The organism is Hymenobacter metallicola (assembly GCF_004745645.1).
Classification (GTDB): domain Bacteria; phylum Bacteroidota; class Bacteroidia; order Cytophagales; family Hymenobacteraceae; genus Hymenobacter; species Hymenobacter metallicola.
This window is the reverse complement of sequence record NZ_SRMB01000002.1, coordinates 286,191-747,563: the sequence shown is the minus strand read 5'-3', so window position 1 is coordinate 747,563 and position 461,373 is coordinate 286,191. Positions and strand designations below refer to the sequence as shown.

Annotated in this window: 378 protein-coding genes, 9 tRNA genes and 2 riboswitches (1 of these 389 cut by a window edge); of the genes, 231 read left to right on the top strand and 156 right to left on the bottom strand. The window is 59.1% G+C overall.

What is annotated here, in order from left to right; translation table 11 throughout:
• Positions 1 to 2,859 carry the 5' portion of an aminomethyl-transferring glycine dehydrogenase gene (gene gcvP / locus E5K02_RS13920; protein WP_135395475.1) on the bottom strand. The gene continues 63 nt to the left of window position 1, outside the view, so the window shows 2,859 of its 2,922 coding nt (coding positions 1–2,859); the start codon lies at positions 2,857 to 2,859; its stop codon lies off the left edge, out of view.
• Positions 2,860 to 3,008: 149 nt separating this feature from the next.
• Here gcvP and E5K02_RS13915 point away from each other — a divergent pair, with 149 nt between their 5' ends.
• Positions 3,009 to 4,223 carry an NAD(P)-dependent oxidoreductase gene (locus tag E5K02_RS13915; protein ID WP_135395473.1) on the top strand — a complete coding sequence of 405 codons (1,215 nt, stop codon included), beginning with the start codon at positions 3,009 to 3,011 and terminating at the stop codon, positions 4,221 to 4,223.
• A gap of 71 nt (positions 4,224 to 4,294) precedes the next feature.
• On the opposite strand, the gene E5K02_RS13910 is transcribed toward E5K02_RS13915, so the two are convergent.
• The 4 genes from E5K02_RS13910 to E5K02_RS13895 form a co-directional block, all read right to left on the bottom strand.
• Complete coding sequence (locus E5K02_RS13910) at positions 4,295 to 5,131, bottom strand: DUF1206 domain-containing protein (protein WP_167856400.1); 837 nt, start codon at positions 5,129 to 5,131, stop codon at positions 4,295 to 4,297.
• Between the two features lie 61 nt (positions 5,132 to 5,192).
• Positions 5,193 to 5,771: a DNA-binding protein gene (locus E5K02_RS13905; protein ID WP_135395469.1), complete on the bottom strand. Its 579-nt coding sequence runs from the start codon at positions 5,769 to 5,771 to the stop codon at positions 5,193 to 5,195.
• 158 nt (positions 5,772 to 5,929) lie between these two features.
• Positions 5,930 to 6,517 (bottom strand): hypothetical protein, encoded by a 588-nt coding sequence (locus E5K02_RS13900; protein WP_135395468.1) that lies wholly within the window; start codon positions 6,515 to 6,517, stop codon positions 5,930 to 5,932.
• A gap of 33 nt (positions 6,518 to 6,550) precedes the next feature.
• The gene (locus E5K02_RS13895) at positions 6,551 to 7,324 is read right to left on the bottom strand and encodes a hypothetical protein (RefSeq protein ID WP_240737279.1); all 774 of its coding nucleotides are present in this window, start codon (positions 7,322 to 7,324) and stop codon (positions 6,551 to 6,553) included.
• A 160-nt stretch (positions 7,325 to 7,484) separates the two neighbouring features.
• Here E5K02_RS13895 and E5K02_RS13890 point away from each other — a divergent pair, with 160 nt between their 5' ends.
• Positions 7,485 to 9,017, top strand: a complete 1,533-nt coding sequence (locus tag E5K02_RS13890; protein WP_135395466.1) for a hypothetical protein — start codon at positions 7,485 to 7,487, stop codon at positions 9,015 to 9,017.
• 73 nt (positions 9,018 to 9,090) lie between these two features.
• Here the strand turns inward: E5K02_RS13890 and E5K02_RS13885 are convergent, their stop codons facing one another.
• Positions 9,091 to 9,369 carry a hypothetical protein gene (locus E5K02_RS13885; protein ID WP_206025959.1) on the bottom strand — a complete coding sequence of 93 codons (279 nt, stop codon included), beginning with the start codon at positions 9,367 to 9,369 and terminating at the stop codon, positions 9,091 to 9,093.
• A 173-nt stretch (positions 9,370 to 9,542) separates the two neighbouring features.
• Here E5K02_RS13885 and E5K02_RS13880 point away from each other — a divergent pair, with 173 nt between their 5' ends.
• A complete protein-coding gene (locus E5K02_RS13880) occupies positions 9,543 to 9,986 on the top strand; it encodes a DUF6799 domain-containing protein (protein ID WP_167856399.1) in 444 nt (147 codons plus the stop codon).
• 12 nt (positions 9,987 to 9,998) lie between these two features.
• On the opposite strand, the gene E5K02_RS13875 is transcribed toward E5K02_RS13880, so the two are convergent.
• On the bottom strand, positions 9,999 to 11,888 hold the full coding sequence (locus E5K02_RS13875; RefSeq protein ID WP_135395462.1) for a WG repeat-containing protein: 1,890 nt from the start codon (positions 11,886 to 11,888) through the stop codon (positions 9,999 to 10,001).
• Between the two features lie 138 nt (positions 11,889 to 12,026).
• On the opposite strand from E5K02_RS13875, the gene E5K02_RS13870 reads away from it, so the two are divergent.
• Positions 12,027 to 12,428, top strand: coding sequence for a hypothetical protein (locus E5K02_RS13870; protein ID WP_135395460.1), 402 nt, complete (start codon positions 12,027 to 12,029; stop codon positions 12,426 to 12,428).
• A 142-nt stretch (positions 12,429 to 12,570) separates the two neighbouring features.
• Positions 12,571 to 13,584, top strand: a complete 1,014-nt coding sequence (locus tag E5K02_RS13865) for a hypothetical protein (RefSeq protein WP_135395458.1) — start codon at positions 12,571 to 12,573, stop codon at positions 13,582 to 13,584.
• Positions 13,585 to 13,645: 61 nt separating this feature from the next.
• On the opposite strand, the gene E5K02_RS13860 is transcribed toward E5K02_RS13865, so the two are convergent.
• Entirely contained in the window at positions 13,646 to 14,149 is a 504-nt protein-coding gene (locus E5K02_RS13860) for an RlpA-like double-psi beta-barrel domain-containing protein (RefSeq protein WP_135395456.1), read from the bottom strand.
• A gap of 323 nt (positions 14,150 to 14,472) precedes the next feature.
• Between E5K02_RS13860 and E5K02_RS13855 the strand changes: the two genes are divergently transcribed.
• From E5K02_RS13855 to proC, 4 genes are all read left to right on the top strand, one after another.
• A complete protein-coding gene (locus E5K02_RS13855) occupies positions 14,473 to 15,666 on the top strand; it encodes an SMP-30/gluconolactonase/LRE family protein (RefSeq protein ID WP_135395454.1) in 1,194 nt (397 codons plus the stop codon).
• A 203-nt stretch (positions 15,667 to 15,869) separates the two neighbouring features.
• A complete protein-coding gene (locus tag E5K02_RS13850; RefSeq protein WP_135395452.1) occupies positions 15,870 to 18,719 on the top strand; it encodes a 2-oxoglutarate dehydrogenase E1 component in 2,850 nt (949 codons plus the stop codon).
• A gap of 142 nt (positions 18,720 to 18,861) precedes the next feature.
• Positions 18,862 to 20,544 carry a 2-oxoglutarate dehydrogenase complex dihydrolipoyllysine-residue succinyltransferase gene (odhB, locus tag E5K02_RS13845; RefSeq protein ID WP_135395450.1) on the top strand — a complete coding sequence of 561 codons (1,683 nt, stop codon included), beginning with the start codon at positions 18,862 to 18,864 and terminating at the stop codon, positions 20,542 to 20,544.
• Between the two features lie 131 nt (positions 20,545 to 20,675).
• Complete coding sequence (proC, locus tag E5K02_RS13840) at positions 20,676 to 21,494, top strand: pyrroline-5-carboxylate reductase (protein WP_135395448.1); 819 nt, start codon at positions 20,676 to 20,678, stop codon at positions 21,492 to 21,494.
• Between the two features lie 239 nt (positions 21,495 to 21,733).
• Here the strand turns inward: proC and E5K02_RS13835 are convergent, their stop codons facing one another.
• Both E5K02_RS13835 and yedA read right to left on the bottom strand, forming a co-directional pair.
• Complete coding sequence (locus tag E5K02_RS13835; RefSeq protein WP_135395446.1) at positions 21,734 to 22,123, bottom strand: group III truncated hemoglobin; 390 nt, start codon at positions 22,121 to 22,123, stop codon at positions 21,734 to 21,736.
• Positions 22,124 to 22,315: 192 nt separating this feature from the next.
• Positions 22,316 to 23,233, bottom strand: a complete 918-nt coding sequence (yedA, locus tag E5K02_RS13830; protein WP_135395444.1) for a drug/metabolite exporter YedA — start codon at positions 23,231 to 23,233, stop codon at positions 22,316 to 22,318.
• A gap of 151 nt (positions 23,234 to 23,384) precedes the next feature.
• Here yedA and E5K02_RS13825 point away from each other — a divergent pair, with 151 nt between their 5' ends.
• Positions 23,385 to 25,040 carry a M1 family metallopeptidase gene (locus tag E5K02_RS13825; RefSeq protein WP_135395442.1) on the top strand — a complete coding sequence of 552 codons (1,656 nt, stop codon included), beginning with the start codon at positions 23,385 to 23,387 and terminating at the stop codon, positions 25,038 to 25,040.
• Positions 25,041 to 25,147: 107 nt separating this feature from the next.
• On the top strand, positions 25,148 to 26,674 hold the full coding sequence (locus E5K02_RS13820) for a dienelactone hydrolase family protein (protein WP_167856398.1): 1,527 nt from the start codon (positions 25,148 to 25,150) through the stop codon (positions 26,672 to 26,674).
• A gap of 270 nt (positions 26,675 to 26,944) precedes the next feature.
• On the opposite strand, the gene E5K02_RS13815 is transcribed toward E5K02_RS13820, so the two are convergent.
• Positions 26,945 to 27,229, bottom strand: a complete 285-nt coding sequence (locus E5K02_RS13815; RefSeq protein ID WP_135395438.1) for a GIY-YIG nuclease family protein — start codon at positions 27,227 to 27,229, stop codon at positions 26,945 to 26,947.
• Between the two features lie 189 nt (positions 27,230 to 27,418).
• Here E5K02_RS13815 and lpdA point away from each other — a divergent pair, with 189 nt between their 5' ends.
• Positions 27,419 to 28,825, top strand: coding sequence for a dihydrolipoyl dehydrogenase (gene lpdA, locus E5K02_RS13810; RefSeq protein ID WP_135395436.1), 1,407 nt, complete (start codon positions 27,419 to 27,421; stop codon positions 28,823 to 28,825).
• A gap of 127 nt (positions 28,826 to 28,952) precedes the next feature.
• Here the strand turns inward: lpdA and E5K02_RS13805 are convergent, their stop codons facing one another.
• The 4 genes from E5K02_RS13805 to E5K02_RS13790 all read right to left on the bottom strand — a co-directional run bounded on the left by E5K02_RS13805 (position 28,953) and on the right by E5K02_RS13790 (position 33,777).
• Entirely contained in the window at positions 28,953 to 30,257 is a 1,305-nt protein-coding gene (locus E5K02_RS13805; RefSeq protein WP_135395435.1) for a PQQ-dependent sugar dehydrogenase, read from the bottom strand.
• A gap of 196 nt (positions 30,258 to 30,453) precedes the next feature.
• Positions 30,454 to 30,873 (bottom strand): hypothetical protein, encoded by a 420-nt coding sequence (locus E5K02_RS13800; RefSeq protein ID WP_135395433.1) that lies wholly within the window; start codon positions 30,871 to 30,873, stop codon positions 30,454 to 30,456.
• A gap of 472 nt (positions 30,874 to 31,345) precedes the next feature.
• Complete coding sequence (locus E5K02_RS13795) at positions 31,346 to 31,891, bottom strand: helix-turn-helix transcriptional regulator (protein WP_135395431.1); 546 nt, start codon at positions 31,889 to 31,891, stop codon at positions 31,346 to 31,348.
• 254 nt (positions 31,892 to 32,145) lie between these two features.
• On the bottom strand, positions 32,146 to 33,777 hold the full coding sequence (locus tag E5K02_RS13790; protein ID WP_135395429.1) for a T9SS type A sorting domain-containing protein: 1,632 nt from the start codon (positions 33,775 to 33,777) through the stop codon (positions 32,146 to 32,148).
• Positions 33,778 to 34,116: 339 nt separating this feature from the next.
• Here E5K02_RS13790 and E5K02_RS13785 point away from each other — a divergent pair, with 339 nt between their 5' ends.
• From E5K02_RS13785 to E5K02_RS13775, 3 genes are all read left to right on the top strand, one after another.
• Positions 34,117 to 34,467, top strand: coding sequence for a nuclear transport factor 2 family protein (locus tag E5K02_RS13785; protein WP_135395427.1), 351 nt, complete (start codon positions 34,117 to 34,119; stop codon positions 34,465 to 34,467).
• 124 nt (positions 34,468 to 34,591) lie between these two features.
• Positions 34,592 to 35,458 carry an AraC family transcriptional regulator gene (locus E5K02_RS13780; RefSeq protein ID WP_135395425.1) on the top strand — a complete coding sequence of 289 codons (867 nt, stop codon included), beginning with the start codon at positions 34,592 to 34,594 and terminating at the stop codon, positions 35,456 to 35,458.
• 146 nt (positions 35,459 to 35,604) lie between these two features.
• Complete coding sequence (locus E5K02_RS13775) at positions 35,605 to 36,465, top strand: SDR family oxidoreductase (protein ID WP_135395423.1); 861 nt, start codon at positions 35,605 to 35,607, stop codon at positions 36,463 to 36,465.
• 88 nt (positions 36,466 to 36,553) lie between these two features.
• On the opposite strand, the gene E5K02_RS13770 is transcribed toward E5K02_RS13775, so the two are convergent.
• Positions 36,554 to 37,126: a dihydrofolate reductase family protein gene (locus E5K02_RS13770; protein ID WP_135395421.1), complete on the bottom strand. Its 573-nt coding sequence runs from the start codon at positions 37,124 to 37,126 to the stop codon at positions 36,554 to 36,556.
• 322 nt (positions 37,127 to 37,448) lie between these two features.
• Here E5K02_RS13770 and lepB point away from each other — a divergent pair, with 322 nt between their 5' ends.
• Both lepB and E5K02_RS13760 read left to right on the top strand, forming a co-directional pair.
• The gene (gene lepB, locus E5K02_RS13765; RefSeq protein ID WP_135395419.1) at positions 37,449 to 38,606 is read left to right on the top strand and encodes a signal peptidase I; all 1,158 of its coding nucleotides are present in this window, start codon (positions 37,449 to 37,451) and stop codon (positions 38,604 to 38,606) included.
• A gap of 440 nt (positions 38,607 to 39,046) precedes the next feature.
• Positions 39,047 to 39,532 carry a hypothetical protein gene (locus E5K02_RS13760; protein ID WP_135395417.1) on the top strand — a complete coding sequence of 162 codons (486 nt, stop codon included), beginning with the start codon at positions 39,047 to 39,049 and terminating at the stop codon, positions 39,530 to 39,532.
• Between the two features lie 5 nt (positions 39,533 to 39,537).
• Here the strand turns inward: E5K02_RS13760 and E5K02_RS13755 are convergent, their stop codons facing one another.
• The 4 genes from E5K02_RS13755 to E5K02_RS13740 all read right to left on the bottom strand — a co-directional run bounded on the left by E5K02_RS13755 (position 39,538) and on the right by E5K02_RS13740 (position 44,028).
• A complete protein-coding gene (locus E5K02_RS13755) occupies positions 39,538 to 41,196 on the bottom strand; it encodes an FAD-binding dehydrogenase (RefSeq protein ID WP_135395415.1) in 1,659 nt (552 codons plus the stop codon).
• A 186-nt stretch (positions 41,197 to 41,382) separates the two neighbouring features.
• Positions 41,383 to 42,804, bottom strand: a complete 1,422-nt coding sequence (locus E5K02_RS13750) for a hypothetical protein (RefSeq protein WP_135395414.1) — start codon at positions 42,802 to 42,804, stop codon at positions 41,383 to 41,385.
• Between the two features lie 110 nt (positions 42,805 to 42,914).
• Positions 42,915 to 43,373 (bottom strand): hypothetical protein, encoded by a 459-nt coding sequence (locus E5K02_RS13745; protein ID WP_135395412.1) that lies wholly within the window; start codon positions 43,371 to 43,373, stop codon positions 42,915 to 42,917.
• An 88-nt stretch (positions 43,374 to 43,461) separates the two neighbouring features.
• Entirely contained in the window at positions 43,462 to 44,028 is a 567-nt protein-coding gene (locus E5K02_RS13740) for a Crp/Fnr family transcriptional regulator (RefSeq protein ID WP_135395410.1), read from the bottom strand.
• Positions 44,029 to 44,169: 141 nt separating this feature from the next.
• Between E5K02_RS13740 and E5K02_RS13735 the strand changes: the two genes are divergently transcribed.
• The 6 genes from E5K02_RS13735 to E5K02_RS13710 all read left to right on the top strand — a co-directional run bounded on the left by E5K02_RS13735 (position 44,170) and on the right by E5K02_RS13710 (position 48,130).
• Positions 44,170 to 44,616: a hypothetical protein gene (locus tag E5K02_RS13735; RefSeq protein WP_135395408.1), complete on the top strand. Its 447-nt coding sequence runs from the start codon at positions 44,170 to 44,172 to the stop codon at positions 44,614 to 44,616.
• A 127-nt stretch (positions 44,617 to 44,743) separates the two neighbouring features.
• On the top strand, positions 44,744 to 45,142 hold the full coding sequence (locus E5K02_RS13730; RefSeq protein ID WP_135395406.1) for a hypothetical protein: 399 nt from the start codon (positions 44,744 to 44,746) through the stop codon (positions 45,140 to 45,142).
• A 154-nt stretch (positions 45,143 to 45,296) separates the two neighbouring features.
• Positions 45,297 to 45,557, top strand: a complete 261-nt coding sequence (locus tag E5K02_RS13725; protein ID WP_135395405.1) for a hypothetical protein — start codon at positions 45,297 to 45,299, stop codon at positions 45,555 to 45,557.
• A 133-nt stretch (positions 45,558 to 45,690) separates the two neighbouring features.
• Entirely contained in the window at positions 45,691 to 46,278 is a 588-nt protein-coding gene (locus tag E5K02_RS13720) for a YdeI/OmpD-associated family protein (protein WP_135395403.1), read from the top strand.
• A gap of 79 nt (positions 46,279 to 46,357) precedes the next feature.
• A complete protein-coding gene (locus tag E5K02_RS13715; protein WP_135395401.1) occupies positions 46,358 to 47,635 on the top strand; it encodes a S41 family peptidase in 1,278 nt (425 codons plus the stop codon).
• A 108-nt stretch (positions 47,636 to 47,743) separates the two neighbouring features.
• Entirely contained in the window at positions 47,744 to 48,130 is a 387-nt protein-coding gene (locus E5K02_RS13710) for a hypothetical protein (RefSeq protein WP_135395399.1), read from the top strand.
• A gap of 229 nt (positions 48,131 to 48,359) precedes the next feature.
• On the opposite strand, the gene E5K02_RS25785 is transcribed toward E5K02_RS13710, so the two are convergent.
• From E5K02_RS25785 to E5K02_RS13690, 4 genes are all read right to left on the bottom strand, one after another.
• Positions 48,360 to 49,868: a TPM domain-containing protein gene (locus E5K02_RS25785; RefSeq protein WP_206025958.1), complete on the bottom strand. Its 1,509-nt coding sequence runs from the start codon at positions 49,866 to 49,868 to the stop codon at positions 48,360 to 48,362.
• Between the two features lie 89 nt (positions 49,869 to 49,957).
• Entirely contained in the window at positions 49,958 to 52,609 is a 2,652-nt protein-coding gene (locus E5K02_RS13700) for a gliding motility-associated C-terminal domain-containing protein (RefSeq protein ID WP_135395397.1), read from the bottom strand.
• Positions 52,610 to 52,698: 89 nt separating this feature from the next.
• On the bottom strand, positions 52,699 to 53,664 hold the full coding sequence (gene rlmF, locus E5K02_RS13695; protein ID WP_135395395.1) for a 23S rRNA (adenine(1618)-N(6))-methyltransferase RlmF: 966 nt from the start codon (positions 53,662 to 53,664) through the stop codon (positions 52,699 to 52,701).
• Between the two features lie 161 nt (positions 53,665 to 53,825).
• Positions 53,826 to 54,311, bottom strand: a complete 486-nt coding sequence (locus E5K02_RS13690; RefSeq protein WP_135395393.1) for a cold-shock protein — start codon at positions 54,309 to 54,311, stop codon at positions 53,826 to 53,828.
• Between the two features lie 242 nt (positions 54,312 to 54,553).
• Here E5K02_RS13690 and E5K02_RS13685 point away from each other — a divergent pair, with 242 nt between their 5' ends.
• Positions 54,554 to 55,228, top strand: coding sequence for a T-complex 10 C-terminal domain-containing protein (locus tag E5K02_RS13685; RefSeq protein ID WP_135395391.1), 675 nt, complete (start codon positions 54,554 to 54,556; stop codon positions 55,226 to 55,228).
• A gap of 151 nt (positions 55,229 to 55,379) precedes the next feature.
• A complete protein-coding gene (locus E5K02_RS13680) occupies positions 55,380 to 57,371 on the top strand; it encodes an amidohydrolase family protein (RefSeq protein WP_135395390.1) in 1,992 nt (663 codons plus the stop codon).
• 10 nt (positions 57,372 to 57,381) lie between these two features.
• Here the strand turns inward: E5K02_RS13680 and E5K02_RS13675 are convergent, their stop codons facing one another.
• Positions 57,382 to 58,722 (bottom strand): alpha/beta fold hydrolase, encoded by a 1,341-nt coding sequence (locus tag E5K02_RS13675; protein ID WP_135395388.1) that lies wholly within the window; start codon positions 58,720 to 58,722, stop codon positions 57,382 to 57,384.
• A gap of 283 nt (positions 58,723 to 59,005) precedes the next feature.
• Here E5K02_RS13675 and E5K02_RS13670 point away from each other — a divergent pair, with 283 nt between their 5' ends.
• Both E5K02_RS13670 and E5K02_RS13665 read left to right on the top strand, forming a co-directional pair.
• Positions 59,006 to 60,478, top strand: a complete 1,473-nt coding sequence (locus E5K02_RS13670) for a pectate lyase family protein (protein WP_240737277.1) — start codon at positions 59,006 to 59,008, stop codon at positions 60,476 to 60,478.
• Positions 60,479 to 60,867: 389 nt separating this feature from the next.
• Positions 60,868 to 62,112, top strand: coding sequence for a tetratricopeptide repeat protein (locus tag E5K02_RS13665; RefSeq protein ID WP_135395386.1), 1,245 nt, complete (start codon positions 60,868 to 60,870; stop codon positions 62,110 to 62,112).
• A 42-nt stretch (positions 62,113 to 62,154) separates the two neighbouring features.
• Here the strand turns inward: E5K02_RS13665 and E5K02_RS13660 are convergent, their stop codons facing one another.
• Positions 62,155 to 63,654, bottom strand: a complete 1,500-nt coding sequence (locus E5K02_RS13660; protein WP_135395384.1) for a DUF5723 family protein — start codon at positions 63,652 to 63,654, stop codon at positions 62,155 to 62,157.
• A gap of 440 nt (positions 63,655 to 64,094) precedes the next feature.
• Here E5K02_RS13660 and E5K02_RS13655 point away from each other — a divergent pair, with 440 nt between their 5' ends.
• Entirely contained in the window at positions 64,095 to 64,958 is an 864-nt protein-coding gene (locus tag E5K02_RS13655) for an SDR family oxidoreductase (RefSeq protein ID WP_135395382.1), read from the top strand.
• An 80-nt stretch (positions 64,959 to 65,038) separates the two neighbouring features.
• Here E5K02_RS13655 and E5K02_RS13650 read toward each other — a convergent pair whose 3' ends face one another.
• Positions 65,039 to 66,130 (bottom strand): phosphatase PAP2 family protein, encoded by a 1,092-nt coding sequence (locus E5K02_RS13650; protein ID WP_135395380.1) that lies wholly within the window; start codon positions 66,128 to 66,130, stop codon positions 65,039 to 65,041.
• 549 nt (positions 66,131 to 66,679) lie between these two features.
• On the opposite strand from E5K02_RS13650, the gene E5K02_RS13645 reads away from it, so the two are divergent.
• From E5K02_RS13645 to E5K02_RS13595, 11 genes are all read left to right on the top strand, one after another.
• Entirely contained in the window at positions 66,680 to 66,970 is a 291-nt protein-coding gene (locus E5K02_RS13645; protein ID WP_135395378.1) for a hypothetical protein, read from the top strand.
• A gap of 57 nt (positions 66,971 to 67,027) precedes the next feature.
• Entirely contained in the window at positions 67,028 to 67,303 is a 276-nt protein-coding gene (locus tag E5K02_RS13640) for a hypothetical protein (protein ID WP_135395377.1), read from the top strand.
• Positions 67,304 to 67,571: 268 nt separating this feature from the next.
• Positions 67,572 to 68,228 (top strand): DUF5819 family protein, encoded by a 657-nt coding sequence (locus tag E5K02_RS13635; RefSeq protein ID WP_135395375.1) that lies wholly within the window; start codon positions 67,572 to 67,574, stop codon positions 68,226 to 68,228.
• Positions 68,229 to 68,257: 29 nt separating this feature from the next.
• Entirely contained in the window at positions 68,258 to 69,241 is a 984-nt protein-coding gene (locus tag E5K02_RS13630) for an HTTM domain-containing protein (protein WP_135395373.1), read from the top strand.
• An 86-nt stretch (positions 69,242 to 69,327) separates the two neighbouring features.
• Positions 69,328 to 69,864 carry a hypothetical protein gene (locus tag E5K02_RS13625; protein WP_135395371.1) on the top strand — a complete coding sequence of 179 codons (537 nt, stop codon included), beginning with the start codon at positions 69,328 to 69,330 and terminating at the stop codon, positions 69,862 to 69,864.
• Positions 69,865 to 69,917: 53 nt separating this feature from the next.
• Positions 69,918 to 70,817, top strand: a complete 900-nt coding sequence (locus E5K02_RS13620) for an ABC transporter ATP-binding protein (RefSeq protein ID WP_135395370.1) — start codon at positions 69,918 to 69,920, stop codon at positions 70,815 to 70,817.
• A gap of 67 nt (positions 70,818 to 70,884) precedes the next feature.
• Positions 70,885 to 71,628: a hypothetical protein gene (locus tag E5K02_RS13615; RefSeq protein WP_135395368.1), complete on the top strand. Its 744-nt coding sequence runs from the start codon at positions 70,885 to 70,887 to the stop codon at positions 71,626 to 71,628.
• Between the two features lie 143 nt (positions 71,629 to 71,771).
• A complete protein-coding gene (locus E5K02_RS13610) occupies positions 71,772 to 72,050 on the top strand; it encodes an IS1 family transposase (protein ID WP_135395366.1) in 279 nt (92 codons plus the stop codon).
• A gap of 145 nt (positions 72,051 to 72,195) precedes the next feature.
• The gene (locus E5K02_RS13605; protein ID WP_240737276.1) at positions 72,196 to 73,605 is read left to right on the top strand and encodes an aldehyde dehydrogenase family protein; all 1,410 of its coding nucleotides are present in this window, start codon (positions 72,196 to 72,198) and stop codon (positions 73,603 to 73,605) included.
• 145 nt (positions 73,606 to 73,750) lie between these two features.
• Positions 73,751 to 75,796 (top strand): GMC family oxidoreductase N-terminal domain-containing protein, encoded by a 2,046-nt coding sequence (locus E5K02_RS13600; protein ID WP_135395362.1) that lies wholly within the window; start codon positions 73,751 to 73,753, stop codon positions 75,794 to 75,796.
• A 92-nt stretch (positions 75,797 to 75,888) separates the two neighbouring features.
• A complete protein-coding gene (locus E5K02_RS13595; RefSeq protein WP_135395361.1) occupies positions 75,889 to 76,302 on the top strand; it encodes a hypothetical protein in 414 nt (137 codons plus the stop codon).
• A 6-nt stretch (positions 76,303 to 76,308) separates the two neighbouring features.
• Here E5K02_RS13595 and E5K02_RS13590 read toward each other — a convergent pair whose 3' ends face one another.
• Positions 76,309 to 77,097 carry an SDR family oxidoreductase gene (locus tag E5K02_RS13590; RefSeq protein ID WP_135395359.1) on the bottom strand — a complete coding sequence of 263 codons (789 nt, stop codon included), beginning with the start codon at positions 77,095 to 77,097 and terminating at the stop codon, positions 76,309 to 76,311.
• A 272-nt stretch (positions 77,098 to 77,369) separates the two neighbouring features.
• On the opposite strand from E5K02_RS13590, the gene E5K02_RS13585 reads away from it, so the two are divergent.
• The 8 genes from E5K02_RS13585 (at position 77,370) to E5K02_RS13550 (ending at position 84,993) form a co-directional block, all read left to right on the top strand.
• Entirely contained in the window at positions 77,370 to 78,038 is a 669-nt protein-coding gene (locus E5K02_RS13585) for an ABC transporter ATP-binding protein (RefSeq protein WP_135395357.1), read from the top strand.
• A 41-nt stretch (positions 78,039 to 78,079) separates the two neighbouring features.
• Entirely contained in the window at positions 78,080 to 78,589 is a 510-nt protein-coding gene (locus E5K02_RS13580) for a hypothetical protein (protein WP_135395355.1), read from the top strand.
• A 127-nt stretch (positions 78,590 to 78,716) separates the two neighbouring features.
• Positions 78,717 to 79,958 carry an ABC transporter permease gene (locus tag E5K02_RS13575; protein WP_135395353.1) on the top strand — a complete coding sequence of 414 codons (1,242 nt, stop codon included), beginning with the start codon at positions 78,717 to 78,719 and terminating at the stop codon, positions 79,956 to 79,958.
• 28 nt (positions 79,959 to 79,986) lie between these two features.
• A complete protein-coding gene (locus E5K02_RS13570) occupies positions 79,987 to 81,228 on the top strand; it encodes an ABC transporter permease (RefSeq protein ID WP_135395351.1) in 1,242 nt (413 codons plus the stop codon).
• Between the two features lie 172 nt (positions 81,229 to 81,400).
• Complete coding sequence (locus E5K02_RS13565; protein ID WP_135395349.1) at positions 81,401 to 82,513, top strand: efflux RND transporter periplasmic adaptor subunit; 1,113 nt, start codon at positions 81,401 to 81,403, stop codon at positions 82,511 to 82,513.
• Between the two features lie 115 nt (positions 82,514 to 82,628).
• Positions 82,629 to 83,729, top strand: coding sequence for a DUF3616 domain-containing protein (locus E5K02_RS13560; RefSeq protein WP_135395347.1), 1,101 nt, complete (start codon positions 82,629 to 82,631; stop codon positions 83,727 to 83,729).
• A gap of 70 nt (positions 83,730 to 83,799) precedes the next feature.
• Complete coding sequence (locus E5K02_RS13555) at positions 83,800 to 84,321, top strand: acyl-CoA thioesterase (RefSeq protein ID WP_167856397.1); 522 nt, start codon at positions 83,800 to 83,802, stop codon at positions 84,319 to 84,321.
• 99 nt (positions 84,322 to 84,420) lie between these two features.
• Entirely contained in the window at positions 84,421 to 84,993 is a 573-nt protein-coding gene (locus E5K02_RS13550; RefSeq protein WP_135395344.1) for a type 1 glutamine amidotransferase domain-containing protein, read from the top strand.
• A 71-nt stretch (positions 84,994 to 85,064) separates the two neighbouring features.
• Here the strand turns inward: E5K02_RS13550 and E5K02_RS13545 are convergent, their stop codons facing one another.
• From E5K02_RS13545 to E5K02_RS13535, 3 genes are all read right to left on the bottom strand, one after another.
• Entirely contained in the window at positions 85,065 to 85,544 is a 480-nt protein-coding gene (locus tag E5K02_RS13545) for a GNAT family N-acetyltransferase (RefSeq protein WP_135395342.1), read from the bottom strand.
• A 24-nt stretch (positions 85,545 to 85,568) separates the two neighbouring features.
• Positions 85,569 to 86,102, bottom strand: coding sequence for a DUF6992 family protein (locus E5K02_RS13540; protein WP_135395340.1), 534 nt, complete (start codon positions 86,100 to 86,102; stop codon positions 85,569 to 85,571).
• 72 nt (positions 86,103 to 86,174) lie between these two features.
• The gene (locus E5K02_RS13535; RefSeq protein WP_135395338.1) at positions 86,175 to 86,900 is read right to left on the bottom strand and encodes a porin family protein; all 726 of its coding nucleotides are present in this window, start codon (positions 86,898 to 86,900) and stop codon (positions 86,175 to 86,177) included.
• Between the two features lie 200 nt (positions 86,901 to 87,100).
• Here E5K02_RS13535 and E5K02_RS13530 point away from each other — a divergent pair.
• Together E5K02_RS13530 and E5K02_RS13525 are read left to right on the top strand one after the other, a co-directional pair.
• Positions 87,101 to 87,178: transfer RNA gene (locus E5K02_RS13530), tRNA-Val, on the top strand.
• Between the two features lie 70 nt (positions 87,179 to 87,248).
• Entirely contained in the window at positions 87,249 to 88,154 is a 906-nt protein-coding gene (locus E5K02_RS13525) for a histone deacetylase family protein (protein ID WP_135395336.1), read from the top strand.
• A gap of 9 nt (positions 88,155 to 88,163) precedes the next feature.
• Here E5K02_RS13525 and E5K02_RS13520 read toward each other — a convergent pair whose 3' ends face one another.
• From E5K02_RS13520 to E5K02_RS13510, 3 genes are all read right to left on the bottom strand, one after another.
• Positions 88,164 to 88,865, bottom strand: coding sequence for a methyltransferase domain-containing protein (locus E5K02_RS13520; RefSeq protein ID WP_135395334.1), 702 nt, complete (start codon positions 88,863 to 88,865; stop codon positions 88,164 to 88,166).
• 8 nt (positions 88,866 to 88,873) lie between these two features.
• Complete coding sequence (locus E5K02_RS13515) at positions 88,874 to 89,986, bottom strand: type III polyketide synthase (protein WP_135395332.1); 1,113 nt, start codon at positions 89,984 to 89,986, stop codon at positions 88,874 to 88,876.
• A gap of 72 nt (positions 89,987 to 90,058) precedes the next feature.
• Positions 90,059 to 91,174, bottom strand: a complete 1,116-nt coding sequence (locus E5K02_RS13510) for an NAD(P)/FAD-dependent oxidoreductase (protein ID WP_135395330.1) — start codon at positions 91,172 to 91,174, stop codon at positions 90,059 to 90,061.
• Between the two features lie 176 nt (positions 91,175 to 91,350).
• On the opposite strand from E5K02_RS13510, the gene E5K02_RS13505 reads away from it, so the two are divergent.
• Positions 91,351 to 91,722, top strand: coding sequence for a T9SS type A sorting domain-containing protein (locus tag E5K02_RS13505; RefSeq protein ID WP_135395328.1), 372 nt, complete (start codon positions 91,351 to 91,353; stop codon positions 91,720 to 91,722).
• A gap of 141 nt (positions 91,723 to 91,863) precedes the next feature.
• On the opposite strand, the gene E5K02_RS26070 is transcribed toward E5K02_RS13505, so the two are convergent.
• The 4 genes from E5K02_RS26070 to E5K02_RS13490 all read right to left on the bottom strand — a co-directional run bounded on the left by E5K02_RS26070 (position 91,864) and on the right by E5K02_RS13490 (position 98,159).
• Entirely contained in the window at positions 91,864 to 91,989 is a 126-nt protein-coding gene (locus E5K02_RS26070; protein WP_262709852.1) for a hypothetical protein, read from the bottom strand.
• Positions 91,990 to 92,113: 124 nt separating this feature from the next.
• Positions 92,114 to 93,184: a flavin-containing monooxygenase gene (locus tag E5K02_RS13500; RefSeq protein ID WP_135395326.1), complete on the bottom strand. Its 1,071-nt coding sequence runs from the start codon at positions 93,182 to 93,184 to the stop codon at positions 92,114 to 92,116.
• A gap of 39 nt (positions 93,185 to 93,223) precedes the next feature.
• Positions 93,224 to 96,784, bottom strand: coding sequence for a PAS domain-containing hybrid sensor histidine kinase/response regulator (locus E5K02_RS13495; protein WP_135395324.1), 3,561 nt, complete (start codon positions 96,782 to 96,784; stop codon positions 93,224 to 93,226).
• A gap of 22 nt (positions 96,785 to 96,806) precedes the next feature.
• Entirely contained in the window at positions 96,807 to 98,159 is a 1,353-nt protein-coding gene (locus tag E5K02_RS13490) for a sigma-54-dependent transcriptional regulator (protein ID WP_317128911.1), read from the bottom strand.
• 359 nt (positions 98,160 to 98,518) lie between these two features.
• Here E5K02_RS13490 and E5K02_RS13485 point away from each other — a divergent pair, with 359 nt between their 5' ends.
• The 4 genes from E5K02_RS13485 (at position 98,519) to E5K02_RS13470 (ending at position 106,420) form a co-directional block, all read left to right on the top strand.
• Positions 98,519 to 100,465, top strand: coding sequence for a T9SS type A sorting domain-containing protein (locus E5K02_RS13485; protein WP_167856396.1), 1,947 nt, complete (start codon positions 98,519 to 98,521; stop codon positions 100,463 to 100,465).
• A gap of 503 nt (positions 100,466 to 100,968) precedes the next feature.
• A complete protein-coding gene (locus tag E5K02_RS13480; RefSeq protein WP_135395318.1) occupies positions 100,969 to 103,044 on the top strand; it encodes a T9SS type A sorting domain-containing protein in 2,076 nt (691 codons plus the stop codon).
• 421 nt (positions 103,045 to 103,465) lie between these two features.
• Positions 103,466 to 104,347: a DNA/RNA non-specific endonuclease gene (locus tag E5K02_RS13475; protein WP_135395316.1), complete on the top strand. Its 882-nt coding sequence runs from the start codon at positions 103,466 to 103,468 to the stop codon at positions 104,345 to 104,347.
• Between the two features lie 345 nt (positions 104,348 to 104,692).
• Complete coding sequence (locus E5K02_RS13470) at positions 104,693 to 106,420, top strand: lysophospholipid acyltransferase family protein (RefSeq protein WP_135395314.1); 1,728 nt, start codon at positions 104,693 to 104,695, stop codon at positions 106,418 to 106,420.
• An 84-nt stretch (positions 106,421 to 106,504) separates the two neighbouring features.
• Here E5K02_RS13470 and E5K02_RS13465 read toward each other — a convergent pair whose 3' ends face one another.
• Positions 106,505 to 107,080, bottom strand: coding sequence for a DUF4468 domain-containing protein (locus E5K02_RS13465; protein WP_135395312.1), 576 nt, complete (start codon positions 107,078 to 107,080; stop codon positions 106,505 to 106,507).
• 731 nt (positions 107,081 to 107,811) lie between these two features.
• Here E5K02_RS13465 and E5K02_RS25560 point away from each other — a divergent pair.
• The 14 genes from E5K02_RS25560 to E5K02_RS13395 all read left to right on the top strand — a co-directional run bounded on the left by E5K02_RS25560 (position 107,812) and on the right by E5K02_RS13395 (position 121,758).
• Complete coding sequence (locus E5K02_RS25560; RefSeq protein ID WP_167856395.1) at positions 107,812 to 107,988, top strand: hypothetical protein; 177 nt, start codon at positions 107,812 to 107,814, stop codon at positions 107,986 to 107,988.
• A 163-nt stretch (positions 107,989 to 108,151) separates the two neighbouring features.
• Positions 108,152 to 109,024, top strand: coding sequence for a dihydroorotate dehydrogenase (locus E5K02_RS13460; protein ID WP_135395310.1), 873 nt, complete (start codon positions 108,152 to 108,154; stop codon positions 109,022 to 109,024).
• A gap of 103 nt (positions 109,025 to 109,127) precedes the next feature.
• Positions 109,128 to 109,901, top strand: coding sequence for an orotidine-5'-phosphate decarboxylase (gene pyrF / locus E5K02_RS13455; RefSeq protein ID WP_135395308.1), 774 nt, complete (start codon positions 109,128 to 109,130; stop codon positions 109,899 to 109,901).
• Positions 109,902 to 110,222, top strand: a complete 321-nt coding sequence (locus tag E5K02_RS13450; RefSeq protein ID WP_135395307.1) for a hypothetical protein — start codon at positions 109,902 to 109,904, stop codon at positions 110,220 to 110,222. It begins immediately after the preceding gene.
• A gap of 7 nt (positions 110,223 to 110,229) precedes the next feature.
• Positions 110,230 to 110,844, top strand: a complete 615-nt coding sequence (gene pyrE, locus E5K02_RS13445) for an orotate phosphoribosyltransferase (protein ID WP_135395305.1) — start codon at positions 110,230 to 110,232, stop codon at positions 110,842 to 110,844.
• Between the two features lie 125 nt (positions 110,845 to 110,969).
• Positions 110,970 to 114,092: a phosphoribosylformylglycinamidine synthase subunit PurL gene (locus E5K02_RS25925; protein ID WP_240737275.1), complete on the top strand. Its 3,123-nt coding sequence runs from the start codon at positions 110,970 to 110,972 to the stop codon at positions 114,090 to 114,092.
• A gap of 4 nt (positions 114,093 to 114,096) precedes the next feature.
• Complete coding sequence (locus E5K02_RS13430) at positions 114,097 to 114,987, top strand: phosphoribosylformylglycinamidine synthase subunit PurQ (protein WP_135395303.1); 891 nt, start codon at positions 114,097 to 114,099, stop codon at positions 114,985 to 114,987.
• A gap of 46 nt (positions 114,988 to 115,033) precedes the next feature.
• Positions 115,034 to 115,966 (top strand): phosphoribosylaminoimidazolesuccinocarboxamide synthase, encoded by a 933-nt coding sequence (locus E5K02_RS13425; protein WP_135395301.1) that lies wholly within the window; start codon positions 115,034 to 115,036, stop codon positions 115,964 to 115,966.
• Positions 115,959 to 116,363 (top strand): nuclear transport factor 2 family protein, encoded by a 405-nt coding sequence (locus E5K02_RS13420; RefSeq protein WP_135395300.1) that lies wholly within the window; start codon positions 115,959 to 115,961, stop codon positions 116,361 to 116,363. The genes E5K02_RS13425 and E5K02_RS13420 overlap by 8 nt, the downstream gene beginning before the upstream one ends.
• A 17-nt stretch (positions 116,364 to 116,380) precedes the next feature.
• Positions 116,381 to 116,881, top strand: coding sequence for a GNAT family N-acetyltransferase (locus E5K02_RS13415; RefSeq protein WP_135395298.1), 501 nt, complete (start codon positions 116,381 to 116,383; stop codon positions 116,879 to 116,881).
• Positions 116,874 to 118,160 carry a phosphoribosylamine--glycine ligase gene (gene purD / locus E5K02_RS13410; protein WP_135395296.1) on the top strand — a complete coding sequence of 429 codons (1,287 nt, stop codon included), beginning with the start codon at positions 116,874 to 116,876 and terminating at the stop codon, positions 118,158 to 118,160. Before E5K02_RS13415 ends, purD begins: the two co-directional genes overlap by 8 nt.
• Positions 118,099 to 118,878, top strand: a complete 780-nt coding sequence (gene purN, locus E5K02_RS13405; protein ID WP_135395294.1) for a phosphoribosylglycinamide formyltransferase — start codon at positions 118,099 to 118,101, stop codon at positions 118,876 to 118,878. Before purD ends, purN begins: the two co-directional genes overlap by 62 nt.
• Before the next feature lie 69 nt (positions 118,879 to 118,947).
• Positions 118,948 to 120,459 carry an amidophosphoribosyltransferase gene (gene purF / locus E5K02_RS13400; protein ID WP_135395292.1) on the top strand — a complete coding sequence of 504 codons (1,512 nt, stop codon included), beginning with the start codon at positions 118,948 to 118,950 and terminating at the stop codon, positions 120,457 to 120,459.
• 198 nt (positions 120,460 to 120,657) lie between these two features.
• Positions 120,658 to 121,758, top strand: coding sequence for an AIR synthase-related protein (locus E5K02_RS13395; protein ID WP_135395290.1), 1,101 nt, complete (start codon positions 120,658 to 120,660; stop codon positions 121,756 to 121,758).
• A 217-nt stretch (positions 121,759 to 121,975) separates the two neighbouring features.
• Here E5K02_RS13395 and E5K02_RS13390 read toward each other — a convergent pair whose 3' ends face one another.
• Positions 121,976 to 122,188, bottom strand: coding sequence for a heavy-metal-associated domain-containing protein (locus E5K02_RS13390; protein WP_135395288.1), 213 nt, complete (start codon positions 122,186 to 122,188; stop codon positions 121,976 to 121,978).
• A 199-nt stretch (positions 122,189 to 122,387) separates the two neighbouring features.
• Here E5K02_RS13390 and E5K02_RS13385 point away from each other — a divergent pair, with 199 nt between their 5' ends.
• A complete protein-coding gene (locus E5K02_RS13385) occupies positions 122,388 to 122,915 on the top strand; it encodes a DUF4240 domain-containing protein (protein WP_135395286.1) in 528 nt (175 codons plus the stop codon).
• 66 nt (positions 122,916 to 122,981) lie between these two features.
• On the opposite strand, the gene E5K02_RS13380 is transcribed toward E5K02_RS13385, so the two are convergent.
• A complete protein-coding gene (locus E5K02_RS13380) occupies positions 122,982 to 124,478 on the bottom strand; it encodes a nicotinate phosphoribosyltransferase (protein ID WP_135395284.1) in 1,497 nt (498 codons plus the stop codon).
• Positions 124,479 to 124,963: 485 nt separating this feature from the next.
• Between E5K02_RS13380 and E5K02_RS13375 the strand changes: the two genes are divergently transcribed.
• From E5K02_RS13375 to E5K02_RS13360, 4 genes are all read left to right on the top strand, one after another.
• A complete protein-coding gene (locus tag E5K02_RS13375) occupies positions 124,964 to 127,837 on the top strand; it encodes a kelch repeat-containing protein (RefSeq protein WP_167856393.1) in 2,874 nt (957 codons plus the stop codon).
• 83 nt (positions 127,838 to 127,920) lie between these two features.
• Positions 127,921 to 128,064 carry a PID-CTERM protein-sorting domain-containing protein gene (locus E5K02_RS13370; RefSeq protein ID WP_167856363.1) on the top strand — a complete coding sequence of 48 codons (144 nt, stop codon included), beginning with the start codon at positions 127,921 to 127,923 and terminating at the stop codon, positions 128,062 to 128,064.
• A gap of 288 nt (positions 128,065 to 128,352) precedes the next feature.
• The gene (locus E5K02_RS13365; protein ID WP_135395279.1) at positions 128,353 to 129,600 is read left to right on the top strand and encodes an efflux RND transporter periplasmic adaptor subunit; all 1,248 of its coding nucleotides are present in this window, start codon (positions 128,353 to 128,355) and stop codon (positions 129,598 to 129,600) included.
• Between the two features lie 10 nt (positions 129,601 to 129,610).
• Entirely contained in the window at positions 129,611 to 131,089 is a 1,479-nt protein-coding gene (locus E5K02_RS13360) for a TolC family protein (protein ID WP_240737274.1), read from the top strand.
• A gap of 274 nt (positions 131,090 to 131,363) precedes the next feature.
• Here the strand turns inward: E5K02_RS13360 and E5K02_RS13355 are convergent, their stop codons facing one another.
• Positions 131,364 to 131,765 (bottom strand): YybH family protein, encoded by a 402-nt coding sequence (locus tag E5K02_RS13355; protein WP_135395277.1) that lies wholly within the window; start codon positions 131,763 to 131,765, stop codon positions 131,364 to 131,366.
• A 384-nt stretch (positions 131,766 to 132,149) separates the two neighbouring features.
• Here E5K02_RS13355 and E5K02_RS13350 point away from each other — a divergent pair, with 384 nt between their 5' ends.
• From E5K02_RS13350 to E5K02_RS13320, 7 genes are all read left to right on the top strand, one after another.
• Complete coding sequence (locus E5K02_RS13350; protein ID WP_135395275.1) at positions 132,150 to 133,301, top strand: hypothetical protein; 1,152 nt, start codon at positions 132,150 to 132,152, stop codon at positions 133,299 to 133,301.
• Positions 133,302 to 133,733: 432 nt separating this feature from the next.
• Positions 133,734 to 134,402, top strand: a complete 669-nt coding sequence (locus tag E5K02_RS13345) for an ABC transporter ATP-binding protein (RefSeq protein WP_135396003.1) — start codon at positions 133,734 to 133,736, stop codon at positions 134,400 to 134,402.
• 40 nt (positions 134,403 to 134,442) lie between these two features.
• Positions 134,443 to 135,030 (top strand): RNA polymerase sigma factor, encoded by a 588-nt coding sequence (locus E5K02_RS13340; RefSeq protein WP_135395273.1) that lies wholly within the window; start codon positions 134,443 to 134,445, stop codon positions 135,028 to 135,030.
• On the top strand, positions 135,020 to 136,273 hold the full coding sequence (locus E5K02_RS13335; RefSeq protein ID WP_135395271.1) for an ABC transporter permease: 1,254 nt from the start codon (positions 135,020 to 135,022) through the stop codon (positions 136,271 to 136,273). Before E5K02_RS13340 ends, E5K02_RS13335 begins: the two co-directional genes overlap by 11 nt.
• A gap of 27 nt (positions 136,274 to 136,300) precedes the next feature.
• A complete protein-coding gene (locus E5K02_RS13330; protein ID WP_135395269.1) occupies positions 136,301 to 137,497 on the top strand; it encodes an ABC transporter permease in 1,197 nt (398 codons plus the stop codon).
• A gap of 78 nt (positions 137,498 to 137,575) precedes the next feature.
• Positions 137,576 to 138,958, top strand: a complete 1,383-nt coding sequence (locus E5K02_RS13325) for a sigma-54-dependent transcriptional regulator (protein WP_135395267.1) — start codon at positions 137,576 to 137,578, stop codon at positions 138,956 to 138,958.
• 91 nt (positions 138,959 to 139,049) lie between these two features.
• Positions 139,050 to 140,369: a sensor histidine kinase gene (locus E5K02_RS13320; protein ID WP_135395265.1), complete on the top strand. Its 1,320-nt coding sequence runs from the start codon at positions 139,050 to 139,052 to the stop codon at positions 140,367 to 140,369.
• A gap of 78 nt (positions 140,370 to 140,447) precedes the next feature.
• Here E5K02_RS13320 and E5K02_RS13315 read toward each other — a convergent pair whose 3' ends face one another.
• Positions 140,448 to 141,221, bottom strand: a complete 774-nt coding sequence (locus E5K02_RS13315) for a hypothetical protein (RefSeq protein WP_135395264.1) — start codon at positions 141,219 to 141,221, stop codon at positions 140,448 to 140,450.
• Between the two features lie 22 nt (positions 141,222 to 141,243).
• Between E5K02_RS13315 and E5K02_RS13310 the strand changes: the two genes are divergently transcribed.
• The gene (locus E5K02_RS13310) at positions 141,244 to 141,918 is read left to right on the top strand and encodes a DUF1345 domain-containing protein (RefSeq protein WP_135395263.1); all 675 of its coding nucleotides are present in this window, start codon (positions 141,244 to 141,246) and stop codon (positions 141,916 to 141,918) included.
• A gap of 34 nt (positions 141,919 to 141,952) precedes the next feature.
• On the opposite strand, the gene E5K02_RS13305 is transcribed toward E5K02_RS13310, so the two are convergent.
• The 4 genes from E5K02_RS13305 to E5K02_RS13290 form a co-directional block, all read right to left on the bottom strand.
• Entirely contained in the window at positions 141,953 to 142,297 is a 345-nt protein-coding gene (locus E5K02_RS13305) for an STAS domain-containing protein (RefSeq protein ID WP_135395262.1), read from the bottom strand.
• A gap of 170 nt (positions 142,298 to 142,467) precedes the next feature.
• The gene (locus E5K02_RS13300) at positions 142,468 to 144,030 is read right to left on the bottom strand and encodes an FAD-dependent oxidoreductase (protein ID WP_135395261.1); all 1,563 of its coding nucleotides are present in this window, start codon (positions 144,028 to 144,030) and stop codon (positions 142,468 to 142,470) included.
• 80 nt (positions 144,031 to 144,110) lie between these two features.
• Positions 144,111 to 145,016: a cyanophycinase gene (locus tag E5K02_RS13295; protein ID WP_135395260.1), complete on the bottom strand. Its 906-nt coding sequence runs from the start codon at positions 145,014 to 145,016 to the stop codon at positions 144,111 to 144,113.
• Between the two features lie 281 nt (positions 145,017 to 145,297).
• Entirely contained in the window at positions 145,298 to 145,951 is a 654-nt protein-coding gene (locus tag E5K02_RS13290) for a response regulator (RefSeq protein ID WP_135395259.1), read from the bottom strand.
• A gap of 462 nt (positions 145,952 to 146,413) precedes the next feature.
• Here E5K02_RS13290 and E5K02_RS13285 point away from each other — a divergent pair, with 462 nt between their 5' ends.
• Positions 146,414 to 147,064 (top strand): response regulator transcription factor, encoded by a 651-nt coding sequence (locus E5K02_RS13285; protein WP_135395258.1) that lies wholly within the window; start codon positions 146,414 to 146,416, stop codon positions 147,062 to 147,064.
• Positions 147,065 to 147,138: 74 nt separating this feature from the next.
• Here the strand turns inward: E5K02_RS13285 and E5K02_RS13280 are convergent, their stop codons facing one another.
• The 5 genes from E5K02_RS13280 to E5K02_RS13260 form a co-directional block, all read right to left on the bottom strand.
• Positions 147,139 to 153,897: an Ig-like domain-containing protein gene (locus E5K02_RS13280; RefSeq protein ID WP_167856392.1), complete on the bottom strand. Its 6,759-nt coding sequence runs from the start codon at positions 153,895 to 153,897 to the stop codon at positions 147,139 to 147,141.
• Positions 153,898 to 154,133: 236 nt separating this feature from the next.
• Positions 154,134 to 154,688, bottom strand: a complete 555-nt coding sequence (locus tag E5K02_RS13275; RefSeq protein WP_135395256.1) for a phage tail protein — start codon at positions 154,686 to 154,688, stop codon at positions 154,134 to 154,136.
• 72 nt (positions 154,689 to 154,760) lie between these two features.
• Complete coding sequence (locus E5K02_RS13270; protein ID WP_240737273.1) at positions 154,761 to 155,216, bottom strand: phage tail protein; 456 nt, start codon at positions 155,214 to 155,216, stop codon at positions 154,761 to 154,763.
• Between the two features lie 428 nt (positions 155,217 to 155,644).
• Positions 155,645 to 156,178: an RNA polymerase sigma factor gene (locus tag E5K02_RS13265; protein WP_135395255.1), complete on the bottom strand. Its 534-nt coding sequence runs from the start codon at positions 156,176 to 156,178 to the stop codon at positions 155,645 to 155,647.
• A 281-nt stretch (positions 156,179 to 156,459) separates the two neighbouring features.
• Positions 156,460 to 156,531, bottom strand: a tRNA-Arg gene (locus tag E5K02_RS13260).
• 110 nt (positions 156,532 to 156,641) lie between these two features.
• On the opposite strand from E5K02_RS13260, the gene E5K02_RS13255 reads away from it, so the two are divergent.
• A complete protein-coding gene (locus tag E5K02_RS13255) occupies positions 156,642 to 157,841 on the top strand; it encodes a DUF2652 domain-containing protein (RefSeq protein WP_135395254.1) in 1,200 nt (399 codons plus the stop codon).
• 71 nt (positions 157,842 to 157,912) lie between these two features.
• Here the strand turns inward: E5K02_RS13255 and E5K02_RS13250 are convergent, their stop codons facing one another.
• Positions 157,913 to 159,139 carry a Pycsar system effector family protein gene (locus E5K02_RS13250; protein ID WP_135395253.1) on the bottom strand — a complete coding sequence of 409 codons (1,227 nt, stop codon included), beginning with the start codon at positions 159,137 to 159,139 and terminating at the stop codon, positions 157,913 to 157,915.
• A gap of 257 nt (positions 159,140 to 159,396) precedes the next feature.
• Here E5K02_RS13250 and E5K02_RS26065 point away from each other — a divergent pair, with 257 nt between their 5' ends.
• Entirely contained in the window at positions 159,397 to 163,293 is a 3,897-nt protein-coding gene (locus tag E5K02_RS26065; RefSeq protein ID WP_135395252.1) for a metallophosphoesterase, read from the top strand.
• Positions 163,294 to 163,469: 176 nt separating this feature from the next.
• Positions 163,470 to 164,585: a DUF6268 family outer membrane beta-barrel protein gene (locus tag E5K02_RS13240; RefSeq protein WP_135395251.1), complete on the top strand. Its 1,116-nt coding sequence runs from the start codon at positions 163,470 to 163,472 to the stop codon at positions 164,583 to 164,585.
• 80 nt (positions 164,586 to 164,665) lie between these two features.
• On the opposite strand, the gene ppk1 is transcribed toward E5K02_RS13240, so the two are convergent.
• From ppk1 to E5K02_RS13210, 6 genes are all read right to left on the bottom strand, one after another.
• Positions 164,666 to 166,768, bottom strand: a complete 2,103-nt coding sequence (ppk1, locus tag E5K02_RS13235) for a polyphosphate kinase 1 (RefSeq protein WP_135395250.1) — start codon at positions 166,766 to 166,768, stop codon at positions 164,666 to 164,668.
• Positions 166,769 to 166,844: 76 nt separating this feature from the next.
• Positions 166,845 to 167,342: a SixA phosphatase family protein gene (locus E5K02_RS13230; RefSeq protein WP_135395249.1), complete on the bottom strand. Its 498-nt coding sequence runs from the start codon at positions 167,340 to 167,342 to the stop codon at positions 166,845 to 166,847.
• A gap of 182 nt (positions 167,343 to 167,524) precedes the next feature.
• On the bottom strand, positions 167,525 to 169,261 hold the full coding sequence (locus tag E5K02_RS25555; protein WP_167856391.1) for a GEVED domain-containing protein: 1,737 nt from the start codon (positions 169,259 to 169,261) through the stop codon (positions 167,525 to 167,527).
• 340 nt (positions 169,262 to 169,601) lie between these two features.
• Complete coding sequence (locus E5K02_RS13220; RefSeq protein WP_167856390.1) at positions 169,602 to 170,861, bottom strand: M43 family zinc metalloprotease; 1,260 nt, start codon at positions 170,859 to 170,861, stop codon at positions 169,602 to 169,604.
• A 452-nt stretch (positions 170,862 to 171,313) separates the two neighbouring features.
• The gene (hflX, locus tag E5K02_RS13215; protein ID WP_206025957.1) at positions 171,314 to 172,645 is read right to left on the bottom strand and encodes a GTPase HflX; all 1,332 of its coding nucleotides are present in this window, start codon (positions 172,643 to 172,645) and stop codon (positions 171,314 to 171,316) included.
• A gap of 66 nt (positions 172,646 to 172,711) precedes the next feature.
• Positions 172,712 to 173,059, bottom strand: coding sequence for a c-type cytochrome (locus E5K02_RS13210; RefSeq protein ID WP_135395248.1), 348 nt, complete (start codon positions 173,057 to 173,059; stop codon positions 172,712 to 172,714).
• A gap of 102 nt (positions 173,060 to 173,161) precedes the next feature.
• Between E5K02_RS13210 and E5K02_RS13205 the strand changes: the two genes are divergently transcribed.
• Entirely contained in the window at positions 173,162 to 174,283 is a 1,122-nt protein-coding gene (locus E5K02_RS13205; protein WP_135395247.1) for a glycosyltransferase family 4 protein, read from the top strand.
• A 66-nt stretch (positions 174,284 to 174,349) separates the two neighbouring features.
• Positions 174,350 to 174,895, top strand: coding sequence for a dTDP-4-dehydrorhamnose 3,5-epimerase (rfbC, locus tag E5K02_RS13200; RefSeq protein WP_135395246.1), 546 nt, complete (start codon positions 174,350 to 174,352; stop codon positions 174,893 to 174,895).
• Between the two features lie 78 nt (positions 174,896 to 174,973).
• Here the strand turns inward: rfbC and E5K02_RS13195 are convergent, their stop codons facing one another.
• Positions 174,974 to 176,269: a UDP-N-acetylmuramoyl-tripeptide--D-alanyl-D-alanine ligase gene (locus E5K02_RS13195; protein ID WP_135395245.1), complete on the bottom strand. Its 1,296-nt coding sequence runs from the start codon at positions 176,267 to 176,269 to the stop codon at positions 174,974 to 174,976.
• Between the two features lie 56 nt (positions 176,270 to 176,325).
• On the opposite strand from E5K02_RS13195, the gene E5K02_RS13190 reads away from it, so the two are divergent.
• Complete coding sequence (locus E5K02_RS13190; protein WP_135395244.1) at positions 176,326 to 178,614, top strand: FG-GAP-like repeat-containing protein; 2,289 nt, start codon at positions 176,326 to 176,328, stop codon at positions 178,612 to 178,614.
• 72 nt (positions 178,615 to 178,686) lie between these two features.
• Here the strand turns inward: E5K02_RS13190 and E5K02_RS13185 are convergent, their stop codons facing one another.
• From E5K02_RS13185 to msrA, 4 genes are all read right to left on the bottom strand, one after another.
• Entirely contained in the window at positions 178,687 to 179,496 is an 810-nt protein-coding gene (locus E5K02_RS13185; protein WP_135395243.1) for an amidohydrolase, read from the bottom strand.
• A gap of 159 nt (positions 179,497 to 179,655) precedes the next feature.
• Complete coding sequence (locus E5K02_RS13180; RefSeq protein ID WP_135395242.1) at positions 179,656 to 180,813, bottom strand: methionine aminotransferase; 1,158 nt, start codon at positions 180,811 to 180,813, stop codon at positions 179,656 to 179,658.
• A gap of 65 nt (positions 180,814 to 180,878) precedes the next feature.
• The gene (locus E5K02_RS13175) at positions 180,879 to 184,739 is read right to left on the bottom strand and encodes a PAS domain-containing protein (protein WP_135395241.1); all 3,861 of its coding nucleotides are present in this window, start codon (positions 184,737 to 184,739) and stop codon (positions 180,879 to 180,881) included.
• A gap of 184 nt (positions 184,740 to 184,923) precedes the next feature.
• On the bottom strand, positions 184,924 to 185,586 hold the full coding sequence (gene msrA, locus E5K02_RS13170; RefSeq protein ID WP_135395240.1) for a peptide-methionine (S)-S-oxide reductase MsrA: 663 nt from the start codon (positions 185,584 to 185,586) through the stop codon (positions 184,924 to 184,926).
• Between the two features lie 228 nt (positions 185,587 to 185,814).
• Between msrA and E5K02_RS13165 the strand changes: the two genes are divergently transcribed.
• Together E5K02_RS13165 and E5K02_RS13160 are read left to right on the top strand one after the other, a co-directional pair.
• Positions 185,815 to 188,688: a TolB-like translocation protein gene (locus E5K02_RS13165; protein WP_135395239.1), complete on the top strand. Its 2,874-nt coding sequence runs from the start codon at positions 185,815 to 185,817 to the stop codon at positions 188,686 to 188,688.
• A gap of 174 nt (positions 188,689 to 188,862) precedes the next feature.
• Positions 188,863 to 189,441, top strand: coding sequence for a fasciclin domain-containing protein (locus E5K02_RS13160; RefSeq protein ID WP_135395238.1), 579 nt, complete (start codon positions 188,863 to 188,865; stop codon positions 189,439 to 189,441).
• A 93-nt stretch (positions 189,442 to 189,534) separates the two neighbouring features.
• Here the strand turns inward: E5K02_RS13160 and E5K02_RS26175 are convergent, their stop codons facing one another.
• Together E5K02_RS26175 and E5K02_RS13150 are read right to left on the bottom strand one after the other, a co-directional pair.
• Positions 189,535 to 190,581, bottom strand: a complete 1,047-nt coding sequence (locus E5K02_RS26175; RefSeq protein WP_135395237.1) for a ferredoxin--NADP reductase — start codon at positions 190,579 to 190,581, stop codon at positions 189,535 to 189,537.
• A gap of 70 nt (positions 190,582 to 190,651) precedes the next feature.
• Positions 190,652 to 191,656 carry an aldo/keto reductase gene (locus E5K02_RS13150; protein ID WP_135395236.1) on the bottom strand — a complete coding sequence of 335 codons (1,005 nt, stop codon included), beginning with the start codon at positions 191,654 to 191,656 and terminating at the stop codon, positions 190,652 to 190,654.
• 136 nt (positions 191,657 to 191,792) lie between these two features.
• Here E5K02_RS13150 and E5K02_RS13145 point away from each other — a divergent pair, with 136 nt between their 5' ends.
• Together E5K02_RS13145 and E5K02_RS13140 are read left to right on the top strand one after the other, a co-directional pair.
• A complete protein-coding gene (locus E5K02_RS13145; protein WP_135395235.1) occupies positions 191,793 to 192,635 on the top strand; it encodes an alpha/beta fold hydrolase in 843 nt (280 codons plus the stop codon).
• A 95-nt stretch (positions 192,636 to 192,730) separates the two neighbouring features.
• Positions 192,731 to 193,126 (top strand): SpoIIAA family protein, encoded by a 396-nt coding sequence (locus E5K02_RS13140; RefSeq protein WP_135395234.1) that lies wholly within the window; start codon positions 192,731 to 192,733, stop codon positions 193,124 to 193,126.
• Positions 193,127 to 193,133: 7 nt separating this feature from the next.
• On the opposite strand, the gene E5K02_RS13135 is transcribed toward E5K02_RS13140, so the two are convergent.
• A complete protein-coding gene (locus E5K02_RS13135) occupies positions 193,134 to 193,820 on the bottom strand; it encodes a hypothetical protein (protein ID WP_135395233.1) in 687 nt (228 codons plus the stop codon).
• A 68-nt stretch (positions 193,821 to 193,888) separates the two neighbouring features.
• Positions 193,889 to 194,389, bottom strand: a complete 501-nt coding sequence (locus E5K02_RS13130; protein WP_135395232.1) for a YdeI/OmpD-associated family protein — start codon at positions 194,387 to 194,389, stop codon at positions 193,889 to 193,891.
• Between the two features lie 169 nt (positions 194,390 to 194,558).
• On the opposite strand from E5K02_RS13130, the gene E5K02_RS13125 reads away from it, so the two are divergent.
• The gene (locus E5K02_RS13125) at positions 194,559 to 195,254 is read left to right on the top strand and encodes a DsbA family oxidoreductase (protein WP_135395231.1); all 696 of its coding nucleotides are present in this window, start codon (positions 194,559 to 194,561) and stop codon (positions 195,252 to 195,254) included.
• 95 nt (positions 195,255 to 195,349) lie between these two features.
• Here E5K02_RS13125 and E5K02_RS13120 read toward each other — a convergent pair whose 3' ends face one another.
• On the bottom strand, positions 195,350 to 195,967 hold the full coding sequence (locus E5K02_RS13120) for an HAD family hydrolase (protein WP_206025956.1): 618 nt from the start codon (positions 195,965 to 195,967) through the stop codon (positions 195,350 to 195,352).
• A 137-nt stretch (positions 195,968 to 196,104) separates the two neighbouring features.
• Between E5K02_RS13120 and E5K02_RS13115 the strand changes: the two genes are divergently transcribed.
• Positions 196,105 to 196,893 carry an energy transducer TonB gene (locus tag E5K02_RS13115; RefSeq protein ID WP_135395230.1) on the top strand — a complete coding sequence of 263 codons (789 nt, stop codon included), beginning with the start codon at positions 196,105 to 196,107 and terminating at the stop codon, positions 196,891 to 196,893.
• Between the two features lie 69 nt (positions 196,894 to 196,962).
• On the opposite strand, the gene E5K02_RS13110 is transcribed toward E5K02_RS13115, so the two are convergent.
• A complete protein-coding gene (locus E5K02_RS13110) occupies positions 196,963 to 198,201 on the bottom strand; it encodes a dipeptidase (protein ID WP_135395996.1) in 1,239 nt (412 codons plus the stop codon).
• Positions 198,202 to 198,574: 373 nt separating this feature from the next.
• Complete coding sequence (locus E5K02_RS13105; protein WP_135395229.1) at positions 198,575 to 199,099, bottom strand: hypothetical protein; 525 nt, start codon at positions 199,097 to 199,099, stop codon at positions 198,575 to 198,577.
• A gap of 297 nt (positions 199,100 to 199,396) precedes the next feature.
• Here E5K02_RS13105 and E5K02_RS13100 point away from each other — a divergent pair, with 297 nt between their 5' ends.
• Positions 199,397 to 199,666 (top strand): hypothetical protein, encoded by a 270-nt coding sequence (locus E5K02_RS13100; protein ID WP_135395228.1) that lies wholly within the window; start codon positions 199,397 to 199,399, stop codon positions 199,664 to 199,666.
• 90 nt (positions 199,667 to 199,756) lie between these two features.
• Here the strand turns inward: E5K02_RS13100 and E5K02_RS13095 are convergent, their stop codons facing one another.
• Positions 199,757 to 200,074, bottom strand: coding sequence for a hypothetical protein (locus E5K02_RS13095; RefSeq protein ID WP_135395227.1), 318 nt, complete (start codon positions 200,072 to 200,074; stop codon positions 199,757 to 199,759).
• A gap of 206 nt (positions 200,075 to 200,280) precedes the next feature.
• Positions 200,281 to 200,697 (bottom strand): VOC family protein, encoded by a 417-nt coding sequence (locus tag E5K02_RS13090; protein ID WP_135395226.1) that lies wholly within the window; start codon positions 200,695 to 200,697, stop codon positions 200,281 to 200,283.
• Between the two features lie 192 nt (positions 200,698 to 200,889).
• On the opposite strand from E5K02_RS13090, the gene E5K02_RS13085 reads away from it, so the two are divergent.
• Positions 200,890 to 201,873, top strand: coding sequence for a GlxA family transcriptional regulator (locus E5K02_RS13085; RefSeq protein ID WP_135395225.1), 984 nt, complete (start codon positions 200,890 to 200,892; stop codon positions 201,871 to 201,873).
• 37 nt (positions 201,874 to 201,910) lie between these two features.
• Positions 201,911 to 202,894: an ABC transporter ATP-binding protein gene (locus E5K02_RS13080; RefSeq protein WP_135395224.1), complete on the top strand. Its 984-nt coding sequence runs from the start codon at positions 201,911 to 201,913 to the stop codon at positions 202,892 to 202,894.
• Between the two features lie 92 nt (positions 202,895 to 202,986).
• Here the strand turns inward: E5K02_RS13080 and E5K02_RS13075 are convergent, their stop codons facing one another.
• The 3 genes from E5K02_RS13075 to E5K02_RS13065 all read right to left on the bottom strand — a co-directional run bounded on the left by E5K02_RS13075 (position 202,987) and on the right by E5K02_RS13065 (position 206,020).
• Positions 202,987 to 203,535 carry a GNAT family N-acetyltransferase gene (locus E5K02_RS13075; RefSeq protein ID WP_135395223.1) on the bottom strand — a complete coding sequence of 183 codons (549 nt, stop codon included), beginning with the start codon at positions 203,533 to 203,535 and terminating at the stop codon, positions 202,987 to 202,989.
• Between the two features lie 75 nt (positions 203,536 to 203,610).
• Positions 203,611 to 205,518, bottom strand: coding sequence for a PAS domain-containing protein (locus E5K02_RS13070; RefSeq protein ID WP_167856389.1), 1,908 nt, complete (start codon positions 205,516 to 205,518; stop codon positions 203,611 to 203,613).
• Positions 205,519 to 205,582: 64 nt separating this feature from the next.
• Positions 205,583 to 206,020, bottom strand: coding sequence for a BLUF domain-containing protein (locus E5K02_RS13065; RefSeq protein ID WP_167856388.1), 438 nt, complete (start codon positions 206,018 to 206,020; stop codon positions 205,583 to 205,585).
• Between the two features lie 253 nt (positions 206,021 to 206,273).
• Here E5K02_RS13065 and E5K02_RS13060 point away from each other — a divergent pair, with 253 nt between their 5' ends.
• Both E5K02_RS13060 and E5K02_RS13055 read left to right on the top strand, forming a co-directional pair.
• On the top strand, positions 206,274 to 207,383 hold the full coding sequence (locus tag E5K02_RS13060; RefSeq protein WP_135395220.1) for an SDR family NAD(P)-dependent oxidoreductase: 1,110 nt from the start codon (positions 206,274 to 206,276) through the stop codon (positions 207,381 to 207,383).
• Between the two features lie 264 nt (positions 207,384 to 207,647).
• Positions 207,648 to 208,730, top strand: coding sequence for a chemotaxis protein CheB (locus tag E5K02_RS13055; protein ID WP_135395219.1), 1,083 nt, complete (start codon positions 207,648 to 207,650; stop codon positions 208,728 to 208,730).
• 203 nt (positions 208,731 to 208,933) lie between these two features.
• Here the strand turns inward: E5K02_RS13055 and E5K02_RS13050 are convergent, their stop codons facing one another.
• Positions 208,934 to 209,380, bottom strand: coding sequence for a hypothetical protein (locus tag E5K02_RS13050; protein WP_135395218.1), 447 nt, complete (start codon positions 209,378 to 209,380; stop codon positions 208,934 to 208,936).
• Positions 209,381 to 209,629: 249 nt separating this feature from the next.
• Between E5K02_RS13050 and E5K02_RS13045 the strand changes: the two genes are divergently transcribed.
• A complete protein-coding gene (locus E5K02_RS13045) occupies positions 209,630 to 211,252 on the top strand; it encodes an amidohydrolase (protein WP_135395217.1) in 1,623 nt (540 codons plus the stop codon).
• Positions 211,253 to 211,348: 96 nt separating this feature from the next.
• Here E5K02_RS13045 and E5K02_RS13040 read toward each other — a convergent pair whose 3' ends face one another.
• The 3 genes from E5K02_RS13040 to E5K02_RS13030 all read right to left on the bottom strand — a co-directional run bounded on the left by E5K02_RS13040 (position 211,349) and on the right by E5K02_RS13030 (position 214,508).
• Positions 211,349 to 211,966, bottom strand: a complete 618-nt coding sequence (locus E5K02_RS13040; RefSeq protein ID WP_135395216.1) for a hypothetical protein — start codon at positions 211,964 to 211,966, stop codon at positions 211,349 to 211,351.
• Positions 211,967 to 212,069: 103 nt separating this feature from the next.
• Positions 212,070 to 213,596, bottom strand: coding sequence for a tail fiber domain-containing protein (locus tag E5K02_RS13035; protein WP_135395215.1), 1,527 nt, complete (start codon positions 213,594 to 213,596; stop codon positions 212,070 to 212,072).
• 219 nt (positions 213,597 to 213,815) lie between these two features.
• Entirely contained in the window at positions 213,816 to 214,508 is a 693-nt protein-coding gene (locus E5K02_RS13030; RefSeq protein WP_135395214.1) for a hypothetical protein, read from the bottom strand.
• A 635-nt stretch (positions 214,509 to 215,143) separates the two neighbouring features.
• Between E5K02_RS13030 and E5K02_RS13025 the strand changes: the two genes are divergently transcribed.
• Positions 215,144 to 217,570, top strand: a complete 2,427-nt coding sequence (locus tag E5K02_RS13025; RefSeq protein WP_135395213.1) for a hypothetical protein — start codon at positions 215,144 to 215,146, stop codon at positions 217,568 to 217,570.
• A gap of 68 nt (positions 217,571 to 217,638) precedes the next feature.
• On the opposite strand, the gene mfd is transcribed toward E5K02_RS13025, so the two are convergent.
• Positions 217,639 to 221,172: a transcription-repair coupling factor gene (gene mfd / locus E5K02_RS13020; RefSeq protein ID WP_135395212.1), complete on the bottom strand. Its 3,534-nt coding sequence runs from the start codon at positions 221,170 to 221,172 to the stop codon at positions 217,639 to 217,641.
• A gap of 225 nt (positions 221,173 to 221,397) precedes the next feature.
• On the opposite strand from mfd, the gene E5K02_RS13015 reads away from it, so the two are divergent.
• The 3 genes from E5K02_RS13015 (at position 221,398) to E5K02_RS13005 (ending at position 224,104) form a co-directional block, all read left to right on the top strand.
• Positions 221,398 to 221,595, top strand: coding sequence for a hypothetical protein (locus E5K02_RS13015; protein ID WP_135395211.1), 198 nt, complete (start codon positions 221,398 to 221,400; stop codon positions 221,593 to 221,595).
• 52 nt (positions 221,596 to 221,647) lie between these two features.
• Positions 221,648 to 222,391: a metal-dependent hydrolase gene (locus tag E5K02_RS13010; protein WP_135395210.1), complete on the top strand. Its 744-nt coding sequence runs from the start codon at positions 221,648 to 221,650 to the stop codon at positions 222,389 to 222,391.
• 723 nt (positions 222,392 to 223,114) lie between these two features.
• Complete coding sequence (locus tag E5K02_RS13005; protein ID WP_135395209.1) at positions 223,115 to 224,104, top strand: NYN domain-containing protein; 990 nt, start codon at positions 223,115 to 223,117, stop codon at positions 224,102 to 224,104.
• Positions 224,105 to 224,193: 89 nt separating this feature from the next.
• Here the strand turns inward: E5K02_RS13005 and E5K02_RS13000 are convergent, their stop codons facing one another.
• Positions 224,194 to 224,679, bottom strand: a complete 486-nt coding sequence (locus tag E5K02_RS13000) for a PaaI family thioesterase (protein ID WP_135395208.1) — start codon at positions 224,677 to 224,679, stop codon at positions 224,194 to 224,196.
• A 77-nt stretch (positions 224,680 to 224,756) separates the two neighbouring features.
• Between E5K02_RS13000 and E5K02_RS12995 the strand changes: the two genes are divergently transcribed.
• Positions 224,757 to 225,068: a DUF962 domain-containing protein gene (locus tag E5K02_RS12995; protein ID WP_135395207.1), complete on the top strand. Its 312-nt coding sequence runs from the start codon at positions 224,757 to 224,759 to the stop codon at positions 225,066 to 225,068.
• A gap of 33 nt (positions 225,069 to 225,101) precedes the next feature.
• Here E5K02_RS12995 and E5K02_RS12990 read toward each other — a convergent pair whose 3' ends face one another.
• Complete coding sequence (locus E5K02_RS12990) at positions 225,102 to 225,539, bottom strand: GNAT family N-acetyltransferase (protein WP_135395206.1); 438 nt, start codon at positions 225,537 to 225,539, stop codon at positions 225,102 to 225,104.
• 183 nt (positions 225,540 to 225,722) lie between these two features.
• Between E5K02_RS12990 and E5K02_RS12985 the strand changes: the two genes are divergently transcribed.
• Positions 225,723 to 226,217, top strand: a complete 495-nt coding sequence (locus E5K02_RS12985; protein ID WP_135395205.1) for a YajQ family cyclic di-GMP-binding protein — start codon at positions 225,723 to 225,725, stop codon at positions 226,215 to 226,217.
• A 78-nt stretch (positions 226,218 to 226,295) separates the two neighbouring features.
• Positions 226,296 to 227,063: a TerC family protein gene (locus E5K02_RS12980; protein ID WP_135395204.1), complete on the top strand. Its 768-nt coding sequence runs from the start codon at positions 226,296 to 226,298 to the stop codon at positions 227,061 to 227,063.
• Between the two features lie 66 nt (positions 227,064 to 227,129).
• On the opposite strand, the gene E5K02_RS12975 is transcribed toward E5K02_RS12980, so the two are convergent.
• The 4 genes from E5K02_RS12975 to E5K02_RS12960 all read right to left on the bottom strand — a co-directional run bounded on the left by E5K02_RS12975 (position 227,130) and on the right by E5K02_RS12960 (position 231,308).
• Positions 227,130 to 227,918 (bottom strand): J domain-containing protein, encoded by a 789-nt coding sequence (locus E5K02_RS12975; RefSeq protein ID WP_135395203.1) that lies wholly within the window; start codon positions 227,916 to 227,918, stop codon positions 227,130 to 227,132.
• Complete coding sequence (locus E5K02_RS12970) at positions 227,918 to 228,355, bottom strand: hypothetical protein (RefSeq protein ID WP_135395202.1); 438 nt, start codon at positions 228,353 to 228,355, stop codon at positions 227,918 to 227,920. Before E5K02_RS12970 ends, E5K02_RS12975 begins: the two co-directional genes overlap by 1 nt.
• Positions 228,356 to 228,489: 134 nt before the next feature.
• The gene (locus E5K02_RS12965; RefSeq protein WP_135395201.1) at positions 228,490 to 229,899 is read right to left on the bottom strand and encodes a trypsin-like serine protease; all 1,410 of its coding nucleotides are present in this window, start codon (positions 229,897 to 229,899) and stop codon (positions 228,490 to 228,492) included.
• A 191-nt stretch (positions 229,900 to 230,090) separates the two neighbouring features.
• Complete coding sequence (locus E5K02_RS12960) at positions 230,091 to 231,308, bottom strand: hypothetical protein (protein WP_135395200.1); 1,218 nt, start codon at positions 231,306 to 231,308, stop codon at positions 230,091 to 230,093.
• Between the two features lie 290 nt (positions 231,309 to 231,598).
• On the opposite strand from E5K02_RS12960, the gene E5K02_RS12955 reads away from it, so the two are divergent.
• Positions 231,599 to 234,064 carry a T9SS type A sorting domain-containing protein gene (locus E5K02_RS12955; RefSeq protein ID WP_135395199.1) on the top strand — a complete coding sequence of 822 codons (2,466 nt, stop codon included), beginning with the start codon at positions 231,599 to 231,601 and terminating at the stop codon, positions 234,062 to 234,064.
• Between the two features lie 71 nt (positions 234,065 to 234,135).
• Here E5K02_RS12955 and E5K02_RS12950 read toward each other — a convergent pair whose 3' ends face one another.
• Positions 234,136 to 234,684, bottom strand: coding sequence for an RNA methyltransferase (locus E5K02_RS12950; protein ID WP_135395198.1), 549 nt, complete (start codon positions 234,682 to 234,684; stop codon positions 234,136 to 234,138).
• A gap of 181 nt (positions 234,685 to 234,865) precedes the next feature.
• Between E5K02_RS12950 and mutS the strand changes: the two genes are divergently transcribed.
• From mutS to E5K02_RS12930, 4 genes are all read left to right on the top strand, one after another.
• Positions 234,866 to 237,586, top strand: coding sequence for a DNA mismatch repair protein MutS (gene mutS, locus E5K02_RS12945; protein ID WP_206025970.1), 2,721 nt, complete (start codon positions 234,866 to 234,868; stop codon positions 237,584 to 237,586).
• A 177-nt stretch (positions 237,587 to 237,763) separates the two neighbouring features.
• Positions 237,764 to 237,836 (top strand) — tRNA-Gly (locus E5K02_RS12940).
• Between the two features lie 61 nt (positions 237,837 to 237,897).
• A tRNA-Leu gene (locus E5K02_RS12935) sits at positions 237,898 to 237,981 on the top strand.
• Between the two features lie 127 nt (positions 237,982 to 238,108).
• On the top strand, positions 238,109 to 238,507 hold the full coding sequence (locus E5K02_RS12930; RefSeq protein ID WP_135395197.1) for a hypothetical protein: 399 nt from the start codon (positions 238,109 to 238,111) through the stop codon (positions 238,505 to 238,507).
• Between the two features lie 6 nt (positions 238,508 to 238,513).
• On the opposite strand, the gene E5K02_RS12925 is transcribed toward E5K02_RS12930, so the two are convergent.
• Together E5K02_RS12925 and xrtX are read right to left on the bottom strand one after the other, a co-directional pair.
• Positions 238,514 to 239,032, bottom strand: coding sequence for an XrtX-associated membrane protein (locus E5K02_RS12925; protein ID WP_135395196.1), 519 nt, complete (start codon positions 239,030 to 239,032; stop codon positions 238,514 to 238,516).
• Entirely contained in the window at positions 239,022 to 239,561 is a 540-nt protein-coding gene (gene xrtX / locus E5K02_RS12920; protein ID WP_135395195.1) for an exosortase X, read from the bottom strand. The genes E5K02_RS12925 and xrtX overlap by 11 nt, the downstream gene beginning before the upstream one ends.
• Positions 239,562 to 239,735: 174 nt before the next feature.
• Here xrtX and E5K02_RS12915 point away from each other — a divergent pair, with 174 nt between their 5' ends.
• Positions 239,736 to 240,734: an AAA family ATPase gene (locus tag E5K02_RS12915; protein WP_135395194.1), complete on the top strand. Its 999-nt coding sequence runs from the start codon at positions 239,736 to 239,738 to the stop codon at positions 240,732 to 240,734.
• A gap of 10 nt (positions 240,735 to 240,744) precedes the next feature.
• On the top strand, positions 240,745 to 241,569 hold the full coding sequence (locus E5K02_RS12910; RefSeq protein ID WP_135395193.1) for a class I SAM-dependent methyltransferase: 825 nt from the start codon (positions 240,745 to 240,747) through the stop codon (positions 241,567 to 241,569).
• Here the strand turns inward: E5K02_RS12910 and E5K02_RS12905 are convergent.
• From E5K02_RS12905 to E5K02_RS12890, 4 genes are all read right to left on the bottom strand, one after another.
• Positions 241,566 to 242,825, bottom strand: a complete 1,260-nt coding sequence (locus E5K02_RS12905; RefSeq protein ID WP_135395192.1) for a lipopolysaccharide biosynthesis protein — start codon at positions 242,823 to 242,825, stop codon at positions 241,566 to 241,568. The genes E5K02_RS12910 and E5K02_RS12905 overlap by 4 nt on opposite strands.
• A 24-nt stretch (positions 242,826 to 242,849) precedes the next feature.
• Entirely contained in the window at positions 242,850 to 244,064 is a 1,215-nt protein-coding gene (locus E5K02_RS12900) for a glycosyltransferase (protein ID WP_135395191.1), read from the bottom strand.
• Positions 244,065 to 244,201: 137 nt separating this feature from the next.
• Positions 244,202 to 245,866: a T9SS type A sorting domain-containing protein gene (locus tag E5K02_RS12895; protein WP_135395190.1), complete on the bottom strand. Its 1,665-nt coding sequence runs from the start codon at positions 245,864 to 245,866 to the stop codon at positions 244,202 to 244,204.
• Between the two features lie 106 nt (positions 245,867 to 245,972).
• Positions 245,973 to 248,792 carry a TonB-dependent receptor gene (locus tag E5K02_RS12890; RefSeq protein ID WP_135395189.1) on the bottom strand — a complete coding sequence of 940 codons (2,820 nt, stop codon included), beginning with the start codon at positions 248,790 to 248,792 and terminating at the stop codon, positions 245,973 to 245,975.
• Between the two features lie 160 nt (positions 248,793 to 248,952).
• Here E5K02_RS12890 and E5K02_RS12885 point away from each other — a divergent pair, with 160 nt between their 5' ends.
• Positions 248,953 to 249,846 (top strand): YicC/YloC family endoribonuclease, encoded by an 894-nt coding sequence (locus E5K02_RS12885; protein ID WP_135395188.1) that lies wholly within the window; start codon positions 248,953 to 248,955, stop codon positions 249,844 to 249,846.
• Positions 249,847 to 250,177: 331 nt separating this feature from the next.
• Entirely contained in the window at positions 250,178 to 250,720 is a 543-nt protein-coding gene (locus E5K02_RS12880; protein WP_135395187.1) for a hypothetical protein, read from the top strand.
• 109 nt (positions 250,721 to 250,829) lie between these two features.
• Here the strand turns inward: E5K02_RS12880 and E5K02_RS12875 are convergent, their stop codons facing one another.
• From E5K02_RS12875 to tatA, 10 genes are all read right to left on the bottom strand, one after another.
• Entirely contained in the window at positions 250,830 to 252,131 is a 1,302-nt protein-coding gene (locus E5K02_RS12875; protein ID WP_135395186.1) for a M28 family metallopeptidase, read from the bottom strand.
• An 11-nt stretch (positions 252,132 to 252,142) separates the two neighbouring features.
• Complete coding sequence (locus tag E5K02_RS12870) at positions 252,143 to 252,550, bottom strand: VanZ family protein (protein WP_135395185.1); 408 nt, start codon at positions 252,548 to 252,550, stop codon at positions 252,143 to 252,145.
• A 10-nt stretch (positions 252,551 to 252,560) separates the two neighbouring features.
• A complete protein-coding gene (gene gcvH / locus E5K02_RS12865) occupies positions 252,561 to 252,941 on the bottom strand; it encodes a glycine cleavage system protein GcvH (protein WP_135395184.1) in 381 nt (126 codons plus the stop codon).
• A gap of 184 nt (positions 252,942 to 253,125) precedes the next feature.
• Entirely contained in the window at positions 253,126 to 260,649 is a 7,524-nt protein-coding gene (sov, locus tag E5K02_RS12860) for a T9SS outer membrane translocon Sov/SprA (protein WP_240737272.1), read from the bottom strand.
• 24 nt (positions 260,650 to 260,673) lie between these two features.
• On the bottom strand, positions 260,674 to 261,279 hold the full coding sequence (gene ruvA, locus E5K02_RS12855; protein WP_135395183.1) for a Holliday junction branch migration protein RuvA: 606 nt from the start codon (positions 261,277 to 261,279) through the stop codon (positions 260,674 to 260,676).
• Between the two features lie 231 nt (positions 261,280 to 261,510).
• Positions 261,511 to 263,781, bottom strand: coding sequence for an NADP-dependent malic enzyme (locus E5K02_RS12850; protein ID WP_135395182.1), 2,271 nt, complete (start codon positions 263,779 to 263,781; stop codon positions 261,511 to 261,513).
• A gap of 297 nt (positions 263,782 to 264,078) precedes the next feature.
• Complete coding sequence (locus E5K02_RS12845; protein ID WP_135395181.1) at positions 264,079 to 266,052, bottom strand: LysM peptidoglycan-binding domain-containing protein; 1,974 nt, start codon at positions 266,050 to 266,052, stop codon at positions 264,079 to 264,081.
• Positions 266,052 to 267,491, bottom strand: a complete 1,440-nt coding sequence (gene gatA / locus E5K02_RS12840; protein WP_135395180.1) for an Asp-tRNA(Asn)/Glu-tRNA(Gln) amidotransferase subunit GatA — start codon at positions 267,489 to 267,491, stop codon at positions 266,052 to 266,054. Before gatA ends, E5K02_RS12845 begins: the two co-directional genes overlap by 1 nt.
• Before the next feature lie 10 nt (positions 267,492 to 267,501).
• On the bottom strand, positions 267,502 to 267,912 hold the full coding sequence (locus E5K02_RS26170; RefSeq protein WP_135395179.1) for a Sec-independent protein translocase subunit TatA/TatB: 411 nt from the start codon (positions 267,910 to 267,912) through the stop codon (positions 267,502 to 267,504).
• 12 nt (positions 267,913 to 267,924) lie between these two features.
• Positions 267,925 to 268,146, bottom strand: a complete 222-nt coding sequence (gene tatA / locus E5K02_RS12830) for a twin-arginine translocase TatA/TatE family subunit (RefSeq protein WP_135395178.1) — start codon at positions 268,144 to 268,146, stop codon at positions 267,925 to 267,927.
• A gap of 338 nt (positions 268,147 to 268,484) precedes the next feature.
• Here tatA and E5K02_RS12825 point away from each other — a divergent pair, with 338 nt between their 5' ends.
• Complete coding sequence (locus E5K02_RS12825) at positions 268,485 to 269,447, top strand: GAF domain-containing DNA-binding protein (RefSeq protein ID WP_135395177.1); 963 nt, start codon at positions 268,485 to 268,487, stop codon at positions 269,445 to 269,447.
• Positions 269,448 to 269,688: 241 nt separating this feature from the next.
• Here the strand turns inward: E5K02_RS12825 and E5K02_RS12820 are convergent, their stop codons facing one another.
• The 7 genes from E5K02_RS12820 to E5K02_RS12790 form a co-directional block, all read right to left on the bottom strand.
• Positions 269,689 to 271,029, bottom strand: coding sequence for a murein hydrolase activator EnvC family protein (locus E5K02_RS12820; protein ID WP_135395176.1), 1,341 nt, complete (start codon positions 271,027 to 271,029; stop codon positions 269,689 to 269,691).
• Positions 271,030 to 271,066: 37 nt separating this feature from the next.
• Complete coding sequence (locus E5K02_RS12815) at positions 271,067 to 271,837, bottom strand: DUF4292 domain-containing protein (RefSeq protein ID WP_135395175.1); 771 nt, start codon at positions 271,835 to 271,837, stop codon at positions 271,067 to 271,069.
• Entirely contained in the window at positions 271,830 to 273,641 is a 1,812-nt protein-coding gene (locus E5K02_RS12810) for a tetratricopeptide repeat protein (protein WP_135395174.1), read from the bottom strand. The genes E5K02_RS12815 and E5K02_RS12810 overlap by 8 nt, the downstream gene beginning before the upstream one ends.
• 110 nt (positions 273,642 to 273,751) lie before the next feature.
• Complete coding sequence (locus tag E5K02_RS12805; protein ID WP_135395173.1) at positions 273,752 to 274,762, bottom strand: sugar nucleotidyltransferase; 1,011 nt, start codon at positions 274,760 to 274,762, stop codon at positions 273,752 to 273,754.
• Positions 274,763 to 274,833: 71 nt separating this feature from the next.
• Positions 274,834 to 275,268, bottom strand: coding sequence for a dUTP diphosphatase (dut, locus tag E5K02_RS12800; RefSeq protein WP_135395172.1), 435 nt, complete (start codon positions 275,266 to 275,268; stop codon positions 274,834 to 274,836).
• A gap of 110 nt (positions 275,269 to 275,378) precedes the next feature.
• Positions 275,379 to 276,884 carry an oligosaccharide flippase family protein gene (locus tag E5K02_RS12795; RefSeq protein WP_135395171.1) on the bottom strand — a complete coding sequence of 502 codons (1,506 nt, stop codon included), beginning with the start codon at positions 276,882 to 276,884 and terminating at the stop codon, positions 275,379 to 275,381.
• Between the two features lie 75 nt (positions 276,885 to 276,959).
• On the bottom strand, positions 276,960 to 277,748 hold the full coding sequence (locus E5K02_RS12790; protein WP_135395170.1) for an enoyl-CoA hydratase/isomerase family protein: 789 nt from the start codon (positions 277,746 to 277,748) through the stop codon (positions 276,960 to 276,962).
• Between the two features lie 261 nt (positions 277,749 to 278,009).
• On the opposite strand from E5K02_RS12790, the gene mscL reads away from it, so the two are divergent.
• Together mscL and E5K02_RS12780 are read left to right on the top strand one after the other, a co-directional pair.
• Positions 278,010 to 278,432 (top strand): large conductance mechanosensitive channel protein MscL, encoded by a 423-nt coding sequence (gene mscL / locus E5K02_RS12785; protein ID WP_135395169.1) that lies wholly within the window; start codon positions 278,010 to 278,012, stop codon positions 278,430 to 278,432.
• Between the two features lie 572 nt (positions 278,433 to 279,004).
• On the top strand, positions 279,005 to 279,433 hold the full coding sequence (locus tag E5K02_RS12780) for a hypothetical protein (RefSeq protein WP_135395168.1): 429 nt from the start codon (positions 279,005 to 279,007) through the stop codon (positions 279,431 to 279,433).
• 257 nt (positions 279,434 to 279,690) lie between these two features.
• On the opposite strand, the gene E5K02_RS12775 is transcribed toward E5K02_RS12780, so the two are convergent.
• The 7 genes from E5K02_RS12775 to E5K02_RS12745 all read right to left on the bottom strand — a co-directional run bounded on the left by E5K02_RS12775 (position 279,691) and on the right by E5K02_RS12745 (position 295,844).
• Positions 279,691 to 280,485, bottom strand: coding sequence for a hypothetical protein (locus E5K02_RS12775; RefSeq protein ID WP_135395167.1), 795 nt, complete (start codon positions 280,483 to 280,485; stop codon positions 279,691 to 279,693).
• A 247-nt stretch (positions 280,486 to 280,732) separates the two neighbouring features.
• Positions 280,733 to 282,670 carry a PKD domain-containing protein gene (locus E5K02_RS12770; RefSeq protein WP_135395166.1) on the bottom strand — a complete coding sequence of 646 codons (1,938 nt, stop codon included), beginning with the start codon at positions 282,668 to 282,670 and terminating at the stop codon, positions 280,733 to 280,735.
• A gap of 406 nt (positions 282,671 to 283,076) precedes the next feature.
• Positions 283,077 to 286,190: a translation initiation factor IF-2 gene (gene infB / locus E5K02_RS12765; protein WP_135395165.1), complete on the bottom strand. Its 3,114-nt coding sequence runs from the start codon at positions 286,188 to 286,190 to the stop codon at positions 283,077 to 283,079.
• 122 nt (positions 286,191 to 286,312) lie between these two features.
• Positions 286,313 to 287,596: a transcription termination factor NusA gene (gene nusA, locus E5K02_RS12760; protein ID WP_135395164.1), complete on the bottom strand. Its 1,284-nt coding sequence runs from the start codon at positions 287,594 to 287,596 to the stop codon at positions 286,313 to 286,315.
• Positions 287,597 to 287,728: 132 nt separating this feature from the next.
• Positions 287,729 to 288,199 (bottom strand): ribosome maturation factor RimP, encoded by a 471-nt coding sequence (locus tag E5K02_RS12755; protein WP_240737270.1) that lies wholly within the window; start codon positions 288,197 to 288,199, stop codon positions 287,729 to 287,731.
• Between the two features lie 161 nt (positions 288,200 to 288,360).
• Positions 288,361 to 292,197 carry a DUF7948 domain-containing protein gene (locus E5K02_RS12750; protein WP_167856387.1) on the bottom strand — a complete coding sequence of 1,279 codons (3,837 nt, stop codon included), beginning with the start codon at positions 292,195 to 292,197 and terminating at the stop codon, positions 288,361 to 288,363.
• 164 nt (positions 292,198 to 292,361) lie between these two features.
• Positions 292,362 to 295,844: a DUF7948 domain-containing protein gene (locus E5K02_RS12745; protein WP_135395162.1), complete on the bottom strand. Its 3,483-nt coding sequence runs from the start codon at positions 295,842 to 295,844 to the stop codon at positions 292,362 to 292,364.
• Positions 295,845 to 296,024: 180 nt separating this feature from the next.
• On the opposite strand from E5K02_RS12745, the gene E5K02_RS12740 reads away from it, so the two are divergent.
• The 3 genes from E5K02_RS12740 (at position 296,025) to E5K02_RS12730 (ending at position 299,853) form a co-directional block, all read left to right on the top strand.
• Positions 296,025 to 297,098 (top strand): endonuclease/exonuclease/phosphatase family protein, encoded by a 1,074-nt coding sequence (locus E5K02_RS12740; protein ID WP_167856386.1) that lies wholly within the window; start codon positions 296,025 to 296,027, stop codon positions 297,096 to 297,098.
• Positions 297,099 to 297,335: 237 nt separating this feature from the next.
• Positions 297,336 to 298,838 (top strand): cysteine--tRNA ligase, encoded by a 1,503-nt coding sequence (gene cysS / locus E5K02_RS12735; RefSeq protein WP_135395160.1) that lies wholly within the window; start codon positions 297,336 to 297,338, stop codon positions 298,836 to 298,838.
• Positions 298,828 to 299,853, top strand: a complete 1,026-nt coding sequence (locus E5K02_RS12730; protein WP_135395159.1) for a M28 family peptidase — start codon at positions 298,828 to 298,830, stop codon at positions 299,851 to 299,853. The genes cysS and E5K02_RS12730 overlap by 11 nt, the downstream gene beginning before the upstream one ends.
• A 68-nt stretch (positions 299,854 to 299,921) precedes the next feature.
• Here E5K02_RS12730 and E5K02_RS12725 read toward each other — a convergent pair whose 3' ends face one another.
• Together E5K02_RS12725 and E5K02_RS12720 are read right to left on the bottom strand one after the other, a co-directional pair.
• The gene (locus tag E5K02_RS12725) at positions 299,922 to 300,443 is read right to left on the bottom strand and encodes a GNAT family N-acetyltransferase (RefSeq protein WP_206025955.1); all 522 of its coding nucleotides are present in this window, start codon (positions 300,441 to 300,443) and stop codon (positions 299,922 to 299,924) included.
• A gap of 9 nt (positions 300,444 to 300,452) precedes the next feature.
• Positions 300,453 to 301,355: a S66 peptidase family protein gene (locus E5K02_RS12720; protein WP_135395158.1), complete on the bottom strand. Its 903-nt coding sequence runs from the start codon at positions 301,353 to 301,355 to the stop codon at positions 300,453 to 300,455.
• A gap of 182 nt (positions 301,356 to 301,537) precedes the next feature.
• Between E5K02_RS12720 and E5K02_RS12715 the strand changes: the two genes are divergently transcribed.
• Positions 301,538 to 302,764 (top strand): carboxylesterase family protein, encoded by a 1,227-nt coding sequence (locus E5K02_RS12715; RefSeq protein ID WP_135395157.1) that lies wholly within the window; start codon positions 301,538 to 301,540, stop codon positions 302,762 to 302,764.
• 84 nt (positions 302,765 to 302,848) lie between these two features.
• Here the strand turns inward: E5K02_RS12715 and E5K02_RS12710 are convergent, their stop codons facing one another.
• The 4 genes from E5K02_RS12710 to E5K02_RS12695 all read right to left on the bottom strand — a co-directional run bounded on the left by E5K02_RS12710 (position 302,849) and on the right by E5K02_RS12695 (position 307,780).
• Entirely contained in the window at positions 302,849 to 304,123 is a 1,275-nt protein-coding gene (locus E5K02_RS12710; protein WP_135395156.1) for a homoserine dehydrogenase, read from the bottom strand.
• On the bottom strand, positions 304,101 to 305,114 hold the full coding sequence (metX, locus tag E5K02_RS12705) for a homoserine O-acetyltransferase MetX (RefSeq protein ID WP_240737268.1): 1,014 nt from the start codon (positions 305,112 to 305,114) through the stop codon (positions 304,101 to 304,103). Before metX ends, E5K02_RS12710 begins: the two co-directional genes overlap by 23 nt.
• Before the next feature lie 295 nt (positions 305,115 to 305,409).
• Positions 305,410 to 306,795: an O-acetylhomoserine aminocarboxypropyltransferase/cysteine synthase family protein gene (locus tag E5K02_RS12700; protein WP_135395154.1), complete on the bottom strand. Its 1,386-nt coding sequence runs from the start codon at positions 306,793 to 306,795 to the stop codon at positions 305,410 to 305,412.
• A 381-nt stretch (positions 306,796 to 307,176) separates the two neighbouring features.
• Positions 307,177 to 307,290, bottom strand: a riboswitch (SAM riboswitch).
• Between the two features lie 178 nt (positions 307,291 to 307,468).
• Positions 307,469 to 307,780: a LysM peptidoglycan-binding domain-containing protein gene (locus E5K02_RS12695; RefSeq protein ID WP_135395153.1), complete on the bottom strand. Its 312-nt coding sequence runs from the start codon at positions 307,778 to 307,780 to the stop codon at positions 307,469 to 307,471.
• A gap of 223 nt (positions 307,781 to 308,003) precedes the next feature.
• Between E5K02_RS12695 and E5K02_RS12690 the strand changes: the two genes are divergently transcribed.
• Both E5K02_RS12690 and E5K02_RS12685 read left to right on the top strand, forming a co-directional pair.
• On the top strand, positions 308,004 to 308,420 hold the full coding sequence (locus E5K02_RS12690; RefSeq protein ID WP_135395152.1) for a hypothetical protein: 417 nt from the start codon (positions 308,004 to 308,006) through the stop codon (positions 308,418 to 308,420).
• A gap of 176 nt (positions 308,421 to 308,596) precedes the next feature.
• The gene (locus E5K02_RS12685) at positions 308,597 to 311,179 is read left to right on the top strand and encodes an erythromycin esterase family protein (RefSeq protein WP_135395151.1); all 2,583 of its coding nucleotides are present in this window, start codon (positions 308,597 to 308,599) and stop codon (positions 311,177 to 311,179) included.
• Positions 311,180 to 311,262: 83 nt separating this feature from the next.
• Here the strand turns inward: E5K02_RS12685 and E5K02_RS12680 are convergent, their stop codons facing one another.
• Positions 311,263 to 312,336: a lysylphosphatidylglycerol synthase transmembrane domain-containing protein gene (locus E5K02_RS12680; RefSeq protein WP_135395150.1), complete on the bottom strand. Its 1,074-nt coding sequence runs from the start codon at positions 312,334 to 312,336 to the stop codon at positions 311,263 to 311,265.
• Positions 312,337 to 312,613: 277 nt separating this feature from the next.
• On the opposite strand from E5K02_RS12680, the gene dxs reads away from it, so the two are divergent.
• The 3 genes from dxs (at position 312,614) to E5K02_RS12665 (ending at position 316,333) form a co-directional block, all read left to right on the top strand.
• Entirely contained in the window at positions 312,614 to 314,554 is a 1,941-nt protein-coding gene (gene dxs, locus E5K02_RS12675; RefSeq protein WP_135395149.1) for a 1-deoxy-D-xylulose-5-phosphate synthase, read from the top strand.
• Between the two features lie 259 nt (positions 314,555 to 314,813).
• The gene (locus tag E5K02_RS12670; RefSeq protein WP_135395148.1) at positions 314,814 to 315,362 is read left to right on the top strand and encodes a YceI family protein; all 549 of its coding nucleotides are present in this window, start codon (positions 314,814 to 314,816) and stop codon (positions 315,360 to 315,362) included.
• 206 nt (positions 315,363 to 315,568) lie between these two features.
• Positions 315,569 to 316,333, top strand: coding sequence for an alpha/beta fold hydrolase (locus E5K02_RS12665; RefSeq protein WP_135395147.1), 765 nt, complete (start codon positions 315,569 to 315,571; stop codon positions 316,331 to 316,333).
• A 49-nt stretch (positions 316,334 to 316,382) separates the two neighbouring features.
• Here E5K02_RS12665 and E5K02_RS12660 read toward each other — a convergent pair whose 3' ends face one another.
• From E5K02_RS12660 to E5K02_RS12650, 3 genes are all read right to left on the bottom strand, one after another.
• The gene (locus E5K02_RS12660; protein ID WP_135395146.1) at positions 316,383 to 316,895 is read right to left on the bottom strand and encodes a peptidase associated/transthyretin-like domain-containing protein; all 513 of its coding nucleotides are present in this window, start codon (positions 316,893 to 316,895) and stop codon (positions 316,383 to 316,385) included.
• Positions 316,896 to 317,061: 166 nt separating this feature from the next.
• Complete coding sequence (locus E5K02_RS12655) at positions 317,062 to 317,544, bottom strand: energy transducer TonB (protein WP_135395145.1); 483 nt, start codon at positions 317,542 to 317,544, stop codon at positions 317,062 to 317,064.
• A gap of 16 nt (positions 317,545 to 317,560) precedes the next feature.
• Entirely contained in the window at positions 317,561 to 318,559 is a 999-nt protein-coding gene (locus E5K02_RS12650; protein WP_135395144.1) for an aspartate-semialdehyde dehydrogenase, read from the bottom strand.
• A gap of 201 nt (positions 318,560 to 318,760) precedes the next feature.
• Here E5K02_RS12650 and E5K02_RS12645 point away from each other — a divergent pair, with 201 nt between their 5' ends.
• The 5 genes from E5K02_RS12645 (at position 318,761) to E5K02_RS12625 (ending at position 326,042) form a co-directional block, all read left to right on the top strand.
• A complete protein-coding gene (locus E5K02_RS12645; protein WP_167856385.1) occupies positions 318,761 to 322,147 on the top strand; it encodes a lamin tail domain-containing protein in 3,387 nt (1,128 codons plus the stop codon).
• A gap of 110 nt (positions 322,148 to 322,257) precedes the next feature.
• Positions 322,258 to 323,715 carry a DUF1800 domain-containing protein gene (locus E5K02_RS12640; RefSeq protein WP_317128910.1) on the top strand — a complete coding sequence of 486 codons (1,458 nt, stop codon included), beginning with the start codon at positions 322,258 to 322,260 and terminating at the stop codon, positions 323,713 to 323,715.
• A 70-nt stretch (positions 323,716 to 323,785) separates the two neighbouring features.
• On the top strand, positions 323,786 to 324,997 hold the full coding sequence (locus E5K02_RS12635; RefSeq protein WP_135395142.1) for a DUF1501 domain-containing protein: 1,212 nt from the start codon (positions 323,786 to 323,788) through the stop codon (positions 324,995 to 324,997).
• Between the two features lie 127 nt (positions 324,998 to 325,124).
• On the top strand, positions 325,125 to 325,523 hold the full coding sequence (locus E5K02_RS12630) for an SPW repeat domain-containing protein (RefSeq protein WP_135395141.1): 399 nt from the start codon (positions 325,125 to 325,127) through the stop codon (positions 325,521 to 325,523).
• Positions 325,524 to 325,667: 144 nt separating this feature from the next.
• Positions 325,668 to 326,042 carry a hypothetical protein gene (locus E5K02_RS12625; protein ID WP_135395140.1) on the top strand — a complete coding sequence of 125 codons (375 nt, stop codon included), beginning with the start codon at positions 325,668 to 325,670 and terminating at the stop codon, positions 326,040 to 326,042.
• A 75-nt stretch (positions 326,043 to 326,117) separates the two neighbouring features.
• On the opposite strand, the gene E5K02_RS12620 is transcribed toward E5K02_RS12625, so the two are convergent.
• The 3 genes from E5K02_RS12620 to E5K02_RS12610 all read right to left on the bottom strand — a co-directional run bounded on the left by E5K02_RS12620 (position 326,118) and on the right by E5K02_RS12610 (position 330,789).
• A complete protein-coding gene (locus E5K02_RS12620) occupies positions 326,118 to 326,960 on the bottom strand; it encodes a transporter (RefSeq protein ID WP_135395139.1) in 843 nt (280 codons plus the stop codon).
• Positions 326,961 to 327,057: 97 nt separating this feature from the next.
• On the bottom strand, positions 327,058 to 329,319 hold the full coding sequence (locus E5K02_RS12615; protein ID WP_135395138.1) for a TonB-dependent receptor: 2,262 nt from the start codon (positions 329,317 to 329,319) through the stop codon (positions 327,058 to 327,060).
• 102 nt (positions 329,320 to 329,421) lie between these two features.
• Complete coding sequence (locus E5K02_RS12610) at positions 329,422 to 330,789, bottom strand: Nramp family divalent metal transporter (protein ID WP_135395137.1); 1,368 nt, start codon at positions 330,787 to 330,789, stop codon at positions 329,422 to 329,424.
• Positions 330,790 to 330,959: 170 nt separating this feature from the next.
• Between E5K02_RS12610 and E5K02_RS12605 the strand changes: the two genes are divergently transcribed.
• On the top strand, positions 330,960 to 331,949 hold the full coding sequence (locus E5K02_RS12605) for a cation diffusion facilitator family transporter (RefSeq protein WP_135395136.1): 990 nt from the start codon (positions 330,960 to 330,962) through the stop codon (positions 331,947 to 331,949).
• Positions 331,950 to 332,026: 77 nt separating this feature from the next.
• Here E5K02_RS12605 and E5K02_RS12600 read toward each other — a convergent pair whose 3' ends face one another.
• Complete coding sequence (locus E5K02_RS12600) at positions 332,027 to 335,140, bottom strand: gliding motility-associated C-terminal domain-containing protein (RefSeq protein WP_135395135.1); 3,114 nt, start codon at positions 335,138 to 335,140, stop codon at positions 332,027 to 332,029.
• A 501-nt stretch (positions 335,141 to 335,641) separates the two neighbouring features.
• Between E5K02_RS12600 and E5K02_RS12595 the strand changes: the two genes are divergently transcribed.
• On the top strand, positions 335,642 to 340,651 hold the full coding sequence (locus tag E5K02_RS12595) for a fibronectin type III domain-containing protein (RefSeq protein ID WP_167856384.1): 5,010 nt from the start codon (positions 335,642 to 335,644) through the stop codon (positions 340,649 to 340,651).
• 75 nt (positions 340,652 to 340,726) lie between these two features.
• Here the strand turns inward: E5K02_RS12595 and E5K02_RS12590 are convergent, their stop codons facing one another.
• Complete coding sequence (locus tag E5K02_RS12590; protein WP_135395133.1) at positions 340,727 to 342,136, bottom strand: PQQ-dependent sugar dehydrogenase; 1,410 nt, start codon at positions 342,134 to 342,136, stop codon at positions 340,727 to 340,729.
• A gap of 165 nt (positions 342,137 to 342,301) precedes the next feature.
• Between E5K02_RS12590 and E5K02_RS12585 the strand changes: the two genes are divergently transcribed.
• From E5K02_RS12585 to E5K02_RS12570, 4 genes are all read left to right on the top strand, one after another.
• Positions 342,302 to 342,766, top strand: a complete 465-nt coding sequence (locus tag E5K02_RS12585) for a GNAT family N-acetyltransferase (protein WP_135395132.1) — start codon at positions 342,302 to 342,304, stop codon at positions 342,764 to 342,766.
• Positions 342,767 to 342,813: 47 nt separating this feature from the next.
• The gene (locus tag E5K02_RS12580; protein WP_135395131.1) at positions 342,814 to 343,464 is read left to right on the top strand and encodes an HD domain-containing protein; all 651 of its coding nucleotides are present in this window, start codon (positions 342,814 to 342,816) and stop codon (positions 343,462 to 343,464) included.
• Between the two features lie 106 nt (positions 343,465 to 343,570).
• Positions 343,571 to 346,027, top strand: coding sequence for a prolyl oligopeptidase family serine peptidase (locus E5K02_RS12575; protein ID WP_135395130.1), 2,457 nt, complete (start codon positions 343,571 to 343,573; stop codon positions 346,025 to 346,027).
• A gap of 177 nt (positions 346,028 to 346,204) precedes the next feature.
• On the top strand, positions 346,205 to 347,110 hold the full coding sequence (locus E5K02_RS12570; protein ID WP_135395129.1) for a hypothetical protein: 906 nt from the start codon (positions 346,205 to 346,207) through the stop codon (positions 347,108 to 347,110).
• Between the two features lie 66 nt (positions 347,111 to 347,176).
• On the opposite strand, the gene E5K02_RS12565 is transcribed toward E5K02_RS12570, so the two are convergent.
• Both E5K02_RS12565 and E5K02_RS12560 read right to left on the bottom strand, forming a co-directional pair.
• Entirely contained in the window at positions 347,177 to 347,416 is a 240-nt protein-coding gene (locus E5K02_RS12565; RefSeq protein WP_135395128.1) for a helix-turn-helix domain-containing protein, read from the bottom strand.
• Position 347,417: 1 nt separating this feature from the next.
• Positions 347,418 to 348,122, bottom strand: a complete 705-nt coding sequence (locus E5K02_RS12560) for a DUF2975 domain-containing protein (RefSeq protein ID WP_135395127.1) — start codon at positions 348,120 to 348,122, stop codon at positions 347,418 to 347,420.
• 324 nt (positions 348,123 to 348,446) lie between these two features.
• Between E5K02_RS12560 and metK the strand changes: the two genes are divergently transcribed.
• On the top strand, positions 348,447 to 349,709 hold the full coding sequence (metK, locus tag E5K02_RS12555) for a methionine adenosyltransferase (protein WP_135395126.1): 1,263 nt from the start codon (positions 348,447 to 348,449) through the stop codon (positions 349,707 to 349,709).
• 90 nt (positions 349,710 to 349,799) lie between these two features.
• On the opposite strand, the gene hpf is transcribed toward metK, so the two are convergent.
• The 4 genes from hpf to E5K02_RS12535 all read right to left on the bottom strand — a co-directional run bounded on the left by hpf (position 349,800) and on the right by E5K02_RS12535 (position 352,585).
• Complete coding sequence (gene hpf, locus E5K02_RS12550; RefSeq protein WP_135395125.1) at positions 349,800 to 350,099, bottom strand: ribosome hibernation-promoting factor, HPF/YfiA family; 300 nt, start codon at positions 350,097 to 350,099, stop codon at positions 349,800 to 349,802.
• A 33-nt stretch (positions 350,100 to 350,132) separates the two neighbouring features.
• Complete coding sequence (locus tag E5K02_RS12545) at positions 350,133 to 351,020, bottom strand: tyrosine-type recombinase/integrase (protein WP_135395124.1); 888 nt, start codon at positions 351,018 to 351,020, stop codon at positions 350,133 to 350,135.
• 137 nt (positions 351,021 to 351,157) lie between these two features.
• Positions 351,158 to 351,352, bottom strand: a complete 195-nt coding sequence (gene rpsU, locus E5K02_RS12540; protein WP_100337199.1) for a 30S ribosomal protein S21 — start codon at positions 351,350 to 351,352, stop codon at positions 351,158 to 351,160.
• A gap of 93 nt (positions 351,353 to 351,445) precedes the next feature.
• Positions 351,446 to 352,585, bottom strand: a complete 1,140-nt coding sequence (locus tag E5K02_RS12535) for an acyl-CoA dehydrogenase family protein (RefSeq protein WP_135395123.1) — start codon at positions 352,583 to 352,585, stop codon at positions 351,446 to 351,448.
• A gap of 233 nt (positions 352,586 to 352,818) precedes the next feature.
• Here E5K02_RS12535 and E5K02_RS12530 point away from each other — a divergent pair, with 233 nt between their 5' ends.
• From E5K02_RS12530 to E5K02_RS12485, 10 genes are all read left to right on the top strand, one after another.
• Entirely contained in the window at positions 352,819 to 353,772 is a 954-nt protein-coding gene (locus E5K02_RS12530; RefSeq protein ID WP_135395122.1) for a polysaccharide biosynthesis/export family protein, read from the top strand.
• A 68-nt stretch (positions 353,773 to 353,840) separates the two neighbouring features.
• Positions 353,841 to 356,306 (top strand): GumC family protein, encoded by a 2,466-nt coding sequence (locus E5K02_RS12525; protein WP_135395121.1) that lies wholly within the window; start codon positions 353,841 to 353,843, stop codon positions 356,304 to 356,306.
• A 20-nt stretch (positions 356,307 to 356,326) separates the two neighbouring features.
• Positions 356,327 to 357,094, top strand: a complete 768-nt coding sequence (locus tag E5K02_RS12520; RefSeq protein WP_135395120.1) for a tyrosine-protein phosphatase — start codon at positions 356,327 to 356,329, stop codon at positions 357,092 to 357,094.
• A gap of 54 nt (positions 357,095 to 357,148) precedes the next feature.
• On the top strand, positions 357,149 to 358,165 hold the full coding sequence (locus tag E5K02_RS12515; RefSeq protein ID WP_135395119.1) for an NAD-dependent epimerase/dehydratase family protein: 1,017 nt from the start codon (positions 357,149 to 357,151) through the stop codon (positions 358,163 to 358,165).
• Positions 358,166 to 358,249: 84 nt separating this feature from the next.
• Positions 358,250 to 359,653, top strand: coding sequence for a tetratricopeptide repeat protein (locus E5K02_RS12510; RefSeq protein ID WP_240737266.1), 1,404 nt, complete (start codon positions 358,250 to 358,252; stop codon positions 359,651 to 359,653).
• Between the two features lie 181 nt (positions 359,654 to 359,834).
• Entirely contained in the window at positions 359,835 to 360,665 is an 831-nt protein-coding gene (locus E5K02_RS12505; RefSeq protein ID WP_135395118.1) for a phosphosulfolactate synthase, read from the top strand.
• A gap of 192 nt (positions 360,666 to 360,857) precedes the next feature.
• Positions 360,858 to 362,198 carry a PQQ-dependent sugar dehydrogenase gene (locus tag E5K02_RS12500; RefSeq protein ID WP_135395117.1) on the top strand — a complete coding sequence of 447 codons (1,341 nt, stop codon included), beginning with the start codon at positions 360,858 to 360,860 and terminating at the stop codon, positions 362,196 to 362,198.
• A 148-nt stretch (positions 362,199 to 362,346) separates the two neighbouring features.
• Positions 362,347 to 362,994 (top strand): hypothetical protein, encoded by a 648-nt coding sequence (locus E5K02_RS12495; RefSeq protein WP_135395116.1) that lies wholly within the window; start codon positions 362,347 to 362,349, stop codon positions 362,992 to 362,994.
• 160 nt (positions 362,995 to 363,154) lie between these two features.
• Positions 363,155 to 363,829: a DedA family protein gene (locus tag E5K02_RS12490; RefSeq protein ID WP_135395115.1), complete on the top strand. Its 675-nt coding sequence runs from the start codon at positions 363,155 to 363,157 to the stop codon at positions 363,827 to 363,829.
• Positions 363,830 to 363,926: 97 nt separating this feature from the next.
• Positions 363,927 to 364,670 carry a shikimate dehydrogenase family protein gene (locus tag E5K02_RS12485; protein WP_135395114.1) on the top strand — a complete coding sequence of 248 codons (744 nt, stop codon included), beginning with the start codon at positions 363,927 to 363,929 and terminating at the stop codon, positions 364,668 to 364,670.
• Positions 364,671 to 364,881: 211 nt separating this feature from the next.
• On the opposite strand, the gene E5K02_RS12480 is transcribed toward E5K02_RS12485, so the two are convergent.
• Entirely contained in the window at positions 364,882 to 367,419 is a 2,538-nt protein-coding gene (locus E5K02_RS12480; protein ID WP_135395113.1) for a TonB-dependent receptor domain-containing protein, read from the bottom strand.
• 431 nt (positions 367,420 to 367,850) lie between these two features.
• Positions 367,851 to 368,462, bottom strand: coding sequence for an NAD(P)H:quinone oxidoreductase (gene wrbA, locus E5K02_RS12475; protein WP_135395112.1), 612 nt, complete (start codon positions 368,460 to 368,462; stop codon positions 367,851 to 367,853).
• 344 nt (positions 368,463 to 368,806) lie between these two features.
• Between wrbA and E5K02_RS12470 the strand changes: the two genes are divergently transcribed.
• The 5 genes from E5K02_RS12470 (at position 368,807) to E5K02_RS12450 (ending at position 374,385) form a co-directional block, all read left to right on the top strand.
• Complete coding sequence (locus E5K02_RS12470; RefSeq protein ID WP_135395111.1) at positions 368,807 to 369,487, top strand: RNA polymerase sigma factor; 681 nt, start codon at positions 368,807 to 368,809, stop codon at positions 369,485 to 369,487.
• Positions 369,468 to 371,120: an outer membrane beta-barrel protein gene (locus E5K02_RS12465; RefSeq protein WP_135395110.1), complete on the top strand. Its 1,653-nt coding sequence runs from the start codon at positions 369,468 to 369,470 to the stop codon at positions 371,118 to 371,120. Before E5K02_RS12470 ends, E5K02_RS12465 begins: the two co-directional genes overlap by 20 nt.
• A gap of 38 nt (positions 371,121 to 371,158) precedes the next feature.
• On the top strand, positions 371,159 to 371,551 hold the full coding sequence (locus tag E5K02_RS12460; protein WP_135395109.1) for a DUF6970 domain-containing protein: 393 nt from the start codon (positions 371,159 to 371,161) through the stop codon (positions 371,549 to 371,551).
• 130 nt (positions 371,552 to 371,681) lie between these two features.
• Entirely contained in the window at positions 371,682 to 373,715 is a 2,034-nt protein-coding gene (gene uvrB / locus E5K02_RS12455; protein ID WP_135395108.1) for an excinuclease ABC subunit UvrB, read from the top strand.
• A 286-nt stretch (positions 373,716 to 374,001) separates the two neighbouring features.
• Positions 374,002 to 374,385, top strand: coding sequence for a hypothetical protein (locus tag E5K02_RS12450; protein WP_135395107.1), 384 nt, complete (start codon positions 374,002 to 374,004; stop codon positions 374,383 to 374,385).
• 78 nt (positions 374,386 to 374,463) lie between these two features.
• On the opposite strand, the gene E5K02_RS12445 is transcribed toward E5K02_RS12450, so the two are convergent.
• Positions 374,464 to 375,255, bottom strand: coding sequence for an NUDIX hydrolase (locus tag E5K02_RS12445; protein WP_135395106.1), 792 nt, complete (start codon positions 375,253 to 375,255; stop codon positions 374,464 to 374,466).
• A 595-nt stretch (positions 375,256 to 375,850) separates the two neighbouring features.
• Between E5K02_RS12445 and E5K02_RS12440 the strand changes: the two genes are divergently transcribed.
• From E5K02_RS12440 to E5K02_RS12410, 7 genes are all read left to right on the top strand, one after another.
• Positions 375,851 to 379,042: a SusC/RagA family TonB-linked outer membrane protein gene (locus E5K02_RS12440; RefSeq protein WP_135395105.1), complete on the top strand. Its 3,192-nt coding sequence runs from the start codon at positions 375,851 to 375,853 to the stop codon at positions 379,040 to 379,042.
• A 48-nt stretch (positions 379,043 to 379,090) separates the two neighbouring features.
• On the top strand, positions 379,091 to 380,590 hold the full coding sequence (locus tag E5K02_RS12435) for a RagB/SusD family nutrient uptake outer membrane protein (protein WP_135395104.1): 1,500 nt from the start codon (positions 379,091 to 379,093) through the stop codon (positions 380,588 to 380,590).
• A gap of 174 nt (positions 380,591 to 380,764) precedes the next feature.
• The gene (locus tag E5K02_RS12430) at positions 380,765 to 382,492 is read left to right on the top strand and encodes a carboxylesterase/lipase family protein (RefSeq protein ID WP_135395103.1); all 1,728 of its coding nucleotides are present in this window, start codon (positions 380,765 to 380,767) and stop codon (positions 382,490 to 382,492) included.
• 213 nt (positions 382,493 to 382,705) lie between these two features.
• The gene (locus E5K02_RS12425) at positions 382,706 to 384,931 is read left to right on the top strand and encodes a glycoside hydrolase family 3 C-terminal domain-containing protein (RefSeq protein ID WP_206025954.1); all 2,226 of its coding nucleotides are present in this window, start codon (positions 382,706 to 382,708) and stop codon (positions 384,929 to 384,931) included.
• A 106-nt stretch (positions 384,932 to 385,037) separates the two neighbouring features.
• Positions 385,038 to 387,896 carry a TIM-barrel domain-containing protein gene (locus E5K02_RS12420; protein ID WP_135395102.1) on the top strand — a complete coding sequence of 953 codons (2,859 nt, stop codon included), beginning with the start codon at positions 385,038 to 385,040 and terminating at the stop codon, positions 387,894 to 387,896.
• A 527-nt stretch (positions 387,897 to 388,423) separates the two neighbouring features.
• Entirely contained in the window at positions 388,424 to 388,942 is a 519-nt protein-coding gene (locus E5K02_RS12415; protein ID WP_135395101.1) for a gluconokinase, read from the top strand.
• A 96-nt stretch (positions 388,943 to 389,038) separates the two neighbouring features.
• Positions 389,039 to 390,352 (top strand): gluconate:H+ symporter, encoded by a 1,314-nt coding sequence (locus E5K02_RS12410; protein ID WP_135395100.1) that lies wholly within the window; start codon positions 389,039 to 389,041, stop codon positions 390,350 to 390,352.
• A gap of 24 nt (positions 390,353 to 390,376) precedes the next feature.
• Here E5K02_RS12410 and E5K02_RS12405 read toward each other — a convergent pair whose 3' ends face one another.
• On the bottom strand, positions 390,377 to 391,045 hold the full coding sequence (locus tag E5K02_RS12405; RefSeq protein WP_262709849.1) for a DUF92 domain-containing protein: 669 nt from the start codon (positions 391,043 to 391,045) through the stop codon (positions 390,377 to 390,379).
• A 445-nt stretch (positions 391,046 to 391,490) separates the two neighbouring features.
• Between E5K02_RS12405 and E5K02_RS12400 the strand changes: the two genes are divergently transcribed.
• The gene (locus E5K02_RS12400; RefSeq protein WP_135395098.1) at positions 391,491 to 392,822 is read left to right on the top strand and encodes a Gfo/Idh/MocA family protein; all 1,332 of its coding nucleotides are present in this window, start codon (positions 391,491 to 391,493) and stop codon (positions 392,820 to 392,822) included.
• A 129-nt stretch (positions 392,823 to 392,951) separates the two neighbouring features.
• Here E5K02_RS12400 and E5K02_RS12395 read toward each other — a convergent pair whose 3' ends face one another.
• From E5K02_RS12395 to E5K02_RS12385, 3 genes are all read right to left on the bottom strand, one after another.
• Positions 392,952 to 393,251, bottom strand: coding sequence for a hypothetical protein (locus E5K02_RS12395; protein ID WP_135395097.1), 300 nt, complete (start codon positions 393,249 to 393,251; stop codon positions 392,952 to 392,954).
• Between the two features lie 439 nt (positions 393,252 to 393,690).
• Positions 393,691 to 394,146: a hypothetical protein gene (locus tag E5K02_RS25895; RefSeq protein WP_135395096.1), complete on the bottom strand. Its 456-nt coding sequence runs from the start codon at positions 394,144 to 394,146 to the stop codon at positions 393,691 to 393,693.
• Positions 394,147 to 394,765: 619 nt separating this feature from the next.
• A tRNA-Gly gene (locus tag E5K02_RS12385) sits at positions 394,766 to 394,838 on the bottom strand.
• A 210-nt stretch (positions 394,839 to 395,048) separates the two neighbouring features.
• On the opposite strand from E5K02_RS12385, the gene E5K02_RS12380 reads away from it, so the two are divergent.
• The 4 genes from E5K02_RS12380 (at position 395,049) to E5K02_RS12365 (ending at position 397,667) form a co-directional block, all read left to right on the top strand.
• Positions 395,049 to 395,681 carry an NAD(P)-dependent oxidoreductase gene (locus E5K02_RS12380; RefSeq protein ID WP_167856383.1) on the top strand — a complete coding sequence of 211 codons (633 nt, stop codon included), beginning with the start codon at positions 395,049 to 395,051 and terminating at the stop codon, positions 395,679 to 395,681.
• Between the two features lie 24 nt (positions 395,682 to 395,705).
• A complete protein-coding gene (locus tag E5K02_RS12375) occupies positions 395,706 to 395,945 on the top strand; it encodes a hypothetical protein (protein WP_135395094.1) in 240 nt (79 codons plus the stop codon).
• Positions 395,946 to 395,961: 16 nt separating this feature from the next.
• Positions 395,962 to 396,498, top strand: a complete 537-nt coding sequence (locus tag E5K02_RS12370) for a GNAT family N-acetyltransferase (protein WP_135395093.1) — start codon at positions 395,962 to 395,964, stop codon at positions 396,496 to 396,498.
• 131 nt (positions 396,499 to 396,629) lie between these two features.
• A complete protein-coding gene (locus tag E5K02_RS12365) occupies positions 396,630 to 397,667 on the top strand; it encodes a dienelactone hydrolase family protein (RefSeq protein WP_135395092.1) in 1,038 nt (345 codons plus the stop codon).
• Positions 397,668 to 397,681: 14 nt separating this feature from the next.
• Here E5K02_RS12365 and E5K02_RS12360 read toward each other — a convergent pair whose 3' ends face one another.
• Complete coding sequence (locus E5K02_RS12360; protein WP_167856382.1) at positions 397,682 to 399,886, bottom strand: B12-binding domain-containing radical SAM protein; 2,205 nt, start codon at positions 399,884 to 399,886, stop codon at positions 397,682 to 397,684.
• A 165-nt stretch (positions 399,887 to 400,051) separates the two neighbouring features.
• Positions 400,052 to 400,624: a helix-turn-helix domain-containing protein gene (locus tag E5K02_RS12355; RefSeq protein WP_135395091.1), complete on the bottom strand. Its 573-nt coding sequence runs from the start codon at positions 400,622 to 400,624 to the stop codon at positions 400,052 to 400,054.
• Positions 400,625 to 401,217: 593 nt separating this feature from the next.
• Between E5K02_RS12355 and E5K02_RS12345 the strand changes: the two genes are divergently transcribed.
• Entirely contained in the window at positions 401,218 to 401,481 is a 264-nt protein-coding gene (locus E5K02_RS12345; RefSeq protein ID WP_135395089.1) for a hypothetical protein, read from the top strand.
• 100 nt (positions 401,482 to 401,581) lie between these two features.
• On the opposite strand, the gene E5K02_RS12340 is transcribed toward E5K02_RS12345, so the two are convergent.
• Together E5K02_RS12340 and E5K02_RS12335 are read right to left on the bottom strand one after the other, a co-directional pair.
• Positions 401,582 to 402,670, bottom strand: a complete 1,089-nt coding sequence (locus E5K02_RS12340; RefSeq protein WP_135395088.1) for a DUF5074 domain-containing protein — start codon at positions 402,668 to 402,670, stop codon at positions 401,582 to 401,584.
• 32 nt (positions 402,671 to 402,702) lie between these two features.
• Entirely contained in the window at positions 402,703 to 404,622 is a 1,920-nt protein-coding gene (locus tag E5K02_RS12335; protein WP_167856381.1) for a TonB-dependent receptor, read from the bottom strand.
• Between the two features lie 199 nt (positions 404,623 to 404,821).
• Positions 404,822 to 405,045, bottom strand: a riboswitch (cobalamin riboswitch).
• A gap of 99 nt (positions 405,046 to 405,144) precedes the next feature.
• Here E5K02_RS12335 and E5K02_RS12330 point away from each other — a divergent pair.
• Positions 405,145 to 405,750: a DNA-3-methyladenine glycosylase gene (locus tag E5K02_RS12330; RefSeq protein WP_135395086.1), complete on the top strand. Its 606-nt coding sequence runs from the start codon at positions 405,145 to 405,147 to the stop codon at positions 405,748 to 405,750.
• A gap of 177 nt (positions 405,751 to 405,927) precedes the next feature.
• Here the strand turns inward: E5K02_RS12330 and E5K02_RS12325 are convergent, their stop codons facing one another.
• Positions 405,928 to 407,115, bottom strand: a complete 1,188-nt coding sequence (locus E5K02_RS12325; RefSeq protein WP_135395085.1) for a class I SAM-dependent methyltransferase — start codon at positions 407,113 to 407,115, stop codon at positions 405,928 to 405,930.
• A gap of 33 nt (positions 407,116 to 407,148) precedes the next feature.
• Positions 407,149 to 407,754 carry a hypothetical protein gene (locus E5K02_RS12320; RefSeq protein ID WP_135395084.1) on the bottom strand — a complete coding sequence of 202 codons (606 nt, stop codon included), beginning with the start codon at positions 407,752 to 407,754 and terminating at the stop codon, positions 407,149 to 407,151.
• A 185-nt stretch (positions 407,755 to 407,939) separates the two neighbouring features.
• Here E5K02_RS12320 and E5K02_RS12315 point away from each other — a divergent pair, with 185 nt between their 5' ends.
• Together E5K02_RS12315 and ahcY are read left to right on the top strand one after the other, a co-directional pair.
• Positions 407,940 to 408,650, top strand: coding sequence for a DUF4397 domain-containing protein (locus E5K02_RS12315; RefSeq protein ID WP_135395083.1), 711 nt, complete (start codon positions 407,940 to 407,942; stop codon positions 408,648 to 408,650).
• Positions 408,651 to 408,776: 126 nt separating this feature from the next.
• The gene (gene ahcY / locus E5K02_RS12310; protein ID WP_135395082.1) at positions 408,777 to 410,096 is read left to right on the top strand and encodes an adenosylhomocysteinase; all 1,320 of its coding nucleotides are present in this window, start codon (positions 408,777 to 408,779) and stop codon (positions 410,094 to 410,096) included.
• 56 nt (positions 410,097 to 410,152) lie between these two features.
• Here ahcY and E5K02_RS12305 read toward each other — a convergent pair whose 3' ends face one another.
• Positions 410,153 to 410,809, bottom strand: coding sequence for a class I SAM-dependent methyltransferase (locus E5K02_RS12305; RefSeq protein WP_135395081.1), 657 nt, complete (start codon positions 410,807 to 410,809; stop codon positions 410,153 to 410,155).
• Positions 410,810 to 411,336: 527 nt separating this feature from the next.
• Here E5K02_RS12305 and E5K02_RS12300 point away from each other — a divergent pair.
• The 6 genes from E5K02_RS12300 to nadD all read left to right on the top strand — a co-directional run bounded on the left by E5K02_RS12300 (position 411,337) and on the right by nadD (position 415,542).
• Positions 411,337 to 412,110 carry a glycosyltransferase family 2 protein gene (locus E5K02_RS12300; RefSeq protein ID WP_135395080.1) on the top strand — a complete coding sequence of 258 codons (774 nt, stop codon included), beginning with the start codon at positions 411,337 to 411,339 and terminating at the stop codon, positions 412,108 to 412,110.
• Entirely contained in the window at positions 412,107 to 413,165 is a 1,059-nt protein-coding gene (locus tag E5K02_RS12295) for a glycosyltransferase family 9 protein (RefSeq protein ID WP_135395079.1), read from the top strand. Before E5K02_RS12300 ends, E5K02_RS12295 begins: the two co-directional genes overlap by 4 nt.
• A 252-nt stretch (positions 413,166 to 413,417) precedes the next feature.
• Positions 413,418 to 414,056, top strand: coding sequence for a sigma-70 family RNA polymerase sigma factor (locus tag E5K02_RS12290; RefSeq protein ID WP_100337257.1), 639 nt, complete (start codon positions 413,418 to 413,420; stop codon positions 414,054 to 414,056).
• 20 nt (positions 414,057 to 414,076) lie between these two features.
• Entirely contained in the window at positions 414,077 to 414,367 is a 291-nt protein-coding gene (locus E5K02_RS12285) for a hypothetical protein (protein WP_135395078.1), read from the top strand.
• Positions 414,368 to 414,376: 9 nt separating this feature from the next.
• A complete protein-coding gene (gmk, locus tag E5K02_RS12280) occupies positions 414,377 to 414,961 on the top strand; it encodes a guanylate kinase (RefSeq protein ID WP_135395077.1) in 585 nt (194 codons plus the stop codon).
• Complete coding sequence (gene nadD / locus E5K02_RS12275) at positions 414,958 to 415,542, top strand: nicotinate (nicotinamide) nucleotide adenylyltransferase (RefSeq protein WP_135395076.1); 585 nt, start codon at positions 414,958 to 414,960, stop codon at positions 415,540 to 415,542. The genes gmk and nadD overlap by 4 nt, the downstream gene beginning before the upstream one ends.
• 70 nt (positions 415,543 to 415,612) lie before the next feature.
• Here nadD and frr read toward each other — a convergent pair whose 3' ends face one another.
• The 3 genes from frr to E5K02_RS12260 form a co-directional block, all read right to left on the bottom strand.
• Positions 415,613 to 416,176, bottom strand: a complete 564-nt coding sequence (frr, locus tag E5K02_RS12270; protein ID WP_135395075.1) for a ribosome recycling factor — start codon at positions 416,174 to 416,176, stop codon at positions 415,613 to 415,615.
• A 98-nt stretch (positions 416,177 to 416,274) separates the two neighbouring features.
• Entirely contained in the window at positions 416,275 to 417,060 is a 786-nt protein-coding gene (pyrH, locus tag E5K02_RS12265; protein ID WP_135395074.1) for a UMP kinase, read from the bottom strand.
• 108 nt (positions 417,061 to 417,168) lie between these two features.
• A complete protein-coding gene (locus E5K02_RS12260) occupies positions 417,169 to 417,672 on the bottom strand; it encodes an acetyl-CoA carboxylase biotin carboxyl carrier protein subunit (protein ID WP_135395073.1) in 504 nt (167 codons plus the stop codon).
• Between the two features lie 95 nt (positions 417,673 to 417,767).
• Here E5K02_RS12260 and E5K02_RS12255 point away from each other — a divergent pair, with 95 nt between their 5' ends.
• The 54 genes from E5K02_RS12255 to E5K02_RS11990 all read left to right on the top strand — a co-directional run bounded on the left by E5K02_RS12255 (position 417,768) and on the right by E5K02_RS11990 (position 461,201).
• Positions 417,768 to 420,362 (top strand): M1 family aminopeptidase, encoded by a 2,595-nt coding sequence (locus E5K02_RS12255; protein WP_135395072.1) that lies wholly within the window; start codon positions 417,768 to 417,770, stop codon positions 420,360 to 420,362.
• 249 nt (positions 420,363 to 420,611) lie between these two features.
• A tRNA-Tyr gene (locus E5K02_RS12250) sits at positions 420,612 to 420,691 on the top strand.
• Between the two features lie 71 nt (positions 420,692 to 420,762).
• Positions 420,763 to 420,835 (top strand) — tRNA-Gly (locus tag E5K02_RS12245).
• A gap of 30 nt (positions 420,836 to 420,865) precedes the next feature.
• A tRNA-Thr gene (locus E5K02_RS12240) sits at positions 420,866 to 420,937 on the top strand.
• 169 nt (positions 420,938 to 421,106) lie between these two features.
• Entirely contained in the window at positions 421,107 to 422,294 is a 1,188-nt protein-coding gene (tuf, locus tag E5K02_RS12235) for an elongation factor Tu (protein WP_100337265.1), read from the top strand.
• Positions 422,295 to 422,421: 127 nt separating this feature from the next.
• Positions 422,422 to 422,492 (top strand) — tRNA-Trp (locus tag E5K02_RS12230).
• Positions 422,493 to 422,544: 52 nt separating this feature from the next.
• On the top strand, positions 422,545 to 422,739 hold the full coding sequence (gene secE / locus E5K02_RS12225) for a preprotein translocase subunit SecE (protein ID WP_100337266.1): 195 nt from the start codon (positions 422,545 to 422,547) through the stop codon (positions 422,737 to 422,739).
• A 15-nt stretch (positions 422,740 to 422,754) separates the two neighbouring features.
• Positions 422,755 to 423,315, top strand: a complete 561-nt coding sequence (gene nusG, locus E5K02_RS12220; protein ID WP_100337267.1) for a transcription termination/antitermination protein NusG — start codon at positions 422,755 to 422,757, stop codon at positions 423,313 to 423,315.
• A 188-nt stretch (positions 423,316 to 423,503) separates the two neighbouring features.
• The gene (rplK, locus tag E5K02_RS12215) at positions 423,504 to 423,947 is read left to right on the top strand and encodes a 50S ribosomal protein L11 (RefSeq protein WP_100337268.1); all 444 of its coding nucleotides are present in this window, start codon (positions 423,504 to 423,506) and stop codon (positions 423,945 to 423,947) included.
• 21 nt (positions 423,948 to 423,968) lie between these two features.
• The gene (gene rplA, locus E5K02_RS12210; protein WP_135395071.1) at positions 423,969 to 424,664 is read left to right on the top strand and encodes a 50S ribosomal protein L1; all 696 of its coding nucleotides are present in this window, start codon (positions 423,969 to 423,971) and stop codon (positions 424,662 to 424,664) included.
• A gap of 17 nt (positions 424,665 to 424,681) precedes the next feature.
• Positions 424,682 to 425,236, top strand: a complete 555-nt coding sequence (rplJ, locus tag E5K02_RS12205) for a 50S ribosomal protein L10 (RefSeq protein ID WP_135395070.1) — start codon at positions 424,682 to 424,684, stop codon at positions 425,234 to 425,236.
• A gap of 66 nt (positions 425,237 to 425,302) precedes the next feature.
• Positions 425,303 to 425,683, top strand: a complete 381-nt coding sequence (gene rplL / locus E5K02_RS12200; RefSeq protein ID WP_135395069.1) for a 50S ribosomal protein L7/L12 — start codon at positions 425,303 to 425,305, stop codon at positions 425,681 to 425,683.
• A gap of 204 nt (positions 425,684 to 425,887) precedes the next feature.
• On the top strand, positions 425,888 to 429,778 hold the full coding sequence (gene rpoB, locus E5K02_RS12195) for a DNA-directed RNA polymerase subunit beta (protein WP_394346420.1): 3,891 nt from the start codon (positions 425,888 to 425,890) through the stop codon (positions 429,776 to 429,778).
• A gap of 352 nt (positions 429,779 to 430,130) precedes the next feature.
• Positions 430,131 to 434,477, top strand: a complete 4,347-nt coding sequence (rpoC, locus tag E5K02_RS12190; protein WP_135395068.1) for a DNA-directed RNA polymerase subunit beta' — start codon at positions 430,131 to 430,133, stop codon at positions 434,475 to 434,477.
• A gap of 108 nt (positions 434,478 to 434,585) precedes the next feature.
• Positions 434,586 to 434,918, top strand: a complete 333-nt coding sequence (locus E5K02_RS12185) for a DUF3467 domain-containing protein (RefSeq protein ID WP_135395067.1) — start codon at positions 434,586 to 434,588, stop codon at positions 434,916 to 434,918.
• 351 nt (positions 434,919 to 435,269) lie between these two features.
• On the top strand, positions 435,270 to 435,698 hold the full coding sequence (gene rpsL, locus E5K02_RS12180; protein ID WP_100337276.1) for a 30S ribosomal protein S12: 429 nt from the start codon (positions 435,270 to 435,272) through the stop codon (positions 435,696 to 435,698).
• 86 nt (positions 435,699 to 435,784) lie between these two features.
• On the top strand, positions 435,785 to 436,252 hold the full coding sequence (rpsG, locus tag E5K02_RS12175) for a 30S ribosomal protein S7 (RefSeq protein ID WP_135395066.1): 468 nt from the start codon (positions 435,785 to 435,787) through the stop codon (positions 436,250 to 436,252).
• 112 nt (positions 436,253 to 436,364) lie between these two features.
• Entirely contained in the window at positions 436,365 to 438,506 is a 2,142-nt protein-coding gene (gene fusA, locus E5K02_RS12170; protein ID WP_135395065.1) for an elongation factor G, read from the top strand.
• Positions 438,507 to 438,526: 20 nt separating this feature from the next.
• A complete protein-coding gene (gene rpsJ, locus E5K02_RS12165; protein WP_022822123.1) occupies positions 438,527 to 438,832 on the top strand; it encodes a 30S ribosomal protein S10 in 306 nt (101 codons plus the stop codon).
• A 147-nt stretch (positions 438,833 to 438,979) separates the two neighbouring features.
• Positions 438,980 to 440,254, top strand: a complete 1,275-nt coding sequence (locus E5K02_RS12160) for an O-antigen ligase family protein (protein ID WP_135395064.1) — start codon at positions 438,980 to 438,982, stop codon at positions 440,252 to 440,254.
• Positions 440,255 to 440,534: 280 nt separating this feature from the next.
• On the top strand, positions 440,535 to 441,155 hold the full coding sequence (gene rplC / locus E5K02_RS12155; protein ID WP_100337280.1) for a 50S ribosomal protein L3: 621 nt from the start codon (positions 440,535 to 440,537) through the stop codon (positions 441,153 to 441,155).
• Between the two features lie 6 nt (positions 441,156 to 441,161).
• Positions 441,162 to 441,800, top strand: a complete 639-nt coding sequence (rplD, locus tag E5K02_RS12150) for a 50S ribosomal protein L4 (protein WP_135395063.1) — start codon at positions 441,162 to 441,164, stop codon at positions 441,798 to 441,800.
• Positions 441,800 to 442,087 carry a 50S ribosomal protein L23 gene (rplW, locus tag E5K02_RS12145; RefSeq protein WP_100337282.1) on the top strand — a complete coding sequence of 96 codons (288 nt, stop codon included), beginning with the start codon at positions 441,800 to 441,802 and terminating at the stop codon, positions 442,085 to 442,087. The genes rplD and rplW overlap by 1 nt, the downstream gene beginning before the upstream one ends.
• A 37-nt stretch (positions 442,088 to 442,124) precedes the next feature.
• On the top strand, positions 442,125 to 442,952 hold the full coding sequence (gene rplB / locus E5K02_RS12140; protein WP_135395062.1) for a 50S ribosomal protein L2: 828 nt from the start codon (positions 442,125 to 442,127) through the stop codon (positions 442,950 to 442,952).
• A gap of 3 nt (positions 442,953 to 442,955) precedes the next feature.
• Positions 442,956 to 443,234, top strand: coding sequence for a 30S ribosomal protein S19 (gene rpsS, locus E5K02_RS12135; RefSeq protein WP_044515463.1), 279 nt, complete (start codon positions 442,956 to 442,958; stop codon positions 443,232 to 443,234).
• 1 nt (position 443,235) lies between these two features.
• Positions 443,236 to 443,721 carry a 50S ribosomal protein L22 gene (rplV, locus tag E5K02_RS12130; protein WP_100337284.1) on the top strand — a complete coding sequence of 162 codons (486 nt, stop codon included), beginning with the start codon at positions 443,236 to 443,238 and terminating at the stop codon, positions 443,719 to 443,721.
• Between the two features lie 5 nt (positions 443,722 to 443,726).
• Positions 443,727 to 444,608, top strand: a complete 882-nt coding sequence (gene rpsC / locus E5K02_RS12125; protein WP_135395061.1) for a 30S ribosomal protein S3 — start codon at positions 443,727 to 443,729, stop codon at positions 444,606 to 444,608.
• Between the two features lie 39 nt (positions 444,609 to 444,647).
• Positions 444,648 to 445,073, top strand: a complete 426-nt coding sequence (rplP, locus tag E5K02_RS12120) for a 50S ribosomal protein L16 (RefSeq protein ID WP_100337286.1) — start codon at positions 444,648 to 444,650, stop codon at positions 445,071 to 445,073.
• A gap of 1 nt (position 445,074) precedes the next feature.
• Positions 445,075 to 445,287 (top strand): 50S ribosomal protein L29, encoded by a 213-nt coding sequence (rpmC, locus tag E5K02_RS12115; protein WP_100337287.1) that lies wholly within the window; start codon positions 445,075 to 445,077, stop codon positions 445,285 to 445,287.
• A 2-nt stretch (positions 445,288 to 445,289) separates the two neighbouring features.
• On the top strand, positions 445,290 to 445,580 hold the full coding sequence (rpsQ, locus tag E5K02_RS12110) for a 30S ribosomal protein S17 (RefSeq protein ID WP_135395060.1): 291 nt from the start codon (positions 445,290 to 445,292) through the stop codon (positions 445,578 to 445,580).
• 1 nt (position 445,581) lies between these two features.
• Positions 445,582 to 445,950, top strand: a complete 369-nt coding sequence (gene rplN / locus E5K02_RS12105) for a 50S ribosomal protein L14 (RefSeq protein ID WP_100337289.1) — start codon at positions 445,582 to 445,584, stop codon at positions 445,948 to 445,950.
• A 5-nt stretch (positions 445,951 to 445,955) separates the two neighbouring features.
• Positions 445,956 to 446,219 (top strand): 50S ribosomal protein L24, encoded by a 264-nt coding sequence (rplX, locus tag E5K02_RS12100; protein WP_100337290.1) that lies wholly within the window; start codon positions 445,956 to 445,958, stop codon positions 446,217 to 446,219.
• Between the two features lie 15 nt (positions 446,220 to 446,234).
• Positions 446,235 to 446,795 (top strand): 50S ribosomal protein L5, encoded by a 561-nt coding sequence (gene rplE / locus E5K02_RS12095; RefSeq protein WP_100337291.1) that lies wholly within the window; start codon positions 446,235 to 446,237, stop codon positions 446,793 to 446,795.
• Positions 446,788 to 447,057 carry a 30S ribosomal protein S14 gene (rpsN, locus tag E5K02_RS12090; RefSeq protein ID WP_100337292.1) on the top strand — a complete coding sequence of 90 codons (270 nt, stop codon included), beginning with the start codon at positions 446,788 to 446,790 and terminating at the stop codon, positions 447,055 to 447,057. The genes rplE and rpsN overlap by 8 nt, the downstream gene beginning before the upstream one ends.
• Positions 447,058 to 447,242: 185 nt before the next feature.
• A complete protein-coding gene (rpsH, locus tag E5K02_RS12085) occupies positions 447,243 to 447,641 on the top strand; it encodes a 30S ribosomal protein S8 (RefSeq protein ID WP_135395059.1) in 399 nt (132 codons plus the stop codon).
• A gap of 18 nt (positions 447,642 to 447,659) precedes the next feature.
• A complete protein-coding gene (gene rplF, locus E5K02_RS12080) occupies positions 447,660 to 448,214 on the top strand; it encodes a 50S ribosomal protein L6 (RefSeq protein WP_100337294.1) in 555 nt (184 codons plus the stop codon).
• Between the two features lie 9 nt (positions 448,215 to 448,223).
• Positions 448,224 to 448,574 (top strand): 50S ribosomal protein L18, encoded by a 351-nt coding sequence (gene rplR, locus E5K02_RS12075; protein WP_100337295.1) that lies wholly within the window; start codon positions 448,224 to 448,226, stop codon positions 448,572 to 448,574.
• Between the two features lie 6 nt (positions 448,575 to 448,580).
• Positions 448,581 to 449,180 (top strand): 30S ribosomal protein S5, encoded by a 600-nt coding sequence (gene rpsE, locus E5K02_RS12070; protein WP_240737263.1) that lies wholly within the window; start codon positions 448,581 to 448,583, stop codon positions 449,178 to 449,180.
• A gap of 6 nt (positions 449,181 to 449,186) precedes the next feature.
• Complete coding sequence (gene rpmD / locus E5K02_RS12065; protein ID WP_100337296.1) at positions 449,187 to 449,366, top strand: 50S ribosomal protein L30; 180 nt, start codon at positions 449,187 to 449,189, stop codon at positions 449,364 to 449,366.
• Between the two features lie 13 nt (positions 449,367 to 449,379).
• A complete protein-coding gene (gene rplO, locus E5K02_RS12060) occupies positions 449,380 to 449,826 on the top strand; it encodes a 50S ribosomal protein L15 (protein ID WP_135395058.1) in 447 nt (148 codons plus the stop codon).
• A gap of 13 nt (positions 449,827 to 449,839) precedes the next feature.
• The gene (gene secY, locus E5K02_RS12055; protein WP_135395057.1) at positions 449,840 to 451,162 is read left to right on the top strand and encodes a preprotein translocase subunit SecY; all 1,323 of its coding nucleotides are present in this window, start codon (positions 449,840 to 449,842) and stop codon (positions 451,160 to 451,162) included.
• Positions 451,163 to 451,169: 7 nt separating this feature from the next.
• The gene (gene map / locus E5K02_RS12050; protein WP_135395056.1) at positions 451,170 to 451,940 is read left to right on the top strand and encodes a type I methionyl aminopeptidase; all 771 of its coding nucleotides are present in this window, start codon (positions 451,170 to 451,172) and stop codon (positions 451,938 to 451,940) included.
• Between the two features lie 4 nt (positions 451,941 to 451,944).
• Entirely contained in the window at positions 451,945 to 452,163 is a 219-nt protein-coding gene (infA, locus tag E5K02_RS12045) for a translation initiation factor IF-1 (protein ID WP_086592757.1), read from the top strand.
• 9 nt (positions 452,164 to 452,172) lie between these two features.
• Positions 452,173 to 452,289 (top strand): 50S ribosomal protein L36, encoded by a 117-nt coding sequence (gene rpmJ, locus E5K02_RS12040; protein ID WP_046246595.1) that lies wholly within the window; start codon positions 452,173 to 452,175, stop codon positions 452,287 to 452,289.
• A gap of 26 nt (positions 452,290 to 452,315) precedes the next feature.
• Positions 452,316 to 452,693: a 30S ribosomal protein S13 gene (gene rpsM / locus E5K02_RS12035; protein ID WP_135395055.1), complete on the top strand. Its 378-nt coding sequence runs from the start codon at positions 452,316 to 452,318 to the stop codon at positions 452,691 to 452,693.
• A gap of 76 nt (positions 452,694 to 452,769) precedes the next feature.
• Complete coding sequence (gene rpsK / locus E5K02_RS12030; protein ID WP_100337301.1) at positions 452,770 to 453,162, top strand: 30S ribosomal protein S11; 393 nt, start codon at positions 452,770 to 452,772, stop codon at positions 453,160 to 453,162.
• 130 nt (positions 453,163 to 453,292) lie between these two features.
• Entirely contained in the window at positions 453,293 to 453,898 is a 606-nt protein-coding gene (rpsD, locus tag E5K02_RS12025; protein WP_100337302.1) for a 30S ribosomal protein S4, read from the top strand.
• Positions 453,899 to 453,968: 70 nt separating this feature from the next.
• Positions 453,969 to 454,958 carry a DNA-directed RNA polymerase subunit alpha gene (locus E5K02_RS12020; protein ID WP_135395054.1) on the top strand — a complete coding sequence of 330 codons (990 nt, stop codon included), beginning with the start codon at positions 453,969 to 453,971 and terminating at the stop codon, positions 454,956 to 454,958.
• 286 nt (positions 454,959 to 455,244) lie between these two features.
• Positions 455,245 to 455,832, top strand: a complete 588-nt coding sequence (rplQ, locus tag E5K02_RS12015; RefSeq protein WP_135395053.1) for a 50S ribosomal protein L17 — start codon at positions 455,245 to 455,247, stop codon at positions 455,830 to 455,832.
• A gap of 334 nt (positions 455,833 to 456,166) precedes the next feature.
• Positions 456,167 to 457,339: a TraB/GumN family protein gene (locus tag E5K02_RS12010; protein WP_135395052.1), complete on the top strand. Its 1,173-nt coding sequence runs from the start codon at positions 456,167 to 456,169 to the stop codon at positions 457,337 to 457,339.
• Between the two features lie 165 nt (positions 457,340 to 457,504).
• A complete protein-coding gene (locus tag E5K02_RS12005; protein ID WP_135395051.1) occupies positions 457,505 to 458,560 on the top strand; it encodes a sensor histidine kinase in 1,056 nt (351 codons plus the stop codon).
• A gap of 73 nt (positions 458,561 to 458,633) precedes the next feature.
• Positions 458,634 to 459,422, top strand: coding sequence for a LytR/AlgR family response regulator transcription factor (locus E5K02_RS12000; RefSeq protein WP_135395050.1), 789 nt, complete (start codon positions 458,634 to 458,636; stop codon positions 459,420 to 459,422).
• 108 nt (positions 459,423 to 459,530) lie between these two features.
• Positions 459,531 to 460,802 (top strand): phosphopyruvate hydratase, encoded by a 1,272-nt coding sequence (eno, locus tag E5K02_RS11995; protein ID WP_135395049.1) that lies wholly within the window; start codon positions 459,531 to 459,533, stop codon positions 460,800 to 460,802.
• 84 nt (positions 460,803 to 460,886) lie between these two features.
• On the top strand, positions 460,887 to 461,201 hold the full coding sequence (locus E5K02_RS11990) for an FtsB family cell division protein (protein WP_135395048.1): 315 nt from the start codon (positions 460,887 to 460,889) through the stop codon (positions 461,199 to 461,201).
• The last annotated feature ends 172 nt before the right edge of the window (positions 461,202 to 461,373 follow it).

The window sequence follows — 461,373 nt, the reverse complement described above, 5'->3', positions numbered from 1 at the left end:
CGGGGTGCAGGAGCAGATCAGGTTCCGGTCGCCGTAGGCCGAGTCGATGCGCGACACGGTGGGCCAGAACTTGGCGGCGCGCACGTACTCGAGCGGGTACACGGCCTGCTCGCGCGAGTAAGGGCGGGTCCACTCGTGCGTCAGCACCGTGGCGGCCGTGTGGGGAGCGTGCTTGAGCACGTTGTCCTTGGCATCGGCCTTGCCCGACTCGACGGCAGCAATTTCCTTGCGGATCGAAATCATGGCGTCGCAGAAGCGGTCCAGCTCCTCCTTGCTTTCCGACTCGGTCGGCTCTACCATCAGGGTGCCGGCCACGGGGAACGACACGGTGGGGGCATGGAAGCCGTAGTCCATCAGACGCTTGGCAATGTCCTCGACCTCGATGCCGGCTTTTTTGAACTGGCGGCAGTCGAGAATCATTTCGTGGGCGCAACGGCCATTGGCGCCGGTGTAGAGCACGGGGTAGTGCTCCTCGAGGCGGGCCTTGATGTAGTTGGCGTTCAGAATAGCCGTCTGGGTAGCGGCTTTCAGCCCCTCGCCGCCCATCATGGAAATGTAGGCGTACGAAATGGGCAGAATGCTGGCCGAGCCCCAGGGGGCCGACGAAACAGCGCCGGTAGCTTTTTCGTGGCCTACTTCGACCACCACGTGACCAGGCAGGTAGGGCGCTAGGTCGGCTACTACGCCGATGGGGCCCACGCCGGGTCCACCGCCGCCGTGCGGGATGCAGAAGGTCTTGTGCAGGTTCAGGTGGCACACGTCGGCCCCGATGGTGGCGGGCGAAGTGAGGCCCACCTGGGCGTTCATGTTGGCCCCGTCCATGTAGACGCGGCCCCCGTGCTGGTGAATCGTCTGGCAGATGTCGATAATGGTTTCCTCGTATACCCCGTGGGTGCTGGGGTACGTCACCATCAGGCAGGAGAGGTTGTCGGCGTGCTGGGCAGCTTTGGCCTTGAGGTCCTCCACGTCGATGTTGCCTTCCTCAGTGCTTTTCACGACTACCACCTGCATGCCGGCCATAACGGCCGAGGCGGGGTTGGTGCCGTGGGCCGAAGCCGGAATCAGGGCAATGTTGCGGTGACCCTGGCCGTTGCCTTCGTGGTAGGCGCGAATGACGAGCAGGCCGGCGTACTCGCCCTGGGCGCCCGAGTTGGGCTGCAGGCTGACGGCGGCAAAGCGGGTTACTTCGCAGAGCCAGGCTTCCAAGTCCTCGAAAATCTGCTGGTAGCCCTGGGCCTGTTCGCGCGGGGCGAAGGGGTGGAGGCTGCCGATTTCGGGCCAGGTCACCGGAATCATTTCGGCCGTGGCGTTGAGCTTCATCGTGCACGAGCCCAGCGGAATCATGGAGTGAGCCAAACTCAAATCCTTGTTTTCCAGCTGCTTCATGTAGCGCAGCATCTCGTGCTCGGAGTGGTGCGTGTTGAAGATGGGGTGGGTCAGGTACTCCGAGGTGCGCACCAGGGCCTTGGGCCAGGTCAGCTCGACTTCCTCGGGAATTTCTACGGCTTCAGCAGCCGACTTGCCCAGTACTTTGGCAAACACGGCCACGATGAAGGCTACGTCGGCAGCTTCGGTGTTCTGGTGCAGGGAAATGCCCACGTTCGACTCGCCGAAGTAGCGGAAGTTGATGCCGGCGGCTTCGGCCTCGCGCTTCACGGCCTGCTGCAGCTCGGCGCTTTCCAGCTGGATGTTGAGCGTGTCGAAGTAGAACTCGTTGGCTTGCTCCAGGCCCAATGCTTTCAACTCCGTTTCCAGCAGCTGGGTCAGGGCGTGGATGTTGGCGGCAAACTGGCGGATGCGCTGCGGGCCGTGGTACACGGCGTACATACCGGCCAGCACCGACAGCAGCACCTGGGCGGTGCAGATGTTAGAAGTGGCTTTTTCGCGGCGGATGTGCTGCTCGCGCGTCTGCAGGGCCATACGGTAGGCCTTGTTGCCGGCCGCGTCGATGCTCTGGCCGATGATGCGGCCGGGAATGACGCGCTTGAAGGCGTCTTTGGTCGCCAGGAAGCCGGCGTGGGGGCCGCCGTAGCCCATCGGCACGCCGAAGCGCTGGGAGTTGCCCACGCAGGCGTCGGCGCCCAGCTCGCCGGGAGGCGTGAGCAGAGTCAGGGCCATCAGATCAGCGGCTACAGTCACGAAAATGCCTTTGTCGTGGGCCTGGCTGATAAAGTCTTTGTAGTCGAAAATCTGGCCGTCGGCGGCGGGGTACTGCAGCAGGGCGCCAAACAGGTTTTCGTCCGAGAGGTCTACCGAGCGGTGGTCACCTACCACCAGCTCGATGCCGAGCGGGGTGGCGCGGGTGCGCATCAAATCGATAGTCTGGGGCAGCACGAGGTCCGAGACGAAGAAGCGCGAGGCGTTTTTCTTCTTGCTCTGGCTGTGGAACATGTGCATGGTCTCGGCGGCGGCGGTGCCTTCGTCGAGCAGGCTGGCGTTGGCAATTTCGAGGCCCGTGAGGTCAATTACCATCGTCTGGTAGTTGATCAGGGCTTCGAGGCGGCCCTGGGCAATTTCGGCCTGGTAGGGCGTGTAGGCCGTGTACCAGCCCGGATTCTCCAGGATGTTGCGCTGAATCACGCCGGGCAGCTGGGTGTCGTGGTAGCCCAGGCCGATGTAGTTCTTGTAAATTTTATTCTTTGCGGCAATGCCTTTGAATTTCGCCAAAAAAGCCCGCTCCGTAAGGGCAGCGGGCAGGTTCAACTCGCGCTTGAGCCGGATGGCGGCGGGCACTGTTTCGTCGATGAGCTGCTCGACCGAGTCTACCCCGATGGTGCGGAGCATGGCGGCCACTGCCTCGGCGTCCGGACCGTTATGGCGGTCCACAAATACGTCGGCGGGCTTGGTTTTGAGAATCATAGAAAAGGGCTAGAAATGGCGGGGAAATGCCCGATGGGAGGGTGGGGCACACAAAGGTAAGATGAAAAGACGAGGCTGCCTTACGGCAAAAGGGCTAGTTTTACCCGAATTCCTTCCTACTCAAGTTGCTACCACCCAACCCCAAACCCATGCGAAAAGTTACCCTTGGCATTATCTGCGAAGGCAAAAATCCGCCGGACAAACGCGTGCCCCTGACCCCGAAGAAGTGCGTGGAAGCCCAAAGCACCTTTCCCGGCCTGACCATCGTGGTGCAGGAAAGCCCCGTGCGCAGCTACTCCGACCAGGAATACCGCGACCTGGGTATTCAGGTCAGCCCCGACATGAGCCAGTGTGACATTCTGATGGGCGTGAAGGAAGTGCCGGTAGCCCAGCTGATTCCGAGTAAGACATACATGTTCTTTTCGCATACCGTGAAAAAGCAGCCCGCTAACCGGGAGCTGCTGCGGGCCATTTTGCAGAAGAACATTACTCTGGTCGACTACGAAATGCTGACCAACGCCACCGGGGAGCGGATTGTGGCCTTCGGGCGCTACGCGGGCATCGTGGGCGCCTACAATGGCCTGTTGACCTATGGCCGCAAGCACGACCTCTACCGCCTCAAGCCCGCCTACCAGTGCGTGGACATGGACGACATGCAGGAAGAGTTTTTCAAGGTGAAAAAGCTGCCGCCCATCAAGATTGCCGTGACGGGCTCGGGCCGGGTGGCCCAGGGCGCGTTGGAGGTGCTCGACCGGATGGGCATCCGCAAGGTCAGCGTGTACGACTATCTGTACCTCGATTTCACCGAGCCCGTGTACGCCCAGTTGCGCAGCTCCGACTACAACGCCCGTATCGACGGCCGGGTGTGGGACACGCCCGACTTTCACCGCCACCCCGAGCTCTACAAGAGTACGTTTGACAAGTTTCTGCCCGTCACCGACCTGCTCATTGCCTGCGCCTACTGGCACCCCACGGCGCCCAAGCTGTTCACCGAAGAAGATACCCGCCAGCCCAACTTCCGCATCAATACCATTGCCGACGTAACCTGCGACGTGAACGGCTCTATTCCGTGCACCAAGCGCAGCAGCAGCATTCAAAACCCGCTCTTCGACTACAACCCCCAGACCGGGGAACTGGAAGAGCCTTGTTCCCGCCCCGGCAACATCACCATGATGGCCGTGGATAACCTGCCCTGCGAGCTGCCCCGCAACGCCTCCCGGGACTTCGGCCGCCAGTTGCTCGACGCCGTGTTTCCCCATCTGCTCAGCGACGATGCCGACGAGGTGATTGAGCGGGCCACCATTGCCCGGGGCGGCCAGCTTACCGAGCGGTACCAGTACCTGAGCGACTACGTGGCGGATTGATACGCCGAATGTGCAACAAAAAGACCCGCTTTCGGCGGGTTTTTTTGTTGGAAGCAATACCAGTACAGGGGCTAAACGCCATTCAGCACGGGGTACTTGGCCTGCACAATCTGGTAGACGCCGTACGCCACCAGTCCCAGGGCCACCACCCCTAGCACCATCGGGCCCATGGAGCTGAGCAGGTCGAAAGCGCCTTCGGTGTCGTTTACTTCGCCGGGGTTGGAATGGCGGGCAGCTTGCACGAAAAAGTAGCCGATAATGGCCATGACAATGCCCCGGGCAGTGTAGCCCACTTGGCCGGTGCGGTACACAACGCGCTGCTGTTCCGCGGGCAGGGAGCTGGCATTTACGTGTTTGGCAAACTTGCCCGAGTAAGCCCGCCAAATCTGGTACAAACCTGTTCCGATGATAAACAAGCCGATGGCGCCCACCAGCCAGGGGCCGTACGACTGCTCCATCAGGGTAGCGACCAACGACTGCTTGGTGTTGCCACTGCCACCCGCGCTACTGACGGACGTGTTTTCCCAGGCTGCTTTGCCCGCGTAGTAGGCCAGAGCCACATAAAATAAGCCGCTGGCCGCGTAGCCGATACGACGGGCAATGCCCTTGGCCCCATTGCCTTTGTTTTCGGTGTCGCGCAGGGCCTGGGTGAAGCGCCAGATAACGTAACCCGCTAGGCCCAGCGCAATCAGGCCCAACAGGAACCGGCCCATGGGCAAGTCCTGAATGGCCTGTACCGCTTGTTGCTTGTCGGTAGTTTTGCCACCCTGCATACCGGTAGCGGCCAGGAGTGCCAAAATTCCCATGGTGAGGTACACTGCACCTTTGGCCGCGAAGCCAAAGCGGGCCAAGGTCCGGATGCCTTGGGATGGAGAAGGATGAGGAAGAGTGGAAGAAATGGATGCCATAGCGGTAGGGTCTGATTGAATTAGACTACCGCTTACGCAGCAGCTATGGTTTAGGTGCAACTCATAGCGGTAACCCATGCAGGCCCAAAATGCCGCTGGAATGAAAAGGGGCTGCCCCACGTTCCAGCAATGCCTGGTTCTGGGGAATGTCGAGGGTCAGAATGGGCTTATGCTGGTGCTGCAGCTGCAGGGTATCGAGCAAGCGCATGAGGTTGCCTTGGGGCGAGATGTAGGGGATGAAGAACTGATCGGCCAGGTCAGCAATTAGCAGATTGCGGATGTCTGCCGTGTCTTGGGTTACGGTACTCTCGTTGGGCTCGAAGGGAGTGATGAAGAGGAGGCGGCCCGCCTCAATTTCCGGCCCGTACTCCATGCGCAAATTGGGCTGAATGCCGCGGCCCAAGGCATAAATGATGGGCTGCTGGGGACCTTGCAACAGGTACCGAAACACCTTTTGCTCCAGCATCGAGTGAAATCCTGATAGCACGCACAGGCCTTGAGCACGTTGCTCCAAGGCCCACAAGTAGGTCAGTGGCTCGACGGTGTCCGGGTATTGTCGGGAACAAAAAAAGGCGGTTTTAGGTAGCTCCAATAAGGTGGCATTGCCCAGCTTACGGAACTCTTCGGGGGCAATAGGCATAGACAGGGGCTATAAATCGGAGCTTCGTAAAGCTGTTGTAATTTTAATAAATTAATATATAATACTGTATATGTGCTATTTGTTTGGTCGCCCTCTCGGCAGCCTGCCACCTGTAAAGTAGAGCCGTTACGCGGCCGTAGCCGCCGCTTGTTGTATGATTACCAATGCGTGGCCGATGCTAGCAGGACGGCTAGTGCTACCACTATAACCCCCATACCGGTACCAAACCCGGCGGCAGCTTTACCCAGCTTTTTCCGTTTGGCCTGCTGCTGGTAGCTTTTCACGTAGGTTGGGTTTTGGAGTAAGGTGGGCTCCGGGGTTACGATATTGCTTCTGCTGGGCACGTTGGCGGCAATGGCAGCCCCGGTAGCAATACCGGCAATCGGTGAAACAACGGTGGCTCCCATCGTGCCCCAGAAAGCCCCGGGCGCTTTAAAGTAGCGGCGGGCATCTCGGGTTCCGCGGGTTCGCGCCTCGGCTTCCGATAGGCTGGCAGGCAGCACGGGCGCGTGGGCTATAACTTCCTTTGTCCCATTGGCAAAGCGAACCATGAAAACCTCGGCGGTGGCAATGCGCAGCGTATCGGCAGCAGCGGCCGGCTCGGCGGCCAGGTAGCTGATATCATTAGGTCGGATGACGAGAACTTTGGCTTTGAGTTCCTGCCCATCCATGCGTAAAATGACATCGTGCTGGGCTTGTAGGCTGGTCGCCAACAGGCTGAAAAGGAAAAGTAAAAGGCAGCGCATAGGGGTGAGAAAAAAGGGTAGTAGGAGTAGGCGTTAGTTTCGGCGCGAATTGAACCCAAACAACAGGCTGAAGCGTGCGCCTCCGTTACCGGGCACCACGGCAAGGTTTACCGGGAAATTGATTCCGTGGGAGCGAAAACTGGTGCCCACAGCCAGAGCTATGCTGGCACTGACCGGACTTAGGTTCGGACCTAAGCCGAACTCCAGGCCTTTGGGGCCTCGGATGCCAATGAGGGCATTCAGGCTGGGAATGAACTTGTTTTGCTCCAGGCCCGCTATCAACGGCACAATTTCCACCAGGCCGGCCGTGCCATTCGGTAAGCGGAAGAGTCGGGTTTCGAACTGCCAGCCGAACTGCGTCAGAAAAGGCTTGACATGGTACTGCGTCTCGGCCTTATTGGCGATACCACCCGTGAGCACCGTGAAGCCGATGCGCGGGCCTCCTAAGTGGACTTCGTCGAAAGCAGGCTCTTCGTCGCCGGGCACCACGGGGCCCGAAGCGGGCGGAACCACGGAAGATAGCGGAGTCGGGGCGGCCGTCGGCTTGCCAAACACTTCCTTGCTGCCATTGGCGTACCGGATCATAAAGACATCGGATTTGCGAACAATAATCAGGGGGCCGTCGAGGTAGTCGAAGCGCTTATAGTGCACTTCCGAGGGCGTGATTTCCAAAACCTTGACCTGGATTTCTTCCCCGTTCTGCTTGGTCAGCAGGTCTTGGGCGTGGGCAGTAAAAGCCAGCAGGAAGCTGATCAGTACCAGAAAAATGCGGGGTAGCATGGTAGGGAGCGTAGAGGTGTGTTGCATACCTGAAAGATGCAGGAAGTTTATGGGTTACTGGTAGCCATCTTATGAGTTTGTAAGACTTTTGATTGTTTGTTTAATATGATATAAGTTGCTGATTTGAAGCAAATTGTAGGAATTATATTTAGACTTTAGAGAATTCTATGCATCTTGAGGCAAGCTCATGGATGACTTACGTACTACCCTCGCCACGTTTTCCGCGGAAGACCGCAAAGATTTCGGCCGCTTCATTCAGCGGCAGCGCAAAAAGCAGAAGGGGCGAATGGACTCGCGCCTGTACGAACTGCTGCTGCACCAAAAAGAGTACAGCACCGAGGAACTGGTGGCGCGCCTGTACCCGGAGGAGCCCAATACGGTAGCCTACTACGCCCTGCGCAAGCGCCTGATGCGCCACATTACCGACTTTCTGCTCCTGCGCCAGCGCCAGCAGGACCCAACTGCCGCTTCTTCCGTGCGCGGGCAGCTCACCCTGGCCCAGTACCTGTTTGAGGCCGGCGTACCCCGCATGGCGTGGCTCACGCTGCGCAAGGCCGAGAAGCTAGCCCAGACCAACGAGCAGTACGAGCTGCTGAACACGATTTATAACCTGCAGATTGCCCAGGCCGAGAGTGAGTATGCCGAAGACCTGGACGACATCATCCGGCGGCGCAACCTGAACAAAAAGGCCGCTGATGAGGAAGAGCGGGCCGGCATTGCGCACAGCCTGATCCGGCAGCGCCTGCGCGAGGCCCGGGTGCGGGGCCGCGCCGGTGAGTCGTTTGATGGCATCATGCAGGAGGTGCTGCGCGAGTACGACCTGCAGGAGGCCTTTGCCCGCCGCCCGTCCTTGCTCTACCGGCTTATGGCCATTGCCCGCAGCTCCATGCTGGCCCGCCGCGACTTTGCCTCGTTTACGCCATTCGTTATCCGGTGCTACAAGCTGATGGAAAAGCGCCACGGCTTTGCGCCGGCCCACCGCTACTACCAGCTCAGCCTGCTCTACATGATTGCGCACGGGCTCTACCGCACGCGCCGCTTCAACGAGTCTATCGAGTACCTGGAGCAGCTGCGCACGGCCCTCTACGCAGGGCCGCGGGGACATTATGCCGACTTTGTACCCAAGTACACGTTTTTGCTGGCGGCCAACTATGCGTTTCTGCGGCGCAATACCGAAAGCATCAAGCTGCTGGAAGAAGCCCTGAAAGGCCGCGACGTCGTGCTGAACCCGCGCGACCAGCTGACGGCCCGGCTGGGGCTGGGCTTTCACTATTTTGCCGAGGGTAAATTTGCCAAAACCAACCAGGTGCTGATTGGCATCGGCCGCTCCGACCGGTGGTGCGAGCAGCAAATGGGCCTGGAGTGGGTGTTCAATAAAAGCCTGGGCGAAATGCTGGTACAGCTGGAAATGGGCAACCCCGACCTGGCCCTGAACCGGTTGCGGGCCATCGAGCGGATTCTGCGCGAGCGGCTCGGCGAGCAGGGCGGCGATTACCATTACGTGCTGAGCTACCTGGCGTTGGTGCGCGAAATAATCGACGACCCGGCGGCCCCCACCCGTCCAGGCTTTGTAGCACGGATGGAAGCCCTACCCGATTTTTTGCCCCTGGAGCGCGAAGACCTGCACGCTATGAGTTTTTATGCCTGGCTCAAGGCCCGCACGCTGTCTAGGCCCTATTACGAAGTCTTGCTGGAGCTCTCGGGTGGAGTGTCGGCATGATCAGGCTTCTGTCAAAAGCAACGGGCCCGTGCTACGCTAGCACGGGCCCGTTGACATTAAAAAGCGGCCGAAACTACTGCTTAGGAGTTTCTTCTACCAGCTTGTCAGCTTCTTTGTTCTGAACGACAGCCGTGTCGCCGGCCTCGGGAGCCATATCGGCTTTCACTTCGCCAGCAGCGTTGCTGGTTGCTTCAGCGGCGTTGTCTACGGCGTTTTCAGTGTTGTTGGCAGCGTCGGTAGCGGCGCTTTCAGCCGTTGCTTCAGCATTCTCCTGGGTTTTCTCCGAGCAGGACGTGGTAGCAAACGTAGCGAAGGCAGCGGCAACAAACAGGGCTTTAAAAGAAGTTTTCATGGCTAAAAAGGGATGTTTAAGGGTTGAATTTTGCCTTCATACGGTCCTTTTTTAAAAGTAACCCAACCTCGCCAGTGAAATGGCAGAAAACTTGCGCTGGGGCGGCTCCGTACCGTAGCACTATTCTTTACTCACCCTGTTCTATTGTGGCGTTCAACACGTTCTTTTCACCCTTGCTCTTGCTAAGTAGCCTGGTGCTGAGCCTTTCAGCCTGGGGGCAAGGCCGCTCCGCGAATGATGGATTTCAGCGGCGGGACGGGGCCATGTACGTTATTCGCAACGGGGTGAAGCGCCCCATGACCCACGACGCGCACTTGCCTAATGGCCGTGTGATTACCCGCGACGGGTTTGTGGTCGCGCGCGACGGGAGCCGCCAAGAGTTAACGGAAGGCCGCGGCTGCAATCTGAGCGGAGCGGTAGTGCCCGTTACTACGGGACCCGGCGGGCAATTGCTGCTGGCCGCCGCCCCTCCGGCTCCGGCGGCCGCTGGCCAAGTAGGGGCAGCGGCATATCTGCAACAATTGCTCATGAGCAACACCAAGCGCCGCGGCTGGGGCTATTATAAAAAAGGCAAGCACGGCAAAGGGCGGGGTAAACATAAAAAACACGACGATTGAAACTCAGGGTCGTTATTCGACCGGGTCTCCGTCCTCGTCGATATAGAACGTGCGCCCGTCTTGCGTAACGCGGGCCTTGCCATCGGCAAAGTCGGTGGCACTGGAGTAGCGCCCGAACGGCTTGGTATCGGGCTCCGTGCTGCTGAGGTAGTCCTTGGTAATGAAGGTGTAGCCATCGGCCAAGCGCACCCGGGCCAGGCCCTGGTGGAAAGAATACGCCTCACGAAAGAGCTTGGGCTTTGAGGCTGGTTCGTCGGGGCCTTCGATATAAAACCAGCCGCGGTAGTCGAGCACGGCCGCGTAGCCTTCCGCAAAATCGAGGGCATTGTAGTAATAGGAGGGAAACTCCTGGCCCTGCTCATCAATAAAGGTGTAGGTATCACCGATGCGGACCCGGGCGTACTTGCCACTGTAGGAGTTTAGCGCGTCGTAGGTAGGGGGTAGCACTTCCTGGCCATCTTCGTCGATGAAGCCGAAAGCTCTGGCCTGTTCTACCACGGCCCGGCCGTCCTGAAAAGGCCCAATAGCTGAGTAACGGGCCGCAACCAGTGTATCTCCGCCGGCCTCGAGCAGGCCCCATTTGCCGCCCTGCGAAAATGATGTTGGCGGCCCCGCCGTTAGCGACTTAATGCCGCTCACAACCAGCGCCAACGCCACTACCCCGGTGCCCAGCGCCGCCAGCCGAGGAAGCCGGCGCCGCCAGGCACGTACTTGGCGAAAGGCAATTTGCGCATCCGAGCGTTTGCCGGGGGCAAAGCCGGGCCGGGGGCTGGCCGTTTCGGTCGCCAGGGGTGGGGCTGTAGGGGCGCCTGCAGTGGCTGGGGCCGTTTGCAGGCGTTGCATCAACTGTTCGAGCTGCTCGATCTTGGCGTCTAATTCCCGGTTACGAGCCTCCGATTCGGCGCGGGAGGCCTGGATGGCGGCATCCAATACCTCCTTCTCCCGATTTTCCACCGCCAGCCGTTCCTGCAAAGCAGCGGCTTCGGGTGCTACTGCCGGGGCTGAGGCGAGCTGTGCGCGTAGTTGGGCAATGCTTTTCTCCCGCTCAGCTTCCCGGGCTTCCATGGCCCGTAGCTGGGCGGCCAGCTGCTGCTGCATGGCGCTCCGCATCCGTTCCAGCTCTTGTTTCTCCTGGTTGCGGGCTGCCAAGGCCGACTCCGTATAGCCATAGGGGGCCGAGTCCAGGTCATCGATATCATCGGCCCCCAACCAGCGCCAGAGCTGCGTTGCTTTTTGCTGCAGAAAATTACTCTTGTCTTGGGCAATGACATCTTCGGCCTCGTCAGCAGCTGAGGTATCACCCGGTTCTTGGTCTGTTGTGGGCGTCTCGGCCGTAAGCTCGGCGGCCAGCTGCTCCAGGTCAGCTTCACTGAGGTCAATTTCCGGGGTTGCCAACTGAGCCAGCCGGCGGGTAAAGCGGCTCGGGTTGGCCAGCAGTTGAAAGTTGTTGGCAGCCGGTACGGCGCTCATGCGCTCCTCCACCTCGGACCCAAACACCACGGGTTCGCCAAATAGCAGCAGGCCGCTGATGAAGTTCAGGTTGGCAATGCCGGGCGGTAGGTGGGGCAGCAGGGCCTGGGCCACGACCGTTTTCTGCTGCACAAACTGTTGGAAAGGATTGTCGGCCTCGGCTTTGCCCGTCAGGGGGCGGCCATCCAGCTGCCAGGCAGCGTGGGTAAAGTCGCGAATGGCCAGCCGGCCCCCGCGCGGTTCGAGTAGCAGAACGGTAATCAGATGGGGGCGAAGTACCACCGCATCCACTTCATCCTCATCCAGGCGCCAGTTGCCCAGCAGCAGGGTAGTGGGGGCGTTAGGCTCGGCCGCCAGGGCTTCTCGAACGGCGTCAAACTGCTCCTGACGGGCTTTATCGGAAAAGGGGGACAGAATGGAAACGTGCAGCATATAAGAGAAAGGCGGCTTGATAAGGCCGAGTAGGAGGTCCGGGCGCTGTGTACGCAAGCTGGTCCGGCTTGGCCGCTTAACTTTTCTGCAAAGAAGCCAGTATAGCAGAATAACTTCTTTTGTTTTTTCGCCCTAGCCATGGATTCAACTGCGCCCACGCCCCAAAATACCCCCACGCCCACGGTTCCGTTGGACGTAACTGACCAGCAAAACTCCGCCCTGCTCGACGATACGCTGGCGCTGCTGAACAATGGTGTACCGGAAAAAGCCGACCAGCGCGGCCTCGGCGAAATTGAACGTTGGGAACAAGTACTGCGCGCCTCAGAGCGTCCCGGTCTGGCCAAAATCATTCAGGAACTGACCACCTTGCGCGAGCAGCTGAGCAGCCCCGGCACGGCCGCCCACGACATTGCCGAAACCCTGGCGACCCTGGGAGCTGAAACCGTGAAAGTGGCCGATGAAACGTCGGATGACTACAGTGGCCCGCTCACCCAGCTCGGCAAATTGCTCATCAAAATGGGTTCTTCACTTTCCCGCTAGTTCAGGATTGCTCCCCAACCAAAAGCCTCCGCCAAACACTGGTGGAGGCTTTTGGTTTTAAGGCGCGCCGGGCAGTGGGCACATGCTGTACCCTAGTCCGGGCCGACGTACTTTTGCGCCTCTTTACTCTTCAGTGCCGCTTATGCCTGCCACCACGCCCGACCTCTCGCTCTACGACCCGTTCACGGGCATGCGCTTTGCCCAGCACTGCTTTCTGTGCGGCACGCCCACTCCGCAGCCTTCCAATTCGGTGCTGGTCTTTGCCGAGTGGCTGCTGGAGCGGTATCAGCTAGCCGATCTGCAGATCAAGCTGCTCGACCAGAGCGTGCTGGCTTACCCCGAACTGCGGATGCCTTGCTGCGCCGAATGCCAGCAGCAGCACGTGGAGCCCTTGGAGCAGACAGTAGCCCGGGCCGTGCAAGCCGGTCCGCAAGCCCTGCGCGCCCTGGACGAAAAAACGCTGTTTCTGTGGCTGGGCAAGATGTTTTACGGCGTAATGCTGCTCGAAATTCTCAACGAGCTGGACCCCTTGGTAAAACCCTTGTACCCGCTGGCCGAAAACACCCAGCTGCTGCGCAAGCTGCAGTGTTTCTTTCAGGTGTTTCAGGCCTTGCGCGTCCCTATTGTGTACGAAGACTTTACCCCGGCCTCCATTTTTGTTCTGGAAACCGCGCCGCTGGAAGACACCATTCCCTTCGAGTACGACGATGATCTGAGCACCATGGCGTTCAGTATCAAGCTCGACGAAACGGTGCTGATCAGCTGCCTGATTGACAATGGTATTCTGCGGCAGGCAATGGGCCGCGTGTATCGGGATGCGCAGCGGCCTTTGCACCCGGTGCAGGTTGCTGAATTCAAAGCCCGGGTGTACTACGGGGCGTATCTGCTAAACGTGGTGCCGGATTATTTCCCACGCCCGGTGCAGCCCGGTGACACTCATCTGGTATTCGATACGCTGATTGATGACGTGACCCGCGAGATTTTCAACCCCTGGGAAAATTCGGCCTACGGCCAATCGTTGCAGGAAATGTGGAAACGGTGGCAGATTCCCTACACCGAGATTATGCGCAACCCCCAACAGCCCCTAAGCTTCTTGTACGACGCGGAGGGCGAGCCGCGCCTTATGGAGCATTGGGAAGGGCTGGCTAGGGAATAAGGCTACCGCAGAAAGGGCAGCAGGCCAGGATTGGGGAAGGCGGACGAGGAAAAAATACAAGTTAGCTGGCGCGCCACCGGGGCTCGACCTTTGTAATCTTAACGTTTTTCCACATTTCGTCGAGGTTTTCCCACTTGGCCGCCAAGATGTCCATGCAGTGGCGGTGCCGACGATTCATCGTGTCGTGGACGATGTACACCCCATCGAGCTTGGGGGAAATACCGCTAACGCGTACGGAGTCACCGTAGTCAAAGTCGCCGCCCCACTTCTTGAGCAGGTCGCGGGACAGGGCCATCCACCGGTCTTTGCTGGAATGTTTGCGGCGGATGCGGGAGTTGTCGGCCGTTACAAAAGGGTCGGAATCAGTCTGCCGAACCTCTGGCTCATAAATGGTGGCCGTTACTCGGTAAACCGGCAGCCGGCGCGGGGGGCGTTTGGCGATAACTGGAGCAGAAACGAAAGCTACCGTGCGTGGGCTAAGATGAGCAACGGTAGAAGGGAGAGCAGCGGAAAACGTGGGCCGCGGGGGGAAGAGAAGGGTCAGTAGGACTAAGGCAATAGACATGACAGTTAGATTCGTGGACTCTTCTTCACACCCGAAGAGAATGGGTTGCCTATGTGGAAGGCGGGCAAGATGGGGTTAACTCTCTAGACGACTAAAAGGTTGCCAAAGGCGGGTATTTGTCAGGGTTAGACGATTAAAACTTATACCAAAGTAATAATAATTATTGTAAAACCAATAAAAAAACCCCTGGTACGGGTAAAAACGGGCTGGAAGCGTGGGATAGGCTAAGACAAGGAGAACCCCGGAAGGACGAAGTCGTAAGCAATAGTGCAGGGGTCTAACCTGTTTTGTTACAAATTACTTTCTAAAAAATACAATCCGGCATGCGTAATCTTTCCCTTTCCCAGCCTAGCCTGCGTCTTTTAACCGGCAGCAGTTTGCTAGCATTCGTGAGTATAGTCGGTTGCTCTTCCCCGAGTAAGCCCGACGGTACGACGGCTGCTTCATCTTCCGATTCGACAGCCGTTGCCGGTTCGGTAACCCCGGCCAACTCGCCGCTGCAGGTAGTGGCGGAGTTTCGCGAACCGCAAATTGTGGGCGTAGCCGTACTGCCCGACGGACGCGTGTTTGGCGACTTTCCGCGCTGGGATGATAACCCGGTAGCTCCCATTGCCGAAATCGGCAAGGATGGCTCGGTGAAGCCTTATCCGGATGCAACGTGGTGTACGTGGAACGAAACGACCCGCAACGAGCCCCAGAAGCACTGGATTTGTCCGCAGAGTGTGTACGCCGATAAAACGGGTATGCTCTGGGTGCTCGACCCGGCTGCGCCCGGCCTGAAGGCCACGGTGCCCGGTGGACCCAAACTGGTCAAGATAGATCCGAAGACCAACCAAGTGGTGCTGAATATCAGCTTTCCCGAAAGCGTCGCTCCGCGCAAATCCTACCTCAACGACGTGCGCATCGACACCGAAAATAAGTATGCCTACATCACCGAGTCGGGGGAAGGTAGCCTGGTAGTTGTGGACCTAAAAACGAGCAAGGCCCGCCGGCTGCTGCCCAAACATGCTTCCATGCTGGCCGATACCACCCTGAATATTAAAGCTGATGGTCATGAAATGATAAACGCGGCTGGTAAGCGGGCCCGTATCAATGCCGATGGCATCGCCTTGAGTCAAGACTTGCAATATCTGTATTGGAAACCCCTGACCAGCTACAAGCTGTACCGTATCAAAACCGACGCTTTGCGTAATGCGGCTTTGTCGGATGCCCAACTAGCTCAGCAAATAGAAGACCTGGGCCAAGTGCCCGCCTGCGACGGAATGGAAATCGATGCGGCCAACAATCTGTATTTGACGGCTTTCGAAGACCACTCTATTAAGCGGCGCACTCCCGCCGGCAAAATTGAAACGGTAGTGCAGGATGAACGCCTGCAGTGGCCCGATACGTTTGCCTTCACTGCCGATGGTACTGTGTATGTAACTACCTCGGCTATCCACAAAACACCAACCTGGAACAAGGGCGTCGGGCGTCAAGACCAGCCGTATCGAATTTTTAAGATGGCAATGCCAAAATAATAAGCCCCTGAAGCGCAAAGCTTTCCGTTAACGCAGGAAAGCTTTGTGCTTTTTTTAGATAGATTGTCTGGCACCAGAAACCGAAATGCATGGTTACCGAAATAAGCTTTTGATAAAGAGCCATATTTGTGTAATCGAATTTAGGTTTTTGCCTTATTGTGAAGCGTAATACATTTACGCCACTTCACCCAGCTCCTTCTTCTATGGACGCTTACTCCTATATCGCCAACGCCCATGGCGACTACATCGACCAGCTCTACAAGGCTTATCAGGCCGACCCCGAATCGGTAGACTTCGGCTGGCGCAAATTCTTTGAAGGCTTTGACTTCTCCCAGCAGTACCCCGCTGAGGGCGAAGCCCAGCCCGCAGGCTCCGGTGTGCTAAGCACCTCGGCCTCTACCGACGGTGCCGGCCCGATCCGGGCCGTGGATACGGTGGCCGCCGACAAGGAAACCCAGGTCAGCAACCTGATTCATGCCTACCGCAGCCGTGGCCACTTGCGCGCCAAAACCAACCCGGTGCGGGAGCGCAAAGACCGCAAAGCCCGCCTCGACATTGCCGACTTCGGGTTGAGCGAAGCCGACTTGGATACCCCGTTTAAAACCGGCGAAGTGCTGGGCCTGGGCACCGGTGCCAAGCTGCGCGACATCATTGCTGCTCTCGAGAAAATCTACACGCGCAGCATCGGCTTTGAGTACATGTACATCCGCGACCCGCAGATCCTGGATTGGTTCCGGGCCAAGGTGGAGAAGGACTCGTTGGCCTTCAACCCCGGCGTAGAGTACAAGAAGCGCATCCTGAAGAAGCTCAACGAGGCTGTGGTCTTCGAGAACTTCCTGCACACCAAATTTCTGGGCCAGAAGCGCTTCTCCCTGGAAGGCGGCGAAACTACCATTCCCGCCCTCGACGCCATTATCAATAAGGCTTCCGAGCTGGGCGTGAATGAGGTGATGATTGGTATGGCCCACCGTGGCCGCCTCAACGTGCTGGCCAACATCATGGGCAAAACCTACGAGCAGATCTTCTCGGAATTCGAGGGGACGGCCGTACCGGATTTGACCATGGGCGACGGCGACGTGAAGTACCACATGGGCTACTCGTCGGAAGTCGACACTGAAGGCGGCCGCAAGGTGAACCTGAAGCTGGCGCCCAACCCGTCGCACCTCGAAGCCGTAAACCCCGTGGTGGAAGGCTTCGTGCGGGCCAAGATTGAGCACCAGTACGGCGGCGACTACCACCAGATTCTGCCCATCCTCATCCACGGCGACGCCGCTCTGGCCGGCCAAGGTATTGGCTACGAAGTGACGCAGATGTCGCAGCTGGAAGGCTACAAGACCGGCGGCACGATTCACTTCGTGATTAACAACCAGGTTGGTTTCACCACTGACTTCGAGGACGCCCGCTCATCCATCTACAGCACGGACCTGGCCAAGATTATCGACGCGCCGGTGCTGCACGTGAACGGCGACGACCCCGAAGCCGTGGTGTTTGCCGTGCGCCTGGCTACCGAGTACCGCCAGCAGTTCCACGCCGATATCTTCATCGATATGGTGTGCTACCGCCGCCACGGCCACAATGAGTCGGATGAGCCCAAGTTCACCCAGCCCACGCTCTACAACATCATCAGCAAGCACCAGAACCCGCGCGAAGTCTACAACGCGACGCTGGTGCAGCGCGGCGACGTGGACGCACAGCTGGCTGCTCAGATGGACAAGGAGTTCCGCGACACCCTGCAGGCCCGCCTCGACATGGTGAAGCAGAAGCCGCTGCCCTACAACTACCAGGCGCTGGAAAACGAGTGGCGTAGTCTGCGCCGCTCCAAGCCCGAGGACTTCGACCAGTCGCCCGAAACCGGCATCAGCGAGGAAATCGTGCAGAAAGTCGGTAAGGCGCTGACCACGCTGCCCGAAGGCTTCCGCCCCCTGAAGCAGATTGAAAAGCTGATGGAGGAGCGCAAGAAGATGTTCTTCGAAACCCGCGTGCTGAACTGGGCTGCTGGCGAGTTGCTGGCCTACGGCTCCTTGCTCAGCGAAAAGCACATTGTGCGCGTCAGCGGGCAGGACGTGCAGCGCGGTACCTTCTCGCACCGTCACGCCGTACTGCACGACGCCGAAACCTCGGCCCCCTACAACTCGCTCAACTACATCGGTGAAGGCCAGGAGAAGCTGAGCATCTACAATTCGCTCCTGAGCGAGTACGCGGTGCTGGGCTTTGAATTCGGCTACGCCATGGCCAACCCCACGGCCCTGGTGATTTGGGAGGCCCAGTTCGGCGACTTCGCCAACGGCGCCCAAACCATGATTGACCAGTTCATCGTATCGAGTGAGAGCAAGTGGCAGCGCATGAACGGCGTAGTGCTGCAGCTGCCCCACGGCTACGAAGGCCAGGGCCCGGAGCACTCCAACGCCCGTCCCGAGCGGTTCCTGCAGCTGGCGGCCGAGAACAACATCATCGTGGCCAACATGACCACGCCGGCCAACTTCTTCCACGCCCTGCGCCGGCAGCTGACCTGGAGCTTCCGCAAGCCCCTGGTGGTAATGTCGCCCAAGTCGATGCTGCGCCACCCACTCTGCGTGTCGCCGGTGGAGGAGTTTACCTCGGGTTCGTTCCGCGAGGTGCTCGGCGACGTGTACGCCGACGCCAAGAAAGTGAAGCGTGTGCTGCTGTGCTCGGGCAAAGTGTACTTCGACTTACTGGAAGAGCAGCGCACCTCGGGCCGCACCGACGTCGCCATCGTGCGCCTGGAGCAGCTGCACCCCTTCCCCAAGAAGCAGCTGGACGCCGAACTGGCCAAGTACCCCAAGGCCAAGCTTTACTGGGTGCAGGAAGAGCCGGAGAACATGGGTTACTGGAATTACCTGCTGCGTTTCATGCGCCGCGAGTTGGAAGACGTTATTGCCCGCAAGCCCTCGGCTTCGCCCGCAACCGGCTACAACAAGGTGCACGTCAAGGAGCAGAAAGACCTAATTGGTCGTGCCTTTGACAAGCCCAAGGAAGCCGTAGCCGACGAGACCATTAAGGAAACGGCGGCCAACGCCCAAAAAACTGACTAGCGGTAGCGCAAACCGGCTTTCCTGCTTAGCTTGCGGGGGCCGGTTTGCTGTGTTCCGTGCGTAGGGCCCTTGCGGTTCTGCGCGGCGCGAAGTCAGTGCTTCGTGCTTTACTTTCACTTGAAACTCTTCTAACTCCCTTCCCATGGGTCTGGAAATTAAAATACCCGCCGTCGGCGAATCCATCACCGAAGTAACCATTGCCAAATGGCTGAAGCAGGACGGCGACACGGTTAAGCGCGACGAAGTTATTGCGGAGCTGGAGTCCGATAAAGCCACGTTTGAGCTGCCCGCCGAAACCGACGGCATCCTGAAGATCAAAGTGGCCGAGGGCGAAACTATCGGCATTGGTACTGCCATTGCCAGCATCGATGGCGACGGTGCCACTGCCGCTCCGGCGGCTCCCGCAGCTCAGCCGCAAGCTGCCGCTGCGCCGGCCGCGGCCCCTGCTGCCGACCCGGTTACCCAAGGTGAGCAGAACCCTCAGGCCAGCAACCAGTCGGGCTACGGCGGGTCGCAGGCTGGCTCGGCCGATACGCCTACGGCCGCGGCCCCCGCTGCTCCCGCCACTGGTGGCGCTACCGTCGAAATGAAGATTCCGGCGGTGGGCGAGTCTATTACCGAAGTAACCGTAGCCAAATGGCTCAAGCCCGACGGAGCCCAGGTGCAGCGCGACGAAGTCATTGCCGAGCTCGAATCGGACAAGGCTACGTTTGAGTTGCCCGCCGAAGGTGCCGGCACCCTGCGCCACGCCGTGAAGGAAGGCGAAACCATCGGCATCGGGGCCACTATTGCCCGCATTGAGGGCGGCAGCGGGGCCGCTAGTGCCGCGCCGGCTCCGGCTGCAGCACCGGCTGCGACGCAAGCGGCCCCGGCGGCGGCTCCCGCTTCGGCCAGCGCCAGCAGCTACGCCACGGGCACGCCTTCGCCGGCGGCAGGCAAGATTCTCGGCGAGAAAGGCATTTCCGCCGCCGACGTACAAGGCTCGGGTCGTGACGGCCGTATTACCAAGGAAGACGCCCTGAACGCCCAGGCCCGTCCGGCGGCGCCAGCTCCGGCCGCTGCTCCGGCTTCGGCTGCCCCCGCTGCCAAGCCCGCGGCGCCAGCGGCTCCGGCTGCCTCAGGCAACCGCAACGTGCGCCGGGAGCGGATGAGCAACCTGCGCAAAACCGTGGCCCGTCGCCTGGTATCGGTGAAAAACGAAACGGCCATGCTCACCACCTTCAACGAGGTGAACATGCAGCCCATCATGGACCTGCGCAACAAGTTCAAAGACAAGTTCAAGGAAAAGCACAGCGTGGGCCTCGGCTTCATGTCGTTCTTTACCAAGGCCGTGTGCGTAGCCCTGAAAGAATGGCCCGCCGTGAATGCCCAGATTGACGGCACCGATATCGTGTACAACGACTTCTGCGACATCAGCATCGCCGTATCGGCCCCCAAAGGCTTGGTAGTGCCCGTGATTCGCAATGCCGAAGAGCTGTCGTTTGATGGCATTGAAAAGGAAATCGTACGCCTGGCTACGCTGGCCCGCGACAACAAGCTGACCATCGAACAGATGACTGGCGGTACGTTCACCATCACCAACGGCGGCGTGTTCGGCTCCATGATGAGCACCCCGATTATTAACGCGCCGCAGTCGGCCATTTTGGGCATGCACAACATCGTGCAGCGCCCCATTGCCGAAAACGGGCAGGTGGTAATTCGGCCCATGATGTATCTGGCCCTGAGCTACGACCACCGCATCATCGACGGCCGTGAGTCGGTGTCGTTCCTGGTGCGCGTGAAAGAGCTGCTGGAAGACCCAACCCGCCTGCTGCTGGGCGTGTAATAGGTAGGACCTACAATCTTAAAAAGGGCGGCTCAGATTTCTGAGTCGCCCTTTTTTATGCTCATAACGCAGCAACCTGAACAAAATCAGCTAGTTTACGCCGCTGCCTTAGGCACTTAACTGGAGTAAGTATGGAAACTACCACAACGAAGATTGCTATTCTAGGGAGTGGCAACATTGGCATTTCACTGGCCAGAGGCCTGGTAAAGGCCGGTATGTCGGCCCCCGAATCAATTACGCTCACCCGCCGTAACGCTGCCGCTTTGCTTCCGCTGGCCCAGGCCGGGTTTCATACCAGCACCGACAATCTGGCGGCGGTAGCAGGAGCCGATATTGTAGTGCTGGCGGTGCTGCCCCAACAACTCAATAAGCTCCTGGACAGCATCAAGAGTGCTATCAGCCCCGACAAGCACCTGCTGATTTCGGTTATTTCCGGGGTTAGCTGCCAGGACATTCGTACCCAGGCGGGGGCCCCGGTGCGCGTAGTACGAGCCATGCCCAACACCGCCATCGGCATTGGCCAATCCATGACTTGCATCGCCAGCGACCAGGATGTGGAAGATGATATTGCCTTGGTGGAAAAGCTGTTCGATACGGTGGGCATGACGGTGCGCATCAATGAAGAGCTCATGACCTCGGCTACGGCCCTGTGCGCCTGCGGGGTGGCCTTCTTCCTGCGCGCTATTCGGGCCGCATCGCAGGGCGGTACCGAAATTGGTTTCCATGCCCACGATGCGCTGAAGATGGCCGCCCAGACGGCTAAAGGCGCGGCCGATTTGCTCTTGCAGCTGGCATCCCACCCCGAGCAGGAAATCGATAAAGTGACCTCGCCCAAAGGTTGTACCATTGCGGGCCTGAATGAAATGGAACACCACGGTTTCAGCTCGGCCATGATCAAAGGCATCCGGTTGTCGGCCGACAAGGCGGGCAAGCTGTACAAGGAAGACTAGGGCGTACAGGCGCTTCATACTGGCCGGTAAGAACCCGGTGGCTGGGCAACCTACGACGTGATGCTTACTCTATAGACCCAAAAAAGCCCGTGCCATGATCGGCACGGGCTTTTTTATGGGCTAAACTTCAGAGTGTGGTGGAGAGCTGAAGTTTGATTGGGTGGGGAGAGTGAAAAGGAGGAACCAGAACAGGATTGCGGAAAAAGGTTGGGTGGGAAAGGAAAGCGGGTGGGAGGGTATTAGTCGACGGGCAGCTCGCGGGTGCGGCTCATGCTGAGGCGGGTGGCCATTTGACGGGCCAGCTTTTTAGCTTCTTCTGCTTTCGAGCCGGCGAAGCATTCTTCGACGGCCGAGGAAAAGAGCTTCAGCCAATGTTCGATGTGGGGGCCGCTGGTAGGCAGGGCTAGTTGCTCGGGTAGGGGCTCACCTTCCTGAGTGCCGTGGCCCAGCAGAGTGCTGCTCCAGTAGCGGTATTGGGTGGTCAGGTAGTGAGGCCAGTGAATCCGGGCGGCGGCACCAAACCGGGCACCCAACAGGGTGTCGTTGGTAGCTTTGGAACACAACGTGTCAACCAAAGTTTTGATGTCACCTTCGGTCCGGATGTCGGGGAGAGTAGCGGATGTTTTCATGAGCAGCAGCTAAGCGTATTGGACTACCAAATACGTAGCGAATTTACGCAGGTTACACGAGTTTCGCTCTATTTTTATGAATATTTATTATAAAAAATAGTAATAAGAGCATGAAAAAACGTTTGCACACGTGCTAAGGCCTTTTAGCAAGTAGTTGGGTATACCCACCAAGCCAAACTCCGTGGGGAGGAGCTAGGCTTTTTTTCGGCCGCCCAGCACGACCAACACGACGGCTGCGACGATAAGCGCCGCGCCGCCGAGCATGCCCACCGTCAGCTGCTCGCCGGCAAAGGCCCAGCCGAGCAGCACGGCTACTACGGGGTTGACGAAAGCGTAGGTGCCCGCCAGAGCCGGCTCTACGGCCCGGAGCAGCCAGATGTAGGCCGAGAAGGCCACGATGGAGCCAAACGTCACCAGGTACGCATAGGCCAGCCAGGATTTGGTGGTCACGGCGCTTAGCTCAAAGCCCGCGGCCTCGCCCCGCACCAGGCCGATCAGCAGCATGGCCCCGCCCCCGCACATCATTTGCATGCCCCCGGCCAGGAAAGGCGAGGAAGCCGCCTGCTTTTTCTTGGAGTACAACGAGCCAATGGCCCACACCAAAGCTGCTACCAGCACCAAAGTAATGCCCACCGCTTCGTGCCCCGGAATAGCCACGTGACTGGCCCCCGGCGTGCGGGCCAGCAAGTACACGCCCACCAAACCCAGGACCAGGCCCAGGGCTACCGAGGGTGTGGGCCGGGCGGCCACCCCGCTTAGCCAGCCCAGCAGAGCCAGAAACATCGGCACGGTGGCTACCAGCAGGGAGGTCATGCCCGAAGGAATGTACTGCTCGCCCAGCGTGACGCCCCCGTTGCCGAAAGACAGCAGGCAGATGCCAATAATAAGGGCCGTGGCCCAGCCCTGCCGGGTAGGAGCGGCCTCGCCCCGCCACCGCATAAAGCCGTAGAGCAGCAGGCCGGCCAGCAGGTAGCGCGACCCGGCCATGAGCAGGGGCGGCATACTGTCGATGGCAAAGCGGATACCCAAATACGTGGAGCCCCAGATGAGGTAGACGATGGCAAAGGCGCCCAGAATGGCAGCCCGGGACGGAGTAGCGGCGGATGGCATGAGCAACGAGTTGAGGCTGTAAACCTACGGCAAACTCGGGCAGGTAGCCACCCGAATCCTGCGGACGTGTACCTTCGGGCTCCGTAGCAGGCGCAACCTCCCCGTAACCGGAGGGTCTGTTTAGTGCCCTAGTTCCTTATTTTTTGCCCTTATGCTCCGAATCCTGGTTATACTGGCCTCTTTGCTGGGCCTGCGCCACGGCTCTAACGCCCAGCTGCTCCAGCCCAAGCCCGACTACACCCGCGCCGACTCGCTGCGTGGCACGCTCACGCCCCTGCGTACCTGCTACGACATCAACTACTACCACCTCGACGTCCGGCTCAACATCGACGATAAGTCGTTAAGCGGCTCGAACCTGTTCCGCTTCACGGCCACCCAGGATTTCACCCGTCTGCAGTTCGACTTGTTTGCCAACCTGACGGTGGAGAAAGTAGTCTACAAGGGTCAGAATTTGGCTTTTACCCGGGAAGCCAATGCCGTGTTTGTCACCTTCGCCCAGCCCGTGCGCAAGGGTAGCCAGGAAGAATTTACGGTGTTCTATTCGGGCAAACCCCGCGTGGCCGAGCGGGCCCCCTGGGACGGTGGCCTGGTGTTTACCAAAGATGCCAACGGCAAGCCCTGGGTAGCCACCGCCGTGCAGGGCCTGGGCGCCAGCGCCTGGTGGCCTACCAAAGACCACCAGGCCGATGAAGTCGACAGCATGCTCATCAGCGTGACGGTGCCCAAGGGGCTGAAAGACGTCTCGAACGGCCGGCTGCGCAAGGTGACCAAGCTCAAGGGCGGGTCCACCCGCTTCGACTGGGCCGTGCGCAACCCCATCAACAACTACGACGTGGCCCTGAACGTGGGCGACTACACCAGTTTCTCGGATTCTTACGCTGGCGAAAAAGGCCGGCTGACGCTAGAATACTGGGTGCTGCAGGAAAACCTGGCCAAGGCCAAAACGCACTTTGCGGCCAATGTGAAGCCCATGCTCAAGTCGCTGGAGTCGTGGTTTGGGCCCTACCCGTTTTACGAGGACGGCTACAAGCTCGTGGATGCGCCCCACCTGGGCATGGAGCACCAGAGCGCCGTGGCCTACGGCAACAAGTACCAGAACGGCTACCTCGGCACCGACCGCTCGGGTACGGGCCTGGGCCTGAAGTGGGATTTTATCATCATCCACGAAAGCGGGCACGAGTGGTTCGGCAACAACATCACCTCTAAGGACATTGCCGATATGTGGATTCACGAGTCGTTCACGACGTATTCGGAGGCCTTGTTTACCGAAAGCCAGTTTGGTAAGCAAGCTGGCCAGGAGTACCTGCACGGGCAGCGCCGCAACATTCAGAACGACGGCTCCATCATCGGGCCCTACGGCGTAAACCGGGAGGGCTCGGGCGACATGTACGACAAGGGTTCCAACCTGCTCAACATGGTGCGCACCATCGTGGACGACGACCAGAAGTGGCGGCAGATCCTGCGGGGGCTGGGCCAGACGTTCTACCACCAAACCGTCACGACCGAGCAGATTGTGGGCTACATCAACCAGCAGAGCGGGAAAAACCTCACCAAGGTATTCGACCAGTACCTGCGCTACCCCGGCATCCCGACCCTGGAAATCCGCCAGGAGAAAGACCAGGTGCTAGTCCGGTGGGTGGCCGACGTGCCCGACTTCGACATGCCCGTGCGGGTACGGGTGAAAGGTGGGCAGTATGGCTTCATTCAGCCCGGTAGCCGTTTTCAGCCCCTCGAGTTGCCCGGCGCTACCAAAGACAACCTCGAAGTCGACACCTTCAACTACTACGTCGGGGTATTGGTGGATTAGGGCGCCGGCATAGGATGTCGACAGTACGTTCTTTTTCCTAGGATATGAGGAATAGAGTGGGGCCTGGGAGTTTGTATCATTGCCCTTCCTTTCATCCGTATTCCTGCATGCTAAAAACGGTTCTACTTCTTTTGCTGTGTTTCTGCACTGCCGCGGCCCAGGCTGCCGGCTTTGCCGACCTCAAGCCCGGCCCGCACCCCGTGGGCTTCCGGGTGGTGCAGCAGTACGATTACGCCCGGGCCTACAAAGGCCGCACCGACGCCGTAACCGGAAAACCCACGACTGGCGAACTGGCCCGCCCCATCCAAACCTTGGTGTGGTACCCGGCCCCGAAAGGCGGGACGCCCCTGCGGTACGCCGATTATCTGCGCACCGAGGCCACCGACGACAATTTCAGCCGAACCGATGCCGAAGCCGCTGCCTTCCTGGCCGATAAGCTGCAGTGGGCCGCCGCCCTAGTAGGCCCGAAGCAAGCCCAGCAGCTCTTTGACCAGCGCATGTGGGCCGTGCGCAACGCCCCGGCCGCCGCGGGCAAGTTTCCGGTGGTGATTTATGCCGCCGGCGGTGGCGGCACGGCCCACGAAGCTGCCGACCTGTGCGAGTACCTCGCCAGCCACGGCTACGTGGTGCTGGCCAGTCGCAGCCTGGGCACGCGCACCAAGAACATGAACTTCGACGCGGAAGGGCTGGACACGCAGGCGCGGGATATCCAGTTTCTGCTCTCCTACGCCCACACCCTGCCCCAGGCCGACATGGCCCACGTGGCCGCCGCGGGCTGGAGCTGGGGCGGCCTGGCCAATGCGCTGGCCGCCACGCAGGACGTGCGCCTCGACGCCATCGTCAGCTTTGATGGAACCAAAGCCCAGGAAGACACCAAACCCGTGTCCCGAGTGCGCCTGACCGTGCCGTGGCTGTACGTGCAGCGCCGCTCCGAATCGGTGCGCGAACTGAGCGCCAAAGGGATGCAAACCACGGGCATCCTGCTGAACGAAGCGACGTATGCCGACCTCTACCACATGGTTATGAACCCGATGGAGCACATCGACTTTTCCACCATCGGCCTGCGCTTTGCCGAGCCAGCGCACTTCACGGAATACTCCCGCGCTGAGGTGGAAGCGGCCTACCACTGGACCTGCCGCTACACCCTCGAATTTCTCAACGCCACCTTGAAAGGTGACGCCGCCGGCCACCAGTTCCTGGGCCGCACGCCCTCCCAGAACGGCGTTCCGGCCCACATGGCCCGCCTCGACCACCTGCCCGCCCGGCCCGGCCCCGTGCCCACGCAGGCCGGCTTCGCGGCGGCCCTGGCCCGGGACGGTTTCGGCCAAGCCCTGGAAATCTACCGCCGGCTGCAGCAGCAGGAGCCCACGTTTGCCTTGTCGGAAGGCGAGCTAAACACATGGGGCTACCAGCTCCTGCGCGAGGCCCACGACGTGCCCGCCGCCGTGGCCATCTTCCGCCTTGGCACCGAACTCTACCCCAACGACGCCAACCTGTTTGACAGCCTGGGCGAAGCCGACGAGAAAAACAACGATGTCCAGTCAGCCATTACCCACTACCGCCGCTCCCTGCAGCTCAACCCCGCCAACCACAACGCCCGGCAGCGCCTCCAGGAATTGGGCCCGCCGCGGTAAGAAAGTGTCCTTGCGAGGCCGAAGGCCGTGGCAATCCGTCCTCTGCGGAGGTAGACACGTCCTTTACCCAGAAACCCTTTTTTCTCTGTCATTGCGAGCAAAGCGAAGCAATCCGTCCTCTGCTGGTGACAAACGCCCTTTACCCACAAAGCCCTTTACTACCGCGTGTAGTAGAGGGCTTTTCACTTAAGGAAGCTCTCTACATTTCAGAGGACGGATTGCTTCGTCCTTCGTCCTCGCAAGGACACGTCTTTTACTAAGACCGAAGACTTACCCCAGCAAGTCAAACAGGTCAATCCATTCTGGATTGAAGGCCTGGATCAGGTCCAACTTCTTTTGCCGGGAGCCGGCTTTGAGCTGCTTCTCCCGCTCAATGGCGGCTTTTACGTCCGTAAACTGCTCCCAGTACACCAGCTTGTGCACGTTGTACTTCTTGGTAAAGCCGGGGTGCAGGCCGCTTTTGTGCTCGTAGACGCGGCGCTGCAGGTCATTGGTCACGCCGATGTAGAGCACGGCGTGGTTGGCATTGGTGAGAATATAGACATAGTAGGGCATAGCTTGTTAAGATAAAGGGCGTTGTGGTGAAAGGGAGTGTGGCGCTTCGCAGAGGACGGATTGCTTCGCAAGCTCGCAATGACACCGGGTTTGCTGAACACATCCGAACAAAACTCACTCATTCACCACTTCACAAATTCGCCGTTCGTACCTTCGCCCCTAGTTGATTCTCACCGAATTCATCGTAGCATGAACCAATACGACGTTACCGTCATCGGCTCCGGCCCCGGCGGGTATGTAGCAGCCATTCGCTGCGCCCAGCTCGGCTTCAAAACGGCCCTGATTGAGAAATATCCCACCCTGGGCGGCACCTGCCTCAACGTGGGCTGCATCCCCAGCAAAGCCCTGCTCGACTCGACCGAGCACTTCCACAATGCCAGCCATACCTTCAAGGAGCACGGCATTGAGCTGAGCGACTTGCAGATCAACATGAACCAGCTCATCGACCGCAAAAACGGGGTGGTGAAGGCCAATACCGACGGCATCCAGTTCTTGATGAAGAAGAACAAGATTGAGGTGCTGCGCGGCGTGGGCTCGTTCGTCGACAAGAACCACATCAGCATCACGCCCACCGAGGGCGGCGAGGCCCAGCAGATCGAAACCAAGCACGTCATCATCGCCACCGGCTCCAAGCCCACGGTGCTACCCTTCATTGCCCAGGACAAGGAGCGCATCATCACCTCCACCGAGGCCCTGAACATCCGCGAGGTGCCCAAGCACATGATTGTCATTGGCGGCGGCGTTATCGGCCTGGAAATGGCTTCCGTGTACGCCCGCCTCGGCGCGAAAGTATCGGTGGTGGAGTTCATGGATTCCCTCATCCCGACCATGGACCGCGCCCTGGGCAAAGAGCTCAAGCGCATCCTGGGCAAAATCGGCATCGAGTTCTTCATGAGCCACAAGGTGACCGGCGCTACCCGCGAAGGCGACGCCGTGACCGTAACGGCCCTCAACCCCAAGGGCGAGGAAGTGAAGTTTGAGGGCGACTACTGCCTGGTGGCCGTGGGCCGCTCGCCCTACACGGCGGGCCTGAACCTGGAAGCTGCCGGCATCGAGCTCGAAGAGCGCGGCCGTATCAAAGTCGATGAGCACCTGCAAACCTCCGTGCCCGGCATCTACGCCATCGGCGACGTGATTCGCGGCGCCATGCTGGCCCACAAGGCCGAAGAAGAAGGCGTGTTCGTGGCCGAAACCCTCGCGGGCCAAAAGCCCCACGTGAACTACCTGCTGATTCCGGGCGTGGTCTACACCTGGCCCGAAGTGGCCGGCGTGGGCTACACCGAAGAGCAGCTCAAGGAGCAGGGCAAAGCCTACAAAACCGGCTCCTTCCCCTTCCGCGCCTCGGGCCGCGCCCGCGCCTCCATGGACCTCGACGGCTTCGTGAAAGTGCTGGCCGACAAGGAAACCGACGAAATCCTGGGCGTCCACATGATCGGCCCGCGCATCGCCGACCTCATTGCCGAAGCCGTGACGGCCATGGAGTTCCGCGCCTCGGCCGAGGACGTAGCCCGCATGAGCCACGCCCACCCCACCTACGCCGAAGCCATGAAGGAAGCCTGCCTCGCCGCCACCGAGAACCGGGCCATTCACATGTAATTCCTGGCCGAAAGGCAGAAAACGCCAAAGCGGCTGGAGCTCTAGGAAGCTTCAGCCGCTTTTTTGTGTGGGTAGCAGACGCAAGCTAACCTCTTGTCAAAGTTGGTTAGCAGAAAACGAACCCAGTTTAGTTTGCGCCCCGGTAGCTTACGCGCCACACAATGCCGTTACCATCTTCGGCAATGAGTAGGGAACCGTCGGGGCCGGTGATGATGCCCACGGGCCGGCCCCACACCTGAGGCGGAGCGGCTTGGCCCTCGTTGAGTTGCCAGCCGGTTACAAAGTCTTCGAAGCTGGCGCCGCGGCCATCAGGGCCGGCGGTTTCGGGCAGGCCGGCGCTGTTCATGCGCACGCGCACTACTTTATAGCCCGAGCCCACCGAACGGTTCCAGGAGCCGCGCATGGCTAAGAACAGGTCGCCGCGGGCGTCGACGGGGAAGGCCGTGCCCGTGTAAAAGGCTAGGCCCAGGGCGGCACTGTGGGCGCGCAGCAGCACTTCGGGGGTGCGGGTATTGGCAACTTCCGGCGGGGCGGGGGCCGTGATGCGCGGGTCGCGCTTGTCAGGGGCTAAGTAGGCCCAGGGGTAGCCGAAGAAAGCGCCGCGGGGCACGGCAGTGGCGTAATCGGGCACGAGGTCATCACCCAGGGCGTCGCGCTCATTCACCACGGCCCAAATTTCGCCTGCCCGGGCCGGGTTTACATCCATGCCCTGGGGGTTGCGCAGGCCCGAGGCATAGGTCACGCGGTTGCCACCCTCTAGGTCAAACTCCTGAATGGTGGTGCGGCGTGGGTCCTGCTCCACGCTGGCATTTTCGGAGGAGCCGATACCCACGTAGAGCTTGTTGTTGTAGAGGAGTAGGGAGCGGGCTGGATGTTGGCCGCCGCCGGGTAGCTCGGCCAGCTGCCGGGGCTGCCCGGTGGCCTGCTTCTGGCCCGAGGTGTAGTCGTAGCGCAGCAGAGCGCCGGAGGTGGCCACATAGAAGTAGTTGCCGTTGAAAGCCATGCCCATCGGCCGGCTCAGGGGGCCGCCGGTGGCCCATACCGTGCGCTCATCGGCCCGGCCATCGCCGTTGGTATCGCGCAGCACCATAATCTGGTTGAGCATCATCTGGGCCACGAATACGTCGCCGTTGGGGGCTACGGCCATCCAGCGGCCCTGGGGCAGGTCATCGGCAAATATGTTGACGGCATACCCCTGGGGTACTTTCAGGCGGGCATTTTCGGGCCGCTCCTGCAAGAGCTGCGGGTAATTGGTAACGGACTGACTGGCGAAAGGGGCAGGCAGGTCGCTGACGCGAATGGTGACGGGACTGGCGGTAAGGGTTTCGGTGGGAAAGTCACCGTTCTGCGGCTCTTCGGCTGCATCGTCGGAGTCACAGGCCACTAGGCTTAGGGCCGCAACCAGGAATAGGAAGTTAAGTTTGTAATGCATAGCAGGTTGGTATAAGGGTTGAATCCTGCTATACGTTCTGGTATAGGTAGTGTTGTAATTCTTTGTATGCTAGATGGTTACTGGTAGTGCAATTCTTGGTCACTGCCTTGTGATTGTTACTGCTTGATACCCAAACCTAAAAAAAGCCGCCCACCACGAGAAGCGGCGGGCGGCTTAGGGCTACTGCGGTGGCTGCTTACGCCGAAAGGGTAGTGCGGTGCTGGGCGATGCCGGCTTTGATGTCGTTCAGGAGCGCGACTTGCTGGTCGTTCTGGGCGATGTCGACGTCGGTGAGAAACTCGGCCAGGCCCGAAACCTGAAGCAGGCGCTTCTGGAGCTTTTTGCGCTGTATTTTCAGGGAGCTGAGCTCATTCTCCTTTTTCTCGCGCTCGTCGGCCGTGAGGGAGGGCAGGGCCAGGATGGCTTCGGCCGAGGCCAGGCGGGCTTCCACGGTAGCCAGCTGGGCGGTGGCCGAGCTTTGCAGACGCTCGGCGCGCTTGTCGTCCAGGTCGCTGTTCACGTCGCGGGCCGAGTAGGTGAGCAGCTCGAAGTCGATTTCGGCGGTGGCCGCGTCGCAGAGGGCGCGGTCGGTAAGGGAGGAATACACGAGGGGCATATGATAATAGGTTAAGGGGTTAGTAATGCCCGAACATAAGAGGGTAAGTAGCTGATAAAAAGGCCAACAAGGCGGTTTTTGTGACATGCGACAAGCCCGGTTCGGCCGCCGTTGCACCCCGGTTCGGCAGGCGCAAAACCAGCTCCTTATGGTCCAGTTTCGGCTATACCGGGCTTGGTGAAAACGCCCGGCCGTTGTCAAGTATTCAAAAAGCGGAATGTTTGCGACAAAATGGGACAAAGCCCCTGCGCAACACATTGTCGCGCTGCCTCAACAAGCCCTCCCTCTCCTGTCCTTGCGAGAAGGCACGACATTCCGCGCATCAAGCGGCGTCAATCCGTCCTCTGAAATGTGCTGAGCTTCCTTCCCTGAAAAGCCCTAGCGTCTACTCAGACGTTAGGGCTTTCTGGTCAAAGAGCATTGGTTACTTCGCAGAGGACGGCTTGCCACGGCCAGTCGGAACGCCGACGGGCTACGAAGCAGCCAGCAGGGCGGCTTCGGCTTCGAGGGCCCCGGCCTGGGCCTGAAGCAGGTGCCAGCGGGTAACTTCTTCCGGGGTGAGGGGACGGGCGCGGCGCTGTAGCCAGCCGGTCAGCCAGGCGGCCTGCTCGGGGTCGGGTGCTTCGGGCGGGGGCAGCAGCTGGGGCAGGGCCTGCTGCCACCGGTGGGCGTAGTGGGCCCGGCTGGCCAGCTTGGCGGCCTGGGCGCGTAGCTTGGCGGCCCGCTGCAGGCACACCCGCCGGCGAAAGTCCAGCTCCCCGGCATCGGGGGCCGGCGCGCTGGGCGGCAGGGCGGCGGGCAGGGGCTCATCGAGCCGCGTAATGGGCTCGGGCAGCTGCCGGGCCAGGGGCAGCATGGCGTCGGCCACGAGGTAGCTCATATGGTGCCGGCCCGATTCAATGCTGTGCACCAGTTGCTGGCTGATACCCAGATACAGCGCCAGCTCCTGCTGCTGCAAACCAAACCAAGCCCGAATCCGGGCCAATATGGAAGTCGAGGGGGCGGCGCGGCGCGGCATAGATAGGCTTGTTGTGTATTTTTGTTTTTTGTAAAAATAAACAACAAAATGAAAAACGGATTTTTTGTTTATTTTTTGTTTTGACCTAAATAAACAACAAACCCATTTAGCTACATCCAGGAGCTGAAACGCAAAAACGTTCGGAGCTACCGAGAGCTCCGGACGTTTTTAAACTGGCACGCGCCGCAAAATACACTGGACTCAAGGCCACATAAGATGTTGCTCCCGCTGCTGGGAGCAGCCCTCGCAAGCGCCTACTCCAGCACTGCGCGCTGGGTGGCCAGGTAACCATCAGGCCCTTCGAGGCGCAGCAGATACAAGCCGGCCCGCTGCGAACCCAGTTCGACCCATACCTCGGGGCCGGGGGCGGCCAGGGCCTGCTGGCTCACCACCCGGCCGGTGGCGTCGAGCAGGGAGAGGTGCAGGCCGGTGCGGGGGGCCTGCTCGGGCAGGCGCAGGCGTAGGCGCTGGTGGGCCGGGTTGGGATACACGCCGAGCTGCTGCCGCCCGGCCGCGGGCCGCGCGCCCGTGATGGTGCCGAAGGGGTTCAGCTTCATGACCCAGAAATCGGTGCTGCCCCGGCTGCCCTGGCTTTTGTCGCCGCCGAGGCCCGACAAGGTTTCGCTGCCGAGCAGGGCACCGCCGTCGGGGGTGGGCAGTATATCCACCAGGTAGTTTTCGGCGGTGCCGCCGAAGCGCTTATCCCAGAGCTTGGTGCCGCTGGCATCAATCTTTACCAGCCAGAAATCGACGAAGCCCCGGCGGGACTCGGTCACGTCGCCCTCATTGTTGGAGCGGATATCCCCGGCGAGCAGGTAGCCGCCGTCGCTCAGGGGCAACACCAGAGACAGTTGGTCGATACTTTCGCCGCCGAAGCGCTTATCCCACTGCTTATTGCGGTTGGCGTCGAGCTTGACCGCCCAGTAGTCGCCCACGCCCCGGCTGCCCTGGGTTTTGTCGGCGCCCACGGGCGAGTCGGATGAGCCAGCCAGGAGGTAGCCCCCGTCGGCAGTCATCAGCACGTTGTTCAGGTAGTCGTTGGCGGTGCCGCCCACGGTTTTGTCCCAGAGCTTGGTGCCGCTGGCATCAACTTTCACCAGCCAGTAGTCGCTAGCCCCCCGGCTGGCTTCGGTTTTATCGTTGCCGATGGCGGAAACGGACGAGCCCCCGAGCACAAAGCCACCGTCGGCGGTGGACGTCAGGGAGTTCAGGCCGTCGTCGGCCGAGCCGCCCAGGCGCTTGTCCCAGAGCTTGGTCCCGTTGGCGTCAATTTTCAGGAGCCAGTAGTCGACGCCGCCCCGGCTGGGCTGGGTGATGTCGCCGCCAACGGGCGAAATGGTGGAGCCCCCGAGTACGCAGCCGCCGTCGGCGGTGGGCTGCAGAAAGCGCAGGAAGTCGTCGGCCGAGCCCCCGAAGCGCTTATTCCAAAGCTTGTTGCCGTTGGCGTCGATCTTGACCACCCAGCCATCGAAGCCGCCCCGGCTGTCCTGGGTGATGTCGCCGCTGAGCAGCGAGCGGGTTGAGCCGACCAGCAGGTAGCCCCCGTCGGCGGTGGGCTGCACGGCCGACAGGTAATCGTCGGAGAAACCCCCGAAGCGTTTGTCCCAGAGCTTGGTGCCGCTGGCGTCAATCTTGACCAGCCAGTAGTCGAAGTTGCCGATTTCGGCCTGGGTCACGTCGCCGCCCACGGACGACACGGTGGAGCCGGCGAGCAGGTAGCCCCCGTCGGGAGTACGTTGCAGGGCAGAGAAACTGTCCGATTGATTGCCGCCAAAGCGCCTGTCCCACTGCTTGGTCGGGGTTTGGGCGGCGGCCTGGTAGCTACTGCCCAGCAGACCGACGGTCAGCAGGAACCCGGCGGGCAGGAAACGTAGTGCAGAAAACATAGAAAATGAGGGTAGAAGTATGGGTATGGGCAAATAGGGTTAGGAGAAGAAAGCGCCGCGGGGCAGTGAGCTAGTAGTGGTCAAGGCGCAACGACAGACTACAGGCCAAATCAGCATAGCTCAAGGCTTCTGCAAAGTATGAATTTACCTGCTTTTTGCCCCTTCACGCAGGCCCTCTGGGGTGGGCTTGGGCCGGGGGCGGCACGCGTAGCGCTACCCGCCCCCGGCCCTAACCACGCGGCGTCACAACCGTACCTGACAAGGAGAGCTAAGCTGGGCACCGAGTGCCGGCAGCGCACTGTTTCCTCCTCTTGTTCTATCTACCCAACGGACTCTGGTATGCCCGACACCACCAACAAGCAGGTACTCGAAAAGGCCAATGCCGCCATTACGGCCGGCGACTATGAGGGCTTTCTGGCGCATTGCACCGACGACACGGAGTGGACCTTTGTGGGCGAGCAAACGCTGCGGGGCAAGGAGGCGGTGCGGCAGTGGATGGCCACGGCGTATGAGCAGCCGCCCGTGTTCATGGTCAAGCACCTCATTGCCGAGGCCGATTTCGTGACGGCCCTGGGCACCATTACCCTACCCGATGAGCAAGGTGAAGCAGTGGAATACGCGTATTGCGACGTGTGGCGGTTTCGCGCCGGGAAGATGGCCGAATTAACCGCCTTCGTTGTTCAGGCCTAACACTCGCCACACGGCCAGCGGCTGCACTATACCGCCTGCCCCTCCAAGGGCTTACCCGCCTACCGAACTTCTTGCTATTTTGACGTTCGGCAAGCTTTTCCGCCGCTTTCGTTGTTGCCCTTTCATGAGTGAGCGTATTCCCACGTATCAGCTGCAGGCCTTTGCCACCGACGCCGCCGGGGCGGTGGAGGTATTTTTTCCCGAGTATGGCGGGCCCAAGCCCACGATTCCCCTGCACCAGCCCTACCGGGGCGACTACTACAAAATCAGCCTCTGCCTGCGGGGCACTGCCGAGGTGAAAGTCAACCTGGAATCTTACCACGTAACCCCGGGCTGCCTGGTGCTGGCTACCCCCGACGTTATCAAGGAGTGGGGCCGGGTGGCCGACGACTACGAAACCCTGTCCATCTTTTTCACCCGGGACTATATTACCACCCACAACGCGGCGACGGGCAAGCTGCACTTCTTTGTGGCCCCGCCGACCCACGTGCTGCCGCTAGCCCCGGCGGAGGCGGCCAGCATTGCGGCTTCGTTTCGCTTTTTGCAGCAGAAATACCGCGCCGCCAGTGCCCAGCGCGACAACATCGTCAAGAGCATTCTCACGAGTCTGCTCTACGAAATAGGGGCCCTCTACGAGCAGCAGCCGGCTGGCTGGGCCCAGGGCAAAAGCCGCGGGCAGCAGCAGGCCGCCGCTTTTCGCCAGCTGGTGCAGGCCCACTGCGGGGCCGAGCGGAGCGTGCAGTTTTACGCCGCCGCGCTCTGCATCACGCCCAAGCACCTCACCGAGCTGGTGAAACAAGTAACCGGCCGGACCGCCAGCGAGTGGATAGCCGAGGCCGTGGCCCTCGAAGCCAAGGCCCTGCTGCAAAATCCCGCCCTGAGTGTGGCCCAGGTGGCCGCGGGCCTGCAATTCACCGACCAGTTTGCCTTCAGCCGGTTTTTCAAGCGCAGCACCGGCCTCTCGCCCACGGCCTACCGGCAGGCGGGCTAAGCCGCGCTTACCGCCTTTTCGCCACAGATTCCCGCCCTCCGGCTATTCTGCTCCCGGGTCCTGGCGTCGACTTTTGTAGCTGCCGCCGCGGCCCTGCTTCCTGCGGGCCGGCGGCAACTATCTTGTCCACGCTAACCCTTCTTGTCATGATTCTAGTAACCGGAGCCACCGGCCATTTAGGCACCGCCGTTCTGCACACGCTGCTCCAGCACACGCCCGCCCAGCGCGTGGCGGCCCTGGTGCGCGACCCGGCCAAAGCCGCTGCCTGGCAGGCCCAGGGCGTGAGCCTGCGGGTGGGCAACTACTCCGACCCGGCTTCCCTCGACCAGGCCATGCAGGGCATCGAGCAGGTGCTGCTCATCTCCGGCGGGGGCGACGACGACGGTCTGCAACAGCACCTGAACGTAATTGACGCCGCCAAAAAAGCGGGCGTGCGCACGGTGGCCTACACCAGCCGGGCCCTGCAAGACCCCGCCACCCTGGCCAACAAGCTGATGGTGCGCCACTTCCAGACCGAAGATTACCTGCGCGCCAGCGGCCTGCGCTACATTCTCTTCCGCAACATTCTGTACATGGACACCCTGCCCGTGTTTACCGGCCCCACGGTGTTCGACACGGGCATCAGCCTGCCGGCCGGGCCGGGCCGGGTGGCCTTTGCCCTACGCCAGGACATGGGCGAGGCCATTGCCAAAGTCCTGCTCCAAAATACCCCCGGTAACCGCATCTACCACTTCACCGGAGCCACCGCCTACTCCTTTGCCGACGTAGCCGCCGCCCTGACCGAAGCTTCGGGCCGCCCCGTGGCCTACCACGATGTGGAACCCGAGGTGCTGGCTTCCCGCATGCGGGAGCGGGGCGTGCCGGAAGTAGCCATTCAGCGCACCATCGGCTTCATGACCGACATTAAGCACGGGCAGGAGTCCATGGTCAGCCCCGATCTGGCCACGGCGCTGGGCCGCCAGCCCACCTCCCTGCTCGAGGGCGTGAAACAGCTGTATCAGCTGTAGCAGCGGTAGAGGTTCGTGTAAAACGCCGCACCCGTCAAGCAGCTGCTTCCAGTCGCTGGGCGGGTGCGGTGCGGGTACCGGGGCCGGTTTAGGCGCGCCGGGGCTCGTAATGCAGCACGACGATGCCGCAGGCAAAGGCCGTGGAGTTGACCAGCGTGAAGTTTTGCGGGGCGGTCAGCTCCCGGAAAATGGGCAGGCCGGTGCCCAGGGCGGCCGGGTTAAGGAACAGGTGGTACTCGTCGATAAGGCCGGCCTGAATGAGGGCCGATACGAACGTGGCCCCGCCGTAGGCAATGAGGTCCTGGCCGGGCTGTTCTTTTAGCCGGGTAATTTCGGCAACCAGGTCGCCCTGGGCCAGCACGGTATTGTCCCAGGCGGTCTGCGCCAGGGTACGGCTGAATACCACCTTGGGCGTGTCGGTGAACTTGCGGCCGGCGGCTTGCTCCGGGTTGGCCGCGTCGGCCGCTACCGAGGCCCAGTAGGGAATAAAGCCTTCGGCCAGCTTGCGGCCCAGCACCAGGCAGTCGACCGGCTCGGTAAGGGCCGCCACGTAGGTCTTAAGCTCCTCGTCCCAGTTGAACGTCATCCAGTCCATTTCGCCGTTGGGGCCGGCAATAAACCCGTCCAGGGTTAGTTGCACCTGTAGTTTGAGTTTGCGCATCGTCGTGAGGTGAGTCGATTACAAAGCAAAAGTAGTACGGGCTGCCGCGGGTCCGACTGGGTAAATGCGGCAACCAACGGGGGCATTTGCGACAATTTTCGGCTCTTTCAGTGGCGGGGCTGCCCGTACGCCACGGCCACTCGGGTACCTGCCGGGGCCGGCCTATACTACCTGTTGCTCGCCACGTTCAGGGTTTTCTATACAGCGCCAGCTTTGTTCTTGCAGGAAGTTGCCCCGGTCTTCTCAGAAATAGCCGGGGCCAGGCAACGGCCAGGGGCCAAGGACTATCTAGACAGATGTTCACCTCTACCCCTCACCTGCTATGAAGCTCTTTCCCTTCCGGCGTCGTACCACGCCGCCCCCGCCGCCCAAGGGCCTGGTTCGCGAATGGCGCGACGCCGTGGTTTTTGCCGTACTGGCGGCCACCCTTATCCGCTGGACGGCGGTGGAGGCCTACACCATTCCGACGCCCAGCATGGAAGGCTCCCTGCTGGTGGGCGACTGTGTGGTAGTTAGCAAGCTGCACTATGGGCCCCGCACGCCCCAAACGCCGCTGCAGGTACCGCTCACCCACCAGACACTCTGGGAAAAAGGCCCACCGAGCTATTCCGACGCTATTCAATTGCCCACCTTTCGCCTGCCCGGCTTTAGCTCGGTACAGCGCAACGACATTGTGGTCTTCCACGTGCCCCACGAGCAGCAGCGCCCGGCCGATTTGCGCACCAACCTGATCAAGCGCTGCGTCGCTGTCGCCGGCGACACCCTGGAAATTCGGGGCGGGCAGGTCTTTCTCAACGGCCAGCCCGGGGCCGTAGCCGGCCAGCAGCAGCACACGTACTTTATGCAAGTCGACCAGCCCAACGATGCCGTGCGGCAGGCCTTGCACGAGCACGGCGTAGTCGATTATAACGAGCCCGACGGTATTCCGCGCGCCGGGGCCGATCCGGCTACGGGTAAAACAGGCTTCCTCATCAGCTGCTCGGCGGAAGTGGCTGCCTACTTCCGGGGCCAGCCCTACGTGCAGGCCCTGACCGTGGCCCAATACCCGGCCCGCCTGTTTCCGGAGGTAGCCGACTTTCACCACCCGGCCGCGGCACCCAGCCGCCAGCCCCAGAACTGGCAGCTCGATACCTACGGCCCGCTGCCGGTGCCCCGCCAGGGCCAGACGATAACGCTGACGCCGGCCAACGCGGCGGCTTACTACGCCATTATTGCCCACTACGAGCCCAATGCCGACATCAGCTGGCAGCACGGCCGGATTTACCAGCACGGCCGGCCGCTGACGCGCTATACCATCCGGCAGAACTACTACTTTATGATGGGCGACAACCGGCACAACTCCGAGGATTCGCGCTTCTGGGGCTTCGTGCCCGAAGACCACATCGTGGGCAAGGCCGTGCTGGTGCTGTATTCCCTGGACCCCTACGCCAACCTGCTGCACAAAATCCGCTGGAGCCGTTTACTGGAGCCCGCTAGCTAAGCCCACCCGGCCTTCTGCAGGGCAGAATGAAAAGCAAAAGCGGCTGCAGCTCCCGGGCTGCAGCCGCTTTTGCGGGTACCGGGAGTGGCCGCCTGAAAGCGGGCGGGCCCGGGCGAGGTGGTGCTACCAGGCTGGGGCCGGCCAGCAGCGCCGGTTGAGTTGCAGAATGTGCTAATGTTGCCAGGTTTGTGCCCGCATAGTCCTACCGCGGCGGTGAAGGCCAGGGTGGCCGCCTAATGCTGCCGTACCCGCCGCAAGCACTTTGTAAAGAGTAAAGCTGTTGCCTGATATAATACAATAAAGTGTATGCTTTACACCAGCTGCTGGGGGTAGTAGTAGGGGCATTTCGCGCCGCTCAGTAAGTAGGGTTGGGGGCACTAAGTAATAAAAACATCCTCTTTTTGAGCTAGTATGAAGATTCTTTTTATTATGTTTCGGTAATGAAGAAACTCTACTTACTGCTGACGCTGCTGCTGTTGTCTTTTTCGGGTACGGCGCAAAAATACCATTTCAAGGGCCTGCACAACTTCCCCTACGACAGCACCACGCGCAAGGTCAGGTACGTGGAGGTTATCAGCGTGCCTGGCACGTCCCGGGCCGACCTCTACCGCCGGGCCCGGCAGTGGCTGACGGATAAGAATGGCCCGCTGGGGCTAGGAACCCTTATTTCGGTGCCGGAAGAAGGGCAGCTGCGCGGCCGTTTGGTGCTGACCGGAGCCAGCCAGCCTTTCCGGGCCTTCTTTCTGTTCGAGGTCCTGGAAGGGCAGCTGCGGTGCAGCCTCACCGACTTCACCGCCTCTATGGACGGCATGCGCCTGGAGGAGCTGGCCGCCAAGGGTGGGCGCCGCCTCGACGAATGGCTGGAGCAGAACGACGCGCGGTTCCGGGAGTCCCTGGCCAGCCTGCGGCAGACCGTGCAACAGTAGCCCCGTTAGGGCAGCGCCGCGGCCACGGCCAGGCCGGCAATGCGGCCCGAGTAGAGGCACCCGCCCAGAAAGGTGCCTTCCAGGGCCCGGTAGCCGTGCATGCCCCCGCCCCCGAAGCCCGCAATTTCGCCGGCCGCGTACAGCCCCGGGATAGGCTGGCCATCGGGGCCGAGGACGCGGCCGGACAAGTCGGTTTCGAGGCCGCCCAGACTTTTGCGGGTGATGACGTGCAGGCGCACGGCAATGAGCGGGCCCTTGCTGGGGTCGAGCAGCTTGTGGGGTGGGGCCGTGCGGATAAGCTTGTCGCCGATGTAGTTGCGGGCTCCGCGGATGGCCGTAATCTGGGCATCCTTGCTGAAGGGGTTGTCGAGCTGCCCGTCGCGGGCCCGGATTTCGGCTTCCACCTGGGCATAGTCGAGCAGGGCTTCCCCGGTCAGCTCGTTCATAGCCCGCACCAGCTCGGGCAGGGTGTCGCGCACCAGAAAGTCGACGCCGTGCTGTTTAAAGGCCTCCACCGGGGCGGGGGCACCCTTGCCGAAAGCCCGCCCCAGGGTCTGGCGCCAGCTTTTATTGGTCAGGTCGGGGTTCTGTTCCGAGCCGGAGAGAGCAAACTCGTGGCGGATAATCTTCTGGGTCAGAATAAACCAGCTGTAGTCGTAGCCCGTCTGGCGCAGGTGCTGAAGCGTGCCCAGGGTGTCGAAGCCGGGGTAGAGCGGGCCGGGCAGGCGGTGGCCGCGGGCATCGAGCCACAGCGACGAGGGGCCGGGCAAAATCCGGATGCCGTGCCGGGGCCAGATGGGGTTCCAGTTGTGCACGCCTTCGACGTAGTGCCACATCCGGTCTTCGTTGATAACGTGGCCGCCGGCGGCCTGGGTAATGCCCAGCATCAGCCCATCGACGTGCTCGGGCACTCCCGAGAGCATGTGCCGGGGAGGCGGCCCGAGGCGGGCGGGCCAGTTTTTGCGCACCAAGTCGTGGTTGGCCCCCAGCCCGCCGGCCGTGACAATAACGGCCGGCGCCCGAAAGCGGAAGTCGCCGACGACCACCCTCGACGTGGCCGCGCCCCGCTCGGCGGCGCTGGGTTCCAGCACTTCGCCCCGGGCCCCCACCACCGCGCCATGTTGCAGGAGTAGCTCCGTGACGCGGTGGCGGAATTTAAAGGTGAGCAGCCCCTTTTTGGCGGCTTCCCGCACGCGGTAGGAAAAGGGCGCTACCACGCCCGTGCCCGTGCCCCAGGCCACGTGGAAGCGTGGTACTGAGTTGCCCGGCCCCCGGGCCCCGTAGCCGCCCCGCTCGGCCCAGCCCACCACCGGAAACAGCTTGATACCCATCTGTTGCAGCCAGCTACGCTTTTCGCCGGCCGCCCAGCCCACGTACGCCTCGGCCCAGCGCCGGGGCCAGACGTCCTCGGGCCGGTCGAAGTCGGCGTTGCCCAGCCAATCGGAGAGGGCCAGCTCGTAGGAGTCGTGGATGCGCATGCGGCGCTGCTCGGGCGAATCGACCAGGAACAGGCCCCCAAACGACCAGAAGGCCTGGCCGCCCAGGTTTTGCTCGGGCTCCTGGTCGAGGAGCAGCACGCGTTTGCCGGCGGCGGTTAGCTCAGTAGCCGCTACCAGGCCCGCCAGGCCCGCGCCAATTATCAGTACATCCGCCTCGGTTTGCATACGCAGCTGGCTACCATCTGCTACCCGGAGCAAAGTACTCGGGCGTCAGATACACGTAAATAGGTTTCTTCTCTGCCCAAGATATCCATTCCAAGGCCTATTCAGTACCGGTAGCCCGGAACAAACCGCACAAAGAAGCCCGAACTGCGGCGGGGCAGTTCGGGCCTTGAGGCTTGGGGCAGCCGGCTAATAGGCCACCCGTTCCAGGTCGATGCGCTGGGGGCTGCGCTGTTCGTGGTACAGCAGTAGGTGAGTGGGCTCCACAAACCACACGTCGAAGTAGCCGGTCGGTGGGGTCTGCTGCACCGTGGTGGGCTGACCCGAGCGTACATCCAGGGTCATAATCCGGTTGGCGGTGCGTAGCACAACCCGGTTGCTGTCGGGGGTGAAGCCGCGCAGGCGAAATACGCCCGCGGCGGCGGCGGCCTGGGCCATGCGCCGGGCCTGCAGGTAGCCCCCCACCGTGAACGAGCCCCCATCTTTTACCGGCAGCACCCGCAGCTGGTCGACCTGCCCGGCGCTGGTAAGCCGCAGCGACACCACGTCGCGGGGGCGCAGGGTGGTGGTGCTGACGCGCACAATACCCAGGGTGGCAATGCCCGTGACGACCCCAATGGCAATGTGGCCGCCCAGCGAGGTGCTGGTGTAGGTTTCGCCCACCAGCCGCACGCTGCCGTCGGGCTGGGGCTGGATGGTTTGCCAGAGCACCTTGCGGCCCTGGGCCGTGAGCAGGCGGGCTTCCTTCGACAAGGCCACCAGCCGCTCGTCGGTGCGGGAGCTGTCGGGGTGGAAACGGGCGCTGAACAGGCTGCCCGTGCTGGTGCGGCTGGGGCGGTTGTTGGGGTAGGAGTAGCCCGCCAGTAGCAGGCTATGGCCGGGGCCCATGGCGGCCACGCCCGGCACCCGCCGCTCCCCGTTATAGTCGAGGGGCATGCGGCAGAGCACTTTGCCGGTGGCCAGCTCCAGGCAGTAGGCCTTCGTAGTTGCCCGGCGGCTGCGGGCGTTGTTGGTCACCACAAACCACACGTGGGTGCTGTCAAGGATAGTCTCGTCGACGGCCACCTGGCCCTGCGGGGAAACAAAGCGGTGCTCCCACTGCGTCTGCAGCTGCGGGCTCACGAAGCGCACTAGCAGCTGGCTGTGGCCCGAGCTGGGCTGGGTGAGCAGAAAGCCATTGGCCTGCGGGGCCACGGTGCCGCCTAGCTCCCGCCAGCGTACTTTCCGGCTCAGCTCGCGGTGCAGTTTCACTACCTGACCCGTGGTATCGAGCACCACGGTTACCATCGAGTCGGAGGCGCGCTTGTGGAGCTGATAGAGCACGTGCTGGCGGCTGCTGGCGTTGGTGCCCAGCTCGTAGCGGCCGGCCAGGCGCAAATCCTGGCGGCGCTGCCGGCCCAGCGTGGGATTGAACACGTACTGGCGGAAGTGAGTAGCGCCAGCTTCTGATTCCAGCGTGAACACCATGGCCCGGTGGGCAGAAGGTAAGTACAGCCCGCCGGTACGGGCCAGCTTGATGCTGTCGATGGTGACGCGCTGGGCGTAGACCCGGCCGGCAAACAGGCTCAGCAAGGCCAGCACCACAATTCTGTGGCGTAAAGAAAGAGGCATAGAAACAGGGAAATAAGAAACTGCGCGAAAAGCGGCAAAATGGGTTCTAATGTACAGCTTAGTGAGCAGGCTTTCACACTTTTGTGAGGAGCAAGCTGCCAACAATTTACCTAGGAGCCCAGGCCCAGATTGGCCGTCAGAGCTAAATGGACCATGAGAAGGGCGACAAACAGAAATTTGGCGAGGCGGCGGACCAGACGAGTCGAGGCCTGCTGCTGGTCGATGGCCGCTACCAACACCAGAAAGGCCACCAGCAGGCCGAAGAACAGAAAAACGTGGACGAACCCCTGGCCCTCGGTGTCGTGCGTGCCGCCCCCGAAGAGTTTGATGCCGCAGTCGTGCAGCGCAATAAGGGCCGCACTGAGGGCAGCTTGCAGCAGCGGGTAGCCCGGCCGGGTAAACGCCACCAGCCGCACGGCGCCCCCCGCAACGACGGGCGTGAGCAGAATGCCCCAGGGCGCGAAAAAGTGGTCGGCCAGCACGTTGGCTACAACGAGCCCCAGGGCCAGGGTAACGCCACACGCCAGCGGCAGGCGGTAGGGTAGAGCAGAGGGATGAAGAGTGGGCATGCGCAGGGGGATAAATGAGGTGCCCAAAAGTGCCCCGCCGCGGCCCGGCTTTTCTTGACAAATGTCATATTCGCTCCGGCGCAGAAGTCTAACTTGGCTTGTTGCGCAGGCGGCTCAGGGTTTCGGGGGCCATGCCCAGGTGAGAGGCAATGTGGTGCAGGGCCACCCGCTGAAACACGGTGGGAAAGTCGCGCAGCAGCAGCTCGTAGCGCTCGGCCGCGGTGCGGGAGCGCAGGGTCTGGGCCCGCTGTTCACTGAGCACGTAGTATTTCTCCAGCACCCGCCGCCCAATGAAGTTGAACTCGGGAAAGTCGTGGTAGAGGCGCTGTAGCTGGTCGTAGGTGATGGAATGAACCACCGAGGGCTCCAGCAGCTCCAGGTATTCTTCGGACGGCTGCTGGGTGAAAAAGCTCAGGATGGAAATCACAAAGTCGCCGGCCTGCATAAACCAGGACGATATTTCGCGGCCGTGCAATAGAGTGTAGCCCCGCACCAGCCCGGCTTCCAGGAAATACACCCGGCGCGCCACCTGCCCGGGCTGCAGCAGGCAGTGGTGGGCCGGCAACCGCTCCGGGGTGGTGCTGGCCAGCAGGGCCTGGGTCAGGGCCGGGCTCAGGGGCTGCAGCGTATTCAGGAAACTGATAAAGCTGGACATACAGACGAGAGTTTACCGTAAAGATGCCGCCGGCCGGCCACTTTTGCGGCCCCGCCGCGGTAGCGCCACCATAACGCAGCCGGGGCCAACCTGCGTACAACCGCGGGGCCGGCCGCAAAAGTGGCCCGGGCCCCTGCTGTCATGAAACTCCTACTCCGGGCTGTTCTCCTGATGCTGGTCGGCGGGTGCTGGCCGGTGCTGGCGTATGCCGGGGAGAAAGACGTAAAAGCTACCTTCCTGCTGGTTGGCGGCCTTGGCGGCCTGCTCATCGGGGCGGGCTTGTACGCCCTGCTGCTGGTGCTGGCGGCCGTATTCGTGCGGCCCCGCCTGGTGCTGGCGGCCGTGTTGGCCCTCTGCACGGGCCTGTTTGGCTACATCCAGTACTGGTCGTTTTACTTTCTGGCCATTGCCACGCGCTTTCTGCGCACCCACCAGATGCGCTACGAGTTTGGGGAGCTGCCCCCGCTGCTGCAGTGGGGGCTGGGCGGGGTGGTGCTGTGGGGGCTACTAGTACTAGTAGTGGCCCTGCGCATGTGGCAAAGCCAGCAACGCCGCCTTCTGGCCCTGAACAAAGCCGCGCCGCTCTAAGCCGGGAGCCGCGCGGTTGCCGCCGCGGAAACCTTCGGGCCCCGGCCTGCGAATACCTTACTCGCCAGGCCGTCGGCCGCCGGCCCGCCGTGGGGCCCGGTTTGTGGCCGTATCATCCGCATCAAGTATGGGCAAGCACAAGAAAAAGCACTCGAAGAAAGACTCCGTATCGGACGACCTCCTGGATACGGCCGCACTATCCATTCGGAAGTATCGGAAAGTAACCGATGAAATAGCCAAGCTCAGCACCGGTCAGAAGCTGGTCGGGGGGCTGATGCTGCTGGGGGCGGGCTACTTCTACCTCGACAAGCTCCGCAGCGACGACAGCGCCGACTCGCTGCTTTCCAGCCTCAGCCTGCTGCTGCCGGCACAGGCCAAAGCCGCCAAGGCCGCCCCGACTCAGGACGAGGAGGATACACCCGCCGAAAAGCCCGCTGCGCCGCGTAAAAGTAAAAGTGCCAAGTCTGGCAAGGCGCACGGGGCCTTTGGGCGCCAGCCGGCCGCCAGCCCCGATGAGGACTTCTAACCCGAGGCGCTGCTTGTGCCCGGGTCCCGAGCCGGGCTTCAATGTTAAGCTTTGCCGGCTAAGCAACCTTGAGGGCAGCGCCTGCGAATACCTTCCTCCGGCAGCCCTGTAGGGGGCGTTCCGCCTGTCCCTTTTACCTTTTATAGAATAAGCCATGAAAAAGAATAAAAAGACGAAACCTGCCAAGAAAAAGTCCCTGCTGAGCGGCGCCGCCAAGTCGCTTAAGAAACTGGGCAAGGGCCGCGGGCTGGGCAAGCTGAGCACTACCCAGAAAGTGGTGGGCGGAGCCCTGCTGCTGGGCGGCATCGGCTACCTGGCCCAGCGCCGCCGCAGTGGCAGCGCCGCCCCGGTAACTACCGACGTGGATGCCAACACCGGCGAAACCCTGCTGGGCACGGAAGGAGCCACTGTCTAGGCATTTCACCTGAAGCCCTGTTGCCCCAGCGGCGGCTGTTCTCCTGGAGCGGCCGCCGCTGGCTGTTTTAGGGTAGTTTCTGTATTTTTCCCGCCGCGGCCGGCTGGTCGCCCATCTTCATTTGTGTTCTGTCATGGCCCGTCCCGACCACTACGCCGATTTTCATCCCCTGACCCGGGCCGACTGGCGGCAATGGCTGGCCCAGCACCACGCTGCCAGCCCCGGGGTTTGGCTGGTGTATTTCAAAAAGAGCAGCGGCCAGCCCCGCGTCAGCTACGCCGAGGCCGTGGAAGAAGCCCTGTGCTTCGGCTGGATCGACTCCCTGCCCCGCAAGCTCGATGCCGAGCGGACGGCCTTGCTGTTTACGCCCCGCCAGCCCCGCAGCGGCTGGAGCAAGGTGAATAAGGAGCGCCTGGAGCAGCTGACGGCGGCCGGGCTGATGACGCCTGCCGGGCTGGCCGCCGTTGAAAGAGCCCGGCAAAACGGCGCCTGGGAAAGCCTGGACGCCGCCGAGGCTGGCCTGGTGCCCCCGGACCTGACGGCCGCCCTGGCCGAAAACGAGGCGGCGGCCCGGCAGTTTGCCGCTTTTAGCCCCAGTGCCCGCAAGCAGCTGCTAACCTGGGTGCTGGGAGCCAAGCGCCCCGAAACCCGTGCCGCCCGGGTAGCCGAGGTAGTGCGGCGGGCCGCCGTGGGCAAGCGGGCCAATTTCGACCGGGACTAGTGGGCTCGGTGCCCGGGCCGGAAGTAGTAGCGGTAGTATCGGCTGGCAAGAGCGCGGCTCCATTGCGTAATTAGCGCCTATGTCTGACTTGCTCTATTCTTTGCGCTACCGATTTCTGGTCCTGGTGCTGCTAGCCTGGGCGCCCCTGCCGCTGGTGGGGCAGTCGGTGCCGCTCACGCCCGCGCAGTACCAGCAGGATTTTGAGTACTTCTGGACGACGGTGCAGGACAACTACTGCTACTTCGACAAAAAGCAAACCGACTGGCCCCGGGTGCGCCAGCTCTACGCGGCCGAGCTGCCAACGGTGACGACCCGGGCCCAGTTTGTGCGCCTGTTGGAAAATGCCCTGGCCGAACTCTACGACAGCCACGCCTCCCTGTCGACCAATCGGCCGGACTCGCGCCGCCTCATTCCTACGGCTACCGACGTGTGGGCGCAGTTTGTGGGTTCCACAGCGGTGGTGTTTGACGTGCGCCGCGGCTACGGGGCCGCCCGGGCCGGGTTGCAGCCCGGCATGGAGCTGGTGGCCATCAACGACGTGCCGGTGGCCCAGGCCCTGCAGCCGTTTCTGGGGCGCAGTCTAAAAACCGTGGATGCCGCCGCCCGCGAAGTGGCTCTGAACCTGGCCCTGGCCGGCGACCATCGTACCCCGCGCAAGTTTACGGCCCTGGTCAAGGGCAAGCCCCGGCACTTTTATCCCGACCAGGACGGCCTGCAATTGGAGCATATCGGTTCTTCAACGCTGCTGGAAAGCCGGCGGCTCGGGACGGTAGGCTATATCAAGCTGCACAACAGCCTGGGCGACAACCGCCTGATTGCCGCCTTCGACAGCACGCTCACGACTTTGCAGGGCACCACCGGCCTGATTCTGGACCTGCGCGAAACGCCCAGCGGGGGCAACACCACCGTGGCCCGGGCCCTGATGGGACGGTTTATTACCCAGGAACAGGTCTACCAGCGCCACGAGCTGACGGCCGAGCAACGGCAGTTTGGGGTGAAGCGCAGCTGGCTTGAGCTGGTTTCGCCGCGGGGCCCGGTCTACTCCGCGCCACTAGTCGTCCTGGTGGGGCGCTGGACGGGCAGTATGCCCGAGGGCATTACCATTGGCCTCGACGCTATGAAGCGGGCCACCACGATGGGTACCGAAATGGCGCGGCTGAATGGGGCCATTGTTTCCTACCGGATGCCTAACTCGGGCATTGGTTTCAGTATTCCGACGGAGCGGCTGTTTACGCCGGCGGGCTTGCCGCGGGAAAATTTTGTGCCCGCCGAATATATCCAGCCCAGTGCCGCCCCGGCCGACCAGGTGTTGGAAGTGGCTTTGCAACGCTTGGGCGGCCGGGGCGGTAAGCCCTAAGGGGGCCGCCGCAACCGGGCCGACAACCCTGGACCCGGCTACTGCGAATAACCAAAATGGCTGGCTCCCCGGCCCGCTTGGTTTCCCCACCCTCATTCCGCTACCAGTATGGCTAAAGACAAAGACTCCGACAAGGGCAAGAGCAGAGACAAGAAGAAGCCGAAAAAGAACCAGCAGCACGACGACCTGCTCGGCAACGCGGCTAAGTCGCTCAAGAAGTTCAGGAAAGTGACGCGCAACGTGACCAAGCTGACCACCGGCCAGAAAGTGGTGGGCGGCATAGCCTTACTGGCCGCCGGCCTAACGTACCTGGCTAAAAAGCAAAGCCAGAGCCCCCAGCCCGCCGCCGATACGCCCGATGCCCAGGCCGCCGAAGCCCACCTGACGGCCCTGACCAGCCCCGAGGACACCGGCGGCGAATTCTCGCCCCCGCCGCCTGCTGCCGCCCCGGCGCGGCCAACTCCGGCTGCTAAAAAGAACCGCAAGGGTCGCTGAGCCCATCTGTGCGCAGTAACCCAACCGCGGCGGCCCCAGGGTCGCCGCGGTTGTTTCCAGGAAGGCTCAACCTGCAGCCTACAGCGTTTTGATGAGCTTGAATTCCTCGTTGGTAATTGCGGGGCCCAAGAGGGTGATGGTTTCGCCTTCGAGCGTGCGAAACGTAAAACCCTGTTTGCGGGCCAGGGCGCTGCCGTCGTTTTCGGGTGCGACCCCGCCCCGGCCTACCTTACCAGCTGCTACCGGCCCCGCCGCCCCCGGAGCTGCCCCCGCTGCTGGACGAAAACGACCCGCCGCTGGAAAACGAGGACGAGCCACCGGACGAGGACGAGCTGCCGGATGAAGACAGCTTGCTGATGGTGTACTTTTCTTTTTTCACGTGCTGGCAAAAAGCGCACTCGTGCACGTGCCAGCCCCAGCCGGCCGCTGCCGTAGTAGCTACCTGCACTACCTCGTCGGGCTGGGGCTGGGCGGTGCGGTGCCGGCACTGGGTGCAGATTTCTACGTCGGTGCTCAGGTTGGCGTAATCCAGGATCAGCTGATGCCGGCAGCCTGGGCAGGTCCACACGTCGTAATCCACGGCCTGCACCTGCTCCTCCGTCCGCTGGCCCGGCTGCAGGGCGGCATCGTCCTGGGCTTCGTCGAGGCGCTGCATGGGCTGGGCGCAGGTGGGGCAGGCGTAGGGGGCCTCGCGCAGTTCGGCCAGCTGCTGCTCGTAGCGGGGCCAGTAGGAGGCAAGTTTCACCGGAAACAGGTAGCGCATAAAGCCCAGCCCGTGGTGCGCCTCGTGCAGAAACCGGTAGCGGGCATGGCGGCTTTGGCCGGCGTAGCGGGTTTGTAGCTCTTGGTTGATCAAGCGGAAATAGGCGTGGGCATACAGGCCCGGCCAGAGGTAGCACAAGGCCATTAGCCCCACGGGCGGGATAGGCAAGGTGGTGCTAATAGCCACGGCCACCAGGAGCAGAATCAGCAGGGTGCCCAGCCCCAGCGCCGGGTGGTAGGCTTGGGCCCGGGGCGTATTCAGCCACAGTACCAGTACTGAGAGGAGCAGAAAAGAAACTCCGGCCGTCACGCCCAGCACGGTCCACTCGCCCCAGGCCGCCGCATCCACGGCGGCTACCGGCTCGGCGGGTAGCTGCTGGTCGGGAGCCGCATATGAATCCGAGGCTGCCAACAGGGTGTCTGCGGCCGTGGCCACCGAGTCCGTGGGCTCTACGTGGCCGGTCTGGAGCTGGCGGATGATGGCGGCCACGCCCTGGCGCACGGCCTCGTCGTATTGCTCCTCACGCAAGTAAGGCAGCATGTAGCGCTGCTGAATGCGGTAGCAGAGAATGTCGGGCAGGTCGGCTTCCAGTCCGTAGCCGGTTTCGAACTCGACCCGGCGCTGGTCGAGCACGAGCAAGAGCAGCAGGCCGTTGTTCTTGTCCGGGTCCCCGATCTGCCAGCGGTTGAACAGGGCCGTGGCGGCGGTTTTGGGCACTGCCGGGCCGATGCTGCGCGTGAGCACCACGTCGATATGGGCCCGCCCCCGCTGGTCGAGGCCGCGCAGCACCTGGTTGAGCTGCTGCACCGTGGCGGGCTGCAGCACGTGGTCCGGGTCACTCACGTAGCGTTCCCCCAGGGTTTTGGGGTCCGGAATAGTCGTTAAGTAAGATTCGGCCGGGCGGGTCTGGGCGCGGGTAGCCGGGGGCAGCAAGGCCAACACCAGCCAGGTCAGAAAGAGGATATACTTACGCATGAGCAGAAAGCGCCGGGCACTGAACCCGTTGAAAGGACTCAAGATAAAAGACCAGCCCAGCCCATTAGGGTAGGTTGGTCAGGCCGGCGCTACTGCGCCACCGTTATCCAGCCCCGGTACGTTTGGCCAGTGCTATGGTGCCGCAATAGATAATAGTACGTGCCGGCCGCCACACCCGGGCCCCACTCCTGGTGGTAAACGGCGGCCTCGTATACCTTGCGGCCCCAGCGCGTGTATATTTCCAGGGCGTAATCCCCATTGGGCAAACCCTGGACGACCCACCGGTCATTTACCTTGTCATCGTTGGGCGTAATGATGTTGGCTGGCGGCTGGCAGTCGCCCAGACTGATGCGGCGCTGAATGGTTTCCGGACCGCAGGGAGTGGTGTAGGTCAGGGCGTAGGTGCCCGGCTGGCGCGCCGTCAGAAGAGGCGCCTGGGTGCCATCTGACCACTGGTACGGGTAGCCCGCCGCCAGCAGGGCCGCGGGCACGCGCAACACCAAGGACCGGCCCGCGCACAAGGTGGTGTCGGCCCCCAGGCTGGCATTTGCAAGAGTGGGCTGCTGCACTTGCTGCTGGGCCTGGTTGCGGCACCCGTTGGCATAGGTAGTTTCCACCGAATAGGTCCCGGGCTGGCTGACGCTGATGCTGGCCGTGGTAGCCCCGGTGTTCCAACGGTAACTCACGGCCCCGGGCGCTTCGGCCGTCAGGGCCACGGGCTGCTGAGCGCACAGCGTGGGCCCGCCGATAATGCGTAGGGGAGCCGCAGCCATTGTCACAACCTGGGTGGCCGTGGCAGTGCAGCCGTTGGGGAAGGTGGCTACCACGCTGTAGGTGCCGGCCTGGCTTACGGGCAGCGTGGCCGTGGTGGCACCCGTGCTCCAGCGCAGCTGCGTAGCGCCGGGGGCCGCTACCGTCAGCACCCCGCTGGCCCCCGTGCATAGTTGACTGGGCCCGCTGATGCTGGCGCCCACCTGCTGCACCACAATCTGGCGGGTGGCCGAGCAGCTGACGCCGAAGTAGGCCGTGACAGTGTAGGTGCCGGGCTGCTGCACGGTAATGGTAGCGGCGCTGTCGCCGGTGCTCCAGTAGTAGCCGTCGGCCCCGGCCGCTATACCGGTCAGGCGACCCATGCGGCCGGCACACAGCACCGAGTCGCCGGTGATGCGCACTTTTTTGGTGAAAGGCTCCACTACCTGCTGGTCGGTGGCGGTTTGGCCATCGGGGAAGGTAACGGTGACCGAATAGGTCCCGAGCTGGGTGGCCACGAGGCTGCGGGTCGTCGCGCCGGTGTTCCAGCGGAAAGAGGCGGCCGGTACACTCGTGGTGGCCGTCAGCAGTACCTGCCCGCCGCAGAGCACCGAGTCGCCCCGGATTTCGGTGCGGGCCGGGCTAGCGGCGGGTGTCGCGCCGAGCTTTAGCACCCAGAAATCCGTGTCGCCGTAGCTGGGCCCGGTCCGGTCGCCGGAAAAGCCCCCGCTCGAAAGGCCGCCCACCAGAAAGGTGCCGTCGGGGTTTTGCAGCACTGCGCCAACCTGGTCGGAACCGGCCGTGCCGAAGGTGCGGTCCCACTGCTTGCGGCCCCGCCCATCGAGTTTTAGAACCCAGTAATCGTAGAAGCCGCGGTTGGGCTGCGACTTATCGGGAGAAGTGCCACTCGATGATTCGCCGCCCAGCAGGTAGCCGCCGTCGGCCGTCGGCTGCAGGGCCCGCAAGTCATCCTGCCCGCTGCCGCCAAAGGAGCTGTCCCATTCTTTCTCGCCCCGGGAGTTGATCTTTACCACCCAGTAGTCGTCGCTGCCCCGGTTGGGCTGGGTTCGGTCGCCAGACAAGTCGGAGCCCGAGTAGCCCCCGAGCAGGTAGCCATCGTCGGGCGTTTGGCAAATCTGGGTCAGAATATCCGTGACATTGCCCCCGTAGGTGCGGTCCCACTCCTTGGTGCCGTTGCCGTCGAGCTTCACGGCCCAAAAATCCACCGAGCCGCGGATAGCCTGGGTTTTGTCGCCCGAAATGCCTGACAAAGCGTAGCCGCCCACCAGGCAGCCCCCATCCCGGCTCGCCGTCAGCGTGAGGCCCTGGTCCGACTCGCTACCCCCCAGAGTTCGGTCCCAGAGCTTAGTGCCGTTGCCGTCAATTTTAACCACCCAGTAGTCGTCACGGCCGCGGCTGGGTTGGGTTTTGTCGCCCGAGATGCCCGAGGAGGAGTAGCCACCCAGCAGGTAGCCGCCGTCGGTAGTGGGCTTGACAGCGCCCAGCAGCTCGCGGGCAGAGTCCCCGAAGGTGCGGTCCCACTGCTTGCTCCCGTTTTTATCAATCTTGAGCACCCAGTAGTCTTCGGCCCCGCGGCTGGGCTGGCTTTTGTCGGCCGAAGCCCCCGCGGCCGATGAGCCGGCCAGGATGTAGCCCCCGTCGGCAGTCAGTTCCATTCGGGTGAGGCCCAGTCCCACGCTGTTGCCATGTACTCGTTCCCACTGCTTGGTGCCGCTGGCGTCGAGCTTGATAACCCAAAACCCAACCTGCGCGGTGGTTTTATTGCCCGAAAGGCCGGAGTCGGAGGGGCCGCCCAGCAGGCAGCCGCCATCCGGGGTCGGCACCATCTGGGTCAGGTGGTCGCGGGAGGTGCCCCCGAAAGCCTGTTGCCAGAGCGTGGTGGGCGTTTGGGCTACGGCCGTTTGAAAAAATAAAAAACACGCGAGCAGCAACCCGCCCCGGCGGGCCAGCTGCCTGAGTAGACGTACCATGCAAAGGGTAGTAGTAGAGCCAAATAGAGGGTATAAGCCCTAAAAGTACGGCATTGCTCTGGTCATTCTGCCCTGGCCGGCCACCAAAACTAGCTGCTCAGCCAGCGCCGCTGCCGCCACTGCTGCTGGGCTTCGGCGTCCAGAAACGTCCAGGCTACCAGGCGGCTCACTTTCTGGCCCTGGCTCATGCCAATGGTGCGCACATCGGCGGCGCCGAGCTTCTGCAGGGTTTTGTAGAGGCCCGGCAGGGTTTCCTTTTTCGAGATGAGCGTCGAGAACCAGAGGCAGTTGGCGCGGTGCAGGGCACTGTCCTGGGCCAGGCGCCAGGTAAAGGTGGCCTCCCCGCCCGGGTACCACAGCTCGTTGGGCTGCCCGCCGAAGTTGGGGCCCGCCGCTGGGCCGCTGCCCAGGTTCTGGTTTTTGCGCCGGTTAGTAGCCTCGGCTTCGGCTGGGGAGCCGTGAAAAGGCGGGTTGCACAACGTCAGGTCAAACAGCTCCCCGGGCTTAATGATGCCGGTGAAAATGTCGGCCGATGCGGGCTGCAAACGCACGTCCACGGCCCCGGCCAGGCCGGGGTTGCCGGCTACAATCTGCTTGGCCACGCGTACGGCCACGGGGTCGACGTCGGAGCCCACGAAGCGCCAGCCGTACTCGTGGTGGCCGATAATCGGGTAGATGCAGTTGGCGCCCACGCCTACATCCAGCACCCGCACCCGCTTACCGGTCGGGACGGGGCCCTGGTTGGTTTCGGCCAGCAGGTCGGCCAGGTAGTGCAGGTAGTCGGCCCGGCCCGGAATGGGTGGGGCCAGGTAGCCGGCCGGAATATCCCAGAGCTGCACGTGGTAGAAGTGGCGCAGCAGGGCCTGATTCAGCGCCTTTACCGCCGCCGGATTGTTAAAGTCAACCGACTCGTTGCCGTAGGCATTGACCACGACAAACCGGGCCAGCTCGGGCGACGTCTGCACCAGGGCCGGAAAGTCGTAGCGGCCCCGGTGGCGGTTGCGCGGGTGCAGGCCGTCTTTGTCGGCGGGCGTATCAGGGGAAGGGTGGGTCATCAGGCCAGAAAGTAAGAAAGCAAAAGCCCGGCGCGGGCCGGTACCCGCCAAAGCTAGCGAGACTTGCCGAAACGGGGCGAAACATCCCGGCCAAACAAAAAAGGCTGAAGCTCCCCGGGGAGCTTCAGCCTTTTCGCAGCTATGGAATAGGGTAGGGGTACCTACAGCGCCGGCGCAGCCGGAGCCGGGGGCACGGCGGCTTTCACGCGCACGGCCGTAGGGCCTTTCTGGCCCATTTCTACCTCGAAAGTCACCTTGTCGTTTTCCTTGATAGGGTTCAGCAGACCGTTGGCGTGCACAAAAATGCTTTCCTGGGTTTCCTGATCCTTAATAAAGCCGTAGCCCTTCGACTCGTTGAAAAAGGCCACGGTGCCTTTGCGCAGCGGGTCTTCCTGTTCCATGTCTTCCTGCTTGGCTACCGCAATGCGGATATCCTCGGCCTTAATTTCCTGCTTTTTGCGGGTCGGGTCGGGCGGGGTCGAAGAAATATTGCCAAACTCATCGACGTAGGCGAGCATCTCGTCCAGGCTCTGTCCTTTTTTGGCGCTGGCCTGCCGCTCTTCCTTGCGCTCAGCTTTTTCGTTTTTCTTCTTCTGGCGCTTTTTTTCGTTTTCCTTTTTGCCAAAGGATGCTTGGGATTTCCCCATAGTGTTCTTGGTTAGGTGGTTAGGCGCGGCCCGAGACTAGGACGGTAGATGCGCCGGAGGTGTAGTAAATATACTATACTACAGCTATATATCCGCGAAAGTTCGGGCGCTGCCGCTTCGGTTGGTAAGGTACGCAAAAAGCGGCGCGCGCCACCTCCCCAACCTCACCCCGACCTCCTCCGTACTAGCGCCCAACGGTGGGCCGCCTGGTCCGCGTGTTTTCTCAACCTATTGCTTGAATCATGAAAAATACCCTGCTTCTGCTTTCCTGCGCGGCCGCCCTCACCCTGGGCTCTTCCTGCAACCGCGACAAAGCCGCCGCCGTGGATGCGGCCCAGACGCCCTCGGCCGATACGGCCGTAGTGGCCGACAACGATGTGCTTTACCGCGACCAGGGCTACCGCGTAGCCGATCAGGTAACCAGCGACCTGGGCATCACCGATACGGCCCAAGTGCGCCAGGTGCGCCGCGTGTACTACACCCGGGCCCAGCGCCTGGGCGAGCTGCAAAGCCGCTACTCGACCGACACCACCGGGCAGTACGTGGCCATGCGCCAGGTGGATACCGACACGGATAATGAAATCAAGACCGTGTTCAACGACGAGACCCGCTACAATACCTACCAGAGCAACCGCAGCCGCTACTACGGCTCGGGCTACGACGATGGCACGGTGACAACGACGACCACCGAAGAAACCACCACGACTACTACGGCCGCCGCGCCGGCGGCCCGCCCCGCCCGTCGCGGCTCCCGCATCGTGGAATATGACCGGGACAAAAACGGCGAAACCAAGATTAAGTACGCCAATGGCAAAACCGTCAAGATTGACGCCGACGGCGACACCAAGGTGGAATACCGCAACGGTACCAAAGTGAAGCGCGACGCCGACGACGGCCAAGTGAAAATCAAGAACTAAGCGGTAGTCTAACAACCCGCTCAAGGCCCTTGCCACACGGTAAGGGCCTTTTGCTGGCGAATTACTACGAATTATTTCGTAATTTATGAAATCTGCTTAATATTGCCAACCCCGCATACAGTAGTAAAAACTATTCCCGACGCGTATTTCAATGAAAAGCTATTCTTTATGGCTGGCTCTGCTGGGCGGTACGCCAGCCCTGGCCCAGTCTCCAACCCTGCCCGCGCCGGCCGACAGCGGCACGTTTGTATTGCACAAGTTTGAGCAGCCCATCGGCAAGGAAACCTACCGCCTCACGCGCACGGCCCAGGCTCTGACTTACCACGTGGACTTCAAGTTTGTGGACCGGGGTTCCCCTGTGCCCCTACGCGCCCGCCTGGCCGTGACGCCGACCGGCGAGCCGCTGACGCTGGTGGTGAAGGGCAAAACCTCCCGCATGTCCAGCATCGGCGACTCTATCGAGATTCGCAACGGGCAGGCCTACGTGCGCGTCGACGATAAAGTAACCACCCAGCCCGTCGCGCCGCTGAGTTTCCCGGTGGCGGGCTACTCGCCGGGCACGGGCCAAATGCTGCTTTTGCGCTACTGGCAGCAGCACGGGCAGCCGGCTTCCATTGCCACGCTGCCCGCGGGGGCGGTGCAAATCAGCCGCGACGGGCAGGATACGCTCACGTTTCAGAACAAGCCCCTGGTGCTGGAGCGCTACGTTATCAAGGGGCTGGTGTGGGGCAATGAGCTGCTCTGGACCGACCAGCAGGGCCGGCTGTTCGGCATCATTACCAACGACGCCGAGGGCGACAAGCTCGAAATGGTGTGGCAGCCCTACGCAAGCCTGCTACCCACGCTCATTGCCCGGGCCGCCACCCACGGCATGCGCCTGTTTACGGCCGAGGCCGGGGCTCAGGCCGCCCAGCCCAAGGCCAAAACGGTGCTGGCTATAACGGGTGGCGCGGTGCTCGATGTGGTCAATGGCAAGCTGCTGCCCAACCAGGTGGTGCTCATCGAAAACGGCAAGATTACCACTGTGGGGCCGGTGGGTAAGGTGAAAGTGCCCCGCAAGGCCGAGGTCATTCAGGCGGCCGGGCAAACCCTGGTGCCGGGCCTCTGGGACATGCACGCCCACTTTCAGCAGGCCGAGTGGGGCCCCGCCTACCTGGCCGCCGGCGTGACGACCGTGCGCGACTGTGGCAACGAGTTTAGCTACATCAACGCCATTCAGCAGGCCATCGACAGCAACAAAGGCGTGGGGCCTCGCATTCTCAAGGCCGGTATCATTGATGGCGACGGCAAGCGGCCCCTGGGAATTATCCGGGCCAATACCCCGGCCGAAGCAGCCCAGGTAGTGCAGCGCTACAAGGATAATGGCTTCGCGCAAATCAAGCTCTACAGCTCCCTGAAGCCCGAAATCGTGAAGGCCATCTGCGCCGAAGCCCACCGGCTGGGGCTGTCCGTTACGGGCCATATTCCCGACGGCATGAACCTCTACCAGGGCGTAGCGGCGGGCATGGACCAGGTAAACCACTTGCCCTACGTGGCTTCCGTGCTTAAGCGGAATGCCGACCGTTCCATCGACTTCCAGGATACGACCAGCCTGCGGGCTTACCGGTTTTTGAAGGCCCACAACACCGTACTCGACCCGACGCTGGGCGTGTACGAACTCTCGCTCCGGCCTACCAACGAGGATATTACCAAGCTGGAGCCCGCCTTCGCCAGGTTGCCCCAGCCCCTGCAGGTTCTGTTCCAGACCATGGGGGCCGAACCCAAGGTGGTGGCCGAGTACAAACCCATGCTGCTGAGCCTGTACCAGCTGGTGAAAGTGCTCTACGACCAGGGCGTTACCCTCGTGGCCGGCACCGACATGGGCTTCCCCGGCACCAGCCTCGACCGGGAGCTGGAGCTCTACGTGCAGGCCGGCCTCACGCCGCTGCAGGCCCTGCAAACGGCCACCATCACGCCGGCCCGGGTTATGAAGCGCGACCAGCAGAGCGGCTCTATCGACGTGGGCAAGCAGGCCGACCTCGTGCTGGTGGAAGGCAACCCGCTGGAGCAAATTCAGAACCTGCGCCGCGTGAAGCTGGTAGTCAAAGATGGCCGTGCCTACGACCCGGCCCGCATGCGGCAGCTGGCCGGCTACCAGCAGTAATTCGGCTGGCTCAGGCCTTTTGCTTTTCGTCGAGCCAGTTCAGGATAACACGCATAAACTCGAAGTTTTTCTCCGGGTTGGGCCGCTCATCCATGCGCAGGGCTTCGGCCAGGTCGCGGGCCCGGTTGAAGTGGTGGTCGACGTCGGGCAGCAGCACAAACGAAGCCCGGCCCGGGTGGGCCCGGTTTACCGCGTCGGCAATGAGCTGATGGTCGACGGAGTAGGAAATGTAGTCGGCGGCGCCGCGGAGGGCCAGCACGGGGGTGTCGAGCCGCTGCCAGAGGGCAGGCAAATTCAGGTCCTGCCACTGCTGCATATAGGTGTAGTGCTGCGGAAAGGTGAGCAGGCGGCGGGCCGCCGGGTAGCGCGCCAGCACCTGGGCGGGCGTCTGCTTTTCCTGCAGCAACAGGTGCAGAGCGGCCGAGTACGTACGCATCAGGGAGTTGATGGAGTCGTAGGGCAGGCCCTGGAGCTGGCATTGGTTGCGCTTGTTTTCGAGTAGGTACTCGATAAAGGTGCGGCTCACGGTGCCGTATACCACCACGCCTCTCAGGTTTTCGCCCTGGGCCACCAGGGGCGCCATTACCCCGCCAATGCTGAAGCCGGTAATAAACACGTTTTGCTGATCCACAAAAGGCAGCCGCCGGATGGCCGCCAACCCGGCTTTGTAGCCACCGGCCTCCGTGCGCAGGTCCGATTCCAGGCAGGGCGTGCCTTGGCTGTCGCCCATGCCGGTTTTGTCGATACGCATGGTGGCATAGCCGTGGCGCGACAACGAGTCAAGGATGCGGTTGGTAGCGTCGGCGCGGCTCAGCGGATTGTCTACCGAGAAGCAGCCCACGCCCTGGATAAACAGCACCAAAGGAACCTTGGCCCGGGAGCTGCTTTTGGGCCGGGTAATGATGGTGCGCAGTTGGTTGGGGCCGTAGGTCACGGACCCGTATTGCACGTCGTAAAAGGGGCTGTTGTCTTTGGGGTAGGCGGTAAAAGCTACCCGCTTGCGGATTTTCCGGCCGTTGCGCAGCAGCTGGAACGGTACTTTGTCGCCGACTTGGTACCGCTTGAGCTGGCCGATAAACTCCCCGACGTTGCTGCCCACTTGCGCGTTGCCCAGCTGCAGAATGATGTCGTTGGGCAGCAGCCCGGCCGCCTGCGCCGACGACCGGGGCCGCACGCCCCGCACCAGAATGCCGTTCTGGTCGGGCAAGTGGTAGCGCCGCTGGATACTGTCGTTGATGCCCTGCAAATCGATGCCGACAAACACGCGGCGGGGCAATTCCTGGGCCACCCCGGGCCGGGGCAGCAGGGCCGTAATCAGCAGCAGGAGTACGCAAAGCAGGCGGAGTGTCATACGGCAAATGGCAGGAGCGGAGTTGGTCGGGTAAGATGGATATCCCAAAAGATGAATGCAGGGCCGGCCGGTTGCACTTTATCACCCGATTATGTGAGAGTCGCCGGGGCGCCGGGGGCTGGCAACGTTGCCGACATCGTTTGCATAAAGAAATACCCGCTCCGGCTTCGGGCTGCTCCGGCAATTCGGTAATATCAGGTTGCCGTAGCGCCCAGCGTGCCGCCCAAGCAAGGGGTACTGCTGCTATGGCCTTCTGCTCCGCGCCTTCCTAACCACCTGTTTCATGTCGATGCCCTTACCCTCCCGCGGCTTTTCCTGCTTCCTGCTCTCCCGTACCGCGGCGGCCCTGGCTTCGGCGTTGCTGCTAGGGCCGTTACCGGTTCTGGCCCAGCAGCTGGCCTTTCCCGGGGCCGAGGGCGCCGGGCGCTTTACCTCCGGCGGACGAGGCACGGCCCAGGCGCCCACTACGGTGTTTGAGGTAACCAACCTGAAGGACGATACCCAGCCGGGCAGCCTGCGCTACGCCCTGACGCAGCCCGCGGCGGCCCGCACCGTCGTGTTTCGGGTGTCGGGCACTATTCACCTGACCGCGCCCCTGGTGCTGGAAAAGGCCAACACGACCCTGGCCGGCCAAACCGCGCCCGGCGACGGTATCTGCCTGGCCGACTACCCCGTGAGCGTGAAAGCCAGCAACGTCATTGTGCGTTTCGTGCGCTTCCGCATGGGCGACAAAAACCAGAACCAGGGCTTCGTGGACGGGGCCGGGGGCGACGATGCCTTCAGTGGCATGCGTCAAAAGCACCTGCTGATTGACCATTGCTCGATGAGCTGGAGCACCGACGAGGCGTTTTCCTTTTACGAAAACGACAGCACCACCCTGCAGTGGAACCTGATTAGCGAGCCGCTCAACTATTCCTACCACTTCGAAAAAGGCGACAAGGACTTCGAGCACCACGGCTACGGCGGCATCTGGGGCGGGCAGCACGCCAGCATGCACCACAATCTGTTTGCCCACTGCACTTCCCGCACCCCGCGGTTCAATGGCAGCCGCTACACCCACGCCCCCGGCTACGAAAACGTGGACTTCCGCAACAACGTCCTCTACAACTGGGGCGAAAACAACGTGTACGGCGGCGAAGGGGGCAACTACAATATTGTCGGCAACTACTACAAGCCTGGCCCCTCCACCAAGGCCAGCGTCCGGGCCCGGGTGCTGAACCCCTACAAGCTGGAGGAACGCGGGTTGCCCTACGGCAAATACTACGTGGCCGGCAACGTGGTGGAGGGTAGCCCCGCCGTGACGCGCCGCAACTGGCGCGGCGTGGCCATGAACGGCGGCACCCGGGCCGATACGGTCCAGGCCCAAGTAAACACACCCTTTGCCCTGGGGCCGGTGGCCACCCAAACCGCCGAAGCCGCCTACGAAGCCGTGTTGCAGGGCGCCGGCGCCATCCGCCCCGGGCGCGACACGCTCGACCAGCGCATCATCCGCGACGTGCGCCGCGGTGCCGGCCGCATCATCGACGTGCCCGGGGGCTATGCCCACGGTACGCCCTACAGTGTTTCGCAGCAGGCTTGGCCCGTGCTGCAACCCGGTCGGGCTCTGCCCGACGCCGACCACGACGGCATGCCCGACGCCTGGGAAACCAAGCAGAAGCTGAACCCGCAGAATGCCGCCGACCGCAGCAAAATCGGGCCCGGCGGCTACACCATGCTCGAAACCTACCTCAACAGCCTGGCGCCAACGCCCCGGTAAGAAGACCGGGCGAAGTCTTGCACCGAGCGACTTTGTGGCAGCTTGCTATTCTGATTATACCCCTTACCGCGCCCGGCCTTCCCCTGGCGGCTACTTCCAAGCCCGGCGCCGGCCTTGCTGTTATTTTGGCTCGAACACAACCCCTGGTAGCAGCTCAGCCGTAAGAGCCCCAGAACTCTTGGCCCCGGCCAGGACGTTAGGCTACCGCTGGTGGCATCAGTTAGGAATAAAGCCGTTATTTGGGTTTCGGCGCCCTTTGTTCTTTATCCAGTTGTGACCAGCTGATTTCCCTTGCTCACCTTGGCTGTCTGTCGGGCCAGCTTCTGGCTATTTGCAGCCACTGAATACTTGCCTGGGCGGGCAGCCGGGCAACCTATAGTACGACACGTATGCGGAAGTTCTTCTTGGTAGTTCTGGTAGCGTGCGCGCCCGTGTGGGCCTGGGGCCAGCGCGTCGATACCACCAAAACGCCCCGTCCGATCCGCAAAGTGGAACTGGAAAACGTGGACATTGCCCCCGGGGCCCGCGACGGGAAAGGCTGGCTGATGCTCGACAAGGATATTCAACTGGAGCTGGAGGGGGCCATGCACAACCTCTATAACTTCAAGTACGACAAGGCCGAAAAGCAATTCCGCTCCCTGCGCCGCCGCTACCCCGAGCACCCCTTGCCCTATCTGCTCATGGGCCTGAGCCAGTGGTGGAAGATTGTGCCCACCAACCTGCAAACCAAGCAGTACGACAAGCCGCTCTTTGCCTACATGGACACGACCGTGCGCAAGGCCGAGGTGCTCTACGACCAAGACAACAAGAACTACGAGGCCTGCTTTTTCCTGTCGGCCGCCTACGGCTTCGATGCCCAGCTGAACGCCGAGCGCAAGAACTGGACCCAGGCCACGCTCAGCAGCCGCAAGGCCCTGCGCTACCTGCAGGAAAGCAAGGAAGCCAACGGCCTGAGTCCGGAGTTTCTGTTCGGCCAGGCCCTGTTCAACTACTACGCCGTCTGGATAGCCGACAACTACCCGCTGCTGAAACCCGTGCTGCTGCTCTTTCCCAAGGGCAACCGCACCCTGGGCTTGCAGCAGCTGCGCAATGTGGCCAGCAACGGCTTTTACACCGGCCTGGAAGCCAAGTCGTACCTGATGCGCATTCTCTACACCGAGGAGAATAACCTCGACGGAGCCTTGCCCACGGCCCGCTACCTGGCCAACAACTACCCCGACAACGCCTACTTTCAGCGCTTCTACGCCCTGCTCTGCTACCACCAGGGCGACATGGTGGAGTGCGAGCGGGTGAGCCGCGAAATACTGGATAAGATTAATCGGGGCTACGCCGGCTACGAGGGCATCAGTGGGCGCTACGCCACCTATTTTCTGGGCTCCATTGTGCAAAACAGCTACAAGGACGCAACCAAGGCCAAAGACTACTTTCAGCGCTGCGTGGTGTTTTCGGAATTGACCGGCGACACGAACAGCGGCTTCTATATCTCGGCCAATCTGAACCTGGGCCGCATGGCCGAAGACGAGAAAGACCCCAAAGCCGCCCGTCGCTACTACAGCACGGTGGTAGAAAAGGCCGAGAAAAAATCGGCCCAGTACCGGGAAGCCAAACTCTACCTGAAAACCCACAAAAAGTAAAGGCCGCCCACCGGGCGGCCTTTACTTTTTACTTCTGCTTGGTTACTTCTTTGGGGCCGCGTCCTCTTTCTTGCTAGAGCTGTCCTTGAGGCGTTGGGTACCACGCTTTTTCTTGTACCCCCCGTTGGCCAGCGCAAACGACAATTCGGCGTAGCCATTGAAGCCGTAGGGGCTGCTCGAGTCGAAGTAGGCGCCCAGGTCGTTGGAGCCCACCACCAGCGGGCCCAGGCGCAGCATCAGGCCGTAGGCAAAGGTCTGGTAGCCGTTGATCATCGACAGGGGCGTGGCTACTTCCAGCCACTTGCTCTCGATGCGGGGCGTCACGGAGGCGTACGAGAAGTTGCGCATGCCCACGGCGTAATTGCCGCGCAGGTTCTGGCTTACCGAGGCATTGGCATAAATCCACTTGTAGACGTGGTAGTCCACGTCCACATTCAGGGCCGTGGGCACGCCGGCCACAAACTCATTTTCCCGCACCTGCTTGTCGGTGCGCAGGATCTTGTTCAGCCGGGCCTCGTAGTTGTCAATGTCAATGCCTTCCAGGTCGGCCTCGCTCACCCCGCTTTTCGTGGTTTTGATGTTGTTGAAGGCCGTCGCATTTTCCTTGTAGCGGATGTAACCGATGTCGGTAACCGACACGGCCACGCGGTAGAGGTACTTGTTGCGCGAGTAGTCGAGCCGGTCCACGCCCTTCTTGTCGATGTAGCGGTACTGGCCCATGTTGGGGCGGTATTCGTACACCACGCCCAGGTCGGCGCCCCAGCCGCCGCCGGGCCCGCCGCCCGTGAGCCACTTCAGCACCTGGTCGGCATCCACGTTGTCGAACGCATCGGGGTTGGAGTAGCCAAAGGCCGCGTTCAGGTTATTGATGCGCACAATCGTGTCGCCGGTAGCAGCGGTCTTGTCGATAATCTGATAATCCGCGTTGTCGCTGCGCAGATAGCCCGAGCCAAAGCCGATGTAGCGCTTGGCCGTCACGCCCGCTTTCAGGAAGTGCAGGCTTTTGTCGATAATGACGCGGCCGTAGGTAAGGTCGTACTCGGAGAAGGCGTTCAGGTTCATGTTGAACGAGTTATCTGCCGAGCGGCCCTTGGACTTGAACTTGTCCACCGCGTTTTGAATAAAGGATTCCGACACGGCATTGCCCTGAACGGCGGTGCGTACCCGCGTACTGAAGGCTACGCTCTGGGTGGGGCTGATGCGTACCATCAGCCCGGGGCCGCGCACGTTCAGGCCGGCACTAAAGAGTTTGGGTTTGTCGCTCTCCCGGCGGGTCAGAAACTCTTTGGTTAAATCCAGCTGAGCGCTGCTGTTCTGCGGGCTCCAGGGGCCGGTGTAGCGGTACGCCGTGTTGGTGGCGTGGGCGTCGAAGCTTACCAGTTGCAGCTGGAAGAAATAGCGGTTATCGACGATATTGGCCGGGTTCCAGGTCGCCCCGGCCAGGCCCGAGTAGTTACTACGGGTACTGTTGAACAGCTGCTGAGCCGAGAGGCTCCCGGGAAGCAGCGTGAGCAGCAGCCCGCACAAACGGAAATTAATCATGTAGTTATGTTGCGTTAGGTTCAGATGTTAGAGCGTGGGAAGACCGAAAAAATGAAACTTCCGGTCAGGAGGCGGGCACAGGGGGTAGTTGCGCCCGTAGAAAGTAGGTGGCAGGCCGGGGTATGGGGTAATCTATTGAATGTAAAATGGTTGTGTGTGGAAGATTGGCGCTGTACAGCGTACAGAAGCCCTAGGCAGGTTGGGCCAGCCCGAGGTAGTTGCAGGAAAGTTGGAGTAGCTGCCGGCTTTATTTCCAGGCAAAGTTATAGGAGCCCGAATCGGGCTACAATACCTACAAGTAGGTATTGTGTAAGCTAAAAAAGGGAGGTATTAGCTCGGCAGTGAGCTGGTAGAAGCCCTCGTAAAGTATCACCTGGGCTATAACCTGCTGACGGGTACTGCGTTTTCTACAGCTTACGCACTCCTTATCACACCTTACTATGGAAACTAAACCAACCTCTCTGCCTCCCCAAAAACAAGATCAGCAGCCGGGGCTCGAAACCGAGATGACCCCGCAGCCAGAATATATCCGGGCCACCTACAAAGGCAGCGGCAAGCTGGAGGGCAAGGTAGCTCTCATCACGGGCGGCGACTCCGGTATTGGCCGTTCGGTGGCCGTGCATTTTGCCCGCGAGGGTGCCGATGTGGCCATTACCTACCTGCCCGACGAAGAGCAGGATGCTTACGACACCCGCCAGCTGATTGAGCAGGAGGGGCGGCGCTGCCTCACGCTGCCCGGCGACCTGCGGGAGCCCGACTTCTGCCAGCAGATCGTGGAGCGTACCGTGCAGGAACTGGGCGGCCTGAATGTACTGGTCAACAATGCGGCCGAGCAGTTCGTGAGCCAAGACGTGACCGAAATTCCCGACCAGCAATGGCTGGATACGTTCCAGGTCAACTTCTTCTCGTTTGTGCGCGTGACCCGCGCGGCCTTGCCGCACCTGAAGGAAGGCGACTCTATTATCAACACCTCGTCGATTAACGCTTACCGCGGCAACCAGCAGCTGGTCGACTATACTTCTACCAAAGGCGCCATTACGGCCTACACCCGCTCCATTGCCCAGCAACTGGCCGAAAAGAAGATCCGGGTGAATTCCGTAGCTCCGGGGCCCATCTGGACGCCCCTGATTCCGGCCAGCTTCCCACCCGAAAAAGTGGCTTCGTTTGGCCAAGACACAACCATGAAGCGCCCCGGCCAACCTTCTGAAGTGGGGCCCTGCTACGTGTTTCTGGCCAGCGAAGATGCTTCCTACATCACCGGGCAGGCAATTCACCCCAATGGCGGAGAGGTACTCAACACGTAGGCGGCCTTACCATAACCCCCCAAACGCGGCCGGTACCTCTGAGGGGCCGGCCGCTTTTTGCGTGTTGCGGCCTACGCTATTTACCAGCGGTACTGCATACGCAGGCCGTAGTTGCCTACGCTACCAGTGGGCGCCACCCGCACCTGCTTGTACCAGGGCCGGGGAATGACCAAGCCGGTTTGCTGATCTTTTTGCACCTGGGTGCGGCCGTGCATCACCGCAATTTTACCGAAGCCATAGCCCAGGGCCACCGCCAGCGGATAGTCGCTGGCCCAGTGTACGCCATTGTTGAGCATGGCGTAGCTCAGCATGCCCATCAGCGAATATCCCACGGGCCGCACAAAGCGGTATTCGGGGTAATTTTCGGCTATGACCGTTACCGTCGCCATGGCCGTGCTCAGGTGGCCCGAGGGGTAGGCGTCGTAGTTAGGAACGTGTTTGCTATAGGTTACCTGGTTGGGAAACAGTCGAATGCGGCCCCGGGGGTAAGTAGTGGTATAGGGGCTTTCCCGCCCGGTCATGTGCTTGAGTACCTGCACGACCAGGCCATTGGTATAAATAGCTTCCATGAGCTGACTGGCCGTTTGCGAGGCGCGGTTGTCGCGCCCGAGCAGGCCGTAGCCCCAGAAGCTACCGGCAATCGTCAGGTGGGTCCAGCCGTCGCCCAGAAAGTACATGGCGCTATTCAGATTTGAAGGATAGTTGAATTCCAGGTCCAGTTGCTTGTCGCTGCTGTAGCGCACCGGCACGCTGAATAAGGTCGTTTGGGTGCTGGCCGACGAAAGGTGCATGTGCCGCCCAAGTTGCTTGGCTCCGTCCAGAATCTGTTGGTCGAAGGCATAGAGCAGCACGGTGCTGGCCACTACTCCGCCTAGCATAGGCAGGTTTTTCTTCTGGAAAGTAACCTTGGGATACGCCACCACATCCCGGGGAATATTGAGCAGGAACCGAAAGGGCTTGGGCCGCTCGTAGTGGTAGATTTCTCCCGTTGGTATAGCGTACTCACTGCGCCGCGGAGGGCGGCTCGTTGTGTCGGGAGCTGTCGGGGCCAAGCCAATACCATACTGGAAAGGGGCAGCCTGCGCCCCGCTAAAGGTAGCCAAGATGCTCATCAGGGCGGCCGAGAAAGGAACAGCGCGGCTACAGAGGCCGGTAAGCAGGTGAAGAGCCATATGCAGCGTGCAATCAGGATGCAAAAGTACGGTAAAACACTGCACGACGACCGGTAAAAGCGCGGGAATTTATTAGGTAAATGACTGTATTGTAGTGAGTTTCATATGAGTTATTCGTGAAGATCAGGTGAAGTTTTACCTGGGGTTATGGCCTTTGGTTAAGTCAAGAGTCTGCCGGTTGTTGCTTGCTGCCGCGCTACGCCCTGTTTCTACTGTGCCGGCTTTGGGTTAAATCAATCGAGAAATGCCTTAAAAAGCGGATAAATATCATTTTGTGAGCTATGTATAGGTAATGATTCTGCTGCTTTGTGCTGCCTTTTAACTCTATTGTGAATTGTTTAATCAATATCTGTAAAGTACATATAGATTGACTCGGTAAATAATCTATATTGTATCATAATCAATTGATATAATGGTGGTTGTCTACATATAGTTAACAGAATAATATAAAATTAAAATAGATAAAGTAAAATTTTTATGTTTGGAATTAACCCTGTTGTTTTACATCCGTCAACCAACCACATTTACCCTTTAACCATTTAATGCATTATGAAAAAATTACAAAAACTCAACCGCATGTTTGCCGTTGTACTGCTCAGCGCAGGTCTGTTCGGCATGGCTTCCGCCAGCAACAAAGCAGTAGGTGCTTCGGTCGGCACCGGCCACACGCTGACTGGCTCGGTCGCCGCGCAGGATGAAGCTGCCTGGGCCTATGAAATCGGCTACGTAGTAGGCGAGGTTCTGCGCGCTGCCGTCAACACCACGCTCGTTCTGTTCGAAGCCGAGCAGTCGACTGGTGATAACTACAGCTCGTCCGACTTCTCGTCGTTCGACAAGTAAGCCTCTGCGGCCCCCGTTTACCTTTCTTATCTCTTCTACCTTTTACTCTACCTTATTATGAAAAAGCTCTCAACTCTTCCCAAGGCTCTGGCCATCGGTGCTCTGTCGGTTTTCATGTTCATCGCCTCCTCTAACAGCCAGGTTGCCATGGGCGCTTCCCTGTCGACGGAACTGGCTTCCGAGTCGCTGGCCGATGATCAAATCTGGGGTGACGTGCAGGATTTCTTCCGCGGCATCGTGGATGGCTTCAACTCCAAGCCTCCGGTTAATTCCCTGAACCGCTCGATCGAGCAGTCGTACTCGAGCAACGACTTCTCGTCGTTCGATAAGTAGTCGGTGCAGGCGCTGGGAGCTGCCAAGCAGTCATACCCGGCGCATGTCAAGGCGTAGATACGCTGTCCTTTTGGTGAGAGAATCTGACCGGGGGACAGCGTATTTACTTGCCTGATTTAGTGGGTACCAGTTCCATCGGTATCCTGGTCGTTGTCGGCTTCTGTGCTTCCCCTTGCCGGCCTGGCCTCCCGCCCGGATGCTACCGTGCCTGAAGCAGAACGCTCTGCCTTTTATTTAGATAGTTTATCCTCTATACCGACCCTATTCCATGAAAACTGGTATCCGAATCTTATTTAGCACGCTGCTGGGAGCCCACTTCCTGATTGTTGCCTTCTCCCTTCTCCCCGACAACCCTATCAAGCATCAGTTTAAGCGGGAAATTGCCGAGCACATGTTTCCCATCTTTCAGCAGAACTGGAACCTGTTTGCTCCCAACCCCGTCAGCTCCAACTGGACGGTGATGTACCAGTACAAAGTGTATGCGCAGGGCCGCGTGCACACCACCGAATGGCAGGACGCCGTGACGCCCCTGCTGCAAGAGAAAAAAACGGCTTTCTGGTCCCCGGTGCAGCGTGTGCTCAAGCACATTTCCTCCGGTGTCATCGACATCATGGAGTTCAATCGGAAGTTTAAGGACTACGTGGCCGAAAACGATACTCTCAAAAACGACAGCCTGAAGGCCGAGCGCCTGTATCCTATTGCCGTGCGCGAATGCACCGGGCATAAAGGACTGCTGCAATATTCCAGCTATGTGTACTCCCGCCTGGGCAAGCCGGCCGGCTTCGGCCGCCCCGACTCGGTGCGGGTGCGCTATAGCATCCAAAATGCGCATTTCCCCCGCTTCTCAAAGCGTGATCTGGATTACTTCGACAAGAAGAACTATACCTATACCCATAGTACCAGCAAGGAGTATAAAATTCTGTAAGTCACGCGTTTGAAGCTATACTATAGATTATGAAAACCTTATCGAACGATACAAGCTCTATTGGCCTGTCCATCTACCGGGTGATTTTATCCTTCCTGGTGATGAAGAATATGATCTTCTACTACGGCATGGCCGACAGCCTTTTCGGCGCCAATGCTATTGCTAACTACAGCATCTACCAGCAGGCCATGGGCGCCAGTTTCTTCCGGTATCTGGAATATCCGTTCTACCTGCCCCATGCTTCCCAGCTGTTTGTGGTGCTGATTTTTGTGCTGGCCTTCCTGTTCCTGTTCGGCATTTACCAGCGCGTGGTGGGTACCGTGTTCTTTGCCGCGCTGATGATTCTCAACATGCGCAACAACTTCATCCTCGACGGCTCCGACAATGTGATTCAGGTGACGCTGCCCTTCCTGGTGTTGGCCCATTCCTACCGCCACTTTATCTACGACGTGCGGCTGCGCGGTCTGGAGCGTTTTCAGGACAATAAGGTGATGTCGGCCCTGATTGATGTAGTAACTTCCCTGGCCACTCGCGGGCTGATGATTCAGGTGTGCTTTATCTACTTCTTCACCGCAGTAGCCAAAATGCAGGGCACGATGTGGCTCAATGGTACGGCCACTTACTACACCATGCGGGTCGAGGAGTTCCGCCAGACGGACTGGAACATTCCGCTGACTTCCAACCACTACTTCGTGGTGCTGAGCACTTACTTCACCGTGTTGTGGGAACTGTCGTTTGCCTTCCTGGTGTGGTTCCGTCAGACTCGCAACATCGTGCTGCTCTGCGGCGTGCTGCTGCACGTGGGCATCTGGGTCTTCATGCGTATCGACAACTTCTCCTGGATTATGATTGGTACGTACTTCGTGTTCGTGCCCGACCGGGAGTATCAGCTTGTGGGAGCTTATTTCACCAAATGGCTCAACCGCCTCAAAGGCGCCCTGGGCCGGGTAACGACTGCAGAACCTGCGGGCCTGGAGGCCCAAGTGCAAGCCGTCGAGGTGCCCCAGCAGTAGCCAACTGCACACAGCAAGCCGGTTTTTTGCCGGCTTCTGTTTTTATCCTTTACCCAGAGCCCCCACGGCTCGCTCTATTAAATTCTATGAAAAGAATCGTTGTATCTGCCTTCTTTCCTTACGCGCTGCTGAGTGCTCTGGGAGCTTTAGTGCTGATGTATGGCGCGGCCTATCTGATGATGGACCAGGGCAGCTATACCTACCTGCAAACTTCTCTACTGGCGCTGCTGCCGGGCCTGATTCTGTTCGGGACGACCATTGCGGTGGGCCTCAGTGCCTACAGCCGGGTATTTGCCCTGGATGACACCTACGTGCTGGCGCAAGTCCCCAAAAAGTACCTGTACGCAGTGCTGGTTCTGCTCACTGTCGGGCTGGCCTACGGAGCCGATTACCTGTTCTTCGGCTTCGTGGACCAGACGCTGTCGGTGGCCTATGCCGATGGTATGCGCCAAATGATGGAATCGAATGGCCATGTGGTAAATGAGTTCGAAATCAATCGATTTGCTACCACGGCTTTTTTCTCGCAGAATTTGGAGGCCAACATATTTTTCGTACTATTGGGCTACCTGATAGCGCTGCCAATAGCCCGCTCAGTGTCGAAACGCCGGGCGGTTATCGCCTGACGCCGGAGTTAGCCAGTAGTTATAATTATAGAAGTGCGTAATAAGGTAGTGCCATGTATGTATTGGAGATTGATGCCCTGACCAAGGTGTATGGTCGTGCCACCGCCGTGCAGGCCGTATCGTTTCAGGTGCCAGCGGGCAGTGTATTTGGCTTGCTCGGGCCCAATGGCAGCGGCAAAACCACCACCATGGGAATGGCCCTGGGCGTGCTGCACGCTACTAGCGGTTCGGTTCGCTGGTTTTCCGAGCCACTCTCGGAAGCTACCAAGCGCCGTATCGGGGCCATGCTGGAGGCCCCTAATTTCTACCCCTACCTCTCGGCTTACCAGAACCTGGAGCGGGTGGCGGCCATTAAGCGCGTGGCCAAAAGCAGCATTGCCAGTGCGCTGGCCGAAACGGGCCTGCTAGCCCGGCAGCACGACCGATTTCAGACCTTTTCCCTCGGTATGAAACAGCGACTGGCCATTGCCGCCACGCTACTTGGCAACCCCGAGGTGCTGGTGCTGGATGAGCCCACCAATGGCCTCGACCCCCAGGGTATTGTGGAAGTGCGCACGCTGATTCTGGACCTGGCTGCCCGCGGCAAGACGGTTATCATCTCCAGTCACTTGCTGGATGAAATAGAGAAAATGTGTACCCACTTAGTGGTGCTCAACAAAGGCCAGGTGTGCGCTACCGGCCCGGTAGAGTCTTTCTTCGGCACCGCCGGCCGCACCCTGATTCGGCCCCGGCCCGAAACTACCACCCAGCAGCTGCGGCAGGTGCTGGGTGGCTTGCCCTGGGTGACCGATCTGCAGGACGAAGGCAATGGCTATACCAGCCTGAACATGACCAGCGGCTACCACCCCGGCGACCTGAACATGGCCTTGTTTGCCCAAGGTATTGTGGTATCCGAAATCACGCCCGTGCGCCGAAACCTTGAAACGCAGTTTTTCGCGCTTATCAACCGCTAACCGCTAAGCTAGCTGCTCATTAGGGTCTATTTTATTAGGCTATTATTATTCTTTATTCCTGTTTGCTATGCTTGTCTTAGAAGCTCGTAAGCTCGTGCAATACCGCACGGCCGCGGGAGTGCTGCTCCTGTACGTGGTGTTGTTTTTCCTGTATGTTCTGGAAGGCTACAAGCTTAACCAGCCAGTTGGTCAGGCGCCAGAACTTACCTATGCCTTTCCGGTGCTGTGGGGCCGGCTGGCCTCTACGGGTAGTTTGTTTAGCCTGCTGCTCGTTATTCTGTTTCTGATTTTGACCACCGACGACTTTCAGTACCGCATTTTTCGCCAGCAGCTCATTGATGGGGCTTCTTATGGCAAGTTGCTGCAAATCAAATTTTTCGATGCCCTGCTGCTCGTCGTTTTTGCCCTGCTGACCACAGGAGTTATCGGCTTGTTTTATGCGCTGCGCTACGGCGCCAACCCCGTGCCAATGGCTACTAGCTTGCTGCCTGTCGTATTCGGGGCCGTGCAACTGGTCGGTTTTCTGTCGTTTGCGCTGTTTATCGGGGTGTTGGTGCGCAAAAATGGCATGGCCACGCTGCTGTTCTTCTTATACATTTTTTTAGTTGAGCCCCTGGTACGCAACCGGGTGCCCCGCAACCTCGCCAGTCTTTTGCCCTCCAACATTCTTTTCACTCTTACGCCAAGTCCGGCGGTGGGCATTACCCAGTTGAATATGCAGGCCCCGTTGAGCGTGCTGCCCTTCGCCCTGGCTTACATTGGGCTTTTTTGGGCGGCTGCGTATCTGCTCTTACGCAAGCAGGATCTCTAAAGAAGAGCGCTCCGCACCAGCTGCTTGTTCGTCGGCTGCGAGGTGCCTTGTGCAGGTGTCATTGAGCACCCCCAGGCAGGTGTATATTGCAATTATTATACGATTATTTATTATTTTATTTATATACTTTATGTTCTACCACTATGAAATGTGCACGTTGTGACTCCGAGAATTACATCAAAAACGGCATTGTATTAGACCGGCAACGCTACTGCTGCTTGGCCTGCAACTACAATTATACCACCAACATCAAGCGTGGTTATCCGACTGAAATCAAGCGCAAAGCCATAGATCTGGCCATAGCCGGCTACAACCACCGCGCCATCGGGCGGCTGTTATCGGTGAGCAATGTGACTGTTGCCAAGTGGGTCCGTCAGCACAGCAACGCCGACTATCCTAGCTACGTGCCGCAGCTTACCTAGCCGTTGGCGCTAGTAGAATAGGGTATAGCCTAAAGTAGGCAAACGACAGCTTTTACGGCTCGTTTGCGTACTTTAGGCTATTTCCCATTTATTTCTACCTGCCCCGATGATTTCTGGCCCGGCTGTAGTTCCTACTCTAGCCCCTGTGGCTGATTCGCCTGCCGCTCTGTTTGCGCGACAACAGCTGCGGGCCCCAGTACTGCGCCGGGCGTCCGCCGAAGACCGGGCCGGGCGACTGCGCAAGCTTGGCCAGTGGATTGAACAAAACCGCGTCGCCATTCAAGATGCCCTGTACGCCGATTTTCGCAAGCCCCGGGCTGAAACCGATGTTACCGAAATCTGGTCGTCCCAGGTGGAAATCAAGCACACGCTCGCGCATCTGAAGCAGTGGATGCGCCCGCGCCGGGTCGGTACGCCTATGTCGCTGCTGGGCACTACTTCCTGGGTGTACTACGAGCCCAAAGGGGTTTGCCTGATTGTAGCACCCTGGAACTATCCTTTCTATCTGGCCATCGACCCGCTGGTTTCGGCCCTGGCCGCCGGCAACTGCTGCATCATCAAACCCTCGGAGATGACGCCGGCCGTGGCTGCACTGCTCAGCCGCATGGCCCGGGAGCTATTCGACCCCGCCGAGGTAGCCGTCGTGGAAGGCGACAAAGACGTGGCCACGGAGCTACTTCGCCTGCCCTTCGACCACATTTTCTTTACCGGTAGCCCTGTCATTGGCAAAGTCGTGATGCGGGCCGCGGCCGAGCACCTGACCAGCGTGACGCTGGAACTGGGTGGTAAGTCGCCGGTGCTCATCGACGCTACGGCTAACCTGCGCGACGCCGCCGAGAAAATCGTGTGGGGCAAGTTCATTAATGCCGGGCAAACCTGCGTGGCGCCCGACTACGTGCTGGTACACGAAAGCGTGCAGGAGCGGTTTGTGCAGGAGGTGCGGCAGGCCGTCGGGCGCTTCTACGACCCCCAAGGTGAAGGCGTAGTGCATTCCGATTCTTACGCCCGCATCGTTAACAAGCACCACTTTGCCCGGCTTTCGGGTTTGTTGGAAGATGCCCAGCGCGAAGGGGCCCAAGTGGCAATGGGCGGGATTGTGGACGGTAGCCAGTGCTTCATCGAGCCCACGCTGCTGCTGGGAGCCTCGCCCGAAAGCCGGGTGATGCAGGAAGAAATTTTCGGCCCTCTGCTGCCCATACAGCCCTTCCGCACGTTGATGGAAGCCGCCGACTTCGTGAATGCTCGTCCGCGGCCGTTGGCGCTGTACCTGTTCACGCAGAATGCCGAGAATCAGCGCTACTTGATTCAACATGTGGCGGCGGGTGGCTGCTGCGTCAACGAAACCATCCTGCACCTGGCTCACCCCGAACTGCCCTTTGGCGGAGTGGGCAACAGCGGCATGGGCAAAGCCCACGGGCACTACGGCTTTCTGGCTTTCTCCAATGAAAAGGCAGTGCTTAAGCAGCGTACCGGCCGCACCGGCATCAAGCTAATGTATCCGCCCTACACGAGTAAGGTGCAGAAGATGATCGACTGGCTGATGCGCTTGTTCTGAGCGTAGACAAGTGCAGGGGCGAAGTCGGCGGGCTTAGCCCGGAAAATATAGGAGGCATGCCTACTATCTGGGAGAAATTGACGAACTTTTCAGAACCCCGGCTTGCCACACCGGTCCGGGGGCTCCGCGCTTTTCTCTCCCGCCCATGACTCTCTCCGCTGCTCATCATCCCACCTTGCGGGCCCTCGCCGATACCTTTATTCCGGCCCTGCCCGGGCGCTCCGAACAGCCCGACTTCTGGGCCCGGGCCGGTTCCGAGGGTATTGATATGCAGAAGGTGGCCGAAGTGCTGAGTGCCCAGCCCCGGGGTGCTCAGCAGGAGTTTGAAAAGCTGCTGGGGCTGCTAGCCAACCCGATGCTGGGCTTGACGTGGTTTGGTCCGCTGAAGCCATTCGTGCGCCTGGATATGGACCAGCGCCAGCACCTGCTACGCAGCTGGGCTCAGAGCAATGTACCGCAACTGCGCAAAGGGTTTCATGCCCTGCGCAAGCTGATGGTGTTTTTGTACTACGGTTCTTCCTCGGCCGAGCTGGGCAACCAGGCCTGGCAAGGCATGGGCTACCCCGGGCCGCTGCCCGATGAAGTAGTGGATACCCCCAAGCCAATTCGCACGCTGCAGCCTACTACCGACACGGCGTACGACTGCGACGTGCTGGTTATCGGCAGTGGGGCCGGTGGTGGGGTAGTGGCCGGCGAAATGGCGGCCGCGGGCTACGACGTGCTGGTGCTGGAAAAAGGTCCCTACTGCCACGGGTGCGACTTTACCCAGCGCGAAGTAGATATGATGGGCAAGCTCTACGATGCCAAAGGTGCCCTGACAACCCAGGATGGGGGTGTCGCGCTGCTGGCCGGCAGCTGCCTGGGCGGCGGCACTACCGTCAACTGGGCCGGCTCCTTCCGCACGCCCGACTATGTGCTGGAGGAGTGGGCCCGGGAACACCAAGCGCCGCATTTCACTTCCCAGCAGTTCAAATACAGCCTCGATGCCGTAGCGCAGGCCCTGAGCGTAAATACGGCCTATACCCGGCACAATGGGCAAAATCAGGCGCTGTGGGATGGCTCCCGTAAGCTGGGGCAAGACGTGAAGCTGATTCCGCGCAACGAAAAGGGTCTTTCCGACTCGGAGCAGCACTTCCAGGGCTTGGGCTATAGCACCATGGGCGACCGGTACGGCATCAAGCAGGGCACTTTGAATACGTATCTGCTCCAGGCGTTTCAGCACGGGGCCCGGCTGCTGGCCGATACGTATGTGGAGAAAGTGACCGTGCAGGCCGGAGCGGCAACCGGGGCCGAAGCCCTGCATACCAGCGCCGACGGGCGGGTGGTACGCATTACGGTGCGGGCCAAGCGCGTCATTGTGGCCGGGGGCTCGGTGCAGACGCCCGCCTTGCTCTTGCGCAGCGGGCTGCAGCACCCGCACATCGGCCAGCACCTGCACCTGCACCCCACGGTGGCCGTTTCCGGAGTTTATCCGCATCCGATGAACCCCTGGCACGGCCCTAGTATGTCGGTCGTGAATGACAGCTTCACCCGCCTGAACGGCACCAACTTTGGCGCTAAGCTTGAAACGCCGCCCGCTCACGCCGGGCTGATGGCTATGGTGCTGCCCTGGCTTAGTGGGGAGCAGCACAAGCAAATGATGCTGGAAGCCGCGCACCTGGGCAGTTTCATCGTGCTGACCCGGGACCGGGACGGCGGCCGCGTCAGCATCGACAAGCACGGCGCCCCCCTTATCGATTATGTGCTGAGCGACTTCGACCGGGCCAGTATGCTGGCCGGGGTGCGGGCCGCCGCCCAGGTTCATGTGGCCGCCGGAGCCCGCAAAGTATACCTGCCCCACGGCTCCTTGCCCACGCTGCACGCGGCCGAGGGAGTGCTGCACAACCCCGAGGTGCTCGATAACCTGCCCCACTTGGGCTGGAAACCCAATCAGTTCAGCCTCTACAGTGCCCACCAAATGAGTACCTGCCGTATTGGCGGCAATGCGGCAACTCACCCGGTAGGCCCCAACGGAGAAACGGTGGAGGTTCGCAACCTGTTCGTCGCCGATGCCTCGGCCTTTCCGGCCTGCAGCGGGGTAAATCCCATGCTGACAATTATGGCCCTGGCCCACCATACGGCCCAGGAAATGAAGGCCAGCACCCCGACGGTTAGCTTGTCCAGCAGCCGGGTAACCGTGGCTGGGCAATAGCGCATGAGGAATGCTCAGGCAACACAAAAGCCAGCCGGGTAACCGCCGGGTATGGTTTTCGCGTATGCATGCCCAATTCACCTCCTCGCCCTATGCTCTTTTCCCGGTCCTTGCTTGTATTAGGGGTGCTCAGCACCGTCACCTTTGGTTGTGCCCGTCGGCAAAAGGCGGATATTCCGGAAGCCAAATCGGTGACGGTGGCGCCGGCCCCCGTACCCAAAGCTGCCGCCCGCGACCTGACCGACGTGATGACCGACGAGCTGAAGCTGCTGCCCGACCAGCAGGGCAAGGTGCGGGCAATTTTAAGCGGAACGGTGGAAAAAGTAAACGAGGCCCGCAAGCAATACGCCGGCAACCAACCCGCACTGATGACGGAGCTCAAGAAAATTAATGCCGACTCGGAAGGGCAGCTCAAGGCCACCCTGACGCCCACGCAGTACAAGCAGTACCAAGCCAAAAAGCGCCAGATGCAGGCCCAGATGCAGGCCCGCCGCTCTACCAAATAACTTCTGTTAGCGCACCTGGGCCGTGCGCAGCACCCGGTTGAACAGGCCGGGCACAAACCGCTTCAAATACACGCCCAGGGTTTCGCGGCCCCCGATATAGACCTCCTGCCGGTGCTGGGCAATGGCCCGTATGGCTTTACGAGCCAGCTTTTCCGGTGCCAGGCCCTGCTTGGTGGCCTCATCCATGGTGCGCTGCGGGCTGCCATCTGCCGTCAGGGCGTTGATGGAAACCCCCGTGCGCACAAAACCCGGGCAGATGATGGTCACGCTCACGCCGGTTTGCCAGATTTCGGCCCGGAGCGAGTCGAAGAACCCGTGCAGCGCGTGCTTGGAGGCCGCGTAGGCACTGCGGTAAGGCGAGCCAAACTTGCCTACCAGGCTGCTGACCACTACCACCTGGCCCCGGCCCTGCTGAATCAGGTGCGGCAGCACTTCTTTGGTCAGGGCTACCGTGCCGAAATAGTTGACCTCCATCAGGCGTCGGTGCACCTCCAAACTGGTTGCCAGGGCCAGGGAGCGTTGGCTGATGCCCCCATTGTTGACCAGAATATCCAGGCGCCCATAATGAGCCAACACCTGCTCGACGCAGGCGGCAAACCCGCTGCTGTCGGCCAAATCGAGGGGAAGGATAAGAACGTGGGCCGGGGCGCAGGCGGCTCCTACCCGCTCTAGCTCTGCCTGGTTGCGGGCCGAAAGTACCAGCCGGGCGCCCGCGCGGGCAAATTCGCGGGCCAGGGCCTCACCAATGCCGGCTGAGGCTCCGGTAATCCAAACAACTTGCTGGGTAAAACTCATGGCTACGGGTCAGAAGTGGGGGAGTGGCGCCCCCAAGGTAGGAGTTTAGGAAGGTCAAAAAGGATTCTTCTGTAATCAACTTTTGCTATATTCCACGGCATCCAGGCAACCTTTGGGGTGGCGCCTCCATCTATCCGCCAGTTGCCACCACCAAGCATGGTCGCGGCTTGCAGAAAAAGTACTCGGATTTCTTTGCTTTTCGCTGGAAAACAGCATACTTTGTATTACATGCTACCTTGTAAAGCATATTACATAGTTCTACGGTTGCCCTTATGATCCAACTCCGGAATATTCGCAAAACCTACGAAGTGGGACACAACCGGCTGGAGGTGCTTAAAGGCATCGACATGCATATTCGGGAGGGCGAGCTGGTAAGCATCATGGGTTCCTCGGGCTCGGGCAAAAGCACCTTGCTCAACATCCTGGGCATCCTCGACGATTTCGACCAGGGTGACTACACCCTGGCCGGCACCCGCATCGACCGGAACCTGTCGCAGGCCCGGGCGGCGCAGTATCGGAATCAGTTTCTGGGGTTCGTGTTTCAGTCGTTTAACCTGCTGAATTTCAAGAACGCCCTGGAAAATGTGGCCCTGCCGCTGTATTATCAGAAAGTAAGCCGGCGGGAGCGCAACAAGCTGGCCTTGGAGTATCTCGACCGGGTGGGCCTGGCCGACCGCGCCGACCACCTGCCCAACGAGCTTTCGGGCGGGCAGCGGCAGCGCGTGGCCATCGCCCGGGCCCTGATAAGCCGGCCCAAGCTGATTCTGGCCGACGAGCCCACCGGGGCCCTCGATACGCAGACCACGCAGGAGGTCATGGATATTTTCAAGGCCGTGAACAAGGAAGGCATGACGGTCGTCATCGTGACCCACGAAAATGACATTGCCGACCAAACTCAGCGCCTGATCCGCATCCGCGACGGGCTGATTGTGAACGAGTAAGTTGGTGCTATAGGTTGTCTTCGTTCTTTTCGGTTCTTATCATGAAAACAGTTCTTTTCGCCTTGACATTCTTGGGCACTTTAGGCGCCGCTACCCGCAGCCAAGCTCAGGGCACACCGGCCGAGCAACAGGCCCTGATGAAGCAGCTCGACCAGCTGATGCAGAATCCGCAGAAGCCCAAGCAGTATGTGCACTTGGCGCTCAAAGGCTGCCGGGCCGAGCAAATCATTCGCGACAAGGAGGCCGACGTGGATATGCCCAAGCCCCTGGCCGTGAGCTACGGCGGTAGCGGCTCGGGCTGGGCTGTGAGCATGGATAAGGGGTACTTCGAGCTGAAGATGAGCTTCGATTGGGCCGACGTCACGTCGCTGACTTATGCCCTGGAGAAAGGCGACGAGGACGAGCCCCGGCACTACGAAATCAAGATTGCCAAGCAGAAGAAAGGCAGCTCTACCAGCTTCGAGCTGCCCCTGTACACGACCAATGAGGCCACGGTAAAAGACGTGGTGCGCCGCCTGGAGAAAATCCGTCGGAGCTGCGGCGGGGAGTAGAAGTAGTAATCAAGAAATAAGCGTTGGCAGGTGGCTCAATAGGCGCGGTAAGGCTAGCCGTAGAGCTTTCCTGACGCGTCAATCGGGGCCTCGTTCCTCTAATAGCACATCAGCACAATAAGCACCCATGTTTGACCTCGACAAATGGCAGGAAATCCTCGGGACGATGCGTCGCAACAAGCTGCGCACCTTCCTGACGGCTTTCGGGGTATTCTGGGGTATTTTCATGCTGGTGCTCCTGCTGGGCGCGGGCAAGGGGATGGAGAACGGTATCTGGAAGGAGTTTGGCGGCGGGGCCATGAACAGCATGTTCGTGAGTGCGGGCAAAACCTCGTTGCCCTGGCAGGGGCTGAAGCCGGGCCGGGAACTCAAGTTCACCAACGACGACATGGAAGCCATTCGGCAGCAGGTGGATGGCGTGGAGCTGCTGGCTTCCCGCAACCGCCTGTTTGGCGAGTATACCATCGTTAATAAAACCAAGAACGGCTCCTACCAGGTGTTCGGAGCCACGGCCGAGTTTTTCCAGCTCAACGGCGAAAAGCTGACCGAAGGCCGCCTGCTCAGCCCCCTGGATGGCATCGAGCGGCGCAAGGTGATAATCATGGGGGAGAAGGTGCGCAAGGTGCTGTTTGGCGACCAGCCGGCCATTGGGCAGTACGTGCAGGTGAAGGGCGTTTTCTTCAAAGTGGTGGGCATCTTTACCCACACCGGCAACAACGGGCGCAACGAGGAGCGGGCTTTCGTGCCGTTCAGCACCTTCCAGACCACCTTCAACCAGTACAACCAGGTGCAGCGCATCGGCATCAGCAGCACCAAGGGTACGCCCGTCAAGCAGCTCGAAGACCAGGTGCGGGTGCTGCTGGCCCGGCGCCATCAGTTCGACCCGGCCGACAAGCAGGCCCTGGACCTGGAAAACAACGAGGAGGAAGTGAAGCGGTTTGAAGGCCTGTTCACTGGTATTAAGTTGTTTGTGAGTGTCATCGGGGTGCTGACGCTGGTAGCCGGCGTAGTGGGCGTGAGCAACATCATGCTCATCATCGTGCAGGAGCGGACCCGCGAAATTGGCGTCCGCAAGGCCCTGGGCGCCACGCCCTGGAGCATTATCAGCATGGTGGTGCAGGAGTCGGTGGTTATTACCAGCCTGTCGGGCTACCTGGGCCTGCTGTTTGGCGTGGCCCTGCTGGATTTTGTGCGCTACATGCTCGAAAAGGCCGGCGGCACGTCCTCCTACTTCGACCATCCGGAAGTGAATCTGACGGTGGCCCTCAGCGCCACGGCTTTGTTAGTCATTTCCGGCGCGGTGGCCGGCCTGATTCCGGCCATGAAAGCCGCCAACGTAAAACCCATTGAGGCCTTACGGGCTGAATAACCCTACCTGCTGACTTAGCTGACAAGTAATGTTTGACCTCGACAAATGGAGCGAAATCTGGGCCACGGTGCGCCGCCACAAGCTGCGCACGGGGCTCACCGCGTTTGGGGTATTCTGGGGTATTTTCATGCTGGTGGTGCTGCTGGGCTCGGGCAAGGGCTTCCGCAATGGGGTCGAAAAGGAGTTCGACGTGGCCAAAAACGCGGTGTTCGTCTGGACCCAGCGTACCAGTGTGCCTTACGCAGGGCTGAAAGTAGGCCGCTTCATCCAACTCAATAACGACGACGTGGCCGCTATTCTGCGGGAAGTGCCCGAGGCAGGCGTGGTGCTGCCCCGCAGCTCCCTGGACGGGGCCTTCACGGTGCAGTATGGTACGAAAAGCTCAACTTTCTCGGTAAACGGAGAATACCCCGGCTACCCGGCCGTGAAGGCCCTGAACCTGACGGCCGGCCGCTTTATCAACGATATCGACATCAACGAGCGGCGCAAGGTGGCCATCATCGGCGACCGGGTGGCGGAGGTCCTGTTTGGCGCGGAAAATCCGCTGGGCAAGGAAATCCGCATCAAGGGTATCTTCTTCCGGGTGGTGGGGTTGTTCAAGGCCGAAGGCAAGCCGGAAAATGCCCAGCAGGATGCCCAAACCATCATGATTCCGCTCACGGCCCTGCAGGTCACGTTCAACCAAGTCAACAAGGTGGGCTACTTCGCCCTGATTCCCAAGCCCGGCATTCCGGCCGCCGTCGTCGAAACCAAGGTGAAGCAGCTGCTGGCCCGGCAGCACAAAGTAGCCCCCACCGACGACCGGGCCTTTGGCTCGGCTAATGTGGAAGAGGAATATGCCCGCGTGCAGGGGCTGTTTACCGGTATTTCGGGCTTCAGCTGGCTGGTCAGCATCGGTACTATTCTGGCTGGCATCATCGGGGTGAGCAATATCATGCTCATTGTGGTGAAGGAGCGCACCAAGGAAATCGGCATTCGCAAGGCCCTGGGGGCCACGCCCTGGAGCATTATCAGCCTGATTGTGCAGGAAAGCATCGTCATTACCGCCGCCGCGGGCCTGATCGGGCTGTTGTGCGGCACGGCCCTCATGGCCGGTATCAATTCGCTGATTGCGGGCCAGGACGTGGGCTTTTTTGCCAACCCCCAGGTTGATCTGGGCGTGGCCCTCACGGCGGTGGTTTTGCTGGTCGTGGCCGGTGGCGTGGCCGGCCTGGTTCCGGCCACTATTGCCGCCCGGGTGCAGCCCGTGGTGGCCCTCAAAGATGAATAACGGCATGTATTTGCTACTCAACTTCTCTTAACCTAACCCCCGGAAGGGCCCGGCTATGAACAACCAAGCACTGTCAGACGAAACGGTCGAAGTGGAGTCCCGCCCGGCTCCGGCGCGTCCGCCCCACGACTACCAGGCGCCGTATGAGCCGCCCAAACCCCCGTTTATTACCATGAAACGAATTTTCCTCGGCATTCTGGTGCTGCTGCTGCTGGCCGGCTTCGGCTGGCTGGTGCGTTACTTCTGGAAGCAGGCCCACACCGACCCGGTGACCTACAAAACCGAAACCCCTTTTCTGACCGACATCGTGAAGAAAACCGTGGCCACGGGCAGCATCGTGCCCCGGCGCGAGGTCCAGATCAAGCCCCAGGTGTCGGGTATTGTGGAGGAACTGTTCGTGGAAGCCGGGGAGCCAATTAAGGAAGGGCAGCTCATTGCCCGCATCCGCACGGTGGCCAATGCGGCCAACGTAAACAACGCCCAGAACAACATTCAGGCGGCTCGCGTGGCGCTGGAAACTTCCCAAATCGAGCTAAACCGGCAGCGTCCCTTGTTTGAGCAGAAAGTTATTGCCGAGCAGGAATACAACCGCCTGCTGGCCGACGTGCGCGCCAAAAAGCAGGCCCTCGACGCGGCCGAAAACGACCTGCAGATTGCCCAGCGCGGGGCTTCCCGCAATACCGGCGGGGCCTCCAATATGGTTCGCTCCACCATTACGGGCCTGGTGCTCGACGTACCCATCAAAGTCGGCTCCTCGGTAGTGGAGCGCAACAACTTCAACGAGGGCACCACCATTGCCGCCATTGCCGATATGAAAAGCCTGGTGTTTGAGGGCAAAATCGACGAAAGCGAAGTGGGCAAGGTGCGTGAAGGCATGGACCTGAACCTGAAAGTAGGTGCTCTGGAAGGCGAGGATTTTCCGGCTACGCTCGAGTACATTGCCCCTAAGGGCATCACGGAGGAAGGCGCCATCAAGTTTCAGGTGCGGGCCAACGTGCGCCTCAAGCCGGGGCAATTTCTGCGGGCCGGCTACTCGGCCAACGGCGACATCGTGCTGGGCCGCCGCAACCAGGTACTGGCCATTCGGGAAAGCCTGCTCCAATTCGGGAAAGTCAACAAGGACAGCGTGTTTGTAGAAGTGGAAACGGCCCCGCAGCAGTTCCAGAAGCGCCTGGTCAAAACCGGTTTGTCGGACGGTATCAACGTAGAAGTCCTGTCGGGCCTGACCAAAACCGACAAGGTAAAAGTACTGGGCCCGCCAGCAGAAGGCGAGAAGAAAGGCTAGGTCTGCTGTGCCGTGGGGTTGCACTTCGCAGTGCTCGACAGTACCCGGCTTCCCAAACGGCCCAACCCTGCACGGGTTGGGCCGTTTGCTGTTTACTCCTAACCCTTCCCTGATCATGCGCCCCCAAGCCTATACCCTGCATTTCAACCCCAAGCTGAGCCTGAACGCCGACGAAAAGCACGTGCGCGACGGCCTGTCGACGGTACTCTGCACCGGCGACAACCTGTGGCTGAGCTGTGATGAGCGCACCACCATTGAACGGTTGCGCCGTACCGGCCCGCACGAGTACGGGCAGCACGCCTCCTTCCAGCTCACCGACCTGCTGGACTTGCCCGCCGACGAGGAATGTGAAATCGACATTGAGGGCTTGGCCGAAGCCGACCACTACCTCTGGGTCATTGGCTCCCACAGCCTCAAGCGCAAAAAGCCCGACCACGAGCACGAGGACGTTGCCAAGCAGATTGCCAAGCTCACCAAAGTGAGCAGCGACCCTAACCGCTACCTGCTGGCCCGGATTCCGCTGGTGCTGAATGAAAAAACCGGCGACTTTGAGTTGGTTAAATCGGCCCCGCACCCCACCAAGGCCGGCGAAGTGCTGGAAGCGGCCCAGCTGCACGGCAGCACCGAAACCAACGAGCTGATGGACCTGCTGGCCGAAGACCCCCATTTGAAGCCGTTCATGAAAATACCCGGTAAAGACAACGGCTTCGACATCGAGGGCCTGGCTGCTACCACCGACGGGCGCCTGTTTGTGGGCCTGCGCGGGCCGGTGCTGCGCGGCTGGGCCATTGTGCTGGAGCTGCTGCCCGAGCTCGACAAGCACGGCCGCCTGCGTTTAGGCAAAATCGGGGGCGAGCAGAAGTATTACAAAAAGCACTTCCTGGCCCTGGGGGGCATGGGGCTGCGCGAGCTGCGCCAGTCGGGCGAGGACCTGTACCTGCTGGCCGGCCCTACCATGGACCTCGACGGTACCATTGCCGTGTACCGCTGGCCCAACGCCCTGAGCCAGCCCACCGACAGCCTGATTGGGCCCGACCAAATTCGCCGCCTCTTCGATGTGCCCCACGGCCACGGCCCTACCGCCGGACAGGACAAGGCCGAGGGCATGGGCATGATTGACAAGGACCACCTGCTTATTGTATTCGACAGCCCGACGGATGCCCGCAAAGCGGCGGCCAACCAGGTGCGTGCCGATGCATTCCGCCTGCCGGAGTAGCCGAAATCGGCAGTCTGCGCCGTTTCCGCGAACTTTGCCCCTCTACTCCATACGCCCAACCTACCGCACTATGGCTGCCAAACTGTTGCAAACGCCCGAAACCACCTACCGCATCCACTTTCAGGACTGTGACATGCTGGGCCACCTCAACAATGCCCGCTACCTCGACTATTTCCTTAATGCCCGCGAAGACCACACCACCGAGCACTATGCCCTCAATCTGGGCCAACTGGCTAAGGAAGAAGGCGCCGGCTGGGTTATCACCAAGCACCACATTGCCTATCTGCGCCCCGCCAACCACGGCGAAACCGTGCGCATTCGCACCCAGCTCATTCACTTCGACAACTCCAACTTAGTGGTGGAAATGCAGATGCTCAGCGAGGATGGGCAGCGCCTGAAATCGGTACTGTGGTCGGAAATGGCCTTTGTGCGCGTCGCCAGCGCCACCCGCACCGACCACCCCGATGCGCTGATGGACATGCTCGACCAGCTCGACGTGGAAGACGTGAGCTACGACCCCGACGGCTTCGACGACCGGGTGAAGCGCCTGCGCAAGCAACTCAAGCGCGACCGTAGCGGCTCCGATGAGTAACCTAGCTCCACGGTTGCCGTACTAGAAAAGCCGGTTCTGCCTTGCGCAAACCGGCTTTTTCGTTCTCACTCTACTTCCCAACCTAAACAACCTATTTCTATGAGCATCTTTGGCAGTGATAAACTCAAAGGCAAGAAAATAGCCATTGTCGCCACCGACGGCTTCGAGCAGTCGGAGCTGGAAGAACCCAAAAAGTATCTGGAAGGCGAAGGCGCCGAAACCCACGTTATTTCCCTGAAAAGCGGCTCGATTAAGGGCTGGGACGAGAAAGACTGGGGCAGTAAAGTATCGGTCGACAAGACCATCGACGAAGTGAGCGTGGCCGATTACGACGCCCTGGTGCTGCCCGGCGGCCAGATGAACCCCGATGTGCTGCGGACCGAAGCAAAAGTCGTCGATTTTGCCGCCGAGTTTATGCGCTCGGGCAAAGTAGTGGCCGCCATCTGTCACGGCCCCTGGACGCTGATTGAAACCGGCCTGCTGCGCGGCCACAAGGTAACGAGCTGGCCCAGCCTGAAAACCGACCTGACCAACGCCGGTGCCCACTGGCAGGACAGCGAAGTAGTGGTCGACAAGGGCCTGATCACCAGCCGCAACCCCAGCGACTTGCCGGCCTTCAACAAGAAGATTGTGGAGGAAATCCTGGAAGGTAAGCATGCTCCTCGTTCGTAAGCCAACAGGCTTACTGCACAAAAAAGGCCCCGTTCAGTACTGAACGGGGCCTTTTTTGCGGTTAAGGGAGCTTACAAGTCTACGGCCATCCGGATGTCGCCGCGCTTATACATAACGGTGCCCAGCGGAATTTCCACGAAGCCCAGCTTGCGGTACACGTGCAGGGCCGGCAGCAATATGCGGTTCGAAACCAGCTCGACCCGGGTTACGCCCATAGTCCGGGCACGCTCCAGGATGGCCTTGCACAGGGTATAGCCAATGCCGCGGCCCTGCATCTGGTCGGTGACGGCCATTTTAGCCAGTTTCCAGCTGTTGTCGTCGGGGTTGTGGAGTAAGGCTCCGGAGCCCACAATCGTGCCGTGGTAGCGGGCCAGCAGAATAAAGCCCCCGGGGTCGAGTAGGTGGGTTTGCGGGTCGCCCAGGGTGGTGTGGTCGGCGGGCTCCAGCTCGAAGTAGCGGGTAATCCACTCGTGGTTGAGGCGGCGGAAATCGGCCTGGTACTGCGGAGCGTAGTCGATTATCTCCAGGTCGGCAGCAGCAAAAGTGTCCATGCCGGAAAGATGGCAAAATTTGGGCTACGGCTGCACTAGCCCGAGCAGCTGGGCGGCAAAGCGGTGGTAGAGCAGGTAGAACCCCAGGTCGAAGAAGAGCAGAAAGCCCCCCTGCAGCCACAACGACTGCCCGAAGCCCAGCAGCCGTTCGGGGCGGCGCTCAGCCGTCAGGCTACGGGTGCGCAGCCAGCTACCGGTTACTAAATAAGCAACGTCCAGGCCCACGTTGAGCAGCAGCAGTTTTTCAAAATCGAACTGGGCTGTAAGGCTGGCCGCCAGCGTGAGACCCGCTACCTGGTAGGGGTGGGCCCGCAGCATCCCCACAACGGCCAGAATGGCATTCACGAAATTCCAGCCCACGTTCATCTGGTGGAAGTAATGGCTGGCCGAGCGCGCATCGGTGCGGGCCACGTAGTAGCCGCTGACCACTAGGTTCAGCAGTGCCCAGGCCCCCAGCACGGCCATACCCCGTTCGGCCAGCAGCTCCCGGCTTTGGTTCAGGGCCGGCAGCGTACCCGCGGGAAACGTGTCGAGGAGAAAGAGCGAGGAGAAGAGCATAGCAGACAACAAGGAGACACAAAAAAAGGAAGCCCACCGGACTTCCTTTTTCTACTGGTAATAAGGGGCCGCTTATTGCGTGAGGCCGATGCCCAGGTATACCTGGAAAATGCTGTTTTTAATATCGCTCAGGGCCTTGTTACCCGTGCTGGCCAGGTTCTGATCCTTAATCATTTCGGCAAAGCCAGCCGTGTAGCGGGCACCCACGCGGGCCGGACCGATACGCGCCTCGGCACCGGCGGCCACGCCGTAGTCGAAGCTGCTGTAGCTGTAGCCGTAGGCATTGCCTTCGTCGGCAATCTTACGCTCCTTGCCATCTTCCACTACTTTGGTCAGCAGCGACACCTGCGGGCCGGCATGAATGCTGATGTTGTCGAAGATATTGAACACGACCAGAACCGGCAGCTGCAAGTAGTCGAGGCGCCGCTCATTCACGGTTGTGGTAGTAGTTGAGGAGCCGGTCGTGGTGGTCTTGGTGGAGTTGCCTTCAAAGCCCTGGCGGCTGTAGAGCAGCTCGGGCTGAATCGAAATCCGGTTGTTGAAGCCATACTGACCATAGAAGCCAGCGTGGAAAGACTTGTAGTTGGAGCCGTTGGTGAAGTTCTTCTTGTCGTCGCCGTACACGTCGGCCAGGTTAAAGCCGCCTTTGATACCGAAGCCCGTATTGCGCGAGCCGGTAGAGCCGGTGCCGTAGTCGGTGGAAGAGCGGACGCCCACCGGACCGTTGGTGTCGTTGTTCTGGGCAAAAGACGAGAAACCAGCCAGGGAGAGGGCGAGGAGTAGGGTTACTTTTTTCATGGGGGAGTGAAGGTCTGGTGTGGCAACAGGGCTGACCTTGGTAAAGTACAGGGCAGCATTTGTATGCGACTATACTTGTCCCCGGGGATAAGGTTACGCCCAAGGTCTTTTCCGACGAAAAAATATTGCCTCAGGCAGTAGGATGAATGCAAAGAGCCCGTATCTTTGGCGCTTTCCGGCCGCCGCCAGAGTGTATTGATGGGATATTAGCTCAGTTGGTTCAGAGCACTACCTCGACAAGGTAGGGGTCACTGGTTCGAGCCCAGTATGTCCCACCACTTCACACAGAGTACCAGAATAACTGCCCCACAAGGCAGTTATTCTGGTTTTAGGCCCTAGCTTTCCCGTATGCTCTCCATTGCCTGGGACCCGCTCTACGCCCATCCGCTGCCCGAAAACCACCGGTTCCCGATGCTCAAGTATGAGCTGCTGCCCGAGCAGTTGCTGCGGGAAGGCATTATCACCGAGGCCAGCCTGTTTGTGCCCAAGCCGCTGGCCGCCGCCGAGATTCTGCGCACCCACCACGAAGGCTACTACCAGCGGCTGCTAGCCGGGCAACTGACGCGCCAGGAAGAGCGGGCCACGGGTTTTCCGTGGTCAGAGCAGCTGATTCGGCGGGAAGTAACTATTCTGGGCGGCACGGTGGAGTGCGCCCGGCGGGCTCTGGAGCACGGCATTGCCCTGAATGTAGCCGGAGGCACCCACCACGCCTTTGCCGACCGGGGCGAAGGATTCTGTTTGCTCAACGACCAAGCCGTAGCGGCCAACTACCTGCTGGCTCATGCGCCCGGCATTCGCAAAATCCTGATTGTAGACCTGGATGTGCACCAGGGTAACGGCACAGCGGCGTTGTTTCAACAGGAGCCCCGGGTGTTTACCTTTAGCATGCACGGGGCCCGCAACTACCCGCACCGCAAGGAGCAGTCGGATCTGGACCTGCCCCTGGCCGACGGCACCGACGACGCCACCTACCTGCAGCTGCTGGGCCAAACCCTGCCCCGCTTGCTTGATGCGGTCCAGCCTGATTTCGTGTTTTACCTCGCTGGGGTGGATGTGCTGGCAACCGATAAGCTGGGCCACCTGGGCCTGAGCCGGGAAGGCTGCCGCCAGCGCGACGAGCTAGTGCTGCGCCAGTGCCAGCAGGCGCGGGTGCCGGTGGTGGTGTGCATGGGCGGGGGCTACTCGGTGCGCATTGCCGATATTGTGGAAGCTCACGTTAACACGTTTCGGCTGGCGGCTGAGCTATTTGGGTAAGAGCTGGCGTCAGAAGATGACCTGCCAGCGGAAAGCCCAGCACCAGCGCAGCGTATACCGCTCGATGCCAGCCGCGGCCAGAATCTGCTGCCAGTCCTGGCGCGTGAAGGACCGGGCTACCGACAGCGGGGCATCGTTCTGCACCAGGTAAGAGCCGCCAAACAGGCGGGTGAGCCACTTAATGCTGTAATACGCCAGGGTCTGCCGGTGCAGGTCGTTGATGATGACACCTACGCGTGCCTGTTCTTTAAGCTGGCGTAAAAGCCTACCTAGGGCCTCACTGGAAAAATGGTGGCAAAACAGGCTGCAGGTAATAATATCAAACTGTTGCCCGCGGAATTCTGCCGAGAAAATGTCCTGCTGCGCAAAGCTGATTTCCGGGTAGCCGGCCGCTTTTTCAGTGGCGTAGTCTATCATAAAGGCGTTGGCGTCGATGCCCACCAGTTGCACCGGTACTGCCTGGCGCCGGGCCCAGCTAGCCATGTGGCGCAGCGTGTCGCCGCCGCCGCTGCCCAGGTCGGCCAGGTGCAGGGCCCGGCCCTTGGGGAAGCGGGAGCGGAGGCGCTGCAGGCCATTGAGCACCACCCGGTAGCCGCCCAGCCAGGTGTTGATGGTTTCGAGCTCGTCCAGATTCTGCCGCAGTGCCTGGGAGGCCAGCGTCAGGTCGTCCATGAGTTCTTCCTCGGTGGCACGCTTGCTTAGGTCGGGCATAGAGCGGGCTAGGCGAGGTGAACCTGCAGCAGCATGGCTTCCAGCGTCAGGCCGGGCCCGAAGGCAAAACTGAGTACTGGCGCCCCAGACTCGGCAGGCGTAAGGGAGCCCAGCAGTTCGCGCAGTACAAACAGCACCGTGGCCGACGACATGTTGCCGTAGTCGCGCAGCACCTGGTAGGCAAAGCGGTTGTCGTGGGTGCTCATGCCTAGTTCCTGTTCGATGGTTTCCAGAATCTTGCGGCCACCCGGGTGAATGGCGAAGGCGTGAATATCCTTGAGCTTGACCGGCAGCTTGCGCAACAACCCGTCGGTGAGCTGGCGGATACCTTTCTGGATCATTTTGGGAACGTAGGACGACAAGGTCATTTCAAACCCGAAGTCGTTGATGTGCCAGGCCATGTCGGCGTGGCCATCACGCTCCAGTTCGCAGTGAAAGGCCTCCAGGCTCAGACTGTAGCCACTTTTGGCCGGCTGAGCCTGAACCACCGCCGCGGCCGAACCGTCGCCGAACAAGGCATTGGAAACCAGGTGGTCCTCTTCTTTATTCTTCTGAAAGTGAATGGTGCACAGTTCGGTACACACCAGCAGTACTTTGGCCTGCGGGTCGGCCAGGCAAAAGGCCTGGGCCAGTTTCAGGGCGTTAAAAGCCGCGTAGCAGCCCATAAAGTTGACGCAGGTACGGCGCACGTTCGAGCTGAGCCCCAGCTTTTCGACCAGCTCAATATCCAGCCCCGGCGCATACATTCCCGTGCAGCTAACCGTAATCAGGTGGGTAATATCGGTCACCTGTAGTTCGGGTAGCTGCTGCAAGCAGTTCTGCACGGCTTCTACCGACAAGGGCAGGGCATATTGGCGGTAGGCGCCCATGCGCTGCCCAACGGTTGGAAAAGGCTCCAGATCCGGCGTATTGGGGAAAAATTCGAAGGAGCCGTTGGTTCGTCCGTAGTCGGCCAGCACCGAGTGGCGCTGCGCAATACCCGTCACCCGGTACAGTGCCCGAAGCTTGCGGGTGTCGGCCGCGTCGAGCTGCAGGCCCTCGGCCATGAAGCTGGCAATCTGTGGTTGCGGAATACGGTGGGGCGGGGTAGCAGTGCCAACGGCACACAAGTAGCTCGTCATTGAGGGCAGTATACGGAATTACCGGTGTTTCGGCTTAGCAGAGCAACAAACTAACCGACGGGCGGTTTGGGCTCAGAAGCTGCTGCCGTGGGTGCGCCGCATCAGGGCCTGTACCCCGGCGGGCCAGTAGCGCATGGTTCCTACCACAGCTTCGCTCAGCACGGGCCGGCCAAACAGGCGCTGCACGGCCCGCCCCACCCGCAGCCGCGCCCCGAAGTGCTGCCGCCAATCCTGGGCGTAGGCTGCTTCCAGGGCCGGCCGGGTGCAGTGGCCCCGCAGAAACTGCTCGATGTGGAAAGCCGCCCGCTCGGCCCCGTGAATAGCCATGGCCATGCCATTGCCGCAGAGCGGGGTGATGAGCCCGGCCGCGTCGCCGCACATCAGTACGTGGCTTTCCACCGGATTTTTGGGGGCAAAGGATATTTCGTTGATGACCTCGGGCTGGTCGTAGAGAAATTCCGCGTCGCGCAGCACAGCCTTCAGGTAGGGGTTGCGGGCCAGCACCTGCTCCTGCATGGCCGCAATAGTACCGTGGGCTTTCAGATTTTGGCGGGTGGTGAGGTAGCAGAAGCAGTATTTGTCATCCTCAATGGCCGACAACCCCGCGTAGCCGTCGGCAAAGTTGTGCAGGGCAATAACGTCGCGCGGGAAGTCCAGCCGCAGGTGATATTTTACACCTAAGTACGGGGAGCGTTCCTGAAAAAAGGCCCGTTGCAGCTGCCGGTCCAGGTTGGCCCGCTTGCCGTAAGCCCCCAGCACCACCCGGGCCGGGAGGCGGCGCCCGTCGGCCAGCACCACGGTGTGCTGATTGATCTGCTCATCAAATTCGACGTTGGTAACCGTGGCTTGCTGGTAGAAGAGTACTCCGCGGGCCTGGGCCTGCTGAAACAGGAAATAATCCAGCGAGTAGCGGCTTACTCCAAAACCGCCCAAGTCGAGCGGACAGGTAAGGGTGCGGCCCGCCGGGGAGCTGAGCCAGAAGCGGGAAATGGTGGCGGGCCGCAGCGGGGCCGGGTCGACGCCCAGGCGGCGCAGGTAGGGCAGCACTTCGTTGGAAACGTACTCGCCACAGACTTTGTGAAACGGGTACTGCTTGCGTTCTACCACGGCTACCGCGTAGCCACGCTGCCGCAGGTCCAGGGCTGCCGTGAGCCCACCCAAGCCACCACCAATAATGAGAACGTCCAACTTAATTTGGGTAGTAACAAGGTGAAAAACAGAGTGAAAACAAATCTTTTATCAGCGCGTAATTATATTTCGCAACGCTAATGCATATTCCGTATTATCTTTGTAAACCTAATTGAGTGTTGGCCGTTAATCTATCAACTTATTCGGCTGGTGCTTGTTCCACTCTACAGGATGCTATGATGCAACGCTTACGCTTTTTTTGTCTACTACTAGTGCTTGGCTTCGGTTTCGTCCGGAGCACGGTGCCCGCCGCTTCGGCCCAGCCGGCTACGCGGATTCCAGCCCCCGTGCGGGTTGCGGATGAAAAGTCTTTCTTGGTGTATCCTAATCCCAGCAACGGTATTGTGCACATTGCCATTAATGGATTTGAGGGCCGCCGGCTGGAACTGCGTATCCTCAACGTTATTGGTACCGTCATTTACCGGGAGTCGCTCACGGAGCTAACGGGCCCCAAAACCTTGGATTTGAGCAAATTTGCCAGCGGCTTGTACTATGTAAAGCTCGAAGGCGAAAATGCCAGCGAAATGCGTAAGCTGGTCATTCGCTAATACCTGTTGCTTTGAATAAGCAAGTAAAAAGCAGCTCCAGTGGCTGCTTTTTCGCTTTCGTACAGCTTGATGGCGGGCACCATAGCTACCAGCAAAAAGGCCTCCCGAGGGGAGGCCTTTTTGCTGGTAAAACCAAGTGGTTTATCGGTCATTGCGCGACCGTACACGAACCGGGACAGGCTTGAGCAGCGCCTTCAGGTTGTCGAAAGTATTCAGGGCTAGCAGAGCGGTGGCTACGAGCAGCCCGCTGAAGATGAGAAGAGACATAAGAAAAGTATTAGAGACAAAACAAATTACAACCTGTAACGGTACCGAACAACTACTAGTGTCAAGACCTGTAACTGGTTATTGAGTAGCTAACCCTAAACGCAACAATTCGGTTTCTATATAATTATGTCCTTTTCGTAAGGGCCTCCACTACGTAGCGGGCATCGGCTCCCACGCCACCCATGAGCGCCGAGCTGCGTGTGTTAAGCCAGGGCAGCCCTAAAAAGGCTAGGCCTGGTGCCGCAGTAAGGCCCCGGTGGTGCCGAGGGTGGCCTTTTTCATCAAACACCGGCACTTCTATCCAGTCGAAAGCCGGGCCGTAGCCAGTGGCCCACACAACGGCATCGAGGGCCGGAGTTGGCTGATGAGCGCCTTGCAGCCGGGTGCCGGCTTCTACTCCCAGTGCTTTGCCGATAAAGAAAACATTGGTGAAGCTCCGTACCCGGAGTAAGTCGGCGCTGACAACGCCGTCGGGGCGCCCGTAGAAACGCTTGCCGAGCCAGGAATGGCGGGAAATTTTCAGCAGCCCCGTCGAGGTAAGAAAAACCCACATTGCCGTGTTGTTGGGCAAGTGTGGCGTATCCTCTTTGTAAGCCATATATACCGGGCGGCCCGTGGCAGCCAGGTCGGCTCCAATCTGCAGGGCTGAGTTGCCGCTGCCGACCACGGCCACGGGGCCGGTGCCCGGTACGGCGGCGGGTTGGCGGTAGGCACTGCTATGTACTTGAAAAACAGCGTCGTCGAGTTGGTCGGCAAAGGCCGGGCGACGCGGGGCGTTGAAAGCTCCCGTACACACCAGCACCCGGCGGGCCTGGTACTGCTGCCCGGTCGAGGTAGTCACCAGGTACCCTTGCGCACCGGTCGGGGCGGGTACTACCCGGGTGGCCCGCTGCCCCAGGGCCAGGGGAAACTGGAAGTGGGCCGCATACTCGCGCAGGTAGGCCGAGGCTTCGTCTTTGGTGGGGTAGCGTCGCGCGTTGCCCGGCCAGGGGTAGCCGGGTAGCCCACTGGCCCAGGCCGGTGAAAACAGCGTAAGCGTCTCGTAGCGGGTTGCCCAAACGTCGCCCACTGCGGGCCGCTCATCCAGAATAAGGAACTGCTGGCCGTGCTGCTGTAAGTAGTAGGCCGCCGCCAGCCCCGCCTGCCCGGCACCAATAATAAGGGCATCAAGCGGCAACGCAGTAGAAGAGGGCATAGAAGAAAATAAGGAAGTCAGGGGGCAAGGTAGGTGGCTTTACGTGGGAAACTCCTGCCGCAATTGGGCAATGACCTGCTCGGTAATGCGGAGCACCTGCTGAACGAGCTGTTGTATCTCCAGGAGTTGGCCCGGGCCGGGGGAGGGAGGCACAGCTTCCAGGCGCCGCACGGTTTCGCTAAGGGAGTTTATCTGTAAGCCAGTAAGAGAGCTTTTTAGATGGTGAGCGGTGGCACTCAGCGTAGGCCAGTCCTGCTGCTGTAAGGCTTGCTCAAGCTGGGCGAGAATCGGTGGGGTCGTTTGCATAAACACCCGTATCAGATGAACCACAAACTCCTCGTTGTCATGTGCCAGCCGGCGGATACCGCTTAAGCTATAGAGGGGCGTTGCTTCCTCGCTCGGGACCGGCGGCGTCGGTACAGGCTCGGCAACGGAGATGGAGACGTTGAGTACCTGAGCCAGCATCCGGAACAGCTCTTCCTCCCGAAACGGTTTGGACACGTAGCCGTTTAGCCCCGCCGCGTAGTAGCGTTCGGCTTCTCCCTGCATGGCGTGGGCCGTCAGGGCGATGATGGGGGTAGCAGCCCGTTGGGGGTCGGGATGCTCGCGTAGCAGGCGGGCAGTGGCAATGCCGTCGATGCCGGGCATTTGAATGTCCATCAGCACCGCGTCGTAGCTGCGCTGCTGAAACAGAAGCAGGGCTTCGCGGCCATTGCTGGCAATGTCGACCTGGCAGCCCCACCCCTGCAACTGGGCCTGGACCAAGAACTGGTTAACCGAATTATCCTCCGCCAACAGAATGCGCCGCGGCCCCAGGCTGTGGAAGTCGGGCTGCATTCTGGGTGGTACTGTGGTCCGGGCCAGGGTTTCCACTTTTTCGAAGGGCAGCGTGAAATAAAAGGTACTACCCTCATGCAAACGACTCTCGACCCGGATGCTGCCCCCCAGCAACTCGACCAAGCCCCGCGAAATGCTCAGCCCGAGCCCTGAGCCCCCGTATTCGCGGGCGGTGCTGGCCGTAGCCTGGGTAAATGATTCAAACACTTGCTCGAGTTGGTGGGGCGGAATGCCAATGCCGGTATCGAGCACCGAGAACTGAAACACGGGAGCGTCCTGGGGCGCACTCAGGCGGCGGCAGGTGAGCAGAACGTGGCCCTGGTCAGTGAATTTTACGGCGTTGCTGAGCAGGTTCAGCAGAATTTGCCGCAGCCGGTACGGGTCGCCAATCACCAGCATGGATTCCTCGGCCGGCGGCAGTTCCAGTTCCAGGGTAATGCCTTTTTCGGTGGCTTTGGGCAGCAGCAGCTGGCGGCTGGCGGTTAATACTTCGCGCAAGTCGAAAGCGGTGGTGTCAACTCGGACCTTACTTGCTCCCAGCTGGGCCATGACCAGGATATCATCGATAATGACCAGCAACTGCTCTGCCGAATAGCGGATATGTTCCAGGTATTGGCTTTGACGCTCGTCGAGCGGCGTTTTGTGCAGTAGTTCGGCCAAGCCCAGAATGCCATTCATGGGCGTGCGTATTTCGTGGCTCATGTTGGCCAGAAAGTCCTGCTTTACCCGGGCATTTTCTTCGGCCGCCTCTTTGGCCTGGCGCAGCGCCTGCTGGGTTTCCTTCAGAGCGGTAATGTTGCTGTCGACGCCCAGCACCCGAGTAGTGCCATCGGCCAGCATGAAGGGGCGTTTGATGCTATAAAACCACAGTACTTCGCCATTGGGCCTAGTAAAGGTTTCTTCCGCCATCAGCTCCTGCTGGGTCAGAATAACCCGTCGGTCGGCGCGTAGGTAACGGGCCGCGTCTTGCGGAGCAATGGGCAGCTTAGCCGTATTTGCCTGCGTCACCTGTCCTACGCTGAGGCCATAAAGGTCGGCAGTAGCCTGGTTGGCGAGCAAGTAGTTGCCCTCCCCGTCTTTAAGGTAAATCAGGTGGGGCGTGGTGTCAATCACCTGGCGGAACAGATGGTTTTGTTCGGCCAGGCTCCGGTTGGCCGCCCGGCGCTGCTCCTCGGCTACTTTCCAGTGCGTAATATCCTCGGCTACCCCCACCACCAGCTTAACCTCACCCGCGGCGTTGCGCTCAAAAGGCGTATTGTTCAGGTGCAGCCAGCGCAAGCTGCCGTCGCGGTGATACAAGGTCAGTTCCAGGGAGCGGGCTTCCCCATCGGCACACTCGGCTATCTGCGCAAAATGATCCTGTAGCACCAGAAGCTGATCGAGGGGAGCCAGCTGTACCAGCAGGCTGCTCCCCATCGACTGCAGGTCGGCGGCCGAGTAGCCCAGCACCTGCTCGATATATTGGTTGCAATACACGTTGCGGCCCGCTTCAATGTCAAAAATGTAAATGAAGTTGGGCGCCATGCTGGCCAGGCGCTCCACAAACAGCTGGCTTTGGCGCAACTTGGCCTCGGTAGTGCGCCGGGCCGTAATGTCTTCCCCGCTGGCCACCATCTGGTGAACCCGCCCATCGGCATGCCGCAGAAAAGGAGTGCTCTTAAACTTCATCCAGCGCCAGCTGCCGTCGCGGTGCCGTATCTGATACTCCGCCTCCAGAATATGCCCATCGGGCGTTTGCGCCAGCTCAGGGCCTCGCTGCTGCAGACTGCGTAGGTCGGCCGCCCGCAGAAATACGGGAAGCACGCGCCCACCGAGGGCCACCATCTCCACGTCGGTATAGCCGAGCAAGGCTTGGCTCTGCGAATTGCAGTACAACAGGCGGTTATCGTCTAAGTCCATCAGCACCACCAAGTTCGGAATGGTGTCGGTGATGCGCTGGGCAAACAAACGGCTGTGCTCCAATTCCCGCTCGGCTTCGTAGCGGGCCGTGATGTCGGTCAGATATACGTTGGCGCCCCCTTCGCCGGGAAGAGGGGCAATGGTCCAGAGGTAACGCACTGCGCTCAAACTGTACTCGTAGACCCGGGGCTGCCCATCGGTGAGGGCCGCTGTAATTTCGCTACGCAGAAAGGAGTGGCAGCCTGCCTCGGCCGAACTCTCCAGGGCTTGTTGCACGGCCTGGGCGGCCGAGTTGGCGTAGCGGGCCCGCCCATCGTGGGTAAAGCAGATGATGGGGTTGGGGCACTGCTCGGCGAGGCGGGAAAGCTCCTGCACCCGCTGCTGGGTGCGCTGCTGCTGGGTTACGTCCTCGTAGCTCCACAGATGGAGCACCGTAGCGCCATTCTGCACAATCGGCAGGTAGTCGACCTGCAGAATCATGCCATTTGTCAATTCTTGCAGCATGCCTTTCACTTGCTGCTTCCCGTCGATGGCCGCCTGCATCTGGGCTCGGGTCCATCCCGGGTTGCTGAGCGGCACCTGGGCAAAAACCACTGAACTAGGCTGCCCGATGTAGGTTTCGGCAGGATCCGGTAGTTGTAATAACTGACTCAGGCGCGAGTTCAGCGTTGCAATACCTTGAGGATTTTCGATAAGCAAACCCGTGGTAATGGTTTGCAACAAAGCCTCAGTTTGCCGGGCTGCGGCGGCCTGGTGGTGCTCCACCAAGGCGCGTAACGCCTGTAGTTCAAGTTGGGCCGCTGCCTGCAGGCGTTGTGCCTGCTGCAGCCGTCGTCGCATCTGCCGGTAAGCTATAGAAGTCATATGGCTCGAGCTACAGTTCAGATTACGGGAGGTGAATCTCCTTGTTCTGTAGCATACGATAAATTGTGGACTTCCCGATTTGCAAGCGGTTCGCTACTTCCACAATATTTCCGTTGTGGACCTGTAGATACCGCTGCACAATGGCGGCGGTCTGGTTTCGCAACGACTCGCCTTCTCCCGGTACGGTCAGCGCAGCCAAGCCAGGCTGCTCTCCGCGCAACGAGAGGTCCTGGGGTTGAATAATGTCGCTCTCAGCTAGCACGGCGGCCAGCTCGACCACGGCTTTCAACTCGCGCACGTTGCCAGGGAAGTGGTAGTGGAGCAGCAGGTTCTGCGCCTCGACCGACAAGCTGCAGGCGGCCATGCTATTTTGCCGGCAGAAGTCGTGCAGAAAGGAGTTGGCCAATAATAAAATGTCGTGGCCTCGTTCGCGCAGGGGCGGCAGCACAATGGGCAGGCCCAGCAGACGATAATATAAATCTTCGCGGAAACGACCCTCCTTCACCTCCTGACTCAGGTCGCGGTGGGTAGCCACCATCAGCCGGGCATCAAAAGGAATGCGGGTATTGCCCCCCACCCGGGCTACTTCCCGCTCCTGCAGCACCCGCAGCAGCTTGGCTTGCAGGCTTAAATCCAGCTCTGAAATTTCATCCAGGAAGAGGGTGCCTTTGTGCGCTTCCTCAAAGCGGCCGATTCGGCGGTTGATAGCTCCGGTGAAAGCGCCTTTCTCGTGGCCAAACAACTCACTTTCCAGCAATTCAGCCGGAATGGCGGCTACGTTTACAGCTACAAAGGGGCCATCGCGCCGGTCGGAGCGGAAGTGAATAGCTTTGGCTACCAGCTCTTTGCCGGTGCCCGTTTCGCCGCTTATGGATACGGAAATATTCGCCCGCCCGGCTTTATCGATGAGGGCAAAGAGTTGCTGGATTTGAGGACTTTCGCCCAGGATAGCACGTTGCGGATCGTATTTTTTACCAATCTGCTCGCGGAGCCGCTTATTCTCGCGCCTTAATAAGAGCTGTTTGCGTAAGTTACCCACCGAGTTCCAAAGCCGGTCCAGGGTTTCCTCATCCTTCACCAAGTAGTCGTAAGCCCCTTGGTGTAGCAGGCCAATAGCAGTTCGCACGTCTTCCTGCCCTGAAATAACAATGACGGCCACATCGGGCAGCCGCTCCTTAATGAGCCGTAGAGCTTGGTCGCCCTGCCCGTCGGGCAAGGAATAATCCAGCGTAATGAGGTCGGGTTTATCAGCTAGGTTATCCAGGCAGGCCTGCACCGTAGTGAAGCGCCTTATCTGATGGTCAGGGTTTTGTGCCAGCCGATATTCTAGCAACTCCCCATACCAGGCGTTGTCTTCAACAATAAAAATAGTCACACTAGTAGAGGTAGGCATACTGGCTGACGGCAAGCTTAAAAAGCAATTGAGTTCCTGCGCTGTACCAGAATGGGAAAAAGCTATTAGCGCGGAAATATTCAATTATTTTAGGCTGAGCTCCGAGTTTTTGGTGGGTGAAAAGGCTTATAAACGCGAGTATAGGCCTAAAACAAGGGGTTTGCAAGAATTCCCAATTTGGGAAGTACAATCTAAGATTGAGAATATATTAAAATTCATCTATGTATTTAATTATCTGATTTGTAGTAGGTTGAAGATTGGTATACCACATGGATGATAAATTGCATTATACAAAGGCATCTGGTCTGTTGGTAAGACCATTTACCTCCTCTTATTTTTGTATGAAGCACTCTTTACGCCTCCCCATCCACCTGGTCAGTGCCTGCTTGGCTACGCTGCTGACTGGTCATGCCGCTTCTGCTCAGAGCGGCTCCGCCTATTACTCCAGTTTTGTAAATCCGGTTGCCCCCAACAACTACGCCGTTGGGTCTACCGATAACGGGTTGTGCCTGGGCTGCTTTGTGGCAAACCCGGAGCGGGCCGCCGATAAGGACCTAAACAACTACGCCGTTATCCAGAATACCCTGGGTGTCGTCGGTGGCGGCGTGTCGTTGAACCTGGGCCTTTCGGGCACGGGCATGGTCAACTACCGAGCCGGGGTGGTTATCAGCACCGGTAGTGCGCTCAATGCGACGGCGCTGGCTACGCTGACGCTACGCACTTACCTGAATGGTAATCCGCAGCAGGAAGTTCAGGGTAGCGACGCTATTGTAAGTACCCGGTTGCTTTCCGACAGCCGCTACAGCGTGGAGTTTGTATCGAGTCAGGCGTTCGACAAAATAGAGTTGACGGTAGGCGGCGTGCTGAATGGAATTAACACGGTGCGGGTGCTGTATGCCTACGCCGTACCGGCTGCTACCCAGCTTACCCAAGCCATTGGCTACCTCTCGCGCAGTGCTCAGCCGGCCGCCGGCGACTACGTCGTGCGCTCGGGTGGGGGCAGTCCTGTGGCTGTGTGCTTGGGCACGGGCGTAACCAGCCCCGAAAACACGGTTGATCTGGATCTGAACAACTACGCCACGCTGAAGACCGTGGCTGGGGTGAATGCCTGCTCGACGGCGCTGCGGGTGAAACTGGAAGGCACTGCCCCGGCGGGCTACCAGGCTGGCTTCGTCGTCGGCAACAGCAGCGTAGTGGATCTGAACGTGCTGGATGGCCTTCAGCTGACTACCTACCTGAACGGCGTGGCCCAGGAAACCCGCAGCGGGGCCAGCCTGCTGCGTCTCACGCTGTTGCCCGACAACCGCTACCAGGTTAGCTTCAAATCAAACCAGGCCTTCAATCAGGTCGAAATCAAGCAAGGGGCCTTGGTTAGTGCCCTCAATACCCTGCAAGTATATTACGGCTTCGGTATCGAGCCCCGCGCTTTCCGCGACATTACCCCAGTGCTGTCCGATTTTGCGGCTCCGCAGCGCGGCTCCGAGTATCAGGAGTCGGCGAACGGCTTGGCTTGCATTGGCTGCTATTCCTCCACTACGGCCAAAGCTGCCGACAACGTGTTTACCCCCGGCGACTACGCCCAAGTGCAGTTTCCGGTACTGGCGCTGGGTACGTACCGCCTCAAGTTGCGCCTGAACGGCGCTGGCAAGGCCGGTAACCTAGCCGGTATTGTATTGCGCACCAACAAGGGCCTGCTCAATACCACCTTGCTGCAGAATGTTCGCATCAATACTTACGCGGGCGCCACTGGTGACCAACTGGTGGAAAGTGCCTCGGGAACGGGCCTGCTCGATCTAGGCTTGATTAGCGACAATCGTCGGGAAGTGGCTTTCCTCACCAAGCAGGACTTTGATTGGGTAGAAGTAGAGTTGACGGGTGGCGTGGGCTTGTTCTCGGATGCGCGCATCTACTACGCTTTTGCCGAAGACCCCAATCCGGCTTTCCCAACGCTGGTAGCGCCTGCCGGGGATACGCCTCCGCCTCCGCCTGCCGAGTTGCGCACTTCGCGTACCGGTGCTGCCTTGGGTTCATCGGCCGGGGTAATGCAAGTATTCCCCAACCCCGCGACGGGTGGGCAGCAAGTGGAAATTGCCCTGGCTACGCCGCCGGCCGCCGGCTCCAAGGTGCTGGTCTATAACATGCTGGGTAAGCTGGTCCGGAGCGTGGCCGCTGCCGAACGCACCGTGCGGTTACCTGTTGCCCAGCTGAGCGCCGGCCTTTATCAGGTGGTGCTAGTCGATGCCAAGGGCAGCCGTGTAGGTCATCAGCAATTGATTGTGGCCCAGTAAGATAATTCGTACCTCAGGCAAAAGGTCCCGCTACAGCAACTGTAGTGGGACCTTTTGCTTGACTATCCGTTAAGTCGAAGCTTACCTGGGTGGGTTGAGGGAGTAAGTGGTTCAAAATGGGAAAAAGCCGCTGGCTGATAACCCTGTTCACATATCGGTGGCTAATAAGCCTAGGCAGTTACTAAAGAGCTGGCCTACAGGCCGGAATCGTGGTGCCGGTTTTTTCTCAAAGTGAGAATAGACTTCTATCAGTGGGAGAGTATTGAGTATAGCAAATGTAGGTAAGTTGTTGTTTTTTAGGTAGATACTGCATGTGCGGGGTTTTGGCCGCAGGCTTGTCACTGCAGCAGATATCAGTTGCTAAATGAACTGATAATCTGATGGATATGAAAAGGCTACTCTACTACCACCTCCTAAGCGTATGCTTAGTCGGCTTACTTCAAAGCCGGATTGCACTTGCCCAAACTGGAGCACCTTATTATTCCTCTTTTGCCGCGCCCGTAATGCCTGACAACTACCGCACCAGCGGTACGGGTGCCGGCGTGTGCCTGGGTTGTACGGTTATCAACCCCGAGCGAGCCGCCGATACTGACCTAGATAACTATGCCACCGTCCAAAATACGGTGGGGGTAGTAGGCGGCAGCGTAGGGTTAGCGCTGAGCCTGTCGGGCACGGCCCCGGCTACTTACCGGGCCGGAGTAGTGCTAAGTAGTGGCAACGCCTTGAATGCCGGCACGCTGGCTACACTGACGCTGCGTACCTACCTGAATGGGAGCCCGCAGCAGCAGTTACTAGCCTCCGATGCCCTGGTAAGCAGCACCGCGCTTTCCGACAGCCGAACGCGTTTGGAGTTCGTTGCCAGCAAACCCTTCGACCAGGTTGAAATTGTGGTGGGGGGCCTTCTAAATGCTGTTAATACGGTGCGGGTGCTGTATGCTTACGGCGTACCGGCCAGCACGCAGTTCACCAAAGCGTTGGGCTATTTGTCGCGCCGTACAGAGCCCAGGGCTAGCGACTATAAGGTAACCACGGGAGGCGGTTCTGTTGCCGCTTGCGTGGGCACGGGCGTCACCAATCCCAACAATGCCGTAGACGCGGGCCTGAACAACTACGCCACGCTGACCACCGTGGCTGGCGTTGGCAACTGCTCGGCCGGGCTGCAGGTGCAGCTCGAAGGCCAGGCCCCGGCGGGTTATCAGGCTGGCTTTGTAGTCGGTAATGGCGGCGTGCTGGATGTGAATGCGCTGAATTCCCTGCAGGTGACTACCTATCTGAATGGGGTGGCCCAGGAGACCCGCCTCGGGGCCGATCTGCTGCAACTGACGCTGTTGCCCGACAACCGCTACCAAGTCAGCTTTAAGTCGGGCCTGCCTTTCGACCGAGTCGAAATCAAGCAGAATGCCCTGGTCAGCGCCCTCAATACCTTGCAGGTATACTATGGGTTTGGTATCGAGCCCCGCGCTTTTCAGGATGATGCCCCGGTGCTGTCCGATTTCACTGCTCCGCAACGAAATACGGACTATCAGGAATCGGCCAGTGGGCTGGCCTGCGTAGGCTGTAGCTCCACCAGCCCCCACAAAGCGGCCGACAATGTCTTTTCCGAATCTGATTATGCCGAAGTGCGCTTTCCGGCGTTGGCCCTGGGCACCTACAAACTTAAGCTGCGCCTGAACGGGACGGGTAAGGCCGGCAACCGAGCCGGTATCGTGCTACGCACCAATGATGCCTTATTGAGCAACACGTTGCTGCAAAATATTCGCATCAATACTTACGGAGGCGCGAATGGGAGCCGGTTGTTAGAAAGCTCTACTGCGAGCAGCTTATTGGATCTGGGGCTGGTTGGCGACAACCGCCACGAGTTGGGATTCCTGACCACGCAGGATTTCGATTGGGTAGAGGTAGAGGTAACCGGGGGCGTGGGGCTGTTTTCTGCCGCCCAAATCTTTTATGCTTTTGCCGACGACCCCAACCCGGCGTTTCCCGCCGAAGTAGCCCCACCCGCCGCCCCGCTGCCGGTAGAGTTGCGCGCTTTCCAGGGGCGGGTGGTTGAAAACGGGGTGGAGCTGACTTGGCGTACCGCTTCTGAACTCCAAAACAAGCACTTTGTAGTAGAGCGGGCCCAGGGCAATGAGCCCGTCTTCCACGCCATTGGTCAAGTAGCCGGCGCGGGCACCAGCACTACGGGGGCTGGCTACCGGTTTCGCGACGAAGCCGCAGGCCGGCAGGAAGCCCAGGTGCTGTACTACCGCCTGCGCCAGGTCGATTTGGATGGCAAAGAGCATTTGTCGCCTGTAGTTGCTCTGGAGTGGCAAAATTCGACGTTGGCTACGATGCAGCTATATCCCAACCCAGCCACCGAAGTACAGCAAGTGCGGATTCAACTGCCCGCCGCTCCCACGCAGGGCTCCTTGCTGGAGGTGTACAGCACCTTGGGCGACAAGATCTGGAGCGGTCCGGCCACTGAGCAGAACGTACAGTTACCACACATCAACCTTGGAAAAGGGCTCTACCATGTTCTACTGCTAGACGCTGCCGGGCGGCGGGTTGCCAGTCAGCGCCTCCTGGTTACGGCCCGCTAAATCACAGCTATACTAGGAACACCCCAAGGCAAGGCTCCACTGCTAGTGCAGTGGAGCCTTGCTGCTTGGTAAAACGTTGGAGAATGGACATTACTTGCCGCAAAGCTTAGATGGCCAAGCGGAAGTTTTTGTATTGGATATATACATGATTTCACATGTATAAAATTATGATATAGCATAAAGTCTAGTTTGCTTCTAAATATGCTATTGGGGCGTTGTAGTGCAGTTTTGTTATAAAAAATTTAATTACTGGCCCGGTAAAATATGAATATAGCAAAACTGGATTTGTTGAGCAGGCAATAAATGGTAATATTTCGGTAACATCTTTACCTATTGGTCCTGGCATCTTTGCGCCCGGTTTCTGCTCCAGCTGCTTTCCTTCTCTCTCACTTTCCTGTCACCCAACCAAAACTTCTTTCGAATGAAGCGTACCCTCTACCGCTTGCTCAGCTTTGGCCTGCTCGGCACCTTGGCAGTTTCGTGTTCTAAAGACGAAACCGTTGCTCCTGCCTCTCCCAATGCTGTTTCACAGAGTTTTGATGCCACTCGCGACGGTAATCTGGCCATGGGCAACCCTAGTGGCGCCGTTACGAGCACAACGAACTACACCAACTACCTGATGGTGAAGTCGCAGTATACCCTGTCGTACCACCGCGACCGGGCCATTCCGAACTGGGTAAGCTGGCACTTGAGCAGTGCATGGTTGGGTAGCACCCCACGCCAGGACAATTTTGCCGCCGATGCCACGCTGCCAACGGGCTGGTTTCGCGCCACTAGCAGCAGCTATACCGGCTCGGGCTTCGACCGGGGCCATAATTGCCCCTCAGCTGACCGTACCGGTTCAGTGGCTGATAATTCGGCTACCTTCCTAATGACCAACATGATGCCCCAGGCGTCCGTCAACAACCAGCAGACTTGGGCCGGGCTCGAAAACTACTGCCGCACCCTGGTGAACCAGGGCAATGAGCTCTATATCATCTGCGGTAGCTACGGCAACGGCGGAACCGGGGTAAACGGCTACGCTACTACTATTGCCGGTGGTAAAATTGCCGTACCCGCCCGTTGCTGGAAAGTAATCGTGGTGCTGCCCGAGGGCTCCAGCGACGCAAGCCGCGTAACGACCAGCACCCGCGTTATTGCCATCAACACACCCAACACTACTTCTATTGGCACCAGCTGGGGCAGCTACCGCACTACAGTTGATGCCATTGAGCAGGCCACTGGCTATAACATTCTCTCGGCCGTGTCCTCCACGGTGCAGGCCACTATCGAAGCCCGCGTGGATGCCGGCCCGACAAGCTGAGGCACAATGGGCGATTAGCTCTAAAAATGCCCTCATTACTTCTTGGTAGTGAGGGCATTTTAGCTATCTTGTAGCTCAGCTAGCCCGTCCTGCCAAAAGTTTTGTCACCGGGTTTTTCTTATAAACCTATCCGCTAACCAGTCGTACTCTTTGCTAGTGTAACATGAGTGAAAGGTGACGAATACCGGAAAGCCGCGCTGCAACGCGGCTTTTTGTATTGTTGAGCTAAGCCTTTCATTCTTAACGCATTCGTAATGCGTGCATAACGCTTGCCCAATATTTAGGAGAGAACTTTGTAGAGCCGCCGGTGCCCGCTGAACTCCGGGCCGCCCGGACCTACTGCCGATGGATTTTCTCTCTTCTTCCCAATTCCCCTATCCGTCTTTTTTTGGGCGCCGCTCCCAGGAGCTGCTGCAGCCGCTGTTGCACCAGTTGGCCCGGGTGCGCGAACTACGGCATCTCTACGAGCAGAATGCTCATCTGCAAGGCCGCGAGTTTATCGGTAGTCTGCTGCGTAGCCTGAGTATCAGGGTCGAGTATGAGCCTGCCGAGCTGCGGCAACTGACGGCAATGGGAAGTTTTATGGCCATGGGCAACCACCCTTGCGGCCTGCTCGACGGACTGGTGCTGCTCTACGTGCTGCTCGAAGTTCGTCCCGACTTTCGGCTCGTGGCCAACGAAGTACTGGCTCCGTTGCTGCCCCAGCTTGGGGGGCAGCTGGTACTGGTCAGCCCGGAGCGGGCCGATGCTGGCAAAAATGTGCCGGGCGTGCGGCAGCTACTGCATTACTTACACAATGAAGTCCCGATTGGGCTGTTCCCGGCGGGGGAAGTAGCCAGCCGGCCGCGCCCTTTCCGGCCTACTACCGAGGCCGAGTGGCACCCAACCGCCGGCCGTTTGCTAGATGCCGCCCGTGTTCCGGTAGTGCCAGTCTGGTTAAGTGGGCATAATAGTGAAACCTTTAGCCTGCTGGGCCTGATGCATCCGTGGCTGCGCACGGCGCGCTTACCGGCCGAGCTGCTCAACAAGCGCGGCCAGACGATACGAGTGCGCTTCGGACAAGCTATTGCCCCGCAGACGTTGGGAGCCATGGCGCCCGCGCAGCGGCTAGCCTACATCCGGGCCCGGGTTTTTGCCTTGAGCTCGGCGGCCAGCGGGGAAGAACCAGAGCTGGCTACCCTGCCGCTACCGGTCATAGACGAAACCGATGCGGCCCTGGTAGCCGCCGACATTGCTGCGCTACGGCCCGCCTGCTGCCTGCTAAAAGCTGGTAGCTGGGAAGTATATATTGCCAGCAAAGCGCAGGCCCCCCATGTGCTGCGCGAGCTGGGCCGCCTGCGGGAGCTTACATTTCGCCGCGAAGGGGAAGGCACCCAGCAGCCCTGCGACCTGGATAAGTATGATGAATATTACCGGCACTTATTTCTGTACGACCGTGCAGCCGGCCGGCTGGTTGGTGCCTACCGTGTAGGGCGGGGGCGGGCTATTTTGCGGCAGCACGGTCGCCGGGGCTTTTACCTGCACTCCCTGTTTCGAATGAAGAAAGAACTGGAGCCCTTCCTGAAAGAATCGTTGGAGCTGGGCCGCTCGTTTGTGCGGGCCGAGTACCAGCGGCAGGCCCAGCCCCTGGCCCTGCTTTGGAAAGGCATTGCCGAGTACCTGACCCGCCACCCCGAATACCGGTACTTGATTGGTCCGGTGAGCATCAGCAACCGGTTTTCAACTGTGTCGCGGGCGGTGATGGTTGATTTTCTGCGCACCCACTACTTCCATGCGGAGCTAGCCTGCTTGGTGCAGCCGCGCAAGCAGTTTCGCTACCGGCCTATCGACTGCCAGGAGCAAGCTGCTACCTTGCAAGCGGGCTTGGCCAACGTGCAGGACCTGCACAAACTTATTGCCGCTTTTGAACCTGATGGGGCTGGTATTCCGGTATTGCTGCGCCATTATCTTAAGCAGAACGCCCGGCTACTGGGCTTCAATGTCGACCCGGCTTTCTCCAACACCCTGGATGGTTTCATTATGGTCGACGCTCGTGAACTGCCCGAGCGGACCCTGAACCTGCTGGAGCGGTAGGGGATAGGCTGAAATAGCGGCCACAAAAAAAGCGGCCTCAACAGAATGTTGAGGCCGCTTTGGCTAATAACCGAGCTCGTCGCGCTATTCCTTATCGGAGGCGGGAAGGCCTACTGTGCTTTCCTCGGCGGCCGGCATGGTGTTCATGTAAGAGCGGAAACTCATGGCAGCTTCGCTGGCTAAGGCATTGGCCTGAGCCGTCACGCGCCGGTCGTTGTTGGTCTTACTATTGCCTTTTTCAGTGGCGAGTTGAGCGATATAGTCGCTTAGCATTACTGCTTCCTCTGGTTTCTTGGGGTCGGCAATAACGCGGAAGGAGCCCACGCTATATTCGTAGCCTTTGTCGCTGGCGCGAAACACGAAGTCAAAGCGGATAACCTGCTCCTGTTCCTTGCCATTGGTAGCTACTGGCTTCACCTTGCCCGTGCCCGTCACGCGCACCATACCGGCCGCGGCATCGGATTTGGCGCCCGTTTTAGGACCATACGCAAAGTGATTTTCCATCCAGTCGAGGGCCCGACGATACAGTACATCCTTACCAGCTTCCTCTGCCAATACATTCTCCGTGTAGCTTACGGCAGTTCCGGAGCTCTGGGCGAGAGCAGCCGGGGCGGTAGCTACCAAACCAGCTAATAACAAACCAAACAGCACTTTTTTCATGACGCAACGAAAGCAAAGTGGTAGTACAAATATGACAGAAGCAAAAAAGCTTGGGTGATGTGAAGTTGAACTTTTAGGTGTTGAGCAGGAATAGGTTAAGCTAGCTGTAACCGCGAAAAGCAATCGGGTGGGGTAATAAATTCCGAGGTGAACCGGTACAGCTATTTTATCCGACCCGACAAGGGTAAGCTTATCAACCCGTACCTACTTGTGCAGTTACATATATAATTGCACTTTGTTAAGTAAAGATATTGATATGCTTAAGCGGTGTAGTTGAATTTTGTTAAGTTTAGACAAAGATACACAACTAGTATAAAACATGAGTTTGATTTTTTGTATGGTTTCTAAAAAACTGTGGATCATGAGTTTATGCACCAGTATAATAATGTGTAGCAACTGGGTTTAGGTGCTGAATAGCAAGGTTGGTAACATTTTGGTAACATAAAGTTAATGTTACCAATCGGCCGGGGCTGATAACAATTAGTACTTTTGCGACGTGCTTCACCCCAATCAACAACATTTGATGGAGCGCGGGACCTTCTTTAAGAAAGTCTTGCGAGATGATCGAAAGGTCATTTCCCCCGTTGGTTTTTCTGTTTTTCTGGATTTTGTCCCGTTCCCCGCTCCGGCTCCCGAAGCGGTTTTTTTATGTCCTGTCCGTTCGTCCGTCGGGATAAGGCAGGCCTGCAACGAGGATTTTTCGAACGCTTCACACCTACACTGGTAATCCTATGAACGACACCACCCTCGCTCAGCCGATGCTAGCCGCCGCTCCTGTTGCCACCCGCAACGGGATGCTATACTTAGGTGCTGGCGTAGGCATGGCCCGCGTAGCCCAGGGCATCCTGGATCAGAACGGCATCCGGGACTGCGCGTCCTTCCTGATCAACTGCAGCAACGTCATCTAGTCCGGTAACAGGCAGAGCGCTCGGCTTCTACCGGGCGCTCTGCTTTTTTTACAATATAACCTGCCGTCCCGAGCTGGCGGAGGAAGTTCTGAGTAAGGGCGCGGTGGGTTTTTGGTGAAAAAAGAGGCTGCCGTCCCTGGTCATATTCCTTCGTCAGTTCTGGATGGCATCTTTCTTTACAAAGCAAATCATGCAACTAGGAACTCTCACTCTACAAAATCCCATCTGTTTGGCGGCTGCCCCCTGGCAGTTGGATGGGGCCGGTTACGAGCGGCTAGGCGCTATTTTTACCCGGACCGTCACAATGGAGCCCAAGCCCGGGCTTTATGAGGAAGGCATATGGCAAGTAAACGAGCAAACATTGCTCAATGCCACCAATATGCGCACCGAAAGTGCCGAAATTCTAGTGCAGGAGCACTTGCCCCACCTGCTTAGCTACGGGGTGCCGGTGTTTGTCAGCATCACGGCGCCCGGCATTCCGGGCTTCCGCAAAATTGCCCGCTTTCTAGCCCGCGAAGTTGGCCGCCAGATTGCCGGCGTCGAAGTTTACATGGCCCAGCCCGACACGGAGAAAGGGGCCGAACTCAACGCCAAGTTTGTGCGCGAAGCCACCCAGGCCGTGCGCAACGAGTTGGGGCCGGAGTCCATCATCGTGGTGAAATTGCCGCCGTGGCCCGAGCATATCCGAGGCCTTGCCCTGGGCGCTCAGGAAGGTGGCGCCACGGCCCTGGCTGCCACCAACGTCCTCAAAGCCTTGCACCTATCCGACGACGCCACGGCCGCCCCCGTAACCGGTGGCCTATCCGGCGAAGCCCTGCGGCCCGTGGCTTTGCGCTGCGTGTGGGAACTGGCCCACGATTCCCGCATCACCCTGCCCATTTTCGGCACCGGCGGCGTGTTTACGGCGGCTCATGTGTCGGACTATCTGCGTTGTGGGGCTACTGCCGTGCAAATTGCCAGCGGCGAATGGCTAGAGCCTGGCTTGTCGGCGCGGTTGGCGGCCGAGTGTGGTCATTTGATACCGGCCAGTCTGTAAGGCGAGTTTTCGCTGTGCGGGTCGGTCGGGGTATTTTTGCTTTCCCACCCAATTGTTAGTTAATGCCTCGCGAAGTAGAGCTTCGCGTTATTCCCAATCAAAAATGGAAAAGCTCATTCAACGCGCCCAGTACGCCAACTCCCTGCTCTGCGTAGGCCTCGACCCCACCGGCGACGACCAGCAGGTAGCCCGCCGCTTGGCCGAAGTAATCGACCAGACCAGCCCCTACGCCGCCGCTTTCAAGCCCAACCTGGCCTTTTTTCTGAGCCGGGAAGACGGGGTGAAACTGCTGCGCGAAACCGTGCAGCGCATCCCGGAAAGCATTCCGGTGATTCTGGACGGCAAGTTCGGCGACATTGCCAACACCGCCGACCACTACGCCCGCTTTGCCTACGACGTCATCGGGGCCGACAGCGTGACGGTGAACCCCTACATGGGCGACGACGCCATTGTGCCCTTCGCCCGGCCCGGCAAGATGGTATTCGTGCTGGCTAAAACCTCCAACAAGCCCGTGCACTCCCTGCAAGACGTAGCCCTAACCCGCGGCGGCTACCTCTCGGATTACGCCGCCCAGGTGGCCCGCAAGCTGGATGAGGAGCACGGCGGCATCGGCTTGGTGGTAGGCGCTACCAATGCCGCGGCCGTGGCCCGCCTGCGCAGCCTCAGCCCCGAGCAGTGGTTTCTGGTGCCCGGCGTGGGTGCCCAGGGCGGCGACTTAGAAGCTACGCTCCGCGCCGGTCTGCGCCCCGATGGCTCCGGACTCCTTATTAATACGTCGCGCGCTTTATGGCAAGCCGCTGATGCCGGAGCCGCGGCCCGGGAGCTGGTGGAGCAGATTAATAAGTTTCGGCCTACAGCGGTTCACTCATTGGTATAAGTGAAAAGACATACTGCTGATACTGATAGAGGCCTCTTTCAAGCCATTGACAGCTTCGCCATAAAACGTAGAGGTGAGTTTTACATCGTTGGGCAACTCATTGAAGGTGAGGTGCAGGAACAATGGTGTGCCAATATTGCTTTAAGTGCAACTTTGGCTGTAAGCCTCACCATCAAGCAAATTGAAACGATTGATATGGCAGGTGAGTCACCATCTTATCAGCTTCTGATTGTAGCAGCAGATGCAGAAGAAATAAGTCTTCTTCTGGCATTGAAAATAGGCTTTGAGCCAATAGTGATTTCAACCCAAGGCACCGCATAAAATCTTAATGACCACCACCTACACCACCTTGACCTCCGAAACCCTGGAGCAGCAGCTTCTTCAGGAAGACGCGCTGCTGCGCGGGCACTTCCGCCTTTCCTCGGGCCTGCACTCCGATACCTACGTGCAGTGCGCCCGGTTTTTGCGCCGGCCCGACCTGGCCGCACCGGCCGCGGCCGAGCTGGCCCGGCAGATTCAGGCCGCTGGCTTGCAGCCCGATGTGGTGGTGGGGCCGGCCATGGGCGGGGTGGTTATTGGCTATGAATTGGCCCGGCAGCTGGGCGTGCCCGGCATCTTTACCGAGCGCGACGACACCGGGCAGATGACCCTGCGCCGGGGCTTTACGGTGGAGCCGGGGCAGAAAATAATTATTGCCGAAGACGTGGTAACTACCGGCAAGAGCACCAACGAAGTAGCCTGGGTGCTGGAAGGGCTGGGCGCAAAAGTTTTGGCCGTGGCCAGTTTAATTGACCGCACGGGTGGGCAAGCTTCACTTTCTTTTCCGAACTTTGCCCTGCTGCCGGTAACGGCGGCTACCTACGCACCCGATGATTGCCCGCTGTGCCGGGCAGGTATTCCGGTGGTGAAACCGGGCAGTCGGCCCGATAAAGCGTTTTCTTAAACCTACTGCGGCGCAACCGGCGCTTCGGCAAGGCATTTTCGGCGTACCCTGCGCGGGTATGCTTCCTCACGGCGGCGACTTTGCCTCAGCGTGGGAAACCCGAAAAATAGACAAACCTCCCTCTTTTGGACGCTACCCAAAGAACCATTCAGCTTCTGCTCAAGCCCGGCCAACACGATGGCGAGGGCCAACGGGTAGCCGAAGCTGCCTCCCGCCACCTGGGCCTTGCTACCGGCCGGGTGCAAAGCACCGCCCTCTACACGGTGCGCTACCCCGTGAGCGACGAGCAGCTGCGCGATTTCGCCACCCGCTGCCTTCAAGACCCGGTGCTGCACGAAGTCGCCCTCGACGAGTTCCGCCACGGCGCCGACTACAAGAGCTACATCCTGGTGGCCAAGCTGCCCGGCGTGACCGACGACGAAGGCATATCGGCCCAGAACGCCCTCGGCGACTTTTTGAACGAGCCGCTCGATACCCATACCCAGCACATCTTCAGCAAACGGCTCTACTTCCTGGAGCAGGAGCTGCCGGAGAGTAGTCTGCGCCGCCTGGCCGAAGAGCTGCTCGGCAACAAGATGATTAACCGCTTCGAGGTCGGCCCCATAGCCCAGATTCGCGACTACACGCCGCGGCCGGGCGGTGGGGCCGAATCCATTACGGACACGGTGCGGCTCGTGGGCTTGTCGGACGAGGAACTGGTCAAGCTGTCGAAAGACAATCTCTACGCCCTCAACCTGGAGGAAATGCGCGCCGTGCGCGACCATTACACCAGCATCCAGGCCGAGCGCCAAGCCGCCGGTCTGCCCCAGGACCCCACCGACTGTGAGCTGGAAATCGTGGCCCAGACCTGGTCGGAGCACTGCAAGCACAAAGAGTTTTCGGCCGTTATTAAGTACCGGGACGCCGACACGGGCGAGGAGTTCGAAGTAGACTCCTTGTTTAAGACCTACATCAAAAACGCCACCTCGGAAGTAGACCGGCAGCTGCGGGCCAACGGCAACGACTGGCTAATTAAGGTGTTCAGCGACAACGCCGGGGCCGTGCGCATCAACCCCGAGTCGCTGTTCGTGTGGAAGGTCGAAACCCACAACTCGCCCTCGGCCATCGACCCCTACGGCGGCGCCATTACCGGCATTCTGGGCAACAACCGCGACCCGCTGGCCACCGGCATCGGGGGCGCGCGGCTGCTGTTTAACACCAACGTGCTCTGCTTCGGCAACCCCGAGTTCAACGGCACCTTGCTGAGCAACCAATTGCACCCGCGCCGCATTTTCGAAGGCGTGCGCAAGGGCATCGAGGATGGCGGCAACAAGTCGGGCGTACCGACGGTGAACGGGGCCATTGTATTCGATGACCGCTACGCCGGCAAGCCGCTGGTGTACTGCGGCACCGGCGCCGTGATGCCCATGCAGCTGGCCGGCCTCGACTCCTGGGAAAAGAAAATTGACGCCCAGGACCGCATCATCATGGCCGGCGGCCGGGTGGGCAAAGACGGTATCCACGGCGCGACGTTCTCCAGCATTGAGCTCGACGAAACCTCGCCCGCCACGGCCGTGCAGATTGGCTCGCCCATCACCCAGAAGCTGGCTATGGACTTCCTGATCTTGGCGACCCGCCGCGGCCTGATCAAGTGCAGCACCGACAACGGCGCGGGCGGCTTGTCCTCGTCCATCGGCGAGCTGGCGACCATCAGCGGCGGGGCCGTGGTGGAGCTGGAGAAAGTACCTTTGAAATACCCGGGCTTGCGGCCCTGGGAAATCTTCGTGTCGGAGTCGCAGGAGCGTTTCTCCCTGGCCGTGGAGCCCGCTAAAATGGACGAGCTGCTGGCCCTGGGCCGGGAAATGGAAGTGGAGCTGACCGACATCGGCTACTTCACCGCCGACGGCAGCCTCGACGTGCGCTTCGACGGCAAGTCGGTGGCCCGCATCGACATGGAATTCCTGCACAACGGCGTGCCGCGCAAAGTGCTGGAAGCCGAGTGGCAGAAGCCCGCGGCCCAGGAACCTGCCGTGGAAATCCGTCAGAACGGTGTAGAGACGCATATTTGCGTCTCCCCGTTGAACGACCAGAGCCGCGCTATCTGGGCCAGCAACCTCAGCAACGACGAGACGCAAATATGCGTCTCTACAACCGACGTGCTGTTTAAGCTCCTTGGCAGCCTCAACATCTGCTCCCGCGAGTCGGTGATTCGGCAGTACGACCATGAGGTGAAGGGCCGCACCATTATCAAGCCCCTGATGGGCGCCACCGGGCAGGCTCCGCAGGACGCCGCCGTGGTGCGCTTCAACTTCGAGTCCTGGGAAGGCGTGGCCGTGAGCAACGGTATTCTGCCTCGCTTTGGCGACTTGGACGCCTACGATATGTCGGCCGGGGCCTTCGACGAGGCTGTGCGCCAGATTGTGGCCGTGGGAGGGAAGCTGCCCAACCTGAGTTACGGGGACGGCAACTTCTGGTCGGTCAACGACAACTTCTGCGTGCCCGATTCGGTCTACGACCCCGCCACCAACCCCGACGGCAAGCTCAAGCTGGCCAAGCTGGTGCGTATGTGCCAGGCTCTGCGCGACGCCACGGCGGCCTACTGCATCCCGCTCACGAGTGGCAAGGACTCGATGAAGAACGATTTCAAGGCCGACGGGGTGAAGATTTCCGTGCCGCCCACGGTTCTGTATTCGATGACCGCCAAAATCGAGGACGTGCGCCGCACCATCACCTCCGACTTCAAGCAAGCCGACGACGTGGTGTACCTGCTGGGCGAAACCTACGACGAGCTGGGCGGCTCGGAGTTCTACCAGCTCTTCCATGAGCTGGGCGCCAACGTGCCCAAAGTGCGGTTCGAGGAAGCCAAGGCGCTGTACACGCTGATGGGCCAGGCCAACGACCAGGGCCTGATTCAGTCCTGCCACGACGTGTCGGACGGCGGCCTGGCCGTGGCCCTGGCCGAAGCCACCTTCGGCTACGGCTTCGGGGCGGAGGTAGAGCTGCCAGAAGGCTTGCCGGTGTCCGTGCAGCTGTTTGCCGAGTCGCACTCCCGCTTCGTGGCCACGGTGGCTCCCGAGGACGTGGTGGCTTTCGAGCAGCACTTCGGCCCGCGCGCTACCCGTTTGGGTGTCGTTACGCAGGATAGCCAGCTCACGGTGCGCCACGCCGGTCAAACAATCATTTCGGCCAGCACCGCCGCCTTGCGCCACGAGTGGACCAACGGCCCCGTGAATCGAATTATCGGCTTTGGCCAGCACGCAGAAGCTTAGTACCATGGAAGGCCAACAACCAAGAACCACTACCCAACAACCCGTCCAGGCCCTGATCCTGACCGGCTTTGGTATCAACTGCGAGGAAGAATACGCGGCGGCCTACCGCCTGGCCGGGGCCGAAGCTACCATCGTGCACCTCAACGAGGTCATGCACGGCCACGTCAGCATCCACGACTACGACATCCTCAACTTTCCCGGCGGCTTCAGCTTCGGCGACGATTTGGGCTCGGGCGTGGTGCTGGCCAACAAGCTGCGCTACCGCAAAAACGCCGCGGGCCGCACGTTGCTGGATGACATCCGGGAGTTCATTGCCAACGGCAAGTTCGTGATGGGTATCTGCAACGGCTTCCAGGTGCTGGTCAAGCTGGGGCTGCTGCCCAACCTGGGTGGCGACGTGACGCCCGAAGTAACCCTGACCCACAACGCCTCGGGCCGCTACGAAGACCGCTGGGTGCGACTCAAAGTCAACCCCAAGTCGAACTCGCCCTTCCTTAAGGGCATCGACTCGCTGGAAGTGCCCGTGCGCCACGGCGAGGGCCGCCTCATTATCAAGGGCGAAGAAACGTTGGCCGAAATCGAAGCCCGGGGCCTGAACTGCCTGGCTTACACCGACTACGACGGCTCGCCCACCGACGTGTACCCGCACAACCCCAACGGGGCCGACCTGAACTGCGCCGGCCTGACCGACACCACCGGCCAGGTATTCGGGCTGATGCCCCACCCGGAGGCCTTTCTGTCGCTCTACAACCACCCCGACTGGGCCCGGCGCAAGCGCCAGAACCCCGGCCTGAGCGAGGAAGGCGACGGGCTTAAGCTGTTCCGCAACATCGTGGAGCACGTGCAGGGCCAGCGCCAAACTGTTCCCCAGGAAGCCAGCCAGTTCTCATCCTAGACCTCTCCGCCTGCCGCTGACCTCGGGCCGGCGGCTACCCCGTCGTATGAACACCCTCAACCACTTCGATACTCCCCAGCTCGAACTTCTGCACCGCGGCAAAGTCCGCGACTCGTACCGTGCGCCTTCCGGCGAGCGGCTCATCGTGGTAACCGACCGGCTGTCGGCCTTCGACTCGGTGCTGGAAACGCCCGTGGCCCACAAAGGCGCGGTGCTCAACGGGCTGGCCGCTTTCTGGTTCGACAAGACCCGGCACATCATCCCCAACCACGTGATTTCGCTGCTCGACCCGAACGTGACCCTGGCCAAGGAAGCCGAGCCGATTCGGGTGGAGATGGTGGTGCGCAACTACCTCACGGGCTCGATGTGGCGCGGCTACCAGCAGGGCCAGCGCACCTTTTCGGGCGTGACGGTGCCCGACGGCCTGACCAAGCACCAGCAGTTTGCTGAGCCCATCGTGACGCCGACGACCAAGGAGGAGTCGGACCGGGAGATTACGCCCGAGAATCTGGTGGCGGAAGGTTGGGTGACGGCGGAGCTCTACGAGCAGATGCGGGTGAAGGCCCTGGAGCTGTTCAACTTCGCCTCTGCGTGGATGGCCGAGCGCGGCATTATCCTCGTGGACACCAAGTACGAGTTTGGGTTGCTGAACGGGGAGCTGATTCTGATTGACGAAATCCACACGCCCGACTCGTCGCGGTTCTGGAGCGCCGAGGACTATGCCCGGAACCCGGAGACGGCCGAGCAGATGGACAAGGAGTACGTGCGCCAGTGGCTGATTGCCCACAAGCAGGACGGCCAGTATCCCCGCGCCCTTACCCCCGAAGTTTCCGCCGAAGCCACCCGCCGCTACCTCGACATCTACGAGCGTATCACGGGCGCCCCACTGCCCACCGGCACCGACACTGCTGCCGACGGCGACGTTCGGGCCCGCCTCGTGAACAATCTGGTGCAAGCCGGTATCATGAAAGATGCCTGATAAGCCCAAGCCCATGGACGCCGCGCAACAGAAACAACTTGTAGAAAGCTACATCGACGCGTACAACCGCCTCGACGTAGCCGGCATGCTGCAGCCCCTGCACCAGGAAGTGGTGTTTCGTAACATCTCCAACGGGGAGGTCGACCTGACGCTGACCGGTAAGGGCAGCTTCCGGCAGCAGGCCGAGCAGACCCTGCAGTACTTTTCCCAGCGGGAGCAGCGCGTCACCGATTGGCACATCAGTGTCGACAAAGTAGAAGTGCAGCTCGACTACTCCGCCGTAGCCGCCCTGGACTTCCCGAATGGCCTGAAAGCCGGCGACCTGCTGCAACTGCAGGGCAAGTCAGTGTTTGAGTTCAAGGACGGACTTATTGCCTCCATCACCGATATTAGCTAAGCCGCTACTGCCAGGCCATGTCCACCGCCGCTACCACCATCCAGCTCGAAGTTTCCTCGCCCCAGGCGGCGGAAGCTCAGCCCCTGCTCGACGCTTTGTCGGAGCAGCTGGGCACGCGCTTCGGCAGCGACGGACGGGCTTCGTTTACGGAGTGGCAGACTGGTGATTCGCGCTACATTTTCCTGCTGGCCCGGCTGGAGGGCGAAGCCGTGGGGTGCGGGGCGGTTCGGCCCTTGACGGATACGGTGGGCGAAGTGAAGCGTATGTTTGCCAAATATTCCCGGCAGGGTATCGGCGAAGCTGTTTTGCAGCAGTTGGAAACCGAAGCTTCCCAGGCGGGCTACACCGAGTTGTGGCTCGAAACCCGGGAGGCCAACACCGAAGCCTGCCGCTTTTACCTCAAAAACGGCTACCAGCGCCGCCCTAATTACGGCCCCTACATCGGCCGCGACCATTCGGCCTGCTTCGGCAAGCTTCTCACTTCTTCTGACGCAGCTGAGTTCCTTTCTCATGACTAGTTCTTTACCTAAAACCATAGTTCTCCTCGGCGGCGGGGCCCGGGAACACGCCATGGCCTGGAAGCTGACCCGCGACGGGGCCACGGTGCACGTGCTGCCCGGCAACGGCGGCATCCCCAACAGCCACCCCGACATCAGCGCCACCGACTTCCCGGCCGTCCAGGCTTTTTGCGAGCAACACGGCGTCAAGCTCATCGTGGTGGGCCCCGAAGCCCCGCTGGCGGCCGGCGTAACCGACTACTTCGCCGGCTCCGACATCCGCGTGTTTGGCCCTTCGCGGGCCGGGGCGGTGCTGGAAAGCTCCAAGGTGTGGAGCAAGGACTTCATGCGGCGGCACGGCGTGGCTACGGCCCTGTCGTGGCAGTACCGCAGTGATAAGCTGGCCGATGCCCGCGCCAAGGCCACCGAGCTGAACGGGCAGGTAGTGGTGAAGTACGACGGGCTGGCCGCCGGCAAAGGCGTGTACGTTTGCTCGTCCATCGAAGAAGCGCAGGCCGCCCTGGATGACTTGCAATTGCAGCACACGGGCTGGTTTAGCTTCCTGCTCGAAGAAAAGCTCAGTGGCCCCGAAATCAGCATTATCGGCGTCACGGACGGCAACCGGGTGCGGCTGCTGGCCCCGTCGCAGGACCACAAGCAGCTGCTGGCCGGCGACCAGGGCCCCAACACCGGCGGCATGGGCGCCTACTGCCCCGTCCCGTTCTGCGACGACAACGTGCTGGCCGCCATCCGCACTAGCATCGTCGACCCCACCCTGCGCGGCTTGCAAAACGAGCAGTTCGACTTCAAGGGCTTTCTCTACTTCGGCATCATGCTCACCGACCAGGGCCCCAAGCTGCTCGAGTACAACGTTCGCCTCGGCGACCCGGAAGCCGAAGTGCTCTTACCTGCCCTGGAAAGCTCGTTGCTGGAGCTCATCGAAGCTACCCTGGACGGCAAGCTCCAGCAAACCGTGGTGCGGCAGCGGCGCGGCTGCTACGTGGGCGTGGTGCTGGCCTCGGGCGGCTACCCGGCGGCCCAGTTCCCCACCGGCTTCCCCATCACCGGCCTCGACCAGCTTCACCCCAGCATCCTGGCTTTTCATGGGGCTACCAAGCAGCAAAACGGCGAGCTGGTAACCACCGGCGGCCGGGTCATGGTGCTCGTCGGGCACGGCGAGGAGCTGGAAGATGCCGTAGCCCACGTGTACCGCGAAGCCGGAAAAGTAACGTTTCAGGATGTCTACATCCGTACCGATATCGGCCAGCGGCCGGAACCGACCCTTGCAGCCAACTGGTAACCATACCGCCCACAAAGCCCGCCTGGCCATTCTGCTGTCGGGCCGGGGCTCCAACATGGTAGCCCTGGTACAGGCCGTGCAACACGGCGTGCTCCAACCTTTGGCCGAGGTAGCCGTGGTGTTCAGCAACAAGCCCGACGCGCCCGGCCTGGAAACGGCCGCCGCCTTGGGCTGCCCCACGGCCAGCCTGAGCAGCCAGGGCCGCAAGCGGCAGGAGTTTGACGCCGAGGTAGTAGAGGTGCTGCAGCAGTACCGGCCCGACTACATCGTGCTAGCCGGCTACATGCGGATTTTGTCGCCCACCTTCATCCGGGCCTTTGCCGGGCGCATCCTCAACATTCACCCCGCCGACACCCACGCCCACCAGGGCCTGCATGCCTACGAATGGGCATTCGAAAATCAGCTGCCGGAAACCAAAATCACCGTGCATCTGGTTGATGAGGGCCTGGACACGGGGCCAATCCTGGCTCAGCATCCGGTTGACTTACAAGGGGCTGACACCCTGGCCGAGGTAGAGCGCCGCGGCCTGGCCGTGGAGCACTTTCTGTACGCCGATACCCTGGCCCGCCTCATCCGCGGCGAGCTGCCCAACCCTAGTACCGAACCCGTAGCGGCTTCCGCGGCGGATTCAGCTTCCACCCCCGAACCTCTGGTGCCATTGTCGTCCGGCTCGGCTTCTCCCGCGGGAGAAGGGCTGGGGGGTGAGGCTTCTCGTTAAAACTAGTACCACCCACCACCCCGGAACCCTGGCCTTCTTTAGCCAGCAACTGCTTTTTTTGAAACTGCCATGTGCGGAATTGTAGGTTTTTACGGCCCCGATGACGTTGCCCACGACATCGTATTCGGCTTGACGGCGCTTCAGCACCGCGGCCAGGACGCGGCCGGCATAGCCACCTTCGACGATAATTTTCACCTCTGCAAGGGCAACGGCCTCATTGCCGACGTCTTCAAGCCCAAGCAGCTCAAAAAGCTCAAGGGCAACATCGGCATCGGCCACGCCCGCTACACCACCCAGGGCTCCAACGACGCCGAGCTGGCCCAGCCCTTCACCACGAGCTACCCCTTCGGCCTGGCCATGGTGCACAACGGCAACGTCATCAACTTCCGCTCGGCCGCCAAGCGCCTGCACGAGAAGTACCACGTGCTGCCCAAGACCAGCAACGACCTGGAGCTGATCATGTACACCTTCGCCTCGGAGCTGCGCCTGAAAAACCTCGACAACCTCTCGGTTATCGACATCTTCGACGCCGTCGAAACGACCCAGGAGCTGGTGAAGGGCGCCTACGCCACCATTACCATCATTGCCGGCCACGGCCTGCTGGCTTTCAACGACCCGCTGGGCATCCGGCCCCTGGTGCTGGGCCGCCGCGAAACCGAGAACGGGCCCATCTACGCCTTTGCCTCCGAAAGCACCTGCTTCGACTACCTGGGCTTCGAGTTTATCAAGAACGTGGGGCCGGGCCAGGCGGTGTTTATCGATAAGGACTACAAGGTGCATTACAAGAACCCGTACAACCTGCCCAAGGCGTTTTGCGTGTTCGAGCACATCTACTTCGCCCGCGAGGACTCCACGATTCACGGCCGCCTCGTGGCCCGGGAGCGGGTGCGCCTGGGCAAGATTCTGGCCCGTAAAGTAATTGAGTCCGGCATCCAGCCGGATATGGTGATTGACGTGCCTTCGTCGGGCTACTTCGCGGCTTCCGGCCTGGCCGAGGCCATTGGGGTGCCCTACCGGCGGGCGTTGGTGAAGAACAACCACATGGGCCGCTCCTTTATCGTGAGCAGCCAGGCGGGCCGGGAAGACATTGTCAAGAAGAAGCTCAACCCGATTCGGGAGTTTGTGGCCGGTAAGAAAATTGCCGTTGTCGACGACAGCATCGTGCGGGGCACTACCTCGCGGCGCATCGTGCGCATCCTGCGCGAGGCCGGGGCCAAGGAGGTGTACTTCATCAGCAGCGCCCCGCCCATCATTTCGCCCTGCATCTACGGCATCGACATGGCCATGAGCACCGAACTGATTGCGGCCAACTACACCGAGGAGGAAATCTGCCGCTACATCGAGGCCGACAAGGTGATTTACCAGTCCATCGAGGACTTGCAGGAGCTGTTTTCGGAGGAAAAAGGCAACGGCGGCAACTGCTTTGCCTGCTTCACCGGCAAATACCCCACCGGCGACGTGACCAAGTACCTGCGCCATATTCAGGAGGAGCGCCAGAGCCACCGCGGCGACAAAAAAGGCAGCTCGGTCGAGCCGGTAACCTCGGTCAGCGCCAAAGCCCCTGAGCCAACCGAGCATTAAAAATGTATTGAACGAAACGGCAGCTATAGACTAGAAAGCTAGTTCCCCTCCTCAGATGAGGAGGGGTTAGGGGTGGTTGACAATCGTTGAACATCTACTAGAAACTAATTCTAAAGTCGTTCTGGTGTTTCAACCACCCCTAACCCCTCCTCATCTGAGGAGGGGAACTAGCTTTCTAGCTTTAACCCAGCTTCTCGCATGTCCACCAACCTCAAAGAAACCGCCGGCTACTCCATCGAAGAGGGCAACGCCGCTTCGAAAAATGCTTACCACTGGGCCCAGAAAACCTTCTCGACCCGGGCCGGCAAGCCCGGGGAGCCGGCCCAGGATTTGGCGGGGGGCTTCTCCAACGAAATCCGCTTCGGGGCGGAGCGGCTGGGTATCGGCTCCGATGGTATCGGGACCAAGATTGAGGTGGCCGAGCGTCTGGACCGCTACGACACGCTGGGCTACGACCTGATTGCCATGGTGGCCGACGATTTGGCGGTGGCCGGCTTTGTCCCGACCAATCTGTCGAACATCATCGACGTGAACACGCTCAACTATGAGGTGGTCGATGAGCTTATGCGCGGCCTGCACGACGCGGCCCAGTTCAGCCAGATTGCCGTGACGGGCGGAGAAATTGCCGAGCTCGGCAACCGCATCGGCGGCTACCCCGGCGCGAAAATGAACTTCAACTGGTGCTCGACGGCCGTGGGTGTGCTGCACCCCAGCCTGGAGCGGCCCCTGAGCGGGGCCAACGTGCGGGCCGGGCAGGCCGTGGTGGCACTTCGCTCCCCCTCGTTCCGCTCCAACGGCTACTCCCTGGCCCGCCGCGCCCTCACCAAAGCATTCGGCGAAGCTTGGCACAACGCCCCCTACACCGGTCCCGACGCGGCCGAAATGGGCCAGACCTGGGGCGAAGTGATGCTGGCACCTTCCCTCATCTTCTCGCCCGGCGTAGCGGCCGTGCTGGATGCGGGCCTGCCCCTGCACGCAGCGGCCCACATCACCGGCGGCGGCATTGCCGACAACTTCAAGCGGGTGCTCAAAAACGGCGTGGGGGCCGAGCTGACCAACCTCTTCGAGCCCCTGCCCGCCATGCAGCAGCTGGCCGAGTTGGCCGGTATCACGCCCACCGAAGCCTACCTCTACTGGAACATGGGCAACGGCATGCTGCTCGTGACCGACGAAGCCCAGGCCGAGGCCGTAGCCGAAAACCTGCGTCAGAGCGGCTACCAGGCTCAGGTAGCCGGCCGCATCACCGCCGATCCGGGCGTGCTGCTAACGGTGGGTGCGGGTGAGCTGAGCTACGAGTAAAAACCGTGTCATTGCGAGGCGTGAGCCGAAGCAATCCGTCCTCTGAAATGTGCCGAGTGTTCTGATGTGAAAAGCCCCTTCTTACATGCGGTAGGAAGGGGCTTTCTGGTAAAAGGTTGTTTGTCACTAGTAGAGGACGGATTGCTTCGGCTCACGCCTCGCAATGACACGTCTTTTAGCACATCAGTACATTAGCACCTTCCAACTCATTCGCACATTACCCGGCCGGCTCAATGTCAAAGCCAGCCTGGGAAACGGACTTCATGATGAGTTCGGGAATGGGGTTTTCGCCTTCCACGGTCAGGACCTTATCGGGGCTGGTAGTATCGACGCTCCACTTCTCGACGCTGGCTTCGGCGTCGAGGAAGGGGGTGACGGCGCGCACGCAGTTGGCGCAGTTGATGCTGGTTTTGAATTTCAGGGTTGACATAGAGGTGTAGAAGTAAGACCCCGGCAGTGGCCGGGGCGGGTGAGAGGTTGCTAGTACAACGAATACGCCGCAAAAGTAGCGGTGGGGTACCGGAGGAGAAGTACAGGCTTTGGCTGCCGGAGTGTAGAGTTTTGCCGTATTTCACAGCTCTGAATAGTAGCACCGACTAGTAAAATCGGTTGGCAGTTCCGCATACGATATGACAAATTCTGAATTCTGGCAGCTTATTAATGCCTCCAAGAACACCACCCACGACCAAACTGCCCAGGCCGATTTCCTGTCCGAACAGTTGGCTACTTGGGAGCCGAACCAGATAATCGAGTTTGAGTGCCGGCTGCGGGAGCACCTGCTCGAAGCGGATGACTATAAGATAATGGCCGCCCTGAAAATACTGGATGGCTACGTGTCGGACGACTCCTACCTGTACTTCCGCGCCTGGCTGGTAGGGCAGGGGGAAGCGGTGTTCCGGAACGCGCTCCGGGACGCCGACAGTCTGGCCCAGATAGCCCAGGAGCCTTATCAGGAGTTCGAAAACCTGCTCTACGTAGCCACGGAGGCTTTCGGGCGGCGCACCGGACGACCTGCGGAAGATGATACCTTCCCGCGCGCCGTCGCGGCGGCCCGTGGCCTGGACTACGACCTGGGCTCGGAAACCAAGGGTGAGGACTGGCGGGAAGAGCAGCTGCCCAAGCTACTGCCGCGGCTGTGGAAGAAGTTTAGTGCGTAATGAAGAATAGGCAAAAGGCCCACGCTGCGGATGCAGCGTGGGCCTTTTGCCTACCAACTGACTGGACTACGCCGGGCGCTGGGGCCGTTTCTCCAGAATCAGGTTGGTGCGGAACGTGTTCAGGCTTTCCTCCAGGCCCACCGGGTACACGTGCGGGTTGAGGAAGCGGCGGATGCTGGGGTCGAGGCTGGCTACTTCCCGCTGCGCTTTGGCCCGGCTTTCCTGCAACGTGGGCAGCTCGGCCACCAGCTTGCCCTGGCGGAACACGGGCTCCAGCAGCTCCCGGAACTGGGTGCTGCGAATGGGCCGGCGGCGGGTGGGGTCCACGGGGTCGACGATGGTGAGGTCGGCGGGCAGGGGCTCGGCCGTGTTGTAGAGCATATCGGCCCGGGGCTGGCCTTTCTCGGTTTCGTAGCGCCGCACCTGCAGAATGCCCGGGATGCTGGTTTTGGCCAGCTGCTCGGAAATCTTCACGGTGTATTCCCAGCCCGAGTCGTCGGCTTTGCGCAGGGCCGCCAGCTTGTACACCCCGCCCAGGGCCGGCTGGTCGTAAGCCGTCACGAGCTTGGTGCCAATGCCCCAGGTATCAATCTGGGCGCCCTGCTGCTTGAGGCTGGTAATCAGGTTTTCGTCGAGGTCGTTGCTGGCTACGATGCGCGTGTTGGGGAAGCCCGCCTCGTTGAGCAGGGCCCGGGCCTCACGGCTGAGGTAAGCCAAGTCGCCGGAGTCGAGGCGGATGCCGCCCAGCTCATGCCCATTTGCACGCATGCGGCGCGCCACGCTGATGGCCCGGCGCACCCCTTCCAGCGTGTCGTAGGTATCGACCAGGAACACGGAGTCGTCGGGGAAAGCGGCGGCGTAGGCTTCGAAGGCCTGTTCTTCCTGCTCAAACGACATTACCCAACTGTGGGCGTGGGTGCCGCGCACCGGAATGCCGAAGCGCAGCCCGGCCAGTACATTGGAAGTCCCGTCGACCCCGCCCAGGTAGGCGGCCCGACTGGCGCCGAGGCCGCCGTCGAAGCCCTGGGCGCGGCGCAGGCCGAATTCCAGCACCTGGTCGTCGCCGGCCGCCTCCCGGATGCGGGCGGCTTTGGTGGCAATCAGGGTCTGGAAGTTGACGAGCGTGAGCAGGGCCGTTTCCAGCAGTTGTACTTGCAGCAACGGGCCTTTGATGCGCATCAGCGGCTCATTGGCAAACACGACGGTGCCCTCGGCAATAGCATCCACGTCGCAAGTGAAGCGCAGGTCGCGCAGGTAGTCCAGAAACTCCTGGGGAAAGAGCGGCACATTCTTCGAGCCCCGCAGGCTGGCCAGATAACGCAGGTCCTCTGCCGAGAAGCGCAGGTTCTGCAGCCAGTCGGTGGCGTAAGCCAGGCCGGCGCACACGGCATAGCCGCCGTTGAACGGCGGACGGCGGAAGTACAGGTGAAAAACGGCTTCCCGGTCCTGCAAGCCCTGTTTCCAGTAGCCATAGCTCATCGTGAGCTGATAGAGGTCGGTAACGAGGCTGAGTGAAGATGAGTAAAGGCTGGAGAGTGGGGCGTTTTCCGGGTTTGAAGACATCGTAGTTGGTAGTGGTGAGGCAGAACAGGGAGAGTGTCCAAGCAATACGGAACCGGCATCGACATGGTAGCCTGTAAGGGTAGGCGTAAAGGTGCTGCTAAATATAGAATGAACCGGATGATTGGCTTTTGCCAAGTACCAACAGATGAGCTTATGGCCTGTTTTTTTTCGGTATTAAACACAACTATTCCCCATTTTTGCCCTCCTGCATTCTTGTCTAAAATTATAACCTTGCGAAATGAGTGTTTATTACTAATATCATGATATTATTGCATTAAAGTTTGAAATATTCAATTGCCGATGCAGGGCTTGAATGCTTCTGTTATAGCCACTTATTACCCTATCAACACCTTTTGCAGCGTATGAGAAAAATTTTACCCGCTTTCACCTGTGGGCTGCTATTAATTTCTGGAATTGAGGCAACCCTAGCCCAGCAGGCGTCTGTTGGGTTTTCAAACACTGGTCAGCTGGAGCCAGGCAGGCCAATGCCGGTTTCCGGACCGCTGCCGCTCACGGCTCGGCAGCTTGTGGCCCTGGGGCGCCTGACTGAATCGCGCACATTGGCGCCCTGGGTTAGCCTTGCCAATCTCAGTCAAATTCGGGGGCAGCATGCCGCCGTGGCTTCCGGCAACAGAATCTACGTGTGGGGAGGCTATATTGGTAATTCCACCTCTACCGTTACGGAGTTCAGTAGTCTGGAAATCTACAACCCTGCTACCAACACCTGGACTACCGGAGCGCCGGTTCCGAAGATCATGCGTGGCCAGGCCTGCGCGGTAGGGGCCGATGGCCAAATTTATAGCATCAGTGGCGTTAACAATGGCTCCCCCACGCTCACCGATACTTACCGCTACAATCCAGCTACCAACGTGTGGACTAGTGTGGCCCCAATCCCAGTTGGGCAGTGGGAATCGGCGGCCGCAACGGGCCAGGACGGCAAAATCTACGTCTTTGGAGGTACCTCCAACCAATTACTGACGCAGATCTACACCCCGAGCACCAATACCTGGACTACCGGGGCCAATATGCCCGTCGGGCGGCACGGCCACGTGGCCGTCACGGATGCCAATGGGCTGATCCACCTTATCGGGGGCATGACCGAACTGGCCAGCGCGGCCCTGGCCTCGCACTCAATCTATAACCCCGCAACCAACACCTGGACCTCGGGCACTGATTTGCCCAGCGCGGTCAATCAGCCGGGTGGTACGCTGGGCGCCGATGGTAAACTATATATTACCGGGGGCAAAGGCAGCTACTTCAACAACGAAGGGCCCTTCTACAATTCGGTGTATGTCTATGATCCGGCGACGAGCAGCTGGACCTCCGGCACCAACTTGCCGATAACCTTGGCCGAAACCCGTTCCGTTTCGATTGGCTCGGATATCTATACCATTGCCGGGGCCAATGGCTCGATGCAGAGCGTGTTGTACCGCAGCTCGGTGGTAGTCAATAGCTTCACCTGGACGGGCACTACCTCCACCGCCTGGAATGTGGCATCCAACTGGTCGGGTGGGGTAGTGCCCACGGCCAATGACAACGTGACGATTCCGGCCGGCCTGTCGCGCTATCCGGTCGTCAGCGCCTCTTCAGCGGCCAACCTGGTAACGGTGAGCAGCGGGGCCAGCCTCGGTATAGCCGACGGCGGCACTCTATCGGTCAGCGGCAACTTTGTGAATAATGGCACCTTCTCGGCTACCGGCAATGCTACGGTGAACCTGAATGGTGGCGCCGCCCAAACAATTGGAGGCAGCAGCATCACGCAGTTCCGCAACCTGACGGTAGGCTCAGCCGGGGCTTCCCTCGGTGGGCGGGTCGAGATTCAGCGCCTGCTGACGCTGAATGGCAACCTGACGACCACGGGCCAGCAGTTCCTGATTCTGTCGAACAACGTCGGGACGGGCATGGTGTACAACAATGGCGGCGTGGTAAACGGTGGGGCTATCATGCAGCGCTACATCGACCCGGCCAGCAACCCGGGCTTTGGCTACCGCCATTTTGCCCCGGCCGTCAGCGGCGCTACCTTCAACACCCTGGCCGTATTTCCTATCCTACCCGGCGCCCAGAGCCCGGGCCCGCTGCAACTCAACGCAGCTTACAACTCTGCCGCCGAACCGGGTCTGGTAACGCCCTTTCCAACGGTCTTTTCTTATAACCAATCCCGCGTGGTGGCGCCAGCCTCGGGCAATGCCAGCTTCGACCAAGGGTGGGAGTCGCCGGTGTCGGCCAATCAAACGCTGCCGCCTACTTTCGGCCTCACCATCAACCAGGTAGCGGGTAATTTCTTTGAACTGACCGGCACATCGCTAAACAACGGCGGCATCACGCGGACCTCCCTGACGCGCGGAGCGCAGCCCGAATCGGGCTGGCACCTGCTGGGCAACCCCTACCCGTCGCCCATCGACTGGAACCGCGTAGGCCGGACCAACGTGGATGCGGCAGCCTACGTTTACCGCTCCACGGGGCAGTACGACGGTGGCTATACGGCCTATGTTAATGGGGTGGGCACCAACATTATGCCCATGGGCCAGGCCTTCTTCGTGCGGACAAGCGCAGCTGGGGCTAGCGGCAGCGTGGCCTTCACCAATGCCTCGCGCGAAACTACCTACACCGACCCCATCTACGCCCGGCCGGCCCAAACGGAAACCCGCCCCTTGGTGCAACTCACGTTGCAGCGCGTAGGCGCCACCGGCGCGGCCAGCCAGGACGACTTCTATGTCTACGAGCAGGCCGGGGCTACCTCCGGGTTCGACTCGGAATACGACGCGCTGAAAGTGCAACTCAATGGTGGAGCCCAGCCCAGCCTCTACCAGCAAGTAGGAACCGACGCGTTGGCCATTCAGGGCCTGCCGGCCGGCAACACGCCCCGCAGCCTGGCTTTAGGCCTTAATGCAGCCGAAGCGGGCACCTATGAGTTTAGCCCCACCCAGCTGCTGAATCTGGCCGCCACCGAGCCGGTGTGGCTGGAAGATAAGCTTACCGGTACCTGGCACGACCTCCGTCTGGGAGCGTACCGGGCGACCTTGCCACAGGGCCTGAGCACGACGCGCTTCGTCTTGCATCTGCACCAGGCCAAGGCGCTGTCCAGCGGCAAAGCCTCGACCTGGGCCGGAGAGCTGCAGCTTTATCCGAACCCGGCCACCGCGGCTCCGGTAACGTTGGCTGCCAGTGGAGTAGCCGGCTCGACGGCTGAGCTGGTGCTCGTTAACAGTGTTGGGCAGCAGGTGTGGCAGCGCACGGCACCACTTAGCGGGCGTGAGTTGCGGGCAGTAGTGCCGGTAGCCGGTCTGGCGCAGGGTGTGTACACGGTGCAGGTGCGGAGCGCAGCCGGGATTCTGACCCGTAAGCTCGTCATTCAGTAAACCTTTTGTTAAGAATATAAGCCTCCAAAAAAATGATCAAGTCGTTACTTCGTCGCACTGCTGTGTGTGTATTATTTCTGGGTGTGACCCAACTGCCGGTATTGGCCCAGGGCCCCGGTACGGGCGGCCCCCGTCCCGGGGCTACGGCCGCCCCTATCGACGGCGGCGTGAGCCTGCTGGTGGCTGGTGGCGTGGCCCTGGGGTTGCGTCGTTTGCGTCGGCGCTAGTCGAACCCAATGCCGGCGGGCGTGTACTACGCCGTAGCCGGTAGCTGCTGATACCGCCCCTTGTGCCTGGCACAAGGGGCGGTTTTTTTATTCTTTCCTGGGTGAGAATCGTCTGGCGCGGGAGTGGGCACCGCGCTTTCCGGTTTCGAACAGAATGTCCATTTCTGGACAAAGTTTTGGGACTGAGTTGTTTGGTATCTGGTTGTAACCTATTGATTAATAGATAATTAATCGAATGGCACGCCTCTTGGCTAGTAGTACAGGAAACCACCACCTTTCTGCACGAAAATGGACAGAGCAATTTCCCCCGCCACTCACTCCCGCCGCCAACGCCGGCGCTGGATTATAGCCGTAGCTGGCTTGGCGCTGGCCGTAGCGGCCCTAGTAGCCTTTCGCTCGGTGCTGCAACCCAGCGTGCAGCGCGACCAACTTCTGACCGCCCGGGTTGAAGTCGGCGACGTAGAGGCGTCCCTGACCGCTTCGGGCCTGATTATTCCTGGGCACGAGGCTGTCATTACCAGTCCCATTCAGAGCACTATTCGGCGTGTGGCGCTGCAGGTGGGGGAGAAGGTGCGGCCCGGCCAGACCATTGTGGAGCTCGACAAGGACCTGACCAGTACGGCCCTGGCTAAGCTCCAGGATGAGCAGCAGCAGAATCGCAACAAGAACGGGCAGCTGCAGCTCACCCTGGAAAAAGCCCTGAACGACCTGGAGTCGCAGGAAAAAGTGCAGCAGGTAAAGGTGCGCAGCCTGCAGTCGACCCTACGCGACGAACAATACCTGCTCAAAATCGGGGGGGGGACGGCCGAGAGCGTGCGGCAGGCCGAGCTTAACCTGAAAGTGGCCCAGCTGGAGCTGCAGCGCCTGGGGGAGCAGATTCGCAACCAGCGCGCCGCCAACGCCGCCGACGTGCGCGAACTGGGCTTTACCATGCAGATTCAAAACCGCAGCATCACGGAGCTGGCCGGCAAGCTGGCCCAGGCCAACATCAGCACCCAGCAACCCGGCGTGCTGACCTGGGTAAACGAGGATATTGGCAGCACTGTAAACCAAGGCGACGCCCTGGCCCGGGTGGCCGACCTAAGCCGCTTCCGGGTGCGGGCCACGATTTCGGATACCTATGCCGATGCCCTGCACCTGGGCGACCCGGTCGTGGTCCGGGTGAATAGCACCGATTTGCGGGGCACCGTCACTAGCATTAGCCCGGCCGTCGACAAAGGCGTGGTAACGTTTTACGCCAAGCTGGTCGAAGACCACCATCCGGTGCTGCGGGCCAACCTGCGGACTGATGTGTTTGTGGTAACCAAGGCCAACCACGGGGTGGTGCGGGTCAAAAACGGCCCCTTCTACCAGGGCGGTAAGGAGCAGAAAGTATTCGTGGTGAACAACGACAAAGCCGAGCAGCGCACCGTGCGCTTCGGCGACAGCAACTTCGATTACGTGCAGGTGGTCGGCGGCCTGCAGCCCGGCGACGAAATCGTGCTCAGCGAGCTGAAGCAATACACCGACACGCCTTCCCTGACCATCAAAAACTAGGCGACGCGCTATGAAAACGATTTTTCCTCTCCGGATGAAAATAGGGCTGAGCTGCCTCAGTGGCCTGCTGCTGAGCAGCTCGGCCTGGGCCCAAACCAAGCCGGCTCTGAGCCTGAATCAGGTAATAGACCTGGCCCTGGCTCAGTCGTCCATTGCCAAGCAGGCCGTAACCAACCGCGAAACCAGCTACTGGCAGTACCGCACGTACCAGTCGAACTACCGGCCCCAGCTGGCTTTGCAGGGCACCGTGCCCAACTTCCGCCGCGAAATCACGGCCGTAGTGCAGCCCGATGGCAACACGGGTTTTCGGCCGGTACGCTACAACAACGCCACCGTGGGCGTGACCATGACCCAGGCCATCGGCCTGACCGGCGGGCAACTCTCCATTAGCTCGGGGGTACAACGCTTCGACGACTTCAACAGCCGGGAGCGGATGTATAACAACCAGCCCTTCGGCATTGGCCTGAGTCAGCCCATCGGGCGCTACAACAGCCTGCGCTGGGCCCGCAAGATCGAGCCCCTGCGCTACGAAGAATCGAGCCGGCAGTACGTGGAAGAGCGCGAAAACATTGCCCAGCGCGTTACGGAGTTGTATTTCGACGTGCTGCTGCAGCAAGTGAATGCGGATGTGGCCCGCCAGAACGTGCAGGCCAATGAGGAAATGCTGCGTCTGGGAAAGGAGCGGTTTCAGCTGGGCCGCCTTTCCCAGAGCGACCTGCTGCTGCTGGAGCTCAACCTGCTCAACTCGCGGCGGGCCCTGGGCCAGGCCAACCTGGCGGCGCAGAATGCCGCCGTAGACTTGCAGAGCTACACGAGCTTGTCGGCAGAAGCCCTGCAGCTTACCATTCCGGAGGCCACCGCCAAGCTCAGCATCGGCACCGAGCAAGCCCTGGCCCAGGCCCGGCAAAACCGCCGCGAGACACTGGCTTTCCGCCGTCGGCTGCTGCAGGCCGAAAGTGAAGTGGCCCTGGCCAAAGGCACTACGGGCTTGCAGGCCACGCTGGTCGCCAACCTGGGCTACGTGAACAGTGCGTCGAATTTCTGGTCGACCTACAACAACCCGCAAAACCAGCAGCAGGTAAGCCTGGCCTTTGCTATGCCGCTGGTTGATTGGGGCCGGCAGAAATCCATTGTGAAAACCGCCGAGCTGAACCGGCAGCAAGTCGAGCAGACGGTGATGCAGGAGCAGAACACGTTCGAGCAAAGCGTCGTAACCCAGGCCGCGCAGCTTGGCAGCCTACACGAGCAGCTGCAACTCTCGGCCCAGGCCGATTCGTTGGCCCAGCGGCGGTACGCCATTGCCCGGGCTACTTACCAGGTGGGCCGCATCAGCCTGACCGACCTCAACATTGCCTTGTCGGAAAAAGACCAGGCCAAGCGGGCCTACATTGCCGCGCTGCGGGCCTGCTGGGTAGCCCGCTACCGCCTGCGGGCCCTCACCCTCTACGACTTCGAGCGCCAGGAGCCGCTGTTGGCTGCTGCTCGGTAGGGAGAGCAGGCAAAATCTGTGTTTAGGCCAGGGAAAGGGTATTTCCATGGAATAAGCGGCGTTGCTCCCAAGTGTTTACCCAGCCTCTTCGCTGTTGCCTTCTGTAAGGCCGCACAAGGCTATCCGTCATCTGCGAAGTAAGTCCCAATCTTAACCCGAAAAGCCCCTTACTGCTGCGTGTAGTAAGGGGCTTTTCGGGTTAGAACATTGCGCAAAGTGCAGCGGCCGGATTGGCGCTGCTCGCCATGCCACGGGCTAGTGGTTCCAGATGCTTTTAAGCGGCGGCCGGGGCGGGGAGGTTGGTATTCCAGATATCCTGGTGGAGCTTCCAATGTCCTTGCTGCTCTTTCCAGACTACCAAGTACTTGCCCTGGTCCATGGGTTGGTGGTTTTCGTCGAAGAGAGTGTAGCTGCCTAGTTCGATGGCCGTGTCTTCCAGCTCCTCAATGTCACGGGTTTTGAGCTTGACCTGTTTGACGCCCATGCTCATAGCCCCCTGCCAGAACGCCTGAATGCCTTGGGGCCCTTCGATAGGCTCCATGCCCGTGGGCAACAGCACGCTGGCAGTCGTATAGAGGTCGGCAATGGCGGCGGCATCGCCCCGCTCGAAGCTGGCTTCGAACGTGTCGTTGGCACGCCGGATTTCGTCGCGGATACTAGTGGCTGTGGTGGGCATGAGAAATGGGTTTAGGTCGGTGAATACTAAGTAGATATAAGATAGGGGTTTTTAAGTCAATTAAAACCTGAAACCTGCCCATGGCCGGTTGTCGAGGCTTGGTAGGCCGCTTCCGCAGAAACCTTAGAGCCCTGAGCTGAGCGGCTGCCCAGAGGGCCAACCGGGCTGATTTTTTCCTGGTGGAACGGCGTACCGGTACCTACCGGATAGTGAGTTTGGGCGGATAGAGAGGCGTTTTAGTGGTAAATTAGGTATAATTCTAATTTTAGTTTATATTTTACCTATATTAAGTACTGCTTCTTCCCCCTCGCTGCTTTTGCTGCCTTACTCAAATCCACTGCTGCCCGTGTCAGTAAACCATTCTCACTTCAAATCCCACACCTTATGAAAAACAGAATAGTACTTGCTGTAGCTGCTGCCTCGCTGCTGGCTGTAAGCTGCCAGAAAACCGATCTGGCACCCAGCGCCACCCCAGGCTCCAACTTGGTAGCAAAAGCACCCGCAGTTGCGCCTGGCTGCGATGTAATTGACTTTGAGCGTTACAGCGGCTTCACCGGATTCGGCGGCCTGCTGTCGTCGGTAACCAGCGCCGGCAACGCTGGCCCCATTGCCATGACCAGCTACAATGCCAACTACCCAAGCCAGCCGGTCGCGGCCATCGTCTTTGAATCGTCCAGCACGACACCTCCCGGGCCAAGCAGCCAATCGTACGGAGGTTGGGACCCCTTCCAGAATGCTGCCGAAGACCTCGACTTGGGCACGCCCAATGAGCTCTACGGCGGCTACGGTCGGGGAGCCGGCGGCGCGGCAACCAACAAGGTGCCCTTGGGCAACATCCTGGTGATTCAGGACTTTATCTGGGGGCAGCCCAATGACGACGATGGCCGCGGCTACGTCACGTTCGACTTTAGCACCATGGGCGCCATTACGGCCTCGGGCCTGACCATCATTGACGCCGAGACGCTGGCTCCGCCGCAGGGCGAGAATGAAGGCGGCAGCGTGGAGCTGTGGACGGCAAACCCTATGGCCGGCGGCACCCTGCTTACGACCGTGCCTTTTGTAAATACCGGCTCCAACGGGGTAGCCCGCCTCAGCCTGGGCAACACGCCGAATGTGGGCTTTATCAGGGTGAATATCATCGGCTCGATTGGGATTGACAACCTGGAGTTTTGCCGCCCCCAGCCCCTACACTGCAACTACACCCAGGGCTACTGGAAAAATCACCCCGAAAGCTGGCCCGTGAGCAGCCTGACCATCGGCACGGCCAATCCGCTCAAGTCGTACACCAAAGCGCAGCTGCTAGACGTGCTCAAGACCCCCGTGAAAGGCAATGGCCTCATTGCCCTGGCCCACCAGCTTATTGCGGCCAAGCTGAATGTGGCCCTGGATAATGACCCGGCTATTCAGACGACCATTGCCCAGGCCGATGCCTTAATCGGTAACCGCAGCCTGTTTGGCGGTACTCTCACCACGGCTCAGACCAGCGCCCTAGTTACTGCTCTGGATGCCTACAACAACTCCAACCACTGCAACTAACCCCCGCACGAGTGGTCCGGCAACCGGGCTGCTACTACAACAATCAACCACAAAAGCCGGCCTGTTTGTCCGGCTTTTTTGCGTTCTGGGCGGAGCCCAAAAGGGAGAAATCGGGGTGTGCGTTCAGAAACGCACAACGGAGCTTTCATTTTCGAACACCTTGTCCGATTCCGGACAATATTTTGGTTGGTCTATTTTCGGTATTTGCGTGTAATTATTTGTAATACAGTTATTTATAAAGTTGGCACAGGCATTGGGTATTTGTAGTAGAACCAGCCGGCTTGCCCCACAAAAACGGACACGGACAGCTGGCCACTTCTTCTCAAACGTTCCATCGACCCTACACTGCTCCAGCCCATGAATTCCACGACTGCGCCCGGCAACCTGTTTGCTTCCTCCGAAATTGGGGTGGCTGCGGCCCCCACTACCCCCATGATTAAGCTCACGGATATCGAGAAGGTCTACCAGACCAAAACCATCGAAACCGTGGCCCTGAACCGCGTGAACCTGACCATCAATAAGGGCGAGTTTGTCTCGATTATGGGGCCCTCGGGCTGCGGCAAATCGACCTTGCTCAGCATCATGGGCCTGCTCGACGAGCCTTCCTCGGGCCAGGTCGAAATTGCGGGCCGCCCCGTCACGTCCTACTCCGACAAGGAGCTGGCCCACCTGCGCAACCAGAAAATCGGCTTCGTCTTCCAGAGCTACCACCTCATCAACGACCTCTCGGTGCTCGACAACGTGGAGCTGCCCCTGCTCTACCGCAGCAGCGTGAGCGGCAAGGAACGCCGGCAGCGCGCCCACGCCGCCCTCGACAAAGTGGGCCTGAGCGCCCGCACCAACCACTTCCCCAGCCAGCTTTCGGGTGGGCAGCGTCAGCGCGTGGCCATTGCCCGGGCCCTGGCCGGCAACCCTGAGCTGATCTTGGCCGACGAACCCACCGGCAACCTCGATTCGGTGATGGGCGAGGAAATCATGGACCTGCTGCTGGGCCTCAACCGCAACGACGGCGTGACCATCATCATGGTAACCCACGACGAGCAGCAGGCCCTGAAAACCGAGCGGGTTATCCGCTTCTTCGACGGCAGTCAGGTTAGCTAATCCCTCTTTTTTTCGCCTCCCGCCTTTCTTTTTTAGCATCATGGCAACTGTGCTTTCTTCTCTGTCTCTGCTTTCGGAAACCGACCTCCTAAACGAGTGCCGCCGCGGCAACCCCCGCGCCCAGAAAGTGCTCTACGAGCGGCTGGCCCCGGCCATGCTCGGGGTGTGCCTGCGCTACCTGCGCCACCAGGAAGACGCCGAGGAAGCCTTGGTGCTGGGCTTTGTGAAAGTGTTTCGGGCCCTGGAGCAGTACCGCCACGAGGGCAGCTTCCGGGGCTGGGTACGCCGCATCATGATCAACGAGGCCCTGGGCCAGTTGCGCCGCAAGCAGCCTATGCACGTCGATATCGACGAGTGCCACGACGGAGTGGCCCCCATTGCAGCCCTGGCCGAAAGCAACCTCGACACGGCCGACCTGCTCCGCCTGATTCAGCAGCTTCCAGCCGGCTACCGCACCGTCTTCAACCTCTACGCCGTGGAGGGTTACAATCACCCCGAAATAGCCGCGCTGCTGGGTATTTCCGAGGGTACTTCCAAATCCCAGCTTAGCAAAGCCCGCGCCCTGCTGCAGCGGCAGTTAGCCGTGCTACACCACTCATCCTTTCAGCCCCAGTCTTATGCTGCTTAGTTACCTCAAAATTGCCTGGAAGGTGCTTTTGCGCCGCAAGTTTTTCACCTTCATCAGCCTCTTTGGCATCAGCTTCACGCTCATGGTGCTGCTGGTAGTGGTGGCCCTGTTCGACCACGCCGTGGGGGCCCACGCCCCGGAAGCGCGCCTGGACCGGATGCTGTTTATTGACTTTGTCCACATCAAGTTCAAGGACGGCGGCAACCAACAGTCTCCGCCCAGCTACTACATCCTCGACAAGTACGTGCGCAAGCTGCGCACGCCGGAGCGGGTGGCTTTGTGTTCCCGGTTCCACTCCACGCCCAGCTACGTGGGCAACAACCGCATCGACCTGGACCTGAAGTACACCGACGACCAGTTCTGGCAGGTGCTCGACTTCTCCTTCACCGAAGGCAAGCCCTTTACGGAAGCCGATGTGAAAGCCGCCGCCCACGTAGCCGTCATCAACCGTACCACGGCCCGCAAATACTTCGGTACTGACCAGGGCGTGGTCGGCAAGATGATCGAGGTAAACCAAACCAATTTTCGGGTAATGGGCGTGGTGGAGGATGTGGCGGCCATACGGATCAGCTCCTACGCCGACGTCTGGGTGCCGCTTACTACCAGCCCCAACAACCTAAACCAGGTAAGCCTTACGGGCGACTTTTCGGCCATTATTCTGGCTAAGTCAAGCGGGGATATCAAGGCGGTGCAGGCCGAATTCGACCAGATGGCGAAGCGCATTCCCTTGACTGACCCTAAAATCATGCTGTACCTGGATATGCACGCCGACTCCCTGCTGGGCTCGTATTCGCGCCAGATCATGAGCCCCCTGACCGACCGGAAGTCCGACGGCCTGCACATTCTCTACGCCATTCTGGCTGGCCTGGCCGTGCTGTTTATGCTGCTGCCAGCTCTGAATCTGGTCAATATCAACGTGAGCCGCATTATGGAGCGGTCCTCCGAAATCGGGGTGCGCAAGGCCTTTGGGGCTACCGGCAGCACGCTAATCGGGCAGTTTCTGGTCGAAAATGTGTTCCTGACCGCCATTGGGGGCCTGTTGGGCCTGCTGCTGGCCTACGTAGCCCTGCAGCTGATCGGGGGCGCCCAGATTCTGGCCTATGCCCACTTCGGGCTGAACTGGCGCATTTTCGGCTGGGCCCTGCTCGTGACCTTGTTCTTCGGGGTACTGTCGGGGGTGTACCCAGCCTTTAAAATGTCGCGTCTGCAGCCGGTGCAGGCCCTGAAAGGCGGCAGCAAGTAATTCCAATTGGTGTAAAAAAGAAAAATCATGATACGTCACCTATTTACCCTGATCTGGAATCGGAAGCGGTCCAACTTCCTGCTCATGGCCGAAATTCTGCTGTCCTTTTTCGTGCTGTTCGTCGTGAGCGTGCTGCTGGTGAGCAACTACTACAACTACCGCCAGCCCATGGGCTTCCGCTCCGACAACGTGTGGCAGTTCGATATTGATGCTGGTCAGGACACGGTGGACCGCCGGGGCAAGCTGCGCCTGCTGGTGCAGGAGCTGCAGGCCACACCCGGCGTGGTGGCCGTCACGGGCACGAGTGGCAACACGCCCTTCTCCTTTAGCACCATGAACACCGATGAGTACCGCTACAAAGACAGGAAGGCCGGCTACACCGACCGCTACGATGCCGATGATGACATGCTAAAAGTGCTGCACCAAAAAGTGGTAGCCGGCCGCTGGTTCGACCGGCGTGACGATGCCGCGGGCCGCCGCTTTCCGGTGGTAATCAACCAGGTCTTTGCCCGGCAGATGTTCGGCGACGAGGCCCCCGTGGGTAAGGTGCTGACCAACGAAAAGCGCGACGAGGAATGGCACGTTATCGGGGTGATTGAGGCCTACCGCTCGGGCAGCGACTTTGCGCCCAACGAGGGGGCCATCTTCCACCGCAAAACCCTGAATGATACGTCGCGCTACGTGCAGCAGGAGGTACCCCTTTTGCTGGTGCGCGTGCAACCCGGCAGCGGGGCCGTGCTGGAGCAGCAGCTGGTGCGCAAAATCAAGAGCGTGACCAAAGGCTGGAGTGCCAATGTGAACACTCTGGAAGAAAACCGCGGCGACAAGCTCAAGTTTATCATGACACCGCTGGCGGCCCTGGGCCTGGTAGGGCTGTTCCTGATTATCAACGTGGCCCTGGGCCTGTTCGGGGTGCTGTGGTACAACATCAACCAGCGTAAAGCCGAAATTGGGCTGCGCCGGGCCCTGGGAGCCACTGGCAACGGCATCAGCAAGCAGTTCCTGGGCGAGATGCTCGTCGTCACGACCCTGGGCGTACTGGGTGGGCTGGCCCTGGCTGCGCAGTTTCCGCTGCTGGGCGCCTTTGGCCTGGCTTCCGGCATCTACGTGCAGGCCATGGCCTTGTCTACCGTGCTCATCTTCGTGCTGACGGCCATCTGCGCCCTGCAGCCCAGCCGCATAGCCGCCGGTATTCTGCCGGCCGTGTCGCTCCGGGAAGAGTAGCCGCAAAAGCGGCGCTGGGCCACCCGCACAGTGCCGCTTGGCCTTTCCTTTCTGATTCCCGTTCTTCGCGCTACTGCTATGATTCTGATTGTTGATGACGACCTGGCCGTCCGGACTTCGCTAGGGCTGCTGCTGAAGCAGGCGGGCTACTCCACTAAAGGCGTAGCCACGCCCGAGGAAGCGGTGCAGGTGGTGCAGGCCGCGCCGCCGGCCCTGGTGCTCATGGACATGAACTACTCCCTGGACACTTCCGGCCACGACGGCCTGCAGCTGCTGGGCCAGGTAAAGCAGCTAGCTCCGCAGGTGCCCGTTATCCTGATTACGGGCTGGGGTTCCATCACGCTGGCCGTGGAGGGCATTAAGGCCGGGGCCGCCGAGTTTGTGACCAAGCCCTGGAACAACGACTCCCTGCTCCAAACCATTCGTACCATCCTGAGTTTGCAGGAGCGGCCCGCCGAAACCGGCACGGCCCCCAGCCGCCGCGACCTGGACCGGCAGTTCAACTTTCGCAACATCGTCGGGGCCGATGCGCACTTGCTGCACGTGCTGCGCAACGTGGGCCAAGTGGCCGCTACCGACGCTTCGGTGCTGATTGAAGGGGAGAGCGGTACGGGCAAAGAACTCATTGCCGAAGCCATTCATCAGAACAGCCACCGCCGCGACAAACCCTTCGTGAAGGTCAACCTGGGCGGAATTTCGGCCTCGCTGTTTGAGAGTGAAATGTTCGGGCACCGCCGCGGAGCCTTTACCGATGCCAAAACCGACCGGGTGGGCCGCTTCGAGCTGGCCAACAAAGGCACCATCTTTCTCGACGAAATCGGAGAGCTGGATATGGGCTCCCAGGTGAAGCTGCTGCGCGTGCTGCAAGACCGGACCTACGAAGTGCTCGGCGACAGCCGGGCCCGCAGCCTCGACATCCGGGTGATTTGCGCCACCAACCGCAACCTGGCCGAAATGGTGCGCGAGGGCCGCTTCCGCGAAGACCTGTACTACCGCATCAACCTGATAACCGTGCGCCTGCCCGCCCTGCGCGAGCGGCCCGACGACATTCCGCTGCTGGTAAACCACTTCGTCAGCAACCTGCGCGCCACCTACAACCGGCCCTCGCTCAAAGTCGGCACCAAGGCCCTGCACTGGCTGCGCGAATTGCCGTTGTCGGGCAACATCCGGGAGCTGAAAAACCTGGTGGAGCGGGCCGTGCTGGTCAGTGGCAAGGATGAGCTCAGCCCCGAAGACTTTCAGGCCCAGTTCACCAAAACTCCGGCCAAGGCTGCCGCGTCCGGCGAGCTGCCGCCGGTGGGCTCCATGACCCTGGAAGAAGTAGAAGTGCAGATGATACGCAAGTCGATGGAGTTCTACGCCGGCAACGTGAGCCGGGTGGCCAAAGCCCTGGGCCTGAGCCGCGGGGCCCTCTACCGCCGCCTGGAGAAGTACGCTATTCCCTTCGACGCCGCCTCGTAGGGCCAAAAGCAAGACCAGTATTCCCTTCTCAAACGAGCAGGGGTACCGGCCTTACTTTTCGTCTTAGCTTTAAGAGCTAACAATTCATTCCATGACCCTGCGCGTCAAGTTTCTGCTGTTTGTTGTCATTATTCACGGCGTCCTTATTGCCCTGGCCGCCCAGGTAATGCGCTCCAACGTGCCCCTTTTTATTGCGACGGAAGTCCTGCTGCTGATTTCCATTGTCCTGACCGTGCAGCTCTACCGCGGCTTCGTGCGGCCGTTTCAGCTCATTGCCGCCGGCACCGAGGCCATTCGGGCCAAGGATTTCTCCATGAAGTTTGTGCCCGTGGGCCAAAAGGAAATGGACCAGCTCATCGACGTGTATAACCACATGATAGACGAGCTGCGGCAGGAGCGCGTAACGCAGCACGAAAAAAGCTACCTGCTCGAACGGCTGATCCAAGCCTCGCCCGCCGGCATCCTGCTACTCGATTTCGACGGCCGCATTGAGGCCGCCAATCCGGCCGCCGAGCGCTGCCTGCACCTCTCGCAGGCGGAGCTGCTGCGCCAAGCTCCGGCCGAACTACCCGGGGAATGGGGCCCGGCCCTGGGTTCTTTGCAAGTCGGCCAGCCCCAGGTTGTCCAGCTCTCGGGCATTCAGACCTACCGGGCCCACTGCTCCCACTTCCTGGACCGGGGCTTCACCCGCAACTTTATCATGCTCGAGGAGCTGACCCAGGATTTGATCCGGCAGGAAAAGCAGGCCTATGAAAAGCTGATCCGGATGATGTCGCACGAAATCAACAATTCCATCGGAGCCATCAATTCTATCCTGCAAAGCTTTGGCTACTACACCCAGCAGCTGCGCCCCGCCGACCAGACGGATTTCTCGGAGGCCCTGGAGGTGTCCATCAACCGCAATACCCACCTGGCCAACTTCATTGCCAACTTTGCCAACCTGGTGCGCCTGCCCCCGCCCACGCGCCGCCCCTGCGACGTGCACGACCTGGTGCGCTCCATTCACCGCCTCATGCAGGTGCAAAGTGAGAAACGGCGTATTACCTGGCACTGGGAGCTGGCAACTGGCCCGCTGTGGGTCGAGCTCGACTGTCAGCAGATCGAGCAGGCCGTGCTTAATATCGTGAAAAACGCCCTGGAGTCTATTGGCGAGGACGGCAACCTGACCGTGCATACCAGCCTGCAGCCGCCCATGCTGCGCATCGAGGACGACGGCGCCGGTATTGCGCCCGAGGTGCAGCGCCGCCTGTTCACGCCCTTTTTCAGCACCAAGCGCGACGGGCAAGGCATTGGCCTCACCATGATTCGCGACATTCTCTTGCAGCACGGCTTCACCTTTAGCCTCGAAACCACCCCGGCCGGCACTACGGCCTTTACCATCTGGTTTGGGGCCACCAGCTGGGCTGAGTAACATAAGGAACTGCTCTGACCCTGTATTGCCCTAAAGGAAGCTGTAGGGCGGGAGAAGGGCCGCCGCTGTACGTGGTTTCTATCGGAGCAGTATGGTACCGGGTGAGTGGCTGTTAGTTGTTTTCGTTTTGGCCAGCCGAATAGCTACTACCGTTGCCGCTGTATCAGCCGTGGGGTAGGTAATCTGAACTTGTCCGATGGCCTCCGGCGCAATGCGAAGGGTAGCTACTTGCGCCGCGCTAAGCCTGTGCCCGTTGAGTACAAAGTCCAATGGGCCACGCAAGCCGTAGCTGCTACCTAACTGGGCGAAGGTCTTGCTGTCAATTTTTCCATCGTAGGTAGCAGCAATAATGCCTGACGACGCTAGGCTCCTAAGCAGGCCGGGCACGTCTGCGGACTGGTCTTTATAGACGATAATGCCCTTGATATTCTTCGGGTTAATCCGCGGGGCACCGGCATTGATAATAACCGTTGAATTCATAATGAAGAACGGTTCGGGTAGTTGCTGTAAAGCCTGGCTGGTGGTGGGCTGCTGGCCGTAACTAACCAATGACGAGGTGCTTAACGCAGTAAGAACGAATAAGCGGCGCACGAAACTAGGCATGGTGAGAGGAGAAGGTAAGGGCCCAAAACCAGGGGCGGCAGGCAATGTACAGGCGGAACAGATAAGCCCCACAGGTAGAAAATATACGCTGAAAAGCCGGGAAACTGCTTTCTTGCTGAGACCAGAAATGGCCAGCGGCCACCAAGAAATGGTCAGGTTATAATCTGGCCCCGGACCCCGCAACAAAGCCGCTCTACTGGGAAGGGCGGTTTGTGAAATCAACAACTGAAGACCGGCTTTATTGCGCACTTTTGGCGACTAGCCACTGCCTATGCCGTCTGCCGTTTTTCGTCTTGTTCACCACCTGGGCCAGCTCTCGGCGGCCACGCGCCTGGTCGTGGCCCTGGTACTCGGGGCCGTAGCCTGGGTGTTGCTTTCTGCTGACTTGCGGCCGACTGCCCGCGTAGTAGCGGCCTGGGATGCCTTCGGCCTGACTACGTTGCTGCTGATCTGGGCCGCTATTACCACCGCCGAGGTAAACCATATCCGGGAAACGGCCCGCCAGGAAGATACGAGCCGGGTGTTGTCATTTGCCTTCGTGCTGGTGGCGGCGCTGAGCAGCCTGCTGGCCGTAGTGCTACTCCTGAGCTCGGTGCACGAGTTGAGTCGGGCGGCTCGGCAGCTACACGTGGGCTTGGCCATTGCGGCTGTGGCCCTAGCCTGGCTCCTGGTACATACCATGTTCACGCTACGCTACGCCCACCTTTACTACGATGCCACGGCTGAGGGCGACGCCGGCGGCCTGGAGTTTCCCGGCCCGGAGCCGCCCGATTACCTCGACTTTGCCTATTTCTCTTTCGTCATCGGCATGACGGCCCAAACGGCGGACGTCAGCATCAGCAGCCGGAAGCTGCGCCGTTTGGCCTTGCTGCACGGCCTGGTGTCGTTTGGTTTTAACACGGCCGTCGTAGCCCTGAGCATCAGTGGGCTGGCCGGGGTGCTATAAGATGGGTTGAAAAAGCAGTGCTGGAAGTAAGTACTCAGCGGACGATGGGGCGGGGGCCGGTATAGGCCTCGGCTGGCTTCACGGAAATCAGGTTGTTGAGCCCCGTTGCCTCGAACTGCTGCAAAATAAGGGGCTGCAACCCGCACAAGGTGAGCTTAATGCGGGCATCCTGCAGAAACGGCAAATGCCGCAGCAACGCCTGTTGGGCCCGAATATCGATATGCGTTAGTTCCTGGCAGAGCAGCCAGAGTTGGCCGGCTCGTTTTTGCGAGGCTTCCAGCAGCAAGTCGATTAGTTGCCTGGCCCCTTGGTCGCCTTCACATCTGCCCCGCAAACTCGCAACAAATACGTTGGGCTGCGACAATTTCAGTATATCCATGCCCTTATCTGTGATAGTATGAAAAGTCGTTGCTACGGCTTAGGTCCGTAGTACACACGACGGATTCATACAAAAGTAGGGCAGAAGCATAGGCTTGAGTAGGAGGTAAGTACGGCTTTTCGGGCCGGGGTTTATACGTAATCTGTTGTGGAGCCCCGGCCCGCAAGTGCTTAGGCCGCTGGCTCGTCTACCGAAGCCAGGTCGCTGTTGGCCGGACCAATGAGGAGCTTACCCAGGGCGTCGAAGCGGGAGCCGTGGCAGGGGCAGTCCCAGCTGCTTTCCAGGCCATTCCAGTGCACCACGCACCCCAGGTGGGGGCAAATGGCCGAGCACTTATGGGTCTGGCCCTTTTCGTCGCGGTACACGGCCACCTTCGTAATGCCTTCGCGCAGGACGGCGCCGCTGCCGGGCTTGATGTCCTCCTCCCTCGATACATCCCCGCCGGTTAGCAGCTCGGTGTACTCGGCGGCCACATTCAGGTTCTCGCGGACAAACTCATAGGCCGAAGCCGGCTTCAGCGTCACGCGGCCGGGGTCGTAGAGTTCCGCCCAGGGATTTTGCCGGCCCTTGATCAGGTCGGTAATAATCATGGCGCCCAGGGTGCTGTGCGTCATGCCGTGGCCCGAGTCGCCGGTGATGATGTACACATTCTCGCTATCCAGCGGATTAGGGCCGGCGTAGCCGAGGCTGTCACTGGGTTCCTGCACCTGCCCCGACCAGCGGTACTCCACGCTCTGTACCATGGGGAAGTGCTCCCGGGTCCATTCTTCCAGGCAACGCAGGCTTTCCTCGGGGTCGCCCTGGCCAACCTTGTGGTCTTCGCCGCCCACAATAAGCAAATCGTAGCTCGGGGTGCCCCCGCGCGGGCCTTCCTTCACCTCCTGAATCCGGATGTAGTGGTAGGGGTCGGGGGTGTCCCAGTACAGGGCCAGCGTAACCGAGCCCTTTGAGATGCGCGCCCCAATAACGTAAGTACGGTAGGGGTGCTGCTTGGTGTGCATCACCACCCGGTCGTTGACGGGCGTATTGGTTGCCATTACAATGGCCTGGGCCGTTACGGTGGCGCCGGTGACAACGGTAGCCGTGGCCTCGGCGCCGCCTTTCACTGCCGTGACGTGGGAGTTGGTGAAAATCTGACCTTTGCGCCGCACAATGGCTTCGGTCAGGCCCTGCAGGTACTTCAGAATGTGGAATTGGCCCTGATTCGGGAAAACCAGGCACTCGCCGGTTTGAAAGCCCTTGGTCGGCGAGTCGGCCAAGCGTTCTACCTCGGTCAGGCCGGCGCGGTGGGCCGCTGCCAGCTCCTCGTCCAGCTCTTTGGGCTTGCCGTCTTTGGGCAGAAACAGATAGCCGTTCAGGCGGGTAAAGTCGCAGTCGATTTTCTCCTCTAATACAATTTTCTCGATCTGGTCGATGGCGCTGCCGTGGCTTTCGGCGGCCAGCTTCGCGCCTTTTTCGCCAAAGAGGTGCTCCAGCCGCGTGTAACGGTCGTCCAGGGCATTGGAGAGGTGGGCCGTCGTGCGGCCCGTTTCGCCGCTGCCCAGTTCGCCGCTTTCCAGTACAATTACCTTCTTGCCTTCGCGCAGCAGCAGATAAGCGGTGGTCAGGCCCGCAATACCGCCGCCTACGACGATGACATCAGTCTGGGCATTTTTGGTGAGCGGCGAGAAGGTGGGCAGCGCCGGGCCGGTGCCCAGCCACGAGGAGAGAGTGGCGGCAGAAGTACGTTGCATAAAAATAGGGTTGGTGGAAACCAGTACTACGGCCTCCACCACCGTTGCGGTTGCTACTGTCGGGCTTGGGTGCTGGCATCCTACAGATGCAGCTCGGGCGGCCGCGGCAGCTCATATTTTTCCCCGGCCGCCAGGAAGTGCAGAGCCAAGTCCCGAATCGAAAAAGGAGTATTCGGGGAGATATCGTAGATGTTGGTGGCCGTGCAGTTGTTGCCTTCCAGAACTGTAACCAAGCCACTGCCGATGACTTCCACTTTATACCCTTCGCTTACTACTACGCCGGTGTCTTCTTCCAGGCCCAGGCCCAGGCAGGTCGGGTTGGTGGCAATAATCTGCGCCATGCGAACGATGCGCCCCCGGGCAATAAAATGCGTGTCGATGGCCACGTCGTGCATAAACTGCAGCCCAGTGGTAATAGCAATTTCGCCCTTGCGCATGCCGGCATCATTGCGCCCCTCATAAATCATGGGCGTCGACATGGCCGAGGCCCCGGCGCTGGTACCGCCGATAATGATTCGCTCGTAGGTGTAGCGCTCCTTCAGGCGCTGCAGCAGCTGGGTGCCGCCCAAAATGGCGGTAAGGCGCAGCTGGTCGCCGCCGGTAAACCAGAAGCCGGCCGCCTCATTTACTAGCTTCAGCGTGTCTTCGTGGTTGGCATCGGCCCGCTCCTGAATGTCAAGCGTTTCCACTCGTTTCACTCCCAGGCGGCCAAAGACCTCGTGGTAGTCGCGGGCGGCCTCTTTGGGCACTGATGATGCAGTGGGAATAACGATGACTAAGGGGTCGTTGCCGGCCAGCTCTTCCACAAAGCGCGTCAGGATGCCATCAGGCACGAAATTGCGGTTCTGATCCTGATTAGATCCTTTTTCTGGATCCTCTCCTTTGTTTTCATGGCCACCGACGGCAATCAGAATACCTTGGGGAATCGGGCAAGTTTGGCGGGTGGAGTCGAGCGAAGGAGTGGGTTTGTTCTTACGACCAGGCATACGGCAGCAATTAAAAAGTAGAATCCTGCCGGTAATGCGTAGAATAAGGGGGGTGGGTTGTGTTGCCTGATTGCCAGCCCTAGGAAGTGTGGGCTCATGTGGGGCGACGATGAACGGCAGGATCGTGCCAAAGAAGCCTTGATAGTAAGATGATTAAGCATTTTTGGCAGCAAGCGGCTTTTGCTAACGCAGCCGTACCCGTGCATTTATGCGGACATAAAAATCCGTAATGCTACCAACCAAAATACGTATCTGACCAGCTTCGCTGTCAAGCACACCCCTTATTTCACCAAGCCATTATTGACGGCGAACTTGATGAGCGCGGCGGTATTTTTGACCTGGGTTTTCTCGATGATGTTTTGGCGGTGGGTTTCGATGGTGCGCTTGCTGGTAAAGAGCTTATCGGCAATTTCGGCGTTGGTCAGGCCTTCGGCAATAAGCTGCAACACTTCCAGCTCCCGCCCCGACAGCTCCGAGTGTCCTTTTTCGGCTTCTTCGGTCCAATGCTTGTCGGTGGTCAGAATAAGCTTGCGCAGCACTTCCAGGCCAATTTCAGTGCACAAGAAGGGTTGTCCGAGCACTACGGTCCGGATGGCGTGGATAATTTCAGCAATGGCCGCGTTTTTGAGCACGTAGCCCAAAGCGCCCAGGTCCAGGGCCTGGGCCACGTACCGTTCGTGGTCGAGCATGGAGAGCACCAGTACCCGGACCTGAGGGTACTGAGCCAGTAACAAGGGCAGGGCGGCAAACCCGTCTAGCTCGGGCATCGTGATATCGAGCACGACCACATCCGCAGGGGTAGTCGCCAACAATTCCAGGAGTTGGTTGCCATTGGCCGCTTCTCCAACCACATCAAAATCGGATTCGGCAACCAAAAGGGCCCGGATGCCCTCTCGTAAAATGGTATGATCATCGGCCAGAATAATTCGAGTCATACCAAGCAAAAACAAAGAGGGGAGAGAAGATCAGGCAAGTTGCCTAGTATAACAGCCGAGTAAGAAAAGTGCTTTCAATCACCATGTTGTCGGGTGATTTTTTGCAAAAACCTATCCAATCAGGTTTTTCAAACAGCTACTGCCGGGTAGAGTAGCCTTAAAGATACTAAGTCGATACGTATTTATACGTAGTAAGGGTGCTCGGCTGTAAATTTCGCTGGTAAATGCCGAATAAATACTGCTTTTACTGATTGGCCAAGCGAGCAGCTACCCGAAGCCTGTAATATTGCCGTACACAAGTTTTGGCTTTTCCGGCAAACAACTGCCAAAAAGTGTATAACCAGCGGAGTGGTAGACTGCCATGCGTGCAAAGCTTGCGGGGTGTTTAACTATAGCCCGCACGGGCGAGCACAGTGTAGTCGTGGTGTTTTGCAAGCAACCCAAGCGTATTGACTTTCAGGTATGATTCAGATTATTCTCACCGACGACCACGCTATAATCCGGGACGGTATCCGCTCGTTGCTGCGGGATGAGCCCGGCCTGGAAGTGGTAGGCGAGGCTAGCAATGGCGAAGAGCTACTAGCTATGCTACCCGAAACCCCGGCCGATGTAGTGCTTCTGGACCTGAACATGCCGGGCATGGACGGCTTTGCTACACTGGCCGCCCTGCGCGAGCAGCACCCTCAGGTTCGGGTACTGGTGCTCTCCATGCTCGACCACGAACGGTACGTGGCCCAGGCCCTGGACGCGGGGGCCCTGGGCTATGCTCTCAAAAATACCGGCCGTAGCGAGCTGATTTACGCGCTGTATACGGTAGCCGCCGGGCAGCCCTTTTTGTGCACCTCTATCGGCATTGGCTTGCTGCGCAAATACCAGAGCCCCGACCCAGCTGCCTATGACGGGCCAAAAACCAACAACAGCCTTTCGAAGCGGGAATTGGAAGTGTTGCAGCTTATTGCCGAAGGCCTGACCAACGCCGAAATTGCCGATAAGCTCTTTACCAGCAAGCGCACCATCGAAACCCACCGCCAAAACATCATTGAGAAAACCCAGGCCAAAAATACCGCCGCGCTCATCAAGTTCGCCGTCAGCAGCGGGTTGTTGCCGGAATAGACGGCCTGTAGCGTCGGCATAAAAAAAGCCCCTTGAACTCTCAAGGGGCTTTTTTGCGGGGGGGTTAGCAGCGTTTACTCAATAATGAGGCGCTTGGTAACCAAACCGGCTTCGGTGCTCAGGCGCAGCATATACACGCCGACCGGCAACTCGTCCAGGGTCAGGGCGTGGGCTTTGTTGCCCGCGGCCGGTAGCTGCTGGGTCCGAACTACACGGCCCACTGCGTCGAGCAGCGTCGCCGTCACGGGCTTGCGGCCCAGTGTAGCGGGCAGCTCTACCCAGGCCATTTTGCGGGTGGGGTTCGGGTAGAGGGCTACGCTGGCAGCCAACGAGCTGTTGCCCGTCGCCAGCGGACGCAAGCCGCCGAAGGTCAGCGAGAAGCGGCCCGTAATCAGGGCGGCGTTGCTGGCCGCGAACCGGTAGCTGGGCTGCTGCTGCAGGTTTACCTGCTGGCCCGTTTCGGCATCGAGCAGGTAGACGGCCGTAGTACCGAAGTTAGCCAGGGAAGCGGCCTCCAGGGTGTAGGTGCCCGTTACGGGGACGCCCACGGTCAGGGGCACAACGGTGTTGGTCGTCAGCACGGGCAAGCCATTGACGGCTAAACCCGTACCGGCCGCTACCGACGCCAGATTCAGGCCCGTCGTGTTAGGCAGTTTCTCGGCGTCGTAGTGGTTATCAACCCCCGCCGTGGCGCCTTCTTCGAAGTATACGTAGGCCGGGTCGTGCACGCCCTGGCTGCTCACCAGATCCAGCTGCAGCGCCGGGCGGGCATCGGCGGCGGGACGGTTGACGCTGGGGTCCTCGTAGGTCGTCGAACGCCAGGTATCCTGGAAGCTGAACGAGGCTACTGGCTGGCTTACTCGCACGAAGAAGCCCTGCATGGAGCCGATAATGCCGCCAGGCAGCGTGCCGAACCCGTTCTGGTAGAACTGGTAGGTGCCATCGTACTGGCCACTCGACTTATACACGTAAATGGCATCCTGTACGCCCGTGGGCAAGCCGGTACGAGCCTTTTTCCAGTCCAGCGGGGCTGGGTAAGGGTTGCCCAGCAGCTGCCAGCCCGAGGCCGCCTCGGCCCCGCGGCTCAGCGCGCCAACCGACACGGTGCCCGAGTTGAGCGTGCCCACCAGGTCTACTTTCTGGTCGGCGGCAATATTGACGGTGTAACCGCGGCCGCGGTTGAGCGTCGAGCCCAGGCTGCCGGGCGAGAAGTAGCCAAACTCGAAATCCTGGGTCGTAGCATTAATGCCGGCGATGCGCGACTCGTCGTAGCCGTACACGGTCGGGAACGGATTGACCGTATTGCCCTGGGTGTTGTAGTCGGGGTTGACGACGGGCGAGAAACCGCTCGTGGCCAGGTCCGCTACCGTCGTGGCCTGCACGGGCGAGCTGTAGTGGCGGTAGCCCAGGCCCGGGTTCAGGCTAGGGTTGATGTAGCGCTGCACCGTGGCCGTGCCCAGTACCAAGCCGCCGTTGTTCACGACCATAGCCGTGGCCGTGCTGTTCGACAACAGGGTAAAGGTCCGGGCAATAGTGCTCAGGTTGCCGTTCAGGGTCAGCAAGTGCTGAATATCCACGGGGCCGTCCAGACGTGCGCCCGAAGTACCCACGGTCAGATCCCAGAAAGCTGTGCGGGTGCCGCCGATGCGCTGTTCGGTGCCGCCGGTCAGGCTTACCAAGCCGCCGGTAGCATTGAATGTGCCGTCGATGGCGAACCCATCACCGTTCACAACCAAGACACCACCGCTCTGCGTGAGCGAAGCATTGGTAGCTAAAATCAGATTCTTCACCGAGGCCGTACCCGTCGTCAGAACGGGGTAGCGGGGAGAACCAGCGTTGATAAAGGCATCCAGAGTGCTGGTTGGCACCCCGGCGGTCCAGTTGCTGGCCGTAAACCAATCGGCACTGCTGCTGCCGGTCCAGGTGGTAGCCGTAGCCGGAGCGTTGTACTGAATGCTGAACTGAGTAGCAGCCGTGTTTCCATTGCCGGCCGCATCCTGGGCCACGTTGGCCGGTACGTTCACCGTAACGGTACCAGCCGTAGCCGCGGTTACCACAAAGGAATACGTGGAGCCACTGCCCGAGAAGGCCGACAGTGTGCCATTTGTTACCGTTACGTCAGCAGCCACGAAACCGGTTACCGATTCCGAGAAGGTCACCGTTACCGGAACCGCTGGGTTGGTGGTCGGGTTCGAGGCCGTCGAGCTAATAGCCACCGTAGGCTGCACCGAGTCGATGGTGAAGGTATTGGTGCTGCTGTTGGCACTTACGGCACTACCGCTGAGCTGCGCCGTGGCATACACAGTATGGCTGCCCTGAGCAAGAGCCGTGGGTTGAGCCAGGCTAAAAATACCGCCGCCGTTCGTAAAGGTGGTTCCAATGCTGGCACCATCCACATAAATCGTGACGGTGCTGCCGGCTTGAGAAACCCCGAAATAAGTAGGCGTCGTCGTGTTAGCCACGCTGCCATTTGAGGGCACCGTTACCCGGGGCGCATCGGGAGTGGCAATAAAGCTCACCAGGTTGCCATAAGTGGTACCTGCGCCGTTGATGGCATAAGCCCGCACGTAGTAGGTAGCGCCGGGTGTGAGCCCCGACACAGCGACCGAGAAAGCGCCCGTGCCCGACCCGCTTGCGGCTTTGGCGTCGGCAGTAGTCGGGGCCGCAGTGGTGCTGCTGTATACTACTCCACGTTCAGTTACCGCAGCGCCTCCGTCGGCAGTCACATTACCTCCCAGCACGGCACTGGTCGTCGTGATAGTAGTAGCTGCAGCCGTGGCTACAGTTGGGGCTACAATCGGAGCATACTGAATACTGAACTGGGTAGCGGCCGTGTTGAAGTTGCTCGCGGCGTCCTGGGCCACGTTGGCCGGTACGTTCACCGTTACCGTTCCCGCAGCAGTAGGCGTCACGTTGAACGAGTAGGTGGTTCCCGAACCGGAGAAGCCCGAGAGGGTACCGTTGCTTACGGTCACATCCCCAGCCACAAAGCCTGTCACGTTTTCCGAGAAGGTCACGGTCACCGGGATGGGCGAAGTGCTTGTCGGGGTGCTGGCTGTCGAGCTGATGGCGGCTGTAGGCCGCACCGAGTCTACCGTGAAGGTGTTCGTGGCAGAGTTGGCACTCACAGCCTGGCCGCTGGCCTGGGCCGTGGCGCGCACCGTGTGCGAGCCTTGGGCCAACGCTGTCGGCTGGAGCAGGCTGAAGCTGCCGCCGGCCGTGGCCGTGGTGGTGCCGATGCTGGTGCCATCTACATATACCGTTACCGTCGAGCTGGCTACGGCCGTGCCCGAGTAGGTTGGCGTGGTGCTGTTGGTCAGGCTGCCGTTGGCGGGTACAGTTACCACCGGCGCCGCCGTTACGGGCTGGGCGTAGGTAGCACTGAACAGGGTAGATTCTACGTTGCCATTGCCTGCCGCATCCTGGGCCACGTTAGCTGGTATGCTTACCGTGAAGGTGCCAGAGGTGGTGGGCGTCACGTTGAACGAGTACGTGGTACCCGATCCGGAGAAGCCCGAGACGGTGCCATTGCTCACTACCACGTCAGAAGCCGTGAAGCCCGTGACGGCTTCAAAGAAGCTTACCGAGAAGAAAACAGGCGAAGTGTTTGTGCTACCGCCGTTTACCAAGCCCGGGGAGGAGACAACCACCGTAGGCGGTATCGAGTCCACTGTGAAGGTGTTCGTGTTGGAATTAGCACTCACTGCCAAGCCGCTGAGCTGGGCCGTGGCGTAGACCGTGTGCGAGCCTTGGGCCAAAGCTGTCGGCTGAATAAAGCCCCAAGTACCGCTCCCATTGGCCGTTGTTGTACCAACGGCTGAGCCATCTACATACACCGTCACGGTCGAGTTGGCGGCGGCCGTGCCACCGTACACCGGCCGGTTGTTGTTTACCAGGCTGCCATTGGCTGGCTCCACTACTACGGGCGCAGGCGTTACCGGCTGCGAGTAGATAGTACTGAACTGGGTAGCGGCCGTGTTGCCGGTGTTGTTGGCATCAACGGCGCTGTTAGCCGGTACATTCACCGTCACGGTGCCGGAAGTTGTCGGCGTCACGTTGAACGTATAGGTGGTGCCTGAGCCGGCAAAGCCCGAGAGCGTGCCGTTGCTCACCGCCACATCCGAGGCAGTAAAGCCCGTTACGCTGGCTGAGAAGGTCACGGTCACCGGGATGGGCGAAGTGCTCGTCGGGTTGCTGGCAGTTGAGCTAATCGTTGCCGTCAGGGCCGGGGCTGTCACGCTGAAGGTAGCCGAGGTAAAGGTGCCGTACGTAGGGATATTGTTGGGCTGAAGGCTACCCACAAACACGTCGTTCACGAACACGTTGAGCCGCTGGTCGAGTGCGGTGTAATTGCGCTGGATGGCCTGGAAGCTGACCTGGTAGCTGCCCGTGGGCACGGCCAAGCTCTGCGATACGCTGCCGTTGTTGCCGGCCGCGCTCTGCAAGAACGCCACCGCGTCGCCGCTGGCGGCCGTCGAGCCGAAGGCGCTGTTATTGCGCGACACACCAGCCTGGACGCCAAAGGTCCAGGGCGCGGCTATTACGCCTTGGCTTTGGTACAGATAGTTGCCAGGCGCTACGTTATTGGTTTCGAAGCTGTTGTTTTGCAAGGCATTACCCACTGCAGTGCTGGTTGCGGTGTTGAGCACCTGCACCACGTCCACAAAGGCCGTCACGTCGGAGTTGTTGCTGGCACTGCCCGCCGCCTGAATGCGCAAGGTGGGCGCGGCCGCGAAACTCTTGGTAATGGTATAGGTTTCGCCGCTGGTGTAGGGCAAGCCAGTTACCGAGGGCGAAACGCCAGCGCTGCTCTGCACATACAGCGTCAGAATGCCGTTACCAGAGCCGGTATTTACCTGCACGGTATAGGTAGTGCCCGAGCCCGACACACTGGTCACGCTGGCACCCGTGGAACTTGCTACCGAGAAGTTGCCGGTCGATATGCCCGTTACGGCGGCCGAGAATACAACCTGGTAGTTCACCGTAGTTGTGGCCGTAGGCGAAGGCGTCAGGCGCGTTACCGATACCACCGTCGCGCTAGGCTGGTTGTACTGAATACTGAACTGGGTAGCGGCCGTGTTGAAGTTGCTCGCGGCGTCCTGGGCCACGTTGGCCGGTACGTTCACCGTCACCGTTCCCGCAGCAGTAGGCGTCACGTTGAACGAGTAGGTGGTTCCCGAACCGGAGAAGCCCGAGAGGGTACCGTTGCTTACGGTCACATCCCCAGCCACAAAGCCTGTCACGTTTTCCGAGAAGGTCACGGTCACCGGGATGGGCGAAGTGCTCGTCGGGGTGCTGGCTGTCGAGCTGATGGCGGCTGTAGGCCGCACCGAGTCGATAATGAAGGTATTTGTGTTCGAGCTGGCACTGGCGCCCGACCCGCTGAGCTGGGCCGTAGCGCGCACCGTGTGCGAGCCCTGGGCTAAGGCCGTGGGCTGGGTGAGGGTCCAGTTGCCGGCCGCATTAGCCGTGGTGGTGCCAATAGCGGAGCCGTCCACAATGACGGCGACCGTGCTGGTGGCTAGGGCCGTGCCGTCGTAGGTCGGTGTGGCGCTGTTCACTAGGCTGCCGTTGGCCGGTACGGTGACCACTGGGGCATTGGGGGGTGTCGTGAAACTCACGACTGAGCCGTAGCTGGTGCCCGCGCTGTTGATGGCATAGGCGCGCACGTAGTACGTAGTGCCGGCCGTCAGGCCAGTGATAGATTCGCTAAATGTGCCCGTACCCGACCCATTCGCGTCCTTCGTGTCGCTGGTGGTAGGGGTGGTATTGGTGCTGCTATATACTACGCCGCGGTCGGTTACCGTCGAGCCGCCGTCGGCCGTCGCGTTGCCGCCCAGCACGGCGCTGGTCGAGGTGATGCTCGTCGCGGCAGTGGTGGTTACGGTCGGGGCCGTCACCACCAGGTTGGTCACCTTGCGAATCCGGTAGTTGTCGCGGTCAGCAATGTAAATGTCATTGCCTAGGGCGCTCATGTCGATGGGTGAAGCCACCTGGGCGCTCGTCGCGGCGCCGCCGTCGCCGGAGAAGCCGGCCGTGCCGGTGCCCGCCACCGTGGAGTGCACGCCGGCTGGGGTAATCTTGCGAATGGCATGGCCATTGCCGGCCGCCACCAGAATGTTGCCCGCGCCGTCTACTGCCACCCCGTTCGGGAAGCCGATGCCGTTGCCGCTGATGTTCGTAGTACCGTCGCCGGCCACCGTGGTAATAACGTTGGTCGACAGGTCGACCTTGCGGATGTACCGGTTGCCCAGGTCCGCGATGTAGAGCGCATTGCCGCTGACAAACACGTCGACTGGGGAGTTCAGCTGAGCCGAAGTGGCCGCTCCACCGTCGCCGGAGAAGCCGGCCGTGCCGGTGCCGGCAAACGTTGAATGTATCCCCGCCGGGGTAATCTTGCGGATAACATGACCGTTGCCCGTTGCCACGTAGATATTGCCCGCAGCATCAGCGGCGGCTCCCTGCGTAAAGCCGATACCGTTGCCGCTAATGCCGGTGGTATTGTTGCCGGCCACCGTGGTAATAACGTTGGTCGACAGGTCGACCTTGCGGATGTACCGGTTGCTCAGGTCGGCAATGTAGAGGTTGTTGTTGATGACGAACACGTCGACCGGCGAGTTCAGCTGAGCTGAAGTGGCCGCCCCACCGTCGCCGGCATAGCCGGCCGTGCCGGTGCCGGCAAACGTCGAGTACACCCCGCCGGGGGTAATCTTGCGGATAACGTGGGTATTGCCACCCGCCACGTAGATATTGCCCGCGGGGTCGATGGCTACTCCTAGAGTGTAGCCGGTGCTGTTGCCCGAGTTAATAGCGAAGTTGCCGTTACCGGCCACCGTACTAATTGTTTGAGAACTGCCGGGAAGCCGTAGCCCTAGCACTAGCAGCAACGCCAGACACAGCCTGGTTAGTCCCTGCCTCATAAAGTATGAGTGGTTCACAAGTGAATAAAAATGAAGTGAGAAGAAGGGATACCAAGCAGGAAGTAGCGGTGAGCCGCTAAGGGCACCGCCCCACCCGTCTTCAAACGTAGGATGGAACGGTGCCCCAGACCTGGGCTGACTGGCAGGTACTAGTTGCGCGATGGGTAAAGGCCCTGCAGGCAAATAATGTAGTTGATGCCCAGGTAGGGCTGCATCACGCTAACGGGCTGGCTATTGCCGGCGGCCGACGTTTGGCCGCCCGCCACGGGCGTGCCGCTCGACCCGTAGATGTTAGTCGCGGTAGTATCGCCGGTGCTTGGCACCGAGCCGTTGGCTTGGGCCAGCGACAGGCCGGCGGCCGGGGCCGCGGCCGTAGCCGCCCCCGACATAAACTGCTGACCGTGCGTGTGCGCGGGCAGCTGCTGGCTATTCAGCGTCACGCTGTTGGTGCCGGCGCGCTCACCCAACTGCACCGCTGCAACACCTGGGCCCGCTTGGCCATTGTTGGCGTGTACGGGCGTGCGGCCGCGCAGGTCGGGCAGGGCAAAGGTAGTCTGACCATTGCCGCCGTAAGTGGTACCTAGGATGGAGAACAGAGCCGAGTTTTGCGCGATGCTCAGCAGGGAGCCGTCGCAGAAGGCCCAGCCACGGGGGGCAAAGTTGCCGGCAAACAATACAAGTGAACCAATGTAAGCTTCGTCCATAATAGAGAGAAGAAAAGAAATGAAGGAATAGAGTGATGACAATACCAAAGCCCGGCAGAACCTGGGCTTATGCTAGCTGAGGCGGCGGGTTTGGTGCGGCATGCGCAATTCTGCCAGAGCGGTAACGACGGGAGCAGCGGCTATTTTTACCGCGGGCAGCCACGTTGACAGCTGCGTTTCGGTAGTGGTGGGCAGCAGTTTAGGCAGGGCAAAGGTAGTCTGACCGTTGCCGCCGTACATAGCACCGAGGGCCTTGTACAAAGCTGGGTGTTGGTCAACGCGCAGCAGGGAGCCGTCGCACACAACCCAGCCCGCAGGCAATTCGGGACCAACAAAGAGCTTCACTGTGCCAATCGGCTCGATTCCTGCGGCCGGCGTTGCGGCTAGCTTGGCTACGGGGGACGATACGGCGTAGGTTGATCCGCCTAGGAGGGTGGTCCCCATCAACGCGCCTAGGCCCTTAAGCCAGCTACGTCGTGAAGCCTGTTGGGGAGAAGAAGGGGTAACGAGGGTAGAGGGTTGCTTCATGCAGGAAAAAAATGAGGCTGGAAGTAAAAAATAGGATAGAACAGGGTTTAGCTGCTCTAGTTGGCAGGTTCAATAATGGGGAGGGTGGTAGGTGCAACAGATAAATCCTATTGATTATGAGTAGTATAGCTAGGATAAAGACAGTTGGCAAACTGGGCAGAACCAGGTTGGTGTGTAGACAAGCAACAAGACAGAAGATAGAGAGTGGTTACAGCGTGCGTAACAAGTGCGAAACAAATCTGCGGAAATAATTCGAGTTTTTATATAACTCTGGTAATATTTATATATTCCTTCCTGTTCCGCTTACGCTCTGTTTTATTCTAGGGGGAAAAATAGAAAAAAGACGAGTGGCAGTGTCCAAAAATGAAATGCCAAAGCCCCTGACTGTGAGAAGCAACAGCAGGGGCAGCAAGGATAAAAAACGCTAGTTATCGGGCGGCCTTCGCCAGAGCATGCATGGCGGCCCGGGCCCGAGTTTTGACGGTGCCCAGCGGTACTTGCAGCTCATCGGCTACTTCGGCTTGCGTAAAGCCCCCGAAATAGAGCAAGTCAATGATTTTTCGGTCGTTGGGCTTTAGGCGCATTACTAACTCGCGCAGGCCGATGTGCTCGGGCTGAAACCCCGTGGCGGCTATTTGGTAGCAGGCCATTGTATCTTCCAGGGGCTGGGTTTGCTGGCCCTCATGGTAGTGCCGCGTCCGGATGTGGTCGATGGCCGCGTTGCGGCACACGTTGAGAGCCCACGTAAAGAGCCGACCCCGGGTAGCATTGTACGAGGCGAAAGAATACCAGATTTTCACCATGCTTTCCTGCAGCACGTCTTCAGCTGCAATTTCCTGGCGCACGATGCGTAAAATGACGTTGTAAAGAATGCGGCCGTACTTGTCGTAGAAGAGTGTCATGGCCGATTCCTCCCGTGCGTAAAGCCGCTGCACTAATACATCTTCACTAATAGGTAGCATTAACGCAATAGGACTAAGGTTGAGGAGAGGTTACTCCGTGGTACTGGCCCCGCACAGCTATGAGGCAGGCATAGGATCAAGGGGGCTGGGCTTTGGTGTATACTTACTTGCTTTCAAGAAGTTGTACCGGTTCGGCGGGAGTCGTTATAAGTCTTTTTTCGCTCGGTTAACCTGGCAATTTGCCCTGCAAAAGCGGTATTGTGCCGGGTGAGCATCCTGCAGTTGAAAGCGGATAAAGCAAAAAAACCTGCTCCCGGATAATAAGGAGCAGGTAATGTTAGTAGCCGCGACGGGAATCGAACCCATATCAAGCGTTTAGGAAACGCCTATTCTATCCGTTGAACTACGCAGCCATTCTGGCATTTACCACAAAGGTAACTCTAAAGCAACCTATGGCCCAAACCTGCTACTCCAGGCCTTGCGTATAGGCCGCTAGCCTCTCTTCGGTTTATCAGGTTTCACTATGGGTTTATTGGATGACATGCGTGCGGCCCGTCGGGCTGCTGGTAGCCGGCCTACTACCACCGGGGCGAGTGTGTCCGACGACGGCATGGTGCCCGCGCTGCTGTTCATTCCCGATATTAGTGGCTTTACGCGTTTTATTCAGGAGTCGGGCAGCACGCTGGCCCCCCAGCTTATTGCCGACCTGCTGGAAATTCTGGTGGAAGCCAATACCCTGGACATGGAAGTCAGCGAAATTCAGGGCGACGCTATTCTGTTTTACCGGCTGGGGCCCCCGCCCACGGTGCAGGAGGTCGTGACCCAGTGCCGCCGCATCTTCCTAGACTTTCAAAATTACGTGCGGCTAGTAGAGCGCGACCTGGACTCGGAGCTGAGCGCGGCCCTGCGCAGCCACGACCTTACTATAAAAATCATTGTGCACTTTGGGCAGGTCAGCGTGGCCCAGATCCGGCAGTTTACCAAGCTCATGGGGCGCGACGTGATTGTGGTGCACCGCCTGCTCAAGAACAACGTGACCGGCAACGAGTACATCCTACTTTCCGACGGCTACCTGCAAACCCAGTCGGCGGCCGACATTGCCCGCAGCTTTTCCTGGACGCGCCTGCTCCGCGGCACCTGTATCTACGACTACCTGGGCGAAATCTGCTACCGCTACGCCTACCTCTCGCCGCTGCGCCTGCTGCTCAACGACGGCGGCCCGGACAGCGGCTCCCCGCGCGGCGTGGACGGCAATGCCCTCAAGGTGATGAGCACAGTACGCGTGCCGGCGGCCTATGCCTTGCGGGTGCTGAGCAACTTCCGCCTACGGGCCCACTGGATGCCGGGCGTGAGCGGGGTGAAATACGACTTGACCAAAGCCGGGCGCCTGGGCACCAGCTACAAAGTAAACCTAAACCGGGGGCAGATTGACTTCCAGACCGTGCAGCGTTTCGAGGATGCCGACCGGATTGAGTATGTCGAGAAAATCTCCCTGTTTCGGCTGTTTCCCAATTCTTTCCTGTTCTGCTTTATTGAAGTAGTTGACGACCAGACCTGTTTCGTGACGCTGGAGTTTCGCTACGGCTACATTGCCAGTCAGCACCCGCTTATTCGCTTTGGGCAACGCCAGCGGATGCGCCGGTTTCTGGGTCATTCCATCCGGCAGTTTGCCCAGCTCTGCGAGGGAATGAACCGCACGCAGCGCCTGCCGAAAAAAAGCTAACGGACCGTTCGACGCACAGAAAAGCCCCGCTGACAGTTCAGCGGGGCTTTTCTGTGGGTTTTGCCGAGGAGTTAGGATTTGTAGAGCAGCACAATGCCGAACGACAGCACGGTCAGAATCAGGCCGACCATGAAGATGGTGTAGCTGATGCGCAGCAGCCGGTACTTGCGGGCCAGCACCTCGCCCAGGTAGTAAATGTCCGTCACCATGTTGGTGTACAGGTTGTCCTTGTTGCGCATCAGGCCGGTCATGCCGCTATGAAAGTCGTCGAGGCTGAGCTTGGTAAAGTTGCCGAAGAACAGCAGGTTCACGCGGCGGTTGGTGGCCACCTGCGGACTTTTCTTGAGCCACTTGAAGCTGGTCACGTCGGGCTGGGCCGAGAGGATGGCCGACACTACCGAGCCCAGGGCCGTAGCCAGCAGCAGGCCCATGGGTACCGTCAGGATGGGGTTGCGGGTAAAGGCCGGGCCGATGGCCGTGGTTTTGGCCCCCAGGTAGGTGATGATAATCGACATGATTACCGCGTTGAGGCTAATCATCATGCTGGCCTTTTTATCGGCCATGTCCGAGAGCTTGATGTGGTTGTTGTACGTCGTCCGGAACATCGTTTCAACGCCCCGCTTGCCTTCGGCAAAGTTGCCCTGCTCTTCCTGCTCGCGCTTTTTCTTCTTCTTTTCGGTCTTCTTCAGCAGCTTGCGCTGCTCCTTGATATTCTCCTTGAACTGCTCCTTGTAGCGGTCCTTGGCGGCATCCGTCAGAAACTTAGACGAGAGCAGAAAGTCGAGCTGGGTTTCGGCCCACTCCACGCTGTCGTAGCTTTTGCCCAGCACCGTTTCCCACTCGGCCCGCAGCAGCTCACCGTTGGCAAAGAATTCCTCCCGGCCCATGCTGCTCATGTCGGCATCGACGAGCAGCTGCTGCAACTCGGTTTTGGGCGTTTCGTCGCGGTGGGTAGCCCGGATGATGTCTTTGACCACGGCAACGCGGTCGGCGGGGTAGCCCTGCGCCTGCAGCCACTGCTCGGCCAGCTCCATGCTGCGGTATTCGTGGCCGTCGTACACTTCGGTGTAGCCCGCGTCGTGAAACCAGGCGGCCAGTACCAATGCTTCGAGGTCTTCGGGGCTCAGTTCGGTGGCTTCGCCCAGGGCCTTGGCCTCCTTGACGGTAGTAGCCGTATGCTTAAAGGAGTGGTACACGAGTGGCTTGGGTAGCTTTTCCTCAAACAGGGTCGTGATATGGGCTTTGGCCTTTTTTATGATTTCGGCCTTGGTCGGTTTTAAGGTCTCAGTGGTTTCCATGGGGCGGAAGTAGAATGGGGCCGGCAGCAATGCGCCCGTGCCCCTTATTCGGCTTAGAACGCGAATCAGAGCGTGAAGTTTTTACCAGGGCCGAGCCCAACCGTGGGCCGGCGGATTGCGTAGGGCAGCGCACAGCCCGTCAACGCCCGATGCGCGGCGCCGTATGCAGTAGTTTACGACTTTTCCCGGGCTTCGACGCGGCGCTGCTCTCCTTTCCTCTTACACTCCCGCGCTGCATTTACGTTCATTGCTTCTATATGAGAAGACCTTTTCTGCTCAGCTGCTTCCTGCTTTTACTAGGGAGCCTGAATACTGCCGTAGCCCAGAAGAAAACCCAGGCGCCCCACCCCACGCGGCCCAACTATAACCATGGCGGTGAAAACTGGGAAAGCAAAACCCCGCCCGATAGTAACCGCATCCGCTACTCTATCTTTTTGATCGGCGACGTGGGCAAGCCCATCAAGAAACAGGATGGGGGCGAACCGTCGCTGAACTTCCTGAACCAGCAGATCGTGAAGGCGGGCCCCAAGAGCACGACCATCTTTCTGGGCGACAACATCTACGAATACGGCATGCCCCGCGAAGGCGCCTACGACCGTAAAGAGTCGGAGGAGCGCATGATCGGGCAGCTCGAGTCGCTGCGCGGCTACGCCGGCGAGAAGTACATGATTCCGGGCAACCACGACTGGAAGCAGGGCCTGGCCGGGGCCGTCGACCAAGTGAACCGGCAGCAGGCCTTTGTCGAAAACTACCTGACCAGCGACTCGGCCGCCTTCCCCTTCACCGGCGACTTCTTCATTCCGCGCAACGCCTGCCCAGGTCCCTTCGAGGTGCGCCTGCAGGACGATATTCTGATGATTGCCATCAACTCGCAGTGGTTTCTGCAAACCAGCGGCGAGCGGCCCTATGGCAACAACAGCGGCTGCGGCGTAGCCAATGAAACCGACTTCTTCACCCAGCTCGAAGACATCATTCAGCGGAATCAGAACCGCAACATCATGGTCATTGCCCACCACCCGCTCTTCTCGGATGGTATTCACGGGGGCTATTTCACCTTGGCCGACCATTTCTTCCCGCTCTCCATTGTCTATAAGTACGCTTTCCTGCCCCTGCCCATCATTGGCTCGGTATACCCTTTTGCCCGCAAGTACGGCGGAGTAAGCCAGGATATTCCGCACCCCTTGTACCAGGCCTACAAGAAGGGCCTGATGGAGATTTTCAATAAATACCCCAACATCATCTACGCCGCCGGCCACGAGCACAACCTGCAGTATTTCAAGGAAGGCGCCCTGCACCACATCGTCAGCGGCTCGGGCTGCAAAACCCAGCACGTGCGGCCCGGCAAAAGCGGCGACGCCATCTTCTCGGACAAGGAAAAAGGCTGGGCCCGGGTGAATTACTACGACAACGGCGAGGTCTGGACCGAGTTCTGGATTCCGAATGACAAGGGCGAAAGCGGCCGGCTGGTGTTCCGGACCCCCCTGTATGCCAAAACCACCCAGGAGGTAGCCCAGATTCAGGAAGTGAAAAACGTGAAGCGGCCCAACTTCCAGGACAGCACCGTGACCCTGGCCGTGAACACCGACTACGACAAGCGCGGCGGCTTTCACCGTTTCCTCTTCGGCGAGCATTACCGCAAGGAATGGGCTACGCCGGTGAAGTTTGAGGTGCTGGACATGGCCACCGAACGGGGCGGCCTGGAGCCCTACAAAATCGGGGGCGGCAAGCAAACGGCTTCGCTGAAGGTGCGCAACGAGGAAGGCCGCAACTACACTTTGCGCGGCCTCAACAAAGACCCCGCGGCCGTGCTGCCCGAAGCCCTGCGCGAAGGCGCGGCCAAGGACATTCTGCAGGACCAGATTTCGGCCCAGCACCCCTTTGGGGCCTTCCCGGTAGCTACTTTGGGCACTACCGCCGGTATTCTGCACACCAACCCCAAGCCGGTGTTTATCCCGCAGGACCCCTTGCTGGGCCAGTACTACGAGCGGTTTTCGAACACGCCGGCCATGATTGAGGAGGATGCCAAGGACGACCAAAGCAACGTGGAATCCTTGGGCAACGCCGAAAACCTGGTGGGTACCGACAAGGTGATGGAGCGCCTCATCGACGACAACGACAACCGCGTCAACGAAAAGGCCTTTGCCCGCTCCCGCCTCTTCGATATGTGGATCGGCGACTGGGACCGGCACGAAGACCAGTGGCGCTGGGCTGAAACCAAGGACAAGGACGGGGACCGGAAATTCACGGCTGTACCCGAGGACCGCGACATTGCCTTCTTCAAGGGCGACGGCCTGCTGCCGTATCTGGCCTCGCGCAAGTGGGCCATCCGCAACTTCCAGAACTTCGGCTACGACTACGCCGACTACAAAGGCCTCAACTTGACGGCCCTGGCCAACGACCGGGTGTTCCTGGCCTCCGTGACCAAGGAAGACTGGGTGAAGATTGCCGAGAAGATGAAGGCCGACCTGACCGACGCCGAAATCGAAAAGGCCTTCCGTACGCAGTGGCCCAAGGAAATCTACGACCTGCACGGTCCCGAAATCATTGCCAAGCTCAAGAGCCGCCGCGACCTGCTGCCCCAGCTGGCTGCCGACTACTACGGCACGCTCAACGACATCGTGGAGGTGAAAGGCAGCTCCAAGCGCGAGAAGTTTGAGGTAGAGCGCCTCGACGGCGACAAAACCCGGGTGAAGGTGACCAAGATCAACAAGGAAGGTCAACTCACCAAGACCCTCTTCGACAAGACCTTTGACAAGGAAACCGACGAAATTCGCCTTTACGGCTTCTCCGGCAACGACGTGTACAACGTTACGGGCCAGTCGAAGGGCGGGGCGTTGCTGCGCATTATCGGCGGCACCGACCGGGACTCGATTACCGACAACTCCCGCGTGGGGGGGCTGCGTCACAAAACCCAGATCTACGACGCCGATACCGGCAACGTCATCACCGCGGGCAAGGAAACCCGCCTGCGCCTGCAGCCCGGCACCGAGGTAAGCCAGTACGACACCCACCCGCGGACCGACCGCAAAGACTATAGCCTGAACTACCTCGGTCCGGCTCTGTACTTTGGCTACAACATAGACGACCGGCTGTTTTTCGGCGGCGGCGTGACCTACCGTACCTACGGCTTCCGCAAGGCCCCCTTCTCGACCGAGCAAACGCTGGCCGCCAACTACTCGCCTTCGCAGCGCGCCTACAATGTGCGCTACAATGGGCAGTTCGTGGACGTCATTGGCCGGTTTGACCTGCGCCTGAACGCCCAGCTCTACGGCCCGCAGTTGCTCTACAACTTCTTCGGCGAAGGCAACAACTCCCAGAACCAGCTGCTGGGCTCCGACGACCGGGTGCGCAACCGCGACATTAACGACACATATCGGGTGCGCTTCTCCCGCTTCTACGTGAGCCCCGTGCTGGAGCGGGACCTGTTTAGCTTCCTCAAAGTCGGCATCGGGCCCCAATACGACCAGTTTCGGGTGGAGCAAAACGCCATCGGCAGCGAAATTGCCCGGGGCCTCAATCCTATTACCAAAAACGGTGAGAGCGGGGCGGCCCTGGGCATCCGTAGCACCGATTTCCAGCTCAACCGTTACCTGGGCGGCCGGGCTTACCTGAACATCGACGCGGCCAGCTCGCCCAAGAATCCGCGGATCGGCCTGCGCTGGTACAACGAGGTGCAGCAGAACTACCAGCTGAATGCCGAGCAGCTCAACTTTGGTCGTATCACCTCCGAATTCCGCTTCTACCTGAGCCCCAACTTCCCCTTCCAGCTCACCTGGGCCGGCCGCATCGGGGCCGCCCGCAACTGGGGCGACTACCGCTTCTACCAGGCCAACACGCTGGGGCAGTCGACCAACCTGCGTGGTTACCGCCGCACGCGCTATGCCGGCCGCGCCTCCGTGTATGCCAACGCCGAAGCCCGCCTGCAGCTCTTTAGCTTCAATGCTTACCTGGTGCCCGGTAAGTTTGGCATTCTGGGCCTGGCCGACGCGGGCCGGGTGTACTCGAGCTACGACACGCGCACCGGCATCGACGCCTTCCACACCGGTTTCGGCGGCGGCATCTGGATTGATGTGCTCAAGCAGGCCGTTATCAATGCCACGTATTCGGTAGGAGAAGAGAAGCTGGTGTTTGTCGGCTTCGACTTCCTGTTCTAGCTGCACTCCATTCGCCTAAGACGCCCCGGGTAGCTTGTGTTTAACAGGTTTTCCGGGGCGTTTTTGCCGACTTTCCTGGCCATAGTGTCCAGCTTTTTTGCCCATCCTTTTCGGCTTATCCACGTTTACAACCGGGTGTTCCGCTTCCGCGAAAATCCCGCCTTGCTCTGTTCTTCATGAAGACTCGCTACGTTTTGCCGGTTTCTCCTTTTGCTTGCCGTGCCCTGCTAACCCTCAGCCTAAGCGGCCTTGCTTTTACGGCCCTGGGCCAGGTTACGCCAACTACGCCCGTCTATCCGCTGCCCGCGCCCACCAACCCCGATTCGGTAGCACTAGGCACTACCGACCCCCAGCAGTTTGCCACCCCCTCGGTAGTGGGCATGGGACCCAGTAAAGGCCTGATTTTTCACTACGAGCGGGTGCCACGCTTCAACGTGACTTCCGCTGGGCAGACCGTGGGGCTGCGGGATTATAACACGGACGCTACCAAGAATGCCCGTTTGGTTATCAAAGGCTATATCCCGATGCTCAACCACCCTCACCTGAAGCTGATTCTGGGGGTGAACTATGAACGGGAGGAATTTCAGTTCAGCAACCGGCCTACCGGCTATGAGCTCTACGATAATATCGAAAACAAGGGCCTCAAAACCCTGGGCACCCAGCTGGCCGTTATCCGGCCGGTGAATGCGGTAAACTGGTACATCTTCCGGGTAAAAGGGGAACTGAGCGGCGACTATACCTCTTCGGAGCTCAACGTAACCGACTACCTGCGCGTGTCGTCGGAGTTTCTGTACGGCTGGAAGCGCAGCCCCACGTTTTCCTGGGGCGTAGGGGTGCAGCTGGGCTACACCTTCGGGCGTTTCAGTCCGTACCCGGCCCTGCTCTACAACCGCACCTTCAACAAGCACTGGGGTATTGAAGCGCTGTTTCCGGCCCGGGTTACGGCCCGCTACAATGCCTCGCCCCGGTCGTTGTTTTTCGCCGGTTACTCCGTGGACGGCCTCAACTACATCGTGAAGCTGCGCACCCCGTTGCAGCGGGAAGGCGCTACGCTCAACTCCCTGGAGCTGCGCGAAACGGAAGTCAAGTTTCGGGCGCGCTGGGAGCGGGAAATCTATGATTTCTTGTGGTTTGGGGTCGAGGGCGGCTATCGTTACAATTACGCTTTCGACGCCTTCGACCGTACCAACGACAACCGCATCAAAATCATCGACAGCAAGCTGGCTAATGCCCCATATGCCAGTTTGGAGCTATTCATCGTGCCGCCGCGCAAACTCCTCAAACGGCAGTAGCACCTGAGTGACGCGACCTAAAAAGGCCCGCTTCCAGAATTCTGAAAGCGGGCCTTTTTAGGTCGCGTTACTCAGGTGGCCTAGGAGGCCGCCGTTTTTTTGCGTTGTTTGCTAAGCTTACGTAAGTAAGCATACGTTTCAAACTGGGCCCGAATCTGCGGAGCGTTGGGGTCGTCCTGGCCCAGGAAGTTGTTGTGGAAGTCGCGGGACTTTACGTTGTCCTGGCGCTGCAAATCCAGCAGGTGGCGCACTTCGGCCCGGAGCTCGTCGTTATAAATCGGGAAAGCCACTTCCACGCGGCGGTCCAGGTTGCGCGCCATCCAGTCGGAGGAAGCCACGTACACTTTCTCTTTGCCATTGTTGCCGAAAACGTAGACCCGGGCATGCTCCAGGTACCGGTCTACCATGCCCCGCTGCTGAATGTTTGCGCTCTGGCCTTCGAGCTGGGGCACCAGGCAGGAGATGCCCCGGATGAGCAGCTCGATGCGCACCCCGGCCTCACTGGCCTCGTAGAGCTTCTTAATCATGCGGTCATCCTGCAGGGCGTTGAGCTTCAGAATGATGTAGGCATCTTTGCCGGCCTTGGCCAGCTTGATTTCCTTGTCGATGAGGGCATTAAGCTTTTCACGGAGCTCGAAGGGCGCCACCAGCAGGTGCTCGAAGCCTGATTTGGGCTGCCGGTCGTGGAAGTAGCGGAACACTTCGGCAGCTTCACGGGTCAGGCGCGCGTCGGCCGTGAACAGGCCGTGGTCGGCGTAGATGCCGCTGGTCACCTCGTTGAAGTTGCCGGTGCTGAAGTACGCGTACAGGCGGTTCTGGTCTTCCTCGGTGCGCGTCACGAGCAGCAGCTTACTGTGCACTTTCAGGTCCGGAATGCCGAAAATAACGTTGGCCCCGGCCTTTTGCAGCTTCTCGGCCCAGTACATGTTCGACTCCTCATCGAAGCGCGCCTTGAGTTCGACGACCACCGTCACCTGCTTGCCGTTCTTCACAGCTTTGAGCAGGGCTTTGGCTATTTCGCTCTTGGCCGATACCCGGTAGAGCGTGATGCTGATATTGGTTACCAGCGGGTCGGCGCCGGCTTCCAGAATGAAGCGCGTCACGTAGTCGAACGACTGGTAGGGCAGGTGCAGCAGGTGGTCCCGCTCGGCAATGGCAGCCAGCATCTTGCCGCTGGTGCGGGGCAGGGTGGGGTGGGGCAGCGGGGGCTGCTCCTGATACTTAAGTTGCTCCAGCCCCAGGTCGGGGAAGCCGAAAAAGTCGCGGAAATTGTGGTAGCGGCTGCCTTCTACCAGCTCTTCTTTGCCGATACCGGTTTTCTGCATCACGGCCCGCAGCACGGCTTTGGGCATTTCCGGGTCGTAGAGCAGGCGGGCTGGGTAGCCGGTTTCGCGCTTTTGCAGGCTGCTTTTGATTTTGGCCATCAAATTGCCCGATACTTCCTCCTGGATATCCAGCTCGGCGTCGCGCGAAATCTTGATGGCGTGTACTTCGACCTGCTGGTATTTCGGAAACAGCTCGGCCGCGCAGCAGCGAACCACGTCGTCCAGAAACATCACGTACCGCTCATCGCCCTGGGCAGGCAGCTCCACAAAACGGCCACCGTGGCGCTTGGTGGGCAGCTCCATTACCAGCACCCGCTCTTCTTCCAGCGCCTTCTTTTCCTTTACCGGCCGCGTAAGCAGAAACGTGAGGTACACGGTCTGGTCCTTCAGAAACAGGTGGTGCAGGTTATCGTCCAGAATGACCGGAGACAGCAAATCCTGCACTTTGTCGCGGAAATACTGGTGCACCCATTCCCGCTGGGGCTGGTTTAGCTCGTGCTCCGCAACCAGGTGAATATGCTGGCGGCCCAGTTCGGGCAGAATCTCGTTGCGGAAGGTGTCGCCAAACTCCTGCTGCTGCCGCTTGACTTCATCGAGCAGGTTTTTGAGCTGCTCGCCGGGGTCTTCCCCTAGCTTGGCGCGGGTTTTTTTCTTGAGCTTCACCAGGCGCCGCAGCGTGGCCACGCGCACCTTGAAGTACTCGTCGAGGTTGGACGAGAAAATAGCCAGAAACTTCAGGCGTTCCAGCAGGGGCACGTCGGGGTTCTGCGCTTCCTGGAGCACACGGCGGTTGAACGTAAGCCAGCTCAACTCACGGTTCAGCAGCACGGGCGGGGTACTATTTTTGGGTGATTCCATACAAGGGAAAGCAGGCTTGCGGGCAAAACAAAAGCGGGTGGACTTTCCTGCTTACGCATTCCAGGTGATCTGGTAATTACTCCGGCTGATTGCGGGGGTAGTCGTAGAAATAGAACTCGGCGTTAGCCCGGTCAATATCGGCCCAGCGTGCGGCTCCAAACTTCAGGCACACAATGGCCGACGTCGGCAGCTCGTTTAAAGGGCTGGGCGAAATCACGTTGGCAAAGTCCGTAATGGTGGGATTGTGGCCTACCAGCAATATGGAGTCGGCCGCGTCGGGCAACTGCCGCACTATCTCCAACAGATCGGGCACCTCGGCGCGGTAAATGGGGTCCAGAACCTGAATTTGCTGGTGCGGATACTCCAGCTCTTTGGCGACCAGGGCCGCGGTGCTCATGGCCCGTACCGCCGGCGAGCTGACCAGTAAATCGAGCTGAATGTTGCGCTTGGCCAGGGCTTGGCCCATGCGCGGGGCATCGGCCCGGCCCCGGTCGTTGAGAGGTCGTTCCTGGTCGCTCAAATCATCAAAGTTCCAGCTTGATTTGGCGTGACGCATCAGGTATAGGGTTTTCATACGGAGAGCTTGGCAGGGTGGGCAGGCCTCTTTACTGTTGGCCTTGCGAAATGGTTATGAAGAATGAATTACGGTTGGCTTGGGCACCAAAACAAACAAGGCCCGCCGGTTTCGGCGGGCCTTGTCGGGCAGTAGCAACGGGTAGCATCACGTAAGGCTTCGATGCCGCCCAGGCTAGCTACTTATTGCTTCACGAAGCGCTGGTGCGATACCTGCTGGCCGTCGGCAATGGTGACCATGTAGACGCCCTTGGCCAGCGAAGACACGTTCAGTTGACCATTGGCAAACTGAGCCTGCTTCATTTCCGCGCCGCGTACGTCGTACACTTTCACCGAAACAGCCGCCGCGTCGTGGTCCGAAGGAACTACTACGTTCAGCACATCGGTCGCCGGGTTGGGATACACCGAGTACTCGGTAGCACCACCCTTGCGGGCAACCGTCTCTTCCATGCGGGCCGTGCCGCCGGTAATGTTCACCGTATAGTCTTCGGTTTCGCCGTAGCTGTAGGCATTGCAGCTGGTCGTGGCCGAGTTGTCGCTCATCACCACCCGCATGCGCGTCGTACCCGACTTCGCCGTGGCGGGTACCGTGAAGCTGGAGCTGCGGGTAGCGCTAGACGTGCTGGCTGCGGCGCTTACTACCAGTTCACCGGCATCGGTGAAGACGCCGTTCTTATTGTAGTCAATGTACACTTTGAAGTACTCCGAGTAGGCCGTACCGGCAAAGCCTGCGCTGTAGCTGATAGTCTGAGTCGAGCCAGCCGCCAGGGTCGGAGCGGCCAGGGCCGTGCCGTTGTAGTAACCCGCATCCGCGCCCGAGGTGCGGGCCAAAGAGCCCAGGCCCACATAGTCGATGAACTCATAGGCGACGCTGTTGCCTTTCGAGCTGCAGTAGGTAACCGGGGTAGGCGTGGTGCCACCCCCGCCGGGAGCCGTGCCGCCTACCGAGGTGAGCAGACCCGCGCGGGCGCCACCCGAGGCAAACAGGGCATTCATACGTGCCGATTGTCCGTTCGAGAACATATACATGGCCGCGTCATCCACATAGTCCATGTAGTTCATGAACATGTCGCTCGTGTTCGAGCACGATGCCTGCGGGTAAGCCGGGGTGCCGTAGTTTTCGTCGGCTTGGTTAGGCGTATCCGATACGTTGTCGGTGCCGGTGCAAGACGTTCCATCATCCCCCCAAATGTGGTTCAGGTTCAACCAGTGGCCTACTTCGTGGGTGCCAGTGCGGCCCAGGTTGAAGGGCGCCTGCGCCGAGCCACCTTTACCGAAAGCGGTAGTCAGGATTACCACCCCGTCGGTAGAGGCGGGGCCGCCGGGGAACTGAGCATAGCCCAGCACGCCACCCGACAGGTTGCACACCCACAGGTTGAGGTATTTCGCCGAGTTCCAGGCATTCAGGCCACCCGTTGCGGTGTTCTTCATCTGGTCATCGGTGCCCCAGGAGGTTTTGGTGGTTTGCTTGCGCTCAATACCGGTCGTAGCGGCACCCGTTGGCGTCTGCTTGGCCAGTACAAACTGCACACCTACGTTGGCTACCAGGCCGGCAAAGGCCGATGGAGTCTTGGTATAGTCGGGGTTGGTTTTGCTGTAGTCCTGGTTCAGTACGTCGAGTTGGGACTGAATCTGGGCATCAGAAATATTCTGGGCGGCCGTGTTATACAGCACGTGCACCACTACCGGAATTGTTACCACGGCGTTAGTGCGCTGGGCCGCTGGATTATCCTGAAACTCCCGGGTTTGCTCTTCAATGGCGGCCCGGCGCTGGGCTAAGCTAGGGTCAGCGGCCATCTGGGCCTCCAGTACGTCGGTGGTGGCGCACTGGCGTTTGAGAAGAGTTTTCTGGGCCTGGGCCTCCGAGGCTAGTCCGAGCCCAAGGCAAGCCAAGGCTACTGCGTAAAAGGTTTTTTTCATGCGAAATGAAAGGTTTGGTTGTGGAAAGAGAGAACGAGGGCACCAATGTATTGAAAATTTGAGCAGTAAAGAACCATATAGATGTAATATTTGTAATTTTTTCACTGAAACATTTCCACTTGCCTAACGTAGCAGCGGCTTTGCTCGTGAGTTTCGCAATACTGATAAGCTGCTGAATCAACTTATCCGGAAGGAGGTAGTTCTCGTTTCCAACGCAGAGTGGGCACAAAAAAGAAAAGCCCACCGATATCGGTAGGCTTTTCCGGTGAGTGAAGTTCAGATCTTAGGTCAGAGGACTAACAGGCGCTGCAACGGCTGCTAGCGCTGCTAAGATAGGACTTTATTGCTTTTCGAAACGCTGACGAATGGTCTGTTCTCCGTTGGAGAGGGTCATCTGGTAGAGACCCTTGGGCAGCTGGCCTACCGACACCTGGCCTTGGCCGTTGTAGCGGGCCTGAGACATTTCGTGGCCGCGCAGGTCGTATACCTTTACCACCCACGAGTTTTGGCTCTGGGGCAGGGTCAGATTCAGCACGTTATCAGCTGGGTTCGGGTACAGGGCTACATCCGAAGTCGTGGTAGCGGCCACCATGCGGGGGGCCGTGCCGCCCAGGGAGGTCGTCAGGCCCACGCGGGCACCGCCCGCCGAGAACAAGGCATCCATACGAGCCGACTGACCGCCGGTGAACATATACATGCAGGCATCATAGGTGTAGTCCATGTAGTTCATCGACATGTCGCCCTGGTTGCCGCAGGTTACGTGGGGGAAAGTAGGGCAGCCGCCATTGGAGGTTTGCTGGGTAGGGGTATCGGCTACCAAGTCATTGCCGCAGGTGGCATCACCCCAGATGTGGCGCAGGTTCAGCCAGTGGCCAACTTCGTGGGTAGCCGTGCGGCCTTTGTTGTAGTTGCTGGCCGTGCCGCCGGGTACCGAAGAGTACAGGCACACCACCCCATCGGTAGCCGCCGCGCCGCCGGGGAACTGGGCATAGCCCAGCAGGCCCTGGCCGAGGTTGCACAGCCACAGGTTCAGGTATTTGTCGCGGGGCCACGCATCACTACCGCCTTTGCTCGTGTATTTCACAAAGTCGTTGCTGCTGAACGAGCGGGTTTTGGTCGACCGGCGGACAACGCCGGTTGTAGCGGCACCGTTGGGGTCGCGCTTGGCCAGTACAAAACGCACATTGGTGCCGGCGGCTACACCGGCAAAGGCGGCTGGAATCAGGCTGGCGTCGCTGTTGGTTTTCGCAAAGTCTTCGTTCAACACCCGAATCTGGGCATCAATCTGCGACTGGGGCACGTTCTGAGCAGTGGTATTATACACCACGTGTACGACCACCGGGATAGTCACAATGGCATTCGTGCGCCGAGCCGTGGGGTTGGCTACTACTTCCGCTGTATGACGCTCTACGTCGGCCATACGCCGGGCCAAGGTGGGGTCGGCCGCCATTTGGGCTTCCAATACTTCCATCGTAGCGCACTCGCGCGTTGGCGCGGCAGGGGCCCGATCAATAGACAACATGTGCTGATCCTGGCCTTGTGCTGTAAGAGTACCCAGCCCGAGACAGGCCAGAGCAATTGCGTAAAGGTTTTTCTTCATGTGATAGGGAGGAAGGTTTGGTGAGAGAAGAGTGGAATGAGTCTCAATGTAAAAGCCTTATATGTAACTCCCTATTTTTGGTTGCGTTTATTTTGTTAAAATAATAAAATAATGGTCTTTTAATGATATAAATTGTGCTATATATGCCTATTGGTTGCGAATGTTGCAAAATATAGGCCGATATGTTTTTGCCCTGTTCTGCTTGCTGTACGCGGGATTCAGAATAGTATTACCCACCAAATGAAGGCGTGCAGATCCGGGGCGGGCGTTTACTGGTCTTCCCACTTACGCAGATAATCCCGCGTGAATAGCCAGGCGGTGGCGGCTGAGCTGCCTTAGTACGCTCCTAGGTTTTGCCCCAGGCTCCAGGCTTACAAAAGCCGGGGTAGAGCAAACAAAAGCCGCCCGAACGAAACGTCCGGGCGGCTTTTGTTTGAACGGCAACGAGTTAGTTATTCCGCCTCGTCATACGATTGATAGGGGTAGCGCTGCTCCTGCAGTACGGCCACGTGGCGCACGAGTAAAGCCCGTAGCTCATCGATATTCTGCCGCTCCTGGGCCGAAATAAAGATTACCGGGTCGTGCATCTTGGCCATGTAGCTGGCCTGCAGCTGCTCCAGGGTGGGGCGGGGCTCTATATCCTCATCCACATTCATGCCCTCGAAGCCGCCGTGGTGCTCCTCCTGTCCGGTGTCGTACCGGTCAATCTTGTTGAAGACCAGTAGCATCGGTTTGTCGGCCGCCTCGATGTCCTTGAGCGTGTCGTTGACAACGGCAATCTGGTCTTCGAAGGACGGGTGGGAAATGTCTACTACGTGCACGAGCAGGTCGGCCTCCCGGATTTCGTCGAGCGTGCTTTTGAAACTTTCAATCAGGCGGGTGGGCAGCTTGCGGATAAACCCTACCGTGTCGGAAAGCAGGAAGGGCGTGTTCTCGAGTACTACTTTGCGCACCGTCGAGTCGACGGTGGCGAAAAGCTTGTTTTCGGCAAACACGTCGGAGCGGCTCAGCAGGTTCATAATCGTGCTTTTGCCCACGTTGGTATAGCCTACCAGGGCCACGCGCACCATACCCCCGCGCGCCTTGCGTTGGGTGTTGCTTTGCTTGTCGAGTTCCTTGAGCTTGTCCTTGAGCAGGGCTATCCGGTCGCGCACTACGCGCCGGTCAGTCTCGATTTCCGTTTCCCCCGGTCCGCGCTGACTCACGCCCCCACCACGCTGCCGGCTCAAGTGCGTCCACAAGCCCGTGAGGCGGGGCAGCAGGTACTGGTACTGGGCCAGCTCCACCTGGGTGCGGGCCGTGGCCGACTTGGCCCGGCTGGCGAAAATGTCGATAATCAGCAGGCTGCGGTCCACGATTTTGACTTGCAGCTCGGCTTCGAGGTTACGCAGCTGGGAAGGCGAGAGGTCATCGTCGAAAATAACCATGCTGGCCTGGGTGTGCTGCACGTAGGCTTTGATTTCCTCCAGCTTACCCTCCCCCACAAAGGTGCGGATGTCGGGCTTTTCCAGGCGCTGCACAAAGCGTTTGGTGACCTTGGCCCCGGCTGTTTCGGCCAGAAAAGCCAGTTCGTCGAGGTATTCCTGGGTTTGACTGTCGGGCTGGCGCTTATCGGGCACGGCCACGAGTACGGCCGTTTCCTGTTCCAGGGCCGTGTCGTAGGTGCCTTCTTTGTTGGCCTTGGCCAGAATGCGGCCGACGCGGCCACTGACCCCATCAACGGCGCCGGGGTGGCGGGTACTATTGCCGGGCTTACGGCCTTTGGAGGCGGGTTTGTTAGCCATAGAATTGCGGTGGGTGCTAAGAAAAAAGCGGCAGGGGTGCCGGGGTGAACAACCGGGGCGGGCCGCCTATTTCAGGGTAAGAGAATAGGCCACGACCTGCTGGATCTGTTCTTCCGTCAGCTGATTTTTAAAGGAAGGCATCTTGCCCAGGCCCTGGGTTACCATATACACGCGGCCGGTGGCATTCAGGTTGCTCTTGGTCAGGTCGTGGGCGCCGTTGAGGCCGAGTTTGCCGTCGGGGCCGTGACAAACGACGCAGTTTTGCGTATAGAGGGCTTTTCCGGGCAGCTCGGCGGTAGGTGGCGGGGCGGCAGCGGCCGTTTCTTCGGGCTCGGAGCTGCCCGCCGAAGAACAGGCGCTACCCAGCCCAAAGAGGGCCAGCGCGGAAAAAAGAAAAGAGGCAAAGCGAATCATAGGGCGAAGGTAAGCAACCCGGCCAGGGTGGCTGCTGCTTATTTTTTGCCAATACCCTAACCTGACCTGCTACCTTTGCGCCCCGAATCCCGAATCTGCCCCATGCGCGTTGCCATTGTTATTAATACTTCCTGGAACATCTGGAATTTTCGTCGGAGCTTAGTCAAGGCTCTGCAGGCAGCCGGGCACGAGGTGCTGGCCATAGCCCCGCCCGACGCCTATTCCGAGCGGCTCGAAACCGAGCTGGGCTGCCGCTACGTGCCGATTCTGATGGAAAACAAGGGCACCAACCCCGTAAAGGATGCCCTGCTCACGCGCCGGTTCTACACTATTTACCGCCGCGAAAAGCCCGACGTGGTGCTGCAGTACACCATTAAGCCCAACATTTATGGCACCCTGGCGGCCAAGCTGGCCGGCATTCCGAGCGTGAACAACGTGTCGGGCCTGGGCACGGTGTTCATTGTGCAGAACCTGGTGAGCAAAGTGGCCCTGGGCCTGTACCGGTTTGCGTTTCAGTTTCCCAAGCGGGTGTTTTTCCAGAACGGCGACGACCGGCAGCTGTTCTTGCAACACGGCCTGGTGCGCGCCGACATTACCGACCTGCTGCCCGGCTCGGGCGTGGATACCAACCGGTTCCGGCCCGCGGCCGAGTTTGTGCGCCACGAGCCGTTCACCTTTCTGATGATAGCGCGGGTGCTCTACGAAAAGGGGGTTGAGGAATATTTCGAAGCAGCCCGCATCGTGCGTGATGCCTTGCCCGGCACCCGTATTCAGCTGCTCGGCGGCGTGGATGAGTCGGGCAACATCGGGGTGAAGCGCGCCGTATTCGACCAGTGGTTGCAGGCCGGCCACATTGAGTACCTGGGCACGTCCGACAACGTGGCCGAGCACATCCAGCGCGCCGACTGCGTGGTGCTGCCCTCGTACCGGGAAGGCACACCCAAAACCCTGCTCGAAGCTGCGGCGATGGGCAAACCCATCGTGACGACGGACGTGCCCGGCTGCCGCGAAACCGTGGTCGACGGCGTCAATGGCCTGCTCTGCCAGGTGCGCGACGCGGCCGACCTGGCCCAGAAAATGCTGCAGGTGCAGCGCCTGTCTACGGCCGAGCTTGAGGCCATGGGCAAGGCCGGCCGGCAGCTGGCTGAGCAAAAATTTGATGAGCAAATTGTCCTCGATAAGTACCTGCGTATCGTAGAGGCCGTTGGTTTGGGCAAACGCTAGCCCGCGTTTCTGCCTACCTTGCCCCCTCGAAAACCGTGGTTTCGTATCAATAACCTCTCTCCCTGAATGGAAATTAAGCACCACGCTCTGGCTGGCGTAATCGAGTTTACGCCCCGGGTATTTGGCGACGCGCGCGGCGCCTTCTTTGAGTCTTTCAGTGCCCGAATTATGCAGGAGGCCGGCGCCGTCGGTGAGTGGGTGCAGGATAATCAATCCAGCTCGGGGGTGGGCGTGTTGCGGGGCCTTCACTTCCAGCGGCCTCCCTACAGCCAGGCCAAGCTCGTGCGGGTGGCTACCGGCCGCGTACTGGACGTGGTAGTAGACTTGCGCCGCTCATCGCCCACTTATGGGCAGCACGTGAAGGTGGAGCTCGACTCGCGGCGCTGCAACATGCTCTACGTGCCCACCGGCTTTGCCCACGGCTTTATGGCCCTGGAGGAAAACACGCTGTTTCTGTACAAGTGCACCGACTACTACACGCCCAGCTCGGAAGGCGGCCTGCTCTGGAACGACCCAACCCTGGCTATCGACTGGGGCATTGAGGCACCGCTCGTGTCGGACAAGGACCGGATGCTGCCCGCATTCGCCGGCTTCGACACGCCTTTCGCGTAAGATCCTTCGTTAGGGTAGCCCAGTAAAAAAGGCCGGCAGAAGTACTTCTGCCGGCCTTTTTGCTGCTATACTCAATGGCTATACCAGCGGCAGCAAGGTTTCCAGGCCCATGCCGCGGGAGCCTTTAATCAGAATCTGCTGGCCGCTGAGTGGGTTGGCTTCCAGCCACTGCGCGGCTTCGGCTTTGGTCGGGAAATGGTGAAAATCGGGGTGCAAGGCCGCGTAGCGCATATCCGCGCCGCAGAGCAATACCGTGTCAAAAGCCTGGGCGGCCAGCAGTTCACCCAGAGCCCGGTGCTCGGCCTCACTTTCCTGACCTAGCTCAAACATGTCGCCCAGAATAACCACCTTCTTCGGGGGCGCAGGGCGGGCGGCAAAGCTGGCCAGGGCGACGGCCATCGACGAGGGGTTGGCGTTGTAAGCGTCCAGAATGACCTCGTTGCGGCCGGTGCTTACCAACTGGGAGCGGTTATTGGTCGGCGCGTAGCCGGCCAACGCTGCCGCAATATCCGCCGTTGGCACCCCAAAGTGCGCCCCGACGGCGGCAGCGGCGGCCAGGTTCGGGAAGTTGTAGCCGCCCGTGATTTGCGCTTCTACCACCGTGCCGTCGAAGAGGTGCAGCACCACATTGGGGGCCGCTGCCCGCAATTCGGCCGGGTAGGTATCCGCCGGGCCGGGGTAGGTGATACGCTTGGCTACGGGCGCGGCCAGCGTCGGCAGCTTGGCGTCGGCCGTGTTGACGAAGGCCGTGCCCCCGGTAGACGCTAAAAAGTGGAACAGCTCCCCTTTGCCCTTGGCAATGCCTTCCACGCCGCCGAAGCCTTCGAGGTGGGCCTTGCCAATGTTGGTAATCAGGCCGTGGGTGGGCTCGGCCAGGCGACTCAGCAAGTCGATTTCGCCCTGGTGGTTGGCGCCCATTTCCACAATGGCCAGCTCATGCTCGCCGGGGCGAATACTAAGCAGCGTCAGCGGAACTCCGATGTGATTGTTGAGGTTGCCTCGGGTGTACTGCACGGCATAGCGGCGGCTCAGTACCGCGTGTACCAGTTCTTTGGTCGTGGTTTTGCCGTTGGAGCCGGTGATGCCGATAACCGGAATAGCCAGCTGCCGCCGGTGGTGGTGGGCTAGGCCCTGCAAGGCTAGCAACGGGTCGGGGGCGTAGGTGTAGCGGTCGGGGGCCGAAGCCGCCAGCTCGGCATCGTCGACCACGGCGTAGCGGGCTCCTTTGGCTAACGCCTGGGCGGCAAAGTCGCGGCCCCGGAAGGACGGGCCATTCAGGGCCACAAACAACGTGTCGGTCTGGTCCTGGCGCGAGTCGGTGCTGACGGCCGCGCACTGCTGAAACCGGGCGTATAAAGCCGCTATATCTTGCATGCTGATTGTGCGTAACTTGGAAGTACTTTCGTTCTGCTGTAAACCGTGAATAACCTATGCGACAACCCTTATTTAACTTGCTATTTCTAGGCGTGTGGCTCGGGTTGCCGCTGGCGGCTACGGCCCAAACTCCATTTGGATTTGAGTACCGGTCGGTGGCAAAAGTAGTACACGGCACCGATACCCTGCGCACGCCCTGGGTGGGGGGACTAAACACGACCCAGTTCTCTTCCATCGACCTGAACGGCGATAATCAGAACGACCTCTACCTCTTCGACCGGCAGACGCGGCGCTCCTATACCTACCTGAACGAGGCGCGGCCCGGTGGCGGCCGGCAGTGGCAGTACGCCCCCGATTACCAGTCGCTGTTTCCGACCGACCTCGCCAACTGGGTGCAGCTCCGTGACTACGATTGCGACGGCCGCGCCGACATTTTCACGATGGGGGCCATCAGCGGCAGTATCCGGGTGTATCGGAATGTGGCCGGCGCCGGGGGACGGCCCACGTTTCAAAAGGTCAGCGACGAGCTGGAGTTTTTCGACCCCGGCCCGAACGGGGGCATGATCAACATCAACACCGGGGGCTACAACATGCCCGCCATTGAGGACGTGAACGGCGACGGTCGGCTGGACATTGCCACCTTCAACTACATCAACAGCACCACCGTCCATTACTTCGTCAATACCAGCACGGCGGCCTGCGGCGGGTTGGCCTTTCAGAAAAGCACCGAGCGCTGGGGCGGCCTCAAGACCTGCTATACCAGCTGTACTTCCTTCGTATTCGGCGCCGACGAATGCCGCAGCCTGCTGCGGCCCAACCATACCAGCGGCAACAACCTGCTGCCCATCGACCTGGACGGGGACGGAGACAAAGACCTGCTCACAGCCCGCGACAACTGCCCGGAGCTGGTACGCCTGACCAACGAAGGAACCCCGGCTACGGCCCGCTTCACGGCGGCGGGGCAAAGTACCAACTTCCCGGCCGCAGCCCCGCTGCGCCTGCCTAACTTTCCGGCCCCGTACTCCCTGGATCTGACCTTTGACGGCCGCCCCGACCTGGTCGTGACCCCCAACGTGTTCGACCACCTCGACACCATCGATACGCACCAGAATGTGTGGCTCTATGAAAATACCAGCACCACGGCCGTGCCCAACTTCGCCTTCCGGCAAAACGACTTCCTGCAGCGCGACATGCTCGACGTGAGCGACAAAGCCGCCCCGGCCTTTGGCGACCTGACCGGCGACGGGTTGAAGGATATGCTCATCGGGGGCGTGAGCCGCACCACGGCCAACGGGTTTTATCGGGCCTCGCTGTGGTTGTACCAAAACGTGGGCACCGCGGCCAAACCTGTCTACAAGCTCATCACCAACGACTACCTGGGCTTGTCGGGCGAGAAGTACGGTTCGTTGCGCCCGTCGTTAGTCGATTTGAACCGGGACGGGGCCCTGGATCTGGTGTACTCGGCCTTCACGCTGCGCAACAGCTCCTACAACTTCATTGCCTACGTGCTCAACACGGCCCCGGCCAACCAGGCCGCCGTCTACAACCCGGCCGCGCCGGTGCTGCTGGAAAACGTGCCGGCCCGAGTGTACGATACGCCCTGCTTTACGGATGTAGACGGCGACGGCAACGTGGATATGCTGCTGAGCACTAACACCAACTCCAGCGACTTCCCCGGGCAAGCGTTGCGCTATTACCGCAATACCGGCACGCAGCCCCTGAGTCGGACCTTTGTGTTGGTCAATGGCGACTACGGGCACATTCGCACGCCTACCGACGAGCGGCCCAACAACCTGGCCGCCACCGTAGCCGACTTCGACGGTGACAATCAGCCCGACCTGGTCACGATAGACGAGCTGGGGACGCTGCACTTTTTTGCCAATTTCCGCAACCAGAACACTATTTTCCTGGACCGCACCGACGTGCTGTACAACACGACGCTGGCCCGCTTTGAAAACTTGGAGTTGGGTTCGCGCATCGAAAACCTGTATACCCTGGCTTCCGCCGACGTCAACAACGACGGTACGCCCGAGCTATTTGTGGGCACCGAGGACGGGGGCGTGGTGGCGCTGGGCGTGCGGGGCCTGGTGCTGGGCACCAAAACGGCTGCCCAGGCGCTGGCGCTAAGCGTTTATCCTAACCCGGCCACGACAACCGCTACCATCGAAACGCCCCGGCCGACCCGGGTTGTGGTGCTGGATATGATGGGGCGCCACGTACGCACCGAAGCAACCTTACGCCAGCGCCATACCCTGGAACTGAGCGGCCTGGCGGCGGGCGTGTATCTGGTGCAGGCCGAGGCCGCCAATGGCCAAACGGGTGTGCAGCGGCTGGTGGTGCAATAAACGATTAGTTCGGCTGAAGCACAAAAAGCCCCCGGCGCTGCGCCGGGGGCTTTTTTAATGCGTCGAGGCTGGTTATGCCTGGTGCGTCAGCTCCGAAACGGGTTGGCCCAGCGAGAAGGTATCGGCATCATTCAGGGCCGGGAAACGCTCCCGGAAGGCTTCCAGGTCGGCGCGGCGCAGGGTGCGGGTGATGCTGGTTTCGTGGTTGCCGACTTCCACCAAGTATTCTCCGCGCATGTCGAGCAGGGCCGAGTCGCCGGCGTAGGCCAGGCTGTTGCCGTCAATGCCGACAACGTTCACTCCCATGGTGTAGGCCAGGTTTTCGATGGCGCGGGCCCGTAGCAGCGTTATCCAGGCTGTGCGGCGCGCCGCGGGCCAGTTGGCCACGTACAGTAGCAAGTCGTAGGGCTGGCTGGCGAGGTTGCGGCTCCAGACCGGGAAGCGCAAGTCGTAGCACACCAGCGGGCAGATGCGCCAGCCGCGCCATTCTTCCACCAGCCGCTCATTGCCGGCCACGTACACTTCCCGTTCGCCGGCCATGCTAAACAAGTGGCGCTTGTTGTAGTAGCTCAGCGTGCCATCGGGCCGCACCCAGAGCAGGCGGTTGAAGTAGCGGTCCTGCTCCCGGATGATCAGGCTGCCGGTCACTACCGCGTCGCGGGTGGCGGCCAGCTGCTTCATCCAGGCCACGGTGGGGCCATCCATGGTTTCGGCCAGCGTGGCGGCTTCCATGCTAAAGCCGGTCGTGAACATTTCCGGCAGCACAATCAGGTCCGTCGGAATGGAAATCTCCTCGATGTGCTGCCCCAGCTCGGCCCAGTTGGCGGCCGGGTCTTGCCAGTGCAGGGAGGCTTGAACAAAGGATACGGTTAAGTCAGACACGCGCAGTAGGTTGAGGTAGTGAGAAATAGGGCAGGGCTTCTACTGAGGAATATACTGCTTCTGAAAAGAAAAATGCAAGCTGTTTTCCGATAGATCCTATTATTTCCCCGTCCTGGGTTAAACAGCAATATCGCCAATAAATTGACTTTGCCCGCCGCGTTACAGCTGCCGTAGTCGTTCGGCGGCCTGGGTTAGAGTTTCATCACGCTTCGCAAAACAGAAGCGAATCAGGCCGTGGTCCTGGGCGTGGTGGTAAAAAGCCGAAACCGGAATGACGGCCACCCCGAACTCGCGGGTGAGCCGTTGGGCGAAAGCCAGGTCGCCTTCGTCGGAAATGTGGTGGTAGCGGGCCAGCTGAAAGTAGGAGCCGGGCGTGGGCAGCAGCTCAAATCGGGAGCCCTGCATGAGCTGGCCAAACAAGTCGCGCTTGTGCTGGTAGAAAGCCGGCAGGGTGGTGTACTGCTCGGCGTCGGCCAGCACGTCGGCCAGGGCGTGCTGGGCGGGCGTGCTCACGGCAAACGTCAGGAACTGGTGGACGCGGCGCACCTCGGCCGTGAGCGGGGGCGGGGCAATGCAGTAGCCTACTTTCCACCCGGTTGCATGGTAGGTTTTGCCAAACGACGACAGCACGAAGCTGCGCTCGGCCAAGTCCGGAAACTGCAGGGCGCTGGCGTGGCGCTGCCCGTCGAATACCATGTGCTCGTACACTTCGTCGCTGAGTACGAGTGTGGTGGTATCGGCCAGCAGCTCGGCCAGGGTGGTCAGATCCTGGGCCGTGAGCACAGCGCCGGAGGGGTTGTGCGGGGTGTTGAGCATCAGCAGGCGCGTGCGCGGCGACAGGGCGGCTTTCACCAGGTCCCAATCCGGGGTAAACTCGGGCACCCGCAGCGGCACGTAAACGGGGATACCGCCCTGCAGCCGGATGGCCGGCCCGTATAAATCGTAGGCCGGCTCGAGCACCACTACTTCGTCGCCGGGACGCACTACGGCGGCCAGCACGGCGTACAGGGCTTCGGTAGCCCCGCTGGTAACGGTAATTTCGGTGTCGGGATTTGGGGCGGCTACCCCGTTGACGGCCGCCGTTTTGCGGCTGATGGCCTCGCGCAGGCGGGGTAGGCCGGGCATGGGCGCGTACTGGTGGTGGCCGGCGGTGCGGGCGTGGCGGGCCAGGGCTTCGGTCAGCGCCTGGGGTGGGTCGTAGTCAGGAAATCCCTGGGCCAGATTGATAGCACCACACTCGGCCGCCAGCTGCGACATAACCGAAAAAATGCTGGTGCCCACATCGGGCAGTTTAGAGGGGATAGGGGGAAGGGGCATAGGCAGGTAGATGTACCAACGACAAGAAACGAAAGGTCGCCCCGCAAAGGCTACTGCAGCCCAAATTAAATGAGCAACACTGGTTCTTCGGGCACTGGCCTTAGGGGCTGGCCCACCAGCGGAATATAAATGTGGAAGGTAGAGCCCTTGTCCAGCTCACTCTCCACCTCCACATGCCCGCCGTAGCTTTGCACAATGCGGTTAATCAAATACAGCCCCATGCCCGAACCCGAGACATGGCTGTGGAAGCGCCGGAACATTTGAAACAGCTGACTTCCGTACCGCTCCAGGTCAATGCCCACCCCGTTGTCGCGCACGGAAATGACGACGTGGTCGTCGTGCCGGGTGCTGAGCAGGTGAATGCGCGGCGTGCGTTTGGGGGCGGCATACTTCAGGGCGTTGCTCACCAGATTGTAGAGCACACTCTGCAGGTTGGGCCGCACAAACTCTACCACCGGAGCCAGGGCGAAATCCGTGGTGACGATGGCCCGCACGTTGGCTAGCTGCTCGCCAATGCTTTCGAGTACCTCCCGCGCCAGGGGCTCCAGGGCCACCGGTTCCTTGGGTAGCTCGTGGCGCAGCTTCTGCACCTGTACCAGTTCCGAGAGGTTATAAATCGTGTCGTAGATCTGGTGCAGAGCCCGCTCAAACATGCTGACCAGCTTAATGGCGTCCGGGTCGCGGAAGTAGGCCGTGCGCGTGAGCTCCTCGAAGATGCCGGCCATGTTGTGAATGGGCTGCTTGAGGTCGTGGGAGGCCGTGTACACAAAATTGTCCAGGTCCTCGTTGATGCGCCGCAGCTCGTTGTTTTGCTGCTCGAGCTGCTGTTGGGCGCGTTGGGCCTCGGTTACGTCGGTATTGGTCCCAATCCAGCGCACTATTTCGCCCTGCTCATTGTGAATGGGCTGGGCCCGCGACAAAAACCAGCGGTATTCGCCCTCGTGGCTGCGCAAGGGGAAGGTGTCTTTCCACGGTTTTCCGGTCGTCAGGGCCTGGCGCCAGCTCTCGATTACGCCGGCCAGGTAGTCGGGGTGGTGGACGCTGGCCCAGCCCCAACCCTGCATTTCTTCCAGGGTGGTGCCTGTGTAGGCATACCACCGTTCGTTGTACCAGAAGATGTTGCCGTCGGGCTCGGCCATCCAGGCCAGTTGGGGCATCGAATTGGCCAGGGCCGTAAACTCCTTTTCGCGCTGGCGCAGGGCCGTTTCCGCCTTGCGCTGCAGGGTTACATCCTGCATGGCGCCAATCATGCGGGTGGCCCGCCCGTCCTCGTCACGGGCCACGTGGCCCCGGTCCAGCACCTGGGCATAGGTGCCGTCGGCCCGGCGGAAGCGGTATTCATCCTGCCAGTCTGACTGCCCGCCATCAATTACGGCGTGAATACCGCTAGTGACCCGCTGGACATCATCGGGGTGAATCTGGGAGTACCACCAGGTAACTTTGTGCTCGACGGCAAACACGCGGTGGCCCAGAACCCGCTCAATGGCCGGGGTCCAGGTTAATTGGTTGGTAAGCAGGTCCCAGTCCCAAATGGCGTCGTCGGTGGCCAGGGCCGCCAGTTCGTAGCGCTCCTGGTTCCAGCGCAGGTTAGCCTGAATCAGTTTCTGCTCGTGAATGTCGGTCGAGGAGCCGTACCAGCGCACTACTTCGCCCTGCTCGTCGAGTACCGGCACCGAGCGGCTCAGGTGCCAGCGGTACTCGCCATCGTGGCGGCGCAGGCGCAACTCGCCGGTCCAGACCTGTTTGGCCGCGGCAGCTTGCTGAAAAGAGGCGGTGTTGCTCAGGTCCTCCGGATGGATGGCCTGTAGCCAGGCCTCGTCCAGGGTGATGGTCAGGTCGTGGCCGGTATAGGCAAACCACTGGGGGCTCAAATACAGCGGCCGGCCCTCCAGGTTGCTGATGTATGTTATCAGGGGCAGGGCCTCGGTCATGGAGCGCATCTGCTCGTCGCGCTGGTGCACCGTTGCGTCCAGAAGCTGGGCGCGGCGCCGGGCCAGCACCCGCTCGGTGGCCTCGACGGCAAAAATGAGGATGCCCTGCACCCGGCCGGCCTCGTCGAGCAGGGGCTGATAAGTGAAGTCGAGGTAGTGGGTTTCGGGTTGGCCGGTCAGCTCATTCTCAATGAGGGTAACCTGCTCGACGCCGTAATAGGGCTGGCCGCTGGTATAAACCTGGTCCATGAGCGCCACAAAGCCCTGTTCTTCCACCTCGGGGAAAGCCTCCGCAATCTTGTGCCCCGTCACGGCCCGGCGGCCATACAGGCGCCGCATGCCGTCGTTTACGAAGCCGATGATGTGGTCAGGGCCCAGCAGAGTAGCAATGTTGGCCGGCATCTGGCCCAGAATCCGGTGCAGCAGCCGGTCTTTCTCCTGCATCTGGTGTAGCACTTGCCGGCTTTCGTGGATGTCGGTGTTGGTACCTACCCACAGTATGATCTGGCCGTCCTCGTCGCAGATCGGTTCGGCCCGGGCCAGAAACCAGCGGTAATTGCCGTGCTTGTTACGCCAGCGGTGCTCCTTTTCAAACAGGGTGCCGTGCGCCAGGGCGTAGCTCCAGTGCTCCAGCGTAGCGGGAAGGTCGTCGGGATGAATAAACCGTTCCCAGCCCCAGTCCTGCAACTCGGCCAGCGTGCCGCCGGTAAAGTCAAACCAGCGCTGATTGTAGTAGGTCACGCCACCGTCCGGGCGCGAAGTCCAGGCCATCTGGGGCAAGGATTCCAGCAGCTTGCTAACCTGATTGATGCTTTGCTTGAGCGAGTGTTCGGTCCGCTTCTGGTCGTTGATATCGGTAGCTGAGCCCACCCAGTGTACCACTTGGCCCGCGGGGTCGAGGGCGGGCACAGCCCGGCACAGAAACCAGCGGTACTCGCCGGTTTTGGCACTGCGCAGCCGCGCCTCCGTGGTGAAAGGAGTGCCGGTAGCCACAGAGTGCAGGCGCTGAGCCCGCACCCTGGCAAAGTCGTCGGGGTGGGCCTGGTGCTGCCAGCCCGATTCGCGCGCCTCGGCCAGCGTGGAGCCCAGATACTGCTGCCAGTAAGGATTCACGTAGTCGATGTTGCCGGCCGCGTCGGTGGTCCAGATAAGCTGCTGCTGCACCTCGGCCAGTGCCTGAAACCGCACGGCATTCTGACGGGCCTGCCGTTCGGCTTCCCGCTGCTGGGTCACGTCCTGCATGGCCCCGAGCAGACGCACGGCCTGGCCCTGCGCATCGCGCACGATGTAGGCGCGGTCCAGCACTTCGGCCCAGGAGCCGTCGGCCCGCTGAAACCGGTATTCGTTGTTGATAACCGAATCCTGCCCGGCAAAGGCCGCCGCCCGTTGCGCTGCCACCACGGGCCGGTCGTCGGGGTGCAGGTGCTGCCACCACAGCTCAGAGTTGCCAAATTCGCACGGGTGGTGTCCAAACAAGGTCGTGAACATCTCGTTGCGCCACACCTTGTCGGTGCGCAGGTCGGCATCCCAGATGGCATCGTGGGTGGCCTGGGTAAGCAGGCTGAAGCTTTCCCGGCTCAGGTTGCCCTGCTCCTGGGCCAGCACCTGCTCGGTTACGTCCAGTACCCGGCACACAATGTTGCGCAACGCCCCACTCTGCAGCATCGGCCGCAAGGTGGCCTGCCAGTAGCGGGTACTGACCGAGCCATTGGTGCGGCGCAGATCGTAGCGCTGAATATCGAGGGTCTGCACCGAGCGGTGCTGTAATACGTCGAGCAGGGCCGTGCGCCACACGGTAGCGGTGTGCTCGGGGCCGGCCGCCGAAGCCGGTAATACCGCCAGGCCATCCAAGCCCACGAGCTGGGCCGGGCTGCGGTGCAGGATCCGGCACATTGCCTCATTGGCCGCCTCCACTACCAGCGCCGGCGACAAAATTAGGTGCGGGGTCGGAAGGGAGTCAAAGATGAGTTGAAAGTCAACAACTTCGGCAGGCATGGAATCTCGCGAAAAGAATGAGCAGGAGATTTCTTCGGCCTAAGCAGCGCAGAAAAAGCAACCTGAACAAATATAAGCCCGGGTGCCGGCAAGTTGGCTCGACGGGCTCGTAAAAAAGCGCGGCGGCTCCTGGCTAGGGTAGGCACAAAAAAAAACCGGCCGGAAGAACCGGCCGGGAAGCTAACTAGTCTGTGGTTATTTTGTCTTTGAACGCCTTGCGGAATTTCTCGATTTTGGGCGTGGATACCGACTGGATGTAGGGATTTTCGGGGTGGAGGCGGTAGTAGCCCTGGTGGTAGTCTTCGGCGGGCCAGAACTTCTGAAAAGGCACTACCTGGGTCACGATGGGAGAGGCGTAGTGCTTCGAGGCGTCGACCCGTTTGATGGTGGCCTCAATGAGCTGCTTTTCCTGCGGGGTGCGGTAGAAAGCCACCGAGCGGTACTGGGCGCCGGCATCAGGGCCCTGGCGGTTCAGCGTTGTGGGGTCGTGGCCGGCCAGGAAAAACACGTCGAGCAGGGTTTGGTAGCTGATCTGCTTGGGGTCGTAGTACACCTGGATGGACTCGGCGTGGCCGGTTTGCCCGCTGCCGACCTGCTCATACGTGGGGTTTTTCTCGGGCCCACCGGCGTAGCCCGACACGACTTGCTTGACGCCGCGCAGCTCTTCAAAGATTTCCTCGGTGCACCAGAAGCAGCCCCCGGCAAAGGTAGCCACGGCCAGGCCCGTCAGGTTTTTGGGTTCACCGCCGGTGGTAGCCCGGCGGAAGGTTTGGGCATCAGAACGATTCTGAGTGCAGGCCGAGATGATAAGCACTAGGCCCAGAAGGTATATTTTCAGTTGTTGCATCACGAAGACTATCTACGAAATCCATGCTGGTTTGGTCGTAGCTCGACCATGGGAGTGTCCCGGCCGATAACCCCGAAAGGACCGGGTCCGTTCCGGGCACGACAGATGGGTTTGCCGTTTACATTTGTCAGACAGCCGGGCCGCTACTTTGTTGTGGCCAACGCGCTACTATGTTGCCTGCTCGCCCGTGCGCCGGCCCACCGGGGCGCTTATTTCCTTTGTATGCTCATGCACAAGTTTCTTCTGGCCACCGCGGCTGCCACCCTAGCCGTTGTAGGGGCCTGGGCCCAACCCACGCTGCCGGTGCTGCCGCAAAATCCGGCTTCCCTGCGCTGGTACCAGGTGCGCACCCCGCACTTTCAGGTGGTATATCCCGAGGGGTTTGCGGCCCAGGCCCAACGCACGGCCCGGCGGCTGGAGCAGGTCTACAAACCAGGAAGTGCTTCGCTGGAGAAAGAGCCCCGGCCCATATCGGTGGTGCTGCAGAACCAGACGACAGTGAGCAACGGCTTCGTGACCATCATTCCGCGGCACTCCGAGTTCTTTACCACCACGCCCCAGGACCCGTTTCTGACCGGCACGCTCGACTGGCTCGACCAGCTCGCCATTCACGAGTACCGCCACGTGGTGCAGTACGAGAAAGGCCAGCAGGGCCTGGGCCGGCTGGCTTACTCGCTCTTCGGCTACGGCGGGCTGGGCGTGGTCACGCTGGGCATCCCGGACTGGTTCTGGGAGGGCGACGCGGTGGGCACCGAAACCCTGCTCACGCGTAGCGGCCGGGGCCGAATTCCGTATTTCGACATCGGTCTGCGGGCCAATCTGCTGGCGGGGCGCCGCTTCAACTACAGCAAGGCGGTGGCCGGCTCTTACCGCGACAATGTGCCCAACCACTACGTGCTGGGCTATTTTCTGACCACTCACTTCAAGCGTACCAACGGGGCCACGGCCTGGAGCAAGGTACTAAACCACTACTACCGGTTTCCGGTCTACCCCTTCTCGTTTTCCAACAGCCTGCGCCTGAACTCGGGCAACGGGCTGCGCACCGACGACCTGTATGCCCGCACCATGCAGGAACTGGACTCGACCTGGCGCGCCGAGCAGCAGCAGCTGACCCTAACCGAGGGCACGGCCTTTCGGACTGCCCCGGAGCGCAACGTCTTTACCGAGTACCAATACCCGCAGTACGTCGACGACAGCACCGTAGTGGCCGTGAAGACCGGGCTGGGCGACATTTCCCAGCTGGTGCTGCTGCGCCGCCACGCCCCCGAGCAACGGCTCTTTGTGCAGGGCCTCGTGAATAACCCGGAGATGCTGTCGGTGGGCGGGGGCAAGGTGTGCTGGCCCGAGTTTCGGCCCGATGCCCGTTGGGGCCAACGCATTTTCTCCGATATCAAGGTGCTCGACGTTGCCAGCGGGCAACTGACCAAGCTAACAACCCAGCAGCGCTATACCGCCGCGGCCCTGTCGCCGGATGGCAGCACCATCATTGCCGTGCGCTCGGGCACCGAGTACCAGCATCAGCTCGTGGTGCTCGATGCGCGCACCGGGGCCGAAACGCGGGTGCTGCCCAATCCTGGCAACGACTTCTACCTCCACCCACGCTGGCAGGCCGACAACCGCTCGGTGGTGGTGGTAACGCTGAAAACCGGGGGCAAAACCATCGAGAGCATCGATACCGAAACCGGGCAGCCCCGGGCCCTGCTGCCCGTGCGCAATATTAACCTGAGCCACCCCCAGCCCTGGGGCCACTACGTGCTCTACAACTCGCCGCAGTCGGGCCTCGACAATGTGTACGCCCTCGACACCCGTTCGGGCCAGGTGCGGCAAGTTACCTCGCGCCCTTTGGGAGCCTACCACGCCGCCGTAGCCCCCGATGGCCGCCACCTGGCGTTCCACGACTTTCGGGCCGAGGGCACGCGGGTAGCGGAAATGCCCCTGTTGCCCGAGCAATGGCCGGTAGCGCCGCCCGCGCCGGCCACGCCCGCAGCCTACACCGACCCGCTCCTGACCCAGGAGCCCGGCACGCGCACCGTGGGGGTCGTGCTGCCCGATTCTATTGCTGGGGGCGCCGAAGCTACGCCGCTGACTTTGGCGCGCTACCACCGCCTGAGCCACGCCTTCAATGTATTCAGCTGGGGCCTCGTACAGGCACCTTCGGGCCAGGCGCTGAGCGTCGGCATCCGTTCCCAGGACATTCTCAACACGACGCAGGCCGTGCTAGCCGCCGGTTACGACCAGACCGAGCGCACGGCCAACGTGGCGGCCGACGTCAGCTACCAGGGCCTGCTGCCTATTCTGGATCTGGGTTTCCAGCGCGGCGGGCGGCGGCTGTCGGCCTACGTTGGCAACCAGCTGCTGACCGACACCTGGAGCTACAACCGCCTGACCCTTGGGGCCCGTCTGCCCCTGAACCTAACCCGCTCCAAGTACCAGCAGGGCCTCACGTTGGGCGCCTACTACAGCGGCGAGCAGGTGCAGGGCTACGATTTGCCGGTGCGCACGATTACCGAAGTCGGGTTTGGCAACAGCCTGCACGTGCTCAACTACACCCTGGCCTATTCGCGGGTACTCAAGCAGAGCAAGCGCGACGTGGCCCCGCGCTGGGGCCAGGCCCTGACGGCTTCCTGGCGCAACACGCCGTTTGCGGCGGGCCTGCAGGCCAAGCAGTGGGCTGTGTTTGGCAGCCTCTACCTGCCCGGGGTGGGCAAGCACCACTCCCTGCGCCTGCGCGCCGGCTACCAGCGGCAGCAGCAGCAGCAGTACCGCTTCAGCCCGGCCGTGTTCTACCCGCGCGGCGAAGGCTACGTGAGCTTCAACGAGCTGCGCACCGGTAGCGTGGAGTACCGCCTGCCCCTGGCCGACACCGACTGGGAGCTGGGCCGGGTGCTCTACGTGCAGCGCATCAAGGCCATGGGCTTTTTCGACGTGGCCACGGGCGTCAGCGCCGTCAACCGCACCTACCGCACCACGGGCCTCGACGTATCGTTCGTGTTCAACCCGCTGCGGCTGCGCACGTCCCTGGAGGCCGGGGTGCGCACCATCTACAACCTGCGCACCGGGCGCTGGGAGGTGCAGCCCCTGGTGCTGAACATCGGGTTTTAATTTTTTAGCCTGGTAAAAAGCTCGGCAGTAGATGGTTTGATCAAGTTGCCGGCGTTTGGGAATACGTAGGAGAAAGGGAAAAGCAGAGAAATATATAGGTCAGGAAATCCGGAGGCAAAAGCTCCTGCGTAAGTGCCCCCAGTTCCGATCCAACCTTTTTCTGCAAAAAGTACCATGAAAAAAAATCTGTTTTCCCTCGCCCTCGTTGCCCTGCTGGGTGCTGCTTCGGTTCAGTCGGCTTCGGCTCAGGCCAAGATGACCCCCGCCGGTACCGTAATGGTCGGTGGTGAAGCTATGTACGCCAACAAGAATATCGTTGAAAACGCCGTCAACTCGAAAGACCACACCACGCTGGTAGCAGCCGTGAAGGCCGCGGGTCTGGTAGAAACCCTGCAGGGCAAAGGTCCCTTCACGGTATTCGCCCCCACCAACGCTGCCTTCAACGCCCTGCCCGCCGGCACCGTGGAGACGCTGGTGAAGCCCGAGAACAAGGCGACCCTCACCAAAATCCTGACCTACCACGTGGTAGCCGGCAACCTGACGGCCGACAAGATTATGGCCGCAATTAAGTCGGGCAAAGGCACGGCGGCCCTGAAGACCGTCAGCGGCGGCACCCTGTACGCTACCATGAACGGCCCGAAAAACGTAGTGCTGACCGACGAGAAAGGCAACGTATCCTGCATTTCCACCTACGACGTGATTCAGAGCAATGGCGTGATTCACGTAATCGACAAGGTGGTAATGCCCAAGTAAGACCAAGTAGCATTCTACTCTTCATCAAGTAGATTTCCTCCCGAAAAAGCCCGGCTCAATGAGTTGGGTTTTTTTATGGTAATACCCAGCGGGCTACTCTATTTCCAATGTGGCGGGGCCGCCCACGGGGTAGCCGGTGCAGGTCAGGACTAAGCCGCGGGCCGTTTCCCGGTCAGTCAGCACTTCGTTGGTAGTCATCCAGACGGTGCCCGCGGTGCAGCGGGCGGCGCAGTTGCCGCACTGCCCGGCCTCGCAGCTATAGGGCAGCACCAGCCCCTGGCGTTTGGCGGCCTGTAGGATAGTGGTGGGGTAGTGCACGGCCAAAGTGTGCTCGGTGCCCCGCAGGCGAATGGTTACCGGGTGCTCGTCGGTATCGGGGGGTAGGCGAAACGGGGCCGGGGCCGCGGCGGTGTAGAACAGCTCCCGCCGGATATGGCTCAGGGGCAGGCCCGCGTCGTGCAGCCCGTAGGTGCCCATGCGCATGTAATTCAGGGGCCCGCACAAGTAGGCCAGGGTTTGCGCCGGCGGGCCGGGCGCGTGTTCGGCCACCAGCTGTTCCAGCAGTTCCTTGTGGAGGTGGGCCCGGCTCAGGTCGGGGTTGGTGCTATAGAGCAGCTCCAGGTGTAGCCGGTCGGGAAACTGCCGGGCCAGCTGCTGCAGCTCGGCCAGAAAAATGGTGGCGGCCGGGGTCCGGTTGCTGTACACCAGCAGCACGCGCAGCTGGGGGTAGCCGTGCAGGGCCGTTTTGAGCAGGGCAAACAGCGGGGTGATGCCGCTGCCCGCCGCCAGCAGAATGAGCTGCCGGTAGTCTTCAAGCGAATCGGGCAACACGAAAAAGCCCGCCGCGCCAGTGGTCTGCAGCTCGTCGCCTACGCGGGCCTGGTCGATGAGGTAGCGCGAAAGCACGCCGTTATCGACGCGCTTTACCGTGATGGTCAGCGGCTCGGCCAGCGCTGGGGCCGAGCTCATGGAGTAGGAGCGCCGCACTTCCTGCCCGTGCTGGAGGCAGACCAGCGTGAGGTATTGGCCGGCTTGATACCGTAGCTCGGTACCGGCCGCCGGCTCCAGTACAAAGCTTTTCGTGTCGGGGGCCTCGACGCGGATAGCTCGGATGCGCAGAGAAAGATACGGGGAAGTCATGCTCGGCAAAGGCAAAAAATAAGGTCGGAAAACGCGTTTCCCGACCTTATGGTACAAACAATTCCGGAGCCTACGCCTTGGCTGGCTGCAGCTGGCTGAGCTCCTTGCCGATAAAGTCCAACTCCTCGCTCGAGAGCTTCACCTCAATGGCTTTGGCATTCTGCACGGCCTGCTCGGCGTTGCGGGCGCCCACCAGGGCTACCGTAATGCCGGGCTGCGAGATTGTCCAGCGAATCACAATCTGCGAGAGGCTGGCATTCTTGCTTTCGGCCATGGGCCGGATCTTCTCCAGGAAGCTGTTGACGCGGGTTACAAACTCGGGCTTGAACAGCGGGTGCGTGGCCCGCAGGTCGCTGGCGTCGAAGTGCTGGCCGGGCTTGATCTTGCCGGTCAATAACCCCAGTTGCAGCGGGCTGTAGGCCAGAATGGCTTTGTTGTGCTCGATGGAGTAGGGCACCACGTCTTTCTCGATGTCGCGGCGCACCATGCTGTAGGGCACTTGGTTGGAGGCCAGCTTGACGGTTTTTTCGGCTTCGGCCATTTGCTCGGCCGAGTAGTTGCTCACGCCCACGGCCCGCACTTTGCCCTGCTCCACCAGCCGGGCCACGGCTTCCATCGTCGCGTCGATGGGCGTGGTTTTGTCGGGCCAGTGAATCTGGTAAAGGTCGATGTAGTCGGTGCCGAGGCGGCGCAGGCTGTCTTCGCACTCTTTGATAATGCTTTCCGGCGCCGCGTATTTGTACACGTCCAGGTCGTGGCCATTGTTGTCCTTGGTCTTGAACCCGAAGTCGCCCTGGGGCGCGGCCAAGTCCCAGCGCATGCCAAACTTGGTCAGGATCTGCACCTTGTCGCGGGGCAGCCCCTTGATGGCCTCGCCCACAATTTCCTCGCTCAGGCCCATGCCGTAGATCGGGGCCGTGTCGATGGAGGTCACGCCCAGGTCGTAGGCAGCCCGAATGGCGCCCACGGCATCGTTCTGTTCGGTACCGCCCCACATCCAGCCCCCGGCAGCCCAGCTGCCAAACGTAATAACCGACGCCCGTACGCCGGAGTCGCCCAGCTCTTTGTATTCCATAATTCAGTAGAAAAAATGATCTGACAGAAGCCCGCCTTGCGGCCGGCACATAGCCAGACTAACCGCTTCCCCGGCCCGAAGGTTATGGTTCAGCTCCGACCGGAGTCCTACCTTTGCCCACTTCGCCCCTTTATATATGCCCGCTGCCGTGCCCGAGCCACCGCCCCTGACTACCGATGATTTTCGCCTGCCCCTCGACGACTTCGAATTGCAGGTGCGCCGGTTTGGGCTGCCCGGCCCGGCCAGCGGCCCCACCTTGGTGCTGCTCCACGATTCGCTGGGGAGTGTAGCGCTGTGGCGCGACCTGGGGGCGCAGCTAGCCCTGGCCACGGGCCGGCCGGTGCTGGCCTACGACCGGCGGGGCTACGGGCAGTCCTCGTCGTTTGGCCCGGCACCGCGCACCAGCCGCTATCTGGAGGAAGAAGCCGAAACCGTGAACCGGGTGCTGGCCGCCTGCGGTCTGGCGCAAGCCGTGTTGTTTGGGCACAGCGACGGGGGCACGCTGGCCTTGCTGGCCGCGGCCCTGGAGCCGGCGCGCATAGCGGCGTGCGTCACCATCGGGGCCCACGTGTTTGTGGAAGATGTCACGCTGGCCGGCATTCGGGAGGCGCAGCGCCAGTACCAAACCACCAACCTGCCCCAGAAGCTGGCCCGCTACCACGGCGCTAACACGGACGCCGTGTTCCGGGCCTGGACTGAAACCTGGCTGGCACCCTCGTTTCGCACCTGGAACATCGAGCGGTATTTACCCGCCGTGGCCTGCCCCGTGTTGGTGCTACAGGGCAGCAACGACGAATATGGCACCGCGGCGCAGGTAGAAGCCATAGCCCGCCAGACAACGGGGCCCGCCACTGCCCGCCTCTTGCCGGGCCGGGGCCATTCGCCCCACCGGGAAGACCCGGGGCTGGTAGTGCAGCTCACCGCCGATTTTTTGAACTCCAATTGGTCCGTCCTCGGCCAGGAGCCGGGCCTGGGGTAAGGTAAGCGGAGTAATTGGCCTGATTTTCTTAGCTTTGTCTGTTCCGCTGTTCTGGCCTTCGGCTTGCAGCTTCCGCTTCTCTACTCGCTATTTTCATGCCCTTACGCATCCTGCAAGAGCTGCCCTACCTCGACGTGTACTACGACTATACCAACGAGTGGATATATGCGGAATGGCGGGGCGAAATTACGTTTGAGCGGGCCCAAGAGGGTGGCGAGGTGGTCCTACAGCTGGTGCAGCTCGAACACGCTACCAAGCTGCTGAACGACAACTCGCAGGTAACCGGAATGTGGTTGGAAGCGCCCGAATGGCGGCAAATGAACGTATTTCCCCGCCTGCACACGGCCGGCTTGAGCTACGTGGCCTGGGTGTACTCGCCCGATCTGTACAGCCGCTTCTCCGTCGACCGGGCCATCAGCGCCGTTAATCAGCCGGTGGCCCTGCCCTTCGAGGATATGCAGATGGCCAAAAACTGGCTGCGCCTGGTGTAGCTGGCACTTAGCGGCGGTAGGGAAAGGTGCGGGCCGAATTGCGCACCAGCACCCGGGCCAGGGCCGCCGGACTGGCGCTCAGGTCGCCCAGCTGCTGGTGGTTGAACGACCAGACCAGGTCTCCGCTCTGGCAGTCGTGAATGGTCACGTTGGTAAGCACTTCATTCTGGGGAATACCCGCGTTGGTCAACACCAGCAACGCCACGGCTACCCCGTTGGGCATGGGCTGAAACAGCGAGGTTTCGCCCGACAAAATAGCGTCTACGCCCAGCGCCGCCTTGAGCTCGGCCATGCTGTGGTCGTTCAGGTTGGCGTAGGTGATGCCGGCCCGCTCCAGGCGGCTGTTGGTTTCGGCCACATTCTGAAACTGCACCGAGTAGGGGTGCTTGGCCTGGCGCTGCACCAGCTGGTTGAGGAGTTCCTGCTGGAGCTGGTAAGCCACGAGCTTGCGCTGCTCCTGCTGCTTTTCTTCCCAGCGTTGCCGGCGCTTCTCCACCTCGGCCTGACTGAGCTCTTCGCCCACGTAGGAAATGGTCTGCATGTTGAACTGGTCGAGCTGCACCTCGAAAGGCAGAATGGCCACGAGCTTGTGCTGCGACAAGGCCTGGGGTACCAATTCCTTGGTGCTGTATACCCGCTGGCTGCAAGCGGTAGTAAGCAGAACAGCTAGAACGATGGACAGGGAGCGAAGCATAGCAGCTACAAGGAATGGTGGCTTACAAATATCTGAATTCAGGCCAATTTCATGGTTGGGTAGCCTTTTTATTCCTCGTCGGGCATGGCCCGAAACGGGTGGGCCCCCGCCGCCAGCCGCCGCAGAATCTGCACGGTACGCTTCAAGCGGGTTTCGTTTTGCTTGCCGCTGCTGATGTGGTAGGCAATGGCGCGCTTCATGCCCGGGGTCAGCCGCTCGAAGCTGGCCTGGGCATCCGGCCAGGCTTCCAGGCCGTCGGCCAACTCGGCGGGTAGGTCCACGGCGTTGGGCGTGGGGTCGGGGGCCAGGCTCACGGCTACCTGCTGGCCCAGCTGGATGCCGGCGGCTTTGCAGGTATCCTTGTTCACCATCAGATACCGTTCTCCGGTGCTCAGGGGCAGCAGCCCCAGCCGGACCGGGTGTTGGTTGAGGGTGCCTACCACGCGCTGCGTGGCTTTGCCGCCCAGGGCCTCCACCACCTCCAGGGGCACTATCACAATCTGGGTTGGCATAAAGCTCGGGCCGCCAGGTTCGAGCAGGGCGCTGAAGGAAACGGGAGAGAAAGCCATGAGCCGGAATTTTAAGGCCAAGATAACCCTGTTTGGGCGGCGGGCCTACTAAGGCGGCTTGGCCGGGGCTGTCCGGAACCCAGCCGGCGGCTCTTCCTGTTGGCGTATTACCGGCCGGGCAAACATTCCGGCGACTTTTGGCTTATTAGGCCTTCCAAATTCTTCCGACATGCAACTAGAAATCTGGTCTGATATTATGTGCCCGTTTTGCTACATCGGCAAACGGCGACTCGAAACCGCGCTGGCGCAATTCCCCCACCGCGACGACCTCAATATTGTGTGGCGCAGCTTCGAGCTGGACCCCACCATGCAAACCAAGCCGGGCCAAAGCATCCACGAACTGCTGGCCGAGCGCAAAGGCGTTTCGCTGGCCCAGGGCCGGCAAATGAATACCCACATGGCCCAGATTGCCCGCGAAGTGGGTCTGGACTTTGACTTCGACAAGGTCGTGCCCGTGAATACTTTCCTGGCGCACCGCTTTCTGCACTTGGCCGCCCAGCACGGCCAGCAGGACGCGGCCAAGGAGCGGGTATTGGCGGCCTACTTCACCGAAGGCCGCAATGTGGCCGACCTCGACACGCTGGCCGAGCTGGGCACCGAACTGGGCCTGAATGCCGCTGACGTGCGCACCGCGTTGCAAGGCGACGCCTACGCCCAGGACGTGCGCCACGACGAGTACCAGGCCCGGCAGATTGGCGTGCGCGGCGTCCCCTATTTCGTGTTCGACAACAAGTACGCCGTATCGGGGGCCCAGCCCAGTGAGCTGTTTTTGGAAGTGCTGGAAAAAGTCTGGGAAGAAAAGCACCCGGCGCCCACGGTGCTGGCCTCCGGGGACGCCTGTGGCCTAGATGACAGTACCTGCTAGCCTGTCCGGCATCATCAATGCAAAAGCGGCTACCTCGATTGAGGTAGCCGCTTTTGTTGGGTAAGGGCAAAGTGGGAAGCTTTGGTGGCAGGTACTTACAGCACGCCTAGCTGCTGCAGCTCGGTGCGCAGCTGTTCAGGCGAGCGGAAATGTACCGTTTGCATGCCCACGGCCTGGGCCGCGTGAATGTTCCGCTCGTTGTCGTCGATGAACAGGGCCTGGCCGGCTTCGATGTTGTAGCGCGTGAGCAGGGTGTGGTAGAACTCGGGGAAAGGCTTGCGCGACTTCTCCGTACCCGACACCACGATGCCTTCAAACCACTGTAGAAACTCGAACTGCTGCTGGGCCACCGGAAACGTTTCCTCCGACCAGTTGGTCAGGGCGTAAAGGTGGTAGCGCCCACTGGCCCGCAGCTCAGTCAGGACCTCTACCGTGCCCTGAATGGCCCCGCCCAGCATTTCGGGCCACCGTCCGTAGAAGTGCTCAATCAGTTCCTGGTGCTGCGGGTGCTGCTGCACGAGCAGGGCCGTGCCCTCGGCCAGGGTGCGGCCCGCATCCTGTTCCTCATTCCAGTCGGGGGTGGTTACGGTGTTTAGGAAGTGGTCCATTTCCTGCTCGTCGGTAAACAGCTTGCGGTAGAGGTAGCGCGGGTTCCAGTCAATCAGGACACCACCGAGGTCGAAAACGATGGTCGTAATCGGGGTAGAAGTCATATGAGAAAAAGCTGAGGCCGTTGGGGCACTAGTTGTTACGCCTGCCACCAACCGTTTCGTTAAATTTGGGGGGCGGAGTGCTTCCTGAGTAGGGCCGCCGGTGCAAAGTTTAGGATTCTCTTTTTACCAGTCACTATATGTCTTACGGCTTATCCCGCCTTGTCACGGCCGGCCTGCTCGTGCTGGCCCTGCCCGTGTGCAGCTTCGGGCAGGAAACCAAAAAAGTTACCAAGTATAGCCAGTCCCCGATCAGCAACGAGGTGTACTATGTTCTCAAGTCGGACAAGAATGTAAAGCACGGCCCCTATGCCCTCTACCGCGGGCAGCAATTAAAGCTGGCTACCGAAGGGTATTACAGCCAGGGCCGCAAAGACAGCATCTGGACCAGCTACGGCTGGAATAGCACGACCGTTACGGCCAAAGGAGCCTACGCCAACGACCAGCGCACGGGCATCTGGGAGTTCTTTACCAGCAAAGGCGAGCTAGAGCAAAAGTACGACTACACCCAGCGCCAGATGCTGTTTATCCGCCCTGGCAAGAACAAAAGCATGTCGGTTACTTTGCTGCAGCCTACCGCCACGGGCCAAACCTGGCCCGATGTAGCGCCCGTTTACATCGGGGGCTCGGCCGCCATTACCAGCGAAATGATAACCATGCGCTACCCGGCGGAGGCCCTGCGCAGTGGCGTGAGCGGCACCGTGCAGGTGGCTTTCACTATCGACAAAGCCGGTAAGTGCTCTAATTACCACGTTTCGCAGGGCATTGGCGCGGGCTGCGACGAAGAAGCCCTGCGCATTGTTCAGGCCCTGGCCAACGGGTGGATACCGGCCCAGCTAGCGGGCCAGCCAGTAGCGGTAGAATGTGAGTTTCCAGTCAAGTTTGGCTTGCAGAAACCAGTCAGTACCCCGGCCAAGCCGATGAACTAGCCCGGCTACTTACACGAAAAAAGCCTGCTCCGATTGGAAGCAGGCTTTTTTTGTAGCTGATAGGCGCCGCTATTTCTTCACCGTAGCGGCCGTGCGTAGTTTGTCCGCGGCTTTCATCACCCGAAACAAGTTGCCGCTCCAGATCTTGTTGATGTCTTTTTCCGAGTAGCCGCGCTTCACCAGCTCCAGCGTCAGGTTGGGCAGTTCCCCTACGTCGCTGAGGCCGTCGAGGCGGGTGCCCCCGTCGAAGTCGGTACCGATGCCCACGTGGTCGATGCCGGCTACTTTCACGATGTGGTCAATCTGATTGACGGCATCCTGTACCGTAGCCAGGGCCACCGGAAACTTGGTTTCCAACTCCACCGCCTCAGCCTGGGCCTGCTGCTGCTCGCTGGCCGGCAGGCCGTAAATGTTCAGGAAGCCCTTGATTTTCCACTTGGTGAAGAACGCCTGCTCGGCGGCCAGGCGCTCGGGCGTCTTGGTTTCGGTCTTCACATAGGGGCTGTACAGGTTCACCTGCACCACGCCGCCGTTGCGGGCCAGGGCCTTGAGCATGTCGTCGCTCAGGTTGCGGGGCGAGTTGCCCAGGGCTCGGCTGCTCGAGTGCGAGGCAATGATGGGGGCCTTGGTCAGGCGCAGCACGTCGTAGAACGTCGAGTCGGAGGTGTGCGACACGTCTATCATCATGCCCAGCCGATTCATTTCTACCACGGCCTGCTTGCCAAACGCGCTGAGTCCCTGGTGCTCCGGCCCGGTGGGGTCGGTGGCCGAGTCGCAGATGTCGTTGTTGGAGGAGTGGCACAGGGTGATGTAGCGCACGCCCAGGTCGTAGAACGACTTGAGCGAGTTGAGCTCCTGCCCGATGGGGTAGCCATTCTCCATCCCGATGAAAATGGCCCGCTTGCCTACCCGCCGAATCTGTAGGGCCTGTTCTTCCGTCGTGGCCAGATCGAGCCGGTTGGAATTGGCCTGAATGGCGGAACGAATAGCGTTGAAAATTGTCAGGGCTTCCTGCTTGGCCGCCGCGTTGCCCTCCGGCGTGCGAGGACCCTGGCCAATGTAAACGGCCCAGAAAGCGCCGTCGAGGCCACCGCGCTGCATTTTAGGCAAGTCTACTTGGGCTTCCTTGGCCTCATGATCCTTCGTCAGGTCGAAGCCCGGCTTCATCAGGTTCATGGGCGTGTCTTCGTGCGAGTCCAGCACAAAAGCCTGGTTATGGATAGTATTGGCCTTAGTGACCAAGGCGGGGTCAACTTTCTGAGCCTGGCTTACTACCGGACTCAGCAGAGCCAGCAGTACGGGAAACATTCGCAAGTAAGATTTTTGCATAAAATCAGGGCATAAACTATTGCTGCCCCGCAAATTTACTTAATCCTGCGCAGCTTAGCACGACTCAGGCAATTTTAGGAAAATTGAATTAATATGTAAAATGTTGATTATTAAATTATTGTAAGATGAAAATAATTAGGCATGACGACTATGTTTTGATTGCAGCCACGTGCTCCGGCCATGTGGAAAAGAAGCTCATTGAGGTATAGTAGTACTTTTTAAAGTAAAACCCTGGGATTAGCAGCGGTGGTCTGCCGTAGCCTGCACGTGCTGTTGCTTGCTCGGTTTGAGCCTGGGCCAACAAAAAAACGCCCGGGGCTGCCGGGCGCTTTTGACTTTGCTGATGGAAAGCTTAGCGAATTCCGCCCGTAGAGCCCCCGCTGGTCGACGAGCCCGAGGTGCTACGGCCGCCGGTAGTGCTGCCGCTGGTGCTGGAAGAGCGCGTGCTCTTGGTACGGCGGGTCGAGTTCGACGACTTGCGGGTCGAACTGGAAGTCGTCGTACCGCTGGTCGACGAGCCGGAAGTCGTGCCCGTGCCGCTGGTAACGGTGCCCGAAGTGGAACCGCTGGTAGTACCGGCCGTCATCGAGCCCGAGGTCGAGCCGCTGGTCATCGAGCCGGAAGTAGTACCACTGGTCATGGAACCCGAGGTCGAGCCGCTGGTGGTAGTGCTGCCCGAGCCGCTGGTGAGCGAGCCGGCCGTGGAGCCCGAGGTTGTGCCCGTGCCAGTTGTTACGCTACCGGCTGTTGAGCCCGAAGTCGTACCGCTGGTCATTGAACCCGAAGTAGAACCGGAAGTTGAGCCCGAGGTAGTTTGAGCTTTGGCAGTAGCCATCGAAGCGGCCACGAGAGCGACCATAATCAGGACCTTTTTCATAATACGGATTTTTAGGGTTTGGAAGGAGTACAGCTCAGGTTTTGGCTTGTATGTCAGTTGATTACGGTCAGAACCTGGTTCGTGTTTTAAATTTATTTTATGGTTGAGCTCCAATTTGCTCAGGCTCAAGCCCTTGCCGGGAGCTACCTGTAGAGCTTGGCAAAGTGCCTCCGGCTCCGCTGGTAGGCCTGTGGGCAGCCGCTGCCGACTCTAGTGCCGGAGCAGCCAGCTCGGCTATTAACATTGGGGTTTGGCGTTGCGTAAAACCAGGCATAGTTCACTTGTGATAACGTAATCATGGCCCAACATCAGAACGATAACAACGCGGGGTGGACTTCCCCCGGCGGCTTGTCTCCAATTCCCAAAGAAGAGCTGTTTCGGATGCTCGACGAGGAAAACATCCAGGAAAAGGACTTGCCCAAAAAGACCAAGCACCTTGCCGACCAACTCCGGGAAACCTACGAGAAGTCGAGCGGGCAAAAGCTACAGGCCGCCGACCTGGAAGGTTTCCGGGCCTTGGTCGGCCGGGAAGCCGCCGAGTGGCTGTCGCGCCGACCCCACGTGTAGGGGAGCTACTCACTCCAGCACCAACGAAAACGGCCGCCTCAGTAAGAGGCGGCCGTTTGCTGTAAAGCCTTTGTGGAAAACTCAGGCAGCTTATAATTCGGGCTTCGTGGCCGGCTTTTTAGCGGTGCCGGTGCTCGACTTGCCCTGGCTGTTTTTGCCCACCGTTTCGCTGTTGGTGCTGCCCGTGGCGCTGCCCTGCCGCGCCGACTTCATCGTGGAGCTGGACCGGGAAGCCCGGGTGGGGCCCGTAGCGGGGGTTGTGTTCATGGGTTTGCGGGTAGCTGCCTGCGTTTTGACGCCGGCCTGCCGGGTGGTTTGGGTAGTAGTGTTGGGCGAGGTGCCCGACTGAGCGGCAGCGGTGCCGAGGGTGGTGGCCAGCACGGCGGCGAGGGCAAGAATGGTTTTCATAGCAGAAGCAATTGAGTGGAAATGGTCGTAGGAAGGAGCCCGCTCCGGCATGCCGGGGCGGGCTCCTTCCTACGACGAACTGCCTCGGTACGTTGGAAATGAAGGTGAGCCAGCACGTTTGCGCTCCGCTTTGGATGCCCCGCAATGAGTACTGGGCCAGAACCCGGCGCTGCCCCGGCCAAGGCACCATCAAGTAGCAACAGGGCTTATTGGGCCGCTGGCAGGTCGTAATTAAGCATCCAGTCGATGCCGAACCGGTCGGTGAGCATGCCGAATTTAGCGTTCCAGAAGGTGTCGGCCAGGGGCATGGTTATGTGCCCGCCTTCGCCCAAAAGCTGGTAGAGCCGAGTGATTTCCTCTTCACTGCGGCAGTTGATGGACAAGGAAACCATAGTGCCTTTGGATACGGGCTCCGCGCCCGTATCCGAGGCCATGAGCACCAGACTCTCGTTGGTCAGAATGGCGTGCAACACACCATCGTGGTACTCGGCTGGCATGTGCTCGGCGGCCGGGCTGCCCGCAACGTTTTGAATTTGCAGGTCGCCACCCAGGCAGCGCTGGTAAAAGGTCATGGCCTCGCGGCAGGTGCCGTTAAAAGTGAGATAGGGAGTGAGCGGGTGCATGATGAGCTGGAAAAGAAAAAGGTGAAATGTATGTTGGAAAGACGGCGTACTTTTTACTAATTTGTGTAGTATTGCTGCGCAGAAAGCAGGGCTGAACGCCAACAAAATTAGCAACGGCGCGCTGCTATATAGGGGGAAATCACGACGAATTCAGGGTTAATTGCGACACCGGTTTCACAAGCTCCAACTACCATGAAGCACATCACCATCCTAGTTCCCAAGGGAGCTGTTCTGGGCAGCATTGAGGGCCCACGCCTGGTTTTTTCGGAAGTGAATTCCCTGCTGCGCCGCATGAACAAGCCCGCGCTGTTCGACATTCAGTTGGTAGGGCTGGAGCACGAAACGCCCGTGTGCGGCGGCATTTATTCGGTCTACACCGAGCTGCTGACCCGGGACGTGGCCCGCACCGACCTGGTCATTATTCCGGCCGTGGATGGCGACCCGGCCCTGGCTCTGACGAATAATCAGGACTTTATTCCCTGGATTATTGCGCAGTACCAAGCGGGGGCAGAGGTAGCCTCGCTGTGTCTAGGGGCCTTTCTGCTGGCTTCTACCGGCCTCATCGACGGGCGGCAGTGCACCACGCACTGGGCCGCAGCCAACGACTTTCGGCGCATGTTTCCGCAGGTCGAGCTGGTCGAAGACCGCCTCGTGACCGATGAGCACGGCATCTACTCCAGCGGCGGGGCCTTCTCCTACCTGAATCTGGTGCTGTACCTGGTCGAGAAATACGCGGGCCGGGAAATTGCTCTGATTTGCGCTAAGGTCTTCCAGATTGACATTGAGCGGGTTAGCCAGTCGGCCTTCATCATGTTCAACGGCCAGAAAGAGCACGGCGACGAGTCCATTAAGAAGGCCCAGAGCTTTATCGAAGACAATTACCAGGAAAAGATAACCGTGGAACAGTTGGCCGACATGCTGGCCCTGGGCCGCCGCAACCTGGAGCGGCGCTTTAAAAAGGCTACCTCCAACTCGGTAGTCGAATACATTCAGCGGGTCAAGATTGAGGCGGCGAAAAACAGCCTCGAATCGTCGCGGGAGAATGTGAACGAGGTGATGTACCAGGTGGGCTACACCGACCCCAAGGCGTTTCGTAGTACTTTTAAGCGCCTGACGGGCTTGTCGCCGAAGCAGTATCGGAACAAGTACAACCGCAGCCTAGCCCCGGCGGGGTAGGCGGGCCTTTCACCTGATCTAGTTCTCTTCGGCGCGTATGAGTTGGTTAAGTGTTTCGGAAATATCGTTGCAGGAGAGAGAAAACGCGGTTTTACACAACATCAGTTTCAGCCAGCGGCAGTTTCAGAAGCTGGCTATAGCCGGCGAAACCGGGGCGGGCAAAAGCACCCTGCTGCAGATTATTGCCGGCCTTACCCAGCCCACGGCGGGCACCGTGCACTTTGAAGGCCGCCGCGTGAAAGGCCCCCGGGAAGTGCTGGTGCCCGGCCACCCGGGCATCGTATTCTTGTCGCAGCACTTTGAGCTGCCCCATTCCCTGCGCGTCGAGCAGGTGCTGCGCTACGCCAATAAGCAGTCGGCGGAAGCGGCCCAGCGGCTTTACCAGCTGTGCCGCATCGAACACCTGGCCCAGCGCCGCACCGACCAGCTCTCGGGCGGGGAGCGGCAGCGCATTGCCCTGGCCCGCCTGCTGCTCGGGGGGCCGCGCCTGCTGCTGCTCGACGAGCCCTTCTCCAACCTGGACCGCGGGCACAAACAGCTGCTCAAGTCCGTTTTGCACGACCTGGGCGAGCAGCTCGACATTACCTGCCTGCTGATTTCCCACGACCCCACCGATACCCTGTCGTGGGCCGAGGAAATTCTGGTTCTTAAAAACGGCCAACTCGTGCAGCAAGGCTCGCCCCGGCAAGTGTACCAGCAGCCCGTAGACGAATACACGGCTGGCCTGTTTGGCGACTACAACCTGCTTAGCGGCAAAGCCGCGGCGGCCCTGGCTACGGCGGCCGGTAGCCCTGCAAAACGCCGGCCTCTGCTGGTGCGGCCCGAGAACTTCCGGTTGCAGCCCGCCGCAGGGGAAGGCCTGGCCGGTACCGTGCTGGCCGTTCGGTTTTTCGGCAGCTACTCCGAGGCGGACGTGCAGGTGGTAGGTGCCAAGCTGACGGTAAAAGCTCGGCAGGTGGCTGCCCAGGTCGGAGAAACGGTAGCCGTATCGGTAGCCGCCGAGGGACTGTGGTACTTGTAGAAAAGCTGCTCGTGGTCTGGAGATATTCCCAGTCAGCGACTGGCAGCAGCTGCTTGCTGCTTTGGGGGCGTGCTGAGCCGGGCCCGTGGCCCCTACACCAGCACCCGCACCTGCTCGGGGGCGTAGAGCTGCTGCCAATCGCGGCGTAGGATGGCGTAAAGCAACTCGTCCTCGAACTCACCCTGGTCGTTGCGGCCCGATTCGCGCATGATGCCCTCGAACTGCAACCCCGGAGTTTTTTCCAACGAGCGTTTCGACGACAGGTTCGACACGCGGCAGCCGGTAGCTACCCGGTTCAACCCCAGCAATTCGAAGGCCAGATAAAACAGGTGGGGCTTGCTGCCCGGCGTAACGCCCCGCCCGCGCATGTGCGCAAACACGTCGGCACCCGTGGAGCCGGCCCGCTCTTCCCAGCTGTCGACGGTGAGCAGGGTCATGCCAGCCAGTTGCCCGTTTAGTAGGGAGTAGAAGCCGAAATTGGTGCGCCGGCCCTGCTCGTAGCGGGGCATATAGTTGCGAAACAGCTCGTCGAGCATGGCCCGCGAGTCGGGGTAGCCCTGAAACAAGGTAACGATGTCGGTCAGGTTGTCCTTGTTGATCAGGTACAGAGTTATAAAGTCGGTTTGCAGGGCCGTAAACATGGCGGGGTAGGAACTACGGTGACACAAAGCAGCGGCCCAGTAAGTTAACTCCTGTTGCCGAAGCACCGCACACCCTTACTCCAGCCAGTACACGGTGAAAGTGGTGCCTTCGTTCACGGTGCTGCTAGCTTCCAGGTGCCCACCGTGGCTGTCGAGGATGCGCTGCACCAGGTAGAGGCCCACGCCGGCCCCGGCCACGCCCGGGTGCTGGCGCTCAAAGAGGTGAAAGGTGGTCGTCACGCCGGGCCGTAGCTTCATGCCCAGACCGTTATCCTGAATCGTAAGCAGCGGATTGCCGGTCGCGGCCGACAAGGCGCTGGCCAGGTGAATCTGCGGGGGGCGGTGGGGGTGCACAAATTTAAGGGCATTGCTGAGCAGGTTGTGGAGCACACTGCGCAAGTTGGCCCGCCCATACACCAGCATAGGCGCGGCCTCGACATCCACGGTAATAACCGCTCCGGTTTCCTGCACCTGCGTCCGCAGGCCCAGCAGTACTTCGTCGATGACGCTGGCCAGGGCCAGCACCTGGGTGGGGGCCGCCAGCTCCCGCTGATCCTGCACGGTGGCGGCCAGTTCCTGCAGGGTGCCGTCGAGCTGACTGAGCGCCTGGTCGACCATGCCCAGAATTTCCTCCTGCTCGGGGTCCTGGAAAGTGGCCGTGCGGCGTAATTCGTCGAACAAACCCCGTAGATTGAACAGGGGCTGCTTCAGGTCGTGGGAGGCAGTGTACACGAAGGTATCCAGGTCGCGGTTGGTGCGGGCCAGCTCGTCGTACTGGGCCTGCAGTACTTCGCGCAGGCGGTGCTGGTCGTCCACGTCGGTGCAGGCCCCAAACCAGCGCAGCCCCCGCTCATCGGCCAGGCGCCGGGCCCGGATAATGTGCCAGCGGTACTGCCCGTCGTGGCGGCGCATGCGGTATAGGCCCTCGTAATCTTCCCCCGACGCCACGCACTGCACCCAGCGGCGGGCGGCCGGGGCCTGTTCGACCGGGTCGAGCAGGCCGATCCAGCCAGTGGGGCCCAGTTCCTGCGTGCTCAGCCCGGTATACTCAGCCGTGTGCTGGTTGTAGTAGTCGATAAAGCCCTCGGCCGAGGCCGTCCAGATCAGCTGCTGAATGCTGTCGGCCAGAAAGCGCAGCTCCGCTTCGCCCCGGCGCAAGACCTCGGCCAGTTCGCGCTGGTCGTGCACTTCCGTCACGGCTCCGTGCCAGAACACGGGCTTGTCGGGGGCGTGCAGCTCGGGCAGGGCTCGGCTCAGGACCCAGCGGTACTGTCCGTCGTGGCGGCGCAGGCGGTATTCGAAGCTCCAGCCGATGCCCCCGGCCCGGGCCGCATCCGATTGATAGAGCACCCGCAGCCGGTCGTCGGGGTGAATGAGCAGGGGCCAGATGGCATTCAGGTCGGCTGTGGGGGGCTGGCCGGTAAAGTAGTACCACTGGGGGCTGACGTACTCGTACTGGCCTTCCGCATCCACGCTGAACGTAATCTGCGGAGCTGTTTCGGTGAGCACCCGCAGGCGGGCATCAAGGCGGCGCGTTTCCAGGGCCAGCACGTGGGCGCGCTGGCGGGCTTCTTCCTGGGCCGTGACATCCACCGCAAACACGAGCAGGCCCTGGGCTTTGTCGTCATCATCCTGTAAAGGCTCCAGGGCCAGATCGAAGTAGCGCACCGGCCCGGCCCCACCCTCGGCCGTGCCGTCGGTTAGGGAAGGGGGCATGGGGTGCGCTTTTACCACGTAGGGGCGCCCCGACTGGTACACCTGCTGCATGACCTCGAGCAGGTCGGCGGCCAGCAGGCCCGGGTGCTCAGCCAGCGACTGGCCTTCCGGAGTGTGGCCGCCAAGCAGCGTCTGCATGGTTTCGTTTACAAACCCGTAGCGTAGCTCCGGCCCGATCAGCGTGGCAATGCCCGCCGGCATATACCGAAGAATGTTCTGAAGCTGCTGTTCGCGCATGCGGAAATGAAAAGCGGAGTGGGATGGCAAATATCTGCCGATTTAAGCCAGCCTGCCACTTCCGGCCAGGACTGTACACCAACGCGAAGAAAGGCTACTCCGCAGACGGCTTCTCGCCGGTGCCGAAGACGGCCTGGCGCACCAAATCCACAATCAGGGCGTCGGCAATGGTAAGCGACTCAGGCGTGGGAGGCAGGTGGTGGGGCAGGAAAAAGCCCTCCAGGGTTTGGAATCCTTCGCTTTCAATGGGGTGAAAGGCCATCGACCAGTCGGCAAAACTGCGCTGGGTAATGCCCTTGTTGGCCAGCATCGTCACGTTGGAATGACGGCCGTCCCGAGCAATTTTCTCATACAGGGGCTCAATGACGGCCGGGTCCCCCTCAATGAGTTGGGCAATATTGCCGTGGCTGTAGAACAGGATGCCCGTGACGTTGTGCAGAGCGTTGTCGCGGCGGCACTGGGCCAGTAATTCCTGCAGGTCCTGGTCCGACAAGGGACGAACGGCCCGGCTCATATAAACAATGTGGTTCATGCGAAATAGAGTGCCGCCTACCCGCACGTCACTTGGTAAGGCTGTGGTTCCGATGGGGTAGCGCTCCAGCACCGGTCGAGTTTGCAAGATACGAGTGGGGGAGAAGTATGGGTTCTTATGGCTGCGCTTATTGCAAAAAGTGCTACCCACGAGGTCGGCTCGATAAGCCATTTCCGCCAAGCTGGGCTATATCCAGGCGGTAAACCTGCCCGTATGCCAGTAGACGATATTTTTTACTCAGCCCTGATTTGCTATGTCGGCGAAACCTACTTTTCGAAGTCAGCCCTCTTCTGTTTTCAGCACGCCGGGGTTGGCCCCGATTCGGCGGCACACGCTGCGGCCCCGGCCCCAGGGCGCGGGAATTCTGCTGACCGTGCTCCTGCTGCTGGGGCTGCTGCTGAGCAGCTGCGCTACCTCTAGGCCGGGCGCGGCGGTACAGAAGCAGGTGCAGGTCAAAACGTACGTCATCATCGGGGCCTCGAGCGGCTTTGGGCGGGGCATGGCCGAGCAGCTGGGCGCCATGAAAGCCAACGTGGTGCTGGCCGCCCGCCGCACCGAGCTGCTGGAAGAAGTAGCCGGCAAGGTGCGGGCCGGAGGCGGGCAGGCCCTGGTCGTGACCACCGACATCAGCCAGCCCGAGCAGGTGCAGCGCCTGGCCGAGGCGGCCCTGAAGCAGTTTGGCCGCGTCGATGTATGGGTCAACGACGTGGGCGTGGGCGGCATCGGCCGGTTCTGGGAAATTCCCACGGCCGACTATTCCCACCTGATTGATGTCAACCTGAAGGGTATCGTGTACGGCAGCCAGGCGGCCATCAAGATTTTTCAGCAGCAGGGGGCCGGCACGCTCATGAACCTGGGCTCGGTGGAAAGTGAAGTGCCCCTGGCCTACCACGCCGTGTACGCCGCCACCAAAGGCGCCATCCGCAACATGGACCAGGCCCTCAACCACGAGCTGCGCCTCAACGGCTACAAGAATATCAAAGTCGTGACCATTGAGCCCTGGGCCGTGGATACGCCCTTCTGGGGCCACGCGGCCAACTATAGCGGCGGCACCCCGCGCATGGCCGCCCTGGACCCGCCCAGCAAAGTCGTGCATGCCATGGTGCGCTCCTCGGTGCGGCCCCGGCAGGAGCTGCCCGTGGGCTGGAAAGCCCGGGGCGCATTTTTCTCCCACGGCATCCTGCCCCACTTCACCGAGCGGCTATCGGCCAACATTGCCCACCGCTACCAGATCAAAACGGCCCCGCCCGCGCCGGCTACCACAGCCTCGCTCTACCAGCCGGTGCCCCAGGGCCGGGGCGTCGACGACGGGGTGAAAAAGCGTATCAAAGCAGAAAACCGGCAGCGCAAGCAGAAAAAGTAGCTGCACGGGCCAGCAAGCCGGCCCACACCAGAAAAACGGAGTAGCCTGTCAGGGGCGGTGGGCTATGTGGTTTTTCCGGCGTGGGGATGGTGTTCTAACACAACCAGATTCCCTCGTGGCTAGTCTGCGGCTTGAATTAGCTAATAGGGCGCTGCTCAACAGGGACCCAGGTTGTCCCGTATCTGCTAATCCGCACCTGTTGGGAGTAGACTGGCCGAGGCGGCGCCCAAACGTCTGGAAGAGTCGTTTAATCGAGACTTGGATATGGCAACTAAGAAGAAAGGAGCCGCCCCGCCGCCCAAGCGGGATATCGTGGTTATTGGGGCTTCCGCTGGTGGAGTCGAAGCCTTGCTGGAGCTGGTCCGGTCGTTGCCGCACGACTTTCCGGCTCCCATCTTTGTGGTGCAGCACATGGCGCCCTACGCCAACAGCATCTTGCCCCAACTGCTGAGCGAAGTGTCGCCGCTGCCCGCCAAGCACCCGTCCGATGGGGAAGCCGTGCAGCCCGGCGTTATCTACGTGGCTCGCCCCGACCATCACTTGCTGATCGAAAACGATACGGTGCTGATGAAGCGCGGCCCGAAGGAAAACCGGTTCCGGCCTTCGGTCGATGCCTTGTTTCGCTCGGCGGCCTACGGCTACGGGCCCCGGGTAATTGGGGTGGTCCTGACCGGCTACCTCGACGATGGCACCTCCGGATTGTGGTGCATTCAGCGCCTGGGCGGCGTTACGGTGGTGCAAGACCCCGCCGATGCTACCTCGCCCGCCATGCCGACCAACGCCCTGGAGTTTGTGGCTGCCGACTACGTAGTGCCGCTGGCCGAACTGAGCGGGCTGCTGGTAAAATTAACTGCTGTCGAGTCGGCGGAGCGGGTGCTGACTGTGCCCCAGGGCTACTCAGAGCTGATTGGTATTGAGGTCAACATCGCCAAAAACAACAATGCCTTCGAAATGGGCATTATTGACCAGGGCCAACTCACCGCCTTTACCTGCCCCGACTGCCACGGGGCGCTTACCCAGCTGATTGAGGGGAAGATGATTCGGTACCGTTGCCATACGGGCCACGCCTACACCATCAGCGCCCTGCTCTCCGAAGTATCCGAGTCGGTGGAAAGCCTGCTTTACCAGTCGATGCGGGGCCTGGAGGAAAGCAAAATGCTACTGGAGCACCTGGGCCAGCATTTCGCCCAAGAAGGCCAGCAGGATGTAGCCGACCGTTTTCAGGCCAAGGCCGAACATACGGCCCAGCAGGCCCGGGTAATACACAAGTCCATTTTCAAGCACCAAGCCTTCAGCGGCGACCAGCTCCCGCCCAAGCGCCAACGAAAAGCCAAACCCAAGAAATAAGGAGCAGCAGGTAGGGCGCCTGTCGGGACAAGAAGCGCGGTACTGGGCGGTTGGCAACTATCCGGCCGTTGCCAGATTGTTTGAGTCCCCTGAAGCATCACCAGCACCGGAGTATCGTGCTGCTTTCTCTGCGCTTGGCGTCGGGTTGCCGAGTAAGCCGCTGCCGGCTCCGAGTGCTGGAGTCAGGTGGGCCAGGTCGGGCTTTAGCGGGTGTAGTACTCTTTCTCCATGAAATAGCCGCCCAACGTCTTCCAGGTGTAGCGAGTAACCAGGCTGTGCTCCTTGAGCTCGATAATAGAATAATTTTTCTCCGTCAGCGGCTGATTCTGGTAGGTATAGTACGTGTAAGCCGTGCTGTCCGAAGTCCGGGTGTAGAAGTACTCATGCCGGTTGCCGGGCCACGCGAAGGCAAACGTGGCATCGGAGATAGTCAGGGTCGTGGCCGGGGCCGTACGGGTGCCACCGCCTTGGTTGGTCGTCTTGCCCTGGTCGTCGGTGTACTTGTAGTACGACTTGGTGAGCGTCCACTTGCCCTTAAGTTCGGCGGGGGCGGGAGTCGGCTCCGCTTCTTTATCCTGCTTGCAGGCGCTCAGTAGCAGGGCTGCCAAGGGGGGCAGCAGTACGCGTAGAAGCCAAATAGGGTAGTTCATCTAACAAAAAAGGTAGGGTAGATCAGCGGGACGCTACTAATTATATGTCAGCTGCAAACTATAGAAACCTTCTTATAAGTGCCCCATATCCGGCTCCGCCAATTGCGGCGGCGCTCGGCGGTAAGCAAGGTGCTACCTGGGTAGTGGCAGGGCCCTGCTATCCACACGCTGAGGGCAAAGCTGGCTGCCGGGTTTTTACTATATTGTAATCTTTCAATATTAAGTTGGAGACGAACTACTCGGGTGTCTATGAAAAAGCTACTGTGGAGCGTACTTAGCGGGTGGCTGCTCAGCACCCCCGCCCTGGGGCAGCAGCCCGCCGACCTGGTCTTGCTGAACGGCAACCTGTTTACGGCCGATGCGGCCCGGCCCAAGGCCCAGGCCCTGGCTATCCGGGGCGAGCGGATTGTGGCGGTGGGTACCACGGCCGACATCAGCAAGCTGGCTGGCCCCCGTACCCGGCGTATCGACCTGCAGGGCCGCACCGTGACGCCGGGCTTCAACGATGCCCACAACCACTTCACGCCCGAGCCCCGCGGCACGGCCCTGGCCTTCAAAACCATGGAGCCGACCTGGGAGGAAACCACCCAGGCCCTGGCGGCGGCTGTGCAGCAGGCCCCGGCCGGTACCTGGGTATTTGGTAGAATTGGTATGGTCGTCGTTACCAATGCGCAAGTAGACCGCGCCGCCCTCGACCGGCTGGCGCCCAACCATCCCGTGCTGCTGCGGGCTTACTACGGCCACGGCTACATCGCCAACTCCCGGGCCTTGCAGCAGCTCGGTGTCGGGGAGCAGCAGCCCGACCCCCTGGGCGGGGCCTACGAGCACTCGGCCACCGGCCAGCTCAACGGCCGCTTCTGGGAGTATGCCCAGTGGCTGCCCAGCCGGGCCCTGGCCGCCCAGGCCTCCGACTCCCTGGCCCTGGCCGGCCTGCAACGCCTCTCCGACGAAGCCCTGGGGCTGGGAATTACCTCGCTGCAGCTGTTTTCCTTTATGCCCGTCGAGCGGTTTACCCGGCTGCTGGGGCAGGCCAGGCTGCCGGTGCGGGTGCGGGTCATTCCGTTTGCGCCCACTTCGCCCCAGCAGCGCGACCTGAGTGAAGTGCGCCAATTGGCTTCCCTGACCAAGCTGCCGCCACAGGTGAAAGCCAGCGGCATCAAGTGGGTGCTCGACGGGACGCCCTACGAGCGGGGCGCCGCCCTGCGCCAGCCCTACCAGGACCGCCCCGGCTGGACGGGCAAGCTCAATTTCAGCGAAGCCGAAGTAGGTCGCATGGTGCAGGAGTCGGTCGATTTTAAGCAGCAGCTCCTCGTGCACTGCGCCGGCGACCGTAGCGCCGAGGTGGTCCTGGCCGCCCTGGAGCGCAACGGGGCCGCCGGCAGCTGGCCCGCCCGCCGGGTCCGGATTGAGCACGGCGACGGAATCATCGGCGACCTGGTGCCGCGGGCCAAAGCCCTGGGGGTGGTCGTGGTGCAGAACCCCAGCCACTTCACCGAGCCCCAGGTGTTTCACCAGCGCTGGGGACCGAAAATGCAGCCCCTGGGCTCCCTGCTGGCGGCGGGCATTCCGCTGGCCCTGGGCTCGGATGGGCCCCTGAACCCGTTTCTCAACATCATGCTGGCCGGTATCACGCCCAGCAACCCGGCCGAGGCCCTGACTCGCGAGCAGGCGGTGCGGGCCTATACCTACGGCTCGGCGTTTGCCGAATTTGAAGAGCAGCACAAGGGGCGGCTCGCCGTGGGGCAGCTGGCCGACGTGGTCGTCTTGTCCCAGGATATCTTCACCGTGCCCCCGCCGGAGCTGCCCCGGACTACCAGCCTGCTCACCATCGTGGGGGGGAAGGTGGTGCACGATGCCAAGGTGCTGAAGTAGGGGAGTAGCAGCCGCAGAAAAGCCAAGCGCCCGGCTTCTTCTCTCTGGGAAGCCGGGCGCTTGGTTTATGGACTAGCTAACGAGTGGAATCGGGGCTTACTGCTTTACCGGCAGGTTTTTGAACGAGCCGCTCAGCTGTAGCTTGAAAGAGGCAGCACCCTTCGTAACGGGAGTCAGATCTATCCATGCTTCCCCGCTGGTGCGAAAATCGCCGCTGATCAGGTGGCGCTTGGCGTCGTAAGCTGTGATGCGGAATACCCCGGGCGTATCGGCGCTGCCGTTGGCATCAAAATAGGCGAAGGCGTTTTGGTGGTAGCGCAGGTACAGGCTGCCCATCACGTGGCCGGTGAAGGTGGGAGGGGAAGTATTAAACCGACCATATACAAACTGGTAGTCGCCCACCCAGCCCGGGCGCAGCTTGCTGACGGGAATGTTAAGGGAGATGATGTCCTTCTGCGTGGTCGTGCTTATGGAGGCGCCGGAGGTGAACTCCACGAGCAGGTAATCCTCCTGGGGCGTAAACTTGCTCACGTGGGCCTTCACCGGAATCTGGGAGGTGGTGTAGGTCGTATCCAGCCGGATACCCTCGCCGGGAAACTGCAGGGAGCGGGTCAGGCTGTGCTCCTCGGGGCCGGGCTCGGGGTCCGGAGCCTGCTCTTTCTGGCAGGACGCCAGAATTGCTAGCAGGCTAAGAATACGTAAGGTGTGGTGCATGGAGGACAAGATATTCGCGGCTCGCAGATATTCCTAATTTCTTCAGTTGCCCGTGGGCCAGCGGGGCGGGGCTTCTACGGAGTTCTACTGCCCCGGTCGCCCATTAGCGCTGGGCCTGGGCCCCGAGCAGGGCTTCGAGGCGGCGCAGGCGCTCCTCCAGGGCCGCCGTATTCGTTGCGGCCGGTGCTGCTGCCGCCGAAGCCGCGCGGGACTGTAGCTGCTGAATCTGCTGGTGCTGCCGGGCGTTTTCTTCCTTCAGTTCCAGCACCTGCCGGTAGAGGGCCTGAATGGCAATCAGGTTGACCCCGTCGAAGTCGGCCTGGTTGATGGTCGAGTCGTTGCCGATGGTGCCCAGCGCGTCGTGGCCGAAGGCCTGGTAGAAGTCCTGGGCCATGGGGCCGTAGTGGCGCATGGTGCGCGGGTCCTGGCCACGGTAGTTCCACGAGCCCAGGCGCAGGCCGTTGATGCGCTCCAGGAACTGGTTGCCGTCGGCCGGGCGCACCAGCTCTTTCTTGGTCGAGTCGGAAGTAATCTGCCAGGAGTTGCTGCCCGCGTTCAGGACCACCCCGATGCTCATGGCCGCGTTGGAGTAGAGGCGGTAGCCGCCGGCGTAGCGGGCCGAAAACTGGTTGTTGGCCGAGGCCCGCAGCGTGTCGTTGACGGAGGCATCGCCGATGACGAAGGTACCCGACCTATCGCCGGCCGAGGCGTAGCGGCCCATGGCAATGGCATTATCCGCGTCGGCGGTGCACCGCTCGCCCAGGGTGAAGGCGGCGCGGCCCCGGGCCAGGGCGTTGATACCCGCGGCCAGGCTGTAGCTGCCCTTCACGCGGCAGAGGTTGCCAAACGCGGCCGAGGCACTCGAGGTTTGATCCACAAAGCTGTTGGAGCCAACCGTTACGGAGTAGCTGCCCTGCACGGTATTCCTGAACCCGCTGGCCAGGCTGTAGTTGCCGCTGGCCAGGTTGTTGTAGCCGAAAGCGGCCGAGTAAAAGCCCAGGTTGCCAGTGTCCCACTGCGTGCCATCGACGCCGCCGGCCCGGAAGGCCCCATAGTACGACAGCCACATCAGCCGGTCGCCTTGGCCCGAGAGGGGTGGCGTGGGGGAGCCGTAGCCAATGGTGGTGCGGACCAGCAGGCCGGCATCGGCATCATCGAGGCGGAGGCCGGCGCCGTTGTCGTAGGTGTTTAGGGGGCGAATGGCGGTGCGCAGGCGGACCAGGCCGTTGGCGTCGATGGTCAGGCCGTTGGTGCCGGGCGCGGCGGCCGTGCCGCCCACGATGCGCTGGCCGTTGAGCACCAGATTTCGGCCAAGCACGTGGTTGCCGAGGTTGTCGCCGGCGCGGGCTTTGTCGGGGATGAAGAGCCAGCTGCCGCCGGTGGCATACCAGAAGCCCTGGCGGCCGTCGGTCTGGAACACCATCAGGCCATCGGGTGGGGTGGGGATGGCGGCGCGGGCGGCCGAGTCCATGCGGGGGATGAGCAGGCCCTTGCCGGTGGCCGAAATATCGAGGATGGCGGCGGCATCGGGGGCGCCGGCTGCGCCGATACGGACCCCGCCGGGCGTGGTTTGGGCCAGGGCGGCGGACGTGAGCAGCAGACCGGGTAGTAGAGCGTAAAGTGTTTTCAAAGCTAGCGGGTTGGGTAAGTATAGTCGAGCAAAAATATTCTAACTGTTTGAAATATAGCTGCCCGGTGGTGCAATAAAATCCTGGGGATATACCGCAGGGTTGTTGAAGGGAATGAAAAAGCGCCCGGCCTCCCTGTGAGGGGAAGCCGGGCGCGGCTGTTGCAGTAGGATAGTGCGGTAGGATAGGGGAGGCAACGCGGCAAACGACCGGGCGGGGCGCTAGCCGACCGGGGCCGGGGTAGTTTTGGCGGCGGGGCGGGCGGCGGTATTGACCACCTGGCGGGCCGACTGGTAGGCGGTGTGGAACTGGGGCTCGGGGCGCTGGTAGCGGATGAGGAACTTGTCGATGCGGTTGCGGAGCAGGGCGGAGGCCTCGCGCAGGTCGGCGTTGATTTCCTGTTTCCGGGCTTTGCCGTCGGCCATGCGGGTGCGGGGCGTGGTTTGCTCCTGCTGGAAAGCCTGGATGGCGGCTTGCAGGTCGCTGAGCTCCTGGGCCGTGACGCCTTGCTCGGCCAGGGCCTGGGCGTGGTCGGTGGCGCGCTGGTGCAGGTTGTGGGTGATGCGCAGCAGGTCGGCGTCGGGCTGGCGGCGGAGCTGGCGCTCGGTGTAGTCGCTGTCGGTGTGCAGGCGGATGTCGTTGAGCTCATCGGCGAGGGCGAGCAGGGCGGCGGCCACGGCGGCGGCGCGCTCGGCCAGCTTCTCCTTGGTTTCCTTCTTGACGGCGCCGGGCTTGGCGGGCGTGGTGGCGCGCTGCTGCCGCTCGGCGGTGGGGTCGAGGTCGGCGACGAGGGCGGCCAGCTCCTGGCGGGCCTTGCCGAGGGCTTTGTTGGTGGCGTAGAGGTCGGCGTGCTCGTCGAGCACGCGCAGGGTGGTTTGCAGCATGGCAAGCTTGGCCCGTTGCGAATCGTTCATAGTGGGTATAGGTTAGGGTAAATACTTGAGGGTAAGGTAGTCGGATTCGGGGTTGCTTGTATTCGGGCGGGTGACTATTTATGCGGCCCGGGTTGGCAGGAGCTTCAGCGGAAGCGGCAGCAACCTCAGCGGCGGTGACAGGAACTTCGCCGGGGCTGACAAGGGCTTCGCCAGCGGTGACACGAACCTTGACGAGCGTGGCAAGAACTTCAACAGGGGTGACATGAACCTCAACGGGGGTGACAAGAGGTTCACCGACCGTGGCAAGAGGTTGGCGCGGGGTGCCAGGAGCTTCGGCGGGCGCGGCAAGAGGGTGGGGCGGGGTGGGGTGGGGTGGCAGGAGGGTGGGATGGGTGCGCGAGTGGCGGGGAGCTAGCGCGCGTTTTTGATGCGTGCTTGGCGGTTTCGCGTCTCTGACGCGGCTGGCAGAACGACTTGCCTCAACGATTCGCGTCAGAGACGCGGTGCCGGGAGTCACGCGTCACAGACGCGCGCCAGCAGGGTGAGATGTAACCACAGCGGTATGAGAGACACGAGCTATAAACCTACACTAAATGTGTAAATGTAAAATCCACATAATACTTATCTTGGCAACAGAAACACACCACTCAGTGAATATTAAATCTTCATAATATATGGCTAACGATTACGAGCAGTCCAGAAGTAATATGGAGAAGCTTGATGCACTTTGTTCCGCATCAGATCATGAAAGAAATGAAGATACTACTAGAATTCAAATGATAGATGCTCTATTACTTGAATGCTTGGGGTGGAGCAGGGAAAATCTTATTACTGAAGAGAGTTATCAAGGAAAGTATGCGGATTATATACTAACTATCCATCGGCCTGTTGCTATACTAGAAGCTAAAAGGGAAGGTGATTATTTTACCCTTCCCATCGGAATAACAAATAACAATATTTATAGCCTAAAAACCCTTTGTAAAGATAATAAAAATCTTAAAGATGCTTTAGAGCAGGTAAGTGGTTATTGTCAAAAACGTGGAGTTGAGGTCGGGATAGTTTGTAATGGTTGGCAACTAGTAATTTTTGTTGCTAATAGAATTGATGGAGTTCCGCCTTTGGAGGGCAATGCTATTGTCTTTGCGTCAACACAAGTTATGTTGAATAACTTTCAGTTATTGTGGAATGTTCTGTCAAAACCTGGTCTTGAATCAAGATATGTTATTAATACGCTTGTCGGCAACCAAGTGCAAAGCCTTCCAGCAAAATTGTCCTCAACAATAAATAACTATCCTGGTGTAAAGAATAGAAATCCGTTTCAAATGGATATGCAGATTATTAGTGATTTGGTTCTGGAAGATGTTATCAGGGAGAAGGAGGTAGAGTCACGTTTTCTTAAAGCATGTTATTGTAAGAGCGGTCCTTTGTCTCAATTCGCCATGGTGAGCAAAGAAATACTTACTACAAGGTATAAATATATATTTGAGAAAGAGGAACAAGCTGGTTATGTTGAGCCGGTAGTAACGAAAAATGGTATATCTAAGGATTTGTCAGATATAGTGGCGAATAGTTTAAGCCGTAGACCAGTGTTATTACTCGGTGATGTTGGTGTTGGTAAAACAAGTTTTATTAATAATCTTATTAAAGTAGAAGCTAAGGCAGTATTTGATAATGCGCTGACTTTTAAGATAAATCTTGGTGCACAGGCTGTTCTTACTACTTTGATCGAAAAAGTAGTGATTGATGAAGTTGCTACACAGCTTAAAGAGGATTACAATATAAATATTGATGAAAACTTATTTGTAAGAGAGGTTTACAAGGATGAGTTGGCTTCATTTAAAAATGGAATATACAAACCTTTGTATGATATTGGTAGTCCTGATATTATAATGAAAGAAATTGAATTTCTTGCTGGAAAAGTTATGGACAGGCCTCAGCATGTGAGAAAATCATTGGAGCAAGCGACCAAAATTAAGAAGAAACAGGCTATTATATTTTTAGATAATTGTGACCAACGTGGTGATGATGCTCAACAACAAGCATTTCTGATATCACAGGAACTAGCGGAGCATTGGCCTGTTACTGTCTTTGTTACATTGAGGCCTGAAACATTTCACCGTTCAGTTAAAGTTGGTGCTTTAAGTGGATATCATCCAAAAGCCTTCTCAATTGCTCCTCCTAGATTAGATGAAGTAATTAACAGAAGGCTAAATTTTGCTCAGTTAATTACAAGAGGTGAAATACCTCTATCTTCTCTGAAGATTAATACAACTTTTTCCAAGCTTGATACATTGATTCAAATATTAAAAGATTCCTTTGCAAGGAATCCAAGATTGTTTGAGTTTATTGATAATATATCTGCTGGCAATATAAGGCAGGCTATAGATGTTGTTAAAAGTTTTTTTGGAAGTGGTCATGTTAATACAGAGAAAATACTGCATATTTTCTCTACTGATGGCGACTACGATATACCTTTTCATGAATTCTTACGAGCAGTTATATTTGGTGATAATATCTACTATGATCCAAGCAGATCTTTGATAACGAATGTATTTGATATACATTATAACGACACTAAAGAGTATTTTTTAGGTTCTATCGTTCTAGGTATGTTGCAGAGTTCAATGAATTCTGGTCGTGGTGATGGTTATTTAGAGAGTGAAAAAATTTACGCTCAACTACAGGGATATGGCTATACTGTTCCTCAAATTGATTTTTTGATAGGGTACTATGTGTCGCGCAAACTAATTGAATCTACGTCTAGAAATTCTGTTGGTAGAATGAGTGCTAGTCAAGTTGTAATAAGGATTACAACAATTGGCGCATACCATTTTACTACGTTAATTAAGTTGTTTACTTATGTTGATGCTATGATTGTAGATATTCCATTTATATCTCAACGATATAGGGCACAAATAGGAGATGCAAAACATATTGCACAAAGACTTGATCGGGCCGAGTTGTTTGTGGAGTATATGGATGGGTTGTGGGAGCCTATTAAGCATCTGAATACATATTTTGACTGGTCCCGGGTTTCGTACGATTTGAGGAGAGATATTGATATAGCAAGAAGGAAATTCAATAGGTCAATTAAGAGTTAGTTTTCATATATAAAAGATAGAGCGAAGCAATTAACTAAATGCCTCGCTCTATCTTTTATATATCAACTCTACACGCCCACCTTCTCCTCACTCCCTAACTCACTCAGAATCCGCTTGGCGGCCCCCACGCTTTTCACCTCGTCGATGCTGATGATGAGCTGTTCCTTGCGCTCCTTCATGGAGGCGGAGCGGGGGTGGGTCTGGATGTAGTTGAGGATGGTGCCGAAGGTTTCGCCTTGGAAGTAGGCCTCGTTGTTGGTGGCCGGGATGTAGCCTTTGAGCAGGTTCTTCTTGAGGGTGAGCTTTTCGAAGCCGACCTGGCAGGCCTGCCAGCGTAGGCGCACGATATCGGCCAGCTGCTCGACCTCCTGGGGCAGGGGGCCGAAGCGGTCCACGATGCCGGCCACGAGCTTGCGCAATTCTTCGGGGCCCTTCACCCTATCGAGCTTGCTGTAGAGCTGGAGGCGCTCCGAGACGTTGCTCACGTAGTGGTCGGGGATGAGGATTTGCAGGTCGGTTTCGATGTTGCACTCCTTGGGGCCCTTGGTGGCGGCAGCTTCCTGGAGGCGCTGGGTGGGGTCGCCGAGGAACAGGTCGCGGAACTCGGTTTCCTTGAGCTCCTGCACGGCCTCGTCCAAGATCTGGTGGTAGGTTTCGAAGCCCAGGTCGTTGATAAAGCCCGACTGCTCGCCGCCCAGCAGGTTGCCCGCGCCCCGGATGTCGAGGTCGCGCATGGCCACCTTGAAGCCGTCGCCGAGGTCGGAGAATTCCTCCAGGGTGCTCAGGCGCTTGCGGGCGTCGGAGGGCAGGCCGGCCACGGGCGGGGTGAGCAGGTAGCAGTAGGCCTTTTTGTTGGAGCGGCCCACGCGGCCCCGCATCTGGTGCAGGTCCGAGAGGCCGTGCATGTGGGCGCGGTTGATGATGATGGTGTTGGCGTTCGGAATGTCAAGGCCCGACTCAATCAGGTTGGTGCTCACCAGCACGTCGTATTCGCCATCGACGAACTTCATCATGCGCTTTTCGAGCTGGTCGCCTTCCATCTGGCCGTGGATGGTGGTCACGCGGGCGTCGGGCACGAGGCGCAGAATCATGTTGGCCAGCTCGTCGATGTCCTTCACGCGGTTGTGCACGAAAAACACCTGCCCGCCGCGCTTCAATTCGCGGGCTACGGCGTCGCGCACCAGCAGCTCGTCGAAGACGTGCAGCTCGGTCTGCACCGGCTGGCGGTTTGGTGGGGGCGTGGCAATGACCGACAGGTCGCGGGCTCCCATCAGGGAGAAGTGCAGGGTGCGCGGAATGGGCGTGGCCGAGAGGGTCAGCGTGTCCACGTTCACCTTGAGCTCCTTGAGCTTGTCCTTGGTCTTGACCCCGAACTTCTGCTCTTCGTCGATGATGAGCAGGCCCAGGTCCTTGAACTTGATGTCCTTGTTGGTGAGGCGGTGGGTGCCGATGAGGATGTCGGTTTTGCCCTCGGCCACCCGGGCCAGGGTTTCCTTGATTTGCTTGGTGGTCTTGAAGCGGTTCACGTACTCCACCGTTACGGGCAGGTTGGCGAGCCGCTCCCGGAAGGTTTTGTAGTGCTGCATGGCCAGGATGGTGGTGGGCACCAGCACGGCCGCCTGTTTGCCGTCGGCCACCGACTTAAACGCGGCCCGGATGGCTACCTCGGTTTTGCCGAAACCCACGTCGCCGCACACGAGGCGGTCCATGGGGTGGGGCTGCTCCATGTCGTGCTTCACGTCTTCGGTGGCCTTGGCCTGGTCAGGGGTGTCCTCGTAGATGAACGAGGATTCGAGCTCGGCCTGCATAAACGAATCCTGGGCGAAGGCGTGGCCGGGGGCAGTTTTGCGCTTGGCGTAGAGGCGGATCAGCTCGGCGGCAATGTCCTTGACCTTTTTCTTAACCGACTTCTTCTTGTTTTCCCACTCCGGGGAGCCCAGCTTGCTCATGGTGGGCGGCGTGCCCTCGGCCCCCGAGTACTTGGCAATCTTGTGCAGGGCGTGGATGCTGACGGTCAGCACGTCGTCGTCGCGGTAGACGAGGCGGATGGCTTCCTGCACCCGGTCGTTGATTTCAACCTGGGTCAGGCCGGCAAAGCGGGCAATGCCATAGTCCTGGTGCACCACGTAGTCGCCGGGCACCAGGGTGCGCAGCTCCTTTAGGGTCAGAGCCTTTTTCTTGGAGAACTTGCGGCCTTCCTGGGCCCGGTAGAACCGCTCGAACAGCTGGTGGTCGGTGTAGACGACGAGCTTGAGCGTGTCATCCACGAACCCCTCGCGCAAGCCCAGCAGCAGGTGCTGAAACTGCACGTTGTTGTCGAGCTCGTCGAAGATGGTCCGGAGCCGGTCGGCCTGCCGCACCGACTCGGCCGCAATGACGTTGGTAAAGCCCTTTTCCTGGTTGTCGTGCAGGTTCTTGACCAGGCGGCTGAAGTCCTTGTTGAACGAAGGCTGGGGCTTGGCGCTGAAGGTAAACTCCTCGGCCCCGGCCTTGAAGTGAAACCGTTTGCCAAACTCCACGATGGGGAACCCGTCGAGCAGCTTCTTGAACGTCTTGCCCGACTCGAACAAGTCCTCGGGCTTGCTCACAATCTGCACGCCGCCGGCCGAGGCCAGCATTTCCTTGAAGCCCTGCTCGGCCCGGTCGAAGCTTTCCTCCACGATGTCCAGGGTCTGGCGCACGTCCTTGGCCCAGATGGCGGTGTTGCGCGGGATGAAGTCGAGAAAGGCTTCCCGCGTCTCTTGCAGCAGATTGGTTTGCACGTTGGGGATGATGCTCACCTGCTGCCGCTTCTCCACCGACAACTGGCTTTCCGGGTCGAAGGTGCGGATGGTTTCCACCTCGTCGCCGAACAGCTCGATGCGGTAGGGCAGCTCGTTGGCGTAGCTGAAGATATCCACGATACCGCCGCGCACCGCGAATTGGCCCGCCTCGTACACGAAGTCGCTCCGCTCGAAGTCGTACTCGGCCAGCATGTCGCTGATAAAGTTGACGTCGAGCTTGTCGCCGACTTTCACAATAAAGGTGTTGGCAACTAAGCTTTTCTTGTTGATAACCTTCTCGAACAGGGCCTCGGGGTAGGAGACGATGAGGGCCCCGGCCGTGTCCTTCACGCTGATTTTCTTGCCTTTCTTGCTTTTCTCCGCGCCTTCGGGCAGGGCGTCGTCGGCATCTTCGGACGCCTTTTCGGCCGTGGTTTTCGGGCCCCGGTGCGAGTTCAGCTTGTTGAGGACCTCGGCCCGCATCAGCACGTTGGCGTTTTCCGTCTCGTCGAAGGCGTAGGGGCGCTTGTAGGAGCTCGGAAACAGCAGGGGCTCCTCGTCGGGCAGCAGGTGCTGGAGGTCGGCCAGGAAGTAGGCGGCCTCTTCCCGGTCGTGCAGGATGAAGAGGTGGTGCTGATCCGGAAACTCCTGGTGCAGGGCGGCGGCCAGCACCGCGTCCTGGCTCCCTACGAGGCCGCGCAGGTGGAGGCGGGCCGTGCTGGCCTCGGTCTGGGCTGCTTTGGCGCGCACCGAGTTGGCGGTGGCCGGGTTCAGGCGGGCGCCCACGGTCAGCACGGTGGGGTCGAGGGAGTAGAGCTGGAGGAAGTCGGAAACCTTCAAAACGACAAGCGGCTAGGAGAAAGGCAAAAGGGAGAAGCCCGGCCGAAGACAAATCCGGTCGGGCAGAAGCAGGCACTGTGGTAAGCAATACCGCCGCCAAGGTCCGAAAGTTTCCGCGAAGCCCGAATGAAAAAGGTTACGGTTGAGTTGGCAGAAAATTCCTAAATTGGTCTTTGCTTTGCTCTGCCCGCCGCTTCTAGTACCCCCAAATTCCCCCTGTTGCGTATGGACCCCACCCGTAACCCCGCCGAGGACCAGGATTTCAATTTCGACGCCTGGGTGCGTTGGCAAACCCTCAACCACGCCTGGTCTAAGCTCAGCCAGGCCCGCCGCAAGGCCGCCCGCTACCCGGCCCGGCCCACGGAAGCCCCCGAGCCCACCTTCGAACCGGAAATCGTGTACCTGCTCCCGGTGCCCAACTAGCCGCCGGGCCGCGTACCTTCGCGCTTTGTATTATTCCTCGTAAGCTCTTTTCGTGCGCGGCTCTTCTCACCTGGCCATTGGCCTGATTACCGGCGTGGCCGTCGGCGGCCTGGTTGCGGGCGTGCCCTTCTCGCCCGCGGGCATTGCCCTGGCCGGCTTCTCGGCCCTGGCCCCCGACCTCGACCACCCCAGCTCCCGGCTGAGCAAGCGCCTGAGTTTCTCCCAGAACTACGTGCGCTTTGCCTTTGCGCTGGTGGCGTTGGGCCTGGCCGGTTACACCCACTACATGCTGCCGCTCGGTACTTCCGACCGGCGCATGGGCTTTACCGCGGCCCTGGCTTTCGGGCTTATCGGGGTGGCTATGCAGGGCGGCTCGGCCCGCAAGCTGGCCCTGATGTTTACCGGCATCTGCACGGGTTTGGCCGGGCTTTACTTCGGGTTTTTGTGGCTAAGCCTGCTGGGTACCTTCGTGGCCCTGGCGCCCTACACGTCCCACCGCACCTGGACGCACACCATCTGGGCTGCGGCCCTCTGGACCTACATTGGCTACCTGGCCAACAACACCCTGGGCTGGCACGGGGTGGCTCACTTTGCCGGGGCCGGCTACGTTTCCCACCTCGTCGCCGACTCCCTGACCAAGGCCGGGGTGAAGTGGTTTATGCCCTTGTCGGACTATGCCTTTAAGCTTCCGCTGATTCGGACGGGCTCGACTTCGGGTAACGTGATGGAAGTTGGAATCTGTATCGGGTACGCGGCTCTGGTCCTGGTGCTGGTAGTGAGTCGTATGCACTTCTAAGTCTACTGCTTACCTTCTTCAGGAGTAGGCCACCCGGTAGGCAAGCTGCCGAAGCGGCTTCGGTAGGACACCGGATTTGCCGATAATTGCCCCGCGGCGAATCTTAGGAAAAAAAAATATGTTCATTCAAATGAAAATGAGATTAAAAAAGTAGACTGTGCGGAAGATGATGCGAAGATGAAATCTAAAAAATATTGCATTATGATGATATGACTAAGGCAATATAGGGTGAAGCTGGCGACGCCTATAATGTTGAATAAAAGGATAATGTCAACGTATAGGATTATTCCAAATCGTAGGTAGGGCTGTTTCTTTTTTCGGGGATTTGCACTAATATGATTAAGATAGTAGCTTCGCACCTCTCAGGGCACCCTCGGGTAAATTGCACTCGATAGGTGATAATGTAATACGTGTTTTTGCTATTATTGCCTTTAATCTCTGTAACTTCATGGAGGGGAGCTTGAATTGGATATAGGATTTTATAAATGACAGGATGTTTATTGTCCATCCTTAGGCTTCTAAGTCGACAATTTTCAAACAAACTGGTATTTCTGTCTTTGGCCTCCTCACATAATCATGTAGGAGGATAAAGGCCCCGGTCATGCGAAGGCTTACCTACGACCCAAGGTGCGTACCTTTGATCATAGCAACCTGTAGCATTTCATAATTCAACTCTCGCTTACCTGCCCTGATTACACACCTCTCGCATTAACGCTTTTTTGTATGAACCAGATGAATAGCCCACTGATAAGGATCGGCGTCTTCTATGACGGCAATTATTTCCTGAAGATCAGTGATTACTACTACTTCCAGCACGAGCGCAAGGCCCGGATCAGTTTAGAAGGTCTGCACGAGTACATTCGGCACCAAGTAGCCGAAGAAGAAGATGTAGATGTTCGCCTGAGCCAAATCACGGACTCTCACTTTTTCCGGGGCCGTTTGTCTGCCACGGAAGCCCGCGATAAGGACCGTCTGTTCCACGACCGTCTGCTGGACGATATTCTGATGAACCTGGGTATTGCTACCCATTATATGCCCCTGAAAACGCGCGACGGCCGGTTGCAGGAGAAAGGCATTGACGTATGGCTGGCCCTGGAAGCCCTGGAACTGGCTATGCACAAGAGCTTCGACGTCATTGTGCTCATCGCCGGTGATTCGGACTACGTGCCTTTGATCAAGAAGCTCAATACCATCGGCACCCGCGTGATGCTGCTGAACTGGGACTTCAAGTACGTAGACTTCAAAGGCGAAAACCGGGTAACCCGGGCTTCCCAGCAGCTGCTGGAGCACGTGACCTACCCAGTGGCCATGCACGACGTGATTGACAGCGGCCTGGCCAGCAACGACGAGCTGATTGAGAGCATGTTCGTGAACCAGCCCGAGCCCGTGGCTTTCCCCTCCGTAAAGCCCGTGCGCCCCACCGGCCCCACGGCGGCTGGTCCGGTAGGCACGGTGGGCATGAGCACCATCAAAAACCTTAAGAACGGCTTCGGCTTCGTGGTAATGCCGCCCAACAACCTGTTCTTCAGCTATGCTGACATGGCCGAGGGCGACTTCAACGATTTGCGCGAAGGCGACTGGGTTGAATTCACCGTGGGCCGCAACCACCGCGACGAAGACTGTGCCCGCAACGTGCGCAAAGTGCAGCCCCCGCAGGATGGCGACGAGTACGAAGAGCACGAGCACGAATCTGCCTCTTCGGACCTACTCTAGGCGGCTGCCAGCGCTAGAATCGGGTAACTGAAAAAGCCGGACATCCCACCTGCGGGAGTGTCCGGCTTTCATGTTTTAGCCTGTTTAAGCTAGATATCCAAGGGGGTAGAGTCGGCATCGGGAAACAACAGGCGGTGGAAGTCGCGCTTGTCGGCCGGGTAGCGGTTGAACGTGCCCATGCCGCGGGCTACCACCAGCTCCCGGTTGGCGCAGGTGATTTCGGCGCTGCTCACGACCAGCGTCTTACCCGAGTGGTCGACGCGGGCCCGGGCCACGAGGTGGTCGTGCAGGCGGACGGGGTGGAGGTAGTTGATCTTGAATTCGACGGTACTGACCAGTTCGCCGCTCTGGAAGGAAAGAGTGAGGGCCGCCGCCCCCAGGGCCGAATCCATCAGCCCGGCTATAACGCCCCCGTGGCAGGTACCCGGCGACGAAAGATGCTCGGGCCGCACCGTCATGGTGTACTCCACCTGCCCCGGGCTGGCCACCTGCAGCTGCATGCCATTGGTGCGCCCGTAGTGGTTGATTTGGTTATAAATAGCCACCAGAGTAGCTACGTCGAAGGATTGCTCCATAGGAAAACGAGGTGAGCGGGAATGAGCTGGATATTGGCTGAAAAGTTAGGTTTCTTTACGTACATAACCCCACTGCCATGTCTGCTGCGCCACTGACCTTTGCCGAGTTCTACCCTCGTTATCTGCGCGAGCACAGCAAGCGGGGCACCCGGATTCTGCATTTTATCGGCACCACGCTGTTCTTGGCTGCTCTGGGCCTGGCTCTGGTCTGGCAGCGCTTCAATCTGATTCCGCTGGGCGTTGTAGCCGCCTATGGCTTTGCCTGGATTGGGCACTTCTTCGTGGAACGCAACCGCCCGGCCACGTTTCAGCACCCCTGGTACTCCCTGCTGGGCGACTTCCGCCTGTACTTCGACTTGCTGCGGGGCCGGGAGAAGTTTGGAGCCTGAGCCTACTCCAGGCCCGTTGCTGCCCCGGCCGGCTTAGAGTTCTTTACGCATCAGAAAGTGCGGAATACTGCCAAACAGCGTGTGCGAGGGAGCCACCAGCTGATAGCCCTGGCGCGTGTAGAAAGGCACGGCAGCCTCCCGGGCGTGTAGGATGCACTCGGCCAGGCCTTGGCGGCGGGCGGCTTCTTCCAGATACTGTAGCAGCGCGGCCCCAATGCCCTGGCCCTGGTAGTCGGGGTGCACCGCCATGTAGCGCACCTGCGCCTGCCCGGGCCCACAGGGGTGAAGCCGAGCTACGCCGGCTACGGCGCCATCCTCGGCCGTGAACAACGCGTGTACTGTGCTGGGGGCCGCGTCGTCGTCGGCCCGCTCGGAGCCCAGGGGCTGGTTCCAGGGTTGGCGCAGCACCTCGTAGCGCAGTTGGTAGTAGGCGGCGAAGTCGGCAGGGGAGTGGGGCGGGCGAACGGGCATCGGAGCGTGGGGAAGAGCTAGAGCGCGCAATTTGGGCAATGCCTACCGAAATTGTGCGTGGGTTGCCGTGCGCATTTGATACTTTTGCGCCCCATCTGCGTACGCAAAGACCGGGCTTTGGCTGCCGGCCCAGGTAGTAAACCGCGGATTGTGGCGGCCACCCACTCACCCAACTAAACGACTATGCCTTCTTTCGACATCGTAAGCAAAGTAGACCCCCAAACCCTGGAAAACGCGGTAAACACGGCCAAAAAAGAGCTGCAAACCCGCTACGACCTGCGCGACACCAAGGGCGGTATCGAGCTCGATAAAAAGGCCAATACCATTCTGCTGAGCTCCGAAAACTCGATGCGGGTGAAGGCGCTGGAAGATATTCTGCTGGGGCGGGTGGTAAAGCAGGGCCTCGACGGTACCTGCCTCGACTTCTCGGCCGAGGAGCAGCCCGCCGGGGCCTTGGTTAAGAAAACCATCAAGGTGCGCGCCGGTATCGACAAGGAAGCCAGCCGCAAAATCATGAAGCTCATCAAGGACAGCAAAATCAAAGTCGACGCCCAAACCCAGGACGAGCAAATCCGGGTGTCGTCCAAGAAGATTGATGAGCTGCAGCAGGTTATTGCCCTGCTGCGCCAAAAATCGGCTGAGGTTGGTCAGCCGCTGCAGTTTGTGAACATGAAATAACGGGCTCCTGGCCTGGGCGGGCCGCCGCCCCGTGCGGTCCACGTTTGTTCTATCCTTACCACCTTCGCCTCGTTCCTCATGTTCGACTTTTCTGTTTTCGCCAGCGCCGAAGCGTGGGTGAGTTTGCTCACCCTCACGTTTATGGAAATCGTGCTGGGTATCGACAACATTATCTTTATTTCCATCGTCGTCAACCGGCTCGACCCGGCGCAGCAGAAGCGCGGCCGTACCATCGGGCTGGTGCTGGCTCTGTTGATCCGCATTGGCCTGCTGATGAGCATTTCGTGGATTGTGGGCCTGAAAGATCCGCTGTTCTCCATCGACGTGCCCTGGGCTTCCCACGATTTCGGCGTCACGGGCCGCGACATTATCCTGCTCATCGGGGGCTTGTTTCTGATTGGCAAGAGCACCACGGAGATTCATACCAAGCTGCAGGGCGAGGAAGAGCACGAGGGCGCTACGCCCACCTACACGTCCATGGGCCGCATCATCGTGCAGATTGTGCTTATCGACATTGTTTTCAGCTTCGACTCTATTCTGACGGCCGTGGGCCTGGTCGACAATGTGCTGATCATGATTCTGGCCGTGATTCTGTCGATGGGCGTGATGCTGGTCTTCTCGGGCGTGGTCAGCGACTTTGTGAACCGCAACCCGACCATCAAAATGCTAGCCCTGTCGTTCCTGATTATGATTGGGGTGATGCTGGTGATGGAATCCTTCCACAAGGAAATCGAGAAAGGCTACATCTACTTCGCCATGTTCTTCTCCCTGATTGTGGAGCTGATGAACATGCGTCTGCGCAAGAAGTCGCCGCCGGTGCAGCTGCGCGAGTCGCAGTACGACTAAAGCGGGGTGCTACCGAAGAGCAAGGCCGGCCATTGTATAATGGCCGGCCTTTTTTTGCATCAGAAGTTAGATCCGAATCATCATCAGGACCAGCACGGCAAAACTCGTGGCAAAAATGGCCGCGTTTACCCGGCCCGCGTCGCCCAGGATGCGGCCTTGGGTAAGCCCGGCGGAGACGAGCAGCAGGCCGGCAAAAAAGAACAAGGCCTGATGGCGGAACAGCACGGGCAGCGCCGGGCCAGCCGCCGACCGGGCCCCGCGAATAAAGCGGAAGAGCAGGGAAACGTCCAGCCGTAGGGGTTCCCCGGGTCGAAACACGGCGGTGGTGGCCGTGGGGTCTTCCCAGGTTAAAAAACGGCCTTTGCTCGTCCGAACCACATAGGTATCTGCCCCACTATCGTAAATAGTGGTATTGATCAACTCGGCGGTAGTGGTATAGGTGAAGCCATAATAGTCGACAAAGACAAGCAGCCCCAGCAGCACCAGAATTTTACCCCACAACCGAATGGGGCGCTGATACGGGCTGAAGTCGATGGGCTTGCCCCGGAAGCGGCGGGAGGGCTTTACGGTGGTGAAAGGAGGCCTAGGCCGCGCCGCAGCCGGCGGGGGCGGAGCCGTAACTACCGGGCGGGCCGGACTCCGCAGGGCTGCCAATAGCGCATCGTAGCCCCGGCGGCGGGCGGGATTACTGAGCACGTCATAGGCTTCGTTGATGAGCAGGAACTGCTGGTGGGCGGTTGGGTCGGTGGTGCGGTCGGGGTGGGTCAGCAGCACCAGTTTGCGGTAGGCCCGGCGAATTTCATCGGGCGTCGCCTGCTCCTCAACTCCCAGCGTGCGGTAGTGGGTTTGCATCATCAGCCCTTGCCCGCAGTGGTCAGCAGTTCGGTTAGCTCGGCCAGCTGGCTTTGCACCCGCTGGGTAGTCAGCTCCAGAACCCGGCGGTTGATTTCGGACCGGTGCTGACGGTAAAACTGGTGTTCAGCCTGCGTAAACAACCCTATTACGGAGCCGATAATAGTGTAGCGCAGCTTTACATTGCGCCCCAGCAACTCGGCCACCAGCCGCTGCTGCTCAATGGCGCTGCGTTCCTGAAAACCAATGTGGTGCTCCCGCACAAAGTCGGCCACCAGCGCCAGCAGCACCTGATTCTGCAGTTTGAGCACGGGCCGTAGCGTGCGGTGCAGAAAGTCACCGGCGGAAGCATCCGGCTCGTTCGGAAGCTCCGCCCCAACGGTGGGTCGCAAGGCAAGCAGTGCGGTATCGTGGGCAGCAGGCGTAAAAGAGGTTGGCATAGATTGAAAAGTAATGAGTCGGCCGATGGGGAACAACAAAAAAGCCCGGCCGGCACAAAGCCAGACGGACTTTTTTTGAAGGGGGGTAGCAGAATCGTCAGCGGAGCTGAACCTTGGCGGTCAGGCCGGGCGTGCTAGTGACGAATAACAATTTGACGGGTAGAAACAGCATTGCCCTGGCTGAGTTGCAGGTGGTAGATACCCTGCGGCAGCGTGCTGCTGTCAAGCTTCAGGAGGCCATTCTGGGTGGTGCCTGAGTATTTGAGCACACCCTGGGCATCGTATAGGTTGATGTGCGCCTGGGCGACTGGCGTGGTGGCCGTGCGCCGGGTGGTCTTTTGAGCGGCTTCGGCCGTTCTGATTTCCAGGTAGGTATCGGCCGGGTTGGGGTACGTGGTAATGGCCGTCCGGGAAGTTTCAGCCTGGTTGCCGCAGCTGCGGGCTTCAATCACCTGGTTGCTGGCGTCCGTTACCCGCACGATTGCGCAGATTTGGTCGGCATTGTCGGGGTGGCCGCCGCTGATGGAGAACTGCGAGCCGCCGTTACGCGAAATTCCCCAGGGGCCCGTACCGGTGCGGATGTCAGCAGTCCAGAGGTAGGTGTAAGGGGGCACACCGCCCAGGCCACCGGCGTAGAAATCGACTCTAACCGCGTCGTCGAGCTGGGGTACCACGTTGCTGCTGACACTCACCGTGAGCGGGGCGGGCAGCAGACCCTGCAGCCAGGATGCGTAATTTTTGATGCGGGTGCAGATGCTGGGGTACTGGTCGCGCGGGTCGCGGCTCCAGCTCGAGCAGCCGGCCAGCACGGGCTCCGTGCCGTTGTAAATAACCATCGGCCCGCCGCCGTCGAGGTTGCCGGCGCCTTTACCCGACTGGAACACGGCAATCATGTTCGCTGATACCAGGGGCACGGGGGGGCCGGGGAAGGGTACGTTGCCCTGGTTGCGGTTATTAGCATCTAGATTGGAAATGATGGACATATCTGCCTTACGAAGCTGATTGGTAACGGTATAACTCCCATCAACAGTGGCGCCCCAGCCCAAGAGGGAAGCCGAAACACCGGCGTTCATCAGGTTATCGGGCAGTGTCGCCGGGGAGGCGTATTTAATCAACTTAACGTCCGCGTTGAATAGAAGCGGAGTGCTGAGTTGCAGTAGGGCAATGTCGTTTTCGAAGGTCGAAGCATTAAAGCCGGGGTGGCGGATAATCTGAGCTACCTGCACCAGTTGCCCGCCCGTAGCCTGATCGGTGGCGCCGGCGCGAATCTGCAGGTTCGCGGCCGACTGACCAATCAGGGCGCTAGCCGAGGTCAGAATCCAACGGGGCTCCACAATAGAGCCACCCCCGATAGGCTGGTAGTTTGGGTTGGAATGCAGATTGCTTTTCACCGATACCGTCCAGGGTGCCTGGCTGATAGCAATGGGCTGCCCTCCAATAATCAAAGCCTTATTAGGCTCCTCGGCAGACTGAGAAATGAAGTCCTGAGCGACGGCCTGCACGGCCAGCAGACACCAAAGCACTACAAACGTAAAGAATTTCATGGGTAGCTGAAAAGAGGATAAGGCGAGTAAATAGACGCTATTGAATTTGTAACTTGCTGATAGATACAGAACTAGCCAGCGGGTGGTTAGGGGCTCCTTTCAGGCCTCTGGCCCCACCAGCTGCACCTGCCCGGGCGAATCTAAGCCGGGTGAGCTGCTGGTGGGGCCGCCTGCGGCGAGGCCAGCGGTACTTACCGCGACTCCATTGTGGTCAGGAACAAGGGGTCTGGACCGTTGTAGGAGTAGATATAATACCGCCAGTCCTGATCCTGCACATGAATGGACTGCTCTCCCACAATGTCATCGTTTTCCCAGCGGGAGAAATCAACGGTAGTGGATCCTCCAAACTTGATACCGTCCTTCTCATAACCCGCATTCAGGGTCAATGTCACCGTGGGGCCACCATCTTCTTCCAGCCACTTCACTGTGTAGAAGTCTGAGAATCTGGTGGTCCAGGTGAAGAGCTGCACGTTCGGGTCGAAGCCGTAGTCGAATTTCTTACGCTTACCCGTGAACAGCGTGCCGTTCTGAATCGTGTAAGGAGTCACGACCGGTGAGCCGGTGGAAAAGCTGTTGTTGTAAGAGCTAGCCGCATACATGCGGAATTCGGGTTCGCCACGAATCCCTGGTTCGTAGACGTTCAGCCGGTCGCACTTGATGCCGCGCAGATATTCGACGCGGCCGCCACCCCGAGCAGCCGTATTGGCTAGTGCTTCCTGCTCCAGGCGCAGCCGCTCCTGGTAAGCTTGCGTGAACTCAACCCGTACCTGGCCATTCTCGTCCAGTCGTTCGCCCAGACTGGTCACGATAAAGGGAGCCGCCGACTCTACTTCATCTTCCCGCGTGGAAAGCGTGGCTTCCAGCGGCACCAAATCGGGTGAGAATGCGGCCGTATTGCCCTTCGCATCGTAGACCGTTACCTCTTTGAGCTCAGAGTCGCGCACGCCCACGGGAATGAAAGTCCCCTTGATTTGTGAGGCGCTTGCCCAGTTTTCGATGTTGAGCGGGATGGAAATAATCAGGCGGTTGGCCTGCTGTTCCGTGAGCCCGGCTGCCAAAGGCTCAATCTCGAATCCTTCTTGCGTAAGCAGAGAAGCGAAATTCTCCCCACCGACCCGCGCTTCCAGCAGGGTCTTGTAAGCTACATCATAGTCGCCGTCGAACCGCTTCAGCGCCAGCTCACCCAGCACGTACTTCGCCTCGGCGTTTTCGCTAACAATGCGTGTGAGCGTGGCGGTGAGAGAGGCTAGATAGTCGCTGGCAAGACGGTCGGAGTCGCTGGCGCTGCGGAGCGCGCTGGATGCTGTGCCAGTAGCTTCGGGAGCTACTTCGAGTTCTGGCTTCTCGCAACTTACCAGGCCCAGGGACGTCAGGCTGAGGGCCAACGCCACCCGGGAGAAATGCCTCATTCTTTTCGATGGTATCATTTTCTATTGGTCAATAAAATGATCAGTGAGATAATGCCGCAATACACAAGGGCCCTTTGCGTACCGCTGCGCCAAGTTGGCCAGAAGCAGCAGCGCCCCCGATTTTATTACACCAGCACTGGTTTTCCCAGGACCAACCTTGCGTTTGGCTATAAAAGCGGCCGGCTGGTAAGATCCGCTCCGTGTGGGGCTTAGTTGGGGCAAGACTTGGGTAAATAGCCTCAATGCCGTAGCTTTAGAGTTCTTACCTACTGTTAATATTTTTTGCCTTGATGAAAAAACTACTCTTGCTGCCAGCGTTGGTAGCTGCTTGGCTGCCAGGCCAGGCCCAAACTTTCGTGAAAGTATCGGCTCCGTCCCCAACGACTGTTTGCTACGGTCGGGCCGAGGATATGCATACCAAGCTCGAGCTGCCCGCTGCTTACCTGGAGCAGCAGCGTACGGGCCGGCGCCGCAGCACGGCCGCCAACATTGAAGTGACCTATACCGGCTTCTCACCCGAGGCGCAGGCTGCCTTCCAGCACGCCGTTGAAATATGGGAGTCCCTGCTCGTGTCGCCGGTGACTATCCATGTGCAGGCCACCTGGACGCCCCTGGGCACCGGCGTACTCGGCTCAGCCGGGGCCACGGCCTATTACAACGATATAAGCGGTGCTACTCGTAGCGGCGTATCGTACCCGGTAGCCCTGGCCGAGAAAATTACCGGCCAGGAGCTCAACGGCGCCAACCTGCCCGATATCAACGCCCGCTTCAGCAGTACCTTCAACTGGTACTACGGCACCGACGGCAACGTACCCGCCGGTAAGCACGACCTGGTATCGGTGGTACTGCACGAGCTGGGCCACGGCCTGGGCTTTATTGCCAGCACCAGCTACAGCGGGGGCGCGGGTTCTTACAGCATCCCACCTTCCATCTTCAGCACGTATCTGGAAAACCAGGCCGGCTCTCCTCTGGTCAATAACAAGGTTTTCCCCAACGCATCGACAGCCCTGGGCGCTCAGTTCACCAGCGGCAATGTGTATTTCAACAGCAACCTGGCCAAGGCCGTGAATGGTGGCCAACGGCCCCGCATCTACGCGCCGGCCACGTACTCGAGCGGCTCCAGTATTTCGCACCTGAACGAGGCCACCTACACGGCCGGCGACATCAACTCGCTGATGACGCCCAGCATTGGCTCGGCCGAAGCCATGCACAACCCCGGCCCCATCACGTTGCGCATGTTCGACGAAATGGGCTGGTTCAACACTGCCATTCGCCACACCAAGCTCCCGGACACGGAAACGGCGCAGAACTACACCGTCAACGCCTCCATTATCAGCGACGGTACGATTACGCCCGGTTCGGTAAAGCTCTTCTATGCCATCGACAACGGCCCGCTGACGACAGTTGTAATGACCAGCACGGGCGGCACCACTTACCAGGGCATTATCCAGAACCCCGGGCTTAACCATACGGTGAGCTACTACATTGCCGCCGCCGACAACGAAACCGGCCGCACATATACCGCGCCGGCCGCGTTCCAACCCAACGTGAGCACCCTGGCTCGCTATTCCTTCGTGGTTGGCCCCGACGCCACGGCTCCCGTGGTGAGCCACAAGCCGATTACCTATGTTTTCGCTGATAAGCTGCCCTACCAGATCCTGGTGCAGGCTACCGACAACGTGGGCGTAGGAGTGGCCCAAGTAGAATGGACGGTGAACGGGACTCCCCGCACCCCGATTCAGCTCACGCGCCAGGGCACTAGCAACAACTTCGTGGGTACGTTCAACACCAGCGCCGGTCCGCTCGTGGCCGGTGATGTTATCAACTACCGCGTGGTAGTGCGCGACGCGGCCGCCAATGCCAATCAAACGGCTCTGCCGGGCTCGGGTACCAGTGTGCTCAACGTGGTCAGCTTCAAGCCAGCCCAGGCCGCCTACAGCAACAACCTGAACAACCCCGCGCCGCTCGACTTCGTGGGCGAGGGTTTCTCCGTTGCCCAGCCCACGGGCTTTAGCAACCCGGCCATTCACTCCGACCACGCGTACTCCAACGATACCACCCTGATTTACCAGATGTTGGTGCCAATTACGGTTCAGTCGAGCCCGCAGGTGCTGTCGTTTGATGAGGTGGTGCTCGTCGAGCCCGGTGAGCCCGGCAGCGTGTTTGGTACCCCCGATTTCTACGATTATGTGGTCGTCGAAGGCAGCAAGGACAATGGTGCCACTTGGGTGCCCCTGGCCGACGGTTACGATTCCCGCCTACGCCCCAACTGGCTGGCCGCCTGGAACAGCAGCCAGGCCAACAGCAATTCTACGGCGGTAGGCACGGCCGACCTGTTTACGCCTCATTCCTTCGGCCTGCAGCAAAAGTTTGCGCCCGGCGACGTGGTGCGTCTGCGCTTCCGCCTCTTTGCCGACCCCGGCTCTTTCGGTTGGGGCTGGGCTATCGACAATGTGAACGTGCAAGTCGTGACCGGCGTCGCGGCCGACTTGAAAGCCACTGGCGGCCTGAGCCTGTATCCTAACCCGAGCACCGGCTTGTCGCACCTGCGCGCTACGTTCGTTAAGCCTGCTTCGGGTCTGGAGCTGCTCGTACGCAACAGCCTGGGCCAGGTCGTATCCCGTCAGATCGTGTCGGCTGCGGCCGGCCAGGTCGATTTGCCCGTGGATCTGAGCAAGCTGGCCAATGGCCTCTACCAGGTTAGCCTCGGCAGTGCCGCCGATGTAATTTCTACCAAGGTGCTGGTGCAGAAGTAAACGCCCAGTCATTGAGAAAGCGGCGCTCCTGGAAAGGGGCGCCGCTTTTTTTGTGCCGAAGCAATAGGCTGCTATCCTTGGTGGCTTGCTGGGCCGGTCAGCTTGCTGATGAAGTCCCACAAGACCACGCCGGCGGCTACGCTCACGTTTAACGAATGCTTGGTACCAAACTGCGGAATTTCCACGGCCGCGTCGCACAGGGCCAGTACTTCGTCGTCGACGCCGAACACCTCGTTGCCCATCACCAGCGCGTAGGGCTGATTGGGCTGGGGACGGAAGGCGGGCAGCAGCTGGCTGGCGTCGGTTTGCTCCACAGCCACCACCACGTAGCCCGCGGCTTTGAGCTGCTCAATGGCTTCCATCGTAGTCGGGGCGTATTCCCAAGTCACCGACTCGGTCGAGCCCAGGGCCGTCTTGGTGATTTCGCGCTGCGGGGGGCGCCCCGTGATGCCGCAGAGCCAGATTTTCTCGATGGCAAAGGCGTCGGCGGTGCGGAAGGCCGAGCCCACGTTGTGCAGGCTGCGCACGTTGTCGAGTACCAGGGTAAGGGGGAATTTTTGCGTACTTTTGAAGTCTGCCACCGAGAGCCGGTTCAGCTCTTCCATTGTTCTTTTGCGCATTGCCAGCAAGGTAGTTTGCCCAAAGGTAGGATGCGCCACCCGATAGGCCACCGGCCGGAACTGACGCTTCGGCTGCCGCTGTTGGCAAGTAGTCCTTTCTCTAGTAATCCTCGCGCTTTCGGGCGCCTTATTTTATTTAATTCCTTTGCGTACTGCCTCTACTCCGAAGAAGCCGGTGCCCATGCACGGCACGCTGGGGCCCGCCCCGGTGATTGATACGCCGCTGATGAAGCAGTATTATCAACTCAAAGAGCAGCACCCCGGCGCGCTGCTGCTGTTCCGCGTCGGCGACTTCTACGAGACCTTCGGCGAGGATGCCGTGACGGCTTCCCGCATCCTGGACATCACCCTGACCAAGCGCGGAGCCGGCACCTCGTCGGAAACCCCATTGGCTGGCTTCCCTCACCATTCTCTCGATACCTACCTGCCCAAGCTGGTGCGGGCCGGGCAGCGCGTGGCCATCTGCGACCAGCTCGAAGACCCCAAACAGGCTAAGGGCCTCGTCAAGCGTGGCATTACCGAGCTGGTTACGCCGGGCGTGTCCTTCAACGACAACGTGCTGGAGCGCCGCTCCAACAACTACCTGGCCGCCGTGCATTTCGGCAAGCAGGAGTGCGGCATTTCCTTTCTCGACATCAGCACCGGCGAGTTCCTCGTAGCCCAGGGCGACCATGCCTACCTGGGCAAGCTGCTCCAGAATTTCTCCCCGGCCGAAGTCTTGTTCTGCAAAAAGAGCCGCTCCGAGTTTGAGCAGCACTACGGCCCGGACTACTGCCACTATGCCCTCGACGAGTGGGTGTTTGGGGCCGACTACACCTACGAAACCCTCACCCGCCACTTCAATACGGCTTCGCTCAAGGGCTTTGGCATCGACGGACTGCGGGAAGGCATTACGGCCGCCGGCTGCATCATGCACTACCTGGCCGAAACCAAGCACACCGACATCGGCCACATTGCCAGCATCGGCCGCCTGGAGGAAGACAAGTACGTGTGGCTCGACCGGTTTACGGTCCGCAACCTGGAGCTCGTGCACGCCCAGCACCCCGGCGGCGTACCCCTGATTGACATTCTGGACCAGACCGTGACGCCCATGGGGGCCCGCCTGCTGCGTAAGTGGGTGGTGCTGCCCCTCAAGGAGCCCGCCCAGATTCAGCGCCGCCTCGATACGGTGGAAGGCCTGCTCGACAACCCCGAGCTGCTAGGGGAATTGGTGCAGCAGCTCAAGCAAATCAACGACCTGGAGCGGTTGATTTCCAAAGTCGCCGTGCGCCGCATCAACCCCCGGGAGCTGCTGCAGCTCAGCCGCGCCCTCGACGCGGTGGGCCCGATTCGGGAGCTGCTGGCCGGTTCGGGCATGCGGGCCTTGCAGAAGCTGGCCGACCAGCTCAACGCCTGCGAGACGCTGCGCGAGGAAATCAAGGCCAAAATCCGGCCCGACGCACCCATTCTCACCAACCAGGGCAACGTGCTGAATGAGGGCATCGACCCGGAGCTGGACGAGCTGCGCAGCATTGCCTTCTCGGGCAAGGACTACCTGTTTCAGCTCCAGCAGCGCGAAATCCAGAACACCGGTATTTCGTCCCTGAAAGTGGCCTACAACAAGGTGTTTGGCTACTACCTCGAAGTTACCAACGCCCACAAGGACAAGGTGCCCGCCACCTGGATTCGGAAGCAGACTCTGGTGAATGCCGAGCGCTACATCACCGAGGAGCTCAAAACCTACGAGGAAAAGATTCTGCACGCCGAGGAACGCCTGTTCGTCATCGAGCAGAACATCTATAACGAGCTGGTCTTGTCGGCCATCGACTTCGTGCCCCAGATTCAGCAGAATGCCCGCGCTATCGGTATCATCGACTGCTTGGCCTCGTTTGCCGCCACGGCCCGGCAGCAGCGCTACGTGAAGCCCGTGGTAAACGACTCCACGCTGCTCGACATCCGGGCCGGCCGTCATCCCGTCATCGAGCGGCAGCTCCCGCCCGGCGAGGCCTATATCCCCAACGACATCCGCCTCGACCAGGAAGAGCAGCAGATTGTGGTCATCACCGGGCCCAACATGGCCGGCAAGTCGGCCCTGCTGCGCCAAACGGCCCTGATTGTGCTCCTGGCCCAGATTGGCTCCTTCGTGCCCGCCGACGCGGCCACCATCGGCGTCATCGACAAGATTTTCACCCGCGTGGGCGCCTCCGACAACCTCTCGAAGGGCGAGAGTACCTTCATGGTGGAGATGACCGAAACGGCCAGCATCCTCAACAACCTCTCGGACCGCAGCCTGGTGCTGATGGACGAAATCGGACGGGGCACCAGCACCTACGACGGTATCAGCATTGCCTGGGCTATTGTCGAGCACCTGCACAACAACCCCAAGGCCCGGGCCAAGACCCTGTTTGCCACCCACTACCACGAGCTCAACCAGCTGGCCGAAGACTGCCCACGGGTGCGCAACTACAACGTGGCCGTGCGCGAGGCCGACGGCCGCATCCTGTTTATGCGCAAGCTCGTGGAAGGTGGCTCCGAGCACAGTTTCGGCATTCACGTGGCCCGCATGGCCGGTATGCCCACGGCCGTGGTGCTGCGGGCCAACGAAATCATGCACCACCTCGAGCAGGAGCGGGCCTCGACTGGCATCGAAGAAGGGCCTACCGAGTTTGATGAAGTGCTGGCCGGCCTGGAAACCGAGCCCAAAAACGGCAAAGCAGCCCGGGGCCCCGTTGCCCAGCCGGCTGCGGCCGTCGCTTCGGCACCCCGGCCCAGCCTGCAGCTCAGCATGTTCGAGCCCGCCGACCCGGTGCTGGAACGCATCCGCGAGCAGCTCCAGCAACTAGATGTAAACACGCTTACGCCCATCGATGCCCTGCTCAAGCTCAATGAACTGAAGCTGGCTTTGGGTGCTAAAGGCAAGTAGTCACCGTAACAGCTCTTTTCAGGCAGAAGATTCTTGAAAAATTTTCTGCCTGAAAATGAGCTAGAAACGCCTATAGGAGTAAAATTTTAACGATTATTTTTGGGGTAGCCCTTGACACAAAGGAAAACGGTAGTACCTTTGTCACATCAAAACGCCACTACGGCGCCAAGATCAAAAGCGAGAGTAGCTCAGTTGGTAGAGCGCGACCTTGCCAAGGTCGAGGTCGCGAGTTCGAACCTCGTCTCCCGCTCAAAAAAGGATGTTGCTCCAGCAGCATCCTTTTTTTAGTTTAATACCTTTTTGGTTCACCTGCCGGAGTGGTGGAACTGGTAGACACGAGGGACTTAAAATCCCTTGCTTTCACGAGCGTACGGGTTCGATTCCCGTCTCTGGTACGAAAAGCCCCGCAGCTCGTAGTTGCGGGGCTTTTTTATTCCGGCCGAGTTCTACCTTGCCCTGGTAATAGCGTACACCACTCCGCCTGCTGGCCAGTTGCCACCCTGTCGGCTGCCGATTATCACTATGGGTCAACAAGTTCTCTACGAAACACCACAAATCAGCATTCGCTACGATGATTATGCGGAGTGGCTCCATGTGGAATGGATCGGCGACCAGGATTACGAGTCCGTGGTTTCGGGGGCGACCAAGATGCTGGAATATCTGGAGCAGCAGGGCTGCCGGAAAGTGCTGAACGACAACACCCTGGTGACCAGTATGTGGGCCGATGCCGCCGAGTGGGGCGGTAAAGAGTGGTTTCCGGCTATGCGGGCGGCGGGCTGCGAATACTTCGCCTGGGTATACTCCTCTAATGTATACAGTCGGCTGTCAACCGATCTGACTATTCAGTATACGGCTGCCGGCATTGTCATTCTAACCTTCGACGACATTAACATAGCCCGCCTGTGGCTGCAGCAGATGTAAAGAAGGCTAGGAGCGGGCCGGGACGTACCAGCGCAGCAGGGGTACCAAAATAATAACCGGTAGCGGCGACACGATAAAGTCGATGAGGCGGCGCGCGAGCTTATAGGCCCAGGCAACGTCGCCGGCCAGCTTACCAGTCAGCACCAGGACGGCGCAGATGACGAAAACGGCGCCGTAAAGCACAAACACCAACCGGATGCGCCGGGCGCTGTTGAGCGCCACAACCAGCAGCAGCAAGCAGGTACTGGTGTAGAACAGGGCGTAGGTTATCACCGAAATCAGACTGCGTTTGGTGACCAAGCCACTGATGCCCTGCTGCACGGTGGCCGCGTGGCCCGCTAACCCAAGCAGCCCCAGCAGATTGTGCCAGAACCGGTCGATGGCAGCCAGCACGGTGTCAGAATAAATGCCAATACTGAACAGCGCTACCACCAGGACAGCGGCCACGGCCCAACGCAGCAGCTCGGCAGTACGCCCGCTCTGCCGGGGCAGGCTAGGCTGGAGCTGGGTGGGGCTAGTGGGCATGAGCAGCAGAAGGAGAGGCTAGGCGCCGGGCCCACAGCATCCAGAGCAGAAAAATAAAGCCGTACACGACAAATGTGAACGTGTAGTGGTGGTTAAAATCGACGGTTTGGTGGGAGTAGAGGTGGTTGAGGGCCAAGGCCCCGACCCGCACGATGTTGATAAGGTAGATAACCACGATTCCCAGGGGAATGAACCACAGCTTGCGCCGCCAGGGCCCGGGAAACGCCAGTACAAAAGCCGTGAACAGCGCATAAAGCACCAAGCCGTTGCAGGGGTTGCCGACGTGCACTACCGGTTGGCTGTTGAGCAGCAGCAGGTACGGATCCAGGCCGTGCACGGCGCTATCGTAGCCCAGCAGGCGCAGCCCGCCCGCGCTGGCCGCCGTAATATTGGCTGATAACGCCGCATCGAGGCGCCCGTCGACAGCCAGCCACTGCTCGTAGCCAAAAAACCAGAGGACATAAAAGCCGACCGCCAGCAGTAAAAAGCGGCGTAAGTCGGCGGGAATAGTGGAGAGGATAGCTGACATAGCGTAGCCACGAAAAATACGAGAAACAGCCCCCGAATATACCGTATGCCGAGCAAAGCTCAGGTGGAAATCTGCGGCTTGGGCAGGGAGCCGCTGCCGAGTAAATCAAAAAAGGCCTTCAGATGGTCGGCCGGGTTTTGCTACCTTTAACCGTATCTACTGTTATAGACTCGTATGTCGTTGCCTTCTTCTGACCTCGTGCCGCCGCTACAAGCTGCTGACTATCAGCAAAAGATCAAGCAGGTTTTTGCCGAAGTCGGGAAAGTAGTGGTGGGGCAGCACTATATGGTGGGCCGCCTGCTCATTGGCCTGTGCACCGGGGGGCACATCCTGCTCGAAGGCGTGCCGGGCCTAGCCAAAACCCTGACCATCAGTACTCTGTCGAAGGTGCTCCACCTGCATTTTCAGCGGGTGCAGTTCACGCCCGACCTGCTGCCCTCCGACTTGGTCGGCACCATGATTTACAACCAGAACCAGTCAGTCTTCGAAGTAAAGAAGGGGCCTATTTTCGCCAACCTGGTGCTGGCCGACGAAGTGAACCGCTCCCCGGCCAAGGTGCAGAGTGCTTTGCTCGAAGCCATGCAGGAAAAGCAGGTAACCATCGGCGAAACGACCTACCCCCTGGACTTGCCGTTTCTGGTGCTGGCTACCCAGAACCCGGTGGAGCAGGAGGGAACCTACCCGCTGCCCGAGGCCCAGGTCGACCGGTTTATGATGAAAGTGCACGTTGACTACCTCAAGAAGGCCGACGAGCTGGAAGTGATGCGCCGCATGGCCAACATGAGCTACGTGGGCGAGGTAAACCCGATTCTGACCAAGGAAGACATCTTCGGCATCCGGAGCATGATTAACCAGGTGCAGATTTCTGAGACGCTGGAGAAGTACATCATCGAGCTGGTGTTTGCCACGCGCAAGCCCGCCGAGTACGATTTGCCCGAGTTTGCCCAGTACGTGCAGTTTGGCGTGAGCCCGCGGGCCAGCATTGCCCTGCACCGGGCGGCCAAGGCCGTGGCCTTCTTCGACGAGCGCGACTACGTGCTGCCCGAAGACATCAAGGACGTAGCCGGCGACGTGCTCAACCACCGCATCCTGCTCAACTACGAAGCCGAGGCCGACGGCATCCGCACCCAGGATTTGATTGACGCCATCCTGCGCAAAGTCCCGATTAGCTAATTCCCTTTTCGTGTCGAAAATTTCTAAAACCCTGCGGGCCCTGACCAGCCTCGTGCGCAATCCGTGGCTGCTGAATCATGTGCTGGCGGCCGATGAGGCGGGCTGGCAGGAACGGGCGCGGGCCCACACGCGTCGGCAGCTAAGTGCCCAAGGTCTGCCCATGGCCCCGCTGTCGACGTTCTTGTCGGCTGCCGATGATACCGTGCAGCCCTTTGCCTTTCGGGAAGGTGGCTCGTTGCCCACCGATTTGCTGTTGCTGCGGGCTCTGGCCCGGCGCGTACCCCAGGCCCGCTACTTCGAAATCGGGACGTGGCGTGGGGAAAGTGCGGCCAATGTGGCGGCCGTGGCAGCTTCCGTGCACACGCTCAACCTCTCGGCCACGGAACTGCGGGCGCTGGGGCTGCCGGAACGCTACATCGAGCTACACGGCTTTTTTTCCTGCCCCCTGCCCAACGTGACCCACCTGCACGGCAACTCGGCTACCTATGATCTGGCAGGATTGCAGCAGAAATTCGACGTCATCTTTATTGATGGTGACCACCGCTACGAAGCCGTCCGGACCGACACCCGCCGGGTGTTCGAACACGTGGTTGGACCCGACACGGTAGTAGTATGGCACGACGCCAGCCGCCAGCCCGGGCAGCCGCGCTGGGAAGTGCTGGCCGGTATTCTGGACGGGCTGCCGGCTTCGGCGGCCGGCCAGCTGGTGCAGGTCGAAAACACGCTCTGTGCCCTCTACTCGCCGCAGCCCGTAGCCACTACCACCCCCGACCCCCTGGCCGACCCTCAGCACTGGTTTGAAGTAAAGCTTCAGCGGCTACCAGACGCCCTCTAAGAACGGCGTAGCAACTGGCGCAGGTAGGCGAAGTCGGCCGGGCCGGGTACCAAGTCGCCCACGCCCGCCCCGGTGGCCCGGGTAAACTGGTAGAATAGGAAGGCAGTGGAGGCCAAGTAGGACAAGCTGGTAGCCAGGGCCGCGCCCTCAATGCCCAGGTCGGGAATCAGCAGCCAGCACGCCGGCAGGGTCACGGCCAAGCCAATGGTAGTCGTCAGGTTGTTGACGCGGTAGCGGCCTACGCCGGCAAAGTAGGTGCTGCACATAATGTTGACGGCCATAGCTACCACGCCTGGCCCCAGCCGCACCATAACCGGGCGGGCCGCGCCAAACTCAGGCCCGAATACCGTTGTCAGCACCGGGGCCGGCAGGGCAATGAGTGCTAAAACGGCCACTGTAGTACTGAGCAGCGTGAGCCGGGCAATGCGCAGCGTAGGAGCTACTTGGGCGTGTTTGTCAGTAGCATGCACCAAGTCGACGTATTGCACCAGGGCGGTGCTGCGCGGAATGAGCCAGATGGCCTCGGCCAGGGCCACGCCCACCGACAGCACTCCCAGGGCCCGGGCATCGGCGTAGTGGGCCACAAAATAGTAGCTCAGGCGGTAGTTGGCGAAGGCCAGAATATTCGACAAATGGGCCCCCCGACTATGATAAGCCAGCTCTCGGGCAGTAGCTGGCAGCCCCCGACCACCCAACCACTGGTCGGGCAGGCGGTAGAGGGCCCGGAAGCTGAGCAGCAGCGGCACCCCGTAGGCCACGTACGCCGCGTAGTAATACACGGCCACTTCCCGCCACTGCAGCCCAATTAGCGCCAGCGCCAGGCCCCCGGCAAGCAGGCCCACCTGCAAGCCGTTCAATAAATTGTAAGTGCCTTCCTGCTTGCGGCCCAGCAGCAACGAGCTGTTGATGGAAAAGAAAGCCTGGAGCAGGGCCAGGGCCAGCAGGTGCGGGAGGTAGCCAGGCTCCACCGGCCGCAGCAGCCCAACCAGGGCCGTGCCCGCCCCGCATACCAGCGTAGCCCAGCTATAGGCCGGTACCAGCAAGTGCCAGACGCTGCGGTTGGGCGCCAGATAAATGAGGGAAGAGCCGCCGAGCAGACCAATGAAAAGCAGTAAAGCCGCGCAGTCGGTTACGAATAAGCTGACGGCACCCCGGCCGGCCGCGCCCAGGTAGCGGGCCGTGAGCCACACGATGCCAAAGCTGAGCAGGGCCGTGAGCAGGCGGGTAGCAAAATTGTGCAGTATGCGGCGCAGCATGCGGAAAGAAGGGCGAAACGGCCGCTAAGATGGGGCGGTTTCGGCGGAATCCGGCGTAGCGCGGGCCAGAACCCGGGCGTAGAGGCCCGCAAATTCGTGGCCTACGTGCGCGTAGCTGCACCGCGTTTGGGCATCAGCCCGCAGCAAAGCCGCGTCGAAATGGGCAGCGCCGCTCAGTATTGCCGTCAGCGCCTGGGTTAAGGCGGCTTCATCATCGGGCGTTACGAGCAGGCCAAACTGGCCAACGGGCCGAAACAGCTCGGGTACGCCGCCCGTGGCCGGGCCCACCACCGGGCAGCCCGTGGCCCGGGCTTCGAGCAGAACGCAGCCAAACGTTTCGGCCCGGCTAAAGGAAACCAGGGCCGCCGCCTGTTGCATTTCGTGCGCTACTTGCCCGTGGGCCAGCTTGCCCAAGAAAACAACGGTACCGTCTTGCAGCAGGTGCAGCTCCTGGGCCAGCCGGCGCAGGGCCGCCTCGTCTGGACCGTAGCCAGCGATGCGCAGGCGCAGGCTGGGCCACTGGGGGCGAAGCCGCGCCGTTACCCGCAGCACCCCAGAAATATTTTTCACCGCGTCATGGAAGGCCGAAACGTGCAGCAGCTGCCCAGCTACCCGGGGCGCTGGGCCGGGTGCAAACAGCTCGGTATCCACTACGTTGGCAATAACGACGGTGGTCTTATGCCCGAAGCCCAGCCGCTGCATCGCGTCGCGTAATCCTTCCGAAACCGTGTGCAGCGCCGCGGCCCGCCGCACAACCAGCCGGGTCAGGGTTTGGCGCAGCCAGCTGATACCGGCCGCCCGCTCGGGCAGATACAGGGTCCAGTGCTCAGTAATCAGGTAGGGAATGCCCCGGGTCAGCTTGAGCCACCAGGCAAACAGGCCCGTACGCAAGAGCACATGCACGTGCACTAGGTCGGGCGCAGCGCCCCAGTGCCGCACCAGCCGCCCGTAGCCCCGGCTCAGGCACCAGAAATACAAAACCACCTTGAGCAGTTTGTCTAGTGGCGCTACTCCCGTGGGCTGGGCCCGGTAATAGTAGCGTAGCGTTGGCACCGGCGTTTGCAGCTCAGCCTCGCAAACGGTTAGGCCAGCCAACGGGCCGCGGGCTACGGCGGCAAAAAGCACGGCTGCTTGGGCATGCGGGGCAATGGCTGCCACGTGCCGGGCCACGAAGTCCCCGTCCTGGTCGTCGTAGCGGTGGGGGTACCACTTGGGCAGCATCAACACGCGGGGCTTCATAGTCGGGTGCAAGCTACGGGGTTTGCTGGGGTGGGCCAACGGCTTGGATCAATAAAAAAGCCTGCCCCGTAGTAGGGCAGGCTTTCGAGTACACAAGTATTCTTCTAATAACTCAGCAGATAAGAATTGGCTAAACGCTACTGGGCTACCACAAAGCGCACCGTTTGGCTGGCTTCGTTGGTCGTGACAGTTGCCACATACACGCCGTTCTTCAGCGAAGCGGGCAGGGCTACCTGCTGCAGACCTGCACCCAAGCGGCCGGCTTCGATGGTAGCCACTTGGCGGCCCAGCGCGTCGGTAATCCGCACTGCAGCCACCGTACCGGTTTTCAACTCGAACGAAAGCAGAGCCTCGCCAGCCGTGGGGTTGGGAGCTACGCTCAGGCCCTGCAGCTGCTCGGAGGAAGCAGGCTTGTTAGCCAGCGTCAGGCCGGCGCGGTTGTAGCAGGTAATCTGGGGATTGAAGTTGGTCCAGCCCGCGGCCCAGTTTGTGGCTCCGAAAGCGCCGCGGAAGGTGGGCGTTTTGTCGAAGAAGGAGTCGGCCAGCTTGGCGTCGGTGTAGGCAGCACCCGAAACCAGGGGCGAAGCTGCCGGCAACTCGAAGCTCGGCGTGCCCGAGGCCGTGCCGTTGCTGTTGGTGGCGTTGAAGTTGTCGGCGTACAAGTTCAGGGCGCTGATGGCGGCGTAGGTCGTGTTCGAGTTGGCAGCCGTGTTCCAGAAGCCGGCCACGTCGTACGTGGTTGTGCCCGTGCCAGCGGCCTGGAAGTTGGTCGACATACCTGCCAGGACGTTATTCTTCAGCACGAGCGAGCCAGCCGTAGCGTTGCCTTGGGCCCCGGAGCCTTCCAACGTCAGACCCACGGGCCAGCCCGTCAGCACCGAGTTGAACAAGGACAGCTGGGTGTTGCGGCGCAGGTGAATGGCCCGGGTAAAGTTGGCCGTAGCCGACGGGTTCTGCAAAAAGGCGCTAACGTTCGAGAAAACGGGGGCCGTAATCGGCGTCAGAGAAGAGCCTTGGGAGTCGTTGTCCGATTCAAAGGCCGTAGAGCCCGATACGTCGGCCGCGTTGGGAGTGCGCACCGTTACGGCGTACTGCACCTTGCCGGTGTAGCCGAAGTCGGTGTCGAAGTCGTCGTCGGTTGCCGATACGGCCACCAGGTGCTTGGCATTCACCGTGCCGCCGAACCACTCGAAGGAGTCGTCGCCGGAGGCGTATACCTGCACGTAGTCAATGGTCGTGCCGCTACCCACGCCGGCCAGGGTCAGACCGTTGATTTCGTTGTTGGTAGCCAGGGCAATGCCGGGGTACTCAATCCGCACGTAGCGCAGAATACCGGAGTTGTCAGCGGGCTGGTTGCCACCGAATACGGCCCCGGGTACGCCTTCTACCGACGGAGTGCCCGGCTGGTTGATGGGGGCCCGGCCGCAAATAACGATGCCGCCCCAGTCGCCGCGGTTGCGGCTGCCGGCGGGCTGGTTCGAGGTGAATACAATCGGTTGAGCGGCCGTACCGTCGGCAATGATCTTGGCGCCCTGCTCCACTACCAGCGTACCGCCGGGCGTTACGGCTTTGTCGCCCTTGATGATGGTGCCGGGGTCGATGGTCAGCGTAGCACCGCTGCGCACGTACACGTAGCCTTGCAGCAGGTAGATGTTGTCTTTGGTCCAGCGCGTATCCGAGGTGATATTGGTAGCTACCACAGTGGTAGGAGCAGCCGGGCAGGTCGTCTGGGCAGTAGCTCCGGGAGCTACGGCGGCTACGGTAGCAGCGGCAAGCAAGATGGGTAGTAGAAGCTTTTTCATAAGAGGGTGAAGTGGCTTGAAATGGCGTTGCGAAGGTCTGAAACGAATACGCCCGGCAGGGTCTGCCGGGCGTTATGCTTTCGTTAGGAATGTGTTACCCGAATGTTTAGAAGTTGTACACCAGGCCCAGCGTGGAGTAGGTGCCGCGGCGGTAGGTGCCAAACGAGCCCCGCTCGTTGCTGTCAATCTTGCTGTTGGCGTTGAAGTCGTAGAGCTGGCGCACGGGCTGATTCAGCAAGTCCTGAATGCCGGCCTTGATCTGCAGGTGCTCCCCCACGCCCTTGGTAATGGCCAGGTCAATCACGTGGCGCGGCATCTCGATGGCCGAGTAGTTGTCGGTCTGGTCGCCGATGAAGGTAAAGCGCTGCCCGATGACGTTGTACTGCGCCGATACCTGCCACTTACGGTCCGTGTCCTGGTAAAACAGGCCGGCATTCACCACGTAGGGCGACTGGCCCTGCAGGGGGCGGTCCGACAAGGCAAAGCCTTCGTTGGTAGCATTCGACTCCAGCTTCACCCGGCTCTTGATGACGGAGGCATTCAGCACGAACGACAGGTGCTGCAGGAAGGAGCTTTCGGTCAGGTCAATCAGGCCCTTGCGCACCTCAATTTCAGCCCCGATATCATAGGCGGAAGCCGCGTTCTGGTACGTCATATACAGCTGGGTCGACGTCTGCTTGTAGGTTACCTGCTCGATGGCGTCGTTGAACTTCTTGTAGAACACGCCCACCGAAATCAGCTCCGAGCGCGAAGGATAGAACTCGTAGCGCAGGTCAGCATTGTAAATCGTGGCTGTCTTCAGGGTGGAGTCACCCAGGATAATGGCGTTGGTCGTGTAGTCGTAGTAGCGGTAGGGGGCTACTTCCCGGAACTCGGGGCGGTTCACCGTTTTGCTACCGGCCAGGCGCAGCAACGACCGGTCGTTGAAGTTGAAGGTCGCGTTGAAGGAGGGCAGCGGAATGGTGCGCAGCTCGCGGTAGTCGCCGTTGCCCCCGTCGCGCAGGCGGCGGTTGTTATGTTCTACCCGCAGGCCCCCCGAGATGTTGAATTTGTCGGATATCGGTGCCACAATACCGATGTACTCAGCATACAGTGTGTTTTCGGCCTCGTAGCGGTCCTGAGGTTTGGTGCCCTCGTCCACCGTGAAGCCTTTGATTGGGTCCAGGTTCTCGGGTGCAAAGATCCGGTCGATGGGTAATAGCTCCAGGTCGGTGTTCTCGAAATTTGTGCCCCGCACGTAGGAAAAGTAGCGGTTGGCCAGGCTGCGGGCTTTGTGTTCGGTATAGAAGCCGGCGCGCAGCTTATACTGATTGGCCCGGGTAGAGTCCCGGCCGGCCCAGCGCCGCTCCCACTGCCCACTGGCCATTACCGTGTTTTCGTGCAGCTCGGAGAAGAAGCGGCTGGCGTCGGCAATGTTGCCTTCGTTGGGAATATTCACCAGCCAGGGCCGCTCAACGCCGGGCAACTGTTGCTGCTGGTTGCGGTAGCGGCTGTAGTCGGGCTCGTCGCGGTACACGTAGTTGTAGCCCGCCGACCATGACACGGTGGTGTGTTCGTTCTGGCCCAGGTCGTGGGCACCCTGCAATTGGCCGGCATAAATCGTGCGGCTCTGGTAGTGCATGGCGAAGTCGTCGCGTAGCTTGTCTTCGTCGCGGCCGGTGCGGTGCACTACTTCGTCAGTAGCATACTGATTCAGGAAGTTGCGGAATTCCAGGCGGTTGCGGTTGTTGAGGCGCACCTGCCAGTTGTGGATAATGCCCAGACGCACCCCGGTTACTGCCCGCTCGTCATTAAAGGCATACTGCTCGGCCGGTAGGCCCGTGCTGGGGTCAATTTCCTTGATGTAGCGGTTGCGCTGAATGCTGTACTGCTCCCGGGTATTCGAGTAGGAGATGGACGTCACGTTGCTCAGGTAAGCCGAGCCGATTTCGTAGCGGCGGCTTAGCCCCAGCGAGGCCCGTAGATCGGGCTTGGCCGAAATGTAGCGGGGCAGCCAAGTGGTGCTGCGCAGGTTGCGGCTAAGCTCCCCGCGCTGTTCGGGGCTAGCGTCGCTGGTCTTCACCAGGCCGCTGGGGGCATTGTCCGACAGCTGCCGCTGGCCGTTGTCGAAGCCCAGCCAGTCGGTTTTGCTCCGGTTGCTGACCATGTAGCCGTTGTCGAACGTCGTGCCGCCACGCACCCAGGACGAAACGCTCAGGCTGGTTGCGTTTTCCAGCACACTATTCTTGGTGTATACTTTCACGACGCCACCACCCATCTCGCCCGGCAGCTCGGGAGAGCCCGACTTAAAAATCAAGATCCGGTCGATAACTGAACTGGGTAGAATATCAAAGGAGAAGGAGCGGGTATCTACTTCGGCTGAGGGAGTCAGGGCGTCGTTCAGCAACACCGTATTATAGCGTTCCGCCAAACCCCGGATGACAATAAAGTTGTTGTTCTGAATCGTGACGCCTGGAATGCGCTTCACCACCTCCGCCGCGTCGCGGTCCAGCGTACGCACAATCTGGTCGTTGCTCATGCCACTGACCACGACTTCGCTCTTTTTCAGGTCCTGAATCATCGCGACTTCCGTGCCCGTCTGCTTCTGCCCCGTCACGGTTACCTCCTTCAGGTTCGTAACGTTTTCCTCCATTACCCCATTCAGGGTGGTTTTGCCATTGGCCGTTACTACAATGCCGCCGAATGTCAGCGGCTTGTAGCCGATGTAGGTCATCGTAATATTATAGGTGCCGGGGTCGAGCTTGAGTTCGTAGTTGCCCTGCACATCAACTGGGGCTGCCTGTACCGTGCCAGTTACCAGGACGGTAGCGCCAATTACGCCTTCCCCCGTCTTTTTATCGGTTACCTTACCGCTGATTACTCCTTGTTGACCGAAGGCCAAAGAGTTGATAACCAGAAAAATAAACAGTAGTCCTAAACGGCGCATACAGCTGTGGTTTTTTCGTTTCACAAAACTACCGCAGCCCTATTATGTCAATATTTCGACAACATTACGCTTATGTTATTCCCAGGGGTACATATACATACTATGTTGAAAACCATTACTTTTGCACCCGCTTTCACCCGACCCTCTTTCCCTGTTCTCCATGCTTTTGTCCATGACCGGTTACGGCATCGCACACCGCGAAACCGACCGTTATTCGGCCACGGTCGAAATCAAATCGTTGAATTCCAAAACGCTAGATTTGAGCCTGCGTTTGCCTCGCTTTCTGCAGGATCGGGAGTTGGAACTTCGAAATCTTATAACCAAAACCCTGGTTCGCGGTAAAGTCAACTTAAATTTTGACTTCGTGCGGCCCCGTAGCGCAATCCGCCCCAGCGCCGCACTCAACCAGGAAGTCCTGCTCGCCGCCTACCGGGAACTGGAAAAGGCCGCCGAGCTGGTTGGCGCCCCTAAGGACCAGCTTTTTGCCCTGGCCTTAACTATGCCCGGTGTGTTGCAGGTTCCGACTGAGGCGGCCGTCGCCGAGGAAGAAGAGGAGATAAGCTGGGAGGAATTGCTTCCACTCGTAACCGAATCACTCGAGCGAGTCAATCAGTTTCGTCACGACGAAGGCCAAACGCTGACTACCGAAATCATCGGGTATGTAAGACGGATTCAGGAGTTTTTAACCGAGGTAGAACGCCACGACCCTAGTCGCATCGAGCAAGTCCGCCTGCGTCTGCAGCAGCATCTGGCCGAGCTTACCAGCCACGAGCAGTTCAACGCCGTGCGTTTCGAGCAGGAGGTGCTATACTATATTGAGAAGCTTGACATTGCCGAGGAAAAGGTGCGTTTAGCCAGTCATTTGCAGTACTTCATCGAAACCGTAGCCCTGCCCGAGCCCAGTGGTAAGAAATTAGCCTTTATTTCGCAGGAAATTGGGCGCGAAATCAACACAATCGGCTCAAAAGCAAATGATTCAACGGTTCAGCACCTCGTCGTAGGAATGAAAGAGGAGCTCGAGAAAATCAAGGAGCAGATCAACAATATTCTCTAAGTCCAGTTGCCCACATCTTTCCCGCTGAAGTATGTAGAATTGAACTTTTGACATAAATTTTGGTATAGTTGTATGGCTATGCCTGAGATGAAAAATTTATATAGTCTTCGAGGACATCCAGAAATGTATATTTTCCGTAAATGCCCTCTACAAGCTTAAAACCAGGTTTTAGCGACTGTTAAAGCCGGTAGAAGCTTTCGAAGTGAATTATTTTCGAATGAAAATTTGCAGCTTCAGATTTTCTGCGTAAATTGTGTTATCCGAACAGAGTGACTGCTCAACATTCGGAGTTTTCTTACCCTTGAATTCCATGTTTTTTTCAGCCAATCCTATGAAAAAAGCCTTACTAGCCCCCGTACTCTGCCTGACGCTGTTGCTGACGGCATTCCGTCCTTTCGCCGAGGTGGAAATGATTAAAAAGCGTGTTCTCAGTGAGCGGGTTGAAATCTTGATTCCGAAGGGTTTCGAGGTGATGAGCGAGCAGCAGATGGACTTTAACTATGCTAAAGCCCAGAGCCGCCCGAGCGTTATCTATACCAACAACAAAGAAGCCAGCATCGCCTTCACCTACACCGATAACACTGCCGATCAGGACATGATCGACATGTACGCTGACAACTTCTACAAGATGTACTCCAAGCAGTACAAGGAGGCGAAGTGGTTCAACAAAGGTGTTAAGGAGATAAACGGCCGTAAAATCGGTTTCATGGAACTGATGAAGCCTGAGTTGGGACACGAAGTGTACAACCTGGTTTTCTTCACCGACGTGGAAGGCAAACTGCTGATGTGCAATTTCACCTGCGCCGACCGTCAGAAGCCGGAGTGGGAAGCCGTAGCCAAGCAAATCATGTCTTCGTTCAAGTCGAACGGCTAAGCCTTCGTCAGAGCTAGACATCGTATAGTTTAACAATCCTGGAATTGTCGGTCTTCGGGCAGACAGTTTCAGGATTGTTGCGTTTTGCTCAGATTAGCCAAATCTGAGCTTATTGGCGCGAAGTCAAGGAGTCAAAGAAGCGGACAACGAGTTGAAAAACCCCCGAAAAGGCCGTTAAAGGCAGAGCTTCGGGACGGTCATCCACATCGTGATAGGCCTTGCTGCCTCCGCGGGTATAAAGAAAGAAGGCAGGCACACCTTGCTCCGAAAAGGGGTGATGGTCGGAGTTAGCTGCCCGGCCCCGGGCGGCCACGTTTGCTACATACTTATACCGGGTATTAAGCTGTGCCAGGGTCTTGTAAGCATCCTCTAGAATACGACCATTTACGACCGTAATTCCATCTTGACCGGTGCCTGCCAAATCAAGGTTCATCAAAAACCGGATGCGAGCCAGGGGGAAAAGCGGGTGGTGCACAAAATAGGAGGAGCCTAACAATCCCGCTTCTTCGGCGCCGAAGGCCATAAATACAACCGAGTAGGCCGGCTGGTTGCCGGGCTTAGCGTAATGCGCAGCCAGTTCCAGCAGCAGCGAGGTACCACTAGCATTGTCATTGGCGCCCGGAAAGTAAGTTGCCTTGCCCATGCGCCCCAGGTGGTCGTAATGGGCGGAGACGACCAGAAAAGAGTCGGGCTGCACGCGGCCGGGGACGTAGCCGATAATATTCTGGGTTCGGTAATTGGTAGCCAAAACAGCATCAACTCGGATGGTGGCTTGTTTGCTTTGGGCAGGCCACCGACTGGCTACTACCTGAAGTCGGGGCTGGGTTTTCTGCTCTGACGCCACAGATGCCGTGAGCTTGTCGGGAACCAGGGTGATTAAGGCCGCCGCTTGGTTTAAGTGCTGAGCGAAGGAGTCGGGGAGTGTGCGAATGCGCTCCGCGTCGCGCTGGTGCATAAGCAGCACGTGCCCCTGCAGGCTACGGGCCAGGAACTGCTGTCCAGCCGTTTCATTTGTAAAAATAAGCGTGTCGAGCACGGTAATGGCCCTGGTGAGTTTGCCCCGACCAGAAGCAGGTTCCAGAATGAAGTCGGTCCCGGGCACTAGGGCTTTTCCATCAACCTGCAGTTGGCAGGTGTTGGGAAACGTATTAATCGTTATGGGAAAATGTTGGGCGTACTTGGGCGTAAACGATGATAACCCTAATTCCCGAAAACGGTGCCGAATAAAGGCTGCTGCCCGCTGGTCGCCTTTGCTGACGTAACCTCGGCCGTGCATAGCAGGAGAAGCCAGGGTGGTAATAGTGGCCCGGGCCCGCCCCATATCCTGGGCATCAGTACCAGCCGGAATAGCAAGGACCGTGGCAATGCTCAGTAATCGAAAGGCTACTTCGGGAGTGCGGGCTCGGGGCATACGGAAGACGGTTAAAGCCACCAGCGGCGGCAGGCGCGGGCTAGCAACAAACCGGCTGCCGTGCCGATGCCATCACTAATCACATCGGACCATTCGCCATGGCGGCCTAGATCCATGGTAATCTGTAACAGCTCAATGAAGGCGCCTAGTAGCAGCCCCTCAACTAAGACGAGGGCAAAGGCCTGCCGCTGGCGCCAGAGGTAGCGGATTTGACGGACGCTAGAGAAATAACTAAGAGCGGCCAGCACAAAAAAAACAAAGGCATGGGCAGCCGTGTCGAAGGAGAGAAGCTCCCACGGTGGTACGGCCGGCATGTCTTTCGCAGGCGTAAGGGTAAGCAAAAAAATCAGCGCCGCCCACGCCAAGGGCAGAGCTACGAAAGCCCGGCGACGTGGCGAAGGCGGCGCGGAAGACAGCACAACGAACGAATTAAGCGCCGATCAGTTCACCGTAGCTTTCAGCAGTCAGGAGGGCATCAATCTCAGCGGGGTTGGAGAGTTGCATCTTGATCATCCAGCCGTCGCCGTAGGGGTCCGAGTTTACGGTTTCGGGGCTGCTGTCGAGCTTGTCATTGATTTCTACCACCGTGCCCGATACTGGGCTAAACAGGTCAGAAACTGTCTTAACGGCTTCTACGGTACCGAAAATCTCGTTTTGGGCTACTTCTTTGTCGAGCGTATCAATGTCTACATACACAATGTCGCCAAGCTCTTTCTGGGCGTGGTCGGTGATGCCGATATAAGCAATGTCGCCTTCCACACGAATCCATTCGTGCTCTTTGGTGTACTTCAGATTAGCGGGGAGATTCATGGGGTATTGGTTTGGTAGGAAAGAAATGCAGGCCTCGGGGGCCCGGGGCCAAAAGTACGCGTTGGTATGCGAAATGGCTAAAAGCAAATCCAGGCAAATTGCCTGATGGGTAAAAAAACAGCCACCGGCTTCGGGGAAGACCAGTGGCTGAAAGCTGTGAAACCAGGAAATGCTACTCCTTGGCTTACTGCGATAAGCTGTAACGAAGTTGCAGGCCCCCCTCGGTAGCCGAGTTGCGGAATGAGTTCTGCACCCGCGGATCAGTGACGGTGCGGGAGAAGAAGATCTGCAGGTTCAGGCGCTGATTCAGGATGTAGTCGATGGTGGGGCGTAGCTGCAGCTGGCGGGTGCCGTTGGTCGTAAGACCCCGGGGACGACCCGCATTGCCGCCATTGCCGCCCGTCAAATCATCTTCGACATCTTCAATCGTGCGCTGAATCGTGGTGTTGTCCCGAATCGACAGGTCGAGGCGGGCGGTGAGTTCATTCTTCAGAATGCGCTGCTCGCCGCCTAATCGGAAAGGAATTTTCAGACGGTTGGTAGCATAGCCGAAGCCAACCACCAACTCCTGGGAGTGAAGCTCGGTTACCTGGGCATTGGTCGTGTTCAGCACGATATTACGCTCAGTGCGCAGCTCCAGACGACCGGTTACTTTCTGCAGGGTCTGGAAGTTTAACCCGATCAAAGGAGAAAGGCGCTCGGCAATTGTTACCTGCCCAATCAGGTAGTAAGGAATAAACTGACGGGCCTCGTTCGTTAGGTCGGGCAGCGTATTGGCCGCCGGCTCCTGGCTGTAGACCGTGGAGGTGGTATAACTCGGAATCGTGTAAGTCGAGGCATACGCGTGGTTCAGGGTAATCGAACGGAAGTAACGCTTCATGAACGGCAGCTCCGCCAAGCCATTGTAGTCGATGCGCCAGTTGGGAATGGGCAGCATGGCAAATGGGTTGAAGCGCTTGGCCTTGTAGCCATCCGACGAGCGACCCTGGTAAGCATCAATGAAGGCAGGGATGAGCACGTCCTGGGAATTGTAGCTATACAAGCCACTGGCCTTGTTGGCCTCCTGCAAGCGCTGCCGCACAAAAACCCGGTTTTCTACGAAGCGGTTGAAGGCTTTGGAGATTTCCCCGTTGGCGGTCCGGTCGCCAAACAGTGTTTGGATGGAGATGAAAGAAGTGCTGAACGTGCCCGACGTGAGGGGCAACAGAGGAGCCAGAGAACCGGGGCCGAAGTCCCCAACCTGACGGTCGAAGGGTTCCAGCGTCAGGGTATCGACGGCTAAGCGGTAGAACGTTTCGCGGTTGCGAACCCGCTGCCAACGGCCATCGAGCTGAATGTTAAAGTCGCGGAAAGGCTCCAGGGCCGTGCGAAGCGTAAGATTCTCCGTCAGCAGGGAGCTGAGTGGCGTGTTCAACAAGTCACTCCGATTCGTGTACCAGCCGCGGGAGCTGGCCCGGTCGTAGAGTTCCTGCAGCTCATACTGCTTACCCAGTACGAAAGGCAAGCCGGGTGCGTCGAAGTCATCATTCAGACCAAAGAAGCGGGTACCCGGCAGGTAGCCCGGCAGCAAAGTGCCGGTGCTACGAGTGTAGGTAAAGTTCAGGGACCGGGCCGTCATTAAGGAACGGAGCACGGCCTTGAGAGCCCGCAGCTCGGGCCCCTTCGCCGAATCCTGCGGGGCCGCAGCCTGGTCCCCGCTCTGTGGCTGGCCTACGCCGGGCGGTGTCAGGGTGCCTTTGCGGACAGGGTTCCGGTCCGGCTTCTGGCCGGGCGGCGGGGCGTTGTTGATGATGTTGAGGAAGCGCACCTTGTTGTAGAGCTTCACCAGATCGATGCGGCCGTTGGCACTGATTTCCGCGTTGTTCTGAATCGTGTTGCCCAGGCTTACTTCCTTGGTCGCGCTGCTATCCGGCTGGGTGGGGTACAAGGGTGCCCGTAGCGCGGTAGAAGCGGCCTGCCAGGTATAGTTGGCCGCGTAGCGAGTATCGGCCGACAGCCAGTCGGTCAGCGGGAACTTGTCGAGGGGCAGACGGTAGGTAAGCGCGACGGTCTGGTTGAAGTTGGTCGTACGACCACCCCGCCGGAACAGGTTGTCGCGCAGCATCTGGCGGTTGGCTTCCGAAACGGGGTCATCTCCCAACGTCGGGCCGGCGCCTTCATCAATTACCGCCCGGTTATTGGCTGTATAGTCGAAGATCAGGCTCTTGGTCAAATCCCACTTCAGGTCGTAAATCCGGTTGAAGAAGAAGCTCTTCTGGTAGATTGGGGCAATACCGTCGATGGTTGGTACCTGGCCGGGCTGAAGGGTGCGCTGCAGCTGCCGCTCGTTGTAGCGCCGGTCCAGGTCGGCCCGGAAGGCAAAACGGCTGGGCAGCGGGGTGAAGTTCAGATCCTGGAAAATCTTGAGGTAGGGCGAATCCAAGGCCTTCACTTTCGCCAGCGGCGTGTAGTTCTTCGGGGTCGTCTGATACACGTAGGCCAGCGCGCCGGTATAGGTCTTGGTATAGTCCCGGTCGGTGCGGATATCAGTGTGCAAACGCTCGGTCAGGGCATAGCTGACGGCGAAGTTCTCGATATCGTAGGGGCGCACCTTCTTCTCGGGGTTGAGGCGCTCTTTCCGGACGTTGAGCAGACTGATACTTCGACTACTGGTCTGGTCGATGACTTCCTTGCGGTACGCCGCCTTTTCCTCGTTCGACTCAAACTTCTGGAGCGACTGTTCCAGCTTGGTATCGGGGTCGAGAGGGTCGTATTGGGGGCTGCGGGTTTCCTTGCCAGCCTGCACCAGCACCGGAATCCGCAGGCCCAGCTTTCCGGGCAGCAGCTTGTCGGCGGCTACGGCGGCGTTCAGGTCGCCGCGCATCACGTTGTCGAGGGAGCGTTGCGCTACTTTGTCCTGCAATCCCCCAAAACCCACCGAAGTGAAGCTACCGGTAGCCGTGATGTTGGCCAGGTCGGCCAGTTTGGTGTTGAAGCGCGCCGTGGCGGCCCACCCATTTTCCCGGTCGTAGTCGAACACCCGGAATTCATCGGCCCACAGGCAGAGCGACTTGCTGGCATTGTCATCCTGAGGGTTCAGTATCCCGATCATCACGCCTTGCACGGCGCTGAAATCGGGGTTACCCACGATGGTAATAGTTGTGCCGTTGGCCAGCTGCTTCACGTAGGGCACTTGAAAGTTGCCGGGGTTGTTCCGGTTGCGCTCCGCCTTGGCATCAATGAACTCCTGGAAGGAAATCCGGACCTCGTTTTCCTCGGGCCACACTTCCCGGTCGCTGCGCTGGCCGGGCTGCGTGAATTTCAGGGGCAGCGAGTACTCGTAGTAGTTCTGGGTGTAGTCGGTGCCGATGCGCACAAAGGCCCGCACGGGGGTCGAGCTGTTGCGCACGTTCGGGTCGTCGCTTTCGGCGTGCAGGAACAGGCGCAGCTGCTTGTAGCGCAGCATGCTGATGTTGATGTTCTTGTAGGCCGCCTTGCCCACGCCGTCGCGCAGGTCTTCCACGCACAGGCGCAGCGACTGTTCGTTCTGCTCCCGGTTTACGGTGCTGGAGCCATACTCCTTGTCGCGCTGAATATTCGGGGGCAATACGTACGGAATAGCATCATTCCCGTTGGAGCCCGCCACGCCGTTTTCCTCGATGCTCACGGTTGAAATCGTGAAGGGAGTCCGGTCGTCGCCGCAGTTCACGCAAATCGAGCCGGGTTCGGAAATCGGGCTCAGGAAGCGGCGCCACTGGTTGGCCACAAACTGGGGCTGCACCAGGCGCAGGACCACGGGCTGCTCCCAGCCGGTGAGGTACATGCGCACGAAGCGAATGGATTTGAAGCCAAACTCCTTGCCGTCGTTGCCGCGCACGGCCGAGGGCTGGCGAATCGGAATGCGGAACTGGTACCAGTTTACCTGGTTGCCATTCTTGGAGGCCGTTACCTTATCGACGATGTAGTTCTGGCCCACTTCCATTTGGTTGGGGCGCAGCGACATGCGCCACTCGTAGTAACGCTCCGTATCCGAAATAACGTTGTCGCGGTTCAGGTCTTCCTTGTCGGGGAAGGCCGTGGAGCTTAGCTGGCTGTTCTCCTGCGAGTTGCCTTCCATGCCGTTATACTGCTTATAGCGGCCCAGAACCTGGTAATTATTGTTGGTGTAGAAGTCGTCGAGGTGGTGACGGAAGTTGTCGGCCGAAGGGTCGGCTACGTTGCTGTAGGCTCCGGCAAAGAAGGTTTTTTCCTCGTTGTCGTCCAAGCCTTCCAGGCCGATATCCTGCCGGGCCCGGCCGCCGGGTGTAGTGTTGAAGGCATCGGTCAGAAACTGCTGCTTGGTAACCCGGCCCCAAGGGGTTTCGCGGGTGTCCTGGGCCACATCGTTGGGGTTGGTAGGCAAGCCGTTTTCAAACTCGTGCTGGTTGGCGTCGCGCAGCACGTCTTCCGACACGTTGCCCAGGTTGAGGTAAAGTTCACCGCCCGTCGTGTTGTTCGTTGGGTTGGGGTTTTCCGAATCGTCCACCCGGCCCAGGTCGCCGGTGATGAAGGGGTCCATCATCCAGAACTCCATGTACTCGACGTTGGCATTGTCGAAGTCGGTGTCGAAGGTGATTTCCCGGCTGATGCCCGCGTAGTTGTTGCGGTTGAGTCCCAGGTTGTTGGGGTTGAGGAACTTGCCGTCGGCCGAAATGTCCGGGTTGTAGTTGTACTGGCCCCGCTCATTGGGGAAATAGGCCAGGTCCAGGGAATACTCAAAGCCGTTGCCGGTTGCGCCCACGTCCCGGTTCGGGAAGATTTCGGTGCGCTCAATACCCCGCACGTAGTGGTTCTTGAGGGCATTGTCGCTGATGTTACCCGGTTTGCCCGGTCCGCCGGTGTAATAGGTCTGGTCGACGGTGTACCAGGCCAGCTTGGCCCGGTTGTACGAATACCGCCGAGGATCTATCCCGGGGCCCGTCAGGTTTGGAATCAGGGGTAGGGGAGTGGACGACAGGCGCCAGGCCGTAGCGGCGCTGATGCCGCCCAGGGAATAAGGCGTGCGGGCGTTTTCAAAGTCGTCGATATACGACACCCCATCTTCCCCCCGCCCGAGCTTGGACCGGCCGGGCACTAGCTGGGCAATTTCCCCGCTGAAGGCCACCGACGAGGGTTCTTTGGTCGAAATCAGCGGCAGCATGTCCAGGTACTTGGTCAGGGCCCGCGACTCGCGCCGCATGTTCACGTCGAAGCCGTAGATGGTGTTGTTGCCCGGCTCGTCGCCAATGTTGACGCGGTTGATGCCGGGCGCCTGGTTTTCGAGCAGGTGGAGCACGGTCGCGCCGAAGTTGATGTCCTGGTTCAGACGGTAGTCGAACCGGGCCCCGAGGAGCTTGCGGGGCTGCACCTGCACCAGGGCATTCTTCTCAAAGGATATCTTCAGCTCGTTGGCCGAATTCAGGTAGCTTGGGTTGAGAATTTTAACCTTAGCCTGGTCGTAGAACACCTGGTAGTCGCGGCCTTCTTCCAGCAGCGTACTACCCGAGGTGACGCGCACCGAGCCTTCGGCAATGCCAAGGCCGGGTAGGTTGATTTCGTCGGTAGCCGTAGCCTGAAAGCGGCCCCGCAGGAAGAACTTGTCTTTTTCCTGGCGCTGCTGGGCGTCGCTCTGGGTTTGGTTGTAGAGCTCCTGGTACACGTACTTACGCGCCAGCTCCCGTTCCACCTGCGCATTGCCGCCAGCGGCCCCAGTCGTGTCGAACTGGGCGCGCAGGTAACTGCCGAAGGGCTCAACTACCGGGAAGATGATTTTACCCAAGTCGGGGTCGATGGTCGTGCCGGGGAAGTAGTCGAAGTTGCCGTCCGGGTTCTGGTCGTTGTTGGGGTTTACGTTGTCCAGATTCAGTACCTCCACCAGGGGCCGGTTGGCCAGCTTCTGGCCTTCCTTCAGCGAGATAAGGTCGACGCCAGTCTGGTCGTCTTTGTAAACGATCTGCAGCTGGAAGTTGTCCCGGTTGAGCTGGCTGGCGTTCAGGGAATAGATGTTTTTCATCATCAAGTCCCAGGTCGGCAGATTGCGCGAAGCCAGGTTAGGGTTGAGCGGGTTCAGGTTAGGCTCGGCCAGGCCCACGCCGGGGTTCGTCGCCTTCAGCATCTTCAGGTAGAGTACCTGATCCTGGCGGACCTGGGTGTTGTTAGTCGAAATCTCCCCAACCGTATACGTCTTGCCGTTGTAGGTATACTGATACGCCACGGCCAGCACCTGCTCCGGCAGCAGAGGCGTGTTGAGGGAAAGGTAGCCTAGCTGAGCATTGAAGGTGTATTCCCGCGCGTTCAGCAGCCGGGCCCGCACCCGTTCGTAGTCGATGGTTTTTACCAGGCCCTTCGTATTCTGCAGGTAGTCATCCACCTTCTCATTGTCGCGGGCATTGTCGCCGCCATTGGTGACTACGTCGCGGTACTCGGGGTTGGCCTCGTTATCGGCCGGTTGCCGGCTGATGCTGCGCTGAAACTGGGGGCGGTACACGCGCACGGGCTCAGCCACGTCCATCAGGGACACCACGTTGCGCAGGTTGTCGCTCTGGCGGTTGTCGTTGGTAACGTAGACCTCGATGTAGTTGATTTCTACCCCCGATTGAATCGTGGGCAGGTTGCGCAGGGTAGCGTCGTACCGGTCGCGGAAAAACTGCGAGAGGAAGAAGTGCCGGTCCCGCTCGTACTGGCTCGACTTGATTTCGAAGTTGCGACTCTGAGCACCGTTCTGCACACTCACCGCGTCGGCGGTACCACGCAGGGTGCTGGCTACGGCCGTTACGGCCAGCTTGCCGAACTGCAGCTGGGTTTTCACCCCAAACAGGTTCTGCCCGCCCTGAATCAGGGAGTTGTTCAACGGTAGGCTCACGTTGCCCAGCTCTACTTTGCGAATGATTTCGGTTTCGTAGCCCGTGTAGTCGAGCTTCATGTTGTTCTCGAAATCAAAGGCGGCCTTGGTGTCGTAGTTGAAGGTGAGCCGCAGTTTCTCCCCGATCTGGCCGGTGAGGTTGAGGTTCATGTTCTGCTCGTACTGAAAGTCGCCGATGCGCTGCTGCCGCAAGGTCAACGTCGGGTTGAGGTTGCGGTTGAAGCGCGCCCCCATACGCAGGGTCACGGCACCGTTGGGCCGAATATCGACGTAGCTGCCCCCAAAGAGGCGGTCGGCCATGGGGCCCAGGTAAATTTTGGGAATCAGGCGGCGGTTTTCGGGCGTGTTTTCGTCGCCGGCTACCCCGCCGGCCGAGCGGGTGCGGAAATAGCTGCGAATGGCTTCGCGCTGCTGCCACTCGGAATAGTCCCGGAAACTCAGGCGGCTAGGGTCGCGAAAATCAATGTCAGTCCCAACCTTTTCCCGTACATCGTAGTATTCTAAACTGTCGTCGGGCGTAACCTGCAGGTTCACGTTCGAGGGAATGTCCAGAATCAGGGGCGACTGCCGCCGCTGGGGCCCAAACGGCGAGCCGGGCCGATCCTCCGGATCAACCTTGGGGCGCCGGCTAGGCCGGTAGCGGCTCGTGTCGGGCAGCACGGTCCGGGGGGTATCGGGAGCAAGGGTCAGGCGGGCCAGCCGGCCGGACTTAGGCAGCCAGGCCCACAGCTGACGCAAGGCAAACGGACCGGCTCCGGTAGGTGCCGCCTGTGACCACCAGGCCAGCAAAGACGCGACAACAACTACCGTAACGGTGAGGGACTTCTTACCGGAGTTCAAGTGTAACAAGCAGACGCGGGGCCAGGTAAAATTCTAATGAGACTTCAGCGCAAATTTAATTAGTTCCTCCACGCTCAGCTCGTTGCCGTGCTTCTGCTGGATCTGGTCCAGGTTCTTCTCGGCAGCTGCGCGGGCAAAGCCCAAAGTCACTAATGCCGCTAACGCTTCGGCTCGGTTCGTATTGTGCGCCCGTGCCAGGGGCACGGTATCGACGCCCGCTTTGCTGAGCAACTCGTCTTTGCGCAGCTTGTCGCGCAGCTCCAGAATCACGCGCTGCGCCGTTTTAGGTCCTACGCCCTTGATGCTCTGAATCGAGCGGACATCCTCGTTGACAATGGCGTGGCGGATTTCGCCCACCGACATCGACGACACCATCATAATACCCGTACCCGGACCGATACCCGACACCGAAATCAGGTGCATGAACAAGGCTTTCTCATTCGGGTCGAGGAAGCCGTACAGGGCCTGGGCATCTTCCTTAATGTGCTGGTAGGTGTAAATCTTGGCTTTCTCGCCCTCACCCGGGAGTTTGGAGTACGTAGCCAGGGAAATTTTAATCTCGTAGCCCACCCCGTTCACGTCCATAACGGCCATGGTGGGGTCTTTGTAAGCTAGTTTTCCGTCGATGTATGCAATCATGCAGGCAAGCTAAGAATAAGAAACTGAACGCGGCAGCAATTAAGCTATGGTAGGATAGCAATACTACCATGCAAGCTCAACCGAAGGGCTGCGGAAAAGGCAACACCCGCCGCGGGGTTTTCTATCCCGAAATTACTGGGTTTTTCCACTAAAAAACGGGATGTTTCCGCCGTTTTACCGGACCGGAAACATCCCGTTTTCGGAATGCTTAACGATTTTATAATCCTGCTGCTACAGGGGCTTGCTGTACGTCTGCGCGTCGACGACGGCAATGGCGGTCATGTTCACGATTTCGCGGACTGAGGCCCCGAGCTGCAGAATGTGTACCGGCTTGCGCATGCCCATCAGCACGGGCCCGATAACCTCGGCCCCGCCGATTTCCTGCAGCACCTTGTAGGCAATGTTGCCCGATACCACGTTGGGGAAAATGAGCGTGTTGGCACCTTTCTCGGCTAGCTCACTAAAGGGGTACTGCTCGCGCAGCAGGTCGGGGTTCAGGGCCGTGTTGGCCTGCATTTCGCCGTCGAGCAGCAGGTCGGGGTAGCGCTTTTTGGCTAGCTCAGTCGCCTGCCGGGCCTTGTCGGGCAGGGGGCCGGGGTTGGAGCCGAAGTTGGAATAGCTTAGCACGGCCACGCGGGGCTCGGTGTCGAAGAAGCGCACGGTGCGGGCCGAGAGGCCGATGATGTCCACCATTTCCTCGGCCGTGGGGTCGATGTTCACGGTAGTATCGGCGAAGAAGAACGGGCCCTTGCGGTGCTGGATGATGTACATACCCGCCACGCGTTTCACCCCGTCTTCCACCCCGATAACCTGCAGGGAAGGCAGGATGCTCTTGCCGTAGTCTTTGCTCAGACCGGTGATGAAGGCGTCGGCCTCGCCGGTTTCGAGCATCATCGAGCCGTAGTAGTTTCGCTCGCGCAGCAGGCGGCGGCCTTCGTAAAGGGTGATGCCGCGGCGCTGGCGCTTGCGGAAAATCAGCTCGGCGTACTCGTCGCGCTTGGCGTCTTCCTCCAGTATGTCGATAATCTGGCAGCCGTCCAGGTCGAGGCTGTTGGCGCTGGCAATGGCCTCAATTTTCTTGCGGTTGCCCAGCAGAATCGGTACGGCAATACCTTCGTCGTAAACAATCTGGGCGGCCTTGAGAATCTTGTAGTTGTCGCCTTCGGCAAAGACCACGCGCTTGGGGTTGGCCTTGGCCGCGCTGGTAATGCGGTTCATCAGCTTCTGGTTTACACCCAGGCGGCTGCGCAGCTCGTCCTCGTAGGCCAGCCAGTCGGTGATTTCGCGGCGGGCTACTCCGCTGGCCATGGCGGCTTTGGCCACGGCCACGCTCACGGTGGTTATCAGGCGGGGGTCGAGGGGCTTGGGAATAAGGTAGGTGCGGCCGAAGGTGAGAGTATTGTCGCCGTAGGCCTTGTTTACCATGTCGGGCACGGGCTCTTTAGCTAGCTCGGCCAGGGCCTGCACGGCGGCCAGCTTCATGGCTTCGTTGATTTCGGTGGCCCGCACGTCCATAGCCCCCCGGAAGATGTAGGGGAAGCCCAGCACGTTGTTTACCTGATTGGGATGGTCACTGCGGCCAGTAGCCATGATGATGTCGGGCCGGGTGGCCAGAGCCAGCTCGTACACGATTTCCGGGTCGGGGTTGGCCAGGGCAAACACAATGGGGTTGTCGGCCATCTTCAACAGCAGATCGGCGGGCAGCACATTGGCCGCCGATAAACCCAGGAATACATCCGCGCCTTCCATGGCTTCGGCCAGGGTAGTAACCGAGCTGCTGGTAGCAAACTGCATCTGCAGCTCGGCCAGGTCGGTGCGGTGCTGGTTGATAACGCCGTCCTTGTCGAACACCGTCACGTTTGCCACATTCAGGCCCAGCTCCCGGTAGAGGCGCAGGCAGCTGATAGCCGCTGCGCCCGCGCCGCTCACGACGAGTTTAATCTCCCTGATGTCCTTGCCTACTACTTCCAGGGCGTTGAGCAGGGCTGCCGACGAAATAATGGCCGTGCCGTGCTGGTCGTCGTGCATCAGCGGAATCGACATCTGCTCCCGTAAGGCCTTTTCAATCACGAAGCATTCCGGAGCCTTGATGTCTTCCAGGTTGATGCCGCCAAACGTGGGTTCCAACGACTTAACGATGCGCACAAACTCTTCGGGGTCGGTCGAGTCGATTTCAATGTCGAAGCAGTCGAGGCCGGCGAATTTCTTGAACAGTACGCCCTTGCCTTCCATAACGGGCTTGGAGGCATCGGGGCCGATATTGCCCAGGCCCAGCACGGCCGTGCCGTTGGAAATCACCCCGACCAAGTTGCCTTTGGCCGTATATTTATATACGTCGTCTTTATTGGCGGCAATGGCTTTGCAGGGCTCAGCCACGCCGGGCGAGTAGGCCAGGGCCAAATCGAGTTGGGTGCTGACGGGCTTAGTGGGGACTACCTCAATCTTACCGGCGGGGCTTTGTTCGTGGTAGTTGAGGGCGTCCTGTTTGTTTATTTTGAGCATACGGGCGGAGCAATAAATGAGGGGTTGCTACAAAGCAAGTAAGCAAGTTGGGGCGAAATCAGCCGGAATCAAAGCCCAGTAGCCCGCTACTGCTCTACCACAACCCAGGAGCTACTCCACGAGCTTGGCAGAAATCAAACCGTCCTGCCTACCTCTGCTACACGCGCAGCATGGCCGACAGGACGTTCTTAGTACCTCAGCGGCACCTAGCTAGGAGCTTGAGGCAACCAACTCATTGTGGCCCCAGCTTCAGCAGGACAAAAGCGGACTGCTTGATGAAACGGGGCAAACGAAATATTATCCCTGCACCAGCAGCTTTTGCCCTGGTTTTACCTCGTCCGACTTTAGGTGGTTGAGCTTACGCAACTGCTCAACGGTAATGCCCTGATAGCGGCGGGAAATGTTGTAGAGGGTGTCGCCGGGCTGTACTAGGTGTACTTTGGGGGCCGGCAGCGGTTCAGTCCGGGTGGCGGGTGGCGCTGGGGTGCGGCGGGCTACAGTCTTAGCCGCCGCCGCTTCCTCTTCGGTAGGGGCTCGGAACAGCAGCTTTTGCCCGGGCAGTACGGCTTCGGTTTCGAGGCTGTTCCAGGTCATCAGTTGCGCTACTGTCACGCCCCGCTCCCGGGCCAGCCGGCTCAGGTTGTCGCCCTTGCGCACGGTGTACTCGGCGGGTAGGCTGTCATCGGTAGCCTCGTGGGCCACTTTGGGTTCCGTTGGGGCCTCCCGTTCCCGGCTGTTGCGGGCGGCGCGGCTGGGCGCGGCTGCCACGGTCTTTTCTACCTCGGCCGGAGCCGGCTCCGCCGTACTGCTGACCTCAACGGCGGGAGTACTCTTGGCCGGCTTGGCACTAGCAACTTCCTTTTCCGCCGCTTCTTTCGCTGCCTTCTCACCGGGCAGCGGCAACTTAGTCGGCACCGTAGCCTTGCGAACAGCTACCACTGGAGCTGCCGTATCGGTTGTTTCCACGGGTACAAACACCACAAGCTGTTGCTTAGGAATAAGCGCTTTGCCACGGCGAAGCTTATTCCAGCGCAAAATCTGGGCTTGGCTCACATCGTAGCGGGCAGCAACATCGGCTACACTTTCCCCACGGCGCACGGAGTGCCGTACCCGGCGGTACTTGGGTTTGTCGGCCGCCGCTTTTTCAGCGGCCGCTACCGCCGTGGCGGCTGAGTCAGCAGGGGGCAGGCCCGGTACCAGGGGCGTGATTGGGCGGGGAGGGGGCAGTACTACTTTGCAGAAGTCCAGTACCGTGTTGCGGTCCAGTAGAGCCATTTCCGTCCGGACGCAGGCCGGAATGGTTAGCTTATAGTCGCGGACGGTTTCGGGCAGGTAGGTTTTCCGAATCTCCGGGTTGTAACGAGCCAAGGCGGCTGAGTCGAGGCCAAACTGCGCGGAAAGCTTACGTAAATCGAGGCTGCGGCCCGAAATCAGCAGGGTGTCCGTGGCCTCGGGATACTGGTAGCGCAGCGAGTCGTTGTGTAAGCCGTGTTCCTTGGCGTACTGCAGCGTATACATGGCTGCTGTAAAGGTGGGCACGTAGTTGCGCGTTTCCTTGGGCAGATGCGGATACAACTCCCAGAAAGTACGCTTGCCGGTGCGTTTAATGGCCCGCTGCACGTTGCCACCGCCCCAGTTGTAGGCCGCCATTACCAGTTCCCAGTCGCCAAACATGCGGTACAGGTCGCGCAGGTACTTGCAGGCTGCCTCCGTCGACTTCTCCGGATTCATCCGCTCGTCGATATACTCGTTCTGTAGCAGGCGCATGTCGCGCCCCGTCGGGCCCATAAACTGCCACAATCCCACGGCCCCCACCCGGGAGCGGGCAGTGGGCAGCAAAGCCGATTCTACCACGGCCAGATACTTCAGGTCCTGGGGCAGGTGGTATTTGGCCAAGTACTTCTCAAACAGCGGGAAGTACAGGTTCTGCCGCTCCAGAATACGCTGGGTATAGCTGCGGTTGCGCAAGGTGAAGTAATTCACAAAGCTCATCACCGTGCCGTTGAACACATGCGGCATGTCGGTATCGAGGCAGCTGACCCGGTCCCCGACCAAGTCGCGCAACTCGGGTGGCGTTTGCAGCCACACCAGGCGAGCCGAGTCGATGGCCGTTCCCAGGGAGTCGAGCGGCTGGATAAGCTGCACGCGGGTACTATCGTCGGTGCGCGTGCCGGCCTGATTCAGTTCGGGTTGTATTTGCGCCGCCCCAGAATGGGCAGCAACAGCCAGGAGCAGAAAGGGGGCGGCAACGCGCAGCAACGACTTTTTCATCAGGGAATAGCTGGAGTGAGGGATTCCGTGAGTGAGTTGGCAAAGGCCAGCAGATGCTCTTCGCGGAACGCACCGCTGAGTACCTGCAAGCCAATCGGTAGGCCGGCCGAGTCAACGCCGGCCGGTACGGAAATAGCCGGTACGCCGGCCAAAGAAGCCTGTACGGTGAAAATGTCGGCCAGATACATAGCCAAAGCATCCTTCTGATTTTCACCGATGCGGAAGGCCGTAGTGGGCGTGGTAGGCAGGACCAGAAAATCGTACTGCCGCAGGAGCTCGTCGGTCGTATCCTTAATCAGGCGGCGCACGCGCTGGGCCTTGGTATAGTAGGCATCGTAGTAGTCAGCCGACAGCACGAAGGTGCCGAGCAGAATACGGCGCTGCACCTCGGGGCCAAAGCCCTGAGCCCGGGTCTTCTTGTAGAGTGACTCCAGATCGGTGGCGTCGGGGGCCCGGTAGCCGTACTTCACCCCGTCGAAGCGGCTCAGGTTGGAGCTGGCTTCGGCCGTGGTTAGAATGTAGTACGAGGGCACGATGTAGTCCAGGTAGGGAAAATCGACGGCATCTACCACGTGGCCCTGGCCGCGCAGGGTGTCGAGGGCTTCTTCCACCGCCGCTTTGATTTCGGGGTTCAAGCCCGGCCGCTCCAGCGTGTCGCGGATGTAACCAATGCGGTAGTGCGGGGCCGGCGTGAGCCGTTCGCTATAAGCCGGCACGGGCTGCTGGCTCACGGTGCTGTCGAAGTCGTCGGGGCCGGCCATCACTTCCAGCAGCAGAGCCGCATCTTCCACCGAGCGGGTCAATGTACCAATCTGGTCAAACGAGGAGGCGTAGGCCACTAAGCCATAGCGCGAAATGCGCGAGTAGGTTGGCTTGAAACCCACAATACCACAAAAAGCCGCGGGCTGGCGCACCGAGCCTCCGGTATCGGAGCCTATAGAGGCCAAACACAAATCGGCCTGTACTGCCACCGCCGAGCCTCCCGAGGAGCCACCGGGTACTCGCTCGGGGTCAATCTCGTTACGGGCCGGTCCAAAATAGGACGTCTCGTTGGAGGCGCCCATGGCAAATTCGTCGCAGTTCTGGCGGCCAATAAGAATGGCGTCCTCATCGAGCAGGCGCTGCACGGCCGTCCCGGTAAAAAGCGACTTGAAGCCGTCCAGGATGTGGCTGCTGCTTTGCAGGGCGTGGTCTTTGTAAGCCAGCACGTCCTTTAATCCGATGACCATGCCAGCCAGCTTTCCGGCCGTACCGGCGGCTAGTTTGGCATCCACGGCATCGGCCTGGGCGCGGGCTTCGTCGGGCCATACTTCCAGAAAAGCATTCAAATGGCTTTTCTTCTGGATGTTATCCAGATAATACTCCACGAGCTGACGGCAGGTGGTAGTGCCTGCCGTCAGCTCGTTGCGAACTTCCGTAAGAGAGGTAAAGCGTCTCAAGTGGTTGCTATCAGTTGGTCATTTGATCAAGGCGGGGCCGCTCTTCCGTGGTCGGAACCGGGGGCGTGATGCCTCCATCCATGGGCGGAGCTACCGTAGTAGCGGGAGCGGTATAAGCGGTAGCGGCGTCGGGCATGTTAGGATGCACCGGCGTTGTAGGGTCGGTAGTAGGAGCAACGGGAGCAGCGGCCGGATACACCGGCGGCGCCTGATACCCCTGATTGGCGCGGGGCTGATCGGCGTTTTCAAATTCGCTGCGGATTTCGCGCGAAGCGTCTTTGAATTCGCGAATGCCTTTCCCCAGGCCCCGGGCCAACTCCGGAATCTTGTTGGCACCAAAGAAGATCAGGATAACGACCATGATCAGCATAATTTCGCCGCCACCAAGGTCGCCTAAGAAAAGAAGCGTGGGAGTCTGCATGGCTGTTATGGGTTACAGACGGGGTTGCGTAGGGTCATTAGGGTTCACTGGCCGGTCGCGAAACTCGGGTTGCTCGTCCTTGGAGGCATCTTTGAACTCACGGATGCCCTTGCCCAAGCCCTTGGCCAACTCCGGAATACGCTTGGCTCCAAACAACAAGATAATAACAAAAAGAATCAGCAGAATTTCGGTAGTGCCGAAGCTGCCAATCAGGAAAAGCGAGGCAAGTGTCATAAACAGGTGGCCTAGGGCCGTTTTGGGGGTGGCAAAGCTTATTGTACGCTAATCAGTGCCGGTTAGGATTGGTAAAAGTACCCGATAATTTTCAAATGGGTTTAACCCGGTAAATTCTGGAGCAAGTTTTCTGCGCGAAGAGAAATCCACTGCTTGGGCCAACTTCGTATATCTCCGAATCTTTAGGCGCCACAACAAGGGCTTCGTCGGTTTTGTGCCAGGTTTTTTCCACTGTATTCGGATTTAAAGGTGGTCTTACGGTACTTTGTTCTGAAGCTTTTTTCTTTTCAAGCTGTTATGGTAGCCGCTGCTTCATCCTGCCTTCATCTGTAGTCCTAATGCCAGTAAAACCGAGCCCGACCATTTCCTCCGATACTGCGACTACTTTTTTTCAACGCAACGCGAGTGAGGCTGAGCGCCTGGAGGCCCTGCGTAACTATCAAGTATTGGATACGCCTCCCGAGGAGGTCTTTGATGACTTGGCTAAGCTGGCGGCCTATATCTGCGGCACGCCCATTTCGCTGGTTTCCTTGATTGATACGGAGCGGCAATGGTTTAAGGCCAATGTTGGGCTGGACGGGGTGGAAAGTACTGAGCGGGAAGTGTCGTTTTGCCAGCATGCAATGTTTGGCAACGATGTATACGAAATTGAAGATGCCGAGCAGGATCCTCTATTTCGTACTAACCCATTAGTAGTCAACGACCCGGGTATTCGTTTTTACGCCGGTGCACCACTCGTAACGCCTGAGGGACACCCTTTGGGCACGCTCTGCGCTATCGACCGGGTGCCGCGCCGCCTCAATGAGCAGCAGCGGGCTGCATTGCGGATTCTGGCGCGGGAAGTTGTGTCGCACCTGGAGCTGCGCCGGGCCCGCCTGCAGCTGGAGCTAGAGCAGCGCAAGCTTGACGGCTTGCTACGCATGGCCAACGATGCGGCCGACTCGCTGTATATGGCAAGCCGCAATGAGCTCTTCATCAAGCAGGACCATAAGCTGGTACGGGTTAGTGCGGCCGATATCCGGTACGTAGAAGCCTTGGGCGACTACGTCAATATTTATGTGGGGCGCGAGCGGCACACGGTGTATAGCACCATGAAGGAACTCGAAACCAAGCTGCCGCCCCGCGAGTTTGCCCGGGTGCACCGCAAATACATTGTGCGCCTCGACCGAATCGTGGCCATTGAAACTGATGCGGCCATAGTCGACACCGGCCGCGGTGGCGAACCCGCTACCAACTTGCTGCCGGTTCCAATTGGCAGTTCCTACAAGGCGGGTTTGCTAAACCGATTAAATTTGGTGTAAACCTGCGCCGGATACAAAATCAATTCCTTTAGCGAGGAAAATTACACTTTCAGCGAAATCGGCTGGTAGTTGACAAAGGTTCAACTATCTTTCGTCCTGTTATCAAGGAATGCTCCGTTGCTGGCGGAGGCTGCGTAAGTCTAAGCGGTTGCGAAGAGGTTTCTGGTAGCTAAGTTTGTTTTCATAGCTCAGAAAGGCACCGTGTACTGCACGGTGTTTTTTTATGCCCAGCCAGTAGTTTCTATTTCCGACCCAGCCAGTTTTCCGGGTTCAGGTTGGAGCTGTTGCGCCACACCTGAAACTGCAGTTCCGAGGTGCCGTCGGGCGAGGTATAGACCGTGCCGATCTGTTGGCGCATATCAACCTGTTGGCCTTCCGTTACGCTAACCGTACGCAATTTGGCATACACGGTGAAATACTCGCCGTGCTGAATCATGACGATGTTGTTCATGCCGGCAATGCTGGAAACGGTCAGGACCTTGCCTTCGAAAATTGACCGCACCGGTTCCCCCGCGCTGGTTTGAATGTCGACGCCCCGGTTTTCGACAATGACGTTTTTCAGCACCGGGTGGGCATGGCGGCCGAAGCGCTGGGATATGAAGCCTTTGGCCACGGGCCACAGCAGACGCCCCCTGTTTTCGGCAAAAGAAGACGATAATTCGGCCGTTTCGTGTGTCAGCGTTACTTTATCCACCCGTTCTACGGCCGCTTCTTCGGCGGCTTCAGCCGCTGCCGTAGCGGCCCGACTGGTCGCAGCTGGGCTGCGCGCCGCAGAGCCCGAATTGCCGGTATTGGCGCGGGCGGCATTAGCCCGGGCTTTCGCTGCCGCGGCGCGGGCGGCGGCCCGGGCGGCTCGGGCAATTTCTTCCCGAACCCGCTCGGCAATCAGGTTGTCAAGGCGGCTGACGGCCTGCTGCCGCGCAGCCAGCTCCTGGCGCAGACTTTCCTCTTGCTGGCTAAGCTTGGTTACGACCTGAACCTGTTGGGTTTTGAGCGTGACCAGGTTGCGGTTTTCCGACAGCTGCGTGGTCAGCAAACTGCTTTTTTCCTGCTTTTTCACCGTTAGGCCCGTAAGCTGCTGGCTGAGGCGCTGCTTGGTGCTGGAAATCTGAGCCGCCTGCGTTTTGCGCACTTCCGAATACTGGCGGATGTAGCGCAGGCGCAGCATAAACTGGTTGAACGACTCGGCCGCAAACAGAAACATGATGCGGTTGTAGCTGTTCGCTGTTTTCGACGAGGCATAAATCATGCGGGCATACTCGGCCCGGAGCTGCTCCAGGCTCTGCTGGGTTTTCTGCACCTGCGTCTCGGTTTGCCGCACATCCGACTCGATGTACTTCAGCTCGGAGGAAATGTTCTTGATGACGCCCTGCTGCACCGTCAACTTCTCTTTTAAGGCATTGAGCTGGCCCACGGAGGCTTCTTTCTGCTTCTGGGTTTGCTCCAGAATACGGCTGGTTTCCTGAATGCGCCGCAGTGTGGCCCGCCGTTCCCGCTCTAGCTGCGCTTTCGATTTTTTCCGCGGAGCCGTCGTCGTGCGGGTGCTGCGCTGGGCCCACACCGGCTCACCGGAGTACAGCATTACTAAACTGGCTACAACTACGAAAAACGCGGTACGCTTACTTTTTGCGAACATAGCCCTTGGGAACCGAGAAGGGGAAGGACAGACTTTCCTTGTCCACATCCACGTTTCGGTAGTTAATAGTAGCCGTCGAGAGCTTGCCCTTGGTGGGCTGCCCTTGGACCAGCACGGCATAAGCAAATGGAAGCCCGCTCGGATCGAGGGGACGGAAGTCGGAGTAATCGACTGTAAACTGGTTCTGCGACTGTTGTTCGGCCAGCTTGATCTGCTGAACCCGGTTGCGGGTCAATTCAATCAGTTGCGTAATCAGGACATTGCCTTCCTGAAACTCCACGCGCTGCATGGGTCCTTCATCCCCGATTTTGGGCGAAGTAGTGGCCTCGGCCGGTAAATAGTTGCCCAGCAGCAGCGCCTGCACCCGGTCGAAGGTGACGGGCACGTTCAGCAAGCGGCTCAGATAGGCATAGTCGCCGGCGTAGTACTCGCGCTGCAAGTAGTTGATTACCTGCACTGAGTCGCGGGTGATATAAGCCCGGACGCCTTCAATACCCAGCGATACCGACAGCCAAATGGCACTGTCCTTCCGTACCCGCACGTTGAGGTTGGCTGTCTGCTGCAGCTGGGGCATATCAATTTTAATCTTGCCCTTGGCCTTCAGATAGCGAAATTCCAGGTTTTTGGCTTTTACCAGTTCAGAGCCTTTAGCTGGGGCTGCCGTTGTGGCCGACTTACTCGGAAATATCTTGTTGCTGCAGCCACTCAGCAGCAACCCCACCCACAGCAATACCAGCGGAAAGCACTTATTCATATAGTTTTTTGTCTTTGATCTTGCGGTCAATCAGGGCCGACGCCCCGCCCGCTTTTTTGGCTCGTTGCCATTCGGCCATGGCCAGTTCTTTTTCGCCGAGCTGGAATAGCACGTCGCCATAATGCTCGATGATGGTGGCGTCGGTGCTGGTTTTCAGCGCCTTTTCCAGGTTCTGACGGGCTCCGGAGTAATCCTTGAGCTTATACAGAACCCAGGCGTAGGTGTCGAGGTAGGTGTCGTTGTTGGGAAACTGCTTCACCAGCTTGCCCGACATTTCCTTGGCTTTGTCCAGCTTTTCGCCCCGCATCGAGAGGAAGTAGCTGTAGTTATTCAAGGCCTGGGCATTATTGGCATCAAACGTCAGGGCCGCCTCGTAGGCCGCGTCCGACTTGGCGTATTCCTTAAGCTCGTGGTAGGCGTCGCCCAGCTGGGTATCAATCTGAGCCAGCAGTTCCGGGTTATCGGTGGCCAGCTTGCGGCCATACTCCAGGGCCTTGACCCCTTTAACGGGCTGCTTTTTCAGAATTTGGGCCACTCCGTTGTAATACCACAGCGGAGCCTGGTTGGGAAATAATTCCAACGCCCGGTCGGAGTGCTGCAGCAGCGAGTCTATCTGGTTCAGTTCGGCATCAATGAGTACTACTTGCTGCCAGATCTGAAACTTGGAGTTGTCGAGCTTGATGGCCTTCAGGTAGTTGGCGCGGGCCAGCTCCTTGCGTTCAGTAATGGTTTGAATGTCGCCGGCTACGGAAAAGGCCTTGGCTTCTTTCGGGTGTACGCGGGTGGTAATGTCGGCCAGGTCCAGGGCAATTTTCTCCAGGGCCGGGTTGGGCAGCTGCTTGATGTAGTCAACCAGGATGCGAACCTTCTCGTCGATATCCAGGGCCGGACTCTCGAAGGCCAGCTTGATTTGCTTGTCCGACTCGGGCCGGTTGTTTTGCTGCCGGTAGATGTCGGCCAGAATCATCCGTGCCTGGGGGTTGTCGGCATCCTGCTTCAGGGCCTTTTCGGCCACCCGGATAGCATCCGCAAACCGGTTATTGGCCGCGTACATTTCGGCCTGGGCCAGCACGTAGCGGATTTCGTCGGGGTTGGACGCAATCAGGGCCTCTCCTTCCTGCAGGGCCTTATCCAGGTTGTTCTGCTTGAGGTAGATCTGCTGCTTTTTAAACGATACTTCATCCAGAGGACCAAACTGCTTTTCGGCCTGCTCGAACGTCGTCAGCGCCTCGTTCAGCTTACCCTGAGCCATATATAAGTCGGCCAGGTTGAACAGGTAGTACCCCGAATCGGGCACGTCCCGAATCAGGCTGGTGTAGACCTTGGCCGCCTGGTCGTACTGCTTTTGGGTCGAGTAAATCTGGGCCAGCAGCAGGTAGTAGTAGGAGTTCTTGGGGTCGAGCTTGACGGCCACCTGCGCGAAATTGGTAGCATCCTTGAGGTTGCCGCTGAGCAGGTTGGTTTCCGCAATTTTGTAGTTGATGGCCGCGTTGGTCGGGTTTAGCGCGTAGGCCTTCAACAGCCGCTCCAGGGCTTTGTTGTAGTCTTCGAGCAGCACGTATTTCACGCCCTCCACAAAGAACGACTCGCTCATCTCCCGGTCTTTTTCTGACAGCTCCCGTACCTGCTGCCGGGCTGCATCGACCTCCGCTCGGCGGGCTAGCTCCTTGCGCTCTTTGCGCGAAAGTTTTTGCGGTTTGGCATCGGCCGGGGCTGCTTCCGGGCTGGCTGACTGCTGGGCGTAGCCTGGCCCGGCCAGCAGCAGGCTCAGCAGGAGAAGCGTAAAAGGGGCAAATCGACTCATGAGCGCAGTAGCACGGACGGCGGTTGGCCGTTCAAAAAGGAGTTACGCTAAATAAACAAATCTGCGAACAGAAGTCCGCGCTACTGCTAACATCAAGAGCGACAAAAATATCACACGCGCAGCGTGTTGTAATCACCTAGGCTTAGGTCGTTGGGGGTGCCGGTTACGGTAGCAAAGTTGCCAATCATGGAGTTGGTTACGTTGCCGTGCAACACCGAGGCCGACTGCTGCACAATGGAATTTGATACCACCGAGCTCCGGACGTTGCTGTTGTCGCCCAAAGACACGTGTGGCCCAATTACAGAATCCGTTACTACCACGTTTTCGCCGATGTATACCGGGGGGATAACGACGGAGTTGACCAGCTTAGCCGATTCGGCTACCAGATTTTCGCTGCGTTCCTGCAAATACTCCAGGTAACGCTGGTTGGTGTACACGGTAGCATCCTTGTTGCCGCAGTCGAGCCACTCGGTGACGCGGCCGGGCACGAAGGTCGTACCCTTGTTTTTCATGTTTTCCAGGGCGTTGGTGAGCTGGTACTCGCCCTTGTCCTTGATGTCGTTGTCGAGCAGGAACTGCAGCTCATCGCGCAGGTAGTCGCCATCCTGGAAGTAGTAGATGCCGATAATGGCCAAGTCGGACACAAACTCCTGGGGCTTTTCCACGAAGTCAGTAATCTGGCCCTTGTCGTCGAGCTTCACCACCCCAAACGGCTTGGGGTCGTCCACGCGCTGCACCCAGATGGTGCCGGCGGCCGAGCTGTCGAGGGTAAAGTCAGCCTTGAAGAGCGTGTCGGCAAAGGCTACCACCAGCGGGCCGCTCAACGAATCTTTGGCGCACAAAATGGCGTGGGCCGTGCCCAGGGGCTCATCCTGGTAGTAAATTGAGCCTTTGGCGCCTACGGATTCGGCAATCTGCACCAGGCTTTTCTCCACTGTTTCGCCGAAGCGGCCAATAATGAAAGCCACTTCCTCTACCTGCTCGCCGCATACTTTGGCAATATCTTCCACTAAACGCTGCACGATGGGTTTACCGGCAATTGGAATCAGGGGCTTGGGAACTGTCAGTGTGTGGGGGCGCATGCGCTTACCCATGCCGGCCATCGGAACGATGATTTTCATAGCGGAAAAAAGAGAGTTGGTTAAGTAGTTGTCTTAGGTGTTCTGCAGTACGGAAAGAGCCCGGGGTGCGGTTACTTGGTGCCCGTGCTCCCGTAGCCCCCCGCGCCCCGTTCGGTTTCGGTGAGTTCGGCCACTTCCTGCCATTCGGCGGTTTCGTGGCGGGCTACGACCAGTTGGGCAACTCGTTCCCCATCCTGCACCTCAAAATCGACGTCGGAGAGGTTGACCAGCAGGACCTTCAGCTCGCCGCGGTAGTCGGCGTCGATGGTGCCCGGGCTATTCACGATGCTGATGCCATGCTTGTAGGCCAAGCCGCTGCGGGGGCGCACCTGCACCTCGTAGCCTACGGGAATTTCCAGGTATAGACCCGTGGGGATAAGGGCGCGTTGCAGGGGCTTCAACGTAACAGGCTCCGTGAGGTTGGCCCGCACGTCCATTCCAGCGGCATGCGCCGTCTGGTAAGCGGGCAGCGGATGGTGGGAGCGGTTGATAACGGGAATGTGCATGAGAGGCGACAAAGCAAATCAGGTTTGGCCGCAAAGATAGGCCGAACCAAATATGAATAAGTTTAAGAAGATTTATTGCGACAAAAAGAATGAGGGCGTCGCCAATACGGCTAGGAGCGAGCCATCAGGCGGCCGGGGCGCTCCACCAGATACAGCAAGGCCACAAACAGCAGGCACAAACCCACGTGAAAGGCGTGGCGCAGCCAGAAATCAGCCACGGGCACAAACCACCCCAGCGCCACAATTCCGCAGGCCAGCGCCAACCACAGGCCCAGGCGGGCAGCAGGGTAGGGTACCGGAAAATGCTTGTCGCCCAGGCGCCAGCACACAATGGCCATCATGGCGTAGCAGGCCAGGGTCGTCAGAGCGCTGCCCAGATAGCCCAGCACCGGAATCAGCAGGAAGTTGAGAGCAATGGTCAGCAGGGCCCCGCCGAAGCCGATGTAGGTGCCGTAGTAGGTCTTGTCGGTGAGTTTAAACCAGACCGACAAATTCCAGTAGACGCCCAGAAACAGGTTGGCCAGCAGTAGCACGGGCACTACGCCCAGCCCTTCGCGGTACTCGGCCCGGTGCAGAAACAGCAAGCCAAAGTCTTCCACGTTCACGCTGACCACCACAAAAATGACGGCGCAGCTCAGCGTAAACCATTTCAATACCAAAGCAAAAGTGCGGGGCGAGTTCTTATCGGTGCTTTGGGCAAAGAAAAATGGCTCGGCCGCATAGCGAAAGGCTTGGGTGACGAGCTGCATAAAGATGCTGAGCTTGTAGCAGGCCCCGTAAATACCAACTGCCGTGAGGCTGCTTTTGCCGGGGTAAAACCCTTCGGGCAGCCACAGCGGCAGCAGAATCCGGTCCAGGGTTTCGTTCACCATGCCGGCCAGGCCCATGAGCATAATCGGATAGGCGTACTTGAGCAACGGCCGCAGCGGCTCCAGATTCAGGCGGAAACGGAAGTCGGTCAGCTCCCGGCCCAGCAGTAGCAGCGTGAAAGCACTAGCGGCCAGGTTCGACAGAAACACATAGCCCACGCCTACGCTCGGGTCGTAGAGCTGGGCTACCAGGGGCTGCAGGCCCGTCAGGTACTTGCCGGCCAGCACATCGGGGCAGAAGACAATGAAAAAGATGTTTAGCCCAACGTTGAGCAGGATGTTGGCCATGCGAATGGCCGCAAACTTACGAGCCTTGTTTTCGAGCCGCAGACGAGCAAACGGAATAGCGGCCACGGCGTCCAGACCCAGAATCAAGGCTATCCAAATGGCGTAGCGTTCCTGGCCCGGGGGCAAATCGAGCAGGCCCATCAGCGGCCGGGCCAGCAGGGCCAGCAGGGCCGTAAGGGCCGCGCTGCTGAAGAGCAGCAACGTCATTACCCGGTCGTAGAGCTCCTGCCGGTCGGTGCCGGTGCGGTTGGCAAAGCGGAAAAAGGTCGTTTCCATGCCGTAGGTAAACACCACGTTCAGAAACGACACATAGGCATACAGGCCCGTGACGATGCCATATTCGGCTGCCGCAAACCGCGCCGTGTAAATCGGGACCAGCAGGTAGGACAGCACGCGCCCCACAATACTGCTAATGCCGTACACGGCCGTTTGGCTGGCCAGCTTCTTTGCTATACTCATGCTGCTATTCGCTCATCAGGCGTGCGCCGGGAGCTGTTTGCCTCCGCTGCCGCACGCCTGATTCGGATGTGAAATCTATTTGCCGGTGAAAACAGCCGGGCGCTTTTCCAGGAAAGCGGTGGTGCCTTCGCGGAAGTCGTCGGAGGCGAAGCTGTGCCCAAAGGAGTTGGCCTCGGTCTGGTAGCCGTTCATTTCCTTGTCGTAGTAGGCATTCACGCAGTCGATGACCAGGCCCACGGCCAGCGGCGCCTTGCTTAGAATTTTGGTCATCAGCTGCTCACAAAACGGGAGCAGCTCGGCCTGGGGCACTACGTGGTTGACCAGGCCCAGGCGGTGGGCTTCCTCGGCCTTGATCTGGTCGCCGGTTAATAGCAGCTCCAACGCTTTGCCCTTGCCTACGAGCTGGGTCAGGCGCTGGGTGCCGCCGTAGCCCGGAATCAGGCCCAGGTTCACTTCCGGCTGGCCGAAGCGGGCATTTTCGGAGGCCACGCGCATGTGGCAGGCCATGGCCAGTTCGCAGCCGCCGCCCAGGGCAAAGCCATTTACGGCGGCAATAACGGGCTTGGTGCTTTCTTCCAGCATGCAAAAGGCTTCCTGTCCCCGCTCGGCGGCGCGCCGCCCGCTGATGTCGTTCAGGGCCGCCAGCTCCGAAATATCAGCTCCCGCCACAAACGCCTTTTCACCACTGCCCGTCAGAATAATACCGCGCACCTGCGAGTCATCCAGGGCTTGCTGGGTAGCCTCCCGGATTTCCTCAATGGTGGCAGCGTTCAGCGCATTCAGCTTGCTGGGCCGGTTCAGGGTGATGGTCAGGATGCCGGTGGCAGCATCGAGGGAGTAGAGCAGGTTTTCGAAGGTAGCCATGCGAAGGGTAGGACAGAAAAGGAGTGAGCAATAAAGGCAAAGATAGCGCAAAAGCCCGGCCCTGACCGGGCAGCCCGCGCCTCGCTCAGCGACAATTGCTTGCCCTTCAGCTATCAGGGCCTGCCATCTGGCGAGAGAATAACAAGCCGGTAGGGGATAGAATATATTTTGCTGATATGATATAAGAAAAGCCTAGTATCACGAATATATTATATTTAGCAGCATTACTTCCTGGCTTCTCACCCTAACCCCCCTCTCGACATGGGCTTTGTATCGGAGTTTAAAGAGTTCATTTCCAAAGGTAATGTTCTCGATTTGGCGGTCGGCGTAATCATTGGCGCGGCGTTCGGCAAGATCGTAAGTTCGCTTACCGACGACATTCTGATGCCCATTCTGGGGTTTGCCACCGGTGGCATCGACTTCAAGGAATGGTACCTGCCCCTCGACGGCAACACTTACGCCAGCCTCGACGCAGCTAAAGCCGCCAAGGCGGCAACCATCAATTACGGACTGTTTCTGAACGCCATTTTCTACTTCGTCATTATTGCCTTCTGCGTGTTTCTGATTGTGAAGTTTGCCAACCGCTTCAAAAAGCCGCCCGTCGTAGTGGCCGTGGCCGATCCGGCTCCCACTAAAGATCAAGCCCTGCTCATGGAAATCCGGGACGCGCTACGAGCCCGATAATTCTGCTTGTAAGCCCTACAGGCACTCCCACGCTAAGCAAGGCCTTGTAGGTAGGGCTGTACAAGAGCGATTCCCTCCGGTTCGGTGCGGTTGGCTAAGCCAAGCCCGTTTGCGCAGAGCTAACCAGAAGGTGGAGCCCTGGGGTTGCTCGTCGTTAGCAAGAACTTGTTGGCTGACCTATCGTAAAGCAGCTGCGCATCAGCTCCGAAGAATATGATATTTCAAAGTGAACTGCATCGGTTGAGCAATTGCCCTGTAGCTTCTCAGTTAGGTAGACGGGACCAAGAAATCCAGGTTGCCTCAAGCACAACAGCGTGGATAAGGCCAGAAATGTCGGATCCCGAGTGCTAACGGGGATGTTCTGCTGCCTTCGAATGCAAAATGCAGGCGTGTCGCTTCAGCAGTGAAGCCCTGTGGTACGGCCACGAACTGTGAAGTAGTGGCTTGATTCATAGGATTTAACGAAATTGAACTATCTTTGGCAGGGGCCGGTTTTGCAGTCCGGAATTAATTGGTGCGGATGTTGCGTCGGTGCGGCTACGCTTGCTTGTCTTTCTCTCACTCTATTGCGCATGAAAAAGCTGATTGCCGCTATGCTGCTGGCTGGTTCAAGTCTAGTTGGCTACCAGGCTCAGGCCCAGGTATCGGAGCCGCGGCCAGATACGCCGGCCGGCTCCCGCAAGGCCTCCCGTAAAGCCTCCGGGGCTGATATTGCCCGCATGCAGCGTCGCATGAGTATGAATCCGGATGACGTAAAGCGCGACCAACAGCTCGAAATCTTAGAAGCTCGCTCGGGCGGTACTTCTAACACCAGCTTTGGGCGTGCCGCGGGTCCGGCCCGGCAGTATGATAAAGGCAGTTCCGGGTTTGTGGTCCGCAAATTCAAGGATAAGCGGGGCACCGCTCAGCAGAAGCGTGGCCAGAGCCGCCGGGCCCCAGGCATCGACCCCAAAGGCAAGCCGCTAACGCACAAAAAGAAGCACCGCTTCCTATTCTTTTAGGCACTACGGTTCAACTAGTCAATAAAAAAGCCCCGCAGCAATACTGCGGGGCTTTTTGCATCTTCAGCTGCCTCAGGGCCACCGTTCGCCCCCAACGCTGCTGAAGAAGTATTGTGTTGAGTTGTCTCCGGTAGCATCCGGTCATTGTATGCAGGTCAGCCTTCTGCTTTACGATTGATTTGGCGAGCAGGTAACACTAGCTTAAGAAAATCTCGCACCGGCCTTTGGCCGCATACACGCGCCGCGGTAGCAGCTAGTTAGAACTTCGCCGCCAGACCTACTTTCAGGTACGACATGTCGTAACCCAGCTCAGCGAAAGCGCCGATGTTGTTGGTAAAGAAATACCGGGCCCCAGCGAAGATGCCGGAGTGGGCGTAGGTGCTGCTAGAGTAGTAGTCGGCCGAAGAGTCGTCGTTGTCCGAATACGAGAAGACGCGTACACCCAGCGTCAGGCCGGCGTAAGTGTCCAGCTTGGGCGTTTGAAAGATGTTGTAGTGGTAGGTACCGCGCAGGGCCACGTAGGTGTTGCTCCAGGTGCCACGGTAGCCAGCGTATTTCCAGGTGTCGGCGCGGTAGCCGACTAGGCCGCCTACGCCAATCGTGCCGGGGCCCAGGCCTTCCTTGATACCGTGCTCAAACGAGACACTCATTACTGGCGTGGAGCTGTAGTTGCTGCCTACTATGGAATAGCCGTAGCCTACGCCCAGCAAACCAACGCCCAGGTTGACCATGTTGGTACCCTTGCGAAACAGCTCACCCGATGCCTCCGTTGTGCTGGTTGTGGTACTGGCCGGAGTTGTCGTTTCGGCGGGGGCGGGCGTTGCGGCGGGTGCAGGGGCCGGCGTGGGTTTGGTAACGGGTTTAGCCGTTGTAGCAGGCTTAACGGCGGGCTTAGTCGTTGCTTTTGTCGTCGTAGAGGTCTTCGTGACGGTCGTCTTCGTAGCCGGCGCCGAGCTAGTGCTGGCCGCTTTGGCTGGAGTTTTGGTTTGCGCAACGGCCGATCCGCAGGTCGCAGCAGCAGCTAAGAGGATGGTAGTAACAAGTGCTTTCATAATGGTTGGTAGGTTTTGAGGCGCAAGTTGGTTGATGTTGTCCAATTATTTCCTGAACTGATGCAAAATTAGGCTAGCGCTAGACCTGAGGCAATAACATGATGATGTGAGAGTATAGATAAACTACTGTATATGAGAAATTAAATACTTTAAAGACTAGTTGAAGCTCAAGCAAAAAAAGTTGGGCCAAACAAAAAAGGAGAGCTGCTAGGCTCTCCTTTTTCTTAGATCAAGCAGATCAGTTCTTCTAGTGCTTGTCGTAGCGGATACTGCTCCACTGGGCCCACGAGCCAGGTGCCGTATCAAAATAGATGCCTTCCCAGTCGCCTGCCGCCGGACTGTTGGCCGCCCCGTTGCCATTCGAGTCCCCGCCCTGGGTGTCGTCTTTCACGGAAGTGAAAAGCACTCCGGTGCCAGTAGCGTTGAGTAGCTGGCCAGGGGTTCCTTCGCGCAGAATTACTTCCACGTCACGGGTAAACTTAAGCACCACGTTATTGGCTAGTGCCAGAGTTTTGTTTTTGGCAACATCCACATCAGTGGTATTTACATACGCCAGCTCGGTTTCACCCCAGCTCACGTTTGGCTTGCTGACATTATTATCCCAATAGACAATAATGCCCTGATACATGTTTTTCTCGCTGCTATTGACTGGGTTGTGGAAGGTGTTCGAGTTATCCAGGTCAAAGCTGGAGGTAATAGACAGCGGCCGGATATTGTCATAGAAAATATTACCCTGAATAAGGGTGCCGGCATCGGCCCGATAGGCATCCAGGGCCGCGTCCGTCACAATTGAAACATCTTCCCCGTTGTGGGCAAACGTACACTGCGTTACCGTAGCCGAGCCCCCAAACAAGTCGAGCGTAGAACCTCCCGAGCCGCCGTACAAAAATTGGCAATGCTCAAAAGCCGACCCGTTGGTGCCATTGATCAGAACAGCCCGCCAGTCTTTCTTGGCCGGAGCCGTGGTATTGCCGTCGTGGTTGGTGTCGCCCCCGTGGCTGTCGTCGAGGTAGCTGGTCACCACAATGGGCTGCGCGGCGGTGCCCCGGGCCAGCAGGCGGCCAGCGCCGTTGAGTTGTACACTGGTGCCTGCTTTCATTTTCAGCGTCACGCCTGGCATTAAGGTCAAAGGAGCGTCCCAGCCCGTATTTTCCATGACGAAAGGCACTTCCGTTTCCCCCAAGGTCAGGGCCGGGGAGTTACCGCTGGTATCTTCCATCCAGATGCCATTGTAGTCGTTGGTTTGGCCGGTGTTTTGGGGGTTATGAAATACGTTGGAGTCGTCGAGGCTAAACAAATTGATGATGCGCATCGGCAGCTCGTTGCCGTAAAACGTGTTGTTTTGGATGACGGTACCCGCCAAGGAATTACCGGCATCCAGCGTGCCTGAGAAGGAGGGAGCTCCCCCGCCATTGCGGGTGAAAGTGCAGTTCTTGACGGTAGCAGCTGCGCCCCACAGGTCGAGCGCACTACCACTGCTGCCGGCGTACATAAACTGGCAATGCTCGAAGCGGGAGCCACTTTGCCCACTCAGGCTTATTTCGGACCAGTACTTTTTGGCCGGCGTGGTAGCGGTGCCGTCGCCGTTGGTGTCGCCGCCGCGGGCATCGTCCAGGTAAGACGTAAAGAAAATAGGCTCGGCAGCGGTGCCGGCCGCCTCAATCCGGCCTCCCGAGGTAAGAGTTAGCCCCGCCCCATTTTTAAACTTGATGACGGCGCCGGGTTGAATCGTGAGGGTGTTGCTGATGCCTACTGAGCTTTCTACCACGTACACCTTGCAGCTTTGCCAGGTGGTTGGCGTTGTTATGGAGCTATTTACTGGTACCACGCTGTAGCTGCAGGCAGCTCCGCTCCCAACCACGATCTTACGGCTTGTTGTGTCGCTGCCACCCGCACCTTCCACCAGCAGCTTCACCCGGAAAGTCCCGGCCTGTGCATAAGCATGATCAAACTGCACCTCCGACTGCGTACCGGTAGTGCCATCACCAAAGTTCCAGGTATACTTGGTGGCATGCTGGGAGGCGTTTTTGACCGTCACCGGGCAGGTACCCTGGCAGGTACTGCTGGTCAGGGTAAAAGTGGCGGTGGGCTTGGGAGCAGGATCCTCCGGTTTGTCTTTACAGGAGTTGAGGATCAGCAGGCTGATTGCAAGCAGCAATACCCGCTGAGAGAAAAGCGTCGACATTAGTCAGGTATAAGATGTGAAAGGATGCACTGGCAGGGGCCGCCTAAGGACCGCGCAACTCGGGTCAGTAACAGCAGCAGGAAGTGCGACAAAATTATCGGACCACTTTGCTGTCATCAATCACATCATCAGGCGCTAACACCCCAACCAGTATGCTAGTAAGCTGAGTAGCTTGCTACAACTTGCGCTAGTGTGTTAAGTATAGTCAAGTAACCTTGCTGAGTACAGTCTTGTACTTCAGGTAGTTATTGTATAATAAAATAAGTAGAGTGCAAGTCGCCGACAAAATCCAGTCAGGCCGACATATCACATCAATTAGGGAGGTGAGCCCATAGAAATAGCCACAAAACAAAACGCCCCGGCTGTTTTCAGCCAGGGCGTTTTCACTATATGATTGGAAAGCTTCTTACAGCGTCCGCTTAACTTCTTTCTCTTCGAAGCCCTCAATGTTGTCGCCTTCGCGCAGGTCATTGAAGCCTTTAATCGAGATACCGCACTCGTAGCCTTGGCGTACTTCCGACACGTCGTCTTTGTAACGCTTCAGGGCCGAGATGTCGCCCGAGTGCACCACGATACCATCGCGCACCACCCGCACTTTGGTATTGCGGGTGAAGGAGCCTTCCGTTACCATACAGCCGGCAATGCTGCCCACTTTGGTAATGTTGAACACCTGCCGTACCTCGGCGTTGGCTACCACTACTTCCTGCACCGTTGGGGCCAGCATGCCTTCCATGGCATCCTTCACCTCATTGATGGCATTGTAGATGATCGAGTAGAGACGGATATCGATCTGCTCGTTGTCGGCCAGCTTACGGGCACTCTGCGAGGGCCGCACCTGGAAACCGATAATGATGGCGTCGGAAGCCGAAGCCAGCAGTACGTCCGATTCGGAGATGGCCCCCACGCCTTTGGAGAGGATGTTCACCTTTACTTCCGGCGTCGAGAGCTTGAGCAGCGAGTCGGAGAGAGCTTCTACCGAACCGTCCACATCACCCTTCACAATAACGTTGAGCTCCTTGAACGAACCGATAGCCAGACGGCGACCAATTTCATCCAGCGTGATGTGCTTCTTGGTCCGCATGCTCTGCTCGCGGGTGAGCTGCTGACGCTGGGTGGCCAGTTCGCGGGCTTCGCGCTCAGTTTCCATTACCTGCAGCTTATCACCGGCCTGGGGCGCGCCCGTCAGACCAAGCACCTGCACCGGGGTGGCCGGGCCAGCTTGCTTCATCTTTTTGCCGCGGTGGTCGGTCATGGCCTTCACGCGGCCGTAGTGCGGACCTGCCAGTACTACGTCGCCTACTTTCAGCGTACCGGTTTGCACCAGCACCGTAGTTACATAGCCACGGCCTTTGTCCAGCATGGCTTCGATAACAGCACCTACAGCGTTGCGGTCGGGGTTAGCCTTCAGTTCGAGCAGTTCCGCTTCGAGCAGAACCTTCTCCAGTAGATCCTCGATACCAAGACCGGTTTTGGCCGATACTTCCTGCGACTGGTACTTACCACCCCATTCTTCCACCAGGATGTTCATCTGCGACAGTTCTTCGCGAATCTTCTCCGAGTTGGCGCCGGGCTTATCAATCTTGTTCATCGCAATAACGATGGGCACGCCCGCCGCTTGCGCGTGGTTGATGGCTTCCCGCGTCTGGGGCATTACCGAGTCGTCGGCTGCTACCACGATGATGGCAATGTCCGTAATCTTGGCACCACGGGCACGCATAGCGGTAAAGGCTTCGTGACCCGGGGTATCGAGGAAGGTGACGCGCTTGCCCGATTTGGTCATTACGTCGTAGGCCCCGATGTGCTGGGTGATACCGCCGGCTTCCCCTTTGGCTACGCTGGCATTACGGATGTAGTCCAGCAGCGAGGTTTTACCGTGGTCGACGTGACCCATGATGGTCACGATAGGCGCCCGGGGCTGCAGATCTTCTTCGTTGTCGTCGAGGGTGGTATCTACTTCCTCTTCCTCCGCCGACAGGAATTCCACGTCGTAGCCGAATTCGTCGGCAATGACGGTAATGGCTTCCGCATCGAGGCGCTGGTTGATGGAAACGAACATGCCCATGTTCAGGCACACCTTGATTACCTCGTTCACCGAAACGTCCATCAGCGAAGCCAAGTCATTGGCGGAGATGAACTCGGTTACTTTCAGGGTTTTGGCATCCAGCTCGTTCTGAGCCCGCTGGGCTTCACGGTCTTCGGCTACCCCGGCCCGCTTGTCGCGGCGGTATTTAGCGCGGTTGTTCTGGTTGCCACCACGGCCGCCGCTGAGTTTAGCCAGCGTCGCCTTGATTTGCTCCTGAATCTGCTTGTCGTTCTGCTCAGGCGTATTGGCCACTGCTGCCGGGCGGGGAGCATTCTGTCCGCCACCCTGGCCGGGGCGCTGACCAGGCCCACCGGGGCGCTGACCGGGGCCGCCGGGGCGCTGACCGGGCTGACCACCACCGGGGCGGTTGCCCTGGTAGCCGCCACCGCCTTGGCCCGTGTTCTGACCACCTTGGCCGCCTTGGCCTCCTGTAGTAGGAGCACCCGGGGCAGGCATACGCTGACGCTTCTTTTTGTTGTCAGTGCCGAGGCCGCTCTTGCGAACATCGGATGAGGCTACAGGGCGAGCATTGCGGCCTCCTCGACGGGAGGAATCCAGGGGAAGCTCGATCTTACCAAGAACGGTGAGGCCCTTGAGTTGATCCGCTTTAGCGACAATGGTACCGGCGGCCTCTTCCGTGGGCTGCTCGGGAGCTGCGGGCTCAGAAGCAGGCGCTGGGGAAGCAGGAGCCGGCTGAGGCGCTGGGGTAGGAGCGGGCTGCGGAGCTGCGGCTACTGGAGCCGGAGCCGCTGGTGCGGCAACTGGGGCTGGCGCGGCCGGCGTAATCTCCTCTTTGGGCGCAGGTTTGGTTTCCGCCGCTGGAGCTGAAACCGGAGCAGCAGGTTTGGTTTCTGCTACAGGAGTAGGAGTTGGAACCGGAGCCGGTGCGGGCTGAGGCGCTGGGGTAGGAGCGGGCTGCGGAGCCGCGGCTACAGGGCGCGGAGGCACCGGGCGGCCCTTCGAATCCAGCTCAATCTTGCCTAACACCTTCAAGCCGGGCACCTTAGGTGCTTCAGGCTCGGCCGGAGCAGCTGCTACTGGTGCCGCGGGGGCAACCGGCTTCACCTCAGCCACTGGAGTAGGCTGGGGCGCTGGCGTAGCAACGGGCTTTGCTTCTTCGGCTGGTTTGGGAGCTGGGGCCGGAGTGGGCACGGCGGGGCTCGTAGCTTTGGGCGCTACAGGTTCCGGCCGGGGGGTAGGGGCTACTTCCTGCTCATTCTGGCGCTTAGCCTGGCTGAGTTTGGTAGCCTCCATCTTGTCTTGCGCCGAGGACGCAAACTCCCGTTCCAGCAGGCCTACCTGTTCGGCAGTCAGCTTCGTGGTAGGTTTATTTTCTACCTGATGTCCTTTCCTGGCCAAAGTCTCGACGACTGTGCCCATTCCAATATTCAGGTCTTTGGCTGCCTGCTGGAGCCGTTTAGGTGCTGCTTCCGCCATTCTATGCTCGCGAACGATACTCGTATTCAGATGCAAAGGTACTACATTAAATCTTGCCAGCCGACGCCAAATCACGCCGGCTGGCGTGATTTAACGTCTTTGCTGTACCGGCCGCCGCGCATTCATTGCGCGTCGCCGGAATTTGTGGTTTCTTCTTGGTCGTCGTTATCCTCGAATTCGTTCCGAATAATGCGGAAAACCTCATCTACGGTGACGTCTTCCAGCTCGGTACGCCGAACAATATCTTCTTTACTCACGGCCAATACGGCCCGGCCGGTGTCGAGGCCAATTTTCTTGAGCTCGTCGAGTACCCAACCTTCAATTTCGTCCTGGAACTCGTCGAGGGCAATATCTTCGTCGTAGTCGCCGGCCTCGCGGAACACGTCGATTTCCATGCCTACCAACCGGCTCGCCAGCTTGATGTTGGCACCGCCGCGACCAATGGCCAGACTTACCTGGTCCGGCTTTAAGAACACCGAAACCCGGCCGGTTTGTTCATTAATGCGCATCGATCCAATCTTGGCCGGCGACAGGGCGCGCTGGATGTAGAGTTCGAGGTTATCGGTGTAGTTGATTACGTCGATGTTCTCGTTTTCCAGCTCGCGCACCACGGCGTGAATCCGGGAACCCTTCATGCCGACGCAGGCCCCTACGGGGTCAATTCGGTCGTCGTAGCTTTCAACGGCCACTTTGGCTCGCTCGCCCGGCTCCCGCACGATGTTCTTGATGGTAATCAGGCCGTCGTAGATTTCGGGCACTTCCAGCTCGAACAAGCGCTCCAGGAAGGCCGGAGCGGCGCGCGAGAGGATAATTTTAGGCGTGCCGTTGATGATTTCCACGCGGTGTACTACGGCGCGCACGGTGTCGCCCTTGCGGTAGCGGTCCTTGGGGATCTGCTCGGCCTTGGGCAGTACCAGCTCGTTTTCTTCTTTATCCAGAATCAGGGCCTCGCGGCTCCACACTTGGTACACCTCGCCCGTAACAATTTCACCGACCTGATCTTTGTAGGCCTGGTAGAGGTTATCGCGCTCCAGGTCCTTCACGCGCTGAATCAGTGTCTGGCGGGCCATAAGCACGGCCCGGCGCCCGAAGTCTTCGAGCTTCACTTCCTCGGCTACCTGTTCCCCTACCTCGAAGTCGGCTTCGATCTTCTGCGCTTCGGCCAGCGGAATCTTGTCGAAATCCCAGATGTCCTCGGAGTTGTCATCCACGATTTCGCGGTTGCGCCAAATCTCCAAGTCACCTTTGTCCACGTTGATGATGACGTCGAAGTTCTCATCGGTGGTGTACTTTTTCCGGATCATCGTGCGGAACACGTCCTCCAGGATACTCATCATCGTGGGACGGTCGATGTTCTTGGAGCGGGCGAACTCGGCGAACGATTCTATCAGGACGTTGCTGTTCATGGGGTTAAGCTATTAACTGAAGAGGGGTGGGCCAGGTTTTGAAGCCTACGCGTGCTCGACAGTTTGCGGTTTAGATGAATTTCAAAACGAAGACTACTGGCTACTACTAGTAGTAGCTGGCGGCCTTCGACCTTATTTAAAGGAAATAACTACGCGCGCTTCCTTAATATCCGCAAAAGGAATGAGGGCAGCGGGTAATACTTTCTTTTTGTTTTTCTCCTTGATTTCCTCGGCCAGTTGAATGCCTTCAGCTTCAATAGCCTCCATCACACCATTCTTTTCCGTGCCGTCCTGCAGCTTTACGTTCAGCGTACGGCCCACGTGGCGGGTGTACTGGCGCTGATCGGTAAAGGGCTGGTCGGCACCGGGTGAGGTGACTTCCAGCGTGTAGCTGGCTTCCTCGCCGTAAGCTTCATCGATACGCCGGGCCAGCCGCCGGCTAACCAAGGCGCACTCGTCGATACCGAAACCCTGCTCACTATCAAGAATCACGGTAATCTTGGGCCGAATGGCGTCAGAAACGGTCAGGGCGACAACGAATAGCTCAGGGCCGGGGAGGCTGTCCTGTAGCATTTCGGCTATTTGGTCGCGGTCAAATTTCATGGAGATGAATAGGGGGACAAAAGAAAGAGGGGACTGTGTGTCCCCTCTTCATAGTCAGTTTGCTGGTGCAAAGATAAGCCGAAAAAATGCCGAAAGCAAGCCACCGTGATAACGGCCCGGGTGCGGGACAAGCCGCTGCTTTTCCGGGTGGGGCCAGGCGGTTAGCGGTTTATCTCCAGCCAGCCTTTAACAACGACGCCGTCGAACTGGCGCAGATGGTAGTAGTAGGTGCCCGCGGGGACCTGTCCGCCGTTCCAATCGTTTTGGTACTTGGGGGCCTCAAAAACTTTGCTGCCCCACCGTGAGAATACCTGGAGGTGACCAGGGCAGCCGTTGGTAGCCCGGAAAACGTCGTTGATGCCGTCGTTGTTGGGCGTAATAATATTGGGTATTTCGTAAGCCGGCGTCACCTGAACCACTGGCAGCGTAAGCTCTACGGTGCACAGGCCATTGTTGTAGGGCCGAATAATACGGGGAGTGTAGCTGCCTTCCTTTTGGTAGACGTGGGTAACGGAGTTGCCCGCGCCTTGCGTGCCATCGCCAAAGTCCCATCTAACTCCGGAAAAATTGTTGAGTGGATCGGAGAAGCGCACGGCTAGCGGGGCTTGGCGGGTTTCGGGACACGCCTCCGTGGCCCAGGAAGCAGCATACATTGGGACAGGTGCCACGCTTACCCGGCGGGTACCACTACTGATACATGGCCCGCTGGTGACCGTGTAGGTGAGAACAGCGGAGCCGCTAAAGCCCACGGGCGGCGTGAAAACACCCGCGCTGGTGATATTGCTGCCCGACCAGGTGCCTCCTGCCGGCAGGGCCCGCAGGCGGAAAGATGCGGTGGTACCTACGCAGATGAGCGTGTCGGCGGGCATGCTCACGGGCGCGGGTGTACTGACCGTAACGGGCACTGTGCCCACGGCGTCGCAGAGCGTATAGCCGGTGCGGTAACTGATGCTAAAAGTGCCGGTGCCGGCCTGGGAGGGTGTGAATATGTAACCGGAGCTAGTGGCCTGTACACCCCGCCCGCTCCAGACGGCCCCTGCCGGTAAAGGCACGGCAGTGGTAGTGGTGCTGCAATACGCCAGCGGAGCCGGAGGCGTGAAGCCGACGCTGAGCTGCACGTTGGCCGTAATAGAGGCCGTACTGGTGCAGCCCTCGGTGCCCGTTACGGTGTAGGTAAGCACCCGCGTGCCCACCAGTGCCGCACTGGGCGTAAAGAAGAAGCCTGCCGTAGCTGAGCCGGAAACTCCTGGCCCGCTCCAAATGCCACCCTTGGGCAAGCCATTTAGCAAGGCAATGGGTTCGGCGTTCGAGCAGGCCGTAATGTTGCTGCCGGCAGTGGCGCGCAAAACCGTGACCGTACGAGTCGCCTGCAGGATACAGCCACCGGTAACCACGTTGTAAACCAGCGTGTGAGTACCGGGACCAGCCAGGTTAGGGTTAAAGATATTATTGCTGACGCCAGGGCCGGAGAAGGTGCCACCAGTAGGCGTTGCTGTTAGCGCCACGCTGGGCACTGGGTTGTTGTTGAGACAAAAGGAAGTCTGGGTGGGGGTCGTAAATGCGGCGGGTGGGGGAGCGGCTACCACCGTGAGGCGCAGGTTGGATACTCCGCCGCAGGGACCTATGCCCGTAACGGTATAGGTCAGGGTATTTACGCCGAGCAAGGCCTGCGTAGGCGTGAAAACAAACCCGGTCGCCACGGAGCCCGATACGCCCGGGCCCGTCCAGACGCCGCCAGCGGGCGAGCCACGCAGGGGTTGGGGGGCGGCGGCTACGCATACAGTGGCGTCGGTACCGGCTATTACATTTGCCGTTTCAAAGTTGAACTTGAAAGCGGCGTTGTTGCACCCGCCAAATATGCCCGAGGTGGCCGAGAACGTACCGGCCCCCGGGGGCACAGGAAACCGCCCGTCGCCAGAGAAATTGCAGGCGCACACTGCCTGGTACACGAAGCCTCGCGGGTCGAAGCGGGAGGTACCCCCGTCGACATGGTCGCCCACGTCACCCTGCTGACCAAAGTAGGTAGCGTAGTCGAGGCGGGTAGCATCGGGGGCCAGCTGCATCAGGTAGAAGTCGCTGCCATCGGTGGTGGGCTGCACGGCATTGGCCGTCACGGGCAAGCCGTGGACGTAGCCGTTGTAGAACGGCAGATTTGCATTTTCGCCCCCACCCCAACCACTGATGTAGATGCGGTTACACTGGTCAACCAGAAAGGCGGTGGGGGAAATATCGATGGAGGACCGGCCGCTGCCAAAGACGGTGGAAAAGCTGGTGGACGACAAGTCTTTGTCCAGCTTGTGGAGAAACTGCCGGCTGCCGGCATTTAGGTAGCGCCCGGCCGTGACGGGATAGTTGCCCAACGACTGCCCCAGCACGTAGACGGATCCGCTGGCATCGAGCTGCAGAAAATAGGCCTGATCGTAGGAAGAGGTGCCCAGGTAGGTGGACCGCTGGAGTTGGTTGCCGACGCTGCTGATACGCGCCACAAAACCGTCGGTATCGCCGCGGGTAGTGGGGTGCAGCGTACCGGCTGTTGTGGGAAAGTTGGAGCTGGTGGTGCCACCACTCACGTACAGGTTGCCGGCGCCATCCAGCTGCAGGGAGTAGGCCGCCTCTTCGCCAGACCCGCCCAAAAGATTGCCCCAGAGGAGGCTGCTCGCCGTGGAGTTGAACTTGCAAACGATGGCATCATAGTCGCCACCCCGATACGAGTTGTTGAAGCCATTGGCCGCCGGAAAATTGGCGGAGGAAGTATTGGAGGCGATGTAAATATTGTCGTTGGCATCGAGCAGAATATCGCCCCGGAAACCGTCGCCGTAGTTACGCACCAGTTCCGAGTAGCTGGTTCGCAGCAGGCCTTCGTTGCCCTCGCCGCCCAGGTACGTGGAGCCGACTAAGGTACTACCGTTGGCACTCAGGCGGGTCACGACTATATCGCTGCCCCCGGGCAAGAGATACTGGCTCGAGCCAAAGGGTTCGACATAAGTGCCCCCGTTGAAACTACGGTCGTAGGCGGTACTCGAAGTGGGGTAGTTTGCAGAGCCAGTCGTGCCCAGCATGAATAAGTCGCCCTGGCTACCCACGACCAGGCTCTGCGGAAAATCGGCGGAGGAGCCGCCGATGTAGGTGGCCCACACGCGGGAGGCCGGGCCGGTGGTAGCGGTGTTGTACTTGATGATGCCAATGTCGATCAGGCCGGCAAAGGTGGTGCGGTAGGCACCCGTGGTGGTGGGGTAGCCCGCTCCGAAGACAATACCGCCCGAGTACATATTGCCCTGCTGGTCGTAGGTGGCCGTAAAGCCCCAGTTGTTAGCCGTCGAGCCGGTGTAGCTAGAAAAAATAACCGTGGGGTCGATGGTCAGGGGCAGCTCGGCGTTGTATTTGCCCAGCCGAAAGCGCACCGTACTGCCTTCGAGCACATAGGCGCAGGCCACGGCCACACGCTGCCCGTTGGCCGTAGTTTGCCAGGCCTGGGGCGCCAGTTCCCGCAGAATGCCCACGGTGGTACTTACTTCCAGCGCGCCTTCCGCCGTCAGATGGATGGCATCGGCCCCGGTGTAGCGCAGGCGAATAGCGGCCGGATCGGCTTGGGGAGCCAGCTCGAAGTCGTACTCTAGTTGCTGCTGCCGATTCTCGTAGAAGTGAGCCCCGATGCCGGGCCAGATTTCGGCGTAGCGTACTTGCCGGAAGCCGGGCACGTTTTGGGCCCATTGCTTGGGGTCGTTGCCCCGCAGATAGTTGCGCACCTCGGTGGTCTGGTTGTCGGAACGCAGCTGGGGTTCGGGGGTGCCGCCCTGAAACGTGACCCGCAGCGCATGGGCTTGAATACCGGCAGCGGACTTAGCCTTGTCCTGTATTGCGCTACCGTGGGCGTGCGGTACACCAGCCAGCAAAGAATAGGTAAGGCCTCCGGGCTCCAGGTACAGGCGGCCGGCCGGCAACTCGGCCATGTAGCGCACGGCAGACGGCCACTGGCCCCGGTTTTCGATAAACTCCAAACTCGCGCCAGAAGCAAGATTGGTTTGAGCCCAACTCGCAGTAACCCAACAACTCAGTGTAGCTGTCAGACAGAGTAATTTTCTCCACATAGATGCTGTGGTAAAACAATAGAAAAAAGGGAATCAGTAGTAGGCAGACTAACGCAGTAGAAAGAGGGGGCCACTCAGCGCTTGACTTCCACCCAGCCTTTGGCCGTGCGGCCGTCTTGGTCGCGCAAGAGGTAGTAGTACACCCCGTCGGGCAGGTTCTCGCCGCGCCAGTCGTTGCGGTAAGTGCTGGTTTCGTAGAGCTTGGCGCCCCAGCGGTTGAAAATCTGCAGGGAGGCGGGCTGGCAGCTGAAAACCGGAACAAACTGCTCGTTCAGGTCTTTCTGGTCGGCATTTGGGGTGATGATGTTGGGAATGAAAACTTCTCCCACAATGACCGGCGCAAACTGGGTCACTACCTCACAGTTCGAATACCGGGCCGTGAGCTGCACCGAGTACTGCCCGGGCTTTTCGTACACGTGGGAAGGGTTAGCTAGCGTGGAAGGCGTGCTGCCGTCGCCGAAGCTCCACTGGTAAGTGCCGCCCGGCAAAATGGGCGCAAAAGTGCAGGTAAACGGTGCCAGCCCCGTGTACTGGGGGGCCGCCTCGCAGGCCGGCACGCTCAGGGCCACGTTGGTTTCGGGCGAGGGAGCCAGCAGCACGGTGCGGGTATCGGTGTTGCTGCAGCCGTTGCTGTTGATGGTATAGGTCAGGGTAATAATGGCGCCGCGGTTGTTGGTATTGGGCGGGGTAAACAGGCCCGAAGGGGTGACTCCCTGACCGCTCCAGGTACCCCCGGCCGGGCTGGCGCCCGTCAGTTGCAGGGAGGCCGTTTCGTAGGCGCACAAGGTGAGGTTGGGGCCGGCTTCCACGTCCGGCAACTGATTCACGACCACCGTTTGCGTAACGGCCCCACAGCGGGTTGTGTCGCCGGGGAAAGAATAGGTCAGCGTGTGGGTGCCTACCTTGGCTTGGGCCGGGTTGAAAGTGCTGCCTGCCACGCCGGTTCCGCTGAAGGTGCCGCCGGGGGGCGTAGCGGTAAGCTGCACGGGTACGGTGCTGCTGATGCACTGGGGCGGAATGGGAGTGAAAACCGGAGCTACATCCGGCGTAACGGTCATGCGCAGGGTGCGGGAACTGATGCAGACGCCGGTAGAAGCCACTGAATAGGTAAGCGTATTGGCCCCGACCAAGGCCGCCGAAGGCGTAAACTGGTAGCTGCCGTTGGCCCCCAGCGACACGCCCGGACCCGTCCAGGTGCCGCCGGCCGGGCTGCCCCCCAGGACTACGGGGCCCGCACTGACGCACACGTAGCGACTGGGCCCGGGGTCGGCCAAGCGCGTCCCGAAGTCAATCTTGAAGGCGGCGTTGTTGCAGTTGATGCTGCCGTTGATGGTAGAAAAGCTGGCGCCGGGCAGGGTGGGAAAGCCCGAACTAGAAGAGCCAAACCCGCCGTTGCAGCCCCCACAAACCGCCTGATACACCAGGCCGCGCTTGTCAAAGCGCGAGGTGCCGCCGTCGACGTGCTCGGCCCGGCCGCCCTGTTCCCCGAAAAAGGTAGCGTATTCCAACGCTTTCATACCGGGTGTAAACTGGGCCAAGTAGAAGTCGGAGCCGTCGGTGGTAGGCTGAATAGCGCCGGGCGTAACGGGTAGCCCCGATGTAGTGCCGCCAAAAAAGCCGTTGTTGGTGGTGCCGCCCCAGCCGCACACATAGATTCGCTCACAGTCATCTACCAGAAAGGCCGTTGGCGAGAGCAGGGTGTTGAGGCTAGGATTGATGCCGCCAAATTGAGTAGCGTACAAGCTCCGCGTCAGCGTAGGATCCAGCTTCTGGACAAACTGGCGGCCGTTTGGGGTTGCGTACAAGCCGGCCGTGGCTGGGTATGTCCCACTGGTTTGACCCAGCACGTACACGTTGGCGGCCGCGTCGAGCTGTACGAAGTAGGCCTGGTCGTAGGAGGAGGTGCCCAGGTAGGTAGCCTGCTCAATGCGGGTACCGTCGGCGCTGATATGAGCCACAAAGCCGTCGGCATCGTTGGTCGGGTGCTGCGGTTTGTAACTGCCGGGCGTCGTGGGAAAGTTGGTGCTCGTGGTGCCGCCGCTCACGTACACGTCGCGCTTGGCGTCTAGCTGGATGGAATACGCTGCATCCGTTGCGGTGCCGCCCAGGTAAGTGCTCCAGAGCAGGGTTTTCAAATCAGGACTGAGCTTGCACACTACCGCATCGTAGCCGCCTGCATTCCGGCTTTGGATGCTGGTAGTCGAGGCCAGCGGAAAGTTGACGCTGGTGGTGGCCGAAGTCAGGTACACGTTGCCGCTGCCGTCGGTGATGACGTCGCCCCGGAACTGGTCGCCGTAGTTGTGCACCAGCGCGCCGGCATTGAGCAGCATTAGCCCATCGGTGTCGGTACCGCCCAGAAAGGTAGACGCGGTAAGCTTGCTGCCGTCGGCGCTGAGTTTGCTGACGACAATGTCGCTGCCATTGCCATAGTGGAGGGCATTGAGCTTATTAATGCGGGGTCCGCCATTGAAGGTAGCATCGAAGGCGCCCGGGGTCGTGGGGTAGTTCTGGGAGCCCGAGGAGCCCATCACCACCAGTTCCCCGGCCGAGTTGACCACCAAGCTGTGGGGGGCTTCCGTGGAGTCGCCGCCCAGGTAGGTGGCGTAGAGGCGGGAAGCGGCGCCGGTAGCGGCCGTGTTGTATTTAATGATAGCAATGTCCCAGATGCCGTTAAAGGAGACATCGTAGGCGCCGGGGCTTACCGGGAAGCTCAACTGCTTGATGATGCCGCCGGAATACATGTTGCCCTGCTGGTCGTAGGTGGCCGTAAAGCCCCAGTTGTCGCCGGTGGCGCCGGTAAACGAGGAAAAGATAACCGTGGGGTCGATAACCAGGGGCAGCTTGGGGTCGTACTTGCCCAGGCGGAACGACACCACATTGCCCTGCAGCACATACGCGCAGCTGACGGGTATCCGCGTGTCGCCGAGTCGTTGCCAGGCTTGCGGGGCCTGCTCCGTAACGCTGCCCACCCCAGTCTGAATAACCAGGTTGCCCTGCTGCAGGCTGAGCTTGTCGGCCCCGGCGTAGCGTAGCCGAATCTGCGCCGGGTTGGCCCCGGGCTGCAGGTGGAAGTCGTACTCGAGGCGGGCACTGCTGTTTTCGTAGAGCTGGGCGCTGATGCCGGCGTAAATATTCTCGTAGCGCACCCGTCGGAAGGCCTGCACCCCGCTGGCCCAGTGCCGGGCGTCGGAGCCCTGAAAGTAGTTACGCTTGTCAGTGGTAGCCTCGGTTGGTACAAACGTGGGCTTGGCATTGCCGCCCTCAAAGGTCATTGAGTAGGCATGGGCCCGCACCCGGTTGGGCGTGGCCGTGTGCTCGTGTTGCTGCTCTACGGCTTTGGGGTCGATGAAGGCATAGGTAAAGCCGCGGTTTTCGAGGAACAGTCGCCCGCCGGGTACTTCGGCCAGGTAGCGCACCCGGCTGTTCCACTGGCCCTTATTTTCGGTGAATTCCAGCGTGCGGCCCGGTACCTCGCTGGCGGGGCGGGCCCAGCCAGGTAGTTCGGGCAATAAGAAGGCAAGCAGCAAAAGAATGCGTAGCGTAGAGAGTCGACCCATATCCGGAAATTATAATTCGAAAGATACAACCAAAACCCGGAGCTAAAACAGCCGTAGCGGCCATGTGCTCGTAACCTATACCTTTGCTTTTCCCGTCAGGGCTTTCTGCTTGTGCGTCGTTCCTTTGCCTTTAAATGTACTCTGCTCGTACTAGCGTGGCTGCTACTGGCCATAGCCTGCGTGCAAATTTCGCCTCGGGTGTTCTGGCCCGCCGCTTTTGGGGCCCTTACCCTGCCGGCGGCCCTGGCCCTGAATCTGGCGGCGGTGGGCTACTGGCTCCTGCGCAACTGGCGCGTAGCGGCCCTGCCCGCCGTGGTAGCCTTTCTGACTTGGCCTCACTTTCAGCGGGGGCTGGCCCTGCATCCGTTCCGACCGGCCCCGGTGGCCGAAGCCGGCTGGCAACCCGTGCGCCTGGTCAGTGCCAACGTGCGCATTTTCAACGTGTATCCGCAGCTGCGCGACAAAGACTCGGAATCTTCGCGAAAGTTCATTCAATGGCTGGCTGCTAACCCGGCCGACATACTGTGCCTGCAGGAATTTTACAACGAACCCGCCGGTGGCCGCAGCACCGAAGGCAGCTTGTTTCGGAGCACCGACAAAATTGGACGTCAGGCCGGGCGCCAAGCTTTTGTATCCAAAACCCTGACCAACTGGGCGGGCTCCGAGTTTGGCATGGCCATCTTCTCGCGCTTTCCTATCGTGGGCCGGGGCACGATTTCCTTCGATAAGCTCACCCAGAACCACGCCATGTTCGTGGACCTGCGCCTGCCCGCCGGCGACACGATTCGCGTCTACAACTTCCACCTGCAAAGCATGAGCATGGACGAGAAGGACATTGTGGATAGCTACTCCAGCAAGGAGGGCCTGAAGAAAAAAGGGCTGGGCCTAATGCGCCGCTTCAAGCGTGGGATAGTCGCCCGCAGCGTGCAGGTCGACACCCTGGTTCGGCGCTTCGAGCGCTGCCGCTACCCCATGCTGCTCTGCGCCGACCTGAACGACGTGCCCTACAGCTATACCTACGACCAACTAGCCGACCGCTTCCAGAACGCCTGGGCTACGGTGGGTACCGGCGTGGGCGCTACCTACAACGGAGCCTTGCCCTTCGTGCGCATCGACAATCAGTTTGCCAGTCCGCAGTGGCAAATTGGGGAGTTGGAGGTGAACTACGAAATTCCCTTCTCCGACCACTTCCCTACCTCGGCTATCTACTGGCTGCCGAAGTCCGCTACTGCAACTGCTGCCGGCGTGGAGTAGCGGGAGAACCTCAAATGGAACCCGTTGTACTAGCTACTGAACTTTTTGTACTGCAAAAGCGGGTTTATGTACTCATTTTGTGCTGAAAAGGGCAGACGTAGGAAGGGTCGGTAGTTCTAAAATTAGGATGCTTGCTGATAACACGGGCGTTGAAGTTTGTTTACACGCCGTAATCGGCTCAATAATCACAAGTAATTTCGCTTCGGGCTGACCGCTAAAACTTCCTACTTTTGCCAGATGCAGCACCCGCTTTCCCTCTACAACACGCTTACCCGTCGCAAAGACCCGTTCGAACCCGTTAATGCCCCCTTTGTCGGCGTTTACCTCTGCGGCCCGACCGTGTACAGTGAGGCGCATTTGGGCAACGCCCGCGGCCCGGTGGTGTTCGACGTGCTGACGCGCTACCTACGCCACTTAGGTTATACCGTGCGCTACGTGCGCAACGTAACCGACGTAGGCCACCTGGAAAGCGACGCCGACGAAGGCGAGGACAAGATGGCCAAGGCCGCCCGGGCCCAGCGCCAGGAGCCCATGCAGATTGCCCAGCACTTTGTGAACCTCTACCGCCAGAACATGCTGGCCCTGGGTTGCTTGCCGCCCGATATCGAGCCCCAGGCCAGCGGCCACATCACCGAGCAAATCAGCATGGTGGAGGAAATCATTGCCAACGGCTTCGGCTACGAGGTCAACGGCAGCGTGTACTTCGACGTGCCCCGCTACAATGCCGAGCGGGAGCGGTACGGCAAGCTTTCCAACCGCAGCATCGACGACCAGTTGGCCGGCACCCGCGACACGCTGGCCGGGCAGGATGAAAAGCGCAGCCCCCTGGATTTTGCCATCTGGAAAAAAGCCGCGCCCGAGCACATCATGCGGTGGCCCTCGCCCTGGGGCGAAGGATTTCCGGGCTGGCACCTGGAGTGCTCGGCCATGAGCCGCAAGTACCTGGGGCAGCTGTCCGACATTCACGGCGGCGGCCTGGATTTGATGTTTCCGCACCACGAGTGCGAAATTGCCCAGTGCCAAGGCAGCCACACCCACACCGATGAGTCGCGTTTCTGGGTGCACCACAACCTGATAACCGTGGATGGGACCAAGATGAGCAAGAGCCTGGGCAACTTCGTGCTGCTGGGCGACATGTTCAAAGGTCCCACGGCTACGCTTACGCAGGCCTATTCGCCCATGGTGGTGCGCTTCTTTTTGCTGCAGGCCCATTACCGCAGCCCCGTCGACGTGAGCGACGAAGCCCTGCAGGCCGCCCGCAAAGGCTACCGCAAGCTGATGAACGGCCTGCGCCTGCTCGATAAGCTGCAGCTGCCCGAAGGCACCGAACGCGCCGCCGATACCGAGAAGCCGGATGCCGAACTGCGCAAGCTGGCGGCTGATATCTTCACCGGCCTCAACGACGATTTGAATACGGCCCGCGCCGTGGCCAGCCTGTTCAACCTGCTACGGAAGTTCAACGGCTTCTTCGCCAACCCGGCCACCCTGGGCACCGTGAGCGAAGCTGCCCTACAGGAAGCGCTACATTCCTACCGCACCGTGGTGACGGAGGTGCTGGGCTTGCAGGACGAGCCCCGGGCCAATGCGGAGCAACTCCTGGAGCTTACCCTGGGCTTCTACCAGGAAGCCAAAACAGCCAAAGCCTACGACAAAGTCGACCAGATTCGGGCGGCGCTGAAAGGGCAGGGCATTGTGATTAAAGACTTAAAAACCGGCGTTGACTGGGCATATGAAGAATAAGAAAATTGGGCTGGCCCTGGCCGCAGCCGTGGGAGTGCTGCTGGCCAGCTGCGGCCCCGATAAAAAGGAAACCGCCGATACCACCACGCCGCCAGCCACCCCAACCGTAGCGGCCCCCGCTTTCAACGCCGACTCGGCCTATGCCTTCACGGCGAAGCAGGTGGCCTTTGGGCCGCGCGTACCCAACACCAAAGCCCACGTAGCTACCGGCGACTGGCTGGTAAAACAGTTCAAGGCGTACGGGCTGGCGGTGAAAGAGCAGAAGTTTGAGGTGATGGCCTTTGATGGCAAAACGCTTAACTCGCGCAACATCATTGCGCAATTTGCGCCCACGGCGGCCCGGCGGGTAGCTATTTTTGCGCACTGGGACACGCGCCCCTTCGCCGACAAGGACAAGGAGAAGAAGAATGCTCCGCTCGACGGCGCTTCCGATGGGGCCAGCGGCGTGGCTATAGCCCTGGAAATGGCCCGCTTGCTCAGCCTGCAGCCCGACAGCCTGCAGCCCGCCGTAGGGGTCGACTTCATCCTGTTCGATTCCGAGGACTACGGCTACGACTCCTCCACCCAGAGCGACCTGAAAGACCAGCTCAGCGCCCAGGGCAAGGACAGCTGGTGCCTGGGCTCCCAGTACTGGTCGCGCAACCTGGTGCCCGCCGGGTACAAGCCCAGCTACGGCATTCTGCTGGATATGGTAGGGGCCAAGAACGCCAAGTTCAGCCGGGAAGAAACCTCGCGGCAGTACGCCCGCGACGTGGTGGACAAAGTGTGGAACACCGGCGCTCAGCTCGGCTACTCCGACTTCTTCCTGTTCCAGGATAGCCCCGGCATCGACGATGACCACGTGTATACCAACCAGGCCGGGGTGCGCACCATCGACATCATCGACCACCTGCCCGTCGGCGACGATTATTTCCCGGCGTATCATCACACCACCCAGGACAACATGAGCGTCATCGACAAGCGCACCCTGAAGGCCGTGGGCCAGACCGTGCTGCAGACGATTTATAACGAGTAGTGCTGCCGCATCAGATAAAGAAAAGGCCCGCAACGGAAGTTGCGGGCCTTTTCTTTATCTGATGCGGCTCAGGTCAGCAGCTTGTAGTAGATAACCGTGGCGTGCAGCTCACCGGAGGCACTACGGGCAAAGTCCGGGATAACGCCGCCGACCTGGTAGCCCACACTCTGGTAGAGCCGCTCACCGTGGTCGTGCTGGCGGGTGTCCAGAATCAGGGTGGTGCGCTGCCGCTCCCGGGCTTTGGCCTCAGTGGCTAGCAGCAGCTGGCGGCCCACACCCCGGCGCTGGGCCTGGCGGTGCACCATCACCTTGCAGACTTCGGCCCGGTGCAGGCCGTTCGACTTGGTGGCCAGATCCAACTGGGTGGTGCCCAGCACCTGCCCGTTTTCTTCGGCTACCAGCAGCACCCGATGGCCGGCGGCCACCGCCTGGGCTACTTCCTGCCAGTATTCCTCCAGCTCACCAGGAGCCAGCGGGGGCAGAAAGCCCAGGGCTGCTCCCGAGTCCAGGGCGTCCTGAAACAAGGCCGTCAGGGCGGGCACTTGCGCCATGGCTTCCGCCGCGGAAAGTTCTCGAATGACTATCGACATAACAAACGGTTAAAGGTAGCTGAGCTTGGTGCCAGCGGGTGTAACGCTTAGCTGCGCGGGCCGGCCGCAAATCAGGGCCACGTTTTGGGGCTCGTGGCCGACTGGGAAGCCGTAGGCTACCGGAAAATGATACTTGTTGGCGTAGGTAGCAATGATTTCGTAGGGCGTCTGGCCGAAGGGCACGGCGTTGTCGAGCGAGTCGGTGAAGTGGCCCACCAGCAGGCCGGCCAAGTTGCGCAGCTTGCCGCTACGGTCGAGGTGGACCATCATCCGGTCGATATTCATGAGGTATTCGGCCACATCCTCCACAAATAAAATGCGGCCAGCCAGGGCGCAGTCCGAAGCGGTGCCGCTCAGGTTTTGCAGCAGCGTCAGGTTGCCACCGACCAGCTCGCCGGTAGCCGTGCCCGGGCGGTTGAGCGGGTGGGCTGGCGTGGAGTAGGCTGCCGGCTCGCCAAACAGCGCCTGCCGCAGGGTTTCCAGGGCCTGCTCGCCACCAGTCTGGTTAAAGATGAACGGCATCACCCCGTGGATACTTTCGTAACCCAGGTTGAGCAGGTGGCAGTTGAGCGTGGTAATGTCGCTGAAGCCGGCTACCCATTTCGGGTGCTGAGCAAAACCCGAAAAGTCAATCTGGTCGATGATGCGGGTGGTGCCGTAGCCGCCCCGGGCGCACAGAACGGCCCGAATACTGGGGTCGTCGAGCTGCTGCTGCAAGTCGCGGCGCCGCACTTCGTCGGTGCCGGCAAACTGGTGGTGTTCAGCCGTGGTAGACTCACCCAACACCACTTCCAGCCCCCAGCTGGTCAAAATATCGACGGCAGCAGCCATTTCCTCGCGCGACACTTTGCGGGCGGTACTCACAATGGCAACCCGGTCGTGGGGACGCAGGGCAGGAGGGGTAAGAGGCATAGCAGGGAAGCTGACGGAACAGGGCAAACCTACTCAACCAGGGCCGCTACCCCAAGCGTTTCCGCATTGAATCACGGTATTTGTACCCAAACTCCGCTAAAGAGCTGCCTGGGTAAGCTCCTGAATAGTAACCTTGCACCCCCGGGCTTCGTCCTACCTATTCGTGTTTACTTCCGCTTCAGATGAAAAAACTTCTCCTCTTCCTCCTGCTGCTGGTACTGGCCGTGCCGCTGGTGCGGGCCCAGGCCCAGATTGATACCACCCGGGGCCGTTACCACCAGCCCATCTTTCCGGCCCTTACTACGCGCAGCAACGTGGTGTTTGGCTCGGCCGTGAATTATCTGGGCAATACCCAAACGCTGACCATGAACATCTACGAGCCGACCGGCGACACGGTGCGGCGCCGGCCGCTACTAGTGTTTGCCCACGGCGGAGGCTTTGTCAGCGGGGCCAAAACCGACCAGGACGTGACCGAGCTGTGCCAGCGCTACGCCCGCCTGGGCTACGTCACGGCCAGCATCGACTACCGCCTGCTGTTCTTTCCCTTCGATACCGTCAACATTGCCCGGGCCTCGATTCGGGCCAGCCAGGATATGCGGGCGGCCGTACGCTTTTTTCGGCAGGATGCGGCTACCACCAAAACCTACCGTATTCATCCAGGCTATATTTTCGCGGCCGGCAGCTCGGCCGGCGCTTTTATGGCCTTGCAGCTCGGCTATCTGGATAAGCCCAGCGAAGTACCCGACTACATCAACTTAGACCAATTAGGCGGTCTGGAAGGCAACAGCGGTAACCCCGGCTACTCCAGTGCCGTGCGGGGCGTCGTTAATCTGTGCGGGGCCCTGGGCCGGCCCCAGTGGATAGAGCCCGGCAATGTGCCCTTCGTGAGCCTGCACGGCACCGCCGATGGCACCGTGCCCTATGGCAAAGGCACCGTCGGAAGCGGGCTGCCACCCCAGCAAGTGTACGGCAGCGGCGCCCTGAAGCCCCGTGCCGATGCCGTGAGCGTACTCAACCCGCTCTATAGCTTTAAGAATGCCGGGCACGTGCCCTACAGCGGCACCAGCGCCCGAAACCTGGCATACATGGATACGACCTTTCGCTTCGTGCGCGACTTCCTGCGGCCCGTGCTCCGCCAGCCCGGTACCGTTACGGGCACCCGGGCGGCGGCCAGCCTTACCTCCCTGGAGTTGTATCCGTTGCCCGCCGCCGAAACCGTGAAGCTTACTGCGGCTACCGCCACAGCTTTCCGGCCGCGGGAACTGGAGCTGCTGGATGCTACCGGCCGCGTAGTACGCCGGATTCGTTGGGAGAAGGCCGAGCAGCTCATTCGCCGGGAACAGTTAAAGCCGGGCGTGTACCTGCTACGGGGCCCCGGCCTGACTCCGCACCGCCTCGTGTTCGAATAAGCGGGTTGTTGCAGCATGTATTAACGTGAAAAAGCCTTTCCCAGCTGGGAAAGGCTTTTTTCGTGCAGAAAAAAGGACGGGGTATTATTCCACCTCCGCCAGCGCCAGCGTATCGGCGGGCTGGGTGGCGGGGCGCACGTTGCCGGTGCGGGCCACAAAGGCCCCTGCTTGGCGCAGCCGGTCGCGGTGCTGCAGCAGGGCATCGAGCGGCACAAACCCGACGATGTAGCCATCTTCGTCAGCTTCCTCCGTAATGTCGGTAAAGCCCAACTGGTCCAGGATCAGTTCGTCGTCGGTGCGCAGGTAAATCTCGATTTCCAGGTCGGTGGTGTAGCCCAATTGAGCGGCGGCCAGCTTCGGATAGGCGTAGTGAAAGTTGCCCCGCAGCGCCGCCAGATCGGCTAGCACGGCCGAGCCGGTGGGGTGGCCGCCGGCCCCGCGGCCCCGCAAAAACTGCGTGCCGGCAAATTCGGCTTCAATAACCACCCCATTGAATTCATCGTCCACGGCGTAGAGCGGGGACGATTGGTCCACAAACTGTGGGGTCACCAGCACCGTCAGCTGGTTGTCGGGCAGCAGATACAGACCCGCTACCACCTTGATTTTCTGGTTGGCAATAGCTGCGTAGGCAATGTCGGTGGCGCTGACGTTTTCAATGCCCAGGTTCAACACTTGGTCGGGCTGCAACAGCACCCCATACGCGTGAGCCGCCAGAATAATGGCCTTGGAACGAGGGTCGAAGGCGGCCATATCCAGGGTGGGGTCGGTTTCGGCAAAGCCCTTGAGCTGCGCTTCGGCCAAGGCCGGGGCGTATTCCGAGCCATCCTGGCCCATGCGGGTCAGTACGTAGTTGGAGGAGCCGTTGAAAATGCCGCTTACGCTGCGCAGCGGCTCCTGCCCGAAGTAGGCATCGAGCGTGCGAATAATGGGAATACTGCCGCACACGGCGGCTTCGTAGAGCAGCGTGCCGCCATACTCATGCTGCAAGGCTACCAGCTCGGGCAGGTGCTGGGCTACCATAGCCTTGTTGGCCGTAACCACCCGCCGGCCCTGGCGCAGGGCGGTGCTAACGAGGCGAAATGCTTCCTCGGCGTCGTCAATCACCTCAACCAGTACATCCAGCGCGGGGTCGTGCAGCAGCTCATCGGCCTGGAAGCTAAACGCCTCCTTGGGCAAGGAGCGAGGTTTGTCGGGGCTCTTTACTGCAATGCGGCCCACCTCAAAACCCAAACCCGGCACCTGCTGCAGAATAGCGTAGAGGCCCTGACCTACGCAGCCAAAGCCGATAAGGCCGATGCGCAGAGCTGGGGCTGGGGATGCCGCCGATATAGTAGCGTTAGTGGACAAGGCTAGGGACATAAAACTGTTCGAGTAAATGCGTGATTTGGGCCGTTTCAATCAGGAATCCGTCGTGGCCGTACTCCGAATCCATTTCGGCATAGGTGGCACCCACGACGTGCCGGGCCAGAAACTGCTGCTCGGCGGGCGGAAACAGCACGTCGGAGCTAATGCTAATAACCAGAGTCCGGGCCCTGATCTGGGCTAAGGCCAAGGCCGCACTACCCCGGCCGCGGCCTACGTGATGGGTATCCATGGTGCGGGAAAGTGCCACGTAGCTGTAGGCATTGAAGCGGGCCACGAGCTTGTCGCCCTGGTGCTGCTGGTAGGAGCTGGCCCGAAACGCATCAAGCTTGCTGGCATCCGGCTCGGCCTGAGTGCGGCCATACGCCTCGTAGCTGCGGTAGCTGAGCAGGGCCGTGGCCCGGGCGGCTTTCAGGCCCTGCTGGCCGCCGGTTGGCGTCGCCTGGTGGTAGGTAGGGTCGGCGAAGATGGCCAGGCGCTGAGCTTCGTTGAAGGCAATGCCCCAGGGGGAGTGCTGCGCATTGGTGGCTAGCACTACCAGGTGCGCAAACACCTGGGGCTGCTCAATAGCCCATTCCAGGGCTTGCTGCCCCCCGAGTGAGCCGCCAATCAGGGTATGAATTTTCTCCAGGCCCAGCTGCCGACGCAGGGCTTCGTGCGCCGCTACCATATCCCGGATGGTTACCAGCGGAAACTGCTGGTACAGGGGCTGGGCGGTTTCGCTGGCCGCTGTTAGCGGGCCGGTGCTGCCGTAGCAGGAGCCCAGCACGTTGGCACAGACGATAAACCAGTCGGCCGGGTCGTAGTAGTCGCCGGTGCCAAACAGGCCGGCCCACCAGCTGAGCACGTCGGCGTTGGCCGTCAGGGCGTGGCACACCCAGACCACGTTGTCGCGGGCGTCGTTGAGCGTGCCGAACGTATGGTAGGCTATCTGCACCGGAGCCAGCGTCGCGCCGCTTTCAAGCGCGAGTCCCGCCGGAAGGTTCAAAAGCCGTGGCTGAGTCATGTTGCAAAAGATGGTTAGCGAAGAAGCAGGCTAGTCAAGGCCAGCTGTTCCTCGGGGATGTCAGTACAATAGCGCGCGGGCTGAACCGGCTGGTCGGTCCTCTCTAGCATCAGTCCCACCCAATGAAGGATTTGGACCGCCGCTACCGGCTCAACCCGGGCTATTGCGGAATGGTCAGGATGATTCCTCTCTCACAACTCCTCACCCTGCCATTCCCAGTGCTGCCGTAGCTGGAGCAGGCCAGTCCATATGGGGCTAGCCACGTCTCCTCTCTACTTTAGACCTCCAGCGGGGCAGCGTGTTCTACTTCGGGCTGCACCAGCGCCTCGTCTTCGTTGTCCGAAGTCACGGGGGCAGCATTGCGCACGGCTTCGAAGGCCTGGGCCAGGTCGGCGCGGATATCGTCGAAATGTTCGATGCCAACCGACAAGCGCAGGGAGGTGGGCGTCACGCCGGCGGCGCGCTGCTCTTCCTCGGACAGCTGCTGGTGGGTAGTGGCCGAGGGCTGAATAATCAGCGTCTTGGCGTCGCCCACGTTGGCCAGGTGGCTCACCAGCTTCAGGTTGTCGATAAACTGCGTGGCCGTTTCCTTGCTGCCCTTGATGCTGAAGGTCAGCACGCCGCCGAAGCCGCGCTTGAGGTATTTCTGCGCCAGCGCGTTGTACGGGCTGCTCTTCAAGCCCGGATAATTTACACTCTCCACCTGCGGATGCTGCTCGAGCCAGGTAGCCACGCGCAGGGCATTCTCCACGGTGCGGTCCACGCGTAGGCTCAGGGTTTCGAGGCCGATGAGCAGCTGCCAGGAGTTGAAGGGGCTGATGGCCGGGCCAAAGTCGCGCAGGCCTTCTACCCGGGCCCGGATGATAAAGGCGATGTTGCCAAACGGCCCGTTCTTGCCGAACACGTCGTTGAAAACCAGCCCGTGGTAGCCCTCCGAAGGCTCGGTAAACTGCGGAAACTTGCCGTTGCCGAAGTCATACTTGCCCCCGTCGACGATGACGCCGCCGATGCTGGTGCCGTGGCCGCCAATCCACTTCGTAGCCGACTCTACCACAATGTGGGCGCCGTGCTCCAGGGGGCGAAACAGGTAGCCGCCCGCCCCAAACGTATTATCGACCACCAGCGGCAGGTCGTGCTTGTCGGCAATGGCCGCAATTTTTTCAAAGTCCGGCACGCTGAAGCTCGGGTTGCCAATAGTTTCCAGGTACAGCGCCTTGGTATTCTCGTCAATGAGCTCTTCGAAGGACGCCGGATTGTCGCCGTCGGCAAAGCGCACTTCGATACCCAGCCGCTTGAAGGCTACCTTAAACTGATTGTAGGTGCCACCATACAAGTGCGAGCTGCTCACAAAATTGTCGCCGGCCTGCAGGATGTTGTTGAGGGCAATAAACTGAGCCGCTTGTCCGGAACCCGTCGCCAAGGCCGCCACGCCGCCTTCCAAAGCGGCTACGCGCTGCTCAAACACGTCGGTCGTGGGGTTCATCAGCCGGGTGTAGATGTTGCCGAACTCCTTCAGGGCAAACAAATTGGCGCCGTGCTCGGCATTCTTGAATACGTAGGAAGTCGTTTGGTAGAGCGGCACAGCGCGCGAACCGGTGGTGGGGTCGGGCTGCTGGCCGGCGTGTAGTTGCAGGGTCTCGAATTGCAGGGCTTGCGTAGACATGATGGAGCTGGGTTAGGAAGTGTCTTGGAAAGAAGTTTCGGATTGTCAGCAGGTTGCGCTTGGTAAGGCGGCAACCGCAGTAGCGTCCGGAGCCCGCGTAAGGCTGCGTCGGAGCCAGACCAACCCCTGCGATGAAGCGTGCCAGCAACTGGCCCTGCACCGTGGGTAAGTCAGAAAGTAACAAGGAGGGAGGGGGACGCTAAGCGCTCAGCGGGCTAGCAACAACACTGGTTCCAACAACACATTCGCATTCGCCCGTTGTGCTGGCCCAGGACCGAAGCAGTGGCAACACGAAAACCCATCGGCAATTCAGCCGGCGCAAAGGCAGCTGAAGCGGACGGGGCAAAAGAGACGAAGGGGAGGTTATTTTCCATGGTACTCGACTTATAGCTCCCGCGGGCCTTACGCCATGCGGGCAGGAATTGGCACCTTTCATTCAGATGAAGGTTGCCAGCGGGTCAGGGAGCCTGTTCTCTCGCCGCTTCTGTATAAATTCTTTCAAAACTGCCCCATCGTTCTGGGGGAGTACCGGGTTGGTGACTGCAAATGTACGGGTGGAATTGAAAAGACCAAATCCTGGAAAAAGTTTTTTTGTTTTTCCAAAAAATTGGGCAAGAAAAAACGCCGTCCTAAGCTAGGACGGCGTTTCCAACCTTTTTCTGCAAAAAAGGACCTAAATAGTAGGTAACGTTAACTGTTGCCCAACTTCGATATGGTCGGGGTTATTGCCAATGATGGCTTTGTTAGCTTCGTAAATCTGGTGCCACTTGGAAGCGTCACCGTAGTGGTTTTTGGCAATCTTGGACAGCGAATCGCCACTTACTACGGTATAAGAGACGCCCTTTGCGGCAGCGGGTTGCGCGGGGGCAGCGGCCGGGGCCGCATTATTGCCAAAAAAATCGGTGCCCCCGGCGGGCTGAGGTTTGGCGGCGGGTTGAACGGGTTTTTCTTCGCCTTTATTGGTCAGGAAATCAAACAGTCCCATGGTTGTGTGTCGGTTAAGGTGGGGGAGTAGAACTACCGCATGTGCCTGACGGCCACGGTATCAGGGCTTCTTACGCCCTTAGGGTAAATAGGTTGTAGGCGGCCAAGCCCAACGGTCGGGGGCTTAACTCTTTAGCTTCTGCCGCGTAAGAACCGCAGCAATGGCCCCTTGTGCGGGGCCAGCACAGTGTTTTTGTCCTCCCCTAAAAACCCTTTCTTTCCCCATGAAAACTCTCCCCACTTCCTTTCGTCTGCTGACCAGCCTGCTGGCCCTGGTCGTGTTGTTCCTGTCGGCCTGCGGTAGCAAGGAAGGCAAAGTAGAAGGCGTCAACATGCTCTACGGCACTGAAAGCAAAGTCTGGAAAACGGATAAAGAGCTCAGCGCCGGCGGCGACAAAGTAAAGCAGACCGACGCCCAGGAAGACGAGCGGATCACCTTCTTTGCCAACGGCCAGTACAACATGACCTCGCCCGCCGGGGCCGTGAATGGCAAGTACACCTTTGACCAGCCCGGTAAGAAAATCATGCTGACCCCCGACGGCGCCGCCACTAGCAACAGCTTCGACGTGGTGACGCTGACCGACGACAAGCTCACGCTGAAAAGCCCCGAGGGTGCCGAGCTGCGCCTCGAGAAGGAATAGTTTCCGGTTTAGCTACCCAGCAAAAAAGGCTGCTTCCCACCCCGGGAAGCAGCCTTTTTTGCTGGGTACAGCGCCAGTTGAGCTGTAAATTAGCTTGGTAAGCTCGACAGGTGGTCAAGGCCCGGTAAAAAGAATTAGATTAGCTCTATATTTTTTGTGACGCTTATCTATAGGGCATGTTTTTTATTTCCCGTTTGCTGGCCGCCTGCGTTCTGTGGGTGGCCTTTACTACCGCAGCTCGAGCCCAGGCTTCTTTGCCGATACACCCTGTTCGCAGCATCAGCCCCACGGATACCAGCTTGGCCGACCTGGAATTTCTGGCGCGGGAAATAGGCCAGGCGCAGGTCGTGATGCTGGGCGAGCCTACCCACGGCGAAGGGAATGTGACCGAAGCTAAAATTCGGCTGATACGCTTCCTGCAGCAGCGGCTGGGCTTTACCACCGTGGCTTTCGAAAGCGGATTCTACGAGCTGGACAAGGCCCAGCGGGAGATTTCGGCCGGCGTGCCCGTGCAAGAGGCTATTGAGGCCAGCGTGTTTCATGTGTGGACCGGCACCCAGGAGTTTCAGGCCCTGCTGCCGCTGCTGGGCAAAGGGCGGCTGCGGGTCGCGGGCTTCGATTATCAGCTCAGCGGAGCTTACCAGGAAAGCCAGTTAGAGGAGTTGGAAGCGCTGCTAAAACCCGAAAAAGGCAGCAGCGAGTTAGCCTACGACTACCTGGAAGAGTGCCTGAGTACGATGGGGGAAAACTTCCTTTTTCCGCCCACCCACCAGCTTCTGATTTTTGATGTGCAACTGGGCAAAGCCCGCCGGCTGCTGGAAAAAATTGCGGCCGGGGCCGATGCGCCGCGGCGGGAGCGGGCCACGTTCTGGCTGCAAAACCTGCGCAGCCTGCAAGCCCTGGCCCACGACTACGCCACCAACGACCCCGGCGTGCGCGACTCTACGGAGTGGACGGCCACTACCAGCAACCCGCGCGATGCCCAGATGGCCGATAATCTGCTTTGGTACGTGCGCCACCACCCTCGGGAAAAGGTGATTTGCTGGGGGGCGCTAGGGCACCTGGCCAACCAGGTGCCCGTCCTGAGTGGCGATGATGTAAAGAAATTTCGCTCGATGGGGCAGGCCGTGAAAGCCAAGTTGGGCCCGGATGCGGTGTACGTGCTGGGCACCCTGGCGGGCGGCGGCACCCACGGTTTTGGCTCCTGGGGCAAACCCCTGGCCGTGCCTCCGCCCGCTGCTGGTACGCTGGAAGCGCAGCTATTGGCCAAAGGGCAGGAGTACAGCTTCGTGAGTCTGAAGCACGATGCTCCGGGGCAAATGCTCACGACTTACGCTTTCGAGTACAAGCCACTGACGGGGCCCTGGAGTGAGGTTGTGGATGGGTTTCTGTTTCTGGCATCCGTTAACCCACCGCACGCGGCACTGGGCGCTACGGTGGCACCTGCGGCGGCTACTGCCGGCCCAGCAGGTGCCGCAACGAGTCCGCCGCGGCGTGGGTTGAACCCCGCCACCCGGCCCGTGGGCAAGGCCGGACCAGCCTTGCTGCTGACGGGCATCGTGCTCGACCGTAAAACCGCTGCTCCCGTTCCGTTTGCGACCATAGCTGTACCCAGCCGAAGCACCGGAACCATTGCCGACGCCCAGGGCCGTTTCCGGTTGCCGAGTCAGCCGGGCGAAATCGTGCAGGTCAGCAGCCTTGGCTACGAGCCGGTTGCGTTGGCGGCCCGCTCGGCGGCGGCTCCGCTGGTGGTCCAGCTTGTGCCCGCCGCCTTTGCCCTGGCTGATGTTCGGGTGAGTGCCCAGTCGCAGGACCCGCGGCGGATTATGAAAAAGGTAATTCAGGCAGTGCCTGCCAACTACGAGCGGCAAGCCTACACTGCCCGGGTCTACTCCCACCGCCGGATTACCAATTTCGATACCCTGCGCTACGAGGTAGAATATGTAAGTGACGTGCTCGACCCGGCCGGGTTCAAGGACTGGGGCGGGGGCTTCCTGATGCTGGGACCCAAACAAACCCATGTGGTGCGGGAAAAGCACGCGCTGGTACCCGACCAGGAGCCGGCCAATTGCTCGGTATACCTGGAACCCGGCCATGGCTTCTTCACGGCCGGCTCCGACCCCGTGCGCATTTCGCCCCTCTTCAAGACGGGTACGCTAGGCAAGTACCACCTGCAGCTAGACAGCATCCAGCAGCGGGGCGGTGAGACGGTCTACGTGATTCGCTTTGCCGTGAAGCGCGCGACCAATCGGGCGACGGGCATGTATCTGGTCAGTGGCTACGCCGGGAAAGTGTACGTGCGCCAGCGCGATTACGCCGTGGTGCGCTACGAAGCGTTATGGCAGGAAGACACGGTGAAGAACAATGCCATTGCCCGGAAATACCACGGTACGAAAAGTGACATTGCCCGCCTGTATTCCGACGTTTTTTCCGACCATCGTAAGGTCCACGTTGTCACGTATAAGCAGCAGGGCGACAAGGGGCGTTACCACGTGGTAAGCAGCGTAGCGCAAGCGGTGAGCATTGGCCGTCGGCTGGGCGGCAAACCGTTCTATGCCCAAAAGTCCTGCGAGGAGTATTTTACCCCACTGCCCCAGCCCGCCGCGGCCGATTTGCTGGCTGCCGAGGCAGACCCGGAGCTTCGCCGCGGAGAGCTTTGGCAGGTGGCGAAGGTGCCTTACCGGCTCCTGTTCTGGCAAAGCTACCAACGTCCGCAGCCCGCGGAACCAGCTCCGCAACTGGAAATCAGCAAACCGTAATCATTACGAGCTCACCCTTTGCAAGGAGTGACTGGGATGCTCACGCGGAAAGCCCGCCGGTTGTAGAGCTGCGCGGGTATGCTCTACCTAGCCCCAGACTGCCGCCCACGAAACACCCGGGCTACCCAACGGGGCAGGAAAACGGCCCCGAGTATCAGGTACAGGTAATACGTAACCATGCGGTAGAGCAGGACCACGAAGTTAGTCATAGTAGGCGTGCCGATAAACTTGCCGAAAAAGGTGGGGAAAGCTCCTTCGGCAATGCCGGCGCCGCCGGGCGTAATGGCAATGAGCAGGATAACCTTGTAGGTGAGGTTACGGCCAAAAATCAGCAGAAACTCGTCCCAACTCACGTGCACGAAGGCGGCAATAATGCAGCCGATAACCAGGTAGCGGGCCGTCCAGACGAAAAAGGTGGAGCCAATGGCACGCAGCCAGTAGCCGGCCCCATTGCCGCGCAGCTGGGCCGAGGCCCACACTACCTCGTTGCCGTGCTGGTAGGCCTTGGCCCGCCAGCGGCGCAGGCCCTTGATAGAAAAGAGCCGTACCAGTAGCCGTTTCACCGATTCAGGGTTCACGAAGATGGCGTAGAGCATCAGCAAGGCGTAGAGCGTTACCAGTACGTAACTCACCACAAAGGCTATTTTGAGTGTGGCCACCAAGCCGCCCTGCAAAGCCTCGTGCGGGTACAGCGCGTTGCCCGCCAGCCACACCACCAAGGGTACCGTCACGACATAGTAGAGGTTGTCGAGCAGGGCCGTCACCATCACGTAGGCCATCGACTTGCCCAGCGAAATACCTTCTTTGTTGAGAATAAAAGAGGCCACGGCCGTGCCGCCCACCGCCGAGGGCAGCACGCAGGAGGCAAATTCCCAGATCATAATTACGTCCAGGCTTTGGCGCCAGCTCAGCACTCGTTCCGAAATGTGGCGGATGCGGTAGATGTAGCCCAGGTCGCGCGCCAACAGAACGGCCAGCATGATGAGCAGCCAGTGCAGCTTGGCGTCGGCCAGCGGGGCCAGGTCGCCGGGCTGGTAGCTGCGCCAGAACATAAAACCTACCACGCTCAGCCCGATAAGCACCGGCAGGATGATGCGCGACGGTTTAAGCTTGTCGAGCAGTTGCTGCTCCTGATTGTTCTGCTGGGTGAGCGGCATAGGTGGGAGAGGGGGTGAGGCTGGCAAAAATAGGCATTAATTAAGCCTTTCGGGTTAAAGTCTGATTAAGCCCCACTAGCCAAAATCATGCTTTACTGAAGGCCTGACTCTATGGCTGAGCTGCCCGGGTCGGCGGCAGTGCCGACGAGCAACAACCGGTAGCTGCGAAAAGTCGTACCTTTGCGCGTTACAGGCGGGGAAATTTCCGAAAGGCTTAACCTTTAGGCTCCTCTGTCTGTTGCCTTGCTGAACCTCTCCTCCTTGCTCCTCTTCCAAGATGATTGTCGAACCCGGTGAACTGCTGGCGGCTATAAACTCGCCCGACGACCTTAAAAAGCTCAGTGAAGACCAGCTGGTGCAAGTCAGCCAGGAGCTTCGACAGTTCATTATCGACTCAGTGTCCATCTACGGGGGGCACTTCGGCGCCTCGCTCGGAGTGGTGGAGCTGACGGTAGCCCTACACTACGTGTTCAATACGCCCTACGACCAGCTCGTGTGGGACGTGGGGCACCAGGCTTACGGCCACAAAATCCTGACCGGGCGGCGGGAACAATTCCCTACCAACCGGCGCTACGGCGGCATGTCGGGCTTTCCCAAGCGCAAGGAGAGTGAGTACGATGCTTTCGGTGTGGGCCACAGCTCCACCAGCATCGGGGCCGCGCTGGGCATGGCCGTGGCTTCCGATTACAAAGGTGAAAAGGACCGGCAGCACATTGCCGTTATCGGCGACGGCGCCATGACGGCCGGTATGGCCTTCGAAGCTCTGAACCATGCCGGGGTGGCCAACTCCAACCTGCTGGTCATCCTCAACGACAACTGCATGAGCATCGACCCCAACGTGGGTGCGCTCAAGGAATACCTGACCGACATTACTACTTCCCGCACCTATAACAAGGTGCGCGACGAGCTGTGGAACGTGCTGGGCAAGCTCAGTAAGTTTGGCCCCAACCCCCAGCAGATTGCCCGCAAGGTAGAGTCGGCCATGAAAGCCACGCTGCTCAAGCAAAGCAACCTGTTTGAGGCCCTCAAGTTCCGCTACTTCGGCCCCGTGGATGGGCACGACGTGCAGCACCTGGCCACCATTCTAAACGACCTGAAAAGCATTCCCGGCCCCAAAATCCTGCACTGCGTGACGGTGAAGGGCAAGGGCTACGCGTTGGCCGAAAAGGATCAGACCCTGTGGCACGCCCCGGGGTTGTTCGACAAGATTACCGGCGAAATTCATAAGAAAACCTATTCCACGCCCCAGCCGCCTAAGTATCAGGATGTGTTTGGGCACACGATGGTGGAGCTGGCCAAGGAAAACGACAAGGTAATGGGCGTGACGCCCGCCATGCCGTCGGGCTGCTCGCTGAACATCATGATGAAGGCCATGCCCGACCGTGCCTTCGACGTGGGCATTGCCGAGCAGCACGCCGTGACTTTCTCGGCGGGCCTGGCTACCCAGGGCCTGGTGCCGTTCTGCAATATCTACTCGTCGTTCATGCAGCGCGCCTACGACCAGGTGCTGCACGACGTGGCGTTGCAGAATCTGAACGTGGTGTTCTGCCTCGACCGGGCTGGTTTTGCCGGCGCCGACGGCCCCACCCACCACGGCTGCTACGACATTGCCTACATGCGCTGCATCCCGAACATGGTGGTAGCCGCCCCTATGAATGAGGAGGAGCTGCGCAACCTGATGTACACGGCCCAGCTGCCCGACATGGGCCCCTTCACGATCCGCTACCCCCGTGGCGAAGGCGTGATGCCCGAGTGGCGCACTCCGTTCAAGAAAATTGCCGTGGGCACGGGCCGCGTGGTGCGCGAAGGCGAAGGCGTGGCTATTCTGAGCATTGGCCACATCGGCAACTACGCCGTGAAAGCTACGCAGCAGCTGGCCGCCGAAGGCCTGAACGTGGGGCACTTCGACATGCGCTTTGCCAAGCCCCTCGACGAGGAACTGCTGGCCGCCGCCTTGAGCAAGTACAAAGCTATTGTCACGGTGGAAGACGGCTGCCTGCCTGGGGGCTTCGGCGCCGCGGTGCTGGAGTTCATGGCCGACCACGGCTACGCGGTGCCCGTGAAGCGCCTCGGCATCCCGGACCGGGTAGTCGAGCACGGTACCCAGGATGAGCTCTACAAAGAGTGCGGCTTCGATGCCGACGGTATTGCCGCCGCTGTGCGCGAGATGCACGGCAAGGTAGTCGCCAAAGCCGCTGTAGAAACGGTGGTTCTGTAGAAAGCAGCAGCTTCTTTTTTTAAGGCCCCACTGGATTCGTCCGGTGGGGCTTTTTATGTGCCTGTGGAGGAGCAAAGGATAGTGTGAACAGGACGGCGAAAATGAAAGCGGATGAACGAAATAAAAATAAATGATGTAGGTACATTGATGTATGTACACTAGTTGTATATTTGCAGCATCACTCAGCCGCCGGGAGCTTCGGCGCCTACGGCTGAACCAGTTTTAACCCGAAATCAACAACCCCCAATTTCACCGCATCATGGCCACTACCACTTGGGTTCTCGACCCTACGCACTCCGAAGTTCAGTTCAAAATCAAGCACCTGGTTATTTCGACCGTTACGGGCTCGTTCAAGAAGTTTGAAGGCAAAGCCGTGACCGAAAATGACAGCTTCGAGCACGCCCAGGTAACCTTCTCGTTGGATGTACACAGCATCGACACCAACCAGGAGCAGCGCGATGAGCACCTGCGCAACAACGACTTCTTCGACGTGGCTACCTACCCCCAGATTACCTTCGTATCGACGGGCCTGACCAAGACCGGCGACGACACCTACAAGCTGCTCGGCAACCTGACGGTGAAGGACGTGACCAAGCCCGTGACCCTCGACGTGGAGTACGGCGGCACCGCCACCGACTTCTACGGCAACGAGAAGGCCGGCTTTGAAGTAACCGGCAAAATCAACCGCAAGGAGTTCGGCCTGACCTTCCACGCCGTAACCGAAGCCGGTTCTATCGTGCTCGGCGACGATGTGAAGCTGTTTGCCAACGTACAGTTTGTGAAGCAGCAGGCCGAAGTAACGGCCTAAGTATAGAGGAATCCGGACCTAAGCCGGCGGATCTGCCCTGTTGGTTTAGCGCCGCCCCACCGATATAATTCCCGAAGCCGAGGTAGCCTGTGCTGCTTCGGCTTCCTTGCGTTTGGGGCGTAGAGAAGCATATTTGCGTCTCAGTCGTTGAACGACACTCCTTGGGGCCGCCCGTCCGCGTCGCTACCTCGTTCTTATTTCTCCTTATGCCTACCCAACCTACCCTTGTCTTCCTCCACGGCTTTGCCGAAAGCCGCGAAATCTGGTCCGACTTCTGCCGCGACTTTCCCGACCAATACCGCATCATCACCCTCAACCTGCTCGGGCACGGCACCAACATCCACGACGTGCGCGACTACTCCATGGAAGCCCAGGCCCGCTACATTGCCGAGAAGCTACACAGTGCCGGCGTCGATAAGGCCCTGCTGGTGGGCCACAGCATGGGCGGCTACGCGGCCCTGGCCTTTGCCGAGCGGTGGCCCGAGCGGGTGGCCGGCCTGTGCCTGCTCAACTCCTCGGCCTACGCCGACTCCGAAGAGAAAAAGGCCAACCGCGAAAAGAACGTGGCCTTCGTGGAGCGGCACGGGGTGGAGAAGTTTATGGAATCCTTTATCCGGCCCTTGTTTGCGCCCGTGCACCGCGAGGCCATGAGCGCCCAGCGGGAGTTTCTGGAGGAAATCGGCAAGGCCACGCCCCCGGAAACCATCGTGGGCGGCATGCGGGCCATGGCCGCCCGCCCCGACCGAACCAAACTCCTGCGGGCGGCTAAGTTTCCGGTATTGCTTATTGCCGGCAAGGAGGATGTAGCCGTACCGCTGGAGCAGTCGGTGGCCCAGGCTCACCTGGCCCCGGTAAGCTACGCCCTGTTTCTGGCCGATGTAGGGCACTTGGCCTACTACGAAAAGCCCGCCGAAACCCGCCGCGCCGTGCTCGACTTTGCCGGGGCCGTGTTTCAACTGCCGCAAGCATAAAAAAAGGCGCCGAATCCTCGGCGCCTTTTTTTATGCTTGCTTTCGGAGCTTACTGCTTCGAGGGCAGCGGCTCCATTTTCTCCCGCAGGGGCAGCGGCACGTCTTCGATAGACACAATTTGCAGGCTGTTCTCCATGGAAGGAGCCATGCCTTGACCACCGGTTACGAGTACGCCCTGTACTTCCTTGTCGGTGATGCGGTACATGGCGCCCGTCAGCGGGTCGACGATGAGCAGACCGATAAAGCCCCCGAACAGCAGGTTGCCGATGTACCAACCGTTGAAGTCGGCGCTGATGGTCGTGGTTTTGGTTTCGTAACCCGGCATGGAAAACTTAATCGTGTACTCCTGCTTCTTGAAGTAGCCGGCGCCGGGCTTCAGGGGCACGGCCATGGGCGTTACGCCATTGAACACTTCTTTGCCGTCGATATCGGTAACGGTAAAAGTAGCGCCCGGAGGCTGGCTGGAAATAGCTACGGGGTAGCGCGACTTGCTGACAATAGTAGCACAGCTGTTGCCTAGCAGCAAGGTAGCGGCCAGGGCTAAGGGTAGCGTTAGACGCATAAAAAAGAAGAAAAAAGAGGGATAAAATAAAAAAATGCGGCCGGGGAGCGAGTCCACAAAGAAGCGGCAGCGAAAGATACTTCTTTCACTGCCGCTTGCCAAAGTTGAGCTTCAAGTGGTACCGGTAGTTGCGGAACGACCGGAAGATTGTTCTAAAAAAAGTCACTCAGTGGGTAGTGCTGTCGGGCTTGAGCGCGGCTCGCTCGGCTAGAATCTGCTCCACGTTGGGCGGTAGGCGGAAGCCTATGGGAATCGTAAAAGCTACGCGCACCGGGCGGCCTAACTGCTTACCTGGAGTAAAGGGGGGTAACTGTTTTACAACTCGCATAGCTTCAGAGTCTAGCAAAGGATGAATACCTCTAATGAGTTTAACATCTTCTACCGCACCTGAAGCGCCGACCACAAAGCCAACAAACACCTTTCCCTCCAGGCGCTGCCGTAAAGCATCGGTTGGATAATAGATGTTACTGCCAATAGTATGATAAAGGCCTTGCTGTCCGCCAGGAAACACTGGCTGCTGCTCTACATAGATAAAAACCTTGTCTCCTAACCGTGTGGTGTCAGGTGCAAAAGAAGCAATTGCTTGTGCCGAGGCACCAGCTGGAATTAAGAGACTAATTAATGCAGGCAACAGCAGACCGTGTTTCATGAAAAGCAGGCTGAAACTAGCTGGGCAGCAAACCCAGCTTCACCATGTGCTCGGCAATCTGCACGGCGTTGGTGGCCGCCCCCTTGCGCAGGTTGTCGGCTACCACCCACATGTTCAGGGTGCGGGGCTGGCTTTCGTCGCGGCGCAGGCGGCCCACCAGCACGCTGTCTTTGCCGTGGGCGTCCTTGGGCATGGGGTAGCTGTTCTGGGCCACATCGTCCACGACTTCCACCCCCTCGGTTTCGCGTAGCAGGCGGTACACTTCGGGCAGCTCAAATTCCTGCGCAAACTCCACGTTCACCGACTCCGAGTGCCCGCCCATGACGGGGATGCGCACAGCGGTAGCCGTTACCTGAATGGAGTCGTCGCCGAGAATTTTCTTGGTTTCCTTCACCATCTTCATTTCCTCTTTGGTGTAGCCGTTGTCCTCGAACACGTCGATGTGGGGCAGCACGTTCAGGTCGATGCGGTGGGGGTAAGCCGGGTTGCTGGCCGTCTGGCCGGCGCGCTCCTCCAGGAGCTGGTCTACGGCCTTTTTGCCGGTGCCCGTCACGCTCTGGTAGGTGCTCACCACGATGCGCTTGATTTTGAACGCCTCGTGCAGCTTGTGCAACGAGAGGACCATCTGAATGGTGGAGCAGTTGGGGTTGGCAATAATTTTGTCCGCGGGCGTGAGCTCCTTGGCGTTGATTTCGGGTACGACCAGCTTCTTGGTGGGGTCCATGCGCCAGGCCGAGGAGTTGTCGATTACCACGGTGCCGACTTCGGCAAAGCGCGGGGCCTGCTCTTTGGAAGTGCTGCCGCCGGCCGAGAAAATGGCCACGTCGGGGCGGGCTGCAATGGCGTCGTCCATGCTGATGACGTGGTAGGTTTTGCCCTGGAACTCAATGGGCAGGCCCACGGATTTTTCCGAGGCAACGGGCAACAACTCGGTGACCGGGAAATTTCGCTCGGCCAGCACTTTCAACATTTCGCCCCCGACCAGGCCGGTGGCACCTACTACGGCTACTTTCATGGCAATAAGAGAAAAAAAGCGTCAGCCAGCTGGGCTGTACGCATGGCAAATGTCGCGAAAAGCAAGTTACTTAGGCAGTTCGTGCACTTGCGAAGATGCACTGCCTTCCGGCTTTTTTACAAACCTACTATGCAGATAACTTCTACCATAACAAGAATATTCCGGGCGTTAGATTTTAAAGGCAGAATTATCCTTCTTCTGGTGGCGGTGCTCGGCCTGCCGGGCCCCGCGGCGCGGGCCCAACTCATCGAAAGCTTTACCGACGGCAACTTTACCCAAAGCCCCGAGTGGATTGGCGGTACGGCTGATTTTCAGGTGAATACAGCCCTGCAACTGCAAAGCAACGGCCCGGCCGTAACCCCCAGCAACACCCACTTGGTAACGGCCAGCCTGAATGCCACGGGGACTACCTGGGAGTTTTGGGCCAACCTGCGCCTGGCTACTTCCGGCTCTAACTACGCCGAGGTGTGGCTGGTTTCGGACCTGGCCGATGTGCGGGCCACGGCCAACAAGGGCTATTTCGTGCGCCTGGGAGGTACCGATGATGAGGTTTCCTTGTTTCGCAAAAATGCCAATACCACGGCCGCAGTTATCATCGATGGGCAGAACGCCACGCTCAGCTCGACAACCAACAACCTGGTCCGGGTGCGGGTGACGCGCTCCGTGCAGAACGTCTGGACCCTGGAGCGCGACCTGACCGGCGGCCAGAATTTTACCGCTGAAGGCACCGTGACGGACGCCACCCATCAGCGCAGCAACTACTTCGGGGTAGCCTTGACCTACTCGGCCACCAACAACCGCAACTTCTACTTCGACGACTTCCGCATCACCGATAATGATGCGCCGCTGTTGCAAAGCGCCAGTATCGTGGGGGCCCGGCAGGTAGATGTGCTCTTCAACGAACCCGTATTTCTGCCCCGCGCCACCGATTTTCAACTCAACGCCGGGGCTCCCGCCGTGCTGAGTGCCGTGCGCGATGCCGCCGATTTGGGTTTGGTGCACCTCACGCTGGCGGCCGACTTGCTGCCGGGTACCAACACGCTGACGGTAGTGCGCGTGGCCGACCTGATTTCCCGAAGCGCAGGCCCTTATACGACAACCCTGACGTATACGCCCCCGGCGGCCGCGCCGGGCTACTACCAGCTGCTCATCACCGAAATTCTGGCCGATGAGCTGCCGGTGGTCGGGCTGCCGGCCTCCGAGTTTGTTGAAATCCACAACCCCTCGGCGACCCAAGCCCTGGACCTGGGCGGGGTGCGGCTGCTGCGCACGTCCAGCACTGCTCCGCCCGCCGTGTTTCCGGCCGGGGCCCAGCTACTGCCGGGCGAGTATGCCGTGGTCTGCGGCAGCACCCGCGTTAGCCAGTTTGCGGCCTACGGCAAAGTGTTTGGCCTGAGCAACTTCCCGTCCTTGACCAATGCCGGCGACGAGCTGCTGTTGCGCGGGCGCGACGGACGGACCGTATTCGAAGTGCGCTACGCCGATGCCTGGTATGGCAACGCAACCAAGAAGGAGGGAGGCTGGACGCTGGAAATGATTAACACCGGTAACCCCTGCGCGGGTGCCGCCAACTGGACGGCCAGCACCGACCCCAGTGGCGGCACGCCCGGCCGGGCCAATTCGGTGCGCACCACCAACCCCGACCGCACCGCGCCCCTGCTGCGCCGGGCCACCGTGGTCAGCGCCACCGTGGTGCGGCTGGAATTCGACGAGAAGCTCGACAGCGTGCAGGTGGCCGACCCGGCTCTATATAGCATGCAGCCCGGCCTGACCATTCAGCGGGTGACGCCGGTGCCCTACGATTTTCGGGCGGTGGAGCTGACGCTGGCAAGCCCGCTGGCCCCGGCCCAGGTGTACACTGCTACCGTGCAGCGCGCCGTCGACTGCGTAGGCAATGCTACCGGGGCCGCTGCTGCCGTCACGTTTGGTTTGCCTGCGGTGCCAACCGCCGGGCAGGTGCTCATCACCGAAATTCTGGCCGATGAAACGCCAGTGGTGGGCTTGCCGGCCTCTGAATACCTGGAAATTCACAACCCGACCACCCGCATTCTGGACCTGGGCGGCGTGCGCCTGCTGAAGCCCGGCAGCAGCAGTGCCGCCGTGTTTCCGGACACGACACGCCTGCAGCCGGGCCAGTATGCGGTAGTGTGCAGCAGTACCCGTACGGCCTTGTTTGCCCGCTACGGCACCGTGTTTGGCCTGAGCAACTTCCCTAGCCTGTCGAACGACGGCGACCAGCTGGTGCTACGGGCCCGCGACGGCCGCACGTTGTTTGAAATAAGCTACTCCAGCACCTGGTACAAGGATGCCGCTAAGAAAGAAGGCGGCTGGGCCCTGGAAATGGTGGATACCGCCAACCCCTGCGGCGGTATCGAAAACTGGACGGCCAGCACCGACGCCAGTGGCGGCACCCCGGGCCGGGCCAACTCGGTGCGGGCCGGCAACCCCGACCGGACGGCCCCCACGCTGCTGCGGGCGGTGGCCATCAGCCCCACGCTCGTGCGGCTGTTTTTCGGGGAGAAGCTCGACAGCGTAGCCGCGGCCAACCCTGGGCTCTACACGCTGAGCAACGGGGTGCGCGTGGTGCAGGTGGCGCCAGCCGGCCCCGACTTCCGAACGGTAGATCTGGCCCTGGGCTCGGCTTTGACCGCCAGCCAGACGCTTACCGTGTCGGTGCAGCGCGCCACCGACTGCGCCGGCAATGCCACCGGGGCCGCAGCTACGGCTAGTTTTGGCTTGCCCTCGGCGCCAACAGAAAATGATGTGGTCGTCAACGAAATCCTCTTCAACCCCCGCACCGGCGGCGTCGATTTCGTAGAGCTGATTAACCGCTCCGCCAAGTACCTGAACCTGCAGGGCTGGGAGCTGGGCAGTCTGACGGCCAGCAGCCTTGCTACCGAACCCATCAGTACCGGGCCCTACGTGCTGGTACCCGGCCAGCTGGTAGTGCTGACCACCCGGCCCGACGTGGTGCAGAGTCAGTATCCCACCCACGACCCGGCCGCTTTTCTGGCTATGCCCGCCCTGCCTACTTTCCCCGACGATGAAGGCACGGTAGTGGTGTTCGACTCGCAGAAGCGCCTTGTGGACCGCTACGCCTACACCGCTGCCCAGCACCTGGCCCTGCTCGATTCCAAGGATGGGGTGTCGTTGGAGCGCATCCGCACCGATGGGCCGAGTGTGGCCAGCAACTTCCACTCGGCTGCCAGCACCGTGGGCTATGCCACTCCGGGCCGCCGCAACTCGCAGTACCAAGACGACCCCGGGGGAGACAAGCTCTTCAGGCTCGAGCCCGAAGTATTCACGCCCGACGCCGACGGCCAGCAGGACTTTACTACCCTCAACTACACCGTGGACCAGCCCGGTTACGCCACCAGCATCACCGTCTACGACGCCCAGGGGCGGCTGGCCCGGCGCCTGGTGCGCAATGAAAGCCTGGCCACGACCGGCTTTTTCCAGTGGGACGGCCTCAACGACCAGGGCCGCAAGGTGCCCGTGGGCTACTACATCCTGCACATCGAGCTGCTACGCCCCAGCGGGGAAAAGCAGGACTACAAGAAAACGGTAGTGGTAGGAGCGCGCTTTTAAGCTCGAAGCCTAGCAGGCAAGGTGTTGCTTGAGGTTCGGCGCTGAGCCCGAGCAGAAACGTCGGGCGGGTCGGGGATTAAACCCTTGGTTCAGAAACGCGTCCAACCAGCATGATGAACCAGCAGCAACTGCAGCATTTGTACTGGCGCGCCGGCTTCGGGCCGCGGCCGGCCGACGTGGCCGCCAACCTGAGCCCGCGCAAGGCGCTGCGGCAGCTGCTGCGCGACTCTGCCACCGTGGAGCCGTTGCAGGGCCCCCAAATGCAGGCGGCCGAAATGCAGGCCATGCCCCCAGCGCCTACCCCCGATCTGCGCCAGGACCCCCAGGCGCCGGCTCTGCGGAAAGGGGAGCTGACCCCGGCCCAGCGCAAAGAGCAGAACCGCCAGATCCGGGAGGCATTTTACGAAATGAACACGGGCTGGCTGGCCCGTATGGCAACTTCGCCGGCCCAGCTGCGCGAAAAGCTGACGTTCTTCTGGCACGGCCACTTCGCCTGCCGGGTGCGCCGCCCCGCTGCCGCCCTGCAGCTCAACAATACGCTGCGCCGCCTGGCCCTAGGCAAGTTTGGCGACTTGCTGCTGGCCGTGTCGAAAGAGCCGGCCATGCTGCAGTTTCTGAACAATCAGCAGAACCGCAAGCAGCGCCCCAACGAGAACTTCGCCCGGGAGGTCATGGAGCTGTTTACCATGGGGCGCGGGCACTACTCGGAGCAGGACGTGAAGGAAGCCGCCCGGGCCTTCACCGGCTGGAGCTACGATGCCCAGGGGCAATTCACGTTCCGGGAACGACAGCACGACGCCGGCCCGAAAACCTTTCTGGGCCGCACCGGCAACTTTGGCGGGGAAGACATCCTGAACATCATCCTGGAGCAACCCCAGACCGCCGAGTTTCTAACCACGAAGCTCTATCGGTTCTTTGTGAATGACACGCCCAACCCAGCCCATATTCAGCCCCTGGCCCGGGCGTTCTTCCAGAGCAACTACGACATTCAGGACCTGGTGGAGCGTCTGTTTTCGGCCGACTGGTTTTACGATGCCGCCCACGTGGGCACCCGCATTAAGTCGCCTATTGAGCTGCTGGCGGGCATAAAGCGCACCCTGGGCGTGGAGCTGCCGGACAAACGCCCGCTGATTGTCTTTCAAAAAGCCTTGGGCCAGACTTTGTTTGAGCCCCCAAACGTGGCGGGCTGGGCCGGGGGGCGCACCTGGATAGACTCCTCGACGCTACTCTTTCGCCTGCAACTACCGCAGGTGCTGCTCCGGAATGCCGAAATCAGCATTTCCCTCAAAGAAGACGAAAACGACCTCGACCCCCAGGTAGCCCGCTCTGCTCGCACTTTTCGCCAGCAGGTGCAGGCCCAGGCCAAGCTGGCCCCGCTGGGTCTGCTGCTAGCCAACACGCCCGAAGCCCAGCAGCCCGCCGAGCTAAGCCGGTTTCTGTTGCAGGCTCCTATCCGACCCGATAATCTGCAGCTGGTGCAGCAAGCAGCCCGGCAAGCTCCGGCTGATGGGCGGCTGCGCACGATGGTGACCAGCCTGCTCAGCCTGCCCGAATACCAGTTGATGTAAGGGCGTTTTCACTTATAGAGCGTCAGGCCGAGTGCCGCCGCGGCCTGACGCTCAAAACTCAATGCTACCCATGTCCACTTCCCGCCGCGACTTTCTGAAAACTTCGGTACTGGCCAGCTCCCTGTTGTTTGTGCCCAAATTTCTGCACGCCCTCGATGCGCAGGGCGTGCAGCAGCTGCGCCATTCCAACGGCAAGCGGCTGGTGGTGGTACAGCTCGGCGGCGGCAACGACGGCCTGAATATGGTGGTGCCTTTCCGCAACGACCTGTACTATAAGGCCCGCCCCACCCTAGGCATCCGGGAGCAAACTGGCATCCTGACCCTGGACAAAGATCTGGGCTTCAACCCGGCTATGGCCCAGCTTAAGGCGCTCTACGACCAAGGCCAAGTGGCCGTGCTCAACAGCGTGGGCTACCCCAACCCCGACCGGTCCCACTTTCGCTCGATGGACATTTGGCAGAGTGGCTCGGCCGCCGACCAGTACGTGACGACAGGCTGGCTGGGCCGCTACCTCGACTCGGACTGCAAGGGCTGCGCCGTGCCTTACAACGGCCTGGAAGTAGACGACACCCTGAGCCTGGCGATGAAAGGCGAACTACGCAAAGGGCTGGCTCTGAAAAATCCGGAGAAATTTCACCAGATAACTCAGAACCGGTTTATCCGGCAAGTCAACAGCGGTGGCAGCAACGGCAGCGGCTCGGAGCTGGACTACCTCTACAAGACCCTGGCCGAAACGGCTTCCTCCGCCGACTACCTTTACCAGACCTCCAAGGTGTATAAGTCGGCCGTGGCCTACCCCAACACCGAGTTTGGCAAAAACCTCAAAACCACCGCAGAACTGATTAATTCCGGTATCGAGTCGCGGGTGTTCTACGTCTCGCTCACCGGCTTCGATACCCACGTGCGCCAGCAAGAGCAGCAGGGCAAGCTGCTCGGCGACTTGTCGGGCGGGCTGGGGGCTTTCGTGGAAGACCTGCAGAAAAATGGGCAGCTCAACGACACCCTGATTCTGGTGTTTTCTGAATTCGGCCGCCGCGTTACGCAGAATGCCAGCAACGGCACCGACCACGGCACGGCCAACAATGTGCTGCTGCTGGGCGGCGGGCTGCGGCAGCCGGGCATCGTGAACGACGCGCCGGATTTGCTTAATCTGGACCAGGGCGACCTGAAGTATCAGCTCGACTTCCGCAGCGTGTACGCCACCATCCTGCGCGACTGGCTGGGGGCCGACGACAAAGCCATTCTAGGCAGTGAGTTTCGGCGACTTGCCGGGCTGGTGTAGCTGATCTGTGTAGGGTGATAAGCTCATCTATTAATTATATTTTTTATTAGCTCAACAATATCTTTTCGTTTTAAGGGGCGTAAAAAAGCGCAGTTACTACCACTTCCAACCCTTAAAACTTCGCACCATGAAAGTTATATCACCTCGCGTCCACGGGATGCTCGACTACGGAACCATCCTGTTGTTTGCCCTGGCCCCCACGCTCTTCGACCTCGACGGCACCTACGCCACGGTCTGCTACATCCTGGCGGCCGGCTACCTGGTCGTTACCCTGCTGACCGACTTCCCCATGGGTATGGCCCATCTGATTTCTTTCCCCATGCACGGCTGGCTGGAGCTGATTAGCGGTATTGCCCTGTTGGCGGCTCCCTTCCTGTTTGGCTTTGCCGATGACAACGAAACGGCCCGCAATTTCTTCATGGCTATGGGCGCCCTTTTCGTGGGCAGCTGGATGCTGACCGACTGGCGGGCCGATACCCACACCCAGACTCATGGTCATGGCACGATGATGCCCAACCATCACTAAGCAGCTAGTTGAGCGCCTAAAAAAGCCCGGTTTTACTCGTGAAACCGGGCTTTGTTGTGTATAACAAAATGAAGGTCAACAGTATCCTTGCAAGGTGGCCGGCGTAAAGAAGCCTACTTCGCTCCACTCTAATCCTAACTAGCTATGAAAATTCTCTCACCTGCGGCCCATGGTGTTATCGATATCAGCTTTATCACCTTTGTGGCCCTGGCCCCGGTTATGTTCGACCTGGAGCCACCCATCGACACGGCTTGCTTTGTTCTGGCCGGGGGCTACTTGCTGGTCACGCTGCTCACCGATTTTCGCCTGGGCTTGCTGCGCCTAATTCCCTTCCCGGTGCACGGCTGGCTCGATTTGCTTACCGGTCTGGCCCTGGCCGCAGCCCCGTTTCTGTTCCGCTTCCGGACCGGCAGCGCCGAATTTAATCTGTTTCTGGGCCTGGGTATTTTCTCCATCATCGTCTGGTTTATCACCGACTGGAAAGCCCAAACCCGCTCCCTGATGACCGACCCGGGCTAAGTCCAGTTGCTTTGCTGCCCATACAAAAGCCCCCTCTTTCCGGAGGGGGCTTTTGTTTTTGGACGGGTTAGCTAGTTACCGACGGAAACTAACGCCCAGAAAGTACTCATGGTCACTGTCGCGGGTCAGGGCCAGGTGGGTACCGAAGTCCAGAATCAGGTTGTCGCTCAGGTGAAGCTGGGGGCCGACGTTGAACGAGGCCTGCCAGGCATCCTGCCGCGTATTCCAGATGCCCACTACTTCGCCGAAGGCCGAGAGAAACTCCGAAAACTCGTAGTCGACGGCCGTGCTGGGCGCCAGCATCAGGTAGCGCTGCTCTGCCTGCTGGTCGTAGTCCAGGTCGGAGCGTAGCTGGAATTGTAGGTTGAACTTCTTGCTGAAATCGTGGCTGTAAGGCACAATGAAGCCATATTCGGTTACGCTGTTGCCCACGGTTTTGCCCACCGGCAACCGCACGAAGCCAATGACGGCCAGGGCATCGGGTTTGCCGTCTTCGCCCAGAAAGGTATGCTTCACCCGCAGCGTCAGGTCGCCGAAGCCCCGGTGCTTCTCCTGGGGCTGGTCATCGTCCCACTCTTTCTCTATCGAGTAGGAGTCCAGTTCGGCCTGCACATCGGTACGGGTTGTGATGCCCAGCTTCAGCAAGGCATGATTCAGGTAGAAATTCCGCTCGTGGTGGTGGTCTTCCCGCTTGTTTATCAGCCGCAGCAAGTCGCTTTCTATCTGAAAATGGCCCGGGTCGACGGTAAACGGGCTTTCGGAAAAGCCCGGCCGGTCGGGCCGCAGCTCCCGCATCATGTTGCGGGGCGTCGGATGAAACAAATTGTAACCGGCTTTGGCCGTAATGGAATCCTTATTCTGGGCCGCCGCCCAAAAAGGAAGTACTAGTGTGGTTAGGAGTAGAGCGCAGAACTTCATAGTGCGGAGAGAAATTGTACTATTCAGCCCGCATACGTAGAATAAGCTCTTCAGGTCCGCCTTTTTTTGGAATCCTTCCTGGGGGCTGGGCTACCTACTACAGCGTGTAGCGCAGCCCCAGGAAGGTGCGGCGGCCCTGCACCGGGGCGTAGTTGTACTCAGTGTCAAAGGAATAACCGTTCGGGTTGTCCTGATCTACATACTTATCAAAGGGGTCGAAGGCGCGGATCAGCACGTGGCGGGGCAGAAAGTTGAGCAGGTTTTTCACGCCCCCGTAGAGTTCCAGGTGTTCCCCCAGTCGTTTGGTCAGCTGCACATTCTGCAACGAATACCACGGCGAGCGGGCCGGGCGGTAGTCGTTGGGCTGCACGGGTAGCTGCATCGGCCCGTTCACCTGCCCGGTATAGTCGACCACCACGCCCAGGCGGGCCAGGGTGTAGCTTACCGCGTACGTCCCCGAAAACCGGGGGGCGTGCAGCTGGGCCACGCGTTGCCGCGGCCCGCCGCCCTCGGGCCGCTCCTGCCGAAACACGTCCATCAACGTCACGCCGGCAATGATTTTCAGCGGCCGGGAGAAGGTGAAATCCGTGTTTAGCGTCAGCCCCCGCGACACGGCGTAGCCGTCCAGGTTGCGGTACACTATCTGGTTGACGTTGGTGGTGTAGTCGGGACTGATTTTGTTGGTGAAGTAGGTGTAAAAGGCGCTGGCGTCGACGGTGAGCATGCCGGCCCCAGTGGTAAAGAAGCGTTGGTAATTCACATTGGCATTCCAGCTTCGCTCAGGCTTCAGCGCTTCGGGCACCACTACCTGCCGGGCCCCAGTCAGGGCGGCGTGGTCTTCCGTGAACAGGTTCACGACCCGGTAGCCGTTGCCCACGCCCACGCGCACCACCTGGCTGTTGTCGGGCTTGCTCCATTTGTAGTTGAGCCGCGGGGAGAGGATACTGCCGTGCACCGAGTTATAATCGTAGCGCAGGCCGGCCAGCAGGGTGGCATTTTCGGTTACTTTCCACTCGTCCTGGGCAAAGATGCCCGGTAGGCTGGTGATGTCGGGCTGCGTAGTGGTTTGTTCGCCGGTGGTAGTAGCTGTGGCGGGCGTGTTGTCGTCGTACCAGGTGTAGCGGTAAGTAGCGCCCAGCAGCAGACTATGCCGAATGTTCAGGTCGCGGGCCCAGGTAAGCTGCCCGAAGCCCACGCGCTGGGTGGCCCGGTACAGCGTGGTGCCGTAGGCCGAGTTCTGCCGGTGCTGGTTAAACGAGCCGCTGAGCATCATCTTCTGCCCCGCCACCGGCAGTTGGTATTGCCCCAGCAGCTCGTAGCGGCTCGTATACACGCTTTCCCCGTAAATACTGTCGCCGCCCCGAAATGCAGGAGTCCAGCCCAGCTGCCCGCCAAACCGGTCCTCGTAGTAGTAGCGGCCGGCCAGGTTGGCAATGCGCTCCTGGGGCCGCTGAAACGACCATTTATTGAACACCGAGGCCCGGTGCTGGGTGGGCAGATCCGTGAAGCCGTCCTCGTTCACGTCGCGCCGCTGGTTGTAGCCAAACAGGTTGGTGCTGAGCAGGGTAGTGGCCCGGCCTACGGTGGCGGCCGTGCCCAGGTCCACGTTCAGCTCCCCGTGGGAAGTGCCGAAGGCGTCGGCTGAAAAGCGCGGGGCTTTTGCCGGGTTCTTGGTAATGACGTTGATAAGGCCACCCACCGCCTCCGAGCCGTAAAGCGTCGAGGCCGGGCCTTTGACCACCTCAATCCGGTCGACCATGCTGTTGGGAATGCCGCTCAGGCCATACACCGTGGAGAGGGAGCTAACGATGGGCATCCCGTCGATGAGCACCATGGTGTAGGGTCCTTCCAGCCCATTGATGTGGATGTCGCCGGTGTTGCAGATGTTGCAGTTGAGCTGAGGCCGTACCCCGTTCACCATCGTCAGGTTCTCAAACAGGCAGGCGCTGGGATTTTTCTGGAAGTAGCGCGGCGTATAAATCTCCACGGCCACCGGCGACTGACTTTTCACCACTTCGCTCAGCGTGCCGCTCACCACCACGCTGCCCAGCTCGTTGCTGGCGCTGTTCAGCGAGAAATTGACAGTGGCTGTCTGCCCACTGCTTACCGTTACGGCTCGTTCGGTAGGTAGGAAGCCCACGGCACTAACTACTACCCGCTGCGGCCCGGCGGCCACTTTGGTTACAGTAAAGCTGCCGGCCTCGTCGGCTGTGGTGCCCTGGGTGGTGCCTTTCAGGCCGATGCTGGCAAAGGGCACTACTTTTCCCTCGGCCCGCACGGTTCCTCTGATTGTGCCAGTCTGGGCCCAGCCTGGAATGGTAGTGAGCAGATAGAAAGTGAAGTAGAAGAATGTTTTCATAGTGGGATAGGAGATTTAGCAGCGTCTTTGACTTTTATTTAGACGAGTCTAAAAGTTGGGAGAGTAAAAAGCGCAAGACTGCACCAGCCTTGCGCTTTCGGGCTACTTGAAAAAGGTGTTGAAAAGCAGGTAAAGGTTCAGCACAATGATGACCCCGGACACTGCCCAGGCAATCAGCTGCAGCAATGGGCGGTTGACGAAAACCCCCATTTTGGCTTTACTACCCGTGAAGAGCACCAGCGGCACTACCGCAAAGCTGAGCTGCAGCGACAAAATCACCTGGCTGAGTACCAGCAAGTCGGCCGTGCCTTTTTCCCCGTACAGGATGGTGACGATAAGCGCGGGCACCACGGCAATGCCGCGGGTAATCAGGCGGCGCACCCAAGGCTTGAGCTTGAGGTCCAGAAACCCCTCCATCACAATCTGCCCGGCCAGGGTGCCGGTTAGCGTCGAGTTTTGGCCCGAGGCCAGCAGGGCAATGGCAAACACGGCGCTGGCCGCCCCGGCCCCGAGCACCGGAGCCAGCAGCTCGTGCGCATCGGTAATGTCGGCTACGTGAAACAGGCCATTGGTATGGAAAGCCGCCGCCGCCGTAACCAAAATGGCCGCATTGACAAAGAAAGCCAGAAACAGCGCCACCGTCGAGTCGATGGTAGCAAACTTGATGGCCATGCGCTTGCCGGGTTCGGTTTGCTCAATGGCCCGGGTTTGCACGATGCTGGAGTGCAGATACAGGTTGTGGGGCATCACTGTGGCACCCAGTATGCCGATGGCAATGTAGAGCATGCCGGGGTTGGTTATCACTTCCTTCTGGGGTACCAGGCCTTTGGCAATGCCCAAATAGTCGGGGTGCGATACCAGGATTTCGTAGACAAAGCAGCCAAAGATGACCACAATCAGGCCCGCTACGATGCTCTCAATAATCCGGAATCCTTTGTTCTGGAAGAATAATACCACCAGCACATCCAGAATAGTGAGCACCACGCCCCAGGGCAGCGGCAGGCCAAAGAGCAGATTCAGGGCAATGGCCGAGCCGATAACTTCGGCGAGGTCGCAGGCGGCAATGGCCACCTCGCAGAACACCCAGAGCACCATGGCCACGGGCTTGGAATAATGGTCGCGGCAGGCTTGGGCCAGGTCGCGCCCCGTGACGATGCCCAGCTTGGCCGCCAGGTGCTGGAGCAGCATGGCGAACAAGTTGGAAATCAGAATCACGGAGAGCAGCGTATACCCATAGCGCGAGCCGCCGGCAATGTCGGTGGCCCAGTTGCCGGGGTCCATGTAGCCCACGGCTACCATCAGGCCCGGCCCCCAAAACGCCAGCAGCTTGCGCCAGAAGGAGGCATTGGCCGCCGGCACCCGGATGCTGGCGTATACTTCGCTCAGGGAGTTATGCTTGCGCTCCTGGCGCCAGCCGGAGTTATTTTCAGTGAGGGGAGGAGTAGGAGAGGCCTGTACGAGTGGGGGCATAACGGATAGAAAGTCAGGTAACTCTACAAAGAAACAAATTTTTAGGGTAGCCTAAACTATTTTTTAAGCCAATTGAAATACTCGTTTAGCCGAAAAAGGTTGCAAACCGTAAGGAAGTGGGTTTTTTCCCGGACTTTTGCGGGCCCTATTTTGCCCACTCCACCCTCGTCATGACTTTTACCCAATCCAAGAACCGTCTTGGCTTATTGTCGCTGGTCGTCAGCGTTGGGCTGGTAGCCATCAAGTTCTACGCCTACTTTCTCACCGCCTCGCAGGCCGTGCTGACCGATGCGCTGGAGTCGATTATCAACGTTTTTACCAGCGGCTTCGCCCTATACAGCCTGTATCTGTCGGACCAGCCCAAGGATGAAAACCACCCCTACGGGCACGGCAAAGTCGAGTACCTGTCGGTGGGCTTCGAAGGCGCCCTGATCCTGATTGCGGGCGTGTATATTTTCTACAGTGCCGTAATGGCCATGCTGCACCCCCACACGGTGGCCCGGCCCGACGCGGGCATGCTGCTGCTGGCCATTACGGCCCTGGTAAATCTGGGAGTGGGCTTTCTGCTGGTCAGCTCGGGCAAAAAGATGAACTCGGCGGCCCTGGTCGGCGACGGGCAGCACCTGTACATCGACGCCCTGAGCACCCTGGTATCGTGCGTGGCCCTGGTACTGGTTGTGGTTACGGGCAACGTACTCTTCGACGCCGGAGCGGCCCTGCTGCTGGGCGTGTTCATTGTAGTAAATGGCTACCGCATGGTGCGCCGCTCGGTATCGGCTTTGATGGATGAGTCGGATGTGGCTACCGTGGAGCAGGTTATTGCCGAGCTGCAGCAGCACCGCCTGCCCCCGTGGATAGACGTGCACAACCTGCGGGTGCTGCGCTACGGGGCCAATCTGCACATCGACTGCCACATGCAGATGCCGTATTACTTTAGCCTGGAGGAAACCCACAACGAGCTGAACCGCATCGAAGGTCTGATCAAGCAGCGCTTTGACGTGGAGGTGGAAATGTTTGTGCACGCCGACCCCTGCACGTTTGCCGCCTGCTCGCTGTGCCACATGCCCGAGTGTCCGGTTCGTCAGCATCCCTTTGCCCACGAGGTACCCTGGACGCTGGCCAACGCCGTGAAAAATGAGCGCCACAGTCTGGAGAAGTAGCCTAATAAACACCACAAAAAAGGCGCTGTACTGGGTACAGCGCCTTTTTTGTGGCATTTGGGCACGGACGGTTTTCGCTAGCGTACCAGCTCTACCCAGCCCTTGCGCGTGGAGCCGTTCACGTCCGTCAGCACGTAGTAATACACGCCCGCGGGCTGCGCATCCCCACTCCAGTCGTTGCGGTAGCTGGTGGCGCTGAAGACCTGTCGGCCCCAGCGGTTGAAGATCTGGATGTTGCTGTTCAGGGCCTCCGTCGACAGCACGAAGGCGTCGTTGATTCCGTCCCCGTTCGGGGTAAAGACGTTGGGCATCTCCGAGTCCGGCACCCGTACATTCAGCTCGGCTACGGCTTCCTCACAGGGCGTACCAGTGCCGATAGAAACGCCGGCCCGCAGCCGAATGCGGTACACCCCGGCCACGTCGAGCTTTTGGGTAGCGGTGGTGGGGCTGGTCGAGAAGAAGTTTTCGGCCTCCGTTACGGGCTGGCCCTTACTGTTGAGCAGGCGTTGAAACGACCACCGGTAGCGGGTAGAAGTACTGGCTTGCCGGTCATTTTCCTTCGACAGGTTGGTGAAAGTAAACGTGAGGGGCGGCTGGGTGATGCTGCGCCCGGCCGCCGCCACTGAGTCGGCTTTGAAGGCGGGCGTAACCGGTACCGTTACCCGCACCAGCACCGAGGTGGTATCGGTGCCGCAAGCCGTGGCCTGGCTGCCCGTAACGGTAAGCTTAAAACGGGTCGTAACTCTGGGTCGGACGGTAATAGTGGGTTTGGTCAGGTCGGCGCTGCTGAGGCCCTCGGCGGCGGCCCACTGGTAGCTCAACGTTTCCTGGGGGCTGCCGCCCGGCCGGGTGGCCGTGGCCGTAAGGGTAGCCGTGCTACCCGAGCAAACGAAGGGCTGCGAGGCTTTCACTGCTGCCTGAATGGGCTGCTGCACCCGGATCAGCACCGAGGTGGTATCGGGCGTGCAGGCCGTGGCCAGGCTCCCGGTAACGGTGAGCTTGTAGCGCGTTGTTACGGTTGGCCGGACGGTGAGCGTCGCCTTGGTCATATCTCCACTGCTAAGTCCCCCGGCGGCGGCCCACTGGTAGCTAAACGTTTCTTGGGCACTGCCTTCGGGCCGAACTGCGCTGGCTGAAATAGTGGTCGTATTGCCGGCGCAAAGCTCATTGTGGTCAACACTAAGCTTGGGCTGAATCCGCTGCTGCACCCGCACCAGCACCGAGGTGGTATCGAGGCGGCAGGCCGTGGCTTGGCTCCCGGTGATGGTGAGCTTGTAGCGCGTCGTGGTGGTGGGCTTGACGGTAATGGTGGGCTTGGTCAGGTCGGCGCTGCTGAGTCCGTTGGCAGGGGCCCACTGGTAGCTGAACGTTTCCTGGGCGCTACCACCGGGCCGGGTGGAGTTGGCCGTGATGGTCGCCGTAGTACCGGCGCAGATGAGAGGGGAAGTGGTGGCCGCCGTCGTTCGGATGGCCTGCTGCACGCGCACGAGTACCGAAGCCGTGTCGGAGCAGGTCCCGGCCCGGAAGTCCAGGCCCAGGATGCGCACCTTATACCGCGTCGTTACCAGTGGGGTCACGGTCACGTCCTGGCTTTCGAGCTGGCTGGTCGGCAGGCCTGGGGCGGCTTCCCACCGGTAGCCATACCGGGCGGGCACGCCACTGGTTGAGTCGGGGCGGAAAGGAGCCGCCGACAGCTTCAGCGAGGTGCCGGCGCAGATTTCCGGGTTGGCCGTCGAGGTTACCACCCGGGCGAAGTTGCCTTTCTCAATTTTCAGCACGATGGTCCGGTACTGGATGCCCTTGTTAGGACAGGCATTATCCTCAATCTTGATGGGAATCCGGTAGGTTTTACCCAGGAAGGCAATATCGGGCTGGATGCGCAGAATACCGGCTGGGGCCCGGGTGCCATTGCCCAGTAGCTCGAACGTGGCTACGTCGGCCGGCAGATACGTGGGCTTCTGCAGGGTCGGGATGGAAGGGTCCAGCTCCGGGTGCGTTACCGTCAGAATATCGTTGGGGTTCGGGTCGCTGAAGCGGAAACGGACTTCGGTGTAGTTGCAGGTATAGGCCGTCACGAAGGTAGAATCCCGCGAATTGACGATTTGTACCCCCGACTTCACAAAACCGCTGCCGATGGGCGGCCCGGGCTGGCTGTTGGTGTTGCAGTCGATAACCACCAGCAGCATGTCGCGCCGTACCTGTCCTACTTTGTAGTACTGCTTTTGCTTGGTAATCGGGTTCACCAGGCGGCGATACTCCGTTACCTGACCTACTACGATGTACTTGTTTTCCGGTGAGTTAACAGTCGTATTGTAGCTGGCCGGTGTAAAGGTGAAGGTACCCAGCGAGGCATTGAAGTTGAAGGCCTTAACTGCGGTTTTCAGCGGGCAAGTGCCCGAAATATTATACGAGGAAATGGGGTAGGTAGGGCTGTACGTACCCTGGTTGTCTTGAATATACGCCAGGCAAGGCGCCCCGCCGGGCGGAGTCAGGTCGATGGCCGGAACCCCGTTGCTCGAATAGGATTTGTAGGTCGCCGGGTCGTTGCAGCCAACCAGGGGAGCAGCCAGGCTGTACACCAGTGAATCTCCATCGGGCTCGGTGGCCGAAAACGTGACGGTGCGCTCCTGCTTGTAGCACACGAAGGGAATCGGAATATCGAGGACCTGGTACTGGGCCGACGTATTCTGAATGCTTTGGCCCTGGGGAAGCAGGTTATTAAGCCGGGCTTCGTAGTAGAGGTTGGGGCTCCCGACGATGTTGGCCGTGGCGGGGCGTACCACTCCGATGACACTCAGGGTCCATTCCGGGGCCGGGGGCAAGGTCACGGTTGCTTCGAATACGCCCCGCTCGTAGTTGGTCAGCAGGCCGCTGCCGCACTGGCTGGGGCCGCCGGGGGTGCTGGCGCAGTAGGGGCTGCCGGCCTCCGGCCGCCCGACCAGCGTCATCGGTGCATCCGCGCCCTCGGTGCAGCCGGTCGTGCGGTAGTTCAGAACGGGGTTGATAGTGCTGAAGGCCTGGCCGCCACAGTCGCGAAATACGGTGAGGGAAACCTTGTAGCGGTTGTTTCCCAGCGCTTCATACGTTAGTTGTCCTCCCTGAAAGTGGGAAGCCCGTGCGTTCGATATTCCGGCAAGCGATGCACACCATGTAACTACCAGCAGGAAAGTGGCTTGTAAAAGTTTCTGCATACAAGAAAGGAAAGGTTTAAAGGATAGTAACCAGAAGCATAGGTGTGCAGAACATTGCCGTAATATAGAAGTAAATTGTTTTTGTAGTATTAAAATAGGTTGTTACGTTTAAGCAAGACTAGGAATTGTATAAAACGCAGGATATAAGAAAGCTGATTTTATAGTGAAATTTCACTATATAAAAACTCTATAGTAGATTTAGCACACTCGCTCCATCGGTGAATCAGTCCGTATTCGCCCCGCCCTGCACTACCTGCAACCCCCTCTTACTTACTGTCCTTTCCTTTTCACTGCATCTATCCGTTGATGATGGAAAAATCTCTACGCCATTTGATTGGTCCTGTAACGCCTTGCCTTTTAGAGAGGAATAGGAGGTGGCCGGCAGCTCTGCTTTTTCTACTCAGCTTATGGCTGGGAGCAACGGGCTTCGCCCAGGGCCAGGTCAACACGTACACGCTGGCTGCCTCGCAAGGTACTTTTACGCCCGTAAGCGGGGGAACCGTGGTAACCGGCCTGACGGCCGACACCTACTTGTCCGGCGTTATTCCACTAGGATTTAGCTTTGTTTTTGACGGCGCCGCCTACACGCAGGTGAAAGCTTCGTCCAATGGCTGGCTGACCTTCAACACGACGGGCACCAGCAATCATTCGGGCACGTTGGCGGCTGCCCCGGCCGCTACCCGGCCGCTGGTGGCTCCCTTGCTCGACGACCTGGATGGTAACCCGACCGGAGCCACCGCTTCGGGCAGCTACACTACCACGGGCACCGCTCCAAACCGGGTATTCACCTTTGAGTGGCTTAACTGGGAATGGCGGTATGCGGCCAATGCCCCGGTGCTTTCCTTTCAGGTAAAGCTCTACGAAGGCTCAAACCGGGTTGAGTTTATATATCGTCAAGAATCCGGGGCCACTACGGCTACTACTGCGCTAGGAGCTTCTATTGGGCTGGCCGGCCTCGGAACCGGCAGCGGCTCCTATCTGGCCCTGAGTGATGCCTCGGCCGCACCGACGGCCAGCTCCACCGCTGAAAACACCAATATCAATACCAAGCCGGCTACCGGCCAGGTATACGCCTTTGTACCAGCGGCCCTGCCAGCCTGCCCCCAGCCGCGCAACCTGAGCGTAACCGCACTGACCAACACAACGGCGAGTCTGGCCTGGGCATCGGCCGGCAGTGGCACGTATAGCATTCAGTACGGTCCTACGGGCTTCACGCCGGGTTCGGCCCAGGCCCTTACGGTGACATCGGCTAGTACTGCCGTGACGCTTACCGGGCTGGCTCCCAGCACGGGCTACGACTTCTACGTAACCCAGCTGTGCGGCGCCAACGGCACTAGTGCTATCAGCAGCGTTGGCTCGTTTATCACGCGGGCCGTAGCTCCTCCGAGCAATGATGCCTGTACCGATGCCGTAACTCTGACCCCGGCGGCGGGCAACACGGCCTGTTCGGCCGCTACCAATGGTACGGTGGAAGGTGCCTCGCCTACGGCGGGCTTACTCACCCCGGTCGGCACGGCTGATGATGACGTGTGGTACAAGTTCACGGCTACTTCCGCGGTGCACACCGTCACGCTTACCGGCTCGGGCGACTATGTGCAGGAGCTGCTCTCGGGTGGATGCGGCACGCTTACCTCGGTGGCTTACTCCGACCCCAACGTCAGAACCTACACCGGCCTGACGGCTGGCGCTACCTACTACGTGCGCGTATACTCCTACAGTGCGGCGTTGCCCTCGGCCACGGCGGCAGCCTTCACGATTTGCGTAACGACAACGGTTGCGCCTCCCAACGATGCCTGTGCCAATGCCGTGACCCTGACGCCTGCGGCTGCTAACACAGCCTGTGTGGCTGCTGCCAACGGCACGGTGGAAGGTGCTACGGCTACGGCCGGGCTGGCTACGCCGGTCGGCACGGCTGATGATGACGTGTGGTACAAGTTCACGGCTACTTCCGCGGTGCACACCGTCACGCTTACCGGCTCGGGCGACTATGTGCAGGAGCTGCTCTCGGGTGGCTGCGGCACGCTCACCTCGGTGGCCTACTCTGATCCTAGTGTTAAAACGTACACCGGTCTGAGTGCCGGCGCTACTTACTACGTGCGCGTGTATTCTTATGGAGCCACAGCACCCACGCCGGCAGCGGCAGCCTTTACGATTTGCGTTACCAGCTCGGTAGCTCCTGCCAACGATGCCTGTGCCAACGCTGTAACTCTGACGCCCGCCGCCCTCAATGCGGCCTGCGCCTCGGCCACCTCGGGTACGCTGGAAGGTGCTACGGCCACCACGGGCCTGGCTACTCCTTTCGGCACGGCCGACGATGATGTCTGGTACAAGTTTGTGGCCATCGGCGCCAGCCACACCATCACCCTGACTGGCACCGGCAACTATGTGCAGGAGGTTTTGGCGGGCACCTGTGGCAGCCTTACCTCCGAGGGATTCTCGGACCCGAATGAGCGCACGTACAACGGGCTGACGGCGGGCACCACATACTATGTGCGTGTGTACTCCTCCGGCTCGACGCCCCTTGTGGCTCCGGCGGCCGAATTCACGATCTGCATTACAACCCCCACTGTAGTACTGCCCCCGGCAAATGACGAGTGTGCCAATGCCGTTACGCTGACTCCGACTCCCAGTGCGACCTGCACTACCGCTACCAGTGGTACGCTGGAGAATGCCGGCTCAACAGCTGGTTTGGCTACGCCGGTCGGCACGGCCGACGACGACGTGTGGTACAAGTTCACGGCTACTTCCACGGTGCACACGGTCACGCTCACCGGCTCGGGCGACTATGTGCAGCAGCTCTTGTCGGGTACGTGTGCTACCTTAACCTCAGTCGGTTTTTCGGATCCGAACGTGAAAATCTACACCGGGCTGACGGTGGGCACCACGTATTACGTGCGCGTGTACTCCTACAGTGCTACCGTGCCCTCAGTCACGGCGGCTGCTTTCACGATTTGTGTTACTACGCCCCAGCTCCCGGCAAACGACGAGTGTGCCAATGCCGTTACGCTGACTCCGACTCCCAGTGCGACCTGCACTACCGCTACCAGCGGCACGCTGGAGGCGGCTGGCCCTACCGCGGGGCTGGCTGCGCCCGTGGGCACGGCCGATGATGACGTCTGGTACAAGTTTACCGCTACCAGTACCGCTCACATCATCACCCTGGATGGCACCGGCGACTATGTGCAACAGGTATTGTCCGGGAGCTGTGCTACGCTGACCTCGGTCGGCTTCTCGGATCCGGATGTAAAGGTATACACGGGCCTGACCATAGGGGCCACCTACTACGTGCGCGTGTTCTCCTACGGTTCCAGCACGCCCTCGGCAGCAGCGGCGGCTTTTACTATCTGCATCACCACGCCCCCGCTGAACGACGAGCCCTGCGGAGCAATTGCCCTAACCGTAGCCGCGGGCTGCCCCTCCCCAACTCAGGGAAGCAATGAGGCCGCCACTACCACCGCGCCGGTGGGCTACACCAACCCGGGCTGTGGCATTGCCGCTTCCCCGCTCGACGTGTGGTTCAAGTTTACGACAGCCGCCGCCGGACCAGCCAGCCTGGGCGCTAGCGTCGTGGCCACTGGTACGCCCGCCGGTCAGGTGCGCGTGTTTTCGGCCAGCACCTGCGCCGGACCCTTCACGCAGATAGCCTGTAAGTTTGTTGCTGGCACGGGCGGGGTAGGGGCGCTCGACGTAACCGGCCTGACGCCCAATACCACGTACTACGTATCGGTAGCCGGGTATTCGTCTTCTAGCGTTGCGGGGGCTTTCAGCATCTGCGTCACGCCGCCGACTACGTGCGTTGCTCCCACGAACTTAGCCGTATCGGGCATTACCCAAACGGAGGCTACCCTGAGCTGGTCGGTTACGAGTGGCACCGGGCCGTTTACCGTGGAGTATGGCCCGACTGGGTTTACGCCCGGCTCGGCCCAGAGCACGACGGTGACCACGACCAACAACCTCATTCAGCTGACTACGCTGGCACCAGGGAGTACGTACCAGTTCTACGTGACCCAGAACTGCGGAGGGGCCAGCGGCAGTAGCCTGCGTTCCAGCCCAGCCGCCTTCACGACCCTGGCTAACCCGCCGGCTAACGACGAGTGCGCTACGGCTACCCCGGTACCTGTACAGTTTGGCAGTGCCTGCACTACGCGTATCGTGGGTACCAATGCCGGGGCTACGGGCTCTAGTGGCGTGCCGGCCCCGGGCTGCTCCACCTATTCGGGCGGCGACGTCTGGTTTCGGGTGGTGGTGCCGGCTACGGGAAGCCTGATTGCCTCTACCGACTCGGTTGCCGGTAGCCCCGTGCTCGACACGGGTATGGCCATTTACGCGGGTACCTGCGGCGCCCTGACGGTGGTAGGCTGCGACGATGATGGCGGCCGGAATAATTTTTCCATGGTCACGCTTACCAACCGGGCTCCCGGGGAAGTGCTCTACATTCGGGTGTTCGAAGATGGCAACAACGTCTTCGGGCGCTTCAAGCTGTGCGTACGCTCCGAGACGCGCTGCCCCGAGCCAATAGGGCTCAATGCCAGCAACCTGACGGCCACTAGTGCCCGCCTCAGCTGGGCCGTAACTGCTCCGGTGGCCGGCGCTACCTTCACGGTAGAGTACGGCCCGCAGGGTTTCACGCCGGGCTCGGCCCAGGGCACCCGCCTTACCGGCCTGACGGATACCTTCACGGACATTTCCGGGTTGTCGGCCAGTACGCCGTACTGTTTCTACGTGAGTCAGAACTGCGGCAACAGCGGCGTTACGGCGGGGGTGAGCATCGCCTCGGGGCCGATTTGCTTTACAACGCTGGCCCCCGTGCCGGCCAACAACGATGTCTGCGGGGCTATTACTCTGCCCATTACCAGCAATACGTGCACGCCGCTGACGGCCAGTAATTTTGGAGCTACCACCAGTGCCCCCAACGGGTACGTGAACCCGGGCTGCACCACCTCGAATGCGCCCAAGGATGTATGGTTTGAAATGACCACCGGTCCTTCCACGGCGGGTATTCAGATGACTACCACGGGCGGGCCAGCGGGGCAGGTGCGGATTTTCACGGCCGCGGCCTGCTCGACGGCCCTGACCCAGGTCGACTGCCGGGCCAGCGCGGGCAACAACCAGACCGTCGGGACTTTCGACGTGAACGTAGCCCCCAATACCAAGTATTATGTGCTGGTGGCCGGCTACGGCTCCAGCGACGCGACGGGCACCTTTACTATCTGCGCCCGGCAGACCATCCTGAGTACTGCCCAGGATCTGCCCGGGGGGGAGGTCAGTGTGTATCCGAACCCCAGCTCGACGGGCTCGGTTACGCTGCGCATCCGCGGGGCTGCGCAAGCCAAGGCCGTGCAGGCCACGCTACTCAATGCTCTGGGCCAGCAGGTGCTGACGCAGGCGCTGGCCGTGCAGGCCGGGGCGGTAGAAGCTCCTATTTCGGTGAAAGGACTGGCTACCGGCATCTATACGCTGCGGGTGAAAGTCGGCGACTATACCATCACCCGCAAAGTAGTGCTGGAGTAAAGCCTTCTGGCAGTAATGCATACAAAAAAGGCGCTGCGGAATCCGCAGCGCCTTTTTTATGGTTCTTGAGTTTGCTTATCGAACGACCAGTTGCTGGGTGTAGTAGGCCGCGCCCGTCTGGGCACGCACGGCGTAAATACCCGGGGTCAGGCCCTGCAGGTTGAGCGACAGGTCCGTTTGGCCGGCCGCAAAGCGCGTCGTGTAGGCTACCCGGCCCAGCGCATCAACAATCGAGGCCTGAACGGGGGCCGTGGCAGCTACCGGCAGGCGCATCAGCGCCGTGCCCTGCGCCGGGTTGGGCCACACGCTGAGCTTCTGGGCCCGGGCCGCCGATTGGGTGGGCGTAGATACATACGCCCGGTTTTCCAGGACGAAGACCCGGTCATCGTTGGTGGCGCCACCGCCGCGGCCGTCCCGGTTGCTCGTCGATAGGTACACTTTTCCCTGGGGCGAGACGCAGATAGCGCGCAGGCGGCCAAAGGTGGTGACGTAGCTGTTCTCGGTGCTGATGGCGTCTCCGGCGGCATTGAGGGGCAGGTGCAGCAGCTTAGAGGCTTTCAGGTTCACCATCAGCAGGCTGTTGCTCCATTCCGGAATGGCGGGGTGGTTATAATACGTTAGGCCCGCCGTGGCAATAGTTGGGGTCCAGACGCGCAGGGGCTCGCGCACGTTGTTGGCGGCGCAGAAAGCTTGCTCGGCTGCCAGGTTGCAGGGGCCTTCCACGTTGGGCCAGCCATAGTTGCGGCCCGGCTCTATCAGGTTAACCTCGTCGTCGTTGTTGGGCCCGTGCTCCGAACTGTAGATTTTGCCGCTTGGCACCCGCACCAGGCCCTGGGGGTTGCGGTGGCCCCGCGTATACACCAGGCTGCCGGGAGTGGGGTTGTCGGCCGGAATGGTACCGTCCAGGTTCAGGCGCAGGATTTTGCCGTTGAGCGAGTTGATGTTCTGGGCTTCGGGCTGCAACTGCGCATCGCCGGTGGTCATCAGCAAGGTGCGGTCGGGCAGGATAAGCAGGCGCGAGCCGCTATGCGTGGTTGTCGCCGTGATATTGCCCAGCAGCACGAGCGGCGCGCTCAGCGTGCCCGTTCCGGCCGTGTAGGTGTAGCGTACCAGCTTCTCCTTCAGAATGCTGCCCTCAGTGTAGTTGTACACGATGTACACATAAGGCGAGGTCGTAAAGTCGGGGTGGAGCACCATGCCCAGCAAGCCACTCTCGCCGGTTTGGGTTACGTCGGCCACCGTGAGCAGGGGCAATACTTGCCCGGTGTTGGGATTAAGCCGGCTGATGCGGCCCCCGCGCTCCGTCATCCAGATAAAGTTGTCGGGGCCCCACACCAGTTCCCACGGCACGGACAGATTATCGGCCAGTGGCGTCATCGAAACCGTCGTAGCGCCTACCTGAAAGGTCGTGGTTTGGGCCCGGGCCGCCGGCGCCCCGGCCAGCAGCGTGGCGGCCAATAGCGTAATCGAGGCAAAACGTTTCATAAGCAAGTAGTTGATGATGAAAGAATAAGCGTAGATCTGTACTAACGCAAGGTAGGGCCTTAAGGATTAGCTTGCTTGTGAAGCCGGGGCGGGTAGCTTTGTAGTAGGTCCGGCTTTACTGCCAATAACCGGTTTTTCCTAGCTTTTCAGCCGCTCTTCTCTGCCATGCCTATTGTCGAACACCTGCACCCGCAGCACTTCCGCATCAGTACCGACCCCACCCAGCTCGATATAGAGGCCATTCACCAGTACTTGTCCCAGGATTCATATTGGGCCCAGAATATTCCGCGGGAAACGGTGGAGCGGGCCCTTGCGCATTCCCTGAACTTTGGCCTGTATGCGCCCGACGGCCGCCTGGCCGGCTTTGCCCGCATCGTGACCGACTATGCCACCTTTGCCTGGCTCTGCGACGTGTTCGTGCTGCCCGAGTTTCGGGGGCAGGGCTTGTCGAAATGGCTGATGGCGTGCGTGTGGAGCCACCCCGGGCTGCAGAATCTGCGGCGTAAAATGCTGGCTACGCTCGACGCCCACGGCCTTTACACCCAGTTTGGCTTCGTGCCCCTGCCCAACCCCGAGCGTTTCTTAGAACTTCGTACCCCCAATCCTTATGGCGTGCCTACGGCCAACTAGCCCGGCGCGTGTTCCTATTCTTAGCCCTTAGCCGATTCTGTAGTCCCATGATTCCTACCACCCTGGAGGCGCGCTGGCGCCATCTTACCACCCAGTTGGGCGTGGCCGAGCCCCTGCGCGACGCCACGTTTCGGCAGCTGACGGCTGCTTACGAAGGCTCCGGCCGGCACTACCACAGCCTGACCCATATCCGCACGCTGCTCGAAACCCTGGAGCTGCACAAAACCCTGGTGCAGGATGCGGCGGTGGTGCAGCTGGCCGTGTGGTTTCACGATGCCGTGTACAACCCCATGCGCGACGACAACGAGGCGCGCAGCGCCGTGCTGGCCCAGGAGTTTCTGGCCAAAACCAGCCTGCCCGCCGAGCGGCGCCAGCGGGTGACCTTTCTTATTGAGCGCACCAAGGACCACACCCAGCCCCAGCCCGCTACCGATACCGACCTGCACCTCTTTCTCGACGCCGACCTGCAGATTCTGGGCGCCGCCGAGGCCGATTACTGGCAGTATGCCCGGCAAGTGCGGCAGGAGTACCGCCTGGTGCCCGATATTCTCTACCGGCGGGGCCGTAAGCAGGTGCTGGAAAAGCTGCTGGGTGCCTCGGTGCTCTACCAAACCCCGCTGTTTCGGCAGAAGCTGGATGCCGCCGCCCGCCGCAACCTGCAGGCTGAACTGCGCCAGTGGGAGAAGGGTGGCTTGTAACCCCCTGAGTGAGCGTATACAGCGGTTTTTGCAACGGGGCTGGTATCGGTAGTGTCCTTGCCGGAGGCTTGCGTATTTTGCGCTCCTCCACTCGTTTTCTGCTTTCATGCGCCCTACTTCTATCCTGCCGTTGCTGGCCGGCCTGCTACCCGTGGCGGCCGCGGCCCAAACACAGTCTGCCGCGGTCCTGACTACGCTTACCGTCGAAAAAATCATGCGCGACCCGGCCCAGTGGATGGGCTCGGCCCCGACCAATATTGGCTGGAGCGAGGACGGGAAGCGGATTTATTTCAACTGGAACCCCGAAAAAGCCCGCCGCGACTCGCTTTACTCAACGTCTGCCGGCGGTGGTGCTATTCGCAAAGTCGGCCTGGCCGAGCAGCGCACCTTGCCGACCACCAGCGGCGACTACGACCAGAAATATACCCGCAAGGTGTACGAGAAGGACGGCGACATCTTCCTGCTCGACCTCAAGGCGGGCAAAACGCGCCGGGTGACGCGCACGGCCGAACGGGAAACCGACCCCGCCTTTGCCTTACAGGGTAAACTCATTAGCTACACCCGCGCCAGCAACCTCTATACCTGGGACCCGGCTACCGGCGAGACGGTGCAGCGCACGGATTTCCGCCGTGGCAGCCGCCCCGGCAGCGGGCAGCCCACCGACAAGGCCGAGAAGTTTCTGCGGGCCCAGCAGCTGGCGCTGTTCGACGTTATCCGGCAGCGCGACCAGGACCAGAAGGCCCGGCAGCGCCTGCAGAAAGCCGTGGCCCGGCTCAACCCCAAGGCTATCTGGCTGGGCCAGCAAACCGTAGAAAACCTACAGCTCTCACCCGACGGCCGTTTTGTAACCTACCGCCTGGCCCAGGAGCCGGCCAGTGAGAAGGTAGCCATTGTGCCGAGCTTCGTCACGGCCTCGGGCTTCACCGAAGACCTCACAACCCGCACCAAGGTAGGGGCCCCGCAAACGGCCTACGAGCTGGGTATCTACGACATCGGGCGCGACACGACCTTTGTGCTGGGCTACAAGGAGCTTAAGGGGCTTGATGAGCAGCCGGCCTACCGCAAGGAATATGCCCTGCCGGCCAAGGCTCCGGTGGCCGCCGAAGCCGATAAGAATGGCACGAAGAAAGACAAGCCCGCCACCGAGCTGCGCCGCGTGGAACCCTACGGCCCCTACTGGTCCGACAATGGGCAGCACGCCTTTCTGGTGATTCGCTCCTTCGACAACAAGGACCGCTGGATTGTGCGCCTGGACCCCGCGACCCAGAAAATCAGCCTGCTCGACCGGCAGCGCGACGAGGCCTGGATCAACGGCCCCGGTATTGGCTACGGCCCCGGCAACGTAGGCTGGCTGCCCGACAACAAGCGGGTGTGGTTTCAGAGCGAGGAAAGCGGCTACTCCCACCTCTACACCGTGGACGTGACCACCGGGCAGAAGAAAGCCCTGACCAGTGGCAATTTTGAGGTGCAGAAAGCTCAGCTCAGCCGCGACAAAAAGCTGTGGTACCTGACGGCTAACAAGACCCACCCCGGCGAGCAGCACTTCTACCGCATGCCCGTGGACGGCGGCGCCCTGACCCAGATTACAACTATGCCCGGGGCCAGTGAGGTGACCATGTCGCCCGACGAGAAAACCCTGGCCGTGCGCTACAGCTACACCAACAAGCCCTGGGAGCTGTATGTAATGGACAACAAGCCCGGCGCCAAGGCCCGGCAGATTACCAGCTCCCTGACCGATGAGTTCAAGAGCTATGCCTGGCGGGACCCCGAAATCGTGACCATCAAGGCCCGGGACGGAGCCGACGTGTATGCTCGTCTCTACCGCCCAGCCAAGGCCGAAGCCCAGGGGCCGGCCGTTATTTTCGTGCACGGGGCCGGCTACTTGCAGAACGCCCATAAGTGGTGGAGCCAGTACTCGCGCGAGTACATGTTTCATAACCTGCTCGTCGATAAAGGCTACACCGTACTCGACATCGACTACCGCGGCTCGGCTGGCTACGGCCGCAACGTACGCACGGGCATCTACCGCTACATGGGCGACAAAGACCTGACCGACCAGGTCGACGGGGCCAAGCTGCTGACGGAGAAATACGGCGTGAGCCCCCAGCGTATCGGCATCTACGGCGGCTCCTACGGCGGTTTTATCACCCTGATGGCCATGTTTACCCAGCCCGAGGTGTTCAAGGCCGGAGCGGCCCTGCGCTCCGTCACCGACTGGGCCCATTACAACCACGGCTACACCGACAACATCCTCAATTCGCCCTACAACGACAGTATTGCCTACGCCCGCTCGTCGCCCATCTACTACGCCGAAGGCCTGAAGGGCGCGTTGCTCATGTGCCACGGCATGGTCGATACCAACGTGCATTTTCAGGACATCGTGCGCCTGAGCCAGCGCCTGATTGAGCTGCACAAGGAAAACTGGGAGCTGGCCGTCTACCCAGTCGAAGACCACGGCTTCGTGGAACCCGCCTCCTGGACCGACGAGTACAAGCGCATTCTGAAATTGTTTGAAGCCAACCTGCGGCCCGGTGCGGCGGCTACCTCCGCCGGCGGGCAGTAGCTAAGCGCTGTTTGATAGTAGTAGCAGCCACCCGGTAGCAATACGGGGTGGCTGCTTTTTTATGGCTTTAAACCGGTTTCGGGTCCACGATTATAGCAGTAGTGCTATATTGCCTATCCGTAGTGCTATGCGCTGCCTCTATCCGCATTCGTTTCATCCATCCTATCCCCCTTTCTTATGAGTCAGTATTACCAGCCTTCCAATCGGATAACGGTCGGCGGAGTTCTGGGCCTGGTGCTGTTGGGCGCCGCCGCCGCCGTGCCTTTGGCCTTTCTGTACGTGTATGCCGTCTGGTATATTCCCTTTATCTACATCAATGTGCTGCTCACGCTGGGCTTCGGGGCGGCCCTGGGCTTTGTATTCAAGAAGCTGACGAAAGCGGGCAAGCTGCGCAACCCCGCCCTGGTCGGCTGGCTGACGCTGGCCCTGGGCCTATGGGCCTGGTACGTGCAGTGGGTCGTCTACATTACCCTGCTCAGCGGTGCCGGCGAAACGGAGTCCTTGGGTAGCCGGGCTTCCTTCACGCATACCTCGTTCGATACCGACATTTTCCTGGGCGCGCTTACTTCGCCCTCGGCAGTGCTGAGCATGCTGCCGCGCCTGGCTGAAAGCGGAACCTGGAGCATTTTCTCGGTTACCATCAGCGGGTTTTTCCTCTATCTGGTCTGGTGTATCGAAGTGGGCATCATCGTCCTGTTCTCGTGGTTCCGCCCGCATGCGCAGGCCGCCGCGCCTTTCTCCGAGTTGGCCGGACAATGGGCCCAGAAGCTCACGTTTCCGCAGTCGGCCCTGGCTTTTGCCGATACCGAGGCTACCAAAAAAGCCCTCGAAGCTGCCGACTGGGACCATATGGAAGTATTGCCTTCCGATACGCCCACCGCGCATTTCGGCCGGGTTCACCTCTACCACGTCCCCGCTGACCCCGACTGCTGCTATCTGTCGCTGGAAAATGTGACCATTGAAACCGATAAGAATGGCAAGCCCAGCGAGAAAACGACCGACGTGCTGGAGTATCTGCGCGTACCCGAGCCGATTCGGCACCAGTTGTGTGCCCGCTTTGGGGCCCAGCTCACGCCCGCTTAAGCTCTGCCCGCCTCGGCGTTGAAACGCAAAAAGCCTGCTGTTGTCAGCAGGCTTTTTTTACGCGTGTTATTCTGCGTCTGTAGCCGGGCGCAAGTCGGCCGGGTCGGGGCGGTGCTCCAGGATGTCGGCGGGCTGGCAGTCCAGCGCCTGGCAAATGGCGGCCAGCGTACTGAATCGAACAGCTTTGGCCTTGCCACTTTTTAAAATAGACAGGTTGGCCAGTGTGATGTTGACGGTACCAGCCAAGGTGCTCAGCGACATTTTGCGCCGGGCCAGCATCACGTCCAGGTTTACGATTATCGGCATATTAAACGGTCAGTTCGGCTTCCCGCGCCATGATGACGCCCCGCTGGTACACGGCCGCAATGACCAGCAAAACTAAGCCGAATTTCCAGGCCCCGGTTTCTTCGGCCGGGTCCAGCGTCAGGTATTGCAAAACCGTGCCCCGCAAGCCGGGCGCCCGGAAATGCGGCACGATACTCAGCATGTAGCGGAATGCCACGTACTGGTACAGGTCGACGCCAATCATGAGCAAGCCTAGCCAGCGGATACGGCGGGCGTTTTTCTCCGTGAACGGCGACTCAATCTGCATCTCATTCAGAATGCGGTACAGCAGCATGCCCGTGAGCATAGAGTAAAGCGCAAAGGCGACAGAGCTACGCCCCCCGGCATGGTTGTTAACGCCCAGAAGCATCAGGCCCACCCGTTTGCCAAAACTCCGCTCAACATACACCAGCGCGAGCTTTTGACTTTTGGGCACCACACGGAACGTCCCGGGCATAGTCTTCAAAGAATCGAGGGCCGCACCGTGGACCTGCCCCTGCCGCGGATGCTGCACTTCCAGCGTCAGAGAAGGCAGCGTGAAGGAAGCCAGTTGGGAGCCTGCTCTCAGGTCGGATATACTTATCAACGCATAAAACAGCAGGCCAATGGCCGACAATACGTACTGAGCCGCGGCCAGCACGCGCACAAAGCGCAGGAAGGGGGGAAGAGAGGTATAGCTAGAAGGCATAGCAAAGAATATTAGGTTCGCTCAAAGGAAGAAAAGTATTTATTGATAAACAATAAATACTTAATGCTTATCAGATAGTAATAGCTGTAAAACAGTAAGTGCAGTTAGTGGTGGGCTCTGGCCGGAAGACGCAAAACGGACCAATTGGCAAGCTTGCTATGGTTGCCTTAAAATTGCCTTGGTGGTAGCTTATTTGCTTTCTGCCAATATCGGCTGGTATATTCACCGCACCTACCTGCGCCTTTTTAGTTAGCTTTGCGGCCCGCCGCCGGCTTATACGCCGCCGAGCCTTATTTCCCGACCCCGTCGCTAGATCGAACTCTGATGCCGTATCTATTCACCTCCGAATCCGTTTCGGAAGGCCACCCCGATAAAGTAGCCGACCAAATTTCTGACGCCATCCTGGACGAATATTTACGGCAGGACCCGGCTTCCAAAGTAGCCTGCGAAACTCTCGTTACTACCGATTTTGCCCTGGTAGCCGGTGAAATCAAGTCAACGGCCCACGTAGAGGCCGAACCCATTGTGCGGGGCGTTATTAGCCGCATTGGTTACAACAAGCCCGAGTACCTGTTCAACGCCGACACCTGCGAGGTGATGAACCGCCTGCACGAGCAGTCACCCGACATCAACCAGGGCGTAGAGCGCGCCAGTGACGAAGAGCAGGGTGCCGGCGACCAAGGCATGATGTTCGGCTACGCTACCCGCGAGACGGCCAACTACATGCCCCTGGCCCTCGACCTGTCGCACCGCCTGCTCGATGAGCTGGCCAAGATTCGCAAGATGGGCGAGGAAATGACCTACCTGCGCCCCGATGCCAAAAGCCAGGTAACCATTCGCTACGCCGACGACAATACGCCCGAGGCCATCGATACGATTGTAGTCAGCACCCAGCACGACGAGTTCGACGAGTCGGAGGAGAAGATGCTGGCTCAGATTTCCGATGATATTCGCCACATCCTGATTCCCCGCGTGAAAGCCGGGCTGGACGTCGAAACGCAAAAGCTCTTCACCGACCAGATTACCTACCACATCAACCCCACCGGCAAGTTCGTCATCGGTGGCCCCCACGGCGACTCTGGCCTTACCGGCCGCAAGATCATCGTGGATACCTACGGGGGCAAGGGTGCCCACGGCGGCGGGGCTTTCTCGGGTAAAGACTCGTCGAAAGTAGACCGCTCGGCGGCGTATGCCACCCGGCACATTGCCAAAAATCTGGTAGCAGCCGGCGTCGCCGACCAGGCCCTGGTGCAGGTAGCGTACGCCATCGGGGTTGCCAAGCCAGTAGGCCTCTACGTGACGACCTACGGCACAACCAAAGTGCAAGGCTCCAATGGTCAGCTGCTCACCGATGGCGAAATTGCCGAGAAGGTCAACAAGCTGTTCGACATGCGGCCTTACGCTATTGTGCAGCGCTTCGGCCTGCGCAATCCCATCTTCGCTGAGTCGGCTGCTTACGGCCACATGGGCCGCCCAGCCGGTACCAAGGAAGTGGTTATGCCCTCGGGTGAAACCAAAACGTTCGAAACCTTTACTTGGGAAAAGCTCGATTACGTCGACAAGATTAAGGCAGAGTTCGGCCTGTAGTTTCCAGAAATTTGGTTACTAAAAAAGCCCCGTCAGCTGGTCTGACGGGGCTTTTTCATGCAGCATATCCTCTATGCGGCCGAGGATAGCCTAGTGGCTGGTTATTTTCTCTTTATGCTTAGTAATCTGGCGGCGCAGGTTGTCGGCGGCGGCGTCGGCGGCGGCTTCGAAGGAGGGGGCGTCCTCCTGACTAAATAGCGTCGTGCCGGGTACAAACAGCTTAATTTCGACCGTCTTGTTGTCGATGCCGTCTTTGTTATTGAGTTTCAGAATCACCTCACCTTCCGTGACACGGTCATAAAAGGTTTCGAGCTTATCGAGGCGCTTCTGGATGAAATCGAGCAATTTTTGGTCGGCATCGAAGTGTACCGAATGCATCTGTACTTTCATCTTTTTTAGGGGTTTGGGTAAAAAAAGAAACAACTAGGCCTTGGGGTGGGCCTTTTCAAACACGGATTTGAGCTTGTCGATGGATAAGTGCGTGTATACCTGCGTGGCCGCTAAGTTGGCGTGCCCCAGCAGCTCCTTAATGGCGTTCAGGTCGGCTCCTTTGCTTAGCAGATGCGTCGCAAAGGAGTGGCGCAAAACGTGCGGGTGCTGTTGGGACGAGGCCGTCGTTATTTGACTTAAATAGTGCTTTACAGTACGATACACGAGCTTTTCGTAGAGAGGCTCTAGCTTCTCCGTAACGAGTAGGGGCCCACGGGCGTTGTCACTGGTCCCAAATTCAGCCTGCTTTTGCGCTATATAGCGCTCCAGCACTATTATCAGAGATGGGTTCAGCGGTACAATGCGCTGCTTGTTGCCTTTGCCCGTCACGCGCACGGTTTTACTGCTCAGACTCAGGTCTTCGTGCCGGATGCCGATGAGCTCGGAAAGACGAATACCCGTGCCGTAGAGTAACTCCAGTACGGCCTGGTCGCGCGAGCCAACAAAGGTGGGCGGAAACTCGAAGGAGTTGAGCAAGCCATTGAGCGAGTCTTCGGGTACGAAGTCGGGCAGCTTCTTGGCCACCTTCGGCGACTTGATGCGCAGCATCGGGTTTTTGCTCACTACCCCAGTGCGGAGCAGAAACTTGAAATAGGAGCGCAGGCAGGCAATCTTACGGTTTACGGTACGCGGATCCAGCTGCTGTTGCATGAGCGTCACCACCCAGGAGCGAATCAGGGTGTGGTCGGCCTGCTCGGGCTGTGCCATCTCATAGGTAGCTTTCAGATAGTCGCTGAACTGCCGCAGGTCGGTTTGGTACGAGAGCACCGTGTGCGGACTGTAGCGCCGCTCGAACCGCAGATAATCAAAAAATAATTCCATACGCTGAGTGCCGTGCCACCAGGGCCGGATACCCAATGTATGGAATTATCCTGGAAAGTACGAACGCGAAAAAACCGCCTGATTCGCTTAGGAAAGCAAATCAGGCGGTTAAATTCTAGCTGGCAGTGAACTGCTCCCTAGTAGTTGTCGGTAGCGTACATCGTCTGCTTGTACACGGCCTTCTCCTTCTGCTTACGCTTGGTAACCGAAGGCTTCTGGAAGAAGGTGCGACGACGCAGTTCCTTCAGAACGCCGGTGCGCTCAAACTTTTTCTTAAAACGCTTCAAGGCACGGTCAACAGACTCGTTATCCTTAATCTGGACGATGATCATATGCTCAGTTGGAATGAAAAACTTTCTTCTTTAGGGGTCGCAAAGATAACAGGCTCTTTCTTACCGTGCAAGCCCTAATCAAGTTGCGGGGTTTTACTTCAGCAAAGTACGGGCAATTACCAGCTTCTGAATCTCCGAGGTGCCTTCGCCAATGGTGCACAGCTTGGAGTCGCGGTAGTACTTCTCGGCGGGGTAGTCCTTGGTGTAGCCATATCCCCCAAAGATTTGTACGCCTTCATTGGCAGCTCGTACGCACACTTCTGAAGCGTAAAGCTTGGCCATGGCCGACTCCTGATTCACGTTCAGGCCGCGGTCCTTCATATCGGCAGCGCGGTAGGTGAGCAAGGAAGCCGCTTCAATTTCGGTGGCCATATCGGCCAGCTTAAAGGAAATGCCCTGGAAGTTGGAAATCGGCTGGTTGAACTGGTGGCGCTCCTGGGAGTAGCGCAGCGCGGCCTCGAAAGCCCCCTGAGCAATACCCAACGACAGCGCCGCAATGGAAATCCGGCCGCCGTCCAGCACCTTCATCGACTGAATGAAGCCCTCACCGACTTTGCCCAGGATGTTGGCCTTCGGGACGCGGCAGTCGGTGAAAATCAATTCAGTTGTTTCCGAGGCGCGCATGCCCAGCTTATCGGCTTTCAGGCCGTGGGTAAAGCCTTCAGTAGGCTTCTCGATTACGAAAGCCGTCATGCCGTGCGAGTCGCCGACTTCCCCGGTACGGGCAATAACAACGGCAATGTTGCTGCTCTTGCCGTGGGTAATAAAGTTTTTGGCACCGTTCAGCACGTAGTCGTCACCGTCTTCCACGGCCACGGTGCGCATGTTGCCAGCGTCCGAGCCGGTATTGGGCTCGGTCAGGCCCCAGGCGCCAATCCATTCGGCCGAAGCCAGCTTAGGCAACCATTTGTGCTTCTGCTCTTCTGAGCCGAACTGCAGAATGTGGCCCGTGCAAAGCGAGTTGTGCGCCGCCATGCTCAGCCCGATGCTAGGGTCAATCTTGGACAGCTCGGCAATAGCCGTGACGTACTCCACGTAGCCGAAGCCTGCTCCGCCGTACTCCTGGGGTACTAATACGCCCATTAGTCCTAACTCGCCCAGCTTTTTGAAAACCTCGACGGGAAACTCCTGGCTTTCGTCCCATTTCATCATATCAGGTTTGATGTGGGTCGCGCCAAAGTCGCGCACCATCTGGGCAATCATCGTTTGGTTTTCGGTGGCTACAAGTTCCATGAAAAAAGCAGTTGGGTGGGGAGGGTTAGAGCATAACCGGATTGGCCCGGTTTTGGGTTTGCGAAAGTACGATTTTAACCGCAGAGAAGCCAGTTCGGCCCGGCCCAACACCGACCCGATTTTGAAAGGGCGCGCCAATTCGGTTACTTTGAAGGTTTTTTAGGGAAAAATGCACCCACCTAACTGGGTCTTTCCCATAGCTTTCGAACTAGACTTCGGCTTTATCAGCCTGCATGCAACAAACCGCTCTTTACCGCCTTCTGCGCCTCTGGCTGCTGTGCGTGCCCTTCGCCGTACTATTTTCTTCCTGCGTGACCGGCAAGTACTACCGGCAGAACATTATGTTCTCGACCCCGACGGGAGAAGGAGTTGATACCATGAAGCTGCGTACGCTGGTTGGTCGCACCAGCCGCAACTACATCATCCAGCCCAATGACTATCTGGATGTGCGGGTGTACACCAACAAAGGGGAGCGAATTCTGGATCCGAACGGAGAATTGCAGTTTGGCTCTCCCGGCGGAGTTTCTGGGGCTACCGGTGGTGTTACTAACCGCGTAGGACAAAGCAGCGTAGGCTCGCGTAACGTTGGGGGAGCTAATCGGGGTAACCAAGGCGGGCAGGCCCCCAGTACCAGCGAGTTTCTGGTGCAGGCCACCGGCTTTGTCAATCTGCCGATGGTGAATATGGTGAAAGTGAGCGGCCTGACGTTGCTTGAAGCCGACAGCCTGCTAAAAACCAAGTACGATGTCTTCTACAAAGACTCGTACGTGGCTACTCGGGTCACCAACAACCGCATCATTGTACTAGGGGCGCCCGGTGGGCAGGTTATTCCCATGTACAACGACAACATGAACCTGATTGAGGTAATTGCCTCGGCCGGTGGTCTGGAAGGTGGCGGCCTCGGAGGAGGCGGAGGAATTGGTGGTGGCCGTGGCCGGGCTTATAACATCCGACTGATTCGGGGCGATTTGCGTAATCCCCAGGTGCAGGTAATTGACTTGTCGACCATTGAAGGGATGCGCCGGGCCAACCTGCAGGTGGAGCCCAATGATGTTGTCTACATCGAACCGGTACGCCGGCCCTTCTTTGAGGCACTAACTGATGCCGGATCGGTGTTTGGTCTGATTGGAGGCGTAGCAGGTTTGCTGACGACTTACATCTTGGTGAGAGATCTTATTAATAAGTAGTAAGAGGTCTGCCAGGATCCGTAGAAGTTCCGGCCCTAAAGACTCTGATACTAACTTGTAACGACGGAATGGCAGTAAACGAAAACGCTGAGCTGGAAGAACTTATTCGTAATGCCGGCGGCGCTGAACCTAATGCAGCGGAAGACGAGGATGGCGGTTTGGATATTGCCACTCTATTGCTGGTTGCCCGCCGGAGCCTGCTCTGGATAGTTTTGCTTATTGCGCTGGGCCTGTCGGCCTCGTGGCTGCTGCTGCGCTATACCAAACCGGTGTATAAGTCGTCGTCACTGCTCAAAATTGACGAAAAAACAGAGGCCGGCGTGCTGGGCCTCGACGGTGCCTTGGGCCAAGCCGTGGGTGCCAGCAGCCTGAATAAGTTGTCAGGCGAGGTAGAGCTTATCAAGTCCAACATCATCTACCAGCGCCTCAAGGATTCCCTGGAGCTGAACGTGAACTACTACGTGGAGGGTACGGTGCTGGAAACAGAGTTGTATGGGATTTCGCCCTTCAAGGTTAGCTACACCATCAAGGACCCGAACTACTACAACACCAAGTTCAACCTGAACTTTACCGGGCCTCAGCAATTTCGGTTGTCTTACCTCTATCAGGGCCAGGAAAAAACGGGCGACTACACGTTGGGCCAACCCATCATCGTGCCCGGCATGGAGCTTAAGGTTACCTCTACTGCGCTGCTCGACGCGGACGCCCGGGAGAAAAATTACCATTTCGTCATCAACGATGACGGGGCCGTTAATGCTTACTTGAATACCAACCTGAGCGTGGACATCGTCAACCCAGACGCCAACACGATTCAAATCTCATTTACCGACTTCAATCCGGCCAAGGCCCGCGAAATTGTCAACAAGATTGACACGGTGTATCTGCAGGAGAAGCTGGCCAAGAAGCAGGAAGCTACGGCCCAGACCCTGAAGTTCCTGGATCGTACCTTGGCCGAAAACCAGGATAAGTTGCAGGATGCGGAGGCTAATCTGCAAGCCTTCGTGCAGCAAAACAAAACCTACGACGTGAAGGGCGAGGTGTCGGCTATTACCGAAAAGCTGGCCAAGCAGGAGGAAGAGCGCCTCAAGATTGTGGAGAAGGCCCGGCTGCTGGGAGAAATAACCCGCCTGGTCGAGCAGGACCGGCTCACGGCCAACGAGGACGCCACCCTGGAGCAAAGCATTCCGGGTATTGCGGCCATCGAAGACAACCAGCTGACCAGCCAGCTCACCGAGCTGAATAGCCTGCAGTGGAACCTGCGGCGCCTGCTGCGCTCCTACAACGAAACTACGGAAGCCGTCAAGCAGCAGCAAGCTGCCCTGGCCTACGTGAAAAACAACATCCGGCGCTTGCTCCAGCAAAACCGCCGCCTGTTGCAGGAGCAGATCAATACCATGAACCAGCAGCGCGAGCAGTTCAATGCCGAACTGCAGACTCTGCCCCAAAAGGAAACCGAGCTGGCCCGCCTTAAGCGCCCGTTTGAGCTTTACGAAAAGTCGTACCTGATGCTGATGGACCGCAAAGTCGAGTTCAGCATTGCCAAGGCGGGCACCACGCCCGACTTCCAGATTCTGTCGCCGGCCAGCATGCCCAGCGCGCCTATTTCGCCGGTGCGCATGATGATTTATGCCATTGGTCTGGCGGGTGGTATTGCCCTGGGCCTGACGCTGGTGGCCGTGCGCTACTTCATGCACAACACCGTCACGAATGTGCGGGAGCTGGAGCGGTCTACCTCGGCCTCGGTGCTGGGCGTAATTCCGACTTACGACAAGGAAAAGATGACCGTGTCGAAATTGGTGGTCGACAAGAACCCCAAATCCGCTATTTCGGAGTCTATCCGCTCGATTCGTACCAACTTGGACTTTATCAGCTCATCCAAGAAGAAGCGGCTGATTTCAGTTACTTCCACGATTTCTGGGGAAGGCAAAACTTTCGTAACGGTAAACCTGGGCGGTATTATTGCTTTGTCGGAGCAGCGCGTAGTCATCCTGGACCTGGACATGCGTAAGCCCAAGGTAAACCTGGCCTTCGGGGCCGAAAACGTACGCGGCGTGAGCACCATTCTCATCGAGAAGCATACCATTGCCGAGTGCATTCAGCACACGAGCATTCCGACGCTGGACTTTATTTCGGCAGGGCCTACGCCGCCCAACCCTTCGGAACTGATTCTAAGCTCGAAGTTCGACGAAATGCTGGAGGAGCTCTACCAGCACTACGACGTGATTCTGATTGATACGCCCCCGGTTGGCTTGGTGACGGATGGCATTCTGATCATGCGCAAAGCCGATATTCCAATTTATATCGTGCGGGCCAACTACTCCAAGAAGACCTTCCTGAAAAACATCAACAAGCTGATTCGGGCTAACAACTTCACCCGCCTCTGCGCCATTCTGAACGACTCCACGGCTAGCGGCCTCTACGGGTATGGGTATGGCTATGGCTATGGCTACGGCTACGGGTATGGTCAAGGGTATTACGAGGAGTCGCGCCCGGCTACGGGCATGTTCTCACGGCTGCGCAAGCGGTTTTCTTAACCTTTGCCGTTCCGCACAGCATGGCATCCTTCTTTCAGCGGCTTTTCGGCAGCTCTTCCACCTCAGCAACTCCAGAGTCCGCGTTGGCCGAGCTGGAAGTGGATATGCACTCCCATTTACTGCCTGGCCTCGATGATGGTGCCGAAACCCTGGAACAGTCTATCGAGCTGTTGAAGGCTATGCGCACCTTGGGGTACCGCAAGCTAATTATGACGCCCCACATCATGGGCGACTTCTACAAAAACACGCCTGCTGGCGTGCGGGCGGCTTTGGCCCGCTTGCAGGAAGCCGCCACCGCGGCCGGTATTACCGATGTCGAACTGGAGTGCGCCGCTGAGTACTACCTAGACGAGTGGTTTCAGCAAAAGCTCGACAGCGGAGAGCCGCTGCTCAGCTTCGGGGGCGACAAAAAATACGTGCTCTTCGAAACCTCCTACATCAACGAGCCCTTCAACTTCGAAGAAACCGTATTCAACCTAAAATCGGCCGGTTACCAGCCGGTGTTGGCTCACCCGGAGCGCTACACTTACTTCTACGGCCGCTTTCCCGCCCTGGAAAAGGTGCGCGAGAACGGGGTACTGCTGCAAGTCAACCTGAACTCGCTGGCGGGTTATTACTCGGCGGGTGCCAAGCGCGTAGCCGAGAAGCTCATCGATGCTGGCATGGTCGATATGCTCGGTACCGATGCCCACAACCTGAAGCACACCGATACCTTGCTGCAGAAGGTGGTGCCCACGCCGTACCTGAAAAAAGTGCTGACCCAGCCGCTGCTCAATAATTCCTTGTAATAAAGCCCCGTATTGGGGTTGTTTACTTCCATTGTCTAACCTGATTCTGGGAACATGATTTTCGTTACCGGTGGCAGTGGCCTGATTGGCAGCTTTCTTATTTCTGCCCTGGTGGCGCGGGGGCAGGCAGTGCGGGCGTTATACCGGCGGCAGGTGCCGACTTTTCCCGCTGCCAGCCAGGTAGAGTGGGTGGAAGGCGACATTCTGGATGCGTTGGTTATTCGGCAGGCGTTGGAAGGAGTGGAGCACGTTTTTCATTGCGCTGGCCTGGTGTCGTACGCCCCGCAGGATGAAGCCGCCCTGCAACAGATTAATGTAGAAGGCACGGCCAATATCGTGGATGCTTGTCTTGACCGGAAGGGAATCCGGTTGTGTCACGTGTCGTCGGTGGCCGCCCTGGGGGGCAATGCCGCCGCCGAGCAGGAGCCCGGCAAAATGCAGGTGTTGACCGAAGAGGCCAAGTGGGATTTAGGAGCTGCGCATCCGGCCTATGCCACTTCCAAATATCTGGGGGAGCTGGAGGTGTGGCGCGGGGTAGCCGAAGGGCTATCCGCCGTTATAGTGAACCCCTCGGTAGTACTGGGCGCGGCCGACTGGGACCGGAGTAGTACCCGGCTGTTTCGCTACGCCCACAACGAGCACGCCTTTTATACGCCCGGCAATATTAATTTTGTGGATGTGCGCGACGTGGTGGAAGCCATGGTGCACTTAGCCTTTCAGCCAGCCATTGCCGGGCAACGGTTTATCCTGAATGCCGGGGCCGTACCACTGCATGACTTTCTGGCGCAGGCAGCGGCTTGTTTCGGTAAGAAAGCTCCCCGAATTGCCGTGCCCGACTGGGCAGCCGAGCTGATCTGGCGCACCGAGCATGCCCGCTCCCTGCTGACTGGTGCCCGCCCCCTGATCACCAAGGATACGGCCCGCGCCGGGCGTAAGCCCGTCGTATATCAGAGTCAGAAAGTGCAAAACACCACCGGGCTGCGCTTCCGGCCTTTGGCTGAAACGATAGAATGGTGTTGCCAGGAGCTCAAGACGAACTCCGCGGCCTCCGGTGCGGTTGTTGTATATTAGGCCAGGAGGCGGCAAAACAAGGCCGTCGGAAAAAATAGTCGCAGAACCTGCCTTTCTGGCGTTTTTTGCGTTGTTTGTAGTAGCATGAGAATGAACGAAAACTTTGAGGACCAGGAGCAAGTGCTGGACACCGTCCGCCGGTTTGAGCGGATGGTAGCCAACAACGAGCCCGTGTTTTTTGACCTGGCCGATTTTGAAAGTATTATCGACCACTATACTTCCAATACGCAATACGACAAAGCTTTACAGGCGTGTGAAGCAGCCATTGTTCAGTACCCTTTCTCAACCGAACTGCTCATCGACCGGGCTCAGGTGCTGGCCATGAAGGGCGAGTACACGGCCGCGGCCGAGCAGATTGAGGCAGTTGCCGAGCTGGACCCTGCCAACCCCGATGTAGCCGTAACGCGTGGGATTATTGCCACGCAAAAAGGCGATTTTGCCCAGGCGGTCGACTTTTTCCGGGCGGCCTCCGAAACAGCCCCCGACCGGGACGACATCTACTTTAATCTGGGCCTAGCTTACCAGAGCTGGCAGAAGTTTAAAAGTGCTGCCAAGTATTATAAGCAGAGCCTACGCCTGAACCCAGACAATGAAGTGGCGGTGCAGGAACTGCTGTACTGCCTGGAAATCTCGGAGCGGCTGGAGAAAAATCTGGAGTTTTTCCGCCGCTTTACCGATGAGGACCCGTATTCAGTTACGGCCTGGTACAACCTGGGGCAGGCCTACTTCCGGGCGGGCAACTTCGAGGAAGCCGTGGCCGCGTTTGAGTACGCTATTCTCATTGACGCCAAGTTCTACGATGCGCACGGCTTTCTGGCCAGTACCTACGTGGGGCAGGAGAAATACCGGGAAGCCATTGCCGAGTTTCACTTAAGCTACGAAGAGGGTAAGCCCACTCCCGAAGCCCTGTGCAACATCGGGGAGTGCCACGAGAAGCTGGGCGAGTGGGACGACGCCCGCAAAAACTACCAGCGCGCCATCGACCTGGACCAAACCATGGATGAGGCGTGGTTTGGTATCGGCATTGTGCTTAACGCCCAGGAGCGGTGGTTTGAAGCGATTCACTTTTTCCGCAAGGCCGTGTCGCTCTACGACGAAAGCGTGGAGTACTGGCTGGCTCTGGCGGCGGCCGAGTACCAGATAGGGGCCGTAGTCAGTGCCCTGGAGTGCTACGACAAAGCCACTCAGGTGGCCCCCGATAATAAGGATGCTTGGCTGAACTGGAGCATTATTCTCTATGAGCAAGGCGACTTCAACGGGGCCATCGACCTGATGCGCAACGCCGTGGAGATTCAGCCCGGCGAGGCGGAGCTGCACTACCGTCTCTGCGCTTACCTGCTGGCGGCGGGCCGTTACCGGGAGGCATATCAGTACCTGGAAAATGCCCTGGTGCTGGATTTCGACAAGCACCGCCTGCTTTTTGAGTACTTCCCGGAGCTGGAGTCGCAGCGCGCCCTGGCCCGCCTGATTGACCAGTACCGCAAGTAAGCGTTGAAGCGGGTGACCCGAAAAGTCCTGAGCATAGGGGAGAACCCCAAGGCTCAGGACTTTTCGGGTTTTAAAGCGGTTACAGAATTCGGGCGTACTTTTGGCGCGGCTCTGGGTGACGAATACGCACCAGGCGGGCCGCAACGTGTTTTTAAGACTCTAAGATTCTAAGTCGCAACGCATGAATTACAGCCTCAATAACCTCCCCGAACGCACCAGCAAGCCTCGTGAGCAGGGCTACACCATGGTCATGGACAAAGGCCTGAGCATTCGGGAAGTCGAGAACTTCCTGGAAGTAGGAGCCGAGTATACCGACATTGTGAAGCTGGGCTGGGCTACTTCGTATGTGGTGCCCAACCTGCGCAAGAAACTGGATGCCTACAAGGAAGCCGGCATCCCGGTGTACTTCGGCGGAACGCTGTTTGAGGCTTTTATCATCCGTAATCAGTTTGATGACTACCGCCGCCTGCTGGCCGATTTCGGCATGGAATACGCCGAAGTTTCCGACGGCTCCATCGACCTAAAGCACGACCGGAAGCTGGAATACATCCGCACCCTGGCCCAGGATGTGAAGGTCCTCAGCGAAGTAGGCTCGAAGGATGCCGAGAAGATTATTCCGCCTTACAAGTGGATTTCGCAGATGAAAACCGAGCTGGAAGCCGGGGCCATCAAGGTAATCGGCGAAGCCCGGGAAGCCGGCAACGTGGGCTTGTTCCGCAGCACGGGCGAAGTTCGCTCGGGGCTGGTCGAGGAAATCCTGACCCAGATTCCGTTCGAGAAAATTCTGTGGGAAGCTCCCCAGAAAGCCCAGCAGGTGTGGTTTATCAAGCTGCTCGGCGCCAACGTAAACCTGGGCAACATTGCCCCCAACGAGGTAGTGTCGCTGGAAACCATTCGCCTGGGCCTGCGCGGTGATACATTCACGCATTTCCTGGATATGGACAGCGTAGAAGATGATTTTAAGCCCGAAAAGCCCACCGGCAAGCCTGGCACCTCAATGCCTCGCGGCTAAGCAGTATACCCGAAATAAAAAGGGCGGCATAATCTATTATGCCGCCCTTTTTATTTCGGGTAGTGCCGAGGTTACCAAGTTGCGCAGATGCTGGTGCTCGGAGTCCGGCACCACCGGGCATGCTTTGCGAGAAAGCTCAACAACCATCTGCCTTCCCAACAGTAAAAGCAGAAGACATTCTTATCTGCTTTTATGAAACTACTCCCTCTATGCGCGTCTTTTGTGGCGCTGCTGGCGGCCTGCAGCGGGCCGAGCAAAGAAGAAAAGGCCCAGGCCCAAGCCGATACTCCCGCCGATACGGTGGCTACGACTACCGCTCCAATACAACTGCCCGAGCCCTACGCCTCCAAGTCGGTGACGAAGCGCAGCAAGGTTATTGGCTGGCCTGCGGGCCGCACGCCCACGGTGCCGGCCGGCTTCACTATTACCAAGTACGCGGATAGCTTCGATAGTCCGCGCTGGCTGTACGTAACGCCCAATGGCGACGTGCTGGTAGCCGAAGCCAATACGGTACCCACGACGGTAAAGAAAAAGGTAGCTGCCGCCCTCGGCCTGGACCCCTCCAAGTCGTTGAAGCCCACGAGTGCCAACCGGATTACGCTGCTGCGCGATGCCGACAAGGACGGGAAGCCCGAGGTACGGGAAACCTTCCTGACCGGCCTCAATCAACCGTTGGGCATGCTGGTGCTGGGCAACTACTTCTACGTAGCCAACACCGACGGCGTGGTGCGCTACGCCTATCAGCCCGGACAAACCAAAATTACCGGTCCCGGCCAGAAGATTCTGGACCTGCCGGCCGGTGGCTACAACAATCACTGGACCCGCAACCTGCTGGCCTCCGCCGACGGCTCCAAGATCTACGTGTCGGTGGGCTCAGGCTCCAATGTGGGCGAGCATGGCATGGAGAATGAAAAACGCCGGGCCAACGTGCTGGAGATAAACCCCGATGGCTCCGGGGAACGAATCTATGCCGCTGGCCTGCGCAACCCCGTGGGCATGGACTGGGCACCCGGCACTACTACCCTGTGGACGGCCGTGAACGAGCGGGATGAGCTGGGCGACGAACTGGTGCCCGATTACCTGACCAGCGTGCGGCCGGGGGCTTTCTACGGCTGGCCCTACGCGTATTTTGGCAACCACGAAGATCCCCGCCGCAAAGGCGAGCAACCCGAACTGGTGAAGAAAACGGTGGTGCCGGATGTGGCTTTAGGTCCGCACACGGCTTCGCTGGGGCTGGCCTTCTACGACCAGCAGGGCTTCCCGGCCAAATACCAGAACGGTGCCTTTATCGGCCAGCACGGCTCCTGGAACCGGTCGAGCTTTTCGGGCTACAAAGTAGTATTTGTGCCGTTTCGTAACGGACGCCCGGCCGGGCAGATGGAAGACTTCGTGACTGGCTTTGTGGCCAACGAGGCGGATAAAGAGGTGTATGGTCGGCCGGTCGGCATCACTGTGCTGCCCGACGGAGCTTTGCTTGTGGCCGATGATGCCGGTAACACTCTGTGGCGGGTTAGTGCTACCAAGGGCAGCTAGCCGCAAGGGGAGGGAAAAGAAAAATAAGCGTTGTATTTTATATAACAATGCTTATATTAGATTGAATTAAATACGGTATAGCTGGCTGTCTTCAGCGCATACCCATTTCACTCAATCTTAGATTCTCTTACCTCTAACTTCTTCGCGCATGCACACAGTCGCCCGCCCCGCCCTGCCAGAGCAGACCCGCAACCTGGCCAAATCGTTGATGAACCGGTACCTGCGCGACGTGATTGTGCGCAACTGGGAGCAGGACGGCCGCCCGTTGCCCCCGCCTCATCAGGTCAAGCAGACGGTTATTGAAGAATACCGGCGGCGTTTCAACTGCCCGGTCTTGGTGGAAACCGGTACGTTTCGGGGCGACATGGTAGAAGCCCACCTGCGGAATTTTGCCCGTATCATCTCCGTCGAACTCAGCCAGGAGCTGTATGAGAAAGCCTGCTACCGGTTCCGCAAGTCGCCCCACGTGACCATCTACCAGGGCGACAGTGGGGCGGTGCTGCCCCGCATTATGCGGACGCTCAACGCGTCGGCTATTTTCTGGCTCGATGGGCACTACTCGGCCGGCGACACGGCCCAGGGCAGCAAGGAATGCCCGATTTACGAAGAGCTCGAAGCCATTTTTGCCCAGGGTACCCGCTACGCCCACGTGCTGCTCATCGACGATGCCCGCTGCTTTGTGGGCCAAGGCGACTATCCCACCGTGGCCGCCCTGACGGAGTTTATTCAGGCCCACGATGCCCGTTATACCGTGGAAGTAAAAGATGATATTATTCGGGCCGTGGTCGGCAAGTAAGAGCTTCCTCTACGCGTACTAACTTGGAAAACCCCGTCTTGACCCGGGGAATAAATCGGTGCAAATTACCCTGACAGGCTGCCACTTTCCCGGCAGCCTGTTTTCTTTGTGGGATATTTGCTGGTTACACCTCAGTCACTTTACTCACTTACTTCCCTTCATGGAGCTGATTAAGCATTTCCTCGACATCATCCTGCACCTTGACGTGCACTTAAAGCTGCTTGTAGGTGAGTATGGCAACCTGATTTACCTGATTCTGTTTCTGATTGTCTTCACCGAAACCGGAGTGGTGGTGCTGCCCTTCCTGCCCGGCGACTCGCTGCTGTTTGTGGCCGGTACGCTGGCAGCCCAGCCCGTAGCGGCCGGCTCGCCCGACACCCTGCTGAATATTTTCTACCTGATTCCCCTGCTGATTGCCGCTGCTTTCCTGGGCGACAACCTCAACTACTTTGTGGGTGATTATCTGGGGCCGCGGGTGTTCCGGGAGGATTTCCGCTTCCTGAAGCGCAAGTACCTGGAGCAAACCCAGGACTTTTACGCCAAGCATGGGGGCAAAACCATTATCATGGCCCGCTTTATTCCCATCGTGCGCACATTTGCGCCCTTCGTGGCCGGCGTGGGCACCATGAAGTACAGCTACTTCATTGGCTATAGCATTGCCGGGGCCCTGCTGTGGGTGATTTCGCTGACCCTGGCGGGCTTTTTCCTGGGCAATATTCCGTGGGTACAGCACAACTTCACCTACGTGATTTACGGCATCATTCTGTTCTCGATCCTGCCGCCCGCCATTCAGTTCCTGAAGGAAAAGCTCCGGGGTAGCTCCGCTGCTGCCTAAGCTGGTCAGTTGGATTTATTTTCTAAAAACCGCCTTAAGCTTTGTAGCTTGGGGTGGTTTTTTTTGTTTTTTCGAGACGCCATTTTTCATTCCACTCATGCGGCAGTTCGGACTCATCGGGTTAAAACTCGAGCACTCTTTTTCCCAGACGTATTTCACCCAGAAATTCGAAGCCCTGGGGCTCGACGACTGCCGCTACAGCCTGTTTGAGTTACCGAGTGTCAAGGAATTGGCGGCCCTGGTAGAGCGCACCCCCGATTTGCAGGGGCTCAACGTTACGATTCCCTTTAAAGAGCAGGTCTGGCCTTATCTGGACGAAGTAGCGCCTTCCGCGGCCCGCATCGGAGCCGTCAACGTCATTGAATTCACGGCCGACAACAGGCGCATCGGCCACAACACCGACTATATCGGCTTCCGCGACTCGTTAAAGCGGTTTTATCCGGTGCGCGGGGAAGCGGCCGGGGCACTGGTGCTGGGCACCGGAGGCTCGTCGAAAGCGGTGGAAGCGGCCTTGCGCGAATTGGGAATTCGCTACTGGCTGGTGTCGCGCAACCCGATGGGCAACGGCCTGACGTACCAGGACCTGACGCCCTCCATTATTGCGGCCCACTCCCTGATTATCAACACTACCCCGCTGGGTACTTTTCCCAACATGGAGGAGTGCCCGCCTATTCCGTACCAGGAGCTGACTGCCCAGCACTACCTCTACGACCTGATTTACAACCCAAGCGAAACGCTGTTTATGGCCAAAGGTGCCGAGCAAGGTGCGCAAACCAAGAACGGCTTCGAAATGCTCTGCCTGCAAGCCGAAGAGTCCTGGAATATCTGGAACCGAAGGTAACGCGGAGGATGCTCTACACCGGTGTTATGGTGCGCTGTGTGAGGCAATCCGTCTTCCGCTAGTGACCAATATCCTTTTACCAAAAAGCCCTACCGTCTGAGCAGACGGCAGGGCTTTTTACGTAAGCAAGCTCCACGCATTTCAGAGGCCGGAGTGCTTCGGCCTTGCGCCTCGCAAGGACATCAGGAGCAAGTATCAGTACACTGAAAAATTACTGCTGCCCCTGGCCCTGGCCACCTTCTCCTTGTTTGGCGTCGTCGTTCTGGATGCCTTTGCGGCGGCGCTGGGGCTGGGCCGATACTTTGCCGAAGCGGTAATTGAAGGCCAGCCGCACCCCGCGCAAATAAATATAGTTGTTGCTTTCCTGCCGGAAGTCGCGGGTGTCGAGCACCGAGTTCAGGTTGCGCGTGGCGCTCAGGAAGTTGTCGGCATTCAGGGTCAGGTCGGCTTTATCCTTGAGCAGGTTTTTGCGCAAGCCCACCGAGTAGAACGTCCAGGCAGCCTGCCGGCCCTGCAGCTGCACCCGGGGGGAGTTCAGCCCGCCGAAGAATTGCAGGCTGATGCCTTTCTCGAACTTGTAGCTGGAGTTCAGGTTCAGGTTGTACATCACCCCGTCGTTGTTCAGACCTAGGGAAGGACTTTTCAGCGACACGTAGTACACGTTCACGTTGCCGCTCACGTCCCATTTGGCAACGGGCTTTACCGAGCCAAACAGGCTGATGCCGTAGGTGGCGTTGCGGCCGATGTTGCGGAACGTTTGGTTGTTGACGCCCTCCTCATCTACAAATCGGAAGCTTTCAATAGCATTGCCCGTGCGGCGGGCGTAGGTCGAAATGTTCAGCACCGAGCCCTTGATAAAGGTCGTGTAGTTGACCTCGTAGCTGTCGGTCAGCTCCGGCTCCAGCTCGGGGTTGCCGTAGCTGATGTTTTGCGGGTCAGAGGTGTTGACGAAGGGGTTCAGGTAGAAGATCTGGGGGCGCTGAATGCGGCGGGAGTAGGCCACGCGTACGGTCTGCCCCGGTTTTTTCGGATTCTGCGGCTGGTAGCTCAGGCTCAGGTTGGGCAGCAGGTTGGTGTAGTCCTGCGACACGGACGAGTTCTGGTCGGCCTGCTGCTGGAAATTGCCGCTGATGCGGGTATTCTCCACCCGGGCTCCGAGCTTGAAGCTCAGCTTTTTCGAAGCCGAAAATCCGTAAGTGCCGTAGCCCGATACTACATCCTGGTTGTAATTGAACAGGTTGGAGCGGTTGAGGTCGTAAGCAACGGGTAGACCGGTATAGACGTCGTAGTCGCTGCTTACGCGGCGCAGGATGGCCTTGGCGCCGGTTTCGAGCAGAGCCGTTTCTGAAAACGGATGCGCGTAGTCAGTCTGCAGCGTGGTTTCGAGGTTGCGGGCCAGGTTGTTGCTTTCCTCCCGGTACTCCAGGCTGGCCGGAGAAGTGAAACGACCATCGAACTGGTCCAGGTTGTAGGCCTGCACGTTGCGGTTGCGGGTGTGCTGAGCCAGCACGCTCCACTCGCGGCGCTTCTGCTCGAAGGTGCGGGTGTACGAGCCGCTCATATCGTAGCTCTGGGTCCGGAATTTCCGGTCGGTAGCCCGCGTAAACTGCTCTGCCGTTGCCGCGGGCAGCAGGATGTTGTTGAGCTGGTCGTATTCGCCGCTGTTGCGGAACAGGTTGCCCTGCAGGCTCAGCGTCAGGTTATGGTACTTGGCCGGGTCGTAGTCGAAACCAAAGCGGGCAAAGCCCCCGCCGCCCAGGGTATTGCCGTCCCCTTGCTGCTCCAGGGCCAAACTCTCCACTCCGCGGTCATCCTTCAGGTAACGGGTCAGGTCGTTGCGGTTGGGGCTGTAGAAACCAAACCCGCTGAGCGAGCTGCTCAGGCCCACTTTGCCCTTGCGGTAGTTTAGCGAAGCGTTGCCGTTGGAGCTCCGCGTACCGGCCGCCAGCCCTACGCTTCCGTTCAGACCTTCCAGGTTATTCTTCTTCAGCGTAATGTTGATGATACCGCCCGTGCCTTCGGCGTCGTACTTGGCCGAGGGCGTCGTAATAACTTCTACGCTCTTGATCTGGTCGGCCGGAATCTGCTTCATGGCATCGGCCACGGAGGACGCTACAATCCCCGAGGGTTTGTTATTGATGAGCACGCGCACATTGCTCGTACCGCGCAGCTCCACATTGCCATCCGGATCGACGTTCACCAGCGGCACTTTGCGGAGCACGTCGGCGGCCGTGCCCCCGGTGTTGGTCAGGTCCCGGTCGGCGTTGTAAACAATCCGGTCGGGTTTGGTTTCCACCACGTCCCGCTCGCCGGTTACGGTTACCTCGCCCAGCTTTTGGGCTGTCGACGTTAAAACCAGCGTGCCAAGATCGGTAGTGCCGTCCGTCACGGTGACATCTTCAGTGCGCGCGGCGTAGCCGATAAAGCTAATCTGGACGCGGTAGGCCCCCGGAGCCAGGTTTCGCAAGGTGAACCGGCCCTTGTCGTCGCACACGCCCCCGTCGATAGGGGTAGAGCCCGTCAGCGGCAACAAGGCAATTGTGGCAAACTCCACGGGCTTTTTGCTGGTGGCATCCAGCACCGTGCCCGTTACCCGGCCAGTGCCTTTAGGGGCGGTGGGCAGCGCTAAGGGCTTCGGCGCGGTAGGCGCACCAGGTGCCGGCTGACTAGCGGGGGGCGTTGGAGTGGTCTGAGCCCAGGCCGGAGCCGTTAACAGGCTGGTTACTAGGAGGGGTAAATAAGGCTTCATATGCGTAGGAAGGAGGGGCAAGAAATCGGTAGTGCACCGGTCACACTGGAATCAAATAAGTAGGATGCTTGCAGATGCCTCAGAGTCGACTATCCGAGGAACCAGGTTGCATAGCGGAGCTTGCCGGCAGCAAATTCAGTGTAGTATGAATCGTCGGACGGGCGCCGCTATTACAGGGTACCTATAAAAAATGTGAGGCTCGCGGAGTAATAGCCATTCAGCTGGCACAAACCTACTCAGTAGGAATAGGATAGGCCAACTTATTCTACCAATGGGCCTATAAGAAGGATAACCTACCGGATTACTTATATCAAGCCCCGGGCGGGCAGGAGCCAGGGCAGTACATAAAAAAGCAGCCACCTCTGGGGAAGTGGCTGCCGGAATTGCAGGTCGGTGTGCAGAAAGTATTCGGCTAATGTAGCATTATCTGGCTATGCAACCAGTTTGCGGGCAATTTCGGAAGTGTGCTGGCCCTGGAATCGGGCGCCTTCCAGTTCGTTGGCACTAGGCTGCCGCTCGCCTTGGCCCCCGGCTACCGTGCTGGCACCGTAGGGTGTGCCGCCGGTTACTTCTTCGTGCCCCATCTGTCCTTGCCAAGCGTAGGGCAACCCCACAATGACAAAGCCGTGGTGAAGCAGTTCGGTGTGGAATGAGCGGATGGTGGTTTCCTGGCCGCCGTGCTGGGTGGCGGTGCTCACGAAAACGGAGCCTACTTTCCCCACCAAAGCGCCTTTCGCCCACAGGCCGCCGGTGCTGTCCATGAAGGCCTGCATCTGGCCGCACAGGTTGCCATAGCGCGTGGGTGTGCCGAAAATGATGTTGTCGTACTCCACCAGCTCATTGGGCGTTGCTACCGGGATGTGCTCGAAAGCTTTCTGCGCTTGGGTAGCCCCGATTTGGTCGAGCAGGGCCGGTGGCAGCGTTTCGGGTACCCGTTTGATAACAACTTCGTTGCCGGCCACCTGACGAGCCCCTTCCGCTATGGCCTCCGCCATTTTATAGATATGACCATACGTGGAATAGAACAGAACAAGGGTCTTCATGGATGTGGGGTGTGAGTAGAACAATGGAAAAGCTACGGCTCCGGGCTTGCTTTGTTTCCTGGGCCGTCGGCCGACGACAAGCCCACGCGAAAGAAATTTATATTTGAGGCGTAAATACTAGGTTGAAAAACAGTCGTTTACAAAATTGCCGGGGATTTTTACCCGCCTTATGCAACCGCCGAAAAGAAACCGGCCTCTTCCTACTACAACACCCCAACTTTAGCGAGTGTCACGTTCAGTTTCTATCGGCTCATTATGCTAGTAGTGGTTACTTCCTTTTCCCGGCCGCCGCAAGTAGGGCGTGGGTCGGCGCTTATCCTGGGCCCGGCCGGCCACCTTTGCTGATGGGAGCCTTATCTGCTGCCTTGAGTTCCGTGAGCGGGCTCCGCAGCCTGCTTCCGGATGCCGCTTCCGCCGCTAAGCCAGCCGCCGCGCCGGCCCCCGTGCGCCACCTCACCCCGCCATCCTCTATGACTGAGGCCGAGATTATCGATGGCTGTCTGGCAGGCAGTCGGGCTATGCAGAAACAGCTCTACGACCGGTTTGCCGGCAAGATGATGGCGGTGTGTCTGCGCTACGCCCAAACCACTTTCGAGGCGGAAGATGTTCTGCAGGAAGGCTTTATAACCGTATTCAACAACCTGCGCAATTTTCGCCGGGAGTGCCCCCTCGAATTCTGGATCCGCCGCATCATGGTGAATGCCGCCCTGCGCCAGCACCGCCGCAACGCGCCACTGGTCGCCGTGAGCGAAGGGGAATACCCCGAGGAACTAGCGGGCGAGGAATTTACCTTGTCCAACTATGCTTTTGAGGAAATGCTGGCCATGGTGCAGGAGCTGGCGCCCCGCTACCGAATGGTATTCAACCTGTTTGCCATCGAAGGGTACGGGCACAAGGAAATCGGGGAGCTGATGGGCATTTCCGAAGGCACCAGCAAATCACAGTATGCCCGCGCCCGGGCAATTTTGAAGACCAAATTAGAGCGCCTCGACGCGCATCGTCCCAATGGTACCTACCGCAAATAACTACACGCCTACCCCGGAGCCTACCGGCGACTTAGAGCAGCTGTTTCGGCAGAAGCTGGGCGAGGCTGAGGTAGCCCCCCGGATGCACCTGTGGGAACAGATTGACCACGAGCTGCTGGTGCAGCAAAACGAAACCTTCCGCCGCCGGCTGGTCTGGCACCGCTGGGTGGCCGCGGCCTGTATCCTGCTGTTTTTGGGAGCCGGCGGCTGGTTTACGCTACGGCCCACTGGTTCCGCCCCCGTTTCGGCTGACTTGGCCACCCGTACGCTACCTGCCACACACCAAGCCGCTACGGGAGCATCATCGGGTGCTGGGCAAACGGCTGGCTCCCGGTTGGCCTCCGGGGCCCCGGTTCCCGACCAACCGGGTGGCAACAGTGACCTGGCTGCCACCGGCTCCGCCGATGCGAACCCCATGCTAGCCACGGTCGGTGCGGAGTATCCCGTCGACGTGCTTGCCCGGGCTGAGTCTGCGGCCCAGGCCCGTGCGCTTGGCCGTCAGGGGGAAGCTAATCCGGAGCTTGCTGCAAGTCGTTTTCGTGTAGCGTTGCCAGCCGAGCCCGCACTAGCTGAGCCAATAGGGACCTTCTTCGACCGGGTGGTCGGTACTGGGCGCACTGCCTCCTCGACCTCAACCGCCGGAACCACAACCTCGGCAGCGTGGTACGCCGCGCTGAACAGTCGCGCCGCATCGAATAGCAGTTCAGTCGGGTTGCCGGGTGTGCTGCGCTCAGCCCAGCCCGACACGGCCAAGGCCAGTTTGCCCACTACGCTGCCCGCTGCTTTCGCCCAGGTTGTGCCTGCCCATGAAGAAAACAAGCCGGAGATGAGAGCAACCCGGCCCAAGCGCTGGCGCCTAATGGGGTCGTATGGGGCCGGAGCCTACAATCCGAACATGAGCTTTGCCTCGGCCCAGGGAGTTGCCGCTAGCGCACCCAATGGGGTTGCCACCAGCCCCAACAGCTACCTGCGCGCGAATGCTACCTACGAGCAGGCTGCCGCCGAATACCGGCAAAATCTGCGCCCGGGCTTTGCCCAGCGGGTGGCGCTTACGATCAGCTACGCCGCTACCAAGCACTGGACCATGAATGCCGGGGTGCAGGCCGCCGAACAGCAGGCCACTTCCCAGACCTCTTTCAACTTCCTGGATGGGAAACTGCCCGCCCAGGAGTATGCCCTGACCGCCGACAAGTACAATGCGCTGCCCCCTCCGCGGCCTACGCAGCTGCGCACCACGCAGTACCGCTACCGCACGGCCGGTATTCCGGTGAGCGTGCGCTACGGCTCGGCCAAGAATGGGTGGTCGCTCTACGCTAAAGTAGGGGCTGCAGTCAATGTGCTGTTCAACAGCCGCTCGGAGCTAGTGGGCGTACCGGAAGCAACTACCACGTATTCGCTGGGCTCAGTTGGCTCGCCTTACCGCAAGGTGCAAAGCTCCGTGAATGGCGGCGCGGGACTGCGCTACAAGCCGGCGGCGGCGCAGTGGAGCGTCGCTCTGGGGCCAACCGCCGAAGCTGGCCTGACGACGCTGAACGCGAATACCAGCCAGTCTTCTGCCCAGGCCCGGCCCTACGCGGTGGGTATGGAAGCCAGCGTGGAGTTTGGTGGCAAAGCAGCCAGTGTCATCCACTAAGCCTTGTCCTTTATTCACTCATAGACAGACACTATGCAATGAAAAGTCTACTCTTTCTTCTTGGTGTGTGGGGTTGCCTGGGCATGGTGCAATGCCAACAGGATCCGGTAGCCCCCGCTGCTCAGCCCGACAGCCCGGCTGCCCAAGCCTGTAAGGATGCCCGGGCCCAGCCGCTGATTGATGAGCTACTGCGCACGCCCAAAGCCAACCCCGCCGGGGAAGTATGGCGCTACACCTGGGAAGGCCGCACGGTGTTTCTGGTGAAGTCCTTCCGGCCCGATGATTATGTGAAAGTGTATGATATACGTGACCATCAGCTAGTGTATGTGGGAGCCCCCAGCGGCGGCCTCTCGGGCAAGGGCGACGGGAAGTGCCCCAACTTCACGACCCAGGCTACCAATGGCTGCCAGCTGTGGCGCGACTCGCGCTGAATTTATAGTGCCCGTTACTGCAGAAAAACCTGTTCGATTTGCTTCGGGCAGGTTTTTCTGTTTCCGAAGAAACCTACCTTGCCGCAACAGAGTTATCCTAGGCTGTCTTAGCTGCCACATTTTTGCCTGAATGGACTACCAACTAACTTCCGAATTCAAACCCACCGGCGACCAGCCCAAAGCCATTGCCCAACTTGTATCGGGGGTGGAAAGTGGGGAGCCGGCCCAGGTGCTGCTGGGGGCCACCGGCACCGGTAAAACCTTTACCGTAGCCAATGTGGTGGCCCAAACGGGCAAGCCCACCCTGGTGCTTTGCCACAACAAAACCCTGGCTGCCCAGCTCTACGGCGAGTTCAAGTCGTTTTTCCCGAACAATGCCGTCGAGTATTACATCAGCTACTACGACTACTACCAGCCCGAGGCCTACATTGCCAGCACCGATGTCTTCATTGAAAAGGACCTGGCCATCAACGAGGAAATCGAGAAGCTGCGCCTGCACTGCACCTCCACGCTGCTCTCGGGCCGCCGCGATGTCATTGTGGTGGCGTCCGTGTCCTGTATCTACGGCATTGGCAACCCCGAGGAATTCGGCAAAAACGTCATTTACCTGGCCCCGGGCCTGAAATACTCGCGCAACAATCTGCTGTACCAGTTTGTGCAGATCCTGTATTCGCGCACGGAGGTGGAGTTTACCCGCGGCACGTTCCGGGTGAAGGGCGACACGGTAGACCTGTTTCCGGCCTATGCCGACTTCGCCTACCGCATCTACTTCTTCGGCGACGAAATCGAAGCCATTCAGAAAATTGACCCGGTCAGTGGCAAAAAACTGAGCGACGAGGATAGCATGACGCTGTATCCGGCCAACCTGTTCGTGACCGGCAAAGACACTTTGAACCAAGCTATCCAGGAAATTCAGTTCGACATGGTGCAGCAGCACGCCTACTTCGAGAAGGAGGGGCGCGACTCGGAGGCCAAGCGTATTATGGAGCGCACCGAGTTCGACCTGGAGATGATTCGGGAACTGGGCTACTGCTCGGGCATCGAAAACTATTCGCGCTACTTCGACGGTCGGCAGCCGGGCTCGCGCCCCTTCTGCCTGCTCGACTACTTCCCCGACGACTACCTGCTGGTTATCGACGAGAGCCACGCCACCATTCCGCAGGTGCGGGCCATGTGGGGCGGCGACCGAAGCCGCAAAACGGCGCTGGTGGAGTATGGCTTCCGCCTGCCCTCGGCCATGGACAACCGTCCGCTGACCTTCAACGAGTTTGAAAGTATGTACCGGCAGGCCATCTACGTATCGGCCACGCCTTCCGACTACGAGCTGGCGCAGGCCAACGGCGTGGTCGTGGAGCAGATTATTCGCCCCACCGGCCTGCTCGACCCCGAAATCGACGTGCGGCCCAGCGTGAACCAGATTGACGACCTGCTCGATGAGGTCGATAACCGCGTGAAAATGGGCGACCGGGTGCTGGTGACCACGCTCACCAAGCGCATGGCCGAGGAGTTGCAGAAGTACATGGAGCGCCTGGGCATCAAGTCGCAGTACGTGCACTCGGATGTGAAAAGCCTGGACCGGGTCGAAATCCTGCGGCAGCTGCGCCTGGGCGTTATCGACGTACTGATCGGGGTAAACCTGCTGCGCGAAGGCCTCGACTTACCGGAAGTGAGCCTAGTGTGTATTCTGGATGCCGATAAGGAAGGTTTCCTGCGCGACCAGCGCAGCCTGATTCAGACCATGGGCCGGGCCGCCCGGAACGACCACGGCAAAGTAATTATGTACGCCGACCGGATGACGGGCTCTATGCAGCGCGCCATCGACGAGACGAACCGCCGTCGGGCCGTGCAGATGGCTTACAACGAAGAGCATGGCATCACGCCGCGCACGGTGAAAAAGTCGCACGACGAGATTATCGGGCAGACTTCGCTCTCGGACAAGCGCCGCATCGAGCCCGCACCCTACGTGGGGCCGGAAACCGACACGCTGGCCCTGGCCGCCGAGCCCGTTATTGCCATGATGGCCCGCCCTGATTTGGAGAAGCTCATCAAGCAGACGGAAAAGCAGATGGAAGCCGCCGCCAAAGACCTGGACTTCCTGCAAGCCGCCAAGTTCCGCGACGAGCTGGCTCAGCTACGGCAGCTGCTAAAAACGAAGCGCGACTAACGCCTGGAACAAGGCTGAAGCAACCGACCCTAATTGCCTGCGAAGGACGTTAGGGTCGGTTTTTTATAGGGTTGGGAAGGTGTTAGGCGGCGCGGCAGGAGGCCGGAAACGGGGTGCCAGGCCGGCAGATGCAACGGCGTCGGTTTCGTAGGCAGCAGGGTAGAAAGGGTGCTTATACTGCCGGCCGGAAAGTAAGTTGTTAGTGTCGGGTTTGGGGGCGTGTATTGTTGCGCGCAAACTCCTATTTTGCCTCGTTCACTTATTCAACCCCTTCATTCAGTACCGTATGCAGTCTTCTTTTACCCGTTTAGTGCTTCTGCTCACTTTGCTCATCCTGCCCTTGCTGCCCCACCGGGCCGCGGCCCAGGCTGGCAAATACACCTACCTGCAGATGACGACTATTGAGTCAGTAATTGCTGGTGGCATGGGCCGCTCCAAAGTTTCGTTTACTCCCGAATTCAAGGGAGCCAAAGAGGCGCCTATGGAAAACCTCTTCAGCCTGACCGGCTTGAACATGGGTAATCTGCGCAAAAACGAAGAAACCATCCACTCCTACATGCAGCAGATTTCCGAGGACGGCTGGGAGCTGGTTACTTCCGTTCCCCTGACTTACTCGCTGCAGGGCAGCGGCCTGTTCATGACGCGCTACATATTCCGCAAAGCCAAGTAGCCTGTGCGAAGTAGTGCGAAATAAAAAGCCCGGCCGTGAGCCGGGCTTTTTTTATACTATCAAGCATCAGAACTCGGCCTAAAACGACAGGATAGAGCCGTCCTCCAACGCCCGGCTGTAGTTGTCCAGGTCAAACTCATATAGGAAAGGGGAGCGGTGCGGCCCGATCTTCCTCTGCTCGTCGAGCTGCCGGATCAACCCCAGGGTGAGCAGCTTCTTGCGGAAATTGCGCCGGTCAATCTGCTTGCACAGGATGGTTTCGTAGAGGGAGTGAATTTCGGGCAGGGTGAATTTGTCCGGCAGCAAGTTGTAGCCGATGGGCTGCTGGAAAATATGGGCCCGCAGGGTTAGCAAGGCTTTCTGGATAATCTCGTTGTGGTCGTATACCAACTCCCGGGGAATGTCAGCCACGTTCAGCCAGCAGTAGTCATCCACCAGAAACTCCGGGGTCACGACCACCTGCAGGTAGTCGACCAGGGCGTAATACCCAATCGAGAGGGTGCGCTCCGACAGCCAGTGGTCGGGGCTGAGCGTGACGCCTACTTTGGAGTAGGTCGTGTTGTGGGTCTGCTCGGTTTTGATGCGGTTCATACGGGTGGCGCTGTCGCCGAAGGTGTAGAACTGCTGCAGGAACAAGCCCGTGAGCTGGGTTTTTTCGGCCAGAATGCGGTGGGCCGCTTCCGTCAGGGTTTCGTGGCGCCCGATGTAGCCCCCGGGCAAGCTCCAGTTTTCCTGCCCGTGGTGGCGAATCAGCAGGGTTTTGAGGTCGTGGTCGTGGTAACCGAAAATGGCGCAATCGATGGAAAGATGGGGCAAAAACCGTTCTGCGCCGTGGTGCACAAAATCCAGAACCTCCTCACGGGTATTCATAAGCGAAAGATTATTGCGTAGAATTTACGCATTGTAAGCAAATGTTTCTATATTCGGCCCGTAGACAGTGCCAAGAACGGCTGCAGCTTGCCCTCGCCCGATACGCAAGTTCCCCTTTTCCGGCTTAACCTCTACTGCCGCGCCCCCGAAATTCCCACTTTTAATCTTCACTGCATGCAAAAACCTACGTTGGCTTTCTAGTCCTGCATGGTGCCGCTCGACTGTCTTGTCACCTGAGCGTGAAGCCCGATGGGCCCTTTCTCGTACAGCAGCTCTGATGCTGGGTTAGTTGCACTTATCCTATCCTAGCATCATCTTGGGCTATGCCTGCATCCGCTTATTCCAAGCGCCATGCAAAGGCAAGTCTTTCCTACCGTGCCCGATTCGGGCACACCACACCTACTTGTCCTGTTTTTAAAGGCGCCTATTCTGTCGCCTGGCTCCGTGTGCCTATACCCGTCGGAATATTGAATTTTCCGGCGAGTGAGTTATCCATTCCGGTTACCACTCCTTTGCTTCCAGATGCTCTTCCGCCTCTGCTCAGCACCTTATTGCCTGCTTTGGTCTAATACGCTCCACTTAAAATCCCACTTCTATGCTTTCACAATCACACAGGAAAATCCTTTTACAGGGAGTAGTGCTGCTGACGGCGGGCAGCCTGCAAACGTTTGTGGCTACGGCAACGCCGCTCTACGCCAGAACTGCTGCCAGCCTGCGGCTGCAGCAGGCCGACGTGCGCGTGGCCGGCCGCGTAACCCAGGCCAACGGCGAGGGTCTGCCCGGCGTCACGGTTGTCGTGAAAGGCGGCACAGTGGGCACCAGCACCGATGCGGCCGGTAATTTCAGCCTGGAAGTTCCGGAAGGCAGCGTGCTGGTATTCAGCTTTGTGGGCTATACACGGCGGGAAGTGCCGGTAACGGGCGCTACCACCAACTTCAACGTGACGCTCGGGGAAGATGCCCAAGCGCTGGAAGAGGTAGTTGTGGTAGGCTATGGCACCCAGGAGCGCCAGAGCGTAACGGGGGCCGTTTCTTCCGTATCGGGCCGCGACGTGGCCACTCAGCCCGTAGCCGATGCGGCCCAGGCCATTCAGGGTCGGGCAGCGGGGGTGCAGGTTGTGTCCAACTCCGGGGCACCCGGTGGGGGCGGCACCTCGGTGCGGGTGCGGGGCATTACCTCGGCCGGCAACAACTCTCCGCTGTACGTCGTGGATGGGTTTCCGCTGCCGGCCGCCGTTGATGGCAACGGCAACGCCACGGGCAATGAGCTGAACAGCATCAACCCCAACGACATCGAAAGCATTGACGTGCTTAAAGATGCCTCGGCTACGGCCATCTACGGGGTGCGGGCCGCCAACGGCGTTGTTATTATTACTACAAAGCGGGGTAAGGCCGGGGTTTCCTCCATCAACCTGGATGCCTACGTGGGCACGCAGCAGGTGTGGCGCCAGATTCCGTTGCTCAATGCCCAGGAATTTGCCCAGCTCAACAACGAGGCGCGCCGCAACGGGGGACTCGACGTGATTCCCAAATATGCCAACCCCGGCGCCCTGGGCGCGGGCACCAACTGGCTGGACGAAATTTTCCGGCCGGCCAAAATTCAGAACTACGCCATTTCGGCCACCGGCGGCAGCGAAAAAGCCCGCTACGCGGCCAGTGCGGGCTATTTCCAGCAGGATGGTACCATCATCAATTCCAGCTTTCAGCGTTTTACGCTGCGGGCCAACGGGGAAGTGCAGCTTAGCAAAGCCCTGAAAATCGGCAATACCCTGGGTCTCACGCACCAGGAGGAACAGCCGCTCAACAACGAAAACAACGAGTTTTCGGGCGTTATCCAGCTGGCCCTGCAGGCGCCGCCTACGGCCCCGGCCTTCAACCCCGACGGTACGTACTACGAGTTTACCAGCGCGGATAACTACGGCGAGGAAAACCCCGTGACGGCGGCCCGCCGACCCCAGCTCAAGAACAACCGCAACCGGGTTACTTCCACGTTTTACGCCGAGCTGGAGCCTCTGAAGGGCTTGCGTCTGCGCACCAACGTGGGCACCGACCTGCAGTTTTTGCAGGGTGACCAGTTCTTTCCCTCCATCGTGGGCTCGTCGAAGTACCCAACGTCTCAGGCCACGGCCAACAGCAATTCCAACTACAGCCCCAGCTACCTGATTGAAAACACGCTGACCTACGACAAGCTCATTGGTACCAACCACCAGTTCAGCCTGCTGGTGGGGCAGTCGGCCCAGCAGTTCGACAACTTCTACCTGGGCGGCGGCCGTATCGGCTACAGCACCAACAACCTGACGATTCTGGACCGGGGCCCGGTGAATTCCCAGCTCAGCAACAACGGGGGCAACAGCCGCACCCGCCTGGCCAGCTACTTCGGCCGGGCCAACTACGAGTTTGCCGGCAAATACCTGTTTCAGGCTATTGTGCGCTACGACGGCTCCTCGGCTTTTGCCCCCGGCAACCAGTTTGGCTTCTTCCCCGGGGCCTCGGCCGGCTGGCGGATTTCGGAGGAAGAGTTTTTGAAGGACAACACCTACCTGAGCAACCTGAAGCTGCGCTTCGGCTACGGCCGGGTGGGCAATCCGCTCAACGCGGGTACGTTTGCTTACCTAACCACGGTGAACTCCACGCCGCAGTCGAACAACGGGGTGCCGGGCACGGGCTACGTGTTTGGTACCGGCAGCCAGTCGCAGGTAATCGGGGGGGCGCCCACGCGCCTGCAAAACACGGATCTGCGCTGGGAAAACAACGAACAGTTTAACCTGGGCATCGACGTGGGGCTGTGGCAAAACCGCGTTTCGGGCTCCATCGACCTGTACCGGCGCACCTCGCCCAACCTGATTGCCGCCGTGCCGGTCACCTACGTGTCGGGTACCAGTGAGAGCATCAATACCAACGCCGCTTCTTCCACCAACAAAGGGGTTGACTTCACCGTGACGACCAACAACTTTGCGGGCGAAGCCGGCGGCCTGACCTGGACAACCTCGCTGAACGTGAGTGCTTACCGCAACGAAATTACCTCCTTGGGTGCCGGCAAGCCCTTCGACGGACAAAATACCCGGGGCGGGGGCAACCTGGTGCGCTACGAGGCCGGGGTACCCTTCGGCTCGTTCTACGGCTACGTGGCCGATGGCCTGTTTCAGACGCCGGAAGACGTAAAAGGCCACGCCGTGCAGGTAGCTGGCAATGACCCCACCAAGAGCACGGCCCCCGGCGACATTCGCTTCAAGGACCTCAACAACGACGGCATCATCAACGACCAGGACCGTACCTACATTGGCGACCCGAATCCCGACTTCACCTACGGCCTGAACAATACGCTGGGCTACAAAGGGTTCGACCTGAACGTTTTCTTGCAGGGTTCCCAGGGCAACGACGTGTATAACCTGAACCGCTACTACACCGAGGGCGGCCTCTACGGGGCTTCCAACGCCAGCACGATTACGCTGGACCGCTGGACCGGGCCGGGCACCAGCAACGACATTCCGCGGGCCGTGGCCGGCGACCCGAACCAGAACCTGCGCATTTCCTCGCACTACATCGAGGATGGCTCCTACCTGCGCCTCAAGCTCCTGACGCTGGGCTACACCCTGCCCGCCACCCTGACCAAGAAGGTGTACACCCAGCGGGTGCGCCTCTACGTGAGCAGCCAAAATCTGCTGACGTTCACCAAATACAAGGGCTTCGACCCCGAACTAGGCAATCAGGGCGGCAGCTTCGGCGTCGACCGGGGCGTGTATCCGCAGGCCCGCACTTTCCTGGCCGGTATCAACATCGGCTTCTAGCAGCTGGCAAGCTGGCGTGAGTGTCTCATCCTATCAAATCTGAATCCCATGTTGCTAAAACCCACTACTCTCATTTCCCGGAACACGCTGGCCCTGGCCGTGTGCGCCCTTGGCCTGCTCAGCGGCTGCGGCAAGGAATTTCTTGACTTGCAGCCCCGCAACGCTGTGACGACCGAGATATTCTACAAAACGCAGAACGACGCTATTCAGGCTACCAATGCCGCGTATTCGCAGCTAAGCCAGAACGGCATGTTCAATTACTCGCTCTGGGGTATTGGCGACGTGATGTCGGATAACTCCTTTCTCGGTGGGGGTGGGGCGGCCGATGGTATCGAGTTTCAGCAGCTCGACAACTTTACCATTCCGGCTACCAACCCCCTGACCACCAGTCATTGGCAGCGCGCCTACCTGGGCGTGGGCCAGGCCAACCAGGTGCTGGCCCGCGTGCCGGCCATTGAAATGGACGCCACCATCAAGAACCGCTGCCTGGGCGAGGCGGCTTTTCTGCGGGCTCTGTACTACTTCTACCTCGTGCGCGGTTTCGGCGACGTGCCCCTGGTGCTGACTCCGCCACAATCGGCGGCCGAAGCCGCTGGCCTGAGCCGCACGCCCCAGGCCCAGGTGTACGCCCAGATCGAGAAGGATTTGCTGGACGCCATCACCAAGCTGCCCGCTACCTACTCGGGCGAGGATGTGGGCCGGGCCACCAAATGGGCGGCCATGGGCTTGCTGGCCAAGGTGTACCTGACCGAGGGCAAGATGACCGATGCTGCCACCCAGGCCCGCCGGGTTATTGCCGAATCGGGCAAAAGCCTGTGGACCAACTACGGCGACAACTTCAAGGTGGAAAACGAGAACGGACAGGAGTCCTTGTTTGAAGTGCAGTTCAAGAACGGCCTGAGCAGCTACACCACCGACGGGCCCGGTTCAGTGATGAACGAGTTCTGGGGAGCCCGCTTCTTTGGCAGCCCCTACGTGGTGTCGTCGGGTGGCTACGGCTTCAACATTCCCGAGAAGGAATTTGTCGACGGCTACGAGCCCGGCGACCTGCGCAAGGGTCCCACGGTATTCGTGCCCGGCGACAAGTATCCCGACGGCCAAGTGCAGCCCGCCTCCTTGGTCGGCGACCCGTTCGGCTTCAACATCCGCAAGTTCTTTGTGGGCACCGTGAATGTGAACAACTGGGATTCGCCCCTGAATGTGCCGGTGCTGCGCCTGGGCGAAATCTACCTGATCCTGGCGGAAGCCGCCGGCCCGGCCGACGGACTCGCCGCCATCAATACGGTGCGGCGCCGGGCCTTTGGCAACTCCCAGCACGATTTGCCCGCTGGCCTGAGCCCCGAGGCATTCCAAAAAGCTGTGCTGAAAGAGCGACGCTACGAGCTGGCCTTCGAAATGGACCGTTGGTACGACCTGAAGCGCACCGGCACGCTAGTTTCCACGATGAGTGCGTTAGGCAAAACCGTGAAGGAAACCAACAACCTGCTGCCCATCCCGCAGTCGGAGCGCAATGTGAATCCTAACTTAACCCAAAACCCCGGCTACTAAACCGCTTGCCGGTAGGCACTGACTGTGGGGTGTTCCGTATTGTGGGAAAAGTGGCGTCTGGCAACGGGCGCTGCTTTTCCCCGACGGCCACCCCAGCCAGCCCGGGGTTGTATCATGCCGTAAACCGGTTGTTACGTACAAACTCGTGCTGCCTTTCACTGCCATCTACTGTTTATGAAACCAACCCCAAATCCTTGCCCAACCGCCCAGCCCCAGGACTCCTCTCCGGCCACGGCTACGCTCCGCCGCGTTGTCGGTGGCTTACTCTTTCTGGCTGGCCTGCTGCTGACTACTGGCCTGCCGGCCACGGCCCAACCTGCTAAGAACGCTGCAGGCGTAGCCGCTACCCAGGTCCGGGTGGCCGAGGGCGTGCTGGAAGGCAGCGTTGGAACGGGTGGTATTCGCCTGTTTAAGGGGGTGCCGTTTGGGGCGCCGCCGGTAGGGGCGCTGCGCTGGAAAGAACCTCAGCCCGTGCAAAAATGGACCGGGGTGCGGGCGGCCAAGCAGTTTGGCCCCCGGGCTATGCAGCTGCCGCTCTACGGCGATATGAATTTCCGCTCGAATGGCGTCAGTGAAGATTGTCTGTATCTGAACGTCTGGACTCCGGCCAAGTCGGCCCAGCAGAAGCTACCCGTGCTGGTGTACTTCTACGGGGGCGGCTTTCAGGCCGGGGATGGTTCCGAGCCGCGCTATGATGGAGAGAGCATGGCGCGGCGAGGAATCGTGGCTGTTACGGTAAACTACCGCCTGGGCGTGTTCGGCTTTCTGGCTCACCCCGAGCTAAGCAAGGAAGCAGCCTACCACGGCTCCGGCAACTACGGCTTCATGGACCAGAGTGCGGCCCTGCGCTGGGTGCAGCAAAACATTGCCGCTTTCGGCGGCGACCCTCAGCAGGTAACCATTGCCGGGGAGTCGGCCGGCTCGATGTCGGTAAGCGCCCAGATGGTGACGTCCCTGGCCCAGAATACCTTCGCCCGAGCCATTGGGGAAAGCGGCTCAATGCTGAACACCGGCTTCGGGCCCGTGCCCCTGGCGGAAGGTGAGCAGGCGGGCGTCGCCTTTGCTACCAGCATCGGGGCTACTTCCCTGGCCGCCTTGCGGGCCCTGCCGGCCCAGCAGCTGCTCGAAGCCGCCGGCAAGCCCGGCGCCGGCCGGTTTGCGCCCACCATCGACGGCTACTTCTTCCGGGAAAAGCCTGCGGCCACCTTCGCGGCCGGGCGCCAGGCCAAAGTGCCCCTGCTGGTGGGTTGGAACTCCCAGGAAATGAGCCCGGGCTTTCTGCTGGGCCCCTTGCCACCTACGGCCGACAACTTCCGCGCCGCGGTGCAGAAGCTCTACGGCAGCCAGGCCGACCAAGCGCTGAAGCTGTACCCGGCCACCACCGAGGCCCAGGCCGAGCAGTCGGCTACGGACCTGGCCGGGGACCGGTTTATTGCCTACAGCACCTGGAAGTGGGCTGACGCGCACCTGCAAACCGCCAACCAGCCCGTGTACCGCTACCTCTACGCCCGCCCGCGCCCGGCCATGACGCCGGAAATGGGCAGTGCCACAGCTGGCCTGGCCGGAGGCGTTATCAAGAATGCCGGTACGGCTCCCAAGGCACCGGCTCCACCGGCTAAAGGTGCGGTGCACTCGGCCGAAATCGAGTACGCCCTGGGCAACCTGGCCTCCAACAAAGTGTATGCCTGGACCCCGGACGACTACAAAGTATCGGAAACGCTGCAAAGCTATTTTGCCAACTTCATCAAGACCGGCAACCCCAACGGCAAGGGCCTGCCCACCTGGCCCGCCGCCAAAGCCACCGAAGCCGGACCGGTGCTGCGCGTGGACGTGACTTCCAAGCTGGAGCCTGATGTGAATCGGGCCCGCTACCTATTCCTGGATCAACAGGCCGGCAAGTAGTGCCCGGCTCCTAAGCAACTTCTTTTCTCGGCAACTTCTGGGCAAGTTGTTGCCTGCCAATAGCCTGCCCAGCAGTGCTAACGGGCTGGCCTATGCCCCTGGCTCCGGGCTAGGCAACTACCACCGAGCTTTAGTCAACCTCTTACCCTTTCCTCTATGCCTTACCCTTCTCCACGTTTTGCATCCCTCTTGGGGCTTACTGTTTGTTCCGCTATGATGAGCATCTACGTTGCCCAGAGCAAGACGGGCCCGACCCCCAAAAAGCCCACGCCCAGGGAAAATCAGCAGGCCCGCCTCACGGCCAACGACGATAAAGTAAACGCGCTGCTCAGCAAGCTTACCCTGGAAGAGAAAATCAAAATGGTCCACGCCGTATCGTCGTTCAACTCGGGCGGCGTGGAGCGCCTCAATATTCCGGAGCTGGAAACATCCGACGGACCCCACGGCGTGCGGTTTGAGCACGGCCGGGGCTGGACGGCCCAGCAAGGCGTGGACGACGCCGGCACCTACCTGCCCACCAACAACACCCTGGCTTCGACCTGGAACCCGGCCCTGGGCTACGCCTACGGCTCGGTGCTGGGCGCCGAGGCCAACTACCGCGGCAAAGACATCATTCTGGGCCCCGGCATCAACATCATCCGGGCCCCCTTGAACGGCCGCAACTTTGAGTACCTGAGCGAGGACCCCTTCCTGGTCTCGAAGATGGTAGTGGGCTACATCAAGGGCGTGCAGGACCAGGGCGTATCGGCCTGCGTGAAGCACTACGCGGCCAACAACCAGGAAATTCACCGCAACGACGTGGACGTGGACATGAGTGAGCGGGCCCTGCGCGAAATCTATTTGCCGGGCTTCAAGGCAGCCGTGCAGGAAGGCGGGGTGAATACGCTGATGGGTTCCTACAACAAGTTCCGCGGGACCTGGGCCACCGAAAATGCCTACCTGATGAACGACATCCTGAAAAAGGAGTGGGGCTTCAACGGGCTGGTCATGAGTGACTGGGGCTCGGTGCACAACACCATGAACGCCCTGCGCAACGGCACCGACCTGGAAATGGGCACCGACCTGGTGCTGGCCTACCAGGGCACCTCCCAGACCTCGGGCAGCATCAACCAAGCCAAGCTCAGTGAAACGGTGTACGACCGGTTTTTCCTCGGCAACGCCGCCCTGGAAGCCGTGAAGAAAGACCCCTCGTTGCAGCCCCTGCTCGACGACAAGGTGCGGCGGATTCTGCGGGTGATGTATGCTACCAACATGCTGGACGGAGCCAAGCGCAAAGCCGGCGCCTACAACACCAAGGAGCACCAGGCCACGGCCCTGAAAGTAGCCGAGGAAGGCATCGTCCTGCTCAAAAACGACGGCAACATTCTGCCCCTGAAGAAAACGGTAAAGTCGGTGGCCGTCATCGGGGCCAATGCTACCCGGGAAAACGCCATGGGCGGCGGCAGCGCCCAGGTGAAGGCCAAGTATGAAATTACGCCCCTGCAAGGCCTGAAAAACACGCTGGGTACCAAGGCCAAGATTACCTACGCCCCCGGCTACAAGGTGGCCCCGGGCCAGAAAGCCGATGCCAAGCTCATTGCCGAAGCCGTAGCCGCGGCCAAAGCTTCGGAAGTGGCCATCATCGTCGGCGGCTGGATTCACGGCTACGATTACAGCAAGTGGGACCAGAATGCCTACGACGCCGAAAGCGTGGACAAGCCCGACATGAACATGCCCTTCGGCCAGGACGAGCTGGTGCAGGCCGTGCTCAAGGCTAACCCCAATACGGTCGTCGTGCTCATGGGCGGTGGCCCGATTGACGTGTCGGCCTGGGCCGGGCAGGCCAAGGGCATTGTGGAAGCCTGGTACCCGGGTATGGAAGGCGGCAACGCCCTGGCCCACATCCTGTTCGGCGACGTGAACCCCTCGGGCAAGCTGCCCCTGACCTTCCCCGTGAAGCTGGAAGACTCGCCGGCCCACAAGCTCGGCGAATACCCCAGCACCCCCGGCAACCCGCTCAAGCAGTTCTACAAGGACGACATCTATGTGGGCTACCGCTACTTCGACACCTACAAAGTCGCTCCGCAGTTTGCCTTCGGCCACGGCCTGAGCTACACCACCTTTAAGTACGACCAGCTGAGCGTGACGCCCGGCAAGCAAAGCGCCACCGTGAAGCTGCGCGTAACCAACACCGGCAAAACCGCCGGGGCCGAAGTAGTGCAGGTGTACGTGCACGACGACCAGGCCGCCGTGAAGCGCCCCGAGAAGGAGCTCAAGGGCTTCGACAAGGTCTTCCTCAAGCCCGGCGAGTCGAAAACGGTTACGGTGAACCTCGACTCCAACGCCTTTCAGTACTACGACGAAGCCAAAAAGCAGTGGGTGCTGGAGCCCGGCAAGTTCGACGTGCTGGTCGGCAGCTCCTCCCGCGACATTCGTCTTACCGGCAACGTGACGCTGTAAGCAACCCCCTGGCCGTCCAATTTCTTCCGCCCCCGGGTACGTCTGCTCGTGCTTGGGTGGCGGAAGAAAACGGACGGTTTAGGGTAAGCCTACTTATTCGCCCTCTATGGTCAATTCCTATTCCCGTGTTTTTCTTTTAAGTGGCGCTATCCTGCTGCCTGCCGTTGCTTCGCTGGCTCAAAAGGCCACGGTGCAGCGGCAGGCCGATGGCGTTGTGGTGCATCTGCCGCGCCGCAACGACCACGACCCGCGCACAGTGCGCCTGCAGGTAGTGTCGGATCAGATTATCCATGTGCAGGCCAGTCCGCAGGAAAGCATAGCCGCGCCGCCCAGCCTGATGGTCGTGGAGCAGCCGGCTACCGCCGTGAAGTGGCGGTACAAGGAGAAAAAAGGCTTGGGCACCATCAGCACGGCGGCCTTACGGGCCACGGTTTCGCTCAATACCGGCGAGGTCAGCTTCTTCGACTCAAAAGGCCAGACCATTCTGCAGGAGCGGCCGGGCGGGGGCAAAACCTTTCGGCCCGTGGTGACCGACGGACAGCCGCTCTACCAGATCGAGCAGGTGTTCGACTCGCCGGCAGGGGAGGGGCTCTACGGCCTGGGCCAGCACCAGAACGGCACGATGAACTACCGCGGCCAGCAGGTGGAGCTGGCCCAGAACAACACCGACGTGGCCGTGCCCTTCCTCGTGTCGAGCCGCAACTACGGCCTGCTCTGGGACAACTACTCCATTACCAAAGTCGGCGACACGCGCGACTACCAGCCGCTTTCTTCGCTCAAGCTCTATTCCAAGGACGGCACCCCGGGCTGGCTTACGGCTACCTACGTCCGCAAAGACAAGCCCGCGGAAGTGCTGGCGCAGCGGCCCGAGTCGGTGCTGAGCTACGAGTACCTGGAAGATCAGAAAAACTTCCCGGCGGGCCTCAAGCTCGGTCAGGCGCTGGTAACGTGGGAAGGCTCGATGGAGTCGGGCACGACGGGTTTGCACCACTTTCTGCTCAAGAATGCCGGCTACGTCAAGTTCTATGTCGACGGCAAGCTACAGGTCGATAAGTGGCGGCAGGCCTGGAACCCGGGTACTTCGGTCGTAGCCCTCAACCTGGAAGCGGGGCGGAAATACCCGGTTAAAATCGAGTGGAATCCGGACGGCGACGAGTCCTACCTGGGCTTGAAATGGCTGGGCCCGTTAGTCGGCCAAAGCCAGCACGAGTACGGTCTGGCTTCCGAAGCCGGGCAAAGCCTGGATTACTACTTCGTGCACGGAGCTAACCTTGATGAAGTGGTCAGCGGCTACCGGCAGCTCACGGGCAAGGCCCCGATGGTGCCGCGCTGGGCTATGGGGCTCTGGCAAAGTCGGGAGCGGTACAAAACCCAGCAGGAAATGCTGGACGTAGCCGCCGAGTTTCGCCGCCGCCGCATTCCCATCGACAATATCGTGCTCGACTGGTCGTACTGGAAGCCCGCCGAGTGGGGCAGCCAGGAGTTTGACCCCAGCCGCTTCCCCAATCCCGACGGCCTGATCAAGAGCCTGCACGAGCAAAACCTGCACTTCATGATTTCGGTGTGGGCCAAGTTCTACGAGGGCATCCCGGCCTACCGCGACTTTCAACGCAAGGGCTACCTCTACCCGCGCAACATTGCCAACCGCACCAAAGACTGGATTGCGCCCGGCTACACCTCCACGTTTTACGACGCCTTCAACCCCCAGGCCCGGCAGGCTTTCTGGGAGCTGATGAATACCAAGCTCTTCACCAAGGGCATCGACGCCTGGTGGATGGACGCCTCCGAGCCCGACATCTACTCCAACACCAACGTGCAAACGCGTAAGGAGCTGATGACGCCCACTTTTCTGGGCTCGGCCACCCAGTATTTCAACGGCTTTCCGCTTCAGAATGCCAAGGGAATCTACGAGGGCCAGCGCGGGGCGGCACCCAACCAGCGCGTGTTCCTGCTCACCCGCTCGGGCTACGCCGGCTCCCAGCGCTACGCCGCCGCCATCTGGAGCGGCGACATTGGCTCCCGCTGGGAAGACTTCCGCAACCAGATTCCGGCCGGGTTGAACTTGTCGTTGTCGGGCATTCCGTACTGGACCACCGACATCGGGGGCTTTGCCGTGGAGCGGCGCTACGAAAAGCCCAATGCCCAGGACCTGGAGGAGTGGCGGGAGCTGCAGGCGCGCTGGTTTCAGTTCGGGGCCTTCTGCCCGCTGTTTCGGGTGCACGGGCAGTTTCCGTTCCGCGAAATGTTCAACATCGCGCCGGAAACCCATCCGGCCTACCAAAGCATGCTCTACTACGACCAGCTGCGCTACCGCCTGATGCCCTATTTCTACTCGTTGGCCGGCCGGGTGCACCACGAAAACTACACCCTGATGCGGGGCCTGCAGATGGACTTCGCCGCCGACCCCAACGTGGGCAGCATCGGCAGTCAGTTTATGTGCGGCCCTAGTCTGTTGGTCAGCCCCATTACCGAGTACCAGGCCCGGGAAAAGCCCCTGTATCTGCCCGCCGGCACGGGGTGGTACAACTTTTACACCGGTCAGCACCAGGCCGGGGGCCGGCAGATTACGGAGGCGGCCCCGCTGGAACGCATGCCGCTGTTTGTGCCCGAAGGCGCCATTCTGCCCTGCGGCCCGGAACTGCAGTACGCTACTGAAAAGTCCGCTGACCCTATTACGCTCTACGTCTACACCGGCCGCGACGGGCAGTTTACGCTCTACGAAGACGAAGACGTGAACTACAATTATGAGAAGGGGGCCTTTGCTACCATTCCGCTGCGCTACGAGGAAAAAGCCAAAACGCTGACTATTGGAGCGCGGCAAGGCTCCTTCCCAACGATGACTGCCCAACGCACCTTTCAGGTAATCTGGGTTAGCCCCGACCGGCCGGCGCCGGTCGATTTCAAGCAGGCACCTCACCACACGGTTACTTATTCGGGGAATGCGCTTACCGTTCGTATGGAATAAGGTGCTGTACAGCTAGTATTTTCTGATACTCAGCGACAAGTACCCGCCCGGGTTGTAAATATGCTGACCTTTGTTACAGGTTTTTTATGGTGAGTGAATTTCTTCTGTGGGTGCTGCCTCTGCAAGGGCGGCATCCCACGGAAGTAATTAGGCCTGAATTCGCCGGACGTTTGGCGTCCCGTGGTAGCCCGTAGAGCAGATAAAGCCGCTAGCTCCGCCTTCCTCGCCCCGCCTCTGCTACTTCCCCATTGCCCGAAGAGCCAGGCCCTTCCAACGTACGGTCAGCCTCCGCTACCCTGAATGCCCTGGTGATAGGGTAGTTCTGGCATTCCAGGTCCTCTGCAGAATTTCGGACAGTTTTTTTTGTCCAACGCACAGTTATTCGGCCCAGCCCTTGGCTCAGATAGCCTTACTTTCGGTCTTGTCGGCCTACGGCCTCCTTCGCCGCAGCAGAGCATCTACGGCAGGTCAGTTTCGGGGCTTTGCTGTACGTGCTACCTTACTAGCCGCTTTTAGTTAATCAACCTATGCATAGCAGCCCGGTTTTTGTCATTATGGGAGTATCAGGTAGTGGCAAAACCACGGTAGGCCGCCTGCTGGCCGACCACCTGGGCCGGCCTTTTTTCGATGCCGACGACTTTCATTCTCCGGCTAACGTGGCCAAAATGCGGGCCGGCACCCCGCTCACTGACGACGACCGGCGGGGGTGGCTGGAGAGCCTGGCCGCCGGTATTCGGGAATGGAGCCAAACCACCGGGGCCGTGCTGGCCTGCTCGGCCCTCAAGGAGAAGTACCGGCAGCAGCTTGGGGCCGCTGCCACTGCCAGCCAGCCGCTGCAGTGGGTATTCCTAGATGGGTCCGAAGCCTTGGTGCGGCAGCGTCTGCAGCAGCGGCAGGGCCACTACATGAACCCCGCCCTGCTGGCTTCCCAGTTTGCGACCTTGGAGCGCCCCGCCTACGGCCTGCATTTGCCCATCGATGCTGCTCCGGCTGCTCTGGTCAGCCAGATTCTGGCCCACATGCCGTCCGTGGGTCTGACTCCCTAATAGCTACCCACTCGCCCGGCCGGTACCCCTGCTTTCCGGTGTTTCGAGAACGTACCTGTCTTATTTTCCGCTATCCGGCTCGCCCTGCCTTTCGCTATGACGTTTCTGATCCTGCTACTGGCCGTCCTGGCCCTGATTGGCCTTATCAGCTGGGGCAAGGTGCACGCGTTTCTGGCGTTTCTGCTGGTATCCATTGGGGCGGGCCTGGCGCTGGGCCTGGCTCCAGCCAAGCTGCTGGCGGCCATCTACCAGGGCCTGGGCGACACGCTGGGCTCGGTGCTGGTCGTCATAGTATTGGGGGCCATGTTGGGAAAGATTGTGGCCGAAAGTGGAGCCGCTCAGCAGATTGCCGCCGCATTAATTTCCACCTTCGGCACCCGCTACATCCAATGGACGCTGATGGTGGCGGGCTTCATCATCGGTATTCCCCTGTTTTATAACGTGGGCTTCGTGCTCATGATACCCCTGATATTTTCGGTGGTGTACAAGTACCGGTTGCCGGCCGTGTACGTGGGCCTGCCCATGCTGGCCGCCCTGTCGGTAATGCACGGCTTTCTGCCGCCCCACCCGGCCCCCACAGCCCTGGTTGCGCAGTTCCATGCCGACTTGGGCCTGACCTTCTGCTACGGCTTACTCATTGCCTTGCCGGCTATTGTGCTGGCCGGGCCCGTGTACGGCCGCACGCTGCGGGGTATTGTGTCGGTGCCGCTGTCGGGTTTTGTGGCTCCCCCGCTGCCCGAGCATGCGCTGCCCGGCCGCTGGAACAGTTTCCTGTCGTCGTTGCTGCCCGTGCTGGTGTTGGCAGTGGTGCTGGGCAGCCAGGCCTTGCTGCCCCCGACCAGCCCCCTGGCCCCAACCCTGGCATTTCTGGCGGAGCCGGGTATCGTAATGCTGCTCTCGGTGGGTGTAGCTACGGTAAGCCTGGGCACCGCGCTGGGCAAATCCGTAGCAGTAGTCATGGATTCCTATTCGGCCTCGGTAAAAGATGTGGCCCTGATTCTGCTCATCATCGGGGGCGCCGGGGCCTTCAAGCAGGTGCTGGTGGCCAGCGGCATCAGCAACGACATTGCCACGGGCCTGCAGAATACCGGCTTGCCGCCGCTGTTGCTGGGCTGGCTAATTGCGGCCGTTATCCGGGTGTGTCTGGGCTCGGCTACCATTGCCGGCCTCACGGCAGCGGGCGTCATGCTGCCCGTTATGGCTCATTCGCCCACCAACCCCAACCTGATGGTGCTGGCTATTGGGGCCGGCAGCTTGCTGCTTTCCCACTTCAACGATGCCGGGTTCTGGCTATTCAAGGAATACTTCAACCTCTCGGCCCGCGACACGCTACGGTCCTGGACGGCCATGGAAACCATTGTTTCGGTAGTTGGGCTGGCTGGCGTACTAGTACTCGATTGGCTGCTGTAGTGCTCGGCGAATGGAGCGGCCCGCCTACCCCAGCCAATACAGCAACCCAGCCGTAACGGCTCCCACGGCGGTGTTCAGCGTGTTAACGGCGTTATTGGACACGTAGTGTTGCCGCTCGACGGTGGCGCCCAGCAGGGAATCGGCCAGGTTGCCCACGGTGCCGGCCACCACTAACCAGAAAAAGCCGCGGTGCCAGCCCACGCCCAGACTATAGACCACCGCTATTAGCCCGCTGCCCGCCACTCCCAGCAAGGTTCCTTCCAGGCTGACGACGCCATTCAGCCCGCGCGTGTCGGGTCGCAGCGTCCAGGCATTGTAGTAGCGGCGGCCGTAGATATTGCCCAGCTCCGAGGATAAGGTGTCTGCCGTAGCCGCCGCGAAGCTGCCCGCCAGCATTAGCTGAAACAGGTCTTGGTGCGCCGGGGAATACCAACTCAGCGCCCCCAGCAGCGCTGCTATACCCGCATTGGCCAGCGCCTGGCCCGCCGTGCGCCGCCCTTTGTTTTCTTCGGCCAGACCCAGCCGCCGCTTCTCGGCAACCTTCCACGCCGAGGCTGCCGTGCCCAGCCCGAAAAACAAGCCTAGCAAGGCAATGCCCCACCAGCCGGCGCCCAGAAAAATCAGGGCTCCCAGCACCCCGCCCGTCAGAGCCCCGGCCGGGGTGAGTTTTCGGGCGCGCACGCTCCAAAGCATGCCGAGCGCCAAAATTCCCAGTAACACGGCCCATTGTTGCCACAAGCTCATTGCGGAGTTGTCGGGTTGGAGCAGCTCCAACGGTGAGTAGCATCCTGCAGCGGATACCGATGGGCGCAAAATACGGCTGAATTTCGATTGGGGCGCAGGACGAAAGTTCGTCGGCCTTTCCCTTTCGGGCCTGCTTCCCTGAAGCCGACGGAATCAGCCGGTTGCTGCCTTTTGCAGCACGCCTAACCCATTGGCTCTGAAAGCACAAGCCATGAGAACGTTGCCGGGAACGATTGCACAGATAAAGTATCTGGTTTTCTTCCATTCAATCCGTAAATCCGCCAGTTTACTAAGGTCAACAGGGTGGGTGAAGGCCCTGGCCCCAGGCCGCCGGGAGTAGCAACGACCCGTGCGTTGACGTTTCATCCCTTGTGCTTGCTAACCCACAATTCCCATGCATCGCAGAACATTTCTTCAAACCACCGGCACGGCCCTGGCCGGTACGCTTCTCACCGATAATGCCTTGGCTGCTGCGCTGGCGGGCTCCCGCAAACGCGTGGCTATGGTCGGCACCGGCCACCGCGGCCTGGGCATGTGGGGCACGTCGGTGCTTAAGGAATTCGGCGACCAAATCGAATTCGTGGGCTTGTGCGACATCAACCCCGGCCGGGTAGCAACTGGTAAGAAAATGCTGGGTGTAAAGTGCCCCACCTTCACCGACTTCGACCAGATGATGAAGCAGACCAAGCCCGAGCTGCTCATCGTCACCACCGTCGACTCTACCCACAACGAGTTTATCATCAAGGGCATGGAATACGGGGCCAATATCGTCACGGAAAAGCCCATGACCACCGACGAGAAAAAGTGCGAAGCCATTTTGGACGCTGAGCGGCGCACGGGCAAAACGGTGATGGTCACTTTTAACTACCGTTATTCGCCCCACCGCCAGAAGCTGTATGAGCTGTTGCGGAGCGGCGTCATCGGCACCGTTACCTCCGCCGACTTCCATTGGTACCTCGACGTGCACCACGGGGCCGACTACTTCCGGCGCTGGCACCGCCGCCGCGAAAACAGCGGCTCTTTGCTGGTGCATAAGGCTTCCCACCACTTCGACCTGCTCAACTGGTGGCTCGACTCGGATCCTGAGGAGGTCTACGGCAATGGGCAGCTCAATTTCTACGGCAAAAACAACCCCTTCCGCCATACGCACTGCCGGCCCTGCCCCCACAAGGATAAGTGCCAGTTCTACTGGGATATCACCAAGGATGAGCGCCTGACCAAGATCTACGTCGACAATGAGAAGTACGACGGCTACCACCGCGACGGTTGCGTGTGGCGCGAAGACGTGGACATCTTCGACAAAATGGCCGTGCAGATCAAATACGCCAACAATGTGCAGGTCAGCTACTCGCTTACTACCTATTCCCCTTACGAGGGCTACCGCATCTCCTTCAATGGCACCAAAGGCAAAATCGACGCCTGGATCCATGAAAAGCAAACCTGGGAGATGGAGAAGTTCGACGAGATTCAGGTAACCACCAACTTCGGCAAGCGGGAGCTGATCCAGATTCCAAACACCGAGGAAGGCCACGGCGGCGGGGATGTGCGCTTGCGTAAACAGATCTTCAATCCCGACGGTAAAGACCCGTTCCGGCAGGCCGCCCGCAGCCGCGACGGGGCCCTGGCGGTACTTGTGGGCATTGCAGCCCGCAAGAGCATCGACACGGGCAAGCCCGTCAAAATTGCCGACCTCACCTCACTCAAGCCTCAAGCCCAGCGGGTTTAAAGCCTAAGCCCAGCCGGGGCCTCTCGCCCACGAAGCCCGCTAAGGCGCTGCATCACGCAACGCTTTGGCGGGCTTCGTTAGCTATATTGGTTGGGTATTGAGACGGAGCTAATTTCTCTGCATTCAGGACTATAAATTATTCATCATAAGGTCGATTTTATCGAATAGCTCTCCCACTCCGATAGCTGCCCAAAGGATGAAAAGCGCTAGAACCCATTTTACAACTCTGTGAATAGACAAGCCGGTCTTATCTTTAATAAAGGTTGTCAGAGGAGGAAAAAAAACGAGGGCTAGTAGAGAAATAAAAATTCCAAAACCTGGGTCATTGCCCCAAAAAATATTTACCATGCCGATTGCCAAAGCAATAAAACCAAAAAGCCAGCTCACTAAATTGGCAAAGGGTGACGAGAGGTTTGATGTGTTGTTCATGGCATTTTTGTGTTAAAAGGTGAGATTTATTTTACTGTGGTTTGTGGAGAAATATTCTTGGTATGGCTTCGCAACATAGCAAAGCGGAAAGCAAAAAGTGATGACTATTATTTTGGGCTCGGAACTCGAATGGTATCTTTTCGCGCTTTGTCGTATTCGTCCAGACAATTAGCCAGAGGCTGGCAGTTCTTATGAATACAATCACAGAATTCGTAGCAGGTTTGGGGGTTGCCACTGTCGGAACACTGTGACCGGCAGTCTTCCAGGGAATTACGGGGCATTATCTCGCAAGAGCTCGTGAGTACCAGTGCCGCTAGCCAAAGAGTGGGAAAAGCTCTTGTAAAGAATTTCTGTTTCAGCACGGTATATATAAGTGTCATTTGCATAAGAGCCGGTTGTGAAAGAATAGAAGTGCGACGCCTGCGTAGTTAAGCATCAATTAAATTGTTTCATGCCTGTAAAAGGGAAGAATAAATTTTAGCTTGTCATAATCCCAGCACAGAAGGTACAAATTAGCCAATACCATTAAAGGCGACGTAATCAGGGAACCTTCAAAGCGCACGGCTAAGGATAAAATGCAGATGTTTAGAATGATTGGAAAGTAAATAAAAGCCCCTAGCATTGCTGTGCGCGGCACTAGCAGTAAGCAGGCTGCTAATATTTGCATGATTCCCACAAAAGTGTAGTAATAGCCAGTTTGATAAAAAGCATCCAGGTAATGACCCATGGGATGGCAAACCGGCAAATTTGTGAACCGCTCTCCCGCAATTTTGACGTAGCCCGATGGTAGAAACCCGGCGGCCAGGGCTATGCGGTTGAACACGGCAAAATCCCGGAGCAATCTGCTTTGCTTCGCCTGCGCGTGGATTCGGTCAAGTATGGAATAGAGACTCATAGGGTAGCTTTAAAAGCTCTTTGAAATGCAAAGTACGTGAGCGTGCATTGTTAGCTTTCGACAATCATTTAACAGCCGGAATGGGTGAAACTTAAGGTTTGGGGGCAAGCTACTCTTGGAAGAAAGAGCCCCGAGCTTGCTGAGTTTTAGCAGCGACGGTACAAATAAAGCAAAAGTACTTTGCAATTCAAAGCATGCGAGGTTATTGTTTTGCCTTTTCTACCTGACTGCAAATTCGGTGGACTGTTACTTCATTTCGTCCTTGGCAAGTGTGTCTATATAACAGGTTGCCAGTCGACTAGCTAGCTGAGTCGATGATGCAACGGTAGCGTATGTGGGCTTTATTATAGTGGTGTGTTTTTTGGATAATACCCCGCATCGCTGAGTGCAGAACTGCTTCAGAAAGCGGTGAGTATGGCCCTGCTGTTGGGTAGAGTGCCCCGTCGTTTCTCCAAGTTTGAGCCACAGTAATGGAGAAATGTGAAACGCTTATATACTGGTATCTATCCTGCCTTCTAATGAGCCTAGTATATCAATCATACTCCGAGCACATGTCAACGTGTAGGCCATAAACGAAATCAGCCACCCAGACTTTCATCTAAGTGGCTGATTTATGATGAGCGAGAAACGAGGTTCGAACTCGCGACCCTCAGCTTGGGAAGCTGATGCTCTACCAACTGAGCTACTCTCGCTTGGGTGTTGGTGCAGGCAAAAGTACACAGCATTCGGCAGATACAAAACACTTGGGAGGCGTTACTTTCGAATTCTACTGGTGGGGCATAAGGGTGGCTGGAGAAGATGACCACACCCGGTGGTGCTACCCAGGGACAGGCATTGCGTATGAGGACATAGTTCAACTCCTGGGTAGGGAGTCACTCGTTGTTTCGCCTCATTCTTCTTCTATGAAAGTCCTTATTTTTGGTGCCTCCGGCGCTACTGGCCGCCAACTGGTGCAGCAAGCCCTCGACCAGCAGTACAGTGTAACGGCTTTCGTACGCAACCCGGACAAGCTGAAACTGAAGCACACGAATCTACGGGTAGTGCAAGGCGACGTGCTGGAACCCGAAACGGTGGAGAAGGCGGTACCCGGCCACGATGCGGTGCTGCTTGCCTTGGGCGTAAGGAAAAACCAGTCGGGGGATACAACCTTGTCTGATGGCACCCAGCACATTCTGGAGTGCATGCAGCGCTACGGGGTACGGCGTTTGATTTGTGAATCCTCGCTGGGCGTGGGCAGTAGCAAGAATGAGGCAAGCTTTGTCTTCAGTAAAATAATTGCGCCCCTGTTTCTGAAGCACATCATGGCCGATAAAGAACGACAGGAAGCCTTGATTCAGCATAGTAACCTAGACTGGACCATCGTGCGGCCGGCGGGCCTGACCAATAGCAAGGCTAGTGGAGGCTATAAAGTGGCGCTTAGCTTCGCCAACGCCAAGATCAAAGGGCGTATTTCCCGGGCCGACGTCGCGCAGTTTATGCTCCAACAGCTTACGACCGACGCCTTCGTGGGACGGGCCGTGGGAATTTCGTATTAAGTTTGACCTTCTAACTCTGCTCTGATGGCGTATCCTCCTACTGGTCGGGCCCGTACGACGGGCGCACTTTACCTGTTGGCCGGAGTGCTGCTGCTCGTGGCCCTGGCTTTTCGCTCCCCCGAGCTCTATGCCGCCTGGCAAACCGGGACGCTGACGACTGCGCGAATCGGGCTGAGCCTGGTGTTTCTGGTGGGCGCCTTGTTTATGCTCCGCATGGGGTGGCGCATGCGCCGCAACAACCGGCAAAACGACGTTATCGATTAACCAGCCGTTCCCTTTCATGTCTTCACCTCTTCGCATTACCGTCGCCAAGCGTACCCCGGCTGTTGCTACCCAGCTGGCCGAACTAGGCCGCCAAACTTTTCACGATACCTTCGCCGCCGACAACTCCGCGGCCGATATGGCCGAATTTCTGGCGGCAACCTTCAGCCCTGAAAAGCAGCTGGCCGAACTCAATGCCCCGGATACTACTTTTCTGGTAGCGCAGATGCAGCAGGAACCCGTGGGATATGCCAAGCTGAAGCTAGGCTCGGCGCTGGGGCTGGAAGAAGGCAAGGATGCCACGGCACGCCTGGAGATAGAGCGCCTCTATGTGCGGCAAGACTGGATAGGCACCGGCCTAGGCGCTTCCCTAATGCGCCGGGCCATTGAGGAAGCCCGGACTCATGCCTGCCGCACCGTTGTGTTGGGCGTTTGGGAGCGGAATGAAGCCGCCATTGCGTTTTACCGGCGGTTTGGGTTCAAGGAAATCGGTAAGCACGAGTTCCGGCTGGGGCAGGACATTCAGACCGATTTGATTTTGCGCAAAGGCCTCTAGCGGCGCTACATTCCGAAGGCCCGTTACCTTTGTGCCCGGTCACCTTTCCGCAGCTTGTGAGAATACCTCCGCTTTTGTCCTGTGCTACGTACCCACGCGGGGCCTGGTGGCTACCCGGGTTGGTTATAGGAATGTTGAGCGGCTGCTCGTCGGACCAAGCCAGTACCACAACGCTGCCCCTGCCCACGGGCCACTACGAAGGACCGATTAGCTACCAGGGTACCGACGTGCGGGTGGCGCTGGACCTGCGCGAAACTACGCCGGGCAAGCTGGAAGCCGATATGCACTTTCTGGAGGCGGGCGGACTAAGCTTTGCCGCGGCCAAGGTGCGCTACAAGGAGCCCCAACTGATGTTTGAGCAGCCCGGGCAGCGGAGCCAGGCCAGTGTCAATGCTATTCGGGAGGGCGACTTTCTGCGCGGCGTCTTCACGCTCGATAGTATCAAGGCCGAATTCGTGTGGGTCCGTCGGGGCCAGCCAGCGCCGCGGGCCTATCAGGAAAAGACGTTCACCTACTCGTTGCAGGGGCGCCGGCAGCGCCTCACATTGTTGGTACCAACCGACACCCTGGCCCAGCATCCGGCCGTAGCCTTGCTGGCCGATGCCGCCTCGGCTGCCAGCGCCACCATGCGCGCCGATTTGCTGGCCCGGCAAGGCTTTCTGACGGTCGTGGTGCCGGTCAGTGGGCCTGCTCCCGAACCCGACTCCACAACGCTGCAAGGCATTGTCACGGCTTTTCAGGCCCTGCGCAAGGAGCCCGGCGTCGACTCTACTCAGGTGGGCTTTTGGCTCCGGGGCAGCATGGCGGCTCAACTGGTACCAGTGGCCAGTTTAACCCAACCCACGGCTTCGTTTGTCGTGCTGGAAAATGTTCCGGTAGCTTCGGCGGCCGAAGCCAAGCCCTTTCAGGCCCTGGGGCGGCAGCGGATTCCGGTATTAGCCTGTTATGCCGCGGCCGATACCAGCCTGAATGTGCGCGACAGTTCCCGCCGGTTGCGGACGGCTCTGGGTGCGCGCCGGGGCTCTATAGTGCGTAGCTTTCCGTTGGCAAACGCCGATTTTGTGATGCCGGGGCGGCTGAACAGTGACGGCAAGTGGAGCTGGCCCCAACCTGCCCCGGGCTTCGTCGAAACGATGGTTACCTGGCTGCGTCAGCGCGCTTCCCGCTAGCGGATAGACCGGTTTTATAAAACGAGCAAGCCCTTTTCGCGCAGCAGCTGCCAGGCTGGAGTAGTCAGGAAAGCCTCGAAACTTAGCCCCGCCACGCTGGTTGGGAAGGTGGCCGCCGCCTCTTTCAGCAGCACTTTGGTATCATACTCGGAGGTAAGGCCGGTGAGGAGGTGGTGCAGCCACGCCCCGACGGGGCCAGAAGTTTTTACCTCGAAGTCTTCGGCCTGCTCATAAAAGGTCAGCACGGCGCGTTGGCCTTTCTTGTGCTCGGTGTAGGTCAGCTCGGGGGCGTTGCCGAGCCAGAACAGCCGCTGGTTCTGCTTGGCAAAGTCGGGCTTGCCCGGGTCCTGCAGGGCCTGCTGAACCAAGTGGCGGGGCACGGTGGAGCGCGGCGTTTTAAAGTCAAACCAGAAGCTCAAAGGCTCATCCAGGGCTACACCGTGCATGTAGTTGTAGAGGGCCTTGGCCAAACCGGTACCAAAACGCTCGTGGTCGGTGCCGGTCGGGTCGTCGTGCCACAGGTCGTTCCAAGCAAAGTCGCCGGGCTCGGGGCCGATGGGCACCACCTGATATTTCGCCGGGTTTTTGCCCACGGGCGAGTGGGCCGTCATGGCGAAGCGGTGCCAGTAGCCACTTTGCACGATGCCCGCCCCGAACAGCTGCCGCACCACTTCCAGAGCATCCACGGTTTCCTGGGTCGTCTGAGTCGGGAAGCCGTACATCAGGTAGGCGTGCACCATAATGCCGGCCTGGGTGAAGCCGTCCGTGACGCGGGCCACCTGGGCAATGGTAACCCCTTTTTCCATGAGGGCCAGCAGCCGGTCGGAAGCCACTTCCAGCCCGCCCGATACGGCGATGCAGCCCGAGGCAGCCAGCAGACGGCATAGGTCGGGCGTGAATGTTTTCTCGAAGCGGATATTACCCCACCAAGTGATTTTCACCTGCCGCTTGAGCAGCTCAATGGCTAGGTCGCGCAGGGCCAGGGGAGGAGCGGCTTCGTCGACGAAGTGAAACCCAGTCTGCCCAGTCTGGGCTACAATCTGCTCAATCCGGTCGACGAGCAAGGTGGCCGGGGCGGTTTCGTAGCGGGAAATATAGTCCAGGGTCACGTCGCAGAACGAGCAGCGCTTCCAGTAGCAGCCGTGGGCAATGGTAAGCTTGTTCCAGCGTCCGTCGCTCCAGAGCCGGTGCATGGGGTTCAGTACTTCAATGACCGACAGATACTCAGTCAGCGGCAGGTCGCTGTAATCGGGGGTGCCAACTTCAGTATGCGGAATATCCACGGCCTGGGCGGTATTCAGATACTCAACCTGACCGTGCGCATTGCGCCGGAAAGTGCGCTGCAAGTCGGCCGTAGTCAGGGTGCCTTGCAGGTATTCGAGCAGGCGCAGCCAGGGACCTTCCCCGTCGTCGAGGGTCAGAAAGTCGATATAGTCGAAGAAGCGGGGTTCCTTGATTTGGCGCAGCTCGGTGTTGGGGTAGCCGCCGCCCATCAGAGTCTTGGCCCGGGGCCGGATTTGCTTTACTCGGCCCGCCAGCCGCAAAGCGCCGTAGAGGTTGCCGGGAAAGGGCACCGAAAAGCCCACAACATCGGGCTCCACGCGGGTTACCAGCTCGTCGAGCAGTTCCAGCAGCATCTGGTCCAGCAGGTTCGGGGCCGTTTGCAGCGCTTCGTGCATGGCATCAAACGTAGTAGCCGACATGCCCAGCCGCTCGGCGTAGCGGGAAAAGCCAAACTGCGGCCCCACGGTTTCCTTGATTAAGTCGCCCAGGTCCTCCAAGTACAAGGTGGCCAAGTGCCGAGCCTGGTCAGTGAGGCCCAGGGTACCGAAGGCAGTTTCGAGGTCGGCAATGTTGTCGAAGCGGGCGGCTTCGGGCAGAAACCGGCTGTGGCAGATGCGGGGCGCCAAGGTGTTGTCCTTGTTCTGCAAAAACCGGATAACTGGCCCGATGGTGGCCAGGTAGCTGCGTTGCAGGCGCACCATGCGCCGGGCGTTGTCGGATAGGTCGAACCCGCCGGCCGCAATGGCGGCAAATACCCGCCGGAGTCCGCTTTCCGAAAACAGCTTCAGCACTAGCTCCAGGCCTAGGTCGGCCTGGGTAACCTGATAGCCGCGGCCTCCCAAAAAGCCCTTGATGTAGGGCGTGGCCGGGTAAGGCGTGTTGAGCTGGGTTAGCGGCGGGGTAATGAGCAGGATTCGGGGCGAAGCAGAAGACACGGCAGCACGGCAAAGAGAACCACAAAGATACGCCCGAACAGTGTAGCGCGCCGCGTTGGTTCAGGCCCGCCCGACCAAACTCCTGTAAACACCCGTGGGGCAACCGAGAAAGCCGAGCTTCTCAGTTACCCCACGGGGTATGAGCTAAATAGGTAGAAGGTCAGCTTAGGCCAGCTGATCCAAGGAAAGGCGCTTGGGCATCAGGTCCCGGCGGAACTCGCTCACGGAGCGGCCCGTCACCTGGCGGAACTGGTTGCTTAGGTGCTGGCCGCTGCTGTAGCGCATCTGGTCGGCAATTTCGCTCAGGGTCATTTCCCCGTAGCTGAGCATTTCCTTAACCCGCTCGATTTTGAGGCGAATCAGGTATTTCTCAATTGTAAGGTTGGCCGTGCGCGAGAATACCTTGCTCAGGTGGGAGTAGGTGGCCGCAAACCGCTCAGTCAGGAAGGCGGAGGTGGTCAGGGGCATCCGGGCCGTGCGCAGGTGCTCAAGGTATTCGCCCAGGGCTCCTTTGATTTGCTCGGTGAGCTGGTCGGCCCGGCCCATCAGCACTTCAAAGCCGGCTTCGTGCAGAATCGGGGCCAGCACTGCCGGATCAGCCGGGGTGGTGTGGTCGAGCTGGGCCTGACCCAGCGTTACCTGAGTCGGACGGTAACCTGCCTGTTCGAGAAGGTGCCGTACCGCGTCGATGCACCGGGGGCACACCATGTTCTTAATGTGGAGAAGGGTCGTTTTCACGGGTGTTTTGGAGTGTTCTGCCGCGGCACAGGCCGCGTGGGTTTCCGATTATTTGATGCAACCGAAGCCGAAGCCGGTCGGGCACGCCGCGCAGGCTCTGCGGGCACTTCCGACCATTCCTTACCAAACCAACGAGTAGCTGCCCAGTTCACAAACGGCACAATGCCGAGGAACGTAACAGCTAGGAGCCAGAATATTACGAAAAAAGCGCTGAATAATCGACCAAGGAAATGATTCGAGAGGCCAAAAACGTAGCTTATCAGCAGGAGCGCCAATAAAAAACTTACCCCGGCCAGCACCCCGGTACGACGTAGCAGGGCGGGGGAGAAAAAAGACAGGGTGGCGAAACGATTCATAAGCAAGGCTGAGCAACAAAGATATTGGGAAAGCAGTTTCGGCGCCCATCTGGCTCCGCCTGCCTGGCCAAGGCTTCTCTGATTCCCGGCCGGCTCTACGCAGACCGTGCATTCAGAATTAAATAGGAATTGGCCTATATTAATGCCGCTCATGACATTCTCCCACCCATACGCAAGAACCACGGCGGCGGTCAGCCGTAGGATATACCTCAGCTCCCTACTTTTCAGATCCAACCCATGAAAATCTTTCTGCTCCGTCCCTTGGCTTTGGCCTTTCTGCTAGCATCAGCATCTCTCACGGCCTGCGACACGGGCACCGACAGCGGTGATACCAACGTGGAACGCGGTGACCATAAAACTAAAGACCCCGCTCCCGGGGAAAGAAGCTCCTCCAACACCAACGGCATGGCCGGCGACACCGCAAAAGTCACGACGGGCCAGGATTTGTACGACCACGCCGGCGAAGCCAAAGACCGCAACAACGACGGCCTCGAAGACTAGTGCTTCCGGGGTCTACTGCAGAAAGGCCCAGCCGCTCCATGAGCGGCTGGGCCTTTCACTTATCTAAAGCACCTAGAATAAGACTACGCTAGCGGATCGACTAATAAAAAATAAAGCCGTTGGGGCCGATGCCGACTTCAAACGAGTCGATGGCCGTGCCCGTGGTCTGGTAGCGAATCAGCTTGCCGTTGTTGGTGTAGGAAGGCGAAACCCCGGCGTAAATCGTGTTGTCCTTGGGGTCGAGGTTGAAGCCGCTGAAGTTGCGCTGCAGGAAGGGTGTGGTGGGCAGGGCGGCGTCGGTGGTATTCATGCGGTACACGGCGGCCCGGTAGCGGTAGTAGAGCTGCGTACCCGTACCGTCGATGCGCAGGCCGCCGGGGTTGCTGCCAGGAAACAGCAGGGTGCTGCCGATGGTGCCGGTGGCCGGGTTGACCTTGGTCAGGCTGCCGGGCGTCGAGGAAATGACGTTGTAGGGGGGCTGACTGTTGTATACGGTAAAGCCCGCGCCCAGTACCCAGATGCTGCCGGTTTTGTCGACCACCAGGCTGCTGGGGCCATCCGGAACGGTGATGGTGCTTTCCACCGCGTCGGTAGCCGGGTTGATAACGCTCAGGTTGTTGTCGCCGGAGTTGGCCACGTACACTTTGCCATTCACGGCCACCAGTTGCTCGGGCTGCTTGCCCACGGGAATCGTCTTGGTGATGGTGTTGGTGCGCAGGTCCAGCACGGCCACCCGGCCCGGGCTGCCGTATTTCACCCACTCCGTAATGTAGGCCTTATCGGTACCGGCGGCTACGGCGTAGCGGGGCTGCTCAAGGCCCGTGACGGTGGTAATAGTCTGGAAGGTGGTTAGATTCACGACCTCCAGCTTCTTGCTGTTATTCACCACAATGTAGCCCTGGTTGCCTACCACCAGCATCGACTGCACCACGTCGCCCAGTTCCCGTTGGTTTACGGTCTGGAAAATGCTCGGGTCAACGACCTTCTTGTCGGACTTTTTGAAGTAGGAAATCGAGCCGTTGGGCGTCAGGAATTTGCCTTCATTCAGCACGAAGACGTTGTTGTCATCTTTGGCAATGTTGTAGGCCGGGCCTTGTTCCGGGTCATCGGAGCAGCTGGCTAGGGCCAGGACCACAGCACCGGTCAGGGCTAGGCGGGAGAGGGTTGAAAGCGGGTTAGCGAAGCGCATGTAAAATGGAAAAGGTGAAGTATTAAGAAGAGTTAGTGCCAGCTGACGCGTAGGCTCAGGTTGCCTGAGCGGAGCGGCATGGCGCGGTATTCGTAGCTCTGGTACACCAGATTGGTCAGGTTGAAGCCCTGGGCCAGCACCGTCACGGACCAGTGCGGGGCCAGTTGCAGCGTATGGCCTACCGAAGCATTGAGCAGCAGGTAGCCGTTGAGCTCGGTGCGGGCGGTGGCATCAATAAAGCGGGGCCCCGTGTATGTGAGTACCGAGGAAAGCAGCCAGCGCCGCCAGTGGTGGTCGGTGCTGAACGAGGCCGCGTGCAGGGGCACGTAGGCCAGCTGCTTGCCCACGGGGTCCGGGTCGTCGTTGTAGCCCTGCACCTTTCGCGACTGAGTGTAGGCATACTGCAGCCCCGCCTGCACGGCATAGCGCTGGTGCTGCCACCGCAGCCGGGAGGCTGCTTCCACGCCCTGGGCCCGCACCTGGCGCAGATTCTTGGGAGTGTAGCGCCCTTGCTGGTCGGGTAGCCACTGCACCCAGTCGTCGACTAGCTGGTGGTAGCTGGTCAGATCTGTCTGGACGGAAATACCGTTGGCAGTTTGCCAGATATGGGCCAGCCCGGCTTCGTAGCCCAAGCCCGATTCGGGGCGTAGATTGGGGTTGCCAGTGGGCCAGAACCGCTCATTTAGCGTAGGGGCCCGGTAGCTCCGGGAGGCGTTGGCCTTCACCGTCAGGGTTTGCGTCGGGGTTTGCCAGAATTGCCACTCAGCGCCTAGGGTGGGGGCCAGCGGCGCCCGGTGCCCGGGCAGCACGGCCTGCCGCAGATTGGCCGTCAGGCGCAGGGTGGAAATGGGGTCGAAGCGCAGCAGGCCAAAACCGGCGTACCGGTTTTCATCAATGGCCTGCCGGTAGCCGCTCACCCGGCCGCCGAAGTGCTGGGCTTCGGCTCCCAGGCGCAGACTAAAGTTGGGCTGAAAAGTAAATGTGTGCTCGGCCTGGGCCTGCGTAGTCCGCACCCGCGACGTGCTGGTCACGTCGTCCGACTGATAGTTGAGCACATCGTCGAACCAGGCTACCCGTACGCCCGTCTCGTGCTGGGTCGTTAGGTGTCGGTAGCTGGCCAGCAGGCGGCGGCTCTGGTCAAGCTGCCGGGCGTGGTTGTTGGCCGAGCCAGTCGACGGTTGAATCTGCCGGTCGGAGTCGGTAAGCCACGCCGCTGCCATCCATTCGCCATGCTGACCGGTGCGCAGCGTTACATCCTGGCTTAGGCTCCACTGCCGAAAAGCGGCATTTTCCTGCCGGTGCCGCACCATCCCTGTGGCTTCGCGCACCGAATAGGGAAAGTCATTATCGGCTGCGCGCTGCGAAGCCGCGGTGCGCACCGCCACCTTCTCACTGCTAAAGCTGCCTTCGAGGTTGTGGGCCCGCAGCCCAAAGCTGCCTACATCCGTTTGCGCGGCCGCATGAGGCCCGGCTTTCCAGCGAGTAGGAGAGGAAAGCAGTACGGTGCCGCCAATAGCGCTGCTGCCGTATAGGGCGCTGGCCGGGCCGTGCTGCACCTGTACCTGGGTGGTGCTGCTGGCCGGAAAAAGCGCGAAGTCGGATTCTCCCAGGGAAGGCAGGGCAATGTTGAGCCCGTTCCACAACACGGCCGTGTGGCGCGCCGAGGTTCCCCGAATCGAAATGGATGCCAACTGCCCCGGCCCGTAATTCTTGATATAAAGGGGAGTGCGGGCCGATAAGACATCGGCTACCGTGCCGCTGCGGTACTGGGCCAAGGCTACCGAGTCGATGGTCGTGACGCGGCTGCCCACCGCAAAGCGGCTGGGTCGGCTTCCCTGTACCCGCACGGTGGGTAGCTGCTGCACGCGCGTCAGCTGCCGCGCCGAATCGGGCGGGGCCTGCTGGGCCCGGGCAGTAGCCGGCAGAGCCAGCCCCAGAGGCAGAAATAGCACGTAAGACCGCCGAAGCAGCAGATGGCAAAAACCTATCATCCGAACCAAATTTCCGGTTTAGGAAAATTCGGTTCAAAACTTCACGCACAGCCTTCCCCGCACGAGGAAAACCAACGCGAAGCCGAGCCTGAAAACAGGGAAGAATAACCCGTCGGGGTTACTGCTGTAATCATTCTCCGCCTTTCACCCGAAAGCGCTGAACACTAAATCTGTATAGGCAGGTCTCCTGGCTTGCTTCTGGTAGGCCGCCTTCCCATTTCTGGAGCTCTCCTTGCGGAATAGCCCGTGGCGAAACAGTGGCAGCTTGTGGCCTACCCACACTCGAAGCGTACAGTTGCGGGGACAGCTCCGGAATTGAACCGGATTCCCTTTTCAGCCTCGCCCCCCAATCGGGGTCTGGCCACCTATAACGGCACAAAGATACGCTGATTTTGGAATGTGTAAGCTAAACGTTCGGCTCCGGAAACCGTTTGGCTCCCCTAGTGCCCTGTGTGTAGTTGTTACTAGTATTTTCTCGTTGCCATGCCCAAGATTCCCCTTGCCTTTTACCAGCGCCCCGACGTTGTCCAGATTGCCCGCGAGCTGCTGGGTAAATACCTGTTCACTGCTATCGATGGTGTGCTGACCGGTGGCCGTATTGTGGAGACGGAAGCCTATGCCCATATCAACGACCAAGCCTGCCACTCGCACCTGGGCCGCTACACGACCCGCACCAAAGTGATGTACGAAGCCGGCGGCGTGGCCTATACCTACCTGATTTACGGCCGCTACGTGCTGTTTAATATCATTACCAACGAAGCGGGCAAAGCCGATGCGGTGCTGATTCGCGGCTTGGAGCCCGTTGAGGGTGTGCCCGAAATGCTGCTGCGCCGGGGCCTTAGCCAAGTGGCCCGCAACCTCACCGGCGGGCCGGGCTTGCTTACCCAGGCCCTGGGCATCTCTACCAAGCACTACGGTACCGACCTGTCCGGTGACCTGATCTGGCTGGAAGACCGCCAGGAGCCCGTTGCCGACGAACAGGTTCTGGCTAGCCCCCGAATTGGTATCGACTACGCCGGCCTGGACGCCGCCCTGCCCTGGCGTTTTCGCCTGAAAGGCAGCCTCTGGACTAGCCCGGCAAAAAGTTAACGGAAGTTTTACTGCATCGTGAGCAGTTTGCTCCTGAAACAGACGCGGGCTACCTCCCTAGAAAAACGTGCTGGGCCTTTTACTGGAAAAGCCCTTTCCCGTGCGTCACGGGAAAGGGCTTTTCTTGTTAGTAAGGCGAGTTGTATTCCGTAATGGATGGATGTCCTACCTGCGTACTTAAAGCTTTTCGCACACCAGCACTACTAGTTTGCCTTGTAAATCAGTGGTGGCAAACATGTACAGGTGCCCGCCTTCTCGAATGCCGGTGCGGTGCCGGAAGTCGGCCACGGAGTCCGGGAAGTTGCGAGTCGTTACGTGGGCCCGGGCCTCGGGCCCCAGGTGGGCCCGTAGCGCGTCCCGGTCGTACCGCTCCGTGGCCACAATGCGGAAGATGCGGCCGGGAAAGTCGGCGCGTAGAGTATCGGAGGTGTACAGGTGACTGTGCTGATGCAGCTTGAGCAGCTCGAAGGCCGTACCAATGCTTTTAAAGCCACCGGCTTTCAGCACCGCGACGTTGGGTTCGTACAAATAGCCCTGGGCCTCGGCATACCGGGCAATGGCGCGGGTTTCGCGGGCCTTGTTCAGCCGGAACTCCTGTTGGTGGCCGTTACGCAGCAAATTTACTGTGTAGCGTTCCGGGTCGACGGCGGCGTCGGGGCTGAGTTCGTACAGTACTTCCTTGCACTCATTGTCAACGGCTACCACCCAGAGGCGGCGCACCTGCTTCAATTCCAACAAAGCCTGCTCAATATCGAGCATGGGCGAGGTCTTGAGTAGCACCCGGCGACCTTTGTGCAGCAGTAAAGGCAAAATCCGCAGTACGTCGGGCTCACAGTCCTGCAGGCGGAAAATCTTTTTGTCGGCCGAGCTACGACGAGCCGGATCCAAGTAGATCCAGTCGAACGTGTCGGGGGTACTCTTCAAAAAGCTCAGCGCGTCGTTGGCGTGGCAGGTGATATTGGTGATACCCAGCTGAGCCAGGTTGTACTGCACAACTGCCACCAGACCTGGGTCCCGTTCCACGTAGTGTACTTCGGGTATGCGGGCGGCAAAATGGCTGGCATCTACCCCAAAGCCGCCGGTGAGGTCTACCAGGCGCTGGCCTTGCACCAGGCTGGCTTTGAAAGCCGCCGCCCGGGCCGAGGAAGCCTGTTCTACGGATAGTGCCGGCGGAAAAATCAGGTCTGGGTTATCGGCCCAGGCCGGTAGTTTGGTGCGAGCCTTCTGGCGGGCTTGTATTTGTCGTACCAAGTCCGGTACCGGCAAGCCCGGATAGCGCCGGGCTTGCAGGGCCAGTTTAGCAGGATCATCATGCAGATGGTCGGCCACGTACTGCCGAGCCGCTGCAGGAAGCGGATAGTTCATGAAAGGTATTTACGGGAAAATTGCGCGAACGGCTTACCGCACGTTCCAGCGCAAAGCTAGCAGCGGCTGGCCACTAGGCGACGCCGCGATGCCCACAGTAGAGGGCGCTAGGCGCTGCCACATGCCGCCGTGGGCCGAAGAAAGCCCCGCATTATGCGCTTCTACCGCCCGCTGAAAATGCTGATTGGTGTGGCGGGTAATCAAAATATTGGAAAGCAGGCTGGCAGCGGCTACGCCAATAGCTGCTTTTTGCGTGTCCTGAAAGTACCGCTGGTCCCCGTCGCCGGCCAGGACTTGTTGCCCGTACAGGCTCAAGGCGCCCAGGAAAGTGATTCGCTCCCCGAGGTACAGCCATTTCTGTAAGCGGTAGCGGTTCAGGTTTTCGAGAGCTTCCTGGTTGCCGGCCAGATACGGCCGCAGGCGCTGGCCAAAGAACCCTGCATTCTTGTAGTCCTCCTCGCGGGTGCTTTCGCCGGTAGTAAAGAAGAAGTTGTGCTGTACCCCATTCAGCCCCCGGTCTTGATCTTCGGGACTTAAGTGAATAACGGGAGCTCCGCTGGCAGGCCCTTGTTGGGCGTATGCCGCCACCGATGGCAACGAAAAACACAGCAGAAAAGCAGAGCGACGAAGAAGCGACATAGAAGGTTGCAAAGGTAGAATAGGCGTGAATACAAATGTACTATACTGTGCAGTAGCTTGCTAGAACGTTAGTCGAGGAAAAAATCCTATTCGTCTAGAAAAACTTTGCGGTGCTCATCCAACAAAAGCGCTAGGTCTTACGTTCTGTCGGCAGTTGAATATGCACCCTCTTTTTTACTTCGCTTATGAAAACCCTCGTAAACATCCTGCAGCGTCACTTTCTACTAGCAGCTTTACCCGCTGCCTTAGCATTTGCTAGCTGCGGCAACGACGATGATTCACCAGCGCCGGCACCTGATCAGGGGAGCATTCTGGCCGTGCATGCGGCTCCTTATGCCAGCCGCGTCGATTTTCTGGTGGATGACAAGAAGCTCGGCGACATCGAGTATGGCAAGAACAGCGGCTACCAGAACGTCAACACTGGCGACCGTAATGTTAAGATCAACAACTCTACTACCAGCGCCGTGCTGCTGAATGCGACGCAGCCAGTAGCCAAGAACGTGCGCTACACCGTGTTTGCTTACAACACCAGCAACAGCGCAGTAGCTTCCCTGGCTACTACCGACGACTACGGCACCATTGCTTCCGGCAAAGCCAAAGTGCGCGTGGTGCACCTAGCGCTGAATGCTCCCTCTGTTGACTTAGGTCGTACCGGGGTCGGCGCTACGCCTATTGCCACGAGCGTAGGCTTCGGCCGGGCTTCGGCCTACTCCGAAGTAGATGCCGCGGCCTACGACCTGATTCTGCAGGAGTCGACCAGCAAAGCGGTTATCAAGACTCTGGGCAGCAAAACCTTCGCCAGCGGCAAGGCCTACACCGTTGTGATTCGCGGTGATGCTACTAACACGGCCAACTCGGCCGTCGCCCTGGCCGTCGATTATATCGAGAATAACTAACAGGCCATCCTTTCATGCCAAGCCTGTTTTGAAAAGCCCGCGCCATTTTGGCGCGGGCTTTTTGTTCTTCAGGGCGCCCAACAAAAACCGTATCTTTGTGGTTGAATCGCAAATATCTTCTGCATCATGGTAGAAACTACGACGAAAACGTACGTTCCGTACAAAGTAAAAGACATGTCGCTGGCCGAATGGGGCCGCAAGGAAATCCGGTTGGCCGAGGCCGAAATGCCGGGCCTGATGTCTTTGCGCGAAGAGTTCGGTGCCTCGCAGCCGCTGAAAGGCGCGCGCATTGCCGGCTGTCTGCACATGACCATTCAAACGGCGGTTCTGATTGAAACGCTTATCGCCCTGGGGGCCGACGTTACCTGGTCTTCTTGCAATATCTTCTCCACGCAGGACCACGCCGCGGCGGCTATTGCGGCTGCCGGCATTCCGGTGTACGCCTGGAAGGGCATGAATGAAGAGGAGTTCAACTGGTGCATCGAACAGACTCTCTACTTCGGAGAGGAGCGTCAGCCCCTGAATATGATTCTGGACGATGGTGGCGACCTGACCAACATGGTGCTGGACCGCTTCCCGGAGTTGGCTGCCGGTATCAAAGGCATTTCGGAAGAAACCACCACGGGCGTACTGCGCCTGCTGGACCGCGTGAAAAACGGCACGCTGCCCATGCCCGCCTTCAACATCAACGACTCGGTTACCAAGTCGAAGTTTGACAACAAGTACGGCTGCAAAGAGTCGGCTGTAGACGCTATCCGTCGGGCCACCGACGTGATGATGGCTGGTAAGATTGCCGTGGTAGCTGGTTACGGCGACGTAGGAAAAGGTACTGCCGCTTCGCTGCGTGGTGCCGGCGCCCGCGTTATCGTGACCGAAATTGACCCTATCTGCGCTCTGCAGGCGGCTATGGACGGCTACGCGGTAAAACGCATGGAGAATGCCATTAAGGAGGCTGACATCGTGGTGACGGCTACCGGCAACTGCGATATCATCACCGAGGAGCATTTCCGGGCCCTGAAAGACAAGGCTATTGTCTGCAACATCGGTCACTTCGACGATGAAATCGACATGGCTTGGCTGAACTCGAACTACGGCCACACCAAGGACACGGTGAAACCCCAGGTTGACCTCTACAACATCGACGGCAAGGAAGTTATCATCCTGGCGGAAGGTCGTCTGGTGAACCTGGGCTGCGCTACGGGTCACCCCTCGTTCGTGATGTCAAACTCGTTCACGAACCAGACGCTGGCGCAGCTGGAGCTGTGGCAGAACTCGGCCGCCTACGAGAACAAGGTGTACACCTTGCCCAAGCACCTCGACGAGAAAGTTGCCCGTTTGCACTTGGCCAAAATCGGAGTGGAGCTGGACGAGTTGAAGCCCAAGCAAGCTTCCTACATCGGCGTAGAAGTACAAGGCCCGTTCAAATCAGACCTGTACCGCTACTAAGCCAATAGGGCTTACTGCAAATTTAAACTCCCACTCCGGCTGCCGGGGTGGGAGTTTTACTTTTCGGCCACAACCAGAAACTGTTTGCCCATAAAGCGCCACGCCAGGGGCATATTCAGGTAGGTTTTCACCGTGAGCGGGGTAACGGGTAGGTAGCCGCCACTACGAAACGACAGGGGGAAAAACCGGTCGATGACCTTGACAATGTTGAAACCTGCTCCGTATAGGTGTTCGGCCACGCCCAACTCGGTCAGAATCACGGTATGGTCGGCAAAGTCGAAGTACTCTTTATAGGTGTGCTTGAAGTTGGGACCCATAATGACGATGCGGCCGCCTTTTTTCATGCTGGCGTACATGCGGCCCAATAAGTCCGCAACCTGAAATTGCGTGTCGAGGTGTTCTAAGAAATTGGAGATGAACACAGCCTCAAAATGGTCCTGGGGAATGTCGACTTCCAGATTGTTGCCCACCCGCACCGTAACGCTGGAATGGGCGTATTTGCGAATAAATTCGCCCTCCATATCAATGGTCCACTTGTCGGCGGCCGGAATGGCATTGATGAATTCGCACATCCCACCGGCGGGGTCCAGCACGCTTTGCGGCTGCTTTAGGTAGCCACTGTAAAGCCAGTTGGCCAACTCCTGCCAAACCACTTGTTTCTTGGCAGCATTGGTATTCTGAAAGCGGTACTGGTAGATGCGGTTGTAGTTCATAGCGGGTCAATGGAGAGAGGAACATTCCGAACGCAAGTGAGAGGGCGTCGCGGTTAAAGCTAGCAATATCAGTTAGAATAGTAGGGCGCGGCTATACTCATCTTCCCACCAGACTACCTTATCACCGCAAACTAGAGCAGGCCTAACCGGTCAGATCGATTAGCGAATCGGCCGGCATAAGGTGGGGGCATCCATGGCTTTGACCAAGCCGACGAGAAAAACACCCCCATGCCAACCTTCAGGCTGGCTGCCTACTTTCACTTTGTAACAGGAAGGGTACGGCCAGAAATACCATTACTAACGCCATAGGTGGCGCTAAGACGTAGCCCAACAGGGACCAGCCCTTGGCAGTGTCTTGTTCCTGCAGGGTGTGCACTTGGCCAGGCACGGTCGGGTAGCCATGAAAGCCAGCAGATGGATAGGATAAGACTTATATGGCATGAGGCGCCAAGATCTAACCTAAAATGAGGGCTTGTAGCTGGCCATTGGCTGCAACTTGCGCCCAAATCCGGATATTTGAAGTTCCTATGCCCATTTCACTCTCGGTTGTTATCATCACCTTCAATGAGGAAGCCAACATTGGCCGTTGCCTAGCAGCCGTACCCGACGTGGCCGATGAAGTGCTGGTAGTTGATTCCTTTTCTACGGACCGCACCGTCGCCATTTGTCAGCAACACGGGGCGCGGGTGGTGCAGCACGCCTTCGAAGGGTATGTAGAACAGAAAAACTACGCCACTGCCCAGGCCCGGCACGACTATGTGCTGCAACTCGATGCCGACGAAGTCCTGACCGATGAGTTACGGGCCGCTATAACGCAAATCAAGACCAACTGGCAGCATGCGGGCTACACCCTGGCCCGGCTGACCAACTACTGCGGTTCCTGGGTACGCCACGGCGGCTGGTACCCCGACCGGAAGCTGCGCCTCTACGACCGGCGCCTGGGGCAGTGGGAAGGCCTGTTGCTGCACGAGCGGTTTGAGGTAGCGCCCGGCCAAACGGTTGGGACTCTGCCCGGTGATTTGCTCCACTATTCTTACCATTCTGTCGAGCAGCACGTCAGCCAGCTCAACCGGTTTACCAGTATTTCCGCGGCCGAGCTGGCCTTGCGGGGTAAGCGCCGCGTCACGCTGTTTCACTTGTTGCTCAAACCTGTCTGGAAGTTCACCCACGGCTACTTCTTCCGACTGGGCTTTCTCGATGGTTTTGCAGGCTTGTGCATTGCTACTATTTCGGCCTGGGGCGTTTTTTTAAAGTTTGCTAAGCTGCGTACTGCCGCCGCTGCACCTGCTCAACCGCTATGAGAACTTTTCTGGTTAGCCGTACCGATGCCATTGGCGACGTCGTGCTGACGTTGCCGGTCTGCGGCGTCCTCAAACAGCAGGTGCCTGGCTGCCGCGTTGTTCTGATTGGTCGTACCTATACCCAGGCAGTTGCCGAAGCCTGTCCGTGGGTCGACGATTTTCTGAATTATGATGAGCTGCTCACGCTAAGTGCTGCCGAGCAGGTCAATGCTCTGCGCCACTACAAGGCCGAAGCTATTCTGCACATCTTTCCCAACAAGGTGCTGGCCCGGGTGGCCCAGCAAGCCGGCATTCCCATCCGGATCGGCACCCGCAACCGTTGGATTCACTGGCTGACCTGTAACCGCCTAGTGCCCCTGAGCCGTCGGCATTCTGCTTTGCACGAAGCCCAGCTCAACCTGAAGCTCCTGCAGCCCCTACGTCTGCCTGTAGAACTGTCATTGGCGGCCATTACCCCCTTGGTCCGCTTACAAGCCGTAGCCCCGCTGCCGCCGGCTATCAGCAGCCTGCTAGCCAAGCAGTCAGCCCAGCAACTGAACGTGGTGCTGCACCCCCGGTCCCGGGGGAGTGCCCGCGAGTGGGGCCTCGACCATTTTGGGGCTCTGGTTCGGGTGCTTCACGGAGCTGGGCACCGGGTATTCGTGACCGGAACGGCTGCGGAGGGGGAGGAGTTAGCACCTTGGTTACAAGAGCATAGTCCCTTTTTGGCTGGTAACCTCACTGGGCAGCTTTCGTTAGGCCAGCTCCTAGCTTTTATTCAGGGGGCCGATGGGCTTGTGGCGGCCAGTACCGGGCCCTTGCACTTAGCGGCGGCCTTAGGGCGGCATGCCCTGGGATTGTATCCTCCTATGCGCCCAGCTCATCCAGGCCGGTGGGCGCCGTTGGGGACTTATGCAGAGTATCTGGTATTCGACCGTCCCGACTGTTCTGATTGTCGGCAGCAGCCCGCGGCCTGTACCTGTATCAAAGCCATAGAACCACTTCAGGTAGCCGGCCGGGTGCTAACTTGGCAGCCTTTATCTGCTTTACAACATAAACTCCCTACCGGTCGCTAAAGCCAGTTTGCAACCCGTATAGCATCGTAAACCGTAGGTAGTATACTTTCTGTTCAGGTGAGGAGCTTGGTCGTGGCCCCTGCCTTTGGGCTTTTCTGCTCGCAATTCTATTTATGGAGCTACCATGAAGCCCTAGAAGCGGCGGTCTTGCATTCCCAACAAAACCCTTCTTGAGCGGATTAGTATAACCTGTACATTTGTTTACACGGCTGCAATTTTTTAATCTAGCGTAGCCGCAATCTTTTACCGCCCATGAGCGATTCTCCCGAACGGGTTCCAAAATTGAGCAAAGAGGAAAAAGACCGCCGTTTTCAGGCGGAATTGATGCCTGTGCTCGATTCACTGTACAATTTTGCTTTCCGCCTTACTCTCGATGAAGACGATGCCAATGACCTCGTACAGGAGACCTATTTGAAGGCGTACCGCTTCTTTGAGTACTTCGAGCAGGGAACCAACGCCAAAGCCTGGCTGTTTCGCATCCTGAAAAATTCGTTTATCAACGACTTTCGGAAAAAGAGTAAGCAGCCCGCTAAAGTTGACTACAGCGAAATAGAGGGCTACTACAATACGGAAGACGTAGAGGCCGAAGGCGACGTGGGAAGCACGTCGTCGGACATGCGGCAGCAGGCCGTGCGCGACCTGATCGGGGATGAGGTGGCCAGTGCCCTGAATTCCCTGCCGGTTGACTTTCGAACTGTCATTATCCTGTGTGACCTGGAAGGGTTCACGTATGAGGAAATGGCGAAAGTTTTGGACATTCCAATCGGGACTGTTCGCTCCCGCTTGCATCGTGCACGCAATTTTTTGAAGGAAAAACTAGAAAAATACGCAAAATCAATGGGCTACGGTAACGATATCGATGGCTCTGATGTTGAGGACGAAAACGAATAAACTTTACACCGGGCTCGGTTATGGAAAACACTGCTACTACATCAACCAATCAGCAAGCTGCTTCTCAAGTGGAAGGGGCCGATTGTGAACGCGTGAATACAATTCTCGACCAAATCATCGTAGGCCAAGAGCCTAGCCTGGAAGACGAAGAGTACTTTGTCAGCCACGCCGAAGATTGCTCACCATGCTTTGATAGCATTGAGAAGCAGCAGATTTTCATCGACTTTTTGTCCCAGCATGTGGGGCGTAAGGGAGTACCAACTTCGCTTTCGCAAACAATTTTAGCGCGCGTTCAAGCAGAAATGGCCTAATTTTACCCCATGCAGGGTAAAATCATAGCTTTTTCGGCTCCTTCCGGCGCTGGTAAGACTACTATCGTTCACCGGCTCATGGACCAGATTCCGGAGCTGAGCTTTTCCATCTCGGCCTGTACCCGCGACAAGCGTGGTCGTACCGAAGCCAATGGTAAAGACTATTACTTCATTTCCGTCCAGGAATTCCAGGAAAAAATTCGTCACGACGAATTTGTTGAGTGGGAGGAAGTATACGAAGGCGCCTTTTATGGCACTCTCAAATCCGAGATTGAACGCATCTGGGAAAGCGGCAAGCATGCAATTCTCGATGTAGACGTGAAGGGTGGCCTCAGTATTAAGGAGTTCTACAAGGATCGGGCTTTAGCCATTTTCGTCAAGCCTCCGTCATTAGAGATTTTAGAAGAGCGCCTGCGTACTCGTGCTACCGATTCCGCATCCAGTATATCCGCTCGTCTCTACAAAGCCAACTTCGAGTTGACGTTTGAAGACCGGTTTGATGTAACAGTGGTGAACGATGACCTAGATCATGCCACTGAACAAGCTGCCAAGCTGGTGCGTGATTTTATTACCGCTGAGCCCGCTATTTTGTGAAGTCAGCACCGAAAATAGGGTTGCTCTTCGGCTCTTTCAACCCTATTCATACTGGGCACGTCATTTTAGCCCACTTCATGGCTACGCACACCGACCTCGATGCCGTATGGCTAGTCGTGTCGCCGCAGAGCCCCTTTAAAGTGGGGCAGGAGATGCTCAGTGAACTGGAGCGGTTCGAGTTGGTGAAATTGGCCATTCAGCACAACGAGCAGTTGCGGGCTTTGGATATCGAATTCGATATGCCCAAGCCTAGCTACACAATTGATACGCTGGACGAATTACACCGTCGCTACCCCGACCACAGCTTTGTGTTGCTGATGGGTGAAGACAACCTACCAGGCCTGCCCCGTTGGAAACAAGCCGACCGGATTTTGGCGGAATACGCGGTATACGTTTACCCACGGCCCGGAGTAGATGCCACTGACGTAAACGCCCATCCCGGAGTACAGGTGGTGGAAGCCCCGCTGCTGGATATATCGGCCACATTCATCCGCGACTGCGTGCACACTGGAAAGTCAATTCGTTACTTGGTGCCCGAAGCGGTGGAAGCCCAGATTCTGGCCAAAGGCTTCTGGCGTTAACAATATCTATCAAGCAAAAAGCCCCGACAGGTTTCTGTCGGGGCTTTTTCGTGTGCACTAAAATTGCTAATCAGATGGTCATGATTTCCGCTTCCTTCTTGCTAAGCAAGTCGTCTACTTTACTGATATAAGAGTCAGTGGCTTTTTGCACTTTGGCTTCGGCATCTTTCACGGCATCTTCGGCGGCGCCGTCTTTCAGCAGCTTGCGAAGCGAGTCATTGACATCCTTACGGATACCGCGGATGCGTACTTTGCCCGATTCGGCTTCGGTTTTGGCCTGCTTTACCAGGTCGCGACGGCGCTCCTCGGTCATAGGCGGAATGTTCAGACGCACACCCTCGGCATCCGACTGCGGATTCAGGCCCAGGTCACTGTTCTTAATAGCCTTGGCTACTTCAGCAATGATGTTTTTCTCCCAGGGCTTAATAAAGATGGTGCGGGCATCGGGAGTAGAGATATTCGCTACTTGGCTAACCGGCGTGGGAGTGCCATAGTAATCCACCCGCAGGCCATCCAGCATGGCAGGCGACGCTTTACCGGCCCGGATGCGGCTCATCTCGAGGCTGGTGTGCTGCAGCGACTTGCCCATCGACTCTTCGGCTTCGCTGAGGTAAAACTGAATTTCTTCGTCCACTTTTGAAAGGTTGAGTGTTGAATGTTGGAGATTAAATAACAGAAATGCTGGGAGTCGAATGAAAGAGTCCTCATTCAACTTCCAGCATTCAAAAGTTCTTAGGCTTGCTCAGTAGGGGTAGTCAGGGAAGGTTGTAGGGCACTGTGCTTCGCATCGGGCTTTGGCGCTTTCGAACCGCTCATCGAAACCCGGGTACCTACCGTTTCACCCTCAATCAGGCGCTGTAGGTTGCCGGCTTTGTTCATGTCGAATACGATGATGGGCAGATTATTCTCCTTGCAGAGGGTGAAGGCCGTCATGTCCATTACGTTGAGGTTCTTCTCCATTACCTCATCGAACGTAATTTCGGGGTACCGGGTGGCCGTCGGATCTTTTTCCGGGTCGGCGGTATAGATGCCATCCACGCGCGTACCCTTCAGGACTACGTCGGCTTCAATTTCGATGGCGCGCAGTGACGCTGCCGAGTCGGTTGTGAAATAAGGCGAGCCAATGCCTGCTCCAAAGATGACGACCCGGCCTTTTTCCAGGTGGCGCAGGGCCCGCCGGCGGATATAGGGCTCACATACCCGCTGGATAGTGACGCCGGAGAGCAGACGGGTGTTGACGTTGAGTTTTTCCAAGGCACTTTGCAAAGCCATCGAGTTGATGACCGTTGCCAGCATGCCCATGTAGTCGCCCTGTACCCGGTCTAAGCCAAAGGCTTCGGCTTGAACTCCCCGGAAGATATTGCCCCCGCCAATGACCACTGCTACCTGGGTACCGGTCGCGGCGGCCGTCTTGATTTCCTCGGCATATTGCATCAGGCGGGCCGCATCAATACCATATTGCTGCTGGCCCATCAGGGCCTCACCGCTCAGTTTCAGCAGAATTCGGTTGTACTTCAAAGGGAGAGGGATTAAGCGTGAATACGTTGATTGTCGGAAGTGAACAAGCTGTGTGCCTACAACACTCGTAGCCAGGGTATACTACCCAACAACGAACTGGTTAAAAACTTAACTGAATTGAATCAGTACCTGGCCCTTATTGACATTGTCACGGAGCCCAACTTTAATGGTACTTACGACGCCATCCGTAGGAGCTTTGAGAATATTTTCCATTTTCATGGCTTCCAATACAAGTAATGGGTCACCTTTCTGCACCGCCTGGCCGGCCTCCACGCGAATGGCAACAATAAGCCCGGGCATGGGAGCTTTGAGTTCATTCACTTTGCTGGCCGCGGCATTGCTCATGCCTAGCTTATCCAGCAGCAAATCGAAACGGTCTTTGGCTTGCAGTTCGATAAGCTGGCCGTTCAGCTTCAGAACAAATGTTTTGGCCGTGTAATCAGCACTGATTACCTCCGCCGAATAAGAACGGCCCTCATGTAGTAAATGGTAGCGGCCATTGCCAAGCGAAACCAAGTCCCAAACAAATGGCTCACCATTGACGAGGGTCGAGCCAGTGGGGCGATAGTCAATATCCCAGGTCTGATTGGATCCGGTGCGTACCTGTAGCATAGAGTGGGGGCAGATGGGCGGAAAAGGGCTTAAAGATAGGCCAAATCTGAAATATTTTCGGAACTTTAGCCCACTTACCCCTATTGCCACTCTGCATGAAATATTCGGTCCTCGGCATTATTGGCCTGGTCCTTACGTCCCATCTGACTGCTCCGGCCCAAACCGTGAAAACGGTCAAACCGTCTTCGGAGAAGCCTGCGGTACGCAAGAAAACTACGCCTGCGGCCGAACTGCCCGCTACGGAGTCTGCTTCGAGTACCATCATCGTACCTTCTTGGTTGCCACCGACTAATCCCGTTCAGCCGGCTGCCACTATCCTAACCGACCTGCTTGATACCAAGCTCGATGTCCGGTTCGATTGGGCCAAGCAATGGCTGCTGGGTACGGCTTCCCTGACACTGCGTCCGCACTTCTATCCCCAGGGCCAAGTTGTGCTGGACGCGAAAGGCTTTGACATTAAAAGTGTCCGCCTCGTAACTGCTGGTAAGGAAAAAAACCTGAACTATAGCTACGACAAGCGCAAAATCACCGTCAACCTAGACCGGCAGTATACCCGCACCGAGCCTTATCAAATCCGGATTAGCTATACGGCTAAGCCTAATGAATTGGAAGCCGGGGGTAGCGCCGCAATTACGGGCAACAAAGGCCTGTACTTTATCAACCCGTTAGGCACGGAGAAAAACAAGCCCAAGCAGATCTGGACCCAAGGCGAGACGGAGGCCAATTCCTGCTGGTTTCCCACCATCGACAAGCCTAACCAGCGCATGACGCAGGAAATTGCCATGACCGTGGATGCGCAGTACAAGACGCTATCCAATGGCCTGCTAATTTCCTCGAAGAAAAATGCCGATGGTACCCGTACCGATGTATGGAAGCAAAGTCTGCCAGCCGCGCCTTATCTGACGATGATGGCCGTAGGAGACTTTGCCGTCGTCAACGACTCTTGGCACGGCAAGGCCGTTGATTATTATGTCGAGCCTAAATTTCAGAGTACTGCTAAAACCATTTTTGGCAATACGCCGGCTATGATGGATTTCTTTTCCAAAAAGCTTGGCGTGGAATTTCCCTGGGAGAAATATGCTCAGGTCTCCATTCGCGACTTTGTTTCGGGAGCTATGGAAAATACGTCTGCTACTACCATCCGCCAGGAGTGGACCCAGCTCACGCCCCGCGAAATGCTGGATAAGACGTACATCACCGAAGGCACTATTGCCCACGAGTTGTTTCACCAGTGGTTTGGCGATTATGTAACGGCCGAATCATGGTCTAACCTTACGCTGAACGAAGCTTTTGCTGATTATTCAGAGTTACTCTGGGCCGAGCATAAGTATGGCGCCGACGCGGCCGACTTAGTGCAGCAAGAAAAGGTAATGCAGTATTTGAGCGAAGCTGACAGCAAACGGGAGCCGCTGATTCGCTACCGCTACGCTGAGCGGGAAGATATGTTCGACCGCCACTCCTACGACAAAGGCGGCCGGGTACTGCACATGTTACGCAAGCATGTCGGCGACGATGCCTTCTTCGCTTCCTTGAACCGTTATCTGACGACCAACAAGTTCTCAACCTCGGAAATAGCTAAGCTGCGGATTGCTTTCGAGGAGACGACCGGGGAGGACCTAATGTGGTTTTTCGACCAGTGGTTCTTGCAACGGGGGCACCCCGAATTGCGCGTAACCCATTCGTATGCCAATGGGCAGGTAACTATGCGGGTACAGCAAGTGCAAGACTCTACGTTTACACCCATTTACCGGCTGCCGGTTACTGTTACAACCTGGATCAATAAGCAGGCGACAGACACGCGCTTAGTTATAACGAAAGCAGACCAAACCTTCCAGTGGGCCGCTCCGCAGCGCCCCAACCTCGTTAAGTTTGATTCCGAAGGGCAGTTGCTGGCCAAAACTCAGGAAGAGCGCACGCAGGACGAGTTGTTGTTTCAGTATTACAATGCCCGCAATTATCTTCAGAAATATGAAGCCATTGATGGGCTTCGCAATAAAGTAGGAGACTTGGCAGTGAGTGGCATGCTTCGTAACGCACTCAACGATAACTTCTGGGCAGTCCGCAATGCCGCCTTGGAGGCCTTACGTAAGTACAAAGGGCCTGAGGGCAATGCAGTTCGCAATGATATTAAGCGAGTGGCTGCTACTGATGTAAAAAGCCAAGTTCGGGCCACTGCGCTTAGCACCCTTTCTACTTTCCCGAACGAGGATTTTGGCGACGTCTACAGTGTTGCCCTCAACGACAGCTCCTACTTGGTTGCCGGCGCCGCCATCACTGCCTTGACCAAGGCCCCAACCGTGGGTACCCGGGACCGAATTAATGCACTGCAGGAAACCTCCAGCACGACGATTCTAAATGCGCTGGCTAATTATTACTCCCTCAACGGCAACCTTGATCAGTATCCTTGGTTCCTGCGCCGTTTGAACGATGTACCCGAAGAGGATCTGTACAACTACCTACAGCACTTCGGAACCTTAATGACTCGCATTCCTCCCATCGAGCGGGAAAAAGGCATTCAAAAGCTTGAAACGTTAGCTCGGACCCACCGAAACTACGCTGTAAAGCTAGGTGCCTACCGTGCTTTGAATACCCTTGTCGCAAGCACACCGAGTTTGAAACCGGTGTTACAGGATATCAAGGCCAAAGAAAAGGACACGCAGTTAAAAGCTTTCTACAGCTTGCTTCAATAAATTTTTAATAAAAAAAAGAGGTCATTTAGCGGGGGAGTTTGAAGCGTTAGTGCTCCCAAATCAGCCTCTTAGCCTCTCAAATGCGGAAAAGTCAGGCTTGCGGACAGAAAAATATTACAACGATTTTTGCCCGTAAGCTTGACTTGCATCAGAAAGTGCCTAATTTTGCAACTCCTTTAGCAACCACCCCACTTTTAAGGGGTAGCATAAAGGAACAAACTCAGTGCAATCGGCACTGAAAAACTAACTGGGGGTATCGCATAGCGGCAATTGCGGGTGACTGTAACTCACCTCCTTCGGGTTCATAGGTTCGAGTCCTGTTACCCCCACAGTAAGTGAAACGTTGAAATAGAGGTTCGATAAAGTTCTGCATCGAACCTCTATTTTGAAGCTCACAAATGCGGGAGTAGCTCAGTTGGTAGAGCGGCAGCCTTCCAAGCTGCAGGTCGCGGGTTCGAACCTCGTCTCCCGCTCTAAAGTAAATCCCGAGTACAACAGAATAAGCCGTTTTAGCTCAGTGGTAGAGCACTTCCTTGGTAAGGAAGAGGTCATGGGTTCAAATCCCATAAATGGCTCACATTACATTACAAATACCGACGGAGCAGCGCGACTGCACTGTTTGGATCTGACAAACAGGTAAAGCGACGTGCAGGCCCTAGGTGGAGCTGCGTTTCGCTTTCTTGTAGTATAGCTCAGTCGCGTTTTAGTCTCATCCCCACAAAATCTCCTCTTAATCTCTTTACAATGGCCAAAGAAAATTTTGATCGTTCCAAGCCGCACGTGAACATCGGTACGATCGGGCACGTCGACCACGGCAAAACCACCCTGACTGCTGCTATCACCACGGTACTGGCGAACAAAGGTTTGGCTGCTAAGCGTGACTTCTCTTCGATCGACAATGCTCCCGAAGAAAAAGAGCGTGGTATCACCATCAACACCGCTCACGTAGAGTACGCTACCGAAAACCGTCACTACGCTCACGTTGACTGCCCCGGTCACGCTGACTATGTGAAGAACATGGTAACGGGTGCTGCCCAGATGGACGGCGCTATCCTCGTAGTAGCTGCTACCGACGGCCCGATGCCCCAGACCCGTGAGCACATCCTGCTGGCTCGCCAGGTAGGTGTACCTCAGCTGGTCGTGTTCATGAACAAAGTGGACATGGTGGATGACCCCGAGCTGCTCGAGCTGGTGGAAATGGAAATCCGCGAACTGCTCTCGTTCTACGACTTCGACGGCGACAACATCCCCGTTATCCAGGGTTCGGCTCTGGGCGGCCTGAATGGCGATGCCAACTGGGTTCCCAAGATCGAAGAACTGATGGACGCTGTTGACTCGTTCATTCCGATTCCTGCCCGTCTGACCGACCTGCCCTTCCTGATGCCCGTAGAGGACGTATTCTCTATCACGGGTCGTGGTACGGTAGCTACCGGCCGTATCGAGCGTGGTATCATCAACTCGGGTGAGCAGGTTGACATCCTCGGCATGGGTGCTGAAGGTCTGAAGTCGACCGTAACCGGTGTTGAGATGTTCCGCAAGATCCTCGACCGTGGCGAAGCTGGTGACAACGTAGGTCTGCTGCTCCGTGGTATTGAAAAAGAAGCCATCCGTCGTGGTATGGTTATCTGCAAGCCCGGCTCGGTAACTCCTCACCAGAAGTTCAAAGCTGAGGTGTACGTACTGTCGAAAGAAGAAGGTGGCCGTCACACGCCCTTCTTCAACAACTACCGTCCCCAGTTCTACCTGCGTACCACGGACGTTACCGGTATCATCACCCTCCCAGAAGGTGTTGAAATGGTAATGCCCGGTGACAACATCACCATCCAGGTTGAGCTGATCAACAAGGTGGCCATGGAGAAAGGTCTGCGTTTCGCTATCCGCGAAGGTGGCCGTACGGTAGGTGCTGGTCAGGTAACTGAAATCCTCGACTAGTTTCTACTGGATATCCAGTAAATCAAGACAATCCGCCTCTGATTTTTTCAGGGGCGGATTTGTTTTGTATAAAGAGTTCAGTACATTTGCAGTCCCAATCCGGCTTTACTAGGAAAGGGACGCATCCACGGGCGTAGTTCAAGGGTAGAATAGAGGTCTCCAAAACCTTTGATGGGAGTTCGAATCTCTCCGCCCGTGCAAGATTGGTTACGGAGAAGTAACCGCAGTAGTTAAAGCCAAAACCGGCACCATGAGCAAGCTGACGAAATATTTCCGCGATACCACGGAGGAGATGCGTTACAAAGTAACGTGGTCTTCTTTTGAGGAACTGCAGAAGAGTGCCGGTCTGGTGCTCATCGGTTCGCTCGTGTTTGCCGCCGTGGTAGGCATTATGGACGTTGTGTTCAATAAGAGCCTCGAAGCGTTTTACAACTCATTCCGTTAATCGAATTCAGTAGAGATGGGAGAGTTGAAGTGGTACGTGGTGCGCTCGGTTAGCGGCCAGGAGAAAAAAGCCAAGCAGTACTTGGAAACCGAAATTGGCCGGCATGGCCTTTCGGATTTGGTTCCCCAAGTGCTGATTCCGGCCGAGAAGGTTTACGAGATGCGCAACGGCAAGAAGCGCGTTCGGGAGCGGAACTTCTTCCCCGGCTACATCCTGATTCACGCTGACCTTACCCACGGCGAAGTTGACCACATTATTACCAGCACCCCGGGCGTAATTGGTTTTCTGAGCGACAAGGAAGGCAAGAGCACCAACACCAAGCCGATTCCGCTGCGCCTGTCCGAAGTAAACCGGATCTTGGGCATTGTCGACGAAGCTGAAGAAGAAACGGCCAGCCTCGAAACGCCTTTTGTGGTAGGTGAGCTGGTGAAAGTTGTCGATGGAGCCTTCAGCGGCTTCTCCGGCAACGTTTCGGAAGTATTCGAAGAGCGCAAGAAGCTCAACGTAATCGTGAAAATATTTGGCCGTAGCACGCCCATGGAGCTGAGCTACACCCAGGTCGAGAAAGAATCATAAGCCAGACAGTACCAGACGAGAGCGTAGAAGTAGGAGAGTCCTCCTGTTTCTACGCTCTCTGATCTAACTTCTGCAAAGAACGTCGTCGGTTATTCGCTCTGAGCCGGCGGGGCTTCCACTAGAGCACACATAAAATAAAACGGAGGGCTGCTTGTGTTACGACATACAGCCCGAAGCCTTTCAAACCAATGGCCAAAGAAATTAGAGGTTATCTGAAGCTTCAGATAAAGGGAGGCGCTGCGAACCCCTCGCCGCCGGTTGGACCTGCACTTGGTAGCAAAGGCCTTAACATCATGGAGTTCTGCAAGCAGTTCAACGCTCGCACCCAGGATAAGGCCGGCCAAGTATGTCCCGTATTGATCACCATGTACACCGACAAGTCGTTTGACTTCGTGGTGAAAACCCCTCCGGCGCCAGTAATGCTGCTGGAAGCTGCCAAGCTCCAGGGTGGTTCGAAAGAGCCTAACCGGAACAAGGTAGGTTCGGTTACGTGGGACCAGATCCGCACCATCGCCGAAGTGAAAATGCCCGACTTGAACGCCTTCCAGGTGGAGTCGGCCATGAAGCAGGTGGCAGGTACGGCCCGCAGCATGGGTATTACCATCAAGGGCGATTCTCCCTTTGCTGAATAACTTTAAAGGAGAAGAAAACTGATGGCACAAGTTAGCAAAAAGCGCAAGGAAGCCCTTGCCAAACACGACCTGACGCAGGTACGCAACCTTGTTGAGGCAGCCAAAGTGGTGAAGGACATTACCTACACCAAGTTTGACGCTTCCGTTGACATCGACGTACGTCTGGGCGTTGACCCCCGCAAAGCCGACCAGATGGTTCGTGGCGTCGCCACGCTGCCCCACGGTACCGGCAAAACCGTACGCGTTCTGGCTCTGGTTACTCCCGACAAGGAGGCCGAAGCTACCGCTGCCGGCGCTGATTTCGTAGGCTTGGACGACTACATCTCGAAAATCGAGAAAGGCTGGACCGACATCGACGTGATTATCACGATGCCGTCGGTAATGGCTAAAGTAGGTCGCCTGGGTCGCGTACTTGGTCCCCGTGGTCTGATGCCGAACCCCAAGTCGGGTACGGTTACGACCGACGTGGCCAAGGCAGTGCAGGAAGTGAAGGCTGGTAAAATCGACTTCAAAGTTGACAAAACCGGTATCATTCACACCAGCATCGGCAAAGTGTCTTTTGATGACCAGAAGCTGGCTGAAAACGCCATCGAAGTAATCCAGACGCTCCAGCGTTTGAAGCCTTCGTCGGCTAAAGGCACCTACATCAAGAGCATCACGCTGAGCAGCACGATGAGCCCCGCCGTTCCGGTTGACACCACGGTTACTTCCGCTTAATTCACAATCAAGACGATATGACCCGGGAAGAAAAACAAGCCCTCGTCGACGAGTTGAGCGAAAAGTTTCAATCGCACAACGCGTTCTACATTACCGATGCTTCGGGAATGTCGGTGGCGAAAATCAACGAATTCCGCCGGTTGTGCTTCAACCGTGGCCTGGAGTTCAAAGTGTACAAGAACACGCTGATCCGCAAAGCCCTCGATACGCTGGGTACGGACACGGCTGAACTGGACGCAGCGCTGAAAAGCCAGTCGGGTGTACTGTTCTCGAAAGAGGCTGGCAACGCTCCCGGCAAACTGCTGAAGGACTTCTATAAGGCGCAGAACTACGGCAAGAACGTAGAGCCCAAGCCTGCTCTGAAGGGTGCTTACATCGACGCCAGCATCTACCTGGGTGCTAACCAGCTCGAGACGCTGAGCACGCTGAAAGGCAAAAACGAGCTTATCGGTGAAGTCATCGGTCTGCTCCAGTCGCCCGCCAAGAACGTTATCAGCGCTCTGTCGAGCGGTGGCAACAAGCTGGCCGGCATCCTCAAGACGCTTTCCGAAAAAGAAGAGGCGGCTGCTTAATTGCCCCTACCTTTTTCTCCCTAAATCAAATTCAACAACCCCCTCTTTTTTTAACAATCTACAGAAATGGCAGATTTGAAAGCATTCGCTGAGCAGCTCGTTAACCTGACGGTGAAAGAAGTAAACGAACTGGCTACTATCCTGAAGGACGAGTATGGCATCGAGCCTGCTGCTGCTGCTCCCGTAATGGTAGCTGGTGGTGGCGCTGGTGCTGCTGCTGACGCTCCCGAGGAGAAGACGTCGTTCGACGTAATCCTGAAGTCGGCTGGCGCAAGCAAGCTGGCCGTAGTTAAGCTGGTGAAAGACCTGACCGGTCTGGGCCTGAAAGAAGCCAAAGAACTGGTTGACGGTGCTCCCAAGCCCCTGAAAGAAGGTGTTGCTAAAGACGAGGCTGAAGGCCTGAAGAAGCAACTGGAAGAAGCCGGCGCTGAAGTAGAAGTTAAGTAAGCTGCCCCGCGCTTTTTCTCATACAAATAAGGATAGGCCTGGCAACTAAGCCAGGTCTTTTCCTGTTTGTAGGCTACGATCTTTACCAGATTGCCCCCAGACGCCGCATTGCGGCTTTTTGTGCCTACGGGTAACGGACGAGGGCGCGGCAGGGTTTGCCGATAGTTTAGTACGCTTCAGTGTCCATTTTTAACCTTCAACGCATTGGCTACACCGAAAGCACAGGCTTTGCAGAAAGCCGACGAGCGAATCAATTTCGCCAAGATTAAGAAAGTTATCGAGTATCCGGATTTCCTGGACGTGCAGGTTCGCTCGTTCATGGATTTCTTCCAGTTGGAGACGGCGGCCGAAAGCCGCACCGACGAAGGCCTGTTTAAGGTATTCGCCGAGAACTTCCCCATCTCGGATTCCCGCGAGAACTTTGTACTGCAGTTCATGGACTACCACGTCGATCCGCCGAAGTATTCGGTTGACGAGTGCATCGACCGTGGTCTGACGTATTCGGTTCCGCTGAAAGCCAAGTTGCGCCTGATCTGTAACGATACGGACAACGAGGATTTCGAAACGATTGAGCAGGAAGTGTTCCTGGGGAACATCCCCTACATGACCGAAAAGGGCTCGTTCGTGATTAACGGGGCAGAGCGCGTTATCGTTTCGCAGCTGCACCGTTCGCCCGGCGTGTTCTTTGCCCAGAGCAAGCACACCAACGGCACCAAGCTGTATTCGGCCCGTATTATTCCGTTCAAAGGCTCGTGGATTGAATTTGCCACGGACGTGAACAACGTGATGTACGCTTACATCGACCGGAAGAAGAAATTCCCGGTTACCACGCTGCTGCGCGCCATCGGCTACGGCACCGACAAAGACATTCTGGACCTGTTCGGGCTGTCGGAAGAGGTGAAGGCTGAGAAGAAGGCTTTGAAGAAAGCCGTTGGCCGTAAGCTGGCTGCCCGGGTGCTGCGCACCTGGACTGAAGACTTCGTGGACGAGGATACCGGGGAAGTGGTATCTATCGACCGGAACGAAGTGCTGCTGGAGCGCGACTCGACCATCGAGGAAGAGGACATCGACACCATCCTGAATGCTGGCGCCAAGTCGGTCATTCTGCACCGCGAAAATGTGAACATTGCGGACTTCGCAATCATTTACAACACGCTGCAGAAAGACAACTCCAACTCGGAGAAGGAAGCTGTTGAGCAGATCTACCGTCAGCTCCGGAACACGGAAGCTCCCGATGAAGAAACTGCTCGTGACATCATCCAAAAGCTGTTTTTCTCGGATAAGCGCTACGACCTCGGGGACGTAGGCCGCTACCGTATCAATAAGAAGCTGGGCCTCGACAAGAACTGGGAAGCTCGGGTACTGACCAACGAGGACATTGTGCTCATCGTGAAGTACCTGATCGGCCTGATCAACTCGAAGGCAGTAGTCGACGACATTGACCACTTGTCGAACCGTCGGGTTCGGACCGTAGGCGAGCAGCTGTACGCCCAGTTTGGCGTCGGCCTAGCCCGTATGGCGCGTACCATCAAGGAGCGCATGAACGTGCGTGACAACGAGGACTTCAAGCCCGTTGACCTGATTAACGCCCGGACGCTGTCGTCGGTAATCAACTCGTTCTTCGGCACCAACCAGTTGTCGCAGTTCATGGACCAGACCAACCCGCTGGCCGAGGTGACGCACAAGCGTCGCGTATCGGCTCTGGGGCCGGGAGGTCTGTCGCGCGAGCGGGCTGGTTTCGAAGTGCGAGACGTTCACTACACCCACTACGGCCGCCTCTGCACCATCGAAACGCCGGAAGGACCGAACATTGGTCTGATTTCGTCACTGTGCGTGCACGCCCGCGTGAACTCGATGGGCTTCATCGAAACGCCCTACCGCACGGTAGAGAGCGGCAAGGTGGATACCAGCTCGAACGTAAAATACCTGACCGCCGAAGAAGAAGATACCCACCACATTGCCCAGGCTAACGCCCGCATCGATGAGAACGGTAACTTCATCAACGAGCTGGTAAAAGGTCGTTTCGAAGGTGACTTCCCCGTGGTAGGTCCCGACGAGTACAGCTACATGGACGTAGCCCCGAACCAGATTGTATCGGTGGCTGCTTCGCTGATTCCGTTCCTGGAGCACGACGACGCCAACCGTGCCCTGATGGGTTCGAACATGCAACGTCAGGCCGTACCGCTGCTCCGTCCGCAGGCGCCCATCGTGGGCACCGGCTTGGAAGGCCGTACCGCTATTGACTCGCGTGCGCTGGTAGTAGCCGAAGGTGACGGGGTTATCGACTACGTTGACGCCAACAAGATCGTCGTGAAGTACGATCTGACCGAGGACGACATTCTGGTGAGCTTTGACGCCGAGCGGGTTTCCTATGACCTGATCAAGTTCCGTCGGACCAACCAGGATACCTGCATCAACCTGACCCCCATCGTGAAGCGCGGTCAGCGCGTAACGAAAGGTCAGCCGCTGTGCGAAGGCTACGGCACCAACAACGGTGAGCTGGCCCTGGGTCGTAACATGCAGGTGGCTTTCATGCCCTGGCAGGGTTACAACTTCGAGGATGCCATTGTTATTTCGGAGCGCGTTGTTCGCGACGACATCTTCACCTCGATTCACATTGAGGAGTTCGAACTCGAAGTGCGGGAAACCAAGCGTGGCGAGGAAGAGCTGACGTCGGAAATTCCGAACGTAAGCGAAGAAGCCGTGCGCAACCTCGACGACAACGGTATCATCCGTCTGGGTGCTGAGGTGAAGGAAGGCGACATTCTGATCGGTAAAATCACGCCCAAGGGCGAGACGGACCCGACTCCGGAAGAGAAGCTGCTCCGCGCCATCTTCGGTGACAAAGCCGGCGATGTGAAAGATGCCTCGCTTAAGGCGCCACCATCCCTGAACGGGGTTGTAATCGGCACCAAGCTGTTCTCGCGTCCGAAGAAAGACAAAAACCTGCGGGCCAAGTCGAAGAAGGAAGTAGAAGAGTTGAAGGATTCCTACGCTAAGGAACTCCGCGGGGTGAAAGCCGTGATGATCGACAAGCTGGTGCAGCTGCTGGAAGGCAAGACGTCGCAAGGCGTGAAGCACAAGTTTGGCGACGAAATCCTGACCAAGGGTGTGAAATTTGGTAAGAAGAACATCACCGATGCCCTCTTCCCCGACAAGAACCCTTACAAGGACGAGAGCAACTACGCCGTACCGGAAGAGGTGAACATGTTCAAGGACCTGATCCTGGAGAACTGGACCGCCGACGAGAAAGTGAACGGCATGCTGCTGCAACTGGTGAAAAACTACACCAAGCGCCGCAACACCATCACGGCTCGTTTCAAGCGTGACCGGTTTACCCTGGAAGTAGGGGATGAGCTACCCGCCGGTATCGTACAGCTGGCCAAAGTCTACATCGCCAAGAAGCGCAAGCTGAAGGTGGGTGATAAAATGGCCGGTCGTCACGGTAACAAGGGTGTGGTAGCCCGCATCGTGCGCGATGAGGATATGCCTTTCCTGGCCGACGGTACGCCGATGGACATCGTGCTCAACCCGCTGGGTGTACCAAGCCGGATGAACATCGGTCAGATCTACGAAACCGTACTAGGCTGGGCCGGCCTCAAGCTGGGCCGCACCTACGCTACCCCGATTTTCGACGGTGCTACCGAAGAGGAAGTATCGAAGGAACTGGCGGAAGCCGGTCTGCCCCACTTCGGCCGCTCGTACCTGCACGACGGTCTGACCGGTCAGCAGTTCGACCAGCCGGTAACGGTAGGCGTGATTTACATGCTGAAGCTTGGTCACCTTGTCGACGACAAGATGCACGCCCGCTCCATCGGTCCGTACTCCCTCATCACGCAGCAGCCGCTGGGTGGTAAGGCCCAGTTCGGTGGTCAGCGCTTCGGTGAAATGGAAGTGTGGGCCCTGGAAGCCTTCGGTGCGTCGAACGTGCTGCAGGAAATCCTGACCGTGAAGTCGGACGACGTGATTGGTCGGGCCAAGGCCTACGAAGCCATTGTAAAAGGCGACGTTCTGCCCAAGCCGAATATCCCCGAGTCATTCAACGTACTCATCCACGAGTTGCGCGGTCTGGCCCTGGAAATCACGCTTGACTAAAGCCACTTAGAAATTAGGAGTTGTTGGTACCCCGGTATCGGCAACTCCTATTTCGGGCTTTATACGATAGATAATACCGCGGATCGGGCAACCGATACCAACTGCGGCCGGCGTCGTTCCGAGATATGGTCAGAACGACATAAGCAGCCAGCCGAGGTTGACCGCAAAAGCTTGGGTTTGCCAAAACCCGGGCTCTTACCCATCAGACCTGCTGAAACCTGCTGCTTGGCGTACCTATCCGACCGGCAGAGCACTTTTATCAGAGTCGAACTGTTTTGGTTTTTCGGACTCCTCTTAAGAAGAGCCGATCATTCAAGGCAGCCACAAAGCCAACAGCTAACAGCTCTACTACATGGCGTTTGCAAAAAACAAAAAACTGGTACAGGACTTCTCGAAAGTCACCATTTCGCTGGCCTCGCCCGAATCCATCCTGGAGCGGTCGAACGGCGAGGTTGTGAAGCCGGAGACCATTAACTACCGGACGTACAAGCCCGAAATGGGCGGCCTGTTCTGCGAGCGGATTTTCGGTCCCGTAAAGGACTGGGAATGCCACTGCGGCAAGTACAAGCGGATTCGCTACAAAGGCATCATCTGTGACCGTTGCGGCGTGGAGGTGACCGAGAAGAAAGTACGTCGGGAGCGGATGGGCCACATCGAACTGGTGGTGCCCGTAGCGCACATCTGGTACTTCAAGTCGTTGCCAAACAAAATCGGCTACCTGCTGGGCCTGCCCACCAAGAAGCTCGACCAGATTATCTATTACGAGCGGTACGTAGTTGTTCAGCCCGGTGTACTGGCTGAAGAAGGCGTACAGCAGCTCGACTTCCTCACCGAAGACGAATACCTCGACATCATCGACAAGCTCCCCCGGGAGAATCAGATGCTGCCCAACGAGGACCCCAATAAATTCATTGCCCGGATGGGGGCTGATGCCCTGCAGCTGCTGCTGGAGCGCACCAACCTCGACGAGCTTTCCTATAGCCTCCGCGACTCCGCCGCCCACGAAACTTCGCAGCAGCGTAAGGCTGAAGCGTTGAAGCGTCTGCGCGTCGTAGAAGCGTTCCGCGACGCGGCTACCCGCATCGAGAACAAGCCCGAGTGGATGGTAATCCGCATGGTGCCGGTGATTCCGCCGGAACTGCGCCCCCTCGTGCCGCTGGATGGTGGCCGTTTCGCCACTTCCGACCTGAACGACCTGTACCGTCGCGTTATCATCCGGAACAACCGCCTCAAGCGCCTGATCGAAATCAAGGCTCCCGAGGTGATTCTGCGGAACGAGAAGCGCATGCTGCAGGAAGCCGTGGACTCGCTCTTCGACAACTCGCGCAAGGTAAACGCCGTGCGCGCCGAAGGCAACCGCGCCCTGAAGTCGCTGTCCGATATGCTGAAAGGCAAGCAGGGCCGCTTCCGTCAGAACCTGCTCGGTAAGCGCGTCGACTACTCCGGCCGTTCGGTAATCGTGGTAGGTCCTGAGCTGAAGCTGCACGAGTGCGGTCTGCCCAAGAACATGGCCGCCGAGCTGTTCAAGCCCTTCATCATCCGCAAGCTCATTGAGCGTGGTATCGTGAAGACGGTGAAGTCGGCCAAGAAGATTGTGGACCGCAAGGACGCCGTGGTATGGGACATCCTGGAGAACGTGCTGAAAGGCCACCCAGTGCTCCTGAACCGGGCTCCTACGCTGCACCGCTTGGGTATCCAGGCCTTCCAGCCCCGCCTCATCGAGGGTAAAGCTATTCAGCTGCACCCGCTGGTGTGTACGGCCTTCAACGCTGACTTTGACGGTGACCAGATGGCTGTGCACGTTCCCCTGGGACCGGCCGCTATCCTGGAAGCCTCCATGCTCATGCTGGCCTCGCACAACATCCTGAACCCGGCCAACGGCGCGCCCATTGCGGTACCGTCGCAGGACATGGTTCTGGGTCTGTACTACGTAACGAAAGGCAAGCGCAGCACCGACGACGAGAAGATTCAGGGCGAAGGCCGCATGTTCTACTCGGACGAGGAAGTGGTTATTGCCCTCAACGAAGGTCAACTCTCGAAGCACGCCTATATCAAGGTGCGCACGCAGGTTCGCGACGAGGACGATAACCTCGTCACGAAGATCATCGAGACCGTAGCCGGCCGCGTGCTGTTCAACCAGCTCGTGCCCACCGAAGTAGGCTTCGTAGATGAGCTGCTGACCAAGAAAAAACTGCAGCAGATCATTTCGATGGTGTTCAAGCGGACCGGCATGGCCCGCACCGCACAGTTCCTCGACGACATCAAGACGCTGGGCTTCCAGTCGGCTTACAAAGGTGGTCTGTCGATGGGTCTGGGCGACATCCAGATTCCGAAAGAGAAGGATGCCCTGGTTCTGCAAGCGCAGAACGACGTGAAGGCCGTTACGCAGAACTACCAGATGGGTCTGATTACCGACAACGAGCGTTACAACCAGGTTATCGACATCTGGACCCGCATCAACAACCAAATCACTGAAACCCTCATGGGTCGCCTCGAAAAGGAGAACCAGGGCTTCAACTCGATTTACATGATGATGCACTCCGGCGCCCGTGGTTCACGTGAGCAGATTCGTCAGCTCGGCGGTATGCGGGGTCTGATGGCCAAGCCCCAGAAGTCGCTGCAGGGTTCGGTAGGCGAGATTATCGAAAACCCGATTCTGTCGAACTTCAAAGAAGGCCTGGACGTAATCGAGTACTTCATTTCGACCCACGGTGCCCGTAAGGGTCTGGCCGATACGGCTCTGAAGACGGCTGACGCCGGCTACCTGACTCGCCGTCTGGTAGACGTGTCGCAGGACGTAATCGTAAACGAAACCGACTGCGGTACGCTGCGCGGTATCGAAACCTTCGCCCTGAAGGACAACGAGGACGTCGTGGAGCCCCTGGCTGAGCGTATCCTGGGCCGCGTGGCCGTTCACGACATCGTGGACCCCATCACGGACGAGGTCATCCTGCCCGCCGGTAGCGAAATCACCGAGGAAATCACCCGCCGCATCGATGCTACGGCTATCGAGTCGGTGGAAATCCGCTCGGTACTGACCTGCGAATCGAAGCGTGGTATCTGCGCCAAGTGCTACGGCCGTAACCTGTCGTCGGGCCGCATGGTCCAGAAAGGGGAAGCTGTCGGTGTAATTGCCGCCCAGTCGATTGGTGAGCCCGGTACCCAGCTCACGCTGCGTACCTTCCACGTAGGTGGTACGGCTTCTAACATTGCCGTTGAAGCCAGCCTGCGCGCCAAATTCGCCGGTGTGATTGAGTTCGAAGACATCCGTACTGTTGACTCCGTAAACGCCGAAGGCGAGCCGGTGAAAGTAGTAATGGGTCGTTCGGGCGAAATCCGCATTGTAGAAAAAGGCACCGGTAAGGTCTACATCTCGAACCACGTGCCCTACGGCTCGTTCCTGCTGGTCAACGAAGGCCAGGAGGTAGAGAAAGGCCAGGAGCTCAACAACTGGGACCCTTACAACGCCGTTATCTTGGCCGAGTTTGATGGTACCGTTCAGTACGACGCTATTACGGAAGGTGTGACCTACCGTGAGGAGTCGGATGAGCAGACCGGTCACCGCGAGAAGGTAATCATCGAAAGCCGCGACAAGGCCCAGAACCCCTCCATCATCGTGAAGGCTGGGAAGAAGGACGCCGAGGAAGGGCAGCGTGGGTACAGCATCCCGGTAGGTTCGCACATCAACGTGGAGAACGGCGAGAAAATCAAGGCTGGTCACATTCTGGCTAAGATTCCCCGCGCCGTGGGCAAAACCCGTGACATCACCGGTGGTCTGCCCCGCGTTACCGAGCTTTTCGAAGCGCGTAACCCCTCGAACCCGGCTGTTGTGTCGGAAATCGACGGTGTAGTAACCTACGGTACGGTGAAGCGTGGTAACCGCGAAATCTTCGTCGAGTCGAAAGACGGGGTCAAGAAGAAGTACATGGTGCCGCTGTCCAAGCACATCCTGGTGCAGGACAACGACTTCATCCGTGCCGGCATGCCGCTGTCGGATGGCGCCATTACGCCTTCCGATATCCTGAGCATTCAGGGCCCCGGCGCCGTGCAGGAATACCTCGTGAACGAGATTCAGGAAGTATACCGCCTGCAGGGTGTGAAGATCAACGATAAGCACATCGAGGTGGTCGTTCGCCAGATGATGCAGAAAGTTGTGATTCTGGATGCCGGCGACACGACCTTCCTGGAGCACCAGGTTATCGACAAAATCGTCTTCATGGAAGAAAACGATACCATCATCGACATGAAGGTGGTAACGAATGCCGGCGATTCGACGAACCTGAAGCCTGGCCAGATTGTGAGTGCCCGTCGCCTGCGCGACGAGAACTCCTCGCTGCGTCGTCGGGACCTGCAGCTGGTGGAAGTGCGCGAAGCACAGCCGGCCGTATCTCGTCCTACGCTGCAGGGTATCACCCAGGCGTCGCTGGGTACTCAGTCGTTCATCTCGGCCGCATCCTTCCAGGAGACGACCAAGGTGCTGTCGGAAGCTGCCATCCGTGGCAAGGCCGACGAACTGCTGGGCCTGAAGGAGAACGTAATCGTAGGTCACCTCATCCCGGCCGGTACCGGCTTGCGCGAGTACACGCGTCAGGTCGTGGGGTCGAAAGATGAGCCCGAGGTTACGGCTCCCGCCAAGTCGGAGGCTCCCGAGCCGAAGACCCGCGCCTCGCGTGCCAAGCGTGAAGTATCGGCTGACTAAGCTGAGGAATGATTAGGAGAAGCCGACCGGAGAAATCTGGTCGGCTTTTTCTTTTTAGTAGCTTTCGAAGTATAAGGGCTATTACCCTACTCAGAACAATCCCAGCTCATGAACGAACCCCAAGAAATTCCCGGCCCTCAGGACCCCAATGCTATTAACATTGAACTCTCCGAAGCCATAGCCGAGGGCGAGTACGCCAACTTGGCCATGATAGCGCACAGCAGCAGTGAATTCGTCATCGACTTCATTCGTCTGATGCCGGGCGTGCCCAAAGCCAAGGTCAAAGCCCGCATCATCGTCACGCCTGAGCATGCCAAGCGGCTGCTATCGGCCCTGGCCGATAATGTAGAGCGCTTCGAGCAGACGTTCGGCCCAATTAAAGCGCAAAACGACATGCCCAGCTACCCCATGGGCTTCGGCGGCACGATGGGGGAGGCCTAGAAACTCAGAATAATACAGTGTATGAAGCGGCTTTTATCGGGAAGATAGAAGCCGCTTCTTCGTTGAATGCAAAATTAGGGCGCGAAGAGCAAGCTGAGTCAAGTGACATGACGGGAAGGACGTCAAGCAAAAGGCTCCGCAGCAACGAACGTATTTACCCTGAAAAAGCCTTATGGACGAGTCTATAAGGCTTTTTTGCGTTTGGCAGAAGTCTGGAACTGACCGGAAGATGCGCTTCAGCTGTTTCCTAAAACAAACTATTTCAACCTGTTTGCTATTTCCGAGCAACTTTTATACCTTTGCAAGCCTAATTTTTTGGGAGAGAACCCTCCTTGACAAACCATTCCGTAGATGCCTACCATTAACCAATTAGTACGAAAAGGCCGCGAGAAGCTGACGACGAAGTCGAAGTCGCCGGCTCTTGACTCGTGCCCGCAGCGCCGTGGCGTTTGCACCCGGGTGTACACCACCACGCCGAAGAAGCCGAACTCGGCTATGCGTAAGGTTGCCCGCGTGCGCCTCACCAACGGCAAAGAAGTTAACGCCTACATCCCTGGTGAAGGCCACAACCTGCAGGAGCACAGCATCGTGCTGATCCGTGGTGGCCGGGTGAAAGACCTTCCCGGTGTACGTTACCACATCATCCGTGGCGCCCTTGATACTGCCGGTGTAAACGGCCGTACCCAGCGTCGTTCGAAGTATGGCGCCAAGCGTCCCAAGCCAGGTCAGCCTGCTGCTACGGGCAAAGGCGGCAAACCAGCACCCGGCAAGAAAAAGTAATTGAATAGGAGTGGAGTAGCGCGCTGTGTTGGATAGCACATGGTTCTTATCCCACTTCCCGCTACACCCCGCTCATATCTAAACTCATGAGAAAGTCAAAACCAAAGAAGCGCATCCTGCTTCCCGATCCTAAGTACAAGGAGACCCTGGTAACTCGTTTCGTCAACTACATGATGTACGACGGAAAGAAGAACCTGGCCTACGGTATTTTCTACGATGCCTGCGAACTAGTTGAGCAGCGCACCAAGGAGAATGGCCTCGAAATGTGGCGCAAGGCGCTGAACAACGTGATGCCGACCGTAGAAGTGAAGAGCCGCCGCGTAGGTGGTGCTACCTTCCAGGTGCCGATCGAAGTTCGTCCCGACCGTCGTATTGCCGTAGGTTCGAAGTGGTTGATTCAGTACGCTCGTCGTCGTGGGGAGAAAACCATGAAGGACAAGTTGGCCGGCGAAATCATTGCCGCTGCTAAAGGTGAAGGTGCTTCCGTGAAGAAGAAGGACGACACCCACCGCATGGCCGAAGCCAACAAGGCCTTCTCGCACTTCCGCTTCTAACAATAGAGATTAGGCACCTGGGGTCTTAGGGACTTGGATTTTTTTAACGGATTGTTCTGTTGAGTAGCCCAAGACCCTAAGGCCCTAAGTATCTAAGACCCCCATAAAAGCAATGGCTGTTAATAAAGACCTGCAATACCTCCGGAACATCGGGATTATGGCGCACATCGACGCCGGTAAGACCACGACTTCGGAGCGCATTCTCTACTACACCGGTAAGACCCACAAAATCGGGGAAGTGCACGAAGGTGCCGCCACGATGGACTGGATGGAGCAGGAGCAGGAGCGTGGTATCACCATCACGTCGGCTGCTACTACTACGTTCTGGAACTATCCTACCGTACAGGGCGACCCTACCCCGGAGACCAAGCAATATAAAATCAACCTGATCGACACCCCCGGTCACGTGGACTTCACCGTCGAGGTAGAACGTTCGCTGCGCGTGCTGGACGGTGCCGTGGCCCTGTTCTGCGCCGTATCGGGTGTAGAGCCCCAGTCGGAGACCGTATGGCGTCAGGCTGACAAGTACAAGGTGCCCCGCATCTGCTTCGTCAACAAGATGGACCGGGCCGGTGCTGACTTCTTCAAGGCTGTAACCGAAATCAAGGACAAGCTCGGCGCTAACCCCGTGCCGCTGCAAATCCCGATCGGTGCCGAAGATACCTTCAAGGGTGTAGTTGACCTGCTGACTGGCAAAGCCATCGTGTGGGACGACGCTACCCAGGGCAAGACCTACAGCGAAGTTCCCGTTCCCGAAGACCTCGTGGACACGGTAGCCGAGTGGCGCGAGAAGCTCGTGGAAAGCGTTGCTGAGTACGACGATACGTTGATGGAGAAATTCTTCGACGATCCGGACAGCATCACCCGCGAGGAAATGATGACGGTAATCCGCAAAGCGGTTATCGACATGAAGTTCTCGCCCGTAATGTGCGGCTCGGCCTTCAAAAACAAAGGTGTTCAGGCTATGCTGGACGCGGTAATGGCTTACCTGCCCTCGCCGCTCGACATGCCCGCCATCATCGGTACTGACCCCGACACGGGCGCCGAAGTGGAGCGTCACCCCGACAACGACGAGCCCTTCACCGCTCTGGCATTCAAAATTGCTACCGACCCGTTCGTAGGCCGTCTGTGCTTCTTCCGCTGCTACAGCGGTCAGCTCGACGCTGGCTCGTACGTGTTCAACAACCGCACCGGCAAGAAGGAGCGTATCTCGCGCCTGATGCAGATGCACTCCAACAAGCAGAATCCCATCGACAAGATTCAAGCCGGTGATATTGCTGCTGGTGTTGGCTTCAAAGACATCAAAACCGGTGACACGCTGACCGACGAGAAGTCGCGCGTAGTACTGGAGTCGATGTCGTTCCCCGAGCCCGTTATCGGCTACGCCATTGAGCCCAAAACTCAGGCTGACGTGGATAAGATGGGTATGGCTATTGCCAAACTCGTGGAAGAAGACCCCACGCTGGTTGTTCAGACCGACCCCGAAACCGGCCAGACCGTGTTGAAAGGGATGGGTGAGCTTCACCTCGAAATCATCATCGACCGTATGCGTCGGGAGTTCAAGGTGGAAATCAACCAGGGTGCTCCGCAGGTAGCGTACAAAGAGGTGCTGACCAAAACGGTTGAACACCGCGAGACTTACAAGAAGCAGACGGGTGGTCGTGGTAAATTCGGCGACATCGTATTCGAACTTGGTCCGAAACTGACCGAGCCCGAAAAGCCAGGTCTGGAGTTCGTAAACGATATCACCGGTGGTGTTATCCCCCGCGAATTCATTGCTCCCGTTCAGAAAGGTTTCGAAGAAGCCATGAAGAACGGTCCGCTGGCTGGCTTCCCCATCGAAGGCATGCGTGTGCGTCTGTTCTTTGGTTCCTACCACGACGTTGACTCGGACGCCCTGTCGTTCGAACTCGCGGCCCGTGGTGGTTTCCGCGAAGCCGGCCGTCAGGCTGGTCCAAAACTGCTCGAGCCTATCATGGCCGTTGAAGTAGTTTCGCCGGATGAGTACACCGGTTCCGTAACGGGTGACTTGAACCGTCGTCGTGGTATCATGAAAGGCATGGATACCAAAGGTGGTGCTAACGTTATCAAGGCTGACGTTCCACTGTCGGAGCTGTTCGGCTACGTAACGGCACTGCGTACGATTTCGTCGGGTCGCGCTTCGGCGTCGCTCACGTTCTCGCACTACGACCAGGTTCCCCAGAACCTCGCCGAAGGCATCATCGCCAAGCAAAAGGGTAACGCCATTCGCTAATCCGCTTCCACATTACAGACATGAACCAGAAAATTCGCATTAAACTCAAATCCTACGACCACAACTTGGTGGACAAATCGTCGGAGAAGATTGTGAAGGCGGTGAAGGCTACGGGCGCTATCGTAAGCGGTCCAATTCCATTGCCGACCGACAAGGAAAAATTCACCGTTCTTCGTTCGCCCCACGTGAACAAGAAGTCGCGTGAGCAGTTCCAGCTCTGCACCTACAAGCGCCTCGTGGACATCTACTCGACTTCGTCGAAGACGGTAGACGCCCTGATGAAGCTTGAACTGCCCAGCGGCGTTGACGTTGAAATCAAAGTCTGAGGACCGGTTTCAATAAATAAGTAAGATAAACACCCCATCTGTTTTCGAGCAGGTGGGGTGTTTTCTTATATATACTTGCCAACTTGCACCGTTGAGTTAATCTCTATTCGTAAACAAGCCGACATTTTCTGCTCCTATTCTTTCCCTATGAAGTCAGTTCTGACAATTCCACGTCTTACCATTGCCGCGGCAGTTTTCTGCTCATTCATTATCGTGGGGTTGTTCATTGCTGAGTATTTCCGCATACTCCCCAGTATTGGTATTGCCGGCATCACCCTGACGGCTATAGCCTACGCAGTGCTGCATCAACAGCCAGTAGGAGGAAGAAATGATTGGCGACCATACGCCGCTGTGGCAGCCGTCTTTTTTATCCATGCGGCAGCCGGCCTGAATACGGAGGCCACCAATATGAAGGAGTACAGCCGAGACGTAGTATTGCAGTCCCCGTTTCTATTACTGCCGCTGGCGTTCTGGTTGCTGCCGGGGCTGCCCGCGCACTACTTAAAAATGCTTTGGTTGCTGTTTATTGGCTGCACCGTAACCGCGGCGCTGGCTGCCACTGGCAACTACTTGCTGCATCAGGCCGAAATCAATGAAATGTATCTTCATTCGAAGATTATGCCGACGGAGCCTGACCATATACGGTTCAGTCTGATGGTCACCCTCGCTGCGGCTGCAACAGTTGTGCTGCTTCGTTTTGACAACCAGTTAACGCAGCTTAGCCGTTGGCTGCTATTAGGGGCTATAGTTTGGCTTGCGCTGTTTCAGCATCTGCTGGCTGTCCGAAGTGGCTTGGTTACGTTTTATGCAGTAGGAGTAGTAGTAATAGCTTGGTTACTTTTCAAGGCAAAAGCTTACCGCCATGCTGCTTTGGTAGCAGTAGCGTTGGTGTTACTACCTGTTATTAGCTACGGCAGCTTTCCAACTTTTCGAAACAAGTTTGTCAATACTCAGGAAGACCTAAGCAAGGTCGACAACACGGATGCGGCGAATAACTATTCGCTGGTAGCTCGGGTCTACTCTTATAAGGTGGCGGCAAAAATCATCAAGGCAAATCCTTGGTTTGGAGTTAGCAAGGCAGATATGGCTGATGAAATGGCCGTGCACTACAGTCAGGATTACCCAGTCATCCGGCCTGAATCCTATATTCAGCCGCACAACCAATTCATCTACTTAGCTGTGGCTTTCGGCTTGGTGGGAGTTGTGGTATTTACTCTTTGCTTCTACTATCCTCTGCTGTGGACGTGGCCGCGCTTCGCTCCATTGGTTGTAATTCAGTACGGTATTGTTTCTCTCTCCTTTCTGGTTGAGTACACCCTTGAAACCCAGATTGGGCTTACCTACTCGCTCTTCTTTATTCTATTAGGACTAAACGGTCTGATGTCTGCCCGTGAACGAATGAATAACTGGCGACCTGCATAGTGAAGGCAGGCGGTATTGTACTTTTGGGGAGCCCAACTGTGGCCCGCTAACACCGGGCTTGAGTTGGGCCTCTTTGTGCAGTGCTTACAACCAGGATACCCATTGCTGGGAAGCCGCTGAAACTGAGATAATAGCCGCTCGCGGAAGCCAACTACATGATTCTGAAAATATTTCGGAGCGGGGTTGGATTATGCCCTAACTATTTGCTAGCTTTGCACTCCCATTCCGAAAACGCTATTTGGGCGTTTTCTTATTGCGTCTTTTCATAAAATCTAACAGAATGCCTGGCATCATCGGTAAAAAAATCGGTATGACAAGCCTCTTCACTCCGGACGGGAAAAACATTCCCTGCACGCTCATCGAAGCGGGTCCGTGCGTAGTGACGCAGGTTAAAACGCTGGCCAACGACGGGTACACCGCCGTTCAGGTTGGCTACGGCGAGAAAAAAGCGAAGAACACGACCAAGGCTCTGGCCGGTCACTTCGCCAAAGCCGGTACCACCCCCAAGAAAAAGCTGGTTGAATTCCGCCTCGACGCGGAATCGACGTACGCAGCAGGCGCCACCATCGACGCGAGCCTCTTCGAAGAAGGCGAGTTCGTGGACGTAGTAGGCACCTCAAAAGGTAAAGGTTTCCAGGGCGTAGTAAAACGCTACAACTTTGCCGGTGTAGGCGGGCAGACCCACGGTCAGCACAACCGTCTGCGTCACCCTGGTTCTATCGGTGCTTGCTCCTGGCCTTCGCGCGTATTCAAAGGAATGCGCATGGGTGGCCGTATGGGCAACGACCGGGTAAAAGTGCAGAACCTGAAAGTAATGCGCGTAGTAGCCGACAAGAATCTGATTCTGGTAAGCGGCTCTATTCCCGGTGCCAAGAACTCTTACGTGGTCCTGGAAAAATAACGCGAGATGGAACTGTCAGTATATAACATCAAAGGTGAGGACACCGGCCGCAAGGTAACCCTGTCCGACGCCATCTTCGGCCTCACGCCGAACGAGCACGTGATGTACCTCGACGTGAAGCAGTACTTGGCCAACCAGCGCCAGGGTACGCACAAGTCGAAGCAGCGCAATGAGGTGCACGGCACCACGAAGAAGCTCAAGAAACAAAAAGGTACGGGCGGTGCCCGCGCCGGCAGCATGAAGTCGCCCGTTTTCGTTGGCGGTGGCCGTGTATTCGGTCCCGAGCCCCGCGACTACGGCTTCAAGCTGAACAAAAAGACCAAGCGTCTGGCCCGTCTGTCCGCTCTGTCGGTACTGGCCCAGGATGGCAAGGTTGCTCTGGTGGAGAACATCTCCCTGGACGCTCCCAAAACGAAAGATTTCCTCTCGATCTTGAACGGTCTGAAGCTCAACAACGGCAAGAAAACCTTGTTCGTTGCCGCTGAAGCCGACAAGAACGTGCTGCTCTCGGCCCGTAACATCCAGCGCGTGAAGGTTGCTACCCCCGTAGCCCTGAACACCCACGACCTGCTGAACACGGACACCCTGCTGCTGTCGGAAGACGGGTTGAAATCCTTGGAACAACTCTATACTACCGCTGAGTAATGAGCACGCTGAAGAAACCTATCGTGACCGAGAAGGCCACGGCCCTGAACGAGAAAGGTCAGTACGCTTTCGAAGTAGAGCGCACCGCCAACAAGGTTCAGATCAAAAAGGAAATCGAGGCTCTGTACGGGGTAACGGTAACGGGCATTAGCACGATCCGCACCAACGGCAAGCTGAAGTCGAAATTCACCAAGGGCGGCTCCGTTTCGGGTCGTCGCCCCCACGGGAAAAAGGCTATTGTAACCGTGAAAGAAGGCGACGTAATCGACTTCTATAACGGTATCTAAGGTCGGGCAACCGACGAAACGCGCATTTTAAGATAAAATGGCACTCAAAAAACTAAGACCAACATCACCGGGTCAGCGCTTCCGCATCGCACCGGGCTTCGACGAGATTACGACGTCGACGCCGGAGAAGTCGCTGTTGGCACCCCTGAAAAAATCCGGTGGCCGGAATGAATCCGGAAAAATGACCAACCGCTACATCGGTGGTGGTCACAAGCAGAAGTATCGGGTAATCGATTTCAAGCGTGACAAGGCTGGTGTTCCAGCTACTGTCAAGACGATTGAATACGATCCGAACCGCACTGCCCGCATCGCTCTGTTGAGCTACGCCGACGGCGAAAAGCGCTACATCATCGCGCCCGCTGGTCTGGAAGTAGGCACCACAGTAGTATCGGGCCCTGGCGTGGCTCCCGAAGTTGGCAACGCTCTGTCCCTGCGCGAAATTCCGCTGGGTACGATCGTGCATAACATCGAGTTGATGCCCGGTGGCGGTGCTTCTATCGCTCGTTCGGCTGGCACGTATGCTCAGCTCGTAGCTCGCGAAGAGAAATACGCAACTCTGAAATTGCCTTCCGGCGAGATGCGCATGGTACTGGTTACCTGCATGGCTACGGTTGGTACGGTTTCGAACGGTGACCACATGAACGTACGTCTCGGCAAAGCCGGTCGTAACCGTTGGTTGGGTCGTCGCCCACGCGTTCGTGGTGTAGCCATGAACCCCGTGGATCACCCCATGGGTGGTGGTGAAGGTCGTTCGTCGGGTGGTCACCCCCGCAGCCGCAACGGTATCTTCGCTAAGGGTCAGAAGACCCGCAACAAGAACAAGTACTCCGAGCAGCTCATCGTTAACCGTAAAGGCAAGAAGTAACCAATGGCACGTTCGCTAAAAAAAGGGCCGTACATTGACTTCCGGCTCGAGAAGAAAGTCACGGCAATGGAAGATTCCGGCAAAAAGTCGGTGGTGAAGACCTGGTCGCGCCGCTCGATGATTTCGCCTGACTTCGTAGGCCACACCTTCGCCGTTCACAACGGCAATAAGTTCATCCCGGTGTATGTAACGGAGAACATGGTAGGTCACAAACTCGGTGAGTTTGCCCCGACCCGTAACTTCCGTGGCCACATCGCCAAGAAAGATAAAGGCAAGCGCTAATATGGAAGCTACCGCTAAACTCCGTAACGTGCCTACCTCGCCTCGTAAGATGCGCATGGTAGCCAACCTGGTACGTGGTCAGAAAGTGACCCGCGCTCTGGGCTTGCTGAAGTTCGAAGCTAACTCGGGCGCTGAGAAAATCGAGAAACTGCTCCTGTCGGCCTTGGCTAACTGGCAGCAGAAGAACGAGGACGAGCGTATCGAAGATGCTAACCTCTACATCAAAGAGATTTTCGTTGATGAAGGTCGTCAGCTGAAGCGTCTGCGTCCCGCCCCTCAGGGCCGTGGTCACCGCATCCGCAAGCGTAGCAACCACGTGACGCTGACCATCGACACCAAAGTAGAAGCACTGGGTAGCAAGGCTGCTGTAAAGCAGGCTGCTGAAACCAAACCTGCTACTGACGCTGTTGCTGAGGCTCCGAAGAAAACTACTCGTCGTAGCTCGGCTAAGAAATCCAACGAAACCTCGGCTGAAGCCACCGCATAAGCACTATGGGACAGAAAGTAAATCCGGTTGGCTTCCGTCTGGGCGTCATCAAAGGGTGGGACTCGAACTGGTATGGCGGCAAGGACTTTGCCGACAAGCTGGTTGAGGACGAAAAAATCCGCAAATACGTACTCGCTCGTATTCCGAAGGGTGGCATCAGCCGCATCGTAATCGAGCGTACCCTGAAGCGCATCACTATCACCATCAACACGGCTCGTCCGGGTGTGGTAATCGGTAAAGGCGGTCAGGAAGTTGATAAGATCAAGGACGAGCTGAAGCAGATCACCAGCAAAGACGTTCAGATCAACATCTTCGAAATTAAGCGTCCAGAACTCGACGCCAAGCTGGTAGGAGAGAGCATCGCGCAGCAACTGCAGGCTCGTATCTCCTTCCGCCGTGCCATGAAGCAGGCTATCCAAGGCGCTATGCGCGTGGGTGCTGAAGGCATCAAGGTACAGTGCGGTGGCCGTCTGGGCGGCGCTGAAATTGCTCGTTCCGAGCAGTACAAAGAAGGCCGTACCCCGCTGCACACCCTGCGCGCCGACATCGACTACGCACTGTCGGAAGCTCAGACCGTGTATGGTAAGATCGGCATCAAGGTGTGGATCATGCGCGGTGAGGTATTCGGCAAGCCCGACTTGTCGCCGAACCAGCAGCCTGCCAACCAAGGCAACGAAACCCGTGGCGGCGGCAACGACCGTGGCCCCCGTGGTGAGCGTGGCGACCGTGGCGGCGACCGTGGCCCCCGTCGGGACCGGAACGACCGTGGCGGTGAAAACCGTGGCGGTGGTGATAACCGTGGCGGCCAGGGCGGCGGCCAGCGTCGTGGCGGTGGAGCACCCGGTGGTGCCAACCGTGGCGGCGGTCAGGGTGGCCCCCGTCGCTAGTCCTTTTCTCTTTTCAAGAATTTCAATTTTCGATAACTCATGTTACAACCGAAAAGGACCAAGTATCGCAAGATGCAAAAGGGTCGCGTAACAGGCCTAGCCTACCGCGGCAGCTCCATAGACTTCGGTTCCTTCGCTATCAAGTCGTTGGAAGTGGCTTGGATCACGGCTCGCCAGATTGAGGCAGCTCGTATCGCCATGACCCGCGCCATGAAACGGGAAGGTCAAGTATGGATCCGTATTTTCCCCGATAAGCCGATTACCAAGAAGCCCGCTGAGGTTCGGATGGGTAAGGGTAAGGGTAGCCCCGAATATTGGGTAGCCTGCGTGAAGCCCGGCACCATCATGTTCGAATCGGACGGCGTGCCGCTGGAAGTGGCTCAGGAATCCCTGCGTTTAGCTGCGCAGAAGCTGCCAGTGAAAACTAAGTTTGTTGTTCGTCGCGACTACGAAGAGAACAAGTAAGATGAAGAACGCAGAAATCCAAGCCCTTTCGCTAGAAGCGCTGAAGGAGCAAATCAAGACTGAACAAACCAGCGGCCAGGCCCTGCGCTTCGCACACGCCATTTCGCCCCTGGAAAACCCAGTTCGCCTGAAGCACAGCCGCCGTACCGTAGCTCGTCTGAAGACTGAGTTGACCCGTCGCGAAAACGAGCAGGCAAACCAAACTGCTAAATAACGATGGCAAGCAACGAAGAACAGCAGGTAGTAACCGCCGAAGAGCGGAACCTGCGGAAAGAAATCATCGGGCGCGTTTCCTCGACCAAAATGGACAAGTCCATCACGGTTGTGGTAGAAAGCAAAATGAAGCACCCGATCTACGGTAAGTTCGTTACCAAGTCGACCAAGTTCATGGCCCACGACGAGAACAACGAATGCGGCGAAGGGGATACGGTTCGCATCATGTCGACCCGCCCCCTGAGCAAGAATAAGCGCTGGAGATTGGTAGAAATTCTAGAACGCGCCAAGTAAGATGATACAGCAAGAATCCCGTCTGACCGTCGCTGATAACAGCGGCGCCAAAGAAGTTCTCTGCATCCGTGTCCTCGGTGGCACGGGCAAGAAATACGCCAGCGTAGGCGACAAGATCGTAGTTTCAATCAAGTCGGCTCTGCCCTCCGGCAACGCTAAGAAAGGCACTGTGTCGAAAGCAGTAGTTGTTCGCACTAAGAAGGAAGTACGCCGCAAAGACGGTTCCTACATCCGCTTCGACGACAACGCCGCCGTTCTGCTCAACAACAACGACGAGCCCCGCGGTACCCGTATCTTCGGCCCCGTAGCCCGTGAGTTGCGTGAGCGTCAGTTCATGAAAATTGTTTCACTAGCTCCTGAAGTTCTCTAAGCAAGATGGCAACGAAGACGAAAGCTCAGCCCGTGAAACTGCACGTTAAAACCGGTGATACCGTTCTGGTAATTGCTGGTGATGAGCGTGGCAAGACCGGCGTTATCAAGTCGGTAAACCGTTCGACGCAGCGCGTTATCGTGGAAGGCCTCAACCTGGTGACCAAGCACAACAAACCCAGTGCTAAAAACCCGCAAGGGGGTATCACCAAGATCGAAGCTCCGATCCACGTATCCAACGTGAAGGCAGTTGAATCGAAAAACGCCTAACCCGGTACGACGACAATGGCCCGACTGAAAGATATATATCAAAAAGAAGTAGTACCCGCGCTCCAGGAGAAATTCCAGTTCAAGAGCATCATGCAGGTACCACGCATCACCAAGATCTGCATCAACCGCGGTATTGGTTCGGCAGTAGCCGACAAGAAGCTGGTTGACAATGGCGTAGACGAACTGACGACCATCACCGGTCAGAAAGCCGTTGCTACCATTGCCAAGCGTTCGGTGTCGAACTTCAAACTCCGTGAAGGCATGCCCATCGGCGCCCGCGTAACATTGCGCGGCGAGCAGATGTACGAGTTCATGGACCGTTTGCTGACGGTTGCTCTCCCCCGGGTGCGCGACTTCAAAGGCATCAATGATAAAGGCTTTGACGGCCGGGGTAACTATACCCTCGGTATCAAGGAGCAGATCATTTTCCCCGAAATTTCGATCGACAAGATCAAGTCAATCTCGGGTATGGACATTACCTTCGTAACGACCGCCGAGAACGACGAGCAGAGCTACGAGCTCCTCAAAGCTTTCGGAATGCCGTTCGCTAACGCCAAGAAACAGAACAATGGCTAAGGAATCCGTCAAAGCAAGAGAAAGAAAGCGCATCGCTACGGTAGAACGTTACGCTGAGAAGCGTAAGGCTCTGAAAGCCGCCGGCGACTACGAAGGCCTGGACAAGCTGCCCCGCAACGCCTCGCCCGTGCGCATCCACAACCGGGATAAAATCAACGGTCGTCCTCGTGGTTACATGCGTAAATTCGGCATCAGCCGCGTTACGTTCCGCGAAATGGCGCTGGCTGGTAAGATCCCCGGCGTAACGAAGTCGAGCTGGTAATACAGCTTTGGTCTTATTCACAATAAGACCGTGATATTTGGCAGGTTGCCGAAAGAAACCATTGGCCGAGCCTCAATAAGTCGAGCCAAGTAGTCTTAACCGAAAATTTCGTCGCCACTTTCAAATGGCGGCGAAATTTTCATATCTTTGCGGCTCCCTAAAAATGGGCTGCTCTCATCTACACAATGAATACAGATCCAATTGCCGACTACCTGACCCGGGTACGCAATGCCATCAAGGCAAACCACCGGGTAGTAGAAATCCCGGCCAGCAACATCAAGAAGGAAATCACGAAAGTGCTTTACCACAAGGGCTACATCCAGAGCTACCGCTTTGATGACTCTTCGGTACAGGGCACCATCAAGATTGCCTTGAAGTACAACCCTACTACGAAGCAGCCTGCTATCACCAAACTGGAGCGCATCAGCACCCCCGGTCTGCGTCAGTACGCTCACGTGGAAAACATGCCGCGCGTACTCAGCGGCTTGGGTATTGCTATCCTGTCGACCTCGAAAGGGGTGATGACGGAGAAAGAGGCGAAAGCCCAGAACGTGGGTGGTGAAGTATTGTGCCACGTTTACTAATCGAGGAGAAACGAGACTATGTCACGCATTGGTAAACTGCCCATCAGCCTGCCCTCGGGCGTTCAGGTTGAAGTGAGCAACGAAAACACCGTCACGGTGAAGGGCCCGAAAGGCACCCTGACTACCCCGGTTGACCGCGACATTACCCTTACCCAAGCCGACGGCCAGCTGGTTGTCGAGCGTCCTACCGAGCAGAAGCGCCACAAGGCCATGCACGGTTTGTACCGCTCGCTGATCAACAACATGGTCAATGGTGTAAGCAACGGTTTTGAGTTGAAGCTGGAACTGGTAGGTGTAGGTTACAAAGCAGCAATGGCCGGTACTACGCTGGAATTGTCGCTGGGTTACTCGCACAACATCTTCCTGGCCTTGCCGAAAGAAGTTACCGCTACGGCCGTAACCGAAAAAGGTAAGAACCCCATCGTTACCTTGAACAGCATTGACAACCAATTGCTGGGTCAGGTAGCAGCTAAGATTCGCTCGCTGCGCAAAGTTGAGCCCTACAAAGGCAAAGGCGTGCGCTTCGTGGGTGAGCAAATTCGTCGTAAGGCTGGTAAAACGGCTTCGAAATAATTTCGCATCATGGCTTTCGATAAAGCAACTAGAAGAAAACGGATCCAGCGCATCATCCGCACTAAGGTGGCTGGCACGTCCGAGCGTCCACGTTTGTCAGTGTTCCGCAGCAATACGGGCATCTATGCTCAGATTATTGACGACACCACTGGCCGTACGTTGGCGGCTGCTTCCTCGAAGCACGTTTCGGTGGAAGAGGGCAACGGAGTCGCCCTGGCTGCCGCAGTAGGCAAAGAACTTGCCTCCCGTGCTCAGGAAAAAGGAATTTCGAAAGTGGTATTTGACCGTTCGGGTTACCTCTACCACGGCCGCGTAAAATCATTGGCAGAAGGAGCCCGCGAAGGCGGCCTCAATTTCTAAATCATCATGGCAGAATTCAACAACAACCCCCGTGGTGGTGGCAATGACCGTGGCGGCAATGACCGTCGGGGTGGTGGCAATGACCGTGGTGGCAACCGTGAGCAGCAAGCTCCCCGCGCCGGCGAATCCGATCTGAAAGAGAAGGTAGTCGCTATCAACCGCGTTGCCAAAGTAGTAAAAGGTGGTCGTCGCTTCAGCTTCTCGGCTATCGTAGTAGTAGGTGACGGCAACGGCACCGTAGGTTACGGCCTCGGCAAAGCCAACGAAGTAACCGACGCTATTGCCAAAGGCATCGACGACGCTAAAAAGAACCTGGTGAAAGTGCCGCTCTACAAGCACACGGTTCCCCACGTAATGGAAGGCAAATATTCCGGTGGTTTCGTACTCGTGCAGCCCGCCGCGGCTGGTACCGGTGTAATTGCTGGTGGTGCTATGCGCGCCGTATTCGAAAGCGCCGGCATTAAGGACGTACTGGCGAAGTCGAAAGGTTCTTCGAACCCTCACAACGTAGTTAAGGCAACCTTCGACGCTCTGCTGAAGATGCGTGACCCGATGCAGATTGCTCAGCAGCGTGGTATCACTCTGGCCCAAGTTTTTAACGGTTAAGCAGCGATGGCGCAGATCCAAATCAAACTCGTGAAAAGCGTTATTGACCGCCCCGAGCGTCAAAAGCGTACCGTTAAGGCCCTGGGCCTCGGTAAAATCGGTAGCACGAAGGCTGTAGAAAATACGCCCCAGGTTGCCGGTATGGTAGCCGCTGTGCAGCACCTCTTGGAAGTAACTGAACTCTAGGATTCCCCTCGATATGAATCTCAGCAATCTATCACCCGCCGTAGGCTCAACGCGCAATAACAAGCGTCTTGGCCGTGGTACGGGTTCCGGCCGCGGCGGCACGTCGACGCGTGGTCACAAAGGTCAAAAGTCTCGTTCGGGTTACTCCAAGAAGTCTGGCTTCGAAGGTGGCCAGATGCCCCTGCAGCGTCGTGTTCCGAAGTTCGGCTTCAAGAACATCAACCGCGTGGAGTATAAGGGCATCAACCTGGATGCTCTCACCAGCCTCAATGAAAAGAACAGCACTTCCACGATGGACGTTGCTTACTTCGTATCGGCTGGCTTGGTATCGAAAAATGCCAAAATTAAAATTCTAGGCCGTGGTGAAGTTACCACTGCTCTGGAAGTACATGCCCACGCATTCTCGAAGTCGGCTATTGAGGCCATCGAGAAAGCTGGTGGTAAAGCTGTGACGCTGTAAAGTCTTATCGGCGATGAAAAAGTTTATCGAAACGATAAAGAACATTTTTGCGATTGAAGATCTGCGTACGCGGATCTTCAATACGCTTTTTTTCATTGCCATCTATCGGCTGGGTTCCTACGTGGTACTCCCCGGCGTCGACGCGTCGCGTTTGAAGCAGGGTGGCGCTGAAGGTTTGTTCGGCATTCTGGATACACTACTCGGTGGTGCATTCAGCCATGCTTCGATCTTCGCCTTGGGTATCATGCCCTATATCTCAGCTTCTATTGTATTGCAACTGCTAACGATTGCAGTGCCCTACTTCCAGAAGCTGCAGAAAGAAGGTGAATCAGGTCGCAAGAAGATTAACCAATACACGCGGATTCTTACGATTCCGATTGTAATGGCGCAGTCAGTCGGCTTTATTGCTACCATCAACGCTGAAGCTATTATTGCTCCAGGTCCTCTTTTCACTATCTCCACAATGCTCATCATTACGGCCGGAACGCTGTTTTGCATGTGGTTGGGAGAGAAGATTACGGATAAGGGTATTGGAAACGGTATCTCCATGATCATCATGATTGGAATTGTATCACGATTCCCTGGAGCTATCATTGGTGAAGCTGCTGCCAAAGGCATGCGTGGCTCATTGATCTTCCTGATTGAACTGGTGGTGCTGTTCCTAGTTGTAATGGCCGTAATCGTGCTAACGCAGGCTGTACGCCGGATTCCGGTGCAGTATGCTAAACAAGTTGGTGGTACTACCCAGTTGAATGCTCAGCGGCAGTTTATTCCTCTCAAAGTGAATGCCGCTGGTGTAATGCCAATCATCTTCGCTCAGTCGCTGATGTTCGTGCCAGCCATTCTGGCCTCAGTCTGGCAAAACGATAGTGATACAGCCAGCTATATTGGTCAGAAGTTCTCTGACTATACTTCTTGGCAGTATAACCTAGTATTCGCCACTCTCATCATTGTCTTCACTTACTTCTACACGGCTATCAGTGTTAATCCCAATCAGATTGCGGATGACCTAAAGCGTAGTGGTGGGTTTGTCCCTGGTGTAAAGCCAGGCCGCGATACGTCGGAACACATTGATGAGGTGTTGACCCACATTACGTTACCTGGAGCAATTGTATTGGCCTTGATTGCCATCTTCCCGGCTCTAGCCCTATTGGCAGGGGTGACGCGTCCATTCTCTGCTTTTTATGGTGGCACTTCACTGATCATCATGGTAGGTGTAGTATTGGATACGCTGAACCAGGTAGAAAGCTACTTACTCATGCGTCATTACGATGGCATGATGAAGACCGGCAAGCTGCGTGGTCGTTCTACCCAGAACGTAGCGTTGGCATCCTAATTCGGTCATGATTATCTACAAGACCGAAGAAGAAATAGAACTCATCCGGGCCAGCGCTAAGGTGCTGGCTCAAGCCCACGGAGAAGTTGCGGGCATGATTAAGGAAGGAGTGACGACGCGCGCCCTCGACCAGCGCGCGGAAGAATTTATCCGAGACCATGGCGGACAGCCTTCTTTCAAAGGGTATAATGGTTTTGAATATAGTCTCTGCATCTCGCCTAACTCAGTCGTGGTGCATGGTTTCCCGAGTGACTATCAGCTGAAGAGCGGAGATGTTGTTTCGGTCGACTGCGGAGTCTTATTGAACGGCTACCATGCCGATAGTGCTTACACTTACCCAATAGGGGAAGTGGCACCAGAAGTGCTCAAGCTTCTGGAAGAAACCAAAAAGTCACTGTATCTGGGCATTGAACAGGCAGTGGCAGGCAACCGAATGGGCGACTTAGGTTACGCCATCCAAAACCATGTTGAGAAACAAGGTTATGGAGTAGTGCGGGAACTTGTTGGCCACGGAATTGGTCAGAAACTCCACGAGCGGCCCGAAGTACCCAACTACGGTAAGCGTGGGGCGGGACTGAAGCTGCAGGAGGGCCTGGTGCTGGCCATCGAGCCGATGGTGAACCTGGGCACGAAGAGCGTAATTCAAGAAAAGGATGGCTGGACCATCCGAACCAAGGATTTCAAGCCTTCGGCGCACTTTGAGCACACGGTCGTAGTACGAAAAGACAAAGCGGAGATTCTCACTTCCTTTGAATACATAGAAAAAGCCTTACAGTAGCCTTATGGCCAAACAATCCTCCATTGAACAGGACGGAGTCATTCTGGAAGCCCTTTCAAACGCCATGTTCCGCGTGGAATTGGAAAACGGTCACCAGCTCGTTGCTCACATTTCGGGCAAAATGCGAATGCACTACATCAAAATCCTGCCGGGCGATAAGGTGAAGCTGGAAATGTCCCCTTACGACTTGTCGAAGGGCCGAATTGTTTACCGTTACAAATAACCCGACGACATGAAAGTCAAAACCTCGGTCAAGAAACGCAGTGTTGACTGTAAGCTGGTTCGCCGCAACGGCAAGCTGTACGTCATCAACAAAAAGAACCCCCGCTTCAAGCAGCGTCAGGGTTAGTAGCACCAGACTTTTTAAGAAAGCAAATGGCTCGTATTGCAGGGGTAGATATCCCGGACAACAAGCGCGGTGAAATCGCGCTGACCTACATTTTCGGCATCGGCCGTCCATCCGCTCAGAAAATCTTGACCCAGGCCGGCATCGACCTGAACAAGAAAGTAAAGGATTGGACGGAAGCAGAAGCTGGCGAAATCCGCAGCATCATTGCTGCCGAAATTAAGACTGAAGGTGTTCTGCGCTCGGAAGTGCAGCTGAACATCAAGCGCCTGATGGACATCGGTTGCTACCGGGGTCTGCGTCACCGCAAAGGTCTGCCAGTTCGGGGTCAGCGTACCAAGAACAACTCGCGCACGCGCAAAGGCAAGCGGAAAACCGTTGCCAACAAGAAAAAAGCTACTAAATAAATTGTAGCGGGAATCGAAGCCGGTTCAGGACTCTGAACCGGCTTCAACACCTTCCGCAGTTTTTTGCGATAACCAAATGGCACAAAAGAGAAAAGACAAAGCCAAAAAGCGCGTTGTCGTTGTTGAGCAGGTCGGCCAAATTCACATCAAGGCTTCCTTCAACAACATCATCATCTCCATCACCAACAATAATGGTCAGGTTATTTCCTGGGCATCGGCTGGTAAGATGGGTTTCAAAGGTTCTAAGAAGAACACGCCCTATGCTGCCCAGATGGCAGCTACGGATTGCGCCAAAGTAGCCCACGATCTGGGCATGCGCAAAGCCGAAGTATTCGTGAAAGGTCCGGGCGCTGGCCGTGAATCGGCTATCCGTACCCTCCAGAACGTGGGCATTGAGGTAACCACCATCCGCGACGTGACCCCGCTGCCCCACAACGGCTGCCGTCCTCCTAAGCGTCGTCGCGTCTGATATACTGAACTCGCGAACTATTCAGTTCGCCCCTGTGTCGGGTTTCCGATCCGGCTTGCCCTGCGGGTGAGCCGCATCCGAGGAGCCCGACACGCGTGGTTCAACCCCTGCAAAACTCAAATACCCCGAAATGGCACGTTATACTGGTCCTAAAACCAAGATTGCCCGTCGCTTCGCAGAGCCAATCTTCGGCCCGAGCAAGGCACTCAACAAAAAGAACTATCCTCCTGGCCAGCACGGCCGTGGCCGCCGCAAGAAGCAGTCGGAATACGCGGTGCAGCTGATGGAGAAGCAGAAAGTAAAGTACATGTACGGTGTACTGGAGAAGCAATTCGAAAACCTGTTCCACAAGGCCGCTACGCTGCCCGGCATCACCGGCGACAACCTGCTGGCGTTGCTCGAGTCGCGGCTGGACAACACGGTGTATCGCTTTGGCATTGCTCCGACCCGTCGCGCTGCTCGCCAGCTGGTGTTGCACAAGCACATCACGGTGAACGGTGAAGTAGTAAACATTGCCTCGTACAAGCTCCGTGCTGGTGACGTAGTAGGTGTTCGCGAAAAGTCGAAGTCTCTGGAGGCCATCACTACCAGCCTGAGCGCCCGCAACTCGCGTGCTTTCTCGTGGCTGGAGTGGGACGGCAAGGAATTGGTGGGCAAGTTCCTGAACGCCCCCTCACGTGACCTGATTCCGGAGAAAATCACGGAGCAGCTCATCGTCGAGCTTTACTCGAAGTAATTCTTGGAACCCGGCTTATGGTCGGGTTCTTACTTCGTTTTTTCCTTGTTGTATTTTTAAAGCCCCACTTATGTCAATCTTAGCTTTTCAAATGCCGGAGAAAGTAGTGATGGAGAAATCCGACGACTTCTACGGAACATTTGAATTTAAACCGCTGGAGAAAGGCTACGGCGTCACGATCGGCAACGCACTGCGCCGTATCCTGCTGTCGTCGCTGGAGGGCTATGCCATCACGTCGGTCCGCACTTCCAGTGTGCTGCACGAGTTCATGACGATTGAAGGCGTGATTGAGGACATGTCCGAAATCATCCTGAACCTCAAGCAGGTTCGCTTCAAGAAGGTGAGCGACGCCATCGAGGACAAAATCACGGTCCGCATCAAGGGCCAGGAGACGTTCACGGCTGGTGATATCAATAAGTTTACTACCGGCTTCGAAGTGCTCAACACAGATATGGTTATCTGCAACGTTGATCCTTCGGTAGAGCTGGAGTTTGAATTCACGATTCAGAAAGGCCGCGGCTACGTGCCCGCCGAGGAGAATCGCCCTGCCGACCAAGTGTTCGGGCAAATTGCCATTGATGCCATCTTCACGCCCATCAAGAACGTGAAGTACAGCATTGAGAACACCCGGGTAGAGCAGAAGACCGACTACGAGAAGCTCCTCATCGAGATTCAGACGGACGGTTCGATTCACCCCGAGGACGCGCTGAAAGGTGCGGCCAATATTCTGATTCAGCACTTCATGCTGTTCTCGGACAACACCATGACCTTCGAGACGGCCAAAGCCGAGGAAGAAGAGACGGTAGACGAAGAGACGCTGCACATGCGTAAGGTACTGAAGACGCCGCTGGCGGATATGGACCTGAGCGTACGGGCTTACAACTGCCTCAAGGCCGCTGACATCAAGACGCTGGGCGAACTGGTGCAGCTGGACATGAGCGACATGATGAAGTTCCGCAACTTCGGTAAGAAGTCGCTGACCGAACTTGAAAACCTCGTGGAGGAAAAAGGTCTGACCTTCGGGATGGACCTGGGCAAGTACCGCCTCGACGAAGACTAGCATCTGAATGTGCTAATGTGGTAAATGTGGGTAATGTGCTAACGTGAGTTAGCCAATCATCCACCGCCACATTAGCACATTTTGCTTGTTAGCCTATGCGCTACGGGTTCTTTGCGGTACCTTTGTACTGAAAAGCGCCCCGGCGCATTTTTTACATATTACAATTCACACTTTTTCACCAGTGTGCCCGAGGTAGGATGGTTCTAATGAGGCCGCCTAACCAACTTGCAGCCCGCCGTGGTCGTCCTACGCAAGCACACACATTCCTGCTGAGAAGCACAACCCAATGAGACACGGTAAGAAAATCAACCACCTCGGTCGTACCACCTCCCACCGCAACGCGATGCTGTCGAACATGGCTTCGTCGCTGATTCTGCACAAGCGTCTGACCACTACGGTGGCCAAAGCCAAAGCCCTGCGCAAGTTCGTAGAGCCCCTGCTGACCAAGTCGAAGAGCGATACCACGCACTCGCGTCGTACCGTATTCGCTACGCTGCAGAACAAAGAGTCGATCAAGGAGCTGTACGACTCGGTAGCCGCTAAAATTGCTACCCGTCCCGGTGGTTACACCCGCATCATCAAGCTGAGCGACAACCGTCTGGGCGACAACGCCGAGGTGTGCATCATTGAGCTGGTGGACTACAACGAGACCCTGCTGGAAGCTAAGAATGCCGGCGAAGCCAAGGCTACGACTCGTCGCTCGCGCGGCAAGAAGAAGTCGGGTGCTGACGCTGCTGCCCCCGCCGCTGAAGCTACTGCTGCTGCTCCGGCTGCCGTAGTAAGCGAAGAGGCTGCTGCCGCTACAGATGCTCCGACCGAGACGCTGACCGAAGGCGAAACCCGCGACGAGAAGACCGAAGAAGCTGCTTCGTAGTTTTCGAGCAATTCAATACAAAAAGGGACGTGCCATTCGGCACGTCCCTTTTTTGTGCGTTCAGGTGATGGCAGCAGGTCAATGGTTTTTTGTCGAGGTTCGTGCCCGGTTTTCCCCAGTTGGGCAGAATGAGGTAGGGCTTCGGGGCTCAGTAAGCGTGCTTTGAGATAATCATTCCACCTTAAGCTCAATCAAGACAATGCGCACCTTTCTTACCACTTGCTACTGCACCCTCGTAACTGGCGCCTTGCTCCTAAGTAGCGCTGCCGCTCTTCGGGCCCAGGCTCCCAGCCCAGTGGCATCCGCTGTATTTGCCGGAGTGCCACAAGCAGCCTTGCCACTGAAGTCTGCTTCCAGCTTTGACGTATTCGATAAAGCATTTTATAACAACGAACTGTTTCTGCTGGGTGAGGCACACGGGGTGGCTCGGCCCCAGGAGGTGGACTTTGAGTTGTTCAAGCACTTGAACCAGCGGGCAGGGGTGCGGCACTATGCGGGTGAGTTTGACTGCGCCAAGGCCTTTTACCTGAATCAATACCTGATAACGGGTAATGACAGCACGCTGCACCGGGTATTCCGCAGCTGGGTGCAGGCCGAGTCGCAGTGGGCGAATAAGGACCTGCTGAACAAGTTTCGGAAGCTGCGGGCGTTGAACCTGACGCTGCCGCAGAAACGGCGGATTGAGTTTGTGGGCCTCGACGAACTGCAAGACTTGCCCCTGGCCGCCGACTACCTGGAGCGTCTGTTGCAAAAGAAGATGGCCGGGTCGGTTAGGCTGTTTGCGCTACGCGATTCGCTTGCTACCCTGATGCGACAGCCGGCTTCTCCCTTGCTGACGGGTGTGGCGCGCCGAACCATTACGGAGCTGGAGCAGCACCCGGGAACCTACCAGTTCAACCTGGGCGCGTCGTACGGGGCGCTGCTACACTTGCTCCACAACCTTACGTACCGGGCCGACGGCTTGGGCCGGGAGCAAAGCATCTTTGCCAATTATCGAGCAGTAAGTCAGACCAAGAAGCTGGCCGGGGAGAAGATGTACGGGTTGTGGGGCCTGGCGCATGTGCTGCAAAGCCCGTTGCAAGGCGGCTATTTGACATTTGCAGCCATGGTGCGGCAAAGTAACCTGCCAGTGCGCAATAAGGTAGTATCGGTGATGTGCGCCTTTTCGGGCTGCCAGATGCTGTACCCTAACAGCGGCCTGCCGGCGCCCTGGCGAACCCAAGGGCAGGTGTATGGTAGCACCAATAAATTCAACCACGACGGGCCACTGACAGTTATTGAGGGCATCGAGGAATTGAAGGCCCAGACCGCGCCCGGTAGCACCACCCTGTTCCGCCTCGACGCCCCGAGTGCCGCTACTACCCGCCAGCCGATTCGGGTGACGTACGCGCCGGGCATCCCGGCAACCCAGCAGATGCAGTTTGACCCCAAGCTACCGGCCGCCGCCTACGTGCAATACCTGGTGCTGGTGCGCAACTCGGAGGCGGTTCAACCCCTGCGGCCCTAAAAACCTGTGCGTAGTCTATTCGATTCCGCGAGTGCTGCGCTGGCCTATACTTCCCACCAGCCGACCAAGCGGCAACAGTCGGAGGCGGGGCCGAGTAGTGCGGATCTGGGGAAAGAATGGCAACTTTCGGCGCGCCAGACGGCCTGGCTTGCTCACCTGCGTTCTATGCTGCTTGCCCGTCCTTCCCGCTCCGATCTGCTGACTGCCGCTGCGTACTGGCCCGTGGCGACGGCCATTATCCTGCCCACCTACTGGCAGCAATTTAGCGAGCTGCGGGCCCTGAGTTGCATGGCTTATACCGTGCTGCTAGATTCGGCGGCCGTGTTTGTCATTGTGTTCGGCCTGCTTCCGAATCTGCTCACGCCACGTTACCGGTTGCGGGCCCTGGGGCTGCTGATGGTTTTCTTGCTGACCAGTGGCGTGCTCTACGGTGGGGGCTATTCCTTACTGCTCAGTCAGCCCGTGACGTGGGGCCCCCTAGATTTGGTGCAGAACATTATCCGTCATGCGTTCAGCTACGGTATGCTGGCTGTGCTGCTTACTGGCAAGCGGTATTTTGACCTGCAGCAGCGGCTTGTGTTAGCCCAGAAGGCCCACGCCGAAAGTGAGCTGCGGAATCTCAAGGCTCAGATTGATCCGCATTTTCTGTTTAACAACCTCAACGTGCTGCGGGGCCTAATTCAGCACGACCCCGTAGCGGCCGACGAGTACCTGACCCACTTTGCTGAGCTTTACCGCTACCTGATTCGCCACAAAGACGAAGACGTGGTGCCCCTGGCGGCTGAGCTGCAGTTTGCCAACGAGTATGTATACCTGCTGCAACACCGCTTTGGCAGTGCCTACGGCTTTCGGCAGCACCTGCCCGCCGCGGCAGCCCTGGATACGCTGCTCGTGGTGCCCGGTACCTTACAGCTGCTCCTTGAAAACGCCATTAAGCATAACGCCGGCGACGAGGACGACCCGCTCGTGATTACCATCGAGGCCACTGAAACGCAGCTGGTGGTGCGGCACCCACACCGGCCCAAGCGCACGGCCGTCGATTCGACGGGTACCGGGCTGGCCAACCTACGGGAACGGTACCACTTGCTGATCGGGCAGACTATTGCCGTGCAAAGCGCTGGGCCCGAGTTCCAGGTGACCGTACCGCTGCTTGCCGCAGCTGAGCTTGCGCCAGCAGAAAACACTCTAACCACGCTTGTCCCGGCTGCCAAGCGCCGGTGAGTGAAAGCTACAGTTGGGTGAGAAAATGCCGTTCTGCGCACTGTTTTACTGTTTTACCCAGTTACCCTAATTCATGCGTATTCTGATACTGGAAGATGAAGAGCCGGCGGCCCGGCAGCTGATCCGCTTTCTGGCGCAGGCTGGCCTGGCTGCCGAAGCTCCGCCGGTGCTACGCGGGGTAGAAAAAGCCCTGACCTGGTTGCGGAATAACCCCATGCCGGACTTAATTTTTTCCGACGTTGAACTGCTCGACGGCAACGTATTTGGCCTGTACGAGCAGTTTCGGGTGACCTGCCCGATTATCTTCACCACGGCCTACGACCAGTTTCTGCTGCCCGCCTTCCGGGCCAGCGGCATCGCCTATCTGCTCAAGCCCTATACCTATGCTCAGCTGGCAGAAGCCCTGGCCAAGTACCGCGGCCTGCAGCAAGCCTTTACTCCGCCAGCCGCGCCTACGACACCCACGCTGAGCGGGGAGATGCTGGAAGCCCTGAGCCAGGCCCTGCGTCAGGGTACACAGCCAGCCTACAAGCAGCGCTTTTCGGTGCGAATGCGCCAGGGCCTCTACGTATTACAGACCGACGATGTGGCCTATCTGCAGGCTGATGAGGGCGTGGTTTTCGCCGTGGATAAAGCCGGCAGCCGCTACCCGCTCAACGGCACCCTGACGGAGCTGGAGCGCCAGCTCGACCCCAGCCGCTTCTTCCGGCTCAACCGCTCGGAGCTGGTCAACATCAGCTACGTAGAGAAAGCTGAGCCCTATTTCAACAACCGGCTGAGCGTTAAAATCCGCCACGGGACGGCCACGCTACTGACCAGCGCGGCCCAAACCCCTGAGTTTCGGAAGTGGCTGGAAGGATAGCAGGGTACTGGGTGAATTCCTTACCTTTCGGCCCCGCAGCCGGATGTGGGGCCTAGGTCTAGGTTCGGCGGCTGCGGAAACGAATTCCTCACCACAATTCTTTTCAACATGAGCATTATATCAGCCATTCATGCCCGGCAGATTTTTGATTCGCGCGGTAATCCGACTATTGAGGTAGATGTGACTACCGAATCCGGCGTAGTGGGTCGGGCCGCTGTTCCTTCGGGAGCCAGCACCGGCAAGCACGAAGCCGTAGAGCTGCGCGACGACGACAAGTCGAAGTACATGGGCAAGGGCGTGCTGAAGGCCGTGGAAAACGTGAACAGCAAGATTGCCGAAGAGCTGCTGGGCTTCTCGGTATTCGAGCAGGGCCTGCTCGACAAGATCATGCTCGAAATTGATGGTACGCCCAACAAGGCCAATCTGGGTGCCAACGCCATTCTGGGCGCTTCGCTGGCTATTGCCCGCGCCGCGGCCCAGGAAGCCGGTATGCCGCTCTACCGCTACGTGGGTGGGGTAGGCGCTACCACGTTGCCCGTGCCGATGATGAACATCCTGAACGGGGGCTCGCACGCCGACAACAGCATCGACTTCCAGGAATTCATGATCATGCCCGTGGGCGCTCCTTCTTTCTCGGAAGCGCTGCGCTGGGGTACCGAGATTTTCCACCACCTGAAGAACGTGCTCAAAAAGCAGGGCTTCAGCACCAACGTGGGCGATGAAGGCGGTTTTGCGCCCAACATCAAGTCGAATGAGGACGCCATCAAGATTGTAATTGAGGCCATCGAAAAGGCTGGCTACAAGCCCGGCGACGACGTGATGATTGCCATGGACGCGGCCGCCTCCGAGTTCTACGACGGCACGCACTACCACTTCAAGAAGAGCACCGGCGACAAGCTGACTTCCGACGAGATGGTAGCCTACTGGACCGACTGGACCAAGAAGTACCCCATCATCAGCATCGAGGACGGCATGGACGAGGACGACTGGGCTGGCTGGAAAAACCTCACCAACAGCATCGGCAGCACTACCCAGCTGGTGGGCGACGACCTGTTCGTGACCAACGTGACCCGCCTGCAGCGTGGTATCGACGAGCAGATTGCCAACGCCATCCTCATCAAGGTAAACCAGATTGGTACGCTCACCGAAACCATTGATGCTATTAACCTGGGCCGCCGCAACGGCTACAAGAGCATCATGAGCCACCGCTCGGGCGAAACCGAGGACAACACCATTGCAGACCTGGCCGTGGCCCTGAACACCGGTCAGATCAAGACCGGCTCGGCTTCGCGCTCCGACCGGATGGCCAAGTACAACCAGTTGCTGCGCATCGAGGAAGAGCTGGGCGAAATTGCCTACTTCCCCGGCCGCAAGATGTAGTTGGATACTTCCCCGGCAACAAGTTGAATGTAAAAGGGTCCGGTCTGTATGCAGACCGGACCCTTTGCGTTATCTTTGGGTGTTATGCAGCTGTTACAGGTATTTCAGCGGGTGCCCCGCTTCTTACGCAGTTTCTACTTCCTGACGGGCGCCGCCTTTCTGATCTGGATGCTGGTGTTCGACGCCAACGACCTGCTGAAGCAGTACGATATGTATGCCAAGTGGCGGGAGCTACAGGCGGAGAAGGAGTATTACCTGAAAAACATTGATGTCGTGAAAAAAGACCGGGCCGAGTTGTTGAGCAGCCCGGAGCTCCTGGAGAAGTTTGCCCGGGAGAAATACATCATGAAACGCCCCGGCGAGGACGTGTTTATCCTGGTACCGCAAGAGGAAGAATAGCCCCGCGTTAGCCTGAACAGCGGTGCGTATACGCGCCGTAGTGCGGACCGGACCTGATAAGTGTAGCCCAGCGCATTGTCGTTTGATACTGCGAAGGAAATGGCCCGGCGGCCCCGGCTACAGCTGTGGATTCTGGAGCCGGGGCCGCCGTTTTACGTTATTGCCGTGGGCG

Coding starts and splice junctions, on each gene's coding strand:
- E5K02_RS13915 (WP_135395473.1), top strand. CDS start 3,009: ATGCGAAAAGTTACCCTTGGCATTATCTGCGAAGGCAAAAATCCGCCG.
- E5K02_RS13910 (WP_167856400.1), bottom strand. CDS start 5,131: ATGGCATCCATTTCTTCCACTCTTCCTCATCCTTCTCCATCCCAAGGC.
- E5K02_RS13905 (WP_135395469.1), bottom strand. CDS start 5,771: ATGCCTATTGCCCCCGAAGAGTTCCGTAAGCTGGGCAATGCCACCTTA.
- E5K02_RS13900 (WP_135395468.1), bottom strand. CDS start 6,517: ATGCGCTGCCTTTTACTTTTCCTTTTCAGCCTGTTGGCGACCAGCCTA.
- E5K02_RS13895 (WP_240737279.1), bottom strand. CDS start 7,324: ATGCAACACACCTCTACGCTCCCTACCATGCTACCCCGCATTTTTCTG.
- E5K02_RS13890 (WP_135395466.1), top strand. CDS start 7,485: ATGGATGACTTACGTACTACCCTCGCCACGTTTTCCGCGGAAGACCGC.
- E5K02_RS13885 (WP_206025959.1), bottom strand. CDS start 9,369: ATGAAAACTTCTTTTAAAGCCCTGTTTGTTGCCGCTGCCTTCGCTACG.
- E5K02_RS13875 (WP_135395462.1), bottom strand. CDS start 11,888: ATGCTGCACGTTTCCATTCTGTCCCCCTTTTCCGATAAAGCCCGTCAG.
- E5K02_RS13870 (WP_135395460.1), top strand. CDS start 12,027: ATGGATTCAACTGCGCCCACGCCCCAAAATACCCCCACGCCCACGGTT.
- E5K02_RS13865 (WP_135395458.1), top strand. CDS start 12,571: ATGCCTGCCACCACGCCCGACCTCTCGCTCTACGACCCGTTCACGGGC.
- E5K02_RS13860 (WP_135395456.1), bottom strand. CDS start 14,149: ATGTCTATTGCCTTAGTCCTACTGACCCTTCTCTTCCCCCCGCGGCCC.
- E5K02_RS13855 (WP_135395454.1), top strand. CDS start 14,473: ATGCGTAATCTTTCCCTTTCCCAGCCTAGCCTGCGTCTTTTAACCGGC.
- E5K02_RS13850 (WP_135395452.1), top strand. CDS start 15,870: ATGGACGCTTACTCCTATATCGCCAACGCCCATGGCGACTACATCGAC.
- odhB (WP_135395450.1), top strand. CDS start 18,862: ATGGGTCTGGAAATTAAAATACCCGCCGTCGGCGAATCCATCACCGAA.
- proC (WP_135395448.1), top strand. CDS start 20,676: ATGGAAACTACCACAACGAAGATTGCTATTCTAGGGAGTGGCAACATT.
- E5K02_RS13835 (WP_135395446.1), bottom strand. CDS start 22,123: ATGAAAACATCCGCTACTCTCCCCGACATCCGGACCGAAGGTGACATC.
- yedA (WP_135395444.1), bottom strand. CDS start 23,233: ATGCCATCCGCCGCTACTCCGTCCCGGGCTGCCATTCTGGGCGCCTTT.
- E5K02_RS13825 (WP_135395442.1), top strand. CDS start 23,385: ATGCTCCGAATCCTGGTTATACTGGCCTCTTTGCTGGGCCTGCGCCAC.
- E5K02_RS13820 (WP_167856398.1), top strand. CDS start 25,148: ATGCTAAAAACGGTTCTACTTCTTTTGCTGTGTTTCTGCACTGCCGCG.
- E5K02_RS13815 (WP_135395438.1), bottom strand. CDS start 27,229: ATGCCCTACTATGTCTATATTCTCACCAATGCCAACCACGCCGTGCTC.
- lpdA (WP_135395436.1), top strand. CDS start 27,419: ATGAACCAATACGACGTTACCGTCATCGGCTCCGGCCCCGGCGGGTAT.
- E5K02_RS13805 (WP_135395435.1), bottom strand. CDS start 30,257: ATGCATTACAAACTTAACTTCCTATTCCTGGTTGCGGCCCTAAGCCTA.
- E5K02_RS13800 (WP_135395433.1), bottom strand. CDS start 30,873: ATGCCCCTCGTGTATTCCTCCCTTACCGACCGCGCCCTCTGCGACGCG.
- E5K02_RS13795 (WP_135395431.1), bottom strand. CDS start 31,891: ATGCCGCGCCGCGCCGCCCCCTCGACTTCCATATTGGCCCGGATTCGG.
- E5K02_RS13790 (WP_135395429.1), bottom strand. CDS start 33,777: ATGTTTTCTGCACTACGTTTCCTGCCCGCCGGGTTCCTGCTGACCGTC.
- E5K02_RS13785 (WP_135395427.1), top strand. CDS start 34,117: ATGCCCGACACCACCAACAAGCAGGTACTCGAAAAGGCCAATGCCGCC.
- E5K02_RS13780 (WP_135395425.1), top strand. CDS start 34,592: ATGAGTGAGCGTATTCCCACGTATCAGCTGCAGGCCTTTGCCACCGAC.
- E5K02_RS13775 (WP_135395423.1), top strand. CDS start 35,605: ATGATTCTAGTAACCGGAGCCACCGGCCATTTAGGCACCGCCGTTCTG.
- E5K02_RS13770 (WP_135395421.1), bottom strand. CDS start 37,126: ATGCGCAAACTCAAACTACAGGTGCAACTAACCCTGGACGGGTTTATT.
- lepB (WP_135395419.1), top strand. CDS start 37,449: ATGAAGCTCTTTCCCTTCCGGCGTCGTACCACGCCGCCCCCGCCGCCC.
- E5K02_RS13760 (WP_135395417.1), top strand. CDS start 39,047: ATGAAGAAACTCTACTTACTGCTGACGCTGCTGCTGTTGTCTTTTTCG.
- E5K02_RS13755 (WP_135395415.1), bottom strand. CDS start 41,196: ATGCAAACCGAGGCGGATGTACTGATAATTGGCGCGGGCCTGGCGGGC.
- E5K02_RS13750 (WP_135395414.1), bottom strand. CDS start 42,804: ATGCCTCTTTCTTTACGCCACAGAATTGTGGTGCTGGCCTTGCTGAGC.
- E5K02_RS13745 (WP_135395412.1), bottom strand. CDS start 43,373: ATGCCCACTCTTCATCCCTCTGCTCTACCCTACCGCCTGCCGCTGGCG.
- E5K02_RS13740 (WP_135395410.1), bottom strand. CDS start 44,028: ATGTCCAGCTTTATCAGTTTCCTGAATACGCTGCAGCCCCTGAGCCCG.
- E5K02_RS13735 (WP_135395408.1), top strand. CDS start 44,170: ATGAAACTCCTACTCCGGGCTGTTCTCCTGATGCTGGTCGGCGGGTGC.
- E5K02_RS13730 (WP_135395406.1), top strand. CDS start 44,744: ATGGGCAAGCACAAGAAAAAGCACTCGAAGAAAGACTCCGTATCGGAC.
- E5K02_RS13725 (WP_135395405.1), top strand. CDS start 45,297: ATGAAAAAGAATAAAAAGACGAAACCTGCCAAGAAAAAGTCCCTGCTG.
- E5K02_RS13720 (WP_135395403.1), top strand. CDS start 45,691: ATGGCCCGTCCCGACCACTACGCCGATTTTCATCCCCTGACCCGGGCC.
- E5K02_RS13715 (WP_135395401.1), top strand. CDS start 46,358: ATGTCTGACTTGCTCTATTCTTTGCGCTACCGATTTCTGGTCCTGGTG.
- E5K02_RS13710 (WP_135395399.1), top strand. CDS start 47,744: ATGGCTAAAGACAAAGACTCCGACAAGGGCAAGAGCAGAGACAAGAAG.
- E5K02_RS25785 (WP_206025958.1), bottom strand. CDS start 49,868: ATGCGTAAGTATATCCTCTTTCTGACCTGGCTGGTGTTGGCCTTGCTG.
- E5K02_RS13700 (WP_135395397.1), bottom strand. CDS start 52,609: ATGGTACGTCTACTCAGGCAGCTGGCCCGCCGGGGCGGGTTGCTGCTC.
- rlmF (WP_135395395.1), bottom strand. CDS start 53,664: ATGACCCACCCTTCCCCTGATACGCCCGCCGACAAAGACGGCCTGCAC.
- E5K02_RS13690 (WP_135395393.1), bottom strand. CDS start 54,311: ATGGGGAAATCCCAAGCATCCTTTGGCAAAAAGGAAAACGAAAAAAAG.
- E5K02_RS13685 (WP_135395391.1), top strand. CDS start 54,554: ATGAAAAATACCCTGCTTCTGCTTTCCTGCGCGGCCGCCCTCACCCTG.
- E5K02_RS13680 (WP_135395390.1), top strand. CDS start 55,380: ATGAAAAGCTATTCTTTATGGCTGGCTCTGCTGGGCGGTACGCCAGCC.
- E5K02_RS13675 (WP_135395388.1), bottom strand. CDS start 58,722: ATGACACTCCGCCTGCTTTGCGTACTCCTGCTGCTGATTACGGCCCTG.
- E5K02_RS13670 (WP_240737277.1), top strand. CDS start 59,006: ATGTCGATGCCCTTACCCTCCCGCGGCTTTTCCTGCTTCCTGCTCTCC.
- E5K02_RS13665 (WP_135395386.1), top strand. CDS start 60,868: ATGCGGAAGTTCTTCTTGGTAGTTCTGGTAGCGTGCGCGCCCGTGTGG.
- E5K02_RS13660 (WP_135395384.1), bottom strand. CDS start 63,654: ATGATTAATTTCCGTTTGTGCGGGCTGCTGCTCACGCTGCTTCCCGGG.
- E5K02_RS13655 (WP_135395382.1), top strand. CDS start 64,095: ATGGAAACTAAACCAACCTCTCTGCCTCCCCAAAAACAAGATCAGCAG.
- E5K02_RS13650 (WP_135395380.1), bottom strand. CDS start 66,130: ATGGCTCTTCACCTGCTTACCGGCCTCTGTAGCCGCGCTGTTCCTTTC.
- E5K02_RS13645 (WP_135395378.1), top strand. CDS start 66,680: ATGAAAAAATTACAAAAACTCAACCGCATGTTTGCCGTTGTACTGCTC.
- E5K02_RS13640 (WP_135395377.1), top strand. CDS start 67,028: ATGAAAAAGCTCTCAACTCTTCCCAAGGCTCTGGCCATCGGTGCTCTG.
- E5K02_RS13635 (WP_135395375.1), top strand. CDS start 67,572: ATGAAAACTGGTATCCGAATCTTATTTAGCACGCTGCTGGGAGCCCAC.
- E5K02_RS13630 (WP_135395373.1), top strand. CDS start 68,258: ATGAAAACCTTATCGAACGATACAAGCTCTATTGGCCTGTCCATCTAC.
- E5K02_RS13625 (WP_135395371.1), top strand. CDS start 69,328: ATGAAAAGAATCGTTGTATCTGCCTTCTTTCCTTACGCGCTGCTGAGT.
- E5K02_RS13620 (WP_135395370.1), top strand. CDS start 69,918: ATGTATGTATTGGAGATTGATGCCCTGACCAAGGTGTATGGTCGTGCC.
- E5K02_RS13615 (WP_135395368.1), top strand. CDS start 70,885: ATGCTTGTCTTAGAAGCTCGTAAGCTCGTGCAATACCGCACGGCCGCG.
- E5K02_RS13610 (WP_135395366.1), top strand. CDS start 71,772: ATGAAATGTGCACGTTGTGACTCCGAGAATTACATCAAAAACGGCATT.
- E5K02_RS13600 (WP_135395362.1), top strand. CDS start 73,751: ATGACTCTCTCCGCTGCTCATCATCCCACCTTGCGGGCCCTCGCCGAT.
- E5K02_RS13595 (WP_135395361.1), top strand. CDS start 75,889: ATGCTCTTTTCCCGGTCCTTGCTTGTATTAGGGGTGCTCAGCACCGTC.
- E5K02_RS13590 (WP_135395359.1), bottom strand. CDS start 77,097: ATGAGTTTTACCCAGCAAGTTGTTTGGATTACCGGAGCCTCAGCCGGC.
- E5K02_RS13585 (WP_135395357.1), top strand. CDS start 77,370: ATGATCCAACTCCGGAATATTCGCAAAACCTACGAAGTGGGACACAAC.
- E5K02_RS13580 (WP_135395355.1), top strand. CDS start 78,080: ATGAAAACAGTTCTTTTCGCCTTGACATTCTTGGGCACTTTAGGCGCC.
- E5K02_RS13575 (WP_135395353.1), top strand. CDS start 78,717: ATGTTTGACCTCGACAAATGGCAGGAAATCCTCGGGACGATGCGTCGC.
- E5K02_RS13570 (WP_135395351.1), top strand. CDS start 79,987: ATGTTTGACCTCGACAAATGGAGCGAAATCTGGGCCACGGTGCGCCGC.
- E5K02_RS13565 (WP_135395349.1), top strand. CDS start 81,401: ATGAAACGAATTTTCCTCGGCATTCTGGTGCTGCTGCTGCTGGCCGGC.
- E5K02_RS13560 (WP_135395347.1), top strand. CDS start 82,629: ATGCGCCCCCAAGCCTATACCCTGCATTTCAACCCCAAGCTGAGCCTG.
- E5K02_RS13555 (WP_167856397.1), top strand. CDS start 83,800: ATGGCTGCCAAACTGTTGCAAACGCCCGAAACCACCTACCGCATCCAC.
- E5K02_RS13550 (WP_135395344.1), top strand. CDS start 84,421: ATGAGCATCTTTGGCAGTGATAAACTCAAAGGCAAGAAAATAGCCATT.
- E5K02_RS13545 (WP_135395342.1), bottom strand. CDS start 85,544: ATGGACACTTTTGCTGCTGCCGACCTGGAGATAATCGACTACGCTCCG.
- E5K02_RS13540 (WP_135395340.1), bottom strand. CDS start 86,102: ATGCTCTTCTCCTCGCTCTTTCTCCTCGACACGTTTCCCGCGGGTACG.
- E5K02_RS13535 (WP_135395338.1), bottom strand. CDS start 86,900: ATGAAAAAAGTAACCCTACTCCTCGCCCTCTCCCTGGCTGGTTTCTCG.
- E5K02_RS13525 (WP_135395336.1), top strand. CDS start 87,249: ATGCTCTCCATTGCCTGGGACCCGCTCTACGCCCATCCGCTGCCCGAA.
- E5K02_RS13520 (WP_135395334.1), bottom strand. CDS start 88,865: ATGCCCGACCTAAGCAAGCGTGCCACCGAGGAAGAACTCATGGACGAC.
- E5K02_RS13515 (WP_135395332.1), bottom strand. CDS start 89,986: ATGACGAGCTACTTGTGTGCCGTTGGCACTGCTACCCCGCCCCACCGT.
- E5K02_RS13505 (WP_135395328.1), top strand. CDS start 91,351: ATGATGCAACGCTTACGCTTTTTTTGTCTACTACTAGTGCTTGGCTTC.
- E5K02_RS26070 (WP_262709852.1), bottom strand. CDS start 91,989: ATGTCTCTTCTCATCTTCAGCGGGCTGCTCGTAGCCACCGCTCTGCTA.
- E5K02_RS13500 (WP_135395326.1), bottom strand. CDS start 93,184: ATGCCCTCTTCTACTGCGTTGCCGCTTGATGCCCTTATTATTGGTGCC.
- E5K02_RS13495 (WP_135395324.1), bottom strand. CDS start 96,784: ATGACTTCTATAGCTTACCGGCAGATGCGACGACGGCTGCAGCAGGCA.
- E5K02_RS13485 (WP_167856396.1), top strand. CDS start 98,519: ATGAAGCACTCTTTACGCCTCCCCATCCACCTGGTCAGTGCCTGCTTG.
- E5K02_RS13480 (WP_135395318.1), top strand. CDS start 100,969: ATGCCTGACAACTACCGCACCAGCGGTACGGGTGCCGGCGTGTGCCTG.
- E5K02_RS13475 (WP_135395316.1), top strand. CDS start 103,466: ATGAAGCGTACCCTCTACCGCTTGCTCAGCTTTGGCCTGCTCGGCACC.
- E5K02_RS13470 (WP_135395314.1), top strand. CDS start 104,693: ATGGATTTTCTCTCTTCTTCCCAATTCCCCTATCCGTCTTTTTTTGGG.
- E5K02_RS13465 (WP_135395312.1), bottom strand. CDS start 107,080: ATGAAAAAAGTGCTGTTTGGTTTGTTATTAGCTGGTTTGGTAGCTACC.
- E5K02_RS25560 (WP_167856395.1), top strand. CDS start 107,812: ATGAACGACACCACCCTCGCTCAGCCGATGCTAGCCGCCGCTCCTGTT.
- E5K02_RS13460 (WP_135395310.1), top strand. CDS start 108,152: ATGGCATCTTTCTTTACAAAGCAAATCATGCAACTAGGAACTCTCACT.
- pyrF (WP_135395308.1), top strand. CDS start 109,128: ATGGAAAAGCTCATTCAACGCGCCCAGTACGCCAACTCCCTGCTCTGC.
- pyrE (WP_135395305.1), top strand. CDS start 110,230: ATGACCACCACCTACACCACCTTGACCTCCGAAACCCTGGAGCAGCAG.
- E5K02_RS13430 (WP_135395303.1), top strand. CDS start 114,097: ATGGAAGGCCAACAACCAAGAACCACTACCCAACAACCCGTCCAGGCC.
- E5K02_RS13425 (WP_135395301.1), top strand. CDS start 115,034: ATGAACACCCTCAACCACTTCGATACTCCCCAGCTCGAACTTCTGCAC.
- E5K02_RS13420 (WP_135395300.1), top strand. CDS start 115,959: ATGCCTGATAAGCCCAAGCCCATGGACGCCGCGCAACAGAAACAACTT.
- E5K02_RS13415 (WP_135395298.1), top strand. CDS start 116,381: ATGTCCACCGCCGCTACCACCATCCAGCTCGAAGTTTCCTCGCCCCAG.
- purD (WP_135395296.1), top strand. CDS start 116,874: ATGACTAGTTCTTTACCTAAAACCATAGTTCTCCTCGGCGGCGGGGCC.
- purN (WP_135395294.1), top strand. CDS start 118,099: ATGTCTACATCCGTACCGATATCGGCCAGCGGCCGGAACCGACCCTTG.
- purF (WP_135395292.1), top strand. CDS start 118,948: ATGTGCGGAATTGTAGGTTTTTACGGCCCCGATGACGTTGCCCACGAC.
- E5K02_RS13395 (WP_135395290.1), top strand. CDS start 120,658: ATGTCCACCAACCTCAAAGAAACCGCCGGCTACTCCATCGAAGAGGGC.
- E5K02_RS13390 (WP_135395288.1), bottom strand. CDS start 122,188: ATGTCAACCCTGAAATTCAAAACCAGCATCAACTGCGCCAACTGCGTG.
- E5K02_RS13385 (WP_135395286.1), top strand. CDS start 122,388: ATGACAAATTCTGAATTCTGGCAGCTTATTAATGCCTCCAAGAACACC.
- E5K02_RS13380 (WP_135395284.1), bottom strand. CDS start 124,478: ATGTCTTCAAACCCGGAAAACGCCCCACTCTCCAGCCTTTACTCATCT.
- E5K02_RS13375 (WP_167856393.1), top strand. CDS start 124,964: ATGCCGGTTTCCGGACCGCTGCCGCTCACGGCTCGGCAGCTTGTGGCC.
- E5K02_RS13365 (WP_135395279.1), top strand. CDS start 128,353: ATGGACAGAGCAATTTCCCCCGCCACTCACTCCCGCCGCCAACGCCGG.
- E5K02_RS13360 (WP_240737274.1), top strand. CDS start 129,611: ATGAAAACGATTTTTCCTCTCCGGATGAAAATAGGGCTGAGCTGCCTC.
- E5K02_RS13355 (WP_135395277.1), bottom strand. CDS start 131,765: ATGCCCACCACAGCCACTAGTATCCGCGACGAAATCCGGCGTGCCAAC.
- E5K02_RS13350 (WP_135395275.1), top strand. CDS start 132,150: ATGAAAAACAGAATAGTACTTGCTGTAGCTGCTGCCTCGCTGCTGGCT.
- E5K02_RS13345 (WP_135396003.1), top strand. CDS start 133,734: ATGATTAAGCTCACGGATATCGAGAAGGTCTACCAGACCAAAACCATC.
- E5K02_RS13340 (WP_135395273.1), top strand. CDS start 134,443: ATGGCAACTGTGCTTTCTTCTCTGTCTCTGCTTTCGGAAACCGACCTC.
- E5K02_RS13335 (WP_135395271.1), top strand. CDS start 135,020: ATGCTGCTTAGTTACCTCAAAATTGCCTGGAAGGTGCTTTTGCGCCGC.
- E5K02_RS13330 (WP_135395269.1), top strand. CDS start 136,301: ATGATACGTCACCTATTTACCCTGATCTGGAATCGGAAGCGGTCCAAC.
- E5K02_RS13325 (WP_135395267.1), top strand. CDS start 137,576: ATGATTCTGATTGTTGATGACGACCTGGCCGTCCGGACTTCGCTAGGG.
- E5K02_RS13320 (WP_135395265.1), top strand. CDS start 139,050: ATGACCCTGCGCGTCAAGTTTCTGCTGTTTGTTGTCATTATTCACGGC.
- E5K02_RS13310 (WP_135395263.1), top strand. CDS start 141,244: ATGCCGTCTGCCGTTTTTCGTCTTGTTCACCACCTGGGCCAGCTCTCG.
- E5K02_RS13305 (WP_135395262.1), bottom strand. CDS start 142,297: ATGGATATACTGAAATTGTCGCAGCCCAACGTATTTGTTGCGAGTTTG.
- E5K02_RS13300 (WP_135395261.1), bottom strand. CDS start 144,030: ATGCAACGTACTTCTGCCGCCACTCTCTCCTCGTGGCTGGGCACCGGC.
- E5K02_RS13295 (WP_135395260.1), bottom strand. CDS start 145,016: ATGCCTGGTCGTAAGAACAAACCCACTCCTTCGCTCGACTCCACCCGC.
- E5K02_RS13290 (WP_135395259.1), bottom strand. CDS start 145,951: ATGACTCGAATTATTCTGGCCGATGATCATACCATTTTACGAGAGGGC.
- E5K02_RS13285 (WP_135395258.1), top strand. CDS start 146,414: ATGATTCAGATTATTCTCACCGACGACCACGCTATAATCCGGGACGGT.
- E5K02_RS13275 (WP_135395256.1), bottom strand. CDS start 154,688: ATGGACGAAGCTTACATTGGTTCACTTGTATTGTTTGCCGGCAACTTT.
- E5K02_RS13270 (WP_240737273.1), bottom strand. CDS start 155,216: ATGAAGCAACCCTCTACCCTCGTTACCCCTTCTTCTCCCCAACAGGCT.
- E5K02_RS13265 (WP_135395255.1), bottom strand. CDS start 156,178: ATGCTACCTATTAGTGAAGATGTATTAGTGCAGCGGCTTTACGCACGG.
- E5K02_RS13255 (WP_135395254.1), top strand. CDS start 156,642: ATGGGTTTATTGGATGACATGCGTGCGGCCCGTCGGGCTGCTGGTAGC.
- E5K02_RS13250 (WP_135395253.1), bottom strand. CDS start 159,139: ATGGAAACCACTGAGACCTTAAAACCGACCAAGGCCGAAATCATAAAA.
- E5K02_RS26065 (WP_135395252.1), top strand. CDS start 159,397: ATGAGAAGACCTTTTCTGCTCAGCTGCTTCCTGCTTTTACTAGGGAGC.
- E5K02_RS13240 (WP_135395251.1), top strand. CDS start 163,470: ATGAAGACTCGCTACGTTTTGCCGGTTTCTCCTTTTGCTTGCCGTGCC.
- ppk1 (WP_135395250.1), bottom strand. CDS start 166,768: ATGGAATCACCCAAAAATAGTACCCCGCCCGTGCTGCTGAACCGTGAG.
- E5K02_RS13230 (WP_135395249.1), bottom strand. CDS start 167,342: ATGAAAACCCTATACCTGATGCGTCACGCCAAATCAAGCTGGAACTTT.
- E5K02_RS25555 (WP_167856391.1), bottom strand. CDS start 169,261: ATGAAAAAAACCTTTTACGCAGTAGCCTTGGCTTGCCTTGGGCTCGGA.
- E5K02_RS13220 (WP_167856390.1), bottom strand. CDS start 170,861: ATGAAGAAAAACCTTTACGCAATTGCTCTGGCCTGTCTCGGGCTGGGT.
- hflX (WP_206025957.1), bottom strand. CDS start 172,645: ATGGCTAACAAACCCGCCTCCAAAGGCCGTAAGCCCGGCAATAGTACC.
- E5K02_RS13210 (WP_135395248.1), bottom strand. CDS start 173,059: ATGATTCGCTTTGCCTCTTTTCTTTTTTCCGCGCTGGCCCTCTTTGGG.
- E5K02_RS13205 (WP_135395247.1), top strand. CDS start 173,162: ATGCGCGTTGCCATTGTTATTAATACTTCCTGGAACATCTGGAATTTT.
- rfbC (WP_135395246.1), top strand. CDS start 174,350: ATGGAAATTAAGCACCACGCTCTGGCTGGCGTAATCGAGTTTACGCCC.
- E5K02_RS13195 (WP_135395245.1), bottom strand. CDS start 176,269: ATGCAAGATATAGCGGCTTTATACGCCCGGTTTCAGCAGTGCGCGGCC.
- E5K02_RS13190 (WP_135395244.1), top strand. CDS start 176,326: ATGCGACAACCCTTATTTAACTTGCTATTTCTAGGCGTGTGGCTCGGG.
- E5K02_RS13180 (WP_135395242.1), bottom strand. CDS start 180,813: ATGCCCCTTCCCCCTATCCCCTCTAAACTGCCCGATGTGGGCACCAGC.
- E5K02_RS13175 (WP_135395241.1), bottom strand. CDS start 184,739: ATGCCTGCCGAAGTTGTTGACTTTCAACTCATCTTTGACTCCCTTCCG.
- msrA (WP_135395240.1), bottom strand. CDS start 185,586: ATGCAACAACTGAAAATATACCTTCTGGGCCTAGTGCTTATCATCTCG.
- E5K02_RS13165 (WP_135395239.1), top strand. CDS start 185,815: ATGCACAAGTTTCTTCTGGCCACCGCGGCTGCCACCCTAGCCGTTGTA.
- E5K02_RS13160 (WP_135395238.1), top strand. CDS start 188,863: ATGAAAAAAAATCTGTTTTCCCTCGCCCTCGTTGCCCTGCTGGGTGCT.
- E5K02_RS26175 (WP_135395237.1), bottom strand. CDS start 190,581: ATGACTTCCCCGTATCTTTCTCTGCGCATCCGAGCTATCCGCGTCGAG.
- E5K02_RS13150 (WP_135395236.1), bottom strand. CDS start 191,656: ATGGAATACAAAGAGCTGGGCGACTCCGGCGTACGGGCGTCGGTTATT.
- E5K02_RS13145 (WP_135395235.1), top strand. CDS start 191,793: ATGCCCGCTGCCGTGCCCGAGCCACCGCCCCTGACTACCGATGATTTT.
- E5K02_RS13140 (WP_135395234.1), top strand. CDS start 192,731: ATGCCCTTACGCATCCTGCAAGAGCTGCCCTACCTCGACGTGTACTAC.
- E5K02_RS13135 (WP_135395233.1), bottom strand. CDS start 193,820: ATGCTTCGCTCCCTGTCCATCGTTCTAGCTGTTCTGCTTACTACCGCT.
- E5K02_RS13130 (WP_135395232.1), bottom strand. CDS start 194,389: ATGGCTTTCTCTCCCGTTTCCTTCAGCGCCCTGCTCGAACCTGGCGGC.
- E5K02_RS13125 (WP_135395231.1), top strand. CDS start 194,559: ATGCAACTAGAAATCTGGTCTGATATTATGTGCCCGTTTTGCTACATC.
- E5K02_RS13120 (WP_206025956.1), bottom strand. CDS start 195,967: ATGACTTCTACCCCGATTACGACCATCGTTTTCGACCTCGGTGGTGTC.
- E5K02_RS13115 (WP_135395230.1), top strand. CDS start 196,105: ATGTCTTACGGCTTATCCCGCCTTGTCACGGCCGGCCTGCTCGTGCTG.
- E5K02_RS13110 (WP_135395996.1), bottom strand. CDS start 198,201: ATGTTTCCCGTACTGCTGGCTCTGCTGAGTCCGGTAGTAAGCCAGGCT.
- E5K02_RS13105 (WP_135395229.1), bottom strand. CDS start 199,099: ATGAAAAAGGTCCTGATTATGGTCGCTCTCGTGGCCGCTTCGATGGCT.
- E5K02_RS13100 (WP_135395228.1), top strand. CDS start 199,397: ATGGCCCAACATCAGAACGATAACAACGCGGGGTGGACTTCCCCCGGC.
- E5K02_RS13095 (WP_135395227.1), bottom strand. CDS start 200,074: ATGAAAACCATTCTTGCCCTCGCCGCCGTGCTGGCCACCACCCTCGGC.
- E5K02_RS13090 (WP_135395226.1), bottom strand. CDS start 200,697: ATGCACCCGCTCACTCCCTATCTCACTTTTAACGGCACCTGCCGCGAG.
- E5K02_RS13085 (WP_135395225.1), top strand. CDS start 200,890: ATGAAGCACATCACCATCCTAGTTCCCAAGGGAGCTGTTCTGGGCAGC.
- E5K02_RS13080 (WP_135395224.1), top strand. CDS start 201,911: ATGAGTTGGTTAAGTGTTTCGGAAATATCGTTGCAGGAGAGAGAAAAC.
- E5K02_RS13075 (WP_135395223.1), bottom strand. CDS start 203,535: ATGTTTACGGCCCTGCAAACCGACTTTATAACTCTGTACCTGATCAAC.
- E5K02_RS13065 (WP_167856388.1), bottom strand. CDS start 206,020: ATGAACCACATTGTTTATATGAGCCGGGCCGTTCGTCCCTTGTCGGAC.
- E5K02_RS13060 (WP_135395220.1), top strand. CDS start 206,274: ATGTCGGCGAAACCTACTTTTCGAAGTCAGCCCTCTTCTGTTTTCAGC.
- E5K02_RS13055 (WP_135395219.1), top strand. CDS start 207,648: ATGGCAACTAAGAAGAAAGGAGCCGCCCCGCCGCCCAAGCGGGATATC.
- E5K02_RS13050 (WP_135395218.1), bottom strand. CDS start 209,380: ATGAACTACCCTATTTGGCTTCTACGCGTACTGCTGCCCCCCTTGGCA.
- E5K02_RS13045 (WP_135395217.1), top strand. CDS start 209,630: ATGAAAAAGCTACTGTGGAGCGTACTTAGCGGGTGGCTGCTCAGCACC.
- E5K02_RS13040 (WP_135395216.1), bottom strand. CDS start 211,966: ATGCACCACACCTTACGTATTCTTAGCCTGCTAGCAATTCTGGCGTCC.
- E5K02_RS13030 (WP_135395214.1), bottom strand. CDS start 214,508: ATGAACGATTCGCAACGGGCCAAGCTTGCCATGCTGCAAACCACCCTG.
- E5K02_RS13025 (WP_135395213.1), top strand. CDS start 215,144: ATGGCTAACGATTACGAGCAGTCCAGAAGTAATATGGAGAAGCTTGAT.
- E5K02_RS13015 (WP_135395211.1), top strand. CDS start 221,398: ATGGACCCCACCCGTAACCCCGCCGAGGACCAGGATTTCAATTTCGAC.
- E5K02_RS13005 (WP_135395209.1), top strand. CDS start 223,115: ATGAACCAGATGAATAGCCCACTGATAAGGATCGGCGTCTTCTATGAC.
- E5K02_RS13000 (WP_135395208.1), bottom strand. CDS start 224,679: ATGGAGCAATCCTTCGACGTAGCTACTCTGGTGGCTATTTATAACCAA.
- E5K02_RS12995 (WP_135395207.1), top strand. CDS start 224,757: ATGTCTGCTGCGCCACTGACCTTTGCCGAGTTCTACCCTCGTTATCTG.
- E5K02_RS12990 (WP_135395206.1), bottom strand. CDS start 225,539: ATGCCCGTTCGCCCGCCCCACTCCCCTGCCGACTTCGCCGCCTACTAC.
- E5K02_RS12985 (WP_135395205.1), top strand. CDS start 225,723: ATGCCTTCTTTCGACATCGTAAGCAAAGTAGACCCCCAAACCCTGGAA.
- E5K02_RS12980 (WP_135395204.1), top strand. CDS start 226,296: ATGTTCGACTTTTCTGTTTTCGCCAGCGCCGAAGCGTGGGTGAGTTTG.
- E5K02_RS12975 (WP_135395203.1), bottom strand. CDS start 227,918: ATGATGCAAACCCACTACCGCACGCTGGGAGTTGAGGAGCAGGCGACG.
- E5K02_RS12970 (WP_135395202.1), bottom strand. CDS start 228,355: ATGCCAACCTCTTTTACGCCTGCTGCCCACGATACCGCACTGCTTGCC.
- E5K02_RS12965 (WP_135395201.1), bottom strand. CDS start 229,899: ATGAAATTCTTTACGTTTGTAGTGCTTTGGTGTCTGCTGGCCGTGCAG.
- E5K02_RS12960 (WP_135395200.1), bottom strand. CDS start 231,308: ATGAGGCATTTCTCCCGGGTGGCGTTGGCCCTCAGCCTGACGTCCCTG.
- E5K02_RS12955 (WP_135395199.1), top strand. CDS start 231,599: ATGAAAAAACTACTCTTGCTGCCAGCGTTGGTAGCTGCTTGGCTGCCA.
- E5K02_RS12950 (WP_135395198.1), bottom strand. CDS start 234,684: ATGCGCAAAAGAACAATGGAAGAGCTGAACCGGCTCTCGGTGGCAGAC.
- mutS (WP_206025970.1), top strand. CDS start 234,866: ATGCACGGCACGCTGGGGCCCGCCCCGGTGATTGATACGCCGCTGATG.
- E5K02_RS12930 (WP_135395197.1), top strand. CDS start 238,109: ATGGGTCAACAAGTTCTCTACGAAACACCACAAATCAGCATTCGCTAC.
- E5K02_RS12925 (WP_135395196.1), bottom strand. CDS start 239,032: ATGCCCACTAGCCCCACCCAGCTCCAGCCTAGCCTGCCCCGGCAGAGC.
- xrtX (WP_135395195.1), bottom strand. CDS start 239,561: ATGTCAGCTATCCTCTCCACTATTCCCGCCGACTTACGCCGCTTTTTA.
- E5K02_RS12915 (WP_135395194.1), top strand. CDS start 239,736: ATGTCGTTGCCTTCTTCTGACCTCGTGCCGCCGCTACAAGCTGCTGAC.
- E5K02_RS12905 (WP_135395192.1), bottom strand. CDS start 242,825: ATGCTGCGCCGCATACTGCACAATTTTGCTACCCGCCTGCTCACGGCC.
- E5K02_RS12900 (WP_135395191.1), bottom strand. CDS start 244,064: ATGAAGCCCCGCGTGTTGATGCTGCCCAAGTGGTACCCCCACCGCTAC.
- E5K02_RS12895 (WP_135395190.1), bottom strand. CDS start 245,866: ATGAAAAAGCTTCTACTACCCATCTTGCTTGCCGCTGCTACCGTAGCC.
- E5K02_RS12890 (WP_135395189.1), bottom strand. CDS start 248,792: ATGCGCCGTTTAGGACTACTGTTTATTTTTCTGGTTATCAACTCTTTG.
- E5K02_RS12885 (WP_135395188.1), top strand. CDS start 248,953: ATGCTTTTGTCCATGACCGGTTACGGCATCGCACACCGCGAAACCGAC.
- E5K02_RS12880 (WP_135395187.1), top strand. CDS start 250,178: ATGAAAAAAGCCTTACTAGCCCCCGTACTCTGCCTGACGCTGTTGCTG.
- E5K02_RS12875 (WP_135395186.1), bottom strand. CDS start 252,131: ATGCCCCGAGCCCGCACTCCCGAAGTAGCCTTTCGATTACTGAGCATT.
- gcvH (WP_135395184.1), bottom strand. CDS start 252,941: ATGAATCTCCCCGCTAATCTGAAGTACACCAAAGAGCACGAATGGATT.
- ruvA (WP_135395183.1), bottom strand. CDS start 261,279: ATGATTGCATACATCGACGGAAAACTAGCTTACAAAGACCCCACCATG.
- E5K02_RS12850 (WP_135395182.1), bottom strand. CDS start 263,781: ATGCTCAAAATAAACAAACAGGACGCCCTCAACTACCACGAACAAAGC.
- E5K02_RS12845 (WP_135395181.1), bottom strand. CDS start 266,052: ATGAAAAAGTCGTTGCTGCGCGTTGCCGCCCCCTTTCTGCTCCTGGCT.
- E5K02_RS26170 (WP_135395179.1), bottom strand. CDS start 267,912: ATGCAGACTCCCACGCTTCTTTTCTTAGGCGACCTTGGTGGCGGCGAA.
- tatA (WP_135395178.1), bottom strand. CDS start 268,146: ATGACACTTGCCTCGCTTTTCCTGATTGGCAGCTTCGGCACTACCGAA.
- E5K02_RS12825 (WP_135395177.1), top strand. CDS start 268,485: ATGCCAGTAAAACCGAGCCCGACCATTTCCTCCGATACTGCGACTACT.
- E5K02_RS12820 (WP_135395176.1), bottom strand. CDS start 271,029: ATGCTGTACTCCGGTGAGCCGGTGTGGGCCCAGCGCAGCACCCGCACG.
- E5K02_RS12815 (WP_135395175.1), bottom strand. CDS start 271,837: ATGAATAAGTGCTTTCCGCTGGTATTGCTGTGGGTGGGGTTGCTGCTG.
- E5K02_RS12810 (WP_135395174.1), bottom strand. CDS start 273,641: ATGAGTCGATTTGCCCCTTTTACGCTTCTCCTGCTGAGCCTGCTGCTG.
- E5K02_RS12805 (WP_135395173.1), bottom strand. CDS start 274,762: ATGAAAATCATCGTTCCGATGGCCGGCATGGGTAAGCGCATGCGCCCC.
- dut (WP_135395172.1), bottom strand. CDS start 275,268: ATGCACATTCCCGTTATCAACCGCTCCCACCATCCGCTGCCCGCTTAC.
- E5K02_RS12795 (WP_135395171.1), bottom strand. CDS start 276,884: ATGAGTATAGCAAAGAAGCTGGCCAGCCAAACGGCCGTGTACGGCATT.
- E5K02_RS12790 (WP_135395170.1), bottom strand. CDS start 277,748: ATGGCTACCTTCGAAAACCTGCTCTACTCCCTCGATGCTGCCACCGGC.
- mscL (WP_135395169.1), top strand. CDS start 278,010: ATGGGCTTTGTATCGGAGTTTAAAGAGTTCATTTCCAAAGGTAATGTT.
- E5K02_RS12780 (WP_135395168.1), top strand. CDS start 279,005: ATGAAAAAGCTGATTGCCGCTATGCTGCTGGCTGGTTCAAGTCTAGTT.
- E5K02_RS12775 (WP_135395167.1), bottom strand. CDS start 280,485: ATGAAAGCACTTGTTACTACCATCCTCTTAGCTGCTGCTGCGACCTGC.
- E5K02_RS12770 (WP_135395166.1), bottom strand. CDS start 282,670: ATGTCGACGCTTTTCTCTCAGCGGGTATTGCTGCTTGCAATCAGCCTG.
- infB (WP_135395165.1), bottom strand. CDS start 286,190: ATGGCGGAAGCAGCACCTAAACGGCTCCAGCAGGCAGCCAAAGACCTG.
- nusA (WP_135395164.1), bottom strand. CDS start 287,596: ATGAACAGCAACGTCCTGATAGAATCGTTCGCCGAGTTCGCCCGCTCC.
- E5K02_RS12755 (WP_240737270.1), bottom strand. CDS start 288,199: ATGAAATTTGACCGCGACCAAATAGCCGAAATGCTACAGGACAGCCTC.
- E5K02_RS12745 (WP_135395162.1), bottom strand. CDS start 295,844: ATGGGTCGACTCTCTACGCTACGCATTCTTTTGCTGCTTGCCTTCTTA.
- cysS (WP_135395160.1), top strand. CDS start 297,336: ATGCAGCACCCGCTTTCCCTCTACAACACGCTTACCCGTCGCAAAGAC.
- E5K02_RS12730 (WP_135395159.1), top strand. CDS start 298,828: ATGAAGAATAAGAAAATTGGGCTGGCCCTGGCCGCAGCCGTGGGAGTG.
- E5K02_RS12725 (WP_206025955.1), bottom strand. CDS start 300,443: ATGTCGATAGTCATTCGAGAACTTTCCGCGGCGGAAGCCATGGCGCAA.
- E5K02_RS12720 (WP_135395158.1), bottom strand. CDS start 301,355: ATGCCTCTTACCCCTCCTGCCCTGCGTCCCCACGACCGGGTTGCCATT.
- E5K02_RS12715 (WP_135395157.1), top strand. CDS start 301,538: ATGAAAAAACTTCTCCTCTTCCTCCTGCTGCTGGTACTGGCCGTGCCG.
- E5K02_RS12710 (WP_135395156.1), bottom strand. CDS start 304,123: ATGTCCCTAGCCTTGTCCACTAACGCTACTATATCGGCGGCATCCCCA.
- E5K02_RS12700 (WP_135395154.1), bottom strand. CDS start 306,795: ATGTCTACGCAAGCCCTGCAATTCGAGACCCTGCAACTACACGCCGGC.
- E5K02_RS12695 (WP_135395153.1), bottom strand. CDS start 307,780: ATGGGACTGTTTGATTTCCTGACCAATAAAGGCGAAGAAAAACCCGTT.
- E5K02_RS12690 (WP_135395152.1), top strand. CDS start 308,004: ATGAAAACTCTCCCCACTTCCTTTCGTCTGCTGACCAGCCTGCTGGCC.
- E5K02_RS12685 (WP_135395151.1), top strand. CDS start 308,597: ATGTTTTTTATTTCCCGTTTGCTGGCCGCCTGCGTTCTGTGGGTGGCC.
- E5K02_RS12680 (WP_135395150.1), bottom strand. CDS start 312,336: ATGCCGCTCACCCAGCAGAACAATCAGGAGCAGCAACTGCTCGACAAG.
- dxs (WP_135395149.1), top strand. CDS start 312,614: ATGATTGTCGAACCCGGTGAACTGCTGGCGGCTATAAACTCGCCCGAC.
- E5K02_RS12670 (WP_135395148.1), top strand. CDS start 314,814: ATGGCCACTACCACTTGGGTTCTCGACCCTACGCACTCCGAAGTTCAG.
- E5K02_RS12665 (WP_135395147.1), top strand. CDS start 315,569: ATGCCTACCCAACCTACCCTTGTCTTCCTCCACGGCTTTGCCGAAAGC.
- E5K02_RS12660 (WP_135395146.1), bottom strand. CDS start 316,895: ATGCGTCTAACGCTACCCTTAGCCCTGGCCGCTACCTTGCTGCTAGGC.
- E5K02_RS12655 (WP_135395145.1), bottom strand. CDS start 317,544: ATGAAACACGGTCTGCTGTTGCCTGCATTAATTAGTCTCTTAATTCCA.
- E5K02_RS12650 (WP_135395144.1), bottom strand. CDS start 318,559: ATGAAAGTAGCCGTAGTAGGTGCCACCGGCCTGGTCGGGGGCGAAATG.
- E5K02_RS12640 (WP_317128910.1), top strand. CDS start 322,258: ATGATGAACCAGCAGCAACTGCAGCATTTGTACTGGCGCGCCGGCTTC.
- E5K02_RS12635 (WP_135395142.1), top strand. CDS start 323,786: ATGTCCACTTCCCGCCGCGACTTTCTGAAAACTTCGGTACTGGCCAGC.
- E5K02_RS12630 (WP_135395141.1), top strand. CDS start 325,125: ATGAAAGTTATATCACCTCGCGTCCACGGGATGCTCGACTACGGAACC.
- E5K02_RS12625 (WP_135395140.1), top strand. CDS start 325,668: ATGAAAATTCTCTCACCTGCGGCCCATGGTGTTATCGATATCAGCTTT.
- E5K02_RS12620 (WP_135395139.1), bottom strand. CDS start 326,960: ATGAAGTTCTGCGCTCTACTCCTAACCACACTAGTACTTCCTTTTTGG.
- E5K02_RS12615 (WP_135395138.1), bottom strand. CDS start 329,319: ATGAAAACATTCTTCTACTTCACTTTCTATCTGCTCACTACCATTCCA.
- E5K02_RS12610 (WP_135395137.1), bottom strand. CDS start 330,789: ATGCCCCCACTCGTACAGGCCTCTCCTACTCCTCCCCTCACTGAAAAT.
- E5K02_RS12605 (WP_135395136.1), top strand. CDS start 330,960: ATGACTTTTACCCAATCCAAGAACCGTCTTGGCTTATTGTCGCTGGTC.
- E5K02_RS12600 (WP_135395135.1), bottom strand. CDS start 335,140: ATGCAGAAACTTTTACAAGCCACTTTCCTGCTGGTAGTTACATGGTGT.
- E5K02_RS12590 (WP_135395133.1), bottom strand. CDS start 342,136: ATGAAACGTTTTGCCTCGATTACGCTATTGGCCGCCACGCTGCTGGCC.
- E5K02_RS12585 (WP_135395132.1), top strand. CDS start 342,302: ATGCCTATTGTCGAACACCTGCACCCGCAGCACTTCCGCATCAGTACC.
- E5K02_RS12580 (WP_135395131.1), top strand. CDS start 342,814: ATGATTCCTACCACCCTGGAGGCGCGCTGGCGCCATCTTACCACCCAG.
- E5K02_RS12575 (WP_135395130.1), top strand. CDS start 343,571: ATGCGCCCTACTTCTATCCTGCCGTTGCTGGCCGGCCTGCTACCCGTG.
- E5K02_RS12570 (WP_135395129.1), top strand. CDS start 346,205: ATGAGTCAGTATTACCAGCCTTCCAATCGGATAACGGTCGGCGGAGTT.
- E5K02_RS12565 (WP_135395128.1), bottom strand. CDS start 347,416: ATGCCGATAATCGTAAACCTGGACGTGATGCTGGCCCGGCGCAAAATG.
- E5K02_RS12560 (WP_135395127.1), bottom strand. CDS start 348,122: ATGCCTTCTAGCTATACCTCTCTTCCCCCCTTCCTGCGCTTTGTGCGC.
- metK (WP_135395126.1), top strand. CDS start 348,447: ATGCCGTATCTATTCACCTCCGAATCCGTTTCGGAAGGCCACCCCGAT.
- hpf (WP_135395125.1), bottom strand. CDS start 350,099: ATGAAAGTACAGATGCATTCGGTACACTTCGATGCCGACCAAAAATTG.
- E5K02_RS12545 (WP_135395124.1), bottom strand. CDS start 351,020: ATGGAATTATTTTTTGATTATCTGCGGTTCGAGCGGCGCTACAGTCCG.
- rpsU (WP_100337199.1), bottom strand. CDS start 351,352: ATGATCATCGTCCAGATTAAGGATAACGAGTCTGTTGACCGTGCCTTG.
- E5K02_RS12535 (WP_135395123.1), bottom strand. CDS start 352,585: ATGGAACTTGTAGCCACCGAAAACCAAACGATGATTGCCCAGATGGTG.
- E5K02_RS12530 (WP_135395122.1), top strand. CDS start 352,819: ATGCAACAAACCGCTCTTTACCGCCTTCTGCGCCTCTGGCTGCTGTGC.
- E5K02_RS12525 (WP_135395121.1), top strand. CDS start 353,841: ATGGCAGTAAACGAAAACGCTGAGCTGGAAGAACTTATTCGTAATGCC.
- E5K02_RS12520 (WP_135395120.1), top strand. CDS start 356,327: ATGGCATCCTTCTTTCAGCGGCTTTTCGGCAGCTCTTCCACCTCAGCA.
- E5K02_RS12515 (WP_135395119.1), top strand. CDS start 357,149: ATGATTTTCGTTACCGGTGGCAGTGGCCTGATTGGCAGCTTTCTTATT.
- E5K02_RS12510 (WP_240737266.1), top strand. CDS start 358,250: ATGAGAATGAACGAAAACTTTGAGGACCAGGAGCAAGTGCTGGACACC.
- E5K02_RS12505 (WP_135395118.1), top strand. CDS start 359,835: ATGAATTACAGCCTCAATAACCTCCCCGAACGCACCAGCAAGCCTCGT.
- E5K02_RS12500 (WP_135395117.1), top strand. CDS start 360,858: ATGAAACTACTCCCTCTATGCGCGTCTTTTGTGGCGCTGCTGGCGGCC.
- E5K02_RS12495 (WP_135395116.1), top strand. CDS start 362,347: ATGCACACAGTCGCCCGCCCCGCCCTGCCAGAGCAGACCCGCAACCTG.
- E5K02_RS12490 (WP_135395115.1), top strand. CDS start 363,155: ATGGAGCTGATTAAGCATTTCCTCGACATCATCCTGCACCTTGACGTG.
- E5K02_RS12485 (WP_135395114.1), top strand. CDS start 363,927: ATGCGGCAGTTCGGACTCATCGGGTTAAAACTCGAGCACTCTTTTTCC.
- E5K02_RS12480 (WP_135395113.1), bottom strand. CDS start 367,419: ATGAAGCCTTATTTACCCCTCCTAGTAACCAGCCTGTTAACGGCTCCG.
- wrbA (WP_135395112.1), bottom strand. CDS start 368,462: ATGAAGACCCTTGTTCTGTTCTATTCCACGTATGGTCATATCTATAAA.
- E5K02_RS12470 (WP_135395111.1), top strand. CDS start 368,807: ATGGGAGCCTTATCTGCTGCCTTGAGTTCCGTGAGCGGGCTCCGCAGC.
- E5K02_RS12465 (WP_135395110.1), top strand. CDS start 369,468: ATGGTACCTACCGCAAATAACTACACGCCTACCCCGGAGCCTACCGGC.
- E5K02_RS12460 (WP_135395109.1), top strand. CDS start 371,159: ATGAAAAGTCTACTCTTTCTTCTTGGTGTGTGGGGTTGCCTGGGCATG.
- uvrB (WP_135395108.1), top strand. CDS start 371,682: ATGGACTACCAACTAACTTCCGAATTCAAACCCACCGGCGACCAGCCC.
- E5K02_RS12450 (WP_135395107.1), top strand. CDS start 374,002: ATGCAGTCTTCTTTTACCCGTTTAGTGCTTCTGCTCACTTTGCTCATC.
- E5K02_RS12445 (WP_135395106.1), bottom strand. CDS start 375,255: ATGAATACCCGTGAGGAGGTTCTGGATTTTGTGCACCACGGCGCAGAA.
- E5K02_RS12440 (WP_135395105.1), top strand. CDS start 375,851: ATGCTTTCACAATCACACAGGAAAATCCTTTTACAGGGAGTAGTGCTG.
- E5K02_RS12435 (WP_135395104.1), top strand. CDS start 379,091: ATGTTGCTAAAACCCACTACTCTCATTTCCCGGAACACGCTGGCCCTG.
- E5K02_RS12430 (WP_135395103.1), top strand. CDS start 380,765: ATGAAACCAACCCCAAATCCTTGCCCAACCGCCCAGCCCCAGGACTCC.
- E5K02_RS12425 (WP_206025954.1), top strand. CDS start 382,706: ATGATGAGCATCTACGTTGCCCAGAGCAAGACGGGCCCGACCCCCAAA.
- E5K02_RS12420 (WP_135395102.1), top strand. CDS start 385,038: ATGGTCAATTCCTATTCCCGTGTTTTTCTTTTAAGTGGCGCTATCCTG.
- E5K02_RS12415 (WP_135395101.1), top strand. CDS start 388,424: ATGCATAGCAGCCCGGTTTTTGTCATTATGGGAGTATCAGGTAGTGGC.
- E5K02_RS12410 (WP_135395100.1), top strand. CDS start 389,039: ATGACGTTTCTGATCCTGCTACTGGCCGTCCTGGCCCTGATTGGCCTT.
- E5K02_RS12405 (WP_262709849.1), bottom strand. CDS start 391,045: ATGCTTTGGAGCGTGCGCGCCCGAAAACTCACCCCGGCCGGGGCTCTG.
- E5K02_RS12400 (WP_135395098.1), top strand. CDS start 391,491: ATGCATCGCAGAACATTTCTTCAAACCACCGGCACGGCCCTGGCCGGT.
- E5K02_RS12395 (WP_135395097.1), bottom strand. CDS start 393,251: ATGAACAACACATCAAACCTCTCGTCACCCTTTGCCAATTTAGTGAGC.
- E5K02_RS25895 (WP_135395096.1), bottom strand. CDS start 394,146: ATGAGTCTCTATTCCATACTTGACCGAATCCACGCGCAGGCGAAGCAA.
- E5K02_RS12380 (WP_167856383.1), top strand. CDS start 395,049: ATGAAAGTCCTTATTTTTGGTGCCTCCGGCGCTACTGGCCGCCAACTG.
- E5K02_RS12375 (WP_135395094.1), top strand. CDS start 395,706: ATGGCGTATCCTCCTACTGGTCGGGCCCGTACGACGGGCGCACTTTAC.
- E5K02_RS12370 (WP_135395093.1), top strand. CDS start 395,962: ATGTCTTCACCTCTTCGCATTACCGTCGCCAAGCGTACCCCGGCTGTT.
- E5K02_RS12365 (WP_135395092.1), top strand. CDS start 396,630: ATGTTGAGCGGCTGCTCGTCGGACCAAGCCAGTACCACAACGCTGCCC.
- E5K02_RS12345 (WP_135395089.1), top strand. CDS start 401,218: ATGAAAATCTTTCTGCTCCGTCCCTTGGCTTTGGCCTTTCTGCTAGCA.
- E5K02_RS12340 (WP_135395088.1), bottom strand. CDS start 402,670: ATGCGCTTCGCTAACCCGCTTTCAACCCTCTCCCGCCTAGCCCTGACC.
- E5K02_RS12330 (WP_135395086.1), top strand. CDS start 405,145: ATGCCCAAGATTCCCCTTGCCTTTTACCAGCGCCCCGACGTTGTCCAG.
- E5K02_RS12325 (WP_135395085.1), bottom strand. CDS start 407,115: ATGAACTATCCGCTTCCTGCAGCGGCTCGGCAGTACGTGGCCGACCAT.
- E5K02_RS12320 (WP_135395084.1), bottom strand. CDS start 407,754: ATGTCGCTTCTTCGTCGCTCTGCTTTTCTGCTGTGTTTTTCGTTGCCA.
- E5K02_RS12315 (WP_135395083.1), top strand. CDS start 407,940: ATGAAAACCCTCGTAAACATCCTGCAGCGTCACTTTCTACTAGCAGCT.
- ahcY (WP_135395082.1), top strand. CDS start 408,777: ATGGTAGAAACTACGACGAAAACGTACGTTCCGTACAAAGTAAAAGAC.
- E5K02_RS12305 (WP_135395081.1), bottom strand. CDS start 410,809: ATGAACTACAACCGCATCTACCAGTACCGCTTTCAGAATACCAATGCT.
- E5K02_RS12300 (WP_135395080.1), top strand. CDS start 411,337: ATGCCCATTTCACTCTCGGTTGTTATCATCACCTTCAATGAGGAAGCC.
- E5K02_RS12295 (WP_135395079.1), top strand. CDS start 412,107: ATGAGAACTTTTCTGGTTAGCCGTACCGATGCCATTGGCGACGTCGTG.
- E5K02_RS12290 (WP_100337257.1), top strand. CDS start 413,418: ATGAGCGATTCTCCCGAACGGGTTCCAAAATTGAGCAAAGAGGAAAAA.
- E5K02_RS12285 (WP_135395078.1), top strand. CDS start 414,077: ATGGAAAACACTGCTACTACATCAACCAATCAGCAAGCTGCTTCTCAA.
- gmk (WP_135395077.1), top strand. CDS start 414,377: ATGCAGGGTAAAATCATAGCTTTTTCGGCTCCTTCCGGCGCTGGTAAG.
- E5K02_RS12260 (WP_135395073.1), bottom strand. CDS start 417,672: ATGCTACAGGTACGCACCGGATCCAATCAGACCTGGGATATTGACTAT.
- E5K02_RS12255 (WP_135395072.1), top strand. CDS start 417,768: ATGAAATATTCGGTCCTCGGCATTATTGGCCTGGTCCTTACGTCCCAT.
- tuf (WP_100337265.1), top strand. CDS start 421,107: ATGGCCAAAGAAAATTTTGATCGTTCCAAGCCGCACGTGAACATCGGT.
- secE (WP_100337266.1), top strand. CDS start 422,545: ATGAGCAAGCTGACGAAATATTTCCGCGATACCACGGAGGAGATGCGT.
- nusG (WP_100337267.1), top strand. CDS start 422,755: ATGGGAGAGTTGAAGTGGTACGTGGTGCGCTCGGTTAGCGGCCAGGAG.
- rplK (WP_100337268.1), top strand. CDS start 423,504: ATGGCCAAAGAAATTAGAGGTTATCTGAAGCTTCAGATAAAGGGAGGC.
- rplA (WP_135395071.1), top strand. CDS start 423,969: ATGGCACAAGTTAGCAAAAAGCGCAAGGAAGCCCTTGCCAAACACGAC.
- rplJ (WP_135395070.1), top strand. CDS start 424,682: ATGACCCGGGAAGAAAAACAAGCCCTCGTCGACGAGTTGAGCGAAAAG.
- rplL (WP_135395069.1), top strand. CDS start 425,303: ATGGCAGATTTGAAAGCATTCGCTGAGCAGCTCGTTAACCTGACGGTG.
- rpoC (WP_135395068.1), top strand. CDS start 430,131: ATGGCGTTTGCAAAAAACAAAAAACTGGTACAGGACTTCTCGAAAGTC.
- E5K02_RS12185 (WP_135395067.1), top strand. CDS start 434,586: ATGAACGAACCCCAAGAAATTCCCGGCCCTCAGGACCCCAATGCTATT.
- rpsL (WP_100337276.1), top strand. CDS start 435,270: ATGCCTACCATTAACCAATTAGTACGAAAAGGCCGCGAGAAGCTGACG.
- rpsG (WP_135395066.1), top strand. CDS start 435,785: ATGAGAAAGTCAAAACCAAAGAAGCGCATCCTGCTTCCCGATCCTAAG.
- fusA (WP_135395065.1), top strand. CDS start 436,365: ATGGCTGTTAATAAAGACCTGCAATACCTCCGGAACATCGGGATTATG.
- rpsJ (WP_022822123.1), top strand. CDS start 438,527: ATGAACCAGAAAATTCGCATTAAACTCAAATCCTACGACCACAACTTG.
- E5K02_RS12160 (WP_135395064.1), top strand. CDS start 438,980: ATGAAGTCAGTTCTGACAATTCCACGTCTTACCATTGCCGCGGCAGTT.
- rplC (WP_100337280.1), top strand. CDS start 440,535: ATGCCTGGCATCATCGGTAAAAAAATCGGTATGACAAGCCTCTTCACT.
- rplD (WP_135395063.1), top strand. CDS start 441,162: ATGGAACTGTCAGTATATAACATCAAAGGTGAGGACACCGGCCGCAAG.
- rplW (WP_100337282.1), top strand. CDS start 441,800: ATGAGCACGCTGAAGAAACCTATCGTGACCGAGAAGGCCACGGCCCTG.
- rplB (WP_135395062.1), top strand. CDS start 442,125: ATGGCACTCAAAAAACTAAGACCAACATCACCGGGTCAGCGCTTCCGC.
- rpsS (WP_044515463.1), top strand. CDS start 442,956: ATGGCACGTTCGCTAAAAAAAGGGCCGTACATTGACTTCCGGCTCGAG.
- rplV (WP_100337284.1), top strand. CDS start 443,236: ATGGAAGCTACCGCTAAACTCCGTAACGTGCCTACCTCGCCTCGTAAG.
- rpsC (WP_135395061.1), top strand. CDS start 443,727: ATGGGACAGAAAGTAAATCCGGTTGGCTTCCGTCTGGGCGTCATCAAA.
- rplP (WP_100337286.1), top strand. CDS start 444,648: ATGTTACAACCGAAAAGGACCAAGTATCGCAAGATGCAAAAGGGTCGC.
- rpmC (WP_100337287.1), top strand. CDS start 445,075: ATGAAGAACGCAGAAATCCAAGCCCTTTCGCTAGAAGCGCTGAAGGAG.
- rpsQ (WP_135395060.1), top strand. CDS start 445,290: ATGGCAAGCAACGAAGAACAGCAGGTAGTAACCGCCGAAGAGCGGAAC.
- rplN (WP_100337289.1), top strand. CDS start 445,582: ATGATACAGCAAGAATCCCGTCTGACCGTCGCTGATAACAGCGGCGCC.
- rplX (WP_100337290.1), top strand. CDS start 445,956: ATGGCAACGAAGACGAAAGCTCAGCCCGTGAAACTGCACGTTAAAACC.
- rplE (WP_100337291.1), top strand. CDS start 446,235: ATGGCCCGACTGAAAGATATATATCAAAAAGAAGTAGTACCCGCGCTC.
- rpsN (WP_100337292.1), top strand. CDS start 446,788: ATGGCTAAGGAATCCGTCAAAGCAAGAGAAAGAAAGCGCATCGCTACG.
- rpsH (WP_135395059.1), top strand. CDS start 447,243: ATGAATACAGATCCAATTGCCGACTACCTGACCCGGGTACGCAATGCC.
- rplF (WP_100337294.1), top strand. CDS start 447,660: ATGTCACGCATTGGTAAACTGCCCATCAGCCTGCCCTCGGGCGTTCAG.
- rplR (WP_100337295.1), top strand. CDS start 448,224: ATGGCTTTCGATAAAGCAACTAGAAGAAAACGGATCCAGCGCATCATC.
- rpsE (WP_240737263.1), top strand. CDS start 448,581: ATGGCAGAATTCAACAACAACCCCCGTGGTGGTGGCAATGACCGTGGC.
- rpmD (WP_100337296.1), top strand. CDS start 449,187: ATGGCGCAGATCCAAATCAAACTCGTGAAAAGCGTTATTGACCGCCCC.
- rplO (WP_135395058.1), top strand. CDS start 449,380: ATGAATCTCAGCAATCTATCACCCGCCGTAGGCTCAACGCGCAATAAC.
- secY (WP_135395057.1), top strand. CDS start 449,840: ATGAAAAAGTTTATCGAAACGATAAAGAACATTTTTGCGATTGAAGAT.
- map (WP_135395056.1), top strand. CDS start 451,170: ATGATTATCTACAAGACCGAAGAAGAAATAGAACTCATCCGGGCCAGC.
- infA (WP_086592757.1), top strand. CDS start 451,945: ATGGCCAAACAATCCTCCATTGAACAGGACGGAGTCATTCTGGAAGCC.
- rpmJ (WP_046246595.1), top strand. CDS start 452,173: ATGAAAGTCAAAACCTCGGTCAAGAAACGCAGTGTTGACTGTAAGCTG.
- rpsM (WP_135395055.1), top strand. CDS start 452,316: ATGGCTCGTATTGCAGGGGTAGATATCCCGGACAACAAGCGCGGTGAA.
- rpsK (WP_100337301.1), top strand. CDS start 452,770: ATGGCACAAAAGAGAAAAGACAAAGCCAAAAAGCGCGTTGTCGTTGTT.
- rpsD (WP_100337302.1), top strand. CDS start 453,293: ATGGCACGTTATACTGGTCCTAAAACCAAGATTGCCCGTCGCTTCGCA.
- E5K02_RS12020 (WP_135395054.1), top strand. CDS start 453,969: ATGTCAATCTTAGCTTTTCAAATGCCGGAGAAAGTAGTGATGGAGAAA.
- rplQ (WP_135395053.1), top strand. CDS start 455,245: ATGAGACACGGTAAGAAAATCAACCACCTCGGTCGTACCACCTCCCAC.
- E5K02_RS12005 (WP_135395051.1), top strand. CDS start 457,505: ATGCTGCTTGCCCGTCCTTCCCGCTCCGATCTGCTGACTGCCGCTGCG.
- E5K02_RS12000 (WP_135395050.1), top strand. CDS start 458,634: ATGCGTATTCTGATACTGGAAGATGAAGAGCCGGCGGCCCGGCAGCTG.
- eno (WP_135395049.1), top strand. CDS start 459,531: ATGAGCATTATATCAGCCATTCATGCCCGGCAGATTTTTGATTCGCGC.
- E5K02_RS11990 (WP_135395048.1), top strand. CDS start 460,887: ATGCAGCTGTTACAGGTATTTCAGCGGGTGCCCCGCTTCTTACGCAGT.